367 protein-coding genes and 5 pseudogenes (2 of these 372 running past the window's edge) are annotated in these 461,373 nt (G+C 69.8%); 202 read left to right on the forward strand and 170 right to left on the reverse strand.

Features of this window, described 5'->3' with window-relative positions; translation table 11 throughout:
* On the reverse strand, positions 1 to 490 hold the 5' portion of the coding sequence (locus tag A176_RS21290; RefSeq protein ID WP_002639129.1) for a CarD family transcriptional regulator. 5 nt of this gene lie to the left of the window's left edge; 490 of the gene's 495 nt are visible here — the first part of the coding sequence; it begins with the start codon at positions 488 to 490; its stop codon lies off the left edge, out of view.
* A 183-nt stretch (positions 491 to 673) separates the two neighbouring features.
* Here A176_RS21290 and A176_RS21295 point away from each other — a divergent pair, with 183 nt between their 5' ends.
* Positions 674 to 3,133 (forward strand): DNA internalization-related competence protein ComEC/Rec2, encoded by a 2,460-nt coding sequence (locus A176_RS21295; RefSeq protein ID WP_044890059.1) that lies wholly within the window; start codon positions 674 to 676, stop codon positions 3,131 to 3,133.
* 5 nt (positions 3,134 to 3,138) lie between these two features.
* On the forward strand, positions 3,139 to 3,393 hold the full coding sequence (locus A176_RS21300) for a hypothetical protein (RefSeq protein WP_002639127.1): 255 nt from the start codon (positions 3,139 to 3,141) through the stop codon (positions 3,391 to 3,393).
* Between the two features lie 12 nt (positions 3,394 to 3,405).
* On the opposite strand, the gene A176_RS21305 is transcribed toward A176_RS21300, so the two are convergent.
* Positions 3,406 to 4,608, reverse strand: a complete 1,203-nt coding sequence (locus A176_RS21305; RefSeq protein WP_002639126.1) for a carbohydrate-binding family 9-like protein — start codon at positions 4,606 to 4,608, stop codon at positions 3,406 to 3,408.
* 168 nt (positions 4,609 to 4,776) lie between these two features.
* On the opposite strand from A176_RS21305, the gene A176_RS21310 reads away from it, so the two are divergent.
* The 3 genes from A176_RS21310 to A176_RS21320 all read left to right on the forward strand — a co-directional run bounded on the left by A176_RS21310 (position 4,777) and on the right by A176_RS21320 (position 7,252).
* Positions 4,777 to 5,400 carry a hypothetical protein gene (locus A176_RS21310; protein ID WP_002639125.1) on the forward strand — a complete coding sequence of 208 codons (624 nt, stop codon included), beginning with the start codon at positions 4,777 to 4,779 and terminating at the stop codon, positions 5,398 to 5,400.
* A 96-nt stretch (positions 5,401 to 5,496) separates the two neighbouring features.
* Positions 5,497 to 6,267, forward strand: a complete 771-nt coding sequence (locus A176_RS21315) for a YqjF family protein (RefSeq protein ID WP_002639124.1) — start codon at positions 5,497 to 5,499, stop codon at positions 6,265 to 6,267.
* 115 nt (positions 6,268 to 6,382) lie between these two features.
* Entirely contained in the window at positions 6,383 to 7,252 is an 870-nt protein-coding gene (locus A176_RS21320) for an FHA domain-containing protein (RefSeq protein WP_049872461.1), read from the forward strand.
* 15 nt (positions 7,253 to 7,267) lie between these two features.
* Here the strand turns inward: A176_RS21320 and A176_RS21325 are convergent, their stop codons facing one another.
* The 6 genes from A176_RS21325 to A176_RS21350 all read right to left on the reverse strand — a co-directional run bounded on the left by A176_RS21325 (position 7,268) and on the right by A176_RS21350 (position 18,446).
* Positions 7,268 to 7,702, reverse strand: a complete 435-nt coding sequence (locus tag A176_RS21325) for a hypothetical protein (RefSeq protein WP_044890057.1) — start codon at positions 7,700 to 7,702, stop codon at positions 7,268 to 7,270.
* 62 nt (positions 7,703 to 7,764) lie between these two features.
* On the reverse strand, positions 7,765 to 9,093 hold the full coding sequence (locus tag A176_RS21330; protein WP_002639121.1) for a tetratricopeptide repeat protein: 1,329 nt from the start codon (positions 9,091 to 9,093) through the stop codon (positions 7,765 to 7,767).
* Between the two features lie 105 nt (positions 9,094 to 9,198).
* Positions 9,199 to 10,509, reverse strand: coding sequence for an adenylosuccinate synthase (locus A176_RS21335; protein ID WP_002639120.1), 1,311 nt, complete (start codon positions 10,507 to 10,509; stop codon positions 9,199 to 9,201).
* A 12-nt stretch (positions 10,510 to 10,521) separates the two neighbouring features.
* The gene (locus A176_RS21340) at positions 10,522 to 14,184 is read right to left on the reverse strand and encodes a UvrD-helicase domain-containing protein (RefSeq protein WP_002639119.1); all 3,663 of its coding nucleotides are present in this window, start codon (positions 14,182 to 14,184) and stop codon (positions 10,522 to 10,524) included.
* Positions 14,181 to 17,420: a PD-(D/E)XK nuclease family protein gene (locus A176_RS21345; protein WP_002639118.1), complete on the reverse strand. Its 3,240-nt coding sequence runs from the start codon at positions 17,418 to 17,420 to the stop codon at positions 14,181 to 14,183. The genes A176_RS21340 and A176_RS21345 overlap by 4 nt, the downstream gene beginning before the upstream one ends.
* A 141-nt stretch (positions 17,421 to 17,561) precedes the next feature.
* A complete protein-coding gene (locus A176_RS21350) occupies positions 17,562 to 18,446 on the reverse strand; it encodes a GNAT family N-acetyltransferase (RefSeq protein WP_021781259.1) in 885 nt (294 codons plus the stop codon).
* A gap of 95 nt (positions 18,447 to 18,541) precedes the next feature.
* On the opposite strand from A176_RS21350, the gene A176_RS21355 reads away from it, so the two are divergent.
* Positions 18,542 to 19,450 carry a phosphatase PAP2 family protein gene (locus A176_RS21355; protein ID WP_002639116.1) on the forward strand — a complete coding sequence of 303 codons (909 nt, stop codon included), beginning with the start codon at positions 18,542 to 18,544 and terminating at the stop codon, positions 19,448 to 19,450.
* Between the two features lie 20 nt (positions 19,451 to 19,470).
* Here A176_RS21355 and A176_RS21360 read toward each other — a convergent pair.
* Positions 19,471 to 20,378: pseudogene (locus tag A176_RS21360) on the reverse strand (metallophosphoesterase).
* Between the two features lie 195 nt (positions 20,379 to 20,573).
* Between A176_RS21360 and A176_RS21365 the strand changes: the two are divergent.
* Genes A176_RS21365 through A176_RS21375 form a run of 3 tightly spaced genes read left to right on the forward strand, consistent with a single transcriptional unit; the run spans position 20,574 to position 23,468 of the window.
* Positions 20,574 to 22,103: an AlkA N-terminal domain-containing protein gene (locus tag A176_RS21365; RefSeq protein ID WP_002639114.1), complete on the forward strand. Its 1,530-nt coding sequence runs from the start codon at positions 20,574 to 20,576 to the stop codon at positions 22,101 to 22,103.
* Positions 22,075 to 22,626 (forward strand): methylated-DNA--[protein]-cysteine S-methyltransferase, encoded by a 552-nt coding sequence (gene ogt, locus A176_RS21370; protein WP_002639113.1) that lies wholly within the window; start codon positions 22,075 to 22,077, stop codon positions 22,624 to 22,626. The genes A176_RS21365 and ogt overlap by 29 nt, the downstream gene beginning before the upstream one ends.
* A gap of 14 nt (positions 22,627 to 22,640) precedes the next feature.
* Positions 22,641 to 23,468 carry an isocitrate lyase/PEP mutase family protein gene (locus A176_RS21375; protein WP_002639112.1) on the forward strand — a complete coding sequence of 276 codons (828 nt, stop codon included), beginning with the start codon at positions 22,641 to 22,643 and terminating at the stop codon, positions 23,466 to 23,468.
* Between the two features lie 11 nt (positions 23,469 to 23,479).
* Here the strand turns inward: A176_RS21375 and A176_RS21380 are convergent, their stop codons facing one another.
* Entirely contained in the window at positions 23,480 to 26,425 is a 2,946-nt protein-coding gene (locus A176_RS21380) for a choice-of-anchor D domain-containing protein (RefSeq protein WP_002639111.1), read from the reverse strand.
* A 450-nt stretch (positions 26,426 to 26,875) separates the two neighbouring features.
* On the opposite strand from A176_RS21380, the gene uvrA (A176_RS21385) reads away from it, so the two are divergent.
* Together uvrA (A176_RS21385) and A176_RS21390 are read left to right on the forward strand one after the other, a co-directional pair.
* The gene (gene uvrA / locus A176_RS21385; RefSeq protein ID WP_002639110.1) at positions 26,876 to 29,776 is read left to right on the forward strand and encodes an excinuclease ABC subunit UvrA; all 2,901 of its coding nucleotides are present in this window, start codon (positions 26,876 to 26,878) and stop codon (positions 29,774 to 29,776) included.
* Between the two features lie 356 nt (positions 29,777 to 30,132).
* Positions 30,133 to 31,590: a POT family MFS transporter gene (locus A176_RS21390; RefSeq protein ID WP_002639109.1), complete on the forward strand. Its 1,458-nt coding sequence runs from the start codon at positions 30,133 to 30,135 to the stop codon at positions 31,588 to 31,590.
* Positions 31,591 to 31,768: 178 nt separating this feature from the next.
* Here A176_RS21390 and A176_RS21395 read toward each other — a convergent pair whose 3' ends face one another.
* From A176_RS21395 to A176_RS21410, 4 genes are all read right to left on the reverse strand, one after another.
* Positions 31,769 to 33,157: a peptide MFS transporter gene (locus A176_RS21395; RefSeq protein WP_002639108.1), complete on the reverse strand. Its 1,389-nt coding sequence runs from the start codon at positions 33,155 to 33,157 to the stop codon at positions 31,769 to 31,771.
* A 155-nt stretch (positions 33,158 to 33,312) separates the two neighbouring features.
* Positions 33,313 to 36,162: an ATP-binding protein gene (locus tag A176_RS21400; RefSeq protein ID WP_002639107.1), complete on the reverse strand. Its 2,850-nt coding sequence runs from the start codon at positions 36,160 to 36,162 to the stop codon at positions 33,313 to 33,315.
* A gap of 62 nt (positions 36,163 to 36,224) precedes the next feature.
* The gene (locus tag A176_RS21405; protein ID WP_002639106.1) at positions 36,225 to 37,013 is read right to left on the reverse strand and encodes a methyltransferase domain-containing protein; all 789 of its coding nucleotides are present in this window, start codon (positions 37,011 to 37,013) and stop codon (positions 36,225 to 36,227) included.
* Positions 37,010 to 39,427 carry a hypothetical protein gene (locus A176_RS21410; protein ID WP_002639105.1) on the reverse strand — a complete coding sequence of 806 codons (2,418 nt, stop codon included), beginning with the start codon at positions 39,425 to 39,427 and terminating at the stop codon, positions 37,010 to 37,012. Before A176_RS21410 ends, A176_RS21405 begins: the two co-directional genes overlap by 4 nt.
* Positions 39,428 to 39,695: 268 nt before the next feature.
* Between A176_RS21410 and nadA the strand changes: the two genes are divergently transcribed.
* The 3 genes from nadA (at position 39,696) to A176_RS21425 (ending at position 42,179) form a co-directional block, all read left to right on the forward strand.
* Entirely contained in the window at positions 39,696 to 40,628 is a 933-nt protein-coding gene (nadA, locus tag A176_RS21415; RefSeq protein ID WP_002639104.1) for a quinolinate synthase NadA, read from the forward strand.
* A gap of 78 nt (positions 40,629 to 40,706) precedes the next feature.
* On the forward strand, positions 40,707 to 41,306 hold the full coding sequence (locus tag A176_RS21420) for a zinc ribbon domain-containing protein (RefSeq protein WP_002639103.1): 600 nt from the start codon (positions 40,707 to 40,709) through the stop codon (positions 41,304 to 41,306).
* Positions 41,307 to 41,432: 126 nt separating this feature from the next.
* Positions 41,433 to 42,179: a class I SAM-dependent methyltransferase gene (locus A176_RS21425; protein WP_021781258.1), complete on the forward strand. Its 747-nt coding sequence runs from the start codon at positions 41,433 to 41,435 to the stop codon at positions 42,177 to 42,179.
* On the opposite strand, the gene A176_RS21430 is transcribed toward A176_RS21425, so the two are convergent.
* Entirely contained in the window at positions 42,172 to 42,540 is a 369-nt protein-coding gene (locus A176_RS21430; RefSeq protein ID WP_002639101.1) for a hypothetical protein, read from the reverse strand. The two genes, A176_RS21425 and A176_RS21430, sit on opposite strands and share 8 nt — an antisense overlap.
* Positions 42,541 to 42,717: 177 nt before the next feature.
* Between A176_RS21430 and A176_RS21435 the strand changes: the two genes are divergently transcribed.
* Together A176_RS21435 and A176_RS21440 are read left to right on the forward strand one after the other, a co-directional pair.
* Entirely contained in the window at positions 42,718 to 44,286 is a 1,569-nt protein-coding gene (locus A176_RS21435) for a hypothetical protein (RefSeq protein ID WP_002639100.1), read from the forward strand.
* A 79-nt stretch (positions 44,287 to 44,365) separates the two neighbouring features.
* Positions 44,366 to 45,583, forward strand: a complete 1,218-nt coding sequence (locus A176_RS21440) for a hypothetical protein (RefSeq protein WP_002639099.1) — start codon at positions 44,366 to 44,368, stop codon at positions 45,581 to 45,583.
* A gap of 28 nt (positions 45,584 to 45,611) precedes the next feature.
* Here A176_RS21440 and A176_RS21445 read toward each other — a convergent pair whose 3' ends face one another.
* From A176_RS21445 to A176_RS21455, 3 genes are all read right to left on the reverse strand, one after another.
* Positions 45,612 to 46,358, reverse strand: a complete 747-nt coding sequence (locus tag A176_RS21445) for a hypothetical protein (RefSeq protein ID WP_002639098.1) — start codon at positions 46,356 to 46,358, stop codon at positions 45,612 to 45,614.
* Positions 46,359 to 46,574: 216 nt separating this feature from the next.
* Positions 46,575 to 49,004, reverse strand: coding sequence for a serine/threonine-protein kinase (locus A176_RS21450; RefSeq protein ID WP_002639097.1), 2,430 nt, complete (start codon positions 49,002 to 49,004; stop codon positions 46,575 to 46,577).
* Positions 49,005 to 49,210: 206 nt separating this feature from the next.
* Complete coding sequence (locus tag A176_RS21455; protein ID WP_002639096.1) at positions 49,211 to 50,287, reverse strand: hypothetical protein; 1,077 nt, start codon at positions 50,285 to 50,287, stop codon at positions 49,211 to 49,213.
* Between the two features lie 366 nt (positions 50,288 to 50,653).
* Here A176_RS21455 and A176_RS21460 point away from each other — a divergent pair, with 366 nt between their 5' ends.
* The 3 genes from A176_RS21460 to A176_RS21470 all read left to right on the forward strand — a co-directional run bounded on the left by A176_RS21460 (position 50,654) and on the right by A176_RS21470 (position 52,888).
* Positions 50,654 to 51,475, forward strand: a complete 822-nt coding sequence (locus A176_RS21460; protein WP_002639095.1) for a glycerophosphodiester phosphodiesterase family protein — start codon at positions 50,654 to 50,656, stop codon at positions 51,473 to 51,475.
* An 11-nt stretch (positions 51,476 to 51,486) separates the two neighbouring features.
* Positions 51,487 to 52,224: a deoxynucleoside kinase gene (locus A176_RS21465; protein ID WP_002639094.1), complete on the forward strand. Its 738-nt coding sequence runs from the start codon at positions 51,487 to 51,489 to the stop codon at positions 52,222 to 52,224.
* 145 nt (positions 52,225 to 52,369) lie between these two features.
* The gene (locus A176_RS21470) at positions 52,370 to 52,888 is read left to right on the forward strand and encodes an acyl-CoA thioesterase (RefSeq protein ID WP_002639093.1); all 519 of its coding nucleotides are present in this window, start codon (positions 52,370 to 52,372) and stop codon (positions 52,886 to 52,888) included.
* A gap of 104 nt (positions 52,889 to 52,992) precedes the next feature.
* On the opposite strand, the gene A176_RS21475 is transcribed toward A176_RS21470, so the two are convergent.
* Positions 52,993 to 53,382 carry a HesB/IscA family protein gene (locus A176_RS21475; RefSeq protein ID WP_002639092.1) on the reverse strand — a complete coding sequence of 130 codons (390 nt, stop codon included), beginning with the start codon at positions 53,380 to 53,382 and terminating at the stop codon, positions 52,993 to 52,995.
* Positions 53,383 to 53,463: 81 nt separating this feature from the next.
* Between A176_RS21475 and moeB the strand changes: the two genes are divergently transcribed.
* Positions 53,464 to 54,630: a molybdopterin-synthase adenylyltransferase MoeB gene (gene moeB / locus A176_RS21480; RefSeq protein ID WP_002639091.1), complete on the forward strand. Its 1,167-nt coding sequence runs from the start codon at positions 53,464 to 53,466 to the stop codon at positions 54,628 to 54,630.
* 15 nt (positions 54,631 to 54,645) lie between these two features.
* Entirely contained in the window at positions 54,646 to 54,978 is a 333-nt protein-coding gene (locus A176_RS21485) for a rhodanese-like domain-containing protein (RefSeq protein ID WP_002639090.1), read from the forward strand.
* 18 nt (positions 54,979 to 54,996) lie between these two features.
* Here A176_RS21485 and A176_RS21490 read toward each other — a convergent pair whose 3' ends face one another.
* Positions 54,997 to 57,282: a serine/threonine protein kinase gene (locus A176_RS21490; RefSeq protein WP_002639089.1), complete on the reverse strand. Its 2,286-nt coding sequence runs from the start codon at positions 57,280 to 57,282 to the stop codon at positions 54,997 to 54,999.
* Positions 57,283 to 57,536: 254 nt separating this feature from the next.
* Between A176_RS21490 and A176_RS21495 the strand changes: the two genes are divergently transcribed.
* The 14 genes and pseudogenes from A176_RS21495 (at position 57,537) to A176_RS21560 (ending at position 73,062) form a co-directional block, all read left to right on the forward strand.
* The gene (locus tag A176_RS21495) at positions 57,537 to 58,001 is read left to right on the forward strand and encodes a hypothetical protein (RefSeq protein WP_002639088.1); all 465 of its coding nucleotides are present in this window, start codon (positions 57,537 to 57,539) and stop codon (positions 57,999 to 58,001) included.
* Positions 58,002 to 58,222: 221 nt separating this feature from the next.
* Positions 58,223 to 59,563: a hypothetical protein gene (locus A176_RS21500; RefSeq protein ID WP_002639087.1), complete on the forward strand. Its 1,341-nt coding sequence runs from the start codon at positions 58,223 to 58,225 to the stop codon at positions 59,561 to 59,563.
* 17 nt (positions 59,564 to 59,580) lie between these two features.
* The gene (locus tag A176_RS21505) at positions 59,581 to 60,294 is read left to right on the forward strand and encodes a VTC domain-containing protein (RefSeq protein WP_002639086.1); all 714 of its coding nucleotides are present in this window, start codon (positions 59,581 to 59,583) and stop codon (positions 60,292 to 60,294) included.
* Positions 60,295 to 60,300: 6 nt separating this feature from the next.
* Positions 60,301 to 62,007 carry a dTMP kinase gene (gene tmk, locus A176_RS21510; protein ID WP_002639085.1) on the forward strand — a complete coding sequence of 569 codons (1,707 nt, stop codon included), beginning with the start codon at positions 60,301 to 60,303 and terminating at the stop codon, positions 62,005 to 62,007.
* Between the two features lie 9 nt (positions 62,008 to 62,016).
* Positions 62,017 to 62,736: a DUF4956 domain-containing protein gene (locus tag A176_RS21515; protein WP_002639084.1), complete on the forward strand. Its 720-nt coding sequence runs from the start codon at positions 62,017 to 62,019 to the stop codon at positions 62,734 to 62,736.
* Complete coding sequence (locus A176_RS21520) at positions 62,733 to 63,521, forward strand: hypothetical protein (protein WP_044890052.1); 789 nt, start codon at positions 62,733 to 62,735, stop codon at positions 63,519 to 63,521. The genes A176_RS21515 and A176_RS21520 overlap by 4 nt, the downstream gene beginning before the upstream one ends.
* A gap of 133 nt (positions 63,522 to 63,654) precedes the next feature.
* Positions 63,655 to 65,297: pseudogene (locus tag A176_RS21525) on the forward strand (metallophosphoesterase).
* A 164-nt stretch (positions 65,298 to 65,461) separates the two neighbouring features.
* Entirely contained in the window at positions 65,462 to 66,880 is a 1,419-nt protein-coding gene (locus A176_RS21530; RefSeq protein ID WP_002639080.1) for an RsmB/NOP family class I SAM-dependent RNA methyltransferase, read from the forward strand.
* A 31-nt stretch (positions 66,881 to 66,911) separates the two neighbouring features.
* Positions 66,912 to 68,687 (forward strand): M61 family metallopeptidase, encoded by a 1,776-nt coding sequence (locus A176_RS21535; protein WP_002639079.1) that lies wholly within the window; start codon positions 66,912 to 66,914, stop codon positions 68,685 to 68,687.
* Between the two features lie 12 nt (positions 68,688 to 68,699).
* Entirely contained in the window at positions 68,700 to 70,181 is a 1,482-nt protein-coding gene (locus tag A176_RS21540) for a hypothetical protein (protein ID WP_002639078.1), read from the forward strand.
* A 149-nt stretch (positions 70,182 to 70,330) separates the two neighbouring features.
* Positions 70,331 to 70,609: a carboxypeptidase-like regulatory domain-containing protein gene (locus tag A176_RS21545; protein ID WP_226993952.1), complete on the forward strand. Its 279-nt coding sequence runs from the start codon at positions 70,331 to 70,333 to the stop codon at positions 70,607 to 70,609.
* Between the two features lie 268 nt (positions 70,610 to 70,877).
* The gene (locus A176_RS21550) at positions 70,878 to 71,759 is read left to right on the forward strand and encodes a ribonuclease HII (RefSeq protein WP_044890129.1); all 882 of its coding nucleotides are present in this window, start codon (positions 70,878 to 70,880) and stop codon (positions 71,757 to 71,759) included.
* Positions 71,756 to 72,391 carry a hypothetical protein gene (locus tag A176_RS21555; protein ID WP_002639075.1) on the forward strand — a complete coding sequence of 212 codons (636 nt, stop codon included), beginning with the start codon at positions 71,756 to 71,758 and terminating at the stop codon, positions 72,389 to 72,391. Before A176_RS21550 ends, A176_RS21555 begins: the two co-directional genes overlap by 4 nt.
* A gap of 41 nt (positions 72,392 to 72,432) precedes the next feature.
* Positions 72,433 to 73,062, forward strand: coding sequence for a histidine phosphatase family protein (locus tag A176_RS21560; RefSeq protein ID WP_002639074.1), 630 nt, complete (start codon positions 72,433 to 72,435; stop codon positions 73,060 to 73,062).
* A 6-nt stretch (positions 73,063 to 73,068) separates the two neighbouring features.
* Here A176_RS21560 and A176_RS21565 read toward each other — a convergent pair whose 3' ends face one another.
* The 3 genes from A176_RS21565 to A176_RS21575 form a co-directional block, all read right to left on the reverse strand.
* Positions 73,069 to 74,421 (reverse strand): aminotransferase class I/II-fold pyridoxal phosphate-dependent enzyme, encoded by a 1,353-nt coding sequence (locus A176_RS21565; protein ID WP_002639073.1) that lies wholly within the window; start codon positions 74,419 to 74,421, stop codon positions 73,069 to 73,071.
* Positions 74,422 to 74,712: 291 nt separating this feature from the next.
* Positions 74,713 to 76,668: an acetate--CoA ligase gene (acs, locus tag A176_RS21570; RefSeq protein WP_193409800.1), complete on the reverse strand. Its 1,956-nt coding sequence runs from the start codon at positions 76,666 to 76,668 to the stop codon at positions 74,713 to 74,715.
* A gap of 56 nt (positions 76,669 to 76,724) precedes the next feature.
* Positions 76,725 to 77,210, reverse strand: a complete 486-nt coding sequence (locus A176_RS21575; RefSeq protein ID WP_226993953.1) for a hypothetical protein — start codon at positions 77,208 to 77,210, stop codon at positions 76,725 to 76,727.
* A gap of 69 nt (positions 77,211 to 77,279) precedes the next feature.
* Here A176_RS21575 and A176_RS21580 point away from each other — a divergent pair, with 69 nt between their 5' ends.
* From A176_RS21580 to A176_RS21595, 4 genes are all read left to right on the forward strand, one after another.
* On the forward strand, positions 77,280 to 77,702 hold the full coding sequence (locus A176_RS21580) for an NUDIX domain-containing protein (RefSeq protein WP_002639070.1): 423 nt from the start codon (positions 77,280 to 77,282) through the stop codon (positions 77,700 to 77,702).
* A gap of 15 nt (positions 77,703 to 77,717) precedes the next feature.
* Positions 77,718 to 79,508 (forward strand): M50 family metallopeptidase, encoded by a 1,791-nt coding sequence (locus tag A176_RS21585; RefSeq protein WP_002639069.1) that lies wholly within the window; start codon positions 77,718 to 77,720, stop codon positions 79,506 to 79,508.
* A 284-nt stretch (positions 79,509 to 79,792) separates the two neighbouring features.
* A complete protein-coding gene (gene cml / locus A176_RS21590) occupies positions 79,793 to 81,055 on the forward strand; it encodes a CmlA/FloR family chloramphenicol efflux MFS transporter (protein WP_044890050.1) in 1,263 nt (420 codons plus the stop codon).
* Positions 81,056 to 81,225: 170 nt separating this feature from the next.
* The gene (locus A176_RS21595; RefSeq protein WP_002639067.1) at positions 81,226 to 81,909 is read left to right on the forward strand and encodes a hypothetical protein; all 684 of its coding nucleotides are present in this window, start codon (positions 81,226 to 81,228) and stop codon (positions 81,907 to 81,909) included.
* 9 nt (positions 81,910 to 81,918) lie between these two features.
* Here A176_RS21595 and moaD read toward each other — a convergent pair whose 3' ends face one another.
* The 12 genes from moaD to A176_RS21650 all read right to left on the reverse strand — a co-directional run bounded on the left by moaD (position 81,919) and on the right by A176_RS21650 (position 92,982).
* Positions 81,919 to 82,587, reverse strand: coding sequence for a molybdopterin converting factor subunit 1 (gene moaD, locus A176_RS40965; protein WP_044890049.1), 669 nt, complete (start codon positions 82,585 to 82,587; stop codon positions 81,919 to 81,921).
* Positions 82,584 to 82,865, reverse strand: a complete 282-nt coding sequence (locus A176_RS41075; RefSeq protein WP_338042772.1) for a hypothetical protein — start codon at positions 82,863 to 82,865, stop codon at positions 82,584 to 82,586. The genes moaD and A176_RS41075 overlap by 4 nt, the downstream gene beginning before the upstream one ends.
* Entirely contained in the window at positions 82,862 to 84,418 is a 1,557-nt protein-coding gene (locus A176_RS21605) for a PKD domain-containing protein (protein ID WP_338042773.1), read from the reverse strand. The genes A176_RS41075 and A176_RS21605 overlap by 4 nt, the downstream gene beginning before the upstream one ends.
* Before the next feature lie 7 nt (positions 84,419 to 84,425).
* A complete protein-coding gene (locus tag A176_RS21610; protein WP_002639064.1) occupies positions 84,426 to 85,154 on the reverse strand; it encodes an MXAN_2562 family outer membrane beta-barrel protein in 729 nt (242 codons plus the stop codon).
* A complete protein-coding gene (locus A176_RS21615) occupies positions 85,151 to 86,062 on the reverse strand; it encodes an MXAN_2561 family MXYO-CTERM-anchored protein (RefSeq protein WP_193409801.1) in 912 nt (303 codons plus the stop codon). Before A176_RS21615 ends, A176_RS21610 begins: the two co-directional genes overlap by 4 nt.
* Before the next feature lie 125 nt (positions 86,063 to 86,187).
* A complete protein-coding gene (locus tag A176_RS21620) occupies positions 86,188 to 87,222 on the reverse strand; it encodes an aspartate-semialdehyde dehydrogenase (RefSeq protein WP_002639062.1) in 1,035 nt (344 codons plus the stop codon).
* Positions 87,223 to 87,274: 52 nt separating this feature from the next.
* A complete protein-coding gene (gene tsaB / locus A176_RS21625; RefSeq protein ID WP_002639061.1) occupies positions 87,275 to 88,012 on the reverse strand; it encodes a tRNA (adenosine(37)-N6)-threonylcarbamoyltransferase complex dimerization subunit type 1 TsaB in 738 nt (245 codons plus the stop codon).
* 11 nt (positions 88,013 to 88,023) lie between these two features.
* Positions 88,024 to 88,524, reverse strand: a complete 501-nt coding sequence (locus A176_RS21630; RefSeq protein WP_002639060.1) for a septal ring lytic transglycosylase RlpA family protein — start codon at positions 88,522 to 88,524, stop codon at positions 88,024 to 88,026.
* Positions 88,525 to 88,531: 7 nt separating this feature from the next.
* Positions 88,532 to 90,163 (reverse strand): RIP metalloprotease RseP, encoded by a 1,632-nt coding sequence (gene rseP / locus A176_RS21635; protein WP_002639059.1) that lies wholly within the window; start codon positions 90,161 to 90,163, stop codon positions 88,532 to 88,534.
* An 84-nt stretch (positions 90,164 to 90,247) separates the two neighbouring features.
* Complete coding sequence (locus A176_RS21640) at positions 90,248 to 91,078, reverse strand: phosphatidate cytidylyltransferase (protein ID WP_002639058.1); 831 nt, start codon at positions 91,076 to 91,078, stop codon at positions 90,248 to 90,250.
* Entirely contained in the window at positions 91,075 to 91,866 is a 792-nt protein-coding gene (gene uppS, locus A176_RS21645) for a polyprenyl diphosphate synthase (protein ID WP_044890125.1), read from the reverse strand. Before uppS ends, A176_RS21640 begins: the two co-directional genes overlap by 4 nt.
* Positions 91,867 to 92,028: 162 nt before the next feature.
* The gene (locus A176_RS21650; RefSeq protein ID WP_002639056.1) at positions 92,029 to 92,982 is read right to left on the reverse strand and encodes an SDR family oxidoreductase; all 954 of its coding nucleotides are present in this window, start codon (positions 92,980 to 92,982) and stop codon (positions 92,029 to 92,031) included.
* Between the two features lie 132 nt (positions 92,983 to 93,114).
* Here A176_RS21650 and A176_RS21655 point away from each other — a divergent pair, with 132 nt between their 5' ends.
* From A176_RS21655 to A176_RS21670, 4 genes are all read left to right on the forward strand, one after another.
* On the forward strand, positions 93,115 to 94,116 hold the full coding sequence (locus A176_RS21655; protein ID WP_002639055.1) for a helix-turn-helix transcriptional regulator: 1,002 nt from the start codon (positions 93,115 to 93,117) through the stop codon (positions 94,114 to 94,116).
* 168 nt (positions 94,117 to 94,284) lie between these two features.
* Positions 94,285 to 96,735: a hypothetical protein gene (locus tag A176_RS21660; protein WP_002639054.1), complete on the forward strand. Its 2,451-nt coding sequence runs from the start codon at positions 94,285 to 94,287 to the stop codon at positions 96,733 to 96,735.
* Positions 96,736 to 96,852: 117 nt separating this feature from the next.
* Entirely contained in the window at positions 96,853 to 97,710 is an 858-nt protein-coding gene (locus A176_RS21665; RefSeq protein WP_049872352.1) for a tetratricopeptide repeat protein, read from the forward strand.
* Entirely contained in the window at positions 97,707 to 99,836 is a 2,130-nt protein-coding gene (locus tag A176_RS21670) for a putative metal-binding motif-containing protein (RefSeq protein WP_002639052.1), read from the forward strand. Before A176_RS21665 ends, A176_RS21670 begins: the two co-directional genes overlap by 4 nt.
* Before the next feature lie 46 nt (positions 99,837 to 99,882).
* On the opposite strand, the gene A176_RS21675 is transcribed toward A176_RS21670, so the two are convergent.
* The gene (locus A176_RS21675) at positions 99,883 to 102,015 is read right to left on the reverse strand and encodes a serine/threonine-protein kinase (RefSeq protein ID WP_002639051.1); all 2,133 of its coding nucleotides are present in this window, start codon (positions 102,013 to 102,015) and stop codon (positions 99,883 to 99,885) included.
* A 128-nt stretch (positions 102,016 to 102,143) separates the two neighbouring features.
* Between A176_RS21675 and A176_RS21680 the strand changes: the two genes are divergently transcribed.
* Positions 102,144 to 103,274, forward strand: coding sequence for a serine/threonine-protein kinase (locus A176_RS21680; protein ID WP_002639050.1), 1,131 nt, complete (start codon positions 102,144 to 102,146; stop codon positions 103,272 to 103,274).
* On the forward strand, positions 103,271 to 104,221 hold the full coding sequence (locus A176_RS21685; protein ID WP_002639049.1) for an RluA family pseudouridine synthase: 951 nt from the start codon (positions 103,271 to 103,273) through the stop codon (positions 104,219 to 104,221). The genes A176_RS21680 and A176_RS21685 overlap by 4 nt, the downstream gene beginning before the upstream one ends.
* A 9-nt stretch (positions 104,222 to 104,230) precedes the next feature.
* On the opposite strand, the gene A176_RS21690 is transcribed toward A176_RS21685, so the two are convergent.
* A complete protein-coding gene (locus A176_RS21690; protein WP_002639048.1) occupies positions 104,231 to 104,644 on the reverse strand; it encodes a secondary thiamine-phosphate synthase enzyme YjbQ in 414 nt (137 codons plus the stop codon).
* A 48-nt stretch (positions 104,645 to 104,692) separates the two neighbouring features.
* Here A176_RS21690 and A176_RS21695 point away from each other — a divergent pair, with 48 nt between their 5' ends.
* Positions 104,693 to 105,901, forward strand: coding sequence for a DNA polymerase IV (locus A176_RS21695; RefSeq protein ID WP_002639047.1), 1,209 nt, complete (start codon positions 104,693 to 104,695; stop codon positions 105,899 to 105,901).
* Positions 105,902 to 106,113: 212 nt separating this feature from the next.
* On the opposite strand, the gene pcnB is transcribed toward A176_RS21695, so the two are convergent.
* The 7 genes and pseudogenes from pcnB to A176_RS21730 form a co-directional block, all read right to left on the reverse strand.
* The gene (gene pcnB / locus A176_RS21700; protein ID WP_002639046.1) at positions 106,114 to 107,838 is read right to left on the reverse strand and encodes a polynucleotide adenylyltransferase PcnB; all 1,725 of its coding nucleotides are present in this window, start codon (positions 107,836 to 107,838) and stop codon (positions 106,114 to 106,116) included.
* A gap of 389 nt (positions 107,839 to 108,227) precedes the next feature.
* Positions 108,228 to 109,268: a phosphatase domain-containing protein gene (locus A176_RS21705; protein WP_002639045.1), complete on the reverse strand. Its 1,041-nt coding sequence runs from the start codon at positions 109,266 to 109,268 to the stop codon at positions 108,228 to 108,230.
* Positions 109,265 to 110,302 (reverse strand): phosphate acyltransferase PlsX, encoded by a 1,038-nt coding sequence (plsX, locus tag A176_RS21710; RefSeq protein WP_044890124.1) that lies wholly within the window; start codon positions 110,300 to 110,302, stop codon positions 109,265 to 109,267. The genes A176_RS21705 and plsX overlap by 4 nt, the downstream gene beginning before the upstream one ends.
* Before the next feature lie 10 nt (positions 110,303 to 110,312).
* The gene (locus A176_RS21715; RefSeq protein ID WP_002639043.1) at positions 110,313 to 111,599 is read right to left on the reverse strand and encodes an MFS transporter; all 1,287 of its coding nucleotides are present in this window, start codon (positions 111,597 to 111,599) and stop codon (positions 110,313 to 110,315) included.
* A gap of 90 nt (positions 111,600 to 111,689) precedes the next feature.
* A pseudogene (gene gltC, locus A176_RS21720) lies at positions 111,690 to 113,703 on the reverse strand (adventurous gliding motility protein GltC).
* Complete coding sequence (locus tag A176_RS21725; RefSeq protein ID WP_002639040.1) at positions 113,700 to 114,470, reverse strand: outer membrane beta-barrel domain-containing protein; 771 nt, start codon at positions 114,468 to 114,470, stop codon at positions 113,700 to 113,702. Before A176_RS21725 ends, gltC begins: the two are co-directional and overlap by 4 nt.
* Positions 114,467 to 115,294 (reverse strand): outer membrane beta-barrel domain-containing protein, encoded by an 828-nt coding sequence (locus tag A176_RS21730; protein ID WP_002639039.1) that lies wholly within the window; start codon positions 115,292 to 115,294, stop codon positions 114,467 to 114,469. The genes A176_RS21725 and A176_RS21730 overlap by 4 nt, the downstream gene beginning before the upstream one ends.
* A gap of 275 nt (positions 115,295 to 115,569) precedes the next feature.
* Between A176_RS21730 and cglC the strand changes: the two genes are divergently transcribed.
* From cglC to ybaK, 6 genes are all read left to right on the forward strand, one after another.
* Complete coding sequence (gene cglC, locus A176_RS21735; RefSeq protein ID WP_226994409.1) at positions 115,570 to 116,079, forward strand: adventurous gliding motility lipoprotein CglC; 510 nt, start codon at positions 115,570 to 115,572, stop codon at positions 116,077 to 116,079.
* Between the two features lie 96 nt (positions 116,080 to 116,175).
* Positions 116,176 to 117,618, forward strand: a complete 1,443-nt coding sequence (locus A176_RS21740) for a vWA domain-containing protein (RefSeq protein ID WP_002639037.1) — start codon at positions 116,176 to 116,178, stop codon at positions 117,616 to 117,618.
* Between the two features lie 166 nt (positions 117,619 to 117,784).
* Positions 117,785 to 119,599: an AMP-dependent synthetase/ligase gene (locus A176_RS21745; RefSeq protein WP_002639036.1), complete on the forward strand. Its 1,815-nt coding sequence runs from the start codon at positions 117,785 to 117,787 to the stop codon at positions 119,597 to 119,599.
* Between the two features lie 191 nt (positions 119,600 to 119,790).
* Positions 119,791 to 120,288, forward strand: coding sequence for a 5-(carboxyamino)imidazole ribonucleotide mutase (gene purE / locus A176_RS21750; RefSeq protein ID WP_002639035.1), 498 nt, complete (start codon positions 119,791 to 119,793; stop codon positions 120,286 to 120,288).
* A complete protein-coding gene (gene purK, locus A176_RS21755; RefSeq protein WP_002639034.1) occupies positions 120,285 to 121,427 on the forward strand; it encodes a 5-(carboxyamino)imidazole ribonucleotide synthase in 1,143 nt (380 codons plus the stop codon). The genes purE and purK overlap by 4 nt, the downstream gene beginning before the upstream one ends.
* Before the next feature lie 4 nt (positions 121,428 to 121,431).
* Positions 121,432 to 121,908, forward strand: a complete 477-nt coding sequence (gene ybaK, locus A176_RS21760; protein WP_002639033.1) for a Cys-tRNA(Pro) deacylase — start codon at positions 121,432 to 121,434, stop codon at positions 121,906 to 121,908.
* Between the two features lie 7 nt (positions 121,909 to 121,915).
* Here the strand turns inward: ybaK and A176_RS21765 are convergent, their stop codons facing one another.
* Positions 121,916 to 122,941: a zinc-binding dehydrogenase gene (locus A176_RS21765; RefSeq protein WP_002639032.1), complete on the reverse strand. Its 1,026-nt coding sequence runs from the start codon at positions 122,939 to 122,941 to the stop codon at positions 121,916 to 121,918.
* Positions 122,942 to 123,011: 70 nt separating this feature from the next.
* Between A176_RS21765 and A176_RS21770 the strand changes: the two genes are divergently transcribed.
* Positions 123,012 to 124,262 (forward strand): coiled-coil domain-containing protein, encoded by a 1,251-nt coding sequence (locus A176_RS21770; protein ID WP_002639031.1) that lies wholly within the window; start codon positions 123,012 to 123,014, stop codon positions 124,260 to 124,262.
* A gap of 108 nt (positions 124,263 to 124,370) precedes the next feature.
* A complete protein-coding gene (locus A176_RS21775; RefSeq protein WP_002639030.1) occupies positions 124,371 to 125,558 on the forward strand; it encodes an EAL domain-containing protein in 1,188 nt (395 codons plus the stop codon).
* Here the strand turns inward: A176_RS21775 and A176_RS21780 are convergent, their stop codons facing one another.
* Positions 125,559 to 125,834, reverse strand: a complete 276-nt coding sequence (locus A176_RS21780) for a DUF6289 family protein (RefSeq protein ID WP_002639029.1) — start codon at positions 125,832 to 125,834, stop codon at positions 125,559 to 125,561.
* Positions 125,835 to 126,207: 373 nt separating this feature from the next.
* Between A176_RS21780 and A176_RS21785 the strand changes: the two genes are divergently transcribed.
* Positions 126,208 to 129,108 (forward strand): RCC1 domain-containing protein, encoded by a 2,901-nt coding sequence (locus A176_RS21785; RefSeq protein ID WP_002639028.1) that lies wholly within the window; start codon positions 126,208 to 126,210, stop codon positions 129,106 to 129,108.
* A gap of 104 nt (positions 129,109 to 129,212) precedes the next feature.
* On the opposite strand, the gene A176_RS21790 is transcribed toward A176_RS21785, so the two are convergent.
* From A176_RS21790 to plpQ, 3 genes are all read right to left on the reverse strand, one after another.
* A complete protein-coding gene (locus tag A176_RS21790; protein WP_002639027.1) occupies positions 129,213 to 129,464 on the reverse strand; it encodes a hypothetical protein in 252 nt (83 codons plus the stop codon).
* Between the two features lie 405 nt (positions 129,465 to 129,869).
* Positions 129,870 to 130,412, reverse strand: a complete 543-nt coding sequence (locus tag A176_RS21800; RefSeq protein ID WP_044890121.1) for a DUF192 domain-containing protein — start codon at positions 130,410 to 130,412, stop codon at positions 129,870 to 129,872.
* A gap of 17 nt (positions 130,413 to 130,429) precedes the next feature.
* The gene (plpQ, locus tag A176_RS21805) at positions 130,430 to 130,828 is read right to left on the reverse strand and encodes a motility regulator PlpA (protein ID WP_002639025.1); all 399 of its coding nucleotides are present in this window, start codon (positions 130,826 to 130,828) and stop codon (positions 130,430 to 130,432) included.
* A gap of 25 nt (positions 130,829 to 130,853) precedes the next feature.
* On the opposite strand from plpQ, the gene A176_RS21810 reads away from it, so the two are divergent.
* From A176_RS21810 to A176_RS21820, 3 genes are all read left to right on the forward strand, one after another.
* On the forward strand, positions 130,854 to 133,214 hold the full coding sequence (locus A176_RS21810; RefSeq protein WP_002639024.1) for a hypothetical protein: 2,361 nt from the start codon (positions 130,854 to 130,856) through the stop codon (positions 133,212 to 133,214).
* Between the two features lie 65 nt (positions 133,215 to 133,279).
* Positions 133,280 to 133,807 (forward strand): hypothetical protein, encoded by a 528-nt coding sequence (locus tag A176_RS21815; protein WP_002639023.1) that lies wholly within the window; start codon positions 133,280 to 133,282, stop codon positions 133,805 to 133,807.
* 71 nt (positions 133,808 to 133,878) lie between these two features.
* Positions 133,879 to 134,346 (forward strand): nuclear transport factor 2 family protein, encoded by a 468-nt coding sequence (locus A176_RS21820; protein WP_002639022.1) that lies wholly within the window; start codon positions 133,879 to 133,881, stop codon positions 134,344 to 134,346.
* A gap of 6 nt (positions 134,347 to 134,352) precedes the next feature.
* Here the strand turns inward: A176_RS21820 and A176_RS21825 are convergent.
* Positions 134,353 to 135,323 (reverse strand): annotated as a pseudogene (locus A176_RS21825) (homoserine kinase).
* 136 nt (positions 135,324 to 135,459) lie between these two features.
* On the opposite strand from A176_RS21825, the gene A176_RS21830 reads away from it, so the two are divergent.
* Complete coding sequence (locus A176_RS21830) at positions 135,460 to 137,040, forward strand: tetratricopeptide repeat protein (RefSeq protein WP_002639020.1); 1,581 nt, start codon at positions 135,460 to 135,462, stop codon at positions 137,038 to 137,040.
* On the opposite strand, the gene A176_RS21835 is transcribed toward A176_RS21830, so the two are convergent.
* Genes A176_RS21835 through A176_RS21845 form a run of 3 tightly spaced genes read right to left on the reverse strand, consistent with a single transcriptional unit; the run spans position 137,032 to position 141,026 of the window.
* Entirely contained in the window at positions 137,032 to 137,532 is a 501-nt protein-coding gene (locus A176_RS21835) for a hypothetical protein (RefSeq protein ID WP_002639019.1), read from the reverse strand. The two genes, A176_RS21830 and A176_RS21835, sit on opposite strands and share 9 nt — an antisense overlap.
* A gap of 7 nt (positions 137,533 to 137,539) precedes the next feature.
* The gene (locus A176_RS21840) at positions 137,540 to 138,871 is read right to left on the reverse strand and encodes a cyclic nucleotide-binding domain-containing protein (protein ID WP_002639018.1); all 1,332 of its coding nucleotides are present in this window, start codon (positions 138,869 to 138,871) and stop codon (positions 137,540 to 137,542) included.
* A gap of 40 nt (positions 138,872 to 138,911) precedes the next feature.
* Positions 138,912 to 141,026 carry an FHA domain-containing protein gene (locus A176_RS21845; protein ID WP_002639017.1) on the reverse strand — a complete coding sequence of 705 codons (2,115 nt, stop codon included), beginning with the start codon at positions 141,024 to 141,026 and terminating at the stop codon, positions 138,912 to 138,914.
* Positions 141,027 to 141,203: 177 nt separating this feature from the next.
* Between A176_RS21845 and A176_RS21850 the strand changes: the two genes are divergently transcribed.
* The 20 genes from A176_RS21850 to A176_RS21940 all read left to right on the forward strand — a co-directional run bounded on the left by A176_RS21850 (position 141,204) and on the right by A176_RS21940 (position 163,747).
* Positions 141,204 to 142,685, forward strand: a complete 1,482-nt coding sequence (locus tag A176_RS21850; RefSeq protein ID WP_044890040.1) for a TldD/PmbA family protein — start codon at positions 141,204 to 141,206, stop codon at positions 142,683 to 142,685.
* A 15-nt stretch (positions 142,686 to 142,700) separates the two neighbouring features.
* Positions 142,701 to 144,047, forward strand: coding sequence for a TldD/PmbA family protein (locus A176_RS21855; RefSeq protein ID WP_002639015.1), 1,347 nt, complete (start codon positions 142,701 to 142,703; stop codon positions 144,045 to 144,047).
* A gap of 94 nt (positions 144,048 to 144,141) precedes the next feature.
* Positions 144,142 to 145,149, forward strand: coding sequence for a ParB/RepB/Spo0J family partition protein (locus tag A176_RS21860; RefSeq protein ID WP_002639014.1), 1,008 nt, complete (start codon positions 144,142 to 144,144; stop codon positions 145,147 to 145,149).
* 31 nt (positions 145,150 to 145,180) lie between these two features.
* Positions 145,181 to 146,584, forward strand: a complete 1,404-nt coding sequence (locus tag A176_RS21865; protein WP_044890120.1) for a sigma-54-dependent transcriptional regulator — start codon at positions 145,181 to 145,183, stop codon at positions 146,582 to 146,584.
* A 193-nt stretch (positions 146,585 to 146,777) separates the two neighbouring features.
* Positions 146,778 to 147,698 carry a type II secretion system protein GspC gene (gene gspC / locus A176_RS21870; RefSeq protein ID WP_002639012.1) on the forward strand — a complete coding sequence of 307 codons (921 nt, stop codon included), beginning with the start codon at positions 146,778 to 146,780 and terminating at the stop codon, positions 147,696 to 147,698.
* A gap of 25 nt (positions 147,699 to 147,723) precedes the next feature.
* Positions 147,724 to 150,339, forward strand: coding sequence for a type II secretion system secretin GspD (gene gspD / locus A176_RS21875; protein ID WP_002639011.1), 2,616 nt, complete (start codon positions 147,724 to 147,726; stop codon positions 150,337 to 150,339).
* Positions 150,336 to 152,150 carry a type II secretion system ATPase GspE gene (gspE, locus tag A176_RS21880; protein WP_002639010.1) on the forward strand — a complete coding sequence of 605 codons (1,815 nt, stop codon included), beginning with the start codon at positions 150,336 to 150,338 and terminating at the stop codon, positions 152,148 to 152,150. Before gspD ends, gspE begins: the two co-directional genes overlap by 4 nt.
* A gap of 40 nt (positions 152,151 to 152,190) precedes the next feature.
* Entirely contained in the window at positions 152,191 to 153,447 is a 1,257-nt protein-coding gene (gspF, locus tag A176_RS21885; protein WP_002639009.1) for a type II secretion system inner membrane protein GspF, read from the forward strand.
* 11 nt (positions 153,448 to 153,458) lie between these two features.
* Positions 153,459 to 153,614, forward strand: coding sequence for a hypothetical protein (locus A176_RS39225; protein ID WP_002639008.1), 156 nt, complete (start codon positions 153,459 to 153,461; stop codon positions 153,612 to 153,614).
* A gap of 63 nt (positions 153,615 to 153,677) precedes the next feature.
* Complete coding sequence (gene gspG, locus A176_RS21890; protein ID WP_002639007.1) at positions 153,678 to 154,103, forward strand: type II secretion system major pseudopilin GspG; 426 nt, start codon at positions 153,678 to 153,680, stop codon at positions 154,101 to 154,103.
* A 40-nt stretch (positions 154,104 to 154,143) separates the two neighbouring features.
* Complete coding sequence (locus tag A176_RS21895) at positions 154,144 to 154,596, forward strand: type II secretion system protein GspG (RefSeq protein ID WP_002639006.1); 453 nt, start codon at positions 154,144 to 154,146, stop codon at positions 154,594 to 154,596.
* On the forward strand, positions 154,593 to 155,318 hold the full coding sequence (locus A176_RS21900) for a prepilin-type N-terminal cleavage/methylation domain-containing protein (protein ID WP_002639005.1): 726 nt from the start codon (positions 154,593 to 154,595) through the stop codon (positions 155,316 to 155,318). The genes A176_RS21895 and A176_RS21900 overlap by 4 nt, the downstream gene beginning before the upstream one ends.
* On the forward strand, positions 155,315 to 156,163 hold the full coding sequence (locus tag A176_RS21905) for a type IV pilus modification PilV family protein (RefSeq protein WP_002639004.1): 849 nt from the start codon (positions 155,315 to 155,317) through the stop codon (positions 156,161 to 156,163). Before A176_RS21900 ends, A176_RS21905 begins: the two co-directional genes overlap by 4 nt.
* Positions 156,163 to 156,834 (forward strand): type II secretion system protein GspJ, encoded by a 672-nt coding sequence (locus tag A176_RS21910; protein ID WP_002639003.1) that lies wholly within the window; start codon positions 156,163 to 156,165, stop codon positions 156,832 to 156,834. The genes A176_RS21905 and A176_RS21910 overlap by 1 nt, the downstream gene beginning before the upstream one ends.
* Positions 156,835 to 156,837: 3 nt before the next feature.
* Positions 156,838 to 158,196 (forward strand): type II secretion system minor pseudopilin, encoded by a 1,359-nt coding sequence (locus A176_RS21915; RefSeq protein WP_002639002.1) that lies wholly within the window; start codon positions 156,838 to 156,840, stop codon positions 158,194 to 158,196.
* Position 158,197: 1 nt separating this feature from the next.
* Positions 158,198 to 159,805 (forward strand): pilus assembly protein PilM, encoded by a 1,608-nt coding sequence (gene pilM, locus A176_RS21920; RefSeq protein WP_002639001.1) that lies wholly within the window; start codon positions 158,198 to 158,200, stop codon positions 159,803 to 159,805.
* Between the two features lie 2 nt (positions 159,806 to 159,807).
* Positions 159,808 to 160,365 (forward strand): type II secretion system protein GspM, encoded by a 558-nt coding sequence (gene gspM, locus A176_RS21925; RefSeq protein WP_002639000.1) that lies wholly within the window; start codon positions 159,808 to 159,810, stop codon positions 160,363 to 160,365.
* A 3-nt stretch (positions 160,366 to 160,368) separates the two neighbouring features.
* Entirely contained in the window at positions 160,369 to 161,337 is a 969-nt protein-coding gene (gspN, locus tag A176_RS21930) for a type II secretion system protein GspN (protein WP_002638999.1), read from the forward strand.
* A 102-nt stretch (positions 161,338 to 161,439) separates the two neighbouring features.
* Positions 161,440 to 163,080, forward strand: coding sequence for a sigma-54-dependent Fis family transcriptional regulator (locus tag A176_RS21935; protein WP_002638998.1), 1,641 nt, complete (start codon positions 161,440 to 161,442; stop codon positions 163,078 to 163,080).
* 163 nt (positions 163,081 to 163,243) lie between these two features.
* The gene (locus A176_RS21940; RefSeq protein ID WP_002638997.1) at positions 163,244 to 163,747 is read left to right on the forward strand and encodes an RNA polymerase sigma factor; all 504 of its coding nucleotides are present in this window, start codon (positions 163,244 to 163,246) and stop codon (positions 163,745 to 163,747) included.
* 12 nt (positions 163,748 to 163,759) lie between these two features.
* Here the strand turns inward: A176_RS21940 and A176_RS21945 are convergent, their stop codons facing one another.
* Both A176_RS21945 and A176_RS21950 read right to left on the reverse strand, forming a co-directional pair.
* A complete protein-coding gene (locus tag A176_RS21945; protein WP_002638996.1) occupies positions 163,760 to 164,416 on the reverse strand; it encodes a hypothetical protein in 657 nt (218 codons plus the stop codon).
* Positions 164,416 to 166,593, reverse strand: a complete 2,178-nt coding sequence (locus A176_RS21950; RefSeq protein WP_002638995.1) for a S46 family peptidase — start codon at positions 166,591 to 166,593, stop codon at positions 164,416 to 164,418. Before A176_RS21950 ends, A176_RS21945 begins: the two co-directional genes overlap by 1 nt.
* Positions 166,594 to 166,730: 137 nt before the next feature.
* On the opposite strand from A176_RS21950, the gene A176_RS21955 reads away from it, so the two are divergent.
* From A176_RS21955 to A176_RS21980, 7 genes are all read left to right on the forward strand, one after another.
* The gene (locus tag A176_RS21955) at positions 166,731 to 167,468 is read left to right on the forward strand and encodes a M50 family metallopeptidase (protein WP_002638994.1); all 738 of its coding nucleotides are present in this window, start codon (positions 166,731 to 166,733) and stop codon (positions 167,466 to 167,468) included.
* A gap of 96 nt (positions 167,469 to 167,564) precedes the next feature.
* On the forward strand, positions 167,565 to 168,191 hold the full coding sequence (gene sitA6 / locus A176_RS21960; protein ID WP_226994410.1) for a SitA6 family polymorphic toxin lipoprotein: 627 nt from the start codon (positions 167,565 to 167,567) through the stop codon (positions 168,189 to 168,191).
* A gap of 12 nt (positions 168,192 to 168,203) precedes the next feature.
* On the forward strand, positions 168,204 to 168,920 hold the full coding sequence (gene sitI6, locus A176_RS21965; protein WP_021781253.1) for a SitI6 family double-CXXCG motif immunity protein: 717 nt from the start codon (positions 168,204 to 168,206) through the stop codon (positions 168,918 to 168,920).
* A gap of 308 nt (positions 168,921 to 169,228) precedes the next feature.
* Positions 169,229 to 170,164, forward strand: coding sequence for a VOC family protein (locus A176_RS21970; protein ID WP_002638991.1), 936 nt, complete (start codon positions 169,229 to 169,231; stop codon positions 170,162 to 170,164).
* Positions 170,165 to 170,187: 23 nt separating this feature from the next.
* Positions 170,188 to 170,379 carry a hypothetical protein gene (locus tag A176_RS21975; RefSeq protein ID WP_002638990.1) on the forward strand — a complete coding sequence of 64 codons (192 nt, stop codon included), beginning with the start codon at positions 170,188 to 170,190 and terminating at the stop codon, positions 170,377 to 170,379.
* Positions 170,380 to 170,559: 180 nt separating this feature from the next.
* Positions 170,560 to 171,171: a transposase gene (locus A176_RS41250; protein WP_082282788.1), complete on the forward strand. Its 612-nt coding sequence runs from the start codon at positions 170,560 to 170,562 to the stop codon at positions 171,169 to 171,171.
* Positions 171,172 to 171,361: 190 nt separating this feature from the next.
* Positions 171,362 to 171,931: a hypothetical protein gene (locus tag A176_RS21980; RefSeq protein ID WP_144429581.1), complete on the forward strand. Its 570-nt coding sequence runs from the start codon at positions 171,362 to 171,364 to the stop codon at positions 171,929 to 171,931.
* An 863-nt stretch (positions 171,932 to 172,794) separates the two neighbouring features.
* Here A176_RS21980 and A176_RS21985 read toward each other — a convergent pair.
* Complete coding sequence (locus tag A176_RS21985; RefSeq protein ID WP_002638987.1) at positions 172,795 to 174,099, reverse strand: hypothetical protein; 1,305 nt, start codon at positions 174,097 to 174,099, stop codon at positions 172,795 to 172,797.
* Positions 174,100 to 174,270: 171 nt separating this feature from the next.
* Positions 174,271 to 174,927 carry an MBL fold metallo-hydrolase gene (locus tag A176_RS21990; RefSeq protein ID WP_002638986.1) on the reverse strand — a complete coding sequence of 219 codons (657 nt, stop codon included), beginning with the start codon at positions 174,925 to 174,927 and terminating at the stop codon, positions 174,271 to 174,273.
* A gap of 105 nt (positions 174,928 to 175,032) precedes the next feature.
* Here A176_RS21990 and A176_RS21995 point away from each other — a divergent pair, with 105 nt between their 5' ends.
* From A176_RS21995 to A176_RS22050, 12 genes are all read left to right on the forward strand, one after another.
* Complete coding sequence (locus tag A176_RS21995; protein WP_002638985.1) at positions 175,033 to 175,692, forward strand: hypothetical protein; 660 nt, start codon at positions 175,033 to 175,035, stop codon at positions 175,690 to 175,692.
* 307 nt (positions 175,693 to 175,999) lie between these two features.
* Positions 176,000 to 178,375 (forward strand): DNA gyrase/topoisomerase IV subunit A, encoded by a 2,376-nt coding sequence (locus A176_RS22000; RefSeq protein WP_002638983.1) that lies wholly within the window; start codon positions 176,000 to 176,002, stop codon positions 178,373 to 178,375.
* A gap of 12 nt (positions 178,376 to 178,387) precedes the next feature.
* Complete coding sequence (locus A176_RS22005; protein WP_002638982.1) at positions 178,388 to 180,319, forward strand: DNA gyrase/topoisomerase IV subunit B; 1,932 nt, start codon at positions 178,388 to 178,390, stop codon at positions 180,317 to 180,319.
* 107 nt (positions 180,320 to 180,426) lie between these two features.
* Positions 180,427 to 181,887 (forward strand): PEGA domain-containing protein, encoded by a 1,461-nt coding sequence (locus A176_RS22010; protein ID WP_226993955.1) that lies wholly within the window; start codon positions 180,427 to 180,429, stop codon positions 181,885 to 181,887.
* A 35-nt stretch (positions 181,888 to 181,922) separates the two neighbouring features.
* Positions 181,923 to 183,125: a PEGA domain-containing protein gene (locus tag A176_RS22015; RefSeq protein WP_002638980.1), complete on the forward strand. Its 1,203-nt coding sequence runs from the start codon at positions 181,923 to 181,925 to the stop codon at positions 183,123 to 183,125.
* Between the two features lie 48 nt (positions 183,126 to 183,173).
* Positions 183,174 to 185,651, forward strand: coding sequence for a signal peptide peptidase SppA (gene sppA / locus A176_RS22020; protein WP_002638979.1), 2,478 nt, complete (start codon positions 183,174 to 183,176; stop codon positions 185,649 to 185,651).
* Between the two features lie 255 nt (positions 185,652 to 185,906).
* Positions 185,907 to 187,478 carry a transcription termination factor Rho gene (gene rho, locus A176_RS22025; protein ID WP_002638978.1) on the forward strand — a complete coding sequence of 524 codons (1,572 nt, stop codon included), beginning with the start codon at positions 185,907 to 185,909 and terminating at the stop codon, positions 187,476 to 187,478.
* Between the two features lie 53 nt (positions 187,479 to 187,531).
* The gene (locus tag A176_RS22030) at positions 187,532 to 187,801 is read left to right on the forward strand and encodes a hypothetical protein (protein ID WP_002638977.1); all 270 of its coding nucleotides are present in this window, start codon (positions 187,532 to 187,534) and stop codon (positions 187,799 to 187,801) included.
* Between the two features lie 3 nt (positions 187,802 to 187,804).
* Positions 187,805 to 189,712 carry a DUF4129 domain-containing protein gene (locus A176_RS22035; protein ID WP_002638976.1) on the forward strand — a complete coding sequence of 636 codons (1,908 nt, stop codon included), beginning with the start codon at positions 187,805 to 187,807 and terminating at the stop codon, positions 189,710 to 189,712.
* Complete coding sequence (locus A176_RS22040) at positions 189,705 to 190,985, forward strand: DUF4350 domain-containing protein (protein ID WP_002638975.1); 1,281 nt, start codon at positions 189,705 to 189,707, stop codon at positions 190,983 to 190,985. The genes A176_RS22035 and A176_RS22040 overlap by 8 nt, the downstream gene beginning before the upstream one ends.
* Positions 190,982 to 191,980, forward strand: coding sequence for an AAA family ATPase (locus tag A176_RS22045; protein WP_002638974.1), 999 nt, complete (start codon positions 190,982 to 190,984; stop codon positions 191,978 to 191,980). Before A176_RS22040 ends, A176_RS22045 begins: the two co-directional genes overlap by 4 nt.
* Positions 191,977 to 193,284: a DUF58 domain-containing protein gene (locus A176_RS22050; protein ID WP_002638973.1), complete on the forward strand. Its 1,308-nt coding sequence runs from the start codon at positions 191,977 to 191,979 to the stop codon at positions 193,282 to 193,284. The genes A176_RS22045 and A176_RS22050 overlap by 4 nt, the downstream gene beginning before the upstream one ends.
* Here A176_RS22050 and A176_RS22055 read toward each other — a convergent pair.
* The gene (locus tag A176_RS22055; protein ID WP_044890118.1) at positions 193,262 to 193,756 is read right to left on the reverse strand and encodes an inorganic diphosphatase; all 495 of its coding nucleotides are present in this window, start codon (positions 193,754 to 193,756) and stop codon (positions 193,262 to 193,264) included. The two genes, A176_RS22050 and A176_RS22055, sit on opposite strands and share 23 nt — an antisense overlap.
* Positions 193,749 to 194,765, reverse strand: coding sequence for a stage II sporulation protein M (locus tag A176_RS22060; RefSeq protein ID WP_002638971.1), 1,017 nt, complete (start codon positions 194,763 to 194,765; stop codon positions 193,749 to 193,751). The genes A176_RS22055 and A176_RS22060 overlap by 8 nt, the downstream gene beginning before the upstream one ends.
* An 85-nt stretch (positions 194,766 to 194,850) precedes the next feature.
* On the opposite strand from A176_RS22060, the gene A176_RS22065 reads away from it, so the two are divergent.
* A complete protein-coding gene (locus A176_RS22065; protein WP_002638970.1) occupies positions 194,851 to 196,374 on the forward strand; it encodes a hypothetical protein in 1,524 nt (507 codons plus the stop codon).
* Between the two features lie 82 nt (positions 196,375 to 196,456).
* Here A176_RS22065 and A176_RS22070 read toward each other — a convergent pair whose 3' ends face one another.
* On the reverse strand, positions 196,457 to 197,995 hold the full coding sequence (locus tag A176_RS22070; protein ID WP_002638969.1) for a bifunctional metallophosphatase/5'-nucleotidase: 1,539 nt from the start codon (positions 197,993 to 197,995) through the stop codon (positions 196,457 to 196,459).
* Between the two features lie 44 nt (positions 197,996 to 198,039).
* Between A176_RS22070 and A176_RS22075 the strand changes: the two genes are divergently transcribed.
* Positions 198,040 to 199,842, forward strand: a complete 1,803-nt coding sequence (locus A176_RS22075) for a hypothetical protein (protein ID WP_002638968.1) — start codon at positions 198,040 to 198,042, stop codon at positions 199,840 to 199,842.
* A 13-nt stretch (positions 199,843 to 199,855) separates the two neighbouring features.
* On the opposite strand, the gene A176_RS22080 is transcribed toward A176_RS22075, so the two are convergent.
* Positions 199,856 to 202,960: a cyclic nucleotide-binding domain-containing protein gene (locus A176_RS22080; protein WP_044890034.1), complete on the reverse strand. Its 3,105-nt coding sequence runs from the start codon at positions 202,958 to 202,960 to the stop codon at positions 199,856 to 199,858.
* Between the two features lie 201 nt (positions 202,961 to 203,161).
* Here A176_RS22080 and A176_RS22085 point away from each other — a divergent pair, with 201 nt between their 5' ends.
* Positions 203,162 to 203,968 carry an RDD family protein gene (locus A176_RS22085; protein WP_002638966.1) on the forward strand — a complete coding sequence of 269 codons (807 nt, stop codon included), beginning with the start codon at positions 203,162 to 203,164 and terminating at the stop codon, positions 203,966 to 203,968.
* Here A176_RS22085 and A176_RS22090 read toward each other — a convergent pair.
* Positions 203,934 to 204,452, reverse strand: a complete 519-nt coding sequence (locus A176_RS22090; protein ID WP_002638965.1) for an outer membrane beta-barrel protein — start codon at positions 204,450 to 204,452, stop codon at positions 203,934 to 203,936. The genes A176_RS22085 and A176_RS22090 overlap by 35 nt on opposite strands.
* A 100-nt stretch (positions 204,453 to 204,552) precedes the next feature.
* Between A176_RS22090 and A176_RS22095 the strand changes: the two genes are divergently transcribed.
* On the forward strand, positions 204,553 to 205,614 hold the full coding sequence (locus A176_RS22095) for a tetratricopeptide repeat protein (protein WP_021781251.1): 1,062 nt from the start codon (positions 204,553 to 204,555) through the stop codon (positions 205,612 to 205,614).
* A gap of 39 nt (positions 205,615 to 205,653) precedes the next feature.
* On the forward strand, positions 205,654 to 206,727 hold the full coding sequence (locus A176_RS22100) for an FHA domain-containing protein (protein ID WP_002638963.1): 1,074 nt from the start codon (positions 205,654 to 205,656) through the stop codon (positions 206,725 to 206,727).
* Between the two features lie 316 nt (positions 206,728 to 207,043).
* Here A176_RS22100 and sctV read toward each other — a convergent pair whose 3' ends face one another.
* Positions 207,044 to 209,167 carry a type III secretion system export apparatus subunit SctV gene (gene sctV / locus A176_RS22105; protein ID WP_002638962.1) on the reverse strand — a complete coding sequence of 708 codons (2,124 nt, stop codon included), beginning with the start codon at positions 209,165 to 209,167 and terminating at the stop codon, positions 207,044 to 207,046.
* A 219-nt stretch (positions 209,168 to 209,386) separates the two neighbouring features.
* Here sctV and A176_RS22110 point away from each other — a divergent pair, with 219 nt between their 5' ends.
* Positions 209,387 to 210,184: a carboxypeptidase-like regulatory domain-containing protein gene (locus A176_RS22110; protein WP_002638961.1), complete on the forward strand. Its 798-nt coding sequence runs from the start codon at positions 209,387 to 209,389 to the stop codon at positions 210,182 to 210,184.
* Positions 210,185 to 210,238: 54 nt separating this feature from the next.
* Here the strand turns inward: A176_RS22110 and A176_RS22115 are convergent, their stop codons facing one another.
* Positions 210,239 to 210,709: a tetratricopeptide repeat protein gene (locus A176_RS22115; RefSeq protein ID WP_044890033.1), complete on the reverse strand. Its 471-nt coding sequence runs from the start codon at positions 210,707 to 210,709 to the stop codon at positions 210,239 to 210,241.
* 255 nt (positions 210,710 to 210,964) lie between these two features.
* On the opposite strand from A176_RS22115, the gene A176_RS22120 reads away from it, so the two are divergent.
* On the forward strand, positions 210,965 to 211,189 hold the full coding sequence (locus A176_RS22120; protein ID WP_002640925.1) for a hypothetical protein: 225 nt from the start codon (positions 210,965 to 210,967) through the stop codon (positions 211,187 to 211,189).
* Positions 211,190 to 211,457: 268 nt separating this feature from the next.
* Here A176_RS22120 and A176_RS22125 read toward each other — a convergent pair whose 3' ends face one another.
* Positions 211,458 to 211,967 (reverse strand): tetratricopeptide repeat protein, encoded by a 510-nt coding sequence (locus A176_RS22125; protein ID WP_002640920.1) that lies wholly within the window; start codon positions 211,965 to 211,967, stop codon positions 211,458 to 211,460.
* 59 nt (positions 211,968 to 212,026) lie between these two features.
* A complete protein-coding gene (locus A176_RS22130) occupies positions 212,027 to 213,190 on the reverse strand; it encodes a DUF1521 domain-containing protein (protein WP_002640921.1) in 1,164 nt (387 codons plus the stop codon).
* Positions 213,191 to 213,467: 277 nt separating this feature from the next.
* Here A176_RS22130 and A176_RS22135 point away from each other — a divergent pair, with 277 nt between their 5' ends.
* Complete coding sequence (locus tag A176_RS22135; protein ID WP_002640925.1) at positions 213,468 to 213,692, forward strand: hypothetical protein; 225 nt, start codon at positions 213,468 to 213,470, stop codon at positions 213,690 to 213,692.
* 280 nt (positions 213,693 to 213,972) lie between these two features.
* Here the strand turns inward: A176_RS22135 and A176_RS22140 are convergent, their stop codons facing one another.
* The 23 genes from A176_RS22140 to A176_RS22250 form a co-directional block, all read right to left on the reverse strand.
* A complete protein-coding gene (locus A176_RS22140; RefSeq protein WP_002637054.1) occupies positions 213,973 to 214,353 on the reverse strand; it encodes a hypothetical protein in 381 nt (126 codons plus the stop codon).
* 98 nt (positions 214,354 to 214,451) lie between these two features.
* Positions 214,452 to 215,033 carry a hypothetical protein gene (locus A176_RS22145; protein ID WP_002637055.1) on the reverse strand — a complete coding sequence of 194 codons (582 nt, stop codon included), beginning with the start codon at positions 215,031 to 215,033 and terminating at the stop codon, positions 214,452 to 214,454.
* Positions 215,034 to 215,124: 91 nt separating this feature from the next.
* On the reverse strand, positions 215,125 to 215,601 hold the full coding sequence (locus A176_RS22150) for a SycD/LcrH family type III secretion system chaperone (protein ID WP_002637056.1): 477 nt from the start codon (positions 215,599 to 215,601) through the stop codon (positions 215,125 to 215,127).
* A gap of 4 nt (positions 215,602 to 215,605) precedes the next feature.
* The gene (locus A176_RS22155) at positions 215,606 to 216,085 is read right to left on the reverse strand and encodes a hypothetical protein (RefSeq protein ID WP_002637057.1); all 480 of its coding nucleotides are present in this window, start codon (positions 216,083 to 216,085) and stop codon (positions 215,606 to 215,608) included.
* Positions 216,086 to 216,132: 47 nt separating this feature from the next.
* Positions 216,133 to 216,417, reverse strand: coding sequence for an EscU/YscU/HrcU family type III secretion system export apparatus switch protein (locus A176_RS22160; protein ID WP_002637058.1), 285 nt, complete (start codon positions 216,415 to 216,417; stop codon positions 216,133 to 216,135).
* A 43-nt stretch (positions 216,418 to 216,460) separates the two neighbouring features.
* Positions 216,461 to 217,540 carry a type III secretion system export apparatus subunit SctU gene (gene sctU / locus A176_RS22165; protein ID WP_002637059.1) on the reverse strand — a complete coding sequence of 360 codons (1,080 nt, stop codon included), beginning with the start codon at positions 217,538 to 217,540 and terminating at the stop codon, positions 216,461 to 216,463.
* Positions 217,541 to 217,562: 22 nt separating this feature from the next.
* Positions 217,563 to 218,381 carry a flagellar biosynthetic protein FliR gene (locus tag A176_RS22170; protein WP_002637060.1) on the reverse strand — a complete coding sequence of 273 codons (819 nt, stop codon included), beginning with the start codon at positions 218,379 to 218,381 and terminating at the stop codon, positions 217,563 to 217,565.
* Positions 218,378 to 218,641 (reverse strand): flagellar biosynthesis protein FliQ, encoded by a 264-nt coding sequence (gene fliQ, locus A176_RS22175; protein ID WP_002637061.1) that lies wholly within the window; start codon positions 218,639 to 218,641, stop codon positions 218,378 to 218,380. Before fliQ ends, A176_RS22170 begins: the two co-directional genes overlap by 4 nt.
* Before the next feature lie 10 nt (positions 218,642 to 218,651).
* On the reverse strand, positions 218,652 to 219,467 hold the full coding sequence (gene sctR / locus A176_RS22180; protein WP_226993957.1) for a type III secretion system export apparatus subunit SctR: 816 nt from the start codon (positions 219,465 to 219,467) through the stop codon (positions 218,652 to 218,654).
* Between the two features lie 20 nt (positions 219,468 to 219,487).
* On the reverse strand, positions 219,488 to 220,012 hold the full coding sequence (locus A176_RS22185) for a flagellar biosynthetic protein FliO (protein ID WP_002637063.1): 525 nt from the start codon (positions 220,010 to 220,012) through the stop codon (positions 219,488 to 219,490).
* Between the two features lie 601 nt (positions 220,013 to 220,613).
* On the reverse strand, positions 220,614 to 222,014 hold the full coding sequence (sctQ, locus tag A176_RS22190; protein WP_002637064.1) for a type III secretion system cytoplasmic ring protein SctQ: 1,401 nt from the start codon (positions 222,012 to 222,014) through the stop codon (positions 220,614 to 220,616).
* Positions 222,011 to 222,925 (reverse strand): flagellar hook-length control protein FliK, encoded by a 915-nt coding sequence (locus A176_RS22195; protein ID WP_021781496.1) that lies wholly within the window; start codon positions 222,923 to 222,925, stop codon positions 222,011 to 222,013. Before A176_RS22195 ends, sctQ begins: the two co-directional genes overlap by 4 nt.
* A gap of 33 nt (positions 222,926 to 222,958) precedes the next feature.
* On the reverse strand, positions 222,959 to 223,447 hold the full coding sequence (locus A176_RS22200) for a flagellar assembly protein FliH (RefSeq protein ID WP_002637066.1): 489 nt from the start codon (positions 223,445 to 223,447) through the stop codon (positions 222,959 to 222,961).
* A 51-nt stretch (positions 223,448 to 223,498) separates the two neighbouring features.
* Positions 223,499 to 224,812: a type III secretion system ATPase SctN gene (sctN, locus tag A176_RS22205; protein WP_002637067.1), complete on the reverse strand. Its 1,314-nt coding sequence runs from the start codon at positions 224,810 to 224,812 to the stop codon at positions 223,499 to 223,501.
* A gap of 24 nt (positions 224,813 to 224,836) precedes the next feature.
* A complete protein-coding gene (locus A176_RS22210) occupies positions 224,837 to 225,514 on the reverse strand; it encodes a FliH/SctL family protein (protein WP_002637068.1) in 678 nt (225 codons plus the stop codon).
* A gap of 24 nt (positions 225,515 to 225,538) precedes the next feature.
* Complete coding sequence (locus A176_RS22215; RefSeq protein WP_002637069.1) at positions 225,539 to 227,695, reverse strand: hypothetical protein; 2,157 nt, start codon at positions 227,693 to 227,695, stop codon at positions 225,539 to 225,541.
* Between the two features lie 73 nt (positions 227,696 to 227,768).
* Positions 227,769 to 228,584 carry a type III secretion protein gene (locus A176_RS22220; protein ID WP_002637070.1) on the reverse strand — a complete coding sequence of 272 codons (816 nt, stop codon included), beginning with the start codon at positions 228,582 to 228,584 and terminating at the stop codon, positions 227,769 to 227,771.
* Between the two features lie 116 nt (positions 228,585 to 228,700).
* Positions 228,701 to 229,246: an ATP-dependent helicase HrpB gene (locus A176_RS22225; RefSeq protein ID WP_226993958.1), complete on the reverse strand. Its 546-nt coding sequence runs from the start codon at positions 229,244 to 229,246 to the stop codon at positions 228,701 to 228,703.
* Positions 229,140 to 229,976 (reverse strand): sigma-70 family RNA polymerase sigma factor, encoded by an 837-nt coding sequence (locus A176_RS22230; RefSeq protein WP_002637072.1) that lies wholly within the window; start codon positions 229,974 to 229,976, stop codon positions 229,140 to 229,142. The genes A176_RS22225 and A176_RS22230 overlap by 107 nt, the downstream gene beginning before the upstream one ends.
* A gap of 7 nt (positions 229,977 to 229,983) precedes the next feature.
* A complete protein-coding gene (locus A176_RS22235) occupies positions 229,984 to 230,379 on the reverse strand; it encodes a hypothetical protein (protein ID WP_002637073.1) in 396 nt (131 codons plus the stop codon).
* A gap of 16 nt (positions 230,380 to 230,395) precedes the next feature.
* Positions 230,396 to 230,827, reverse strand: coding sequence for a tetratricopeptide repeat protein (locus A176_RS22240; protein WP_002637074.1), 432 nt, complete (start codon positions 230,825 to 230,827; stop codon positions 230,396 to 230,398).
* 27 nt (positions 230,828 to 230,854) lie between these two features.
* Positions 230,855 to 231,421, reverse strand: coding sequence for a hypothetical protein (locus tag A176_RS22245; RefSeq protein WP_002637075.1), 567 nt, complete (start codon positions 231,419 to 231,421; stop codon positions 230,855 to 230,857).
* Between the two features lie 138 nt (positions 231,422 to 231,559).
* Positions 231,560 to 231,835, reverse strand: coding sequence for a hypothetical protein (locus tag A176_RS22250; RefSeq protein WP_002637076.1), 276 nt, complete (start codon positions 231,833 to 231,835; stop codon positions 231,560 to 231,562).
* Between the two features lie 266 nt (positions 231,836 to 232,101).
* On the opposite strand from A176_RS22250, the gene A176_RS22255 reads away from it, so the two are divergent.
* The 8 genes from A176_RS22255 (at position 232,102) to A176_RS40090 (ending at position 242,093) form a co-directional block, all read left to right on the forward strand.
* A complete protein-coding gene (locus A176_RS22255; protein ID WP_002637078.1) occupies positions 232,102 to 232,722 on the forward strand; it encodes a hypothetical protein in 621 nt (206 codons plus the stop codon).
* A gap of 244 nt (positions 232,723 to 232,966) precedes the next feature.
* A complete protein-coding gene (locus tag A176_RS22260) occupies positions 232,967 to 233,473 on the forward strand; it encodes a GbsR/MarR family transcriptional regulator (protein WP_002637079.1) in 507 nt (168 codons plus the stop codon).
* A complete protein-coding gene (locus A176_RS22265) occupies positions 233,470 to 234,213 on the forward strand; it encodes an ABC transporter ATP-binding protein (RefSeq protein ID WP_002637080.1) in 744 nt (247 codons plus the stop codon). The genes A176_RS22260 and A176_RS22265 overlap by 4 nt, the downstream gene beginning before the upstream one ends.
* Before the next feature lies 1 nt (position 234,214).
* On the forward strand, positions 234,215 to 236,323 hold the full coding sequence (locus tag A176_RS22270; protein WP_002637081.1) for an ABC transporter permease: 2,109 nt from the start codon (positions 234,215 to 234,217) through the stop codon (positions 236,321 to 236,323).
* 4 nt (positions 236,324 to 236,327) lie between these two features.
* Positions 236,328 to 237,629 (forward strand): ABC transporter permease, encoded by a 1,302-nt coding sequence (locus tag A176_RS22275; protein WP_002637082.1) that lies wholly within the window; start codon positions 236,328 to 236,330, stop codon positions 237,627 to 237,629.
* A gap of 4 nt (positions 237,630 to 237,633) precedes the next feature.
* On the forward strand, positions 237,634 to 238,416 hold the full coding sequence (locus A176_RS22280) for an outer membrane lipoprotein-sorting protein (protein ID WP_044890699.1): 783 nt from the start codon (positions 237,634 to 237,636) through the stop codon (positions 238,414 to 238,416).
* Positions 238,413 to 240,023, forward strand: coding sequence for a hypothetical protein (locus A176_RS22285; RefSeq protein ID WP_002637084.1), 1,611 nt, complete (start codon positions 238,413 to 238,415; stop codon positions 240,021 to 240,023). Before A176_RS22280 ends, A176_RS22285 begins: the two co-directional genes overlap by 4 nt.
* 177 nt (positions 240,024 to 240,200) lie before the next feature.
* Positions 240,201 to 242,093 carry a hypothetical protein gene (locus tag A176_RS40090; protein ID WP_021781495.1) on the forward strand — a complete coding sequence of 631 codons (1,893 nt, stop codon included), beginning with the start codon at positions 240,201 to 240,203 and terminating at the stop codon, positions 242,091 to 242,093.
* Here A176_RS40090 and A176_RS22295 read toward each other — a convergent pair.
* Positions 242,083 to 243,177, reverse strand: a complete 1,095-nt coding sequence (locus tag A176_RS22295; protein ID WP_044890698.1) for an EAL domain-containing protein — start codon at positions 243,175 to 243,177, stop codon at positions 242,083 to 242,085. The genes A176_RS40090 and A176_RS22295 overlap by 11 nt on opposite strands.
* An 8-nt stretch (positions 243,178 to 243,185) precedes the next feature.
* Positions 243,186 to 244,637, reverse strand: a complete 1,452-nt coding sequence (locus tag A176_RS22300; RefSeq protein ID WP_002637087.1) for an LVIVD repeat-containing protein — start codon at positions 244,635 to 244,637, stop codon at positions 243,186 to 243,188.
* A 184-nt stretch (positions 244,638 to 244,821) separates the two neighbouring features.
* Here A176_RS22300 and A176_RS22305 point away from each other — a divergent pair, with 184 nt between their 5' ends.
* Positions 244,822 to 248,469: a PD40 domain-containing protein gene (locus A176_RS22305; protein WP_044890697.1), complete on the forward strand. Its 3,648-nt coding sequence runs from the start codon at positions 244,822 to 244,824 to the stop codon at positions 248,467 to 248,469.
* Between the two features lie 9 nt (positions 248,470 to 248,478).
* Here the strand turns inward: A176_RS22305 and A176_RS22310 are convergent, their stop codons facing one another.
* Positions 248,479 to 248,949 carry a hypothetical protein gene (locus A176_RS22310; protein WP_002637089.1) on the reverse strand — a complete coding sequence of 157 codons (471 nt, stop codon included), beginning with the start codon at positions 248,947 to 248,949 and terminating at the stop codon, positions 248,479 to 248,481.
* 289 nt (positions 248,950 to 249,238) lie between these two features.
* On the opposite strand from A176_RS22310, the gene A176_RS22315 reads away from it, so the two are divergent.
* Complete coding sequence (locus A176_RS22315) at positions 249,239 to 251,041, forward strand: CotH kinase family protein (RefSeq protein ID WP_044890696.1); 1,803 nt, start codon at positions 249,239 to 249,241, stop codon at positions 251,039 to 251,041.
* A gap of 154 nt (positions 251,042 to 251,195) precedes the next feature.
* Here the strand turns inward: A176_RS22315 and pbpC are convergent, their stop codons facing one another.
* Positions 251,196 to 253,571: a penicillin-binding protein 1C gene (pbpC, locus tag A176_RS22320; protein ID WP_002637091.1), complete on the reverse strand. Its 2,376-nt coding sequence runs from the start codon at positions 253,569 to 253,571 to the stop codon at positions 251,196 to 251,198.
* 33 nt (positions 253,572 to 253,604) lie between these two features.
* On the opposite strand from pbpC, the gene A176_RS22325 reads away from it, so the two are divergent.
* Positions 253,605 to 254,288: a phospholipase D-like domain-containing protein gene (locus tag A176_RS22325; RefSeq protein ID WP_044890695.1), complete on the forward strand. Its 684-nt coding sequence runs from the start codon at positions 253,605 to 253,607 to the stop codon at positions 254,286 to 254,288.
* A gap of 23 nt (positions 254,289 to 254,311) precedes the next feature.
* On the opposite strand, the gene A176_RS22330 is transcribed toward A176_RS22325, so the two are convergent.
* On the reverse strand, positions 254,312 to 260,053 hold the full coding sequence (locus A176_RS22330) for an alpha-2-macroglobulin family protein (protein WP_002637093.1): 5,742 nt from the start codon (positions 260,051 to 260,053) through the stop codon (positions 254,312 to 254,314).
* A 243-nt stretch (positions 260,054 to 260,296) separates the two neighbouring features.
* Here A176_RS22330 and A176_RS22335 point away from each other — a divergent pair, with 243 nt between their 5' ends.
* Positions 260,297 to 261,019: an RNA methyltransferase gene (locus A176_RS22335; RefSeq protein ID WP_002637095.1), complete on the forward strand. Its 723-nt coding sequence runs from the start codon at positions 260,297 to 260,299 to the stop codon at positions 261,017 to 261,019.
* Here A176_RS22335 and A176_RS22340 read toward each other — a convergent pair.
* On the reverse strand, positions 261,016 to 261,291 hold the full coding sequence (locus A176_RS22340; protein ID WP_002637096.1) for a hypothetical protein: 276 nt from the start codon (positions 261,289 to 261,291) through the stop codon (positions 261,016 to 261,018). The genes A176_RS22335 and A176_RS22340 overlap by 4 nt on opposite strands.
* A 188-nt stretch (positions 261,292 to 261,479) precedes the next feature.
* Between A176_RS22340 and A176_RS22345 the strand changes: the two genes are divergently transcribed.
* Positions 261,480 to 262,283, forward strand: a complete 804-nt coding sequence (locus A176_RS22345; RefSeq protein WP_002637097.1) for a pseudouridine synthase — start codon at positions 261,480 to 261,482, stop codon at positions 262,281 to 262,283.
* Positions 262,284 to 262,333: 50 nt separating this feature from the next.
* Positions 262,334 to 263,737, forward strand: a complete 1,404-nt coding sequence (gene sthA / locus A176_RS22350; RefSeq protein ID WP_002637098.1) for a Si-specific NAD(P)(+) transhydrogenase — start codon at positions 262,334 to 262,336, stop codon at positions 263,735 to 263,737.
* On the opposite strand, the gene A176_RS22355 is transcribed toward sthA, so the two are convergent.
* The gene (locus A176_RS22355; RefSeq protein ID WP_002637099.1) at positions 263,721 to 264,050 is read right to left on the reverse strand and encodes a hypothetical protein; all 330 of its coding nucleotides are present in this window, start codon (positions 264,048 to 264,050) and stop codon (positions 263,721 to 263,723) included. The genes sthA and A176_RS22355 overlap by 17 nt on opposite strands.
* A 64-nt stretch (positions 264,051 to 264,114) precedes the next feature.
* Positions 264,115 to 264,477: a nuclear transport factor 2 family protein gene (locus A176_RS22360; RefSeq protein ID WP_002637100.1), complete on the reverse strand. Its 363-nt coding sequence runs from the start codon at positions 264,475 to 264,477 to the stop codon at positions 264,115 to 264,117.
* Between the two features lie 157 nt (positions 264,478 to 264,634).
* Between A176_RS22360 and fusA the strand changes: the two genes are divergently transcribed.
* From fusA to A176_RS22375, 3 genes are all read left to right on the forward strand, one after another.
* Complete coding sequence (gene fusA / locus A176_RS22365) at positions 264,635 to 266,749, forward strand: elongation factor G (RefSeq protein ID WP_002637101.1); 2,115 nt, start codon at positions 264,635 to 264,637, stop codon at positions 266,747 to 266,749.
* Positions 266,750 to 266,834: 85 nt separating this feature from the next.
* The gene (locus tag A176_RS22370; RefSeq protein WP_002637102.1) at positions 266,835 to 268,763 is read left to right on the forward strand and encodes an ABC-F family ATP-binding cassette domain-containing protein; all 1,929 of its coding nucleotides are present in this window, start codon (positions 266,835 to 266,837) and stop codon (positions 268,761 to 268,763) included.
* Between the two features lie 239 nt (positions 268,764 to 269,002).
* A complete protein-coding gene (locus tag A176_RS22375; RefSeq protein WP_002637103.1) occupies positions 269,003 to 269,914 on the forward strand; it encodes a hypothetical protein in 912 nt (303 codons plus the stop codon).
* A 2-nt stretch (positions 269,915 to 269,916) separates the two neighbouring features.
* Here A176_RS22375 and A176_RS22380 read toward each other — a convergent pair whose 3' ends face one another.
* The 3 genes from A176_RS22380 to A176_RS22390 all read right to left on the reverse strand — a co-directional run bounded on the left by A176_RS22380 (position 269,917) and on the right by A176_RS22390 (position 273,745).
* Entirely contained in the window at positions 269,917 to 271,812 is a 1,896-nt protein-coding gene (locus A176_RS22380; RefSeq protein WP_002637104.1) for an OPT family oligopeptide transporter, read from the reverse strand.
* 100 nt (positions 271,813 to 271,912) lie between these two features.
* Positions 271,913 to 272,398: an FKBP-type peptidyl-prolyl cis-trans isomerase gene (locus A176_RS22385; protein ID WP_002637105.1), complete on the reverse strand. Its 486-nt coding sequence runs from the start codon at positions 272,396 to 272,398 to the stop codon at positions 271,913 to 271,915.
* 69 nt (positions 272,399 to 272,467) lie between these two features.
* A complete protein-coding gene (locus tag A176_RS22390) occupies positions 272,468 to 273,745 on the reverse strand; it encodes a dicarboxylate/amino acid:cation symporter (protein WP_002637106.1) in 1,278 nt (425 codons plus the stop codon).
* Positions 273,746 to 273,825: 80 nt separating this feature from the next.
* Between A176_RS22390 and A176_RS22395 the strand changes: the two genes are divergently transcribed.
* Positions 273,826 to 274,464: a 2OG-Fe(II) oxygenase gene (locus tag A176_RS22395; protein WP_044890694.1), complete on the forward strand. Its 639-nt coding sequence runs from the start codon at positions 273,826 to 273,828 to the stop codon at positions 274,462 to 274,464.
* Here the strand turns inward: A176_RS22395 and A176_RS22400 are convergent.
* From A176_RS22400 to A176_RS22420, 5 genes are all read right to left on the reverse strand, one after another.
* A complete protein-coding gene (locus A176_RS22400; protein ID WP_002637108.1) occupies positions 274,443 to 275,225 on the reverse strand; it encodes a DNA-methyltransferase in 783 nt (260 codons plus the stop codon). The two genes, A176_RS22395 and A176_RS22400, sit on opposite strands and share 22 nt — an antisense overlap.
* Before the next feature lie 49 nt (positions 275,226 to 275,274).
* Positions 275,275 to 276,171 (reverse strand): DUF2381 family protein, encoded by an 897-nt coding sequence (locus tag A176_RS22405; protein WP_226993959.1) that lies wholly within the window; start codon positions 276,169 to 276,171, stop codon positions 275,275 to 275,277.
* Positions 276,172 to 276,248: 77 nt separating this feature from the next.
* Positions 276,249 to 278,309 carry a serine/threonine protein kinase gene (locus tag A176_RS40885; protein ID WP_002637110.1) on the reverse strand — a complete coding sequence of 687 codons (2,061 nt, stop codon included), beginning with the start codon at positions 278,307 to 278,309 and terminating at the stop codon, positions 276,249 to 276,251.
* Between the two features lie 206 nt (positions 278,310 to 278,515).
* The gene (locus tag A176_RS22415) at positions 278,516 to 279,706 is read right to left on the reverse strand and encodes a TfuA-like protein (protein WP_002637112.1); all 1,191 of its coding nucleotides are present in this window, start codon (positions 279,704 to 279,706) and stop codon (positions 278,516 to 278,518) included.
* 148 nt (positions 279,707 to 279,854) lie between these two features.
* Entirely contained in the window at positions 279,855 to 281,030 is a 1,176-nt protein-coding gene (locus A176_RS22420; RefSeq protein WP_002637113.1) for a YcaO-like family protein, read from the reverse strand.
* Positions 281,031 to 281,097: 67 nt separating this feature from the next.
* Between A176_RS22420 and A176_RS22425 the strand changes: the two genes are divergently transcribed.
* Positions 281,098 to 281,568, forward strand: coding sequence for a peroxiredoxin (locus tag A176_RS22425; protein ID WP_002637114.1), 471 nt, complete (start codon positions 281,098 to 281,100; stop codon positions 281,566 to 281,568).
* Positions 281,569 to 281,580: 12 nt separating this feature from the next.
* On the opposite strand, the gene A176_RS22430 is transcribed toward A176_RS22425, so the two are convergent.
* Entirely contained in the window at positions 281,581 to 282,159 is a 579-nt protein-coding gene (locus tag A176_RS22430; protein ID WP_002637115.1) for a TIGR02265 family protein, read from the reverse strand.
* Between the two features lie 172 nt (positions 282,160 to 282,331).
* Between A176_RS22430 and A176_RS22435 the strand changes: the two genes are divergently transcribed.
* Genes A176_RS22435 through A176_RS22445 form a run of 3 tightly spaced genes read left to right on the forward strand, consistent with a single transcriptional unit; the run spans position 282,332 to position 283,949 of the window.
* Positions 282,332 to 282,973, forward strand: a complete 642-nt coding sequence (locus A176_RS22435; RefSeq protein WP_044890692.1) for an RNA polymerase sigma factor — start codon at positions 282,332 to 282,334, stop codon at positions 282,971 to 282,973.
* Positions 282,973 to 283,479 carry a zf-HC2 domain-containing protein gene (locus tag A176_RS22440; protein WP_002637117.1) on the forward strand — a complete coding sequence of 169 codons (507 nt, stop codon included), beginning with the start codon at positions 282,973 to 282,975 and terminating at the stop codon, positions 283,477 to 283,479. Before A176_RS22435 ends, A176_RS22440 begins: the two co-directional genes overlap by 1 nt.
* A gap of 8 nt (positions 283,480 to 283,487) precedes the next feature.
* Positions 283,488 to 283,949, forward strand: coding sequence for a hypothetical protein (locus tag A176_RS22445; RefSeq protein WP_044890712.1), 462 nt, complete (start codon positions 283,488 to 283,490; stop codon positions 283,947 to 283,949).
* Here the strand turns inward: A176_RS22445 and A176_RS22450 are convergent.
* Positions 283,946 to 284,428: an SMI1/KNR4 family protein gene (locus A176_RS22450; RefSeq protein WP_002637119.1), complete on the reverse strand. Its 483-nt coding sequence runs from the start codon at positions 284,426 to 284,428 to the stop codon at positions 283,946 to 283,948. The genes A176_RS22445 and A176_RS22450 overlap by 4 nt on opposite strands.
* A 7-nt stretch (positions 284,429 to 284,435) precedes the next feature.
* Positions 284,436 to 284,807: a hypothetical protein gene (locus tag A176_RS22455; protein WP_226993960.1), complete on the reverse strand. Its 372-nt coding sequence runs from the start codon at positions 284,805 to 284,807 to the stop codon at positions 284,436 to 284,438.
* A 459-nt stretch (positions 284,808 to 285,266) separates the two neighbouring features.
* On the opposite strand from A176_RS22455, the gene A176_RS22460 reads away from it, so the two are divergent.
* Entirely contained in the window at positions 285,267 to 285,848 is a 582-nt protein-coding gene (locus A176_RS22460; protein WP_002637121.1) for a DUF4136 domain-containing protein, read from the forward strand.
* A 59-nt stretch (positions 285,849 to 285,907) separates the two neighbouring features.
* On the opposite strand, the gene A176_RS22465 is transcribed toward A176_RS22460, so the two are convergent.
* The 4 genes from A176_RS22465 to A176_RS22480 form a co-directional block, all read right to left on the reverse strand.
* Complete coding sequence (locus A176_RS22465) at positions 285,908 to 286,882, reverse strand: DUF5996 family protein (RefSeq protein ID WP_002637122.1); 975 nt, start codon at positions 286,880 to 286,882, stop codon at positions 285,908 to 285,910.
* A gap of 132 nt (positions 286,883 to 287,014) precedes the next feature.
* On the reverse strand, positions 287,015 to 287,611 hold the full coding sequence (locus A176_RS22470) for a glutathione peroxidase (RefSeq protein WP_002637123.1): 597 nt from the start codon (positions 287,609 to 287,611) through the stop codon (positions 287,015 to 287,017).
* A gap of 34 nt (positions 287,612 to 287,645) precedes the next feature.
* Positions 287,646 to 292,949 carry an excinuclease ABC subunit UvrA gene (uvrA, locus tag A176_RS22475; RefSeq protein ID WP_002637124.1) on the reverse strand — a complete coding sequence of 1,768 codons (5,304 nt, stop codon included), beginning with the start codon at positions 292,947 to 292,949 and terminating at the stop codon, positions 287,646 to 287,648.
* Between the two features lie 116 nt (positions 292,950 to 293,065).
* The gene (locus tag A176_RS22480) at positions 293,066 to 293,656 is read right to left on the reverse strand and encodes a DUF2378 family protein (protein WP_002637125.1); all 591 of its coding nucleotides are present in this window, start codon (positions 293,654 to 293,656) and stop codon (positions 293,066 to 293,068) included.
* A 152-nt stretch (positions 293,657 to 293,808) separates the two neighbouring features.
* Here A176_RS22480 and A176_RS22485 point away from each other — a divergent pair, with 152 nt between their 5' ends.
* The 4 genes from A176_RS22485 to mdoH all read left to right on the forward strand — a co-directional run bounded on the left by A176_RS22485 (position 293,809) and on the right by mdoH (position 300,563).
* Positions 293,809 to 296,100 (forward strand): PAS domain S-box protein, encoded by a 2,292-nt coding sequence (locus A176_RS22485; RefSeq protein WP_002637126.1) that lies wholly within the window; start codon positions 293,809 to 293,811, stop codon positions 296,098 to 296,100.
* A 353-nt stretch (positions 296,101 to 296,453) separates the two neighbouring features.
* Positions 296,454 to 297,995 carry an OpgD/OpgG family glucan biosynthesis protein gene (locus tag A176_RS22490; protein WP_044890691.1) on the forward strand — a complete coding sequence of 514 codons (1,542 nt, stop codon included), beginning with the start codon at positions 296,454 to 296,456 and terminating at the stop codon, positions 297,993 to 297,995.
* Positions 297,983 to 298,486, forward strand: coding sequence for a hypothetical protein (locus A176_RS22495; RefSeq protein ID WP_002637129.1), 504 nt, complete (start codon positions 297,983 to 297,985; stop codon positions 298,484 to 298,486). Before A176_RS22490 ends, A176_RS22495 begins: the two co-directional genes overlap by 13 nt.
* Positions 298,487 to 298,529: 43 nt before the next feature.
* Positions 298,530 to 300,563 carry a glucans biosynthesis glucosyltransferase MdoH gene (mdoH, locus tag A176_RS22500; protein WP_002637130.1) on the forward strand — a complete coding sequence of 678 codons (2,034 nt, stop codon included), beginning with the start codon at positions 298,530 to 298,532 and terminating at the stop codon, positions 300,561 to 300,563.
* Positions 300,564 to 300,626: 63 nt separating this feature from the next.
* Here the strand turns inward: mdoH and A176_RS22505 are convergent, their stop codons facing one another.
* Both A176_RS22505 and A176_RS22510 read right to left on the reverse strand, forming a co-directional pair.
* Positions 300,627 to 301,937, reverse strand: coding sequence for a M18 family aminopeptidase (locus A176_RS22505; protein WP_002637131.1), 1,311 nt, complete (start codon positions 301,935 to 301,937; stop codon positions 300,627 to 300,629).
* 56 nt (positions 301,938 to 301,993) lie between these two features.
* Positions 301,994 to 302,794, reverse strand: a complete 801-nt coding sequence (locus tag A176_RS22510) for a hypothetical protein (RefSeq protein WP_002637132.1) — start codon at positions 302,792 to 302,794, stop codon at positions 301,994 to 301,996.
* A gap of 88 nt (positions 302,795 to 302,882) precedes the next feature.
* Here A176_RS22510 and A176_RS22515 point away from each other — a divergent pair, with 88 nt between their 5' ends.
* Positions 302,883 to 303,614 (forward strand): hypothetical protein, encoded by a 732-nt coding sequence (locus tag A176_RS22515; RefSeq protein ID WP_002637133.1) that lies wholly within the window; start codon positions 302,883 to 302,885, stop codon positions 303,612 to 303,614.
* 177 nt (positions 303,615 to 303,791) lie between these two features.
* Here A176_RS22515 and A176_RS22520 read toward each other — a convergent pair whose 3' ends face one another.
* Positions 303,792 to 304,733 carry an acyl-CoA dehydrogenase family protein gene (locus tag A176_RS22520; protein WP_002637134.1) on the reverse strand — a complete coding sequence of 314 codons (942 nt, stop codon included), beginning with the start codon at positions 304,731 to 304,733 and terminating at the stop codon, positions 303,792 to 303,794.
* 516 nt (positions 304,734 to 305,249) lie between these two features.
* On the opposite strand from A176_RS22520, the gene A176_RS22530 reads away from it, so the two are divergent.
* The gene (locus A176_RS22530; protein ID WP_002637136.1) at positions 305,250 to 305,636 is read left to right on the forward strand and encodes a hypothetical protein; all 387 of its coding nucleotides are present in this window, start codon (positions 305,250 to 305,252) and stop codon (positions 305,634 to 305,636) included.
* Positions 305,637 to 305,776: 140 nt separating this feature from the next.
* Here A176_RS22530 and A176_RS22535 read toward each other — a convergent pair whose 3' ends face one another.
* On the reverse strand, positions 305,777 to 306,448 hold the full coding sequence (locus tag A176_RS22535; protein WP_002637137.1) for an SET domain-containing protein: 672 nt from the start codon (positions 306,446 to 306,448) through the stop codon (positions 305,777 to 305,779).
* A 95-nt stretch (positions 306,449 to 306,543) separates the two neighbouring features.
* Between A176_RS22535 and A176_RS22540 the strand changes: the two genes are divergently transcribed.
* The gene (locus tag A176_RS22540; RefSeq protein WP_002637138.1) at positions 306,544 to 306,918 is read left to right on the forward strand and encodes a DUF423 domain-containing protein; all 375 of its coding nucleotides are present in this window, start codon (positions 306,544 to 306,546) and stop codon (positions 306,916 to 306,918) included.
* Positions 306,919 to 306,926: 8 nt separating this feature from the next.
* Here A176_RS22540 and A176_RS22545 read toward each other — a convergent pair whose 3' ends face one another.
* A complete protein-coding gene (locus tag A176_RS22545; protein ID WP_044890687.1) occupies positions 306,927 to 307,235 on the reverse strand; it encodes a hypothetical protein in 309 nt (102 codons plus the stop codon).
* A 58-nt stretch (positions 307,236 to 307,293) separates the two neighbouring features.
* On the opposite strand from A176_RS22545, the gene A176_RS22550 reads away from it, so the two are divergent.
* Positions 307,294 to 308,583 carry a metal-dependent hydrolase family protein gene (locus A176_RS22550; protein WP_002637140.1) on the forward strand — a complete coding sequence of 430 codons (1,290 nt, stop codon included), beginning with the start codon at positions 307,294 to 307,296 and terminating at the stop codon, positions 308,581 to 308,583.
* Positions 308,584 to 308,653: 70 nt separating this feature from the next.
* Here the strand turns inward: A176_RS22550 and A176_RS22555 are convergent, their stop codons facing one another.
* Together A176_RS22555 and A176_RS22560 are read right to left on the reverse strand one after the other, a co-directional pair.
* Positions 308,654 to 310,054: an amidohydrolase family protein gene (locus A176_RS22555; RefSeq protein ID WP_002637141.1), complete on the reverse strand. Its 1,401-nt coding sequence runs from the start codon at positions 310,052 to 310,054 to the stop codon at positions 308,654 to 308,656.
* Between the two features lie 126 nt (positions 310,055 to 310,180).
* A complete protein-coding gene (locus tag A176_RS22560) occupies positions 310,181 to 311,128 on the reverse strand; it encodes a 1-phosphofructokinase family hexose kinase (RefSeq protein ID WP_002637142.1) in 948 nt (315 codons plus the stop codon).
* Positions 311,129 to 311,357: 229 nt separating this feature from the next.
* Here A176_RS22560 and mug point away from each other — a divergent pair, with 229 nt between their 5' ends.
* Both mug and A176_RS22570 read left to right on the forward strand, forming a co-directional pair.
* On the forward strand, positions 311,358 to 311,858 hold the full coding sequence (gene mug / locus A176_RS22565) for a G/U mismatch-specific DNA glycosylase (RefSeq protein WP_044890686.1): 501 nt from the start codon (positions 311,358 to 311,360) through the stop codon (positions 311,856 to 311,858).
* Between the two features lie 132 nt (positions 311,859 to 311,990).
* Entirely contained in the window at positions 311,991 to 312,578 is a 588-nt protein-coding gene (locus A176_RS22570) for a GAF domain-containing protein (RefSeq protein WP_002637145.1), read from the forward strand.
* Between the two features lie 21 nt (positions 312,579 to 312,599).
* On the opposite strand, the gene A176_RS22575 is transcribed toward A176_RS22570, so the two are convergent.
* Positions 312,600 to 313,433, reverse strand: a complete 834-nt coding sequence (locus A176_RS22575; RefSeq protein ID WP_002637146.1) for a 3'(2'),5'-bisphosphate nucleotidase CysQ family protein — start codon at positions 313,431 to 313,433, stop codon at positions 312,600 to 312,602.
* Positions 313,434 to 313,469: 36 nt separating this feature from the next.
* On the reverse strand, positions 313,470 to 315,926 hold the full coding sequence (locus tag A176_RS22580) for a sensor histidine kinase (RefSeq protein WP_002637147.1): 2,457 nt from the start codon (positions 315,924 to 315,926) through the stop codon (positions 313,470 to 313,472).
* Positions 315,927 to 316,156: 230 nt separating this feature from the next.
* Between A176_RS22580 and A176_RS22585 the strand changes: the two genes are divergently transcribed.
* Together A176_RS22585 and A176_RS22590 are read left to right on the forward strand one after the other, a co-directional pair.
* Complete coding sequence (locus A176_RS22585) at positions 316,157 to 316,654, forward strand: GNAT family N-acetyltransferase (protein ID WP_002637148.1); 498 nt, start codon at positions 316,157 to 316,159, stop codon at positions 316,652 to 316,654.
* A 70-nt stretch (positions 316,655 to 316,724) separates the two neighbouring features.
* On the forward strand, positions 316,725 to 318,185 hold the full coding sequence (locus tag A176_RS22590) for a serine hydrolase (RefSeq protein ID WP_002637149.1): 1,461 nt from the start codon (positions 316,725 to 316,727) through the stop codon (positions 318,183 to 318,185).
* Between the two features lie 160 nt (positions 318,186 to 318,345).
* Here the strand turns inward: A176_RS22590 and A176_RS40890 are convergent, their stop codons facing one another.
* The 3 genes from A176_RS40890 to A176_RS22605 all read right to left on the reverse strand — a co-directional run bounded on the left by A176_RS40890 (position 318,346) and on the right by A176_RS22605 (position 323,249).
* Positions 318,346 to 319,992, reverse strand: a complete 1,647-nt coding sequence (locus A176_RS40890) for a hypothetical protein (protein WP_002637150.1) — start codon at positions 319,990 to 319,992, stop codon at positions 318,346 to 318,348.
* Between the two features lie 241 nt (positions 319,993 to 320,233).
* Positions 320,234 to 321,922, reverse strand: coding sequence for a glutamine--tRNA ligase/YqeY domain fusion protein (locus A176_RS22600; RefSeq protein ID WP_002637151.1), 1,689 nt, complete (start codon positions 321,920 to 321,922; stop codon positions 320,234 to 320,236).
* Positions 321,923 to 322,091: 169 nt separating this feature from the next.
* Positions 322,092 to 323,249 (reverse strand): glycosyltransferase, encoded by a 1,158-nt coding sequence (locus A176_RS22605; RefSeq protein ID WP_044890684.1) that lies wholly within the window; start codon positions 323,247 to 323,249, stop codon positions 322,092 to 322,094.
* Positions 323,250 to 323,451: 202 nt separating this feature from the next.
* Here A176_RS22605 and A176_RS22610 point away from each other — a divergent pair, with 202 nt between their 5' ends.
* Entirely contained in the window at positions 323,452 to 324,348 is an 897-nt protein-coding gene (locus A176_RS22610) for an alpha/beta hydrolase (protein WP_021781491.1), read from the forward strand.
* Here the strand turns inward: A176_RS22610 and A176_RS22615 are convergent.
* Positions 324,312 to 325,067, reverse strand: coding sequence for an arginyltransferase (locus A176_RS22615; RefSeq protein ID WP_002637154.1), 756 nt, complete (start codon positions 325,065 to 325,067; stop codon positions 324,312 to 324,314). The genes A176_RS22610 and A176_RS22615 overlap by 37 nt on opposite strands.
* Before the next feature lie 199 nt (positions 325,068 to 325,266).
* On the opposite strand from A176_RS22615, the gene A176_RS38125 reads away from it, so the two are divergent.
* From A176_RS38125 to A176_RS22625, 3 genes are all read left to right on the forward strand, one after another.
* Entirely contained in the window at positions 325,267 to 325,521 is a 255-nt protein-coding gene (locus tag A176_RS38125) for a hypothetical protein (RefSeq protein WP_021781490.1), read from the forward strand.
* Positions 325,522 to 325,586: 65 nt separating this feature from the next.
* Positions 325,587 to 326,438: a glycosyltransferase family 2 protein gene (locus A176_RS22620; RefSeq protein WP_002637155.1), complete on the forward strand. Its 852-nt coding sequence runs from the start codon at positions 325,587 to 325,589 to the stop codon at positions 326,436 to 326,438.
* On the forward strand, positions 326,435 to 327,877 hold the full coding sequence (locus A176_RS22625; protein ID WP_002637156.1) for a type III PLP-dependent enzyme domain-containing protein: 1,443 nt from the start codon (positions 326,435 to 326,437) through the stop codon (positions 327,875 to 327,877). Before A176_RS22620 ends, A176_RS22625 begins: the two co-directional genes overlap by 4 nt.
* Here A176_RS22625 and A176_RS22630 read toward each other — a convergent pair.
* Both A176_RS22630 and A176_RS22635 read right to left on the reverse strand, forming a co-directional pair.
* Positions 327,867 to 329,165 (reverse strand): carboxylate--amine ligase, encoded by a 1,299-nt coding sequence (locus tag A176_RS22630; RefSeq protein WP_044890709.1) that lies wholly within the window; start codon positions 329,163 to 329,165, stop codon positions 327,867 to 327,869. The two genes, A176_RS22625 and A176_RS22630, sit on opposite strands and share 11 nt — an antisense overlap.
* Positions 329,166 to 329,416: 251 nt before the next feature.
* Complete coding sequence (locus tag A176_RS22635; protein WP_002637158.1) at positions 329,417 to 330,235, reverse strand: hypothetical protein; 819 nt, start codon at positions 330,233 to 330,235, stop codon at positions 329,417 to 329,419.
* Positions 330,236 to 330,335: 100 nt separating this feature from the next.
* Between A176_RS22635 and A176_RS22640 the strand changes: the two genes are divergently transcribed.
* Positions 330,336 to 331,313, forward strand: a complete 978-nt coding sequence (locus tag A176_RS22640; protein WP_002637159.1) for a hypothetical protein — start codon at positions 330,336 to 330,338, stop codon at positions 331,311 to 331,313.
* A gap of 5 nt (positions 331,314 to 331,318) precedes the next feature.
* On the opposite strand, the gene A176_RS22645 is transcribed toward A176_RS22640, so the two are convergent.
* Positions 331,319 to 332,854, reverse strand: a complete 1,536-nt coding sequence (locus A176_RS22645; RefSeq protein WP_193409803.1) for an MBL fold metallo-hydrolase — start codon at positions 332,852 to 332,854, stop codon at positions 331,319 to 331,321.
* A 133-nt stretch (positions 332,855 to 332,987) separates the two neighbouring features.
* Between A176_RS22645 and A176_RS22650 the strand changes: the two genes are divergently transcribed.
* From A176_RS22650 to thrS, 3 genes are all read left to right on the forward strand, one after another.
* Positions 332,988 to 334,853 carry an OPT/YSL family transporter gene (locus tag A176_RS22650; protein ID WP_082282795.1) on the forward strand — a complete coding sequence of 622 codons (1,866 nt, stop codon included), beginning with the start codon at positions 332,988 to 332,990 and terminating at the stop codon, positions 334,851 to 334,853.
* Positions 334,854 to 334,941: 88 nt separating this feature from the next.
* Complete coding sequence (locus A176_RS39105; protein ID WP_002637163.1) at positions 334,942 to 335,337, forward strand: hypothetical protein; 396 nt, start codon at positions 334,942 to 334,944, stop codon at positions 335,335 to 335,337.
* 242 nt (positions 335,338 to 335,579) lie between these two features.
* Entirely contained in the window at positions 335,580 to 336,782 is a 1,203-nt protein-coding gene (gene thrS / locus A176_RS22660) for a threonine--tRNA ligase (protein WP_002637164.1), read from the forward strand.
* A 44-nt stretch (positions 336,783 to 336,826) separates the two neighbouring features.
* On the opposite strand, the gene A176_RS22665 is transcribed toward thrS, so the two are convergent.
* Positions 336,827 to 337,264 carry a CBS domain-containing protein gene (locus A176_RS22665; protein WP_226993961.1) on the reverse strand — a complete coding sequence of 146 codons (438 nt, stop codon included), beginning with the start codon at positions 337,262 to 337,264 and terminating at the stop codon, positions 336,827 to 336,829.
* A gap of 190 nt (positions 337,265 to 337,454) precedes the next feature.
* On the opposite strand from A176_RS22665, the gene msrB reads away from it, so the two are divergent.
* Entirely contained in the window at positions 337,455 to 337,877 is a 423-nt protein-coding gene (msrB, locus tag A176_RS22670; protein WP_044890706.1) for a peptide-methionine (R)-S-oxide reductase MsrB, read from the forward strand.
* A gap of 66 nt (positions 337,878 to 337,943) precedes the next feature.
* Here the strand turns inward: msrB and purL are convergent, their stop codons facing one another.
* The 4 genes from purL to A176_RS22690 all read right to left on the reverse strand — a co-directional run bounded on the left by purL (position 337,944) and on the right by A176_RS22690 (position 345,830).
* Complete coding sequence (purL, locus tag A176_RS22675) at positions 337,944 to 341,852, reverse strand: phosphoribosylformylglycinamidine synthase (protein WP_144429582.1); 3,909 nt, start codon at positions 341,850 to 341,852, stop codon at positions 337,944 to 337,946.
* A 173-nt stretch (positions 341,853 to 342,025) separates the two neighbouring features.
* Positions 342,026 to 343,345: a phospholipase C/P1 nuclease family protein gene (locus tag A176_RS22680; protein ID WP_002637169.1), complete on the reverse strand. Its 1,320-nt coding sequence runs from the start codon at positions 343,343 to 343,345 to the stop codon at positions 342,026 to 342,028.
* Between the two features lie 89 nt (positions 343,346 to 343,434).
* A complete protein-coding gene (locus tag A176_RS22685) occupies positions 343,435 to 344,289 on the reverse strand; it encodes a metal-dependent hydrolase (RefSeq protein ID WP_002637170.1) in 855 nt (284 codons plus the stop codon).
* Between the two features lie 32 nt (positions 344,290 to 344,321).
* The gene (locus tag A176_RS22690; RefSeq protein WP_002637171.1) at positions 344,322 to 345,830 is read right to left on the reverse strand and encodes a hypothetical protein; all 1,509 of its coding nucleotides are present in this window, start codon (positions 345,828 to 345,830) and stop codon (positions 344,322 to 344,324) included.
* Between the two features lie 324 nt (positions 345,831 to 346,154).
* Here A176_RS22690 and A176_RS22695 point away from each other — a divergent pair, with 324 nt between their 5' ends.
* Positions 346,155 to 346,547: a hypothetical protein gene (locus tag A176_RS22695; protein WP_002637172.1), complete on the forward strand. Its 393-nt coding sequence runs from the start codon at positions 346,155 to 346,157 to the stop codon at positions 346,545 to 346,547.
* A 94-nt stretch (positions 346,548 to 346,641) separates the two neighbouring features.
* Complete coding sequence (locus A176_RS22700) at positions 346,642 to 347,739, forward strand: hypothetical protein (RefSeq protein WP_002637173.1); 1,098 nt, start codon at positions 346,642 to 346,644, stop codon at positions 347,737 to 347,739.
* Between the two features lie 16 nt (positions 347,740 to 347,755).
* Here the strand turns inward: A176_RS22700 and A176_RS22705 are convergent, their stop codons facing one another.
* Together A176_RS22705 and A176_RS22710 are read right to left on the reverse strand one after the other, a co-directional pair.
* Complete coding sequence (locus tag A176_RS22705; protein ID WP_002637174.1) at positions 347,756 to 348,529, reverse strand: hypothetical protein; 774 nt, start codon at positions 348,527 to 348,529, stop codon at positions 347,756 to 347,758.
* Positions 348,530 to 348,743: 214 nt separating this feature from the next.
* Positions 348,744 to 349,181, reverse strand: coding sequence for a DUF2383 domain-containing protein (locus A176_RS22710; protein WP_002637175.1), 438 nt, complete (start codon positions 349,179 to 349,181; stop codon positions 348,744 to 348,746).
* A 712-nt stretch (positions 349,182 to 349,893) separates the two neighbouring features.
* On the opposite strand from A176_RS22710, the gene A176_RS22715 reads away from it, so the two are divergent.
* From A176_RS22715 to cysI, 7 genes are read left to right on the forward strand one after another with little or no spacing between them, the layout of a single operon-like run.
* The gene (locus tag A176_RS22715) at positions 349,894 to 350,631 is read left to right on the forward strand and encodes a phosphoadenylyl-sulfate reductase (protein WP_002637176.1); all 738 of its coding nucleotides are present in this window, start codon (positions 349,894 to 349,896) and stop codon (positions 350,629 to 350,631) included.
* An 8-nt stretch (positions 350,632 to 350,639) separates the two neighbouring features.
* On the forward strand, positions 350,640 to 351,293 hold the full coding sequence (locus tag A176_RS22720) for a precorrin-2 dehydrogenase/sirohydrochlorin ferrochelatase family protein (RefSeq protein ID WP_002637177.1): 654 nt from the start codon (positions 350,640 to 350,642) through the stop codon (positions 351,291 to 351,293).
* Positions 351,290 to 352,090, forward strand: a complete 801-nt coding sequence (gene cobA / locus A176_RS22725; protein ID WP_002637178.1) for a uroporphyrinogen-III C-methyltransferase — start codon at positions 351,290 to 351,292, stop codon at positions 352,088 to 352,090. Before A176_RS22720 ends, cobA begins: the two co-directional genes overlap by 4 nt.
* Complete coding sequence (gene cysD, locus A176_RS22730) at positions 352,083 to 353,000, forward strand: sulfate adenylyltransferase subunit CysD (protein ID WP_002637179.1); 918 nt, start codon at positions 352,083 to 352,085, stop codon at positions 352,998 to 353,000. The genes cobA and cysD overlap by 8 nt, the downstream gene beginning before the upstream one ends.
* Positions 353,000 to 354,724: a GTP-binding protein gene (locus tag A176_RS22735; RefSeq protein WP_002637180.1), complete on the forward strand. Its 1,725-nt coding sequence runs from the start codon at positions 353,000 to 353,002 to the stop codon at positions 354,722 to 354,724. The genes cysD and A176_RS22735 overlap by 1 nt, the downstream gene beginning before the upstream one ends.
* On the forward strand, positions 354,721 to 356,532 hold the full coding sequence (locus A176_RS22740; protein ID WP_002637181.1) for an assimilatory sulfite reductase (NADPH) flavoprotein subunit: 1,812 nt from the start codon (positions 354,721 to 354,723) through the stop codon (positions 356,530 to 356,532). Before A176_RS22735 ends, A176_RS22740 begins: the two co-directional genes overlap by 4 nt.
* A gap of 25 nt (positions 356,533 to 356,557) precedes the next feature.
* A complete protein-coding gene (gene cysI, locus A176_RS22745; protein WP_002637182.1) occupies positions 356,558 to 358,255 on the forward strand; it encodes an assimilatory sulfite reductase (NADPH) hemoprotein subunit in 1,698 nt (565 codons plus the stop codon).
* Here the strand turns inward: cysI and A176_RS22750 are convergent.
* Complete coding sequence (locus tag A176_RS22750) at positions 358,227 to 359,189, reverse strand: class I SAM-dependent methyltransferase (protein WP_002637183.1); 963 nt, start codon at positions 359,187 to 359,189, stop codon at positions 358,227 to 358,229. The two genes, cysI and A176_RS22750, sit on opposite strands and share 29 nt — an antisense overlap.
* 45 nt (positions 359,190 to 359,234) lie before the next feature.
* Between A176_RS22750 and A176_RS22755 the strand changes: the two genes are divergently transcribed.
* Entirely contained in the window at positions 359,235 to 360,347 is a 1,113-nt protein-coding gene (locus A176_RS22755; RefSeq protein WP_002637184.1) for a hypothetical protein, read from the forward strand.
* 75 nt (positions 360,348 to 360,422) lie between these two features.
* Here A176_RS22755 and A176_RS22760 read toward each other — a convergent pair whose 3' ends face one another.
* A complete protein-coding gene (locus tag A176_RS22760; protein ID WP_144429583.1) occupies positions 360,423 to 362,081 on the reverse strand; it encodes a transglycosylase SLT domain-containing protein in 1,659 nt (552 codons plus the stop codon).
* Between the two features lie 346 nt (positions 362,082 to 362,427).
* Here A176_RS22760 and gspC (A176_RS22765) point away from each other — a divergent pair, with 346 nt between their 5' ends.
* Positions 362,428 to 363,300 (forward strand): type II secretion system protein GspC, encoded by an 873-nt coding sequence (gspC, locus tag A176_RS22765; protein ID WP_002637186.1) that lies wholly within the window; start codon positions 362,428 to 362,430, stop codon positions 363,298 to 363,300.
* Positions 363,301 to 363,310: 10 nt separating this feature from the next.
* On the opposite strand, the gene A176_RS22770 is transcribed toward gspC (A176_RS22765), so the two are convergent.
* Together A176_RS22770 and A176_RS22775 are read right to left on the reverse strand one after the other, a co-directional pair.
* Positions 363,311 to 364,174 carry an NAD-dependent protein deacetylase gene (locus tag A176_RS22770; RefSeq protein ID WP_002637187.1) on the reverse strand — a complete coding sequence of 288 codons (864 nt, stop codon included), beginning with the start codon at positions 364,172 to 364,174 and terminating at the stop codon, positions 363,311 to 363,313.
* Positions 364,175 to 364,269: 95 nt separating this feature from the next.
* Positions 364,270 to 365,343: an AbrB family transcriptional regulator gene (locus A176_RS22775; protein WP_082282932.1), complete on the reverse strand. Its 1,074-nt coding sequence runs from the start codon at positions 365,341 to 365,343 to the stop codon at positions 364,270 to 364,272.
* Between the two features lie 90 nt (positions 365,344 to 365,433).
* On the opposite strand from A176_RS22775, the gene A176_RS22780 reads away from it, so the two are divergent.
* The 3 genes from A176_RS22780 (at position 365,434) to A176_RS22790 (ending at position 369,122) form a co-directional block, all read left to right on the forward strand.
* Positions 365,434 to 365,907: a GNAT family N-acetyltransferase gene (locus tag A176_RS22780; protein WP_002637189.1), complete on the forward strand. Its 474-nt coding sequence runs from the start codon at positions 365,434 to 365,436 to the stop codon at positions 365,905 to 365,907.
* Between the two features lie 104 nt (positions 365,908 to 366,011).
* Positions 366,012 to 367,586: a DUF1570 domain-containing protein gene (locus A176_RS22785; protein ID WP_021781488.1), complete on the forward strand. Its 1,575-nt coding sequence runs from the start codon at positions 366,012 to 366,014 to the stop codon at positions 367,584 to 367,586.
* Positions 367,587 to 367,736: 150 nt separating this feature from the next.
* Complete coding sequence (locus A176_RS22790) at positions 367,737 to 369,122, forward strand: aldehyde dehydrogenase family protein (protein WP_002637192.1); 1,386 nt, start codon at positions 367,737 to 367,739, stop codon at positions 369,120 to 369,122.
* A 9-nt stretch (positions 369,123 to 369,131) separates the two neighbouring features.
* Here A176_RS22790 and coaA read toward each other — a convergent pair whose 3' ends face one another.
* Positions 369,132 to 370,088 carry a type I pantothenate kinase gene (gene coaA, locus A176_RS22795; protein ID WP_002637193.1) on the reverse strand — a complete coding sequence of 319 codons (957 nt, stop codon included), beginning with the start codon at positions 370,086 to 370,088 and terminating at the stop codon, positions 369,132 to 369,134.
* A gap of 69 nt (positions 370,089 to 370,157) precedes the next feature.
* Positions 370,158 to 370,889: a M90 family metallopeptidase gene (locus tag A176_RS22800; protein ID WP_002637194.1), complete on the reverse strand. Its 732-nt coding sequence runs from the start codon at positions 370,887 to 370,889 to the stop codon at positions 370,158 to 370,160.
* Between the two features lie 117 nt (positions 370,890 to 371,006).
* On the opposite strand from A176_RS22800, the gene A176_RS22805 reads away from it, so the two are divergent.
* From A176_RS22805 to A176_RS22815, 3 genes are all read left to right on the forward strand, one after another.
* Positions 371,007 to 372,377, forward strand: a complete 1,371-nt coding sequence (locus A176_RS22805) for a BamA/TamA family outer membrane protein (protein WP_226993962.1) — start codon at positions 371,007 to 371,009, stop codon at positions 372,375 to 372,377.
* Between the two features lie 107 nt (positions 372,378 to 372,484).
* A complete protein-coding gene (locus A176_RS22810) occupies positions 372,485 to 372,742 on the forward strand; it encodes a DUF504 domain-containing protein (protein ID WP_002637196.1) in 258 nt (85 codons plus the stop codon).
* Between the two features lie 234 nt (positions 372,743 to 372,976).
* A complete protein-coding gene (locus A176_RS22815) occupies positions 372,977 to 373,957 on the forward strand; it encodes a serine hydrolase domain-containing protein (RefSeq protein WP_021781487.1) in 981 nt (326 codons plus the stop codon).
* 9 nt (positions 373,958 to 373,966) lie between these two features.
* On the opposite strand, the gene A176_RS22820 is transcribed toward A176_RS22815, so the two are convergent.
* From A176_RS22820 to A176_RS22840, 6 genes and pseudogenes are all read right to left on the reverse strand, one after another.
* The gene (locus A176_RS22820) at positions 373,967 to 374,755 is read right to left on the reverse strand and encodes a nucleotidyltransferase domain-containing protein (RefSeq protein ID WP_002637198.1); all 789 of its coding nucleotides are present in this window, start codon (positions 374,753 to 374,755) and stop codon (positions 373,967 to 373,969) included.
* Positions 374,752 to 376,047 (reverse strand): DNA polymerase beta superfamily protein, encoded by a 1,296-nt coding sequence (locus A176_RS22825; protein ID WP_021781486.1) that lies wholly within the window; start codon positions 376,045 to 376,047, stop codon positions 374,752 to 374,754. Before A176_RS22825 ends, A176_RS22820 begins: the two co-directional genes overlap by 4 nt.
* Positions 376,048 to 376,125: 78 nt before the next feature.
* Positions 376,126 to 377,544, reverse strand: a complete 1,419-nt coding sequence (gene gor / locus A176_RS22830) for a glutathione-disulfide reductase (protein ID WP_002637200.1) — start codon at positions 377,542 to 377,544, stop codon at positions 376,126 to 376,128.
* Between the two features lie 122 nt (positions 377,545 to 377,666).
* A complete protein-coding gene (locus A176_RS40610; RefSeq protein ID WP_250635849.1) occupies positions 377,667 to 379,814 on the reverse strand; it encodes a response regulator in 2,148 nt (715 codons plus the stop codon).
* A 116-nt stretch (positions 379,815 to 379,930) separates the two neighbouring features.
* Positions 379,931 to 380,491 (reverse strand): annotated as a pseudogene (locus tag A176_RS40720) (PAS domain-containing protein); the annotation flags it as partial.
* Positions 380,492 to 380,533: 42 nt separating this feature from the next.
* Positions 380,534 to 381,145 (reverse strand): EF-hand domain-containing protein, encoded by a 612-nt coding sequence (locus A176_RS22840; protein ID WP_002637202.1) that lies wholly within the window; start codon positions 381,143 to 381,145, stop codon positions 380,534 to 380,536.
* 392 nt (positions 381,146 to 381,537) lie between these two features.
* On the opposite strand from A176_RS22840, the gene A176_RS40895 reads away from it, so the two are divergent.
* Positions 381,538 to 383,838, forward strand: coding sequence for an RIO1 family regulatory kinase/ATPase domain-containing protein (locus A176_RS40895; protein ID WP_002637203.1), 2,301 nt, complete (start codon positions 381,538 to 381,540; stop codon positions 383,836 to 383,838).
* A gap of 70 nt (positions 383,839 to 383,908) precedes the next feature.
* On the opposite strand, the gene A176_RS22850 is transcribed toward A176_RS40895, so the two are convergent.
* Complete coding sequence (locus tag A176_RS22850) at positions 383,909 to 384,136, reverse strand: hypothetical protein (RefSeq protein WP_002637204.1); 228 nt, start codon at positions 384,134 to 384,136, stop codon at positions 383,909 to 383,911.
* Positions 384,137 to 384,247: 111 nt separating this feature from the next.
* Complete coding sequence (locus tag A176_RS22855; RefSeq protein WP_002637205.1) at positions 384,248 to 385,261, reverse strand: zinc-dependent alcohol dehydrogenase family protein; 1,014 nt, start codon at positions 385,259 to 385,261, stop codon at positions 384,248 to 384,250.
* Between the two features lie 53 nt (positions 385,262 to 385,314).
* On the opposite strand from A176_RS22855, the gene A176_RS22860 reads away from it, so the two are divergent.
* Together A176_RS22860 and A176_RS22865 are read left to right on the forward strand one after the other, a co-directional pair.
* The gene (locus A176_RS22860; RefSeq protein WP_002637206.1) at positions 385,315 to 386,319 is read left to right on the forward strand and encodes a multiheme c-type cytochrome; all 1,005 of its coding nucleotides are present in this window, start codon (positions 385,315 to 385,317) and stop codon (positions 386,317 to 386,319) included.
* Positions 386,316 to 387,842 (forward strand): NADase-type glycan-binding domain-containing protein, encoded by a 1,527-nt coding sequence (locus tag A176_RS22865; RefSeq protein WP_002637207.1) that lies wholly within the window; start codon positions 386,316 to 386,318, stop codon positions 387,840 to 387,842. Before A176_RS22860 ends, A176_RS22865 begins: the two co-directional genes overlap by 4 nt.
* On the opposite strand, the gene A176_RS22870 is transcribed toward A176_RS22865, so the two are convergent.
* Entirely contained in the window at positions 387,818 to 388,318 is a 501-nt protein-coding gene (locus A176_RS22870; RefSeq protein ID WP_021781485.1) for a PIN domain-containing protein, read from the reverse strand. The genes A176_RS22865 and A176_RS22870 overlap by 25 nt on opposite strands.
* Positions 388,319 to 388,422: 104 nt before the next feature.
* On the opposite strand from A176_RS22870, the gene A176_RS22875 reads away from it, so the two are divergent.
* On the forward strand, positions 388,423 to 389,682 hold the full coding sequence (locus A176_RS22875; protein ID WP_002637209.1) for a DEAD/DEAH box helicase: 1,260 nt from the start codon (positions 388,423 to 388,425) through the stop codon (positions 389,680 to 389,682).
* A 3-nt stretch (positions 389,683 to 389,685) separates the two neighbouring features.
* On the opposite strand, the gene A176_RS22880 is transcribed toward A176_RS22875, so the two are convergent.
* Positions 389,686 to 390,378, reverse strand: a complete 693-nt coding sequence (locus tag A176_RS22880; protein ID WP_002637210.1) for a TetR/AcrR family transcriptional regulator C-terminal domain-containing protein — start codon at positions 390,376 to 390,378, stop codon at positions 389,686 to 389,688.
* A gap of 97 nt (positions 390,379 to 390,475) precedes the next feature.
* Here A176_RS22880 and A176_RS22885 point away from each other — a divergent pair, with 97 nt between their 5' ends.
* Positions 390,476 to 391,198 carry an NAD(P)-dependent oxidoreductase gene (locus A176_RS22885; protein WP_002637211.1) on the forward strand — a complete coding sequence of 241 codons (723 nt, stop codon included), beginning with the start codon at positions 390,476 to 390,478 and terminating at the stop codon, positions 391,196 to 391,198.
* A 32-nt stretch (positions 391,199 to 391,230) separates the two neighbouring features.
* Here A176_RS22885 and A176_RS22890 read toward each other — a convergent pair whose 3' ends face one another.
* From A176_RS22890 to A176_RS22905, 4 genes are all read right to left on the reverse strand, one after another.
* Positions 391,231 to 392,112 (reverse strand): alpha-ketoglutarate-dependent dioxygenase AlkB, encoded by an 882-nt coding sequence (locus A176_RS22890; RefSeq protein WP_002637212.1) that lies wholly within the window; start codon positions 392,110 to 392,112, stop codon positions 391,231 to 391,233.
* 94 nt (positions 392,113 to 392,206) lie between these two features.
* Positions 392,207 to 394,054: a penicillin-insensitive murein endopeptidase gene (locus tag A176_RS22895; RefSeq protein ID WP_002637213.1), complete on the reverse strand. Its 1,848-nt coding sequence runs from the start codon at positions 394,052 to 394,054 to the stop codon at positions 392,207 to 392,209.
* Positions 394,055 to 394,326: 272 nt separating this feature from the next.
* Complete coding sequence (deoD, locus tag A176_RS22900; protein ID WP_044890679.1) at positions 394,327 to 395,046, reverse strand: purine-nucleoside phosphorylase; 720 nt, start codon at positions 395,044 to 395,046, stop codon at positions 394,327 to 394,329.
* Positions 395,047 to 395,102: 56 nt separating this feature from the next.
* A complete protein-coding gene (locus tag A176_RS22905) occupies positions 395,103 to 395,474 on the reverse strand; it encodes an energy transducer TonB (protein ID WP_002637215.1) in 372 nt (123 codons plus the stop codon).
* 190 nt (positions 395,475 to 395,664) lie between these two features.
* Here A176_RS22905 and A176_RS22910 point away from each other — a divergent pair, with 190 nt between their 5' ends.
* Positions 395,665 to 397,044, forward strand: coding sequence for a cytochrome P450 (locus A176_RS22910; protein WP_002637216.1), 1,380 nt, complete (start codon positions 395,665 to 395,667; stop codon positions 397,042 to 397,044).
* Here A176_RS22910 and A176_RS22915 read toward each other — a convergent pair whose 3' ends face one another.
* Positions 397,045 to 397,395, reverse strand: coding sequence for a hypothetical protein (locus A176_RS22915; protein WP_226993963.1), 351 nt, complete (start codon positions 397,393 to 397,395; stop codon positions 397,045 to 397,047). It lies immediately after the preceding gene.
* 96 nt (positions 397,396 to 397,491) lie between these two features.
* Here A176_RS22915 and A176_RS22920 point away from each other — a divergent pair, with 96 nt between their 5' ends.
* Positions 397,492 to 398,202: an abortive infection system antitoxin AbiGi family protein gene (locus A176_RS22920; RefSeq protein ID WP_002637218.1), complete on the forward strand. Its 711-nt coding sequence runs from the start codon at positions 397,492 to 397,494 to the stop codon at positions 398,200 to 398,202.
* A 45-nt stretch (positions 398,203 to 398,247) separates the two neighbouring features.
* Here A176_RS22920 and A176_RS22925 read toward each other — a convergent pair whose 3' ends face one another.
* Positions 398,248 to 399,879: a YCF48-related protein gene (locus A176_RS22925; RefSeq protein WP_002637219.1), complete on the reverse strand. Its 1,632-nt coding sequence runs from the start codon at positions 399,877 to 399,879 to the stop codon at positions 398,248 to 398,250.
* A 416-nt stretch (positions 399,880 to 400,295) separates the two neighbouring features.
* On the opposite strand from A176_RS22925, the gene A176_RS22930 reads away from it, so the two are divergent.
* Complete coding sequence (locus tag A176_RS22930) at positions 400,296 to 401,999, forward strand: CotH kinase family protein (RefSeq protein WP_002637220.1); 1,704 nt, start codon at positions 400,296 to 400,298, stop codon at positions 401,997 to 401,999.
* 60 nt (positions 402,000 to 402,059) lie between these two features.
* Here A176_RS22930 and asnS read toward each other — a convergent pair whose 3' ends face one another.
* Complete coding sequence (gene asnS / locus A176_RS22935) at positions 402,060 to 403,460, reverse strand: asparagine--tRNA ligase (RefSeq protein WP_002637221.1); 1,401 nt, start codon at positions 403,458 to 403,460, stop codon at positions 402,060 to 402,062.
* A gap of 262 nt (positions 403,461 to 403,722) precedes the next feature.
* Here asnS and A176_RS22940 point away from each other — a divergent pair, with 262 nt between their 5' ends.
* Both A176_RS22940 and A176_RS22945 read left to right on the forward strand, forming a co-directional pair.
* Positions 403,723 to 404,751 (forward strand): coiled-coil domain-containing protein, encoded by a 1,029-nt coding sequence (locus tag A176_RS22940; protein WP_002637222.1) that lies wholly within the window; start codon positions 403,723 to 403,725, stop codon positions 404,749 to 404,751.
* Between the two features lie 105 nt (positions 404,752 to 404,856).
* Positions 404,857 to 405,882, forward strand: a complete 1,026-nt coding sequence (locus tag A176_RS22945; RefSeq protein ID WP_002637223.1) for a methyltransferase — start codon at positions 404,857 to 404,859, stop codon at positions 405,880 to 405,882.
* A gap of 1 nt (position 405,883) precedes the next feature.
* On the opposite strand, the gene A176_RS22950 is transcribed toward A176_RS22945, so the two are convergent.
* On the reverse strand, positions 405,884 to 408,097 hold the full coding sequence (locus tag A176_RS22950) for a fused MFS/spermidine synthase (RefSeq protein WP_002637224.1): 2,214 nt from the start codon (positions 408,095 to 408,097) through the stop codon (positions 405,884 to 405,886).
* Positions 408,098 to 408,198: 101 nt separating this feature from the next.
* Between A176_RS22950 and A176_RS22955 the strand changes: the two genes are divergently transcribed.
* The 3 genes from A176_RS22955 (at position 408,199) to A176_RS22965 (ending at position 411,009) form a co-directional block, all read left to right on the forward strand.
* Entirely contained in the window at positions 408,199 to 409,299 is a 1,101-nt protein-coding gene (locus tag A176_RS22955; RefSeq protein ID WP_002637225.1) for a Kelch repeat-containing protein, read from the forward strand.
* Between the two features lie 26 nt (positions 409,300 to 409,325).
* On the forward strand, positions 409,326 to 410,135 hold the full coding sequence (locus A176_RS22960) for an SAM-dependent methyltransferase (RefSeq protein ID WP_002637226.1): 810 nt from the start codon (positions 409,326 to 409,328) through the stop codon (positions 410,133 to 410,135).
* A gap of 151 nt (positions 410,136 to 410,286) precedes the next feature.
* Positions 410,287 to 411,009 (forward strand): hypothetical protein, encoded by a 723-nt coding sequence (locus A176_RS22965; protein ID WP_002637227.1) that lies wholly within the window; start codon positions 410,287 to 410,289, stop codon positions 411,007 to 411,009.
* A 54-nt stretch (positions 411,010 to 411,063) separates the two neighbouring features.
* On the opposite strand, the gene A176_RS22970 is transcribed toward A176_RS22965, so the two are convergent.
* The 3 genes from A176_RS22970 to A176_RS22980 all read right to left on the reverse strand — a co-directional run bounded on the left by A176_RS22970 (position 411,064) and on the right by A176_RS22980 (position 416,056).
* Positions 411,064 to 412,518, reverse strand: a complete 1,455-nt coding sequence (locus A176_RS22970) for a hypothetical protein (protein WP_002637228.1) — start codon at positions 412,516 to 412,518, stop codon at positions 411,064 to 411,066.
* Positions 412,519 to 412,647: 129 nt separating this feature from the next.
* Positions 412,648 to 414,399 carry a DUF4215 domain-containing protein gene (locus A176_RS22975; RefSeq protein WP_002637229.1) on the reverse strand — a complete coding sequence of 584 codons (1,752 nt, stop codon included), beginning with the start codon at positions 414,397 to 414,399 and terminating at the stop codon, positions 412,648 to 412,650.
* 196 nt (positions 414,400 to 414,595) lie between these two features.
* Entirely contained in the window at positions 414,596 to 416,056 is a 1,461-nt protein-coding gene (locus A176_RS22980; RefSeq protein WP_002637230.1) for a M20 family peptidase, read from the reverse strand.
* Positions 416,057 to 416,246: 190 nt separating this feature from the next.
* On the opposite strand from A176_RS22980, the gene A176_RS22985 reads away from it, so the two are divergent.
* Entirely contained in the window at positions 416,247 to 418,037 is a 1,791-nt protein-coding gene (locus tag A176_RS22985; protein ID WP_144429585.1) for a glycosyl hydrolase family 18 protein, read from the forward strand.
* A gap of 40 nt (positions 418,038 to 418,077) precedes the next feature.
* The gene (thiD, locus tag A176_RS22990) at positions 418,078 to 418,896 is read left to right on the forward strand and encodes a bifunctional hydroxymethylpyrimidine kinase/phosphomethylpyrimidine kinase (RefSeq protein WP_002637232.1); all 819 of its coding nucleotides are present in this window, start codon (positions 418,078 to 418,080) and stop codon (positions 418,894 to 418,896) included.
* Between the two features lie 20 nt (positions 418,897 to 418,916).
* On the opposite strand, the gene A176_RS22995 is transcribed toward thiD, so the two are convergent.
* The gene (locus A176_RS22995; protein WP_002637233.1) at positions 418,917 to 421,133 is read right to left on the reverse strand and encodes a M3 family metallopeptidase; all 2,217 of its coding nucleotides are present in this window, start codon (positions 421,131 to 421,133) and stop codon (positions 418,917 to 418,919) included.
* Positions 421,134 to 421,303: 170 nt separating this feature from the next.
* Between A176_RS22995 and A176_RS23000 the strand changes: the two genes are divergently transcribed.
* Together A176_RS23000 and A176_RS23005 are read left to right on the forward strand one after the other, a co-directional pair.
* Entirely contained in the window at positions 421,304 to 422,833 is a 1,530-nt protein-coding gene (locus A176_RS23000; protein ID WP_002637234.1) for an acetyl-CoA hydrolase/transferase C-terminal domain-containing protein, read from the forward strand.
* Positions 422,834 to 422,843: 10 nt separating this feature from the next.
* The gene (locus A176_RS23005; protein WP_002637235.1) at positions 422,844 to 423,560 is read left to right on the forward strand and encodes a tetratricopeptide repeat protein; all 717 of its coding nucleotides are present in this window, start codon (positions 422,844 to 422,846) and stop codon (positions 423,558 to 423,560) included.
* Between the two features lie 303 nt (positions 423,561 to 423,863).
* Here A176_RS23005 and dusA read toward each other — a convergent pair whose 3' ends face one another.
* On the reverse strand, positions 423,864 to 424,859 hold the full coding sequence (gene dusA, locus A176_RS23010; RefSeq protein WP_044890673.1) for a tRNA dihydrouridine(20/20a) synthase DusA: 996 nt from the start codon (positions 424,857 to 424,859) through the stop codon (positions 423,864 to 423,866).
* Between the two features lie 232 nt (positions 424,860 to 425,091).
* Here dusA and A176_RS23015 point away from each other — a divergent pair, with 232 nt between their 5' ends.
* The 6 genes from A176_RS23015 (at position 425,092) to A176_RS23040 (ending at position 433,003) form a co-directional block, all read left to right on the forward strand.
* Complete coding sequence (locus tag A176_RS23015; RefSeq protein ID WP_002637237.1) at positions 425,092 to 426,102, forward strand: zinc-dependent alcohol dehydrogenase family protein; 1,011 nt, start codon at positions 425,092 to 425,094, stop codon at positions 426,100 to 426,102.
* Between the two features lie 157 nt (positions 426,103 to 426,259).
* Complete coding sequence (locus tag A176_RS23020; RefSeq protein WP_002637238.1) at positions 426,260 to 426,886, forward strand: DUF47 domain-containing protein; 627 nt, start codon at positions 426,260 to 426,262, stop codon at positions 426,884 to 426,886.
* Positions 426,887 to 427,912, forward strand: a complete 1,026-nt coding sequence (locus A176_RS23025; RefSeq protein ID WP_002637239.1) for an inorganic phosphate transporter — start codon at positions 426,887 to 426,889, stop codon at positions 427,910 to 427,912.
* Positions 427,913 to 428,317: 405 nt separating this feature from the next.
* Positions 428,318 to 430,777, forward strand: coding sequence for a bifunctional aspartate kinase/homoserine dehydrogenase I (gene thrA, locus A176_RS23030; protein ID WP_002637240.1), 2,460 nt, complete (start codon positions 428,318 to 428,320; stop codon positions 430,775 to 430,777).
* Between the two features lie 95 nt (positions 430,778 to 430,872).
* Positions 430,873 to 432,492: a hypothetical protein gene (locus tag A176_RS23035; RefSeq protein WP_002637241.1), complete on the forward strand. Its 1,620-nt coding sequence runs from the start codon at positions 430,873 to 430,875 to the stop codon at positions 432,490 to 432,492.
* Between the two features lie 13 nt (positions 432,493 to 432,505).
* Entirely contained in the window at positions 432,506 to 433,003 is a 498-nt protein-coding gene (locus tag A176_RS23040) for a hypothetical protein (protein ID WP_002637242.1), read from the forward strand.
* Positions 433,004 to 433,363: 360 nt separating this feature from the next.
* On the opposite strand, the gene A176_RS23045 is transcribed toward A176_RS23040, so the two are convergent.
* Complete coding sequence (locus A176_RS23045) at positions 433,364 to 434,731, reverse strand: TAXI family TRAP transporter solute-binding subunit (protein WP_002637243.1); 1,368 nt, start codon at positions 434,729 to 434,731, stop codon at positions 433,364 to 433,366.
* Positions 434,732 to 434,845: 114 nt separating this feature from the next.
* Positions 434,846 to 435,934 carry a ribosome small subunit-dependent GTPase A gene (rsgA, locus tag A176_RS23050; protein WP_002637244.1) on the reverse strand — a complete coding sequence of 363 codons (1,089 nt, stop codon included), beginning with the start codon at positions 435,932 to 435,934 and terminating at the stop codon, positions 434,846 to 434,848.
* Between the two features lie 366 nt (positions 435,935 to 436,300).
* On the opposite strand from rsgA, the gene A176_RS23055 reads away from it, so the two are divergent.
* The 3 genes from A176_RS23055 to A176_RS23065 all read left to right on the forward strand — a co-directional run bounded on the left by A176_RS23055 (position 436,301) and on the right by A176_RS23065 (position 440,680).
* Positions 436,301 to 436,771: an FBP domain-containing protein gene (locus A176_RS23055; protein ID WP_002637245.1), complete on the forward strand. Its 471-nt coding sequence runs from the start codon at positions 436,301 to 436,303 to the stop codon at positions 436,769 to 436,771.
* Between the two features lie 56 nt (positions 436,772 to 436,827).
* Positions 436,828 to 439,131 (forward strand): hypothetical protein, encoded by a 2,304-nt coding sequence (locus A176_RS23060; RefSeq protein WP_021781483.1) that lies wholly within the window; start codon positions 436,828 to 436,830, stop codon positions 439,129 to 439,131.
* A 1,168-nt stretch (positions 439,132 to 440,299) separates the two neighbouring features.
* A complete protein-coding gene (locus A176_RS23065) occupies positions 440,300 to 440,680 on the forward strand; it encodes a DUF488 domain-containing protein (protein ID WP_420811415.1) in 381 nt (126 codons plus the stop codon).
* On the opposite strand, the gene A176_RS23070 is transcribed toward A176_RS23065, so the two are convergent.
* Together A176_RS23070 and A176_RS23075 are read right to left on the reverse strand one after the other, a co-directional pair.
* On the reverse strand, positions 440,677 to 441,762 hold the full coding sequence (locus tag A176_RS23070; protein WP_002636287.1) for a Gfo/Idh/MocA family protein: 1,086 nt from the start codon (positions 441,760 to 441,762) through the stop codon (positions 440,677 to 440,679). The genes A176_RS23065 and A176_RS23070 overlap by 4 nt on opposite strands.
* Positions 441,763 to 441,891: 129 nt before the next feature.
* Entirely contained in the window at positions 441,892 to 442,341 is a 450-nt protein-coding gene (locus A176_RS23075) for a hypothetical protein (RefSeq protein WP_002636288.1), read from the reverse strand.
* 208 nt (positions 442,342 to 442,549) lie between these two features.
* Here A176_RS23075 and A176_RS23080 point away from each other — a divergent pair, with 208 nt between their 5' ends.
* The 8 genes from A176_RS23080 (at position 442,550) to A176_RS23115 (ending at position 456,668) form a co-directional block, all read left to right on the forward strand.
* Entirely contained in the window at positions 442,550 to 443,623 is a 1,074-nt protein-coding gene (locus A176_RS23080) for an NAD(P)H-dependent flavin oxidoreductase (protein WP_002636289.1), read from the forward strand.
* Between the two features lie 293 nt (positions 443,624 to 443,916).
* Positions 443,917 to 446,130, forward strand: a complete 2,214-nt coding sequence (locus A176_RS38130) for a CARDB domain-containing protein (RefSeq protein WP_158513097.1) — start codon at positions 443,917 to 443,919, stop codon at positions 446,128 to 446,130.
* A 233-nt stretch (positions 446,131 to 446,363) separates the two neighbouring features.
* Positions 446,364 to 447,005, forward strand: a complete 642-nt coding sequence (locus A176_RS23090) for a DsbA family oxidoreductase (RefSeq protein ID WP_002636291.1) — start codon at positions 446,364 to 446,366, stop codon at positions 447,003 to 447,005.
* A gap of 53 nt (positions 447,006 to 447,058) precedes the next feature.
* Complete coding sequence (locus tag A176_RS23095) at positions 447,059 to 447,826, forward strand: RNase H family protein (RefSeq protein WP_002636292.1); 768 nt, start codon at positions 447,059 to 447,061, stop codon at positions 447,824 to 447,826.
* Between the two features lie 80 nt (positions 447,827 to 447,906).
* On the forward strand, positions 447,907 to 449,955 hold the full coding sequence (locus tag A176_RS23100) for a methylmalonyl-CoA mutase family protein (RefSeq protein ID WP_002636293.1): 2,049 nt from the start codon (positions 447,907 to 447,909) through the stop codon (positions 449,953 to 449,955).
* Complete coding sequence (scpA, locus tag A176_RS23105; protein ID WP_021781517.1) at positions 449,955 to 452,144, forward strand: methylmalonyl-CoA mutase; 2,190 nt, start codon at positions 449,955 to 449,957, stop codon at positions 452,142 to 452,144. Before A176_RS23100 ends, scpA begins: the two co-directional genes overlap by 1 nt.
* Entirely contained in the window at positions 452,141 to 453,124 is a 984-nt protein-coding gene (gene meaB / locus A176_RS23110; RefSeq protein ID WP_002636294.1) for a methylmalonyl Co-A mutase-associated GTPase MeaB, read from the forward strand. Before scpA ends, meaB begins: the two co-directional genes overlap by 4 nt.
* Before the next feature lie 76 nt (positions 453,125 to 453,200).
* Positions 453,201 to 456,668 carry a methylmalonyl-CoA mutase family protein gene (locus tag A176_RS23115; protein ID WP_002636295.1) on the forward strand — a complete coding sequence of 1,156 codons (3,468 nt, stop codon included), beginning with the start codon at positions 453,201 to 453,203 and terminating at the stop codon, positions 456,666 to 456,668.
* 99 nt (positions 456,669 to 456,767) lie between these two features.
* On the opposite strand, the gene A176_RS23120 is transcribed toward A176_RS23115, so the two are convergent.
* Positions 456,768 to 458,591, reverse strand: coding sequence for a DUF4215 domain-containing protein (locus tag A176_RS23120; RefSeq protein WP_082282799.1), 1,824 nt, complete (start codon positions 458,589 to 458,591; stop codon positions 456,768 to 456,770).
* A 142-nt stretch (positions 458,592 to 458,733) separates the two neighbouring features.
* A complete protein-coding gene (gene ybaL / locus A176_RS23125; RefSeq protein WP_002636297.1) occupies positions 458,734 to 460,485 on the reverse strand; it encodes a YbaL family putative K(+) efflux transporter in 1,752 nt (583 codons plus the stop codon).
* 684 nt (positions 460,486 to 461,169) lie between these two features.
* Between ybaL and A176_RS23130 the strand changes: the two genes are divergently transcribed.
* On the forward strand, positions 461,170 to 461,373 hold the start of the coding sequence (locus tag A176_RS23130; RefSeq protein ID WP_002636298.1) for a DEAD/DEAH box helicase. Its footprint extends 2,817 nt past the window's final position; only the first 204 of its 3,021 coding nucleotides appear in the window; it begins with the start codon at positions 461,170 to 461,172; the stop codon falls past the right edge of the window.

Below are 461,373 nucleotides of genomic sequence, written 5' to 3' on the forward strand. Positions count from 1 at the left end.
CCAGGTTGAAGATCTTCTTCAGGTCCGACTCGATCTCTTCCTCGGTGCAGTCCTTGGCCAGCGACAGCTCCTTGATGAGCAGCGAGCGAGCCGTGTCCAGCATCTTGCGCTCACCGAAGGACAGGTCCTTGTCGCCCTTCAGGAGGTACAGGTCGCGGAGCACCTCGGCGATTTCGAACACCGAGCCCGTCTTGATCTTCTCCATGTACTCCCGGTAACGACGGTTCCACGTCGTGGAGTCAACGGAGATGTCCTTCTCCCTCAGGATGGAGTAGACCTGCTTGACGTCCTCCTCGCTGATGATCTCCCGGAGACCGACCGACCCGACCTTGTTGATCGGGATCATGATCCGCATTCCGTTCTCCAGGATGCGCAGCACGTAGAAGGACTGGCGCTGCCCGGCCACCTCGGTGTGTTCGATACCCATCACCTCACCGACGCCCTGGCCCGGGTAGACCGCCTTGTCACCAGTCTTGAAGCTGGTCTGCACTCACTGCCTCCTTGAAAGACTCGATCCCGGCCTTTCAGCCGGGCACTACTACCACAAACCACATCCACGGGCAACGATATCGCCTTGACCACCCAGGACGCGCCCGACTACGTTGTCGGTTTCTGCACGCGGTGTCGGCAGATGTGTGCACCAGTGTGACGGGCGGCGGGTGGGGGTGGGAAGGTGGAACGTCATGCTTGGCGCGACCTCGGCGCGCGTCCCCTCTTCTTTCCCGCCCTGAGCCTGTCACTCGGAGCCCTCTGCGCCCCGGTAACAAGCGCGCCGGGTGGTCCATTTCTCGTTTGCGGGCTTTTCCTGGGAGCACTCGGACTGGCGCTCGGCAGGCTGCCTGGTGCCCATCTGGCCGTGCTGGCGTCGCTCTGGGCGGCGGGCGCGGGGCTGGGCCGTTGGGAGTCCCGCGTCGAGGTCCCCGAGGCGCTCACGCAGGGACGGCCTGTCATCGTCGAAGGTGAAACGGAGCGCGTGGAGCGCTTCGACGGGACGACACGCGTCCGGTTGGCGGTCGCCCGTGCGGGGCTGCCTTCAGGGCCGTTGGAGGCCGTGCGGTTCCGGATGAACCTGTCGCTGCGGGGCGAGCCGCCGTCCCTGCTCCCCGGTCAGCGCGTCCGGGCGGAGACGAAGCTGATGCCGGACGCCCCGCCGTCCAATCCTGGCGAGAAGGACTTCGGGGTGACGCGGCGGCGGCAAGGCGTGGCCTTCACGGGTGGATTGGATGCGAAGCGGCTGTTGGTGCTCTCCCCTGCCCCGGCGTGGCGCGTGGTGTTGGAGGACACGCGCACGCGGCTGGCGGTGGCGGTCCGCGAGGTGGCGCCTTCGGAGGACGCGGCCGCGCTCTTCCTCACGCTCGCCGCGGGGCAGCGCGCGGCGTTGGATGACACGTGGGAGGACGCGTTTTCCCGCGCGGGGCTGGCCCATGTACTGAGCGTGAGCGGGCTCCATGTCGCGGCGCTGGCGTTGATGACGCTCGCGGTGCTGCGGCGGTTGGTGGTCCGCACGGGCGAACGCTGGCGGACGCTCGACGCAAGGCAGGTGGCGGCGCCTTTGTCGGTGCCGTTTGTCTGGGCCTACGTCGTCTTCACCGACAACCAACCGCCCGCGGTTCGCTCCGCGGTGATGGCTACGGTGGTGCTCCTCGGGCTGGCCTTGTGGAAGCGCGCGGATGGACTCAACGGGCTCGCGGCGGCCGCCGTGGTGCTCGTGGCCTGGGCGCCCTCCAGCGTGGTCGACCTGTCGCTGCGGCTCTCGTTCCTCGCCGTCTTCGGGCTGGTGCTGCTGTCACCGCCGCTGAGAGAAGCGTTGCCCCTCGAGGAGCCGGACCCCGCCGAGCCTCGCCGCATGCTGCGCTGGTGGGGACAGGCGAAGGAGACGGTGGCCCAGACGTTCTGCGCGAGCGCCGCCGCGACGCTGTCGGGACTGCCCATTGTCGCCGCGGCCTTCGGGCGGGTGAGCCTGGCGGGGCTCGTCTCGAACGTCATCGCCCTGCCCCTCTGCGGGCTGCTCACGGGGCTGGCCGCCGGAGGCGCCGCGCTCTTCGTCGTCGCGCCCGGGCTGGCCACGCCGGTGCTGTGGGCGGGCGCCTGGGCCTCCGAGCTGCTGCTGGTGCTGACGCGCCTCTTCGCCGCGGCGCCGCTGGCCTCGGTGGAAGTCCCGTCCCTGGGCTTCCTGTCGGCGCTCTACGCGGTGGGCCTGCTCACCTGGGCACTGGGGACGGGGCGCTGGCGGCTGGGTGGCCTGCTGGCGCCCGCGGCCGTCGTCCTCGCGATGCTGAGCCCCGTGCTCGCGCCGCGCCCCGGGATGCGCGTCACCTTCCTCGCCGTGGGCCAGGGGGACTCGGTGGTGCTCAGCTCCGGCGGCGAACACATGCTCGTGGATGGCGGCGGTGTCCCCGGCGGCATGGACACCGCGGAGCGCTTCATCCTCCCGTTCCTGAAACAGGAAGGCATCTCCCGGCTGGCGCTGGCCGTGCTGTCCCATCCGCACCCGGACCATGCGCTCGGGCTCGCGTCCGCGTTGCAGCACGTGCCCACGGAGCGGCTCTGGCTGCCCGCGGGAGAAGAGGAAGGCCCCCTCATCCGGCAGGTGGTGTCCGCCGCGAAAGACGCCCTCGTGGAAGAAGTCGAGGTGGGGCACCCGCCCCTGCGCCTGGGCGAGGCCACGCTCGAGGTGCTCGGGCCTCCCGGTCCGGATGCACGCGAGCTGCTGGAAGGCGCCAATGACCGGAGCGTGGTGCTGCTCGTGCGCCACGGCGACGTCACCGTGCTCCTCACGGGGGACGTGGAGGCGGATGGCGAGGAAGCCCTGGCCGAGCGGTTGGGCCCCGTGACGGTGATGAAGGCGCCGCACCACGGCTCGCGCACGTCCTCCACGGAAGCCCTGCTGGCACGGACGCGGCCCCGGCACGTCGTCTTCTGCGTGGGCCGGCGCAACCGCTACGGCTTCCCCCACCCCGAGGTGGAGGCCCGCTACCGCGCGGTGGGAAGTGAGTGCTGGCGAACGGACCACCACGGCGCCGTCACGGTGGAGAGCGATGGCCGCGACGTCCGCCTGCTCCCCTTCCTGCCAACCGAGCCCGCTGAAACGGCGACGCCAGTTGCCCGAGTCGCCCACCCATCCCCACCTTGAGGCCGATGATTTCAGAGGACATCGACCTCCAGCAGCTCACCGCCGATTTGAAGCACGCGCTCGGCCCGGGAGAACCCGTGGGTTACCTGCGCGGCAAGTCCGTCATGCGAAACCTGCTCGTGGACATGCGCGGCTTTTCGGAGCTGGAGGCCGAGGAGCTCATCGACACGATGGAGCTGCGCGGCTTCCTCCGCTTCCTGGGCGACCCCACCGAGCGCTCGGTGGCGGACGCGCACTGGGACATCAGCCCCCACGCGTGAGCGCGGGCACCCTCATTCGAACACGAGCCAGCCGAAGCGCGGCAACGCGTGGAAGTCACCGACGAAGAGGGGCGAGAAGGACTGCCCCTCCACGGTGCGCCGGTCATGGTGCTCCAACCGGTAGAGGTTGAAGCGCCAGCGGTCGCCCGGCCGGGGCGGGATGTGCGGCACCTCGGCCAGCCGGTCGAAGGGAATCTGCATCTCCACCGTCCAGCCCTCGTCACGGTCCGACGGGTCATCCAGCGTGCCGCGCACCTTCACGGCGGACTTCATCCCTGAATCCCACGAGCGGTCCATGCCCTGCCGGCGCGCGGGGAAGTACGCGTCGAAGATGACGTTGTGCGGGGACACCTGCAGTTCGTTGTACGTGCGCCCATCCGCGTTCGCGTCGAGGAAGACTTCCACCACCTCCTCCTCGTAGATGGGGTCATCCCGCTTGCGCAACGTGCCCCACACGTCCGGGTCCTCGACGTCGAAGGCCACGTACAGCGACGTGCCGTCATGGACCAGCCGCGCCTCGGTGCGAAGGCGCGCGGCGCTCCCGTCAAAGCTGCGGCGCAGCACCACCGGCTTCGCCAGCTTCCACGCGGCGTCGTCCAACACGCCGTCAATGGTGGGCGGCTGGCTCACGCGTGGCACGGAGTACTCGGGAAGCGACGGGGCTTCGCCGCCCAGTTCGGGCCCCAGCATCCGCTGCGTGCCGTCGTGGGCTTTCGCGTCATCCACCGTCAACCGCGAGTCGCCCCTCCAGAAGCCCATCACCACGCGTCCGGGCACGTTGGGCATCGCCACCGTGTGGACGTCCTCGATGACCTTGCCCACCGGCCAGGACTCGAGCGGCGCGGCGCCGCCCTGGACCTCATGGTCCGCGTTGGTCAACATCCCACCACTGGTGGGGTCCACCACGTGGACGAAGAAGCTGAACCCCCGAGGCGGCGGACGCACCGCCTGGAAGTAGTGGGACAGCCGCACCTGCGTGCCCGGCGCGGCGCGCTCCGGCGACACCTTCGAGCCCAGGTACACCACCGCCCCGCCGCCAAACGTCGCGCCGCTGCGGTACGTGAGGTCCGCGGGCGCGGCATCCAGGGAGCGCAACTGCGTGGGCGCGGGGATGCGCGGTTCGCGCGCGCGGGGCCCGGCCTGCTCATCACGACAGGCGGAGGCAAGACAGGTGATGGCCAGAAGCGGAGCGAGGACAGAGGACGGAAGACGCATCGGGGCCGCGCATCCTAGCGGGGTTCACACCGGATGGGGCCACCGCGCGCTGAGCGGGCAGGCAACCAGGATGACCTCCGCGGGTTGCGGCCTCGGCAATTGTCATGCCGAGCGGCTGCTCCCATGTTCTCGCCTCAAACAGTGATTCAGCCCCAAGGGGAGGCGCGGATGAAGACTCTACTCAAGGTGGGAGCGGTGGTGGGCGTGCTGGGAGCAGGGAGCGCCATGGCACAGGAGCGGCTGGAGTCCTCCGCGGACATGCGGGGCCTGACGTTCCTCATCGGTGGCGGTATCGAGGGCTACACGAACTCACTGGGCTCCGACATCAACCCGGGCCTTGGCTACGGCGTGACGGTGGCCATCAAGCCCACGAAGGTGCTGGGTATCGAACTGGGTTACTCGGGCGCCATCAACAACTTCGACCGGCGCGTCCTGACAGGGTCCACCAGCGGCCCGGACCTGGTGCGAAACGGCGCGCACGCGCTGGCCACGCTGGGCCTGGGCGCCGCGCCCCTCCAGCCCTACGTCCTGGGCGGTCTGGGCCTGAGCCGGTACAACGTGCGGGCGCCCACGCTCGCCTTCGCGGATGACACGGTGGCCAACATCCCCGTGGGCGGCGGCCTGCGCCTCCACATGGGCAGCTTCACCGCTGACGCGCGCGTCCACTACAACTTCCTCCTCGACCAGGAGTTCGCGGCGAACGCCCCGCCCGGCGACGTCACGATTGGCGACCGCAACTTCAGCAGCGGCGGCAGCTACGCCGGCACGCTGAACATCGGCGCGACCTGGTAGCGACAGCACTCCAACTTCTGCGACGGGTGAGCGCGTGACACGTGCGTCACCCGTCGCGGTTGGACTTCGAGACACCCCGCGCATTAGGCCCAGGGCATGCGTCCCTTCCTCACGGCCTCGTGGCGGTATCTCCTGATGCTCAACTACGAGGTGGCGCCAGAGGTCCTCCGGCCGCTCGTTCCACGAGGGACGGAGCTCGACACCTGGCAAGGCCGGACGTACGCGAGCATGGTGGGCTTCCGCTTCCTGGAAACGCGCGTGCGCGGCCTGCCCGTGCCCTTCCACCAGAACTTCGACGAGGTGAACCTGCGCTTCTACGTGCGGCACCTCGCGTCCGACGGCTGGCGGCGGGGCGTCGTGTTCGTGAAGGAAATCGTCCCGCGACAGGCCATCGCCACCGTGGCGCGCGTGCTCTACAACGAGCCCTACGTCGCGCTGCCCATGCGACATGTCGTGGAGATGGACGGTGCGGAGTCGGGCGCCGCCGGCCGGGTCGAATACGCCTGGAAGGCCGGTGGGCGGTGGCAGCACCTGTCCGCGACGACGCGGGGGGCCCCTGTCGCCAGTGAGCCCGGCTCGGAGGCGGAGTTCATCACCGAGCACTACTGGGGCTACACCGCGCAGCGGGACGGCGGCTGCGCGGAGTACCGCGTGGAACATCCCCGCTGGTCCGTGTGGTCGGTGGACGCCTCCCAGCTCGAAGTCGACGTGGAGGGCATGTACGGGAAGCAGTTCGTCCCCTTCCTGCATGGCAAGCCCAGCTCCGCCTTCGTCGCGGATGGCTCCGCCGTGGCCGTCTATCCTGGCGCGCGCCTGAGCCCGGAGACCCACGTGCCCCCCGCCCCGGACGCGCCTCGCGCGGCCTGAGCCGGAGCGTCCCGGGCCCCGGACGGCGCGGGCCGTCACCGGGACGCGCCTGGGAGACAAGCCCGCGAAACACCGGGCTTCGGCGTCGGCCAGCGATTTGCTCGCGCCAGTGCCCATGCGCTTCGAATTCGAGCACCTGGGCACCACCACCCCTTTCGAACTCGCCGAGGGCCTCCACCTGCTGGGCGGCGGTCCGGACGACGACATCCATCTGGCTGGCCTCCCGCCCAAGCTGCTCCGCCTCCGCATCGAGGCGCAGCGGCTCATGGTCGAAGCCGCGCACACCTTCACCATCAATGGCGTCCTCGTTCCTCCTGGCGTGCCCCGGCTGGTGATGCCCGGCGAGGCGCTCGGCCTGCCCGACGACATGGGGCTGCGCGTCCTTCAAGCGTCCGTGGCCGAACGGAGCGTGGGAACGGTGGCGCTCCTGAAGGGACTGCTCACCGGAGCGCCTGAGCTGGGGACGTCCCGCGCGGCCACCCTCACCTGTCTCACCGGACTGGACGTGGGACGGGTCCACGCGCTCGCGGAGTCCCAGACGGAGATTGGCCGAGGCAGTGACGTGGGGCTTCGCCTGCGGGACAGGGCCGTGTCCCGGACTCATGCCCGCGTCATTCACGAAGAGGGGGGCTTCTCACTGGAAGACCTGGGCAGCCCCAACGGCGTCTTCCTCAACGGCCAGCGAGTCGAGACGCGCGCGCCCCTGGCGGATGGAGACGTCATCGAGATGGGACGCTCCTTGCTCCGCTTCCAGGGCGCGGTGGAGGAACCGGCGCCACCCGCTCTAGCACCTCGGGAGGAACCACCGCCCGCTCCCGCCGAGCCATCCGTCCCCACTCCCAGCGAGCCCACCGGGGCCCTGTCACCGGAAGCCACGCCCCCAGCGCCCAAATCCCGAGGCGAATGGTGGCTGATTGGCCTGGGCGCGGTGGCCGCGTCCGCGGGTGTCGCCGTCACCTGGCTGCTCGCGACCGGGGCATCGTGAAGAAGCCCGTGACGGCTAACCCGGCGTGGGCCCCAGCCCGGCGCGCTCCACGAGGAGCCGGGCCAGTTGCTGGTGGTGCCGGAAGAAGCTGGTGAAGTGGACCAGCCCCGCCTTGCCCCGGACGGCGTAGACCGTCACGGGCCCGGGCAGCACATCCAGCTTGCGGATGTCCGCGAAGGTGAAGCGCCGGGTCCGCACCATGCCGCGGTAGGTGATTCCGCGGGCGTCCACCACGATGAGCGTGCGCCCGTAGTACGTGAGCGACACGGCGAAGAAGAGGACGAAGAAGCCCGCCGACAGGAACGTCTGGAGCGGGACCTGATCAAAGAAGCGCAGCAGGTACACCAGCACGGCCACCCAGAGGAGACCCGCGGCGGCCATGGCCGCTGCGAGGACCCTGCGGGGCCTGAAGACCTGCCGTCCGTTGGATGCCGCGTCGTGCCCGGTCATTCATGGAAGCTAATGCTTGGGGCTGACACGGTCCACCTGCCCCCAGGCTTCCTGCCTGCCCGTCAACGCAGGCGCGCGGACTTCTGTCGGGATTCCTCCTGGAGCTGCGGCCGGACATCCGCGGCGGAGGAAGCGGCATAGCGCTCGTAGAGGTCGCGTGCCTCCAGCGTCCGGCCCATCGCGCGGAAAGATTCGGCCAGCCCGTAAAGCGGCGAGGCCGTCGCCGGCTCCAGCTCCAGCGCGTACTGGTAGTCCGAGGCGGCCTCCGCGTAGCGACGCAGGCCGATGTTCGCGCTGCCTCGCGCGACATAGGCCACCGCCAACATGGGCTCTTGCTGAATGGCCTGGGAGAGGCTCGCCAAAGCGCCGCTGAAGTCCTGCGCGGCGATGCGCTGCACGCCCTGCTCATACGCGCGGCGGGCCTGGGCGCGCGTCGTGTCCGCCACGGGGCCCGAGCCCGGCGCCAATCCCGCCGCCTGCGGCGACGCGCCCAACTGCGCCTGCTTCGCCCGGGCGCGGTCGATGTTCTCCTTCGCGCTCTGGCGGATGGCGGCGTCCTGCGTCAGTTCGGTGGCGCGCTCCCACTGCGCCACCGCCTGCCCGTAGTAGCCCAGCACCGCCAGCGCATTGCCCAGCTTGAACAGGGCCTCCACGTGGCCCACGTCCGCGTGCGACGCGTCCAGGAACGCGAAGGCCGCCTCACGGTAGCGGCGCTCCTTCATCAGCGCGTCGCCATCCCGGATGCGCGCGGCCGCCAGCGCGGGGTTGGACGTCCGGGGCGCCTCGGAATCCGCGGGCGCGGCGGCCACGGCGAGTGTCGCGGCCTCGACAACGACCGGCGTCGGAAGCGGCTCGGCCCCCAGGGCCTTCAGGTGCTCGGTCGCCTTGCGGACCCAGACCTGCTCCCCCTTGCGATGCTCCCGGGTGATGTACGCCTGATACGCGGCGACCGCCTCTGGCTTCCGGCCGAGTTGCCGGTAGCTCTCCCCCAACCCGTAGTAGCCGTCAGCATCCCCAGGCTCGAGCTGCGTGTAGCGCTCATAGGCCTGCGCCGCGGTGGCCATGTCTCCGGACTTGCGCGCCGCGTAGCCCAGGTTGAACCAGGCCATCTTGTAGTCCGGGTCGGCCTGGGTGGCTTCGCGGAAGGACGTGAGCGCCTCCTTCACCTGCCCCTTTCGGAAGAGCACGCTGCCCAGGCCGTTGAGGGCGGAGGCGTAGCCGGGCGTCGCGGAGAGGGCCTCTCGATAGGCCGCCGCAGCCTCGTCCCACCGGCCCCGCGTCAGCGCGGCTTCACCGCGAAGGAAGGCCGCCCGGGCCGCGGCAGAAGGCTCGGCGGCGCCCAACAGCGTTGCCGTGGACAGCGCGATGACGAGTCTGCGCAAGACGACCATGACGGCTCCCGGGGTATCCCACCGAGAGCCGTAGCAGAAAAACCAGGGCGCCGTCAGCGCCCATCCACGAGCCAGGGGCCACCAGGACGTGGCCCCCGGGCCCGATCAGCTCCGGAACGGGTTCTGGAGCAGCACCGTCTCGCCGCGGTCGGCGCCCACGGACACGCACACCACGGGGACGCCGCTGACCTCTTCCACCCGGCGCACGTAGCGCTTGGCGTTCTCCGGCAGCTCGTCGAAGGTCCGCACGCCGGCGATCTTCTCGTCCCAGCCCTGGAGCGTCTCGTAGATGGGCTTGACGCGCGCCAGGTCCTCGTAGTCGCCGGGCAGCTCCGTCACCTTCTGGCCGTCCAGCTCGTACGCGGTGCAAATCTGCAGCGTCTTCAGCCCGCTGAGCACGTCCAGCTTGGTGAGCGCCATGCCCCACAGGCCGTTGACGCGCGACGCGTAGCGCAGCACCACGCCATCCAGCCAGCCGCAGCGGCGCGGACGACCGGTGGTGGCGCCGAACTCGTCACCCACCTTGCGGAGCTGGTCGCCCGTGGCGTCGTTCAGCTCGGTGGGGAACGGACCGCCACCCACGCGCGTGGTGTAGGCCTTGCTGATGCCCATCACCTTGTCGATGGCCGTGGGCCCCAGGCCCGAGCCCACCGCCGCGTTGCCCGCGACGCAGTTGGACGACGTCACGAAGGGATAGGTGCCGTGGTCCACGTCCAGCAGCGTGCCCTGCGCGCCCTCGAAGAGGATGCGAGCGCCGCGGCGCACCTGGCCGGAGAGGTAGAGCGAAGCGTCGTGGACGAAGGGCTTGAGGCGCTCGCCCAGGGCGGTGAACTCGGCCAGGATCTGCGGCACCTCCAACTGCGGCACCGGGTCACCCGCCTGCGCGCACAAGTCCTTGAGCTCATCCAGCGCCTGCGGCAGCCGCGCTTCGATGCGCGTGCGCAGCCGATCCGGGTTGAGCAGGTCGCGGACGCGGATGCCACGCCGGGCCACCTTGTCCTCGTACGCGGGGCCAATGCCCCGGCCCGTGGTGCCAATGGCGCTGCCACCGCGGGCCTTCTCGCGGAAGCTGTCCAACAGCTTGTGCCACGGGAAGATGACGTGGGCATTGTCGGAGATGAGGAGCTGCGCGTCGTCCTTGAGGAAGCCGCGCACCTTCAGCGCGTCAATCTCCCCAACGAGGACGGCGGGATCCACCACCACTCCGTTGCCAATGACACACGTCTTCCCCGGGTGGAGGATGCCCGAGGGAATCAGGTGCAGGACGGTCTTCTGCCCCCCCACCACGAGCGTGTGCCCCGCGTTGTTGCCGCCCTGGAAGCGGACGACCACCTGGGCATGCTCGGTGAGCAGGTCAACGACCTTGCCCTTCCCCTCATCTCCCCACTGCGCTCCGATGACGACGACGTTCGGCATGGTGCCCGCCGCTTAGCACGCGCGGGGGGCCGGGTGACAGTGTTCCGAGAAGCCGCAATGCAGGGCCTGGCAGGCTGCCTTCTCCCTCCCATCCCATTCACCCTGGGCCTCACCTCGTGCCACGGCCCGTGCCGCCCCCGCCAGCCGGCCCGCGGCCTCCTCCAACCCCCGGCTCCCCGAGAGCCACTCGGGCTCCGGCTGGGGCTCGCGCAGGAAGACGACTCCCACCCGCACCGGCACCCCTTCTCGCACCATGTGCCGAGCCACCATCCCCAGCGCCGCCAGTTCATACGTGTAGGCAGCCGCACCCAACGGATGCCGACCACCGTGTTTGAACGTCACCAGCACGGCCTCCCCCTGGGGTGACTCCCACAAGAGGTCCACGGCGCCTTCGACGCTGACGCCACCCTCCAGGGCCAGCACGAAGGGCAAATCCCGATGAATCGACTGTGAAGGCGCCTGCGCGAGTTGACGAGCGAACGCCGAGCCCAGGAAGCGCTCCACGCTCCGCAGCACCGCGTCCATGCCCTCGTCCTCCGGGAGCGCCCCCGCGTCGCGCAGCAAACCCACCAAGTGGGCCCGCCGCTCCGAGCCATCCACGCCGGGCGCCGCCAGCCGCAGGTCCACGCCGCGAAGCAGTCGGTGCGTGAGGTCCTCGGGGCGCTCCGGGAGCAGCCAGCCATCGGGCTCCACCAGCGGCGGCGCGCCCCGAGGCGGCACCTCCCACGGCCACGGCGCCCCGCGAAGCCCCAGCCGGTGCACGTAATGGAAGCGGCGCGGACACGCGATGAAGTCCTGCAAGGCCTCCGCGGTGGCCACGGCCGCGCCGGGTGATTCGGCCTGCGCCACGCGCCCGCCACGGACTCGCAACAGCGCGGACTCGACGCGCGCCTCGGCCTGCGCCAAGGCCTCCGGACCTGGCGGCTCAGGATCCGCGGGCGGCGGCAAGGAGTCCACGTCCAGGTCCTCCACCAACGCGCGCAGCTCCACGTCCGCGTCCAGGCGGTCGTCGATGAGGTGCCACCAGGAGTCCTTGCCACCGCGAGACTCCGGGCCGCCCCCCAGCACCAGCATGTCCTTGGCGCGGGTGAGCGCGACGTAGAGCAGGCGGCGGTACTCGGCGTCCTCTCGGGCCTTCAGCTCCGCGCGCACCGCGGCGAAGCGCAGGGAGGAATACTCATCCAGTGAATCCGGCACCCACGGGCGCAGGGAGATGCCATGCGTGCGCTCGAAGTGGGCCCGGCCCGAGGTTCCGCGCCGCCGGCCTGACATGGAGGGCACCACCACCACGGGCCACTCCAGGCCCTTGGCGCTGTGGATGGTGAGCAGTTGCACCGCGCGCGGGTCGCCCGCGTCCAGCAGGTCCGCCTGGGCCTCCGTGGGGTTGCTCTCCGCCAGCATCCGCAGCTCGCGCGCGAAGGCCACGCAGCCGCCCGTGCCACGCTCGTCGCGGCGCGCGGCCAGGGCCAGCAGCTTCTCCACGTTGGCGCTGGCCTGCTCCGCGTAAGGCGAGCCCGCCAGCGTCTCGCGGTAGCCCGTCACATCCAGCGCGGACACCAGCAGCTCCCGCACGCCCATCCGGTCGCGCTCGCGCCGCAAGCCCGGAAGCGCGGCGAGGAAGAGCGACAGACGCTGGCGCTCGCGCTCGTCCAATGAGGACAGGACCTGCGGATCCGTCAGCCGGGGCGACGCCAACGACAAGGGCGCATCCCCCGCGAGGCTGAACAGCGACGCGTCACGCAGCCCCACCAAGGGCGAGCGCAACACCGCCGCGAAGGCCAGCGCGTCCTCCGCGTCCGCCAACAGCGCGAGCAGCGAGGACAGGTCCAGCACCTCCTGCGCGCCGTAGAAGCCTCGCCCGCGCAGCACGCGGTGCGGCACGTTGTGGCGAATGAGGGCCTGCCGGTAGACCTCCAGATGCGTGAAGGTCCGGAAGAGCATGGCCACATCGCCGCCCCGCGCCGGGCGAAGTCCCTCGCCATCCTCGCGGGCCACCGACGGAGCCGCCCCTGGCGCCAGCAAACACCGCAGCCGCCAGGCAATCGTGTCCGCGTCCGCCCATCGCAATTCCGACGCCGTGTCCGCTTCTTCCAGTTGCAGCCGCTCCACCACCGGCGCATCCGCCAGCGACGGTCTCGCCGCGGCGAGGTCGTCCTCTTGCGGGACGTAGATGACCTCGAAGGGCCGGGGGTTCCGGGAGTCAGCGGCGACGAGCACACCCGCGAAGGCGCGGTTGAAGAACGACAGGAGGCCCGGCACGGAGCGGTAGTTGCGCTGGAGGAAGCCGCGCGTGCCCCCTTCGTCCTCCAGCTTCTTCGCCAGCACGGAGAAGACGGAGACGTCCGCGCCACGGAACTCGTAGATGGACTGCTTGCGGTCACCCACCGCGCACAGGAAGGCGGGCTCCAGCGGCAACGCCGTTACCAGGTCCACGTCGGGCGCCAGCTCGCGCGGGCCGTCCTCGCGCCGCTCCGCCAGCAGCAACACCAGCTCCAATTGGAGGCGGTTGGTGTCCTGGAACTCATCCACCAGCAGCGCGCCGATGCGCTCCTGCGCCTGACGGCGGAACTCCGGATGCGCACGGAGCAGGTCGCGCGACTTCACCAGCAACGACGTGAAGTCGAGCACGTTGCGGCGCGACAGCTCTGTGTCGTGACGAACCTCCACGCGCGACAGGAGCTCACGGAACGTCACCTCGAAGGGCGCGGAGCGCCAGGCGGCCCAGGCATCATCCAGCCGGGGAACGGAGCCATCGCTCTTGCCGAAGACGCGCCAGTAGACGTCCCTCACCGGGCCCGCGGCGCCCTTGCTGAGCCTCCCGAAGTTGCGTCCGTCCGTCTTGAAGCAGGCGCGCAGCCAGGGGAAGCGCTCCCCCTGGCCGAAGTTCTCCGCCGTCATGCCGTTGAGCGCGCGCTCCAGTCCGCCCAGCAGCCGGCTCCATTCGCCCTTCGCGTCCAGGCCTCGCGCTTCCGCGCACAGCTCCAGGCACTGCGTCATCGAAGCGTCCAGCTCCGCGCGCGCCTCCGCGGCATCACTCACGGCGGCCTTCTCCGCGCGCAGTCCTTCCTCGCGCAGCTTGCCGTAGACGGACACCAGCGCGGCCACCAGGCCGTCCGAGAACCCCGAGCCGGAGAAGCCCAGCTCCTGACACAGCTCCCGCACCTGCGCGTCGCCCGCTTCCAGCGCGTCCAACACCACGCGCTCGCAGACGTCCTGCACCAATGCCGTCGCCTCGAGTGAATCCAGCACCTCGAAGTTCGGGTCGATGCCCACCGCGGGCGGCGCGCGGCGCAACAACTGGCCACACAGCGAATGGAAGGTCCCCACCGTGGCCGCGCCCAGCTCCTCGCGAAGCTGTCGCCACGCATCCGGCAGCGGGAAGGGCTTGTCCAGCCGCGCCAGCGAGGCTCGCAGCTCCACTTCCTGGTCCATCCGCGTTTCGCCCTGCGCCAGCCCGTCCAACCGCAGCCGGACACGCGAGCGCATCTCCGCGGCGGCCTTGTCCGTGAACGTGAGCATGCACAACCGCGCCGGGCGCACCGGGCCGCCTGCCTCACGCGCGCCGGCCAGCAGGTGCAGCACCATGGTGATCAGGCTGTACGTCTTGCCCGCGCCGGCGCCCGCCATCAGGGCGAGGTTGCGCTCCAGCGCGAGGAGGGACGGCTCGGTGCTCATCCGCCCTCCTCCGTCATGCGTCGCTCCGTGATTCGGCACACGGCGCGGTAGCCACACGTCCCGCAGTCCTGCGGGCGCGCGGCGAACTTGCCCTCGCGCAGCGTGCCCACCAGCGCCTCCACGGCGTTGGGCAGGTTGAGACCTTCCTTCTCCGCCACCTTCGCGCGCACCTCGGGGTCCTTGGACAGCAGCTCGTCCAGCTCCGCATCGGAGATGACCTCGGACAGACGGATGGCCCTGCCCGTGCGGAGGGAGAACCACGCCGCCTGCCGCGCGTCCTTGTGACCGCTCTCCCGCGCCGCGTAGAGGTACAGCGGAAGCTGGAAGTCCGACGTCAGCAACCGCGCCCTCAACGAGCGCGTCTCCAATTTGCCCGACTTGTAGTCGATGACGCCCACCTCACCGCCCGACGTGTCCAACCGGTCGATGGTGCCCTCGAAGTACACGGGCTCCTCGCCCGCGTGCAGCACGACGTTGCTCCACTTGTCGTCGCGGGCCGCGGGACCGAAGCGGAACTCGAAGTTCTCCGGCGTCATCGCGTCGAAGGGCAGGCCCCGCCGCTCGTCCACCAGGATGCGCCGGGCCATGGCGCGGGCCCGCTCGTGCGCCAGCTTCCACAGCTCCGGATGCCCCACGTGGTGCACGCGCTCGAAGTCCTTGATGGCTGTCTTGAGCGCGGCGTCCAACACCTCGTCCGGGACCTCTTCCGGCGCCTTGCCCAGGAGCTGCTTCTCCTTCAGCGCCGCGAAGACCTCCTCCACCACCTTGTGCCAGAACGTGCCTCGGCCCCGGGCGTCGAACTCCTCGCCCGGCACGTCCGGCTCGGCCACCTTCAATCCGTACGACAAGAAGCCCTGGAAGCCGCAGTTGCCGAAGCGCGCCAGCGCCGACGCCGAGAGCGGCCGGGTGATGTCGAAGCGGAAGGTCTCCCGCAGGGACTCGCGCTGGGTGTCGACGTCCACCGAGCCCGAGTAGGGACCGGGCTGCGCGTGCTTGTCTCCAAAGAAGAAGAGGCGCTCCACCTCCACCTCGGACAGCTCGCGCGCGCCCGCGTACCAGGCCTCGGGCTCGAAGCGGCGCCGGAGAATCCTGGCCGCCACGTCCGGCTCGGTGACGCGCAGCTTCGGCTGGGACAAGGCCTCCAGCGCGACGCAGCGGCGCAGCTCGGCTTCGGTGAGCACCTCGTCCAGCGGTGGAATGGGCGACAGGGAGCGAGGTTCCCACTTCAGCGCGGTGAGGCGCCGCACCTCTTCCAGGAACGCGGATGGCACCTGCTCCTGCCCCCCCGCGGACTCCATCGCGAAGGACAGGCTGGCGGTGGACTCGGCGGCGGCCAGCGCGCTGGCGAACAGCAGGCGGTCCTCGGTGAGGCGCCACGCCGCGCGGTCGTCGAATTCGCCACCCGTGAGGCGGAAGACGTCGCGCCCCAGGTGCTTGTTGAGGGCGGAGCGCTCCGCGTCGGGCAGCAGCGGCGACGGCGCATCGCGCCCCGGGAAGCGGCCCTCCGTCAGCCCCGCGAGGAACAAGTGCTGGAACGAGCGGCCCGGCAGCTCGGCCACGTCCAGTACCTCGATGGCGGCGCCGCGAGGACCTCGGGGCGGCAGGTGCGCATCCGCCATGGCGTCGCGCAGCCAGCGTCCGAACGTGCGGCGGCGCATCTTCGGTCCGCCGCCCACCGACTTCATCATCCGCAGCAGGCCCTGGACTCGCAGACGCAAGGCCTCACGCGCGGCGTCATCCCGAGCCCGCGCATCCACCGCGCGCGCACCAAGCCCACCCTCTTCGCGGGACTCCAAGGCGCCTTCCGAGGCCACCATGCCCAGGTGCTCCACCACCTGCCACCAGGCGGTGAGCAGTTCGGCGGCGGTGCCCTCCTCCGGGATGCGCTTGCAGGCCTCCACCAGTTGCATGCACCGCTCTCGGAGCACCTTCACGGCCTGGACGCGGGTGGTGTCCTGGGACTTGCGCGCGGTGCTGAGCGCGAGCAGCCGCCGGGCCAAGCCATCCAGGCGCACGTCGTAGGCGCCGCGTCCTCGCACCGCGCCCAGCCGGTCATCGCGCACGGCGGCCTGGGCGAAGAGGCTGGCGGGCGCATCGGGCGCGCCCCGGGACAGCTTGGGCACGTAGCGACTGCCCAGCAGGTCCGCGACGCGCTCGGCAGGGAAGCCATCCTCCACGAGCAGCGGAAGGTCCAACGCCAACCGGACCGGCCCCGCGAGTTTCAGGGGCTCGCCCCAGGGCAGGCGCACCGGACCCCCAAGCTCTCCCAGTGACTCCGCGAGCCACCCCGCCTCCGGCCCCAGCTCGCGATACACCACGGCGATGTCTCCCGGCGCGACGCCTTCGGAGAGCAACCGCCGCACGTCACGCGCCACCAGGCGGGCCTCATCCCGGGCCGTGGCGGTGCTCCACACGCGAAGCGCCGGCATGGCGTCCTTCAACATGTCGCGCGGCGCCCGGGACGAGAAGAGGTGGCGCCCCAGGTCGATGAAGGGCCGGCCCTCGAAGGTGACGTCCGCCTTGAACAGGTCCACGTGCGTCATCGCGTCGCCGCGGTTCTCGAAGGCGCGGAAGAGTGCGGTCAGCGCCGCGTCGGCCACCGGCGAGCCGCCCACCGGCGTCTCCACGCGCAACGACACCCGGCGCGACTCACAGGCCGCCGCCAGCGCCAGCAACAACTCCAACCCGGACGGGCGCACGTCATAGACACCGTGCAGCACCAGCGTGCTCAGCTCCTCCCACCCCACCGGCCACGCGCCCCGGCCCAACGCCTCCCGAGCCCCGCGCATCACGTCCTCGCGGTCCGCCAGTCCAAGCTCCGCCATCCGCTGCTCGTACAGATGGAACAGGCGCGCAATCGCCCGGCCACGGGTCCGACGCTCCGGCGGGAGGACCTCCACCGCGTCTTGAAGCTCACGGGCCGACAAGCGCCCGGCCTTCAGGTCGAGCACCACCTCCAGCGCGGCCCGGGCGAACGCGGGCTCCCGCACGTAGTCGCCGAACGGCGTCGAGCCCAGCTCCAACCCCACCGAGGCCACCACCGCGCGCGCCGCCACCGCCGGGCACGGGCGCCGGTTCAGCTCCCGGGCACCGCCCAGACTCTGAAGCAGCTCGTCCCAGGTCAGCAGGTGGGCGCCCACGCTCAGCCCGCTGGCGTCGCCCATCGCACGCAGCGCCGCCTGACGCCGGCCAGCGTCGGGGAACACGTGAAGGGTGCGGCCAGGGCGAAGGGACATTGCGGGGTGGATTCTAGAACGACCGGGAGGGTGACTTTCATGCTCGATTCCGAGCCCGCCGCCCAGGTCATTTCTGTGCCCGGCCGTCTGCCCTCCTCGCATTCCCCGCCAGCCCGCCGAGAATGGGGCCCTCCCCGCCCGCTACGGCGCGAAGGAAAGGGCGAGTTCGAGCTGCGTCAGCGCCGTCTGGGTGAAGCCCGCCTTCTCGAAGAACCGCGCGGAACGGTCCTCGGGAACCACGGCGCTCACCGTGAACGGCTTCCCGGGCCACCTCGCGGCCAGGGCGTGCAGCAACCGGCGTCCGGCGCCTTGGCCTCGCGCCTCCGCGGCCACGCCCAGGGCCCGCAGCCCGAGCGAGGGGGCCGCGATGTCCGCCAGCACCGCCACCGCGGGTCCCAGCCGGAACGCTCGCGCCGGGAGGGACAGACCCGCCACCGTCGCGGGGGCGAGCTGCCAGGGAAGTCCTTCCGGCAACAGCCGCGCGCACTCGCCCGGGTCGACTTCTTCCAGCTCGGACGTGGGCAGTCCCTCTGGCAACGGCCTGGCGAAATCGCCCTTGCCCACTGCCACCAACGCCGGTGTGGATTCAGCGCTTTCGGGCCCGAGCGCGCCCGAGAAGCCCACCAACCGGCGCACGCGCTGGAACCCCAACCGCGTGTAGAGCGCCACCGCGGGGGCATTCTGCTCGATGACCTCCAGCACCATCCGGGCGTCTCCACGCGCCCGCGCTTCGTCCATCAAGGGACGCAACATCGCGCCGCCCAGTCTGCGATTGCGCCACACGGGGAGCACGCCCATGCCCGCCACGCGGCTCACCCGTCCCCTTCGGGCCATCAACACGAGGCCCACGGGTTCGCCCTCCACCCGTGCCACCCGGCTGTCCTCCAGTGAAATGTGCTCGGTGCGCACGCGGGCGTCGAACAACACGGGGGCGTCTGGAACGGTGACGAAGTAACCCTCGAAGGCACGCGCGAACAAGGTGGAGAGGGCGCGGAGCGGCAACTCCGACGCGGCGGTCAGGTGCATGGGCGTGAGCCTTCCTTCCGGAGGCCAGGGGGGCACCTGCATTCTACGCACCGCTTCAGCAAACACCCCCTGGAACACGATGGGACGGGCCCCCTATGCTGCCGCCCGTGCGCCTACCCATCCAAGCGGTTGCCATTGCCTTCTTGCTGGCTGTCGTTCCCGCCTTCCCCGCCGCCGCCCAGAGTGGTGGCGACGAGCCGAAGCTCCACGAGCTCCGCTTCAATGCCACACGGGATGGCATCATCACCGGCGCGGCGGGGGTGCTGTGGATTTCCAGCGAAGCCATCTTCAAAGACAGCCTGGCCCCGGCGGAGTGCCGCTGGTGTGACCGGGCCCCCGACGGAACCGACCGCCTCAACCGCCTGGACCGGTGGGGCCGGGGCCTCGTCGGGACGACCGAAGCGTCGCGGACGCGGGCGCACCAATGGAGCAACGTCATCGGGTTCGCCGCGCTGCCCGTGGGCCTCCTCGGCTTTCAATACGCCATTGGCCGCGACTCGGGCGCGCCCACCCGGTTCTTCGCCGAGGACGCCACCATCATCGTCCAGAGCACCGCCATCGCCGCGCTGGCCAACCAGACGGTGAAGTTCATCGCCGGTCGCGAGCGCCCCTTCGTCCACGTGCTCCCGGAGGACCAGAAGGCCCTCACCGCGCACCCCAGCGACAACAACCTGTCCTTCTACAGTGGCCACGCCAGCCTCGCCTTCTCGCTGGTGGTGTCCACGGGCACGGTCGCCTCGCTGCGGGGCTACAAGCATCAGGCGTGGATCTGGGGCGTGGGCTTGCCCCTGGCCACCTCGGTGGGCCTGCTGCGGATGCGCGCGGACAAGCATTACCTCTCGGACGTGGCCACGGGCGCGCTGCTCGGCTCCGCGATTGGCTTCGCGGTGCCCATGCTGCTCCACGGCCGAAAGGGTGACGCTTCCCCGAGCGCCCAGGCCAGCGCGGTCCAGGTGACGCCCGTGGCAGGTGCCCGGATGGCGGGCCTCTCCGGCACGTTCTAGGGCGGTCGCCGCGCCGGGCCTCAGAGCCCGGCTTCGGCGGACGTGCCCTCCCCTTCGGAGAGAAGCGCGGGCAACGAGGCCATGTCCCACCGCTGACCGGCGGTCCACGCCACGGCGCCCGACACGCCCCAGCCCGCGCGCAGGGCCTGCCGCCCCTCGTACTCCAACCAGAAGATGGACTCCTGGGGCCTGGCCGCCTGGTCCAGACAGGCAATGCGCGTGGGGGCCGGTCGAGCCCCTCCAGCGTGACGGCGAAGCCCTTGTGCGAGTGGCCACACAACATCCACTTGGGCATCATCGCGTCCACCAACCGCCGCGTCACGGGGTTGCCAATCCAATACGAGGGCAAGGGCCTGGGCGGCGAGGGATTCTCGTCCCGCGCTCGCTGGACGATGCCTCGCGGCCACTCATGCACCAGCAGCAGGTCCACGTCCCGCAACGTGGCCAGTTGATCCACCTCGGGCGTGCGGAAATAACCGGCCTGCTTCACCATGTCCGGGGTGCTGGGAGGCTTCAGCGGCTGGTCGACGAAGCGCGGGGCGTGGATGCCGGACAGATAGGCCACGCGCAGCCCCCCCAGCTCACGCAGGCCCGCACGCCCCAGGTACATCACGTTCGGCGCCAACGCGCCTCCCTGCTGGAGGTCGTGCAGCGCTTCGAAGTCCTCGTTGTTGCCACCGATGAAGTACAGCGGACGCTTCACCTTCCGGAGCCCGTCCGCGTACTCCGCGAACTCCGCGGGCATGGCGCGCTTGGCGGCCTTGCGACGGTGGTCATCCGCGCGGCGGAAGGCCTCCACGTCGCCCACGGCCAGCACCAGGTCCACCTGGCGACCTCGCGCCTGCTCCAGTGCGTCCAGCCATGTCTCCACGCGGTGGAAGCGGCCGTGGATGTCGCCCACGGCCGCGACAAGTAGGGGTTCCGGCATCTTGCTTAAAAGGCTGCACGCGCCCCTCCCCCCTGTCGAGTCGACTTCATCCCATCTCCCCAGTGGTAGACAGAACGCTTCCTCTCCTGGCAGCCGATGACGCAGCCCGTCCAACCCGTGGCGCCCACGAGGGCCCGTCCATTCACGTCCGAAAGCGGCCAGACATGGGCCGCCGTATATGGGAGTCAGAGCCCCATGACCGCCCTGGAACCCTCCGCGTGCTACCGCGCCGTGCAGACCCGGGATGCCCGCTTCGACGGCAGGTTCTTCACCGCCGTCCGGACCACGCGCATCTACTGCCGGCCCATCTGCCCCGCCCGGACGCCCCGGTTCGAGAACTGCACCTTCTTCCCGAGCGCCGCTGGCGCCCAGGAGGCCGGCTACCGGCCCTGCCTGCGCTGCCGCCCGGAGACCTCCCCGGACCTCGCCTTCTGGCGCGGCACGTCGAACACCGTCGCCCGCGCCCTCGCGCTCATCGCGGAAGGCGGAATGGATGACGAAGGCGCGGGCGTGACGGAGCTCGCGGACCGGTTGGGCGTGGGGGACCGGCAGCTCCGGCGCTTATTCCAGCAACACCTGGGCGCGTCGCCCGTCGCGGTGGCCCAGACGCGGCGCGTGCTGTTCGCCCGGCAGCTCCTCCACGAGACGTCGCTGCCCATGGCCGAGGTGGCGCTCGCCGCGGGGTTCCGCAGCGTCCGCCGCTTCAACGCCGTCTTCCGCTCGCTCCATGGCCGGCCCCCCCGGGAGCTTCGGAGGAGCAAGGCCCCTGAAACCCATACGTCCACGGGCGTCACGCTCTTCATCCCCTACCGCCCGCCGTACGACTGGGAGTCGATGCTGGCCCACCTGGAGGCGCGAGCGCTGCCGGGGCTCGAATACATCGAAGCCGGGCGCTACCGGCGAACGGTGGCGCATGCGCGGGGCGCGGGCTCCATCGAGGTCTCCCCGGCTCCGCGACGCGCGGGCTTCCTGGTGACGCTCCGGCTTCCGGAGGTCCAAGCCCTGCCCGGAGTCGTGGCCCAGGTCCGCCGCGTCTTCGACGTGGGCGCGGATGTGGATGTCATTGGCGCGCACCTGTCTCGCGACCCACGGCTGGCGCCCCTCGTCGCGCGGCGCCCCGGGCTGCGGGCTCCGGGCGGCTGGGACGGCTTCGAGCTCGCGGTCCGGGCCGTGCTGGGGCAGCAGGTGACGGTGGTCGCCGCGCGCGGCCTGGGCGCCCGGCTGGTCGCCGAGTACGGAGAGCCCGCCCTCACCGAGGCCACCGGACACCCTCGGCTCCTGCGAACCTTCCCGCGTCCCGAAAGGCTGGTGGGTGAGGACCTGCGCCGGCTCGGCATGCCCGCGGCTCGCGCGAAGACGTTGTCGAGTCTCGCCGCCGCGGCCGTCGCGGACCCACGGCTGTTCCAGCCCGGCGCCTCGCTGGAGGAAGCCATCACCCGCTTCAAGCGCATCCCTGGCATCGGCGACTGGACGGCGCAGTACATCGCCCTGCGCGCCGTGCGCGAGACGGATGCCTTTCCCTCCGCGGACGTCGCGCTGCTTCGGGCCCTCGAGGATGACGCGGGCGTCCGGCCCACGCCCGACGCGGTGCTTCGCCGCTCGGAGGCCTGGAGCCCCTGGCGCGCCTACGCGGCACAACACCTGTGGGCCGCTGACGCGGAGCGTTCCCGAGCCCCCTCGCCCACGAAAGACAACCATGCCTCCGCCGCTGCGACTGCTCATTGACCGCGCATCAACCCCCATTGGACAGATATGGGTCGTCTGCGACGAGGCCGGAGCGCTCCGCGCGGTCGACTGGGACGAGTACGAAGCGCGGATGATGCGCCTGCTGCGCCTGCATTACGGAGAGCACGGCTACGCGCTGGCCCCCGCGAGCGACCCCTTCGGGCGGACCACGGCGTTGCAGGCGTACCTGCGCGGAGACATCCGCGCCATCGACGACCTCCCCGTGGCCACCGCGGGCACGGACTTCCAACGCGAGGTCTGGCGCGCGCTTCGAGACATCCCCGCTGGAGCCACCACCAGCTACAGCAAGCTGGCCGAGCGCATCGGCCGCCCCAAGGCGGTGCGCGCGGTGGGCATGGCCAATGGCGCCAACCCGATTGGCGTCGTGGTGCCCTGCCACCGGGTGGTGGGCGCGAACGCGTCCCTCACCGGCTACGGCGGCGGACTCGAACGTAAACAATGGCTGCTCGACCACGAGCGCCGCCATGCACCGCCTTCCCTTTCCCAACCCCAGCCTGACTGAAAGGGACCCACCCCATGCCTCCTGACACCACCGCCCACGCAGAGAGCTTCCACGCGCTTCATCAGGGCCCCGCGCCCCTCATCCTGCCCAACGCCTGGGACGCCGCCAGCGCGCGGCTCTTCGAGAGCCTGGGCGCGAAGGCCATCGCCACCACGAGCGCGGGCGTCGCGTGGGCCCATGGATATCCAGACGGTGACAGCCTCCCGTTCGAGCACCTGCTCGCGACCGTCAACACCATCACCCGCATCGTCCGGGTGCCGCTGACCTTCGACCTCGAAGGGGGCTACTCCAACGACCCGGGCCAGGTCGCTGTCAACGCCGCCCGCCTCATCGAAGCGGGCGTGGTGGGCATCAACCTCGAGGACGGCGCGGGCTCGCCCACCGCCCTGTGCGAGAAGATTGCCCACGTGAGACAGGCCAGCGCGCGGCTCGGCGTCCGCCTCTTCATCAACGCGCGCACCGACGTCTACCTCCGAGGGCTCGTGCCCGAGGCGCTGCGGCAGGACGAGACGCTCGCCCGCGCGGAGCAATACCGCGCGGCGGGGGCGGATGGCTTCTTCGTCCCCGGACTGGTGGATGCGGCGGGAATCCAGGCTATCACCCGAGGCACGCCCCTGCCCGTCAATGTCCTGGTCCGCCCTGGACTCCCCAACGCCTTCGAACTGCAACGGCTGGGTATTCGCAGGCTCTCCAGTGGATCGACCATTCCGCTGGCGCTGTGGGGGCAAGCCACCGCGCTGGTCTCCGCGTTCCTCGCCGATGGACGCTCCGAGCCGCTGGGCCAAGGCGCGGCCACCTACGACACCCTCAACGCCCTGATGAAACCCGCCGCGGCGCCCTGAGCCCGCCGCGCTCAGCCGCAGCCCAGCGCGTACGTCACCTCCACCAGCGAGCCCACGGACGGCGCGGACTCCCGGTTGAAGAGGACCGCGTTCTCGCCGGCGTCGTACTCCCAGCCCGACGTCACCGGGACACCGTCCACATGGACCACGATGCTGGACGGGTCCGCCGGGGTCTCCGAGAGCGGGAACTTGCGGTTGGTGCCGAAGGTACTGTCGGAGAGCTTCTCCAGCGAGCTGGCCCAGTTCGGCGTGCAGATGCTGTCCACAACGCCCCCCGTGGCCAGCGCCAACTGGCTGTAACGGCTGCCCGAGCTGCTCGACGTCGGGCACTTGGACAGATCCGCGGGGCCGACGATGGCGTTGATGCTCAACTTCGAGCGGTCATTGCCCTTCAGCGCCATCAGGTACGTCTCATAGAAGGACACCGGCTGCGCGCTGAAGTCCTCCTCGTCCGAGACGAAGATGATGGCCAGACGCGCGTCCTCACGCAGGAAGCCACCGTTGCCGTCGTTCGGCTGCGGCGTGCGCGGGTCGTCCTCGCTGTAGAGCAGCGGATCCGACAGGGCGCGGTAGGCGGCCTCCAGGCCCTGCTCGTTCCAATGACACACACCCACGCGCGTGTTGTTGGCGAACACGGTGGCCGCGTCCGGTGTCCCCGGCGTGATGATGCGGGGCCGCGAGCCGTCCACCGGGAACAGGCGCCCATTCTCCCCACCCTGCGCACCGCCCGGGCACTCGGACCAGCCGCCCGGCGACGGGTCCAGGCCGGTGGTGGTGACGCCGATGCGGTAGTCCACCGACGCGCCGTCCGCCGCGCTCAGGAAGGAGGCGAAGTTCTGTCCCAGGCTCTGCTGCTCCTCCATCATCGAGCCCGAGTTATCCACCACGAAGAGCACGTCCACCTTCGCCTGGGACTCCTGGAAGAAGCGGTCCGTCTGCTCCGCCTTCGTCACCCCCAGGCCCACCATGCCCACCGTGTAGACGGCGCCGTCCGCGAGCGTGAAGCGCAGCGCCGCCGTGTCCGCGCCCTCGTCCACCGGGGCGTACGTCGCCGTCAGGGGCCGCGTGCTCGCGGGCCCCAGCGTCCACGGGGCATTGCCGCCGCCGTCCACGGTGAACTCCCCCGCGTCCGCGTCGAACGCCACCTGATTCACCTGCACGGGCCCCACACACGAATTCACCGCCACCAGCTCACGCGTCCGAGGACCGCACGACAGCTTGGTGACGCCGAAGTCCAACGTCGTGGGCTGCAACGCGAAGCACCCCACCACGCCCTCGCCCTGGAGCTGCACCAGGGGATGCCCCAGCGTGGGATGGTTCACCCACGCCTCGGCCAGGCCCGTGAAGCGGCCTTCTTCCGGCGGCTTGAAGCGGATGACGAGCGACGCCTTCTTGCCGGGCTCGAGCACGCCATTCTCCACCGGCGTCGCCGTGAAGGCGCCATCCGAGCCCTGCGCGAGCTGCATCGAGGCCAGGTAGCAGGCCTCCGACCCCGTATTCCGCAGCGTCGCCCCGAGCGCCACCTCCGCGCCCACCGGCACCTTGCCGAAGTCGAGCGTCTGGGACAGCGCGTACTGGCACGGCGGGAAGACGCCCCCCTGCCCTTCGAGCGCCACCGCCTCCGTGGCCAGGGAGCCTCCGTCGCGCACCGTGACGGCGAGCTTGCCGGTGCTCACCACCGTGTTCCCCGCCTTGGGACTGAAGGTGACGCCCACCCGGACACTCTGCCCGGCGGGCACCGACACGCTGGCCGGCGCCTGCGCCAGGGTGAAGTAGCCGCCCTGGTGCGTGTCGAGCTCGAGGTCGCTCACGCTCACGCTGTCGCGGCAGCGGTTGTAGACGGTGACCTGCCGCGTCGCCGTCATGCCTTCCGCCACCGTGCCGAAAGCCAACCGCCGGGGAAGCACGGTGACGCAAGAGCCGCCGCCCTCACCCGCCAGGGCCACCTTGGGGCCCGGCGCGGTGGAGCCCTGCTCGCGCACGCCAATCTCCACCCGCCCGTCACGCACCTTGCCCACCGCCGAGGGCGTGAAGGCCACGCGCAGCTCCACCACCGCGCCCGGCGCCAGCAGGTTGTTGGCCACCACCGGCTCGTTCGAAACGCGGAAGACGCCCTCGGAGCTCTCCACCAACTGCGAACCGCTGAAGCTCAGCGGCTCCGTGCCCAGGTTGCGCACGGTGATGACCTGCTCCGCCGTGGCGCCCAGGGCCACGCGGCCGAAGTCCACGCGCAGCGGCGTCACCTCCAACTTGGACGCCACGCCGGTGCCCGTCAGCGGCACCACGGCGGGCTCGCATCCGTCACACACCACCACGTGCAGCGCCGCCTCGGCCGTGCCCAACCGGCGCGGGGCGTAGGCCACCGGAATCACCCGCGCCTCGCCCGGCGCCAGCGAAGAGGGCAATCCCTGGCCCGCGGTGAACTGGTCGGCGTCCGCGCCCTGCAGCGATAGCGACAGCGGGCTGTCCACGTCGGACGGGTTGCGCACCGTCACCTCGCGCATCTCCACGAAGCCCATGGGCACGTTGCCGAAGTCGAGCGCCTCCGGGGACACCTCGATGAAAGCCTTCACGCCACGGCCCTTCACCGGCACCCGCCCGCCGGCCTCCGCGTCCGTGAGGATCTCCACCTGCCCCTGAATCTCGCCCTCCACCCGCGGCAGGAAGTGGACTTCAATCTCCTGCTCGCCACCGGCGGGCAGGACGAAAGGCTCGAAGGGCGGGATGTCCACGTTGGGCACGCTGGAGATGGCGCCCTCCACGCGGTACGAGGCGCGGCCGGCGTTGGCGATTCGCACCTTCAGCGTCTTGGTGTGACCAAGCGCCGCCGGGCCGAAATCGATGGTCTCTGGACGGACGACGAAGGCGCTCTTCGCCTTCTGGGAGGCGGGCCGCTCACACGCCACCGCCACCACCATCGCCGCCACCAACCCCACCACCCCAAACGCCCTGCGCATGACAACCTCCCGACCCCACCGAGAGACGCCAGGAACCCACCCTGGCTCGCCTCACGGCTCCAGCGGGGGGCCCTCTGCAACCTCGGTGCCCGGTCCGCCCACAGAGGCGCGGCCCACGCATCCCCACGGCAACCGTCTGGCCTCCCAGGGAAACAACCTCCCCAGCGCGCGGAAGCTGACTCCCCAATCAAGGGCCCTTTCGGAAGTTTTTTCAGGAACTCCCGGTGCCACACAGACGAATCCTCCGCCCGGGAGGAGCAGGCAAGCGTCCGTACCGACTCCAGGGCTGCCCTGTGTCAGGACACCGCCATCCAGGCCCTGAATCCGCCCGCCTGCAGGGTCGGCAGATGTGGGATGGGCGGCGCAACCCAGGACGTTCTCCCGCATCCACCGGTGTTCCGACGTGTTTCCCCCTACCGGAACGCATATTCAGTGGTAGATCGCCCGCCCATGTCCGAGCCCGACGTCATTTCCCTCAGAGGCGCCAAGGAGCACAACCTCAAGAACGTCTCCCTGGACATCCCCAAGAAAAAGCTCGTCGTCTTCACCGGCGTGTCTGGCTCGGGCAAGAGCTCGCTCGCCTTCGACACCCTCTACGCGGAAGGCCAGCGCCGCTACGTGGAGAGTCTCTCCGCCTATGCCCGCCAGTTCCTGGGGCAGATGGAGAAGCCTAAGTACGACACCATCCGCGGCCTGTCGCCCACCATCTCCATCGAGCAGAAGGCGGCCAGCAACAACCCCCGCTCGACGGTGGGCACCGTCACGGAGGTGCACGACTACCTGCGCGTGCTCTACGCCTCCATCGGCATGCAGCACTGCCCCAACTGCGGCGTGAAGGTGGGCAAGCAGAGCGCGCAGCAGATTGTCGATGAAATCCTCAAGGCCCCCACGGGCACGAAGCTCCAGGTGCTGGCGCCGCTCGTCACGAACCGCAAGGGTGAGCACAAGGACCTGCTCGCCGAGGCGCAGAAGCGCGGCTTCTCCCGCGCGCGCATCGACGGCGTGCTCAAGAGCCTGGAGGAGCGCATCGAGCTGGACAAGAAGTCCAAGCACGACATCGCGCTCGTCATCGACCGCGTCGTGCTGAAGGCCGACGTGAAGACGCGCCTCACCGACTCCGTGGAGACGGCGCTGCGCGAGGGCAAGGGCACGCTCATCATCACCGACGAGAAGGGCACGCTCGCCTCCGACCGCGTGATGAGCGAGCTGAACGCCTGCTCGAAGTGCGGTCTGTCTTTCGGTGATTTGACGCCCGCGTCCTTCTCCTTCAACAACCCGCTGGGCATGTGCACGGACTGCAACGGCCTGGGCACGAAGCCGGAGATGGACCCGGACCTCATCGTCCCGGACACGTCACGCAGCATCCGCGACGGCGCCATTGAGCCGTGGGCCGGCAGCATGAACCGCGGCGAGGGCTGGACGGCCGACTTCGTGGAGAGCCTGGCCAAGGCCTTCAAGATTGATCTGGACGTGCCCTACGCGAAGCTGACCAAGCGCGAGAAGGACACGGTGATGTACGGCGCCAGCGGCAAGTCCTTCACCGTCGCGTGGGGCGAGGGCGGCAAGTACAAGATGGAGTGGGAGGGGCTCGTCGAGCGCATGATGCGCAACTTCAAGACGACCACCTCGGAGGCGCGCCGCACGGAGCTGCAGAAGTACTTCAGCGACAAGCCCTGCCCCTCCTGCAAGGGGGAGCGCCTGAAGCCGGAGAGCCGCGCCGTCAAGGTCCACGGGCGCTCCATCGTCGAGCTGAGCCGGCTGACCATCTCCGACTCGCTGGGCTTTTTGGGCGAGATGTCCCTGTCCGCGCACGAGCGGAAGATCGCCACCGAGCTCTTGAAGGAGATTCGCAGCCGCCTGTCCTTCCTGGTGGACGTGGGTCTGGGCTACCTGATGCTGGACCGCACCGCGTCCACGCTGTCCGGTGGCGAGAGCCAGCGCATCCGGCTGGCGTCGCAGATGGGCAGCGAGCTGACGGGCGTCATCTACATCCTGGACGAGCCCTCCATCGGACTGCACCAGCGCGACAACGGCAAGCTGCTGACGACGCTCAAGCGCCTGCGGGACTTGGGCAACTCCGTCATCGTCGTGGAGCACGACGAGGAGACGATGGAGGAGGCGGACTGGCTGGTGGACTTCGGACCCGGCGCGGGCGAGCTGGGCGGCCAGGTGGTGGCGCAGGGCACGCCGGCGGAGGTCATGGCCAACGAGGCCAGCTCCACCGGCGCCTACCTGTCCGGCCGTCAGGAAATCGAGATTCCGTCGGAGCGCCGCAAGCCGGACCCGAAGCGGAAGATCGTCATCCAGGGGGCGCAGGAGAACAACCTGAAGAACGTGGACGCGGACATCCCGCTGGGCGTCTTCACCGCCGTCACCGGCGTGTCCGGCGCGGGCAAGTCCACGCTCATCAACGAAATCCTCTTCCCCGCCCTGGCGCGGCACCTCTACGAGAGCCGCGAGACGCCGGGCAAGCACAAGGCCGTGCACGGCCTGGAGCACCTGGACAAGGTCATCGACATCGACCAGCGCCCCATTGGACGGACGCCTCGCAGCAACCCGGCCACGTACACCAAGCTGTTCGACAACATCCGCGACGTGTTCGCCATGACGCCCGAGGCGCGCGCGTTCGGCTACGGGCCGGGCCGCTTCAGCTTCAACATCAAGGGCGGCCGCTGCGAGGCGTGCGAGGGCGACGGCGTGAAGCTGGTGGAGATGCACTTCCTGGCGGACGTCTACGTCCCCTGCGAGGTGTGCGCCGGCAAGCGCTTCAACGAGGCCACCCTGCGCGTGCGCTACAAGGGCAAGAATGTCGCCGAGGTGCTCGACATGAGCGTGCGCGAGGCGATGGAGCACTTCGGCGCGCACCGCGACATCATGCGCGTGCTCCAGACGCTGCATGACGTTGGCCTGGGCTACATCCGCCTGGGACAGCCCTCCCCCACCCTGTCTGGCGGCGAGGCCCAGCGCATCAAGCTGGCGCGCGAGCTGGCGCGCGTGGCCACCGGCCGCACGCTCTACATCCTCGACGAGCCCACCACCGGCCTGCACTTCGAGGACATCCGCAAGCTGCTGGCCGTGCTCAACCGGCTGGTGGAGGCGGGCAACAGCGTGCTCGTCATCGAGCACAACCTGGACGTCATCAAGAGCGCGGACTGGCTCATCGACATGGGCCCCGAGGGCGGCGCCGGCGGCGGGCGGGTGCTCGCGGCGGGCACGCCCGAGCAGGTCGCCCAGGTCGAGGGCAGCCACACCGGCCGCTACCTGGGCCACGTGCTGACCAAGGCCCGCAAGGCCCGCGTGGGTGTGCGCGTGGACGGCCCGGCGCCCGTGATTCAGGGCGCGCGCGGCTGACGGTCCGCCGGACTGTCATTCTCCGAGAAAATGGAGCGGGGGGACGGGGGTGCCTTCATTCACCCCCATCCCCTCGCACCACCTTGGAGGAATTGACATCAAGGCAAATGATAGGGATTTTCCAATGCCTGTCAAACCCAGCCAGGCGACTTGAGTTGTATCAATAAATACACACGCCCACCGGAATGACGCAGGCAGTCTTGCGGGAGATTTCCGGCGCGGGTGCGGGCAGGGAGGCATCGCCCGGCAGGGCGGGCAGGCGACGCGCGGTGGAGTCCCGGCGTTCCGTTGGGTAGGGTGCGGCTTCTCGGAATCTAGGAGCCCCCACCTTTCGTCACGAGGGAGCACCCCGTCGTATGGCCCAGGCAACCGCCGCGCAGAGCAACAAGTTCCCGCCGCAAATCCCCTTCATCATCGGCAACGAGGCGTGTGAGCGCTTCAGCTTCTACGGGATGCGGAACATCCTCACGGTGTTCCTCATCGACTACCTCCTGCGCACCCAGTTGCCGGATGACGCACTGCGCGAGGCCGAAGCGAAGAGCCTGATGCACACGTTCATGGCGGGCGTGTACTTCTTCCCGCTCATCGGCGGCTACCTGGCGGACCGCTTCTTCGGGAAGTACCGCATCATCCTGGGACTGAGCCTCGTGTACTGCGTGGGCCACGCGTGCCTGGCCGTCTTCGAGCACAACGTCACGGGGTTCTTCACCGGCCTGGCGCTCATCGCCATTGGCAGCGGCGGCATCAAGCCGTGCGTGGCGGCCATGGTGGGGGACCAGTTCAACGAGTCCAACAGCCACCTGGTGAAGAAGGTCTTCGCCATCTTCTATTGGACCATCAACTTCGGCTCGTTCTTCGCCTCGCTGTTCATCCCGCTGCTGCTCAAGCACTTCGGGCCGTCGGTGGCCTTCGGCATCCCCGGCGTGCTGATGTTCATCGCGACGTTCATCTTCTGGCTGGGCCGGCACAAGTACGTCCGGGTGCCCGCGACGGGCGCCAACCCGCACGGCTTCTTCAAGGTGGTGGCCAGCGCGCTGCGCAACCGGGGCCCGGGCCAGCAGAGCTGGCTGGACGGCGCGCGGAAGGAGCACCCCGAGGAGTCCGTGGACGGCGTGAAGGCGGTGTTCAAGGTGAGCGCGTTGCTGCTCCCCTTCGTGCCCTTCTTCTGGATGCTCTTCGACCAGAAGGCGTCCACGTGGGTGGTGCAGGCCCGGTCCATGGACCCGCAGGTGGGGCCGTTCACCTTCCAGGCCAGCCAGATGCAGTTCGTCAACCCGCTGCTGGTGATGCTGCTCATCCCCTTCCTGACGGCCGTCGTCTACCCGGCCTTCCAGCGCTTCGGGTGGGAGCTGACGCCGCTGCGCCGCATGCCGCTGGGCCTGGTGATTGGCGCGCTGTCGTTCATCATCGCCGGCGTCTTCCAGGTGACGATGGAAGGCGGCACGACGCTGAACATCGCGTGGCAGATTCTCCCGTACATCGTGCTGACGCTGGGCGAAATCCTGATGTCCACCACGGGCCTGGAGTTCGCGTACACGCAGGCCCCGCGTGAGATGAAGGGCACCATCCAGAGCGTGTGGCTGGTGACGAACACGCTGGCCAACGTGGCGGTGGCCATCTCCTCGAAGCTGAACGTCTTCACCGGCTCCGGGCAGTTCTTCTTCTACGCCGGCTTCGCGCTGCTGGCCGCCGTGGGCATGGCGCTGGTGGCCCGCCGCTACGTGGTCCGCGACTACTACCAGACGTCCCCGCCCATCCCCACCGAGGAGCGCACCGCCGCGGGCGTGACGCCCGGCTCGGCGAAGTCCGCGTAAGGGCCGCGCGGCCCACGCCGTGGGAAGTCAGACGCCGGTGCGCCTGGACAGGGTGCACCGGCGTTCTTGTTTCCAGGCGTCCGTGCCGGGCGCATCCCCCTGAAACACAAACGCCGGCGTCCCCAGGAGGGACACCGGCGTCTGTTCATCCCTCAGGGATGCTTCGGAGCGGCGAGGCTCAGGCCGCGGCCACCGAGCCGCCCTGCTGCTCGGAGGGAGGCGCGGAGGGCTTCACCTCGTCCGTGCCGTGCATCATCCGCTTGAGCACGGGCGAGACGAGCAGCAGCACCACGCCGGCGATGCCCGTGCCGATGGTGATGTAGAGGAACACGTTGAACTCGCCCAGCTTCTCCGAGGCGCCGCCGAAGACGCCGGCGAGCTTGTTGGCCGCCGCGTTCGCCAGGAACCACACGCCCATCATCGCGGAGACGATGCGCGCCGGCGCCACCTTCGTCACCATGGAGAGACCCACCGGAGACAGGCACAGCTCGCCCATGGTGTGGAGCAGGTAGGCCATCACCACCCACCACGCGGCCGCCTTGCCCGTCGCGGCGCTCTGGCTGGAGGCGCCCAGCATGAAGAGGAAGCCGGCGGAGAGGAACAGCAGGCCCATGCTCATCTTCACCGGGATGCTCGGGTCCTTGCCCCGCGCGGCCAGCCAGCTCCACAGGCCCGCGAAGACGGGCGCCAGCGTGACGATGAAGACGGAGTTGAAGTTCTGGAACCAGGTGGTGGGGACCTCCCAGCCCAGGATGCTGCGGTCCACCTTGGCGTCCGTGTAGAGGTTCATCAGGCCGCCGGCCTGCTCGAAGCCCGTCCAGAAGGCGACGACGAAGATGGCCATGATGAAGATGACGACGATGCGGTCGATCTCGTCGCGGCTGAAGCCCTTCTTCTCCACGGCGCCCTTCGCCGCCTCGGCGGCGGCGACCATGCGCTCCGGCACCAGACCCACCTGGCCCAGCAGCTTGTTCTGCAGCGACAGGAAGGCGACCAGGCCCAGGAACATGCCCACGCCGGCGGCGCCGAAGCCCCAGTGCCAGCCCACGCGCTCACCCAGCGTGCCGCAGATGAAGTTGCCGAGCACCGCGCCCAGGTTGATGCCCATGTAGAAGATGGTGAAGGCGCTGTCGCGGCGGCCGTCACCCGGGGCGTAGAGCCCGCCCACCATGGTGGAGATGTTCGGCTTGAAGAAGCCGTTGCCGATGATGAGGAACGCCAGGCCCGTGTAGAACATCGACACGCTGGGAAGGGCCAGGACGAGGTGGCCTATCATCATCAACACGCCGCCGAGCACCACCGCCCGCCGCTGACCCATGTACCGGTCCGCGATGAAGCCACCCACGATGGGCGTCAGGTACACGAGGCCCGTATAGGTGCCGTAGAGGCTGAGCGCGTCCGCGGTGGTCCAGCCAAAGCCCCCGTTCACCTTGCTCGTGAGGAAGAGCACCAGCAGGCCGCGCATGCCGTAATACGACATGCGCTCCCACATCTCGGTGAAGAACAGGAGGTAGAGCCCTCGCGGGTGCCCTTTGCGGGCATCGCCCGCGGCTACGGAGCCTTGCATGCCGTGGTTTCCTTGAAAGGAGAGGTGCTACGAAAAAGTCGCGCGACTGTAGCAGACACGCGGGCCGTTCCCAGGAGGACACCTGAGCGCCTGGGGAATTCCCCTACCCCACGGGCCGGACGCCACCCGTCCAGTCGGGGCCTTCGCGCCCTGCGTCAACCCAGCCGGCCAATGCGCGGCTCGGACGCGCGCTCGGACGCGGTCCCCGACGACAGCGGGACGGCCGAGCGCAGCGGCAGGCGGACCTCCACCTGCGTCCCCTGCCCCAGCGTGCTCGTCAGGGAGATGTGCCCGCCGTGCTGGATGACGATGCGCCGGCTGAGCGCCAGCCCCAGGCCGGTGCCCTCGCCCGCCGCGCGGGTGGAGAAGAAGGGCTGGAAGAGCCGGTCCATGTCCTCGGGACGGATGCCCTCGCCGTCGTCACTGATGGTGACGATGGCCTCCTCCGCCGTGTTCGACGTGGCGATGCGGACCCGCCCCTGGGGCCCCACCGCACGCAGCGCGTTGTCCAACAGGTTGAGCCACACCTGATTCAGCGCGCCGGGATTTCCCCGCACCGGCTCCACGCAGTGGTAGGCCCGCTCCACCTTCACGTCCGGAGGGACCTTCCAGGTCAGCACGCTCAGCGTGGAGTCCAGCGAGGAGTCCAGCGACAGCATCACCGGGGCCTCGCTCGTCCGGGTGAAGGAGAGCAGGGACTCGGCGAGGTGGCGGATGCGCTGGCCACACTCCTCCACCACCTCCAACATGGCCTTGCTCAGGTCCACGTCCGTGGCGCCGCCGCCCGTCAGCATGTCCTTGAGCGGGAGCAGCGCGTTCATCAACCCGTTGAGCGGGTTGCGGACCTCGTGCGCGAAGCCGGAGGTCAGCAAGCCAATGGCGGCCAGCCGCTCGTTCTCCGCGGCGCGCACCGCCGCCTCGCGCAGGCGAAGCTGCGTCTCGATGCGGGCCAGCAGCTCGCGCGGGCTGAAGGGCTTGCTCAGGTAGTCGTTGGCGCCCGTGCCCAGGCCCTCCACCTTGGCGGACACCTCCTGGCGGGCGGTGAGGAGGATGACGGGGATGTCCACCGTCTGCGGGTCGCTCCGCAGCGCGGTCAGCATCTGCAGGCCGGACATCACCGGCATCATCACGTCCGACACGATGAGGTCCGGACGATCTCTCAGCGCGCGGTTGCGCCCGTCCTCGCCGTTGACGGCCTCGAGCACCTGGTAGTGCTGCGTCAACAGGCGGGCGATGAAGCCGCGAATCTCCGCGTCGTCCTCCACCACCATGATGCGCGCCGCCTCGGGCCCCGCCCCCACGTGGTCCCGGGCTGGCGCGTTCGCCGCGCCCGTCAGCTCCATGGAGCCGCGCTCCACCGAGGGGTAGCCCCCGGAGATGCGCCGCTCGCGCCGCACCGGCATGGCCGTCTGGCGGCGCTCGCGCAAATCCTCCCGGATGTGCGCGGTGCCCTTGGGCAGGCGGACACGGAAGGTGGAGCCCTGGCCCAGCACGCTCGTCACGGAGATGCCGCCCGCGTGCAGCTCCAGCGTCTCCTTCACCAGCGCCAGGCCAATGCCCGTTCCGCCAAAGCGGCGGGTGCCGCTGGTGTCCGCCTGGGAGAAGCGGTCGAAGATGACGGCGATGTCCTGCGCCGCGATGCCCATGCCGGTGTCGATGACCTCGACGTGGACGTCCGAGTCGTCTTCACGCACCCGCACCGTCACCCCACCCGCCTGGGTGAACTTCAGCGCGTTGGACAGCAGGTTGGTGAAGACGACGTCCATGCGGTCGAGGTCCACGTGGACCGGCGTCACCTCAGCGCCCTCCAGCGCGAGCAACACGCCCTGCCGCTCCGCCATGGAGTTGAAGGGCGGCACCACGGTGCTGAGGAAGCTGTGCAGCTCCAGGGGCTGGTAGCGCAGGCGGGCCTTGCCCGACTCCAGTTGCGCCAGGTCCAACAGGTTGTTGATGAGCCGCAACAGGCGCTGCGCGTTGCGCTCCATGGTGACGACGTGCTGGGCCACCACGGGAGGCAGCCCCTCCGCGCGCTTCTCCAGCGACTCCAGCGTCAGCAGGATGAGCGTGAGCGGCGTGCGCAGCTCGTGGCTCACGTTGTCGAAGAACTCGCTCTTGAGCCGGTCCAGCTCCTGCTGGCGGACCAGCGCGGTCTCCAGCTTGGAGTTGGCCTCGGACAGCTCCTGCGTGCGCTCGGCCACCCGGTCCTCGAGGGCCTTGTTGGCGCGGAAGATCTCCTCGTTGCGGCGCTGCAGGTCCTCCAGCGACGTCTGCAGCCCCTGGTGCTGCTCGGACAACTGCGCGTCCTTGCGCAGCAGCGCCGCGCGCGTGTCCAGCCACGCCCCCGCCGCGATGCCCACCATGCCCAGCGAGCTGACGGCGAACATGGGCGGCGCCAGGTTCAACGTGCCCGACAGCAGGCCCGCCACCATGCCCGCCATGCCACCGACGATGTAGCGCCACGCCAGGGGCGGCAGGTTCTGCCAGCGGATGTCGTACTCGCAGCAGTCCGCCCCATCCACCTGGCAGCGCAGCTCCTTCACCTCCGCCAGGGGCAGGTTCCAGATGGCCGGGAACGCGGACAGGTTGCCCTGCCGCGCGCGGCAGAATTTGCGATCCCGCTCGCGGATGCGGCTGACGTAGCGCACCTGCACCCGCGAGTCCGTGAGCGCGTCGATGTGGAAGCCGCCCACGCGGTTGTACGTGTGGTCCAGCTCCAGCGCGCGCTCATAGACGCTGCGCGGCGTCGCCAGCGCCTTCATCATGTAATACAGGAAGCCCACGGCGTCCGGACTGGCGATGCTGCGCCCCGCCTTGGTCATGAAGTCCGGATCACCCGAGTCCTTGTCGAGCACGTCGAAGAGGCGCTCGGTGAACCCCACGGAGACGAAGTTGGTGAGCGTCTCCACGTAGCTCAGCGACAGCGGCAGCGCCTCGCGTTGCCACAAGCGCACCAGCCGGTCCCGGCCATACGTCCGCTCGAAATAGAGCATCACGCTGCGCAGCATCCGGACGCTCAGCTCGGGAGTATCAGGGGCTGAGGATGCGGATACCGGTTCAGCGGGGACGGTCAACGCTTCACTCCTTCGGTCGTCAACACCATCGCATACTTGAGGGTGTCGGCGTCATCCAGGAGCGCCATGAAGCGCTGGCAGAAGGCATCGTAGGGCGCGGGGCCCCCAAAATAGGGCTCCGCAAGTGGACGCAAGGTCCGGAAGCGAATGACCCAGTCGTCATGCAGGCGGGCGTCCACCGCGCCGGCCGCCACGTAGAACGGGGAGATGTGCACACGCACGTCTTCCAGCCCGGCCTTGCGGAAGAGGTGGAAGAGCTTGCGGCCCGCGTGCAGGTCGAAGCGCGCCGCGCGCAGGGCGGACAGCAGCTTCTGGCTCTCCTGCTGGAGGTCCTCCGGGAAGGGCCAGTTCCACAGCCCCACCCCGTCGATGTCCGCCACCACCACGCGCCCGCCCGGCTTCACCACGCGCACCAGCTCCGCCAGGGCGGAGTCCTGCTCACCCAGGTACTCGAAGACGTACTGACACCAGACGTAGTCGAAATGGTTGGAGGGCTGGCGCGTCTCCGGAAGCGCGCCCTGGAGCAGCGTCACGTTCGGATGGCCGGAGAGCAACGCCTGGGCCGCCGACAGGTGCTCGGCCTGGGGTTCGATGCCCACCACGTGTCCCGTGGGCCCCACGATGTCCAGAATCTCCGAGGTGATGACGCCCGGCCCACAGCCCACGTCGAGCGCGGTGTCACCCGGCCGCAACCCGGTGAGCCGCAGCCGGTCCGCATAGGAAGTGGCGCTCGCCTGGGCTTGCAGGCGCTCCACCTCCTGGGCCGACTCCATCAGGTAGGTCATGCCGCGATGTCCTTGTCATCCGCCCGGCCGCCACCCCGGCCATGCGCGGCCAGCCGCTCGAAGACGGCGAGCAGGTAGGCATTCCAGTCCCGGACGAGCCGGCGGTGGGCGGTGAACTCCATGACCTTGCCCAGGTTGTGGAATCCCAGGGACTCCAAGGCCGGCAGGTCCGCGTCGGAGGCCAGACACTCCGCGGTGGAGCGGCCGCGCCGCGCCGAGTCCGCCACCGCGTGCGTCACCAGGGCCTGGCGCACGGCGTCCGCTTCCCGCGCGTCCGGCTCCACCATGACGAGGGAGAAGGAGTTGTACCACTCCGCCCAGAACAGGCCCGGCGTGGAGTCCTCCATGAGGACGAAGCCCTGGGGACCTTCGCGCCCCTCCACCAGGGCGATGCGGCGGGAGCGGCGCAGGCCCGCGTCCGAATAGCGCCCGCCCAGCGTGCCCATCAGCATCTCGCCCTCCACGAGGTCCGAGCTGCGCAGACGCACCACGTCCTGCGTCTCCCGCAGGTGCTGCTCCAGCCAGCGCAAATCGGACACCTCGGCGGGGCGTACGCGCAGGTCCGCGCGCGGCGCCGGCAGCGCGGCGTCCACGGGCAGCCGGCAGGGCGAGAAGGCGTGCAGACAGCTCAACCCCGGCCGCTCCAACCGGCTGGCGATGGCGCCGTAGATGCGCGACGTCCACCGGTTGCGGCAGCGCCACAGGGCGCGCAGGTACTCCACGTCCTCCAGGCTCTCCGCGTAGTCGGCCGCGAGCGCCACCAGCTCCTGGGAGATGGACTCATGGCGGTGGTAGCCCGGCCGCACCACCAGGTGCTGCGACAGCCAGGTCTTCGAATAGATGCGCAGACCGGAGATGTGGCCGTAGAGCCGGTCGTCGCGCTGGTAGACAATGGCCTTGGACAGCCCATGGATGCCATTGCCCAGCCGCTGGTGCGCGTCCGTCAACACCTCGGGCGTGGTGGCGGGCTCGTGGAAGGGGTAGTCCGGGAAGCGCACGTCGGCGGCGCGGAACAAATCCCAGACGTCGGAGAAGGGCAGCTCGGACGCGTCGCGCGCATCCGGACACCGCGCCTGGATGAACGCGTCCAGGATGGCCGTGCGCGCCTCGGGCTCCAGCTCCAGGATGCGCAGGCCACAGCGGCGCGGGCGGCTCATGCTGGCGCCCTCTTCCGTCATCGTGAGCTGACCGGTGTCCTGCACCTGCGCGCGGCACCGCGAGCGCCGGCCGTCCGGCAACTGGAGCGTCACCGCGTCCAGCACCAGCCCTGGCGGGAAGGCCTCGCGGCCCGCGTCGAACGGGAAGGCAAAGCCGCCGGTGTGCAGGTCCAGCAGCGGCCGGACGACGGACTCACCCGTCAGCGGTGAATTGAAGGACACCGCGAAGGGCCGCTCCGCGGTGGAGCGGAAGCGCAGGCTGTTGCGGCGGTGGTGCAGGCTCAGCGCGCGAGGCAGCGCCACCTCCACCTGGTGCCCCTCCGCGGCCAGCACCGCCGTGGTGCCCACGTGGCACACGCCGCCGAAGTCGAGACACAGCCGCACCACGTCGCCGGGATGGAAGAGCTCGCCCGGCTGTGACTGGTCGCGCAGCAGCAGCCGCGACTCCTCCGGCAACACCTCCGCGCGGGTGAAGTCCACCAGGCGGTTGCCTTCGTGCGTGCGCAGCCCGAAGCCCACGCCCGCGCGCACCGCGCGGCGAAGCAGGCCGCGGATGCGCACCGCGTCGTTCAGCAGCGGCGCGGCGGAGGAGCGCGAGTGTTCCATGGGGCGCTCCAGCGACACCCCCAGGTGGAAGCCGTGGCCCTCGTTCGCGCGCAGCGGTCGCACCATCCGGACGGTGGCATGTCCGGCGCGCAGCACCAGCGCCTCGTCGCGCAGCACCTGGAGCCCTTCCAGCGCCGTGCCGGGCGTGAGCCGCTCGATGCGCACGCTGGAATCCAGCCGCAGGCCCAGGCCGCCGGTGGCCACGTCGAGCACACGCGCGCGAAAGGTCGTCCCATCCGCGGTGAAGCAGGCCTCGAGCACACCCTGGGGCTCGCGGCGCTCGGACTCACGCAGCTCCAGCAGCTCCTGCACGGCGCGCCGCAGCGCGGGCGTGGGGTCGTCCTCCAGGGTGAAGAACATGTGCCCCGCCGCGGCGACGTCCACCAGGCTGTGGTGCGCCTGCGCGTTGTCCCGGGGGCACAACACCGCGCGGATGGAACGTGGGGTGTAGCGTTCCAGGTCCTTCAACAACCGGGGAAAGATGTCCGGATGCGTCAACACCAACGCGGGAGCGGACTTCGTGAGGAATTCGACCGCCTCCTGCCGGTTGGAGGCCTCGAGCACGTCGTAGCCGTCCAGCAAGGCGCGAAGCCGTCCCCGACGCTCCGCCTCCGGATGCACGACCAGCACTGCGCGCGTCGTCACGGTCATATGTCCTCCTCCACCGGGCACAATCCCCTGCTCCCCGTGGTCCGAAGTCCCTGGATGCAATGGCCGAACCGCATGCGCGAGGTCCGGGCCGGGGAGCCATCTTACCGGACCTCATGGGGAAGGGAGTGCCCCAGCATGAGGACAGGGCGGATGTTGGAAAAGGGCCGCCCGCCTGATTCGCGGCCACCCGGGCATGAGCAAAGTGGGGCAAACCGCACCCTGGCCGGCACTTCCAGTCCCGGTTAAATGTGGGACTCCAGGAGGTGCCATGGGCGCCGAAGTCGATTACGCGAAGGAAATCCAGGAGCTCAAGCGTTCCATGAACGCAGTCATCCTGGCGCACTATTACCAGGAGAGCGAAGTTCAGGACCTCGCGGACTTTGTCGGAGACAGCCTGGCCCTGGCCCAGGCCGCGGCGCGGACCGAGGCGGACGTCATCGTCTTCTGCGGCGTCCACTTCATGGCCGAGACGGCGAAGATCCTCAACCCGTCCCGCCTGGTGCTGCTGCCGGACCTGAAGGCGGGATGCTCGCTGTCGGACCGGTGCCCGCCGGGCGCCTTCAAGGCGTTCAAGGACAAACACCCGGACGCGTTCGTCGTGAGCTACGTCAACAGCTCCGCCGCGGTGAAGGCCATGAGCGACGTCATCTGCACGTCGTCCAATGCGGTGAAAATCGTGAACCAGGTGCCGAAGGACCGGCAGATTCTCTTCGCGCCGGACCAGCACCTGGGCCGCTACGTGATGAAGCAGACGGGCCGCGACATGGTGCTGTGGCCGGGGAGCTGCATCGTTCACGAAATCTTCAGCGAGAAGAAGCTGGTGCAGTTGAAGGTGGAGTACCCGGAGGCTGAAGTGGTGGCCCACCCGGAATGCGAACAGGCCGTGCTGCGCCACGCGGACTTCATTGGCTCCACCAAGGCGATTCTGGATTACGCGGTGCGTAGTCCGAAGCAGCAGTTCATCGTGGTGACGGAGGCGGGCATCATCCACCAGATGAAGCGCGCCGCGCCGGGCAAGACGTTCATCCCCGCGCCGCCCGACAATGGCTGCGCGTGCAACGAGTGCCCATACATGCGCCTCAACACGTTGGAGAAGCTGTGGCGCTGCATGAAGGACCGCACGCCGGAGCTCACCATGCCGGAGGACCTGCGCGAGGGCGCTCGCGCGCCGCTGCAACGCATGCTGGAGTGGTCTCAATAATCGTCGCTGGACAGGCAGCAGCGGACATTTGCCAACTCACGTCTTGCACCCCGCGAAGCACAATGCGATGGAGCCACCGTGGCCTTCCGATTCCTCGCAGTCCCCGGACACCGACTGGTGAACTTCCCCCAGGCGTTGCCGGACGATGAGCGCCTTGAGCCGGAGCTGCCTCCGGTGCATGAGGCCGTGGAGCGCGCCCTCACTGGCGCTGAGTTCCGTGACATGCGCGCCCGCGACCGGCTGCGCACCCTGCTGCAGGGGGACCGTCCGCCCGTGCTGGGCGCCCCCGAAACGGGCTTTGGTCCCTCCGCCGTCTTCGCGCAGCCGCCCCAGGACCTGCCCGCGCTGCTGCGGCTGGCGGACGAGCTGGAGAACCTGGCCCGCCGCGAGGCCGGTGAGCGGGCCCTGGTGTGGAAGTGTGGCGACTGCGGCGCCCGCTACGCGGTGCCGGTGGCGCTGGTGCGTCAGGTGTCCATCCGCTGCGAGCGGTGTGGCACGCCGGTGGAGCTGGCGGCCACGCGCAGCCTGGGCGAGGAGTCCCTCATCGACCCCTTCCTGGGCGCGGTGAATCACAGCCGCCGGGAGCTGGCCGCCTTCTTCCGCGAGGCCATGGCCCGCGGCTGGCCGGTGTTGGTGGCCGAAGACCGGCGCGTGCCACGCACGCAGCCCTCGGCCTGACGGCGCCCGGCCGAAAACGGGTTCTCGCGCCGCGTGGGGGACGGTAGCCTTGCCGTCCCCATGCGGCGCGCGCTCGTTCCCCTCCTGAGATGTCCCCGGTGCCGTCGTGGCGTCCTCCACCCCGAGGTGGATGCCCCGGTCCACTTCTTCGGTCCGCTGCGCTGCCTGGAGTGTGGCGCCAGCCACCCGGTGGCCGAAGGCGTCGCCGACCTCGTGGTGGACCCCGCCGCGTCCGGTCCACTCCAGCGCGGCATGGAGCAGCGCTGGGTGGCGCGTTCGTATGAGCGCTACATGCGGCCGGTGCTCCAGCGCGCGCTCACCCGCCAGCCGCTGGATGGCGACAGCGAGTTCCTCCTCTACCGCAGCCTCCTGGGCACTCCGGCGGCCCCCGTGCTCGACGTGGGCTGTGGCACGGGCCTGCTGGCGCGGCGGCTGGCGCGCGAGCCCGACATGGCGCCCGTGGCCGCGATGGATTTGTCCCGCGCCATGCTGGAGGAAGGCGTGGCCCAGGCGCGCGAGGCCGGCGTGGGCGTGGACTTCCTGCGCGCCGAGGCGCCGTACCTGCCCTTCCAGGATGGCACCCTGGGCGCGGTGTTGATGAGCGACGCCCTGCCCTTCGTGGCGGACCTGTCGCGGATGTTGCTGGAGGTCCACCGCGTGCTGCGGCCGGGCGGACGGTGGGTGGCCAGCACGTATGCGCCGCCCAAGGCGCCTCGCGCGCTGCTCCACCGGGGCGTGGGCCTGCATCCAAGAGGCGAGGCCGAGCTGCGCCGGGAAGCGGCGGCGGCGGGCTTCGTGCGCTTCGAGCGCGTGTCCCTGCCGCCCCTGCTGGTGGTGAAGGCGGAGAAGGGCTCCGCCGAGACGCCTAGATGAAGATGCCCGCGGACGCGTCGTAGCGCGCCTCGTTGAGCTTCAGCTCCGCGGGCTGGCCGCGCAGCGCGTCCATCACCTGCCGCTTCGGCTTCTTGCACTTGCTGCACTCGCAAGAGCCCTTCTTGCACGTGCAGTCCGCCTTGCTGTCGCACTGACACTTGGCGGCCATGAGCGAGTCGAGCACGTCCAGCGGCCGCTCCACGTCGCCGGTGGAAGGCGCGGGCTCCGCCTGCTTCGCCTTCGCCGGCTTGGCCGCCGCGGCGCGCTGGTGGGCCTCACAGGCCTCCGCCGCGCCCGGTGCCAGCAGCAGGCCGCTCATCATCAGCCCCCCGGCCATCCACATCCCGAAGCGCGTCGTCATGTCACTCTCCTCGGGGAAGGCACCCGCGCCCTCCCGCTCAGTCGGCGCCTATACCGCAGCCCTCCCCGACTGCCAAGGCCGCTGGCCATACCTTTGTCTACCTGGGAAACAAGGGCTGGCCGGGATGCACGCCTGGCTCGCCGGGCCGGGTGCCGCCGCGTACAGTCCGCGGCCTCCGTGACACCCCGACACTCCCGCCTCGTCCATGCCGCCGCGCTCGTCCTGGGGACGCTCCCCCTGTGGGTGTCGCGCCACCTCCCCATGGTGGACCTGCCGCAGCACTTGTACCTCATCTCCGTGCTGCACCGGCTGGACGACCCCACCACGCTGTACCCGCAACTGTTCGCCGCCCGGCACGCGCTGACGCCCTACCTGGGCTACTACTATCTGGTCAGCGGGCTCAACTGGCTGCTCCCCCTGGAGATGGCCAACCGCGTGTTCCTCTCCGCCTATGTGGTGGGGCTGCCGCTGAGCCTGGGCTTCCTGCTGCGAAGCCTGGGCCGCCCCACCTGGCCCGCGCTGCTGGCCCTGCCCTTCGCATATGGCGACAGCTTCAACTGGGGCTTCATCAACTACTGCGCCGCGCTGCCGCTGACGCTGCTGTGCTGCGGCCTCTTCGTGCGCACGCTGGAGGACGTCCCCCGTCGCCGCCGCTGGGCGCTGGGGCTGGCCGCGTGTCTGGTGGCGGTGCTGCTCTTCCACGTGCAGGCCTTTGGCTTCCTCGCCTTCGGGCTGCCCTGGCTGCTGCTCACCACGCGCGTGCCCGAGGACGCCTCCGCGCGAGGCCTCATGGCGCGGCTGCGGCCTCGCATGCCGGCGCTGCTGGGCGTCGTCCCCGGCGTGGCGTTGTTCCTGGGCTGGGTGGTGCTGCGCTTCGGCGAGCCCGCGGACATCCAGCCCGGCGTGCCGTGGAAGGCGTGGGGCCCCACCTTCTCGCCGCAGAACCTGGCCTGGAAGGGCTTCGAGCAGAACCGCGCCGAGCTCTTCCAGGTGCTCGCCAACACCTTCTGGGATGGCTCGGACCGCTGGGCGCTGTACGCCGTGGGCGCGGTGGCGGCGGCGGGCTGGGCCGCGGGCCTGCTGCGTCCCGAGCGCGCCCCTGGACAGGGCGTGGTGATGCGCTCGCGGTTGATGGGGCTGGGGCTGCTGGCGCTCGGCCTCTACTTCCTGCTGCCCTTCGACATCCGCGGCTACGTCTACTACCTCAACACCCGCTACGCGCACCTGGCCGCCGCGCTGCTGGTGGCCACCGTCCCCGCGACGCTTCCCGCGTGGCGCCAGCCCCTGCGACTGGCCGCCCTGGCCTGCGCCATGGTGCTGGCCGTCGCGATGGGCCGCGGCTACCGCGACTTCTCACGCGAGGCCCAGGCCGAGTGGGGCCCCCTGGTGGCCGCCACCGCCTCACGGCCGCGTGTCATGGGGTTGATGTTCGACCCCGGCTCGAAGGTGGTGCGACAGCCCGTCTTCATCCACAGCGCGGCGGTGCTGGCGCGGGCGCGCGGCGGCGTGCCCAACTTCACCTTCGCCTCCACGCCGCATTCGCCGCTGCGCTACACCGGCGAGGAGCCACCCACCTTCCCCTCCGAGTGGCGGCCGCAGCAGATGGACTATGCACGGCAGGGCGTCTGGTACGACCACTTCATCGTGCGGGGGGCGCCCCCCTCGCGCGTGTTCGGCGCGCGGCTCCAGTCAGAGCTGGCCGTGGTGGCGACGCCCGGAAAGAGTTCGCTCGTGCGGAGGCGCTGAGCGCCGACTGTGCCCTGGTGGGCGCACGGCCCTTCGCGGACATGCCCGGTGACGCGCGGAGTGAAGTAGAAATCCCCGCATGAGTTCTCCCTCTTCGGACCCTCGCTCCCTGCTGGACGCGCTGCGCGCCGGCACCCCGCTGCCCGCCTTTCCCTCCGAGGCGGTGGCGTCCGCCCGCGCGCTCGTGGGCGACCTCCCCCAGGCGGCGCTCGCCAGCGTGGAGGTCCTGCCGGAGCCCCTGGCGCAGGCGGTGCTCGAGGCCGCGGTGGTGGAGGGCCACGCCCCCCTGGCGGAGGCGCTGTCGGCCTCCTCGGTGAAGCCCCTGGCCAAGGCCGCGAAGAAGGCCCTGTACCGGCTGCGCTCGCGCGGCATCACCGTGGCCGAGGCCCCCCGCCCCGCGCCCACCGAGCCAGCACGCGCCACCAGCGCCGCCCCTGAGCCCCTCAACGCGCTCGCCAGCGCCATCACCCACGAGGGTGAGCGGGCGCTCGTCATGGCCCGCCTGCTGCGCGGCGCCGGCGTGGAGGTGGTGCAGATGCAGTTGTCGGATGCGCGTGGCGTGGTCGCGCTCCAACTGGGGGACCGCAACCGCGCCACCTGGCGGAAGCTGGTGAAGGACGGGCTGGCCCATGGCGGCATCGTGGAGCTGCCCCAGGACGAGGCCGCCGCCCTGCTGGCCGAGGCCGCCGGCACCAACCTGCGCACCCACACGCCCTTCCCCGAGGGCCTGGACGTGGTGCTGCGCCACTTCGGCGTGCAGCCCCAGTTGGAGCCCACCGCCCTGCCAGCCCCCTCGCCCGAGCATGTCCGCCGTGCCCGGGAGGCGGACGTGCTTCATGACACGGTGGAGCTGGCGTCGTGGCTGCCGCCCGAGATGGACATGCGGCTGCTGGTGCAGAAGGTGGACGAGGTGGTGCACAGCCCCCTGTCGCTGAGCGACGTGCAACGGCAGGAGCAACTGCAAGCGGCGGTGCTGAGCGTGGCCCGAGCGTTCTTCACCCCCGAGGTGAGCCAGCGCTACGCGTTGCGGCTGTGGCGGATGGCGGACTACTTCGAGCGCAGCGCCCGGCGTCGCGAGGCCAGCATCGCCCGGGCGGAAGCCCGCCTGCTATTCCACGGTCAGCAGGAGCCCTTCTCCCGCTTCGCCGAGCGGCTCTTCGAGAAGGTCCTGGCCCTGGTGGCCGCCGCCGGAGCCCGCGCGGGAGCGGCGCGGACTGGAGAGGGCACCGGCCCCGCGGAGGCCGCGCCCGCTCCCGTGGAGGAGCGGCGCAGCCCCGGCGGCCTCATCATCCCCTGAACCCTGGGGAAGCACGACGCACGGCCCCTCAGGCCGGCGTCACGCGGGCGCGGAGGAGCAGGTCCAGGTTCTCCCGCTCCCAGGCCAGCGCCCGAGCGTAGTCGTGGAACTGCTTCTCGTGCTCCATGAGCTCGGGCGGGTGGATGCAGCGCCGCCCGTCCTCGCCCTTCCGCGTCCGGTACACGTCGTGGAGCATCTCGTGGAAGACAATCCACTCCACGAAGTAGCGGGGCACCACCGGCTGGTCCAACGCCGGGTGGATGCGGATGACCTTCGAGTCCGCCGAGTAGGAGCCCATCTTGATGCTCTTGCGAGGCCCCTTCACCCGCGGCGCCGGGCCGTAGGTGATGGCCGCTTCGATGCGGCCGTCGAAGTAGCGCTCGTTCAACCGCTGGAAGATGCGCTCCAGGTCGTGATGCTTGCCTTCCGGCGCCAGGCGGATGCGCTTGCGCATCTGCGCCGGCGACAGGCGCCGGATGTAGATGCGGTTGCGCTCGATGAACTTGTCCAGGAGGACACTGGCGTCCGGGTCGCCCTTGCGCACGAAGCTGGCGAGCGCCTGGACCACGTCATCCGGAGCGACCAGGAACATGTGGTGCAGCCGCAGCCGCCACATGGCCCGCTGGCGTTGGAACGTCAGCATGGTGTGCGTGTTGTCGTGAATCTCCAACGCCACCTTCGCGCGCAGGCGCGTGCGCAGCCGGCGCTCGAGCACACGGCGCCAGACCTTCAGGAGCCTGTTGGGCTCGGGGACGATGGGAACCTGCCGGGCCACCCGGCCGGCCGTGTAACTCCGCTTCCTGATTACGTTTTTCTGACTCTTCGGGCGCGCCATAAGGGGTCCGGATTCTACGGACCCGTCTGACATGTGTAAACGCGCTCGGGATGACGAAAACCCAGGAATTCCAACGACTTAAGGCCACTCAAGCCCACCAGGGCCCACTTGTCCGCCCCTGGGGGTGGATGCCGCATACCCGGCAACTACCCGATGTCACTGGCGTCGCTTCTTGCACGGAATCTGCAAGACGAGCGGCCCCTCGGCCGCCGGCTCTATGAGGTAGGGCTTTGTACCCTTCGGCTTCCGACGTCCCGGGCACTGGTAGCTCACCCGGATGGGGCCCACCGGCAGCGACACCAGGGTGTTGATGGGCAGGCGCGCGCCTCCCTCGCGGCGCAGCACCGTGCGCGCGGGAGCGTCGAACCGGACGTCCACCGACGAGGGCGCTGCCTCCGGCGCGGTGCCCAGGGCCGGCGGTGCTTCGTCGGTTTCCGGGCCCGTCTCGGTGGGCTCCGTGTCAGCGGACGTCGGCTCCACGACGGGCGCCGTCGTGGCCACGGGCTGCACCGTCGGAGGCTTGGGCGCCGGGTCCTGCGGCTTGGGCCTTGGCCCCGTCACGGGCGCGGCCGGCGCGTCCAAGGCGCCCATCGACAAGTCCCGAGCCTGCACCGGAGACGCCACCTGCCCACCGTGCAGGAACCACCACAGCCCCGCGCCGAGCGCCAGCAGGCCCACGAACACCGCCAGCAGCAGCACCACCGGACGCTTGCGCCGAGACACCGTGGCCCGGGTGTCGGCGCCGTCCTCGGTGTCGTGCCCGGGGTAGCCCATGGTGGACTCGTCGTCGTCCGGATCCTCCCGAAGCGTGGGCCGCGGGTCCGTGTACTCCAGGGAGGACAGGCTCAGGTCGGTGTGCTGCGACGCCTCGTCATCGTCCCGCTGCCCGCCACGGACCGGCGCCGCGTGCCGGGGCGGAGGCCGTTGATTCACCGTCGCTGGCGTGAGCGAGACGGACTGGGAGACCTCCAGGTCCAACGACGAGGCCCTGCGCTGCGCCGCGAGCGGTGCAGACGGAGCAGCGTGCTCCGCGGTGGCCGGACGACGGGACACGGGCGCGGGCACCGCGGGGGCCGTGGGCTGACGCCGTGAGCGCATCGCCTCTGGCGGGGGCCGCAAACGCGACGGGGGCGGCTCCGCCTGGGGACCCGAGCGGCGCACCGGCACCGGCGGCGTCGCGGGCGGGCGGACCGGCACGTCCTTCACACGGCCCCGCTGGGGCACGGTGGATTCGCCGTCGCCGACGTCGAGCTCCTCGACCACCAGGGCCGCCATCTTGTAGCCCATCGGCGTGGTGCCGACGGCGGTGGACATCTCACCGTCCTCGTCGTCCTCGTCCTTGCGGCGCGCGGACAGCTCGCGCGGCCGGGCCATCAACGTCGCGGGTTCGGGCTCGTCGTTGGAGAACGGCGCCGGCATGGCGTCGCGGGACGCGCGGCGCGGCGCGGGCCGGGCCGTGAGGGCGGGCGTGAGCTGCGCGCTCGGGACTGGCGCCAGGTCGGACTCCGGCGAGGTGGAGGACAACGTGGGCGCGGTGGACTCCAGCACGGAGGGCCGCTTCGGCGGCTCCGCGTCCTGGGAGAGCCGGGCCCCCGGCAGGGGCACGGTGGCCTCGCGCCGCCCGGGCCCCTTCGCCTCGGGGATGTGGAGGATGGTGCGCTCCTCCTCGGCGCCGAGCAGCCGGCAGATGTAATCCGACACGTCCAGGCTCTGACGGATGACGCCGGAGCCGAGGAAGCCGTTGAGCGCGTCACTCACCTCGGACGCGCGCTGGTAGCGCTGGGAGCGGTCCTTGGTGAGGCAGCGCATGACGATGCGCGAGAGCGCCTGCGGGTAGTCGTCCCGCATCAGGTGCGGAGGCGCCGGGTCCTCGTAGCGGATGGCGTAGAGGATGCCCTCCGTCGTCGGCTTGGCGAAGGGCTGCCGGCCGGTGGTGATTTCGTAGAGCATGGTGCCCAGCGCGAAGATGTCCGCGCGGTGGTCCAACCGCTCTTGCGACACCTGCTCCGGCGCCAGGTAGAGGAACTTGCCCTTGATGACGCCCGGCTTGCTGCGCTCCATGAACGCGCCGGCCTTGGCGATGCCGAAGTCGACGAGCTTGACGCGCCCGTCGTAGCCAATCATCACGTTCTGCGGGCTGACGTCGCGGTGGATCAACTCCAGCGGACGTCCATCCACACCACGGCTGTGGTGCGCGTAGTCCAGGCCCGCCGCCACCTGCGCGCAGATGCGAGCGGCGACGCCATAGGGCACCGTGGCACCGAACTTGGACTCCTCGGCCATGACGCGCCGCAGGTCCACGCCCTCCACGTACTCCATGGCGATGAAGATGTTGTCGCCCTCCTTCCCCAGCTCGTGCACCTGCACGATGTTGGGGTGGTGGAGCTGCGCGGCGATGCGCGCCTCGTCCAGGAACATCTGGACGAACTCAGGCTCCTCCGACAGGTACGGGAGGATCCGCTTGAGGACGACCAGTTCAGGGTCCGGCGGTCGCTGGGACAGGAACAGCTCGGCCATGCCTCCCACGGCGAGCCGCTTGATCAGCAGGTATTTTCCGAACGGGGTGGCCGTCTGGGGCGAGCTCACGAAAGAAAGGCCGTCTGTCTGAAGGTGAATAGGCTGGACTTTTCCGGAGCTTACTCACAATCACCAGCTCAGGGGAGCCAGGGACCCGCTTCGGTGGGTTCCGGACACCCACCCCACCTCCCGGGCCCAAAAAGAAGCCGCCCCTCCCCGGGTGGGCGAGGGGCGGCTGAAGCCTGCACCGAGGGCGAATGCCCCCGGGTCAATCGTTACTCAACGACGGGCGGCTCCGGAACCGTGACCTCGGCGGGGAGGTCGTTGCAGCCCTCGGGGAAGAGCGCCGTGGTCCAGGTGTTGTTCGCCTCGGGGATCACACCCGCGTCGTTGAAGCAGCTAAAGGTGCTGGTGCCGCCGTCCACGCAGGGCGCGTGCGTATAGGTGTCCCACACGCCGCGGATACCATCCGGGAAGGTGACGGAGCCGCCATCGTTCACGATGACGCGGTAGTCGCAACGCGGCGTCCCGCCGTCCTGCGTCGTGCCGAAGGTGGTGTTGTTGTTCACCAGCACGCCACCGGAGACCTCGAAGCCGTAGTGAATGTCGTCCCCCTCGATGGCGGACAGGCGCTTCAGCGCGGTGGGGTTGGCGTCGGTCAGCGTCAGCGGGCCCTGGATGTGGACGCGCGCGCCCAGGTACTCCTGGTTGGGCCGGCCGGAGCCGCCATCCGAGTTGCCGAAGCCGTTGGTGATGCTGACCTCGACGTCGTTCGGCGCCGTCATCGTGTTCGTCTTCGTGATGGTCATCGGCGTGGCTTCGCCGGTGCCGCGGAAGTCGAAGTTGTTCTTCAGGACCTTGCGGTAGCCCTCGCGGTCCGTGAAGCGGCTGTTGTTCTGCACGTAGCCCTGGATGGTGAGGACGTCACCACGCACCGGGACGTACGTGTTGGGCGGATCCGTCCGGAACTTCTGGACGAAGATGCCGTCCTGCGGGTTGTTCGGATCCGCGACCCAGAAGTCGGCGGACACGCCCTGGGCGTTCGTGGAGACGCGCGCCACGGTGGTGACGACCACGCCCTCCAGGATGATCTGCGGACGGTCCTCCAGGAGGCGCGCCTCGCGGATGGTCACCGTCTGGACACCACCGTCACCCGGATTGGTGCCCGCGTCGCCCGTGCCCGCATCGCCCGTGCCCGCGTCACCCGTGCCGGAGTCCGGGGTGCAGGTTCCAACACAGCCAGCGTCCGGAACAGGATCCGGACCGTCATCGCGGCCAGAACAGCCCGCCATGGAAGCCATCGTCGCCGCGGTGACCAGCGCCGCCGCGCCCAGCGTCTTGCGCAGTTGCATTTTCGAGATTCTCCATTCGATCCGGCGCCGCGGTTGCTGAGAACCGCCGCCTGTCGGCCAGGGGTTGGGGCCTTATACCGGTGCCTCGCGGGGGGCGGCAAGGAAGCCACCTTGTCCAAGGTGTCAGACAGGTGAAATCGAAACCGCGGGCATTGCACAGATGAACGTTCCCACGCCTGTGAAGGTCCCCTCGAAATCCATTTAGCCGAGGTATCCAGGACAGTGCGTCATGCACGGAGTGCGACTGTTCAGCGGCGACGACAAACACGCTCGGTGTGACAGTTGGACGAACCACGCACGCGCGCTCCGCGCGAATCCATGTCGACCGCGCACCTTCCCCATACCGCCAGTCGCTACACTGGGGGCATGGCTTCCCCGACCCTTCCCTTTCTCCAGGGCCTGCGGCCCACGTTGCACATCGCCCATCGCGGGGGCGCGGCGCTGGCGCCGGAGAACACGTTGCCCGCGTTCCGTCAGGCGGTGGCGCGGTACCGCACGGACATGCTGGAGCTCGACCTCCACCTCACGCGGGATGGAGAGCTCGTCGTCGCGCACGACGCCACGCTGGAGCGCTGCACGGACGGCACCGGCGCGCTCGCGGACCTCACCCTGGCCGAACTCCAGCGCCTGGACGCGGGCTTCCAGTTCACGCCGGATGAAGGCCGCACCTTCCCGTTCCGGGGCCAGGACGTGCGCATCCCCACCTTCCGCGAGCTGCTGCGCGCGTTCCCCGAGCTGCGGCTCAACGTGGAGATCAAGCCGGACGTGCCGGGCATCGAGGACGTCTTCGCCCAACTCCTTCAAGAGGAAGGCGCGTTGGAGCGCATCTGCATGGGCAGCGAACAAGACGCCATCGCGGAGCGGCTGGTCGCGCGGCTTCCGTCCGCCTGCCACTTCTATCCTCGCGACGCGCTGGCGGCCTTCGTCATTGGCCTGCGCAGCGGAAACCCGCCGCCGGAGGACGCGCGCTACACCGTGCTCGACATGCCGCTGTACTTCGGAGACATCCGGCTGGTGGACGCGGAGTTCCTGCGGGCGTGCGCGGCCCGAGGCAAGTGGGTCAACGTCTGGACCGTGGATGACCCCGGGGAGATGCGGCAGCTTCTGGCGGAGGGGGTCGGCGGCATCATGACCGACCGGCCGGACGTCCTGAGGCAGATCATGGACGCCCCCCCGAAGCCGGGATAAGCCCCGGATTCATGCCTCGCACCCCCGCTCGCACGCGCTCGAAGCCCGCCCCGGCCGCTCCCGCTCCGGAAGCGGCTCCCAAGGCCCCTTCGCGTCCCCGCAACACGCTGCGCGTCAAGGTGCCCAAGGCGCGCCGCTTCGTGGCGCTGGCGGGCAACATCGGGGCGGGCAAGACGACGGCGGCGAAGATGATCAGCCAGGCCTTCGGGTACGAGCTGTTCGACGAGCCCGTCATCGACAACCGCTTCCTGCGTGACTACTACGCGGACATGTCGCGCTGGTCCTTCACGCTCCAGCTCGAGTTCCTCATCCGGCGCGTCGAGCACCACGAGCTCATCCACACGTACCGCCGAAGCTGCGTGCAGGACCGCACGCTGTACGAGGACCCGGAAATCTTCGCCAAGTACCTCCACGGCCTGGGGCACCTGACGAACGCGGAGCTGGACCTGTACTACGAATACTTCCAGCGCCTGTCGCGCCACATCATCCGGCCCGACAAGGTCATCTGCTTCGAGGTGGGCAGCGTGGACGTGCTGCTCCAGCGCATCCGCACCCGGGGCCGCGAGGAGGAGAAGGGCATCCGCCACCAGTTCCTCCGGGGCCTCAATGGCTACTACGCCAGCTTCCCCCTGGTGCTTCAGGAGAAGTACGGCGTGGACTGCCTCGTCATGGACGTGTCCAAGCAGGACATCCGGCGGGGCCGGGGGCGCGAGGAGTTCCTCGACAGCGTCTCCACCTTCCTGGCCTGAGCACCCGGCGGGCCGAGTGCCAGCGCGCCCTTTCCTTGCGGTACGACGGGACACGGGCCGGTGCGCCGCGTTAGAGCATGACGCATCGAACGGATGACTCGGCGCGGCGACACCCCGCGCCCTGTCCGACAACCCGAGGTGCGCGATGAACGACCTGGCCCCGAAGAGCCCCAAGGACACGGAGGTGGTGATGACCCAGCTCATCCTCCCTCCGGACGCCAACAACCTGAACGCCGCGTTCGGTGGCAAGGTGATGCAGTGGATCGACATCTGCGGGGCCGTGGCCGCGCAGCGCCACTGCCGTCAGGTGGTCGTCACCGCCTCCATGGACGACCTGCACTTCCACGCCCCCATCAAGGTGGGCTGGGTGGCGCTGCTGCACAGCCGCGTCCTGGCCGCCTTCCGCACCTCCATGGAGGTGGGCGTCACGGTGCACGCGGAGAACCCGCTCACCGGTGAGCGGCACCTCACCACCAGCGCGCTGCTGACCTTCGTGGCCATCGACAAGGAGGGCCAGCGCGTGCAGGTGCCGCCGCTCATCCTGGAGACGGACGCGGACCGCGCCGCGCTGAAGGAGGCCGAGGCACGCAGGGCCCAGCGGCTCGCGCGCCAGAAGCAGAACCAGAGCTGGCTGCAGGTGATGACGCCCATCGCGGGCGCCTGAAGTCCGCGCGCCGGCGCCACGAACGCACGAAGGCCGGGCGAGGCAGATGCCCCGTCCCGGCCTCGGCGCCCGAAACATCCGGGCGTGAACTCACGCCGTGCGGCTCAGGTCGTGAACGACGTGCCGCAGCCGCAGGAGGACTTCGCGTTCGGGTTGTTGAACTTGAAGCCCGAGCCGGTGATGGCGGAGACGTAGTCAATCTCCGTGCCGCCCAGGTACTGGCTGCTCATCGGGTCGGAGGCGATCTTCACGCCGTCCTGCTCCCACGTGAGGTCACCGGCCTTGGACTCCTTGACCAGGTTCAAGTCGTAGCCCAGGCCGCTGCAGCCGGCGGGCACGACGCGGATGGAGAAGAAGTAGTCCTCGAAGCCCTGGGCCTTGATGACGCTCTTCACCTGCGCGATGGCGGCGTCCGTCAGGCGCACGGCCACCGGAGTGGCCTGGGGAGCCGGCGAGGCGGCGGGGGCGGCGGAAGTCGTGGGGGTGCTGTCCATGTCCATGTCTCCTCTGAGGGACTTATAACGCCCGGGCCCGGAAAATCCATCGGCCCAGCCCCTGGGTTATATGCACCGGACATGGCTCGGACCTTCCAGACACTGCTGGCCGGAGTGAAACAGGAGATTCGCGAGGTCTCCGTGGAGGACGTGAAGCGGCTGCTGGAGGCCCGAGCCCCCGTGAAGCTGCTCGATGTCCGGGAATCGGACGAGTACGCCGGGGGCCGGCTGCCCGGGGCCCTCCATATTCCAAGGGGTTATCTGGAGCTGCGCGTGGAAGGCCAGGTCCAGCGGGACGAAGAGGTCGTCGTCTACTGCGCGGGCGGAACCCGCTCCGCCCTGGCCGCCAAGACGCTGAAGGAGCTGGGGTACGAGCGGGTGGCTTCCCTGGCGGGGGGCTACAACCGCTGGAGCGACGCCGCCCTCCCCGTGGAGAAGCCCTTCGTCCTCTCCGCCGAGCAGAAGGAGCGCTACCGCCGCCACCTGAGCCTCCCCGAGGTCGGCGAGGCGGGCCAGGCGAAGCTGCTCCAGGCCCGCGTGCTGCTGCTCGGGGCCGGCGGGCTGGGCTCACCCGCGGCGCTGTACCTCGCCGCCGCGGGCGTGGGAACGCTGGGCATCGTCGACTCGGACGTGGTGGACCTGAGCAACCTCCAGCGGCAGGTCATCCACACCCGCGAGCGGCAGGGCCAGCCCAAGGTGGCCAGCGCCCGGGCCGCCATCGAAGCGCTCAACCCGGACGTGAAGGTGGTGGGCTTCGAGGAGCGCCTGGACTCGCGCAACGTCCTGCGCATCCTGGAGGGCTTCGACCTCGTCCTGGACGGCGGCGACAACTTCCCCACGCGCTACCTGCTCAACGACGCGTGCGTGATGCTGGGCAAGCCCAACGTCCACGGCTCCATCTTCCGCTTCGAGGGCCAGGTGACGACGTTCCACCCCGGCCAGGGCCCCTGCTACCGCTGCCTGTACCCCGCGCCGCCGCCGCCCGAGCTGGCGCCCTCCTGCGCCGAAGCCGGCGTCCTGGGGGTGCTGCCCGGCGTCATGGGCCTGCTCCAGGCCACCGAGGCCCTCAAGCTCATCCTCGGCCAGGGGGCGCCGCTCGTGGGGCGGCTGCTCACCTTCGACGCGCTGGGCTCCCGCTTCCAGGAGCTCAAGCTGCGCCGGGACGCCCAGTGCCCGGTGTGCGCGCCGGGCACGAAGGTGGAGCTCATCGACTACGAACGTTTCTGCGCCGCGCCCACCTCCGCCTGAAGGCCCACGCTCACCATGCCCATCCCCGAGATTGCCCCCGCCCGACTCGCCGAGCTGCTCGCCGGCCCCGCGGACGCCCGCCCCGCCCTGCTCGACGTGCGCTTCTCCCACGAGCACGAATGGGTGGCGCTGCCAGACTCGCTGCTGATTCCGCTGCCGGAGTTGGAGGAGCGCGCCGCCGAACTGGAGCCGCTGCGCGGCCGGCCTGTCGTCGTCTACTGCCACCATGGGGTGCGCAGCCTGGATGGCGCGGCCTACCTCATGTCGCTGGGCATCGACGCGGTGTCGCTGCGAGGCGGCATCGACCTGTACTCACGGCAGGTGGACCCCACCCTGCCCCGCTACTGACGGGGCGCAGCGGGCGTCCTAACCGGTGAAGGCGGACAGGTCCTCGGTCTGCTTGTTGATGATGCCGGGCTTGATGTCGACCTCGAACATGAAGGGCTCCGTCAGCGGCCCGCCATGGAGCTCCAGCTTGTGGAGGCCCTCCATGAGCTCAATCTTCATGCCCTTGTTGCCCAGGTAGGTGCCCATGTCCTGGCCACCGCGCCGCACCGAGATGCCGCGCAGGCCGTCCGGCTTCAGCGTGAGCTGGAGCTGACCCCGGCGGAACTCGTAGGTGAAGGACTTGGCCTGCCCGGGCTCGCCGAAAGCGAGCGTGTCGCTCTCTTCCTTGTAGATGCCCTGCTGCTCGTTCACGAGGATGAGCGTGTCCTGCAGGTGCGCGCCCGCCGCGTTGACGATGGGCGTCTCCCCCAGCTCCGTCACCGGCTGCGGGCTGCCACACCGGGCGTTGTGCCGCACCGACACCCGAACCTTCTCGTTGGTGTTGACGGACAGCGTCACCGCCTGGCCATCCGTGGCGCGGCTGTTGAGCACCGCGAGGATGGGCTTGTGGAACACGAAGCCCACCGCCAGCAACCCGACGATGAACCCGATGGTGGCCACGTTGCGCTTGGACACCCCGGCGCGAGCGCTGCGCGCGGACTTCTCCAGCGCGCGGTCGACCTCCGCGGCATCTTCCCGGGAGCGCGCGACGGAGATGCTCGAGGTGCGCGAGCGCGGCGGCGCGGACGGCATCTCCGCGCGGCTCGACGTACGGCGGCGCGCGGGGGCCTCGGCGGCGTGGACACCGGTCTGCATGCCCGTGCGGCGGCGGGGCGGCGGCGCGGGCTCCGGCGGCGGCAGCATCGTCCGCTCGTCGTCGTCGTCCTCATCCTCCATCCGCGTGCGCTCATCGACCGCGGCCATGCTCGCGCGCGAGCGCGACGGAGGCGGCGGACCGGGGTCGTCCACGATGGGCGAGGCGCGCGTGGCGGAGCGGCGAGGCGGCGGCGGATCCCCCGCCCGGCTCAAATCCGACCGGGAGCTGGTCCGGGCAATCTGCGTGGAGTTGGGGTTGGAGGGACGGCGCAGCTCCGCCGAGGTCCTGCTCCGGCGCGGCGGCGCGTCATCGACGCTCGACGGCGCTTCCCACTCCGGGTCGTCCGACTCCACCGCGGGCACGGCTGCGGAGGTCCGCCGGGGCGGCGGCAGGGACGCGCGGGAGGAAGAACCCCGCGCGCGCTCGCGCACCGAGGCCTCGCCCGGGGGCGCCTCCCAGTTCATGTCCGCGGCCGAGCTGCGGCTCCGGCCCCGCTCCTGCGGCGGCGGCGTGGGCGGCATCGGCGTACCGGAGTTGGCGGAGTCCTCGCCCACGGGAACGACCTGCCCCTGAGCCTTCTCCTCCGACAGCCGATCGGCGAAGAGCGTCTCCATCAGCTCGGAAATCTGGACCGAGCCGGCCACCCAGCGCTGCCCGACGAGGATCTCCTCGAGCGCCACCTGGAACTGGCGCGCATCGCGGTACCGGTCGTCCGAGTTCTTCGCGATGGCCCGCATCACCACCGGGTCCATCTCCTCCGGCACGTCCGCCACCTGCGAGGGCGCGGCGATGGCGCACTCCATGGCGGCCTGCAGCGTGGCCAGCTCCGAGTCACGCTTCAGCGGGCGCACGCCCGTGAGCAGCTCGTAGAGCACCAGGCCGATGGCGAAGATGTCCGCGCGTCCGTCCAGCGGCTTGCCGGCGGCCTGCTCCGGCGCCATGTACGCGAACTTGCCCTTGATGGCGCCGGACTTGGTCAGCGACGCCTGGTCCGCCGCCTTGGCGATACCGAAGTCCACCAGCTTCACCGAGCCGTCGAAGCTGATCAGGATGTTCTGCGGCGAGATGTCGCGGTGCACCACGCGCAGCGGGCGCCCGGCGTCATCCATGCGGCTGTGGGCGTAGTGCAGGCCCTCGCACGCGGCGGCGACGATGCGGATGGCCAGCGGCCGGGCCACCCACTGGCCCGTGCTCGCGGCCTTGCGCATCACCCGGCCGAGGTCCTCGCCGTGGATGAACTCCATGGCGATGTAGTAGGTGCCGTTGGCCTCGCCGAACTCGTAGACCTGGGCGATGTTCGGGTGGTTGAAGCGCGCCGCGATCAGCGCCTCGTTCCGGAACATCTCCACGAACTCACGGTCCTCCGCGAGGTGCGGGAGGATGCGCTTCACCACGAGGTTCTTGTGGAACCCCTCGATGCCCGTCTGGCGCGCCAGCCAGACCTCGGCCATGCCGCCCGTGGCGAGCTTCTTAAGAAGCTGATATTTCCCGAATGATTGTGGGTTCATCCCGGGACATTGCCGGCGGGGAGCAGGCTCAGGTGGAATGCAGCAGGGCAGCGCATCTTAGAGGACAGCCGCTTCAGAGGCAAAGGCGGGCCGTTTCGACAACCGGGTGGGGACTGCTTGCCTGCCTCTTGATTGCCAGTACCACGGTTGCAGCCCCCGCCAACGATCAGATTCGCGTCGAACGCCGGGGAAATGTCCTGGAGCTCCGCTGGTCGGACGCCGAGGAACGCCTGCAGGGTACGCTTCACCCCGCCATGCCGCGTGAGGGAGAGCCCATCTCCGTGTCGCTGCATGTAGGTAACTTCGAGGGTCCCGAGTTCGACGGCCCCCTCACCCTCACCTTCCATCCCGTCGGCTCTCCGACGCAGCAGACGAAGACGCTGAAGCGGGATGGGGTCAACTGGCACACCGAGCTGACGCCGGACGAGCCCGGCCCCTGGGATTTGGAGGTGCGGTACCAGGGCACCCGGCTCAAGGTGCTGACGGCGCGCTTCTCGGTGGCGAGCACCCCCATTCCCCAAGGCCTGGGCTGGGGACTGGTCCTGGTGGGCGCGGGCGCGGCGTTGGCGTTCGGCGTGCGCAACGTGCTGCGGCGCATGCAGGCGTCGCGTACCAGCCCGGAGGCTCCGGCCGCCGTCCCCTCCCCTCCGGCCGAGGCCCCGCCAGCGAAACCCGACGAGGCCCCCGCCCCACCGGCCGATCCTCCGTCCGGGCAGTAACTCCTTCCAAGCGACGGACATTCGTACAGGGTCGCCTGCCGGGGACGTGGGAACTTTGGTTCCCTGTCACGGCAGCGTGACGCCCTGGTCACGGTTTTTCTACGCCGTCCGGCCCGGATTGCGTTCGAAACCGGACCGCGCATGACCCTCCGCGTCCGCTCTCCGATCGGGCACCCGTGTTGCAGTGGACGCGCTCCGGTGGCGGTCGGGGAGGCGTGGACATGGGCGGGTGGCGGGTGGAAGAGCGGGCGAAGCGGGGCCTTCTCGTCGCGATACTGATGGGGGTGCCGGCGGTGGCCACCGCTGCATCCCCCGACCCTCGGACGGAGTCGGTTGTCGCGGAGGCGGAAGAGGAGCCCTCCTCAGCCGACGTGGTCGACGAAGTGGCGCCCGCCAAGATGATGTCCTTGGACGGCGCGGAGACGTACCTCACCTCCCCGGACGACGTCGTGGATGCACGGCTCGAGGGGGCGGTGGCGCAGGCGATGCCGCCGTCGGAGCAGACGCCCACGGGCGCGCAGCCTCCGGTGGTGAATCCGCTGCCCGGGAGCGGCGACGCCGCCCAGACGCAGCAGGACGCGAAGCAGCGCAAGGCGAAGCGGCGGCCGGGACAGCCCCAGGAAGACTCGCTGGGTGAGAATCCGGACGCGCTCGACGACAAGCCCGCGGATGAGGTGCAGCCCATCCGTGTCATCGGCCGCGTGTCGGCGCGGGCGCGCGCGGACGAGCGCAACCAGTTCCAGCGCCGGATGTCCGTGGCGGACGCGCGCGTGGGCGTGAGCACGTCGCTGTCCAACCTCGAGGCGGAGGTGACGGCGGACCTGGCGGACTCGAACATGCTCAAGGACGCCTTCGTGCGTCTGGCGGATGACCAGAAGCGCTTCCGCCTCTATGGCGGCCAGTTCAAGACGCCCTTCCTGCAGCGCTCGCTGGAGTCGTCGTGGGATTTGCCCCTCCAGACGCGCGGCCTGGTGGAGGACTACATCACCGACGCGCACCAGATGGGTGGCCGCCGCATGGGGCTCATGGGCGAGGTCCGGCTCAAGGACGTCTGGGGCCTCAAGGTCTCCGCGGGCTTCTTCCAGGGCGGCATCGACGAGGCGGGCGTGCGGATGAAGGAGGACGCGTCGGCGCGCGTGAGCCTGCGTCCCTTCAACTTCAAGCCGCTCACCGTGGGCGTCAGCACCTACGTGTCCGAGGCCATGGGGCTGGCGCGCAAGCACGCGGTGGCGGCCGACGCGGAGCTGAAGGTCGCCGGCTTCGTCTTCACGGGTGAGGCCATCTCCGGGCGGCTGCCCATGGGGCCCTTCACCGCGCAGATGCTGCTGGCCCAGTACCTCATCCACATCGGGGAAGAGTGGGCCATCCAGCCCGTCGCGGGTGTCGAGTCGCTCCAGCTTCGCGGCGACGTGGTGCGCGGTGACGGACACGCGTTGGTGGGCGGCTTCAACGTGCTGCTCGGCTCCCGCTTCCGGGCCCAGTTCCAGACGGAACGCGCGCTGCGCCCCGGCGACGAATTTCCTGGTCTGCAGCACTCCATCGAACTCGGCGCACGCTTCTGAGCACGGAGAGCCAAACGATGCTGTCGTTCGCGGAAGGTGAAGTCACCAAGCTCCGTCGGGAGTTCAAGCTGGTGCTGGAGGCGCAGACGGCCGCCGTGCTGAGCACGCGCCTGTCGTTGGAGCTGGAAGGGCACCTGCCGCCCCCCACGCGCATCGTCTCCGTCTACTTCGACCGGCCCGGCGGTCCCCTGGCGGCGCGGGCGATGCTCACGCCGGACGACTGTCTCAAGGTGCGGACCAAGGAGTACTCACCGGACCTGGGCGCCAGCGGCGCGGCGCGCGTGGTGTTGGAGGTGAAGCGGGAGCGGCGCGGCCTGACGCAGAAGCGCCGCGTCTGGGTTCCGCGCACGGACCTGGGCCGGGTGCTGCGCGGCGGCGCCAGCCTGTTGCCGCTCATCGCGGGAGGCAGCCTGAGTCCGGTGCTCGCGGTGACGTACACGCGGCACGTGTACCAGTCGTCACGTGCGTGGCGGGTGACGGTGGATCGCGACATTCGCTACCACCGGATTGCTCCGGAGCTGGCCATGTCCCAGCTTCCGCTGACGGTGGAGCGGCTGGAGCCCGCGCAGTGGCTGGAGCCGCGGGTGGTGGTGGAAGTGAAGCACCTCGGGCACGAGCTGCCCGACTGGCTGGCGTCGCTCAATCCGGGTGGAGCGCCGGCCTACAGCAAGTTCTCAGAGGGCATGACGAAGGTCCACACCTTCGCCACGGACGGCGTCGCAGGGGGATAGGGCACAGTGTTCATCGACTTCGAAGGAATTGATGGCAGCGGCAAGACGACGCTCTCCAACCTGCTGTCCGCGAAGCTCAAGCGGCTGGGGTACCGGGTGGCGCACGCGCGGGAGGGCGGCGAGCTGCAAGCCCCCACGGCGCGGCGCGTGCGGGAGCTGACGCGCGACTCGCGGCTGCTGGAGATGTCGCCGCGCGCGGAGTTCTTCCTCAACCTGGCGCGGGACGCACAGCAACTGGACGAAGTGATTGCCCCCGCGCTGTCTCGCGGCGAGGTGTGCATCAGCGACCGCTACCTGTACTCGCAGCTCGCGTTGAGCGGCGGGGGCCGGGGACTTCCCATGGACGAACTGCGGCCGGCGTGCGAGCTGGCCTCGCAGGGGCTGTGGCCCGACCTGGTCATCCTGGTGGATGTGGACCCGGACCTCGCGCGGCTGCGCAAGCGCCTGGGCAAGCTTCAGAGCAAGCGCGCCAGTGACGGTGACAGCCGCAAGGGCCTGGCCGGCGCGGGGCTGGCGGTCCGGGTGCGTGAGTCCTTCCTGGAGATGGCGCGCAAGGACCCGCAGCGCTGGCTCATCCTGGAGAACAACGACGTGCCCTTGCGCGTGCTGGAGCAGCGCCTGGTGGATGCCGTGGTGGCCCGGCTGGAGGGACGCGAGATGCAGGTGCAGCGCATCGTCCCCGCGTCCAACCACCGCGCTTCCGAGGGCGCCATCACCGTCCAGAACGTGGAGGAGCGCTTCTTCCAGACGTTGGACGCGGTGGAGCAACGCGAGCCAGCGCTCGCGGCGTGGATGCTGAGCGGCATCCCGGGGCTGCCCGCGCACCAGCGGCGGCTGGCCTTCGCGGAGCGCTTCCCCGCCCTCATCGCGCGCGGCATGAACGGCCTGGAGGACGCGCCCGCCATGGACCTGCGCGAGGTGCTCGCCGACGTCGCGCCCGCGGACGTGGCCTTCAGTCTCACGGGCCGGACGGGCACGCGCGCGGCCATGCTGCGCCAGCGGCTGTACGCGCAGGCCCCCGCCGAGGTGCTGGCGAGCCTCAAGCATGACGACTCACCGCAGGCCTGGGCCCTGCGCGAGCGGGCCATGCGGGACGGCCGGCTGACCGAGGTGCTCGGCAGTCTGGCCGGACAGGACTGCGAGGAGGCCTGGGTGGTGCGCGAGGCCGGCATGCAGCGCAAGCTGTACGCGGACGTGGCGCGCAGCCTCACCGGACTGGCGGGGAGCCGCGCGGACGCGCTTCGGGAGGTGCTGCTGCCCCATGACCGGCTCGCCGTGCTGCGCAGCACCCAGGGCCTGGACACGCCGGTGGCGCGCGGCCTGCGCGAGGCGCTCGCGGGCAAGGCCCTGAAGCTGGTGCTCCGCTCGGTGACGGGCCTGGACACGGAGGAAGCCTGGGCCCTGCGCGAGCGCGGCGCCCCGCTGACGAAGGAGGCGCTGGACTCCCTCGATGGAATGGATGACCCGCGCGCCTGGAAGCTGCGTGTGGAGCACCTGGAGCGTTGGCCCACCACGGCGGTGTCGTCGCTGGAAGGGTTGCCCCTGGGGCCGCACGCCCAGGCGCTCATCGACCGCGTGTTGGCCGCGAACCCCGGCAAGCTGCCGCTGCTGCGCAACGCCTACGCCGTGGTCGCCACCGCCAGAACGCTCGCCGCGCCCGCGTCGGCCCCGCGCCGGGCGGAAGTCGACGCGCCCACCCGGATGGAGGCCTAGCCCCACACCATGGATGCTCCATTCTCAGCCCTCTTCGAGGGCGCGAAGGCGGAATTCAGCTCGCTGTCCGTCGCCGCGATTCTCCCGCGGATGCTGGCGGCGGCCCTCATCGGAACGCTCCTGTCGCTGCGGCCCTGGCGTCTGCTCATGAAGCGGGCGCTGCCCAAGGCGGACATGATTCAGGCCCAGGTGCTGCTCTGCGCGGCGGCGGCGGTCATCACCGCCGTCATCGGGGACAGCCTGGCGAAGGCCTTCGGCCTGGTGGGCCTGGGCGGATTCGTGCGCTTCCGTTCCGGACTCAAGGACCCGCGCGACGCGGCCATCCTGTTCCTGATGATTGGCCTGGGCATGGCGTGTGGACACGGCAGCCTGGGGCTGGCCTCCGTCGGCATGTTGTTCGTCATGGCCCTGCTCTTCGTCCTGGACCTGTTCAACCGGGACGAGGCGCAGCCGGGCGCGGTGAAGCAGCGGCTGCTCCTGTCCGCGCAGTCGGACGACCTGGTGGGCGCGGAGGCCACGCTGCGCCGCGCGCTGGGTGAGCGCAACGTGATGGTGAAGAGCTGCGCGCTCGACTTCGACGGGCGGCGGCTGGAGTTGGAAGTGGAGGAGCCAGAGCCGGGCTCCCTCGCGGCGGCGCTGGGCCGCACCGAGGGCACATCCCTGCGCGGCTTGCGGTGGACGGCGGTGAATCCAAGGAGCACAGGCGGCACACGGGAGGAGCGGGTATGAGGCACGGATGGGTGGCCGCGTTCGCGGCGGGGTGGTTGGTGGCGTGCGGTGGGAACAGTCTGCCCGTGGGGGATGGACAGGGAGGACCTCCGGGTGGCGGCTCACTCCCGGGAGATCCGGTGGTGCCAGGAGGACCGGGTGGCCAGGGCGAGGACCCGGCTCCGTCCGAGCTGACGACCTTGTGGCCGCTGACGCAGGGCTCCACGTGGACCTATGACATCCAGGACCCCGTCCATGGCAACTTCAAGAAGGTGGTGACCGTCAAGGGCGCGGGCGAGGTCCCCGGACAGCCCGGCGTCAACGCCGTCGAGGTGCACAGCCGGCAGGACCGCGTCCTCAATGGCTTCGTGTACGAGGAGGTCTCCTGGCAGGTGGAGCTCACCAACGGGCTCGTCGTGCGCCTGCGCGAAGACGACTTCCGGGACGGCCAGCAACTGCGCTCCACCACCTGGAACCCCGCCACCGTGAAGTCCGTGGCGGGCGTCCCGGACGCCCTGCCCTGGACGTACAAGAGCGACGTGCTCGAGTACATCACCCTGGGCGACGGCACCCGGGAGCAGAAGGACCCCACGTACATCTGGAAGGTGCTGGAGACGGGCGTGACGGTGCAGACGCGCGCCGGCACCTTCACCAACGCGGTCAAGATTCAGCGCGACAAGGTCAACAACAGCGGCGAGGTGAAGCAGGACAAGACGCGCTTCTACTGGCTCGTTCCCGGTATCGGGAAGGTGCGTGAGGAAGGCGAGCGCACCGAGGACCTGAGCGCGTACGACATCAAGAAGTAGCCGCCCCTTGTCTGGGGAGGCGGCGGTGGCGCGGGGGCTTGCTCCTCCGCCTCCTCCTCCAAGCAGGGGCAGGATGAAGGTCAGCGGTTGAACGGTTGGGCCTCCGTCCCGAGCTTGTTCGGGAGGAGGCCGCATGCACCGGAAGATCCCCTTTCACCTCGCTCCCTTCGCGGCCGCGCTGGCGCTGCTGGCGGCGAGTGCGAGCGCAGGCACCCTGTACCGGGACCCCTTCCTGCAGAAGGTGGGACCGGACACGGCGACGGTGGCCTTTCGGCTCGCGGCCGACTGTACGCCCGAGGTCCGCTACGGCGTGGGAGCGGCCGACCAGGCCGCTGTCTCCCAGGACCGTGGGAAGATTCACGCGGTGGTGCTCACGGGCCTGAAGCCCGGCACCGAGTACACCTACGAGGTGTCGGCCTGTGGCCTGCGCACGCCGGCCAAGCGCTTCCGCACCGCGCCCGTGCCCGGCACGCGCAACGTGCACTTCATCACCGTGGGCGACTTCGGAACGGGCGGCTCGAACCAGCGCAAGGTCGTCGCGGCCATGGTGAAGCAGCGGGCGGAGCTGTTCGTCGCGCTGGGCGACAACGCCTACGCCGACGGCACCGAGGCCGAAATCCAGAACAACCTCTTCGTGCCCATGGAGGCGCTGCTCGCCGAGGTGCCCTTCTACGCGTCGCTGGGCAACCACGAGTACGTGACGAACCAGGGGCAGCCCTACCTGGACAACCTCTACCTGCCCTCCAACAACCCCGATGGCACCGAGCGCTACTACTCGTTCGACTGGGGCCATGTGCACTTCGTGGCGCTCGACTCCAACTGCGCCGTGGGGCTGGCGTCGGCGGACCGTTGCACGCGCGACGCGCAGAAGGCGTGGCTGGAGCGCGACCTCGCGGGCTCGACGCAGCCGTGGAAGATTGTCTTCTTCCACCACCCGCCCTGGTCCAGCGGCGAGCACGGCTCGCAGCTCTCCATGCGCCGCCACTTCGGGCCCATCATGGAGAAGTACGGCGTGGACCTGGTGCTCACCGGGCACGACCACAACTACGAGCGCAGCAAGCCCATGAAGGGTGACGGCGTCGCCGCGCCGGGTGAGAAGGGCATCCCCTACCTCGTCGTGGGCGGCGGCGGCGCGACGCTGCGGCAGCTTCCCGGCACCAAGCCGGACTGGAGCGTCATCCGCGACAACCAGGCCTATGGCTTCCTGGACGTGAAGGTCGTCGACGGCACGCTCACCGCCCAACTGCTGGGCGCGGATGGCAGCACCGTGGACCGCTTCACGCTGGAGAAGAACCTGCCGCCCCTGGAGCCGCTCCCCGAAGGTGAGCTGGCGCTGATTGTCGAGGGCGAACGCGGCGTGGCCCCCCACCAGGCCCTGTTCCGCGCCACGCCGTCGCTCCAGGGCGCGACCGTGACGTGGGACTTTGGCGACGGTGGCGCGGCGGAAGGCGAGGCGGTGGACTACGTCTTCGCCCTGCCAGGGCAGTACACGGTGACGGCCACCGCCAGCCAGGGCGCGGTGAAGCAGACGGCCACCGCCCTGGTCCAGGTGACGCGGGCGGAGTCGCCGGGCGAAAACCCCGGGGCGCCGGATTCGGGCACCCCAGGAGACGAGACGCCGGACTCGGGCACCCCGGACGGGGGCTCGCCCTCGGGCCGGGCGATGGGGAGGACAACACCGCCAGCAGCGGCTGCGCCGCGGGCCCCACGGCCCCCCTCCTCCCCGCGGCCCTGGCCCTGCTGGCCGCCCGGCGCCTGTACCGGCGCCGTCCGTAAGCGCGCCCGCCGGCCCCTCCCGAGGGCATGACGCCCCGTGACGCGGGCTGGCGGGAGCCCGCGCCGCGCCCGCCCCTGGGAGACACCGGCCCGCCCGCCCGCCGGTCGGATTTGCTTTCCGCGCTTGTCAACGCGGCCCAGGGAATGCAAAGCCGCATACCGTCATGGCCACCCATCGCAAGTCCCGCCCGCCCTCGCGGTCGGCCCCGAAGAAGTCCAGTGCCCCGTCCGGGAAGAAACCCGCCCCCTCCGAGCGCGGCGAACGTCCGCTGCGTGAGGACCTGGTCCTCCAGGCCTGCCTGGAGGCCTACGGCTCGGTCCGGCACGAGGGCCGCATGGCGGACCGGGCGCTGGACTTCACCCTGCGCCGCAAGGCCAACCTCTACTCCAACGAGCGCCGCGCGGTGGCCGAGCGCGTCTACGGCCTGCTGCGCCGTCAGCGCACCGTGGACTTCCTGCTGTCGCGCGCGCACCCGCGCTTCGACGCGCTGGACACCTCGCGCCAGGACGTCCTCCGCATCGCCGCCTCGCGCGTCCTCTATGGCGAGCCCCACGGCCTGGTCGCCCGGCAGTTCGCCCTCGCGCCCCCGGATGCCGCGGCCCTGGGCACCCTGCCGGAAGCCGCCGCCCTGCTGGAGACGCTGCCGCCCCGGGAGCACTTCCCCATCGCCGCGTCGCTGCCGGACTTCCTCGCCGACCGCTTCCTGGCGACCTTCGGCCGGGACGCCGCGCGCGCCGCGGAGGCGATGAACGAACGCGCCCCCCTGGTCGCCCGCACCAACCTGCTCAAGGGTGACCGCGAAACGCTGATGCAGCGGCTGCGCGCCGAATCGGTGGACGTGAAGCCCACGCCCCTGTCCCCCATGGGCCTGGTGCTGGAGACGCGCATCAACGCCTTCTCGCTGGCGAGCTTCCGCGAAGGGCTGATGGAGCTCCAGGACGAGGGCAGCCAGTTGCTCGGCATGCTGGTGGATGCGCCGCCCACGCGCGTGGTGGACGCGTGCGCGGGCGCGGGCGGCAAGACGTTGCAGTTGGCCGCGCAGATGAAGAACCGGGGCGACCTGCACGCCCTGGACGTGGATGAGCGGCGCATGGAGGATTTGAAGAAGCGCGCGCGCCGCGCGGGCGTCCACAACACGCGCGCCCAGCTCATCCCGCTCGAGGGCCCGGAGGCCGAGGACGCGCTGGCGCCCCTCAAGGACAAGGCGGACCGCGTGCTGGTGGACGCACCGTGCAGCGGCACCGGCACCTTCCGCCGCAAGCCCGACGCGCGCTACCGCCTCACGCCCGCGGACCTGGAGATGCATGTCAGCCGGCAGAAGGCCCTGCTGGCGCGCTTCGCCACCATGGTGAAGCCCGGTGGCCGGCTCATCTACGGCACCTGCAGCGTGCTCCGGGAGGAGAACGAGAACGTGGTGGAGGACTTCCTCGCCAAGCACCCGGATTTCTCGGTGAAGCCCGTGGTCGAGCTGCTGGGCCCCGAGCTGGGCGAGAAGGTGGGCCCCGGTCCCTTCCTGCGCCTGGCGCCGCATACGCACGGAACGGACGGCTTCTTCGGCGCGGTCCTCGTCCGGGCGAAGTAGCCTGGGCCTGGGGGGGAGAGAGACATCGCTCATGCACCCTGCCGTCCGCTACCGCGTCTCCATGCCCCGTCCGCACTCGCACCTCCTGGAGGTGGAGGCCTCTTTTCCCGGAGGCCCCGAGACGGTCGATGCCGTGCTGCCGGTGTGGACGCCGGGCAGCTACATGGTGCGCGAGTTCGCCCGGCAGGTGCAGGACGTCACGGCGCACGCACCGGACGGCTCGCCGCTGCCGGTGCGGCGCACGGACAAGCGGACCTGGCGGGTGGAGGCGCAGGGGCTCGCCGTCACGCTGCGCTACCGCGTCTACGCCAACGAGCTGACGGTGCGCACCAACCACCTGGACGGCTCCCACGCGTACTTCAACGGCGCCGCCACGTTCCTCTACACGGAGGCCACGCGAACGCTGGAGCACCACGTCGCTGTGGACGCGCCGAAGGGCTGGAGGGCGTTCTGCGCGCTGGGCCAGCGAGAAGACGCCTTCATCGCGCGGGACTACGACGAGCTGGTGGACAGCCCCTTCGAGGTGGGGCCCCACACGCCGCTCACCTTCAGCGTGGAGGGCGTGCCCCACGAGGTCGTCGTCTGGGGCGACACCGTGCAGGAACCGGAGCGGCTGTGCGCGGAGCTCCAGCGCATCTGTGAGTGCCAGGCCCGCGTGTTCGGCGGGCTGCCGATGCCGCGCTACCTCATCCTGCTGTACCTGACGGACCGGGGCCGCGGCGGCCTGGAGCACAAGGCAAGCACCGCCCTGCTCTTTCCACGGGCCGGGCTCTCCACGGGCCGCGGCTGGGAGGACCTGCTCACCCTGGTGGCGCACGAGTACTTCCACCTGTGGTTCATCAAGCGGGTGAAGCCGCGCGCGCTGGTGCCCTTCGACTACGCCCAGGAGAACTACACCACGCTCTTGTGGGCCTTCGAGGGTGCCACCGCGTACTACGACAACCTCTTCGTGCGCCGCGCGGGGTTGATGTCCGCGCAGCGCTACCTCACGCGCCTGGGCGAGACGCTCACCCTGCTGCGCGCCACGCCGGGGCGCCGGGTGCAGACGTTGTCAGAGGCCTCGCTCGTGAGCTGGGTGAAGCACTACCGCCCGGACGAGAACTCTCCCAACAGCGCCATCTCCTACTACCTCAAGGGCGAAATCGTCTCCGCGCTGCTGGACCTGGAGATTCGCCGCGCCACCCGCGACGCCCGAAGCCTGGACGACGTCGTGCGCGTGTTGTGGGAACGCCACGGCGACGGCTCCGGCGTCCCCGAGGAAGGGGTGGAGGCCGCGGCGAGCGAGGTGGCGGGCGTGGACCTCACGCCCTTCTTCGACCGGGCCCTGCGCACCACGGAGGACCTGGACTACTCCGTCTTCGCGCACGTGGGTCTGGAGGTGGGCTCACGCATGCGAGAGTCCATCAGCGACAAGGGGGGCACACCGCCACGAGGCCGAACGGGCGAAGGCCGGCCCAAGGGATGGCTGGGCGTCACCACCCGGGCGAACGGCACCATCTCCGTGGTGCAGGAAGGTTCACCCGCCCAGGACGCGGGCCTCTACGTGGAGGACGAGCTCGTCGCCCTGGAAGGCTGGCGGGTGGACGGCAACGGCCTGCTCGGGCGGTGCGAGGACCGCAGGCCCGGGGAGACGGTGCGGCTGACGGTGTTCCGCAGGGACCGGCTGCTGGACATCCCCGTGGTGCTGGGAACGAAGCCGGCCGAGGCGGCCTGGCTGGCGCGCGTGGAGAACCCCACCGACGCCCAGAAGGCGGCATACCAGGCGTGGCTCGGGGCCCCCTGGGAGGACGCCCCCGGACAGGCGTAGGCTTCCAGGAGCATGCACCCCACGCCGAGCAACGTCGTCCCACTGGAGTCGACGCTGCCCTCCTGCCAGCACCACCGCTCCGCACACGCGGGATGGCGCTGCACGGCCTGCGAGGCGACGCTCTGCCCCCGCTGCGTCGTGGGACGCCGGGCCCAGACGGTCCTGCTGGTGGCGTGCGCCCACTGTGGCGACGCCGCCGAGCCCCTCCTCACCCACCGCGCCCGGGTGCCGCTGACACAGCGGCTGAGGCCCGCGTGGCGCTACGTCTTCTCCGCGTCGGGCCTGCAGGTGCTGGCCGGCGTCAGCCTCACCCTGACGGTGCTGGGGTGGCTGACGGACATGACCATCCTCTTCCTCAAGCCCGTCTCCCTGGTCATCTACGGGAGCGTCTTCTGGGCCACCTTCTACAAGCTGGCGCGGGAGTCCGCCCGCGGTGAGCGCGAGCTGAGCCCGCCGGACTTCCACCACTTCATCGAAGACGGCGTCGTCCCCGGCCTCCGGGGCGTCGCGACCTTCGCCCTCCCGTGGATCCCCGCGTTCATCTACGCCACGCTGCGCTATCCCCTCCTCCTGGAAGTCTTCGAAGGCACGACGATTCACGCGGCGCGGCTGGCCCGCTTCGCGAGCATGGCGCTGCTGGACCCACTGATGTGGGGACTCATCCTGCTCGCGCTCGTGTGGCTCCCCGCGGTGCTCCTGCTCACCGCGGCGGGGCACTCCATCGACTCCCTGCTCAACCTTCCCGGCACGGTGCGGCGCATGCGGAGGCTGGGGCGCGACTACGTGCTGTTCGGCGCGGTGTTGGGCGCCCTGGGCGGGGCGCACCTGCTGGCCCTGGGGCTCGCCACCGGGCTGCGCTGGATGGACGTCTTCCTCGTGTCGCGCCTGCTGTCGGAGGGCCTCACGCTCATCGTCCCCTTCACGGCCGCCCACGTCCTGGGCCTGGTGCTCCACACCCGCGGAGACGCGCTGGGCCACGGCCTGGACCACGAGTACCTGGAGCCGGTGCTCGGCGACACGCCACCGGAGCAGCAAGCGGCGCCGCTGCACGAGGACGCGCCGTTTTCCTCCGCGAGCGAAGGTGTGTCCTTCGTGGAGGTCCAAACTCCCATGCAGCGCGCCGCGAGCGACGCACTCGCGGCGTTGGGGGCGGCCGTCGAGGCACGCGACCTTCCGCTCGCGATGTCGCTGTATGCCGCCTTGCGGCAGCAGCCGCAGGTGCGTGTGCCTCCAGCGCACCACCTGTTCATCGGTCAGGCCGCGGCAGTGGAAGGAAATTTCCCACTGGCGGTACACGCGTTGGAATCCGCGGCGGATGTGGCACCGGAAGACCCCACCGCGCCCCGCGCATTGGTCATCCTGGCGCGTGTGTTGGGCGAACGGATGCAGGACGCCCCACGCGCGGAAGAAGTCTACCGCTATGTGCTCCACCGCTACCCAGACACGGCAGCGGCGCGCTACGCACGCGAGCGCGTAACAACGTCTTCCGACTGATACAGACGTTGCCGTGCTCGAACGCCAGCATCACCCTTTCCGACATGGTTCGCGCTCGCTGGGTTTCGTGGCTCCTGGGTATCAGTCTCCTCGCGGCATGTGATCAGGCGCCGCGGGTTCAACGCGCGGTCGATGACTGCGAAGCCGAATTGGTATCGCTCAAGGTGGAGGTGCTGTCCGCGGACGGCGCGCGCATCCGCGGAGCGACCGTCACCGGCACCAACGTGACGTCCAACATCAGCATCACCGGCGTCACGGATGGACAGGGCGTCAGCACCGCCATCAACGAATCGCTCGCGCCCAGCCCGGTGCGTGTCGTGGCCACGGCGGGCTCCAAGGTGTCCCCGGCCCACCAGGTGGAATGGCAGTGTGACGGTTGCAACTGTCAGCCCGAGCCCTCGACGCTGGAGCTGCGGCTCAATCCGTAACACCCGCCAAAGCGGCCGCAGCCACGGCTTCCTGGATTCCGCAGGACGAACGCCGGGGAGGTTGTGCTGCACCCGCCCCATGGAGTACGGCTGGTGTCATGCGTGACGCTCGTCAGCCTGCCCCGCGTTGGGTCCACCCTGCTTCCAGGGAGGCCTCCCTGTCGGCTTCCTCCATGCACGGGACTCCGGGGACGTGTTGCCGCTGTTCGCGCGTTCCCTCCCCAGGGAGTCCTATCGGCGCACGTTCCAGGTAGGCCCGGGCCCCGTCATGTCCGCCGAATCCGTGGAACAGTTGCTCCAGCGCCCGTTGTCCGAGCTGACCGCGCGCTTCGTCACCCAGGCGAACCCCGTCCCCGCTGGCCTCTTGGAAGCGCTGGACGCAGACAGCCGGAGTGGAGCCCAGGCGCTGGCCCGGCGCATCCGCTCCCGGCAGGAGAAGAACCGCGCGGAGGGACAGCGCCTGCGCCGCCTGCTCCGCTACGAGACGGAGCTGTGGGAGCAAGGCGCCACGCACATCGCCGGCGTGGACGAGGCCGGCATGGCCCCGCTCGCGGGCCCGGTGGTCGCCGCCGCGGCCGTGCTGCCCCGAGGCTTCCGCCTCAAGGGGCTCGACGACTCGAAGAAGATTCTCGACGCCGACAAGCGCGAGGCCCTGGCCGTCGTCATCAAGCAGGAAGCGGTGGCGTGGGCCGTGGGCCGCGCGGAGGTCGAGGAGATCGACCGCATCAACATCTACCACGCGGGGCTGCTGGCCATGCGCCGCGCCGTGGAAGGGCTCTCGGTGAAGCCCGACCACCTGCTGGTGGACGCGCGGACGGTGCCCGAGTGCTCGATACCGCAGCAGGGCATCATCAAGGGTGACGCGCTGTCGCTGAGCATCGCCGCGGCCTCCATCCTGGCGAAGACGACGCGCGACCGCTGGATGGCGGAGCTGGACGCGCAGTACCCGGGCTACGGGCTCGCCGCGCACAAGGGCTACCCGACGCCGCTTCATCTCCAGACGCTGCGAGAGAAGGGGGTGCTCCCCATCCACCGCCGCAGCTTCGCGCCCGTGCGCGAGGCCCTGGGGCGGCCCACGGGCGCGGCCCCTTCCGCCGCGCAAGCCGAGCTGTTCCCCCTGGCCGCGTCCCGGACGGCGGTGAAGTCATGAGCGCGGACCGGGACATCGACGAGTGGATGGCCACGCGCGGCATCACCCTGCCCGAGGTCCGCGTGCGCGCCCGCGCGGTGCTGGAAGCGGCCGGCCTCACCCGCGCGGGCAAGCAGCGGATGAGCGAGCCGAAGCTGCTCAAGGCGGCCGACCTCCTGACGGAGCGCTTCTTCCCGGTGTGCGCGGAGGCCGCGTGCCTCAAGGTGGCGCAGGCCAGCGGCCGCGAGCCCTTGCGCGTGGAGCCCCGGCTGCACTGCGAGCGCTGCGGAGGCTCGGCCAATCGCCGCGCCGAGACGGCCTTCGTGGAGTCCTGCCAGCGCTACGGCGTGCGCCGCGTGGTGGTGGTGGGCGGCTCCCCCGCGGTGCGCGAGGAGTTGGAGGCGAAGCTCGGCCACCAGATTGACCTGCGCATGGTGGACGGCACGGAGCGCCGCACGGCGGACCGCGCGCGCAGTGACCTGGACTGGGCGGACCTGGTGCTGGTGTGGGGCGCCACGGAGCTGCACCACAAGGTCAGCGGCCACTACACGCACGGCGGACCGGCCTACAGCCGCAAGGTGGTGCACGTGGTGAAGCGGGGCGTGGCCGCCCTGCTGGAAGAAGGCATCACCCACCTGGAACGGACGCGCTGAGTGCTGGACTCGGGCGCCGCCCCGGGGCGACGCTCGAGTCCATGACAACCCAGTTCATCCTGCTCCGCCACGGAGAGACGGAGTGGAACTCCCTGGGGCGGCTCCAGGGCCATCAGGACAGCGACCTCAGCGGCGTGGGGCTCAAGCAGGCGGATGCCCTGGCCGCGCGACTGGCGCCGGAGTCCTTCTCCGCGCTGTACAGCAGTGATTTGGGCCGGGCGCGGGAGACGGCGCGGCGCATCGCCGTGCGCACCGGCCACGCCGTGCTGCCCGACAGCCGCCTGCGTGAACGGGGCCTGGGCATCCTCGAGGGCCTCACCCGGGAAGAGGCGAGGCAGCGGCACCCGGACGTCTTCGCCGCGTACTCCGGGGGCGCGCCCGACTACGTGGTTCCCGGCGGCGAGAGCACCGCCCAGCGGCTGCGCCACGCGGTGGAGTGCCTGGAGGAGCTGGGCGCGCGCCACCGGGGCGAGCGGTTGGTGGTGGTGACCCATGGAGGCGTGCTCAGCCTCCTGTTCCGCCACAGCCTGGGGATTCCCCCCTCGGCGCCGCGCACCTTCTCCGTGCTCAACGCCGGGTGGAACCAGTTCGACTACCACGAGGGCACCTGGCGGCTCGTCACGTGGGGAGACGTCACCCACCTGCGCGCCACCAGCCTCGATGACACCTGAGCGGGGCTAGAGCTCCGCCTGCGCGCGGCCGTCATGGCGGGCCGCGCGGGTCGCCGAGGGCCGGACCTCCACCTCCGCCCGGGCCTCGTCCATGGCATCACAGACGCCGGCCGCGGCCCGCTGCACCTGCTCCAGCGTGTGCGCGGACATCACCTGCATGCGGAAGCGCGACTCGCGCAGACGGACGGCCGGGTACTCCACCAGGTTGGCGAAGATGTCGCGCTCGAACAGCTTCTTCGCGGCCAGCCGCGCCACCTTCGCGTCGCCCACCTGCACGGGCACGACGTTGGACGGCTCGCCCAGGCACTTCACGCCCCGGGCCTGGAACGCGGCGCGCAGCGCCAGGCTGTTCTCCTGGGCCTTCGCGCGCAGCGCCGCGCCCTCTTCCGAGCGGACGATGCGCAGCGACTCCAGCACCACCGCGGCCTGCATGGGCAGCAGCGCGTTGGAGAAGATGTGCGGCCCGCCCATGATGCGGATGAACTGCCGCACGGACGGCGAGCGCGTGGCCACGAAGCCGCCATTGGTCGCGAACGTCTTCGAGAAGGCGCCCATCACCAGGTCCACCTTCCCCAGCATCTCCTGCAGGCCCAGGCTCCCCGTGCCCTGCGGCCCCAGCGCGCCCAGGTCGTGGGCCACGTCCACCAGCAGCGTCGCGCCGAACTCGTGACAGATGGCCTGGAGCTCCTCCAGCCGAGGCACGTCCGAGTCCATGGAGAACAGGCCCTCGGTGACGACGAGCACCCCGTTGCGCGTATCCCGGGCGCGAATCTCCTGGAGCTTGCGCTTCATCGCGCGGTTGTTGAGGTGCGGCACGCGGCTCACGTTCGGCGTCGCCGCGGCGGCGCCCTGCTGGAGGCACGCGTGCGACAGCGCGTCGAGCACCACGTGGTCATCCGGACGCACCAGCCCGACAATGACACCAAAGCCCGCGCCCCACCCCGTGGAGAACAGCGCGACGTGCGGCATCTGCAGATGCTCCGCGAGTGCCTTCTCCAACATCAGCGCCGGCGTCGTGTTGCCCCCCAGCATCGCCGAGCCCGCGCTGTGCAAACCGTAGTCTTGGATGGCCCGCTGGGCCGCCTCCATCACCGCGGGATGCGTGGACAACGAGAGGTAGTCTTGAGAGCCGAAGTTCAGCCCCTGGCGCGCCGTCCCCGTCTCACTGCGAACACCACACTCCGGCGTCGGTGCCGACTCCAGGCTGCGCGAATACGGCCACAACCCCGCCTGGCGCCGAGACTCCTGCCACTCGAAAAACGGCTCCGTCCGACCCAACAGGTCCGGCCCCGTGGGGTGGGAATAGTGGGAGATGAAATGGGTGAAGAGCGGTGAATCGAGTTCAGCTCGGAAATCCATGAAGCACGTCCAGGGGGGAAGGTCGCGCTGCCACTGAGAGGCGCGGCACTCGGGAGGGGGAGTGCCACATTTAATGCCTCTGCATCTTTTCAGTGTCAACCCGCCTACCTTGACGTTCCCGCTGTATTCGTTTGTTGCGATTCAACCGGATGCACTGCGTAGGATGAAACAGGCGCGAAACACCCAGGTAAACAAGCTTTACCCGGGTCAATTGCGACAAATCCGGGTCTTTCACACCAGGGCAGAGGTTGTTTCACCCAACGACTGCCCTGGAGTGCGAAAGACTGTCCATCACTCGTCGTTCTGCCGCAGCGCCGCGAGGACGTTGAGGTCTTCCAGGGTGGTGGTGTCCCCGGAGGCTTGCTTGCCTGCCGCCACGTCGCGCAGCAGCCGCCGCATGATCTTCCCCGAGCGCGTCTTGGGCAGCGCCTCCGCGAAGCGGATTTCGTCCGGGCGGGCGATGGCGCCAATCTCCTTGCCCACGTGGACAGCCAGCGTCTTCTTCAACGCATCGGACGGCGGGTTGCCCTGCTTGAGGGTGACGAAGGCCACCAGCGCGGTGCCCTTCAAGTCATCCGGGCGGCCCACGACGGCGGCCTCGGCGACGGAGGCATGCGCCACCAACGCGCTCTCCACCTCCGCGGTGCCCAGCCGGTGGCCAGCGACGTTGACCACGTCATCCACGCGGCCCATCAGCCAGATGTAGCCCTCCGCGTCCGTACGCGCGCCATCGCCGGTGAAGTACATGCCGGGAAGCTCGTTGAAGTACGTGCGCACGTAACGGTCCGGGTCGCCGTACACGGTGCGGAGCATGGACGGCCAGGGGCGCGTGATGAAGAGCAGCCCGCCCTGCCCTCGCGGCACCTTGTTGCCTTCGCGGTCCAGAATCTCCGCGTGGATGCCCGGCAGCGGCAGCGTGGCCGAGCCCGGCTTGGTCGGCGTGGCCCCGGGCAGCGGTGACACCATGATGCCGCCCGTCTCCGTCTGCCACCACGTGTCCACCACGGGGCAACGCCCGCCACCGATGACGTCGCGGTACCACATCCACGCCTCGGGGTTGATGGGCTCGCCCACGCTGCCCAGCAGGCGCAGCGAGGACAGGTCATGCTTGCGCACGGGCTCCTCCCCCAGGCGCATGAAGGCGCGAATGGCGGTGGGCGCGGTGTAGAGGATGGTGGCCTTGTACCGCTCGATGATGTCCCAGAAGCGGTCCGGCCCCGGCTGCGTGGGCGCGCCCTCGTAGATGACGGTGGTGACGCCGTTCATCAGCGGGCCGTAGACGACGTACGTGTGTCCCGTCACCCAACCCACGTCGGCGGTGCACCAGTAGACGTCATCGTCGCGCAGGTCGAACACCCAGCGCGTGGTGAGCGATGCGCCCACGGCGTAGCCACCCGTGGTGTGCAGCACGCCCTTGGGCTTTCCGGTGGAGCCCGACGTGTAGAGGATGAACAGCGGGTGCTCGCTCTCCACCCACTCCGGTTCACACTCCGCGGACTGCGCGCCCACCAGCGTGTCCCACGCGACGAGCTTGGGGCCGGACAGCTCCAACGTGCTGCCCGTGCGGCGGAGCACCACCACCTTCTCCATGCTGGGGATGTTGGCGAGCGCGGCCTCCACGTTCTTCAGCAGCGGCACCACCGCGCCCTTGCGCCAGCCGCCGTCCGCGGTGAGCAGCACCTTCGCGCCCGCGTCCTTCATGCGCTCCTGGAGCGCCTCGGTGGAGAAGCCTCCGAACACCACCGAGTGCACCGCGCCAATGCGCGCGCACGCCAGCATCGCCACCGCGGCCTCGGGAACCATGGGCAGGTAGATGCCCACGCGGTCCCCCTTCCGGACGCCCAGCGACTTGAGCGCGTTGGCCAGCTTGTTCACCTCGGTGGACAGCTCGCCGTACGTGAGGACGCGGCGGTCGCCCGGCTCGCCCTCGAAGAGGATGGCGGGCTTGTCGCGGCGGGTGGCCAGGTGCCGGTCCAGGCAGTTGTAGGCCAGGTTCGTCTTGCCCTCGACGAACCACTTCGCGTGCGGCGGCTTCCAGTCGAGGACCGTCTGGAACGGCTCCTTCCAGTACAGCTCCTCACGGGCGCGGTCGCCCCAGTACGTGTCGGGGTCCTTCGCGGCCTCGTCCCAGAGCTTCTGGTACTGCGCCATGCTCCGGATGTGCGCGCGCTGGGCGAACGCCTCTGGGGGCGGAAAAACCCGTGCTTCCGTCAGGACCGAGTGAATCTCTTGCCGCGAATCCGCCATGCGCTCCTCCAGCGTGGACAATGCCCACCCTGTTCTAGGAACGCGGCGCGCGCGGCTCAACCCTCACTGTCGCAGCGCTTCGACTCCTTGACGGCCTCGTAGCGCATCCACAGCTCGCAGACGCATTCGTCGGGGCGGCGCGTGTCGTAGCGGACCCGCAGCACCCCGTTGAACTGCGTTTCGCACTGCGTCGTACCACTCACGTGGATGTTGACCTGGTCGAGCAGGCACTCCTGGCCATTCACCTCGGCGGAGGCCTTGACCACGCTGCCGTCGAGCGAGAAGTGGTCGCCATCCTCCAGGAAGTAGCCCACGAGGTGGCTGTCCAGGAAGCCGAAGTCCAGGCGCACGACGCGGCCGCTGATTTGAAGCGTGCCGTAGAACTTGTCGCGGTTGGGTTCGAGCAGGCCGCAGTCGTCGCGGAGCACCTCGACGGGCTCGAAGACGTAGTCCCCGGGCTCCTGCTCACGGGGCAGGCAGCCCGCCATGCTCGCCACGAGCAGGACAGCGAGGACACGGAGATGGCGTCTCGGAGTGGACACGGGGCGCACCATACCCCACGGCACGCTTCTATGAAGTGCGAGCATGCGGCAGCGGTTAGACTGGGGGTCATGCCCGAATACCGCAACCCCAAGCCCACCGTGGACTGCATCATCGAGCTTCCCGGTGAACGCATCGTCCTCATCCGGAGGGCGAACCCGCCTGTCGGCTGGGCCCTGCCCGGCGGCTTCGTGGACGAGGGCGAACCGCTGGACACCGCGGCCGTGCGCGAGGTCCTGGAGGAGACGGGGCTGCACGTGAAGCTGTCCGAGCAGTTCTTCACGTATTCGGACCCCAAGCGGGACCCGCGTCAGCACAACATCTCCACCGTCTACATCGGCTCCGCCGAGGGCGAGCCACAGGGCGCCGACGACGCCGCCGAGGCCCGCGCCTTCCGGGTGGACGCGCTGCCCAAGGACCTCTGCTTCGACCACGACACCATCCTGTCCGACTATGTGACGTACAAGCGGACCGGTCAGCGGCGGAAGCTGTAGGAGCGGCGCGGAAGGATGCATTACGCGCTCGTCCTGCTCGCCCTGGGCGGCCTGTTGACCCTCCACGAGCTGGGGCACCTCGTCGCCGCGCGGATGCTCGGTGTGCGGGTGCCTCGCTTCGTGTTCGGCTTCGGCCCGCCGCTGGTGTCGTTCCGCCTGTGGGGGACGCAGTACGTGGTGGCGGCGGTGCCGCTGGGCGCCACGGCGCACCTGCAGGGAATGAATCCGCACCGCGCGGACGCCGAGGAGGCCGCGGGCTACACGTCGCGGGGCCCCCTGCTGCGCATCCTCATCATCCTCGCGGGGCCACTGGCCAACTACGCGGTCGCCCTGGGGGTGCTGTTCGCGCTGTACACGTCGGGCACGCACGTGGTGGTGCCGCTGACGGTGGGCACGGTGCAGCCGGGCTCGGAGGCCGCGCGGGCGCAGTTGCTGCCGGGGGACCGCATCGTGAAGGTCGCGGGCCAGCCGCTGCGGACCTGGTCGGAGTTCGTGGAGAAGGTCGGCGCAGCGCCGGGCGTCCCGCTGGAGCTGTCCGTGGAGCGCGGGGATGCGCCGCGCACGGTGGTGGTGCGGCCCCGGCCGGATGAGCGGGGCACGGGGCGCATCGGCGTGAGCCAGCAGTACGTCTACAAGGCGCACGGCGCGGCGGAGGCGCTGAGCCACTCCTTCACACACACCGTCAACGTGGCGGCCGAGGGCGTGGTGCTGTTGAAGCGGATGATGCGGGGGCTGGTGGAGGACCCGGAGGCGACGAACGCGGGCGCGCTCGTGCGGCAGGAGTCCGCGGATGCGATGGCCTCCGGAACGGATGCGCTCCTGCGCACCCTGGTCGCGGCGTCGGTGGTGCTGGCGCTCCTGACGCTGCTGCCCGTTCCCGGATTGGATGGCGGGCGGATTCTGCTCCTGTTGGTCGAGGCGGCGAGTGGGCGCAGGATTCCTCCGCGCATCGAGACGATGGCGCAGACGGTGGGGTTCCTGGGCATCGCGGTCGCCGTGGTCGTGATGGCCACGGCGGAGATTCGACGCGCGGTGCCCGTGCGGCTGGGGATGGAGGCTTCGCCCGCTCTGGATGCGGGGACACAGGTCGCGATGCCGCCATCATCGGCGGTGCTGGACGCGGGCCCCGCTGCGACACCGGCTCCTGCACCAGCGGCACCGGGCAAAGCAGCGGGCGCGGCGGTCCCTGGCTCGGCGGCGACGCCGCCTGGGCCGAGTGACGCAGGGGCGACGACGACGCCCGGAACGAATGCCGCGGGGACCGCACCCGTCGCGCCCAAGGAGCCGGCCCCTGCCAATGGGGCGCCCGCTCAGGCCACGGACGCCGGCGCTGCGGCGGGTGAATCCGCGCCAGCAGACGCAGGGGCGATAACGCCTCCAGGCGTAGTGCCGACCAGGGGACCGCCAAACGCGACGCAGCTCGGGGCCACAGCGAGCGCTGAATCACCTCCTGACACTGCTGCGGGAACGCATCCAGGCATCTCTGGCGCAACGCCGCTGGACAGTGATGCCGGTACGCCTCCAGGCGCCTCTGGCGCAACGCCTCCGGGCCCAGAAGGCGGAGCGCCTTCGAGTGCCTCTTCTGAAACGCTTCCAGTCACTGCTCGCGAAGCACCTCCAAGCCCTTCCTCCGAGACGCTTCCAGTCACTGCTCGCAAAGCACCTCCGAGCCCTTCTTCCGAAACGCGCCCGGGCCCAGCAGACGGAGCGCCTTCGAGTGCCTCTTCCGACACGCCTCCGGGGACTTCGGCTGGAACACCTTCGGGCACATCCTCCGATACGGCTCGGGGCGCTGCGGCCCCTTGAGCCGTCGGCCCCAGGGACGCCCGCCATCCCCTGACGCACGAACGTTGTCATGGCAGGCGAGGCGCATCCGTCACGCCCCCTGCGCCTTCAGGCCATTTGTCGAAGGCTGTCACGGTTGTTAGAGCGGTGCCTGGCCTGACCAGGCCGTTCTCCACCCCGAGGGAACACGCGAGATGGGCGATACCGCATCCGCAGATGAGTGAGCCGCGGCGACACGACCTCGTTGCCGCGGCCATCTGCCCCAGACCATCCCGGTACCCCGTGGAGAGGCAGAGCGCCGCCAGATGTGCCTCATTTGTGCGGACTCAATCGTGCCTGACTCGAAATCCCTGTCGTGGAATCACGCCCTGCCAGCAGCGCTGTTGCTGATGGCGCCGTTCGACCTCCTGGCCTCACTGGCCATGGACATCTACCTCCCTGTCGTCCCCGCGATGCCCGGCATCCTCGACACCTCGCCGGCCATCATCCAACTCACACTCAGCCTGTACATGGTCGTGCTCGGTCTCGGGCAGATGGTGTTCGGGCCCATCTCGGACCGCATCGGGCGGCGCCGCGTCTTGCTGAGCGGCGCGCTGCTGTTCACCACCGCGTCGTTCCTGCTCGCGAACGCCTCGGGCGCCACGCTGTTCGTTGGGCTGCGGCTCCTGCAAGCCGTGGGCGCCTCCGCGGCCCTCGTCGCCACCTTCGCGACGGTCCGTGACGTCTACGCGGAGCGTCCTGAAAGCGCCGTCATCTACAGCCTCTTCAGCTCGATGCTGGCCTTCGTGCCCGCACTGGGCCCCATCGCGGGAGCGCTGCTCGCGAAGCACTTCGGCTGGCGCGCCATCTTCCTCACGCTCGGCATCCTGGGGCTCCTGGCCCTGCTGCAAGCGCTCCCGAAATGGACCGAGACGCGCCCTGCCCTCGCGACCGCGCCACCAGCGGCGTTCCGGCCCATGCTGCGCAGCACCGCGTTCTGGACGTACACGCTGGGCTTCAGCGCGGCCATGGGTGCCTTCTTCGTGTTCTTCTCGACAGCCCCTCGGGTCCTCATGGGCCAGGCGGGACTCTCGGAGGTTCACTTCAGCCTGGCCTTCGCCACCGCCGCGCTCGTGATGATGGTGACGACGCGCTTCGCGAAGCGTTTCGTGGCCGCCTGGGGATGGGAGGGCAGCCTCGCCCGAGGCATGGCCCTGCTGCTGCTCGGCGCGGTGCTGCTCGTCATCGGGCAAGCCCTCGCGCCCCCATCCATCCTGACGTTCGTCATGCCGATGTGGGTCATCGCGGCGGGAATCGTGTTCACGGTGTCCGTCACCGCGAACGGCGCGCTCCAGGCCTTCGGTGACAGGGCGGGCACCGCGGTCGCGCTCTACTTCTGCATCCAGAGCCTCATCGTCGGCCTCCTCGGGACGCTGGCCATCGTGCTGCTCGATGGGGACACCGCCTGGCCCCTGGCGGGTTACGCGACCTTCATGGCGCTGGTGACGTTGACCTCGCTGAAGGCCCTGCGAAGCGAGCAGCGCCGACCCACGGCGGCCATGCCCGCGGACGGGCCACACACCCCGTAACGGAACGTCCCACATCCACGGCAATCCCGTGGATTCCGGCCGCGCCGAGAGGGAATCCTCCTTCCGGCGCGGCCTCGGGAACCCGAGGAGCCCCCTGGCTGTCCAGAGGGCAACCGGGCGTGCCGAGTCTTTCGGGCAACGTCTCCCGGTCGATGAAGGAGCCGTGAGCCATGCAAGGCCCTATGCTTCCCGCCGCGATGAACACCAAGGCGGGCGGCGGACTCTTCTGTGAGCTGTACTGGGGCGACAACCTGTCCGAGGCGTGGAGCTATGGACCCGAGCAGTCGAGTGTCCACGCCGCGCCGGATGAGACAGCCCTCCTGCCGCTCTACGGCTTCACCCTGCCGGAGGAACCGTTCCTCATCGCGGAACGCACCCCGCAGGGCTGGCGCATCCACCTGCCCCCCGCGGCCCGCGCGGAACGCGCCGTCAAAGGCGACGGCTACGCCGCGCTCCCCGCCGCAGACCTGCGCCAGGACGCGGGGCGCACCTCCGTGGACCTCGCGGAGGGGATGACGCTCCGCCTCTCCGAAGGTCAGCTCTCGCTGCGCATCCAGGCCTCCGTCGTGAAGGACCAGGTCAACCGGCTCCAATGGAAGGACTTCGGCTGGCTGGCCATCGTCAGCATGCTGTTCCTCAGCCTGCCGGTGGGCTTCCTCGTCGCGGGCCCCACGCCGCAGCGCATGGAGGAGTCGAAGGCGCGCGCCATGAAGATGGCGGCCGACAAGGAAGCCGAGCGCCGCAAGTCCATGGGCTTGAACACGCCGCTGCGTCCCCTCACCGAGGAGGAGCTCGGCGCGCAGCAGGACGCGGGCACCGACCTCACCGTCCCCGCGTACCTCCGCGTGCGTTGATTCTCGCCGTCAGGGCCCCAGTCCGACCCAGACCTCGCCATCCTCGAAGAACTCCTTCTTCCAGATGGGCACATCCTGCTTGAGCCGTTCGATGGCGTGCTCGCACCCACGGAACGCTTCCTTCCGGTGCGGAGCCGCCGCGGCGATGACAACCGCCAGCTCGCCGGGGTGCAGCGTGCCCACGCGGTGGATGATGGACAGGCGAACCCCGGGCCACTGCGCCGCGGCCTCCGCGCCAATCTCCGCCAGCTTCTTTTCCGCCATGGGCGCGTAGGCCTCGTACTCCAGCCGCAACACCCGCCGGCCCTTCGTCTGGTTGCGCACGGAGCCGCTGAACGTCACCAGCCCACCGTAGGCCTCGCCGCTGACGGCCTCCACCACCTCATCGAGCCGCAACGGACGGTCCACCACCAGGAACCGCCCTGGCGAGCCGCCCGCCACCGGAGGAATCAGCGCCACCTCCGCGCCCTCGCGCACGGGTGAATCCGGCCCGACGAACTCCTGGTCCACCGCGACGCGAAGATGCGGCAGCAACGGGGCCAGCGCCGGGTGCTTCTCGGTCAGCAGCCGCAGCACGTCCCGCACGTGCGCGCCTTCGGGAACGTCCAAGGCCTCCCGCGCCTGCCCGGTGCGCTCGCGCGCGGCGGCGAAGTAGAGCACGGTGACCCGCGGACTCAACGCGAGGCCTCCTGCGCCGCGCGCAAGGTGACCCGCCCCTTGAGACGGCCGCCGCCCTCCACGGGCGAGAAGTCGAGGAAGCCCGAATCCAGCGGGGTGATCTGGTCGAGCAGCGCGCCGGAGAGCGCCTTCGTCGCGCCGAGCAAGGGGCTCGGCACACCGGGAATGCGCTCCGCCGACCGCAGGTCCGCGCGCAAGCGGCCCAGGTCCACCATGGCCGACACGTGGCCCGAGCTGAACGCCTCGCCGCCGAAACGCTCACGCAGCTCGGTGCTCACGTCACCTTGGGGCCGGCCCTCCAGCGACTCTCCCGCCAGCAGCGTGGCTCGCTGCCCGTGAGCCGCAGCTCCACGGCGTGCTCGCGGAAGCGCGTCCGGTAGATCGTGCCTCCCGCCTCTTGCTGCACGGTGTAGCGGAGCGGCGACGCCTCCAGGTGCTTCTGCACCAGCGCCCGCACGGGCTCCATGGCCGTCAGGCCGGCTTCGACCACGATGGCGCCCTTGAGGTCCGGCCGCTTGTTCCGGATGAAGTTCCGGAAGAACGCCGGGATGTCGAAGTACACGCGCACCACGACGTCGCCACGCAGGGCCTTGAGCAGCGACTCCACGTCCAGCCCCTCCTGCCGCCACGAGGACACCACGCGCTCGCGGCGCGACGAGCCGGGCGCGCCAAAGGCCAGCCGCGCCAACTCCTCGGGAGGAATGGAGAGCTGCGCCGCGGCGACGGGCCCCAGCGTCACGTTCTTGAGCAGCTCGGACGCGGGGGCGCGCGCGCCCTGGAACAGGGGCGTCGACGAGGACAAGAAGCCATCCAACTCCAACCGCTCCGGCATCACCGCCATCGATGCGGCGAACCCGCGCAGCGGGCCGAAGTCCTCACCCTCCGCCTCGCCTCCCTGCGCCCGGGCCGAGAACAGGTACGCGCTGCCGTCCGCCACCTTCGCGCGCAGTTCCCCAAGCAGCGGGTCCGCGGAGATGCCCGCGCCCGTCAGGCCCCGAACCGCTTGGCGGACCACTTCCGCGTCTGGAATGGCGAAGGCCGCCGCCTGGATGGGCTCACCCTCGTCGGGCTCATCGGCCCCACTGTCCGGCACCGCGAGATAGAGATAGCCGCGGTCCTCGAAGAGCAGCATCGGAGGACCGCCGCTCCCGGGCTCCACGACGACGGAGCCGTCGTCCCGTGGCATCACGCCATGCCCGGCGCGCTCCAGCTCGCTGGACACGGCGCTCACGGCCGCGTCGGGCTCGGTGATGCCGAGCAGCGTCACGACGCCCTCGAACTCGGGCAGCAGGAAGAAGCCGAAGCCTTCGTCCGGGTCCACCACGGCGCCAGGCCCGCCCTCCAGGTCCTTGAGCAGCAGCGGAAGCAGCGGCGAGGAAGCCACCATCTCCCGCGCACGCTCCGGCCCCGCGAGCCGCGTGTAGAAGGCCAGCAGGCGGTCCACATGGCCGCGAAGCTGCGGCAGCCACATCACCGTGCGAGCGCTGGCGGGCACGGCGCGAAGCAGCGGCCGAGGCACCACCGTCAACTGAACGCTGCCGACCGCTTCACCGTCATGCAGCGCCCGCACCGTGTAGGTGCCTGGGCGGGCGAAGGCATGCGACACCCAGGGGGCTGTCTGGGCGGCGCTACCGTCGCCCAGCTCCCACGTGACGGAGGAGGCATCCTCCCGCTGCGAGCCGAAGTCCACCGGCACGCCCGCCTCCACCGTCCGGTCCTGCCCCAGGTCCGGCCGCACCACCCGGCGGCAGCCGGAGGCCCAGGGGCCCACGGCGGCCGTCATCAGGAGGAGCGCGAGAAACGGACTCGGGCGGCGCGGAATGAGCGGCATGAGCCGCTTAGTAGTCCAGCGCCAGTCCGAACATCCAGCGCCGGTTGGACAGGTTCAGTCCGGGACCGCCGAAGTTGTCCACATCCGCATAGGTGTACTCAGCGAAGATGTAGCTGTGGTTCACCCCGAGGTCGGAGTCGAAGTCGCGAGCGAAACGCGGCTCCAACACGTCCAGGAGGAAGGCCACGCCGCCCGTGGCGCCCCAGCCCCACCGGCCACCCGCGGCGCGGTTGCCATTGGCGACCTCGGTGCCAGCGCCCTTCGTCACCCACCAGGGCGTGTAGATGAGGCCCAGCTTGCCGTACGGCACCAGCGGGATGCCCCATTTGAACGCGGCGTAGTCGAACTTGTAGAAGGCGTTGAAGGACAGCGGCACCAGGCGCAGCGACGTCCGCTCCGCCGCGGGCTGCCCCGAAGCAAGCCGCGCGGTGCCGTACTTCTCGCCGTAGCCCGCGGAGAAGCCCACGCCCGCCGTGCCCACGCCCTGATAGAGGAACCGTTGGAGTTCCACCTCGAACGTCAGCAGGGACTCATCGCCGAAGTAGTCCTTGTAAGGCGTCCCGGTGAGTCCCGGCTCCTCGTCGATGAGGGGCTTGTAGCCACCCATGCGGAACTGGATGGCGCCCGTGCGAGGCGACTTCAGCGAGACTTCGTCATCCATTACGACAGTGTCCTGCCCCCACGCGGGCAGCGCGGCGAGCAACGCCACGACTCCCAGGGCTGATGCCCGACTCATGAACGCTTCCTCCTCGAGGACAACCAGATTCCGAGGGACGCGAGCACCGCGCATCCCGTGATGCCGCCACCTGCCGCCGTGCACCCGCCCGTCTCCGCGCCGCCAGCCCCGACGTAGCCGCCGTAGAAGCCTTCGCTCGCGATCGGCGTCCCCCGCGTCACTTCGGAAGGTTGGCTCCGGTTGCCGGCCGCGTCGATGGCAATCGCCCGCACGGCATACTCGACACCGTTCTCGAGCCCATCCAGACGGAAGGTGGTGTTGGCCGCGGTCTGCTCCTTCGAGACAAGCGGCTCGCCCGTTCCCGTTCCACCGTCTTCGCCCGCGACGAGCGAGAGCACCTCGACCGCCATGAGCGTCGCGCCCGTCGGCACCGTCACGGTGGCGCTCAGCGCGGAGTCCAGGCCCGTCACCGCGGGAGCCGGCGGAACCGGGGGCGGCTCGGGGTCATAGACCAGGTCGATGGTGGGCGTGCCAATGGAGCTGACGGAGTCCTGGCACGTGGTGCCGATGATGTCGCCGACGAAGCGATTGGTGGAGGCACACAGCCGGAACGACTTCTCCGTCGTCTGCGACTCACACGTCTGTCCCGTCGCGGCCAACGCCTCGCTCGCACGCAGCGACAGCGTTCCAGACATCGTGGTGGTGTCGCCGCTGGCGATCTGCAGGAGGGTCCTGTCCGTCGCAGCCGGTGCACGGTTGCACGTGCCGTCGCTGGAGAGCCACAGGTACAGGGGCTCGCAGAGATTCCCCGTCCGGGTCCAGGTCACGTTGCGTTCAGCCGTACAGTTCGCCTGGGAGACGACGATCCTGTTGTTCTGCAAGATGGTCGCTGGGGCCGAGAACGTCACCGTCTGCTGCCCGAGAGCAGTCGACGCGAAGAGCAAGAGGCCAACGAGTGTGAGGCGCATGGGTACGCCCAGGCTAGCAAGCGGGAGGCCACATGAAACGCCTTCTCGTCCGCTGGAAGCCATTCCGTCCGAGCCGTCCCGCCGCGCCAAACAGGCAGGACGGCTCCAGGCGCTTTGCCAAATTGTCAGGCGGAGCGCTCGGCCAGGCGGAGTCCGGCCTCCACCAGGTTGAGGGCGGCCCCCCGGCTGGCGTTGTCCACCGAGGCGAAGAGCGTCACCCACTCCGGGGCCTGGGGGAAGGAGCGCACCCGGCCCACGTGCACGGCCGGGTCCGACGTGACGAGCATGGGCATGGGGTACACCCGCTCCCCGGGCACATCCAGGACCTTCAGGACGGAGGACGTCTTGAGGGCCGCGCGCACCTGCTCCACCGGGCCCGGCTTCTTGAGCTGCACGTTCAGCGTGAGGCCGTGCCCGTAGAAGGAGGGCACCAGCACCGCCGTCCCGGCGATGACGGGCACGTCGCCCTTGGACGAGAAGAGCCGGGCCGCCTCCAGGGTCCAGCCACCCTCCTCCTCCGTCCAGGGCGAGTTCACCATGAAGCCCCCCACCTGGGGCACCAGGTTGAAGCCCACGCGGTGCGGGAAGACATGCGGGTCGGGCTCCCGGCCGGACATCAGGTCCGCGGTCTGCTTCTCCAGCTCCGCCACCCCGCGCACGCCCGCGCTGGACGCGGACATCAGCGCCGTCACCTGCGCGCGCACCACCCCGAAGGCCTTCCGCAGCGGCTCCACCGCATGAACCGCGGCGGTGGTGACGGCGCCCGGCAGGCACACGATGCGGCCCTTGAACGTGAACCCCGCGCCCAGGATGTCGCTGTTGAAGCCCGGCAGCACCATGGGGACGTTGCCGTCACCCCGGAAGGCGTTGCTGATGTCCACCACCCACGCGCCCGCGGCCTGCGCGGCCGGGGCCAGCTTGCGCGACGCCTCGGCGGGCGTGGCCAGGAGCACCAGCTTCAGACCGCGGAAGGCGTCCGGCGTCGCCTGCTCGACCTCGAGCGAGTCTTCGCCGTACTCCACCTCCACGCCCTTGGAGCGCTCGGAGCCGAAGGCGCGCACGCGCTCGGCGGGCACGTCCTGCGCGTACAACGCGGCGAGCACCTCGCGGCCCACCACGCCCGTCGCGCCCACCACGCCAATCGTCAAGTCGTCTCTCATGGCGCGTCCTTTACGCCACCGGGGCCCGGGAGCGCGAGCGCCACGCGACGTCTCAGTCTTCCTTCAACCGTGCGGTGGGCGCCGGCCCGGGCAGCGGCGGGAACTTCGGGTTGCGCTCCGGCTCGGAGGCCCGCACGTAGTGCGGTTCCATGGCGAACATCGCCTCCAGCGACTGCTGCTCCGGGAAACGCGCGAGCTGGGCCAGCGCCACCGCGGACGGAAAGGCGGGTGCTGGCAGCAGCCGCTCCGGCGCCACCCCGTGCGACACCAGGGCGGTGCGGTAGTTCTCCAGCGCGGGTCCCAGGGCCAGCGCCCGGGGCTCGGCGGCCATGCGCGCGGCCACCTCGGCGGGAGACATCGCCGTCTCCGGATCCAACGCCTCCACCGTCCCGCCCCGTCGCACGTACGCGCCCAGGTACAGGTCGTCCTTGCGCGCCACCGCGAGGCAGTACAGCGGCACGTCCTCGGGGCCCTCCAGCGCGATGGCCGCCAACGACGACGCCCCCGCCACCTTCAACCCCGTGGCGTAGGCCAGCGACTTCATCGTCGCCAGGCCGATGCGCAGCCCCGTGAAGGAGCCCGGCCCCAGGCCCACCACCAGCCCCTCCAGGGCGGGCAGCGTGGCGCCGTGCCGCTCCAGCAGCTCCCCGACGATGCCGGGAAGCGCCTCGCTCTGCTTTCGCGGCGGCCCCACCACCACGTGCTCCAGGGTGCGCAGCCCGCCATCGGGCGCACGCTCCACCAGGGCCATCGAGAGGGTCAACGTCGAGGTGTCCAGCGCGAGAAACATGGGACGGCTCACTACACCGGCGCGGCCCACATTGCCTGCGGAATCTCCGACAAGCGGTCGTCGCAGCGGTACAGCCGCACGCGCACCACGCCCTTGTCCAGCATGTCCAGCTTCCGCGCGGCGCCCTTGGACAGGTCGACGACGCGGCCGTCGACGAAGGGCCCCCGGTCATTCACCCGGACCTTCACCGCGCGGCCGTTCTCCATGTTCACCACGCGCAGGCAGGAGCCGAAGCGCAGCTTGCGGTGCGCGGCCGTCATCGCCTCCTGGTTGAAGCGCTCACCGCTGGCGGTGGGGCGCCCGTGCAGGCCGGGGCCGTAGAAAGAAGCCAGCCCTTCTCCCAGGTAGGAGCGGGGCAGTTGCTCGCGCTTCGTCACGCCCGGCGTGCCACTTCGGGAACGGGGCGGGCGGGTGGCGGTGCCTTCCTCCGCGTCGGGCTTCGCCGCCCGCGAGGCGCAGGCGGAGGAGATGAAGGCCACGGAGAGCAGTCCGGCAACGGCGGTTCCTCGCATGCGTCCTCTAGCGGGTGATGTCGTTGGTCACGGCCAACAGCATCAGCAGGACGAGCAGCGCCAGTCCCACCATGTTGGCCACTTCGCGGACGCGAACAGGGATGGGGCGGCGGCGAATTCCCTCCCAGGCGGCGGAAAGCAGGTGGAAGCCGTCCAGCACGGGGATGGGCAGCAGGTTCATCACGCCCAGGTTGATGGAGATGAGCGCCATCAGGTGGAGGAAGCTGTCCAGGCCCTGCTCGGCGCTCTTGGACGCCAACTGGTACATCATGATGGGGCCGCCCACGGTGCTCATCGGCACCGAGCCCGTCACCAGCTTGCCGAGCACGAGCACCATCTGCTTGACGATCTTCGGGACGATGAGCGCGGCCTCCTTCAGCGCGGCGCCCGGCCCCATGTACACCGTCACCTCGTCGACGACCGGCATGTCCGCGGCGGACAGCCCCCAGTTGCGCACCCCCAGGACAATGGGCGACGTCGCCGTGCCCATCTCGTCCTCCATCTTCAGCGGCGCCTGCGCCAGGGTCGCCGTGCGCTCACCGTCGGCGCCCCGCCACGTCAGCTCGAAGGGGCGCTCCTTCAACCCGTTCAACGTCAGGGACAGCGCGTAGAACGACTCCAGCGGCTTGCCATCCAGCGCGAGGACGCGGTCTCCAGGACGCAGGCCGCCCTTCTCCGCCGCGCTCCCAGGCGCCACGGTGGCCATGTACAGGTCCGGCGTCTCCGCGCCCAACGTCGCCGGCCCCACGCCCTCCTGCTTCGGCATGGTGACCTTCAGCACCGTGGCCGCCCGCCCGGTCACCGCCCCCGCCGCCACCGGATCCATGCGGCGCACGGTCAGCTCCAGCGGCGTGCCCACCGCATGCTTGTCCATCTCCGTCTGGAAACGGCCCTCCGTGTCCACGCTCACGCCGTTGATGGCCAGGATGCGGTCGAAGGTGCGCAGGCCCGCCTGCTCTGCCGCCGAGCCCGGAGGCACGCCGAGGATGGCCGGCTTCGCCGTGGCCTCCACGCCAATGGAGCCCCGCTCCACCGTCTCGACGGGGTTCGAGTCCACCTGCTTCTTGGGCGTCAACTCCACTGTCAGCTTCTCGCCATTGCGATCCAGGACAATGGGGAGGGGCTGATCGAAACGGCCCACGAGCGCTTCCCGCATCTCGTTGAACGTGCGGACGGGCGTCCCATCCACGGAGAGCACCCGGTCCCCCGGGAGAATGCCCACGGCCTGCGCGGCCGAGCCCGGGCTCACGGCGCCCACGTAGGTGGAGGTCGCCTGGTGCGGCCCGAGGAAGACGAAGAAATAGACGAGGACGGGGAAGATGAGGTTGAAGGCCGGCCCCGCCAGGACGATGAGGCCCCGCTTCCACGGCGGCTGCGCCAGGAAGCCCCGGCTGGCCTCCTCCGGGCTGAGCTCCTCGTGGGGCATGTCCCCCGCCATCTTCACGTAGCCGCCCAGGGGGAGCAGGGCAATCTGGTACTCGGTCTCGCCCTTCGTGAAGCCGATCAGCTTCGGCCCGAAGCCGATGGAGAACTTCAGGACCTTCACGCCACAGGCCTTCGCCACCAGGAAGTGGCCAAGCTCGTGCACCGTCACGAGCACGCCGAGCAACAGGACGAAGAACCCGATGTTTTGGAGCATGGGCGCAACACTAATCGTGGGCGCCTGAGCGGACAACGCGCAACCGGGCCTGTCCAGCAGACAGGCAACCGGAGAACGCGCCGCCTAGGGCAACAGGCCCCGGACGAACTGCACGTAGACGAACACCAGCGGGGCATTGAACAGGAGCGCGTCGATGCGATCCAACACGCCGCCGTGGCCCGGGATGAGGAACCCCGAGTCCTTCACGCCATAGGCGCGCTTGAGCATGGACTCACACAGGTCGCCCACCGGCCCCAGGATGCCACCCGCGATGCCGAGCAGCACGCAGTCCCACACCGTGAACACCGGGAAGAAGAACTGACGGGCAATGAACATGCCGCCCACCGAGCCGAGCATGCCGCCGAAGAACCCTTCCCACGTCTTGTTGGGGCTCACCTCGGGGTACAGCTTGTGCTTCCCCATGAAGCGCCCGAAGAAGTAGGCGGCGGTGTCGTTGGCCCAGGTGATGACCAGCGCACAGATGACCCACGCCATGCCGTCATCGGGCAGCAGGCGCAGCGCGGACATGGCCGTGAGGCCCACCGCGCCGTACAGGAAGCCGTTGACCAGGTGCGCCGTCCGCGTCGGCGCCTCCGCGAGCGGCCCCTTGAACAGGTGGTAGATCCACGCGAAGAACGCGAAGACGATGGTCAGCCAGAAGGCCGTCTCGCCCGTGCGCGCCGCGTCCCGCAGCGGCAGGAAGGGCAGCACCGCGGCGAAGGCCATGCCCACCCAGGAGGCCACCGTCAGGCGCTTCTGGACAATGAGGTAGTACTCCCCCACGCAAGCGGCGGAGGCGAGCCCCAGCAGGGCCGCGCTCCAGAACCCGCCGAGGAAGAGCATCAGAATGACCAGCGGCAGCAGCGTCACCGCGGAGACGACGCGGATGACGAGGTTTCGGTTCTTGTCGTTCACGCCTTGGCCTGCTGAGGAGCGTCCTCCCGCTGCACCTGAGCCGACGTGAGCCCGAACCGGCGCTCACGCTGCTGGTACTGCGATACGCAACGGAGGAACTCGTCAGTACGGAAGTCCGGCCACAAGGCGTCGGTGAAGCACATCTCCGCGTACGCCATCTGCCAGAGCAGGAAGTTGGACACGCGCAGCTCGCCGCTGGTCCGGACCATCAGGTCCAGCGGAGGCAGTCCCTGCGTCCACAGGAACTGCTCGAAGTCGCTCTCCTCCACCCTTCCCGCCGCCAGCTCGCCCCGCCCCACCGCCTCCGCCAACCGCCGCGCCGCGTGCAGGATCTCCTCCCGCCCGCCATAGGACAACGCCAGCGACAGCACCATGCCGGTGTTGTGCGCCGAATCGGCCCGCAGCCGGTCCAGCGGCTCGCGCACGTAGCGCGGCAACCGGTCCACGTCGCCAATGGCGTTGAGCCGGATGCCGTTGTCCAGAATCTCGGAGCGCTCGCGCTCCAGGTAGTCCCGCAGCAGGTCCATCAGCCCGGCGACCTCTTCCGCCGGACGGGCCCAGTTCTGCGACGAGAACGCGTACAACGTCAGCGCCTGGATGCCCAGGCGGCGCGCGGTGCGCGTCACTTCACGCACGCTCGACGTCGCCTCCCGGTGCCCTTCCAACCGGGGCAGCCCCCGGGACTCCGCCCACCGCCCGTTGCCATCCATGATGATGCCCACGTGGCGCGGCATGGGCCGGGCCTTCACGGCTTGTTCGAGGGCGGAGATCACTGAAGGGCGTTCCATGAAGCCGCGCACCCTAGCGATGCCGCCGCGCGCCGTCCACGGGCGCGTGCCCCAACCGTCACGGTTGGGCCCTGGCCGGTCGCCCGCTGGCGGTGGGCCGCTCCTTCCCCGGAATGGCCCATCGTGTAGGCCAAGGTAGGCCAGCACAAGCTCGCAGGCCCGTCATTCGAGCGGCCAGTCGGGACACGCACGCTCCATGGGGCCGTCGCGCCAGGACGCGTATGCCGCCGCGTCGGCGACCTGATACGGCTGGCCGAAGGCCCGCGCGAAGTGCTCGCCCCAATGCGGCTGAGAACCGTCCGCGTCGGTGAAGCCGTACTCGCGCGCCAGGCCCCACGAGCTGAACACCCTGCCCGCCTTCGCGGCCACGTGCGGATCCGCCGCGAGCGCCGCCACCGCCCGGCCCACATAGCAGGGGCTCTCCGAGGCGATGAAGTTCGGATCCTTCTTCGCCCCCTCGCGCCAGTTCGCCTCCGTCACGCCGAAGTTCTCCAGCATCTCTTCCGACCGGAGGAAGCCCGGTGTCACGGCCAACGCGGTGACCTTCGTGCGGCGCAGCTCCCGCGACATGCCGAAGGCCAGCCGGATGACGGACATCTTCACCAGGTCGTACCAGAGGTTGCCGCGGTAGCCGAACGAGTCCCCGTCCGTGATTTCGACGAGGAGTCCCCGCTCGGCCGCGAGCATCAGGGGCACGGCGTGGCGGCTGGTGAGCAGGTGCGTGAAGACGGCGCGCTCGAACATCTGCTGCCCCTTCGCCGCGGACTGTTTCCAGAACGCCGGGCCGAAGTCCGTGAGCGCGTCGCCGCCCCAGATGTCGTTCACCAGGATGTCGAGCCGCCCCTGCTCCTGCTGGATGCGCGCGCACAGGGACTCGACCTCGGCCTCGACGGAGTGGTCCACGCGGACGGCGATGCCTCGCCCGCCCTTCGCGTCGACAAGCTCGGCGGTCTCCTCGATGGTCTCCGGGCGCGAGCCCGTGGCGGGGCGGCCTCTCACGCTGCGGCCGGTGCAGTACACGGTGGCGCCAGCCTCTCCGAGCATGGTGGCGATGCCGCGCCCCGCGCCTCGGGTGGCGCCAGCGACCAGGGCGATGCGTCCTTCGAGTGGCTTCATGGCTGACACTCCTCCAGGCCCGCTGGCGCTTCTCGCGCGGGGGCACGACGGGTTCGTGTGCACACCCTACGAAGGGAATCCTGACATCCCCTGTCATGATTCCCCATCTAGACTCCGCGCTGGGAACCCACGATGCGTGCCGACCGACTCGTCCAACTGACCTTGCTGCTCCAGACGCGCCCGAAGATGACGGCGGGCGAGCTGGCCCGCGAACTCCAGGTCTCCGAGCGCACCATCCACCGAGACCTCGACTCGCTGTCTGGCGCGGGCGTGCCGGTGTACGCGACGCGTGGCGCGGCGGGCGGCGTGGCCCTCTTGGAGGGTTGGCGCACGCAGCTCACGGGCTTCACGCGGGCGGAGCTCCACGCCCTGGCGGCCGTGGCGGCCCCCGGAGCCCTGGAGGACCTGGGGCTGACGTCGGCGATGCGCTCGGGGTTGATGAAGCTGGCGGCGGCGCTGCCCGCGCTCCAGAAGCCCGCGCTGGAATACGCCCGGCAGCGACTCCACGTGGATGCGTCGTCATGGTTCCCCGAACGCGAGCCCGTGCCGCACCTGGCGACGCTGCGAGACGCCGTCTGGCAGGACCGGCGCGTGTCCCTGACGTATCGGGACTTCGAGGGCACGCCGAGCCGTAAAGTGGTGGACCCCTACGCGCTCGTCATCAAGGCGGACCGTTGGTACCTCGTCGCGAGCACGGGCGAAGCCGAGCCCCGCGTGTACCGAGGCTCGCGCGTGGACGGAGCCCGGCTGCGGCCAGAGACGTTCACCCGGCCCGAGCGCTTCGACCTGCCGTCGTTCTGGAAGCGCTGGTGCGCGCGGTTCGCGGAGAAGCGCGCGCAATTCGAGGTCACGCTGCGACTGACGCCGGAAGGACGGGAAGCGATCCGCAAGGTCCGTCCTCCCGCCGAGGGTGCTCGGCTCGATGCCGCGCCACGCGCGCCGGATGGCAGCACGACGGTGGTCGTGGACTTCGAACGCGAGTCGATTGCGTTCGCACAGCTCTGCGATGTGGCGACGGGCTTCGAGGTCCTCGCGCCAGCGCCGCTGCGCGCGAAGCTGCTGCGATTGGCGACAGGAATCCTCGATGCGCACGAAACGCCCGCTTCGATGCGTATCCCTGAACCCAAGCAGTGAGCCTGCGCGGCACACGGTGCGCGAGCGTGCGCACGGCGTCTCAGATTCCTGATGCCGCGGCAGCGATTCGGCGACTTCGCTGTCTCGAATTCAAATGCGCGCGCCTCAAGCCTTCGACATTGCAACGGGCGTTTGGAGGTCCATCGATTGCAGCCGTGTGCAGCCCCTATGCACACACCCCTGCACGACACCTGGACACGTCGCATCGCAACATTCCTCGTCGTAGGACTCGTCTTCACCGCTTGTGGTGATGACACGCCCGCGCCCACCCCGGATGCAGGCACCGGACTCGATGCCGGCACGGATGACGCGGGCGTTCCCGATGCGGGCCTCGACGATGGCGGCACACCGGACGCGGGTGAGCCCGAGCCCGACGCGGGAGCATCCTGTCAGCCCACCTCCGTCACGGAGGTTCTCGAAAACGGCGAGTGGGACCCGCGCTTCTCCATCGCGGGCGTCTCCGGCATGGATGGCCACTCGCCGCATGTGTATGACGTGACGAAGCTGCCCTCGGGCGACCTCGTCGCCACCGGTTACTTCCGCTGGCTCGGCACGCAGGCCTCCACGCCCATCATCCGCCGCCATCAAGGGCAGTGGGAGTCCGTCCCCGGAACCTGGACGCAAGAGATTCCCGGAGGGTCGGGCTTCTCCGCCGTCGCGGCGAAGGACGACGCCACGCTGGCCCTGGCCACCAACGACACGTTCGGAGAACGCAGCGGCGAGGTCTGGCTGATGACGCCCGAAGGCGTTCAAGTCCTCGGGCACTTCACGGGCCTCGTTCGCACGATGGCGTACGTCCGAGACGAACTCTGGGTCGCGGGCCAGTTCGAGCTCGCGGAGATTGGCGCTGTCGGTCTCGCCATCTGGGATGGAACCGCGTGGAAGCTTCCGCCTGGAGGACCGGCCAACGGCTCCGTCTACGAGCTGCTCGTGAGCGGTGAAGACGTCTGGGTGGGCGGCGCGTTCTCGCAGGTGGGCGGAATCGCCAGCAACAAGGTCGCCCGGTGGGATGGCACCACGTGGCATCCGTACGACTTCCCCATTCCTGGCAACGGCGTCTTCGCGCTCACGCTGGGCGACGACGGTACCCCCTACGCTGGCGGCACCTTCGCCTACGACTTCAACCAGGATGGCGTGGGCTCCATCGCGCGTTGGAATGGGACGCAGTGGGAGATGCTCGACGAAGGTGTCAGCACGGGCTTCTACCCGGGCGTGGTGACGGACCTCGTCTTCCACGAGGGCAAGCTCCACGTCGGCGGCTGCTTCAACTTCGTCAATGGCCAGGGCTATGGGAATCCATTGGCCATCGAGGCGAACGCCCTCGCGGTGTGGTCCCCTGACTCGGGTTGGGCGCAGTGGCCTCAAGCCACGAGCCTCAATCGGACTGTCTGGCACTCGCGACTCTTCTGTGGCGATGAGCCCCCCGAAGTGTTCCCGCTGTGGGATGTCCCCATCCAGCGCTTCCTGCTCGATGGCAACCGCATCTACGTCACGGGCAGTCTCCCCAGCATCGACGGCGCCGCGTCCCAGAGCATCGTCTCCTACGCGGATGGACACTGGCGGGCGGAAGGCGCGGAGCCCGGCTACGGCTTGAGCGGGGGCTCGCGCGTGCTGGCCGTGGGCGGAGAACAGTGCACGCTGCATGCGATGGGGAACACCACCCATGCCGGAGGCGCCCGCGTGCCGAGCACGGTGCTGCGCTTCACGGACTCGGGCTGGCAGGCGCTGGGCGCGTTTCCCGCGATGGAGTGCCGGGACCTGGCCGTGAATGCGCAAGGCGACATCTATGTCATGTGCCTCGACTGGGACGCCCTCCAGTCGCACGTGCTCACGTGGAACGGTGAGGATTGGGAGTCGCTCGGAGACCTGAGTGCACACGGGTTCGCATCCACCCTGACGCTGGATGCGCTCGGCCGGCCCTGGCTGGCCACGCAGGTGGAGACGGCTTCGCGAGTCCTCCGTTGGACGGGCGAGCAGTTCGAGGTGGTCGCGGACGGCATCGACGGCCCTGTGTATGAGCTGGCCCTTCGCCCCGAGAACGACGACCCCGACCGCCCAGCCTTCGTCGTCACCGGTGAATTCATGCACGTGGGCGAACTCCCGGCACGGCGCATCGCCCACTGGACCGGAAGCGCCTTCGAGGCGTTGGGAGAAGGACTGAGCACCTCGCCCATCACCGTCGCCTATGGGGCGGGTGGCATCTACGCGAGCACCAACGAAGAGACGACGCTTGAGGGCAACCCCGTTCCAGGTCGGCTCGCGCTCGGACACTGGGATGGAAGCACCTGGCGTGAGCTGGCGACGCCTGACAACGGGATGCCGCCTCCCATGCACGAGGGCGGCGTTCACAGCTTCCGGAAGCTGCTGCCCGTCGGCAACGACCTGGTTGTCGTGGGGACCCTCATCCCCGACGGTGGAGCACCCACCCACGCGTATGTCTTCAACGGCGAGCGGTTCGTTCCCATTGGCGGCGGCATCAATGCCCTCAGCGCGGAAGCCATTGCCGTGACACCGGAAGGCATCTGGTTGGGCGGTGACATCGCCGAAGCGGGACGTGGGGAGAGCATGATTCCCAGCGTGGGCGTGGCGCACTTCCGCAAACGCATCCAAGCACCCTGATGAACTGACGGGCGCGGTTTGTCCTGCTGCGGCAAACCGCGCCCCTATCACCCACGGGAGCCGTGCGATTCCTGCCGAAACCTGGACAGGCGAGCAGAGCTGGTAAGCTCACCTGTCATGGCAAGCCACTCTCTCAAGAAATTCACCATTCAAGGGTGGTTCCTGAGCTACGCCGTCCTGATGCCAGGATTGGCGCTCGGGCAGCAACCGGCGGGCTGGGTCGCACAAGCCAACAAGAGCGATTCTCCGTTCCGTTCGCGACTTGAAGCCGCAGCTCGCCTTTATGAAGAGCTTGAGTATGAACAGGCGCTGAAAGAGTTCGACAAGGCCAGGCGACTGGCCAGCAACGACGACGAACTCGTAGAGGTGCGAGTCTATGAAGGGATTGTCCTCGCGGACCTGGGGCAACGCCCCAAAGCCCTCAAGGCCTTTCGCGAAGCCTTGTCCCTGCGCCCCGACGCCGACCTCCCTATCAAGGTGTCTCCAAAGGTGGCGCGGGATTTCGAGGACCTGCGCGCCAAGGCGCGAAGCAATGCCGCGCCCCTCCACACGCAAGAGCCATCACCGGCTCGCGCGGAAGCCGAAGACCGTCCGATTCTTGCTCCCCAGGATGCGAGCGAAGCGGCGTCGAGCCCTCCCCAGCCTGTTGAACCCGCTCCCCTCACAGAAATGCGAGGCACGGTAGGGCCCCCGAAGTCCGCGGGGCTCCGCGTCCAGCCGCTCCCGTTGGCCCTGCTTGGCGCGGGTGTCGTCGCCGGAGGCGTAGGGAGCTACTTCGGGCTGCGCTCGCGGAGCAATATCCAGAGCGCCCGTGAAGCCCTCTTCGTCGACGAGCAAGCCCGCTATCTGGATTCGGCACGAGGCCAAGCGCTCGGAGCCAACGTTCTGTTTGGCATCGCGGTGACGGCAGCGGTGGGCGCGGTCACCACCTATCTCCTCACCGATGAAAATTCGAGTTCGCGAGGCACACCATGAGCCGCCTTCTTTCATTGTGCCTGGCGTGGGTCCTTACCGCATGCACGGTGCCCAGTATCGAGGAACTGCATCCGTGCGACATTGCGAGCATCACGGGCGCACAGGTCGACGCGGTGTTGGGTGACAAGGCGACCTGCCGAGCAATTCGGGTGACCATCCGTTCCGCGGGCTTCGTTCCAGGCTGTGTCTCAGTGAAGGTTCGGGATGAGCGAAGACCCGTAGAACTCTCCACGTTCGTGACTCGCACGAGAGACGTACTCGTCATCGGGGTGTTGCCCCCGAAGGACTGGAGCCCTGACCTCCAAGTCGAAGCAATTGCTTACGAACAGTCCTGCGAGTCCGGATTGTCCGTGGTGAGCGCCACTTCGCGGGCACCACTGAAGTCAAACGAGCCCGTGGACGTAACGCTGTCGCTTCAAGCAACGGACGCGGACGGGGATGGATATGTCAGCGTATTCACCGGCGGCACGGACTGCAATGACAACAACGCCGCCATTCATCCCGGCGCGGCTGAACTCTGCAACGACGTGGACGACAACTGCAATGGCATCTCGGACCAAGTGGAACTCTCCCTTGGACAGAGTTGCACGATGGGAGTGGACTGCCCCGGCATCCGCGCGTGCGGCCAGGACGGCGGCGTCATCTGCAACGCACCAGATGCCGTCTACGCCTATCCCGACAGGGACCAGGACGGCCGGGGTGACATGCACGCGGAGCCGCTCGCGTTCTGCGCGGGCATCGGCGCCGGCTACGTCCTGGGGCCCGCGGATGACTGTGACGACACCAATCCCAGCATCCGGCCCGGTGCCCCCGAGCTCTGCAACGGCGTGGATGACAACTGCGATGGGGCCATTGATGAGACGTTCCCGCAACTTGGCGCCGCCTGCGAGGTGGCCGGTCAATGCCCCGGCACGCAGGTTTGCGACACCTCGCAGACGGGCACTACCTGCCAGGCCACGGTGCCCGTCAGCACCTGGTCTTTGGACGAAGACGGAGACGGCTTTGGCGGTGGCTTGGCGGTTCAGGCCTGCACCTCTCCGGGGCCGGGGTTCGTTGATCGGGACGGAGACTGCAACGACGGCAACCCGTTCACCTATCCCGGTGCCCCCGAAATCTGCGACGGCCTGGACAACAACTGCGACGGTAGTCCCGACGGCCCCGGCGTGTGCCCGGAGGCTGGCGCCAGCTTCGTGCCCCGGCTCGTGGGTGCGCCGGAGCGGCAGTGGCGATCCATCTTCACCGAGACGCCGGGAGATGTGACGGTCGTGGGCAACATGGGCGGCGTCGCCGTCCTCACGCCTGGCTCGACGACATTCCAGCTCAGCCCCGCGGGTTCGGGATGCGGCAACGACAACCCTGGCTACAACGCCGTCTGGGTCGACATGGCCGACCTGGGCCGCGGCTACATGGGCTCGTCGGCCTCGGGCCTGCTCAGGTTCTTCGTCCGAAGCGAAGATACCTGCACGCAAGCCCACCAACTGAACAACGTCGTGCAAGGGCTCGTCGGATTCCGACACAACGGCGCACTGGAAATTCACGGCGTCACGTCGACATTCTCAGGCAACCAAGGGCTGACCTTCCTCTGGAACGGCGGGAACGGCGCGGGGTCACTGACAACATGGTTCTCAACGGTTGCGCCCCTGTACGACGTACACGGACGCTCACGAACAGCGCTGTTCGCGGTCGGCGGCTATGACACAGGCAACAACAGGGCCCGCATCTATCGATACACCAGCGACAGCAGCCCGTGGCAAACCGAGGATGTCCAAAACTCCATTCCCACCCTGGGAAGACTCCAGGGCGTCTGGGTGGTGAACGACAAGCTCGCATTTGCCGTTGGAGACTTCTACAGCGGAACAAACTCGGTGGTTCGCTGGGATGGCAACACCTGGAGCCGGATGCCCTTCCCCGACACGCACAATGAGAGCCTGACGTCCGTCATCGCGTTCGGTGCCAACTCCGTCTACATCACCGCGCAGAGCGGCCGCGTCTACCGGTACAACGGCACGCAGTGGCAAATCATCCACGAGGACACGAGCGCCCGCTTCAGGGACATCGCCGGAACCAGCCCCGCGGACCTTTGGATCGCTGGCGATAATGGCCAGATCTTCCACTGGCCACAGTAGGCCCAAGCCTCCTCAGTCCCGTGTGCCCGGGACTGAGGCGCTCGGCTCATTCCAGCTCGAGGTTCAACTTGAACACGTTGGACTGGCCCGCCTTCACGTCGATGGTCTGGGTCACGTCCTTGCCCAGGACCTTGTTGACGATCCGCACGGTGTGGCGGCCTTCCGGCACCTCCACTGCGGCGAAAGGCGTCTGGCCTAGGACCTTCCCGTCGAGCGACACCACGGCATAGGGACGGATGCGGAACTCCAGCCGTCCTTTCGCGACCACTGCGGCCTTGTGCACCGGCGCACTCTCACGAACGCGCGGCGGACTGGCAGGTGGCGTCGACCGTGGCTCGGGAGATTCAGCTTTCGCGACCGCGGGGACCACCACCGCGCTTTCCGGAGGATGGCTCGCGCCCGCTGGCTGAACGTCCCGTGGGGGACTCGTGGGTACAGGCGCTTTCGCCTCCGGGGTTTCTTCAGCGGGGACAGGCACCCGCGCACGGTCAGCCCGCTGGACGCCCTGCGAATCAGCCACCGACTCCGCGACAATCACGGGCTGGGCCTTGCGCTGACGCGCTGGCTCGGAGGGACGCTCCACCACCGGCAAGGGCGGCGGCGTGACGCGAACCGGCGCGTCCTCACGCGCACCACCGCCCATCAACGCAATGCCCCCGCCCACCGCCAGAACCACCAATCCGCCCACCACCGCGACATTCAACCCGGAGCGCTTCGCCTTCAGCGGCGCGAGATACTCCGTGCTCCGGGTATGCACGGCATCGTCCGAATCCGCCGCGGGTGTGCGCGTGGGAGCGGTGGACACATCAGGAACCGCCGAGGCGACCGCCGCCATCGCCACGGCATCCTCGTTACGCTCCAGCTCGGAGGCCCGCCTCGACGCGGCCGGGCGCACGGTTTCGCGGGGCTCATTCGCTTGCGGCGCCAGCCGCTCCCGCGCCCCACTTCGAGTGCCGCGAGTGGAGGCACCGGACCGAAGCTGGGGACTCTTCACGACCACCGGATAGGACGGGAGCGTGTCACGCACTCCAGGCGACTGCGCCTCCATCTCTCGCACGGTGTTGGCCACGGCCATCGGCATGGGCGTCGTCGGTGACGTCGACGCCAGCGGTGCTGGCGCGGCGGGGACCTCCAACGACTGGGGCATCGGCGGCGTCGATGACGGAGAGTCCACGGGCATCTCCATGGACGAAGCCCGGGCCACCGGCTTCGGCTCCTGGGGCACGGCCCCCTGACTCCCACCGTAGGACGGCGCCGAACCCGATATCGGGCCCTCCGACACGAACTGCGCGATGCGCTGGGAAATCTGATACGCGCCCACCGGCTCGCCCGTGGACAGAACGAAGCGCTCCAAATCGTCCTGAAGCGCGCGGCAGTCCGGGTAGCGCCGCTCGCGGTCCTTCGCCAGCGCCTTGTCGAGCACCTGCTGCAACGCCACGGGCACGTCGGGCCGACGCTGCGCCACCGGGATGAACGACTCGAACAGAATCGCCTGCATCACGCTCACGTCCGTCGTCGCGTCGAACGGCCGCTTGCCCGTGAGCAACTCGTACAGCACCACACCGAGCGCGTAGACATCCACCCGCCGGTCCATGCCCTTGGCCTGGAGCTGCTCGGGCGGCATGTACGCCACCTTCCCCTTCACCACACCCGTCAACGTCCGGTGCCCCTGCCCCGCCACCTTGGCGATGCCGAAGTCCACCACCTTCACCGCGCCCTGCCGCGACACCAGGATGTTGTCCGGACTCACGTCGCGGTGAATCAGGCCCAGCGGCTCGCCCGTCTCCACGTCGCGAAACTCGTGCGCGTACGCCAGCCCCTCCGCCGCGAAGGCAATCACCTTCGCGCAGAACGCGGGCGGCAACGCCTCCTCCGCCGCCCGCTTCACCAGCTTGCGCAGGTTCGGCCCGTCGATGAGCTCCATCGCCAGGAAGAAGCTGCCCTCGGCCTCGCCGAAGTCGAAAATCTGCACGATGTTCGGGTGCTCGAGCTGCGCCGCCAGCCGAGCCTCCCCCAGGAACATCTCCACGAACGCCGGGTCCTCCGCGAGATGCGGGAGGATTCGCTTGAGCACAAGCGTCTTCTCGAAGCCGCGTGGACCCGCGGCCTTCGCCAGGAAGACCTCGGCCATGCCGCCAGACGCAAGCTTTCGCACGAGCTGGTACTTCCCGATTCGCATTTATTCGGGTTCTCCCAGGTTTGTCGGAAAAGTAAAACCGCCCGCCGCCGGTTCTGCCGGACTCCGAGCAATCAGGCGTTCCTATCGTTGACCGTGACACGACGTGGTCCGTAGGATTTCGCCACCCCATGCCCCCGAAGGTCATCGGTCCCTACCGCGTTCTGGAGACGCTTGGCAGTGGCGGGGCAGGAACCGTTTATCGGGCCCTGGACCGCCGAACCACCGACGAGGTCGCGCTGAAGCTGCTTTCGGCCGGCCCCGCACGGGACGCCCGAGCCGCGCGCAGGCTCGCCCGCGAATTCGACACGCTGGTCGACCTGTCTCACCCCAACGTCGTGAAGGTGTTCGAGTCCGGCGTCCACCAGGGCGTGCCGTACCTGGCCATGGAGCTCATCGAGGGCCTCACGCTGCGTCATTACCTCGACCTGGGCAGCGACGACCGCATCTCCCCGCCAGGTGGCCACACCCCTCGCAGCCCCTTGTCCGTGCTGCGCACCGCCGACGACGACTTCGGTCCCTCCAGCCACCGCATCTCCGACGACTCGATGGATGAATCGGAGGACTCGGACGACAGTCCGCACGACGGCACCTTCGGCCTGGAGGCCTTCGCGGAAGAGGCGCCCAGCGAAGACCTCGAGAGCTTCGCCGGAGGCGCGGACCTCGGCTCGGATGACTCGTTGGAAGGCTTCGCCCTGCCGCCGCCCACGCCGAGAGCGCCCCCGCCCGAAGGCGCCCCCCGTGACGAAGACCTCAACCGGCCCGAGCGCCTGGGGCGGCTCAAGGACGCCATGCTCCAGATTTGCGAGGCGCTGGCCTACATCCACGGGCACGGGCTGGTGCACCGCGACCTCAAGCCGTCCAACATCATGGTGGACGATGACCGCCAGGTGCGGCTGATGGACTTCGGGCTCGCCAAGTTCCTCGCGGACGACGCGGCCATCACCGAGGCGGGCAAGCTGGTGGGCACCTACCGGTACATGGCGCCCGAGCAGATTCTGGGCGAGCCCCTGGATGGACGTTCCGACCTGTACAGCCTGGGGGTCATCCTCTATGAGCTGCTCAGCGGGCGGCCCCCCTTCGACGCGAACACGCCGCACGAGCTCTGGCGGCAGGTGCTGGAGACGGAACCGCCCCCCGTGCTGGCGCTGAACCTTCATGGGGACCCGCAGCTCGCGCGCGTCGCCCATCGCCTCATCCGCAAGGAACCGGACGACCGGTTCCAGACGGCCGAGGAAGTCTACGAGGCCCTGTCCGAGTGAATCCCTCCAAGCTGCACACCCTCACCGTGGACGCCGACAAGGCGGGCCAGCGGGTGGACCTGTTCATCGGTGACGCGCTGGGCCTGTCGCGCGCGCGCCTCAAGCGCCTCTTCGAGGCCGGCGCCGTGAAGGTGAATGGCCGCCCGGCGAAGAAGGGCCTGACGCTCACCGCCGGCCAGCGCATCGACGTCGAAGTCGAGGAAGAGTCGCGCGAGGCCGTGCCCGACACGGAGTTCCCGCTCACCGTGCTGAACGAGGACGACGCGCTCGTGTTCGTGGACAAGCCCGCTGGCCGGCCCTCCCATCCGCTTCAGTCCGGCGAGACGGGCACGGTGGCGAATGCGCTCGTCGCCCGCTATCCCGAATGCGCCCAGGCCTCCGTGGACGCTCGCGAGGGCGGCCTGTGCCACCGGCTGGACGTGGAGACCTCGGGCGTCGTCGTGGCCGCGCGGACGCGGGATGCGTGGAACGCGGTGCGCGAGGCCTTTGGCACCCGCGCCGTGGACAAGCGCTACCTCGCCCTGGTGACGGGCCCGCTGACGGACGAGGGGGACATCGAAATCCCGTTGCGGCACCACCCCCGGCATCCAGACCGCGTGGAGCCCGCGCCCCACGGCGCCGAGGATGCCCGGGAAGCGGTGTCCAAGTTCACGGTGCTGTCGCGCTCGGGGGACTTCAGCGTGGTGGAGGTGCGCATCCTCACCGGCGTCCTGCATCAGGTGCGCGCGCATCTGGCGGGCATCGGCGCGCCCATCGTCGGAGACAGCCTCTACGGTGGCCGAGAGGCCCCCGGGCTGGGGCGATTCTTCCTGCACGCCCGCTCGCTCGGGCTGACGCACCCGGTGACGCGCCAGCAGATGACGGTGAGCAGCCCCCTGCCCCCGGAGCTGCGCGCGGAGTTGGAGCGGCACGGACTCCCCCTGCCGCGAGGCGAGCAGCGGGATTGAGCGCCGTTGTCACTCCCCCATCACCTTCACGATGACGCGCTTGCGCCGCTGGCCGTCGAACTCCGCGTAGAACACCTGCTGCCAGGGCCCCAGGTCCAGCTTCCCGTTGGTGACGGGGATGATGACCTGGTGGTGGACGAGCATCGACTTCAGGTGCGCATCGCCGTTGTCCTCGCCCGTGCGGTGGTGCCGGTAGTCCGGGCCCGCGGGCGCCAGGTGCTGAAGCCACTCCCAGATGTCTTCGTGGAGGCCGGGCTCGTCGTCGTTGACGAAGACGCCCGCGGTGATGTGCATGGCGGAGACGAGGACCATTCCGTCCTGGATGCCACACTTGCGGACCAGTGAGGCCACCGTGTCGGTCAGGCGGACCAGCTCGCGCCGCTCCCGCGTCTCGAACCACAGGTATTCCGTCAGGCTCTTCATGTCGGTCTCCGCCAGGCGTCAGAGGGCCCCATTACAATGACTCACATCATGCGAGCCATCATCCACGTCGACATGGATGCCTTCTATGCGTCCGTGGAACAGCGGGACAACCCAGCCCTGCGGGGCAAGCCGGTCATCGTGGGCGGTCACGCCCAACGCGGCGTGGTGGTCGCCGCATCCTACGAGGTCCGCCCCTTCGGCGTGCGCAGCGCCATGCCCATGGCCCGGGCCACGAAGGCCGCGCCCCACGCCATTGTCGTGAAGCCTCGCTTCTCCGCGTACGCCGAGGCCAGTGAGCAGGTGTTCGCCATCTTCGAACGCTATACACCGCTCATCGAACCGCTCTCGTTGGATGAAGCCTTCCTCGACGTGACGGCGTCCGTGGGCCTCTTCGGCACGCCCGCGGACATCGCCCGGCGCATCCGCAAGGAGATTGCCGACGAGCTGAACCTGCCCTCCTCCGCGGGCGTGGCCACGGTGAAGTTCGTGGCGAAGATTGCCTCGGACCTCGCCAAGCCCAACGGGCAGCGGGAGGTGCGCGCGGAGGAGACGGTGGCGTTCCTCGCGGGCCTGCCGGTGTCACGCCTGTGGGGCGTGGGGCCGAAGACGGAGGAGGCGCTCAAGCTGGCCGGGCTGAAGACGATTGGGGATGTGGCGGGCAGGGACTTGGAGTGGCTGGAGGACCGGCTGGGCTCCAGCGGGCGGCACCTGTGGGAGCTGTCCCAGGGCATCGACACGCGCGAGGTGGTGCCGGACCGCGCGGCCAAGAGCGTGGGCGCCGAGGACACCTTCGACGAGGACCTCGCGGGGACGGAGGCGCTCAAGCCGCACGTGCATGCCCAGGCCCTGCGCGTGGCCCGGCGGCTGCGGCGCGCGGCGCTGAAGGGGCGCATCGTGCAGCTCAAGTTGAAGTTCTCGGACTTCACGCTCATCACCCGGCGCACCACGCTGCGCGAGGCCACGGATGATGGGCAGACGCTCTACCGCGCCGCGCTGGAGCTGCTGGAGAAATCACACCAGGGCAAGCCGCTGCGGCTCACTGGCGTCAGCGTGCAGTTGGACGAGGAGCCGCCCCAGCTTGGCTTGTTTCCCGCCGCCGCGCCGCGCACGGCGAAGCTGAACGCGACGTTGGACAAAATCGCGGAGCGATTCGGCAGCAAGGCCATCACCACCGCGGACATCGCGGGCAGCGAAGCCACCGACAATCCAGACCACCGCTCCGAGCGGCCCGTGGACAAGAGCGGGCCGAAGCCCTGAGCCGCGAAGGCGCCTCATCCTTGCGAGGCGTGCGTTGCCCCTTCGCAGGGCTACCGACAGCGCCAAACGGGCCGAAGTCCTGAGCCGCGAAGGCGCCTCATGCCATCAAGGCGTGCGTTGCCCCAGCACGGAGGCTCAACGCTCGCGCGTTGGCGGGCCCGCGCCCAACAGACTCGGCCCGGAGTCGTGCCCCGAGCCGAGAGACGTCACCCTCAGGCGTCGCCCGCGTCCGAGCTCGACTCGGAACCACCGGCGCTGTCGCCAGAAGAGCCATTCGAGGAGGGACGGCGACGACGGCGGCGGCGCTTGCGCTTGCGCTGCCCACCAGAATCCCCATCACTCTCACCGGCGGCAGAGCGCGGCTGCGGCACCTCGCCGGCCTTCCATGCCTCCAACTGCTCGCGGTTCTCACCCGTGGCCTCCACCGTCATCTCGAAGACGGTGAGGGCCTCGTTGAAGAGCGGGTGGCGCTTGAACGCGGCGCTGCGGCGGCGGCGCTCGCCCGACAGCGTGCGCTGGGCCAACAGCAGCATGCGGCAGCGCTCGGCGATGCGGCGCGGCAGGCGCGCGGACTGGACGAACCCGGCCAGCAGGTCCTCCACCACCTGGGACACAGAGGCGCGGCCACCCTCCTGCGTCTCCTCGGGCCCCGTCGTGCGGCTGATGGGAATCAGCAACATCGCCAGCAGGATGGCGTCGTCCAGCGCCTCGCCGGAGGACACGCGCCGGTCCAGTGACTCGGCGAAGGCATAGAAGGTCTTCTCCCCTTCCTTGCCGTGCTGCTTGAGGTAGGCGTTGACGGGCGGCAGCAGGATTTTCAGCGCGTCCAGCGCGTCCAACAGCTTGAGCGCCGGAGCGGACACGCCGCCGCGGATGAGCCGGAAGGTCTCCTCCAGCAGGCGCGCGGGAGCGCAGCGCGGCAGGTCCTCCACCGCGCCTTCCATGGCCGCGTACGTGCGCGACTCGATGTCCAGCTCCAGCTTCGCCGCGAAGCGCACGGCGCGCAGGATGCGCACCGGGTCCTCACGCATGCGCACTTCCGGGTCGCCGATGGTGCGGATGAAGCGCTCGTCCAGGTCGCGGCGACCCCGGACGTAGTCAATGACGCGCCCTTCGGCAACGTCATAGAACAGGCCGTTGATGGTGAAGTCGCGGCGGCGCGCGTCTTCCTGGGCCGTGCCGAAGACGTTGTCGTGGGTGATGAGCAGGTCCTCACCGTCCCCGTCCTCCTCGCCGCTGTTGGCGTTCGCGGCGGCCTCCAGCTCCGTCGGATTCGCGCGGAAGGTGGAGACCTCGATGATCTTCCCGCCCTTGAAGTAGACGTGCGCCAGCCGGAAACGGCGGCCAATGAGCCGGCAGTTCCGGAAGATGCCGCGCACCTCGTTGGGCGTCGCGCTGGTCGCGATGTCGAAGTCCTTCGGCTTGCGCCCCAGCAGCAGGTCGCGCACGCAGCCGCCGACCATGTACGCCTGATGGCCGTGCTGGTGCAGACGCAGCACCACCTTCAGCGCGTCCGGGTCCAGCTCGTCCGGGTCGATTTCCGCCGGCTCACCGGTGGGCCGCACGTGCGGCGCATGCAGCGCGCGCTCCGCGGGCGTGGGCTCCGGCTCGGGCTCGAGGACGGTGGGCACCTCCTCCAGGTCCTCGTCACGGGCCTCGGCGGCGTCCTCCGCCTCGGCGGCGGCGAGCACCGCCTCGGCGGCCTCCGCGCCCAGGACGGTTTCATCCAGGCCGTTGTCGGAGGCGTCCGCCTCGTCGTCTTCCTCTTCTTCGTCGTCCGACTCAGCGTCGGCGTGAGCGGGGGGCGGGAACGCCGGCTCGGCAGGGGTGGCGGCCTGGGCTTCGAGGGTCTCTTCGGGGGCCTGCGCGTTGGCGGCCTGGGGCTCGGAGGCGCTGTCCTCTTCGGGGGGCGCCGACAGCTCCGGATTGGAGTTCATGGGGACCTCTTGTGCGCCGCGCTCGGAAGTCCCTGCCGCCTCGGGAGAGGCAACCTCGCGCGCGTCGTTCTCGGGCGCAGGTGGCAGCAGACCGCCGGCAGGCGGCGTTTCAGTCAAATCTCGCGTCATCAGCCAGTGGCGCCCCACACGGAGCGCTTGATGGCCAGCCGTCTATACCGCATCCTCCGGGTAGGGAGTAGCGAGTGACGACATTGTTGTCGGATGTCGTCGGCTGGCGGGGCGTATCGCCTGCCCTCCTGTTCCGGGCCTCGGGACGGGGAACGCGTTTTCACTGTCCTGTATCAACACCCCAGCGCCGGAAAACGTTCTGGGGCCGGGCCACGCGGGGAACGCAGGTCCGCCACCAGGGCAGCCAGGCAGGCCGCGCCCTACCCGGGCTTGGACCGGCCCTTGTGGTTTCTCGGCAGCGCGTGGTGGATGAGGGACACGTAGTCCACCGCCTGGACCGGCGGCGGCGGCGGGGGCGTGCCCAGCGCGGCCAGGCGCTTGCTGAACGCGGCCAGGATGTCCGGCATGGGCCGCATCGCCGCGAGCAGCTTGTTGGGCCCCTCCAGCGCCTGGGACAGCGCCACCGCGGCCTGCTGGAGCGGCAATCCGCGCCGCAGCAGGTCCTGGAAGGAGTTGGACAGGGTGATGATGTTGTGCCCCGCCGTCTGCACCATCTCCACCGCGATTTTCAGCACCTGCGGCGCCGTCAGGTGGCCATCCGCCAGCAGCACCAGCGCGGCCTGGAAGTAGTTGAAGATGGGCACCACGCGGGGGCCATACGCCGTGAAGTGCGCGGGCGGCGTGAGCCGGTCCAGGTGGATGAAGATGCGGCGCACCGGGTCGCCCACCGGAATCTTCTTCCATGCCTCGCGCACGCGAATCGCGTCGTCCGGGTAGACGCCGCCGGCCTCCAGCACCTGCGACAGCACGCGTTCATCCACGCGGCCGGCAATCAGGTCCGCGAAGAGCGAATAGATGAACGCGTCCGCCTCCGCGTCGTCACCGAAGAGGACTTCCTCCGCCTCCACGGGCGCGTGCACGCGGCTCTCCAGGATGGCGGGCAGCTTGTAGCCCACCTGCCCGCGCAGGGCCCGGAAGCGGCCGCGCAGCAGGTTGCCCACGTTGTCCTTGAGGACGAACTCGTCCCACCGCACGCCGTCCAGCTTGAGCTTCTCCTCCAGCACGGCCCGCATTTGCTTCGGGCTGCCGGAGACGATGCACAGCCGCGAGTCGCCGTTCTCCGACAGCTCGCGGATGAGCGCGCTGGCGCCGGGCACGGCCACCTTCTGGTGGGCCTTCTGGAACGCCGTCCGCACCAGGTCGCGGAGCGAGTCGAACTCCGTCTGGAGGTACGTCTTGTCCAGGTCCCACCGGTAGATGCGCCGCGGCGGTCGCGGATCGATGCGGTCCGGCAGGCTCACTTCGTCAGGCCTTCCCGGATGGCGGCGCCCAGGTTGTTCGACACCACCTTCGCCGCGACCTTGCCCGCGTTGGCGATGGCCCGCGACTTCGAACGCCCGTGCGCCTTGATGAAGATTTTATCGAACCCGAGGATGGGCGCCCCGCCGTACTGGTTCCAGTCCGTGATGTCCTTGATGCGCTGGATGCCGCTGGACAGCATGGCCAGGCCCGCGCGCCACCGGAGGCTCTCCTTGTAGGCGTACTGGGCCAGCTCCACCACGGTGTCGTGGACGCCTTCCAGCATCTTCAAGCACACGTTGCCCACGAAGCCGTCGGTGACGATGACGTCCGCGGTGCCCTTCGGGATGTCGATGCCCTCCACGTTCCCGATGAAGTGGATGTCCTTCATCTCCGACAGGCGCGCGTGCGCCTCCACCACGCGGGGCGGGCCCTTCTGCGGCTCGATGCCGTTGGACAGCAGCGCGACCTTGGGCCGGTCGTTCTGCGAAATGATGCGCGCGTAGGCGGAGCCCATCACCGCGAACGTCACCAGGTCGTCCGCGGTGGCCTCCACCGTGGCGCCCACGTCGAGGATGAGGGAGAACGGGTCGCCCTTCGCGCCGCGCACCGAGCGCGTCGGGTACACCGTGGCCAGCGCCGCACGCCGCACCCCGGGGATGAGCTGGAAGTGCCGGGCACACGCCAGCACGCCCGCGCCCGTGTTGCCCGCGGACACCAGCGCCTGGGCCTCGCCCTCCGCCACCAGCCGCGCGGCCACCGCCACGGATGCGTTCGGCTTGCGCGCCAGCGCCTCACCGGGCTTCTCGTCCATGCCGATGAAGTCCGCCGCGTGCTGCACGGAGATGCGCTCGCCGTTGTGCTTCGTCTCCGCCAGCGCCTCGTCGATGAGCGAGCGGTCCCCCACCAGAAGCGTATGGATGTGGGGAGACTCGAGCGACAGCATCGCCGCTCCCCGGACCACCTCGGCCGGGCCGTGGTCCGTTCCCATGACATCGAAGGCAATCGTCACCGGTTGCGGCTGCGTCCCCACCATGTCCTCCATCTTAGGACCTTTGTTCGGCCCCCGCGCCTGCCATTCTCGCCTGCGTCACCAGGGACAAGCCCAAAAGTCCCGACAACGCCACCATTGCCGCCGCCGTCCCATACGGCGCCCCCGGCCCCAGTCGGGTGAAGAGCCACCCGCCCAACGCCGGCCCCAGAATCCGCCCCAGTGAGCCAAAGGCCTGGTAGGCCCCCAGCACCGCCCCCAGCCGCTCCGGCGGAGCATGCAGGGATACCAGGGCGGACAGACACGGCGTCACCAACGCCGAGCCCACCGCCAACAGCCCCATCACCGGGAAGAGCCACGCATAGTCCGGCGCCACCGGCAACAGGGCCAGTCCGGCCGCCGTCAGGCCGAAGCCCACCGTGGCCAGCAGCGCCTCGCGCCCGGGCTTGCTGCCCGGCCCCCCCGTCAGCCGGCGCACCAGGCCGCCCTGCACGAGCACCGAAATCACGCCAATGGCCGCGAAGAGCCAGCCCGAGCGCAGGCTGGCCTCGCGCAGCACGTCCAGGTCCGTCACCGCCGCGCGGAGGAACAACCCACCCTCCTGGAGCGGCACCGGGCCGGACGACAGGAAGCGCGTCAGCAGGTAGACGGAGAAGGTGCCCTCCATCTGCGCGAAGGCGGTGGTGAACACCAGCATCAGCACCAGGCACCGCCCCACCACCGGCAGGTTCATGGCCAGCGTGGCGCCCTTGAGCGTCCGCGCGTGGCCCTCGCCGGGACGGCCCGCCACGCGGGTCTCCGGCAGGTAGAAGTACGTGCCCGTCAGGTTGATGGCCACCAATCCCGCCGCGAACAGACCGATGGCGAGGTTGCCGCCCCAGGCGCCCAGGAAGCCGCCCAGCGCCGGTCCCAGCACGAAGCCCAGCCCGAAGGCCGCGCCAATCACGCCCATTCCCCGCGCCCTGTCCCGCGCAGGGGTGATGTCCGCCACCACCGCCTGCGCGGTGGAGATGTTGCCACCGGAGATGCCGTCGATGACACGCGCCAGGAACAGCAGCGGCAGCGACTGCGCGAAGGCGAACAGTAGGTACGCCAGCAGCGAGCCCACCTGACTCATCAGCAGCACGGGCCGGCGGCCGTACCTGTCACTGAGCCGGCCCAGCACCGGGGCCGACACCAACTGCATCAACGAGTAGATGGAGATGAGGAGCCCCACCGTGAAGGGCGAGGCGCCGAACCGCACGCCGTACACGCCCAACTGGGGAATCAGGATGCCGAACCCGATGAGGTCCAGCGCCACGATTCCGAAGACGACACGGAGTGACGCCGCCCGCCGCACCACCGGATGCCCCTTTGCGCAAAAGAAAACCGCCAGGGCGCGAAGATAGCGCCCCGGCGGCTGGAATGGGGAGAAGTCCTGGGCCGAAGCGCGTTACATCGCCTCGGCGGACTGGACGCCACGGTTCGCGGTGTCGCGCTCGATGCAGCCCTTCGTCATCGTGTACTGGTAGGTGCCCAGCTCGTCACGCCAGTACTCGCCCTCGTACGGCCAGTAGAGCTGGTCGTCCTGCACGGCGACGGAGTACTTGTACTTCTTGACGATGGCCGTGCGGCCGCCCGCCTTGAGCTGCTCCTCCAGGAACTCCTTCTCCTTGGTGGTCGTCTCGAACTTGATGCGCAGGCCGTTTGCGAGGAGCTGCTTGAGCGCCACGAGCTCCGTCTCCAGCTTGCCCTTGGCCATGATGCCGGCCTTCGGAGATGAGCGCCGTGCGCTGCACCTTGAGCCCGTCCAGCAGGGACTTGCTCAGCTCGGAGTACTTGAAGGTGTCCGGCCGGTTCGCGAAGGCGTCCATCTCCCCCTCGAGCTCGAGGATGGAGTCGTTCGTCTTGCGCAGGTCCTGGTCCGTGAGGGCCAGCCGGAGGATGCGCTCCAGGATGACGTCCGTCTCGTTCTTCTCCAGGCCTTCCTTGTTCTTCTTCTGAACCTCGGCCAGCACCGAGTAGTACTCGCTGGCGTCCATGTTCTTCTTCACATGCGCCTCGAGCTGGTCGTGGACCGGCAGGTAGGTGCGCTCGAAGTCCTGGAGGATGATGTTGGACTCCCGGTAGCGGCAGTTCTCGTAATAGATGACCGCCTTCAGGATGAGGGCCTCCGGGAAGTACTCCTCGCGGAAGAAGGGCGACGACAGGGTGATGAGGTTGCCCAGCGCCTGCTCGTACTGGCCCACGCGGTAGTTGGCCCAGCTCGACTCGAAGAGCGACTCCAGCCACTGGGTGTTACCGCGCTCCACCTTGCCCAGGTAGAAGAGCGCGAAGCGGTTCTGCTGCATGCCGTAGTGCGTCCGGGCAAGCTGCATGAAGGCCAGCTCGCGCAGCGACTTGTCCAGCTTCGCCTGCTCGGCGCTCTTGCCCGCCACCGGACGGGTGAGGCGCACCACTTCCTTCATCGCCTCGATGGCCGCCAGCATCTCGCCGTTGGCCCGCTTGGACGCCGCGTCCTTCTGACGGCTGCCGTTGCGGAAGGAGGACAGACCCTCCAGGTACTTGGCGCGGGGGAAGAACGTGTCCGTCTGCGGGATGGTGAGCGCCAGGCGCTTCACTTCCGCGAAGCTCTTGTCCGCCTCCTCCGGCTGCCCCACCTGGTCCAACGCGCGGCCACGCACGAAGTGGTAGCGCGCCAGCAGGTAGCGGAACTCGTTGCGGTACTTCTCCGGGAACTCCTGGTTCGCGTGCCGGGCAATCTCGTCGAGGATGACCGTCTCGTTCTTCGTCTTGCGGCTGATGAAGAACAGCCACTCCAGGCTCGTCTTGAAGAACTTGGTGGACGGCCCCAGGGAGAGGATCTTGGAGAACTCACCCAGGGACGAGTGGTACATGCCCATGCGGTAGAGCGACTTGGCCAGCACGTAGCGCGCCTCGGTGTGCAGGCCCGCCAGCTTCGGGTCTCCCAGCAGCTCGTGCGCCGCCATGGAGGCCTTCTCGTACTCGTCGTTCTTGAAGAGACTGACGGCCACTTCCAGGCGCTGGCGGTCGGCCGTCTTGCCGGAGACGTCCACCGCGTCGAAGGACATGGTGGGCGCGGCCGGCTTGGGCGACTCCTGCGTCAGGTCCAGCCCCATGCCCGTGTTCGCCGGCGGCGCGGCGGGGGTGGGCGAAGGCGCGCGCGCGGGCGTCGTCGACTCCGAGGCGGGCGCCACGGAAGAAGACGTGTCGTCGGCGGAGGTGTCGTCGTCGTCCCCGTCATCCTCTTGAACGGGCGCGGCCTTCGACTTGTCGGTGCGGGCCTTGCCGCGGGCGGGCTTCTTCTTCTTGCCCGTGGGACGCTTCTTCTTCTTGGACTGACCGGACAGGTCCAGCCCCTCGAAGCTCTGCGCGAACGTGGGGGCCGTCCATGCGAGCGACAGCCCGATGACGGCGACGCGGATGAGCCGAATGGAGCGCATCATGACTCGGACCCGAAGAAGAAGGAGACGCCCAGCTCGAACAGGAGCTGGTTGCGCAGGTAGTTGCCGGAGACCTCGGTGCCCTTCTCCACGTAGATGAGGTCACGCAGCTCGGTGCGCAGCGTGATCCACCGGTTGAGGAAGAAACGCGCGCCCACGCCCAGGTTGGCGCCGGGGGTCAGGTAGTTCTGCGCCAGGCTGCCCGGGGTCTCGCCGGGACCGCGGTACTGCACCACGGAGGCACCCGCGATGCCGTACAGGTCGAAGTGGACGAACGTCTCGGCCAGCAGCGACACCTTGCCGTAGATGGGCGCCCACTGGACGTCCGCGCCGCCCAGCAGCCGGATCTGCCCGGGGGCGTTGCCGTCGAGCTCGTCCATCGTGGGAGGCACGCAGCCGCGCGTGGAGCCTTCACCACCGTCGCCGAAGGTGCACTTCTGCGCCGCGCCCGCCACCGTGTTCACGGAGTAGCCCACGCGCAGGCTGATGCCCAGCGTCTCCATGGGGTGGTAGGTCAGCGTGCCGCCGAAGATGTACTTGCTGTAGAACGCGTCACGCAGCGACAGCGTCGCGGACGGGCTGAACTCGAAGCGGCCCTTCTTGAGGAACACGTGGCCGGAGACCGGCCGGACGCGCTCACGCAGGGGCCCGAGCCGGTCCTTGTCCACCTCGGACACGTCGCCGGCCTCCGTCTCCTCGGCCGTCTGGGCGAACCCCAGCGCGGGCGCGGTGAGACACAGGGCGAGAAGCACACGAAGAAGGCGCTTCATTCGGAGTCCCTCCCCGTCGACTTGAAGGGCAGGAACAGCGAGATGCCTGCGTTGAGCGTCATGACGTTCTGGATGGCGCCCTTGCTGCTGCCCAGGGGCTGATCCACATAGGAGGTGTTGATGAGGGCCACGTTCACGGCGATGTAGTCCTGGGCCACGAAGCGCATGCCCAGGCCCAGGTCCGCGGCCGGATTGAGCCCCCGCCCTGGAAGCGCCGAGGTCTCCGTCCTCACCACGCCCGCGCCCGCCAGCAGGTAGCCGTCGAAGTGGAGGATGGAGTTGAGGAAGGCCACCTTGCCGTAGATGGGGCTCCACTCCACGTCGCCCATCGCGGACCACTGGGGCACGGAGTAGAAGATCTTGCTGTTGAAGGTCCGCTTGGCGGTGCGCACGTCATCCGACGGCACCACCTGCATCGCCGTCGCGCGGGCCGAGATGGCCAGCGTGTCGGCCAGGTAGTAGGCGCCCCGGACCGCCAGCCCCACCTTCGAATAGAAGGGGTCGTTGACCGAGAGGCTCAGGAGCGGCGTCAGCTCGAAGCGGCCCTTCTTGAGGTAGACCTTCCGCTGGACGCTCTTCACCCGGTCTTCCTGGGTGATGTCCACCAACGGCAACTGCGGATCCGCTTCCAATGGCTCGTCCGCGGGGCGGGACGCCGCGGCCGGAGTGGCCTCCTCGACGGGAGGAGGCACGGGTGATTCTGCGTCCTGCGATGACTCGGCCTGCGACTCGTCGGTGAGGTCGAGTCCCATGCCTTCCTGGCTCTGAGCGGATGCCAGCGCGGGCACCAGACACAGGGCGAGCAGCAACTTGGGGCGGTTCAAATCCGGAGGCTCCGTGAGGGAGGGGGGCGTAACTGCCACCGGGGGTTCAGCGCGACTCTCGGCTTGCACATCCTATCGGTCGTATTCCCAACCATCAACCGCTCCGAGCACGCCTGCTCTCGACCTATCCCTCCGGTATTCCTTCATAATTCCACCCGTCGCACCGTCGTACGGGGACGTTGGTGTTCCAGGGGGCTGTGCTACCCTTCCCGGGCTCGCGGGCCCGAGGTCCCGTGCCCCATCCCCCCTTTGTAGAGGTCCGAGGTCCCATGAAGATGTTCGTGCGAACCGCCCTCATGATGTCCACCGCGCTGCTGCTGGGTGGCTGTGAGGTGGCCAGCGAGATTGGCAAGCCCTGCACGCTGGTGCGCAAGGCGACCCCCGAAGAGGAGGCGGCCAACAACTCCCGCACCATGCCCATCCTGGAGCGTGAGATCGCCCCGCGGCAGGACTTCATCTCCTTCGGCTCCGTCGAATGCGAGGACCTGATCTGCGTGCGGGATCAGGACTACCCCCGCGCCCTCAACGAGGACGGCTCGCTGAACGAAAACGCGCCGGCGCGCGGCTACTGCACCAAGCCCTGCGTCGAGGGCGGCTCGTCCTGTGACGTGACGGACACCAACGACGTGAACCCGGATCTGCCCGGCCGCATGTCGTGCCGCTCGCTGCTGTTGGATCAGGACACGCTGGAGGCGCTGCGCTCCGCGGATGAAGCCTTCTACCGGCGCACGTTCGGCGAGAACAACTCGCCCTTCTTCTGCGCCGGCGCGCTCATCCCGCGTTAGGCCACCCGACACTTTTCGCGCGGAGGGGTAGACCTTTCCGCGCGGCTGGTTCGTAAAGACAGGGCCCGCGCCGTCTTCCGCAAGGAGCCCTGTCGCATGAACCGAACGGTCCTCTTCCTCAGTCTGGCTGGTGGCCTCGCGCTCACCGCCCTCGTGCTCGGCCTTCCGCAAATGGGGGCCGGCACCCCGAAAGAGCCCCACACCGTCTCGGTCCTGACGCCGCCTCCCCCGCCGCAGCCGCCGCCTCCTCCCGTCGCCCCGTCCACCACGGGCGGCTCGCTCACGCTGACGAGCCGGCTGTCGCATCCGTACATCCCCGCGGGCGCCTCCGAGCTCTTCGCCACCTTCGACGTGACGGGCGCCCAGGTCCCCGGCGCGAAGCGGAGCCCGGTGAACCTGGCGCTCGTCATCGACCGCTCGGGCTCCATGAGCGGTTACAAGCTGGCGCAGGCGAAGCAGGCGGCGCGGCACCTCATCGGCTTGTTGAACGACGAGGACCGGCTGGCCATCGTCCACTACGGCTCGGACGTGAAGAGCCTGCCGGCCATGCAGGCCACGGCGGGCAACCGCGAGCGGATGTTCCAGTACGTGGACGGCATCTGGGACGAGGGCGGCACCAACATTGGCGCGGGCCTGTCCACGGGCCGCTACCAGTTGTCCACCGCGCAGCAGTCCTTCGGCGTCAACCGCCTCATCCTCATGAGCGACGGCCAGCCCACCGAGGGCCTCACCGCGGACGCGGACCTGACCGGCCTGGCGCGCGAGATGCGCGCCTCCGGCATCACCCTGAGCGCCATTGGCGTGGGCACCGACTTCAACGAGGACCTGATGCAGGGCTTCGCCGAGTACGGCGCAGGCGCCTACGGCTTCCTCGAGGACGCCGCCCAGCTCTCCACCCTCTTCCAGAAGGACCTGCAGCAGGCCGGCACGACGGTGGCGCGCGCCGTGACGATGACCTTCACCCTGCCCGCGGGAACGTCGCTGGGTGAGGTGCTCGGCTACCGCGCCAGCCAGACGGGCAATGAAGTGCAGGTGGCGTTGCCGGACTTCTCCGCGGGCCAGTTGGAGCGCGTGGTGGTGCGGCTCAACGTCAGCGGCGACGCGGTGGGCAGGACGGTCCCCGTGGTGGACCTGAAGCTGGCGTACTCCGACCTCATCCGCGACGCCGCCGCGCTGAACACCGCCTCGCTGTCCGCGGTGGTGACGGACCGGCGCGAGGAAGTGGCGGCCCGTCAAGACCGCGACGCCACCGTCTATGCCGCCCGGGCGCGCAGCGCGGTCAACATGCAGAAGGCCGCCGAGGCGCTCAGCGAGGGCCGCAAGGACGAGGCGAAGCTCTACCTGCAACAGAACCAGGCCCTCTTCCGCGAGACGAGCGCCGTCGCCGGTGCCGCCGCGGTCGCCACCGACCAGGCAGAGCAGCAGGCCGCGCTCGACGAGTACGACAGCGCGGAGGGCGAGGACGCGCGGCGCTCGCTCGTGAAGAAGAGCAAGGTGAAGGCGCTCAAGAGCTTCGGGAAACTGGGATCCACCTACTGATGTAACGGACTACGGGTTATCCGGGAGACCCGCCGCACTGCGTCGTGTTCACGATCGTGTGCAGGCGGGTCGTGAAGTTTCACGAAGGGGCCCACAGAGGATGCATTCAGCTCTAAGCTATGGCACCTCAAATCAACCTGTTTCCCAAACCAGTGGAGCCCCCCTCATGCAGCTCCCGCAGTTCCAGACGCTGATCGACATCTTCAAGCGCAGCACCTCCACCTTCGGCAGCCGCGAACTCTTCGGAGAGAAGAAGAACGGGCAGTGGGTCTGGACGACCTACTCTCGCTTCGGGGAGATGGTCGACGACCTGAGAGGGGGGCTCGCGCAGTTGGGCGTGGGCGCGGGCGACCGCGTGGCCGTCATCTCCAACAACCGCCTGGAGTGGGCCGTGGGCGCGTACGCCACGTACACGCTCGGCGGCGCGTACGTCCCGATGTACGAATCGCAGCAGGTGAAGGAGCTGCAGTTCATCATCAACGACAGCGGCGCCAAGGTCGTCTTCTGTGCCACGGATGAAATCGCGCAGCGCCTGCAGGCCGTGCGCGCGGAGCTCCCGAACGTGGAGCACCTCATCCGCTTCAGCGGCACCACCAGCGACGCGGACAGCTTCGCGACGCTGCTGCGCCGGGGCGCGGAGACGCCCACGCCGCTGGTGAGCCCCAAGCCCACGGACCTGGCCGGCCTCATCTACACCTCCGGCACCACGGGACAGCCGAAGGGCGTGATGCTCAGCCACCAGAACATCGCCCGCAACGTGTCGGCGATGCACGAGGTGTTCCCCATGACGCCGGAGGACCGCTCCCTGGCCTTCCTGCCCTGGGCGCACGTCTTCGGGCAGACGGTGGAGCTGCACGCGCTCCTGTCCATGGGCGCGTCGATGGCCGTCGCGGAGGCGGTCGAGAAGATCATCGACAACCTCTCCGAGGTGAAGCCCACGCTGCTCTTCAGCGTGCCGCGCATCTTCAACCGCATCTACGACGGCCTGCAGAAGCGCATGGCCGGCGAGAAGGCGGTGACGCGGTTCATGTTCCACCGCGGCCTCGCGGTGGCGGCCCAGCGCCGCGCGCTCGCGGAGCAGGGCAAGTCGAGCGGCTTGCTGGACCTCCAGCACGCCTTCTTCGACAAGGTGGTCTTCTCCAAGGTCCGCGCGCGCTTCGGCGGGCGGTTGAAGTACGCCTTCTCCGGTGGGTCGGCCATCTCCAAGGAGGTGGCGGAGTTCATCGACAACCTCGGCATCACCGTCTACGAGGGCTACGGCCTCACGGAGACGTCGCCCATCGCCACGGCCAACTTCCCGGAGAACCGGAAGATTGGCTCGGTGGGCAAGGCGCTGCCCGGCGTTCGCATCGAGATCGACACGGCGGCCACCGGCGAGGCGACCCAGGGCGAAATCGTCGTCCACGGTCACAACGTGATGATGGGCTACTACAACAAGCCCGAGGAGAACGAGAAGGTGTTCACCGGGAACGGCGGCTTCCGCACCGGTGACATGGGCCTCCTGGACAAGGACGGCTACCTCTACATCACCGGCCGCATCAAGGAGCAGTACAAGCTGGAGAACGGCAAGTACGTCGTGCCCAGCCCCATCGAGCAGTCGCTGACGCTCTCCACGTTCATCGCCAACGCGTTGGTCCACGGCATGAACAAGCCGTACAACGTGGTCGTCATCGTCGTGGACGTGGACACGCTGAAGAAGTGGGCCACGGAGAAGGGCCTGGACACGTCGTCCCTGCCCGAGCTGCTCAAGCGTCCCGAGGTGCAGCAGCTCTACCGCGAGCAGGTGAACGAGTTCACCCGTGACGTGAAGGGCTACGAGCGCCCGCAGCGCTTCCTGCTCACCAGCGAGGACTTCACCGTCGCCAACGACATGCTCACGCCGAAGATGAGCGTGAAGCGCCGCAACGTCGTGGCCCGCTACAACGACGCCATCGAAGCCCTCTACCGTGAGGGCAGCGACCGGTCCGTCTCCGCGGCCTAGCCGCCCAGGGTGCCGGGCAGGGGCTCTGTCCCCTGCCCCACCCCGTGTCCGGGTCCGCTCCGGGAATACAGGTAGGACGAGGTGCCATCCGCGTCACCCGTGCCTTTCCGTGTTGACCCGTGGAATCCCCCCGCCCTATCTCCGCGTTCCTCCTGGTTTCGGCTGCACAGCGCATGGAGGTGCGCACACCAATGGCGAGCACGGTCACCCCGTGGGTCGGGGTCATCATGGGCGGTAAGAGCGACCTGGAGCACCTGCAGCCCGCGATCGACATCCTCAAGGAGCTGGGCATCCCGCACGAGGTGCGCGTGGTGTCCGCCCACCGGACCCCGGACTGGATGATGGAGTACGCGTCCACCGCGGAGTCGCGGGGGCTGTCCGTCATCATCGCCGCCGCGGGCGGCGCGGCGCACCTGCCGGGCATGGTGTCGAGCAAGACGCTGCTGCCTGTCATCGGCGTGCCCATGCCCACGACGCTGCTCAGCGGGTTGGACGCGCTGCTGTCCATCGTCCAGATGCCCAAGGGCGTCCCGGTGGGAACGCAGGCCATTGGCAAGCCGGGCGCCGCCAACGCCGCGCTGCATGCCGCGGCCATCCTCTGTCTCAAGTACCCGGAGCTGCGGGAGCGGCTCGCGGCCTGGCGCAAGGCGCGCACCGACGAGGTGCTCGCGCACCGGGAGCTGTCATGAGCCCCCGCGTGGTGCTGCCCGGCGGCACGATTGGCATGCTGGGCGGCGGCCAGCTCGGGCGGATGATGGCCCTGGCCGCGCGCACGCTCGGCTTCCAGGTGCAGGCGCTGGACCCCGACGCGGACTGCCCCGCCCACTCCGTGGTGGACCGGTGCATCACCGCGTCCTTCGGTGACACGGCCGCGGCGGAGACACTGGCGCGCGCCAGTGACGCGGTGACGCTCGAAATCGAGAAGATTCCCCTCACCACGCTGGAGGCGGTGGCGCGGCATGCCCCCATGCGCCCGGGCGCCGAGGTGCTCCGCGTGATTCAGCACCGCGGCCGGCAGAAGGGCTGGCTCGCGAAGGGCGGCTTCCCGCTGGGCCCGTGGCGCGAAGCGCACTCCGCCGCCGAGCTGGCCGAGGCCATCCAGGCCCTGGGCGGACGCTGCTTCGTGAAGTCCAGCGAGGGAGGCTACGACGGCCGCGGCCAGGTGGAGGTGACGTCCGCCGACGAGGCCGCCACCGCGTGGCGCGAGCTGGGCGAGAAGTCCGTGGTCGTCGAGGCCGCGCTGGCGCTCCAGTCCGAGCTGTCCGTGCTGGTGGCGCGCAACCCCAACGGCGAGGTGGCGGTGTATCCGCCCGCCTTCAACCACCACGAGGAGCGCATCCTCGCGTGGTCGCTGCTGCCCGGGCCGCTGCCGCCCGAGGTGCTGTCCCGGGCCACGGAGGTGGCGCGTGGCATCACCGAGTCCCTCCAGGTGGAGGGCCTGCTGGTCATCGAGTTGTTCCTGCTGAAGGACGGCAGCCTGCTCGTCAACGAGCTCGCGCCGCGTCCGCACAACAGCTTCCACTCCACCGAGGTGGCGTGCCTCACCTCGCAGTTCGAGCAGGCGGTGCGCGCGGTGTGCAACCTGCCGCTCGGCTCGGTGGAAATCGTGCGTCCGGCGGCCATCGTCAACCTGCTGGGTGACTTGTGGCTGAAGGAGGGAGGCCCGCGCTTCCAGCCCGTGCTGGCCATGCCCGGCGTCCGCCTGCATCTCTACGGCAAGCGCGAGGCGCGCAAGGGACGGAAGATGGGCCACCTGTCCGCGGTGGGGACCTCACCCGAGGATGCCCTGGCGCGCGTGCAGGCCGCCGCCACCGCCTTGGGGATGTGAGGCCGTGAAGACGAACGCCGCCCGGCTCCTGGACTCGCTCGGTGTGCCGTACACCCTGCGCGACTACGACGTCGACCCGGACGATTTGTCCGCGGAGACCGTGGCCGCGAAGGTGGGCATGCCCGCCGAGCAGGTCTTCAAGACGCTGGTGGCGCGCGGGGACCGCACGGGCGTGTTGATGGCGGTGGTCCCCGGCAACGCGGAGCTGGACCTGAAGGCCCTGGCCCGGCTCAGCGGGGACCGCAAGGTGGACACGGTGCCGCTCAAGGAGCTCCAGCCGCTGACGGGCTACGTCCGCGGCGGCTGCACGGCCCTGGGCGGCAAGAAGGACTACCCCGTCTTCGTCGACGAGACGCTGGAGCTGTTCGACGTCATCGCCGTCTCCGCGGGGGTGCGTGGCACGCAGTTGCTGCTCGCGCCCGCGGACTACCTGCGACTGACGAAGGCGAAGACGGGCCCCATCTCCCGCGACAAGAGCTGAGCGGCCTTCACGCGTCCGCTGGCGCGGGCACGAAAAGCACCTTGCCGGCGGTCATGTCCGCCGACGCGATGCGCACCGCCTCCCCCGCGGACTCCAAGGGGAGCCGGGCCCGCACGGGCGTCTCCAGCGTCTGCCCCACCAGCGAGGGCACGCCCATCAGCGCCTTGATTTGCGCGGGGCCAAAGCCCTGCCGGTGCCACTCCGACAGCCAGAACCCCTCCACGCGCTTGCGACCGAAGATGAGGTCACCGGGGGCAATCCGGCACTCCTGTTCGGAGAGCGAGCCGTACACCGTGACGCTGCCGCCTTCGGGCAGCGCGTGCAGGAGCTGCCCGGTGAGGCGTCCCCCCACCGGGTCGAACGCGAGCGTCACCTTGAGCTCATGACAGACGCGGTGGAGGCGTTCCTCGAACTCGGGCTCGTGGGTGCTCAGCACGTACTCCGCGCCCAGGTCGTGCAGCAACTCCACCTGCTCCGGGCGCCGCACCACGTTCACCATGGGCACGCTCCGGCGCTTCGCGAGCGCCAGCAGCATCCGCCCCATGGTGCCCGCCGCGGCCGTCTGCGCCAGCGCCGCGTGGTGCCCCTCCTTCGCGCGCTCCATCAACACCCACGCGGTGAAGGGGTTGATGAAGAGGCTGGCCCCTTGCTCATCGGACACGTGCGAGCGCAGCGGCAGGCACTGGCCCAGCGGCACGGCGGCGTACTCCGCCCACAGCCCGTCACCCTCCCCCGGCGCGACGCAGGCCACGCGGCGGCCCACGAGCAGCTTCCCAGCGACGCCCCCCGACGCCACCACGGTGCCGCTGGCTTCCAGGCCGGGCACCACGGGCAGCGGCTTGCGGATGCCGTACTGCCCACGAACGAACATCAGGTCCGCCGGGTTGATGGGCGCCGCCGCCACGCGCACCAGCACCTGGCCCGCGGAGGGCCTGGGCACCGGGAGGGATTCGACGCGCAGGGACTCGGGCCGGCCGTCATAGGCGGTGAGGACCAGCGCGCGCATCGTCTCGGGAACGGCGGAGCTCTTCATCGGCAGACCTTTTTCGGCACCCATGCGTGAAAGGGAGAGTTTCTGCCCGGCCTACATTCGTGGGGAGTCGATGAACGCCACTCTATTGCAACTCCATCATCGAGAGGCCTTTGAGCAGACCGTCACGCGCGCGCTCATGGCCGGCGCGGGGGCGGGTGTGCTGCACCTGGCGATGACGCGCCTCGGCGTGCCCCTGCCCCTGGTGTGGCTGGTGCCCGCGGCCGTCGTGCTCGGATGTGCACGAGGCGACAAGTGGGACCGCGGGCTGCTCGGGGGACTGGGCGTGCTGCTCACCGCGCTGCCGTATGCCCTGGGCATGGCGCCGGGCTGGACCATCGCCTTCAGCGCAGCGGCGGCGGGAGCGTTGCTGGTGCGTTCGCGACTGAGCGACCGGGGTGAGGATGGACAGGTGGCGGACGCGCGCCCCACCCTCTTCCACTTCGGGCTCGGCGCGACGCTGTGCGCGGGACTGACGCTGGGGGGACTCGAGGTGGCTCGCGTCTTCGCCGCGCGGCTGACGGACCTGGCGACTCCCGCGCTCCTCGGGGCGGGCGCGGCGGGCGGCATCCTGGGCCTCTTCGTGGGACTCAGTTCGGTGGCCGCGCACCTCGCCCTCTCCGCGGACCCGGTGGAGGCGCGCGTGGAGGCCTTGCTGCCGCAGCTCTCCGGAGACTTCCATGCGCTGACGGAGCGGGCGCTGCGGCTCTACCGGCAATGCGGCCAATCGCTGGCGCTGCTGCCGCGAGAGCCCGCGCGCGAGGAGCTGGCGCGCACGCTGGGCCGGATGACTCGGGACGCGGCGGAGCTGGCATCGGAGTGGGCGGGCGTGGAAGCGCAGCTTGAGGAGCGCGCGCAGGCGGAGCTGCAAGCCGAGCGCGAGGACCTGGAACGCAGCGCCCGCGCCTGCACGGACGCCGTCGCGCGGCGGCAGTTGGAGGTGGCCGCGGCGTCGTTGGGTGAGGAGGTGGAGCGGCTGGGGACGCTGAAACAGCGCCGCGAGCGCATCCTCGCCCGCCTGCGCGCGGAGGTCGCCCAGTTGGAACGGGCCCGGGTCGCCCTCCTTTCGCTGCGCAGTGGACAGGCCCAGCTCAAGGCCGCCGAGCTGTCCTCGCTCGCCCGCCGCTTCCGCGCCCTGTCCTCGGTTCCCTGGGAGGAAGGGCAGGCGATGGACGCCATGGCCTCACAAGCCAGTCTGGGCATATCCACAGTGATTCAGGGCACTTCCATGCACTCATCGGCATCGGAGCCCCACGCGCCGGAGGCGGATGGAAGCGCCGTCGCCAGCCCGGCCGCCGAGGTGCCGAGGGTCCGCGAAGGATGACCGGTGCTTCACAAGCGTGGCGCTTTGCCACGCCGTGACACAGGCGCTCGGCAGCTTCTTTGGGGGAGGGCATGGAGCCTGGGAAGCATTGGGCTACAATTTCCACACATGAGCCTGCCCCTCTCGTCTGCTCCAGCTCCCGCATGGCTGTGGAACGGTGACGAGCCAAGCGTCACCTCGGTCTTCCAGCCCATCGTGGACCTGCTGCGTGGCGAGGTCATCGGGCATGAAGTGCTGTCGCGTGGACCGGGCGAGTTCCGCGAGCCACACGTGCTCTTCACGCAAGCTCGCCTGGAAGGCTACACGTGGGAACTGGAGCGCGCGTGCTGGACCTCCGCGCTGCGCTGCATCTCCACGCTGCCCGAGTCGCAGCGCCGTGCGCCCTTCTTCTTCAACGTCAGCCCCGACGTGCTGAGCGACCCGCGCTTCGGTGATGGCTCCACCGAGGAGCTGCTGGCTCGCTATGGGCTGAACCCGAAGAACCTGGTGCTCGAAATCACGGAGAAGGCGGCGTTCGAGGACAACGCCCTGCTCCAGCGGCTGACGAAGCAGTGCTCGGCGTTGGGCTTCGGCATCGCGCTGGACGACTTCGGCGCGGGGCACTCCGGGTTGGTGACGCTGGTCCACAGCGCGCCGCAGTTCATCAAGCTGGACCAGGCGCTGGTGCGGGACATCCACCGGCACAGCTACCAGCAGCACCTGGTGAAGTCGCTGGTGGCCTTCGCCGCCAGCGTGAATGCCACGCTCATCGCCGAGGGCGTGGAGACCTGGGACGAGCTGGCCGTGCTGCTCCGACTGGGCATCCGCCATGTGCAGGGCTACCTCGTGGCCCGGCCCGCGCCCGCCCCGGTGCTCCCCAGCGTCGAGTTCGAGGCGCGGCGCCATGAAGCCATGCGCGCGCTCGACTTCCGCGAGGACGAGGACGACGAGACGGTGGGCAGCATGGTCATCCGCCGCGTCTGCGTGGAGCGACAGGTGGCGGCCGAGGAGCTGGAGCGGTTCTTCCAGCAGAAGGCCGACGTGGACCACGTCGCCGTGATTCAGGGAGAGCGGCTGGAGGCGCTGGTATTGCGGCGGTACTCCGCTGCCAAGGGCGCCACGCATGCGGCTCCGCTGGTCGTCGAGGACCGGATGGCCATCACCACGCTGGCGCGGCTCGCCATGGAGCGCACGCCAGAGGCCCTCTATGACCCCGTGGCGGTAACCGATGCCCAGAAGCGCTTCCTGGGCACCGTCACGATGCAACAGCTCATCCGCCGCGTCGCGGAGCTGCTGGAGCGCCGGCCGCCGGCGTAATCAAGGACAGGGCCGCGGCGCGATGCTCACGACCTGGTAGTCCGACTTGTTGCCCCACTGCACCCGGCCACCGCTACAGGTGCAGCCCGACTGCCCGACGAGCTGGGTGTGGCCGCTGTCCCGGTAGAACTCGTACCAGAACTCAATCCTGCACGAGGCCAGCGCCTCCTCCTGCGTGTCGAGCGGCAACTCCGCATCCGCCTGCTCCACGCCGCCGCAGCCCGCGAGCAGCCCCGCCAGCAGCACCGCACGTCCCATGACTCGCCGCACCTGCATGTCCGCCTCCTGGGTTGAACTACACGTTGTTTCAGCTTTGACAGAGATTGCGGGGTTGCACCCCAGCCGTAAAGGACTTGCGCGGTGAGACGTCGTGTCTTCATCACTGGAGACGTGGTGGGTTCGCGCCGCTCCACGCGGGTCAAACACAACACTGTCTGTTTCACCCCGGCAGAGACAGACATCCGCTTGCGCTCTCCGTGAAACCCCTCATTGCGTTTCGTCTTGTTTTATAAGAAGAAGCCACCAGCCACTCGCGCCATCCAGTTGCACTGGCGAAGAGGGCGGGCGCCTCCATCCCATCTCAGTCAGTCACGCTCAATCCACGCCCTGGAGCCAGGAGGAAGGCCGGGGTGTATCAGGAGTGGTTCGCTTGAATCGCCAGACAGCGCCGCTGCGCGCGGCCGCACTTCGTCGAAGTTGGTGGATGTTGGCGTGTCTCGCCGTGGGCTGTGGAGAGGTTCAGCCCGACGGTGACACGCCCCCGAATACACAGGTTCGTCAATCACGGCTTGCCGGCCCACTCGAGGTGACGCGGGTCGCCGCGGGCGCGTATCACTCCGTTGCCCTGCGCAGTGATGGCGAGGTCTGGGCATGGGGCCGGAACTCGGATGGACAGCTTGGACGCGGAGCCGTCAGCGCCACGCCCGAGGCCTCACCCCACCCCGTTGCCCTTCCGGGCCCCATGACCGCGGTCGCAGCGGGTGCTGGGCACTCGCTGGCAATCGACGCGCTGGGCCATGTCTGGGCCTGGGGGCGAAACAACCGGGGACAGGCTGGCAGTGCGCTCACGGGTGGGCCGGTCCTGACGCCGGTCCAGGTGACGCTACCGGCGCCCGCTGTCTCCATCGCGGCCCGCGCGGACTACTCGCTGGCTGTTGATGCGAACGGTGACGTCTGGGCCTGGGGACAGAATATTGATGGAGAGTTGGGGCAGCACGCGGCGGACACGCTGGCGCATCACACGCCGGTCAAGGTGCAACTCCCACAGGCAACTGCACAGGGCAACTGCACGCCTGTGGACCCCTTGGACCTCTACCGCATCGCGGATATCGCGGCGGGTGGCCATCACGTCCTGGCGCTAACGCGCACGGGCTGCGTCTGGGCTTGGGGACGCAATGACGCCGCGCAGATCGGAACCGGCACGGAGAGTTCGACGCCCGTCCTGGTGCCAACGCTGGTGCGCAACATCCCGCGTGCGAAGGCCGTTGCAGCGGGCGAGTCGCACTCGCTTCTCTACGACGATGAAATGAACAGAATCGTGTGGACGTGGGGCCTGAACACGTCGGGACAGGTGGGCCGCGACTACATCGCAACAACACCGCCACTCCCCAGGCAAGTGGTCCGGACGCCCTTTCTCGTCAATGGCAGTGAGGCCGCGGGTGGAGGACTCGCCGCGGGCGATGACTTCTCCCTGTTCATCATGGGATATCCCACAGGCAACGTGCGTAGCTGGGGCGCCAATGCATTCGGCCAGCTCGGCAACGGCACGCAGGCGCTTCGGCAAACGCCGGAGTATGCCCTGCGCACACTCACGGGGCCCCCGTACACAATGGCCGTTGACGCAACAAGGCAGGTCGCTGGCGGCGCGCGGCATGGTCTGGCCGTCCGTCACGAGCAGTACGAATATGCCAACTGTCCGGTCGTGTGGTCGTGGGGCGATAACAGCCAAGGCCAGCTTGGCACGGGCAGCCTGACGCCCGCCTCCAGCGTTCATGCGCAGCCCGGCCTCCCACTCCGGCGCTACTTCCCGGACGCGGATGACGACGGCTTCGGCGACTCCAGCCAGCCCATGTACTCGTGTCTCACGGAGGTCCCAGCGGGCTACTCGGAAATTGAGGGCGACTGCGACGACACCCAAGGTGACGTTCATCCCGACGCCGAGGAGGTCTGCGACGGCATCGACAACAACTGCAATGGGGACGTCGACGAGAACGGCTGCGGTAGCTTCTGGTATCGCGACGCGGACGGCGACGGCTACGGCGACCCGAGCAACGCCATCCGCTCCCCGACGCAGCCGACCGGCTACGTCGCCGACGCGACGGACTGCAATGACCAGAGCCCGAATGTCCACCCCGGCCACGCCGAACTCTGCGACAACGTCGACAACAACTGCGACGGGCAGATCGACGAAGGCGCCGGCACCCGCTGGTATCGCGACGCGGATGGCGACGGCTTCGGGAACCCCGGTGTCTCCGTCATCGCGTGTGCTCGTCCCACGGGATACGTGTCCAACGCGAACGACTGCAACGACAGCAACGCGCAGATTCACCCCAATCGCGCCGAGGTCTGCGACAACATCGACAACAACTGCAACGGACAGGTCGACGAGGGCGTCGGCTCACGTTGGTACCGCGACGCGGACGGCGACGGCTACGGGAACGCCAGCGTCTCCGTCATCGCCTGTGCTCGTCCCACGGGATACGTGTCCAACGCGAACGACTGCAACGACAACAACGCGCAGGTCTACCCCGGCCGCGCCGAGGTCTGCGACAACATCGACAACAACTGCAATGGCCAGGTGGATGAGGGCGTCGGCACCTACTGGTACCGCGACGCGGACAGCGACGGTCTCGGAAACGGCAATGTCTATGTGCTCGCCTGTGGCCAACCTGCCGGCTACGTGGCCAACGCGGACGACTGCAACGACAACAACGCCGGTGTCGGCGGGGTCCAGCAGTACTTCCGGGACGCGGATGGAGATGGCTTCGGCAACCCGTCGAACTCCATGTGGGCGTGCTCGCGCCCCGCGGGCTACGTCCAGGACTTCGGTGACTGCAACGACAACAACGCCCAGGTCCATCCCTACCGGACCGAGGTCTGCGATGGCCTCGACAACAACTGCAACGGAATGGTGGACGAGTACATCGGCTCCACCTTCTACCGGGACGCGGATGGCGACGGTTGGGGCAACGGTCAGGCCCCCATCCAGTCCTGCTTTCAGCCCGCTGGCTACGTGACGAATGCCAGCGACTGCAACGACTCCAACCCCAGCATCGGCCAGCCCACCGTCTGGTACCTCGACCAGGACGGCGACGGCTATGGCCACGGTGGCCACTGGCAATATGCGTGCAATCAACCCGCCGGTTACGTCGCCAATGGCAGCGACTGCCACGACTCCAACGCCAGCATCAATCCTGGGATGCCCGAGTCCTGCCTGGATCACATCGACAACAACTGCGACGGGTACATCGCGCCCTACTGCGGCTGGACTCCCGACCCCAACCCCAATCCGTGGCCGTGTCCTCCGGGCCAGAGCTGCCAGGAACCGTGATGGCTTGACGCCACCACGTCCTTGCACGTCCCGTGGGCGGATACCCCAGCCCACGAAGCACACCTGACGCGCGGCCCCGGTCGTCTCCGGGGCCGCGTGCTGTTTCACGCGGGTGAGTCAAAGCGAAACACCGCATCCCCGAACTCCGGATATTTTTCGGAGAGCGCCACCAACTGGTCTCGAAAGTGTTGAGTCCGGTCGGTGGACTCCAGCATGAGCACCGGAAGGTATTCAGCCACGTCCAGGACCCAGGCGATGTCCGAGTGAGCTCGGCCCTGGTAGGCCATGTATCTCGCCCCCACGAGCACGGCGTTGATGGCGGAGAGCGCGCTCCGCATCTTCGATGCGTCGATCAAAGGTCCCTCCCACGCAAGGTGGAGTCGGCAACCTCGCTCAGCCTTGCAAGAGAACGGCCCGGAACGCATTCCAGTGAGCGTCGATGCGTGACGCCATGGCATCGAGCACACCCGGTACGGCCGTCAGGGCCGCCTCGTCCACGGCATCGAGGTTGACCCACCCGACTGGGGTCAGACTCCTCGCATGTGAGAACGCGCGACACGCGCCACACCACACCCACGAGCCTCCCGCACGCCATCCCTCGCGGGCATGGATATAGGCGTGGAGTGACAAGCTGTCACAGAGGGGGCAAACCGCGGGCAAGCACTCTGGCGCGCCGGACATGGCCCGCCGCATCACCGCGTCCAGTACGTCGCCGTCATCGTCGTGCCATTCACGAGGGGCGTCGGGTGGCATTCCGGCCCTCAAGGCTCGATGGCGAGGCCCGACACACCGTCGAAGCGGACCGCGCTGCCCTTGCGGATGCCCACCTTCTCCGTCCAGCCACCGGGCACCTCCAGCACGTACTGACTGGGGACGCCCACGGAGCGAGATTCGAACGTCCGGGGCACCGCGCGCGACACGATGCCCGCGACGCGCAGGTCCGCCGTGATGAAGATCATGTCCAGCGAGATGAGCGTGTTGCGCATCCAGAAGCCCTGGACCTCTTCATGCGGGAAGAGGAAGAGCATGCCCTTGCCCGCGTCCAGCGACGTGCGCCACATCATGCCCCGGGCGCGAGAGGCCGCCGTCGCGGCGATCTCCACCTCCACGCGATGGACACCGCCAAAGGCGTCCTCCAGCCGCACGTGGCCCTTGGGAAGCGGCGGCATGACGTAGCCCTCGGCGGTGACATCCGTGACCGGCGGACGGGCTGGCGCGGGCGCGGCCTTCGGCGGAGCACGCGGCGCGCTGCCCTGCGCCTCCTGCTGGCAGGCCGACACCCACAACGGCAGGGCCATCACCATCCACCGGACGCCGCGTGTCATGAGTGCGAGTGCAGCGGCTTGTTGAGCAGCTTCTCCGTCAGCTCGCCGCCGAGGCTGTCGGACATCAGCCCCTCCACGACGGTCTCGAACTCCACCCGCTGCGCCTCGCTGCTGTAGATGAAGCGAATGCCCATGCCGGGCTCGTCCGCGTCCGCCTTGGACCAGACGACCTCGCCCAGCAGCTCGAAGGGGGCCTCCCGGTGCGGCACGGTCAGCTTGAACAGGAAGCGCGTGCCGATGGGCAGCGGCTTCTTGGTCTTGATGAACGTGCCACCCTTGCTGATGTTCTTCGTGTAGTCCGCGAAGAACGAGTTGAGCTTCTTGTAGTCGACCTTCAGCTCGATGGGCGCTCGCCCGTTCTGGCGGTGCTCTGGACCTGTCTTCTGTTCGGACATGCTGGCCGGGAGTATAGGAGAGGCCATGCGGCAAGTCCTCACCCGCGCCTCCTCCCTGTTGCGCCGCCCCGCCGTCCTGGCCACCGTGCTCCTGCTCGCGGGCGGGGGCTCGGCGCTCGTCCTGCTCCCCCTCTTCGGGGTGCCCGGCTTCGAGCTGAGCCTGGCCCTGTCCATCGCCGTGGGCCTGCTCGGGGGGGGCATTGGCATCGCCGCCGCCGCCCAGGAGCGGCGCATCCTGCTGGGTTCCGCCCCCACACCCGCCCAGGCGGTCCGCCCGTCGACGCCCGGCAACGCGGTGGGCCATGCCCTGGGCGCCGCCCTGCTGCTCAACGTGGCCGTGCCGGCGCCGCCCTTCCTGGTGGCCACCCTGTTCGCCTGGCTGCGCACCGCGTGCGACCCGTTCGCACTGGTGGGCTTCTATCCCATGCTCACCCTGCCCTCGGCCGCGATGGCCGCCTCGGCGGGTGTGCTGTGCGGCTTCTCCGCCGAGCGCCCGCGCCGCGCCGTGGGGCACTACGCACTCCTCGTCCTCCTCTCCGCCGTCCCCACCGTCTGGCCCATCGTCGCCGGACCCCAGGTGTTCGCCTTCAACCACTTCCTGGGCCACCTGCCGGGTCCCCTGTACGACGAGGCCCTGAAAATCTCCCCCGCGCTCGGGTGGTTCCGTCTGGAGACGCTGCTGTGGACCACCGTGCTGGCCGGGCTCGCCGTCGCCCTGCTCGACGTGGGCACCGGCCGCCTGCGCCGCGCCCACCCGCGCCGGGGGGTCCTGGCCGCCCTGGTGCTCCCCCTGGTGGCCATCGGGTTCATGGAGGTGCGCGGCCCCGCGCTGGGCCTGCGGATGACGGAGGCGTGGCTCACGCAGGAGCTCGGGGGCCTCCGGGAGACGGAGCACTTCGTCTTCCACTACTGGCGGGGCAAGCCACGCGAGGAGGTGGACCGCTTCGCTCGGGACTTGGAGTTCCGGTGGGCCCAGACGCAGCAGTTCCTGGGCGTGGCCCCCACCGAGCGCATCCACGTGTGGCTGTACCGTGACGAACACGAGAAGCAGCGGCTCGTGGGCGCCGGACGCACGCAGTTCGCCAAGCCCTGGCGCCTCGAGTTCCACATCCAGGACCGGCCCTTCCCCCACTCCGTGCTCCACCATGAGCTGGCGCACGTCATGGCGGCGCCCGCGGGCAGCGGTCCCTTCCGCGTCACCACGCGACTGGGACTCTGGCCGTTGATGGGCGTCATCGAGGGCTTCGCCGTCGCCGCGGATGGCCCCGTGCAAGGCGACCTCACCCTCCACCAGTGGGCGGCGGGCATGCGCCGGCAGAAGCTGGCCCCCGACATGCGCAAGCTGATGGGCCCGGAGGGCTTCTACCAGTCCGCGCCAGCGCGCGCGTACACGGTGGCGGGCTCGTTCCTGCTCTACCTCGCGGACACCTACGGCGCCGCCCGGCTCCGAGCGCTGTACGCCCACGCGGACTTCGAGGCCGCCTATGAGCGGCCCTTGGGAGAGCTCGTCACGGAGTGGGAGAACCACGTGGACGCGCTGCCCCTGGACGACGCCGCCGTCGCGCGCGCCTTCGCCCGCTTCCGCACCGGCAGCCTCTTCACCCGCGCTTGTGCTCGCGAGGTCGCGCGGCTGTCCGAATCCGCGCGGCAGGCCCTGGCGAGCGACCCCGAGGACGCGCTGGAGCGCTACCGCCGCGCCGCCGAGCTTCAGCCCGACGAGTACGGCTTCCGCCTGGGCGAAGCCGCCGCCCTGTCCCAGTTGGAGCGCTACGCGGACGCGGACGCGGTGCTCGCCGCCGTGACGGAGCGCGTGAAGGGCCAGGCCGTCCTGGAAGCCGAGGTCGCCATGGCGCGCGCGGACGTCGCGCTGCGCCGCGAGCAGCCCGGCGAGGCGCGGGGCTTCCTCGACACCGTGCTGGCGAAGGACGCGGGCCCGGAGCTGACGCGCACCGCGCAGGTGAAGCTCGCGGCCATGGAGTCCAACGCGCGACAGGCGCCCATCGACGCGTACTTCCGAGCCTCCCAGGACGAGGTGCGGCTGTTGCTGCTCGCCCGGGCGCTGACAGCGGTCCCTTCCGACCCGTATCTCAACTACCTCTTGGGTCGGCGGTTGCAGCAGGTCGGCTCCCCCACCCTGGCCACCGGCTATCTGCAACAGGCCCTGGCCGCGGAGGGCTTGCCCGACGCGCTCCGGCGCGAGGCCCTGCGCCTGCGCGTGGAGTCCGCCTACCTTTCGGGTGACTGCGGGGCGGTGCGCCATGAGGTCGGTGCACTCCCGGACTTTGGCGCCGCCTTCCGCGCCGCCACCGACGAGTGGCGGGCGCGCTGTGATTTCGAGGAGAAGACCTTCCGGGGACTCCTGGTGCCACGACAGGCTTTCCGCTAGCCACGCTTTCCGCTAGGCAGGCAACCAGACAGCGGTGACGTGCCAGCCTGGCAAGGAGGACGAGGATGCGATTCGAGTCGCGGCATCGGATTCAGGGGACGGTGGACGAGGTGGAGCGCGCGCTCCTCGATGCGCGGTATTTCGAGTTCCTGCTCAAGCACCACGGCGTGCTCCTGGAGCTGCAGCCCCAGGAGGTGAAGCCGGAGGGTGACGTCGTGCGGCGCAAGGTGCGCTACCGCCCCAAGCCCGTCATCGAGAAGATTGGCCCCAAGACGGTGCCGCCCGAGTGGTTCGCGTTCATCGAGACGTCCACCTATGACAAGCGCAGCAAGGAGCTGAAGTTCGAGAACGTCCCCACCTCGAACAAGATCTCCAAGATGCTGGTGAACACCGGCACCATGCGCTTCCGCGACGTGGGCGGCGGCCAGACGGAGCGGGTGATGGAGGGCGAGATTGCCCTCAAGCTCCCCTTCCTGCTCAAGCCGCTGGGCCTCATCGCCGAGAAGATCATCCAGGCCGAGGGCCTGAAGATTCTCGACAACGAAGTCCCGGTGCTCAACCGGTTCATCGCCGAGGTCATCCGGCCGGGTTAGCCGTTCGCCCGCCCTGGGCGGGGCCTGGGAATGGGTTGACTTCCGCTCGGTTGTCCCAATAAGGCCCCGCCATGCTCAAACGCTTCCTCGCCTTCAGCGTCCTGTCCCTGCTGGCCGCGTGCGCCCCGAAGCGCATCCCCGGCACGGACATCGTCGACAACTCCGACACGCGCGCCATTCTTGGCGTCATGGAGCAGTACCGCGCAGCGCTGGAGGCCCGGGACGCCCAGGGCATCCAGGCGCTCATCTCCCCCTCGTTTCAGGACGACGGTGGAACGCCGAGCGACCCCAGCGACGACCTGGATGCGAAGAACCTGGGCGCCTATCTGGAGCGCGTCCTCCCCCGCATCCAGGGTCCCCGCATCGAGCTGAGCGTCCGCCGCATCCAGGTGGGCGACAACGTCGCCGCCGCCATCTACTACTGGAACGCCTCCTGGCGGATGCCCTCGCTCCACTCGCGCGCCATGAAGGAGTCCGAGCTGGAGCAGATGGTCCTCCGCAAGGAAGACGGGACCTGGAAGATCGTCAGCGGCATCTGAGGGCCTTCACAGCCCCAGCAACGCGGCGAACCCAGCGGGCCCCATGGCGTTCAGCGCCCGGGCCCGGTTGAGGTAGGTGCGGTAATCCTTCCGCACCAGCTTGTCCGCCGGCAGCGGCGACAGGTGGTAGTCCCGGATGCGGCTCGCCGTGAAGCGCACTGCACCGTAGAGCGCGTGGCCGAAGAGGTTCGCGCGCTCCACGTCCGACAGCGGGCGCACGTCCAGGTAGCCGCGAATGAACGCCCCGCACAGCTCCGGCAGGTAGCGCCCGCCGTCGAAGCACCAGGCATTCAGGGTGATGGCCACGTCCAGGCCGTAGTCCTCCCGGCACGCCATCTCGAAGTCGAAGAAGGCGCCCACGCGGTCGCCCAGCCACTTCACGTTGTCCATGAAGAGGTCGGCGTGGATGACGCCGCGTGGCTCCAGCCCCTGCCGCCCTGACAGCGCCCGGTCCAAGTCCCCTTCCAGCTCGCGCGCCACCGCCGCCAGCTCCGCGTCCAGGTGCTTCACCAATTCTTCCAACCAGCCGCGCACCGTCTCCGGGCCGTAGGGGTTGGCTCGCGAGCCGTCGAAGGACTGGGTGTCACGGTGCAGCTTGGCCAGCTCGGCCCCCAGCCGCTCCAGGTGCTCCGAGGTCAGCGCCGGGTGACGCAGCTCCTCGCCCGGCAGCCAGCGGAAGACGCTGACGCGGCCCCCTCCAGCTCCAGGAAGGGCGCGCCGTCCCGCGTGGTGAGCTGCACGGGCCCGGGGAAGTGGTAGGCGGCCAGGTGCGCGAGCAGCGCGGACTCGAAGCGCAGATCCTCCGCGGAGCGCACGGTGGTGTGCCGCACGAAGTAGCGACCGGACTGCGTCTCCACGCGGTGGTTGGTGTTGATGGAGCCCTGGGGGATGGGCGTCACCTCGTGAACAGCCCCCAACCCGAATGCGTCCGCGACCCGCTCGAATGCCTTGGGGGGTAGCACCGTGTGTACCGCCATACGCCTGACCTCCGTCGTCCGTGTTCACCGCGCCGCCCGCCGTTGACAGCTCCGGGGAGCGTACCTATCTGAGCCCGGCTTCTCTACCCGGCGCAGAGGCCGGCGCACATCGAACTCCAGCGCGGGGGACAGGTCCATGGGCACCGAAGGGCGCAAGGACTGGCAGCGGCGCGAAAGCCTCTCCAGCGCGTTGGTCCAGGTGGGTGTCGTCGCCGTGCTGCTCGCGGGCGCGGTGGCCTTCTTCGTTCACCGCGGCACGGTCCGGAAGCAGTCCGAACAACACCTGCACGCGGCGCGCAACGCGGCCCTGCGTGGCAATCCCGCCGACCTCGCGCGGGCCATGACGGAGCTGGAGGCCTTGTTCCAGCTCGACGCCAATGCCCGCGACGCGCAGGCCCTGGCCGCCGACATCCAGACGGTGTTGTGGCTGGAGCACCGCCAGCCCGGCGCGGACGCGAAGGCCCGCGAACACCTCTCCCGCGCCGAACAACTGGAGTCCCAATCCGGCGAGCGCTACGGCGCGCACGCCCTGCACCTGCTGGCCGCGGGCAAGGCCGCCGAGGTGGAGACCTATCTGGCCGGGCTCGAAGCGCGCGGCGCCAACAACGCCCGCCTGACGCTGGCCCGGGCCCTGGCGCTTCAAGCCCGAGGCGACTTGCCCGGTGCCCGGCAGGCCTTCGCCCGCGCCGCGGAGACGTCTTGGAGGGACCCTCGCTTCACCACCGCGTATGGGGAAGCGCTGCTCGATGAAGGACAGTACCCGCAGGCCGTGGAGGCATTCAGCAAGGCCTTGAGCGTCAACCCGGACCACCTGCTGGCGCGCGTGTCCGCGGCGCTGGCGCACACGTACCAGGGACGCAAGGTGGAGGAGGCGCGGCAGGTGCTCGCCAACGTGGAGTCGCGTGGCGCGGAGCTGACGCCGGTGCTCCGGGCTCGCGCGGGTGCGCTGAAGGCGGAGCTGGCCCTGGCGCGCAACGCCCCGGACGAAGCGCTCCGGGCCGCGGATGAGGCCCTGAAGGCCTCCGCCGACGAGCACTATGCCCTCTTCGCCCGCGCGCGGGCCCTGGCGGTGAAACATGACGCGCAGACGCGCGCCGCCTTCGAGGCCGCGGTGGCCCGGCGCCGCAACGCGCCCCTGCTCTATCTGGATGGAGCGCGGGCGCTTCAAGCTTCCGGGGACACCGAAGGCGCGCTGGCCCTGCTCGACGCCTATGAAAAAACCTTCGGTCCGGTGCAGGTGACGTCCGCCGACGGCACGAAGAGCCGCCTGTTGGACAAGGACAGCCGCTACTGGCTGGCGCGCGGCGGCGTGCTGGAGGTCGCGAGCCGCCAGGAGGACGCGCTGGCCGCCTACGACAAGGCCGTGGCCGCGAAGGGCGTGGACCTGGCCCGCGCGCAGTACGCGAAGGGCGCGCTGCTGCTGGCGCGCAAGGACTACGCAGGGGCCCGGCCGCTGCTGGCCGCCGTGGCGCCGGACACGGGCGAGGGAGCGATGGCGGAGGCATACACCGCCATGGGGGACCTGCTCTTCGCCCAGGGCGAGCACGCCGCGGGGTGCCAGCACTACTTCTTCGGCCTCGTGCGCGCCCGTGCGCAGGGCACCCCGCGCGAGGCGCTGGCCGCGCGCGTGGACGACATCCGCAAGCGCCTCGAGTCCGCCGGGCAGGCCAGCATGGCCAAGGCCTGGAAGGCGGAGTCGGCCTCGCTCCTAGAGTAGGTCCGCCGGGCTGATGGAGTACGGCCGGGCGCGAACCACGCGCCACTCGCCGTCCTCTTCCTTCTCGAAGGCGCCTTCGATGCGGTACGCGCTCAGGACGCTGTCCGCGGACAGGTCCTCCAGCTTCTCCGCCTGCGAGCGACCGAAGATGAAGCGCGCCTGGAACTCACCCTCGGTGGGCGACACCTCGCGCACCTCCAGGTTCGTCATGAAGATGCGCACCCACTGGCCGCGCAGCACCTGCCCGGTGAGGATGCCGCGCACCTCCCGCTTCGTCATGCCGCCCGTGCCGTTGGAGCGAAAGCGTTCGGAGACGTGCTCCATCACCCCGCCCACGTTCTTCTCCTCCGCCTCGCGCGTCATCACCACCACCTGGCGGCGGATGGCCTCCTCCACGGTGAGTTCCTGCTGAGGCCAGAAGTACAGCACCGCGCCGGCGGCCAGGAGCGCCAGGCCCCCGCCCACCACTTGCGAGCGCGTCACGGTCGCCATGCGCGCCTCAGGCCGCCTCGGGCTCGAGCACCAGCTCGTCCGCGTCGATGATTTCCAAGGGCCGCAGCGCCTCGCCAATCTGCTTCAGCCGCCGGTCCGACAACTGCTCCAGGTACGTCCGGATGTCCGGGAAGGCCGTCACCAGCTCCTGGAACGCGGCGCGCTCCAGGAAGGCGGCCGCTGTCTTGCGCGCCGCCAGCACCGTGGCCGTGGCCCGCAGGCCCGTCAGCAGCGAGATTTCACCCGCCACCTCGCCCTCGCGCAGCATGCCCAGCGTCACCACACCGCCCGCCGGGTCCTCCTTCTGCACCACCAGCTCACCGGCCAGCACCAGGAACAGCCCCGGCGAGTGCTCGCCCTCCACCAGCACCTTCTCGCGCGCCTGGAGCGCCCGGAACGCGAAGCGCCGCAAAAGCGCGCCCCGCTCCGACTCCGGCATCGTCTGGAACATGGGCGAGGTGGCCATCAGGTTGCGCGCCATGCGCGTCTGCGCGAAGTCCGCGAGCACCTGCGGCACCGCGGGGTGCGCCTTCGCCACCACGTTGAGGTGCTCGCGGCGAATCTCGAAGACCTCCGTGTCCGACACCGCGGACACCGTCGCCGTGGGCGGCGCGCCCGTCAGCAGCGCGATTTCTCCGAAGATGGACCCGCCGCCCAGGAAGCCCAGCGTGCGCGCCTCGCCGTCCTGCTGCCGCGTCACCTCCGCCTTGCCCGCCACCACCACGTAGAGCGACTCCGCCGTCTCTCCCTCGCGGCTCACCACCTCGTCCGGCAGCACGCGGCGCCACACCATCCGCCGCACCAGGTCCACGAAGGCATCCCGGTCCAGCTCCGCGAACAGGGGCAGCGGAGGACGGCTGTTGGGGTCCGCCGAGCCGCCCGGATCCGGCGCGGCCAGGACCTCGATGGCGCGGTTGGACAGCTCCTCGCCCTGCAGCCCCATCAGGTCCGTCTCCACCTTGCCGTCGTAGAGCGTCTCGGGCGGCAGCGGAGGAGGCACCACGGCGCGGCCCGGCGCGTTGCGCACCGCGCGCGAGTGGATGCGAATCAGCGTGTCATTCACGCGCCGCTCGTTGGGGGCCACGTCCAATGCCAGCTTGCAGGCGGCCATGGCGGACAGCAGGTAGTCGCGGCGCAAGAGGCCCTCCGCGCACGCGTGGTAGGCGGTGACGGCGCGCTCGCGCTCACCCAGCTCCGCCAGGCAGCGCGCGGCCAGCATCCGCGAACGGTGGTCCGCGGGGACGCGGCGAACCGCCTCGGCGAACACGGCGAGGGCCCGCTCGAACTGGCGCTCCTCGATGAGGTCCATCCCGAGCTCACGCAGTGACGACTCGTTCATCCCATCTCTCCCCGGCAAATCGTTGTCGGCCCGCCGCCACTCACGGCTGAAGCTCGCTCAGATACATCTCCGCCTTGCGCTTCACGTCGGAGCCTTCCGAGGCCGTCTCGATGACGACCTTGAACATCTCCGCCGCGGCCTGCGGATCCCTGTCCCGCTGGATATACGCCCGCAGGAAGAGTTCCTCGGCCTTCTTCTGCAGGGTCTCCAGGCCCTCGCGCGCCCGCCCGTCACCGGGGTTGAGCCGCAGCGCTTCGCGGAAGTGCGAACCGGCCGCGCCGAGGTCGCCCTTCTTCAGCGCGCTCTGCCCCGCCGCCAGCGACGACGACGCGAGCTGTTCATCGATGGTGTTCCCCAGCGAGCCGCGGAAGCCAATCTGGCGGTACAGCTCCGCCGCGCGGCGCAGCGGCTTGGCCGCGGCCTCCAGCGAGTTGGCGTCCAGCTTCTTCTGGCCGTCCTCCATCACCTTGCGGAACTGCGGGATGAGGCGCTTGAGGGCCAGGGCCCTGTCCCGCACGTCCTTGTCGGACTTGTACTTGTCCACCACCCGGTCGCACTCGAGCACCGCGCGCTGGTAGTCACCGCCGTTGAAGCGCCGCTCCACGTCGTTGAAGGCCTCGGCGATGAACTCCTTGCGCTTCTCCTTGGCCACCTCGTTCGCGCGCGCCCTCGCGTTGTTGTCGCGGCGCGTCGCGTCCTGGGCCTCCTTCGCCAGCTCCGCCTCCAGGTCCGTGAGCCGCACCTCATAGGCGGGACGGTTCACCTGCGGCAGCAAGGCAATCAACGGCCGGATGGTCTCCGGGTCGCGCGTGGCGAACGACTCCTCCGCCTGCTGGATGCGCCAGGCGACGTCCTTCTCCTCCAGCTCCGCCTCCAGCTTGCGGCGGATGTCATCCGTCTTCGCCGTTCCCTGAGGCGTTCCCGTCAACTGGGTGCGCGCCGCGTCGAACTGCTTCTCGTCGATGAGCGCCCGCGCCGCGTCGAGCGAGGCGAGGACTTCCTGCTGCTTGCGCGCGCCCCGGGCCAGGTTGTCCACGTCGATGCCCGGCAGCAGCTTCTCCGCCTCCTCGACGAGCCGGACCGCGTTGGCGTAGTCATCCGCGCGCACGGATTCGCGGGCCTGCTGCATCAGCACCTTGGCCCGCTCGATTTTCGGGTCGGGCGGCGGGGGCGGCGGCGGCCCCTTGGGCATCAGGATGAGGCCCAACACCAACACCACCACCATGGCGCCACCGCCACCAATCAGCGCCTTCTGCTTCCCCGTCAGCCCGCCTCCGGCCGACCGGGTGGGCGTGCTGCGGATGGGCGGGGGGCGCCGGGGCACGGCCACCGCGCCCTTGGACCCGGAGCCCTCCTTGAGGCTGTCGGGCAGCTTGTAGTTGGCGTTGGTGGCCTCGTTGAAGCGGGGATCATTCGGATCCACCTCGCTGCCACGCGCCGCGGCCTGGTTCTTCTTCTTCTCCTCCGCCTCGCGAGCGGCCTCTTCCTTCGCCCGCTTCTCCTCGACGTCACGGGCTTCGGCCTGGGCGCGCAGCTCCTTGATCTGCTCCGCTTCATCCACGAAGCGCAGGCGCGTCTTGCCCATGGAGATTTCGTCTCCATGCTTCAGCAGGCACTCGTCCACGCGCTGGTCGTTGACCTGGGTGCCGCTGACGCTGCCCAAATCGCGCATCACCACGCCGGACGGGCCGTACACGAGCTCCAGGTGCCGGCGGGACACGGACTGGTCCTCCAGCACGAAGTCGCAGTCCTTGTTGCGGCCCACCACCATCCGCACGCTCTGGAAGCGCTTCTTGCGGCCCTTGTCCGGACCGTCCAGGACCACCATCTGCACCGGCGGGCCGGCGCGGGTGGCCTCGGAGTTCTCCTCCTCGTCCTCGTCGGCCCGGGCGTTCCGCTCCGCCTCCACGGCATCGATGGAGGCCACGCGCGTCTCCCCCGTGAGGGAGCGGCCCGGCTCCTCCTCGCCGTAGAGCTCCGGGTTGGGAGGCCCGTCCTCGGGATAGGCCTCCTCGGCGGACGGCGCGGCGAAGTCCTCGTCCTCGGAGGCGGGACGCCGCCGGGCGGGGGACTTCATGGAGTCTGGGTCCTCGCCCGCACGGCCACCGGAACGGCCAGCACCAGCACGGGGAGAGGAAGGAGGACGAGGCGGCATGGGGTGGGTTCCAGTCTCGAAGCGCCGCGCATCTTAGAGCGCCATCTCCACGGTGGGAATGCGGACAGGCCGCCGATCAGGGAAAGAACGGGGGCCCTTGAGCGTTGCTCCCGGCGGCGCCCCCTCCTATGTAGGCTGCCACATACCCCAACGTCTTCACCGCGGGAGTTCCGAAATATGCCCCGAGCGTCTGCGCCCTCGAAGCGCGCCCCCTCCTTGAAGCTCGCCCCACCGGTGGCCCGGCGGCCCTCGTCCGCCGCCCTGCTGCCCCAGCCGCTGGTCGAGCGCCTGCTCGCCGTGGCCATGGAACGGGGCGGCGACTTCGCCGAGGTGTACGTCGAGCGCACGCTCACCACGGCCGTGCGGCTGGAAGAGTCCCGCATCAAGAGCGCCCAGACGGGCCTGGTCCAGGGCGTGGGCGTCCGCGTCATCTCGGGCGGAAAAGTCGGCTACGCCTACTCCGACGACTGGGATGAGCCCGCACTGCTGCGCGCGGCCTCCACCGCGGCCATGATTGCCCAGGGCGGCGGCGCCGAGCGCAGCTTCCCGGTGCGTCGCGCCGCGGTCCCCAGCCATTACCACGTCAGCACGCCGCTGATGGACGTGGAGGTGTCGCTGAAGACGGGCCTGCTGATGCGCGCCGACAAGGCCGCCCGCGCCTTCGACGCGCGGGTGAAGCAGGTCAACGGCGGCTACGTCGACCAGACCCGGCGCATCGCGGTGGCCAACACCCACGGCCGCTACACCGAGGACACCCAAGACCTGTGCCGCATCTCCGTGTCGGTGGTGGCCCAGGGCAAGGGCGGCGTGCAGCGCACCGGCATGTACGGCGGCGGCGGACGCGTGCCCTTCACCCACTGGGACACCTTCTCTCCCGAGGACGTGGCCCGTGAGGCGGCGCGTCAGGCGGTGGCCACGCTGGGCGCGGTGGACTGCGTGGCCGGTCCGCAGACGGTGGTGCTGGCGCCGGGCTGGAGCGGCATCCTCCTGCACGAGGCGGTGGGCCACGGCCTGGAGGCGGACTTCATCCGCAAGGGCACCTCGCTGTTCGCCGGGAAACTGGGGCAGCAGGTGGCGTCCGACCTGGTCACCGTCATTGACGACGGCACGGTGTCCAGCGGGCGCGGCTCCATCAACATCGACGACGAGGGCAACCCCGGCGAGCGCAAGGTCCTCATCGAGAACGGCGTGCTGAAGGGCTACCTCTACGACAGCCTCAACGCGCAGCTCATGGGCCAGCGCAGCACCGGCAGCGGACGGCGCGAGTCCTTCAAGCACCTGCCCATGCCGCGCATGACGAACACCTTCCTGGCGCCGGGCGACCACGCCCCCGAGGACATCCTCAAGGAGGTGAAGCGCGGCCTGTACTGCGCCACCTTCGGCGGCGGACAGGTGGACATCACCAACGGCAACTTCGTCTTCGAGGTCAGCGAGGCGTACCAAATCGAGGACGGCAAGCTGGGCCGCCCGGTGAAGAACGCGACGCTCATCGGCGTGGGGCCGGAGGCGCTGAAGAACGTGTCGCGCGTGGGCTGCGACCCCATGCCCGACCCGGGCATGGGCCTGTGCGGCAAGAATGGCCAGTCCATGCCCGTGGGCGTGGGCCTGCCCACCGTGCGAATCGACAACATCACCGTCGGCGGAACCAAGGTCGCCTGAGAGGGAGCGCCAACCATGGACTACCAACAGCTCGCGAAGAGAATCGTCCAGCGCGCCAAGCGCAAGGGTGCCCGGCAGGCGGAGGCCTTCCTGGAGGTGGGCCGCCAGAGCAGCGTGCGCGTGCACGAGGGCCAGATTGAAGACCTCACCCAGTCCACCAGCAAGGGCGTGGGCGTGCGCGTGGTGCTCAAGGACCGGCTGGGCTTCGCCTACACGTCCGACTTCGAGCCCTCCGCGGTGGACCACATCGTGGACCAGGCGCTGAAGCTGGCCGAGTTCTCCGCGCCCAGCAAGCTCAACGGCCTGCCCTCCGGCAAGGACCTGGGCCGCTTCGGGGACACGGGCCTGCTCTTCGACACGAAGGTCGCGGAGCTCCCCGGGGACTGGAAGATCAAGACGGCGCTGGAGGTGGAGAAGGCCGCCCGCGCGGAGGACTCGCGCATCATCGCCTTCAACGGCGTGGGCGCCGGGGACTACGTGTCGGAGGTCTACATGGCCTCCTCCGAGGGCGTGACGGGCGCGTACTCGGGAACCTACGTGTACCTGTATGCGGCGCCCGTGGCGTCGGACGGCAAGGGACTCCAGACAGGCCACTGGATGGACTACCGGCGCTTCCTCGACGACCTGGACGGGCCGGAGACCATTGGCCGTGAGGCCACGCGCCGCGCGGTGCGGATGCTGGGCGCCCGGCGCGTGAAGACGCAGCAGGTGCCGGTGCTCTTCGACCCGCAGGTGGCCGCGTCCTTCGTGTCGGACGTGGCGGGCGCGGCGGACGGCAACGCCGTGTACCAGAAGGCCAGCCTCCTGGCGCCGCTGCTGGGCAAGCGGCTGGCGGGCGCGCACGTCACGCTGGTGGACGACGGCCTGATGCCCCGCGGCGTGGCCACCGCGCCCTTCGACGGCGAGGGCGTGCCCACGCGGCGCACGCCCATCATCGAACAGGGCGTGCTCAAGTCCTTCCTCTATGACGCCTTCACCGCGCGCAAGGCGAAGGCGCGCACCACGGGCAACGCGGCGCGCGGCTACAACGGCCTGCCCGCCATTGGCACCAGCAACCTGTACCTGGAGCCGGGCACGCAGACGCCGGAAGCGCTGCTGCGAGACGTGGACAGCGGCTTCTACGTCACCGCGCTGCTCGGCCATGGGACGGACCCGGTGACGGGCGAGCTGTCCGCGGGCGCCAACGGCCTGTGGATCGACAAGGGCGAGCTGACCCACGCGGTCCAGGAGGTGACGGTGGCGGGCAACCTGCTGCAGATGCTCAAGGACCTGGACGGCATTGGCAGCGACCTCCAGTTCCGCAGTGGCGCGGTGGGCGCGCCCACTGTCCGCTTCCGGCAGCTCACCGTCTCAGGCGAGTAGCCCACCCTTCCACGTCCCCCTACCGTGCGCCGGCGGGGGGACGTGTCAGGGCCTCCTCGTAGAACGCCGAAGCAGCACGAGGAGGGTGCAGCCCATGGCAGCGAAGTCCGCACGCAAGTCCCCCGCCGCGAAGAAGACGGCCACGCCCCGCAAGCCCCGCCGCAAGAAGGCGGAACCGAAGTCCCGGGGCCTGTCCCCCGCGGAGGTGGCCAGCGATTCGGTGGAGTACCCCACCGAGCTGCTGGAGGCGGTGCGCGAGGACGGCGGCGAGGTGCTCGGCGTGTACCGCGACCCCTTGGGCGGCCACCCCGTGGTGTTCTCCGTGCTGCCCATCGACAAGGTGGAGCCCACGCCCTACCAGCGAGACCTCTCCGAGCCCCACGTGAAGCGGCTGGCCAACGCCATGGAGCGGTTGGACCGCTTCCTGGACCCCGTCATCGCCGTGCGCAAGGACGGCCGGTACTGGACGCCCAACGGCAACCACCGCCTCAACGCCAGCCGGATGCTGGGCGCCAGGAGCATCGTCGCCCTGGTGCTGCCCGACGAGGACGTGGCCTATCAAATCCTCGCCCTCAACACGGAGAAGGCCCACAACCTCAAGGAGCGCTCACTGGAGGTCGTCCGCATGTACCGCGGTCTGGTGGGCGCCGGGCGACAGGGCAAGGAGTCCGCCTTCGCGCACCTCTTCGAGGAGCCCTCCTTCATCACCCTGGGCGCCGCCTACGAGCTGCGCCCCCGCTTCTCCGCGGGCGCCTACCACCCCTTCGTGAAGGTGGTGGAGGACTTCCTCGACACGCCGCTGGAGGACGCCCTGCCCCTGCGCGAGGCCCGGGCCCAGCGGCTGTTGGAACTGGACGACGCCGTGGTGGCCGTGGTGGATGCCCTCAAGGAGCGCGGCCTCCAGAGCCCGTACCTCAAGAACTTCGTCGTCGCGCGCATCAACTTCCTGCGCTTCCGCAAGGACGGCGGAAAGCCGGACTTCGACGGCACCGTGGACCGGATGCTGGCCAGCGCTCGCAAGTTCAACGTCGACAAGGTGCGTCGCGAGGACATTGGCCGCATGGGCGGCGGCCCGCTGGAGTCGGACGAGGAATCAGCTTAGGGAACACGGATTGCAGGCGAATGTGTCCAACATGACATCCCCCACGGTCCTGGTCGTCGACGACGACCGCGCGAACCTCGACTCGGTCATCCGCATCTTCCAGCGGGAGGGCATGGCCACGCTCGCCGCCGCCAACGGCACGGAGGCGCTGGAGCTGCTGCGCCGGCCGGAGGTCGCCGCCATGGTGACCGACCTGATGATGCCCAACATGGACGGCCAGGAGCTGCTGCGCGCCGCGCGCGCCATCCGGCCGGACGTGGAAGTGGTGTTGATGACGGCCTACGGCACGGTGGAGACGGCCGTCGCGGCGATGAAGGATGGCGCCTACGACTTCATCACCAAGCCGCTCAAGCGCCACGCGTTGGTGAAGGCCATCCAGAAGGCGCTGGAGAAGCGGGCGCTGGTGGCGGAGAACCAGTCGCTCAAGGCGAAGCTGGCGGAGATGAGCGCGGCGGGCGGGCGCTCCATGGTGGGCCAGTCCCCCGCCTTCCGCGCCATGCTGGACACCATCCGTCAGGCGGCGCCCTCCACCGCCACGGTGCTGCTGCTGGGTGAGTCCGGCACGGGCAAGGAGCTGGCCGCCCGCTCCGTGCATGAGTTCTCCCAGCGCGTCCGGGGCCCCTTCGTCGCCGTCAACTGCGGCGCGCTGCCAGAGAACATCCTGGAGGCGGAGCTGTTCGGCGTGGAGCGCGGCGCCTTCACCGGCGCGGTGGCCCGCCGCGAGGGCCGCTTCGAGCGCGCCCATGGCGGCACGCTCTTCCTCGACGAAGTCGGTGAGATGCCGCTGCCCGCGCAGGTGAAGCTGCTCCGCGCGCTGGCAGAGGGCGAAATCGAGCGGCTGGGTGGCACGCAGACGGTGAAGGTGGACGTGCGCCTGGTGGCGGCCACCAACAAGGATTTGCAGAAGGAGGTCGCCGAGGGCCGCTTCCGCGAGGACCTCTACTACCGCCTCAACGTGGTGGAGATTCGCGTGCCCGCGCTCGCCTCGCGCCGCGAGGACATCCCGCTGCTGGCGGACGCCTTCCTGCGCCGCTTCGCCGCCAAGAACGGCAAGGTGCTGCGCGGCTTCTCACAGGAGGCGCTCGGCACCTTGGAGAACTACGCGTGGCCGGGCAACGTGCGCGAGCTGGAGCACGCGGTGGAGCGCGCGGTGGTGCTGGCGCGCGGCGAGGTGCTGGAGGCCAGTGACCTGCCCGAGTCCGTGCGCAAGGGCCCGCTGGGTTCCGCCGGACAGCTCGTCATCCCCATCGGGACGCCCATGGAGGAGATCGAGCGCCGGGTGATCCACGAGACGCTCCGTCACACCCGCGGCGACAAGACGCTGGCCGCCCGGCTGCTGGGCATCGCCGCGCGGACCATCTACCGCAAGCTGGAGCGCGAGCAGTCCACCGGGGACGCCACCCTCACCACGCCCCCCAGCCCGGACGACGACTGACAGGGCGTCACACCGGCCCCCGCCCGCGTTTGACAATTTGTCTGGCGGGGTTTCGGGGGCGCCAGCACGCGTCAGGGGCGCCTGGTATTCCGGAATAATTCCAAGTGGTTGGCCGTAGGTCCTGTCTTGCCCGCCTGGCCCGCGATGGCACCTGGCTTGCTCAACGTAGGCCCGGCTTTCACCCGGAAGCGTGATGGAACTCTTCTTTCGAAAGTACTTCTGGACAGTGAACCTACTGTTCATCCTGCTCGTCGGCCTGCTCGCCGCGAGCACGGTGAATCTGTTCGTCGAGTCCGCCATTTCTCCCGTGCCCAACGGGGGCTCGTCCACCCGTGCACCCACACAGCCGCGGCGCAACGACTCCGCGTTGGCGATGCTGGATATGGAGCGCCTGTCGCGGCTGACGGGCATCAAGCTTCCCGAGCCCGAGCCCGACGTGCTGGAGCCCAACGGCGGCGGCGCGACGGCGGAGGTGGACCCCAACGCCGCGCCGGTGAAGAGCGGCCTGCGCGTGAAGCTGCTCGGCACGCTGGTGGCGAGCAACCCCGACTGGTCCTTCGCCTCCATCCAGGACATGGTGACGCAGCGTTCGCAGACCTTCATGGTGGGCAACACCCTGCAGGGCGCCACCGTGGAGAACATCGAGCGCGAGCGCGTCATCATCATCAACGGCGGCCGCCGCGAGTTCATCGACGGCAACCCGGGTGACGGCGCCTTCGTGCCGCCCTCGCCGCCGGTGGCCCAGGCCAACACCGCGCCGCCCAGCGATGGCAGCGGCATCCGCGCCACCAGCGAGAACGAGTACGAAGTCCCTCGCGCCGAAATCGACAAGACGCTCAACAACCTCAATCAGGTCGCCATGCAGGCGCGCATCGTGCCCGCGTTCAAGGACGGTCAGGCGGTGGGCTTCAAGCTCTTCTCCATCCGTCCGGACTCCATCTATTCCAAGATTGGCGTCCAGAATGGCGATGTCATCCGTCGCATCAACGGATTTGACCTCAACAGCCCGGAGAAGGCGCTGGAGGTCTATTCGAAGATGAAGGACGCAGCCCGCATCGAGATCGAGATCGAGCGCAACGGTGCGCCGATCCGCAAGTCGTACAACGTTCGTTAATCATCTCCGTAGCGCCCGCTCCTCCATGAAGACGCTCCCGTCCTGGATGCTCTGCCTGTGCCTCGCGTTCGCCATTCCCGCGCAGGCGCAGCGTCGCTCACCGCCCACCGGTAACCCCGGCGAGCGGACGATCACCCCTCAGGCCTCTGGCGCCACTGGCGACAACGGGGCCAACGCGGGTTCCCGCCGCACGACGCCCACGTGCGAAGAGGCCCGGCGCAATGCCCGCTACGGCATCTACTTCGACAAGGTGGAGATCGAAAAGCTGGTCCAGACGGTGGCGGACGCCACCTGCCGCACCTTCATCCTTCCGGAGAACGTGCGCGGGAAGATCTCCATCATCGGCCCCGAGAATGGCCGGGTGGAGGTCAACGCGGACGCCTTCTACTCCGCCTTCCTCGCCTCGCTCGACGCCAACGGGCTCGCCGTCTACCAGTACGGCCGGTTCATGAAGATCGTCGACAAGCGCTCGGCGAAGCAGAACCCCATTCCGACCATCGTCGAGGACGGCGAGCCGTACACGACGAACGAGCAGATGGTGACGAAGCTGTTCCGCGTGCAGAACGTGGAAGTGGAGCCGCTGCGCGGCGTGCTCCAGCAGTTGGTGTCCAAGGACGGCGACACCATCCCGTATCCGCCGGACACCATCATCGTCAACGACGTGGGCTCCAACATCCACCGCCTGGAGCGCATCATCCACCAGTTGGATACGCGCGCGGCCAGCGACGAGATGCGCATCATCCAGGTGCAGTACGCCTCCGCGCAGGACGTGGCCAACACGGTGCAGCGCCTCTTCGAGGCGAAGGGTGGCGCGCGTCCCGGCCAGCCCGCGGGCCGCAACGTGAACCCCGCCGGCACGCCGCAGCCGCCGGCCCAGGCGGGCCCGGGCCAGGAAGGCTCCTCGGGCGGTCCGGTGACGCTGTCGCAGATCATCCCGGACGAGCGCACCAACAAGCTCATCATTGTCGCCAGCCCCGCGGCCTTCGGCCGCATCCAGGACATCGTCGGGCAGATTGACATCCCCACCAGCGGTGGCGGGCGCATCAACGTCTACTACCTGGAGAACGCGAACTCGGAGGAGCTGGCCAGCACGCTCCAGTCGCTGGCCCAGGGCACCGGCAGCGGCGCCCCCCGTGGCCGCACGCCCACGCCGCAGCGTCCTCCGGGCGCGCCGGGCGGCGTCGCCACCACGCAGGCCGCCGAGCTGTTCAGCGGCGAGGTGAAGATTTCGGCCGACAAGGGCAGCAACTCGCTGGTCATCGTCGCCAGCGCGGCGGACTACAAGAACATCGTCCAGGTCATCCAGCAGCTCGACAAGCCGCGCCGCCAGGTGTTCGTGGAGGCCGTCATCATGGAGGTCAACCTGGACCGCAACGCGCGGCTCGGCATGAACCTCCACAGCGGCTTCAGCCTGAGCACGGAGAACGGCCCGGTGCCCGGCCTCATCGGCACCAACACCTCCGGCAACGGTCTGCCGCCCTCGCTGTCGCTCACCAGCCTGGCCTCGTACGGCGGCTTCCTCGCCGGTATCCAGGGCCCCGCCATCCCCGCGCTGGAGCGGCTGGGCATCCCGGCCTTCGGCGTGGTGCTGCACGCCATGCAGCAGAGCTCCGACGTGAACGTGCTCTCCACGCCGCACATCCTCACCAGCGACAACGAGGAAGCGGAAATCACGGTGGGCCAGAACGTGCCCTTCCAGTCCGGCTTCGCCCCGTCCGCGCTGGGCGGCCTGGCCGGCGGCCTGGGTGGCGGTGCGGGCGGCGGCGCGGGTGGCCTGCTGGGCGGCCTGGGCGGTCTGGGCGGCGGTCTGGGACTCGGCTCGTTCTTCGCGCCCATCACCCGTCAGAACGTGGAGTTGAAGCTGACGGTGAAGCCGCAGATCAACGAGAGCGACTACATCCGCCTGGTCATCAATCAGCAGACGGAGGAAATCGCGTCCAGCGACCCGGTGCTCGGCCCGACGACGTCCCGCCGCAGCGCGAAGACGACGGTCATCGCCCGGGACCAGGAGACGCTGGTGATTGGCGGCATCATGCAGGACCGCACGCTGGAGAGCGTCTCCAAGGTGCCCCTGCTGGGTGACATCCCCCTGCTCGGCCACTTCTTCCGCGACACCACGCGCCGCAAGACGAAGACGAACCTGCTGCTCTTCCTGACGCCCTACATCATCCGTGGGCCGGAGGACTTCCGCGTCATCTTCGAGCGCAAGATGAAGGAGCGTCAGCAGTTCGTGGAGCAGTTCTACGGCCAGGTTCCCGGGTACGACGTGGCGGTGGACTTCACCCGCAAGCCCGGCCCGCTGTCGCGCATGGGCCAGAAGGTGACGCAGGAGGAGAACCGCGCGGAGAACGGCGGCCCGGGGACCGCGGGCGAGCGCGTCATCACGCCCACGTCTCCCTCGTCGAGCAGCCCGGGGGCCGTGCCCTCGAACCAGCGGCAGGCGCCCGCGACCGACGTGTATCAGGGTGGACCCGCGGTGCGGGAAGGCATGCCGCCTCCGGATGGTTCGGAAGAACCAGTGCCCGCCGCGCCCGCACCGCAGAACTTCGAGCAGCCCCCTCCCGAGGCCATCCAGGTCCCGCAGGAGGGTGATGTCGAGCGCCTGCGCATCCAGCCGGACGTTGGGGACCAGACGCCATGAACCTTACCGCCGACCCCACCCTCTCGAGCGCCGCGCCCGGCGCGGCCTCCCCGCGCAACGACGCCACGCAGCTCATCTCCCATGGCCAGGCCTACCTGTGTGGCCGGCTGCTGGGTGAAATCCTGCGCGCCATCGTCCCCTCGCTCACCGAGGAGAAGCTCCAGGAGGCGCTCGCCGTCCAGGAGGAGAAGGGGCAGCGCATCGGAGAGGCGCTGGTGGGGCTGAAGGCGGTCTCCGAAGAGGACGTGGCCAAGGCCCTGGGCCACCAGTTGGACCTGCCCTACCTGGCGCGCATCTTCACCGAAGAGGTGGACGCGGAGCTGGTCAAGCGCATCCCCATCAACTTCGCCCGCCAGTCCCACATCCTCCCGCTGTTCATGGAGGGGGATTCGGTGGCGGTGGCCGTGGCGGATCCGCTGGACACCGGCGCGCTGGACCACGTGCGCGTGCTCCTGGGCACCAGCGTCAGCCAGCGCATCGCCCTGGCCTCCACCATCACCGACGCCATCAACAGCGTCTACGACCGCTCCGTCAATGAGACGGAGCAGCTCGTGGACGAGATGGAAACGCAGGACCTGGACGCCATCGCCCACGAGCTGGACGAGCCCAAGGACCTGCTCGACGAGGACGACGAGGCCCCCGTCATCCGGCTGGTGAACTCCGTGTTGTTCCGCGCCGCCAAGGAGCGCGCGAGCGATATCCACATCGAGCCGATGGAGCGCGAGCTGATGGTGCGCTTCCGCGTGGACGGTGTGCTGCAGGAGGTCATCAAGCCGCCCAAGCGGTACCAGAACGCCATCGTCAGCCGCGTGAAGGTGATGGGGCAGTTGAACATCGCCGAGAAGCGCCTGCCGCAGGACGGCCGCATCCGCATCAAGCTGGCCGGCCGCGACATCGACATCCGTCTGTCCACCATCCCCACGTCGCACGGCGAGCGCATCGTCATGCGTCTGTTGGACAAGACGGCGACGCTGCTGGACCTGGCCGAAATCGGCATGGGCCAGAAGACGCTCGAGTCGATGGAAGCCGTCATCAAGCGCTCGCACGGCATCGTGCTGGTGACGGGCCCCACCGGCTCCGGCAAGACGACGACGCTCTACGGCGCCCTGTCGAAAATCAATACGCCGGACCTCAACATCCTCACCGTCGAGGACCCGGTCGAGTACCAGCTCAAGGGCATTGGCCAGATGGCCATCAACCCGAAGATTGGACTCTCCTTCGCCCAGGGCCTGCGCTCCTTCCTCCGCCAGGACCCGGACGTCATCATGGTCGGCGAGATTCGCGACAAGGAGACGGCCGAAATCGCCATCCAGGCGTCGCTCACGGGTCACCTCGTGCTGTCCACGGTGCACACCAACGACGCCGCCGGCGCCGTGACGCGTCTGGTGGACATGGGCGTGGAGCCCTTCCTCGTGGCGTCCTCGCTCACCGGCATCCTGGCCCAGCGCCTGGTGCGCCGCGTGTGCCCGGACTGCCGCGTGCTCTTCGACCCCACCGACGCGGAGCTCAAGGAATTGGGCCACAACCGGGCCTCGTTCAAGCAACGCTACGGTGTGGACCGCATCTACAAGGCCACCGGTTGCCCCTCCTGCAACCGCAATGGCTACCGCGGCCGTACCGGCATCTACGAGTTCCTGCCCGTGGATGACGACGTGCGCCAGTTGGTGCTGAAGAACGTGGACGCCTCGACCATCAAGCGGTCGGCCACGTCCAAGGGCATGACGACGCTGCTGGATGACGGCGCGCGCAAGATTGCCCTGGGCGAGACCACCATCGCCGAGGTGCTCAGCATCACTCAGGAGGACATGTAGCCGACAGCTCCTCCCTGCGAGGAGCCGGGGTTCCTGAACCATGCCGGTCTTCGAGTACAGAGGTCTCAATTCCGCGGGCAAGCAGATCAAGGGCTTGCTCGAGGCGGACTCGCCCAAGACGCTGCGGTCCAAGCTGCGCGCCGACGGCATCTTCCTCACCGACGTGCTCGCCCAGGCCGAGGGCAGCCGCTCCGCCGTGTCCAAGGGCGCCAACGCCGCGCTGGCGGCGCGCGACATCGACCTGCGCAAGCTGGGCCGCGGCCGCGTCAACACGGACGACGTGGCCATCTTCACCCGGCAGCTCTCCACGCTGCTGGGCGCGGGCGTCACGCTGGTGGAGTCGCTCAGCGCGCTGGTGGACCAGGTGGAGAAGGAGCGCTTCAAGCGCGCCCTCTCCGACATCAAGCAGCGCGTGAATGAAGGCTCGTCCCTGGCGGACGCCCTGGGCCAGCACCCCAAAATCTTCCCCAGCATCTACGTGAACATGGTGCGCGCGGGCGAGGCCTCGGGCGCGCTGGACGCGGTGCTCACGCGCCTGGCGGACTTCACGGAGAACCAGGCCCGGCTGCAGCAGAAGATTCTCAGCACCATGCTCTACCCCGCCATCATGATGCTGGTGGGCGGCGGCATCCTCGTGGCCCTCATGGTCTTCGTGGTGCCGAAGGTGACGAAGATTTTCGAGACGATGAAGGCCACGCTGCCGCTCAGCACGCGCATCCTCATCGCCTCCAGCAACTTCTTCCAGGCCTGGTGGTTCCTGCTGATGCCGGCGATGGTCGTCGCCGTCATGCTCTTCATCCGCTGGACGAAGAGCGCCTCCGGCAAGCCGAAGTGGGACCGCTTCACGCTCAAGGCCCCCGTGGTGGGCAACCTGGTGCGCCTGCTGTCCATCTCCCGCTTCGCCCGGACGCTGTCCACGCTGCTCAAGAGCGGCGTCCCGCTGCTGGCCGCCATGGACATCGTCAAGGCCATCATGACGAACACCGTGCTGGCCGAAGTGGTGGAGAAGGCCCGCGACTCCATCCGCGAGGGCGAAAGCATCGCCAACCCGCTGAAGCGCTCCGGGGAGTTCCCGCCGCTGGTGTACCACATGGTCGCCATTGGCGAGCGCTCCGGCCAGTTGGAGGAGATGCTCACCAGCGTGGCGGACAACTACGAGACGCAGGTGAACGTGCGCATCAGCGCCCTCACCTCGCTGCTCGAGCCCCTCCTCATCGTGGTGATGGGCGCGGTGATTGCATTCGTCGCGCTCTCCATCCTGATGCCGATTCTGCAGGTGAACTCGGCCATCCGGTGAGGTGCGGTGGAATGATGAACGACATGGCGGACCGTTGGATTCAGCGCGTCACCCTGGCGGCCATGGTCGCCATGGCGGCGGCGCTGCTCACCGTGGGAGCCCGTCTGTACGGTCCCCAGCAGCCGCGCCCGCCCACCGGGGCGTCGGACAGCGTCCGGACGCCCTGACAAGAAGACATGAGAACCCGAGGGTGGCCTGCCAGAAAGTCACCCAGGATGGAGAGGACACACATGCGCCAGAGCCAGAAGCAGCAGAGGAAGCAGCGCCGCAACCGCGGCATGACGCTCATCGAAATCATGGTGGTCATCACCATCCTCGGCCTCATCGCCGCCGCGGTGGGTGTGGCCGTCATCCCGCAGCTCGAGGCCGCGCGCAGGGACCGCGCCGCGCTGGACATCAAGAACATCCAGGGCGCGATGAAGCTCTACTACACGAAGAAGGGGAAGTACCCGGACACGGCCTCGGGCCTGCAGGCGCTGGTGGAGGCGCAGGCGCTCGAGCAGATGCCCAAGGACCCCTGGAACAACGACTACGTGTACATCAACGAGGGCGGCAAGCCCGTCATCATCTCCTACGGCGCGGACGGCGCGTCCGGTGGCGAGGGCAACGACGCGGACATTTCGTCCGCGGACACGGCGGGCTCCGCCAGGAAGTAGCGAAGAAGTCGCGCGCGCCACGCGTTGACAGGGCTTGGGCATGAACGAGCACGACGCCAATGCATCCCCGACGCCCTCGACGACCGAGGGGACGAACCGCCGCCAGCGCCTGGGGCGGTTCCTCCTGGTCTCCGTCTTCCTGGCCGCCACGGGGCTCGCCTTCACTCTCGTCTACGTGACGGAGGACCGGACGCTGGAAACCTCCCAGCGCCGGGCCCGCACGGACATCCGCAAGCTGGAGGGCATGTTCAAGTCCCACCACCGGCTGATGGGCCGCTTCCCCTCGAAGGAAGAGGGCTTCACCCCGCTCATCCAGGCCCGCATCCTGGACCGCGTGCCGGAGGACCCCTGGGGCCACCCGTACGTGTACTGGATGAACGGCGAGGCGGGCGCGGTCGTCTCCTACGGCGCGGATGGCAAGCCGGGCGGCAGCGGGCTCGACGCGGACCTGAGCAGCGGCGGCGTGCTGGCCGCGGGGTGGGACCAGCCATGAGCCGCCTTCCCCGCTCGCGGCGCGCGCAGCGCGGCCTGACGCTCATCGAAATCTCCATCGCCATCATCATCGTCGCCATCCTGTTCTCCGCGGCGGTGATGGGCATTGGCTCCATCACCGGCGCGAAGGCCAAGGGCAGCGCGGGTGAACTGGCGGGCCTCATCCGCTCGCTCTACGACTCGGCGGCGCTGCGCGGCCAGACGTGCCGCCTGGTGTTCGAGATTCCCGACCCCAAGAGCGAGGAGCCCACGCGCTACCACGCCGAATGCGCCGAGGGCGGCATCACCACCTCGCGCGACCGCGACGAGATGCTCCGCGCGGACAACACCGAGCGCGAGCGCGCGGCGCGCAACAAGGGCAGCGGGCGCGACGAGCGGCGCAACTACCTGTCGTCGGGCGGCATTGGCACCAACGCGCCCAGCGCCCAGGAGCTGCTGGAGGGCGAAAAGCTGCGCGTGGAGAACGCGTCCCGATACTCCGCGTACACGTCCGAGGAGGTCCCCTCGCGCCAGTTGCCCCCGGACGTGAAGGTGTCCGTGTGGACGCGCAACCAGCGTGAGCCGGTGGAGAGCGGCGTGGCGTACCTCTACTTCTTCCCGCAGGGCTACACGGAGAAGGCCTACGTGTACGTGCAGCAGGGAGACAACGTCTGGACGCTGGACGTGTCACCCCTCACCGGCAAGGTGAACATCGTCGCCGAGGCGCTGGAGGTGCCGCGATGAAGCGCAACCGCGGGTTCACGCTGTTGGAGGTGGTGGTGGCGCTCGCCATCCTCGGGCTGGCGCTGATGGCCATCTTCGACCTCAACGCCGGCGCGGTGTCCAACCACGTCTACACCAAGCGCCTCACCGTGGCGTCGCTGCTGGCCCGCTCGAAGATGACGGACCTGGAGCAGGACCTCTACGACGACGGCTTCAGCCTGGATGACAAGGAGGAGTCCGGGGACTTCTCCGACGAGGGCTGGACGCAGTTCAAGTGGCGCGCGCGCATCATCGCCCCCAAGGCGGAGGGCGTGACGCCCGAGCAGCTCATCGGCGCCATCTTCAACCTGCCCATTGGCGACAACTCCGGGGGAGATCCGCTGGCTGGCATCGCGGGGCTCTTCGGCGGCGGCGCGGGTGGTAAGGACGGCGCGGCTGCCGGTGGGCCCCAGGCCGCGGGGCTGGGCGGCATGGGCGGCGCGGCCATGGGCATGGCGCAGCCCATGTTCACGCAGATGATCGAGCAGATCACCCAGACGGTCCGCGAGGTGCACCTCACCGTCTACTGGCAGGAAGGCACCCAGGTGGAGAGCATCGACCTGGTGACACACGTGGTGTCGCTCGGCCCGGGCTCGGACCGCAACGGCGGCGCCGCCGCGGCGCAGGGTGGCGGCTCCGACAACGTGTGGGTGACGCAGGACGGACGGCCCGTGCCCAACCCCCGGCCCGGCCCCAACGGCATCATGCTGGACCCCGCGACGGGGCAGCCTTTGCGCCGCATGGGTGACGCGCAGCAGGACATCAACAGCCGCCGGGGCGGCGGCAACATCGGCATGAACCCGCTGGGCGGACAGAGGAACCAATGATGCGCCGCCACACGCGAGGCTTCACGTTGATGGAGGTCATGGTCGCCGTGGCCATCACCGCGCTCATGGGCACGGTGGTCGCCATGGCCTTCCAGACGGGCCTGACGGCGAAGGAGACGGTGGAGGTGGACGCGGACCGCTACCGCCAGGTGCGGGTGGCCATGAACCGCATGGGCCGCGAGATTGGCTCCGCCTTCGTCAGCGACCGGTACGACACCACGCGCTTCCGGGACCAGAACGACCGGCCCACCAACTTCGTGGGCAAGCGCGACCGGCTGCTGTTCACCACGTTCGCGCACCAGCGCCTGTACACGGACGTGAAGGAGTCCGACCAGGCCATCGTCGAGTACTTCGTGGAGGCGGCGGCGGACCGGCAGGCCAACGGCCGACTGGACCTCAAGCGGCGCGTCAACGCGAACATCGACGAGCGCATGGAAGAGGGCGGCCATGTGGACGTGCTCTTCGAAGGCGTGAAGGAGCTGGAGTTCGCCTACTGGGATTCGGACAAGAAGGAATGGGATGACGAGTGGGACACCCGGCGCTCGGAGCGGAAGACGATTCTGCCCACCCGGGTGCGCGTGACGGTGGTGGCCGTGGACGAAACCGGCAAGGAGGCCCGTTACGTCACCCAGGCCCGAATCATGCTCAACACCGAGCTGCCGAGGTACTGAGCCATGCCCCTCCCCTTCTTCCGACAGACGCCCCGGCGGCGCGGCCCCCTCTCCCCCGCGGCGCGGCGGACACGGGGCTCGCGCGGCGTGGCGCTCATCATCGCGGTGGTGTCCATCGCCATCCTGACGGTGATTGCCACCGACTTCGCGTACAACAGCCGCGTGGACCTGCAGCTCGCGGCGAACCAGCGGGACGAGGTCCGCGCCTATTACATGGCGCGCTCGGGCATCGCCCTGTCCCGGCTGCTGCTGCGCTTCCAGAAGCAGGTGGACCAGACGCCCATCCCCAACCCGGCGAGCCTCCTGGCGGGGCTGGGCATTGGCGGCACGCCGCAGGCCGGCCAGGTGCAGCCCTCCTCGCTCAACATCCAGCTCTTCAAGATGGCGCGCGTGGACTGCCACATGCTCCGGGGGCTGGTGAAGAACGACGGCGGCGGCGAGATGTCCGCGCTGGCGCCCTCACAGGACGACAACTTCAAGCTGGACGAAGAACAGGACCCGGCAGCGCGCGAGGTGGCCTCGCAGATGACCATGCGCTCCTTCGGTGGCTTCGAGGGCTGCTTCCTGGCGACCATCACCGACGAGGAGGAGAAGCTCAACGTCCACCGCCTCATCGCCGGCGCGGGAGACGCGCGCCCCACCGCCCTGCGGCTCATGGACATGATGTCCGACCCGCGCTTCGAGTTCCTCTGGGAGCGGGACGACGCCAACAAGGTGCGCAGCACGCCCCAGGACGTCCTCCTGGCGCTCAAGGACTGGGCGGACGACGACCGGACGGGCTCGGCCTTCAACCCGGTGGACCCGGTGAATCCGCTGCCGGGTGGTTTCTCGGATGAAGGGTCGTCCTACAGCCGTTATGACCCCAGCTATCAGCCGAAGAACGCGCGCTTCGACAGCGTGGACGAGCTGTACCGGGTCCACGGCATCAACGACCAGTTCATGTCGGCGTTCCGCGACCGCCTCACCGTCTACCCGGACATCAACCGCCGGCCCAACATCAACACCGACGACCCGGTGATGATGGGGCTGGCCATCATGTCGGTGGCGGACCAGACGCGGCCGGACCCGCGGCTGAGGGACCCGGTGTTCCTCAACGAGCTCATCGAGCGCGTCCGCGCCGCGCGCATGTTCAGCTTCTTCGGCATGTCCGTGCAGGACTTCGTCGCGGTGGTGGAAGCGGCGGGCATCCTCGTGGACCCGGCCGTGAAGTCCAACGTGGCGGGCAACCGGCTCGTCGGCGACAAGAGTCAGACGTTCACCATCAAATCTGTGGGAGAAGCGGGCAGCGTGCAGAAGACGCTCACCGCCGTCATCCGGCTCGACGACACCCTGGGCCGGCTCCTGTACTGGAGAGAGGAATAGCATGGCCCGTATCCTTGGCCTGGACCTCGGCAGTCACGCCGTGAAGGGCGTGGTGCTGGAGGCGAAGACGAAGACGCACACCACCCACGGGTTCGCGGAAGTCCGGCGCGCCCAGGAGGGCGAGCGCGCCGACACGCTGCGAAGCGCGGTGCAGGAGCTGCTCGGCCAGCTCCCGCAGGGCAACGTGGACCAGATTGTCGTGGCCCTCCCCGGCCCCGCCCTCACCACGCACTCGCTGAGCCTGCCGTTCTCCGACGCCAAGCGCATCGAGGCGACGCTGCCCTTCGAGATTGGCAGCCAGCTCCCCTTCGACATCTCCGACGTCGTCTACGACTACCAGGTCGTCGGCCAGAAGGACCTGGAGGGCAGCAAGGACAAGGCCGGCGAGCTGCTGGTGGGCGTGGTCCGCAAGGAGGAGCTGGCGGAGCTGCTCGCGCTGCTCTCCGAGCTCAAGGTGGACCCGCGCATCGTCACGCACCCGGGCGTCGCCTACCAGAACCTGTTCCAGCAGCAGCCGGGCCTCTTCCAGGGGCAGGGCGAGGGCGGCGCGGTGGCGGTGGTGGACATTGGCCACGAGCGCACCACCGTGGCCGTGGGCACGCCCGGCACCGGCATCCAGTTCGCGCGCACCTTCTCCGGTGGCGGACGGGACTTGAGCAAGGCGCTGGCCGCCGAGTTCCAGACGTCGCTGGCGGAGGCGCACCACTGGAAGGAGCAGCACGGCGCGGTGGCCAGCGCGGCGCAGGGTCCGGACGCGGAGCGCGCGGCGTCCGCCTTCGTGCGCGGGCTGCAGCCGCTGCTGCGCGAGCTGCGCCCGTCCCTCAAGGCGTTCACCGCCCGCACCCGCCAGCAGGTGGGCGCGGTGGTGCTGTGCGGCGGCACGGCGAAGCTGCCGGGCATCGCCGAGCAGCTCTCCAAGGATTTGAACCTGCCGGTGCGCGTGCTGGCCCTGCCGGCGGACGCGTCACCGAACGTCCCCGCGGCGGAGCAGCCCGTGGCGGCCCAGGCCTACGCGCTGGCCCTGCGCGGCAACGCGACGGGCGCGCGCGCCCCGCGCTTCAACTACCGCCGGGGTGAGTTCGGCTTCAAGGGCGAGCTCGACTACGTGAAGGACAAGCTGGGCCTGCTGGCGTCGTTCGCGGCCACGCTCATCCTGCTGCTCATCGCGTTCGGCGTGGTGCGCAACTCGGTGCTGGCGCGGCGCGAGGCGCAGGTGGACGCGGTGCTCTGCGACACCACCCAGCGCATCCTCGGCCGCTGCGAGAAGGACTACAACCGCGCGCTCAACATGCTCGCGGGCGTGGAGAGCCCGGCGGCGGCGCTGCCCAAGATGACCGCCGTCAACCTGCTGGCGGAGGTGACGGGGCGCGTGCCCAACGAGGTGCCGGTGAAGTTCACGCGCATCCAGATTGATTTGAGCCGCGTCATCCTCGAGGGCGAGACGGATTCGTCGAAGCAGGTCGACACGCTGTCCAACGCCATCAAGAACCACGCCTGCTTCAAGGACGTCCGGCAGGGCAAGGTGGAGAAGACGCGGGACGGCAGCAAGATGTCCTTCCGCCTGGACGTCCAGGTGCAATGCCCTGGTGAGCAGGGTGGGGAGAGCTGACCATGGCCAAGCTTCAGGAAGTCTTCGCCCCCATCCAGACGTGGTTCGACCGGCTCAGCGACCGCGAGAAGCGCATGGTGTCCATCGCCGGCGCGGCGGCGCTGGTGTTCATCCTCTTCGCGGTGGTGATGACGTTCAGCAACAGCGCGGCGGGCTACCGCAAGCGCACCGAGGACAAGCTGGCCAAGCTGCAGGAAGTGAACGCGCTGGCCACCAGCTTCCGCGAGGCGCAGGCCAACCGGCAGTCGGTGGAGCAGCAGCTCACGTCCAGCAACGTGCAGCTCATCACGTACATCGAGGACAAGGCCACGCTGGCGGGCCTCCAGGTGCCCAACATGACGCCCAAGGGCGAGGTGGGCCTGGGCGATGGCAAAATCGTGGAGAGCGCCGTGGAGCTGACCTTCACGGACGTGGACCTGCGCAAGCTGACGGACTTCCTCCAGACGGTGGAGAGCGGTCCGGGCGTGGTGAAGGTGAAGCTGCTTCGCATCGAGCCGAGACCCGCGACGGACACGCTGACGGCGTGGACCACGGTCGCCACCTACCGGATGAAGCCCTGACCCATGGCCTCTGATTCCAAAGCCGCCCGCTGGAAGGTCCTCCTTGGCTACGCCGTCTTCGCGGTGGTGGCCTTCGTGCTGGGCCTGCTCATCACCTTCCCATACGACGCGGTCCGCAAGCGGCTGGTGACCGAGGCCGCGCAGGCGGGCCTCGCCGTGCGCATCGGCTCGCTGCGTCCCGGCCTGGCCGGCGTCACCGCCACCCATGTGCAGGTGAGCAAGCCGCCGCAGCCGCTGAGCGCGGACGCGCTGGCGTCGCTCATCAGCGGCGGGAGCATGCTCGGCGCCGCGGAGCTGGGCGAGGCGCTGGTCCTGGACAGCGTGGCCCTGCGCCCCGCCCTCTTCCCGCCCGGCGTCGCGATGCGCGCCAGCCTCATGGGTGGCACGCTGAGCGCCTCCGTGGGCCTGCTGGGCGACACGCGCGTCAAGGTGACGGCGAGCGGGCTCCAGGCGTCCGGTGGCAACCTGCCGAAGTTCACCGGCATGGAGATGGATGGCGAGCTGAACGGCGCCATGGCGCTGACGCTGCCCAAGAGCGGCGCGCAGGCGGACCTGTCCCAGGCGAACGGCGAGCTGACGCTGGACACCAAGGGCCTGGCCATCAAGGGCGGCACGGTGGCCATCCCCATGGGCGGCGGTTCGGCGGTGCCCATGGACCTGCCGCCCATCGACCTGGGGGCGCTCACCGGGCGCATCCAGTTCGTGAAGGGCCTGGGCACGGTGGAGTCGCTGCGCTTGAAGAGCAATGACCTGGAGGCGCTGGCCACCGGCACGCTGAAGCTGGGCAAGCGGTTGGAGTACAGCGAGCCCGGCATGGACGTGAACATCAAGCTGGACCCGGAGTTCCAGAAGCGGCTCGGCATGCTGGGCGCGGGGGTCACCATCCTCCCGCCCGACAAGAAGGACCCGAGCTTCCGAGCCGCCCGGCTCGCCGGCTTCCTCAACCGGCCGACGTTCCTCCCTCGCCGCTGACGGCCCGCGCGCCCTCCCCGCGCCGCGTCCCGGCGCGGGGTTGAAAGCCGAACACCAGGGCGTGTAAAGCGCTGACGGGTCGGACTGCGCAAGAGGGTTGGGATGCCGGAGCTGGTGTTCTTTCGTCGTGGCGAGGAGGTGTTGCGGGTGGCGGTGGACCGGGCCCGGCTGGTGCTCGGTCGCGGCGAGCAGAGCGACGTCGCCATCCCCGACCCCGAGGTGAGCCGCCTGCAGGCGGCGCTGCTGTGGGACGGTGAGCGCTGCCGCGTGGAGGACCTGTCCGGCAAGGGCACCACGGTGGGCGGCCAGTCCATCACCCAGGGCGAGCTGGCGGACGGCGCGGACCTGGCGCTGGGCCAGTGGCGCGCGGTGTTCCGCCTCCGCGGCGGCGGCGACGGCGCGGACGTCACCACGGAGGTCGGCCACACCACCTCCGTCCAGGCCCGCGACACGCAGGCCCCGCGCTGGCAGCCAGCGCAGGTTCGCGTGAAGCAGGGCGCTCAAGAGTCCGTGCACCGCTTCACCGGCGAAGGCTTCACCGCGGGCAAGGACCCGGGCAACGATTTGGTGCTCCAGGACCGCTTCGCCTCCAGCCGGCACCTCAAGGTGAGCCGGCGCGACGGCGTCTTCCACGTGGTGGACCTGCGCTCCACGAATGGCACATGGCTGGGCCCGGTGCGCGTCTTCGAGGCCGAGGTGCCGCTGCCCACCGTGCTGCGCGTGGGCGAGACGGAGCTGGTGCTGGAGCCCGCCACGTCGGCGGCGCGCAAGGAGCCCACGTCCTTCCACGGCATCATCGGCGGAGACCCGTCGGTGCGGCAGTTGGCGGAGCTCATCGAGCGCGTGGCGCCCTCCTCCGCCGCGGTGACGATTCTGGGCGAGTCCGGCACCGGCAAGGAGCTGGTGGCCCGCGCCATCCACGCGTGCTCGCAGCGCGCGAACCGGCCGCTCGTCCCCGTCAACTGCGCGGCCATCTCCAAGGAGCTCATCGAGAGCGAGCTGTTCGGCCACGAGAAGGGCTCGTTCACCGGCGCCATGGGCGCGCGCAAGGGCGCCTTCGAGGAAGCCGACGGCGGCACGTTGTTCCTCGACGAGATTGGCGAGCTGCCGCTCGACTTGCAGGCGAAGCTGCTGCGCGCGCTGGAGGGTGGCGAAATCAAGCGCGTGGGCGCCAGCCGTCCCATGACGGTGGACGTGCGCCTGGTGGCGGCCACCAACCGGGACTTGCTGGCGGCGGCGCGCGAGGGCCGCTTCCGCGAGGACCTGTACTACCGGCTCTGCGTCATTCCCCTGCACCTGCCCCCGCTGCGCAGCCGCAAGGCGGACCTGGGCTCGCTGGCCGAGCACTTCGTGCGCACCTACGCCCCGCGGGGACAGACGGTGCGCTTCACGCCCGCCGCCTTGGAGCGGCTGCAGCACCACGCGTGGCCGGGCAACATCCGCGAGCTGCGCAACGTGGTGCACCGCGCGCTCCTGCTGCGCAAGGGGCCGCTCATCGACGCGGGCGACATCAGCTTCGACCAGGAGCTGAACCGCGAGACGGGCATCTCCGTGCCGGAGCTGCCGCCGGGCATGACGCTGGAGCAGATGCTGGAGAAGCTGGAGCGGCAAATCGTCGAGGCCGCGCTGCGCCGGTACAACAACAACCGCGAGCGGGTGGCCCGCGAGCTGGGCGTGGCACGCTCCACCCTCTTCAAGCGTCTGAAGGATTGGGGCCTCACGAAGCAGGACGAGCAGGAGTAGAGGCTGCCTTCCAGGGAGGTGGGGGTGTCATCCGAACGACGCCCCCCGCACCGGAAGTGCTCGCGCGCCAAAGCTCGGCCCCGAAGGGCGATAGACCCTTCTGCCAGCTCGTTCGTTCCTTGCCCTGTACGCCCACTCCCGGCGTGTCAGGAGGGAACCCGCCATGCAGGCATGCGCGCTTCCGCCACTGTCCGAGTTGTATTCCGAGCACCGTCCTCGCGCCTTGGCCATTGCCCGGCGCATCGTCGGTGACACCGCCGACGCCGAGGACGTGGTGCAGGACGTCTTCGCCCGGCTCGCCCGGCGCTCACCCGGCTACGGGGGCCGCGCGGCCTGGAGCACCTGGCTGCACCGGGTGATGGTGAACAGCAGCATCAACTGGCTGCGCGCGAGAAAGCGCCGGGACAGGTTGAGCCACGAGGCCCAGGAGCCGCTGTCTCCCGAGGCGCTCGCCGTGGGCGCGGAGATGGAGCGCCACTTCGGAGAGGCCCTGGAGGACATCAACGAGCAGCAGCGGCAGGTGCTCTACCTGCGCGAGGTGCGCGGCCTGAGCTACCCGGAAATCGCCCGGCTGCTGCGCATCCCCGAAGGCACGGTGAAGAGCACCCTTCACCGTGCCCGCCAGCGCACGCTGTCCCTCATGGAGGAGCGTGGCCAGCAGCCCTGACGGAGGCGGGCGTCAGTCCTCGCTCTTCGAGCCGACGAACTGGTCCGCCTTCTCCTTGAAGAGGACATTGAAGCTGGTGAGCGAGCCATACACGCGGGTGATGTAGCTCTGCATCTCCACCTTCTCCGCGTCCGACAGCTTCGGGTGCGCGTTGAGCTTCTGCTCCAGCACCCGGAGCCTGTCGCGCACCATGACGACTTTGTGGAACAGGTTGTCGATGGGCAGGTCCTTCGGCTGGAGCTCGGTGTTGGCCGGCACCAGCCGCATCGTGCCGCCTTCCCATTTGTTGGCCAGGGGCGGCGCGTCCACCAGGCCGGACGCCTCCCGGAAGATGTCCATCAGCTCTTCACGCGTCATGCTCAGCCCTTCCAGGTCCACCACGTCGTTGGGGTCCGCGCGGCGCCGCACCACCACCGGCGCCACGCTGCGCGCCGTCCGCGTCCGCGCGGGTTCCGGCGCCAGGGGGGCCGCGCTCCCCCGAGGCGAAAACTTGTCACAGATGGGCGCGGACGGCGGGAACAGTCCGCGCCACGAGTGCAGCCGGCAGGCGCCCACCCAGCCCCGGCGCTCGTCCACCGACTGAGGGCTGTACAGCTTGCAGTTGCCGCACACGCGCTCCTCCGGCTTGAAGACCGGGAACGGAGGCGAGCCGCCCGCCGCGTCCGACATCAGCGCGTCTCCCCCGCCACCGGCGCGCCCTTGCGCACGCCCAGCTCACGCAGCAGCGCGTCCGCGTTCTCCACCTGGTCCAGCATCCAGAGGATGTAACGCACGTCCACGTTGACGTTGCGCGCCACCTCCGGGTTGTAGCCGAAGTCGTTGGCCACGTTCTCCCAGACGCGGTCGAAGTTGACGCCGACGAGCTGGCCCTTGCCGTTGACGGTGGGGCTGCCGGAGTTGCCGCCGGTGGTGTCCGCGTCCGACAGGAAGTTCACCGGGATGTCCTTCAGCTTCGTGTCCTGCCACGCGCCGAAGCGCTTCGCCTCCGCCACCTTGGACACCTTCTCCGGGACGTCGAAGGGCTCCTTGCCCGTGTTCTTGGCCAGCAGGCCCGACAGCGTCGTCTGCGGCGTGTAGATGGCGCCGTCGCGAGGCGCGTAGCCCTGCACCTTGGCGAAGCTGACGCGCAGCGTGCCGTTGGCGTCCGGGGCCACCGGCTTGCCCGCGTGCGCGAGCACCGCCTTGCGCCACTCCGGCCGCAGGCGCATCGAGGCGCCCTGGCGGCGGTCCTTCACCTCGTCGAGCTCGGCCTGCTCGCGGGCCAGGTCCAGGCCGAACGCGAGCAGCGGATCCTTTCGCGCCTCGAGCTGCCCCACCGACTCGCCCGCCATCTTCATGCGCTCATCCTGCGTGAGCAGCTTCGTGCCGGCGTACAGGGCGTCGATCTTCGCAGCGACGTCCTTCTCCGAGAACGTCTTGCCGAAGTGCTTGTCCACCGCGGCGATGCGGGCGTCCGCGGGCAGGGACTGCGCGCGCCGCACGAAGGCGAGCAGGAGCTGCTTCTCCGCGGGGAGGAAGATGTTCTTCTGCTCGCGCTCCAGCCGCTCCTTGATGCGGACGTGCTCGCGCTCCATGTACTCCGGGCGGCGCTCCATGTCCGGCTTCGCGCGCTCCGCGGCCATGCGGGACACCGTGGTCGCCACCGCGGGGCCTCGCGCCAGACGCGGCGCCACGGCCAGGAGGAACTCGCGGTCGAAGGACTTCGCCGTGGCGGACTGCTCCACGAGCAGCGCCGCGCGGGCCTCCAGGGCGGGCTGCCACTTCGCGCCGCCCTTCTGCGCCCAGACGGCGACGGCGGCCTCGGCCTCACGCTGCTTCTCCACGATGTTGCCACGCTTCAGGCCCGCGAGCTGACCGCCCGCGTTCTTGTGGACGTTGTGCAGGCTCTTGAGCTGCGAGGCGACGGCGATCTTCCCCGCGGCGTCCTTCTCCCCGACCGCCTCCAGGGTGCGGATGGCCTCGCCCAGCACGTCGCGGATGGCCGGGTAGTAACGCGACTGGCGCTCCGCCATCTCCTCGGCCAGCAGCGCGCGGAACGTCACGCCCGGGTAGCCCAGCACCATGACGAAGTCGTTGGGCTTCACGCCCTGGGTGGCGAGGGGGAAGAAGAACTCCGCCTTGTAGGGGATGTTCTTCTCGCTGAAGGGCGCGGAGGTGCCGTCCGGCGCGGTGTACGCGCGGAGGATGGCGAAGTCGCCGGTGTGGCGCGGCCACATCCAGTTGTCCTCGTCGCCGCCGTACTCGCCCACGCCGCGCGGCGGCGCGTAGACGAGCCGCACGTCCATGAGCTCCACAGCGTCCACCAGCGTGTAGTTCACGCCGCCGTCGAAGCTGACGACCTTGCAGCGGGTGGCCGGGCGCTTCTCGCACTCGGCAACCAGCTCCTTCTCCTTGCGGTCGATGGCCTTGTAGCGCGCGACGTCGTCAGCGCCCTCGGGGACCGAGGCGAGCACGTCCTTCGTCACGTCCGTGAAGCTGCGCGGCACCTGGACGCGTGAGCCCTTGCCGGGCAGTTCGTCCTCGCGCTTGGAGGCCAGGAAGCCCTGGGTGATGAGGTCGCGCTGCGGCGTGCTGTGCTCCTGGATGACGCCGAAGGCACAGTGGTGGTTGGTGATGACCAGACCGGACTCGGCGATGAAGGAACCCGAGCACCCGCCCACGTTCACCGTGCCCGCGAGCAGGCCGGTGCCCCGCTTCGGGTCCCAGAGCTTCTTGGGGGGCAGTTGGAGGCCCTGGGCGCGAAGCCACGCCGGGCTCAACTCCAGGACCTGCTGGGGGGTCCACTTGCCTTCCCCGGCCAGAGCGGGGGCAGCCACGAGCGACAGGAGGAGGAGCGTCTTCTTCATGGTGCCCTCTCCCTACTCCGTCCGGCGCCCGCAAGCGAATCCCCTTTCCATGGACGCCCCAGGGCCAGGAGGCCGTGCTTTTTCGTGGAAGACGAACCCGGATTAAGTGTTGGGGTGTCCCAGGAGGGGAGCGACCGATGCGGACCGCCAGCGGTGCACAGCTTGATTTCGGCCGGTTGGCCCTGCTTGCCCTCATGTTGGGGGTGGGCTGGTATTTCTGGGATTCGCCCGCCCTGTGGCCCATGAAGGTCCTGGTCGTGATGATGCACGAGAGCGGGCATGCCCTGGCGGCGCTGCTCGTCGGGGGCTCGGTGGAGCGCATCCACCTGGCGGCCGACGAGTCGGGCTCGTGCTTGTCGCGCCTGCCTCCGGGCACGCTGGGGCAGATCGCCGTGTACTCCGGTGGGTACCTGGGCAGCGCGGTGGCCGGGGCCGGGTTGTTGCTGGCGACCTTCCGCTTCCGGCTGCGCCGCTGGGTGCTGGGCACCGCGAGCGTCTGGCTGACGGTCATGGGCGTGCTGTACGCGGGGGACAGCTTCACGCTGTTCTTCTGCGTGGGGACGGCGGTGGTGCTCGGGCTGGGGGCGAAGTTCCTGCCCGACGGCGTGGTGGACGCGCTGAACCTGTTCATCGCGGCCTTCACGGCGCTGTATGCGCTGTTCGATTTGCGCTCGGACTTGTGGGACAGCACGGTGCGCGCGCGCAGTGACGCGGCGCTCCTGGCCGACCTCACCTATGTGCCCGCCGTCGTCTGGGCCGGGCTGTGGTCGCTGCTCGCCATCGGACTCCTGGCGGTGGCCGCGTACATGTCCATGCATGCGAAGCCTCGCGGGATGCAGATGCCGTCCGTCACGGCGCGGACGCGGCGGGTTTAAGTCCAGCCGCGTCGGGCACGGGGCGAAGGCGTCGTGATAGCCTTCACCCACCTTGAAAACTCGTCTGCGCGTGGCACTGTCGCTGTTCGTGCTGTGTTGGATGGGTGCGCCACTGTCGCGACGGCACCTGTGGATCCGCCAGAGGTTGGCGCAGCCCTGGAGTGCACGACTCCGCATGACGACCAATGCGTATCGCTCCTGTGCCAGGGGGATGCCTGCGGCTTCTACCGCTGCGACGAGACGCCCGGAGAGGTGGAGCTCGCGCGATTCCCTCCCGCACGTCCACCCGCTGCGGCTGCGGCGCCAGGGAGGGGGCCGCGAAGAAACTGGGGAGGAACCCTAGGGCTGCCTCGGGGCGCCGTCATGGTCTTCCCCAACTGGAACGGTGCTCCAGCGCGAGCCGTTCCTCCTTCACACTGGCTCACCTCTGGGCGTTGGGAGAAACATCACATCTTTCCCCAAGCCAGGGACCTGGCGGAGTGGTTCCGGGACAGAGGCGTCAAGATCCACGACTACACGCTCCCGATTCCGCGCGACCTGCATCAACGCATTCACCAAGGAGGCGACCGAGGAGGCGCCTGGAATCAGGCTTGGCGCGAGTTCAGACTCCGCAACGAGACCGCCAGTGCCGAGGAGATCTTCAAGCATGCGGGCGAACTCATTTATCGCTTCCAGCTCATGGGTGGCCCCGTTCGCGCCTACCATGCCAAGCCAGGGACGTGAGGCCTTGAGCGCATGATGCGGTACTTCTGGATACGAGAGGAGCGCACGCCCCTCTTCAACGGCAGCTTCGATGCCACCCACCAGTGGCGGCTACCTGGAGTGAAGTGCCATGTCTGTGGCGTGACGTGGGGCGGCGCAGGGCACCAATACCCGGAGGTGGACCTGTCCCGCCTGCCTGAGCGCGCACGCTTTGTCCGCCCCTGGCCTGTTTCGGTCGAAGAGTTCACACAACTGAGGGAGCTGGTGCGGCCACTCTTGCCCACCGGTGCGCCCATGCCGCCCGGGACTCACCTGGGGCCGCTCGAAGGCACGGCGTCTGGCAGGTTCGGCCCGCTGACGTCACAAGGTGATCTCTTGTGGGTGGTGCGCCGGGACGCGCTTGAGCAACTCCAATCCGCGGGCCTCAGAGGGTTGCTCGGCAGCAAGACTGAGTTGAGGTTCCGTCAGAAAGAACCGCCGGAGCTGCTGGAGCTTCAAATCGAGCCACGCGGCTGCCTCCACCCAGCCTGCCTCCCCTCGGACCTACAGCCTCCGTGCGACGCCTGCGGCCGGGTCGCGCTGCGATTGCCGGAGGACCTCCTGCTCGACGCAGCGTCGCTCCCCGAGGACAGGGATGTGTTCCGCGTGGGCGATGCCGCGACGGTGATCATTGGCACGGAGCGACTCGTGGAGGCCGTGAAGCGTCTGGGCCTGGCGGGCATGGTGTTTCGCGAGGTGCCCACGCGTTAGGTGAGCCTCCCGCAACGGATGAGTGCGGCGCGACGGCGCACCACGTCCCGGGGTGCCAAGCCTCGCGGGATGCAGATGCCTTCCGTCACGGCGCGGACGCGGCGGGTCGAGTCGTAGCGCGCGGAGGCAGGTCGGCGTCACGCGGGCCACAGGAGGCCATCCTGAAGTCGCACCGGCGCGGTGCGTGACTTGTCGCGCGGGCGGAGGCTCCCCATATCGGGTCTCCCGGCAGGTGCAGTCTCGTCCATCTCCAAGCCCGCCGGCCACCCAGCCCGCGAGCGCCTCTGGACGCGGCACGAGGAGCGACGATGAACCGTCCCAGCAAGTTGCCCGCCTGGCTTCCCAAAGGATTGATGCTGGCGGGACTGTGCTCGGTGGGAGGCGCAGTCGCCACGGTGTCCGGCTGTGCCTCGACGCCCGAAGGCGCGGCGCAGGCCGGCATCCCCCTGTCGCCCGTGCCGCTCTACGGGAAGTTCGTCTGGCACGACCTCGTCACCGACAACCCGGCCGCGGCCAAGCGCTTCTACGGCCAACTGTTCGGCTGGGAGTTCACCGACATGCGTGGCGGCCGACGGCCCTACTCGCTCATCCGCTCCCAGGGCCGTTGGATTGGCGGGCTCGTCCATCCCGCGAACGCCGCCGAGAAACGTGAAGGCGCGCTGTGGCTCGGCTACGTCTCCGTGCCGGACGTGGACCGCGCTGTCACGGAGGTGAGCGCGCGTGGAGGCAAGACGCTCGATGGCCCCGTGGATGTCCGCAGCATTGGCCGCGCCGCCGTCGTCGCCGACCCGCAGGGCGCGGCGGTGGGCTTCGTCCGCTCACAACCTGGAGACCCTGCCGACAACGGCATCCCCGGGGAGAATGACTTCCTGTGGATGGAGTACCTGGCGCAGGACCCTGTCGCCGCCGCCGACTTCTACAAGGAACTGCTGGGCTACGCGGTCCGCGAGCGCCCCCTCGGCGGTGGGCCGCACTATGTGCTCGCCCAAGGCAACCACCCTCGAGGTGGCGTGCTGGCCAATCCCGTGAAGGGCGCCAGGCCCAACTGGCTCACGTACATCCGCGTGAAGGACCCCGCGGCGCTGGCCTCGCGAGTCCAGGCACTCGGGGGACGTGTGTTGATGGCCCCTCGGCCGGACGCGCGCGGCGGCTCGCTCGCGCTCATCGCCGACCCGAGCGGCGCCGTGCTCGCGATCCAGCGCTACCCGTTCCAGACGTCCAACTCCGCGGAGGCGCCTCGATGAAGCGCTCGAGAGGAGAAGTCCCCATGCGTCCATTCCGTGCGGTTCGCTCGCTTTCATTGGCCGTGTTGCTGGCCGGCGCGTTGATGACGTCCAGTTGCACCCAGCAGCCCGCGGGCGTGGGCCTTGGGTTCACCACGCCCTCCCCTTGGAACGCCACGCCGCAGATGGAGATCACCACCACGTGGGACGGCGGCCCCATGTACTGGGCACCGTGACGGCTCCAGGGTCGGCCAGCCCGCGGGCAGACTAGGGGCTGTCCCTGATCACGTGTTCGAGAGTCGACCCCGGCGTGCCAGCTATCTGGCACGTTGGGGCAGGTCTTCAATCTGCGTTGCTGTCTGGCGCCAGGCATGAGCAACGCGGGCTGTGCGCCGACATGAACTGAGCGATGCCGAGTGGAACCGCATCGGGCCCCTGTTGGGCTCCAGAAGCGGCCCTCGCTCGAAGCGAGGGACCGTAACTGCATCAACGCCGTGGTGTGGCGCGTAAAGACTGGGGTGCAGTGGCGGGACTTGCCCGAGCGGTTCGGTCACTGGAAGACGGTCTACAATCGGTTCCATCGCTGGGCGAAGACAGGGCGCTGGGAAGCCATCTTCAAGGCGCTGCGGCTCGATGTGGATGAACTTGGCTCCCTTGCTGACGCATCGGTCGTCCGGGTGCATCAAGACGCCGCGGGCGGAAAAGGGGGCTCCGAAGCAATGCTTTGGGGCGTTCTTCCAGGAGCTCGCACGGGCGCGTCCTCCTGGAGCGGAGCGAGCCTCTCGCACGGGGGGCCCTGGCGGGCCTTCCTTCGGGCCCCATCACCGCGCCGACGTCCTCGTTTGCGGCGCGCTTCGGCGTTCCGTCATACTCCCCACCCACGCACCTGGCCGCGTCCGCCAGGCGCGCGTGGCATTGTGCCCACGATGGGGGGAATGAACGATGGACTCCGGTGGGAAGATCCAGGCGGCCCTGACGCGGCTGAAGTCGGTGTTCGAGCCAAAGGATTACGGCTGCGACATCGGTGAGAGGTGGAGCGAAACCGACCGCGACCAGCTCTCTGAGGCGTTCGGCCATCCCCTTCCGCCCAATCTCCACGCGTTCCTATCGGGGGAAACCCCCGAGGGGCGGTTCTCCCCTAAACGAGACCATCAGGCACTGAGGGCGGTAGAGCTTCTCACCCGCCTGGAGCTTGAGGACTGGAAGCAGGTCCAGTGCGTGCCCCTCATCGAGATCGAGCCGGATGAAGACGGCCTGTCTCAGTTTCTGGCCATCTCTCTCGAGGAGCCGGAGGGCCCCTTGCGCCAGTTCCGCTACGGCCCCGAGTTCGTCGGGCTCTCTCCGCTGACTCTGCTCGGATGGGTCGAACTCGTATGCGACGACCTGGAGACGCACGAGTACCCGCCGCGCTCACTCATGCCTACCAGCCTCTGGGAGCCGGTGAGTTACGCCCTCTCCGAGCAGGACCTCATGGAGTTCCCCCCGGGCGTGGCCTTCCTCGTCAAGGAGCCGCGCAAGAGCCAGTACGCCCTCTGGGCGCTCTACGCCAAGGTGGCGCCCGAAGCCTGGGCCCTGCGCAAGGTGCATCCGCTGGTGGTGAAGCGGGCTGTCCCCCCGGAGTTCCGTGACGGAGGGGAGAACATCCACCACATGTTCGGGGCCATCAACATCGCGACCAAGAAGCTCCATTTCGCGATTCGTCGGGCCCCCGAGCTATGGAAGAAGGACGCTGCGAGTGTCGCGGACTCGCTCGCCCGTCCTCGCGACTTCATGTGGAGGGGGAAGTGATGATAGCGCTGGAGTGACTGACAGGCATCTCCCCGACATCCTCGCGCGAGTCCACCCGCCCGACGCGTCAGCGCGCGACGTCGATGGAGAACCCGCCCGGCCTGAAGGTGCGGAGCGTGCCCAGGAGAAGCCGCCCGAAGTTGCGCGCTCCGGGTAGGCACAGCACATCGGACTTCACGCTTGCCTGCCTGGCCCCAGTGACCTCAGAGCGGGACGACCGCGAAGAGAGAGCCGCTCAAGCTCCGCGCGGCGGGCCTCGGAGGCATCGGCTTCTTCGAACGCGTTGAGCTGCCAAGCAGTCTTGGTGGGTGCCGTGCGGCTGATAGCACCGTCCTTGTTCACCGACTTCACGATGAAGCGCTTGGTGGCGATGGCTTGGTTCGTGCGTATGGTTGCGTACGAGCCTGCGAGAGTTGACGAACGACGAAAAACTCATCGGGGAGTGCCTCCGCGCGGCCGTCGGAGGTGGCGGTCAACGGCACGCTGAACAACCTCCTAGGCTATCCGATCAAGAAGCGGGTGCTCTGGCCTCAGTACATCTCGGTGTCGCCCGAGGAGATTCAGGCTGTCCATGCCCGGTGGAGAAAGGCCGATCCCCAGAGCAAATGGGCCACGCCCCCCTGAGCCCACGTCCTCCCAACGCAGAGGTGATGCCCCATCACCGGGCGCATTGAAGCACATCCGGGAGTTGCCACACCTGTCGACCGAAGCTTCGCGTGAGGCCTCGATGCGCTCATCGGCGCCCCGAATGCGACGCCGATGAACCACCCGGCAGCCGAGTCCTCCCGTGCCGCCGGGCTTTCAAGGAGGCTGGAATCACCTCCCCGGCGGCCGGAGCGAACCGGCCCCGGGGAGACTTCGCCTTACGCCTGCGGCGCGTGGACGCCGTTGGACATCTCGTTGCGAATGATCTCGGAGACGCGCTCGCGGACCATCTCGCCCACGCGCTCGCGGACCTCGGAGCTCACGCTCTCGCGCACCGCGCTCGCGATGCGCTCGGGGTCGACCGAACCGCCAGGCTGCTGGTGCCCCGGCATCATGGGCGAACCAGCACGCATCGCCTCGCCAAGAGCGGAGCGGACCGCCTCGGGCAACTGGGACCGGAGCGCCGAATCCAGCTCCGAGCGCATGTTGCTCATGAGGCGCTCACGCAGGGCGTCCGACAGACGCATGCGAATGGCATCCGCCAGACGCTCCACGTCGGGCATCCCCATCATCATACCGCCCTGCCCCATCGGCATGCCGTGGCCCATCATGCCGCCGTGGCCCATCATGCCGCCGTGGCCCATCATGCCCCGGTGACGGGCGATGGCGCCGCGCAGCACCTCGCCCATGCGCTCACGCAGGACCTCGCGGACGCGCTCACGAATGACCGGGGAGAGCCGCTCCCGGACCCCATCGGCCAGCCGCTCATGGAGGGACGTCGCGATGCGCTCGGGGTCGAACGAGCCCGCCGCCATGCCGCCCCACTGCCGCGCCATGACGCCGCGCAGGCCCTCGCTCAGCCGCTCACGGAGCGCATCACGGACGCGCTCACGCAGGCTGTACACCAGTCCCTCGTGAAGGGCCTCCGCCAGGCGCCCGCGGATGGCGTCCGCCAGCCGCTCCACGTCATGCGAGCCCATGCCGGGCATGCGCTCCGACATCACCGAGCGCAGCGTGTCCGTCAGCCGCTCACGCAGAGCCTCGCGCACGCCGTCATGCGCAGCGGAGCTGATGCGCTCGCGCAGCGATTCCATCAGCCGGCTGCGCACCGCCTCCGCCAGCCGCTCGGGGTCCGGCGCACCGAACTGCCACTGCTCGACCATCGCCATGCGCAGCGACTCGGCCAGCCGCTCGCGGATGCCGTCACGGACGCGCTCATGCACGACGGCGCAGATGCGCTCGCGCAGCGTCTCCGCCAGACGGGAACACAGCGCGTCGGAGATGCGCTCGGGGTCCATCATCATGCCGCCCTGCTGCGGCATCATCCCGAAACCCTGCGGCATCGCCCCGCCGCGCTCGGGCATCGCCTGACGAATGGCCTCGGCCACGCGCTCACGCACCTCCCGGCCGAGCCGGTCCTCAATCGCAGAGACGACCTGCTCGCGGACCGCTTCGGTGAGGCGCTCCTTGATGGACTCACCGAACATCTGCTGCATCTGGGGCGAAACCTGATCCTGAAACATGAGAACGCTCCTGACTCGGCGCCTGGACTGCGTGGAACAACGGCAGGCGAAGCCTTCACCTGCCGGGCGCGATTCAATAGACAGGCACGCACTCAGCGTAAACGTGACCTCGGTGTGAGAGCCCGTTGGGCGCCCGACACCGGTCATCCCGGCGTGACACACGACGCGCGGTTACTTCCTCGGCCGCATCCGGAACGCGACGAAGGCGTCCACGTTGTCGAAGGCGAAGTACGGGTTCTTCTGCCGCACCGTCTCCATGGAGGCCACCGGTACGTCCGCGTAGTCATGCCCCGGATAGAGCTTCGCCGTGTCGGGCACCTTCGCCAGCACCTGGGACAGCGAGCGGTACATCTCCTCCGGACTGCCCCCGTTGAAGTCACACCGGCCGCACCCGTTGATGAACACCGTGTCACCCGACACCAGCGCGTCCCCCGCGAGCAGGCAGTGCGAACCCGGCGTGTGCCCCGGCGTATGCAGCGCCTGGAACGCCTGCGCGCCGACGCGGATCTCCTCTCCCGGGCCCACGGGCCGCAGGGCGCCGCTCAGCTCCCGCAACTCGGGAGAGAACTGCACCTCCTCGCGCTGCGCGTACACCGGCACGTCCCACTTCGCCAGCAGGTCGGGCAGCCCGTTGATGTGGTCGAAATGGCAGTGCGAGACGAACGCCCCCACCACGCGCTTTCCGTCCTGCGCCACCGCCTGCGCGATGGCCTCCACGTCCCAGGCGGGGTCCACCACCACGACTTCATCCGAAGCCTGCGGGCCCACCAGGTAGACGAAGTTGTCCATGGGACCGAGCTTGAGCTGCCGCACGTAAGGTTCACGCATCGCGAAATCCTCCTCCTCGTCAGGCACCAGTGTAACGCCCGGGGCTTGAAGGAGCGGGCCCCTTCCTTCTTGAATAGGCCCTTTGCCCCCGGGGAGGTCTCACACGTGAAGCGCCCATTGCTCCTCTGCACCCTGATCGCCAGCACCGCACTCGCCGCCAAGGAGCGCTCTACCTTCCGCTACACCGCGCCTTCGGAAGGCGAGCGCCCCGTCATCGTCGACGCCACCGTCGGCCCCCAGGGCAGTGACTTCGCGATGCGCCTGCGCTTCGACAAGGCCCCCTGGGGCGAGGAGTGCAAGAACCGCTGCGCCAACGCCACGCTGCTGCTCGACACCGACAACAGCAAGCAGACGGGCCTGCGCCTGTCGCAGAACTCCCCCGTCAACGGCGCCGACGTCGCCATCGTCATCCAGGGCGTGCGCGACTACGCGAAGCAGGAGGGCGGCGCGCCGCAGAGCTGGCTGCGCGTGAAGGTCCGCGCGCTCAGCAACGGCGCGTCCTCCGTGGACGACGGCGAGCTGCTCGCCGAGTTCAACCACCGCCAGGACCCCGAGCGCCTCCAGGTGGATGGGGAGACCATCTACCTCCTGATGGACGCCACCAACGCCACCCTGCCCTCCGCCCGCAAGGCGCGCGTCGTCTACCAGCCCCCCGGCGGCAAGCCGATCCAAGCCGTCATCGCCGGCATGCTGGGAGGTGGCGGCGGCAAGGGCGTGCGCATCTTCAAGGATGGCTCCTGGGGGAAGGCCCGCGACGCCCGCTAGGTCGTCCGGAGCCCCTGGCGCCCGGGGAGGCCCATCCTACCTGGTCCTACCCCCACCCAGTCCCTCCGAGAGCCTCCAAGCTCGGAATTCCGAGGGGTTGGAGCGGGGTTCTGCTGGCGAATAGGACTGGACAGGCGTATAGGTGGGCACTGTTGGAGAGTGCGCAACCCCCCGAATTCGTTCCCAATGTCAGGGTGGCATGGTAGTCCCGGCGCCCTGTTACATACCTCTGCCCCCCTCGTGAGGAGTGCGCGACTCGCGCGCCGCGCTCGGGGTGCGGGGCGTTCTCACCTGTGGATTGACGACCATGCTCGCAGATGCCGAATCGAAATCGCGGAAGAAGCAGGGAGCCGGGGGAGGCGGTGGTGGAGGTGGGGGCGCCGCGGGCGGCAATGGTGACGGGTCGGTGCCGGCCTCGCTCGCGGACGAGGCGCGCCGGCGGTACATCAACTACGCCCTGTCGGTCATCACCTCGCGCGCCCTGCCGGACGTGCGGGACGGGCTCAAGCCGGTGCAGCGCCGCATCCTGTTCGGCATGTACCACGACCACCGGCTGACGCATGAGGCCAAGTACCAGAAGTCCGCCAAGGTGGTGGGCAGCGTGATGGGTCAGTACCACCCGCACGGTGACTCCTCCATCTACGAGGCGCTGGTGCGCATGGCGCAGGACTTCTCGCTGCGCTACCCGCTGGTGGACGGCCACGGCAACTTCGGCTCGCTCGACGGCGACGGCGCGGCGGCCATGCGTTACACCGAGTGCCGTCTGGCCATGCTGTCCAGCGAGCTGCTCACGGAGCTGGGCAAGAAGACGGTGGCGTTCCGGCCCACCTACGACGGCACGCTCCAGGAGCCCGTGGTCATCCCCGCGCGGGTGCCGCAGCTCTTGATGAACGGCACCACGGGCATCGCCGTGGGCATGGCCACCAACATCCCGCCCCACCACCTGGGCGAGCTGGTGGACGCGCTGGTGGCGCTCATCGAGAACCCGCAGCTCGTCACCAAGGACCTGCTCAAGTGGATCAAGGGCCCGGACTTCCCCACGGGCGGGCAGATCCTCAACGACAAGAAGGAGCTGCGCGACATCTACGAGACGGGTCAGGGGAGCATCCGGATCCGCGGTGAGTACAAGCTGGAGGACCTCAAGCGGGGCGGCCAGCAGATCATCATCACCTCCATCCCGTACACGGTGAACAAGTCCACCCTGGTGGCCAAGTTCGGCGACCTGGTGCGCGAGCGGAAGCTGCCGCTCATCACCGACGTGCGCGACGAGTCCACGAAGGACGTGCGCATCGTCCTGGAGCTGAAGAAGGACGCCAACCCCGAGCTGGTGATGGCGTACCTGTACAAGCAGACGCCGCTGCAGACGAACTTCGGCGTCAACCTCACCTGCCTGGTCCCCATCAAGGACAAGCCCGAGCTGAGCACGCCCGAGCGGCTCAACCTCAAGGACATCCTCCAGTACTTCCTCGACTTCCGCTTCGACGTGGTGACGAAGCGCTTCGAGCACGAGCTGGGCGAGCTGCTGCGGCGCGTCCACATCCTCGAGGGCTTCGAGAAGGTCTACGACGCGCTCGACGAGATGATCAAAATCATCCGCGCGTCGGAAGGAAAGCAGGACGCGGCCAAGAAGCTCATCGCGCGCTTCAAGCTGGATGAGGTCCAGGTGGACGCCATCCTGGAGATGAAGCTCTACAAGCTGGCCCGCTTGGAGATTCTGGTCGTGGAGAAGGAGCTCAAGGAGAAGCGCGCCGAAATCAAGCGCATCCAGGGCATCCTCAAGGACAAGAAGCGGGTGTGGGGCACCGTCCGGGACGAGCTGGGCGAGCTGAAGACGCGCTACAACGACAAGCGCCGCACGCGCATTGGCGGCGCGGGCTCCGAGGAGATGGAGTTCAGCGCCGAGGCGTTCATCGCGGACGAGGACGCGCACGTGGTCATCACCCGCGACGGCTGGGTCAAGCGCGTGCGCGAGGTGAAGGACCCGTCCACCACCCGCCTGCGAGAAGGCGACGCGGTGATGGCGGTGCTGGCCGGCAGCCTGAAGGCGAACCTGGTGCTGTTCAGCAACTTCGGCACCGCGTACGTCACCCGCTTCAACGACGTGCCCGCGTCCACGGGCTACGGCGAGCCGGTGCAGAAGTTCTTCAAGTTCGACGACGGCGAGCGCGTGGTGTCCGCTCTGTCGCTGGACGCGCGGCTGGCGCGCCCGCAGAAGCTGATGGGCGTGACGAAGCAGGGCCTGGGCATGCGCTTCCCGCTGGAGCCGCACCTGGAGGTCTCCACCCGCGCCGGCCGCCGCTACGCGAAGACGGCGGAAGGCGACGAAATCATCGGCGTGCAGCCCGTGGGAGACCGCGACCTGCTGGCGCTGCTGACGGAGAAGACCAGCGCGCTGGTGTGCAAGGTGGCGGAGGTCAACGAGCTGGCCGGCCCGGGCAAGGGCGTCACCGTCATCAAGGTGGACAGCAGCGACCGGGTGGTGGACTTCCTCGTCGTGTCCCCCTCGCAGAAGGACGCGAAGCTGGAGTTCGAGACGCAGAAGGGCCGCAAGCTGCACCTGACACCCGCGAAGTACGAGGTGACGGGCCGCGGCGGCAAGGGCCACGAGATGTCGAAGCGCGACGCCGTGAAGGAGGTGGCGCGAGCCGTCACCTTCATCCCGTTGCCCGAGAAGAAGGACTAGGCAGAGGACGCCATGGCGACGAAGAAGGATACCTACACAGGCGCGGACATCCAGGTCCTCGAGGGCCTGGAGCCGGTGCGCAAGCGCCCGGCCATGTACATCGGCGGCACCGACAGCACGGGGTATCACCACCTGCTGTGGGAGATCCTCGACAACTCCGTGGACGAGGTCATCAACGGCTTCGCCACCACGGTCGAGGTGACGCTCCACAAGGACTGCCGCAGCGTCACGGTGGTGGACAACGGGCGTGGCATCCCCGTGGACATCATGCCCAAGCACAAGAAGCCGGCCGTGGAGGTCATCCTCACGACGCTTCACGCGGGCGGCAAGTTCGAGCAGGGCAACTACATCCACTCGGGCGGTCTGCACGGCGTGGGCAGCTCGGTGGTGAACGCGCTGGCGCGCAAGCTCGTCGTGGAGATCAAGCGCGACGGCAAGAAGCACGTCCAGACGTACGCGCGAGGCCGCGCCACCAGCGCGCTGAAGGCGGAAGGCGCCGCGCGCGGCACGGGCACTTCCGTCACCTTCGAGCCGGATCCGGAGATCTTCGGCGAGAAGCTGAAGTTCGACGCGGAGACGGTGCGCGAGCGGCTGGAGGCCAAGAGCTACCTGCACAAGGGCATGACGGTCGTCTGGAAGGACGAGACGGCCAGCCCGGCCACGTCGGTGACGTACAAGCACGACGGCGGCATCGCGGAGTACCTCACCAAGGTGGTGTCGGAGCGGAACAAGCCGCTGGTGCCCGCCGGCAGCACGGCCTTCTACCACTCGCGTGACAACGGCGTGCGGCTGGAGGCGGCGCTGGCGTGGACGGAGGCCACGGACGAGCACATCCGCTCGTACGTCAACGGCATCCCCACCCCGCTGGGCGGCACGCACGAGGCGGGCCTGCGCGGCGCGGTGGTCAAGGCGGTGCGCAACTACATCGAGACGCACGGCATCGCGCCCAAGGGCGTGACGCTCACCGCCGAGGACATCCGCGAGGGCATCACCGCCATCCTGTCCACGTACGTGGTGGAGCCGCAGTTCCAGGGCCAGACGAAGGGGCGGCTCAACAACCCCGAGGTGTCCGGCCAGGTGGACGGCGTGCTGCGTCCGGCGCTGGAGAAGTGGCTCAACGACAACAAGTCCATCGCCGAGTCGGTGGTGGCGCGCATCGTCCTGGCCGCCCGCGCGCGCGAGGCCAGCCGGGCCGCGTCGCAGGCGGTGAGCCGCAAGACGGCGGTCAGCCACCGGCTCAATCTGCCGGGCAAGCTGGCGGACTGCTCGTCCACGGATCCGGGCCTGAGCGAGCTGTTCATCGTGGAAGGTGACTCCGCAGGTGGCTCCGCCAAGCAGGGCCGCGACCGGCGCACCCAGGCCATCCTCCCGCTGCGCGGCAAGGTGCTCAACGCGGAGCAGGCGTCCACCGACAAGGTGACGACGAACAAGGAGCTCCAGGACATCGTGTCCGCGCTGGGCTGCGGCATCGGCTCGGACTTCGACATCAGCAAGCTGCGCTACGGCCGCGTCTTCCTGCTGATGGACGCCGACAGCGACGGGCACCACATCGCCACGCTGCTGCTGACCTTCTTCTACCGGCACCTGCGCCCGCTCATCGAAAGCGGCGCCATCCACATCGCCCAGCCGCCGCTGTACCGCGTGGACATTGGCAAGGAGACGTACTGGGCGCTGGACGAGCCGGACCGCGACCGCATCATCAAGGAGAAGGCGAAGGGCAACGCCAAGCCCAACATCATGCGCTTCAAGGGTCTGGGCGAGATGACGCCCGACGAGCTGAAGGAGACGACGCTCGACCCCAAGCACCGCATGAGCCTGCGGGTCACCATCGACAAGCCCCTGGAGACGGACCGGCTCATCAATGACCTGATGGGCAAGGACGTCAGCGCCCGCTTCCGCTTCATCATGGAGCGCGCGGGCGAGGTCCAGGACCTGGACGTCTAGCCAGAGCGGAATCACCACGGCGCGGGTCCCCCGGTACACCCCGGAGGGGCTCGCGCCGAGCAGCAGGGCTTTGGTGCCAGGGCCCAGGCTCGGCTAGCATCCGCGCCGTGACTACGTTCCGCCGAAGCTCCCTGCTCCTCGCGTTTGTGCTGGCCACCTCTCCCGCCTACGGCCAGTCCTCGCGGAAGCGGCCCAGCAAGAAGAAGCCCGCCGCCACCCAGCCGGTGAAGACGACCAAGGCCCCGCCCGCCGACGACTCGGATGATGATGATTCCGTCGAGCCCCGGGCCTTCGGGACTCCCGAGGAGGAAGCGAACACGCAGGTCCCGCCGCTGGTGACCTCCGACGCCCCCACCAAGGCCGCGCCGACGCAGACCTCCAAGGTCTCCGCCACGGCCTCCGCCACGGCGGTGACGGCCGGCGGCCCGCTGGCCCTCTTCACCGTCGCGCGGATGCCCGCGTTCGAGGACGCCGCGCGGAAGCTGGAGGACGACCTGATCCGCCAGTTGAAGGCGGGGGGCGGCGTGGAGCTGGTGGACCTGAGCGTGGTGTTCCCGCCCGCGCCCCCGGCGTCGCTGGCGCGCGCGGACACGCTCTTCGAGCAGGGCCGCTCGGACTACGACAACCTGGACCCCGAGTCGGCCGAGGCGAAGTTCCTCGCCGCGGCGGAGGCCTACACCCAGCACCCGGCGGAGCTGGACACGGAGCGGCTGGGCAAGGCGTACCTGTTCCTGGGCGCGTCGCGGATGCTCAACGGAGACTCCGCGGGCGCCATGGACGCGTTCCGGCGCGCGGTGGTGGCCGAGCCCACCACGACTCCGGACGCCGCGCTCTTCGGCCAGGACGTGATGAAGTCCTTCGACCAGGCGCGCGCCGAGGTGAAGGCGCGGCCGGCCGGAACCCTGGTGGTGGAGTCCAAGCCCGCCGGCGCCAACGTGACGCTGCGCGGCCGTGAGCTGGGCGTCACACCGCTCAAGGGCGTGGAGGTCCCCGCGGGGCAGCACCCCGTGGTGGTGACGCTGCCCGGTCACTCGTCCTTCGCGCAGTACACGGACGTGGCGTCCTCGAAGAGCACCGAGGTGAAGGCGACGCTGGAGCCCACCCCGGGGCTCGCCGCCGTGCGTGACGCGGCGTCCCATGCCGCCACCGAGCAGGCCTTCGAGCGGAACACGCCCCCGCCCGAGACGCTGGCCATCGCGGAGCGGCTCGACGCGCGCTACGTGGTGCTCGCCGCGGTGTCGCGCGGTGAGAAGGGCCGGATGCAGGCGGAGCTGCAGGCCTGGGACGTGCGCACCCAGGCGCGGCTGCGCGGGGTGGAGATTTCGCTGGCGCCCGGCGAGAAGAAGCTCACCCCGGCCGCGGCGGCGGACCAGGTGCGCGCCTTCGTCAACGGCGTCACCGCGCCTCGGAGCACGGAGAGCAACACTTTCAGTACCATCATCAAGCGCCCGTGGTTCTGGGCGGTGGTGGGCGGCGCGGCGGCGGTGACGGCCGGCGCCGTCTTCATGGCGACGTCCCAGGACAAGGGCCGCCCCTTCAACCCCGTCTCTGGTGGTATTGGCTTCTGAGGCCCTGCGCGCCGCCCTGCTTCCGAGGTCACCCCATGAAAGCCCTCGCACTCCTCCTCCTTCCCGCACTGGCGTTCGCGGCCCCGCCCCCGGCGGCGCGCCGCGTGTCCACCCTCCTGGTGCCCATGGATCCAGGCGCCGAGGCGGCCAGCGTGCAGATGGAGGGCTACATGAACGCGGCCCTCGGCCAGTTCGCCGGCATGTCGGTCCGCAAGTCCGAGGAGCTCTTCGGCATGCCCGAGGACCCGGAGGCCAAGGCGTCACTGGACCGCGGGCGCAAGGGCTACTCGGAGAGCGTCGCCGCCTTCGACAAGAAGGAGTACGAGGACGCCGAGCGCAAGGTGCGCGCCACCTTGAAGGAGCTCCAGGGCGCGGCGGCCGCCATGCGGGGGTGCTCGCCGCTGTGTGACGCGCTGGCCCTCTACGCGGCGCTGCTGCACCTGCGCGGGGACACGGAGGAGGCGAAGCTGGCGCTCATCGACCTGATGGCGCTGTCGCCCACCCACGAGCTGTCTCCCAAGCGCTTCTCCCGCGAGTTCATCTCCCTGCGCGTGCAGGTGGCCACCAGCCGCACGTCGCAGTTGCGCGGCTCGGCCACCGTGAAGTCGCGTCCTGCCGGCGCGCGCGTCTTCGTGGACGGCGAGGCCGTGGGCTTCACGCCGGTGACGCTGCCCACGCTCCCCATTGGCAAGCACATGCTGCGCGTGGAGCGCCCTGGCTTCCGTCAGTACGGCCAGCTCATGGAGGTGGCCACGGACGACGTCGAGGTGACGGCGAACCTGGTGCCCACCTCCGCCTACAAGGCCTACGACGCCAAGCTGGACCGAGTCGCTGGCGAGGTGAGCCGGGCGGGCCCGAAGGCCTCCGGTGTGGCGGCCCTCATCCAGTCGCTGGGGTTGGACCGCCTGCTCATCGGAACCCTGCGCAGCCAGGGGGAGGGCTCCGAGCTCACCCTGGGCTACTACGACGGGCGCACCGGTGAGCGAATGGCGGGGCGGCGCATGGCCCTGCAAGGCGATGAATACGGCCAGCTCAAGAACGAGATGGAGCGCGTCGTGAACCAGCTCGTGAACAGCATTGGCGAGAAGGTGTCCAAGAGCCGGGATCCGCTGGACAACCGCGGCGGCATGGAAGACTGGTCCGGGGAGGACCGGGGCGGCCGCACCAAGGCGCAGGACAAGCAGCGCAAGCCGGGGGACGATCCCCTCGACGGTGTGTCCGGAACCGAGGACTGGTGACGCACGGCGCTTGTCCCGGGACGGCTGATGCCTAGAGTCCCGGGGCGTATGCGCCTGCTCGCCCTCCTGCTCCTCCCCAGCCTCGCGCTCGCCCAGACGAGCGTCATCCGCCAGCCCGCCCTGCCCTCCCGGGGCGTGACGCTGCCGCCCACGGGCGCCGCGCTGGTGGACGAGGCCACGTCCCTGGCCCTCAACCCCGCGGGTCTGGGCTTCATCAACGGCAGCCAGCTCTTCTACCTGCACGAGCGAAACCTCGTGCACGACGGCCTGGCGGACGGCGTCTTCCTGGGCACGCGATTCCTGGGCATGGGCCTGGGCGGCTCCATGGAGTGGATTCGCGGCCGGGCCACGCCGGACTACCGCCGCACGTCGCTGGGCCTCGCCCTGGGCACGCGCACGCTGCAGTTGGGCGGCTCCTGGCACTCGTACGGTTCGTCGAACCGGGACATCGACGCCCTGGACACCTTCGACATCGGCCTGACGGCGCGGCCCCTGCGGGCGCTGTCGCTGGGCGCGGTGGTGCGGGACGTCAACGCGCCCACCGAGGGCACGGTGGCGCTGAAGCGGCAATACAACCTGGGCCTGGGGGTGCGCCCGCTGGACGAGCGCTACACGCTGGGCGTGGACTGGCTCTTCTCCGAGGGCGGCTTCCGCCAGGGCCAGGCGACGTACACCCTCAACGCGGAGGTGATTCCGGGCCTCCGGCTGGGCGCGGGCGTGTCCCACGGCTTCACGGCGGGGGTGCCCATCGCGCTCCAGGTGGCGGCCACGGTGGACACCTCGCACCTGGGCCTCACGTACGCGGCGGGTGGGACGAACGCCGGGCTCAATCACGTGGTGGGGGTGCGGCTGTCGTCGGAGACGTACCGCTCCATCGCGCCGCGCGGCGGCGTGGTGACGATGCTGGACCTGAATGACGCGCTGAGCGGTGGCACCAGCCCCGTGTTGTCCTGGCTGGGCGTGAGCGAGGCGGACCCGTACCTGCGCCTGACGCGGTGGCTGGAGCTGGCCACCCAGGACGCGCGGCTGGCCGGCGTGGTGGTGAAGATGGAGAGCCTGCCCGGGGTGAACTGGGGCAAGGCCGAGGAGCTGCGCCAGGCCCTGCTGCGGCTGCGCGCGTCGGGCAAGCGGGTGATGGCCGTGGTGCTGTCCACCGACGACCTGGGCTACTTCATCGCGTCGGCGGCGGACCGCATCTACGCGGTCCAGGACTCGCTGCTCTACATCAATGGCCTGAGCTCGCGCATCACCTCCTACGGTGGGACCATGGAGAAGCTGGGCGTGCACTGGGACGTGGCCCGCGTGGGCCGCTTCAAGACGGCGCCCGAGCAGCTCACCCGCGACACGCCCAGCGACGCGGCGCTCGAGTCCATCAACGCGTACCTGGATACGGAGGTGGCCATCTACGAGAAGGCCGTGCAGGAGGGCCGCAAGGTGCCGGTGGAGCGCCTGCACGCGCTGTGGGCCAAGGGCATCCCCCACGCGAAGGACGCCGTGGAGTTGGGGCTGATGGACGGCGTCATCTCCACCCCGGACCTCGACAAGAAGGTGGCCGAGCTGATTCCCGGTGGGCGCTTCAGCACCACGTACGCGCCGCGCGACGAGCGGGACGGACGCTGGGGACGCCGGCGCCGCATCGCCGTGGTGCCCGTGATTGGTGACATCACCGGGGGCCGCAGCCGTGAGGACCCGCTGGGCTTCAGCCGCATCGCCGGCGCGGAGACGGTGATTCGCGGGCTGCAAGAGGCCCAGTCGGACCCGAGCGTGGTGGGCATCGTCGTGCGCGTGGACTCCGGCGGCGGCGAGGTGCTGGCGTCCCGCCTGATGTACGAGGCGGTGGTCGAGGCCACCCAGCACAAGCCCGTCATCGCCTCCATGGGCGACTACGCGGCCTCCGGCGGCTACTACGCGGCGGTCGGCGCGCACGAGGTGCTGGCGCTGCCCACCACGCTGACGGGGAGCATCGGCGTCTTCTACATCAAGCCCGCCCTCGAAGGTCTGCTCAGCGGGTACCTGGGCGTCCAGCAGCAGAACCTCAGCCGCGCGCCGCTGGCGGACATCCTCGACGTGTGGCGCCCCTGGACGCCGGAGGAGCAGGAGGCCGCGCAAGTCTGGGCGGACACCGCCTACGACAACTTCATCACCGAGGTGGCGCTGCGCCGGAAGATGGACAAGGCCAAGGTGGACGAGGTCGCGCGCGGCCGCGTGTGGACCGGTCAGGACGCGCTCGCCCGGGGGCTGGTGGACCGGATGGGCGGCCTGCTGGAGGCGGTGGACGCCGCGCGGATGCGGGCGGGCATCTCCCCCAGCGAGGAGTTGGACATGGTGGTGATGGGCGAGGCGCGCGGCTTCCTGTCCGGGCTGGGCGGCGAGCCCGGCGTGCGGGCGGCCCTGTCCCTGCTCCCTCCCCAGGAGCCCGCCCTGCCGGAGTCCCTCCAGGCGCTGGCCCGCTCCGCCGGGCTGAGCACCACGCTGCTCCAGCCCGGCCTGAAGGCCATGCTGCCCTTCCAAATCACCGTCCGATGAGGCCCCCGGCGTACGGGGGGAGGTCCGGCGGACGACACCGCGCGAAAAAAGCGGCGGCGCCGTCCCCGGCCTCTGTTACTGTTACCCCTGCACCTCGGACGGCTTTCGGGCCGCCAGGGTGCTCCAGGAACCGGCGGTTCGGCCTGCTCGTCACCAGGGCCCCGCGTCCGCTTCCTGTCCCACGGCCTGAGTCACCTTGCGTCCCCGCCCTCCTCCTGGAGCGGCCGCCCGGGGCGCACACAGTCTGGAACTCCGATGAGCGAAAACCCCGATAACCGCGACCCTCGTGATGTGCCCCCTGTTCCCGCTGCCCGCGCCGTGGCCCCGCCCGAGCCGGACGACGACGGGGGCGACGAGGGCGATGACGAGGGTCCCGATGATGATTCCGGCGCGGGTGGCCCCCAGGGTGGCCCCGGACAGCCCGGCCAGGGAACGGGCCGCCGCCGCCGCCGCCGCCGCCGCCGCCGCCGCCGCCGCCGCCGTCGTGGCGCGCAGGTCCTCTTCACGCCGGACGGTCAGGCCTACCGGATGCAGCCGGGGCCGGATGGCCAGCAGGTGCAGGTCTTCCTGACGCCGCAGGAGCTGGAGCAGTACCGGCAGCGCCAGGCGCAGCAGCAGCAACAACAGCAGCAGGCGCCGCAGCAGCAGCCGGGCCATGGCGGGGGCCAGCCGCAGCAGCAACAGCAGCACGGGCGCCACGGCGGCGGGCAGCAGGCCTCGCAGCAGGCGAACCTGACGCCGGTGGAAGGCGTGCTGGACACGGAGGCGAAGGGCCCCAACGCGTTCCTGCGTCAGCTCAAGCGCAACCTGCTGGCGGCGCCGGACGACCCGGAGCTGCCCAAGAACCTGGTCCAGAAGCTGCGGCTGCGGCAGGGTCAGTACATCCACGCCTTCGCGCAGATGCGGGGCCACAAGGGTGTCATCCAGAAGGTGGACTCGGTGGACGGGCGCCCGCTGGAAGGCGCGCCGCGGCTGCCGCACTTCGCCGACCTGACGTCGGTGGACCCCACCGAGCGGCTCAAGCTGGAGAGCGGGCACAAGGAGATGGTGACCCGGGTGCTGGACCTCATCTCGCCCATTGGCAAGGGCCAGCGCGCGCTCATCGTCGCCCCTCCGAAGACGGGCAAGACGATCATGCTCCAGCGCATCGCCCAGGCCGTCATCTCCAACCACCCGGAGTGCCACGTCATGGTGGTGCTCATCGACGAGCGGCCCGAGGAAGTCACCGACATGCGGCGGGGCATCAAGGCGGAGGTGCTGGCCTCCAGCTCCGACCGCCCCACCGCCGACCACCTCAAGGTCGCGGAGCTCGCCCTGGAGCGCGCGCGCCGGCTGGTGGAGTCGGGCAAAGACGTGGTCATCCTCCTGGACTCGATTACCCGTCTGGCCCGCGCCTTCAACAAGGAGGTCGACAACTCCGGCCGCACCATGTCCGGCGGCGTGGACAGCCGCGCCCTGGAGCGCCCCAAGCGCATCTTCGGCGCCGCCCGCGCGACGGAGGAGGCGGGCTCGCTGACCATCATCGGCACGGCGCTCATCGACACCGGCAGCCGCATGGACGAGGTCATCTTCGAGGAGTTCAAGGGGACCGGTAACTCCGAGGTCACCCTGGACCGCCTGCTGGCGGAGAAGCGCGTCTTCCCCGCCGTCAACATCGCCCAGTCCGGCACCCGCAAGGAGGAGAAGCTCTTCACCCTGCGCGAGTACGAGAAGGTGAAGAAGCTGCGGCAGATGCTCTTCTCCGTGAAGCCGGTGGAGGCCATGGAGGCGCTCGTGAAGCGGCTGTCGCGCTACACGTACAACGACGAATTCCTCGACGAGTTGTAGGCGCTCGCTTCGGGAGTGGTACGGCGGGCCCGGGTGTGCGTTAAGGTGGCGGCATGATTCAGGGCTCGGGCCGCTGCCACTACCACCCGGAGCGCGCCGGTCTCGGCGTCTGCGTGGAGTGCCGGCGGGTCATCTGCCGGGAATGCACCACGCAGTTCGAGGGCATCAACCGCTGCGCGAGCTGCCTGGCCCAGCGCCTCAAGGCGCTGGAAGGTCCGGGTGAGCGCCGCGAGTGGAGCGCGGCCAACGTGGTGCTGGCCCTCGTGGGAATGGGGCTCGTCTGGGGGGGCATCCTCCTGGTGGCCCAGGTGATGGCGAACTGACCCATGGCCGTCTCCGCGCTCGAGCTTCGCCCCCGAGGCGCCGTGGTCCTGATGGACGCCGCGCTGCGCTTCTGCACACGGGACACGGGCGTCTGGGCCCTCACGCTGCCCAGCGGCGCCGCCGTGGTGGCCGCCGTGTTGTACCTGGCGGAGTCGGTGCGCATGGGCTGGCCGCTCGCCCTGCCCTCGCTGCTGCTGACGCTGGCGTGGTTCTTCCGGGGCCTGAGCCAGGGCGCCGCCTGCCACCACGTGCAGGAGGTGCTGCTGGGCACCCAGGGCGAGCCCTCCGCGTGGGCGTCGATGAAGGCCGCGCTCGGGAAGATGCCCGCGCTCTTCATCGCCGTGGCGTACCTGTTGACGCTCAACACCCTGGTGGTGACGCTGACGCTCGGGCTGGCGTTCATCGCGGTGTCGGCCCAGGGCGTGGGCTACGCGGCGGTGATGCAGGGACGCGGCAGCCCGCTGCGGCTCTACGGGGTGTGTTCGCGGCTCCTGGGCCCGGCGCGTGGCACCGCGGCGTGGGTCCGCATCCTGATGGCGGCGCAGGTGCTGGCCTTCTTCAACCTGCACATCGCGCTCAACGCCCTGTTGTATCTGGGCCGCAAGCTGCTGGGCATGGACCTGACGTTCGCGGAGCGCTTCGCCTCGCTGGACAACCTGTCCTGGCTGCTCTTCCTGGCGGCCACCACCTTCGCCCTCTTCGAGCCGGTGCGCGCCGCGACGGCCTCGCTGCTGCTGGTGGACGGGCGCGTGCGGCAGGAGGGGCTCGACCTGCTCGCCGCGGTGCAGCAGCTTCCCGCGCGCGATGTGGGGCGCCCCCTGTCGCCACCGGGCGCGTCTCGCGGCGCGGCGGTGCTGGTGGCCCTCCTGGGCCTGGGCCTGCTGGCACCGGCCGCGGCCCACGCCCAGGACGCGGACGCCACCGCGAAGCCCCTCTCCCGCGCGGAGGCCCGCAAGCGGCTGACGGCCGTCGCGGAGGCGTGTGAGGCCGCGACGCCCGAGGACGCGCCGGAGACGTACGCGTCCGTGGACGCCCTGGGCCCCGCGGAGGGTGTGAAGCTGGACCGCTTCGTGCGCCGCCTGGAGTCGCTGGCCTTCGACGAGGAGAACTGTGACGGCGCCCGCGCCCAGTTGGCGCAGGGGCTCGTGACGCTGGGGGCCACCGTGGACGCACAGGCCCGGGCGGACGCGCGCGCCGCCTCCGCGCGGGCGAAGGACATCCTGTCCCGGCCCGAGTTCGCGGAGGCCGCGCCCAAGGTGGAGAAGGAGGCCGCCGAGCCCGCCACGTCCCGCGAGCCTCCGGGCTGGATTCGCCGGTTCCTCGACTGGCTGGGCACGTGGCTCAAGGCGCTCTTCGAGAACGAACGCCAGCAACCCGTGGCCCCCAGCGAGCCGCGCATGTCGGGCCTCAGCGTGGCCAACGTGCTGGTGGTGGTGCTGGTGGCGCTCACCGTGGGCGTGCTGGGCCTGGTGCTGCTGCGGGCGCTGGGCAAGACCCAGAAGAGCGCGGACGGCGAGGACGTGCAGGTCTCCACCGTGGACGCGCAATCCCTCGCGGGCGCCGCGAACCACGCGCTGTCCCGGGCGCCGGAGGGTTGGGCGCACCTGGCGGACGAGCTGGCGGCGAAGGGCGAGTACCGCGAGGCGGTGCGCAGCCTCTACCTGGCGCTGCTGTCGCGCCTCCACCGCGACGGCGCCATCCTCTACGACGAGACGCTGAGCAACTGGGACTACCTGCGCCAGTTCCGGGGCCGCGCCGAATGGAAGGCCCCCTTCCGCGAGCTGACGCTCCGCTTCGACTTCGCGTGGTACGGCAACCTGCCGGTGAGCCAGGACGGCTACCGCGAGTTCCGCGCCCTCACCTCGCCGCTGCTGTCCGCGCCGTCCCGCCCGGAGGTGGCCGGTGCGTGACCGCTTCCCATTGCTGGTGGTGGGTGGCCTGCTGCTCACCGTGGCGCTGGCCACCTTCCTCGTCCGGGGCGCCCGGCGCAACGAGTTCGCGGACACGCTGTCCACCTTCCGGGCGCAGGAGGACGGCGCGAGGGCCCTGCTCCTGCTGGCGCAGGAGAGCGGCCTGCCGGCGACGCGCCACCTGTCGGACCTGCGCGTCACGTCGGGCATCGGCACGCCCGTGCTGCTGGCGGTGGAGGTCGACGGCGACTACGAATCCGACCCGGACCAGACGGCCCTGGCCGCCGAGCCCGACGCGGGCCTGGGCGATGAGCATGTGCCGCGCACCGGCTTCAATGCCTTCCGCGCCGCCGCGCTGAATTCGGACGAGACGGAGAAGCTGCTGGAGCACGTGCGCGGAGGCGGCAGCCTCGTCTACGTCCCCTGGGGCTCGCGGGAGAACCCGCTGCTGGACGCCTTGAACGTGAAGCTCTTCAAGGCGGACACCACCCTGCCCATGCGCACGCTGGTGCCGCCGCAGCCCACGCCGTACACGCTGGGCGTGGAGCGCGTGGAGGCGCGGGTGCAGGCCTACCTGGCGCTGCCCGAGAACGCCCTTCCCGTCCTGGAGGACGAGCGGCTGGGCATGTTCGCGGCGGCGGTGGTACCGCATGGCCAGGGCCGCGTGCTGGTGGTGGGCGCGCCGGAGCTGGCCATGAACCAGGCGCTGGCGCGCGCTGACAACGCGCAGTTCTGGCTGAGCGCGCTGGCCGCCATGGGCCCCGGCCCCTACGCGTTCGACGAGTTCCACCACGGCTTCACCAACGAGCGCTCGGTGGTGGACTTCGCGCGCCGCTACGGCCTGCACTTCGCCGTGCTGCAGCTCCTGCTCGGCGTGGCGCTGTGGTCGGTGTCGCTGAAGCGCTTCGGCCGCCCGCGCCCGCCTCCCGACACCGTGCGCGTGGGCGCCACGGACGCGCTCTTCGCCATGGGCCGGCTGTACCGCGAGGGCCGGCACCACGGCTTCGCCGCCAACCTGCTGCTGCGCGGCCTCACCCAGGAGCTGGCCCTGCATGCGGGCCTGCCCGCGCACGCCCCCGCCGCCTCCGTGACGCAGGGGCTGCGCGAGCGGGGCCGCGCGGACCTGGCCCAGGGACTCGAGGCCCTCACCACCGAGGCCGCCTCGGTGGGCCGCGACACGGACCTCCAGCAGCTCGCCGCGCACGCGGCGCGGCTGCGCCAACGCCTTCATTCCGCCGGCGCCGCCCGGCCCAGCCCTTCCGGTACGACATGAACGACACCCTGTCCGCCCCCTCCCCCACCCCGTCTGGCACCGCCGTTCGGGCCGCCCACGCCATCCGCGAGGCCGTGCTGAACGAGGTCCGCAAGGCCGTGGTGGGCCAGGACGAAGCCCTGGAGCTGATGCTCTGCGGCCTCATCGCCGGGGGCCACATCCTGCTGGAGGGCGTGCCCGGTGTGGCCAAGACGCTGATGGCCAAGGCCCTGTCGCGCAGCATCGGCGCGGAGTTCAAGCGCATCCAGTTCACCCCGGACCTGATGCCCGCGGACATCCTGGGCACCAGCGTGTTCGACCTGAAGACGCAGGGCTTCACGCTGGTGCGTGGCCCCATCTTCACGGACCTGCTGCTCACGGACGAAATCAACCGCGCGCCCGCCAAGACGCAGTCCGCGCTGCTGGAGGCCATGCAGGAGCGCTCCGTCTCCATGGAGGGCCGCGTGCTGCCGCTGTCGCCGCTCTTCACGGTGTTCGCCACGCAGAACCCCGTGGAGTCGGAGGGCACCTACCCGCTGCCCGAGGCGCAATTGGACCGCTTCCTCCTCAAAATCGAGGTGGGCTACCCGGCGCCGGAGGAGGAGGACGCGATTCTGGCCTCGGTGCACCGCGGCTTCGACGCGGGCGACCTGCAGCGCGCGGGCGTCAACGCCGCGGTGGCCAAGGAGGGCCTGCTGGCCGCGCGCGGCGCGCTCAACGAAGTCACGGTGGAGCCGCCGGTGCTCGCCTATGTCCGCAAGCTGGTGTCGGCCACGCGTTCGTCCAGCCGCATCCGCCTGGGCGCCGGCCCTCGCGCGGGCGTGCACCTGCTGCTGGCGGCCAAGGCCCTGGCGGCGCTGCGCGGGCGCGGCTTCGTCACGCCGGATGACGTGCGCTTCCTGGCCGCGCCGGTGTTGAAGCACCGCCTGCTGCTGTCGCCGGACGCGGAGCTGGACGGGGCCACGCCGTCGGACGTGCTGCGCGAGGTGGTGCACGGCGTCGAGGTCCCCCGGTGATTCCCACCCCGCGCCTGTGGGTGCTGCTGGCGCTGCTCGCGCTGCCCATGATGCTGGCGGGCTTCAGCCCCGGCCTGGGCGGCGCCGTGCTCGCGTTGGACGCCCTGGTGCTGGCGCTGGCGGGAATGGACTTCCTCTCCGCGCGGCGCGCCCGGCTGGAGGTCCACCGGGTGCTGCCCGCGCGACTCAACGTGGGCGTGGCCAACAAGGTGGTGGTGCGGCTGATTCACCGGGGAGGCGGCGCCGTCCAGGTGCGCGTGCGCGACGACGTGCCGGACGGCTTCGACGCCGTCCCGGACGAGGCGCCGCTGCACCTGCCCGCCCAGAGTGAGTCGCGCTGGGTGTACCGCGTGACGCCCGGCAAGCGCGGGCGCTTCCAGTTCGGCGACGTCCACCTCCGGGTGCGTGGACCGCTGGGGCTCGTGTCCCACGAACGGGTGTTCCCCGCCGTGCAGAGCATCGCGGTGTACCCGGACCTGCGCGGCGCCAACCGCCTGCTGCTGTCGGGCGCGGCGCTGGACCTCGTCAACCTGGGCCTGCGGCAACTGCGGCGCGATGGACGCGGCAGTGAGTTCGCGCGCCTGCGGGACTACGCCCAGGGCGACAGCGTGCGCGAGGTCGACTGGAAGGCCACCGCGCGCCGGGGCCGGCCGGTGACGCGCGTGCTGGAGTCGGAGCGCTCGCAGTCCATCCTCATCTGCGTGGACGCCGGCCGCTCCATGGCCGCGCAGGTGGATGGCCTCACCAAGCTGGACCACGCGGTGAACGCGGCCCTCTTCCTGGCCTTCGTGGCCGTGCGCAACGGGGACCGCGTGGGGCTGGCCGTCTTCGCCGACGGCGTGAAGGCCTACCTGCCGCCCGCGGCCGGGCGCACGCAGTACCGGAAGATGGTGGACATGCTCTACGCCACCACGCCCAGCCTGACGTACGTGGACTACCTGGCCCTCTTCAAGGAGCTGAACCTCCGCCTCACGCGCCGCAGCCTGCTGTGCGTCTTCACCGACTTCCTGGACGAGGAGCAGGCCTCCACCATGGTGGCGCCGCTGCACCGGCTGGCGCGGCGGCACGTGCCCTTGTGCCTGTCCGTGAAGGACACCGCGCTCCAGAAGCTGCTGCGCACGCCGCCCCCCGGCCCCGAAGAGGCCTTCCAGCACGCGGTGGCGTCCGAGCTGCTCTCGGACCGCGAGGTGCTCAAGGCCCGCGTGAGTCAGGGCGGCGTGCAGATGCTCGACGTGCAGCCGGATGAACTGAGCCTCGCGGCCGTCAACCGCTACCTGGACATCAAGGCGCGCGGAGTCCTGTAGCGCCCGCGCCCGCGTCCTCGCCGAGCGTCACCGCCACCGTCGCGGGGCGCGGCAGCCACCCCGCGAAGCGCGTGTCCGGCACGTTGCCTCGCACACGGTGCAGGACCTGCTTGAAGAGGGCGTAGACGCGGAAGAAGCGCTCCAACCCGGCGCGCTCGGCGTCCGTCAGCGGCGCGGCGGAGCACACCACCTTCGGGTCCCCGCGCCCGGCGTCGACGAAGCCGATGACGCCCACCACCGGCACCTTCAAGCGCTGCCCCAACGCGAGCCGGGGCCCCAGCACCACGGCGTCCAGCGGGTCCCCTTCATCCGACGTGAGGCCCGGGATGCTGCCGTAGTTGTACGGGCACGGCAGCGGGGAGATGAAGTCCACGGCGCCGTCCGCGCGGCGCTTCACGAAGGAGAAGCGCGGACACTCGATGAGGACCTCCGGCGCGTCCGGCAGTGGAGGCAGCCAGAGCCGCTCATCCATGGGCCGCCCCGGCGGTGTCGCTCCGGGCCGCGCCGCCACCGCGCAGCCAGTCCGACAACAGGTACGCGTAGACGCCCGCGCCCACCACCAGGGCGAAGGTCACCTTGAACGCCACCGACAGCTTGGGCGGATGCACCTGGGACACCGTGCCTTCGATGAAGCCCGCGAGCACGAACAGCGTGAGCGTGCCGAAGAGCAGCTTCACCGCCGTCACCGCCTCCCGCCGCACCGCCATGCCCCGAGGCAACCCGCGCGGCGCCACCATGCCGCGCGCAATCACCAACCCCGCGGCGCCCGCGATGCAGATGGCAGTGATTTCCGGAATGCCGTGCGGGAGAATCCACGCCCAGAACCAACCCGCCATGCCCTTGGCCGCGTACACCTGCGCGAGCGCGCCCAGGAACAGGCCGTTGACGAAGAGCATCAGCGCCGTGCCCACGCCCAGGGTGATGCCCAGCGCGAAGGCCAGGAAGGCCACCTGGATGTTGTGGGTGAAGAGGAAGGTGGTGAACTGGGCCTGGTCCTGCACCGTCATCCCCGTCCCCGCCGCTTCGTCCGCCGCGCGTTTGATGGGGTCCAGGTTCAGGTGCTCGGCCGGCACGAGGTAGAGCGCCGCGTCCGGGTCCACCATCATCCCCACGTAGCCGAAGCCCGCGCCGGCCAGCAGCATCAGCAGCGACGCCACGTACATGCGCCACTCGCTGCGCATCAGCGCGGGGAAGCCGCGCGCCACGAAACCCCACACGTCCGAGAAGCGCGGGCGGCGGCCCGGGTACGTCAGCGCGTAGGCCCGCCCCACCAAATCGTTGAGATAGGCGTTCACGTCCGCGGAGCCACTGCGCGCGCGCACCCACAGCAAATCACTGGAGACGGCGCGGTACAGCCGCCCCAGCGTCCGGGCGTCCTCCAGGCTCAACGCGCGAAGGCCGTGCACCTCGGAGCGGTCCAGCAGTGACTCCAACTGCTCCCAGCGCGGCCTGCGTGACTCGATGAACTCCGCCATCTCCATGGCGGACACTCTAGCCCAGTGACGCGGCGGGCCACCCTGCCCTCCGCGAGGGCTTTGTGGGAAAACCCAGCCCATGACGTGTCGGATGGCGTTGCTGGGATGGCTGCTCGCCCTGCTGTCGGGATGCACAAGCACGCGCGCCCTGTGCCCCCTGGAGGGCGGCCGCCCCTGGGTCGAGGTCCGCAGCCCGCACTTCAGCGTCCGCACCAACCTGGACACGCCCACGGCCGAGGCCGCGGCGCAGGAGCTGGAGATGCTCCGGCAGGGACTGCTCCAGGCCTGGGGCGGCAACTTCGACCCGCCGGGCACGGTGGACATCATCCTGCTGCACAACCGCAGCGCCCTGGAGGAGTTCACCAACATCCGCATCGAGGGCTTCTCCACGCGCACCGAGGACGGCCCCCTGCTCGTGCTGGCCGGTCACGCCTACGCGCTCACCGAGGCGACGGCGGACGTCACCACCCAGGCCCATGAGCTGACGCACTACCTGTCCGAGCTCGCGCTCGTCCGTCAGCCCCGGTGGTTGTCGGAGGGACTCGCGGGCTACCTGGAGACCATCGCCCTGCGGCCCGAGCGGCGCGAAGTCATCCTCGGGCGGCTGCACGACGCCTTCTATACACAGGTGTCGCGCCACGGCTGGCGCACGCTCGACGAGCTCTGGGAGTGGGAGCGCAAGGGGATGCTCAGCACCGCCGAGTCTCGGCAGTACTACGCGTCCTCGTGGCTGTGGGTGCACTTCTTCATCACCCGCCACAGCACGCGCTTCGAGGCCTTCCAGAAGCGGCTCATGCGCGGCGAACACCCCCGGCAAGCCTTCGACGCGGCCTTTCAAGGCGCCAAGGACCTGAGCGGCGAGCTGAACGGCTATGTCCGCCACCATGGCCATGTGAACTACCGCACCACCACCGCGCCACTGTCCCCCGTGAAGTGCCTGCTGACCACGCGCCCCCTGCGCGCGGCGGAGGTCCATGCCCTGCGCGCGCAGTTGTTCCTGATGACGCCGGGCGCGGCCCCCATGGAGGCGCGGCTGCCCCACATGGAGCGCGAGATGGCGGAGGCCACGCGCGAGGAGCCCGGCAACGTCGACGTCATGCTGCTGCGCCTGCGCTCTACCGAGGACCCCTTCCGCCGGCTCGCGCTGGCCCGGGAGCTGCTGGCCATGCACCCCGTCAGCGGGCACGCGTGGATGGCGCTGGCCCAGGCGCTGGACGCCGCGGGCTACACGTCCGAGGAACAGGAGGCCGCGCGGCGGCGCGCGGTGGAGCTGCTCCCCGACAGCGTCAGCGCGCAGAACGGACTTGCGGGCTACTACGCGCGCACGGCCCAGCCGGAGAAGGGCCTGGCCGCGGCGCAGCGGGCCCTCACGCTTGCGCCGGGAAACGCCTCCGTGCTGGACACCTGGTCCACCATCCTCTTCCAGCTCGGCCGCTGCCCGGAGGCGCTGGAGGCCCAGCACCTGGCCGTGGACATGCTGCACGAGGGCACACCGCAGCGGCTGCGGCGGACGGTGAATGACACGCTGGCCCGCTACCAGGCCGTGTGCGGCGAGACGTCCCCCGCGGGCGGCGAGCACCTCCCCATGGCCGCCCCCGCGTCACAGGCGCCCTGACGAAAACGACGAAGCGCCGGAAGGGCCCTGGATGGGGCTCCTCCGGCGCCTCGGGCGCGGCGTGCTGCGGGTGCCGCGGGGACTACTTCAGCAGCTTCTCGATCGGCTTCTTCTCGCTGCTCTCCTTCAGCTTCGTCCACTCCACCACCGGCGTCTGCCACGCCATGCCCGTCTCGGTGGGCTCGGGGGCCAGCTTCTCGAACTCGAAGCCGTCACCGCCGAAGTAGAGGTACTCCACCGTGGCGACCGTGTACTCCTTGTTCGGGTCCAGGGCCTTGCCCTTGGCGTCCTTGAACTTGTCCTTCCCGGAGGGCGTGAAGCCCGCGATGAGGGCGTTGGGGTTGGCGAGCTGCTTGGCCAGGTCGGAGCCCTTCAGCTTCACCACCAGGAGCGTGTTCTCGAACGGCATCACCGAGTAGATGCTGCCGCGCGTGACCGCGCCCGCCGGCAGGTCGCCCCGGATGCCGCCGCTGTTGAGGACCGCCGCGTCGGTGCCGAGCGTCTCGCGCACCGCGCCCGCGACCCACTTCGCCATCTGCGGCGAGGACTGCGGGATGCCGGCCTTGGAGAAGCCAATCTGCTGGCCGAGCACCTCGTCGAGCTGCGACTTCCACTTGCCCACGAGCTGGGCCGTCTCCGCGTCCGGCGAGCCGCCCGCGACGTCGACGACCTTGGTGTCCAGGGCCGTCACCTTCTCTCCCGCGGGCTTCGCCGCGTCGAAGGTGACGTGCGCGCGCAGGTACTTGCCGAAGCCGCGGTCCAGCGACACGAAGCTCGTCGCGCCGTCCTTCAGCTCGACGGGCTGCGCGCAGCGGCCACCGGCCACCAGCGCCAGCTTCCACTCGGGGTGCTTCGCCACCGCGGGCTGCAGGTCGGTGACGCACTCGTCGGCGAGCACCACCACCACGTCCGCGCCGGCCTTGCGGGCCTCGGGCACGGCGGTGTTGAGCGCCTCTTCATAACCGGTGACCTCGAGCCCTTCCGCGCGGCCGGGCATCGCGGTGCGGACCGTCTTCTCGGAGGCCAGGCCCACGACGCCAATCTTCAGGCCGCGGCGCTCGAAAATCTGGAACGCGGGCATGGACAGGTCGCCCGCCAGCGACGGGTCCTTCACCTTGAGGTTGGCGGCGAGGAACGGGAAGCCGCCCGCGCCACGGTTCTTGAGGAAGGCGTCCTTGCCGAAGGCCAGCTCGTGGTTGCCCAGGGCGGAGGCGGCGTAGCCCATGCGGCCCATGACCTCGGCCGTGGACGTGCCCAGGAAGAAGGAGGAGATGGCCGGGCCGTTCCAGTGGTCACCCGTGGCGAGCGCCAGCGTGCTGGAGTCAGCGCAGGTGGCCTGGCCTTCGCGGATGGGACCGGGACAGTGCTTCTCGTCGGCCACCCATCGGCCGAGCATCTCCGCCGCGCCGCCCTTGCCCTCCACGGGCTGGAGCTGGCCGAACGCGCCACCCGTCACGAGCAGGGTGACCTCACTGGGCGGAGGAGGCGCCTTCGCCTCGGGCGCGGCGGGAGGAGGAGTGGGATTGCTCTTCTCGCATCCGGTAACGACACCGAGGGCGAGAACCAGCACGCCGGACAGCGGCTGAAGGAAGGGACGAGGACGGAGAGGGTTCGTGCTCACACGAGCGCCTTTAGCACAACTCGGCTCGTGCTACGCTGAGACACGTGGCAGACAGCGACACGCGGCACGGCGGCGCCTCACCCGAAGGCACGGTTCACAAGCACACAGAGCAGGGGTTCCCCGGCCAGGATGAGGTCCGGGCACGCGAGCGCGCCGGTGAGGTGCGTACGGGTGTGCGGGCCCCCTCGCTCCGGGTGCGAAAGCCGCCCAAGGGACGGCTGGGCCAGTTCATCTATGGGGCCAGCCTGCCTTTTCACATCGGCGGGGCCCTGCTCGGGGACCCGGCCGCCCGGAAGCAATACATCCGTGTTGGATTCCTGCAATCCATTGCAGCTCTGGCTTTGGCCTTGAGTTGCATGACTTCCGGAACTGAGGCGGCGGAGAGCGCGAGCAAGCGGAAGTCCCGCGATAGGGCCCAGGCGGCCCAGGTGGAGAAGTTCGCCACGGCCTTCGCGGAGCGGCAGGTGAAGAAGGCGGAGGCCAAGAGCACCCGGCGCCTGATTGATTTGGAGGCGAAGACCCAGGAGCGCCTGAAGGCCCTCGACGCTCGGATCGCGCGCCGCCAGCAGGCCGCGGCCGGCGTTGCCGGTGGCGAGGCAGCGGCGCTCGGGGCCAGCGAGGCGGCCCAGGACGCGGCGGAATCCGACACCGCGCCAGTGCCTGGCGAGCCAGCGGCGCGGACGGGCACGGCGGCGAATGCACCTGAGCCCGGCGCCACGAAGAGGAGCGCGGACGGGACTGACACCGCGCCAGCGCCTGGCGCCCCGGAAGCGCTCGCGGACGGGACTGGCACGGCCCCGGCGCCGGGCGCCCCCGAGGCGCTTGAGGACGGGACGGACGCGGCGTCGAAGCCATCGGCCGAGGAATCGACCGCGGACGCGCGCATCGAAAAGCACATCCGGGACATTGAGGCGGCCGCTCAGGGCACGGACGCGGGCGTATCGCTCCCAGAGGCCATCGCCGCGCTGGTGCTGGAGACCACGCGGGGGCTGGACCTGGATGAAGGCGACACGTCGACATCCTCCGAATCCTCCGCTGAGGAGCAGGAGGCCCCCGCCTCCGCGCCCCCCCGCAAGGCCGACGCCCCCAAACGGTCGCTGTGGACGGTGAACGGGTTCTCCGTGTGGAGCATCGCCTTCTGGGCGGCCCTGTTCGCCGCGCTGCAACTGGCGCAGTGGGTGATCATCGCCCTGTCGCGGGACTACCACGACGCCATCTCCCGCAAGGCCAGCCTGCTCACGGGCCTGGAGCCCGAGGAGGACGATTTCCCGCCGCGCGTGCGGCTCAACTTCCTGTGGCTGCGCAAGAAGCTGAAGCGGCGCTGGCGGGCGTTCCTGCTCCTCATGGTGGGCGTGCCGGCACTGGTCGTGCTCGCCGTGCCCTTCATGTGCGCCTCGCGCTACGCGTTCTACGTCCTCTTCACCGCCTGGAGCACGTGGTGGTGGGTGGTCTTCACCGCCGCCAAGAGCTCACGAGCGTGGGAGCCCGCCGCGGGAGCCGCGCGGCCGCCCTGGTTCCTCCGGGTCTGGACGTTCCTCACCACGCGCATGCCGGGTCTGCGCTGGGGCGCGCTCCAGCGGTATGGCGCATCCTGGGGACAGCGCACGCAGGAGGTCTTCGCGCCCATCTCCAGCACGGAGCGCCACCCCTGGATGTTCGCCGGGCTCGCGACGGTCCGCTTCCTGGGCTCGTTCCCTCCGATGAAGTTCTTCGTCCGTCCCCTCATCCCGGTCGCCTCCGCGCACCTGCTCGTCGCCGACGTGGAAGCGGCGAAGGCGGCGCTCCCGCCCCAAGGCCAGGCCGAGCCGCCCGCCGGTGAGGTCCCCAAGCCCGCCGACGTGTGGTGAAGCCGTCGGGGGCTCAGGAGTCGTCGCGAGAGCGGTCGTCGTTCGAATCCGGCGCGGGCCCATCTGGCAGCGGAGGCGCCAGCGGGCCCAGTGGGGCGGCCAGCTCCAGCCGCTCGCCCGTCTCGCGTGAGTCGGGCAGCGCGATGAGCGCCTGGAGCTGCAGGCTCACCGCGCGGAAGAAGCCCGTGAGCAGCTCCGGCCGGTCCGCGAGCAGGTCGAGGAAGTCGCGCCGGTCGATGATGAGCACGCGCGTATCCACCGCGGCCACCATGTCCGTGGGACGCGGGGCACCGTCGAGCAGGCTCACCTCACCGAAGGCCTGCTTGCCCTGGAAGCGCAGCACGTGCTCGCCGTCGTGGAAGGCATCCACCGCGCCGTCGACGATGACGTAGAGCGCGTCACCCGGGTCGCCCTGCGCGTAGATGCGCTCGCCCGCGCGGAACGACGCCTCACGCGCCACCGCGGCGATGGCGGCGATGTCGTCCACGTCACACTGGGAGAAGACGCTCACGCCTTCCAGCGCGAACATTCGCTGGACCGTCCTGTCGCTCATGTCACCTTCCTGCGGGAGCACGTGCAGCCCGTTCACCCACGCCACGTGGCGGGCGCACGCGCGCAGCACGCCGTCCTCGCTCTGCACCAGCGCGGCCAGGCGGCGCCACAGCCGGCCCGGCGCACCCGGCGGGAGCTCGCGGTGGTGGGCCTCCACCTGCTCCATCACCAGCTCCCGGTCCTCTTCGTCGACCAGGTTCTCCAACAACTCCAGCGCCAGCGCCCGGCGCCGGGGGTCCGGCCCCACCAGGTTGTAGTGGATGCCGCGCATCACGTGCGACGGGTGCAGCAGGCCCAGGAGGAAGAAGCACAGCTCCAGCGCCTGGTCCATCCGGTCACCCACCGCGCGGGTGAGCAGCGAGCCATCCCCCAGCGCCGCGCGCAGGTCGCGGAAGGCGCCCACCAGGTTCCGGTACACGTCGCGCCGCCGGCCCAGCGCCTCGCGGACGCGCTCGACGTCCACGGGGTGCTCGGGGTGCTCGTCCCGCAGGCGCGACATCTGCGCGCCAATGCGGAAGTGCAGGGACGCGTCATCACGCACGTTGGAGAACAGCAGCGCGTCCAGCGCCGCCGGGGTGCCGATGCCGCGCAGCACGCGAGGCAGTTGCAGCCGCATCGCCAGCGGCGCCACCAGGTTGTTGAGCTGCTCCTCCACCAGCGGCGTCACTTCATCCCCCAGCGCCACGAGCGCCTCGCGCGCCGCCTTGCGCTCCTCGCGCCAGGTGAGGAACGGCAGCAGCCGGGGCGCCAGCTCCGCGTAGCGGCCCTTGCCCACGGCGACGAGCGCCACGTGTCGCACGGAGCCGTCCGCGTCTTCCAGGTAACGCGCCAGCGCCTCCGCGAAGCGAGCGTCCTGGAGCCGGCCCAGGAGCCGCGCCACCTCGCGGCGCTCCGACACCGGCGCGCCCTCGCCCCGGGACAACATCCACTGCAAGGCCTCCAGCGCCGCGCCGCTGCCGGTCGATTTCACCAGCGCGCCAATGGCCGCGCAGCGCAGGCCCACGTCCGGGTGGTTCAACAGCGCCGGGAGCAGGCGTTCGGCCCGCTCCGGGGACAGCCGCGCCAGGGCCCACACGGCCTGGTCCCGAGGCCGACGCGGCCCTTCCTCCACCAGCCGCTCCAGCACCGGCGCCAGCTCGTGGGCCTCCAGCTCCAACGCCAGGGACACGCCCCGCTCCAAGACACGCTCGTGCGGGTGGCGCAGCAGCGCGGGCAGGTACGGCCGCAGCGGCACCTCCGCCTGCTCCATCATGGCCACCGCGCGCAACACGCGGTCGGGGGTGGGCGCCGCCAGCGCCTCGGCGAGCAGCCGCTGCTCCTCCTCGCCCTCCAGCGCCACGTCCTCTTCCTCGGGCGCGCCCACCTGCTCACCCAGCGCGGCCACGTACGCGGGCTTCAGCCGCACCAGCAGCAGCCCCAGCGCGGCGCACATGCCCACCACCGCCACCGCCATGGTGACGCCGTTGGCCGCGCGGCCCGCGCCGATGAGGAGCAGACCGGCCAGCACCACGCCGCCCTTGCGCAACAGGCCTTCCACCGTCGCGCGCAGGCCCTCGCGCTGCTCATCCGGCACGGCGGCGTAGAGCAACTGGATGCCCACCGGAAGGATGGAGTAGCTCACCGCCGTCTCCACCAGCCGCAGCAGGTGCACCGGCCACAGGCTGGGCGTCACCAACGCCCCGCCGGCGAGCGGGGCCAGCACCAGCGGCACCAGCGCGACGTAGCGCAGCAGGCCCAGCCGCTTCAGCAGCCGCTGCGCCACCAGCAACTGGAACCCGACGCAGAACAGGCCAATCCACAACTGGAGCGAACCGAAGAGCGCCGTGAGCGCGTCCTCGCTCAGCGTGCCTTCCAGGCGCAGGCGGAACAGGTAGTCCACGAACGAGGACAGCACCGCGAACGCGATGCCCAGCGCCGCCAGCACCTGCGCGTAGGGGCTCTCCGCCAGGTAGTGCAGGCCCAGGAAGGACGGAGGCCGTCCGCGCGCGGGCGTGGGCGGCAGGCCCTTGTACAGGTGGTGGAAGATGGCGCCCGCGACGAGCAGCCCCAGCGCGCCGCTCACCACGATGGCCGGCGTGCCCAGCTTCTCCGCCAGCCCCTGGATGAGCAGACCGCCCGCGATGCCGCCGCCCATCGCGAAGCCGTTGAGCGCGGTGAAGGCCCGCCGCGCTTCTCGCGCATCGAACGCCGCCGCCATGCGGCCCCAGAAACGGAAGGACACGAACGTGGAGAAGGTGTCCGCGAACAGGTACAGCGCCAGCGCGGGCAGCCGCTGCCCCGCGGACAGGGCCGCCGCGAGCCCCAGCGCCACCACGCCGCCCATGCCCGTCAGCAGGCCCGGTGACTCGAAGGGCGAGCCCGGCTTGGAGCGCGGCAGCAGCGTCATGGCCGCCGTCATCAACGCGCCCAGCAGGTACAGGTACGGCAGCGCCTGCGACTCGAAGCGCGACAGCACCAGGGCGTTGGAGGCCGTCTTCAGTTGCGTCACCCCTGCGATGAGCGCGAACTGAAAGGCTGCCGCCGGCAGGAGACGGCGGTTCCACGATGAAGAGTCGGAGGGGGGCACGGTGCGAGTGCGCGGCAGACTACTCCACGCGCTCGGGCCTCAAGAATAGCGCTGTCGTGCGATGTCCCGCCCGCTTGCCCCCCGGCCGGTGAACATGTCACTTCGGACACCGGTGCGTGACTTCCGCCGCCCCACTGAAATCGTTGGAGCCGCGAGCAATTGCCCTCAAGGGTGCCCGCGCGCACTCCACGCGGCTACACTGTGTCGGTGACGACCGCCACCGACACCCTGCTGGACGGCACCCACACGGTGCTCACACCCGAGTACGTGGAGTTCCGCTTCACGCTCGCGGGGTTGTATTCGCGCTTCCTCGCGTGGCTGGTGGACGCGGTCATCGTCCTGGCCATCTCCACCGGCATCCTCATGGCCATCAACGTGGTGATGATGGCCGCCCCGGGCTTCGCCAGCGCGCTGGGCATCGTCATCTACTTCCTGGTGGACTGGGGCTACGCCATCACGCTGGAGACGGTGTGGAGCGGACGCACCGTGGGCAAACGGGTGATGTCCCTGCGGGTCATCCAGGAGAGCGGCGTGCGCATCGGCTTCTACCACGCGGCGCTGCGCAACCTGGCGCGTCCGGTGGACCGGCTTCCGGTGTTCTACCTGGTGGGTGGGATTTCCGCGCTGGCGTCACGGTCTCAGCAGCGGCTGGGGGACATGTTGGCGGGGACGCTCGTGGTGCGCGAGCGCCGCCTCCGGGTGCCCTCCGCGCTGGGCGCCACGGGAGACGAAGGGCTTCTGGCGGATCCGCTCTTCGTGGCACGGGTGAAGCGGCTGTCCTCGGAGGAGCGGGAGGTGGTGCTGACGGCGGCCCTGCGGCGCGAGGAGCTGCGGATGGAGGCGCGGCTCCGCTTGTTCGCGGCGCTCGGCGCGCGGCTGCAGGACGCGCTGGCCATGGAGAAGCCGGCCCACCTCTCCGACGAGAAGTGGGCGCTGCTGGTGGCCGCGGCCCTGCTGCCGCCGAAGCAGAAGGCTAGAAGTACGCCGCCGCGCCGAGCGACAGCGTGAGCGAGCGCTGCGTCTTCTCGTTGAGCGCGATGTAGAAGTTGTACTGCGCCCGCGCGCCCACGCTCACCGAGTCCGACACGAAGAAGTCCACGCCGACGTTGGGGCCAATGCCCACGAAGTTGCTGACGTTGTTCTTGAAGACGATGAGGTAGCTCAGGTCCGACCCGACGTAGGGACGGATGGACTCCTCCAGCAGCAGGTAGCGGATGCCCACCGACGGCGCCAGGCCCACCACGCGGCGCTCGTTCCGGTCCGTGGTGTCGCGGGGGAACGTGATCTTCGACAGGGAGACCACCTCGAAGCCGTTCTCGATGTAGAGGCTGGCGTCGATCCCCACGAAGAACGAGGAGTCCAGGCCGTTGGTCCGGTTGAAGTCCATGTAGCCCAGCGACACGCCCAGACTGCGATTGGCGAACTGGGCATGCGCCGGAGCGGCGCTGAGAAGCGCCAGGGTGAAGCCAAGGGTGCAGAGCAGGGTACGCATGGGCCGCCACTCTACCGGCGTAACCCCCGGAAAACAGCCTGGATTCAAGCCACGCGGGGCGTTGCCTGGGCGCGGGCCGTCTCCTACACTCGCCCCCGCCATGCGTCTCCGCCGACTTGCCGCCGCGTTGTCCCTGGTCTCCACCCTTCCGCTCGCCGCCTGCGTCCGGACGCCGCCGCCGCATGAGCGGGCGCTCATCAACAATGAGCTGTGCTCCCAGGAGATGGCCAAGGGCGACCTGACGCGCGCGGATACGTTCTGCGACCTGGGCCTGGAGTTCTCCCCCCAGTACGCCGACCTCTGGTCCAACAAGGGCCTCATCGCCATGTACTCGGGCCGCAACGAGGACGCGAAGAAGCACTTCATCAAGGCCCTGCGCTACAACCAGGAACACCTGCAGGCGTACCAGAACCTGGGCGCCATCTACATGCAGGAAGCCGCCTACGGAAAGGCGCACGACAACTTCCGCCGCGCCCTGAAGGTCAATCCGGACAACCTGGAGTCGCGCTACAACCTGGCCCTCTCCCTCATGAAGATGGGGAAGATGGACGAGTCCAAGCGGGAGCTGCGCACCCTCCTGGCCGTCAACCCCGGCATCGCCGACGCGCACCACACCCTGGGCGTCATCGCCTACTCGGAGGGGGAGTACGACGCGGCCGGTGAGCACCTCTCCCGCGCCACCCAGTTGGTCCAGGACTCGCCCCTGCTGTGGCACGACCTGGGCACCGCGCTCATGGAGCTGGGCCGCTTCCCGGAGGCCCGCGAGGCCTTTGGCAACTGCGCCCAGTTGGATTCGAGCAACAGCAGCTGCATCAACAACCTGGCCCTGGCCCAGCGCAAGTCGGCCCTCACCGACGCGGCCTTCAAGGAGATCAAGGACACGCAGCAGGCGGAGAACTCCGCGCCCGCGCTCTTCATGCTCGCCCGTCAGTACCGGGAGAAGGGCCTGGTGGCCGAGGAGGAGTCCACCTATCGCAAGTGCGTGAAGCTGGACGCCAAATACGCGGCCTGCCACTACGGGTTGTACGAACTCTTCTTCGAGGCGCATAAGCGCGAGCACGCGCAGATCGCCTGCAAGAACTTCCTGAAATACGGGACGTCAGAGGAATTCCCCACGGAGTATCAGACGTGTGAGAGATTCCTGAGCGACGCGACGTTCTGACGTTCTGCTGTCCCGCCTTCCCAGCACCCTTCCTTTTCGATGAGCGTTCGTCTCACCGTTACGCAGCGCAGCGAGGCCGGCGCTGCCCAGAGCACCGAGTTCGTCCTCGACGACGCGGTCATCACCCTGGGCCGCGACAAGGCCTGTCAGGTCGTGCTCGCCCAACAGGCGGTGTCGCGCAACCACGCGCGCATCATCCAGGAGGGCACGCTCTTCTTCCTGGAGGACTTGGGCAGCGCCTACGGTACGCAGATCAACGGCAAGCCGGTGCCCAAGGGCGAGAAGCGGCTGCTGCGCAACGGCGACGTCATCGCCATTGCGACCTACGACGTGCGTTTCGACCGGGTGTTGGAGCACCTGAACAGCGAGGCCAGCGCCGAGAAGACGGCCTTCATCGCCCGCGGCATGGTGAAGGACGCCATGCGCGGCCTGGCCGGCGGCGGCGGCGAGGAGCGCTACCTGCGCTTCATGAACGGCCCCCGCGAGGGCGAGCGCATCGAGCTGGGGGACGCGAAGGAGGTCGTGCTCGGCCGCGAACAGAAGGACGCGGACATCGTCCTCAAGGACGACCTCGTCTCCCGGAAGCACGCCAAGGTGCGCCGCGACTGGTCCGGCACGCACGTGGAGGACCTGGGCAGCCGCAACGGCATCAAGGTGAACAAGAAGCGGGTCAACCGCCGGCAGCTCAAGGATGGGGACGAGCTGGAGGTGGGCGCCACCCGCTTCGTGTACGTGGACCCCACCGAGCCCGCCGAGGAGCCGGTCCAGTTGGCGGCCGAGGTGAAGGCCCCGCCGCCGCCCTCCCCTCGCCGGCAGCGCCCGGAGCCCAAGCCGGTGGAGCCGCCCGTCGAGGAGCCCGCTCCGCCTGTCGAAGAGCCTGCCCCGCCCGTCGAGGAGCCCGTCGCCGACGAGCCCGCTCCGCCGCCGGACGAGCCCGTCGCCGAGGAGCCGCCCCCGCCGGTGTCGGCCGAGTACCCCGTGCCGGACGAGCCCGCACAGGGGGGCGCCATGTCCGCGTTCAAGGACAAGGAGAAGCTCGTCCCGCTCGTGGTGATGGGGCTCGTGGGCCTGCTGTTCCTGGTGTTGATGATCGCCGTGCTCGTGGGGGCGTAGGCACGGCCTCCGGGCGCCAGGCTTCGGCACCGGAACGCGAACAGGCACGGCGACTGACGAGGCGGCATCGCGGGGAAGAGCCCGGATGCCGTCCGCGCCCCACGGGCACCAGCGCCAACGCGCCGCCACGCCCGGCCCGCATCACGCCCCATGGGTAACGGCGCCGCGCCCGGCGGTGCGCGGCCCGCATCACGCCCCACGGGCAACAGCGCCAACGCGCCACGCGCGAAGCCGCGTGAACCGACGGGGAGAAACACACAGCCCCTCGGGCCCAAGCGCGCCGGTGCGACGCGCGGGCCCGAGGCGGGCACAACAGCTACCGCGTGGAGATGCGCGCCACCGGCTGGATGTTCAGCTCGGGGGACAGCTCCTGGTAGCTGAGCACGGAGAACGACGGGTTGAACTCGTACTCCAGCAGCTTGCGGACGTAGCGCCGGATGTCCATCGCCGTGAGGATGACGGGCCGCTGCGCACTGGGCGGCAGGTGTCCGCACTCCGAGCGCACGGCCTGGACGATTTCCTGCGCCAGCTCCGGCTCCAGCGCCAGGTGCGCGCCTGCCGAGGTCCGCTTCACCGAGCCGCGGATGGCGTCCTCGATGTTCGGGTCCAGCAGGTACACCACCAGGGTGCCGGTGCCGCGCGCATACTTGTGCGAGATGTAGCGCCGCTGGGACGCACGCACATGCTCGGTGAGCATCACGTTGTCCGCCTCCACCTGCCCGTACTCGGCCAGGGCCTGGAGGATGCCGCGCAAGTCACGGATGGAGATCTCCTCCTCCACCAGACGCTGGAGGATGTCCGTGAGCTTCAGCACGTTGACGACCTTGGGGACGACCTCCTTCACGATGGCGGGGAAGGCCTTCTCCAACTGCTCCAGCATCGTCTGCGTCTCCTGCACGCCCACGAACTCGCGGGCGTTGCGCCGCAGCACGGCGGCGGTGTGCAGGATGATGTAGCCAGGCACGTCCCACGTCGTGAGGCCGGCGGCCTCCAGCGTGTCGCGGTGATGCTCGGGGACCCAGGCGGCGGGCTGCCGGGTGGCGGGGTTCACCGCCTCGAAGCCCTGGATGTTCATCAACCGCAGCCGGTCCACCGTGTCGTTCACCAGGATGTGGCCCAACGTGGCCTGCCCGGTGACGACGGGAACCTCGTTGATTTGAACCTGGTACGCCCCTGGCGGCAGCGAGCCGTTGCCACGCGCGCGAACGCCCGGGAAGCGGACACCCAGCTCCACGAAGAGGCCGTCGCGCATGAACGGGATGAGCTCGAAGAGGAACCGCCCGTTGTCCTGGCGCGAGTCCACATAGGGCACCAGCGCGTCGGACACCTCCAGGACGATGGGCGTGACGACGGGGATGAAGAGCTCGGAGTCCGGGTTGAGCGCCTCCTTGGGCGCGGGCTCGGAGGCCATGGGCGTGCCCAGGTCCGTCTCCATCGCGGGGCCCATGTCCTCCGCCTCCACCGCCTGCTTCTGCTTCTTCAGCATCGTCCAGGCGCCCGCGCCCGCGCCGATGCCCAGCAGGAAGAAGGGAATCTTGGGCAGACCCGGCACCAGGCCGAGCACGATGAGCATGCCCGAGGCGATGGCGATGGCCTTGGGATAGGCCGTCAACTGCGTGCCCATGTCCATGCCGAGGTGATTGCCCTCTTCCTCGCCACCGACGCGCGTCACGATGATACCGGCGCACGTGGAGATGAGGATGGCGGGAATCATGCCGACCAGACCGTCACCGATGGTGAGCAGCGTGTACTTCTGCGCCGCGTCGCCGGCCGACATGCCCTTCTGCGTCACGCCGATGATGAGGCCACCGACGATGTTGACGACGGTGATGATGATGCTCGCGATGGCGTCGCCCTTCACGAACTTCATGGCGCCGTCCATGGCGCCGAAGAGCTGGCTTTCACGCTCCAGGTCGCGGCGCTTCTTCTTGCCCTGGTCCTGGTCGATGGAGCCGGCCCGAAGGTCGGCGTCGATGGACATCTGCTTTCCGGGCATCGCGTCCAGGGTGAAGCGGGCGGCCACTTCAGCGACGCGCTCCGAGCCCTTGGAAATCACGATGAAGTTCACGATGACCAGGATGATGAAGAGGATGGCGCCGACGACGAAGTTGCCCTGCACCACGAAGTTACCGAACGCCACGACCACCTCTCCCGGGTCACCGGTGAGGAGGATGAGACGCGTGGTGGAGATGGTCAGCGACAGCCGGAACATCGTCGTGATGAGCAACAGCGTCGGGAACACCGACAACTGGAGCGCGCCCGGCACGTAGAGGGAGACGAGGAGCAGAACCACCGAGATGCTGATGTTCAGCGTCAGCAGCACGTCCAGCAGCAGCGTGGGCAGCGGGACGATCATCATCCCGACGATGGCCACGACCACCACGGCAAGGACGATGTCGGAGTACTTGTTGAGGAAGCTGTTCGGATTGGTGGCGGCCATCAGCGGTCAGGCATCCTAGGCCAACCTGCCCCCCTTCTGTCAGGGGGGGCATCACGAAGTCCCCTTCCCCCGCCTGGGCCCGTGGCCCTAGCAGCCGGGCAGTCAACCGAAGTGGACATTCGTTCTTGCGCCGCGCCCCGTCACGCGGGTTCATCCCCGGTCGTGCCCTGCCGTCATGAGAGGGCCGGGGCAGGCCACGCGAAACCTGGGGAGAACACGATGCGACTGAAGAGTGCCGTGGGCAGGGGGCTTCCGTTGATGCTGTTGGGCGCGGCCCTGGCCTGTTCCGCCTGTTCGGACAATGGCTCCAACCCGCCGGGGCCCTCCGGGAACGGTGAGAAGAACGTCGTCAAGGGCAAGGCCGTGGACGCCGCGGGACGGCCCCTGGCCGGGGTGGAAGTCGTGGCGGACAACCAGGTCCTCTACAACTCCGACGTGGTGGGCGTGACCGGCGCGGACGGCACCTACCGGCTGGAGCTGGGCCAGGCGGCGGCGACCTGGAACGCCAGCGCGCGGCTCAAGCGCGACATCAATGGCCGCAGCTTCACCTTTGAACTGCACCCCTTCAACGCCAGCCCCTTCGCGGGGAACGAGGGCGCCGTTCGGGACTTCACCTGGCGGCTCACGGGCGCCAGGCCCGAAGGCGGCGTCTACGGGAGCGGCGTCTTCTTCCGGCTCGCGGACTACGTGGACCCGGCGGACCCGGACCAGGCGCTTCAGGACGAGCACGTCGAGCTGACGCTCACCCCGGTGGGGCCGCTGGCGGACGGCAGCACGGGGAGCCCCACGACGGGACGCGGTGCCTCAACGGGGGACGGCTTCGGCATGCCGGACGTGGCGATTGCGCGCTACACGGTGACGGGCCGCTACGCCCCGCCGGGACAGGCGGTCCGCCCCCTGCTCGTACGCGTCCAGGGGGGTGACACCTATACCGAATCCGTCACGGCGGACTTCAGGCCCGTCATTGAAGGCGGAGACGGCCCGTACCGCATGGACGTGGAGCTGAAGTTCCCCTGAGCGGAGCCCAGGGTTTCGGGCCCGGGCCTCGACAGGCCCGGCCCGCCTCGGCGGTTACGCCGCGCCGTCGCTTCCGGACTCGGAGGCCGGGGACTCCTCGGCGCTCTCCAGCGCGGCGGCGGCCAGCATCCGGGCACGGGCGCTGAGCGGGTCCTGCCCTTCCGGGTCCAGGCCCACCGCGTGATTGAAGTCCCGGGCCGCCTCGTGGACCTTGCCCAGGCGCAGGTGGACTTCCCCGCGGTTGACGAAGGGCGTGAGGTCGCTGGGGTCCAGTTCAATGGCGCGGTTGAAATAGGACTCGGCCAGATCCAGGTCCTCCAGCGCCAGATGGCAGGCGCCGAGCGCCGTCTGGAAGTAGGCCTCGGTGGGGTCCATGGCCGCCAGGGACTGGAACAAGGTCAGCGACTCACGGAAGCGGCCGTCCTGGAAGAGGTTGAAGCCTTCGGTGGCCCGTTCGAGCATCTCGGGGCCGGACAGAGGCTTCACGTCGTCGTTGGTCACCGATGCCTTGGATTCAGTCGTCATCTGCACACATCCCTCACGAGGGCGGGAGGACGGCCCCGGAGCCGGTAGGGCAAGCGGCTCCGGGCGCCGGGAGCTTAGACTGTTATCGGCTTTTCCACCAAAACGGTGCGCGCCTTTGGCGGTGATCTTGGGGCTTCCGGCGGGAAAAAATGGATCAGAAAATGGGCAGGAAACTTTCGCCCCCCATTCCCCCATAATCCTTTTGTAAGCAGCGCCGCCGCAAACCACCCGCTTCCCAAACTTCTGGAGAACGCCATGACCACCGCCACCACCGCCGCCGCCGCCGCCACGAAGGCCCTCGGAGCCAGCCAGGGTCTCTCCGCCCTCGAGCAGAAGTCCCTCTCCGGCCTGACCGGTCCGGACCGTGAGCGCGCCGAGGCGCAGCTCATGCTCCAGAAGCAGCAGGAGGCCACCGCCTTCGTTGCCAACCTGATGAAGAAGCTCAACGAGATCGCGATGTCCGTCATCGGCAAGATCTAATCCTTGCCGTAGCACCGCGGTTCTCGGAGCCGGCCTCCCTCTTGGGATGCCGGCTCCTTGCTTTTTGCGGGCTCGAGGATGCCTCGACGGGGCCATCGGCCCCCGGCGTCCCCTGCCCCGCCCCGGAATCGCCCAGGCCCCCTTTCGTGCCGGGTTTCCGGCCACCCCGGATGCGACCTTCGGAAACGACTCGGCCCGAGCCGCGCGTGGTGTCGCGATGCCCGGGCCGGTTGTGTGCGGAGGACCTGACTGGAACAGCGGCCGGAAACTACCGGCCCTTCTTCACCTGATCCGCCTGCTGCTTCAGGGTGCGCAGCGTCGCGTGGGCCCGCTGGGTGGCGCGGCGCTGGAGACCCGGGTCGCGCTGGATGGCCTTGCTCAGGTCCGCGAGCGCTTCGGGGACATTGCCCCGGCGCAGGTGGACTTCCCCTCGCCCCACCAGCGCATCCACGTGGCCGTCATTGAACTGGAGCGCGAGCTGGAACGACTCGAACGCCTCGTCGAAACGCTCCAGGGTCATGTACGCGGCACCGAGCTGCGCATGGAACACGGCATCCGTGGGCGACGCCGCCACCAGGCCCTGGAAGATTTGAAGGGCCTGCTGGGAGCTGCCGGCCTGGAGGAGCTGGTACCCCTTGTCCGCCCAGGCATAGAGCTGCTCTTGGGAGAGCTTGAGGAACTGCCCCAGGAAGATTTCGCCGCGAATCACCGCCTCGGCGAGTTGTTCGGGGACGACGACCTTCTCAGCCTGACCCTTGTTGGGGACGGAGTCGCTCACGGCAACCTCGAGTGGGGCCAGGCGGTGAACCCCCTGGCCCGGTGGGGTGCGTCCCGCGCTCAGAACGACTGGGGGCCGCGGAAGCGGACCATATCATTCAGCTTGGACAGCTTCTCCAGGGTCCCGAACATGTCACCCAGGGCCTTGAAGGACTGGGTCAGCGCCGAGCGGTGCTGGTTCTTGTCGTACGCGCCGAACAGGTCGTCCTTCTTGCTGAAGGGGTTGAAGCCGTTGGCGTTGGTGTTCTTGAGCTGGTCGAACACCTTGCTGATGGAGTCGAACGTCTCGTTCAGCTTGTTCAGCTCGGGCTTGCCACTGCTCATGTCCCAGGGCAGCGGCTTCACCTGGGGCAGGCTGGTGTTCATGTCCCAGTTCTGGGCCGCCTCGCCCGCCACCGGGTTGTCCGCCGCCGCCGTGTAGTTGAACGCCATGGCGTGTCCCTCGGTGATGACGGCCTCACCGACCTTGTGGATTTCGCCGCCGTTCTCGTGGCCGACAATCTCCTTGCCGTTGAACGTCCAGTCAGCGGCGTTCTTCCCCATGTTGAAGACGTCCACGTTCTGCTTCGAGTGGAACCGGACCACCTCGTCCATGCCCTTGTCGTGGGAGACCTGGCCGACCTTGCCCTTGCCCTTGTCGATGTCCGTCACGCGCACGTGGCTGTCGCCGTAGACGATGTCCAACTGCGCCGACACCGTCATGCCGTTGCCCCAGGGCGCGCAGGTGCAGTTGATCCGGGTGCCGTCGCCCAGCACGAACGAGGTGTCGCGCTTGAAGTCCCACTTGCCGCCGTCGCTCTCATCGACGTGCGGATCACCCCAGACGCGGGTGTTCTTGCCGTCCGGGCCCGTCACGCGCCACTCGAACTGGCCCAACTGCTCAATGGTGTAGCCGCCCGGGGTGGTGATCTTCCCGCCGTCGTCCACCTTCAGGGAGTGGGCGTCGCGCACGGAGTCCAGGGGGTTGGGGCGCTCGGACGGGAAGGCCGGGCTGGTGCCGGACGTCCCCGCCTGCTTCGTGGGGGCCGCCTGGGACATCTGATCCAGCGCCTTGCCCGCGACGTTGACCGCCTTCCCCGCGAGATCCACCGCCTTTTCGACCAGATTCAGCGTCGACTCGATCAACTGCGCGTTGCGAGCGATGGTCGAGGTGTTGACGTTGCCCGCGCTCTGCGCCGTGGTGAGCTGCCGATTGCCGCCAACTCCGCCGATTCCGTTCGACATATGGGGGTGCTCCCTAGGGAGGGGGAAATGTTCGATGCTGCTTCACCTTGATTTTCGGAGGGGCCCGCCTGGGAGTTTCGCCCTCCCGTGTCACATTTCCCCAGAGGGGAGGCAGGGAGGCGGATCACCTGGGCGGCCCGCGGGGGCCCCCCTCTTGCCAGGGCGGGAAAAAGAATCGGAAAATCCCGAGGAAACTTTCACCCCCCGTTCCCCCATAATCCTTTTGTAAGCAGCGCCGCCGCAAACCACCCGCTTCCCAAAACTTCTGGAGAACGCCATGACCACCGCCACCACCGCCGCCGCCGCCGCCACGAAGGCCCTCGGAGCCAGCCAGGGTCTCTCCGCCCTCGAGCAGAAGTCCCTCTCCGGCCTGACCGGTCCGGACCGTGAGCGCGCCGAGGCGCAGCTCATGCTCCAGAAGCAGCAGGAGGCCACCGCCTTCGTTGCCAACCTGATGAAGAAGCTCAACGAGATCGCGATGTCCGTCATCGGCAAGATCTAATCCTTGCCGTAGCACCGCGGTTCTCGGAGCCGGCCTCCCTCTTGGGATGCCGGCTCCTTGCTTTTTGCGGGCTCGAGGATGCCTCCGCGGGGCCATGGGTCCCCGGCGTCCCCTGCCCCTCTTGCGGCTCACTTCGGACCTTCCGCCAATGTCGCCCGGAAGCACCGCCAGGCGCCGCCCTCGCTCGAGCCCCCGCAAAGCAAAACCGCCGCCCCGGTCCAAGACCCGGGCGGCGGTTGCGTGAACACGTGAGCGGGAGTGCCGCTCCGTCAGGCGCGAACTACTCGCCCCACATGTCCTTGAGGAGCTCCTTGCGGCGGCTCATCAACTTCCCGAAGAAGTTGTCGTCCCGCATCTTCTGGAACATGGCGTTCGTCTCGTGCTTCTTCGTCGCGGACTCGGCCTGGGTCTTCACCTCGTCGGCGGTGGCGTTCGGGTTGGACTGGATGAACGCCTCCATGTCCCCCTGGACCTTCTGCTTCACCGTGTTGATCCGGCCCTCGCCAAGGTACTTGGTGCTGCCCTTGATCTCCGGGTCGTTCATCTGGTTCACGGCGGAGTCCAGCACACCCTGCCAGGCCTGCGTCTGCTGCTGGGGGGTCGTCGCCGACTTGCGCGCGGAACCGTTCGCGGGTGCGTTGTTCGCAATCTTGGTGGTCATGGGGACTGCTCCTCGGAAGAAAAGTACGTCTCGAAGGAGTTATCTGCCGTCCCGGGCCTGGAGTTGCGTCATTCCAGGCCCAGGATGACTGCCGCGAACTAGCCCTTGAGCTTGCCCAGGCTGGGGTTCTTCATCCAAGCCTTGAAGGACTCCAGGTCCTTCTGCTCGGCCTTCACGTCCGGCGGGGACGCCGGCGGCGGCGGCACGTCACCGGTCAGCGACGCGTGCTTCTTGCTGGACGTCTCGAAGGCGTCCTTGCCACCGCCCGGACCGGCGGGGGCCTTGGCCGCGGGGGCCGGAGCCGCCGTGGCGGCGGGCGCGGGGGCGGCGGCCTCGTCCGCGGCGAAGCCACGGGCGTTCAGGTACGCCTGCATCCACTCCACGGACTCCACGAGGACGGGCGGCATGTTGGCCAGCGCCGGCGTCTTCGTCGCCTCGTTCAGGTGACGGGAAAAGGCGTCCTTCACGTCCTGGTACAACTGGAAGTTGAGGGACGCGCCCGGCTTGGTGTTGGAGAGCAGCGAGGACATCTTCCGCATCACCTGCTGCAGCGTGCCCTGGGCGGACTTCGCCTGGTTCTCGAGCTCGGTGATGAGCCGCTCGCGCTTGCCGGTCAGCTCGGCGGGAGCTTCCGGGGGCATCTGGGCGGGCACGCGCGGATCAGGATTCGGGTTCGACATGTCAACGACCTCCCTGACGACGAAGAATTGAGCGGCGGCAGCCTACCAGACTCCCTGGAAGATCAGTCCATTCCGGAAGTGAAATCAGGGCTCACCGGCGGCTCAGGGCGGAAATCATGGCCGCCGCCTTGCGCACCACGGGGTCGTCCACCGGCTGCATGGCCGCCGCCCGTCGCAAATCCTCCACGGCCTGGGGCTTCTGGCCCAGGGCGAGCTTCACCTCGGCGCGACCCACGTACACGGAGGGGTCGTGCGGGGCCAGCTTGGCGGCCACGTCGAAGGCGGCCAGCGCCCCCTGCCCGTTTCCGGCGGCCATCTCCACCACGCCCAGCGCCTTGGCGAAGTAGGCGTCCGTCGGGTTGACGGCATACAGGCCCTGGAAGAGCGTGCGCGCCTCGTTCACCCGGCCCTGGTAGAAGAAGAAATAGGCCGTCTTGGCGATGGCGTAGAGCTCGTCGTCCGAATAGCCACGCACTTCCCGCAGCGTGGCCTTGCCGTCCGCCCAACGCTGGAGCAGCGCATCCAGCTTCGCCTCGTCCTTCGGATCCTCGGGGTCCAGCACGGGCATGACGCTAGTAACCCTCGTCCTTCTGCGCGTCCCACATGCGCCGGATGATCTCCTTCGTCTCCTCGTTCACCTGATCCACCAGCGACAGCATGGCGGACTCGCGGTGCAGCAGCGCCTTGAGCCGCTCGAGCCGGTCCGGGGCCGCCTTCACCTTGCCCAGGCCCCGCTCCATCATCCGACGCTGGTCCTCGTCACCACGGCCGGCCACGCTGGACAGGTGGGGCCGGTCGCTGAAGCCCTCCAGGTCCGACTCGTGCCCGCCGGGGTGCGGGGGCAGCGGCAGGCGGAGTTCCTCCGAGGAGTGCGCCGGCCCGATGAAGTCCAGCAGCGCCGCGGACGCGAGCGCCGGGTTCTTCGGGTTGCCCGTCTTGCGGAGCTTCTTCCGGTCGATTTGCGCCGGGTCGACGAGCCGCTCACGGACGCTGCGGGGACCGCCCCAGGGCCACAGGGACGTATTCGGAGGCGGATTGTTGATTCTGGCCATGGTGATACCGAACCTCACTCCAGATGGGTGGGGGACGTCCAGCCCCCCTAGCGCCGGTTGGCGGCGGCCGCCTGCTCGCGCTGCAGCTCGTAGACGAAGTTGAGGACCTCGGCGACGGCGTCGTACAGCTCCTCGGGAACCTCATGGCCCACCTCCACCCGGTAGAGGGCGTTGGCCAGGTTCACGTTCCGCATCAGCGGGATGTTGTGCTCGCGGGCAATCTCGCGAATCTTCTCCGCCTTGAGCCGCATGCCCTTGGCCACCACGCGCGGGGCACCGTCCTTCTCCTTGTCGTACTTCAACGCGATGGCGATTTCGGCGTCGTCACTCATGAGCAGCCCCGCTGTCCCTGCATGATAGCCGCACCCGGCCCCGTCACGCGCGGCCCTCCGGGGCCGGCTGGCCGCTCTTCAAGCCGTAGACGAAGTTGAGGACCTCGGCGACCGCGTCGTACAGCTCCTCCGGCACCTCGTGCCCCACCTCCACCCGAAGCAGGGCGTGGGCCAGGGGCACGTTGCGCAGCGTGGGCACGTCCTGCTCGCGGGCAATGGCCTTGATGCGCTCGGCCTTGAAGTCGATGCCCCGGGCGAGCACGCGCGGCGCGCCGTCCTTCTCCCGGTCGTACTTGAGGGCCACCGCCACGTGGTCCGGGTTGGTGACGATGACGTCCGCCTCGCGCACGGCCTCCATCTGCGCACCCTCCATGATTTCCTGGTGGAGTTCCTTGCGCTTGGCCTTGTGGTGCGGATCGCCCTCGCTCTGCTTGTACTCCTTCTTGACCTCCTCCTTGGTCATCATCATGTCCTTCATGAAGGACTTGCGCTGCCACCAGACGTCGAAGACGCCGAAGAGGACGAACAGCAGCGCCACGCGCGTGGCCACGCGCGTCACCAGCTCCCCCATGATGGTCATGATGGAGCGCGTGTCCTGCCGGACCGTCTCCACCACCAGGGGCATGGCGTCCCGCACCACGCCGTAGACGACGTAGGCGGTGACGGAGATTTTGATGAGGTTCTTCAGCAGTTCAACAATGGCCTTCTTGTTGAACAGGTTCTTCATGCCCTGGATGGGGTTGAGCTTCTCCATCTTCGGCATCAGCGGATCCATGGTGAAGAGCGTCCCCACCTGGAGGTACTCCATCAATCCGCCCACGATGGCGCAGCCCGCAAGGACCGGCAGCGACACCAGCAGCACCGCGCGCAGGCCCAGGTAGAGCAACTGCCCGGTGGCCACCGCCAGGCTCTCCGGGTGCGCCAACTGGTCGAAGGAGAACATGAAGAGCGAGGTCAGCTCCGTCTCCAGCATGTCCCAACTGAACTTGACCGCGGCCAGGCCCACCAGCAGCACGCCCACGCCGCTCAGGTCCTTGCTCTTCCAGACCTGCCCCTTCTTGCGTGAGTCATCCAGCTTCTTCTGGGATGGCTCCTCTGTTTTTTCTCCGCTCTCGTCCGACATGGCGTGTCCGGGATGAAGCGGCTCAGGAGAGCAGCCGAATGGTCACGTTGAGCGTCCGCAGCATCTGGACCATCTCCCCCTGCAAGCGATCCATCAGAGAGCCCAGCACCAGGAAGATGAGGAGCACGCTCACCAGGGGTTTGACGGACATCGAAATGAAGAACACCTGGATTTGCGGTGCCACGCGGTTGATGGCGCCCAGCGCCACGTCGGTGAGGAAGGTGGCCAGCATGCCCGGTGCCGCCAGCGCCAGGCTCACCTTGAGCAGGTTCGCGAACACGCGGATCATCAGGTCGAAGAAGGGCCACGGGCCGCTGTTGAAGTTGGGGAAGCCGTCCAGCGGGATCGCCACCAGGCTGTCCGCCAGCGCCTGGATGATGACGTGGTGCCCATCCAGCGTGAGGAACAGCACCACCGTGAGCTGGACCTTGAAGCTGGAGAAGAGCGTCACCTGCTGTCCGAGCTGCGGCACGTACAACTGCGCGTTGTTGCTGCCGGCCATGGTGTCCACCAGGTTGCCGGCCACACGCGCCGCCTCGAAGAGCGTGTTGACCACGAAGGCCATGGTGAAGCCGATGAATATCTCCTTCGCCATCAGCGCGATGTACGGCATCGCGCTCAGGGGAATGGCCGTCACCGAGCCCGCGATGATGGGATAGAGCACGATGGAGAGCGTCAGCCCGATACCCATCTTCAGCTCGGTGGGGACCACCTCACCGCCCAGGAAGGGGCTGAAGATGAGCAGGGGCATCACCCGGCACATCACCAGCGCCACCGTGAAGATGACGGCCGAGACGTTGGCCCGGGTGCCCAGCTCTGCCACGAGGTCCGCGACGTTCATTTGATGAGCGCGGGGAACCTGTCGAACACGTGGAACGTGAAGCGCACCAACTGGCTGCCAATCCACGGGCCCGCCAGCGCCAGCACGCCGAAGACGGCGACGACCTTCGGCGCGAAGGTGAGCGTCTGCTCCTGAATCTGCGTGGTGGCCTGGAACAGCGAGATGATGAATCCCACCAGCAGGCTCATCAGCACCGGCGGCGCCGACGCGACGAGCACCAGGAACAGGGCCTCCTGGGTGATGAACGTAAGCTGATTCATGGAGCCCTCTTTACAGGTAGCCGACGACCAGGCCCTTGGCGATGAGATACCAACCGTCCACGAGCACGAACAGGAGCAGCTTGAACGGCATGGAGATGGTGGTGGGCGACAGCATGTGCATGCCCAGCGCCAACAGGATGTTGGCCACCACCATGTCGATGACGATGAACGGGACGAAGAGCAGGAAGCCTATCTGGAAGGCCTCCTTCAGCTCCGACACCACGAAGGCCGGGATGATGACCATGAAGTCATTGTTCTCCACGGCGTCGCGGTCCTCGCCCTTGCGCAGCTTCTTGGCGAGGTTGAAGAAGAGCGCCCGGTCCTTGGTGGTCACCTTCTTGATGAGCCACTCGCGCAGCGGCTCCTTGGACTTGCTGGCCGCGCCGAGCATGGACCCCACCGTCTCCGAGGAGAAGACGCCGGGCCCCTTCGACCAGATGTCCACGCCGGCCGCGCGGTACATCTGCTGGCCCACGGGGGCCATGATGTAGACGGTGAGGATGACCGCCAGGCCGGTGATGACCTGGGTGGGCGGAATCTGCTGCGTGCCCAGCGCCGAGCGGACGATGGAGAGCACCACCGAAATCTTCACGAAGCTGGTCGCCATCATCAGCGCGAAGGGCACCAGGCCCATGGCCGCCAGCGCCAGGATGAGGATGAGCGGGCGCGAGGCGAACGAGTCGCTGTTGACGGCCTCGTTGACCACCGAGTCCGGGATGGCCGCGCCCCCGCGCTTCTGCGCGAGCGCCGTGAAGGGATGCGCGGCGACCGCGGCCGCGAACAGCCAGGGCGCGACGCGCGGGAGACGGGAACGGTCTGGGGACAAGATGTTCTCGGGCACGGTCGTCAGGAGCCGGGCGGCTGGGAAGGCGAGCCACCGCTGCGGCGAGAGAGGAGCTTCTGGAGGAATGGGCTCAGTGGAACTGCGTTCGTCTGCGGGCGCTGCGCGCGAATGCGCTCCACCGCCTCCACATCCAGCTTCGACAACAGTTGCAAACCGCCCTCGCCGCCGCCCACCAGCAGGTATTCGTCCGCGGCCTTCACCACGAAGAGGCTGCGGCGTTGGTCCAGGGGGAGCCGCTCCACCACGGACACCAGCGGCTGTCGGCCCATGGCCGAGCCCTGGAGCCCCATCAGCTTGCGCAGGCCCACGTTCAACGTGAGGTAGATGGAGGCCACCACCACGCCCAGCACCAGCAGCGTGCGGGCCAGCAGCCAGCCCAGGTTCTCGGGCTCCTCGGCTTCCGCCAGCGCATCCGCCGCGCCATCCCCCCAGGCCTGCGCCTGGCGCTTCGCCGCCGTGGCCGACAGCTCCGCGTCCAGCGCGCGGTCCGCCTCCAGCAGCGCCGCGTCCGAAGGGGCCGGCTTCATCGGTGCGGGCTCCGACGCGGCGGATGGCGCAGCGACAGACGGCACCTCCCCCGTCGTCGAAGGCATAGTGGCCGGCTGGGCCTCCTGAGCCACGGGAGCGGAACTCCCCGAGGCGGCAGCGGCCGGTGCGGCCTTCTGCTGAGCCGTGACAGGGGGGGCGCTCCCCGAAGAAGCAGCAGCCGGTGCGGCCGTCCGCGGAACCGTGACAGCGGGGGCGCTCCCCGAGGCGGCAGCGGCCGGTACGGCCTTCTGCGGAGCCGTGACAGCAGTGGCACTCCCCGCAGAGGCAGCGGCCGGTGCGGCCTTCTGCTGAGCCGTAGCGGCGGGCGCCGACGGCGCGACCGCGGAGGGCGCCTCGACCTTCACCGAGGGTGCGACCGGCGCGGGCACGGCCTGAGCCTGGGCGGCAACGGGCGTGGACGGAGCCTGGGCCTTGGCGGCGGCCGGCGCGAACACCAGCGCGGCGCCCAGCAACAAACGCATGAGGGGGGGACGGAGGACTGCCATGACTGGGCGCGAGGCTAGTTCATCGGCCGGAGGACCGCCACGGCCCCCCGCCTGGCCGGCCACTCCTGCCTGCTTGCTTCACCTCGCCTGGGGCTCACCCCGCCAGGGTGATGATGCGCACGCCGAGCTGGCCTTCCACCTCCACCAGCTCCCCGCGGGCCACCACCTTGCCATTGACGGACAGCTCCACTGGCTCCCCAGGACCGCGGTTGAGCTCGAGGACCTGCCCCGCGCGCAGCCCCACCACCTGCTGCGCGGTAACGGGCACCCGCGCCAGTTCCACGGCGATCTGCAGGGGCACGTCTCCGAGCAGGTCGCTTCCGTCCGGCTTGCTCACATCGTCCAAGGCCGCCCCTTCCAGTTCCGGAGGAACATCCAGCTCCGGGTTCGTGAAGTCCTCTTCTTCATCCGCGGGCTCCGAGCCGCCCTCGGCCACCGACCCGGGATGGCCCGGCTCGCCGGGGATGATGTCCGTGATGCGGGCCCGGTAGCGCCCGTCCGCACCCACGAACACCTCCGCCTCCGCGCGCCCCGCCGTCCCCTTCCCCATCCGCAACTGCGCCGTGCCCGTCTCGCCCTTGTCCGGCCGCGCCGTGAGCGCGTCCACCAGGAGCACGTCCTTCACCCGCAGGCTCGCCAGGTCCTGGCCGGAAATCTCCGCGGAGCCAATCTCCGCGCGCAGGAAACCGCGCACCGCCGACAGACGGCTCGCGAAGGCCTCCAGGTCCGCCTTCCCCCGGGCCCGCCGCTGCGCGCTCTCCACCGCCGGCTCCGCCGCGTCCAGCACCGCCGCGGGCACCACCAGCCGCACCATGCCGCTGTGCGAGCCCAGCGTCGCGTGGAGGTGGACCGCCAGCATGGGGCCGTCATCGCCCAGCCGCGCGGAGACCTCGTCCACGCCGCGCGCCACGCCGTCCAGCCGGGGACGCGGCACCGCCGGTTGCAGCCCCGGCACGAGCAGCTTGAGTCCCTCGAGGACGACGTACGCCATCACGCCCTCCTCGATGTCCGTCAGCGGGCGCAGGCCCACCGTCTCACCCGCGCCGCCCAGCAGCAGGTCCACCGCCACGTGCGCCAGCGACAGCTCCACCTCGAGCACCGCCCGGCCCTGGAGCGCCCCCGGCGCCAGCACCGCCAGGAAGGTCGGGTCGCCCAGGAAGCGCCGCAGCTCCGCCATGGGCCGCACCTGCACGGACTCCAGCGTCAGGCTCACGTCGGCGTCGAACAGCTCCTTGAGCCGCGCCGCCACCGCGGTCGCCGTGCCCTGGGCGGGCGTCAGCCAGCGCAGCCGCTCCGCGAGCAGGCCCTGCGCCCGAGACACCTTCTCCAGGTTCTGGAAGACGAAGGGCCGCCAGGTCCGCTCCTGCGGAGCCGAAGGCGCCTGCTCCTCTGGGGGCTCCTGAGACTCCGGACGCGAGGGCCGAAGCTGGCGCAGGTCCACCAGCATCGTGCGCTCATGGACGCCCGGTCCATCATCCTCGGACTCCAGACTCATGTCTTCGCCTCGAAGCGTACGTCTTCAAGCCGGAGCCCCCGGCCGCTGAGCGCCGAGCGCAGGCCCTCGCTGGCTTCTTCGAGCTGCTTGAGCACCTCGCGGTCGCTGCCGCTGAAGGTGGCGGAAATCTTCCCGTTGCGCGCGCTGACCTTGATGGACAGGCCCTTGAGCACGTCGCCGCGCAAATCAATCTGGAACTCCGCGTTGCCGGAGGCATTGGTGCCCACCCGGACGCGCTCCACGATTTTCTGCGCGATTTCACTGGCCATCGCCCGCAGGCGCTCCGAGCCCGCGGTGTCCTTGGGCTTGGCCACGGGCACCGGCGCCATCAGCGCGGGGTTGAACCGGAAGCCGGGAGCGATGGACTCCGAGCCGCCCTCCTTCTTGTCCTTGCCCCCACCGCTGCCCTTGCCCCCGCCCGCGTCGGCGTCCGCGCGGATGGCGGCGCCCCGCTCGGAGTTGACCTGACCCAGCGAGGACTCCGCCTTGCCCAGGTCCTTGTCGCGGCTGTCGGACGTCTTGCGCTCCTCGGTCCGCCGCGTATCCCGGGCGTCGGACGCGCGGGTGCCGCCCCGAGCCTCCGAGGCCTGCGCCTGCGCCATGCCCTGGGTCTGCGGCTGCGCCAGCGACTTCAGGCCGGGCTGCTGCTCTTGCTGCACCCGCTCACCGAACGTCTTGCCCTGCTGGGTGGCCCGGGCGAGCACCGCCCGCGCCAGGCCGCCCTGCTGCTGCTGGGGCGTCGTGGGCGGCGCCCCTGGCGACGGAGGAGGCTGCTGGGACTGCTGCATCAGCCGCTGGAAGGCGGAAGCCCCCTCCTGGCGCTTCTTGGCCTGGCCCTCGGCGAGCTTCTTCTCCTGGAGGAGGCGCTCGGCCATGCGCGCTGCATCGCGATCGTCGTCAACTCGGCTCATGACGTCATTCCAGGGGGATGAGGAGGCGGCAGGTTACTTGCGCTGGCGCGCCAGGAACAAGGCGTTGCCAATCTCCTCCTGGTTCAACTCCTCGCGCTGTTGGCGCTCGTACTTCACCTGCTTCTGCCAGTTCTCTCGGTGCTTCTCGATGGCCTTCAGCTCCTTGGCGGCATCGGCCATCTCCCGCCGGCGCTGCTCCACCAGGCGTTCGGCCACCTTGACGGCCTCCCGCTGGCGCTCCACCTCCAGCGCCACCTGCGCCTCCTCGTCCTTCAGGCGCTCCTCGAAGCGGTTCATCATGTTCATGCCGTTGATGCCGGCGCCCTTGAACATGACCTCCTTCAGGTAGGCGGCGACCTTCGCCTTGCGCTCGCGCTTGCGCTGCTCCAGGTCGTCGATGAGACGCTGGAGCTCCACCTTCTCCTTCTCCAACGCCTTGATGGCGGAGGAAAAGGCTTGCTCCGCCTCTTCCTTGGCCCGAGCGCGCATGTCCTGCAGGGCCTGCAACCGGTACGGGGGCATGGTGGCCCCATCCTACCCCGGAATCCCCGCCGCGCACCCCTGGCCCGCGCCTTACTCGTCGAACAGGGCGATGAGCTGCTCCACCGTCTCCTCGAACTCGGAGTTGGAGTGGGTGTCCTGCTTGAGGAAGTCGATGATGGCGTCGTACTTGTCGATGGCCTGATCCGTTCGGGGGTCCGTCCCGTACTGGTAGGCCCCCAGGAGGATGAGGTCGCGCTGCTTCTCGTACGTGGAGAGCAGCTCGCGCAGCCGTCCCGCCGCCTTCTTGTGGTCCTTGGAGACGATGCCGCTCATCACACGGCTGAGGCTGGCGAGCACGTCCATGGCCGGCCACTGGTTGCGCTCGCCCAGGGCACGGTTGAGGATGAAGTGGCCGTCGAGAATACCGCGGACCTCGTCGGCGATGGGCTCTTCCATGTCACCGCCAGCCACGAGGCAGGTGTAGATGGCGGTGCACTTGCCCTTCTCCGAGTTGCCCGTGCGCTCCAGGATGCGCGGCAGCATGGAGAACACGCTCGGCGGGTAACCCTGACGGGCCGGGGGCTCACCCACGGCGAGACCGATTTCACGCTGGGCACGCGCCAGACGCGTCACCGTGTCGAGCATGAAGAGCACGTTGCCACCGCGCTCGCGGAAGTACTCGGCGATGGCGGTGGCGACGTAGGCGGCGCGCAGACGCACGAGGCTGGGCTGGTCGGAGGTGGCGCACACCAGCACGGAGCGCTTCATGCCCTCCTCGCCCATGGCGTCCTCGATGAACTCGCGCACTTCGCGGCCACGTTCGCCGATGAGCGCCACCACGCAGAGGTCCGCTTTGGTGTTCCGGGCGATCTGCCCCATCAGCGTGGACTTGCCGACGCCGGAGCCGGCGAAGAGGCCCACGCGCTGGCCTTCGCCCACCGTGAGCAATCCGTCGATGCAGCGCACGCCCAGGGGCAGCGGCCGCTCGATGCGCTGACGGGTGAAGGGGTCCGGGCAGTCGCGGTCCACGGACCAGTCGATGAGCCCCTCGTCCGGCAAGGGGTGGCCGTCCATGGGCTCGCCGATGCCGTTGAGCACGCGCCCCAGGAGCGCCTCTCCGCACTTGATGCTCAGCGGCCTTCCGGTGGGGATGACCTCGCTGTCCGGACCGATGCCCTGCAGTTCGCCCAGGGGCATGAGCATCACCTCATCGCCCTGGAAGCCCACCACCTCCGCCCGCACCGCGCCGCGGGCGCGGCTCTTGATGAGCACCAGCTCGCCCACGCGGACGTTGGGCACGCTGGCCTTGATGATGAGGCCCGTCAGCTCCGTGACGCGGCCGCGCACGCGCACGACCTGGGCTTCCTTGATGAGGTCGAAGTACCGCGAGAGGTCAATGGCCATGGACGAGTCCCTCGAGGTTCCGGCCTAGGCCGGCCCTTCCTTGCGGGCGGTGTCCGGCAGCAGGATGTTCTGGAGCATCTCCAACTGCGTGGGGAGCTGGGCGTCCACCGTGCCGAACTCCGTCTGGACGACGCAGCCCACGGGGGCCACCTCGGGGTCTTCCTTGATGGCCACATCCACCGCGCGGCCGATGAGCTCCATCAACAGCGGCTTCTTCGCGCGGAGCACCGCGGCCGTCTTCGGATGCACCCGCAGAATCATGGAGCGGGCGCTGCGCAGGTTCTCGATGGCCGCCGCGCACAGCTCCACCATTAGCTCCGGGTCCTTCTCCAGGCTCCGGCCGATGATCTTCTCCGCCATCTTCAGCGACAGCGCGATGACGTCCTGCTCGTGGCCCGCGAGCACCTCGCCGGCCTGCATCTTCGCGCGGAGGATGATTTCCGTGGCCTGCGCCAGGCCTTCCTGCCGGCCCTGCTCACGCGTCTTGGCGAGCAGCTCCTCGCGCTCGCGCTGGGCCTCCGCCAGGATGCGCTCCTTCTCGCGCTGGGCTTCCTCCAGGATGGCCGAAGCGCCCTGCCGGGCCTCGAAGACCTCGGCGTTCATCACTCCCGCGCGAGGAGGCCGCAGGACGGGACGCTCGGGCGCATGCGCCACGGGCTCCGCCGCCGTCCCGTCACCTCTGATCACCTTGCCGATCGCCATGGGCCGCTCCTTGCGGTCCCGATGCTAGCGCGTTCCGCCCCGGGGTCCACGTCCCCCTTCGCCGGGAACCGCAGGACGGTCGGCCTCCGACGGAGAACGGGGCCGACGCTGCACGGCGGTGCCCTCGCCCCGGGGCTTGGGCATGGGCGCCAGGGAGGGCGAGGTGATGGCCCGGCCCGCGAGGACGCGGGGAGGACGCTCCGGCTCGACCGGCTCCGGGGCCCGGGTCCGCCCGCTCCCCTGGGTGCCAGACGAGCGCGAGCGGAACACGCGAGAGACTTCCGAATCCTCCCGGTCCGAGGCAGGCGCCTCCGCCTTGGGGCGGACGCGGGACTGCTCCTCGACGGGGCGCTGCTGCACGCGCGAGCCTTGCGCGACGCGGGACCGCTCGTCCGGGGAGGGCCGCTGCTGCACACGCGAGCCCTGAGCGACGCGAGAGCGCTCGTCCTGCGCCCCCGGCGTCACCCTCGAGCGCTCCTCCGGTGTCGACGAATGGACACGCGAGCCCTCCGCCACCCGGGAGCGCTCATCCTGCCCCTCGGCCACGCGGGACCGTTCGGCCACGCGCGACCGCTCATGCACCCGAGAGCCCTCGGCCACGCGGGAACGCTCGTCCTGCGCGCCCGGCGTCACCCGGGAGCGCTCTTCCGGAGCCCGCGCATGCACGCGAGAGCCCTCAGCGACCCGGGCGCGCTCCCGCTCAGACAGCGTGTCGGGGTCCTGCGGCCGGGGACGGGCACCGCGCTGGCCCAGCCGTGAGGGAGGCGGACCGATGCGCGCGCCCTCTGGATCCGCGCGCGGCGGCCGGGTCGTGGGTCCATCCGCGTCACGCCGGGCCACCGCGCCGCCGGGCGTCGCGGGCTCGCGGCGGGGCGGAACCCGGTGCACGGCCGAGCCCTCCTGCCGCTTCGCCGGAGTGGCCACGCGGGACGGCTCGCGCGAGGACACCACCCCCGCGCTGCGCGCCGCGCGCTCCGCCATGAAGTCGCGCCGGGCGGGCGCCGCTCCACCCGCACGGGCCGCGCCGGGCGCCTGCCCCCGGACGGGTGGCCGCGTGGGAACGTCGCGGGAAGCGTCGGGCTCGGGCGCGCCAGCCTTCGCGGGGACTCCCGCCGCGGCCTTTCCAGGCGCGCCCGCCACGGCCTTCGCGGGCGCCCCCGCGGCGGCGGCCGCCTTGCGCGCCCCGGGCGGAGGCGGCAACACCACGGACTGCCGGGGAGGCGGCGGCGTCGCCAGCCGCACCGGGCGCTCGATGAGCCCCCGCGTGGCCAGCCGCTCCAGGTCCATGACGATGTCCGTCCGGCCGCCGTCACCGCGCGCCGTGGGCCGCACGCGCTCCTCGCGCACCCACTTCGCCAGGAGGCTGCCGAACTCACCGCGGTACTTCTCCAGCATGCGCGCGGCGAACTCCGGAGACTGCGCCACGCACGCGCGCGCCAGTCGCTGCGCGCCCGCGCTGCGCATGGCGCCCGTGGGCCGGGTGAGCCCGTCGTGCAGCTCCAACTGCGCGCGGGCGTCGTCCTCGGACAGCTTGCGCGGGGCGTTGGCCGCCACGGCCTTGGTGGCCAGCAGCTTCAAGTCCGGCGGCAGCGGCTCCAGCATCGCCTCCCGGTCCGCGTCGGAGAGACCCGCCATGGCGGGGCCCAGCACGCGCGCGCCCAGCCGGTCACACATGGTCAGCAGCTCGCGCTGCTGCAACTGGAGCACGTCCGCGAACTTGAAGCCCGCGGCCTGCTGCCCGGCGACCTCGCGCGCGAGCAGCTCCTCCAGCTTCCACCGGACGATGTCCAGGACCTGCGGCCGCACCTCGCGGGTCAGCTTCACGCGGGGCGGCGGCAGGTGGGCCCGCACCGCCTCCGCCAGCGTGCCCGGCAACGCGCGCAGCACCACTTCCACCAGCGCGCCCCGCTCGCGTTGCAGCAGCGCGGCCAGCCGCTCCGGCTCCGCGCTCCAGAGCTGTCCGCGGCGGTCCTTCACCAGCCGCTTGATTTCCTGCACCAGCGCCGGGATGCGCTTCTCGCGCGGAATCTGCAGCAGCTCCTGCGCGCGATGACGCAGGAGCGCCCCCTCCTCTTCCGGGAGGTGCTCCAACGCACCGAGGCTCTCCTGGCCGCAGAACGTCACGGCCGTCAGGAGCAGCATGCTCTGGCGCTTGTTGAGCGAGGTGAAGAACGAGTCCAAACGTCACCTCGCGGGCCCCACGGACGCCCGCTGGGAGAAAGAAAGAAGGCCCCACCGTGAGGGGCCTGGGACGTCAGGCCTCCGGACGGCCGCGCGCGCGGCCTCCACCGCGGGCGGCTGGCGCGCTGGACGAGCCACCGCGCATGAAGGTCCACAGCGTCAGGCCCATCATCGCGAGGACGAGCACGAACGCGCCCGCGAACATGACCTTGAACTGGCTGGCGCTGGACGCCGTCATCCGCAGACCCAGCACGTCCTGGAGGCGGCTCTCCGAGTCCGTCTCCGCCGACGGCGGCAGCGCCTGCGTCATCAGCACCGTCACCGCGCTGGCCTTCAGCTCCGGCACCGCGGTGGCCGCGAACTGCTGCACCACGGCCGTGTCGATGGGCGGCTTGCCGCCCTCTCCCGGGCGGTACTTGATGAACACCGACGCGGACGGCATCGGCTTGTTCTCCGGCTGCGTCAGGTCGTTGTTCTCCGGAATCATCACGATGGCGCGCGCTTCCAGCACGCCGTCGATCTGATTGAGCGCGTTGGACACCTCGCCGCCCATCGCCTTGAGCAACATGGCGCGCTCTTCCGTCGCGGTGGGCACCATGCTGCCCTTGGCGAAGTGGGCCAGGCCCTTCTCCACCGGGCGCGGCAGCGAGTTGAGCTTGAGCAGCTCCGCCGCCTGCGCGGCATCCGCCTTGGGCACGGTGATCATGAACCGCACCTCGTTGCCGCCCTCCTCCTTCTCCTTCTTGGCGTTGATGCCGTTCTTGCTGAGCAGAACGTAGATTTCGTTGGCATCCGCCTCGCTCAGCGCGTGCTGGAGCTCGATGTGACAGCCCGTCAGGAAGAGGAGGGCAAGAAGCGGGGCGGCAAGCGCGTGCGGTCGGCGAATCATGGGCGGGTCGGAGCTTACTAGGCCCCCGAAAAACGCGGAAGGGCGCCCCCTCCCGCTTGCTCAGGGAGGGACCGCCCTTCGTCAGGACGCGCCGCCGGGGGCCCGGGTGGGAACGGCTACACCTGGGTCTTGACGACGTCCTTCAGGCCCGTGGTCGCCTTCTCCACGACCTTGCTCGTGAGGTCGAGCTGCTGCGTGTACTGGTACATGGAGGCCTGGAGCGACAGCAGCTCCGCGTTGGAGAACGCCTTGCCGCTGGAGGCCTGCTTGATGATGTGCTCCAGGTTGACCTGGCCCTTCTCCAGGTCGCCGACAATCTGCTGCATCATGTCGCCGGCCTTGGAGGACTTGGACGCCTCGGCCTTGGCCGTCACCGGCTCGGCCGCCTTGGTCGTCACCGACTCCTGGGCGCCGTTCACCTTGTTGAGGGCGGCCTTCTCCGTCTTGTTGACGGTCTCCACCTGACGCACGGAGTCCACGCGCTGCGCGGACTGGACCTGCTGCGTCTTGTTGACCTGCTGGGCCGCGTCCACCTGGCCCGCGCCCTGCGCCTTGTCAGCGAGAACTCCGTCGAACTTCGACGCGCCCTGCTTGTTCGTCTGCTGGGCGCCCTGATCCTGCAGCTTCTGCTGAGCGACCTGCGCCGCGGAGACTCCGGCCATCGGACCCGCCATGTGAGACCCTCCCTGTATCCATCGGAGAAGGAGGCAGCTCCTCCTCCTCGTTCAAGAGTTCCTTGAGCCGGTCGATTGCTCGCGCGTGCAGCCGCGACGCCCAGCTCTTCGACTGACCAATCTCCGCTCCCGCCTCTTCCAGCGTCCGTCCCTGGAAGTAGTACCCCAGCAGGAGCTTCCGCTCCTTCTCCGGGAGCTTCTCAATCGCCGCCCGCACCCGCGTCTTCAACTGCTCCTGCTCCATCCGGACGTCGACGGGGAGCGACTCGTCGGTGTAACCGGCGGAGTCCGCGCCTTCCATGCTGGTGGCGAAAACCATCGCCAGCCCCGTCACCGCGTCCGAGATGTCATTCACATCATCGGCAAATGAGCTCCCGCGGTTGCCTGCTCCGGACTCACGATCTGAAAGATTTCCCAGATACGCGGCCGCGCGCTCGCCCACATAGGCGTTGCGAGCATCGGAACCCCGCAGCACGCCCATCTTCCGCAAGCCGTCGAAGATGGCGCCCTTGATGCGGTAGTGCGCGAACGTGAGGAAGTTGGCCCCCACCTTCGGATCGAATCGCTCGGCGGCCTCGAGGAGCCCTATCTGGCCGTAGGCCAGCAGTTCGTCCAGCTCGAGCTGGGCGTTGAACTGCTTGCGCACGGTCGCCGCGAGCGACCGGACGTAGGGGCCGTACTTCTCGAGGATGACCTTCCTGTCGTCGCCCAGAGCCAAGCGCCGCTCACTCGGCCTTCGACCACAGCCGTTCGAGGACCTGATTCAGGCGCGGATCATCCTGGAGCGCGTCTGCAATCTTGTTGGTGAGGGCGGGAGACTTCATGCGGAGCTTCTCCTTCAGGACTTCGGCGACCAGGGCCTGCGTCGCCTCTTCCTTGCTCTTGAAGCCCCCGTTCTTCAGCTTGCGGGCAATGGCCACCGCCTGGGAGGCCACTGGATCCGCGGCCTGGGGGCCCTGGACGTTGCTGGAGCCTACCAGACCCGAGGGCCCGACAAGAGACTCCGCCCGGTCCACCTTGCCACCAAAGCTGGCGCCACCCGCCGGAGCCGCGCCGGCAGGGCCCTTGGCGCCACCCGCGCGGCCCTTCCCTCCGCCTCGTCCCACACCTCCGACAGCCATCGCCGTGACCTCCGTCCTACGACTTCGCTGGAGGCAGGACTCCCGCCTCCTTCGCCTGGATGAGCGACTGCGCCAGTCGGGCACCGTCCCCGTCCGGCTCCAGGTCCATGGCGGCCTTCAGCTCCTTGAGCGCCTCCGGAACCTTGCCCATGAACAACAGCGCCTCACCCGCGTGCGCCCGCGGAAGCGAGGACTGCGGGGCCAGGCGCTGCGCGACGCGGTAGGCCTGAAGGGCCTTGTCATGCCGGCCCTGCGAGAACTCCACCGCGCCCAGCGCCAACTGCGGCACTTCGCTGCGGGGCATCAGCGCGGCGGCCCCGGAGAAAATCTCCTTCGCCTTGTCGAAGTGGCCCATGTCGAGCCACAGGTAACCGGCCTCCAGCAGGACACGCGCCTGCTGCTTGCCGAGTGGAACGAGGCTGTTCGAAATCTCCGAGGTCTCCGCCATTCGCTTTCCCTGGGGCGACGCCCGCGGTTAGCGAACGTTGCCGATGGAGTTCTTGATCGTATCGTTGCGCGACTTCATCACGTTCGAGATCGCGGTGAAAGTCTGCGATTCCTGCTGGATGGCGGCCTGCAGGTTGAGGAGCTTGGAGTTCTCCTCGGCCATCTTGTTCAGCGAGAAATTGCCGTTGACCGTGTCCGTGGTGCTGCCGTTGCCCTGCGCACCCAGGCCCAGCGGCGAGCCGGAGCCGGCGACCGCGCCGCCACCCAGGCCACCACCGATACCGCCGCCAGCGGGCGCCACCGCGCCGCCCAGGGTGCCACCCACCGCGGTGTTCATCACGCCCGCGTACGGCGCGCCCATGCCCGAGCCACCCGTCGAGGAGAACGTGTGCATCGAGGAGACGGCGGCCGAGACGATCTGCCCACCCGGAACCATGCCGGCCATCGCGCCCACACCCGTGCCCACGGCGCTGGCAGCGCTGTTGAGGCCGTTGTGAAGCCGCGCGCCGAAACCGGTGTCCGGCGTCTGCCGCGCCGTCGTGACGTTGGTCGAGAGACGAACGTTCGGGCCCATCATGTTGTCGATCTTCGCCATTGCTTCCTCCAGGCGCTGCTTCCAGCGGAAAAGTCAGAGATCTTCGATGCTCAGGATGCTCTCACTTGCATTATCGACCGAGGGCGCCGCCGGTTGCCTATCCCCGGAAAAAAAGGACGCCTGGCCGCAAAACCACCGTCATTTCCGACCCTTGCCGCCCTTCGACTCCGCGATCAGCCGCTCGCGGGTCTCCACCAGCAGGCCCAGGAGCTCCTCGGCGCGGCCAATGGCGGCCTGGGCCTTCTTGCCCTGCTCCACCTTGGGGCCCTTGAGGTCGGTGAGGCCCGTCTTCACCGAGTCGAAGAAGCCGCGGACCTCTTCCACGGAGGCCGCCTCGAGCAGCGACTCGATGGCGGGAAACGAGGGCGCGGGGAGGTCCTGCGCGGTCGGGGACGGCTTGGCGGTGGGAGGCATTTCGGAGACGGTCTCCTGTCGGGCCCCCCGCCGGGCTGGCAGGTGGGCACTGGGGCCCTGAAGGTACGGGAAATGGCCAGCCACCTTCAAGGCGCTCCCCTCCCCGCTCGACGTGTGCAGGCCACGAACCACCGGCCGGAGAGCGAACGGGCATTCCAGCAGGGGGGGCAGCAAGCCCTGTCCGCTTCCACGACCGCACCTAGGTTTTCTCCAACGGAGGCCGTCGCCGCCTCCGCCCACTCACAACACGTCACAGGAGAAACCCCATGAAGAAGCTCGTCGGAGTCTTCGCGACCATCGCCATGCTCGGATCCGGTGCCGCACTGGCCAACAACGATGAGAACAAGCCGAATGACACCGCGGCCCAGGGCGGCTCGGGCCAGGTGGGTGACACCCAAATCCAGAGGGACACCACCACCATCCAGCGCGAAACGACCGTGCCCAGCGAGCCTGGACTGGGCGGCTCCGGCACCATGGGCCACCAGGCCGCCATGGGCCAGAAGGAGCTCAACGGCCGCGTCGTGAAGGCGGAGAGCGACAAGATCTTCGTCGACATGCAAGGCGCGGTGGTCCCGCTCGAAATCGACCGCGGCACCACGTTCAGCGACCCGACGCTGAAGAAGGCCAAGGACCTGCGCCCCGGCCAGGAGATTCGCGCCAGCTACGAGGTGAAGGACACCAAGAACGTCGCCAAGAGCATCTCGCTCTCCGGCACGGGCGGCGCGGGTGACGAGGCGCTGACGCCGGACTCGTCCATCAACCAGGACAACAACATGGGCGGCTCGGGGCTCGACACCAAGCACGATGACGGCACCGGCGGCGCGGGCCACAACGACGGCGCCAAGAATCCGGACACGGGCTCCAGCACCTCGCCCGACACCTTCTAGGTGAAGCGCCACATCGCATGACAGACCCGCACCCCATGATGGGGAATCCAGGGCCCGCAGCCGCACCCGGCTGTGGGCCCTGCGCCTTGCCACGCGCGCCTTGAAAAGGGTCCGTGGCCCTGGCCCGGCGTACAGTCCATTCAGTATTGACTGAACGATGTCCGCCACTTAAAAGCCTGCCCGCCCACCTGGCTGCCAGTGGCCCCGAGACGGGGCGCCCGGCCGGTGCGGCTTGGGGACAGGCATGGTGGAGTTGGAGACCGCCGAGCGCCGCTTCATCGAATCGATGGGGCAGTACTTCGAGCGGCGAGGGGGAACGCGAATCAGCGGGCGCATCTACGCGCTGCTGATGATTGCGGGCAAACCCCTGTCGAACAAGCGCATCGCCACGCTGCTCAACGTGAGTGCGGCGTCGGTGTCCACCAACCTCCGGGAATGCGCCGACATGGGCCTCGTGGAACCCACCAGCGTTCCCGGGGACCGCCAGCACTACTACGTCATTCACTCCGAAGGGTGGGAAGGCAGTCTTCGGGCCGCGGAGGACGGGTTGAAGTCCTTTGCCCGCATCCTGGGCGCGGCCCTCGAGGTGCCCCACCTCTCTGGAAATCAAAATTTACGCGACGCGTCTGACTTCTGTGCTTTCTACCTGACAGAGCTCGCCGGCATCGCCCAGCGGTGGCGCACGGCCCAGGCCCCGCGTGCCCCTCGCCCCGCCAAGACCTCCAAGACTCCGAAAGGACGCACCGCATGAATCCCACCACCCCGCAGTCTCCCATCGTCTCCATCGCGAACGTGACCAAGGACTACACCCTGGGCAAGGTGGTCGTCCCGGCGCTGCGCGGGGTGGACCTGGAAGTCCACGCCGGTGAGTTCATCTCCATCGCGGGTCCTTCGGGCAGTGGCAAGACGACGCTGCTCAACCTCATCGGCTGCGTGGACACCGCCACCGGCGGCGTGGTCCGCGTGGCCGGCCAGGACACCAAGCAGCTCACGGAGCGGCAGCTCACCAACCTGCGCCTGCACACCATTGGCTTCATCTTCCAGAGCTTCAACCTGGTGCAGGTGCTGAGCGTCTTCCAGAACGTGGAGTTTCCCCTGCTGCTCCAGCGCAAGCTGGACAAGGCCCAGCGCCGCGAGCGGGTGATGCAGCTCCTGGAGCAGGTGGGCCTGGCCAGCCACGCCAAGCACCGCCCCAACGAGCTGTCCGGTGGCCAGCGCCAGCGCGTGGCCGTGGCGCGCGCGCTGGTCACGCGGCCGCAGTTGGTGCTGGCGGACGAGCCCACCGCCAACCTCGACTCGGTGACGGGCCAGAACATCATCGACCTGATGAAGGAGCTCAACCAGAAGGAGGGCACCACCTTCATCTTCTCCACCCACGACGCGAAGGTGATGAGCCACGCCAACGCGGTGGTGCGGCTGGCGGACGGCAAGTTCCTGGACCGCATCAGCGCCGCCGAGGCCAGCCGCGCCATGGCCTCCGGGAGCCACTGACATGGGACACTTCCGGTTGTTGCTACAGGTGGCCTTCCGCAACCTGTTCACCAGCAAGATCAACCTGCTCATCGGCGGCATCATCTTCTTCGGCACCCTGCTCGTCGTGGTGGGTGGCGCGCTGATGGACAGCATGGACAGCGCGATGAGCCGCAGCATCATCGGCAGCATCGCCGGGCACATCCAGGTCTACTCGGATGACTCGAAGGACCCGCTGGCGCTCTACGGCAGCATGAGCGGCGAGCCGGACCTGACGGCGCTGGACGACTTCAGCCAGCTCAAGCCCTTCCTGGAGAAGCACCCCAATGTCCAGACGGTGGTGCCCCTGGGCACCAGCAGCGCCATCATCACCTCTGGCAACACGGTGGACCTGACGCTGTCGCGTCTGCGCGAGCTGTACAAGACGCGCGACGACGCCGGCGAGACGCCCGCGCTGCGCGAGAACATCGACAGCGTGAAGGGCCACGTGCGGCAGATGGTGGAGCTGATGGCCGAGCAGACGGCCAAGAGCGAGCAGGAGCTGGGCGGCGGCAACAAGGACCCCGCCGAGCAGGAGTCACTCGCCCGCGCGCGCACGGACGCGTTCTGGGACGCCTTCGAGCAGGACCCGTACGGCGCGCTGGAGCTGCTGGAGAACCGCATCGCGCCGCAGATTCCGGACGGCGACATGCTGGAGCTGCGCTACGCCGGCACGGACCTGGACGCCTTCCAGCGCACCTTCGACCGGATGGAGATCGTGGACGGCCAGGCGGTGCCCACCGGGCAGCGCGGCATGCTGCTGTCCAAGCTCTTCTACGAGGAGTTCCTCAAGATGAAGTCCGCGCTGCGCCTGGACCACATCAAGCAGCAGCGGGAGCTCAACCAGAAGACCATCGCCACGGACCCGGAGCTGCAGCGCTGGGTGAAGGAGAACCAGACGCAGACGCGCGAAATCATCTTCCAGTTGGACCCCTTGAAGACGCGGGAGATGGTGTCGCGACTGCAGAAGCTGATGGGCTCGCAGGAAGCCGCGCTGGAGAAGCTGCTCACCCAGTTCTTCACCCTGGACGACGCCAACTTCGACACCCGCTACACGCAGTTCTACGCGGAGCTGGCCCCCCTGCTGGAGCTGTACCGCCTGCGGATGGGTGACACCCTCACCATCACCGCCTTCACCCGCACCGGCTACATGCAGAGCGCCAACGTGAAGGTCTACGGCACCTACCAGTTTAAGGGCCTGGAGAAGTCCGCCATGGCCGGCGCGCTGAGCCTGATGGACCTCATGTCCTTCCGGGATTTGTACGGCTACCTCACCGCGGACAAGAAGGCGGAGCTGGCGGAAATCCAGAAGCAGAGCGGCCTGGAGGCCCTGAACCGGGAGCAGGCCGAGGAGGCCCTCTTCGGCGAGGACAGCGGCAACGTCCTGGTGGCGGAGTCCGCGTCGACGGACATCGACGACCGGGCCGCCTTCCTGGGCGCCGAGGAGACCCTCAAGCGCGACGACCTGCTCCAGCGCGTCTACAGCCAGCAGGAGATTGAACAGGGCGTGGCCCTGAGCGCGGCGGTGATGCTCAAGAACCCGGAGCTGCTGGAGCAGACCATGGCGGAGCTGCGGCAGTCCGGGAAGGACGCGGGCCTGAAGCTGCGCGTGGTGTCCTGGCAGGAGGCGGCGGGCATCATCGGCCAGTTCGTGTTGCTCGGGAAGCTGGTGCTCTACTTCGCCGTCTTCATCATCTTCGTGGTGGCGCTGGTCATCATCAACAACGCCATGATGATGGCCACCCTGCAGCGCGTGCGCGAGGTGGGCACCATGCGCGCCATTGGCGCCCAGCGCTCGTTCGTGCTGGGCATGGTGCTGGTGGAGACGCTGGTGCTGGGGCTCGTGTTCGGCGCCGCCGGCTCGCTGGTGGGCAGCGGCTTCATGGCCTGGCTCAACAGCACCGGCATCCCCGCGGGCAACGAGGCCCTCTACTTCTTCTTCTCCGGCCCCCGGCTGTTCCCCACGCTGAGCGCCAGCAACCTGGTGGCGGCGTTCGTCATCGTCCTGGTCGTTTCGGCCGTATCCACCCTCTATCCCGCGTTCCTCGCGACTCGGGTCTCGCCGCTCCAGGCGATGCAGACGGACGAGTGAGAACATGCTCCAGCTCTTCCTCATCGCATTCCGAAACCTCGGCACCCACCGCCGGCGCACCCTGCTGCTGGGTGGTGCCATCGCGGGCGTCACCACGCTGCTCGTCGTCCTCATGGGCCTGTCCACGGGGATGAAGGAGACGATGCTGCGCTCCGCCACCACGCTGTCCACCGGGCACGTCAACGTGGCCGGCTTCTACAAGGTGACGGCGGGCCAGGCGGCGCCCGTGGTCACCGCCTACCCGGCCGTCCTGGAGCAGATTCGCAAGGACGTGCCGGAGCTGGACTACGCCGTCCAGCGCGGCCGGGGCTGGCTCAAGGTGGTGAGCGAGACGGCCTCCATCCAGGTGGGCGTGGGCGGCATCGACATCCAGTCCGAGCCGGGCCTGCGCAAGGTGCTGCAGGTGCGCGCGGGCACGCTGGACGGCCTGGCCGAGCCCGACACGGTGCTGCTCTTCGAGAAGCAGGCCAAGCGGCTCAACGTGCAGGTGGGCGAGGCCGTGACGCTGGCCGCGCAGACGATGCGCGGCACCAGCAACACCGTGGACGTGCGGGTGGTGGCCATCGCCGCGGACATGGGCATGCTGAGCGACTTCGGCATCTTCGTGCCGTCGGACACGCTGCGCGCGCTCTACCAGTTCAAGAGCGACACCGCGGGCGCCCTGATGCTCTACCTGAAGGACATCCAGCAGGTCCCCGTGGTGCAGGCGCGCCTGCGTCAGACGCTGACGGACGCGGGCCACACCGTGATGGACCATGACCCTCGCGCGTTCTTCATGAAGTTCGAGACGGTCAACCGCGAGGCGTGGACGGGCCAGCGGCTGGACATCACCAACTGGGAGGACGAAATCTCCTTCATCACCTGGACGCTCACCGCCCTCAACAGCCTCACGGGCGTGCTCATCTTCGTGCTGATGGTCATCATCGGCGTGGGCATCATGAACACGCTGTGGATCGCCATCCGGGAGCGCACCCGGGAGATTGGCACCCTGCGGGCCATTGGCATGCAGCGCACCCGCGTGCTGCTGATGTTCGTCTTCGAGGCCATGCTGCTCGGCGTGCTGGGCACGCTGGCGGGCGCGGCCATCGGGCTCACGCTGTGCATGGCCATCAACTCGATGGCGGTGAACGTCCCGGAGGCCGTGGCGGTCTTCATCATGTCGGACACGTTGAATCTGGCCGTCCATCCCGCGTCCATCCTGGGAGCCATGGCCTTCATCACGGCGTGCACCACCGCGGTCTCCCTCATCCCCTCCTTCCTCGCCGCGCGGCTCAAGCCGGTGACGGCGATGCACCACATCGGGTGAACACATGCGCCTCATGAACATGCTGTCCGCCGCGGCCCTGGCCGTGGCGCTGCTGTCCGCGCCGGCCGCCCTGGCCATGGAGCAGGCCGAGCAGGTGAAGCTCCTGGCCACCATCGACGACCGCCAGCGCAACGGCGGCGACTACAAGGCGATGGTCTACCTGGAGCAGAAGGAGAAGGGGAAGGCGGACCTCGTCTACGAGCTGGTCGTCTACCGCCGCGACGCGGACGACAAGCTGATGATGCTCTTCACCAAGCCCAAGGCGGAGGCGGGCAAGGGCTACCTGCGCCTGGACAAGAACCTCTGGAACTACGACCCCAACGTGGGCCGCTGGGAGCGACGCACCGAACGCGAGCGCATCGCCGGCACGGACAGCCGCCGCGCGGACTTCGACGAGTCGCGGCTGGCCGAGGAGTTCGACCCCTCCTATGAGGGCGAGGCGAAGCTGGGCAAGTACACCGCCCACGTGCTGAACCTGAAGGTCAAGCCGAACGTGGACGTGGCCTACCCCGTCCTCAAGCTCTGGGTGGACAAGGAGTCCGGCAACATCCTCAAGCAGGAGGAGTACGCCCTCTCCGGCCGGAAGATGCGCACGGCGCTCTACCCCCGCTGGAAGAAGATGTTCAGCGAGTCCAAGAAGGACAACGTCTGGGTGCCCGAGGAGATGCGCATCTACGACGAGGTCGAGAAGGGCAACTCCACCACCATCCTCATCAAGACGGTGGACCTGCGCCCGCTGGAGGCCAACCTCTTCACCAAGGCGTGGCTCGAGAGCAAGAGCCGATGAGCTCCCGCACGTTGACGCTGGCCGCGGCGTTGTCCGCGGCCCTTGCCGGCGTGCCCGCGCTGGCCCAATCCGACGACCGGCCGGACGAAGACGCCCTCTTCGGCGGCCAGGAGGAGACGCCCCCCGAAGCGCCGGCATCGTCCACCGAGGATTCCGTCCCGCGCGACGATGACGCCCTCTTCGGCGGGGACGGCGCGGAGGCACGCCCGGCCTCCACCGACCCCACGGAGCGGCAGCCGACGCTGTCCGACTCCAACACCGGTGATGACCGGGACGCGGACGTGCTGAACGGTCCGGCGTCGCGCAGCGCGTTCGACACCGAGGAGGTGCTGGATGATCCGCTGAAGATTGGCGGTCAGTTCTACGTGCGCGGCTTCATGGCGGGGAGCGAGAACACCTCCTTGCGCAACAGCGCGTTCTCCGCGCCCACGCTGGTGGATGGCTTCTTCGACGCGCGTCCGTCGGACCGGCTGCGCGGCTACATCGTCGGCCGCTTGAGCTACGACCCGGCCCAGCCGCCAGGCACGGCGCCCAACGCCCTGTCGAATCCCCGCGTGCTGCTGGACCAGGCGTGGCTGCGTTTCGACATCGAGCGCACGCTGTTCTTCACCGTGGGCAAGCAGCACGTGAAGTGGGGCACCGGGCAGATCTGGAACCCGACGGACTTCCTGTCGCCGCAGCGACGGGATCCGCTGGCCTTCGTGGACCTGCGCACCGGTGTGTCGATGGTGAAGATGCACCTGCCGTGGGAGTCCAAGGGCTGGAACCTCTACGGCATCGTGGTGATGGATGACCTGGGCACCGACGTGGGCGCCGTCACCGACCCGAGCGGCAGCCCCACCTCCCAGGCCGGCGGAAACAACCCGGTCAACCGGCTGGGCCGCCTGGGCGGCGCCCTGCGCGCGGAAGTCCTGCTGGGGCCCGCGGAGTTCGGCGCCAGCGCGGTGGCGCAGAATGGCCGCCGGCCTCGCTTCGGGCTCGACGTGTCCTCACCGCTGGGGCCGCTGGACATCTACAGCGAGGTGGCGCTGAAGAAGCGCACGGACCGGCCGCTGTACCGCATCCCGGCGGGGACGACGCTCGAGGACATCGCGCAGGGCGGCGTGCAGGTCGAGTCGTACGTGCCCGAGGGCCTCACGCCGCAAGTGACGGCCGGCGCGACGTACAGCTTCTCCTACGGCGACAATGACCTGGCGGTGCTGGGCGTGGAGTACTTCTACAACTCGACGGGCTATACGAGCTCGTTCGGGTACCCGTACCTCATCCTGAAAGACGCCTTCAATCCGCTCTACCTGGGGCGGCATTACGGCGCCGCCTACGTGTTCCTGGACCGGCCCGGTCCCCTGGAGCGGACGTCCTTCAACCTGTTCACGCTGGGGAACCTGTCGGACCGCTCCTTCACCTCGCGGCTCAACGTGACGCACCGGGCGCTGACGTACCTCACGGTGGAGGCGTACGGATCCATGAGCTACGGTCGGCGCGGCGGTGAGTTCCGGCTCGCCATCGACGTTCCGGAGGGGCTCGTGGTGGATGGGCAGGAGATTCCGGCCTTCAACGTCCCCGCTCCGACGTTCCAGTTGGGCGCGGGCCTCCGGCTCAATCTCTGATTCACGCGGGATGTCGTGCGGTTTGGAGGGCCGTGCTCCCGGGTTTCGTGGGGCGCGGCCCTTTGTCTTGGGGCAGGCGGGCAGGCGGCCTTGGGATGCCCGGTCTGCGAGCAGCCCTTCGGGCGCCGTCGCGGCCGTTGGGGTGTGCACGTCCGGGCGAGTGGGCAGATTTTTCCCATGCCCCTCTGGATTGCCATCGCCGCTGGGTTGAGCCTCGGCCAGACGCCGAGCGCTCCAGTGCTCATTCCGCCCGAGGATCCGTCCATCCGGGACCCCGCCGCCGCGGCGCTCCAGGATGCGAACCAACAGGCCGCTGAGGAGATTGACGGCCTGCGGCCGCCGCAGGGGTACGTGTATGAATCCACGGAGGAATCGTCGCCGGCCAGCTTCGTGCTGACGCCTGTGCTACCGGATGGTTCGACGCCTCCGACGACGGGCGAAGTGGCCCTCGACGAAGCGGCGCAGCAATACCAGCCGGTGCCCTCCCCTCTGGAGGACCTGCAACAACAGCAGGCCGCCACCGGTGGCAGTGGCGCGGCTTCCGGTGAGGGTACCGAGGCCGGCGGACTGAATGGTGCGACGGGCCAGCAGGACTTGAGCGGTACCGGGACGGATGCATCGGGCAGCTTCGGGCAGCAGGACCAGAGTGGCTCGGGCACCGGGTACACGGGCACGGTGCAGCAACAGGACCTCAGTGGCGCGGGCACCGGTTACATCGGCACGGTGGAGCAGCAGAACCTGAGCGGAACGAGCACCGGCGACATGGGCACGGTGCAGCAGCAGGACCTCAGTGGCTCGGGCACCGGCAACATGGGCGCGATGCAGCAGCAGAACCTGAGCGGCTCGGGCACTGGTGGCTCGGGCAGCATCGGCCAGCAGGACCTCAGCGGAACCGGCGCCGGCAACATGGGCGCAGTGCAGCAGCAGGACCTCAGTGGCTCGGGCACTGGTGGCTCGGGAAGCATCGGCCAGCAGGACCTCAGCGGCACGGGGACCGGCACTGGCACCGTCGGTCAGCAAGACATGAGCGGCACCGGCAGTTTCGGAACCACCGGCCAACAGGACCTCAGCGGCATGGGGACCGGCACTCCCAGTCAGCAGGCCCCCAGTGGAGCCGGTGGCTCCAGCAACCTCGGGCAGCAAGACCTCAGCGGCACGGGTGGCGCTGGCTCCACCGGGCAACAGGACCTCAGCGGAACAGAGACCGGAACCACCGGCCAGCAGGACCTCAGCGGCACGGGGACCGGAACCACCGGTCAGCAGGACCTCAGCGGCCCGGGCACGCTGGGCGCGCAGCAGGGCAGCGGCGGCACGGGCACGCTGGGCGCGCAGCAGGGCACCGGCGGCGCGGGGACGACGGGCACCACACCGCCCACCGTGACGCCGGGCTCCACCAGCGCCGCCCCCACGCCCGCCTTCATCGGGCGTTCGGACCCCATCGGCCGCTCCGAGCCCATTGGCCGTTCGGACCCCATCGGCCGCTCCGAGCCCATCGGCTATCCCTCCACCGTGGCGCCCGCGAACAACACCGCCACGGGCGGCTCGGGTAACGCCGGCCAGCCCGCGAAGGCGCCCACGCCCGAGCAGCAGCAACTCCAGCAGATGCGCCAGCGCATGAACCAACTCGAAACGCAGCTCAACGAGCGCGACGCCGACCTCACCGTGCGCAACCAGGCCGTGCAACTCCAGGTGGACACCCTCGGTGACCGCGCCGTCGACGCGGAGTCCGCCCGCCAGCAACGGCTGTCCCAGATTCAGGCCGCCGGCCAGTGGATGCTCGCGGCCGATACGGCGCTCGAACAGGGCGAAACGAACGTCGACAACGCGCTCGACATCGCCGACAGCGCCTTCGTCGACGTGCGTGACAGCGCCACCCAGGACGGTCAGGGCGCCGTCGTCGTCCACGCGGAGCGCCTGCGCGCGCTCCTCAACCTCGCCCGGAACGCCGCGTACAACCAGGACATCTACGGCGCACGGCTCGCGCTGCAGGACGCGGGCGTCGAGCTCAGCCTCGCTCGGGCCGCCAACCTGGAACGCTCTGGAACGGGGAACGTCCTGCTCAATCCGTGAAGGACGGCGTCGACGCCACGGGGGGACTCTGCGGGCGGGAGATGAGGTAGCCCTGCACGAAGTCCACCCCGTGCGCGCGCACCCAGCGCAGCTCCTCGTGCGTCTCGATGCCCTCCGCCACCGTGCGAATCCCCAGCGTCCGAGCAATCTCCAGGAGCTTCTCCACGATGGACCCCTTGTACGGGTCCAGATGGACGTCGCGCACCAGCTCCATGTCCAGCTTGATGATGTCCGGACGCAGCCGGTGGATGAGGTTCAGCGACGAGAAGCCCGCGCCCAAATCGTCCAACGCCACCTGGAAACCCGACCGGCGATAGAAGTCGACGATGCCGCGCAGGTGCTCGGCGTCCGCCGTCTGGTCCGTCTCGATGATTTCGAACACCACCCGCTCGGGTGGAATCCGCGCCGCCTGAATGGCCTCCACCGTGGAGCGCAGGCAGAAGTTCGCGTCGTAGATGGCCGTGGGCGTGAAGTTGATGAAGAGGTGCGTGTCCAGCCCGTGCGTCACCGCTTCGCGGATGGCCGTGGTGCGCGCGGCCAGGTCCAACTGGAAGAGCAGGTCCGCATCGCGCGCGGTCTGCATCATCCGCCCGGGCGGCACCAGCGCGCCGTCCGGCTCCCGGCCCCGCATCAACGCCTCGTACGCGAAGATGCGGCCGGTGTCCTGCGCATGGACAATGGGCTGGAAGTGCGTGGTGAGCCGCTGTTCGGCCAGCAGGTCCACCAACCACCCGGCGCGCGTGCGCGTGACGAACCGCTGGAGCGCCCCCACGCGGGGGTAGTCCGCGAGGCCGGGCTCCGCCTCGCCCACCATGAACAGCGCCCGGGTGGCCCGCGCCTCTTCCTGAGACAGCGCGGCCACCAGGTTCGACACCAGGGCCGACAGCGCCCCCTCGGGGACCCACACCACGACGCACCGGGCCTCGGCACGCACCTGAACCTCGTGCCGAGCCTCTCGGAGACAGGACACCAACCGGCCCTGGCTGTGCCCCACCGGGCTCCACAAGAACAGGCGCCCGGCCCCCTCCAGGGAGGACGGAAGCGCCTGACACCTGTCACAGCCCCGCGCGGGGGAGTCGCTCATCACGCCCCCTACTCTACCGTGTCGCGGAAGATGAGCAGCCCCCGTGAGGAGTCCGTCGCATAGATGTAGCCATCACCCGGCACGGAGACCTTGTTCAGGCCCTCGAGGAACACGACGCCGTGGCCAGCGTCCGTTTCGCGCCAGGTGTTGTAGTAGCCCACCTGCCGCGGCTCGCCCGGCACGCTCACATCGACGACCCGCAGGCCGTCCTGGCCGTAGGCCAGATAGACCCTGTTGCCGGAGAGCGCCACGTCGCGGACGGAGACATCCGGCCGCATCCGGAACTCGCCCACCCGGGACACCGTCGCCGGCGCGCCCACGTCGAGCAGGCTCAGGTGCGCGCCCCAGTCCTCGCCCACGTCGAACGCCAGCGTCCGGCCCGCCACCTGCCCCACCGCCGTGGCGCGCGAGGCGGAGCTGGCGAAGCGGCCCAGCAGCTTCGGGCGCGCCGGCGTGGTGACGTCCGACACCGACATGCCGAAGGACCAGTTGCTCACGTAGAGCCGGCCACCTTGCGCCGTCACGCTCAGCGGGACTTCACCGGCCAGCGGTTCGGTGCCTTCCACGAAGTACCGCGTGAGCTGCTTCGGATCCGCGGGCGTGGCGATGTCGTAGACGTACACCTCCGAGTTGGGCGCCGGAGACGCCGCGTACAGGACGTTGCCGTCCATCGAGAGGGAGGTCACCTCCACCACGGACTCGGGCACCGAACGCAGTTGCATCGGCTTGGTGGGGTTGGAGAGGTCGAACACGACCGTGCCGTTGCGCCGGCTGCCCACGTAGAGCGTCTGCCCGTTCAGGAGCGAGGTCGAGTAGTAGTCCGAGGAGGGCTGATGCTGCGCCACCTTGCGCGGCTGCGAGGGGTCGCTCACGTCGTAGATTTCGAAGCCCTTGGCGCCCAGCGTCACGATGGCCAGTCCATTGGACACCGAGACGTTCGTGGCCATGACGCCGGGCATGGCCACCTCGCTGATGAGCTCCACGCCCGTGGCATCGGCCTCCCCCGCCCGGCGCACCGTCCGGACGGCCTCGAAGGTGCCTCGCATGTCCAGGTTCCCGTTGGCGCAGCGACGGAAGATGCCCGTCATCTGCCCGGGCCCGGTCGAACCACACCCGGCGACGGCGAAGCGAACCGTGATGCCGCTGGTGTTCTGGAACTCGCTGGCCATGAAGAACGACTCGGGCGTGCTCTGGCGCTCCGTGGCGTTGAAGCCCATCAGCATCGGGGTGGTGCTGCCGCCTCCCGACAACCTCATGGCAGCCGCGGCACCGCCGCCGTCGTTCAGGTTGATGTTGAGATTCCAGATGCCCTCGGGTTGTACGCCCGCGAGGCTTGAAAGCTGGCAGGCCGACAAATCGATGGCCTCGAGCTGACATTCCGCTTTGGGTTCGGACGAATTGCCGTTGCCGCAAGCGGTGGCGAGCGCCAGGGTGCTGGTGACTGCGAGGAGGCGTTTCATGCCCCCATGCATATCATCCGGCGCCAGCACCCGACGAACCGCTACGCTCCTCCGTGCCCCAAGGAAGCGAAGCCCACCGCCCGTCAAGTAAACGGAAAGAAATACTCGGGCAGCTTGTATACCCGGGTCCCTGGGAGGCAGCCTCCCAGGCAGGTGTAGTCTCGCCGGTACCCCACCCACAGAGGTGCCTTCAGTGAACCCCCGTCCCCTCGCCGCAGCCCTGGTCGTCCTGTTTCTCCCGGGGCTCGCGCTTGCCCAGTTCTACGTCGTGCCCCGGAGGCCCGGGAAAACGCCGGTGAACAGCTACGAGTTCGAGTGGCGACACGCGGACATCCTCGTCGGTCCCGGCGCCACGGGTCTGGCCGAGCCCCCGGACCGGACGGCCCATGAGAATCCGCCGGAGACGCCCGGGGGCGCCAACCCTGGGGCGCCCACGACCTCACCGGAGGAGGGCAACCCGGTGGGACTGCCGCCCGGCCCTGCGCCGGAGACGACGCAGATCACCCCCCGGCCCGAGTCACGAACGGACCTGCCCGGCAGCCCGCCGGTGGCGGACGCCCAGGACACCGACGGCGGCGTCCCCGTGGTGGTGCCGCTCCTGCCGGCCGGTGAAGACGGCGGCACGGAGGATGCGGGCGCCCTGGTGATGATGGTGGACGGGGGCACGGACGGCGGCTCGGTCGCGGCGGCGGGCACGGACGGCGGGACGCCGGATGCCGGCAACTACCTGATGGCCAGCGAGTCCGATGACGGCGGCACGCTCCTGGGCGGCGGCCAGTCGGTGTTCTCCGGCGCCGACGCCGGGTTCAACTACACGTACGCGAAGTCCCTGGGGGACAAGACGGGCGGCGTGCGCTTCTACTTCTATGAGCGGGAGCGCATGGTCGCCGAGCGCGCCGCGCCGCTCATCGAGGAGGCCTACCGCTACCTGGTGGACCAGTTCAAATACGTCCCCACCAAGACGTTCCCGTACATCCTCTACAGCAGCTACCAGGAGTTCCTGCAGACCAACCTCTTCGCCGTGTCCGAGGGCACGCTCGGTCTCACCAGCACCGGCGAGGACTTGAAGCTGACGCTGCCGTACCTGGGTGACCACCGCCTCTTCGAGGAGGTCAGCACCCACGAGCTCGCGCACCAGTTCACCATCCAGAAGGTCCGCACCGTCGCCGAGCAGGCGAAGATGTTCGGCGACCCGCTCCAGGCGATTCCCCTGTGGTTCATCGAAGGTCTCGCTGAGTTCTACGCCAAGCGGGGCATGGACCCGGAAGCGGAGATGCTGGTGCGGGACCTCTTGGTGAACCCGGACCTCTTCAAGGGCTACGCGTTCCTCGACTTCTTCTCCCCCGGGCCCTACGGCTACCTGTGGATCTACAAGGTGGGCCAGGTCCGCGTGTCCTTCCTGGAGGAGGAGTACGGCACCGGCTTCATCCAGCGCGTGTTGGAGGAGTCGCCCCGGCTGACGGGCGGCTCGCGCGACTCACCGGCGCTGAAGTTCGAGGACCTGCTGGAGCGACTCACCGGTGACAACCCGAAGCGCATCTCCGCGCGGTTCGAGAACTGGCTGAAGCGCCGGGCCTTCAAGACGTACCTCGCCTCGGAGCAGTCCTCGCCGGCGTTGGACCTGCTCGACAAGGCGCCGGGCTACACCACCGCCATGACCTCGTCGCCGAACGGCAACGTGCTGGCGCTGCGCACCATCGTCCCGGAGACGGGCGAAAGCCGGCTGTACCTCATGGACCCGCGCATGCCGGACAAGACGGCGAAGGTGACGGGTGACGGCGTGCCGGGCGTGGAGTCGCTGCACCCCATCTCCAACCGCAGCTTCTCGCTGACGAACGACAAGCTGGCCTTCGTCGCCGAAATGACCGGGCGCGACGTCATCTACGTGCAGGACTACACGCACAAGGTGGAGCGGCGTGGCGCGGACGTGCTGGTGCGCCGCAACCCCATTCGCACCGGCATCGACCGGGAAGTGGGGCTGTCGGTGGAGCTGGACGTGGGCGGCCGCACCGCGTACCGCATCGACCGGCACGGCCTCTTGGCGGCGTACTCGCCGGCCTTCTCGCCGGACGGCCGCTGGGTGGCCTTCATCGGCATCAACGACGCGGGTCTTCGGGACATCTACGCCATCGACACGCAGGCGGGCGCGGACGCCAAGCCCCTGCAGCTCACCGACGACGTGTTCTCCGAGCGCGAGGTGACGTGGGGTCCCTCCGGCATCATCTTCACGTCGGACGCGACGTCCCACCGGCAGTTCAACCTCTTCCGCGTGCGCCCGGACGCGCCCCGGCAGGTGGAGCGCCTCACCAGCGAGGAGCGGGACCACACGGCCCCGCTGGCCCTGGCGGACGGGCGCATCTTCTTCACCGCGTTCCACAACAGCAGCTCCGACCTGCACGAGCTGACGAAGGACGGCCGCATCGTGCGGCGCACGGACCTGACGACGGGCCTGTTCGAGCCCGGCCCCGGTCCGGACGGGAGCCTGTGGGTGCTGTTCCACGTCTCCGGTGAGCGGCGCCCCGCGGTGATTCGGCCGCCGAAGATGCTGGCGCTGGACGTGCCCGTGGAGCCGCCGCCGGAGCCGCCCAGTCCCCTGGCGGTGCGCCCGCTCACGGACGCCACGGCCTACGAGCCCTTCACGCGGCAGAACCTGGAGTTCGGTCCCTTCTTCGGCTTCGCGGGCGCGGGCGGCGGCGGCTTCGTGGGCCAGCTCTTCGCGGCGGCCAGTGACCGCATGAAGGACCACCAGTTCCTGCTCACCCTGGCGGTGTACGGCAGCTTCGATTTGACGGACGGCTTCCTGCTCTACATCAACGACAAGGGCCGGTCGACGTGGGGCGGCGGCCTCTTCCAGTCGCTGCGCTTCCGCGTGGACCGCACTTTCGAGAACGAGGGGCAAGCCAGCCAGGCCTTCTTCACGTCCGGCGAGCGGTTCTTCGGCGTGCTCGGCAGCCTGCGCTACCCGCTGAGCACCTTCTTCTTCGTGCAGGGCGACTTGTCCGTGGGTGGCACCAAGTACTTCCTGGATGACTTCACTGAGTTCGAGCTCTTCTTCCCGGAGCGCAACGCCGCCAACATGGAGCTGCTGACCCCGTGGAACGCGCGCAACCGCGCCATCCGCTTCCAGACGGAGGTGAGCGGGACGATTGGCTACGACACCCTGAAGTACCACTACGCCACCGGCCCGCTGTCGGGCAGCGCGGCCATGCTGGAGACCACGGTGGGCGTGCAGCCCTTCAACAACGAGGCCTACGGCAACGTCCGCGTCGACGCGGAGCGCTACTTCCCCATCTACGGCCGCGCCAACGTCTTCATCCGTGGCGGTCTGGGCACCACGCTGGGCGGCCGGTATGCGCGGTCCTACTTCCTGTCCTCGTTCGACACGCTGCGCGGCGTGAACTTCGGTGACATCAACTGGCTGCTCGGCCGGCACTACGTCTACTCCACGCTGGAGGTGCAGTTGCCGCTCAACGACATCATCCGGGTGGCCTTCCTCAGCGACATGGAGGCGATTGCCGGCATCGACGCGGGCGGCGTGGGCGAGGGCCGCGATGACCTGTGGAACCACCGCGTGGTCAACGCCGTGGCGGGCGTCAACCTGGCGCTGGGGCCCCTGCTGTTGCGGCTGCACTTCGCGCGGCCGCTCGACGTCGGCGCCGCGGCCGGGAGGCCGGACCCGGGCTGGGTGACGAACTTCTCGCTGGGCATCGCGGGCCTCAACGGCTTCTTCGACCAGGCGAACACCGGCAAGAGCAATGGCGTGGCGCCCACGCCCATGTCCCCCGCCCTGATGCCGGCGGTGGGCGGCGGCTACACGGCGCCCCGCCACTGAGGCGGGACGTCACGACTGCGCGGCGACGAGGGCGGCGTTGGCCCGGGCCATGGGCCCCCCTTCATTGGGGATGCGCTCGAAGTCGCCGCGCAGCGCCTTGATGGCGAACTTCTCCAGGTCGATTTCCCGGCGCGTCCGCACGCCGAGCGCGCGGAACAGTTCGGACAGCGGGCTGAAGCCGGACAGGCCGTGCTGGAGCATCAGCGCGCCCGCCGCCGTGCTCAGTCCGCGCCAGCGCCCGCCGTCCCGCCGACCGAGCAACAGGCCCAGCAGGCCCAGGGCCGAGGTCGTCACGGCCACGGCGCGGTGGACGTCCCACTCCCGCTCCAACCGCTCGAGGTAGCGCGACATCTCCGCGCGGTCCCCCTTCTCCGCCATGTACCGGACGCAGCGCTCCACGTGCTCGTCGATGCGCCGGTTGACGACCAGCGGCGCATGGGCGCGGACGGTGTCGGACGACGTCTGGTTCCACGATTCCATTTGGGGCCCTCTCTCCCTGACGCGGCGCGTGCGGTTCTCTTGAAGCTAGGACCGCCGCCGCGCCCCGTGCACAGGCCACGCGGGGAAAGAGGGCCCGCTCCGCCCGGCCGCCTGCCCCGCCAGGGGCCCCTTCACGTCCCATTCCCTCCAGGGATGGGCGAGCAGCCAGGTTGGGCAATCCGTTTCCCTTGCACGCGACCGCGGCGCCCTTCCAGCCGCCGGGAGCGTCCGGTCCCCACCATTCCGCGGCCCCCGAAGCAGGCACAGGCGTTGCTCTGGGCCTGGGTCGATGACTCCTTCCCGACTGCTGCTGTGTCTACCGCTGCTGAGCCTGTGGGCATGTGATGGAACCCAGGTGGATCGGCCTCCTTCAATCCAGGACCCGCCTGGCGTGGAGGAGCCGCAGGTGCCTCCCGGCAACGGGCAGCAGCCTCCCGAGGAGCCTCCTCCCGTCGAGCCGCCACCGGTCGACCCGCCGCCGGTCGACCCGCCTCCCGAGCCTCCACCGCCCGTGCCCGAGGCGGAGCGGCCCTTCCAGATGCCCGCCGTGGCGACCTCGGTGCCGCAGTACGAGCTCCTCATCCCCGAAGAGGCGATGCGCCTGTTCGAGGCGGACGTATGGACGCCCGAGCAGGACGGCCTCTTCAAGGCGAATGGGACGACGTACCGCGTGCAGGTCCGCCTGCGGGGAGCCTCCGCGCGCACCTTCCCGAAGAAGAGCTGGAACGTGAAGTTCGAGGACGGCGTGCGCTTCGAGGGCCGCACCTCCCTCAACCTCGTGGCCGAGTACGCGGACGCGACGCTGCTGGCGGAGAAGATTGCCTTCGACCTGCTGGAGGCGATGCGAGTGCCCGCGTCGAAGGGCACGCTGGTGCGGCTGAACGTCAACGGCCACTACCAGGGCGTGTTCCTGGAAATCGAGCAGGTGAACAAGGCCTTCCTGCGGGCGCACAACTTCCCGGACACCGACGGAACCATCTATCGCTGCGGCTGGAAGGACTGCGAATTCAAGATGGTGAAGGTGCCCTACCAGGGGGACTGGGCCAAGAAGACCAACGAGTCCCAGCCGGACGACAAGCTCTGGGAGATGGTGGGCGCCATCAACCACACGCCCGAGCCCCAGTTCGTCAGTGAGATGGAGAAGCGCTTCCACCTGGAGCACTACCTGCGCGCCATGGTGATGGACGCGCTGATGTCCAACAACTACGTGGAGGATTCAGAGAGCTACTTCATCTACGACCGCGCGGTGGCCAAGTGGTCCTACGTCCCGTGGGACCTCAACAACGTGGACTCGCGCTGGTGGTACCCCATCAGCGTGGAGGACATGAGCCAGAGCACCAGCAACATGCGCCACCCGCTGTTCTCCTTCACCCTCCAGGATGCCTGGGTGGAGAAGATGTACGAGCAGCGCAAGCTGGAGACGGCGTCGTACCCGGGCTACCTGCCGGTGTTCTCCAACCTGGCCACGCGCGTGGTGATGAACCCGGTGCTGCGTGAGCGACTGGGCGCCCGGCTGGACAAGGCGATGGAGGAGCTCTTCGTGAGCGAGGTCATGGACGCGCACATCGACAAGCTGCACGCGCTCATCGACCCGCACATGAAGGACGACCCCTTCATGGACTACGGCCGCTTCACCGCGGGCCGCGCCTACCTGAAGCGGTACGTGCGCGAGCGCCGCGCCTTCATCCTCCGGGAGCTGGAGCGCCACGCGCAGCAGCGGCCCACGCTGGTGTTCGAGGCCGTCCACCCGCGCGAGGGCTGGGTGGAGGTGGGCAACCGCACCGCCGCGCCCGTGTCCCTGGCGGGCATGGTGCTGACCACGCAACTGCGCATCAGCCTGGCGCCGTCGCCCAGCCACCCACCCACGGAGGTCCGCTCGCCCATTGGCGCCGTGCTGCCAGCGCTGACGGTGGCCCCGGGCCAGCGCGTGCGCATCCACACCGCGCCGCTCGGCATCCTGATGCCCGCCAACGGCGAGATTGGCCTGTTCGACGGGCGCTCCGTGGTGGGCGTGAAGGACCTGCTCTTCTACGGCGACCTGGGCGCGGGCAAGCGCTACGAGCGCGGCGCGGAAGGCTGGGAGGTGCGCTGAGCGAGGCACGTCGCGAACAGTGAGGGGGCCGTGCGGCCCCTTCGTCCGGAACCCACGGGCGGGCTCCGCACGGGACGCAGCGCCCTGTCACGGTGAACCGAAGCGCGACGAAACGGGACGCGGCGCTCCTGGAAACGGGGCGCCGCGTTTCACGTTACTGCCGCAAGCGCACCACCAGCGTCCGCTTCGCCGTCAGGCCCCGGTCGTCCGTCACGAGAATCTCGTGCGAGCCCACCGACGGCGTCCACCACAGGCGCTCATCCGCGCGCGCCGTCCCCAGCAGCGCGCCGTTCACGAACCACGTCAGCTCCCGCTCGTGCGAGGCCTCCGCCTCCAGCGGCACCTCCTGCTGTGAAGCGGGCACGCCGGGAATCAGGATGGCCACCTGCCCCGGCGCCGGGGACACGATGGCGGGCGCGGACCGGGCGCCTCCAGGCTCGCAGCCGGGCGCCGCTGGCGGGGGTTCGGGCAGGCGCCGGTGCTGGTCCTCCAACCAGCGGCGGATGGTCGCGGGCCAGGACACGTACACCCGCGTCTCCGTCTTCCGCCCTTCCCTGCACATGGGTCCCACCGACAGCCCCGTGACCACGTCCACCTCCACGTGCTGGTGGTAGGGGCAACGCGCCGTGGGCACCGCCGAGCGCCGCGCGTACACGTGCTTGCGCTGGACGCACGCATCCGTCGGCAGGTGCCCTGAATAGGCGCACACCTCCACGTACGCGAGGTCCTCCGGCGGATGCAGGGTCTCGTCCTCCTGCTGGGCCAGGCCCCGCGGACCCACGCCCTCCAGGATGTCGAACAGCACGGGCCCCGCGGCGTCCGCGCCCACCAGGTGCACGCTGGGCGTGTGGTCGAAGTTCCCCAGCCAGACGACCGCCGTGTGACGGGGACCGGAGCCCGCGGCCCACGCATCCCGGTGGCCAAAGCTCGTCCCCGTCTTCCAGTGCACGCGCGCCGGCATGCCCGTCAGCCGCCGCCGCTCCGGGAAGTCCGGGCGGTCGCGCAGGGCCAGGGCCCGGCGCGTCAGCCACGCGGCGCCCGGGGACAGCACCTGGGCGGGTTGCCCCGGAGGAGGCTCGCCCATGAGGAGGCGCAGCGCGGGCGCATGCCCGTCCCCCGCCAGCGCCACGTACACACCGGCCAGCTCCAGCGGCGTCATCTCGATGCCGCCCACCGCCGCGGAGAGACCGTAGAAGCCCGGGTCCTGCACCAGACTGGTGACGCCCGACGCGCGCAGGGTGCCCAGGAAGCGCTCCACGCCCACGCGCTCCAACAGCCGCACGAAGGGCATGTTGAGGGATTGCGACAGCGCGTACTCCAGCCGCACCAGGCCCTGGAAGCGGCCGTCGAAGTTGCGCGGCGCGTAGCCGCCATAGGCCGTGGGCACGTCCGCCACCAACTGCTCCGGCACCACCATCCCCAGGTCGATGCCCATCGCGTACAGCAACGGCTTGAGCGCCGAACCCGGCGAGCGCGGCGTGGCGAAGCCGGCAATCTGTCCGCCGTGCTTCGCGTCGAAGAAGTCGAAGTTGCCCACCAGCGCGAGCACCTCCGCCTGCTGACGGTCCACCACCACCGCCGTGCCGTTGTGGATGCCCCGCTGCGCCAGCCCCACGGCCGCGTCGCGCATCAACCGCTCCACCATCCGCTGGGTGCCCACGTCCAGCGTGGTGTGCAGCCGGGCCTGCTTCGGATGCTGGGCGCGCAGCCACACCGCCACGTGCGGCGCCTCGCGGGGAAACGGCGTCAGCTCCAGGGGCACGGGCGTCGCGTGGACCTCGCTGAGCACCGTTTCAGGGGACACGCGGGCCTCGCCCTGCCCCCGGGGAAGCGCCTCGGCGTCCAGCAGCCGGCGCGCCACGCCGTCCCGCGCCGACCTCAGCCGCGCCGTGTTCTGTTCCGACGGGAAGCGCCGGTTCGGATTCTGCGGCACCGCCAGCAACGTGGAAATCTCCGCCGGGCTCAGGTGCGCCGCGGTGTGGCCGAAGTACGCCAGCGAGGCCGCCTCCACGCCTTCCACGTTGCGCCCGTAGGGGACGAACTGGAGGTACGCCGCCAGCACCTCGCGCTTGGTCAGCCGCACCTCGAGCTGCACCGCCCGGAAGGACTCGATGACCTTCGACGTGAAGGTGCGGGGCCGGGGCTCCAGCACCCGCACCAACTGCATCGTCAGGGTGGAGGCACCCGACACGCGCCGCCCCGTCACCCCGTTGCGCACCGCGGCCCGCAGCACCGCCAGCGGATCCACGCCGGGGTGGTGGAAGAAGCGCTTGTCCTCCAGCGCCAGCAGGGCCTGGATGTAGTCCGGGTCCACGCGCTCCAAGCGCGTGGGGATGCGCCAGCGCTCGTCCGGGGCGAGGAAGACGTGCGCGGGCGTGCCGTCCCGGTACTCCATCACCACCGAGGCGGGCGCGGACAGGCGCGTGGGCAACGGCACGCGCCAGGCGGCCACCCACACCACGGCCAGGAGAACGACTCCCGCGAGGATGACGCGCGACAGCGTCCGTTTGAATCGACGGGCACGGCTCATGAGACGGTGAATCCCTGGCGTATGTTACGCGTGATGAATGCGATTGAAATCGACGCCATCCTGACGGCCATCCTCGACGACCGGCGGCTCACACCCACCGAGCGGCAGGCCTTGCAGGCCGTGCTGGCGGAGCGGCGGGCGGGCGAAGCGCTGCTCACCCTCTTCCGCTCCCGCGCCTTCGCCCTGGCGCGCGCGTCGATGAAGGACGCCCGCTCCCGGGAGGTCATCTCCTGGCTGGAGGAGACGGTGCAGGCGCTGCACGCCCCCGAGCCCGTGGAGACCTCGCGGATGGAGGCGCACTTCTCTCCGGGCGATGGCCCGCTCAACGCCATCGTCCACCAAATCCAGACGGCGCGCGGCGCCATCGACGTCTGCGTCTTCACGGTGACGGACGACCGCATCACCCGCGCGCTGCTGGACGCGCACCGGCGCGGCGTGCGGATGCGAATCGTGAGTGACGATGGAAAGGCCATGGACCCGGGCTCCGACGTGGAGCGGCTGAGCGACGCGGGAATCCCCGTCCGGCTGGACAGGACGTCCGCCCACATGCACCACAAGTTCGCCGTGTTCGACCGGCTGCGGCTGGTGACGGGCAGCTACAACTGGACGCGCTCGGCCGCCACGCACAACCACGAGAACATCCTGGTGTCCGACGACGCGCGGCTGGTGCAGCCCTTCAGCCGCGCGTTCGACGCGCTGTGGGAGACGCTCGCTTAAGGAGCGTCTCCCCTCAGCCCGCGCTACAGCAGGTTGTCCTTCCACGGCCCGGACACTTGGACCGACTGGCCTGCCTCCCGCGCCCACAGCCGCGGGTCATACATGGCCTCCGCCTCCGCCGACGGCAGGGTGAAGGCACCCGCCGTCACCGCGCGCACCGCGTAGATGACCTTCTTCGTCTCGCGAGGCCCCAGGCTGCCGAAGACCTCCATGCGGTCATCCCGGATGTTCACGTAGTCGGCGGACCACAGCGACTCCGGCGCCGCCCAGTCCACCGAGCCGCCCCGGCCCAGCCGCGCGTTCTCGATTTCCCAGCCCGCCGGCAGCCGGTCCACCAGCGCGATGTTCTGCACGCGTTCGGCCGTGGTGTTCTGAATCGCCAGCTCCACGTAGACCAGGTCCGCCAGCGCCACCGGGGCCGGGCCCACGGCCAGCGCCGTGCCGTCCGCCTTGCGCCAGGTGCGCGAGAGCGCCAGGCCCTCGCCGCCCACGCGCGGCTTGCCGTCCGAGCGCACGCCCTCGCTGCTGAGGATGAGGTACAGCTTCCCTTCGTCCTTGGACTTCACCTCCAACTGGAGCCCCTGCCGCTCGCTGGCCCGGGCCAGGGCCCAGGTCCGGTCGGAGGTCCGCGTCCCCTTGTCCTGCACCGGCGTCACCGCCTTGCCGTCCGCCATCAGCACCGGCGCGGCGAAGGTGGTGGCCGCGCCCTGGATGCGCTTGCCCAGGCCGGTGATGCCCCACACCAGCTCCTGCGTGGTGTACCAGTCGCTGCGGTGCGCCTGGAGCGACTCGGCCACCATGCGCGCCAGCGGCTCGCCCGCGGCGTCCTTGCCGAACAGGTCCTCGAAGGTGCTCAGCATGAAGCCCCGGCGGCGGCGGTCCGAATAGAAGGACCAGTCATTGCGCCGCACGTCGGTGACGGGGGACAGGTCCGGGTTGCGCAGCTCCTTCTCGTAGCGGCGGTCACCCGACAGCCACAGCGCGGCCTTGAGCATGTAGTCCTGCTCCAGCTTCTCGCCGGACAGCGGCGCCTTCTTCGCGGACTCCGCCAACGCGTCCACCATCTTCTGGATGCGCGCCTTGCGGCCCTTGCCCGCCACCGACAGGACGTAGTGCATGTAGGCCTCGGCGTTCTCCGTCTGGCTGTCGCGCTTCTCCATCCGGTTCACCTCGTTGGACATCCACGTCAGCGCGTCGTTCAGCCGGTCCTGCGGCACGGGGTACTTCAGCTTCTGCGCGTCCAGCAGCATGTGCGTGGCGTAGGCCGAGCCCCAGTCCACCGGCTCGGTGGCGCCGGGCCAGTAGCCGAAGCCGCCGGACGACGTCTGCATGGACAACACGCGGTTGATGCCCGCCAGCACCATGTCGCTGACGGAGGCGCCCTTCGTCAGCGTGGGGTCCACGTCATTCACCAGCTCGGACACGTACAGCAGCGGCCGGGTGGAGGACGTGGTCTGCTCCACGCAGCCGTAGGGGTAGCGCACCAGGTACGAGAGGTGCTGGAGCGAGCGCGCGTACGGGTTGGCCGTCACCCACAGCGTGGAGCGCTCCGTTGTCGGCACCCAGCCCTTGAGGTACTGCGACACGTCCGTCGTCCCCTCCGCGAGCTCGATTTGCTGCACCCGCCGCTCCCGCGGGCCCGCGGGTGACAGCGGCACGTCCAGCGACTCGTGCGAGGTGTAGCCGCCGCCCTCCACCGTCACCTTCAACCGCGCCGCGCCCACCGCCTGCACCGCGCGGGCCTGGAAGACGAAGGTGTGGGACTTCGTGTCCTCCACCCGCGCCTGGCCCTCGCTCTTGCCCAGGAGTTGGAGCGGCGAGGTGGCCACCGCGGGCATCACCAGCCCCGGCACCGGCAGGGACTCGGCGGTGAGCGTCACCTTCACGTCCTGCGCCTTGCCGGACAGGTTGGTGACGAAGACGGGCACCTGGATTTCGTCGTTCTGCGTGAGGAAGCGCGGCAGCGTCGTCTGGAGGACCAGCGGGTCTCTCACCACCACCTGCGCGCTGGCGCGGCCAATGCGCTGCGGGCCGGCCGTCACCGCCATCACCCGCACCGCGCCGCGGTACTGCGGCAGCTTGAAGGGCACGCGCAGCTTGCCGTTCGCGGGCACCGGCAGCAGGCCGCTCCACAGCGCCACCGGCTTGACGGGCTGCACCCGCCCGGCGGCGCTGCCCTCGCCGTCACCACCCGTGGAGCGTGACGCGCCACCCGGGGGCACCAGCAGCGTCCAGCCCAGCGTCTCGTAGGTCTCCACGCCCAGCTCCCGCTTGACGAAGAGCTGCTTCTGCGGGTCGGGGCTCTGGAAGCGCGTGAGGGAGAGGATGCCCTCGTCCACCACCGCCACCGTGGCGAAGGTGGGGCCCTCCTGAGCGCCCAGCTCCAGCTCCACCGTGAGGGTGTCGTTGGAGCGCACCTCCTTGGGGACGTTCATCGTCACCGACTGCGTGTACTCCACCGGCTCCAGCGTCACGCTGCCCACGCCGAAGGCGCGGTCCGGCATGAAGGCCTCGGCGGACTCCAGGTGCGGGTCCTTCACCAGGAACGTGCTGATGTAGACGTTGGGCGCGAAGGCGGACGGCGTGAAGGTCCACGTCGCCTCGCCGGGCTCCACCGCCACCCAGTGGGACGCGAGCACGCGGTCCGTCTCCGCCGTGAAGAGCATGCGGCCCTTGTAGGGCGCCTTCACCTTCACGGTGATGGCCTGCCCCACGCGGCCCTTCGCCGGCAGCAGCAGGTTCAGCGCCGTGGGCTTGAGCGGGCGCGGCGTCTGGTCCACGCGCGAGCCCTCGCCCCACCAGTAGTAGCGGCCCTCCCCCTCCAGCTCCAGGTCCGTCTGCGCGCCGCCGGAGCGCACGCGCACGATGTAGCCCGCGGCGTCCGCGCCCGGCGTCACGTCCAGCGAGAAGCGGCCGTCCTTCACCGCCACCGAGGAGCGGCCCTCCCGCAGCGGACGCAGGTGGCGCTGGTAGCGCTCGTAGCCCTCGTTCTCGTCATAGAAGTAGCCGTACTCCTCCTCCAGGCGCAGGTACTCCACGTCCACGGACGCGGGCGCCTTGCCGGACGCCGTCACCAGCTTGCCGTCCCAGTCCACCACCACGCCCTTCACCGTGAAGGGCTTGCCGGCCTTCACCTTGCCCGTGCTGGCCTGGAGGCCCACGTAATAGGTCTCCGGGTGCACCGGCACCTGCACGCTGTTCACGGTGGAGCGGCCGCTGCCGGACTCGAAGACGCTGGCCAGCGCGCTCAGCTCGGCGGCCCCCTTCAGGGCGCCCATGGCCCCCTGGGCCGGGCAGCGCAGCAGCGCCTGGCCCTTGGCGTCCAGCGTGCCCTTCACCTGCCCCAGCGTCACGCCGCGCGGCTCGCTGCCATCCGGGCGCCAGAGGCCATAGGTGTACTGCGCGTTGTCCTTGGGCTTGAACGAGGACGGCACCAGCCGGCACGACACCTCCACCGGGCTGCCCTCCGCCGAGCCACCGAAGAGGTACGCCGCCTCCACGCCCACCGGAATCTCCTCGCCCTGCAGGTAGCCGCGCTTCTCCGTGCGCGCCTCCACCTTCATGCGCTCGGGGACGAACTCCTCCACGCTGAGGTGGTACGAGGCCACGTCGCGGTCGGCGACCTTCAGCGTCACGCCGTAGCGGCCCGTGTCCTGGAAGGAGTCGAAGGGCAGGTCCAGCGACACCAGGCCCGCGGCGTTCGTCTTCAGCGACACCTTCTTCAGCTCGCGCTCGCGCGGGTCCACCACGCGCAGCTCCACCGGCATCCCCGCGGCAGGCGCCTTGTCGTCCTGGCCGCGCAGCACCGCGGCGATGTGCGCGGTGTCACCAGGCCGGTACACGCCCCGGTCGGACCAGAGGGAGGCGCGGTAGGCCTTCTCGGAGCGGTACGGCTCGCCCTGCACGTCCGAGTTGGCGATCTCCGTCTTCAGCTCGCTGTACTTGAGATACGTCAGCTCCTCGCCATCCCGGGCGATGAGCGCGAAGGGCTCGCTGGCATCGACGCCCGGCGCGGGCACCTTGAGCACGCAGCCATCCGCCGCCACCGTGGTGCAGCGGGCCACCGCCTCACCGCTCTTCTTCACCAGGGTGACTTCGACACCGGACAGCGGCTCGGTGTTCTCGATGCCCAGCGCCCACACCCAGACCTCTCCCACGCCACTGGAGCCGGGGGCCGGTCCGCCGCGCTTGGCCACGAGGCTCAGGTTGGTGAGCAGGATGCGGCTGGCCGCCTCATAGCGGCCCTGCTTGGCCGTGATTTCCACCAGGCCCCGGATGTTGCCGGGCACCAGGTTGGCCACGTCCACGTAGGTGGTGGAGAGCGTGTCCGCCGGCGCCTTGAGGGCCAGCGTCCGCTTGGCGACGACGTTGGAGGTGCGCTCATCCGCGCGCTCCCGGTAGTCGTCGCTCATCCAGAAGACGAGGTTCTCCGGCGGCACGTTGCGGACGGTGAGCTCCGCCGAGTCCAGGTTGAGGTGCTGCAGCGGCAGGTTGCGCCACGCGCTGCGCGGCAAGTAGCGGCCCGTCGTCGCGAAGGAGAGCTGGGGCGAGCGCGCGGGGACGGCGACCGCCTCCTCGAAGGTGGCCAGCAGCATGCCGCCGCCCACCGAGGCCGTGCCGGCGTCGATGCGCAGCGTGTACGAGCCGCGCTTGAAGTCACCGAAGATGCGGAAGCCGCGGCGGCTCGGCGCCACGGAGACCTTGACCGCGGGCGACAGGTGGATGGCGTCGGCGGCCACGCCCTCGTCCAACGAGCAGCCGCGGTTGCGGCTGTCCCAGTAGTACTCGTCATATCCGTCCGTCTCGCGAGGCGAGGGCGGCGCGGCGCCGTCCACGTCGCGGCAGCTCACCTCGAGGTAGTAGCCGTTGCTGCCCTGTTCCACCGAGACGCGGGTGATGTCGATGCGCTTGCCGGGGCGAACCTCGAACGCGCTCCGTGCCGCGGGGGCCACCACCTTCGCCTGCGACGCGGCGGGCAGGCCCGCCTGGAGGCTGAAGTCCACGGTGCGGCCCTGCTTGAGCAGGCCGCTGGTCAACTGCGCGGCCACGACGTTCCGCGACGGGACGACGGTGCGCCACTTCACGTCCCCCACGGCCTGGTTGCCCACCCGGAACGCGCCTCGCGAGCGCACGGCGGCGATGTCCACCGGGCCGGAGAAGAGGGCCTCCACCTCCACGCGACCCTTCACGATGTCGAGCTGGCGCGGCACCAGGCGGACGAACTGGAACGGCGGCGTGCTGAAGGCGTGGGACCACGCCCCCTCCACGGGGGGCTTCACCACGCCCGAGTTCAGCCCCACCGCCGCCGCCGTGACGGTGTACTTCGTGTCGAACGCGAAGCCGCTGTCCGCCGGCGTGAAGGTGAGCGTGGACTCGGAGGTCCACGTCAAGGTGCCCTGCACGCTCGGAGCGAAGGTGACGGACGTGTCCTGCGTCACCACATGGTCCGCGGGCCGCACGTTCCGGGGGAACTCGATGACGACCCGGTCCGGCAGCGTGTCACCGGTGGACACGGCGCGGATGACGGGCGTCAGCGTCTCCGGCGGAACGGGCTTGGGCGCCTGCGCGGCGGCGGTGGTGCCCGAATCCGGCGCCGCGGCGGGCGTCTGGGTGACGGGCGGTGGCGGCTGCGTTGCGGGCGTCTCCGAGGACGCCTCTTCCTTCTTGCAGCCTGCGAGCGTGGTGCCCACCAACAAGGCCGCGAGGAGCCACCCGGAGCGTTTCGCCCAGGGAGGCCGCTGCGTGACGACGGACTGCGAACCCATGATTCCTCCAGAAGATGTCGCGTGTTCTTCACACGGCGTGCCGGGCGAAGGCACCCCGTGGAAGAGAGGGCTGTGGTCAGGCGCCCACGGCCGAGACGCGTCCCCCGCGCGTCAGCGGACCCGCAGGGTGTCCGCGAGGCCACACCCGGCGTGGCTTCCCGGCGCCTGCGAAGGCTTCGAGGCCTCCAGGCTAGCGGACTCCGCGCCGCCAAGGGACATCCATTCCGATAAGGTGCGCTCCGCATGGTGCTGCCCGTCCGATTCGTCCTCATGCGCCCGCGCAACGCGGAAAACCTCGGTGCCGCGGCCCGGGCCCTGAAGAACTGCGGCCTGTCCGATTGGGTCTGGGTCCGCCCGGAGGTCGAGGACCTGGAGCCGGCGCGCAGGCTCGCCGTCCACGCCCAAGACGTGCTGGAGGCGGCGCGGCGCGCGGATTCCCTGGAAGAGGCGGTGTCCGACTGCGTCTGGGTGGTGGGGACCAGCTCCCGCAAGGTCGACGGCAAGCGCCGGCTCCCCCCGCGCGCGGTGGGCGAGGAGCTGGTGGCCCGGGCGCCCCAGGGGCCGGTGGCGCTCGTCTTCGGCGACGAGCGCAGCGGCCTGACCAACGCGGAGGTGGAGCGCGTCCATGACTTGTCGGCCGTGCCGACCGCGCCCGAGCAGCCCTCCATCAATCTGGCACAGGCCGTCTTGCTGTATGCCTACGAGGTCCGCGTGGCGATGCTCGAGGCCGCCGCCACGCCCGCGGGGCCCCTGCCCGCCGCGGCCACGGACGCGGAGCTGGCGCAGGTGGAAGCCACGCTGGAGAACGTCCTCACCGCCGGCGGCTTCCTGGTGGATGCCCAGCCGGGCCGCACGGCGGTGAGGGACTTGTTCGCGCCGCTGCGCCGCTCACGGCTGACACGGAAGGAAGCGCGGCTGTGGCTGGCCGCGCTGCACAGCGTGCGCAAGCGGTGGCCCGCCGGTTAGACGGTGCGCGGCTTGCGCGGCACGTTCGTGCTCGAACCCGTCCCGATTCCGCCCGGCCCCGAAGGCGGCGGCCCCTTGTGACGCCGCGCCAGGCGCGTGGCGCTCCAGGCGAAGGCGGCGGCGGCCACCACGAGTAGCAGCACCCAGACCCAGGTCGAGGGCGCGGCCATGGGCTCACGGCCGATGGGCGCGGTGACGGGTGAATCGCCTCGGGTCTGTGCGAGCACGAGCGCGGGGACCAGCAGCGACAGATAGGGAATCCGGGTGAGCATGAGCGGCCTCCTTGCAGGGTGTGATTCCTGGAAGGGTGGCCACCCGCCCCCGCCGGTGCTCGCCCTCCTGGAGGGCCGCGCGGCGAGGGCGGACAGAGAGCGGGCGTCCAGCCAGGCCCTCCCCCATGGGCCTGCCCGCGCACACTTCCCCTGCCGTCCCCGGGCGGGCCGGGTACAGTGCCGCGCCCATGTCCCGCAAGCCCGACAAGTCGAAGCCGCAGCAGCACAAACGCTGGGAGGGCAAGGAGAAGCCGGACTGGCTGGCCCGCGCGCTGGCCCGCGCCGGCATCTTCCCGCAGGACGAGGCCGACGACGCCATCCGCGCCGGCCGCGTCAGCATCAATGGCCGCGTGGCGAAGATGGCGCTCGCCCCCGTGCCCCCGGGCGCCACCGTGAAGGTGGACGGCCTCGTCGTCTCGCTGGACGCGCCGGCCACGCGCGTGCTGGCCTTCCACAAGCCCGCGGGCCTCTTGTCCTCCACGGAGCGGCAGCACCGCACCGGCACCGTGTTCGAGGCCCTGCTGCCGCAGTTGCCCCCGGAGCTGGCGCGCTACACGTGGCACGCCGTGGGGCGCCTGGACGTGGACTCCACCGGCCTGCTCCTCTTCACCAACGACGACAAGCTGGTGGCGCACGCGACGTCCCCGGACACGCGGCTGCCCAAGCGCTACGTGGCCACCGTCTTCAGCATCGCGGACGACGAGAAGGTGGAGCCCCTGCGCCGGGGCATGACGCTGGATGACGGCCCCGCCCGCCCCGCCAAGGTCCAGGTCCGCGACGAGCACACCGTGGAGGTGACGCTCACCGAGGGCCGGCACCACCAGGTCAAGCGGATGCTCGGCGCGGTGGGGCTGCCCGTGCGCGCGCTGCACCGCGAGGCCGTGGGCGGCGTGTCGCTGGACGGCATCCCCGAGGGCACCTACCGGCTGCTCACGGACGACGAGGTCCACGAAGGGCTGCGCTACGAAGGGCGCGCGCCCTCGGCCCCTTAACTGGTTGCATTGACTTCAAAGCACCGGCGGGGTCGCGTACCTTCGCCCCCATGGCGGACTTCGACCTGGTGGTGATTGGCTCCGGCCCGGCCGGTGAATGGGGCGCGGTGCAGGCGGCCCTGGCGGGCAAACGCGTGGCGGTGGTGGAGCGGGAGCCGGTGCTGGGAGGCACCGCGGCGAACACGGGCACCCTGCCCTCCAAGACGCTCCGGGAGACGGCGCTGCACCTGTCCGGCTTCCGGGCCCGGGGCCTCTACAGCGTGGAGACGACGCTGCGTCACGAGGCCACCGTGTCCGACTTCCTCTTCCGCGAGCGGCGGGTGAAGGACATCGAGCGCGAGCGCATCGCCCGCAACCTCCAGCGCCACAAGGTGGAAATCCTCCAGGGCACCGGGGCGCTGGCGGACGCGAACACCGTCGTCGTGCGCCGCCAGGACGCGCCGGAGCGGCGATTCACCGGCGACACCCTGCTGGTGGCCACGGGCTCGTCTCCGTACCGGCCCCCGCTCTACCCCTTCGAGGACCCGCGCATCCACGACTCGGACGAGGTGCTGGAGCTGGAGCGGCTGCCGCGCTCGCTGGTGGTGGTGGGCGCGGGCGTCATCGGCTGTGAGTACGCGTGCATGTTCGCCGCCATGGGCATCCCCGTGACGCTGGTGGAGGCGCGCGCGGAGCTGCTGTCCTTCCTCGACGACGAGTTCTCCGCGCTGCTGGGCCAGCGCATGGAGGCGCTCGGCATCCAGCTCCGCTTCGGCCAGGTGGTGGAGAAGGTGGACGTGCCCCAGGACGCGGACACCCCCATCCGGATGGTGCTGTCCTCGGGGACGCTGCTGGAGACGGACCAGGTGCTGGTGGCCTCCGGCCGCACGGCCAACACGGCCGGCCTGGGGCTGGAGGCCCTGGGCGTGAAGGTGGGCCCGCGCGGCCAGGTGGAGGTGGGCCCCACGTTCCAGACGGCCGTGCCCCACATCTACGCGGTGGGGGACGTCATCGGCTTCCCCGCGCTGGCCTCCACCTCCATGGACCAGGCGCGCATCGCGGTGGAGCACGCCTTCAGCCTGGGCGGCGGACGCACCATGGCCCCGGTGCTGCCCTACGGCATCTACACCATCCCCGAGGTGTCCATGGCGGGTGAGACGGAGGAGGCCCTGCGCAAGCTGAACGTGCCCTACGTGGCCGGCCGCGCGCCCTTCGCCACCAACCCGCGGGGGCAGATTCTGGGTGACACGCACGGCCTGCTGAAGCTGCTCTTCCACCGGGAGAGCCTCAAGCTCCTGGGCGTGCACGTCATGGGCCCCCAGGCCTCCGAGCTGGTCCACGTGGGCCTGATGGCGCTGATGACCGGGGCCACCGCGCGGCTCTTCGTGGAGACGTGCTTCAACTACCCCACGCTGTCGGAGGCCTACAAGGCGGCGACCTTCGACGCCCTGGACCAGCTCAGCGGCTGCCTTTGAGGCTGCCCACCGTGAGGCCGGTGGCGAAGGGCGCCTCCTGATGCAGGTCATCCGCCGAGGCCCGCGCCAGCCGCGGCGCCTCGGGGGTGGACTCCGGCGCGGCCGCGGGGATGGCCGCGCCCCGGCCGCCGGCCCCGCCGAGCAGCTCCTGGATGCGCTGCCAGCGCGCCTTCTCCTCCACCATCAGCCGGGAGAGCTCGGCGCGGGCGGACGCGTCCGCCAACTGGGAGGCGGCCTCCGTCACCCGGTCCAGGAACGGCATCAGGTAACCGAAGTCCCTGTCGAAGGCGCTGGTGTTGGTGTTCTTCGCCACGTCCGTCCTCCTCGCTGTCCTGGCGCGGGCACGCTAGCCCAACTCCCGCGCCCTGGGGGCATCCTCAGCCGTGGTACACGCGCGAGGCGACAATCCGCCCGTCGCGCACCTCGAAGACCTCCGCCACCGGCATGGGGGCCTCCCCCGGCGCATGGCGCAGGTACTCCATGAAGACCCGGGCGTCATCCGCCGTGAGCGCCACCAGCTCATATCGCAGCCCCGGCAGCCGGGCGTTGGCCGCCTTCCACCACGCGGACAGGGCCTGCCGGCCCACCAAACGTCCGCCTGTCTCCGGATGCAGCACCCGGATTTTAGGTGACGTATGCGTGGCGTCTTCGGCATAGAGCGCCACCAGCGCGTCCACGTCGTAGGCGTTGAAGGCGTCCAACCAGGCCTGGGCCAAGGAGAAGTTTTCGCTCGCGCTCATCGTTAATACCCCCAACTGAAACGGCATAGAGTAGGTGGAAGTGGGCTCAGGTGAGTCTCACTCCATGCGGATTTGGCTGGAAACTACGTCCTGTGGGAAGTAGAGGCCCCGCCTGCTCTGTTCCGTCAGGCACTTTCAAGAAAAGAAGGACCGGATCGTGGCCGCCAACGCACCCATCGAGAAGATTCGAAACATCGGTATCTCCGCCCACATCGACTCGGGCAAGACGACGCTCTCTGAGCGCATCCTGTTCTACACGGGTCGTATTCACGAGATCCACGAGGTCCGCGGCAAGGACGGCGTGGGCGCGATCATGGACTCGATGGACCTGGAGCGTGAGAAGGGCATCACCATCCAGTCCGCCGCCACGTTCGCGATGTGGGGCGACTACAACATCAACCTCATCGACACGCCGGGACACGTGGACTTCACCATCGAGGTGGAGCGCTCGCTCCGCGTGCTCGACGGCGCCATCCTGGTCCTCTGCTCGGTGTCTGGCGTGCAGTCGCAGTCCATCACGGTGGACCGCCAGATGAAGCGCTACCGCGTTCCGCGCATCGCGTTCGTCAACAAGATGGACCGCGCTGGCGCGAACTATGACCGCGTGGCCGCTCAGCTGAAGGAGAAGCTGAACCACCACCCCGTCAAGCTCCAGATGCCCATTGGCGCGGAGGACCGCTTCAAGGGCCTGATCGACCTCATCCAGATGAAGGCGTTCTACTTCGATGGTGAGAACGGCGAGACCATCCGCGAAGAGGAGATTCCCGCGGAGATGCTCGAGGAGGCCAAGGAGCGCCGCCAGCAGATGATTGAGGGCGTGGCCGAGGTCGACGACCAGCTCGGCGAGCTGTTCCTGTCCGACGTGGCCATCCCGAACGACGCGCTCGTCGCCGCCATCCGCCGGGCCACCATCGGCCTGAAGATGACGCCGGTCATGTGCGGCTCCGCCTACAAGAACAAGGGCGTGCAGCTGGCCCTGAACGCCGTGTGTTCGTACCTCCCGAACCCCAAGGAGGCGCAGAACGAGGCGCTGGACCAGAAGAACAACGAGGCGAAGGTCATCCTCGAGTCCGACCCGGAGAAGCCCTTCGTCGGTCTGGCGTTCAAGCTGGAAGACGGCCGCTACGGGCAGCTCACGTACATGCGCATCTACCAGGGCCGGGTTTCGAAGGGTGACTTCATCGTCAACCAGTCGAACCAGAAGAAGGTCAAGGTTCCGCGCATCGTCCGCATGCACTCCAGCCAGATGAACGACATCAACGACGCCACCGCCGGTGACATCGTTGCGCTGTTCGGCATCGAGTGCGCGTCCGGTGACACGTTCACCGACGGCGCCGTCAGCTACACGATGACGTCCATGCACGTGCCGGACGCCGTGATTTCGCTCGCCGTGGCCCCCAAGGACCGCTCCGCGCTGGCCAACTTCTCCAAGGCGCTCAACCGGTTCACCAAGGAAGACCCCACCTTCCGCGTGCACCGCGATGAGGAGTCCGGGCAGACCATCATCCGCGGCATGGGTGAGCTCCACCTGGAGATCTACATCGAGCGCATGAAGCGCGAGTACAACTGCGAGGTCCAGGCCGGTAAGCCGCAGGTGGCGTACCGCGAGACCATCAGCCAGAAGGGCGAGTTCGCGTACACGCACAAGAAGCAGACGGGTGGCTCCGGCCAGTTCGCCCGCGTGTGCGGCTACCTCGAGCCGCTGCCCTCGGACGCCGTGCAGCAGTACGAGTTCGTGGACGACATCGTGGGCGGTTCCATCCCCCGCGAGTTCATCCCGGCCTGCGACAAGGGCTTCACCGAGGCCGTGAAGAAGGGCAGCCTCATCGGCTTCCCCGTCGTGGGCGTGCGCGTGGTCATCAACGACGGCGCCTTCCACGCGGTCGACTCGTCCGAAATGGCGTTCAAGACGGCCGCCATCATGGGCTTCCGTGAGGGCTACGCCGCCGCCAAGCCCATCATCCTCGAGCCGATGATGAAGGTGGAGGTCCAGGCGCCCGAGGACTTCCAGGGCTCCGTCGTCGGTCAGTTGAACCAGCGCCGTGGCACCATCCTCTCCACCGAGACGGCCGAGGGTTACGTCACGGCGGTGGCCGAGGTGCCGCTGAACACGATGTTCGGCTACTCCACGGACCTGCGCTCCGCCACCCAGGGCAAGGGCGAGTACACGATGGAGTTCGCTCGCTACACGCCGGTGCCCCGGAACGAGTCCGAGGCCCTGATGGCGGCGTACAAGGAGAAGCAGGCCGCTGAGCAGGCCGCGCGCAAGTAGTCCGCGCATCCGCCACTCACTGGCGGTAAGGAAGGCGTCCCTCTTCATTGAGGGGCGCCTTTCGCCTTTTCAGGAGTCCGATACCGTGACGCTGCTCCGCGCCGCCAACGTCCAGCTCAGCTTCGGAAGCCGCACCGTCTTCCAGGGCCTCACCTTCACCATCGCGGAAGGCGAGCGCGTGGGCCTGGTGGGTGTCAACGGCTCCGGCAAGTCATCGCTGATGAAGATCCTGGCCGGCGCCGCCCGCGCGGACGTCGGAGAGCTGCAACTGCGCCGCGGCGCCCGCGTCACCTACCTGCCCCAGGAGCCGGAGTTCCCCGAGGGCGCCACGGTGGCCTCCGAGCTGTCCGTGTCCCAGGGGCCGCTGAAGGAGACGCTGGCCGCGCACGCGGAGCTGGCGAAGCGGATGGAGTCCGCCCCGGCCGAGGAGCAGGAGAAGCTGATGGCGCAGTTCTCCGCCCTCAGCGACCGCATCGAGCAGATGGGCGGCTGGGACACCGAGCACCACGCGAAGACGCTGCTGGACCGGCTGGGCGTGAAGGACTGGGACCGGCCCGTGGCGCAGCTCTCCGGCGGCCTGCGCAAGCGCGTGGCCATTGCCCGCGCGCTGCTGACGCGGCCCGACCTGCTGCTGCTGGACGAGCCCACCAACCACCTGGACGCGGACACGGTGGACTGGCTGGAGGAGGAGCTGGACAAGCTGCCTGGGGCGCTGCTGCTCGTCACGCACGACCGGTACTTCCTGGACGGGCTGGTGGACCGCATCGTCGAAATCCAGCCGGGCGAAGGCGTGACGTCGTACCCCGGAAACTACCAGGCCTACGTGGAGCAGAAGCTGGTGGCGCAGGAGAACGCCGCGCTGGCCCAGCACAAGCGCGAGCGCTGGATTGCCCAGGAAGTGGCGTGGCTGCGCAAGGGCCCGGAGGCCCGGCGCACCAAGAGCAAGTCCCGCATCGAACGCGCGCAGAAGCTGATGGCGGAGAAGGGCTTCGAGCGCCCCAAGGTGGCCGACCTGCGCGTGGCGGCGGCGCCCCGGCTGGGTCACACCGTCATCGAGGCCGAGGGCGTGAAGAAGTCCTTCGGCGACCGCAAGGTGCTGGACGGCGTGGACTTCCGGCTCCAGCGCGGCGAGCGCGTGGGCCTGGTGGGGCCCAACGGCGTGGGCAAGACGACCTTCCTGCGCGTGCTGTTGGGCGAGGTGGCGCCCGACGGCGGCAAGCTCGTCATCGGGAAGAACACCAAGGTGGCGTACTACGACCAGAGCCGGGCGCAGCTCGACGTGGAGGCCACCGTGTACGAGTCGGCCTCGCAGGGCGAGGACTGGGTGGAGCTGGGGGATCAGAAGATCGCCCTGCGCGACTACCTGGACGACCTGCTCTTCCCCGTGCCCATGCAGCGCATGAAGGTGAAGGCGCTGTCGGGCGGCGAGCGCAACCGGCTGCTCTTGGCGCGCCTGTTCCTGGAAGGCGCCAACGTGCTGGTGCTGGACGAGCCCACCAACGATTTGGACATCGTCACCCTCAACATCCTGGAGCGGCTGCTCCTGGACTTCGGGGGCAGCACGCTGCTCGTCACGCACGACCGGTACTTCCTGGACAAGGTGGCCACCAGCATCCTCACCTTCGAGGGCGAAGGCCGCGTCACCCGGTACGAAGGCAACTACGCCATGTACCGGCGGTTGAAGGAGCAGTCGGACGAGAAGGCCGCCAGCGCCGCCGCGCCGAAGCCCGCACCCAAGCCGGAGGAAGCCCCCGCGGCGGCCCCCGCCAAGGCCGCGCGCAAGCCCGGGAAGCTCTCCTACAAGGACCAGCGCGAGCTGGACGGCATGGAGGCCACCATCGAGGTGGCCGAGTCCCGCAAGGCGGGCCTGGAGGCGCAGCTCGCGGACCCCGCTGTGTACAGCAACGGCCCCAAGGTGGCGGAGGTGCAGAAGGAGTTGGACGCCACCGCCGCCGAGGTGGACCGGCTGTACGCGCGGTGGCAAGAGTTGCAGGACCTGTCCTCCGGGGCATGACGGCTGTCACCTGAAGACAGGAATTGCCCATTCACAGCCATGTCTGTGAATGGGACTTCACCGCAAGCCAGGGAGAATCCGGACACGAACTCCGTCAAGACGGGGCGATGTTTGGAACCGCAATACTTGCGGAACGATGGGGAAATGGTGGCGCCCTTGCGCGGCGCGGCACGGCGTGAGACTCGTTCGATGCTTCGGGACTGTCGCACTCACGCCATGTCTCGTTTGGAGGCGTCGCCTTGCTGTTCCGGCCTGCGCTCGCGCTTGTCTCTGTGTTGTCTTCCCTGGTCCTGCTGAGCCCCGCGGAATCGCGAGCCCAGGGCCGAACGCTCCCCACCTTCAATCTGCAACGGCTGGAGTTCGACTCGGCCGCCCTGGGTTCGCTCGTCGTGGGAACGGGGCGCACGATGCCCCAGGGCGAGCTGCGCGTGGCGATGCAGGGCCACTACGAGCAGCTCCCCTTCCACTTCCAGCAGCGCTGGGAGCCGGGCAGCGGCATGGGCCTGGTGGAGAACCGCTTCACCATGGACATGACGCTCGCCTACGGCGTGCTGCCGTGGCTCCAGGTGGCGGCGGAGCTGCCCTTCATCGTCGGACAGGGCGGCAAGCAGCACCGCGAGTACCTCGCGCCGCAAGGCTCGGGCCTGGGCTCGCCGTGGGTGGGCATGCGGGCCGCGCTGCTGCGCCAGGACTTCGGCTTCCAGTTGGCGGCGGACGTCTCCGCGGCGCTCCCCATTGGCAGCGCGGCGTTGCTGGCCCGTGACGACTACGCCGTGCACCCCCGCATGCAGGTCGGCTTCATGGCGGAGACGTGGCAGGTGGGCGGCGAGGCCGGCGTGCTGCTGCGCAAGAAGCAGGAGCTGCACAGCGTGTCGGGCTACACCCAGGACCTCATCGGCAACGAGCTGCGCCTGGGCGCCACGGTGACGTCGCGGGCCGGCGAGAGCACGCGCGGCGAGGTCAGCGTGGTGGCGGGGATTCCTCTCCAGGGCGGGCGCGCGGCCGGCGAGCTGCTCATCGCCATCCGCAAGCACGCCCTGTCCTGGCTGGACCTCTACGTGCTGGGCGGGCCCGGCCTGGGCGCGGGGATGGACACGCCCACCTTCCGCTTCATCGCGGGCGCGTCGTTCTCCACGTTCAAGGTGGACTGAGACTACTTGGGCATCACGCCGAAGGCCTTCGCCATGGCGATGCCGATGCCCAGCAGGCTCTCTCCCGCGATGAAACCGGAGGAGATGGGCAGCACCGTCTCCTCCGCCAGCTTGGGCTTCGCGCGGCGCAGCAGCGCGGCGATGGCCGAGCCGAAGAAGAAGGCGATGGAGCTGGAGCCCGGAATCACGATGGCCAGCCCGAAGCCCGCGGGCGACGGCACGTAGGCCTTCGCCTTCGCGGGCGCCCAGCGCTCCAGCAGCACCAGGAAGATGCCCAGCATGGCGCCGCACAGCGCGCCCACGCGGGCCGAGTCCGGCAGCGCGGCCACGCCCGTGGCGAGCAGCTTCGACACGCCGGCCCACACCATGGACGCGGGCGCGGGGAACTCCTCGGAGCCCAGCATGCTGGCGTCCGGCACCAGGATGTTGAACACGGGCACCACCACCACCGCGCCGGCCACCACGCCGAAGAGCTGCGCGATGAACTGCTGGCGCGGGTTGGCGCCCAGCAGCCACCCCGACTTCAGGTCCGTGAGCAGGTCCGCGGAGTGGAGCCCCACGCCGCCCGTGGCGTTGGCGCTCATGACGTTGGCGGGGATGTTGCCCGGCGCCAGGCCGCCGAAGATGAGCTGCGTGACGGGGCCCAGCGCCTTGGTGGGCGTGGTGTCCGTCTCGCCCGTCACCCGGCTGGCGATGACGCCCATGACGACGGCCAGCGGCAAGGCCATGACGCCGGCCCACCACGGAATCTGGAAGAGGTAGGCCATCAGGAAGACGGCGATGGGGCCCAGAATCGCGAAGCCCAGCGGGAACCACGCGGGCGGACACTCGATGCCGGCCAGCGGATCCACCTCCTCATCCTTCGCGTTCTTCCCCCGGAAGAGTCCGGCCAGGGACTTGAACGAGCGCGCCACGCTCCGCCACTGGAAGGCGAAGGACAACAGGCCGGAGGACACCAGCACCGCCGAGCCCGTCCACACCATCCAGCTATTGATGGAGCGGTACGTCACCTCCGCGATGGCGCCCTGGGTCACCATGGCCGGCGCGAGGAAGCCGTAGGTGAGCACCGCGCCCAGCAGCATGGACCAGCCGGTGCGGAAGCTCACCAGCGCGCCCGCGCCCACCAGCAGCAGGCTGAAGTCGAAGGACAGCGACCACGCCGACGCCTTCTTCCCCAGCAGGGTGAACGGGAGGCTCACCTTCTCCGGGATGTTGGCCAGCCACGTGAAGCGCGCGTCGCGCAGCGTCACCAGCAGCGCGCCAATGCCCCCCGCGATGGCCAGCAGGCGCGACTTGCGGCGGGCCGTCTCGCCATGGCCGTGGAGCGCGCGGATGGTCTCCGCGGTGGCCGTGCCCGTGGGGAACGGCAGCGCCTCCACGTTGATGAGCTGGCGCTTGATGGGGATGGCGGCGAAAACGCCCATCGCGGAGATGACGGCGAACCAGACCATCAGCCAGCCCGCGGACGGCAGCGCGCCCGTCAGCATCAGCAGCGCGGGCACCGCGGCCATGTTGCCGCCGCCCGTCATGTAGCCGGCGGCGGAGGCCACCGAGCCCATGGCGTTGTTCTCCAGGTCGGTGAACTCCGCCTTCAGCACGCGCAGCGAGCGCAGCGTGCCGAACACCGCGAAGGCCAGGATGCAGGCGGTGATGGTGACGCCCAGGCTCCAGCCCGTCTTGAGGATGACGTAGAGGTTGGAGAGGCACATCACCGCGCCAATGAGCATGCCGGCGATGACGGCGCGGACGGTGAGCTGACGCACCCCGCCCTGGTAGACATGCTCCAGCCAGTAACGCTCCGGGTCCATCGCCGCGGAGGCACCCGCGTCACCGGGTGAGTCGGTCGGCTGGATGCGGAGGTTGCTGGGGCTGGGCGTCTGTGAGGGGGACTGGCTCATGGGGGGCGCGACGATAGTGCACACCCCTTCCCCTCGCGAGCACCGCGTGTGACGGGCGGGCCAACCTCCCAGGCTGGCCGCGCCGCGTCAGGGCAGCACGTCAGCCGTGCTCATGCCCGCCTGGCCCGTGGACATGGCCGTGCGTCAACTCTTCCTGCGTGGCCGCCCGGACGTCCTTCACCGTGACGTCGAAGTGCAGCGTCTTGCCAGCCAGCGGGTGGTTGAGGTCCACCACGATGCCGTCGTCACGCACCTCCTGGATGCGCAGGGGGATGTCACCCTGGTCGGTCTGGGCCATCAGCGTCTGGCCCGCCTGAGGGTTCATCCCCGGCGGCAGCATGTTCCGAGGCACCGTCCGGACGCCCGCCGGGTCGTGCTCGCCATAGCCCTGCCCCGGCGCCACCACCACCTGCTTGCTGTCCCCCTGCCCCATGCCCTCCAGGGCTCCCTCGAGCCCCGGAACAATCTGCCGGTGCCCATGCAGGTACGAGAGCGACTGCTCGGGAGCGCTCTGGTCGATGACCTGACCGTCTCCCAGGTGCAGCTTGTATTCGAGCGAGACGACGGAATCCTTGGCGACCCTCATGCGGGCTCCTTGGTTCGGACTGCGAGGAAACTGCGATTGCGGGGAAGGTGCGGCGGCGGAGGCCTGGCGTCATGAAGCGGGCGCATCCACGGCCCCTTCCTCGACCGGGCTGTCTGCCGGTTCGCCGCGCGCCACGTACACGGCGGCGGCCAGGTCGCCGGTGACGTTGAGCGTGGTGCGGCACATGTCCAGGAAGCGGTCCACGCCCAGGATGAGGCCCAGGCCCTCCACCGGAATCTTGAACATGCCCAGAATCATCGCGATGACGGGGATGGAGCCCGCGGGCACGCCGGCGGTGCCAATGCCCGCCAGGATGCAGATGAACATGATGAGCGCCTGGTCGGACAGGCTCAGCTCCACGCCGTAGACCTGGGCCAGGAAGAGCACCGTGACCCCTTCGAAAAGCGCGGTGCCGTTCTGGTTCATGGCCGAGCCCGCGGTCAGCACGAAGCGCGACACGTTGCGGGGCAGCTTCAGGTTCTCCTCGGCCACCTTGAGCGCGGTGGGCAGCGTGGCGCTGGAGGAGGACGTGGAGAACGCGGTGACGATGGCCAGCCGGCTGCTGCGGAAGAACTCGATGGGGCTGCGCCCGCCCAAAAAGCGCACCGACAGCGAGTAGACGATGAACATGTGGATGCCCAGCGCCAGCAGCACCGTGCCCATGTAGGCGGCGAGCTGTCCGAAGATGCCGAAGCCCAGCCGCGCCGTCATGGAGAACAGCAGCGCGGCCACGCCGATGGGCGCCAGCTTCAGCACGCCGTCGATGAGCTTCATCATCACGTCGTAGAGGCCCTGGATGGACTGCTGCAGGCGCTGCACGGGCTCGCCCTGCGTCAACGCCACGCCCATGCCGAAGATGAGCGAGAAGACGATGAGGCCGATGAAGTCTCCGTCCCCCGCCGCCTTGATGGGGTTGGTGGGCACCATGGACACGATGACCGCGCCAAACGACGACGCCCCCGGCGCCGCGGCGGCCTGGATGGTCATCCCGCCCTGGGCCAGCGCGCGGGCCTCGTCACTCAGCCCAGCGCCGGGCTCCAACGTGTTGACGAGCACCAGGCCGATGAGCACGGAGATGGAGGACAGGACGACGGTGTAGCCCAGCGTGCGGACGCCCAGCCGGCCCACCTGCCGGAGGTCCAGCTCCGACACGGCGACGACGATGGCGGAGAACAGCAGTGGCACCACGAGCATCAGCAGCAGGCGGATGAAAATCTGCCCCAGGGGCGAGGCCACGTTGTCCACGAGGAACGCCAGCCAGGCCGCATCACCCGCGACGGCGTTGGCGACGAGCCCCGCCACCGCGCCGGCGGCAATGCCAACGAGCATCTTCTGGTGCGCCTTCATCGTTCCTCCGAGCCCTCCTCGCCGGAGGAGAATGGTCCGCGCCACCGGGCGGTAGGCGAAGATGGCATGCTGTCCTCCTCGTGGAAACCCTCGTTCGACTCACGGAAAACGCCGTGCCCCCCCTGCTCTTCCGCCGGTTGCTGCGGCGCGTGGGCGCCGTGGGCACGGAGCGCTTGCGACAGACCTACCAGACGACCTTCTGGTTCGACTTCGGCCCGGCGGGCAACGTGGTGGAGGACATCATCCTCGCGCTGCGTCCCCATATCGCCGGCAAGCGCCGCGTGGCGGGCGTCGAGTGGTGGCTGTCACGCATGTCCCCCACGGACGTGCGCGTGGACTTCCACCAGGACCGCGACGAGAAGCTGGCGCAAAGCACCGGCGAGTTGGTGCACCCGCGCATCTCCTCGGTGCTCTTCCTCAACCGCGTGCGCGGCGGCGCGCTGGTGGTGACGCGCGAGAAGCCCGACCCGGCCAACCCGTCCCTGGCGCCGTCGCGGCTCGACACCGCCGACCTGGTGACGCCCCGGCCCAACCGGCTGGTGGTGTTCGACGGCACGCTGACGCACGGCGTGCTGGACGCGGAGAACCAGATTCCGGACGGCAAGCTGCCCGGCCCATCGCGGCAGCGACGCACGCTGGTGATGAACTGGTGGGCGCACCGCCCCACGGACATCCCCGCGTGGGCGGACACGCGGCTCTACCGAGCGCTGGCGCGCTGAGCTTCCTCACGGGCCGTGTCGCGCAGGCGGTTCGTCACGCGCTCGGCCCACTCGGGCTCGACCTCCAGACACGCGGGCGTGCGGCCCAGCCGCAAGGCCGCCGAGGGCATGGAGCCGCTGCCCGCGAACGGATCCAACACCGTGTCCCCGGGCCGGCTGTACGTGCGCACCAGCGGCTCCAGCACGGAGAAGGGCTTGTGGTGGGGGTGGCCGCCCCAGCGCTTCGCCTCGCCTTCGTCGTCATAGCCGCCGACCACGGCCCAGACGGTGGGCAGGCCGCCGGGTTCGAGCGGCGGCTCGGGCGTGCGCGCGATGACGAGCGCGACCTCGTACACGCGCAGCGTCTGCTCGTTGGCGTTCTTGTCGGTGGTGCGCTTGCCCCAGACGTACTCGCCGCGCAGGTGCGGATAACCGAGCCCACGCGCGGCGGTGAGGATGGGCTCCTTGCCCAACAGGTTCGTCCAGATGACCAGGACGGCGTCCGGCGTGAGGTGGGCGGTGGCGCGCGACAGCCAGGCCTCGGAGAAGGCGCGGTAGTCGCGCACCGTCTCGAAGCGGACGATGGGGTTCTGGTCGATTTTCTTGTGCGCGCGCGTGTCGCGGAGGTCCCCGCCCTTGCGCCGCCGGGTGAGCAGGCAATACGGAGGGTCCGTGTGGAGCAACGCGGCGCGGGTGTCGCCCAACGCCGCGCGGTAGCCCTGGGGCTCGCGGGCGTCGGCGTTGATGCAGCGGAGGGACTCGGGCGGGGGAAGTGAGGTCATCGGCCGGAGCGCCACCCTACACGGCGGGGCGCGGGGCTCAAGTCGCGGCTCACCGCGGCTGGAGCCCTTCCAACTTCAAGGTCTGCTTCCGGCCCTCGTTCCACATCTCCAGGGTGTACCTGCCCGGCCCCTCGCCCGGGAACACCGGCTCGTCCAGCAGGATGACGATGGGATTCTTCCCGTCGTCCACGGGCCCGGCCTGCCAGGGAGGCAGCGACTTCAACCGCCGGCCCCGGGCGTCCGTGAGCTCCGCCCCCGCCGCGGTCCACCCCCTGTTGGCGCCCGTGGCGGCCAGCGACAACCTCAACGCGGCCCAGCGGGTGGTCAGACGGAGGAAGGTCGCCCGCAGGACGACGAAGTCTCCTGACACCTTCCGGGGCAGCCAGGCCCGGAAGGCGATGGAGTCCTCGTCACCGAGGTCCGCCACCAGGGACTCCCGGCTGCACTCGCTCGGGCGGGAACGCTGCTGCTGAAGCTGCTGAACCTGGCGCTCCAGCCGGAGCACCCCTGAACGCAGCTCCTCCACCTCCTGCTGGTAGGACGCGGCGGAACGCGTCTGGCGGTAGAGCTCCACCTGCCGCTCCGCGCGCGCGGAGTCCACCACGAGCACCATGACGGCGCGCTCCGGCACCGCGCCGTCATGGAAGCGAACCTCCAGCCGAAGCCGCTCGCCCTCTCGGAACGTGGACGAGGGCACCAGCACGAGGTGGTCCTCCGTCACGCCGAAGCGCTGAAAGCGCTCGCGGCCCTCGAGCACCAGTTGCTCGGGGCGGATCCTCGCGTCGAAGAACACGGTGGTGGACAACCCGGGACTGATGCGGACTTCCTGCGGCGCCACCGGTGTCCCCGCCTGGACGTCGATTCTCCGCACCGCGCTCCCGCTGCCGGGCGACTCCTGTGCCGCGGCATGCGCCGTCGCGGCCCACAACACTCCCCAAGTGAGCACGATGAATGCGGGCGAACCAGTCAAGTCCGAGCCACCTCTAGCAAGGGCGCACGCCCACCATGACAGGCGGAGGACGGCTAACGCGTCCCGAGTTTTCCGAGCACCTGCGACGCCGCCAGGTTGACGCCCGGAGGCATCATCGGATTACCGGGGGTGCTCGATTCATCGTATGGCGTCCCGAGCTCCTCCCGGCTGGGATTGTTGACGATGTTTCCGCAGACCGCCATCCGGCGGCCATCGGGGAACTCCGCCTCGGTAATCCAGCCGTAGATGGCCGTCCTCCCCCGGAACACCGTGCCATGCAACCGGGTTCCCTCCGGGAAGATTCGCACGTGGGCGCTCGTGACATTGTTGTGGGCGTAGAGGATGAGGGGGCCGCCGTCCGGAGGCACGGGCACCGGCTTCCAGAGGCGCACACTCGGGACCATGGCCACCGTCTCGTCGTTGCCCATCATCTTCGGAGGAAAGAGGCCAATCTCCGCCATGCCCGCGAGCACCTCTGGAGGGCATTTGCGCTGAGGGGGCGCATCCCGCACCTGCGGCCCACCGGCGCAGGCCGCGGTGAGGCACGCCACGGCGGCGGCCTTGCCCAGCGCTGAGGTGGACGACGGGCGCTTCTTCGGCCGTGGCGCGGCCTCGGTCTCGGCCTCGCCCTCGCCTCCCGCTTCGGCGGAGGCCAGCGCCGCGGCTTGCTCCCCCGCGTCCTGGACCTCGGCTCCCGCGTCCGTGAGGGAGGGCACCACCTCGGGGCTGGGCGTCTCGGAGGAATTCGAAGAACGACTCGTCACTGCGGGACTTCCTTTCTCAATGGGAAGAGACGGTGCGGTCGCCGGATCCACCTCGGAGGGGGACACCAGACGACTCAGCCCGAACGCCACGAGGCCCACGGCCAGCACGGCGGCCACGCCTCGGCCCACGACGCCGCGACGGCGCTTGGGAGCCGGGGGCGGTGGGAGGGGATCCGCCGGAGCATCGGCGGAAGACTTCACGAGCACCTCGGGGGCCGCTGGCGCCGGGGGCGTCGCGGCGGCGGACGCCGGCGCCTCCGGAACGGGCACCTCCCGGGGCTCGGGATTGAGTGGCAACACCGGAGCGATGCCCATGAGGCCCTCGCCTCGCGGCCGTTGCTCGGAGGTGGTGACGGGCGCGTCCGGCACCATGCGAACCCGGGGTGCCTCCGCGTCGCCCGCGCCTTCGGGCGGACGGTCCAGCGACACCTTCCAGGCCGGCTGACGCTTCTCCTTGGCCACGTCCCAGAGGGCCTGGAGCAGGGCCTCCGCGCTCGCGTAGCGGTCCTCGGGGCGCTTGGCGAGCAGCCGCAGGGCGATGTCGCCCAGCGCCCGGGGCACCTTCGGATTGACGACGTGGGGCGCGCGCGGCGTCACCGTCTCGATGGCCGGCAGCAACCGGTCATACGGAAGCTTCGGGTCGAACGCGTAGCCATCCGTGAGCGCCTCGTACAGCAGCGCGCCCAACGCATAGAGGTCCCCGGGCACGCCCGCGTCGAAGTTCGCGCCCTGCTGCCAGGAGCCCTCGCGAAGGAAGGCCACGCATTCGGGAGGCAGCAGGTGGGGCGAGGCGGGCGCCACGCCCACCGTCAACGTGGTGGCGCCGGGCAGCCGCACCGTGCCCAGGTCGATGAGGAAGGGCCGCTCGTCCTCGCGGCGGATGAGCAGGTTGTCGCCCTTGATGTCGCGGTGGTGCACGCCCCGGCGGTGCATGTCCGCCACCACGCGCACCACCTCCGTGAAGACGGACAGCAGGTGCGCCGCCGTGGGCTTCACCCGCCAGCGCCACTCGTGGAACGTCTCGCCATCGATGTAGTCGGTGACGAAGTACAGGTAGCCGTCAGGGGGCTCCGGCCACCGGTCCACCGCGTGGAGCGCCGGAAGGTTCGGGTGCGGCGCGCAGGCCAGCAGCGCCGCCACTTCATGCGCCAGGCGGCCGTTGATGTCTTCCTCTTCCGGGGTGTGCTGGCCCGCCGGACGAAGCGCCATCTTCAGCGAGTAGCTGCGGCCCGCTCGCTCCACCTTGAAGACACGGCCAAAGCCTCCCGAGCCCAACGACTCCAGGATGCGCCATGGGCCGACCTCGCTGTCCGGCACCAACTGGTCTGGATGGAAGGGCGGAGACCTCACTGCCACCCACTCCAGGGGCTCGGGCCTCTAGCGCTGCCGCCCTGCCCCACCAGACGCGTGGCACGCCCAGGACGCACGCCTTCCGGCGGTGCGGTCCACGCGAGAGACTGTTGAACCACCCAGTGAGCGGGGCTGAACAAGGGCAACCTCCAGGGTTGACCCTATCCTTTTCATCCGGGATGTCACGTTTTCACTTACCCGCGAGGTCAGTCCGCCGCGCCCCCGGACCCAACGCCCTCCGTTGGGTCCTCGGGCGCCCCGGCGACTTCGCTCGCGGCCTCCGCCCAGCGCCCGGTGAGGCGGGCCTCGGAGGCCAGGGCCTCGTCCCAGGACGGGCCATCCGGCAACAGCCGTGTCGCGTGCTCCAGGACGAGCCGCTCCAGGGCCCGCTCCTCGCACAGGCGGCGCAGGCCCCACGCGTCCAACCCCAGACGGGAGAGGAACGCGGCGCGCCGGGCCACGGGCACGCGCTGCGCCTGCCACCAGCCGGCTTCCACTTCGGCCACCTCGTCGTCGGAGACGCGCAGGCCCTGGGTCCTCGCCCAACCCGCGAGGAGCGCCCTGCGCAGGCCCGCCTCGGCCAGCGCCTCCGCGTCGGGCGCGTCGCGAAGCGCGTCCAGCACGCGGCCCGAGGACACCCCGCCGTCCTTCCCACCCGTGACGTCGTCCACCAGCCGGCGGCGGCGGACCAGGGAGGAGGGAGATTGCACCTCGCCCCGAGGCGCGGCGGCCCCCGAGGCCACCCACGCCGCGGCGGTCTGGAGGCATGCGAGGGCGTCCCGCCGCTTGAGGTCCTCGGCGCCTTTCGGGAACCAGGCGTCCCAGGCCGCGCGGGTGGGCGCGGACCAGTGCGGCGCCACGGTGTCCAGGACGCGGCCCCAGGTGCGCTCCTGGTAGAAGACGGATTGCGCGGCATCGACGAGCGCCTGCGCCGCCGGGCGCTTGAGCACGCCCGCCTCCGTGGCGCACTCCGCGGCGTGCCGGACGTTGACCAGCGGCACGGTGAGCGGCCGGTAGTCGTGCTCCGCGTCCGCGTGGAGCAACGCCACTTCGGAGTCATCCACCACGGTGCCGTCGCGGTACCACTCGAAGATGCGGCCCACGCCCACCACGCCGTGTGGCACGAGCTCCGCGGCGCGCAGGGCGCCCATGCTCCCGCCGCCGAAGACGGCCACGCCGGCCTCCAGCGCGGCCAGCAGCTCGTGGTGCCACACCGAGGGCTGGGCCTCGAAGACACCATCCACCAGCACAAGGGCCTTGGGACGCAGCGCGAGCGCGCGCCACACGTCCCCCTGCCGAGCGGGCGGGAGCACCGTGCACGGCGTCAGGCGTTGCGCCTCCGCCGCGGGCAGCGAGGGCCCCAGGAACACCACCAGATTGTCCGCGCGCCGCTTCATAGGAGCTCCGAAACCTGCATGCCCGGCACGACCCCGCTCGAAACGCGGAGGCACTTCATTCCGCCACAGTGACGATGCTTCGCCACTCGCCGCCGCATGAGCGCTCCGGGGTGTACGTGCCCGAAACGCGGGGGCGCTTCACGCCGCTTCATAGGAGCTCCGAAACCTGCATGCCCGGCACCACCACGCGCCGCACGTGGAGACCTTCCACCGGTGACGGCATCTCCACCGAGGCCACCCGCTTGAACCCCGCGCCCTCCAGCCGCGAGAGCACCTGACGGACGCGCCGTGGCGCGGGCCCTCGTGCCTGCGCGCCCAGGTCAGGCATGGCCTCCACGCTCCGGCGGGGACGGACCTCGGCACACGCCTCCGCGAAGCCTCGCGCCGCCTCCCGGTCCGTGGCGGCCACGTCCTCGCGGGCACCGTGGATGTCCGTCAGTCGCGACTGCGCCGCTTCCAACAACGCCTTCAGCAGCGCGGACTCCGGCGTCATCGCGCACGCGTAACCCGCGGTGAGCGGCACCGGGCCCTCTTCCAAATCCACCAGCACCGCGGCGCCCACGGGAAGCCCCACCGCCCCCGGCGTGCGCGCGGCGGGCGTGGCATCGAACAGGTACACACCGAAGCCCCGCTCCCGCAGCCGCTGGGCCAGCGCATCCACGGCGGGCGCCCGCTCGCGCAAGCCGGAAGCCCGCAGCAGGCGGCGCTGAACACCCTCCTCCGTCCACCCCTCCGGAAGCGCGCGCGCGAGCTGGTCGCGCTCCGTCGCCTCCAACAGCGCATGCAGCAGCGCCTGGCCCGCGTCCGGGTGCGCGCCGGAGCCGTTGCTGGTCCACGCCACCGCCACCGGTCCGAGCGAGGGACTCCCCGACGGAGGCACGTGCAGTCCCTGCGCGGGCACCCACACCGGCTTGCCCGAATTCAGCTCCGTGGCCTCGCGCCACGCGCAGCGGACGTACTCGCTCCACAAGCGTGGCGCCACCAGCGCCCCCGCGGAGCCCAGGTCCTCCGCGCTCCACAGCGTGCCCACGCGGCCGTCGAGCTCCACCATGGAGCCCCAGACACACGCGCCGGGCTCCACCGACTCCGCGGCCCACAGCTCCGCCGTCTCCAGCAGCGCGCCCCAGGCCGCGTCCTCGTACGAGAGGCCCTTGCCGTTGCACACCTGCAGAACATGCCCGCCGGGGCGTACGGCGCACGCCACCTCCACGCCGGTCCGGTCCAGCCCCGTGACACGCGCCACCCGCGTCACGCCCAGGGCCTGGGCCAGTCGTTGTTGAAACCGCTGAGATGACTGCTCGTCCCTGTCCCTGGAAGGCCGCACGGGCGCGGACCTTAGCCTGAACGCTTGTCCAACGGGCCCACCGCAAACGTGGTAGGGACGCAGCGGCATGCCTTCCGTCGGAGACATCGCACCGGACTTCACCGCCACCGACTGCCATGGGGCGCCCGTTCAGCTCTCGTCCCTGCGCGGCCGGCGCGTGGTGCTCTTCTTCTACCCCAAGGCCTTCACGCTGGGCTGCACCATCGAGAACCGCGCGTTCCGGGACAACCACGAGGTGCTCAAGGGCCTGGGCGCGGAGCTCGTGGGCGTCTCCGTGGACACGCAGCGCACCCAGTGCGAGTTCGCGGAGGCGGAGGACATCCACTTCGCGCTGCTCGGCGACGCGGACCGGGCCATCAGCCGCGCCTATGACGTGCTCTGGCCCGTGCTCAACGTCGACCGCCGCGTCACCTTCATCATCGGTCCGGACGGCCGCATCGAGGACATCATCCGGCACGAGGTCCGCGTGTACCGCCACCTGGACGACGTGCTCCGCTACCTGCGCGCGAATCCGCTGCCGGACGTCGCGTCGCCCTGAGCCGCGCCGCGCTCACTCCCACGCGCAGTGGTACTCGCAGTGCGGCGCGCCCCGCGCCCTGCACATGGGGTGGCTGATGCGCACCGACTGGCCCCCGCACAGCTCGATGGCCCGCTCATGCCAGCCGATGATGGTCAGGCAGTCCGGCACCGTGACGTTCTCCGCGCCAAAGGTGCGCAGCACGCCGGAGCGCGGGCCCGTCGGCTCGTAGGTGCGCGAGCCCACCGCGTAATAGAAGCGGTAGATTTGTGGCGCCTGGCTCAGCAGGAAGTGCGGCTCGCCCGCCTTGACGAAGACGTGCTGCGCGCCGTGCAACGCCTCGTCGGCGGAGGCGCGGCCCATTTCGAGGAACGCCCGGTCCTCGTCCTCCGGCGACACCACCCCGGCGATGGCCGCGTCGAGCCGCAAATTCAACTCCAGGGGATACCAGCCGACCGGCAGCAACATCTTGCGCAGCAGCGCCTGGTCCTCCGCGGGCAAGCGCCGGAGCACCTCGTCCACCCGTCCCTGCCCACCGTGGTGGCGCAGCATGTTGAGCCGCGAGATGAGCACGCCGCCCTTGATGCGTGAGCTAGATCCTTGGGTCAACATTCCCCCGTCCCAGGCCATCACTGTCACGCCATTGTCCCAGCGCCGACTGTCCGCCAGCAACCCAGGGAGGCAGGTTTGTCGCCCCTACTCCCAGCAATTCTTGAACAACTGGAAATTATCCGACGAAATCGGGTCGAAATTAACCTTTGTCCCCGACCGGGGTTGGAGCCACGTGAGCATCAGGGAAACAGGCGGCCGGGTGGTGTCCCTGCCCGCGCGCATGGCCCGGGCGGGCCTGGAGCGAGCCTCGGACGAGGCCCTCTGCCGCGCGTTCCTGGAGGGTGAGCCGGCGGCCTTCGAGGTGCTGGTGATGCGGCACCGCTCGCTCGTCTTCTCCCTGGTGCGCCGCTACGTGTCGCGGCCGGAGGACGCCGCCGACCTGGTGCAGAGCGCCTTCCTGCGCGCTCTGGAGGCCTCGCGCCGCGTGTTCGCGCGCTTCACGCCGTCGGGGCCCGCGCCGTTCCGGGCGTGGCTGGTGCGCATCGCGCTCAACCTGGCGAAGAACCACGCGAGGCAGGGGCAGCGCTGGCGCCCGGTGCTGGTGGCCTCCGAGCCGGACGACCTGGCGCAGGACCCGTCCGAGTCCGCGCAGGACCGGCTGGAGCGCGCCGAGCGCGAGCGGCAGGTGCGCGCCGAGGTGCTCACCCTGCCCCGCCGCCAGCGCGAGGTGCTGACGTTGCGGGTGGACGGCGGGCTGGCGTTCAAGGATATCGCCGAGACGCTCGGCATCACGGAGAACAACGCGAAGGTGCAGTTCCACCATGCGATGAAGCGCCTCAAGGCGCGGGTGGGCGCGCCCGAGGAGAAGCACTGATGGCTGCGTGCCCTGACCAGGAGGAGCGGCTGGACCTGCACGCCGCGGGGGCGCTCGAGGACGCCGAGGCGGTGGCGCTCATGGCGCACCTCGAAAGCTGCGAGGGCTGCCGGCGGGCCTTCGACGCGTCCGTGGAGCTGCTCGCGCTGGTGGCGCTGCCTCCCATCACCGCGCAGGAGAAGTCGGAGCTGGAGGAGCTGCCCCGGCGCACGCTGTCCGAGTGGCGGCGGAGCGCCCGGAAGCAGGGCCTGGGGCTGCGGACCCTGGGCGGGCTGGTGGCCGCCGCCGCGGCGGTGACGCTGGTGCTGCTGGTGCCCGGCACGTGGCGGTTCCCGGGCGAGGCCCGCACCGCGCAGCCCACGGCGGGGGCACAGCCCGTCGAGGAGCTGGACGCGGAGACGATGGCGGCCATCGAGGCCTGGGCCGGGCTGGAGCCGTTGGACGCGATGGAGGACTCCGACCGCTGGGACGAGGACTTCGACTTCGAGCTGGGAGAGACGCTGTGACGACGCGGATGGCGGTGATGCTGTTGGCCCTGGTCCCCCTGGTGGCGGCGGCCTCGCCTTCCGGGCGGGAGGCCCGCGCCGAGGAGCGGATGGAGCACGCGGAGAAGCGGCACCGGCTGCGGCAGGTGCTGGAGCTGTCGGACGTGCTCGGCCTGAACAACGCGCAGGCGCTGAAGCTGGAAGAGACGCTGCGCAAGTTCGACGAGCGGCGCCGCCCGCTGCGCAAGCAGGTCCGCGAGTCGGCCCGCATCCTCCACCGGGCCTCGCGCGGTGACAGTGAGGCCCTGTCCCAGGTGGACGCGGCGGCGCTGGGCGCCTTCGAGGCGAGGGAGCGCATCGCGGCGCTCGACAAGGAGCTGTACCAGACGCTGGCGAAGGACCTGCCGCAAGAGAAGCGGGCGACGCTCGCGCTCACGCTGGCGCGCAGCGAGGGCCGGAAGAAGGGCAAGTGGGAGCCCGAGAAGGACTAAGAGTTGCTTTGGGGCTCTTGCTCCGTTGACAGCCAGAACCACTGTTCTTTCGAATCAAGCGCGCCCTGCAAGAAGTCCCGGAAGGATGCGGCGATTTTGGGGCAGTAGTCCGGCTCAGGGAACGCCTCGTTGTAGCCGTCACGCAACGGGTATCGGCCCTCGTGCTGTTCGCTCACGTCAAGCAGGATGAAGTTGCTATCCCGCACACGGCAGAGCGCGTACCAAGCCGCCGGCCCCGCATCGTCGCTGTCGTCGTTGCGCATGACGACTCGGGCGCGCCGAAGTTCCGCCAACGGAACAAAGGCGAATGCAGGGTCAACCCGGTCGAAGAGGCGCGCGCCGTTGCAATACAAGTAGAAGGCGCGCAGGTCCGGGTCCAGTCGCCAACCTTCGCGGTGTTCGAACTCTTCGATTTGCTCGGATGTCGCAGGGGGATTCGGGTGGTGGAGTCGCAACACCTCATCGAGGAGGGCCTTCATGGACCGGTCATTCTCCATAGGGATAGTCCACACCGGTCGAGGTCCACGGTGGGTTGTTCGCGTAGCATTGCTTGTAAGCGCCCGGGAGCTGCTGATGCAGGTCCTGCGGGAACGGAATGATGTTATCCCAGTCGGTGGGGTTCCCACCGTGCCAGAGGTCTCGGACGTGATGCCCTTCATAGGGCGTCCCCGTGGCATCGGTGGGCCATGCGCCAAATCGGTTTGCCCACTGGCTCCGAAATTCGGACCGCATGCTGTTCCATTGTCCTCGCGCGGCGTTGGTCTGCGCGGGGGCAAGCGTCGCGTAGTTGCAGCAACAATGCGTCATGCCGTAGCGGCTACCCGCACGCATGACAGCTCCCTGGAAGTCCATCTTCACGTCCGCCAGCCACATACAACCTTGGAGCGCATGGCCGCTTCCTGAGCACTTCGAGCGACAGTACTCCACGAGTTGGCTGCTGCACTGCCAAGGCCCGTAGAAAATGACTGTTCGGAACTGCCCTCCGCTCGGGAGTGTCACCACCGGGCCAACCCATTTCCGGACGGAAGCGTCAGGTCTTGTCATTGGGCCTTCAGCGCATGCCGTGAGGACAAGCGCAAACAACAGGGGGAAGCCTGGACGCCTAGAAGGAGCTGCATTCACGGCATTCATGCTCCGCAACATAGTGCGTGGTTCCGATAGACCCTCAGGGCAACTGACGTGCGCTGCTGGACGACCTCGTTCACCTAGCACCGTGGCCGGGGAGGACCGGGCGTCCAGCGCCGAGGGGCGCCTCGCGGCGTGAGTACCGTCAGGGAGGCAACGGCGCGCGCCGCGCCGCCACCGAAGGAGGCTCCCTTGCGGCTGCTGACCCGAATCGCCCCACCCTTGCTGGCACTGGCCTTCGCCGCGTGCTCCGGCATCGACGTCAACACCAACTATGACCCTTCCGCCACGCAGAAGCTGGAGGGGTACCGCACCTATGCCTGGCTCCCGCAGCCCACGGGCAAGGATGACCGCGTGTACAACCCCATCGTCGGCGCGCGCGTCGAGCAGACGGTGGACCGCTACCTGCTGGCGCGCGGCTACAAGAAGGTGGAGACCGGCGCCAACCCGGACTTCCTCATCGGGTGGCATGGCGCCATCCACAACGCGCTGAAGGCCGAGACGGTCGACGACTACTACGGCTACCCCTGGGGCGGCCCCTTCACGGACCCCTTCTACGCGGGCGGCGCCGTCACCATGCCGGAGACATACCTGCGCGAGTACGAGGAAGGCTCCCTCATCCTCGACGTCGTCGACCCGGAGTCGAAGCAGCTCGTCTGGCGTGGCACGGCCCAGGCGGAGCTGAGCGAGAACGCCAACGCCCAGAAGCAGCAGAAGAAGCTGGATGAATCCGTGGAGCAATTGCTGAAGCACTTCCCGCCCAAGACCAAGTGAGGCCCTGGGCGAAGGCCCGGCACCGGCCTCGCGGGGGGTACCCGCGGGGCCGGCGGCCGTCAGGGCGCGGGCTGCTCGGCCAAGGTGCCCGCGTCCACCCCGCGGCGTGCGCGCTGGGCTTCGGGGACGATGAGCGGCCGCTCCAAACGGTCCCGCTCCCAGCCGCCCAGGTCCGCGCAGGCCGCGTAGGTGCTCTGGAGGAAATCGAGCAGGACCGCCTTGGGGTCATCCGCCCGCCTCACGTCATCGTAGGACAGCAGGTACTCCTTGATGGCCCCGTCGTACCGGGCCGCGGCCGGACGCACCTTCGCGGTGGCGAAGCCCTCCGGCTCCGGCGCCGCGTAACTGTAGAAGGCCGCGCCACCCGTCGCGAGGAGTCCGGGCCAGAAGCCCGCGCTGCTGACCTCCTCGCAGTACGCCTCCTGGGTGATGGGGTCCGCGCCGGGGCGATCTGGCGCGGGGCGTCCGGAGAAGCGCGTCACCGCCAGGTCGAAGCTCCCCCAGAAGAAGTGCACCGGACTGCACTTGCCGGTGAAGCGCGCGCGGAACTCCTCGAAGACGAGCGTGGCCTGCATCGTGGCCCGCCACCAGCGCTCCACCGCCTCGCCGTCATAGCTGCGGTGTTGCAGGTCCTGGCTGAACGGAATCGCGTCCTCGGGAATCTCGACGGGATGCTCCCAGATGCGCGTTTCGACGCCCATGGAGCGCAGCGTCGCCATGACATCCCGGTAGAACTCCGCCACCGGCCGGGGCTCCAGCGCCATCACCCGCGTGGGCCCGCGACTGGCGCGGAAGAGGAGCTCGTGCGAGCGGAAGTCGAAGTCGACTTCGAACGCGCCCTGCCCATACGGAATGAGGCCCGTCGTCATTCCGCGCGCCGTCACGCGGAACGCCACGTTCCACCAGTGATTCTGGGGTGGCGTCAGCGCGAGCTTCACCTTGCCGATGACCTGCGTGTACCGGTGCAGCGTGGCGTAGGTGTCCTTCCACGCGTCCAGGGGCAGCGGTGGCCACGCCGCGTCCAGCGTCTCCATGGGGTCTCCCTTCGAGCCGTGTCCGGCATTCAGGGTGAGCCCCCACCGCCGCCACGGCCAGGGTGGCGGCCTGGGTTGCCTGCCGCCAGGGCGGGGGCCAGAGGGCCAGCCCCCACGCGCCCCTTCCTGGGACTACGGCTGCGCGAGCGCGCTGTCGATGGCCGCCTTCAGCTCCGCGCTGTCCGGCGTCACCGCGCTGGGGAAGGCGGCCTTCACCTGGCCGTCCTTGCCCACCACGTACTTGTGGAAGTTCCACTTGGGCGCGGGGTGGTCCTTCGACAGGAACGCGTAGACGGGCGACTGGCCGTCTCCCTTCGTCTTCACCTTCTCGAACATGGGGAAGGTGACCTTGAAGCGCAGCTCGCAGAACTTCTTGATCTCCTCCGACGAGCCCGGCTCCTGCCCGCCGAAGTCGTTGGACGGGAAGCCCGCCACGACGAGCCCCTTGTCCTTGTACGCCTGGTGGAGCTTCTCCAGGCCCGCGTACTGCGGCGTGTAGCCACATTCGGAAGCGGTGTTCACCACCAGGACGACCTTGCCCTGGTAGCTGGACAGCTTCTCGGGCTTGCCGTCGAGCCGGTTGGCGGAGAGGTCATGGAAGGACATGGGCTTCTTCTCGCTCGGGGTTTCGGACTTCGCGGTGGGGGGCTTCGGCGCCGCCGGCTTCGCGGCCAGGGCCGGGGAGACGGCGAGCGCCGCGGTCAGGGACAGCAGGGGGAGGGTCTTCATGCCATCCCCACAATGCCCCAGCCGCCCGTGGGTTTCACGCTCGCCGCGCCGCGGCACGGGGACGTGTGTCTTCACCGGAAAAGAGTGATTTGAGCACCCGGCCCGTGGCCGTCTTCAGCTTCGCCACGTCCCGAGGCGTGCCCTCCGCGACGATGGCGCCTCCCGCGTCCCCGCCGTCAGGCCCCAGCTCGACGACGTGGTCCGCGGCGCCAATCACCGACGGGTGATGTTCTATGACCACCAACGTGTCCCCGCGGTCCACCAGCCGGCCCATGAAGGTGATGAGCTTCTCCACGTCTCCCAGGTGGAGACCGGTGGTGGGCTCGTCCAGCACGTACAACGTGGGCTCGTGCCGCGAGGAGGCCGTCAGCTCGGCCGCCAGTTTCAGCCGCTGGGCCTCGCCGCCGGACAAGGTGTTGGAGCCCTGGCCGAGCTGCAGGTAGCCCACGCCCAGGTCCGCCAGGCACTCCAGCGGCGCGGCCACGCGGGGCAAGGCCTTGAAGACGTCCTTGGCCTCGTCCGCGGACAGGCGCAGCACATCGCCGATGCTGAGCCCGTGGTAGCGCACCTCCAGCGTGGCCGCGTCGAAGCGCGCGCCGTTGCACGCCTCACACGGCGTCACCACGTCGGGGAGGAAGGACATCTCATGGGAGATGGAGCCCTGCCCCTCGCACGCGGTGCAGCGGCCGCCGCTGGTGGAGTTGAAGGAGAAGCGCGTGGGCGTGAAGCCCTTGATTTTCGCCTCGGGCGTGGCGGCGAAGACGCGCCGCAGCTCGTCCCAGATGCCCAGGAACGTCGCCGGCACCGACCGGGGCGTGCGGCCAATCGGGGACTGGTCCACCGACAGCACGCGCTTCACCGCCTCCGCGCCGTGCAGCGACGTGAAGGGGCCCGGCTTCGGCGTGACGCGGTCCAGCTTCTCGCGCAGGGCCGGGAACAGCACCTGGCGAATCAACGTGCTCTTGCCCGAGCCCGACACACCCGACACCACGTTGAGCCGGCCCACCGGCAGCCGCAGGTCCACGCGCTTCAGGTTGTTGGCCCGCGCGCCCTTGAGCTCAATCCATTGCTTCGGCTCGCCGCGCGTGGACGGTGGCCGCACCTGCGATTCCTTCAAGGCGCGCGCGGTGGGTGAGTCGCTCTCCAACACCACGTCCGGAGGGCCCTCCGCGAGGATGTGCCCGCCGCCCCGTCCGCCCGTGGGGCCCAGGTCGAGCAGGTGGTCCGCCGCGCGGATGGTGTCCGAGTCGTGCTCCACCACCAGCACCGTGGAACCCGTGGCCACCAGCGCGCGCAGGTTGTCGAGCAGTCGGTGCGTGTCGCGCGGGTGCAGACCGATGGTGGGCTCGTCCAGCACGTACATGGCGCCGGTGAGGCCCGCGCCGAGCTGCGCGGACAGCCGCAGCCGCTGCATCTCTCCGCCCGACAGCGTGGAGGCGTTGCGGTCCAGGGACAGGTAGCCCAGGCCCACGCGCTCCAGGAACTCCATGCGGCGCAGCAGCTCCTGGCGGGACGGCTCGCCCAGGAGCGCCCGGTCGCCCTTGAACTTCCACGCCCGCACGCGCGCCAGCGAGGCGGCGACGGACTGCTGCACCACCTCGTGGTAGCGCGCGCCCTCCAGCCGCACACCCCGGGGAACGGGCGCCAGCCGGCTGCCATCACACGCGCGGCACGGGGCCACCTCGCCCTCCGCCATCGCCTCGGCGCCGCCCTGGATGCCGGTGCCTTCACACGACTCGCAGCGCCCCTGCTTGGTGTTGAAGGAGAACCAGCGCGGGTCCAGCTCCGGCACGGCGGTGCCACACTGGGGGCAGGTGCGCTCGGTGGACAGCAGCGTCTCACCCTTGCCCGCGTCCACCTTCACCGCGCCCTGGCCCCAGCCGAGCGCCTTCTCGAAGACGTCGCGGCTCAGCTTCGCCAGCTTGCCCTGGTACATGACCAGGTCGATGTCGTGCTCGCGCGTCTTCGCCAGGCGCGGCGGGTCGTCCGTGGACGCGAGCTTTCCATCGACGATGGCCTGGGCAATCCCCGCGCGCGCCGCGCCGGCGAAGACGTCCAGGTACGTGCCCTTGCGCGAGCGCACCGCGGGTGCCAGCAGCGTCCCCTCGCCCTTCATCGCCGTGAGCTGCGCGAAGAGCACGTCCGGTGACGCGGCCGCGATGGGCGAGTCGTCCTTCGGGCAATGCGGCTCGCCCAGCTTGGCGTAGAGCAGGCGCAGGTAGTGGGCCACCTCGGTGACGGTGGCCACGGTGCTGGTGGCGCCCGCGCGCGAGGTGCGCTGCTCCAGCGCCACCGACGGCGGCAGGGAGCTGATGCGCTCCACGTCCGGCCGCGGCATCGACGGAAGAAACTGCCGGGCGTACGGGCTCAACGTCTCCAGGAAGCGGCGCTGCCCTTCCGCGAACACGACGTCGAAGACGAGCGAGCTCTTGCCCGAACCGCTCGGCCCGGTGACGACGGTCATCTTCCCCAACGGGATGCGGCAGGACACGTCGTGGAGGTTGTGCTCGCGCGCGTGCTCGACCTCGATGGCGGGCACCTCGCCCTTGGCCAGCTTGCGCGGCTTCACCACGCGGCCCAGCGCCTTGCGCTCGCCCCGCAGTGCCTGGGCGGTGGCGCCCTTGCCACGCGCCACGTCCGCGGGCGTGCCTTCCGCCACCAGCAGGCCACCGTCGCGCCCGCCCACCGGCCCCAGGTCGATGACCCAGTCCGAGGCCTTCATCACCGCCACGTCGTGGTCCACCACGATGACGCTGGCGCCGCGCTCCACCAGCGCATGCAACGCCGCGATGACGTGCCGCACGTCCTCCGCGTGCAGGCCCGCGCTGGGCTCGTCGATGAGGAACAGCGTCTCCTTCGCCTCGCTGGCCAGCGCCCGCGCCAGCTTCAAGCGCTGCGCCTCGCCACCCGACAGCGTGGACAGCGGCTGTCCCAGGGGCAGATAGCCCAGCCCCAGCCGGGCCACCGGGCCCAGCGTGCGTTGCAGGGCCGAATCATCTCCGAAGTGCTGGAGCACCTCGGCCACCGTCATCTCCAGCACCTGGGCCACGCTGAAGCCCTGGTGCCGGACGGCCAGCACCTCTTCCTTGAAGCGCCGGCCCCGGCACACCGGGCACAGCAGCGCCACGTCGGCGAGGAACTGCATCTCCACCGTCTCGTAGCCCTCGCCCGAGCAGGCCTCACACCGGCCCTTGTCGACGTTGAACGAGAAGTGGGCCGGCGTCAGGCCGCGCACCTCCGCGTCCGGCTCGGAGGCGAAGCGCTCGCGCAGCCGGTCCCACGCCTTGGTGTACGTGGCCGCGTTGCCACGCGAGGTCCGTCCCAGCGGGGACTGGTCCACCAGGGTGACGGCCTTCAGCGCCTCCAGGCCCTCCACCGCGTCCACCGCGCCGGGCGCCTCCACGTCCTTCACGCCCAGCCGCCGCGCCAGGTGCCGGTAGAGCACCTCGTCCACCAGCGTGCTCTTGCCCGAGCCGCTGGGCCCCGTCACCGCGCACAGGATGCCTAGGGGCACGCGCACGGACAGGTCCTTCAGGTTGTGCTCGCGGGCGCCCCGAATCACCAGCTCGCCCATGCGCGGGCGCGGCACGCGCGTCACCGCGTCCACGCCCGACAGCAGCCGGCCCGTGGGCAGCTCCTGATGCTTCGCGAGCGCCTCCGGCGTGCCATCGAACACGAGCTGTCCACCCTGCTTGCCCGCGCCGGGCCCCAGCTCCAGCACGCGGTGCGCGGTGCGGATGACCAGCGGGTCGTGCTCGATGACCAGCGCGATGTTGCCCCGCTCCGCCAGCTCCGCGATGGCCTCCGTCAACGGCGGAACGTCGCCCGGGTGCAGGCCCACGGTGGGCTCGTCCAGCACGAAGAGCGCGCCCGTGAGCGACGTCCCCAGCGCGGCCGTTAGTGACACCCGCTGCGCCTCGCCGCCCGACAGCGTGCGCGCGGGCCGGTCCAGCGTGAGGTAGCCCAGGCCCACGCGCTGCAGATAGCGCAGCCGGCCCGCCAGCTCGCGGCGGGCCAGCTCGCCCTGCCCCGTCGTGGTGCGCAGCGCGTCCAGCCGCGCGAGCGCGTCCGTCAGCTCCAGGTGGTGCCACGACGGCAAATCCAGCCCGCCCACCCGGTACGCGCGCGCCTGCGCGTTGAGCCGTCCACCGCCACAGCTTTCGCACAGCGAATAGGCGCGGTAGCGCGCCAGCAGGACGCGCACGTGCATTTTGTACGTGCGGCCCTCCATCCACCGGAACCACGCGCGCACGCCCGGGTAGGCACGGCCCTCGTCGTAGTCACCCTCCCCTTCCAGCACCGACTCGCGCTGCGCGGCCGTGAGCGAACCCCAGGGCTTCTCCCAGGGGATGCCCTTCGCCTTGCACCAGCGCTGGAGCATGCCGCGCTCCCACGTCGTGGACTGGCCGGACCACGGGCGGATGGCCCCCTGTGACAGGCTCAGCTCGGGGTTGGGAATCACCTTGCCCCAGTCGATGCCGATGGTGCGGCCAAAACCCCGGCACGCCGCGCACGCGCCCACGGGGGACTGGTAGCTGAAGAGGCCCGGCGTCGCGGGCTCGAACTCCCGGGCGCACTTGGGGCACACCAGGCCACGCCGCAGCTTCTGGGGCGCGCTCTGTCCGGGGACGAACAGGTGCGCCTCGCCGTCCGCGCGGTTCCACGCGTCCTCCAGCGCCTGCGTCACCCGCGACAACTGCCCGGTGCTCAACTTCACCCGGTCCACCACCACGCGGGCGATGCCGGCCGGGTCGGTGGCCTCGGCGGGACGGAGCGTCTCCAGCTCCTTCACCTCGCCCTGCACCATCAGCCGGTGGTAGCCGTCCTTGAGGAGCCGGGCCCGCGCGTCCAGGAACGCGGCCGTGTCGGGGATGCGCAGCGGGAAGGTGATGATGGCCTGCACGTCCGCGTGCTCACGGATGGCCGCCGCCGCTGCCACGCGCGCATCGGTCCGCACCGCCTCCACGCCGCAGGTGCCACACACCGGCACCGCCTCGCGGGTGAACAGCGCGGACAGGTACGGCTCCACGTCCGCCAGGGTGGCGACCGTCGAGCGCGAGCTCTTCACCGGCGCGCGGCGGTCCACCGCCACGCCCGCGGCCACGGGCTCCAGCGCGTCCATGGGCGGCCGCTCCAGCCGCTCGAGGAACTGGCGGGCATACGGACTGAAGCTCTCCACGAAGCGCCGTTGCCCCTCGGCGTACAGGGTGTCGAGCGCCAGGCTCGACTTGCCGGCGCCGGAGACGCCCGTGACGCAGACGAACTCTCCTTCCGAGAGGTCGACCGACAGTTCCTTCAGGTTGTGCGTGCGAGCACCGACGAGGTGAGTCTTGTGCATACGGGTGGCACGTTTAACGACTCGACACTTCGCCGCCAATCACAACTGAGCAGGCGTCACCGGGGACCCGTCACCCTGGCAGGGCGCGGTCCGGCCAGCCGAGGCATCCCACCCGCTCAGGCGCCCTTCCACCGCACCCGCAGGGCGTAGCCGGTGACCTGCCGCTCCAGCACCTCCACGTGCGGCGTCACCTTGGTGCGCCGGAGGACACCCTCCACCACACCCGCGACGAAGTCCGGCAACGGGTCCGGGTCCACGACGCGGATGCGCCACTCGCGCGCCTGCACCGGCTCCAGCAGCATCTTCATGTCCTCGCGCCCCGCCCGCAGATAGGTGGGCAGCCGCGTCAGGCACCGCTCCGTGCCCAGCAGGGGCGCGGCGGTGGCGAAGATGCGCCCCACCAGCGTCTGCGCGAAGCCCTCCACGTAGTGGTGCCCCAGGGCGCGGTTGGCCGCCTCGGGCGCCTGGCCCGCATAGACATGCCGGCGGGCCACCCCCAGCGCCGCGCGCCACACGGAGAGCGCGTAGTACTCCTGCGCCGCCTCCATGTCGTAGCCGATGTCTCGCAGCGACTGGGCGAAGGCGCCCGTGGGCTTCAGCGCGTGGACGAACAGCCCTTCGAAGTTCCGCCGCGGCACCTGCACCGGCAGCGGCGGCGGCCTCTGCGGCTCGATGGCCGTCTCGTCATCCACGCCCCGCCGGTCCATACGCTCCCCCTATCGCCACCGGTCCACCACGGTCCAGGTATCAGTGTAACAGTCCGGGCGCTTCGTCACCTCCACGGCAAAGCGGCAGGGGCTCCGGCTTTACAACAGCAGACGTCGTGTAACGATGAGCGTCCGTCTTCATGAGGAGTCCCATGCGGGTCCTGATTGTCACCCAGGGGGGAGGGGCGGACCTGGCGCCACTGGAAGGCCGGCTGCGTGAGCAGGGACACTCGGTCGTCACCGTGACGCGTGAGGCCGACGTGCCGGCCGCCTGGCGCAGCGGACCGTGCGCGCTCGTGATGGTGGATGCCCGGGGCGCGACGTCTCGCGTCCCCTTGGTGCGCGCGCTGCGCAGCCTCCCCGGCGCCGAGGCGTCGGTGCTGATGATGCTGGGCCGCGGCGGGGAGCTGGGCGCGCTGCGCCCCACGCTGGATGCCGGCGCGGATGACCTCCTGGCGTGGCCCGTCGAGGAGGAGGAGCTGGCGCTGCGCCTGGAGCTGGCCCACCGCCGCTTCACCCGCCGTGAAGACCGCAGGGACATGTCGTTTGGCAATGACCTCAAGGACACCCTGCTGGCCGTCAGCCCGGTGCCCACGTCCATCACCTCCATCTCCGACGGCCGGGTGGTGGCCGCCAACGACTTCTATTTCCAGCTCCTCGACATCGCGCGCGACGAAGTCATTGGCCGCACCACGGTGGAGCTGGGCCTGTGGCAGACCCACAGCGACCGCGCGCACGTGGTGGAGCGCCTGCGGCACCACGGCACGGTGCGCGGCATGGACATCGAATACCGCACCCGCGGCGGGGAGCTGCGCCACACCCTGCTCTTCATGGGCATGGTGTCCTACGGCGGCGCGCCGCACGTCATCTCGTTCTTCCCGGACATCACCGCGCTCAAGCGCGCCGAGGAAGGGCTGCGCCGCTCCGAGGTGAGCTTCCGCACGCTCATCGGCAGCCTGCCGGACCTGGTGGCCGTCTTCGACACGGGCGCGCGCGTGCGCTACGCCAACCAGAAGGTCGTCTCCGCCCTGGGCTACGAGAGCGTCGACGAGCTGCTGGGCAAGCACATCTCCGACATCATCCCGCCCGAGGACTTCGCCAGCGCCGACGCGCGCATGCACGAGGCCCTGCGCACCGGCCGCGCGGCGCTCCAGGAGCGGCGGATGGTCAAACGCGACGGCAGCGTGCTGCGCGTGGAGTCCACCACCTTCCCCCTGCCCTTCGACGGCAAGGACTCCATCGTCTCCGTCTCGCACGATTTGACGGAGCGCTACCAGATGCAGGGGCGGCTCATGCTCGCGCAGCGCATGGCCTCCGTGGGCACGCTCGCCGCGGGCGTGGCGCATGAAATCAACAACCCGCTGGCGTACCTCACCGCCAACCTGGCCTTCGCGCGCGAGGAGCTGGCGGACGTGTTGCCCGCGAGCAACCGGCCCCTGGAGCCCCGGCTGGCGGAGGCCGTGGGCGGCGCGCTCGCGGCGCTCGCCGAGGCCCAGCAGGGCGCGGACCGGGTGCGCAGCATCGTCCGGGACTTGAAGACGTTCAGCCGGGTGGACTCAGTCGAAAGCGCGGAAGTCGACATCCGGCGGGTCCTCGAGTCCACGCTGAATCTGGCGACAACGGAGATTCGCCACCGCGCCCGGCTGGTGAAGCAGCTCGGCGAGGTTCCCTCCGTGGTCGGCAATGAGTCACGCCTGGGACAGGTGTTCCTCAACCTGCTGGTGAACGCCGCCCAGGCCATTCCCGCGGGGACCCCCGAACGTCACGAAATCCGCATCGTCACGCGCGTGGCGGCCCACGGGCGCGCCTGCGTGGAGGTGTCGGACACGGGCACGGGTATCGCCCAGGAACACCTGCCCCGGCTGTTCGACCCCTTCTTCACCACCAAGGAGCCCGGGGTGGGCACCGGGCTGGGCCTGTCCATCTGCCACAGCATCGTCACGGCCCTGGGTGGGGAAATCCACGTCACCAGCGAGCCCGGCAAGGGCTCCACCTTCCAGGTGCTCCTGCCGCCCGCCCAGCGGACCGAGCCGGTGCGCCCACCGCCCCCACCACCGCCCGCCCCGGCGGAGAAGCGCGGCCGCCTGCTGGTGGTGGACGACGAACCGCTGGTGTGTACGGCCCTGGGGCGAACCCTGCGCCCACACCACGACGTCACCCTCTCCACCCGGGCCCAGGAGGCCCTGGCCCGCATCGAGGCCGGCGAGCGCTTCGACGTCGTCTTCTGCGACCTGATGATGCCGGGCATGAGCGGGATGGACTTCTACTCCGCCCTCCAGGCCCGCCACCCCGAGCAGGCCCAGCGGGTCATCTTCCTCACCGGCGGCGCGGTGACGGCCCAGGCCCGGGCCTTCCTGGAGTCGGTGCCAAGCCCCCATCTGGAAAAGCCGTTCGCTGGCAGGGAACTCCTTTCCCTGATCCAGGAACGGCTCGCGCACGCATAGCGAATTGTCAGCCTGTGGAAGATTTGGACAGGCCCCCCAACCCCCTGTCCCTATCCTCCCCACCGCCCCCGACCGCTGGGCAAGGAACCGTTCACGGCCCACGCTCGTGAGTCGGGTTTTTCTGGAGTCGGCCTGGACCCCAGGACTCCAAACCACCGGAATCAAAGCGTTTTTACGTTGGCGGATTCGAGTTGGCCGCGCTGGTACGCGGGTTGCTGAAGCACTGACGCGCCGCACCGCGAGACCACGCGGAGCGTGCGGTCGGGTCGGCGAACCCACTTACTCGGAGGCACTCGAACGTGACGTCGTTGCGGCAAAAAGCGTTGAGGTTGGGTGCGCCCTGGTTGTGCGCGATGGCGGTCGCGTCCTGCACCACCGCCGTCGCCCGCGAGCCCGCGGCCCCGAAGGCCCGGAGCACCTCCATGAAGGGCACCACGGCCTTCTCCCCGGAGACGGTGGTGGAGCGCGCGCGCGCGCTGGCGGCCCAGCCCTACGTGGCGCCGCCGAAGTCGCTGCCCAAGGCCTACACCCAGCTCAACTACGATCAGTACCGCGACATCCGCTTCCGTCCGGAGCGCGCGCACTGGCGTGACGCGGGCCTCCCCTTCCACGTGCAGTTCTTCCACCCGGGCTTCCTGTTCCAGTCCCCGGTGGTGATGAACGTCGTGGAGGCGGGCCGCGCGCAGCCGCTGCGCTTCTCCCAGGACCTCTTCAGCTACGGCAAGGTCGTCAACAAGGCGTCCCTGCCCCGCAGCGGCGTGGACGGCTTCGCGGGCCTGCGCTTCCACCACCCGCTCAACAGCGCGGACATCTTCGACGAGCTGGCCGTGTTCCAGGGCGCCAGCTACTTCCGCTCGCTGGGCCAGGGCAACCTGTACGGCCTGTCGGCGCGCGGCATCGCCATCGACACCGCGCAGTCGCGTCCCGAAGAGTTCCCGGACTTCCGTGAGTTCTGGCTGGAGCGCCCGGCGGACGGCGCGAACCAGGTGGTGGTGCACGCGCTGATGGACGGCCCGAGCATCACCGGCGCCTACCGCTTCACCATCACCCCGGGCTCGAACACGGTGATGCAGGTGGAGGCCACGCTGTTCTCCCGCCGCAGCATCGAGAACCTGGGCGTGGCGCCGCTCACCAGCATGTACCTGTTCGGTGAGAACGACCGCGCGAAGTTCGACGACTTCCGGCCGGAGGTCCACGACTCGGACGGCCTGCTCGTCTGGAGCAAGGACGGCGAGCAGCTCTGGCGCCCGCTGCAGAACCCGAAGGCGGTGCGCACCTCCAGCTTCCGCGCGGAGAACCCGCGCGCGTTCGGCCTGCTGCAGCGGGACACGGCCTTCCACAACTACGAGGACCTGGAAGCCCGCTACGAGCGCCGTCCCAGCGCGTGGGTGGAGCCCGTGGGCGAGTGGGGCCCCGGCGCGGTGCGCCTGGTGGAGATTCCCACGCCGGACGAGACGCACGACAACATCGTCGCCTTCTGGGTGCCGGACGCGCCGCTCAACCCGGGCACGCCGCTGCGCGTGGCCTACCGTCTGCACTGGGGTTCGAAGTCGCCGTGGGAGACCACGGGCGGCGTCGTCACCTCGACGCGCATCACCTCCGCCATCACCCCGGGCATGCCCGTGGGCGAGGGCGTCACCCCGGCCACGCGCCGGTTCATCCTCGACTTCTCTCGTACCGCCCGCGCCGAGGACGGGCCGGTGGAAGCAGTCATCACCGCGGCCAAGGGCCAGGTGCTGCGCTCCACCATTCAGCGCCATGAACCTTCCGGTGGCTGGCGCACCACCTTCGAGCTGGAGCCCGAGGGCACCAGCGAACCCATCGAGCTGCGCGCCTTCCTGCGACGCGGTTCGGAGACCCTCACCGAGACCTGGAGCTATCTATGGATTCCGTGACGACGCCGAACACCTGCCCCTCCATGACGACCGACTGGGTCCGTCCGGAGACGTGCGTGGCGCTCGACGCCTTCTTCCAGGGCTTCGGCTTCGAAGCCGCCGAGGACCTGGCCTCCCTGGCCGCCTGGGTGCTGGAAGGTGTCACCGCGTCCAACGTGAAGCCGCAGGCCGCCGTGGCCCTGGCCCGGGCCCGCGTGGAGACGTGGCTGACGCGCGAGCTGGACATGGACGTGATGGGTGAAGGCCGCCTGCTGACGCGGGGCCGCGCCGCCTTCGTCCTCTGCGACGGCGCGCGCTTCGGCGCCACCGTCTTCACCCGGGACGCGGTGCCGCACGAGCTGTCCCGCGCCCTGAGCGCGGCGGTGCCCGTGCCGACGCCGGCGCAGGTTGCCATGTCGATGCCGGAGCAGCAGCTTGTGCTCTGGCCGCTGGGAGAGCGCCTGCGCCGTTGGCTGCGCGCCGGCCAGCCGGACATGTCCGTCTCCCGCTGACGCAGTCTCCCGCGCGCCGGGAGACCCTTCGCGAGGTTCCTCCATGCACGCTCACTCGTTCTCACCGGAGAGCGCCGGCATCCGGCGCCTCTTCGTCCTGGGCCTCGCCGCCGTGACCACGGTGGCGGGCACCTGGGAGATGCACCGCCTGCTGAGCGCGCGCGGTACCACCGTCCCCGAAGGCGTGCTGTTGGCGCTCTTCGTGCTGTGCTTCGGGTGGATTGCCCTGTCCTTCTGGACGGCGGTGGCGGGCTTCCTTCAGCTCGCGGTCAGCAAGCGCCTGCCCGGCCTGCGCTGGCCCACGGCGGAGGAGGCGGCCACGCGGCTCACCTCGCGCACCTCGGTGGTGATGCCGGTCCACAACGAGGACCCGGCCTCCGTCTTCGCCAACGTACAGGCCACCTACGAGTCCGTGGCGGCCACGGGCCAGTTGGACGCGTTCGACTTCTACATCCTCAGTGACTCCACGCGGCCCGAGGCGTGGATCGCCGAGGAGCTCGCCTGGGCCGACCTGTGCCGCCGCGTGGGCGGACAGGGCCGCATCTTCTACCGGCGCCGCACGGACAACACCGGCAAGAAGGCCGGCAACCTCCAGGACTTCTGCGAGCGCTGGGGCCGCCACTACGACTTCACCATCGTCCTGGATGCCGACAGCCTCATGGACGGCCGCACGCTGGTGACGATGGCGCGGCTGATGGAGCTCAACCCGCGCGCGGGCATCCTCCAGGCGCCGCCGCTCAACGTGGGCCGCAGCACCCTCTTCGCCCGGCTGCAACAGTTCGCCGGCCGCGTGTACGGCCCAGTGGTGGCCGCGGGCGCTGCCGCGTGGCAGCTCGGTGAGTCCAACTACTGGGGCCACAACGCCATCATCCGCACCGAGGCCTTCATCCAGCACTGCGGCCTGCCGGTGCTCCCCGGGCAGCAGCCCTTCGGTGGCCACATCCTCAGCCACGACTTCGTGGAGGCCGCGCTGATGCGCCGCGCCGGCTACACCGTGTGGCTGGTGACGGAGCTGGGCGGCAGCTTCGAGCAGCCGCCCCCGAGCCTGCTGGACTACGCGCAGCGAGACCGGCGCTGGTGCCAGGGCAACCTGCAGCACCTGAGCCTGGTGGCCGCAGGCGGCCTGCACCCCATCAGCCGGGGCCACTTCCTGATGGGCGTGATGTCCTACGCCGCGTCCCCGCTGTGGCTGCTGTTCCTGACGTCGGGCCTGGTGGCCGGCCTCTGGGACGGGTGGCTGTCGTTCTCCAACCCGCATCTGATGGAGGACCTGCCGCCGGAGGCGATGCACTTCGACGCCAAGGGCTCCATGCGGCTGTTCGCTGTGTCCATGGGCATGCTGTTCGCGCCCAAGATTTTCGGGCTCCTGTTGGGCCTCGCGAGCGCCAGGGACTCCGCACTCATGGGCGGCCGGGGGCGGTTGGTGTTGAGCGTGCTGCTGGAGAGCGTGCTCGCCACGCTGATGGCGCCGGTGATGATGCTGTTCCAGTCGCACTTCGTCTTCGGCACGCTGCTGGGCTACAAGGTGAGCTGGTCCAGCCAGCAGCGCGACGACGCGGACCTGCCCTGGTCCGAGGCGGCCCGCCGCCACGCCGTCCACACCGGCGTGGGCGTGGTGCTGGCCGCGGTGGCCTGGTTCCTGTCGCCGGGACTGCTGCTGTGGCTGTCGCCCGTGGTGGCGGGGCTGCTGCTGTCCATCCCCCTCTCCGTCTTCACCTCCCGCGCGTCGCTGGGGCTGTGGTTGGAGCGGCGCGGGCTGCTCGTCATCCCCGAGGAGTCCGAGCCCCCCAAGGTGCTGGAGCGCGCGCAAGCGGTGGCGGAGGAGTTCGCGCTGGAGCCGGTGGCGGACGCGGTGGACCACGTCATCTCGGATGCCAAGGCGCACGCGCTGCACTTGGCGCTGCTGGAGTCCCAGCCCTCGCCGGCCGCCGTGCCCATGGCGCTGGCCTCCGCGCGGCGCAAGCTGCTGGGTGGCACCGCCGAGCCGCTGTCCCCGCCCGAGAAGACGGCGGTCCTGCTGGACGCCCACACGCTGACCGAGGCCCGCGAGCGCCGGCTGGCGGTCGCGGTGTCCTGAGCGAGGCGTCCGCCTCCGCCGGCCCACGCCGGAGGAGGCGATGACGTGTCGCGGAGCCGCGCGCTAGGCGAACAGGCGGCTCAGCACGGCGACCATCTGCGCCACGTCGGTGGCGCAGGCCATCTCGCGGATGGAGTGCATGGACAGCATGGGGTTGCCCACGTCCACCGTGCGGATGCCGAGCTGCCCCGCGGAGATGGGACCAATGGTGCTGCCGCAGCCCAGGTCCGTGCGAGTGACGAAGTGCTGCGGCGTCACGCCGGCCTCGCGGCACAGCGCCGTGAAGAAGGCCCACGACTCGCCATCCGTGGCGTAGGACTGATTCACGTTCGACTTGATGACCGGGCCCGCGCCCATGTGCGGCTGGTGCTTGGGCTCGTGCATGGACGCGTAGTTGGGATGGATGGCGTGCGCCATGTCCGCGCTCACCAGGAACGAGTGCGCGATGGCACGGTGGAACGCGTCCGGCTTGCCGTCCGAGTGCGCCAGCGTCAGGCGCTCCAGCAGCGTGCGCAGGAAGGGCGACGCGGCCCCCTGCGCGCTGCGGCTGCCCACCTCTTCGTGGTCGAACAGGATGACGCCGCTGGTGGCCTCGCGCGGCGCACTGCTGGAGAGCAACGCGGACAGGCTCGCGTGGCAGCTCGCGAGGTTGTCCAGGCGCGGCGCGTGGAGGAACTCGCCGTGCGCGCCCGAGCGGATGGACGGCTGCAAGTCATAGAGACACAAGTCGTAGCCGAGGATGTCCCCCGCCTGCGCCTTCACTCCACCCTTGGCCAGCTCCTCCAAGAGCAGCCCGTGCAGCTCGGCGGCGCCCGCGCGCTCCAGGCCCAACACCGGCACCATGTGGTCCTGCGCGTTCAGCTTCACGCCGTCCGTGTTCACCCCTCGGTTGAGGTGGATGGCCAGGTTGGGCACGCGCAAGAGCGGCCGGCGGAAGTCCACCAGGTGCCGCTGCGGGCGCCCCTCCACCATCACCATGACGCGGCCCGCGAGCGACAAGTCCCGGTCCGTCCACGTGTGCAGCAGCACCCCGCCGTAAATCTCCACGCCGAGCTGCTGGTAGCCGTTCTTCGTCACCGCCGCGTTCGGCTTCACGCGCAAATTCGGCGAGTCCGTGTGCGAGCCCACCAGCCGGAAGCCCGCCCGGTCCACGGGCTGGGTGCCGAGGTGGAAGGCCGCGATGCTCGTGTCCCCCCGGGTGATGAAGACGCGCGCGCCCGGCTCCAGCGTCCAGGGCTCGCGCTCATCCAACTGGCGGTACCCCGCCTGCGTCAGACGTCGGGCCGACTCGCGCACCGCATGGTACGGCGTGGGCGAGGCGTCGATGTACTCGAGGAGGTCTCCAGCCAGGGCGTCGGTGTCGGTGGGGCTCATAGGGCGCCCCAAGCTAACGCCGTCCGGCCCCGCCGCCACTCCCGAAAGTCACCGGCCTACCGGGCAACCGGGCGTTTCGCCGGAGCCTGCGCCGGGAGGATGGTGGTCGCCGGCCGAGCCCCCGGGGCCGCGTCCAGGAAGGTGCCCAACAGCACCCAGCGGCGGCAGGACGCCTCCCGCCCCTTCCGGGCCAGCAGCGGCGTCGTGTAGTGCCAGAAGGGCAGCCGGTATACGGTGATGCCGCCCACGGTGCTGACGCGGGTCATCTCCGAGAGGTGCCCGTCCTGCGCGTAGACGAGGTACTGGTGGTCCACGCCCGGCAGCGTGAGGCTGATGTGCATGTCCACATAGCCATCGCGGGCCTCCTCTTCCTCGGGGTGGTGGTCGTTGTGGGGGCCGGAGTAGTCCCCCGGGCCGTAGCAGAGCGCCTGGATGCCCCACTTGCGGCGCAGCGCCCGGCCCGTCACGGCGGCGGCGAACCCGGCGAAGGTGTCCGAGCGCAACATGTCCGTGAGCCCCACGGACTCCGCAGCGCGCCAGGAGCGGGAGCGGCGGCTCTCCAGCAGCGCGGTGCTCACGCGCACCGTCTTGGGCAGCAGCTCCATGTAGTTCATCGTCTGCCCGGAGATGGAGTCCGCCGGAATCGGGTCCTCCATGGGCACCATCGTCTCCCGCATGGCGGCGTCCAACGCATCGCGGCATGCGACGGCCCGACGCGGGTCGATGACACCTTGCAGTGACACGAAGGGACGGGTCGGGTCGAGCAGCGCGCCCACGACGTCGCGCTCCTTGCCGTCGAGGATGCGGCGACCCCGGGGGGTCAGCCAGTCAGCGAACTCTTTGGGAAAGGCCTTCATCAATTTGGAACATAGCGTCCCACGCAACCTTTACAGCCAACTTGCGATAATCACCGGCAAGCCGATTTTCCCTGGAGACCCCCTGGCCATGTCCCGCATCGACAGCCGCCCCCGCGTCCTCTCGAATCCTTCTTCCACGCCCGCGCGGGTTCAGCCGGAGGCCCAGGCCCAGCGGCCGGCCAGCGCGGCCCGGGTCGCCGCTGTCGGTCACACCCAGGTGAACTCCTTCGAGGGCGCGTCCCGTGCCCGCCCGGCCGCGGCGGCCCAGCCGATTCCCGGCGCCTGGCGCGGCGGCCCGGAGACCGAGGTGGGCAAGGCGGTCCAGTCCATGGTGTCGCGGCTCCAGTCGAACCCGGACGCGAACAACATCACCATCAAGGGTGACACCGCGGCCAGCCTGTTCGGCCGGGCCATCCTGGACAGCAAGCACGTGACGAACGAGCAGATCATCGCCATGGCGAACGTGCCGCTGGAGTCGCTCGCCAGCAGCGAGAAGGAGAAGGCGAAGACCTACAAGAAGGTCCCGAACGTGCGCGACCTGCCGGTGCACAAGTTCACCGTGGCGATGATGTCCGCCGCGACGGGCATCGACCCGCAGAAGCTGTCCGAGGCCGTGCCGGACCTGGGCCTGACGGGCGCGCCCAGCACCCCGCTGCTCTACGCGGCCAAGGGCGAGGGCATGCAGCGCTCCACCGCGCTGCACGACTTCACGGACTACCTGCGCGGCGCGGGCGTCAAGGGCCTGAACAAGGCCGTGTGGGGCGTGGAAGGCCGCATCCTGTCCGCCATCGTCTCCGCCGTGGGCGGCGGGCGCTACTGAGCGCCATCACTGCTTCGCGGTGAGTGAGTGAGCACCGGGCCGGGTCCTCCTTCATGGGAGGCCCGGCCCTTCGCTTTTGGGCGCGCGCGTGGGCCGACGCCTCAGCCGCCCTGACCTGAGGAGTTCTGGCTGCGCTGCCGGGCCGCATGGGCGGCAGCGTGAGCGTGCGGCCGGCCCTCAGCCGCCCTGTCCTGAGGCATCCTGGATGCGCTGCCGGGCCGCCACCAGCCGCTTCGCGCGCACCTTGCCGGCGACGCCGAGCAGCACGCGGTCCCGAGCCCAACGATCCTGGGTGATCGCATCCGTGGAGGCCCAGAGCGGCTCGCACCGCTCCAACACCGCGCGCTTCGTCAGCGCGAGCCCGCCGCCCAGCACGACGTGCGTGGAGTCCGCCATCGGGTCCGCCTGGGACAAGCCACGCATCATCACCGCCAGGGCGAGCAGTTCCTCGCGCACGTCGTCCGGCCAGCCGCTGCGGCGGCCCACCTGGATCAACCAACCCAGCATCGCGAGCTGCACGTGGCAGTCCTCCACGGTGCGGAAGGGCTTGAGGTAGAGCGCGTAGCCATCCCCGGGGAGGACCTCCTCCGGAGCCACCGCCACGTCCTCCAACGTGAGCTCCGCGTGCGGGACCTCTGGGATGAAGGGCAGCTCGGACAGCGGATTCAAACGGACCCCTGCCCGCTTCGCGTCCACGAGCACCATCCGCAGCCGATTGCGCCCCTGGGCATCCTGGCCTTCCGAGGCCACGACGAGCAGCAGCTCCGCGTGCGTGCCCAGAGTCACAAACGTCTTGGTGCCCGACACGCGAAGGCCCGAGCCCGTGTCCACCAACCGCGTCTCGATGGCGTTCGGATGCGCGCCGCCTGGCTCCGTGGCGCAGAGCGCGGTGGTCCGGTCCGCCGGAAGCGACGGGAACAGGCACCGGTGCGCGGCCTGGTACCCCGACGCGAACGCGAACCCCAGCCGATCCGAAAGAAAACCCCCAGCCAGCGCCAGGTCCGCGGACGCGGTGAAGCGGGAGGCCAGCGACTCGTGCTGTCGCCACCAGGTATCGATGGAGTCGAGGACCCGCGGCTCGGCGGGCTCGGAGAGCAGGAAGTGAAGGACGTCGTTCACGACGAGGAGTCTACGCCGGGACGCACCTGTCCCGGAGGACTGGCATCGCCGAAGCCCTCGCATCGCCCACGGGCCGGCCGGAGCATCAGCCCGAGATGGAAACATTGACGTCTGGAAACCCTGCCGGGCAGAGTCCTCGCCGTGCGCATGGGCCGCACCGCTTCGCACCGGGGGGAAGACAAATGTTGCTCGACGGATTCCCCGCTGTCGGAAGGGCCCCTCGCGGACATCGTCACGGAGCCGTTCGGCGCCCGCTACCTTCCGACGGCGTCGGCCTCCAAGACGAAGGCCAAGACGGGCACCTGCTCCTGCCAGCATCGAGACGTCCACACCTCGGCGGGTCGAACCTGCCAGGAATTGCGAGAGAAGGGTGTCTGCTCGGGGCCGTACACGGGAACGGGCATGAACAAGGCGGAGTGCCAGGCTGACGCACGCGGGAATGCCGCATCGAAGTGCAGGAACTGTCTGGGGCACTGCCACTTCACACCCGCGAAGTAAGCGCGGTGGAACCACATCATGACGACGCTCGCGGAAACCACGTTCCTCAATGTCGACCTGATTCTCAAAAGCCAGACAGGCGTGTCCAAGCTCCTGACCGCGCTCGGAGAGTCCATCCTCGTGCTGAACGACGAGCAGGGCTTCGTGAGCCTGGAGCTCGCCGAACAGCCCGCCTCGCCCGAGGAGGCCGTGAACCAGCTCCTGTCGCTCATCGACGCCCTGCCCACCGAGGCCCGAGACGAGTGGGCACAGTGCAACGAGCGGACGCTCGATGTCGGCATCCAATCCGGAGCCTCGCCACACGAGGCGTCCTTCCGGATGTCCTCAACGGTGCTGGCCCGCGCCGCCAACCTGGGCGCGGACGTGGTCTTCACCGTCTACGCATGCCCCGCTCCGTCTCCGTGAGGTAGCGCGGACGGGCGCGGACACCAGGAAGCGCCGCACGTCCGCGCCTCAGCGCGCGTGCCGGACGCGAACGAAGCGTCACCGCGCCATCACAGAAGGCCCGGCCCTCTTGAGGAGGGCACGGGCCATTCACGAGCCACTCAGCCCGCGCGCTTGCGGCTGGGCGACTTCGCCCGCTTCTGCGCCTTGCCGGCACCGGACGCTGACTTCTTCTTCCCCGCTGCCTTCTTCACGCCCGCGTCCTTCTTGCTCCGCGACTTGGACTTCGACACGGCCTTGGACTGGGTCTTCGACGCGGCCTTGGACTTCGACGCGGCCTTCTTCCGGGCGGGGGCCTTCTTCTCCGGAGCCAGGATGGTGCCCCGGCAGTTGGGCGCGCCGCAGCGGCACACGTAGAGGGCCTCGGCGTCGGGCCCCATGTCCGGGGTGCGCTCGTAGCCGTAGTCGTACACCAGCTCCTCACCGGGCTCGATGCTGGTGAGCGCGTAGATGTAGATGTGGCCCTTGTCGATGAGGGCCTGACAGTTGGGCGCACACGAGTGGTTGATGTAGCGCGCCTCGTTGTGAATCGTCCCCGCGTCCAGCACCGTCCGCTTGTCGAGGTTGAACAGGAACGTGTGGTGCCGGCCCATCCCCTCGTCGTCGTAGCGGACGTCCGCCTCATCCTGCGTGATGCGTTCACCGAGGTACTCGATGATGCGCGTCCCCTTGCGGATGCGGCGGATGGCGAAGGCGCCCGTGCCCTGGATGGAGGACGGGTGCAGCTCGAAAGGAAGCGGCTTCGTGGAAGGAATGAAATTGGCTGAGGTCATGCGTATGTGAGCGGTCCGGGAGTTGACGTCGGCCAGGACGCTCCGGCTGCGGCGGTGTAGCGTGCACCAGTCCGACTTCCGATGAAAGGCGCACGATGATGCGGTGGTGGATCGTCCTGGGGGCTGTGAACGCTTTCCTCTCCGTGTCCGCGGGAGCCTTCGGAGCGCACGCGCTGAAGAGCCGGCTGCCCCAGGACCTTCAGGTCATCTTCGAGACCGGAGCGCGGTACCACATGTACCACGCGCTGGGCCTCATCGCCGTGGGGTTGCTGGGGCACTTCCGCCCCTCGTCCCTGCTCAACGGCGCGGGCTGGGCGATGATGGTGGGCATCATCCTGTTCTCCGGGAGCCTCTACGCACTCGCCCTGTCCGGTGTCCGGGTGCTTGGCGCCATCACGCCGCTGGGCGGCCTCGGGTTCCTCGCCGGATGGGTGCTGCTCGCGGTGGCAGCCTGGCGCACCACGAGCTGAGCCCGCGCTCACTCCCTCCAGGGCGGGGGGAGTGGGTAGTACCGGTCGACGTCGTCATGGAGGAAGAAGCCGCAGGCCTCCCGCTGCACGATGAAGCACCAGCGCTGGTACTCGGCGTCCTTGCGCAGGGACTGGTGGCGGGCAATCTGCGCCGCCCGGTCCTTGTCCCGGCGGGACTTGAGCTGGGCCTCCACCTGGGCCAGCTCCGCCAGCAGCGCCTCCATCTTCAATTCCAGTTTCCGAAGCGACGACGCGCGCTCCGTATGGAACTCGGCTTCTAGTGCTTGAAGTGCGTTCGAGCGGTCTTGGAAAGCCATGGCTCTCGATCTAACACCCACGCTTCCTCGCCGCCCGAGCCTGCCTGCTCCCCTGCCCATGCGTGCTCTTCTCTTCGCCTCGTTGCTCGCCACCGCCGTGGCGACCGCCGCCGAACCGACGCACACCACCCCACCGGCCTCGTACCTGCTGCGCCCCGACCGCGTCTTCGACGGCGTCACGCCCAAGCCCCACGCCGGCTGGGTCGTCCTGGTGACAGGTGACCGCATCGTGGCCGCGGGCCCCGAGTCCCAGGTGAAGGTCCCCGAGGGCACGACGCCCGTGGACCTCGGCGGCACGACGTTGCTTCCCGGCCTCATCGAGGGTCACTCACACCTGCTCCTCCATCCGTACAACGAGGCGTCCTGGAACGACCAGGTGCTGAAGGAGTCGCTGTCCCTCCGAGTGGCACGCGCGACCAACCACGCGCGTGCGACGTTGGAAGCGGGCTTCACCACCGCGAGGGACCTGGGCTCCGAGGGCGCCGCCGACGCGGACGTGGGCCTCAAGCAGGCCATCCAGCAGGGCATCATCCCGGGCCCGCGCCTGTTCGTGGCCACCAGGGCCATCGTCGCCACGGGAAGCTACGCCCCCAAGGGCTTCGCCTCGGAGTGGACCGTCCCACAGGGCGCGGAAGAGGCGGACGGCGTGGAGACGCTGACGCGGGCGGTGCGCGCGCAAATCGGCCGGGGCGCGGACTGGGTGAAGGTGTACGGCGACTACCGATGGGGGCCCAACCACGAGGGCCGCCCCACATTCTCGCTGGAGGAGATGAAGCGCATCGTCGACACCGCGCGTGACAGCGGGCGTCCGGTGTCCGTCCACGCCAGCACGCCGGAGGGCATCCGCCGGGCGGTCCTGGCGGGCGCGGCGAGCGTCGAACACGGCGACGAGGGCACCCCCGAGGTGTTCCGCTTGATGGCCCAGCGCGGCGTCTACTTGTGCCCCACCCTGGCCGCCACCGACGCGATGTTCGAACAGCGCGGCTACCGGCGCGGCGTGGACCCGGAGCCCGCCACCCTCCAGCAGAAGCGCGCCAGCTTCCGCGCCGCGCTGAACGCGGGCGTGCCCATGTGCGCGGGCGGTGACTCCGGCGTCTTTCCGCATGGAGAGAACGCGCGCGAGCTGGAGCTGATGGTGGCCTACGGCATGACGCCCGCCCAGGTGCTCCGGGCAGCGACGTCCGGCAACGCGGCGATGCTCCAGCGCGAGGATCGCATCGGGCAGGTGAAGACGGGGCTCCTCGCGGACCTCGTGGCGGTGGAGGGAGACCCGACAAAGGACATCCGCACGGTGCGCAAGGTGCGGTGGGTGATGAAGGGCGGCGCCATCGCCGTGGAGCGTCGCTAAAGCACGGCCACCACGAAGGTGGCGCCCGGTCAGGCGCGAAGCCACCTCGACCGGGCACGTGCCACGGGCCTCACTCCACCGGAGAAAGGGGAACAGGCCCGGGCACCTGACGACCGCGATGCCACACCGACTCGATGCGGGAGAGGTCCTCGATGTTCGTCGACGGGTCTCCCTGGACGACGAGCAGGTCCGCACGCCGACCCGGCTCGATGACGCCCCGGTCCTGGAGCCCGAGCAACTCCGCCGCGTTCGCCGTGGCCAACCGAAGCGCCTGCAACGGCGTCAGCCCCGCCTCCGTGAGCAGCTTCAGCTCCCGGTGCTCCGCGAAGCCCGGGATGCGCACCGGCGTCGCCCCCGAGTCCGTTCCGAAGCCAATCCGCACGCCCGCGTCGTGGAGCGTCTTCACGTTCTTCAAGTTGATGGCCAGCGCCTGCTTGTTGACCGGTGCCGTCTTCCCGTCATCGAGCACACTGGCGCGCCACGCGGGGTCATCCAACTGCCGGGCCAGGTCGGGCGACAGCGCCGCGCGAAAGAAGGGCTCCGCCATCCACGTGGGCCCCTCCGCGTAGAGGTAGAAGGACTCGTTGAGGCCCAGCGTCGGGATGTACCAGGTGCCACGCGCCTTCATCGCGGCCACCAGCTCCGAGTCCACCTCCTGGTCGCGAACGCCGTGCGCCAGCACGTCCGCGCCTGCGGCCACCAGCCGCTTGGCATCCTCCAGGTCATGGATGTGCGCGGCGACGCGCAGGCCGTTCCGGTGCGCCTCGTCCACCACCGCCGTGTAGACCTCCGGCGTCATCTTGTTCCGCACCGTCCCGCCAAAGTCGTCCACCCACACCTTCACGAACGCCGGGTGACGGGTGGCCGTCTCACGCACGTCCGCGCGGGCCGCCTCGGGTGTCGCGGGCCGGTAGAGCTGGTTCTCGACCACCTTCATCGGCGGCGCCCCCTCCGGCACGCCGATGCCCCGGTCCCCGCTGAAGATGGACGCGCCCGGCAGCGTGCCCGCCTCGACCTCCTTCTGGAGCGCGGAGATGAGCGGCGTGTTGAGTCCGAGCGACGTCACCGTCGTCACCCCGTACGACTCGAACCGCACCAACTGCCGCGCGATGTTGTCGCGGTGGTAGTTCTGGCCACCGGCATCCGTGCCCTGCGTCATCCCCAGGTGGGAGTGGTTGGAGATGAGCCCGGGGACCACGGTGCGTCCCGGCAGCTCGAGGACCGTGGCGGACGCGGGAATCTCCACCGCATCCACGGGGCCCACGCGAAGGAGCGTGTCGCCCTGGATGACGACGGACGCGTTCTCCAGCGGCGGGCCACCTCGGCCATCGATGACCCGCACACCCCGCAGCACGGTCACCTTCCCCGCCGCCGCGTCGCGCGGGCCCTGACGTCCCTGGCAGGCCAGCAGCCCTGTCAGGACGCCTCCCAACATGAGCGGAATCCAAGCGCGGCGGAGTGGCGGCTTCATTCAGGTCACCTCGAATGGGGGGTCCACGCGCAACATGTCCGCGACGCCCCCTTCGCGCACCCCGAATGCACGCGGTCCGCTCCACTCCAGGGAATGGAACGGACAAGCGCTCCTTCCCAGGCGCGGCTACGGACGCGGAACCTTCGTCACCGCCACCTGGGTGTAGAGGTGCTCCACGTCCGCGCGGTGGCACAGGTCCGTCCCCTGCGTCAGCAGCGCGGCCGTGCCCGAGGCGATGCCCCAGCGCAGGGCCTCCTCCGGAGGATTGCCCCGCGCGAGCGCGAGCGTCATCCCCGCGACGAAGCTGTCACCCGCGCCCACCGAGCTGTGCGTCTCCACGGGCGGGGGCGCCGCCCGGAACTGGGCCTCACGCGTCGTCAGCAGGGCGCCGTCCGAGCCCATCGACACCGCCAGCAACTCGGCGCGTCCGCGAGCCACCAGCTCCCGTGCCGCGGCGGCCTGCGTGTCGAGATCCTCGGCCGCGACGCCGCTAAGGTCCCGCAGCTCGCGGCGGTTGGGCTTGGCCAGGAACACGCCCTCTTCCAGCGCGGCGCGCAGCGGAGCACCGCTGGTATCCACCACCACGCGCACGCCCAGGCCTTTGCCCAGCCGGGCCACGCGCGCATAGAAGTCCTCTGGCACGCCCGGCGCCAGACTGCCACTGGCGACGATGAACGCGGCGCCCACGGCCACGTCCTCCAGCGCATCGAGGCACCGCTGCCACTCGCGCTCGGACAGCGTGGGCCCGGGCAGGATGAAGCGGTACTCACGCGCGCCCGCGCCCTCCGCCACGGTGAAGCTCTCCCGGGTGGAGTCCCGCAGGGGGATGGAGCGGCGCAAGAGCCCCTTCTCCTCCAGCAGCTCCTCCAACATGCTGCCGGTGGCGCCGCCGCGCGTGTAGACGGCGATGGACTCGCCGCCCAGCTCGCGCACCACGCGCGCCACGTTGATGCCGCCACCGCCCGGGTCCCTGCGCACGGGGCCACAGCGCAGCTTGTGCTCCGGGGTGACTTCCGGCACGGACGTGGCGACGTCGATGGCCGGGTTGAGCGTCAGCGTGACGATGTGGGGCATCTCGAACAGCCTCCTGGGCGCATGGGGTCCAAAGCGCCGAGCCTGCCCCAGCCCGCGCGCCACCGCCAGCCATCCGAGCCCCCGGAGGCTCCGTCCCACGGGCAACACCCCACCCACCGAATGGGGGCTTAGGGGGTTGCCTTCGCAGGTAGGCTCGCGAAGATGCGCCCCCATGACCCAGCTCCGTCGCCCCTCACGAGATGAGTTGGACGCAGCCACCGGCCGCACCATGCCGGACGTCATCGCGCCCCGGCTGCGCGTGCTCTTCTGCGGCATCAACCCCAGCCTCTACTCGGCGGTGGTGGGCTACCACTTCGCGCGGCCCGGCAACCGCTTCTGGCCCACGCTGCACGCCGCGGGCATCACGCCGCACACCTTCCAGCCCACCGAACAGGACGCCCTGCTCGCGCTGGGCTACGGCATCACCAACGTGGTGGACCGCGCCACCGCCACCGCGGACCTGCTGGCGCCGGGTGAGCTGGAGCGCGGCGCGAAGTCGCTCGAGGACAAGGTGGCGCGCTACCAGCCCCGCTTCCTCGCGGTGCTGGGCGTGAGCGCCTACCGCACCGCCTTCGGCCGTCCCAAGGCGGCGCTGGGCCCGCAGCAGGAGCGGCTGGGGGACTCACGGCTCTGGGTGTTGCCCAATCCCAGCGGGCTCAACGCGCACTATCAACTGGATGCGCTGGGCAAGCTCTTCTCCGAGCTGAGACGCGCCGTGGAGCAGGCCTGAAGACTCCGGGTGTGGCTGTGCGGACGGTCGCGCACCGCGGCTTGACCCCTGGGTGTATCCGCGTGCGACGCTCCCCGCACAGGTTCCCCCCAACCTGTCCCGCAACAGGCGCCCCCACATGGAGCAGACACCATGGCCTCGTCCGCATTCGCAGCCATCATGAACGTCTCGCAGCTTCTCCTGGAGAAAGGCTTCGAGCCCTCGACGGTCGCGGAAGCCCTCGGCAAGGTCGGTGTCGCGCTCGACGTCGACCGCGTCTACATCTTCGAGAACGTCACCAGCCCCACCGGCGAGCGCTTGTGCAGTCAGCGCTACGAGTGGACCGCCGCCGCGGCGTCCGCGCAGCTCGACAACCCCGAGCTGCAGGACGTCTCCTACGCGGAGGTCCTCCCGTCGTGGGTGGCCCCCCTGTCCTCCGGCAAGCCGCTCCAGGGGCCGCCCCGGGACTTCCCGTCACCCGCGCGGGAGCTGCTGGAGAGCCAGGACATCCGCTCGCTGCTGGTCTGCCCCATCACCGTCGGTGGGGAGTGGTGGGGCTTCGTCGGCTTCGACGACTGCCGCACCGAGCGCCAGTGGCCGCCGATGGAGGTCTCCGTGCTCCAGGCGCTGTCCAACGCGCTCGCCGGTTCGCTGCGCCACGCCCGGCTGCGCAACATGCTCTCCGGCGTGCAGTCGCAACTGCGCACCATCATCCAGCGCTGTGAGACGACCACGTCCTGACGCGTCCGGCGTCCACGTGGCTCAGCGGAGGATGCCCGACTCGCGGGCGAACTCCGCCACCACCGGCGCCACCCGGTCGAACGCCGCGGCATTGCAGGCCAGCAGGCCGCGGTGGTTCTGCAGCTCCGCGCCGTCGTAGGAGTACGGCGTGCCGCCCAGGTCCGTCAGGATGCCGCCCGCCGCGCGCAGCACCGCCTCCGGCGCGCAGTTGTCCCAGCGGTAGCTCTTGTCGCTGACGTGCAGGTAGAGGTCGGCGGCGGCCTCGGCCAGCAGCCCGCACTTGAGGCCCACCGAACCACAGGCCTGCGAATGGGTGATGCCCAGGCGCTGAGCCACCGCGTCCGTCAAACGCGAGCGGTGGGAGCGGGACACCACCAGCCGCAGCGAGGAAGGCTCCGTCGTGTCCGACACCCGCAGGGCGCGGCGGCCCGTGGCGTCCTCCACGAAGCCGCCCTGCCCCACCACACCCCAGTACAGCCGGTCCCCCACCGGGCGGTAGACGACCCCCAGCGCGGGCTTTCCGCCCATGGCGAGCCCGATGTGGATGGCGAACTCCCCGTTGCGATGGACGAACTCCTGGGTGCCATCCATGGGGTCCACGAACCAGCAGCGCTCGAAGCGGCTCGCGCCCGCGCTGTTGTCGGACTCCTCGGCCACCACGCCGTCCGACGGGAAGGCGGTGCGCAGCGCCTCCACGATGAAGGCATTGGCGCGCTCGTCGGCCTCGGTGACGGGGCCCATGCCCCCGGCCTTGTCCTGGACGGCGAAGGGCGTGGCGTAGACCTCCAGCAGGATGGCCCCGGCCTGGCGGGCGATGCGGCGAGCGGTGTCGAGTTCGGCGTCGAGCGTGTGCATGGGGAGCCTTCAGTCTGCCCCTCCTGTCGCCTCACGTCACTCGGGACGAGGCTCCGGAGGAAGCTCGACGGTGAAGATGGCGCCGTGGCCCGGCCGGCTCTCCACGCGGATGGTGCCCCCGTGGGCCTCGACGAGCCGCCGGGTGATGAAGAGGCCGAGCCCCAGCCCTCCGTAGTTGCGGGACGCGGCGCGCTCGAAGCGATCGAAGATGCGCGCCTGGGCCGCCAGCGGAATGCCCACGCCCTGGTCCTGCACGCGGATGCGGGCGCCACCGTCCGCGCGCGTCACCTCCATCCGGATGGGCGCGCCCGCGCCGTACTTCATCGCGTTGGTCAGCAGGTTGATCATCACCTGCTCCACGCGGAGTCGGTCCCACCGGCCAGGGACGGGCGTGGGCGCCAGCAGCTCGAACGCGCAGCCCGCCCGGGTCATCTGCCCCCGCAGGTGGCCGGTGACGTCGCGGGCCACCGCCGCCAGGTCCACGTCCTCGCGCCGCAGGTCGACGCGGCTCTCGTTGACGCGGGACACATCCAGCAGATGGTCCACCAGGTGGGAGAGGCGTCGGAGCTGGTCACTGAAGACGTCCAGCATGGCGGCGACCTTCTCCGCCGGCACCTGTCCAGAGTCCTGCTTCGCCAACGTGCGCCCGAGCTGCTGCACGCGCAGCTTCATGGAGGTGACGGGCGTCTTCAACTCATGGGAGGCAATCGACAGGAACTCGTCGCGCGCGCGGATGGACTCCTGGGCCTTGCGGTAGAGCTGGGCGTTCTCGATGGCGAAGGCCGCGCGCTGTCCCAGCTCCTCCGCCAGGGAGATTTCGAGCGGGCCATAGGGCCGCCCCACCTGCGCGGAGACGACGGACAACACGCCCAGGAGCGGGCCGCGAGCGCGCAGCGGCACGTGCAGCGAGGCACGCGCCCCGAACGCTCGCACCGAACGCCACCGCGCGTCCTTCAACCCGTCCGGGTCCAGCAACGCCGACGCTTCGGGCGACGCCGCCGAGCGCAGCGTCGCCAGGACTGAGTAGGGTCCATCACGCGCCCCCGGCAGCGGCGGATGGGCACCGAGGAACTCTCGCACGGCACGCCCCCCATCCGGAGCGATGGAGGCCACCGCGACCGGGCGCAGGCGCGTCTCCTTTTCCAACACCGAGACGACGCACAGCGCGCCCAACGTGGGCACCGACAGCTCGGCGGCGCGCTGGAGGGTGGTCTCTGAATCGAGCGACGTCACCAGGGACTGGCTGGCCTCGGCCAGGAACCGTTGCCCCAGCTCCATCTGCTTGAGTTCCGTGACGTCGGTGGAGATGCCGCACAGCGCGTACATCGTCCCGGACGAGTCGATGAGCGGGAACTTCTGCGTGAGGTGCGTGTAGATGCCGTCCGCCAGGGGGAGCCGTTGCTCCCGATGGATGGCCTCCCCGGTGTCGAAGACGGCCTGACTCGACCGGTGAAACCCCTCCGCCAGCTCCGGGGGGAGGACCTCGGTCGTGGACTTCCCGACGACCTCCTGGAGCGGCTTGTGGAAGAGCCGCTCCCATTCGCGGTTCACGAAGATGTAGCGCTCCTGACGGTCGATGATGAAGAAGACGGAGTTGGCGTTGTCGAGGATGGCGCGCATCCGCTTTTCGCTCTCCACGAGCGCGTCCTCCACGCGCTTGCGCTCCGTCACGTCGGTCAGCACCGCGAGCGAGCGGACCACCTTTCCCGAAACATCCCGTTCGGAGATGGCGGAGAGCAGGATGTCGAGCACCTCTCCGTTCTTCTTCAAGATTTGATACGGCACGTCCTTGCAGACGCCCGTCTTGAAGAACGCGGGCAGGACATGCTCCCGCGCATACCGCCGGGACTCCGGGGTGAAGAAGTCCACGGAGCGCCGGCCCAGGACCTCCTCGCGTGAGTACCCCAAGGTGCGCAGCCAGAACTCGCTGACGCTGATGAGCCGCCCCTCGCTGTCGATGGAGTGCATCATCGCGGGGGTGTTCTTGTAGAGGCTCCGGTACTTCTCCTCCTCCTCGCGGAGGGCGGCCTCTGTCTGCTTGATGGCGGTGATGTCCCGGAACACGGAGACCGCGCCGTACGCATCGCCCGCGGGGTCCGTGAGCCTTCGCGAGCCCACCAGCAGCCAGATGCCTTGCGGATGACGCGCGTTGCGGACGTAGACCTCCGCCTGGTCCACGGCCTCGCCATGCTCGAGCGCGCGGCTGAGGGGCAGTTGCTTGACGGGATACGGCGTGACGGTGTCCGGGAGGTAGAGGCCGAAGAACTCCGACCACTGCTCCACCGGAATGTCCTGCGGCGGCATGGCGCCGAAAATCTGCTGGGCCATGGGATTGAGCAGGATGAAGCGGCCGTGCCGGTCCACCACCGAGACGCCATCCCCCATGTTGAGGAAGACGGCCTCCAGGATGCCGAGCGGACTGCCGCCGTCCTCATCCGCCGCCATGCGCCCCCCCGGCCGTGAGGCGTCATCCCGGGCGGAGGGAGCCGACATCGGACTGCTGTCTTCCAGGTGGTCCATCGGGAGGCCGCGGCGAAACTCGAGGAGGCAGCCAGACGCCGTTCGCGTTGGCGTGCCTCCCCTCCGCCAACAACTGCTGGACGTCCTTCCCACCAACAATGTTGCCTCGTGGCCATGCCGCCAAGCCGCCCATTCCGGCGAGGCCATCGCCCGGTAGAGAAGCCCGGTATAGGAAGGGGCCCGCCAACCGCCCTGGAGCCGCCATGCCCGTCACCCTCCGTCCCGCCCAGCCCTCGGATGAGCCCGCCCTGGGGCGCATGGGCGCGGCGCTCGCCCGGCAGCACCACGCGTTCGACAGCGCACGCTTCATGCTCCCGGAGGACGTGGAGTCGGGCTACCGGTGGTGGCTGGGCCGCGAGTCGAAGAAGGCGGACGCGGTCGTCCTGGTCGCCGAGCTGGACGGCGAGGTCGTGGGCTACGCCTACGGCCGCGTCGAAGCCGTGGACTGGAATGCCCTGTTGGACCGCAGCGGCGCGTTCCACGACCTCTGGGTGGAGGAGAAGGTCCGCGGCCTGGGCGTGGGCGCGCGGCTCGCCGAAGCGCTGATGGAGCGCCTCACGGCCCTGGGTGTGCCGCGTGTCGTGCTGCACACCGCCGCGAAGAACGCCCACGCGCAGAAACTGTTCGCGAGGCTGGGTTGGCGCCCCACCATGGTGGAGATGACGCGCGAGGCTGCGCCGCCCAACGACGACGCGCCCTGATTACTGTCAGGGGCCGTGCAATCCACGGCAACGCCCGGCGTACAGCCCTACACGGGCAGGGAGACGGCGAATGCGTGGATTGAAATCGAGTGTCATGGGCGCGCTGGTGGCGCTCGTCTTGGTGGCGCCGCTGGCGGAGGCCGCGTCCAAGAAGCAGGAGGTGGAGCGGTACGTCAGCAAATTCCACCAGATGGGCCTGTTCAACGGAACGGTGCTGGTGGCCAACGAGGGCGGAATCCTCCTCAAGAAAGGCTACGGCTCCGCGAACTTCGAATGGAAGGTGCCCAACACGCCGGACACGAAGTTCCGCATCGGCTCCATCAGCAAGTCCTTCACGGCGACGGTCATCCTGCAGTTGGCTGCAGAGGGGAAGCTCCAACTGGATGACCCCATCAGCAAGCACCTGCCCGACTACCGGAAGGACACCGGTGAGCGCGTCACCATCACCCACCTGTTGAACCACACCTCCGGCATCCCCAGCTTCACCTCGTCCGCCAGCTACCGGGAGGACCACCGCACGCCCTACAGCGTCGAGGCGTTCGTGAAGAAGTCGTGCAGCGGGGACCTGGAGTTCGAGCCCGGCTCGAAGTTCGCCTACAACAACTCCGGCTACTACCTGCTGGGCGCCATCATCGAGAAGCTCACCGGCCAGACGTATGCGCAGGCCGTGCAGGCGCGCATCCTCGGGCCGCTGGGCATGAAGGACTCCGGCTACGACGTCACCGCCACGGTGCTCCCCAAGCGCGCCAGCGGCTACGAGCCCGCGCCCACCGGGTTCGTCAACGCGTCCTACGTCGACATGGGCCTGCCCTATGCCGCGGGCGCGTTGTACTCCACGGTGGAGGACCTCTACCGCTGGGACCAGGCCTTCTACGGCGACACGCTGATGCCCGCGGAGCTCAAGCAGAAGATGCTCACCCCGGGCCTCGACCACTACGGCTTCGGCTGGGCCATCCTCCCCATGAAGATGCACGACGGCAAGACGCTGATCCCGGGCGTCTTCCACAGCGGCGGCATCAACGGCTTCGCCACCCTGCTGGTGCGCGTGCCCGAGCACAAGGAGACCGTCATCCTGCTCGACAACATGTCCCACGGCGGCCTGCAGGAAATCGCGGGCGGCGTGGTGAGCATCCTCCACGGCATCACGCCCCGTCAGCCCCGGGCGCCCATCAGCAGGGTCATGATGGAGGCGCTCGGCAAGGGCTCCGCCGCCGAGGCCATCGCCACCTACCGCACGCTGAAGAAGACGAAGGAGGCCCAGTACGACTTCGGTGAGTCGCAGCTCAACACGGTGGGCTACCACCTCCTGCGGGGTGGCCGCGCCGCGGATGCCATCGAGGTGTTCAAGCTCAACGTGGAGATGTTCCCCGCCGGAGCCAACTGCTACGACAGCCTCGGTGAGGCGTACGCGGCGACCGGCGACAAGGACCAGGCCATCACGAACTACCGCAAGTCCTTGGAGCTGGACCCCAAGAACGAGAACGCGGTGAAGGTGCTCAAGGAACTGGAAGAGCCTGCCGCGAAGCGCTGAGCCTCGCGCCCCACGAAAAAGGCGGCCCCGGTGAGTCCGCACCGGAGCCGCCGTCGCTCCAGGGCTTCACGCCAAGGAGCCCGTGAAGCGTCTGGGCTCACCTTGGCGAGCCCCACGCCCGTCGAAGCGGCGTCCAGGGACGCGCTCCGAAGGCCCCACGTCAGAGCGGCATCAAGTAGTCGATGACGATCTGCCCGTGGCCAGTGCCAACGTCGAGGTCATCCGAGGGGTTGGCGCCCACGTTGTACGAACCGCCACCGCCGCCACCCCCGCAGTTCGTCGCCGCGCCACCCGCGCCGCCGCCGCTGAAGCCGCCACCGCCGCCGGCCGCGCCACCTGCGCCGCCACCGCCGCCGAAGCCACCGTTGCCGCTGAGCGTGCCCGTGCCACCCGCGCCGCCCGCGCTGATGGCCGTGCCGCCGTTGCCGCCGCCAGAGCCCGGGCCGTTGGCGCCCTTCCCCCCCGAATGCGTCAGGCCCGCGCCGCCGCCACCGCCTCCGTGGAAGCCCTGCGCACCGCCCGCGCCGCCGCCCTGATTGCTGCCACCGGCCGCGCCAGGGCTGCCGTTGCCCCAGGTGCCATCCAGGTTCAGCGCGCCGCCCCAGGCGTTGAAGCCATTGCAGCCCGCACCGCCGCCACCACCCGCCGCCACCAGCAACGACGGCACCGAAACAGCCCCCGTTCCGCGCCACGCGAACGAGCCACCTCCACCGCCACCGTTGGTTCCATTCGCGCCGGCACCGCCCACCAGCAGCGTCAATCGCTCGCCGGCCGTCACGTTGAACGTGCCCTTGATGGACGCGCCCAGCCCCGCACCCGAGTGGTTGAACGCGTTACCGCCTCGCGCCCCCACCGCGCGCACCGTCACCACGTTCACGTTCGCCGGCACCGTGAAGGTCTGCAGCCCGCCCGTGTAGCCGAACGTCTCGGTGACCGTGACGGCCGGAAGCCAGGAGAGCTCAATCTGGCCGTGGCCGGTGCCAACGTCGATGTCATTCGAGGGGTTGGCGCCCACGTTGTACGAACCGCCGCCACCACCACCGCCGCAGTTCGTCGCCGCGCCACCCGCGCCGCCGCCGCTGAAGCCTCCACCGCCGCCGGCCGCGCCACCCGCGCCTCCACCGCCGCCGAAGCCACCGTTGCCGCTGAGCGTGCCCGCGCCGCCCGCGCCACCCGCGCTGATGGCCGTGCCGCCATTGCCGCCGCCAGAGCCCGGACCGCCGATACCCGTCCCACCCGACTGCATCAGGCCCGCGCCGCCGCCACCGCCGCCGTGGAAGCCCTGCACACCGCCCGAGCCTCCGCCCTGGTTGCTGCCGCCGCTCGCGCCGGGACTGCCGTTGCCCCAGGTGCCATCCGAGGTCAGCGCGCCGCCCAAGGCGTTGAAGCCGTTGCAGCCCGCGCCACCGCCGCCACCCGCCGCCACCAGCAGCGACGACAGTGCCGCCAGCCCCGTTCCACGCCACGCGAACGAGCCACCACCGCCGCCACCGTTGGTTCCATTCGCGCCGGCACCGCCCACCAGCAGCGTCAACTGCTCTCCCGCCGTCACGTTGAACGTCCCTCGGATGGACGCGCCCAGCCCCGCACCCGAGTTGTTGAACGCGTTACCGCCTCGCGCGCCCACCGCGCGCACCGTCACCGCGTTCACGTTCGCAGGCACCGTGAAGGTCTGCACCCCGCCTGTGTAGCCAAACGTCTGGCTTTGCGGCGACTGCGCGAAAGCGGTGCTCCCCATGAGCCCGGCGGCGAACACCGCGACAGCGCTCGATACACCCCATGCATCAGGACGCAGCTTCCTCTTCATGTGATTCCTCACTGGAGGTTGTGCGTGGCCAAAAGCGGCCACCGGGGCGCCGCGAGAGCAAACCGCGCGCCACTCAACGTCCGGCAAGCATTCACTGCGAGTCACAGGCCCCGCACGATTGCGGGGGCCGCGTGGTGCGTCTTCGCGAGACACACGCGCGTCCCATCAGGAAGCACTCCAGCACCAGCGAGCGCGGGTGCCACCCAGGCTGGTGGCACCCGTCACGCCCGTCAGGCGGGGACTACTTCCCCTTGCCCTGCTCCTTCGTCCACGAGTCCTTCAACGTCACCGTGCGGTTGAAGACGGGCTTGCCCGGCTTCGAGTCCTTCGGGTCCACGTAGAAGTACCCGGTGCGCTCGAACTGGAAGCGCGACTCCGTGGCGGCGTCCGCCAGCATCGGCTCGACGCGGGCATCCCGCAGCGTCTGCAGGCTGGCCGGGTTGAGGAAGGTGGTGAAGTCCTTCGCGTCGTCCGCGTCCGGCGCCTCCACGGAGAAGAGCCGGTCATAGAGCCGCACCTCGGCGACGGGCGCGTTGCCCGGCACCCAGTGCAGCGTGCCCTTCACCTTGCGGCCGTCCGGCGCGTTGCCGCCGCGCGTGGCCGGGTCATACGAGCAGCGCAGCTCCACCACGTTGCCCGCGTCATCCTTGATGACCCGCTCGCACTTGATGAAGTACGCCGAGCGCAGCCGCACCTCCTTGCCGGGCGACAGCCGGAAGAAGCCCTTGGGCGGCTCCTCCATGAAGTCATCCGCCTCGATGTACAGCTCGCGCGAGAAGGGCACCTGGCGCGTCCCCATCTCCGGCTTCTGCGGATGGTTCTGCACCTCCAGCGTCTCCGTCTGCCCCTCCGGGTAGTTCTCCAGCACGACCTTGAGCGGGCGCAGCACCGCCATGGCGCGCGGAGCCGCCTCGTTGAGGTCGTCGCGGATGCACAGCTCCAGCAGCCCCATGTCGATGAGCTGCTGCGCCTTGCTCACGCCCACGCGCGTGGCGAAGTCGCGGATGGACGCCGGGGTGAAGCCGCGACGGCGAAGACCGCTGAGGGTCATCATCCGCGGGTCATCCCAGCCCGACACGAAGCCCTCCGTCACCAGCTTGAGCAGCTTGCGCTTGCTCATCACCGTGTAGTTGAGGTTCAGCCGGTTGAACTCGTACTGGTAGGGCCGGTCCCCGCTGACGAGGCTGTCGACAATCCAGTCGTACAGCACGCGGCGGTTCTCGAACTCCAGCGTACAGACGGAGTGGGTGATGCCCTCGATGGCGTCCGACAGACAGTGCGCGAAGTCGTAGAGCGGGTAGATGGGCCACGCGTCGCCCGTGCGGTGGTGGTGCACGTGGCGGATGCGGTAGATGGGCGGGTCGCGCAGCACCGGGTTGGGCGACGTCATGTCGATCTTCGCCCGCAGGGTGTGCTGGCCGTCGGAGAACTCGCCCGCGCGCATGCGGTGGAAGAGGTCCAGGTTCTCGTCGACGGAGCGGTCGCGGTACGGGCTGTTGCGGCCCGGCGTGGTGAAGTCGCCGCGGTACGCGCGAATCTCGTCCGGGGACAGGCTGCACACGTAGGCCTTGCCCTGCTTGATGAGCTGCACGGCGAAGTCGTAGAGCTTGGGGAAGTAGTCGGAGGCGAAGAACTTCCGGCCGTCCCACTCGAAGCCCAGCCACTTCACGTCACGCTGGATGGACTCGACGTAGTCGGTGTCCTCGGTGACGGGGTTCGTGTCGTCGAAGCGCAGGTTGCACTTCCCCCCGTACTGCTGCGCCAGCCCGAAGTTCAGGCAGATGGACTTGGCGTGGCCGATGTGGAGGTAACCGTTGGGCTCGGGCGGGAAGCGGGTGTGCACGCGGCCCGCGTGCTTTCCCGTCCGCTGGTCTTCCTCGATGATTTCCTGGAGGAAGTTCAGGCCCTGCGTTTCGTTCGTCGTCGTCATGATGGGGGTGAATCCTCGTGAAGCAGCCGGGGGCCGGCAAGGGATTCCTACCTCATGCGCCCCCGAAGGGGCATGGCTGTCTCGCCCGAAGGCCCCGGACCTCAACCCCCCAGGGGGCCCCCGTTCATTCCCCCGTCAGAAGGCAGGGAGCCGGGCCCCCCGCCCGCTGTCAGAGTGACGAGAGCAGGGTCTCCCAGGCCTTCAAGGCGCGCTCGGCGGACAGCGCCTCGGCGCGCCGCCGGGCCCGGACGGACAGGTCCTCGCGGTGCGCTTCGTCCTGGACCACGCGGCCCAGGGCCTCCGCCAACGCCGCCGGCTGCTCCATGGGCACCAGGACGCCGTGCTGGCCGTGCTCCAGCACCTCCGCGGGCCCCGAGGGGCAGTCGGTGCTGACGACGGGGCAGCCCAGCGCGAGCGCCTCCAGCAGCACCATGGGCAGGCCCTCGAAGCGCGAGGACAGCACGAAGGCGGCGGCCCGGCGCATCAGCGCATGGGGGTTGGGCGTGAAGCCCGGCAGGAAGACGGAGTCCTCCACGCCCAGGGACGCCACCAGCGCCTTCAGCTCCCCTTCCAGCGAACCCTCGCCCAGGATGAGCAGGTGGTGGTCCACCCCCGCCTGCCGCGTCAGCGCGTGGCTGCGGATGAGCACGTCGAAGGCCTTCTGGTGCTCCAACCGGCCCACCGCGATGATGACGGGCTTGCGGAAGATGGGCTCCGCCCACTGGGGCAGCGGCTGCGCTCCGGCCGCGCGAACCTTGTCGCCATCCACGAAGTTGGGGATGACGTGGAGCTGCTCGGGCCGCACGGGCACCAGCTCCTGGAACGCCTTCGCGGAGTCATGGCCGCACGCGACGATGCGGCTCATGCGCGGGTAGAGCCACCGCAGGCCCCAGAGCTGCCGCCGGGGCTGCTCCAGGTGGAAGGCGCCCCAGTCGAAGTGGATCATCCCCACCACGGGCTTGTTGAGCAGCCGCCCCGCCAGGCACGCGAGCAGCGCCGCGCGGCCCTCCTGCCCCGCGACGATGACATCCACGTCACGGGCCTCCTGCACCAGCCGCCAGAAGAAGCGCGGCAGCATGCCCCGCCGGTACTCGAAGGCATCGGTGCCCCACACCACCTGGGTGCGCTGGGGAATCCGGTCGCTCTGGCTCTTCGGATGCGGACGGTGGTGGAAGAACATCTTCGTGTCGAACCGGCCGGGGTCCAGCCCCGTCAGCACGTTGCACACCGACCGTTCGATGCCACCAGAGCCCAGGAACACCAGCGTGAACAACACGCGCTTCCTGGCCGGTGCCGGGGGCGGCTCCCCCTGTGTCGTAACGAGCATCACCCGCACTCTCGAAGGCGCGCCTGGTGGCGCCGTGGTCCAGGACCTCTGGAGCGCCAGGAGTCCCCCCGGCTCCGCCCTGCCTCGGAGTCGGTCTAATCAACTTGTACTCGCTCCGCCACTCCCAGGCTCGGCTAGTGTCCGCTTTATTCCCAGCCATCCAGAAATATCCGTGAAAACACGTACTCAAATCCACCGTCTCATGGTGCTGACGCCGCTGGGTCTGCTGCTCGTGGCGGCGGGTTATCTCGTCGTGAACGGGCACCGCATCGGACAGGGCCTGCTGCATCCGCGGCCCGTCGCCGTGCAACGTCCCACGCCGGAGCTGCCGGGGCTGGAGGACGTGTCCTTCACCACCATGGACGGCGTGACGTTGCGAGGTTGGTACCTGCCGTCACGCAACCGCGCGGCGGTGGTGCTGGTGCATGGCTTCGCGGACAACCGCGCGCAGCTCCTCTTCGAGGCGCGCACCCTCTCGGCCGCAGGCTACGGCGTCCTGCTGTTCGACCTGCGCGCGCACGGCGAGAGCGGCGGCGACACGGTGACGTGGGGCGACCGGGAGCGGCGCGACGTGACGGCGGCGCTCGACTTCGTCTCACGGCGGCCGGACGTGGACCCGGCGCGGCTGGGGCTCTTCGGCTTCTCCATGGGCGGCACCACGTCGCTGCTCGTGGCCAGCGAGGATGCGCGCGTCAAGGCGGTGGCCGCCGCGGGCGCGTACCCCGCCCTCGAGGCGGACATCTACTCGGGTTATGGCAAGTGGGGCGCGCTGAGCGCCCAGCCCGTGCTGTGGACGCTCCAGCGCGCGGGCGTGGCGGTGGACGCGGTGCGGCCCATTGACGGGATGTGCCGGCTGGGTGGCCGGCCGCTGCTGCTCGTCAACGGTGACGTGGACCCGGACGCCCCCTCGAAGTTGCAGGCCAGCCTCTTCCAGGCCGCGTGCGAACCCAAGTCGCTCTGGGTCGTCGAGGGCGCGGGACATGGCCAGTACGCGCGCGTGGCACCGGAGGAGTACGCGCGCCGCCTGCGCCAGCACTTCGACGGAGCGCTCGGCGCGCCGCCTCAGGTGTCCTCGGACGAGGAAGCCGCGGCCCAGTGAGGCGCGGCGTCCAACGCGGGCCGCGTCTCCAGCAGCTCGTGCGGACGGAAGGCGCCCTTGTAGCGCAGGGACGCGCAGGCCTGGACGCGGTAGCCCAGGTAGACGTGCGGGATGCCGCGCGCCTGGGCCAGCTCCACCTGCCGCACCACGTTGGCCGTGCCCAGGGACAGGTGCGCGTAGGCGGGGTCGTAGAAGAAGTACACCGCGCTCCAGGCACGCGGCGTCTCGTCGCTGATGCCCACGCCCACCAGGCGAGGGCCGCCCTCCGCGCCGTCGTCGTACCAGGCCACCTCGCGGGCGGACGGGTGCGGATAGGAGAACTGGAGTGAGTACTCGCGCGCGGTGATGGGCGACGGCGACCACTCCCGCGCCACCTCCCGCTCCGAGTGCCACTGGCGATACAGGGCGAGCCGGGCGTCATCCACCTGGGGCGTCCCCACCTCCACGCGCAGGTGCGCGCACGCCGCGCGGGCCCGCCGCTGACTGCGGTTGGGCCGGAACTCCGCCACCGGGATGCGCAGCGAGACGCAGGCCCTGCAGTCCACACAGGCCGGCCGGAAGTACACCAGCCCGAAGCGGCGCCAGCCCCGGACCAGCAGGTGCTCGTACTCCTCCGGGGTGACGTCCTCCAGCACGAGGTTCTCGAGCGACGCCTGCCGCTCCGGCAGGTAGCTGCAGGGCCGAGACGGCTCGACTTCGTGGGCCAGGAGGAACGCCATGGGATGGCCCTTTCCTGTCGCGAGCCGCGTCCGGCGTCAAGTCTGACCCAGTGGCCCGGAGCCTCCGCGAACAGCCAACCACAGGTCACGCCCGAGTGACACGCGTCGTTTTCTCCACCCGCTCCTGCCCATCCGACAGGCTGGCATGACGTCTGCAAAACCAACGGGCACTTCGCGGACGCGAAGCAGGAGGATGAACATGGCCCGTCATCACAAGAAGCCCTCGCAAAACCGTCTCGCACACTGGGATTTCGGTCGTGCGCAGAGGGTGATTCGCGTGGCGACGGGCAGCCTGAACTGGGCTGGCGGCAGCATAGCAGGAAGCCCCCGAGTCTCGGCAAATCGACTAAACCAGGACATTCCGGTCCTGGTTGCGGCGGCCCATGCACAGGTCGAGAACGACCCCGAGGACCTCTTCGGAGGTGATTTCGACCTCGCCTTCGCCAGCTACTGATGTGACGGGGTTGCGCCGCTTCCCACGGCTTCTCAGCCGTGGCCGCCAACGCGTATAAATCCGCCATGTCCGTCATTGACGTCTCGGTGGTGATGCCCACCCACAAGCGGGAGAAGGAAGTGGTGGAGGCCATCCGTTCGGTCCTCCGCCAGGAAGGGGTGAACGTCGAGGTCCTCGTCCTGGACGACACCCCCGAGGGCACCGCGCGCGAGGCGGTGGAAGGGCTGAAGGACGACCGGGTCCGGTACCTGGTGAACGACCCGCCCTCGAAGGGCCGCCCGGCGGTGGTGCGCAACCACGGCGCCACGCTGGCCCTGGGCCGCTACCTGCACTTCCTGGATGACGACGACATGCTCGCCGAGGGCGCGCTGCACGCCATGGTGAGCGCGTTGGACGCGCGGCCGGACGCGGGCGTGGCGGTGGGCTGGGTGGTGCCCTTCGGCGACGACGCGGACTGGCTCAAGGACAAGAGCGAGTACTTCGAGTGGGCGGCCCAGGTGGGCGCCAGCACCCCCAACAGCGCGTGGACGGTGGCCCACATCCTCTTCCGCGGCACGCTGTACGTGAACTCCGCGTGCATGGTGCGCCGCGAGCACTTCGCGCCGCTGGGCGGCTTCGACGCCAGCATCCCCGTCTACGAGGACGTGGACTTCTACCTGCGCGGCATCCGCGCCTACGGCCACGTCTACGTCAACCGCCCCATCCTCCACTACCGCACCGGCCGCCCGTCGCTGATGCACAACCTGGGCAAGGACGGCACGCTGGTGGTGCAGTCCAACGAGATGATTCACGGCAAGTACCGCAAGACGAACGGCATGCTGGAGTACCGGCTCATGCAGGCCGCCCTGCGGGTGCTGCCCTTCGAGGTCGCCCGCCGCCTGCCGCTGCGCCTGCGCAACCAGGGCCGCGTGTCATGAGCCTCAAGAGCCGGCTTCTCGGAACGGCCAAGCGCCAGGTGAAGCAGACGCTTCGCCCGGTGCTGCAGAAGGCCATGGCGCCCGCGCGCGCGTCCATTCCCGCCTCGCACTGGGGCCTGCAGACGCTGCCCGGCCAGGGCCTGTCCCTGGAGGGCGTGCCGCTCGCGGCGCTGGTGGAGCGCTGGGGTTCGCCACTGCACGTGGTGCACATGGCCGCGCTGCGCCGCAACGCGGAGCGCTTCCTCGCGGTGCCGCCGGGACGCGCGGGCGGCTGCGAGGTCTATTACTCGTACAAGACGAACCCGGTGCCGGGCGTGCTGTCCTTCCTGCACGGCCTGGGCGTGGGCGCGGAGGTCATCTCCGCCTACGAGATGTGGCTGGCGCTGAAGCTGGGCGTCCCGGCCGACCGCATCGTCTACAACGGCCCGGTGAAGTCGGAGGCCTCGGTGCGCGAGGCCATCACCCGCGGCATCCAGCTCCTGGCCGCCAACCACACGGAGGAGATCGCCGTCTTCGCCCGGCTCGCCGCCGAGCTGGACCGCCGGCCTCGCGTCGCGGTGCGGGTGACGACGGCCAGCGGCTGGACGGGGCAGTTCGGCACGCCCATCGCCGGAGGCGCCGCGCTGCGCGCCTACCAGCAGGCGCGCGCCTCGCGGAACCTGGACGTGGTGGGCCTGCACGCGCACCGCGGCGAAACCATCCGCACCGAGGGCGACCTCACGGCCTTCGTGGAGGCGGTGCTCGACTTCACGGACACGCTGCACCAGGAGCTGGGCCTGGACTTGGAGGTGTTGGACCTGGGCGGCAGCCTCAACACGCCCACCGTCGAGCACATCGCCGAGCGCGACTGGCGCCTCAACCTCACCTTCTTCCGCGACGTGCCCGCGCCCGACCCAGCGGCGTCGCTGTCCATCGAGCGTTACGTGGCGCTGGCGGTGGAGATGGTGGAGTCGCACTACGCGCGCCGGGGCCGTCAGCGCCCCCGCATCTTCCTGGAGCCGGGCCGCGCCATGACGGGCGACACGCAGCTTTTGCTGGGCCGCGTCCACGCGCTCAAGGCGGGCGAGGACCGGACGTGGGCGGTGCTGGACGCCGGCATCAACCACGCCGAATGCGTTCGCAACGAGTACCACCAGCTCTTCCACGTGGACCGGCCGGACGCGCCCGCGGAGAAGGTCTACACGGTGGTGGGCCCCATCTGCACGCCGGGCGACACGCTGTACCACGCGAAGCGGCTGCCGGACCTGCGGGTGGGTGACACGCTGGCAATCATGGACGCGGGGGCCTACTTCGTGCCCTTCGCCACGTCCTTCTCCTATCCGCAGCCGGCCATCATCGCGCTGGAGGATGGCCAGGAGCGGCTGCTGCGGCGCGCGGAGACGTTCGACGACCTGGTGACGTTCGACGCCACCGTCCCGCGCGACGCGCTCACCGGTTGAGCACCATCATCCGGATGAAGGCTCGGGGGTGGCGCGCGGAGCCGTAGAGAATCTGCGCCACCTCCACGGCGGTGGGCATCAGGTCATCCGAGTCGATGAGCGGATCCACCGCGGTGTCGCGGTGGGCCCCCAGCCAGCGCCGCCACTGCCGCGCCTCGTCCACGGGGAGCGCGCCGGACAGGCGCTGGAGGTTGAGCAACATCTCCAACGCGATGCGGTTGCAGAACACCTCGCCGTTGCCGCGCCAGTCGCGCGCGGCCTGAAGCTCGCGGCGCAGCGCATCCCGGTCGCCCAGCGCGGCGTGATAGGCCAGCAGCGGCAGCGGCAGGCCCCGGGCGATGTCGAAGCCCATCTGCCCGTAGTAGCGCGGGTTGAAGTCGATGAGGAGGTAGTCGTCCTTCGTCTGGATGAACTCCACCTCGAAGACGCCGTGGTAGCCCAGGTGCTTGCACAGGCGCTGGAGCCCCGCGGCCAGCTCCTGGTGCACGGGCGCGGATTCGAAGCACACGCCCACGCCCAGGCGCCGGGGACGCTGGAGCACCTTCATGGCGCCGCGCACCTCGAACAGCTCACCCGATTCGTCCACGAAGCCGGAGAGGCTGTAGATGCCCTCCGCCGCCTCCGGGTGGAACTCCTGGACCATGGGGCGTGACACCGCAGGGTCGAAGCGTACCAGCATGGACGCGTACCCATCACGCGAGAAGGCGCGGTACTCCTCCGCGAGCTGCCCGGGCGCCTGCACCGGCTGCCCCTTGCGGTGGGTGGAGTAGAGAATCTGCGTGGTGGGCTTGATGAGGACGGGGAAGCCCGCCTCGCGCGACACCGCGTCCAGGTCCGCCTCCGACTCCGGGAACCAGGTGCGCGGCAGCTTCAACCCCACCGCCAGCCCGGCCTCGTGGAGCTTGCGCTTGTTGAGCAGGCTGTAGACGGCGTCGATGCCGGGGTCGTAGAGGTGGAAGTACTGGGACAGCTCCTCGCGGTGCAGCGCCACCAGCCACGCCAGCTCATCGCTCGTCGGGTAGAGCACGTGCTGGAGCGGCTCGCGCCGGCCCAGGTCCATCAGCCACTCGACGAAGGCCTCGGGCTGGGACTCCGGCGGGCATTGGACGCGGCGGCCCACGAAGCGGGACCAGCTCGCGGGCCCCAACTTGCCGGGGTCCGCCACCGTGACGTCGATGCCGTTGCGGCCAAAGCAACGCGCGGCCGCGAGCGTGCCGTAGAAGCCCGCCGAGAAGAGCAGCACGGACGGCCGGCCCTCCACGCGAGTCCGAGGTGCCTGCTCCACCATGGCGGTCTCATTCTCCTGCTGCGGTCCAGGCACGCCCCACACACCCTCGCCACGCGAGCGCGGGGACATCGCAGCGGAGAGGAGGGAAAAGATGTGCCGTTTCATGTCGTAGTCGGGCCGCGCCTCCGCGCCTGCGCGCGGCAATGACGAGGGCCTCTGGATTTCCCGCGCGCAGGATAGCCGCACGCCACCCCACTTGGCTTCTGTCCCCACGCGCTCTTCTTCTTCGAGAGAAAGCTCCAGGGGTGTCGTCAAAAGCAGACACCCTCCTTGGGCCTCCAAACAAGATAGCCGTGGGACGAGAGCCAGGGGTCCACATCCACTCCGCCCACGCGCTCCGCCAACCCCACGGTGGCCTCGCGAAATGCATCGGGTGGGTGTGTATGACCCGCGTCACGCGCCGCTTGCCACGCGGCGGTCCACGCCGAGAAGAAGTCGTGGATGGGCTCACCGGGACGCACTTTTCGGCGCAAGTCTCGCGGCAACCCGTCACGGAACAACACGGGCGCGAAGCCGTGGCTGAAGTCGGTGTGGAACAGGAGGCCCTCTCGGAAGGGCGCGTCGTCCGGCGCATCGGTGCGACGCCGCAGCAGATGTGCGCAGAGCACGGCGCCCGTCGCATCCGCGCTGCCTTCCACCAGCAAGCCGGACGGCATCAGGTAGCGGGCCAGGGTGCGGTGGACCTCGGGGACGCGCTCGGCGGGCCCCTGACGGAGCAGGTTCATGGCCCGCACCAGCCTCGCGGGCTCCTCAGCCCGCAGGGGAAGGTCGAAGCCCCCCTGGCGGAAGTGCGTGCGGGCATCCGCGTCCACCTGGGCCGCCGCGGCGCGGTCCGCGTCCAGCTCCACGCCCACCACGGTCAACGCCGGATTCAGGGCGCGAAAGGCCTGGGCGCTCTCCAGCGTCGTCCACGGGTGCTCGCCGAATCCCACGTCAACGAAGACGGCCTGGGCCCAGGGGCCATCGCGGCGCTCGAGCAACGCCTGCTCGAAACGGCACAGATACACGTCCAGCGCGCGCAAGCGCCCGCGCGACGTCCGCCCACGCGTCTTCGTGTCCAACGACGGCATGGTGCGCTCATGGGCGACCCGCGCGAGGACGTCAAGCCATCCAGGCCCACCGGGCCCCTGATTTTCGCCGGGCGCGGTGGCCTCTTAGAGTGGAAACACCGTGGAAGCCCCCTCCGCCCTGCCCTGTCCCCGCTGCCAGTCGCCTCGCGCCGCCGGACCGGAGTGCCCTCGGTGCGGCATCATCTACGCCAAGGCCGAGGCCCGGGCCGCAAGGCAGCGTGAGCACGAGACGCCCCCGCCGCCCGAGGAGGCGCCGCCGCTCGTCGACCCCGCGTGGCTGACGACGCCGGACCTGCGCTCGGACGTGCTTCCCCCGGAGACGCCCGCATGGGACGTCGACGCCCAGGAGGCCGCGCTCGAACACCGCCTGCGCACCTGGGCCATCCCCGTGGCGCTCCTGGTGGCGTTCTTCGCGGTGAAGGGCAATTTCAGCGGGTCCCTGGTCCGGCTCATCACCATGCCGTTCCATGAGCTGGGCCACGCCATCACGGCCTGGTTGTGCGGCGAGGCCGCGCTGCCCACGCTGTGGAAGACGGTCCACTTCGGACGCGCGCCCCTGCTCTCGCTGCTCCTCGCCGCGGGGTTGGGCCTGCTGGTGTATGTGAACTGGAAGCGCCGCCGGTGGGTGTGGGTGGCGAGCGGCGCGTTCGTGCTGGCCGTTCAAGCCGTGTGCACGCTCTTCCTGTCAGCGCGCACGGTGGACATGCTCATCGTCTTCAACGGCGACGCCGGAATGATGGTGCTGGGCACGGCGCTGATGCTGACCTTCTATTCCCCCGCCGGAAGCTACATCCACCGGCAGGCGCTGCGCTGGGGCTTCCTGCCGCTGGGGGCGCTGTCCCTCATGGATGGATTTGACACCTGGTGGGCCTCGAAGCGGAACTTCAGCGCCATTCCCTTCGGGCGAAGCGAGGGCATTGGCCTGAGCGACGCGAGCCGGCTCTCCGGAACCCATCAGTGGGGCGACGAACAGCTCGTCCGCCGCTTCCTCCTGGTGGGCGTGCTCTGCCTCGTGTGTGTCGCGGTGGTGTACGGGGTGATGTTCTTCAGGGGCCGGGCGCGGCTGGCGGCGCGCTGAGCCCCTCACGCCGCCGAGCCGAATGGCCACGTGAAGCCGGGGTGGCGCAGCACCTCTGGAGCGCGCGCGCCACGCCATCTCAATGACTCGCCCGGACGCAGCACCAGGGGACGCGGCGCGTCCTTCACCGTTCGCCGAACCTCGATGAGCCGCTCCGGATAGGGGTCCGCGTCCGGGTTCTCGTCCAAGTGGCTCGCGCCGCTCACGGGCTCTCCGGGATAGCCGTCGTAGCGGGGCCCCATGCCCTCGCGCCAGTACCAGGGCGCGCCGCCGTCCGCGCACGGCACCACGTACCGCGCGCCGAGCAGCGCGCCGTAACGCAGGGCCTCTTCTGGCCCCGCCATCAGCCGCTGCGGCGCCGTCAGCGCCTCGCGAGGCACGTTGACGAGGAATGCCTCCAGCGTCGTGAAGCCGAAGAAGATGGGCGCCAGCCGGAAGCCCCGCACGCCGCAGAAGAGCACATCCACGGGGGCCTCGCGGCGCACGCGCTGGCACACCGCGGACATGTCCCCGCGCACGTCATGGCCCGCGTCCGCGAAGAAGGCCGCCGAGAACGTGGGCGCGCGCACCAGCCACGTGTTGCCCTCGTTGAAGAGGTCCGGATACGGGCCGTCCCCATCCGTGGGCTGCTCGCCGTGAAAGGGCAAGGCGCTCACCGTGACGTCGCCCACCTGTCGGGACTCGCCCCATCGCAGAGGCTCCACGTGGGTGAAGCCGAGCTGCGTCAGCCGCAGGGCGCAGTCCGTGGAGAAGAGGCTCTCTTTCGCCACCGCGGGCACGAAGATGCGCGTATCGCGCGGCAGTTGCAGCAGCGAGCCCAGGTGGAAGTGGTCTCCATGCGAGTGGGTGATGACCACGGCGTCGACACGGCCCACGTCGCGCGGCTGCATCGGCGAATAGCCCGGCAGGTCCACCGCGCCCGCGGGCCGGAAGTACGGGTCCACCAGCACGCGGCCTTCGCGCCCGGCCACGAGCACCGTGTTGTGGCCCACGAAGAGCGCGCCGGGGCCAGGCACCTCCACGGGGGCTTCGTGCCGCACCAGCCAGCCCGCCTGCCCCAGGTCCGCCATCAACTCCGCCAGCACGGGCAGGGCCGAGAACGCGCGGAGCTCCGCGCGCGTGGCGCCCCGAGCAAGCGCCGCGAAGAAGTCCGCCACGGCCGGCCATTCGGACGAGCGCACCGGAACGTCCAGGCCCAGCGCGTCCTGGCGCAGGTGCAGCACGCGAGGCCGGTGCTTCGTCGCCTCCGGGAACAGCACGTCGGGCCGCAGCACCCGCCGTCCCATCCGGCGTGTCTTGCCCACGCACAGCGCGGCGTAACGCGGGGTGTCCTCCAACCAGCGCACCAGCGCCTGGGCCTCGCGCAGCGAGCCCTCGCGGCCCAGCATGGCGACCTGCCGCTTCAACGGCAGGAAGGCCCGGCGCACGGGACGCGCGGTGGGGCCCTGGATGCTACAGCCCAGGTCCTCGTGGTGGTCGGCCTCCGTCCGGGCCGAGGCGAGCACAGCCAGACTGACGCCCCGGTGCAGGGTGAATCGCATGGCGGCGGATGTTGCCACGCGCCGCGTCGCTCCGGGGCGCCTCCCGCATGCGGGCGGGCGAGCGGACCGGGCGCGGAACCCGACGGCCCAGGTTGTGACACGCGCGCGGAACGCCGGTACCCTTCGGACTCGAATGTCATTGCCTGCCCCCTCGCTCCCCCCCGAGCCCCCGCTGCCGTCTGCCGCGGGCGCTGATTCTAACTCCCTCCAGCCCCGCTTCGGCTGGCTCCCCCCGGTGGGGACGTGGAAGTACCACCTGCTGCTGAGCGCGGTGGCCCTGTTCGTCCTGGGGCCCCTGGGCGGCATCGCCGCCTCGTACATGAACTTCAGCGTGGGCTTCTTCGTCGGCGGACAGGTGCTGGCCGGCATCCTCGGCAGCGCCGTCACCTACGGCTACGGCGCGGAGGGCAAACACGGCGCCAACTACATGCAGACGATGGCCGCGTCGGTGGCCTCGCTGTGCGCCATGTCCGTGCTCATCCAGTCCATGGTGTGGCTGGGCATGGAGATGCCCGCCGCCTGGAAGCTGATGCTCTTCGTCGGCTGCGTGGGCATGTTCGCGGTGGGCGTGGGCATGCTCTACACGCCGCTGCTCGTGGACAAGCTCCAACTGGACTACCCGTCCGGGCTGGCGGTGGCCAACATCCTGCGCGCCCTCACGGACAAGCGCCTGCTCAAGGTGTCCATCTCCAAGCTGGGCGGCGGCACGCTGCTGGGCGCCGTGGCGGCCTGGATGACGGAGAAGGTGGCCTTCGTCGCCTCCATTGGCACCAGCGCGGCGACGCTGGGCGCGGGCATGATTGTCGGCAGCCGCATCACCGTGCCCGCCATCGTGATGGCCGTCATCGGCCTGGTGCTGCTGCCCACCTTCCGGGAAATCGGCTGGCTCGGCCCGAATGACCCGTTCCGCAAGATCGGCTTCGTCATTGGCCTGGGGATGATTTGCGGCGCGGCCGTGGTGGACCTGTCCCTGCTGGCCATCCAAGCGGCGAAGCGCATCCGCGAGCGGGCCGGGGTGAAGGACGAAGCCGCGGAGGAGTCCTGGAAGAAGGTCAACGTCCCCCGGCTGCTGGCCTGGGTGGTCGTCTGGGGCGGCGCGACGCTGCTGGTGGGCACGCAGGTGTTGGATCAGCCCGTGGGCTGGCTCCTCTTCGGCATGTTGCTGTCCCTGCTGTTCGTGCTCATCAACGGCATCTCCTTCGGCATCACCGACCAGAACCCCATCTCCAGCGCCTTCGTCATCTCCGTGCTGCTGATGTCCATGGTGGGCCTGCGCATCCCGCTGGTGGGCATGATGGCCGCCACCATCCTGCTCATCTCCACCTCGGTCGGCTGTGACATGCAGCAGGACCGCTCCACCGGCTGGCGCCTGGGCACCAACCGCGTCACCCAGTTCCGCTACCAGGTGCTGGGCGTCATCATGGGCGCGCTCCTGTGCGTGGGCCTGGCGCGCGTGTTCATGACGGCGTACCCGGCCCTCACCATCAATCAGCTCGACAACCCCAACGCCGAGGTCGGCCAGTGGGGCTCCGCGATGACGTACAAGCTGGTGGGCGCCATCCGGGACCTCGGCTCGCTGTCGCAGGCCGTCGTGAATGCCCTGCTCATCGGCCTGGCCATCGGCTTCGTCTATGAGCTGCTGCGCAAGGTGGTGCGGAACAACGCGCGCTACCAGGCCTACGTGAAGAGCTCCCGCACGGGCTTCGCCGTCGGCTGGACGGTGGATGCGCTCCTGCTGCCCAGCCCCTATGCATCGTCGTTCGGCGGCTTCGTGGCGTTCCCCGTGTCGCTGTGGTTCGGCGCGGGCGGCATCGTGACGTCCGTCTGGAACACCTTCTCCCAGCGCGGACAGCCGGCCGTCAGCGGCAGCCCGGGTGAAGGCGAAGCGCTCCCCGAGGACATGAGCACCATGTCGCTGATGGGCGGTGGCCTCATCGCCGGTGAGTCGCTCTTCTTCCTCATCGCGGGCCTCATCGGACTCGCGGCTCTGTTGGCGTAGCAACACCCGCGAACGGGGCACCGCTCCGGGCGGAGCGAGCGCGGGACTACAGTTCCCGCGCTCAATCGCTGGCCCTGGAGGTGTCCCCGTGAAGCACGCTCTCGCCGCGCTGCTGGCCGCCGTCAGTCTGACCGTCCTCGGATGTGGAGACACGGAGGCCCTCGCACCGGAGGACACGGCCCCGCCCGAAGGACAGGTGTCCCAGCAAGGCACCTGTACGGCGCTTTGTGAATTCGGTGGCACCATCTCGTGTACCGGGACGACGTGTGTGGCCACGGACTACTCCGGGGTGTCGTGCGACGGCGCCTTCACCGCGTGCCCGGACTTCGCCTGCCCCGGCGGGCAGCCCCAGTGCTCCGAATACGAGTACACCGCCTGCTCGACCCGTGGCCGCGAGATTGACTGCTGTGAAGGCAACCGCCCCAATATCTGCCTGTGCGCGGGAGTCATCGGGGGCCGCAATCAGTGGCTGTGCTTCAATTGAGCGCCCAGGGGCTGAGTTGACAATTCCTCGCGCCCCTCGCATCTTGTTCGCGTGAGCTTCGTCACCACCACCACGACCACCGGCACCACGACTCGCTTCGGCGGGTGTGGAGCCGTGCGCGTCACGTGGTGAGCTGACGAACGCACGGTTCCCTGCCCCGCCGACTCCGGCTGGGGCAACCGTGCGCTCGCTCAGCGCCCCGACCGGACGGCTTTTCACCCTTCCGAATCGGAGACGAAGTCATGCTCGACGAACACGACCACCGCGCGCTGGGCCAGCGCCTGGACCTCTTCCACCTGCAGGAAGAGGCCCCTGGCATGGTGTTCTGGCACCCGCGTGGGTTGATGCTGTACCGGCTGCTGGAAGAGCACGTGCGCCAACGCATGCGGCGCGAGGGCTACCAGGAAGTCAGGACCCCTCAAATCTACGCGCAGCCGCTGTGGGAGCGCAGCGGCCACTGGGAGAACTTCCGGGAGAACATGTTCCTGGTGGAGGACGGCGCGCGGCACCTCGGCGTGAAGCCGGTGAGCTGCCCGGGCCACATCGAGTTGGTGCAGCGCATGGCGCCCAGCTACCGCGACCTGCCGCTGCGCCTGGGCGAGTTCGGCCTGGTGCACCGCGCCGAGCCCGGAGGCGCGCTCCACGGCCTGTTCCGCCTGCGCCAGTTCACCCAGGATGACGGGCACATCTTCTGCGCCGGGGAGCAGGTGGTGCCGGAGGTGGTCCGCTTCGCGCGCTCGCTGCGCGCCTTCTACGCGGGCTTCGGCTTCCACGACGTGCAGGTCGCCTTCTCCGGCAGGCCCGCGGTCCGCGCGGGGCGCGACGAGGTCTGGGACCAGGCGGAGTCCTGGCTGCTGCTCGCCGCGAAGGAGGCGGGGCTCGACTGCCACCTGCAACCGGGTGAAGGCGCCTTCTACGGGCCCAAGCTGGAGTTCGTGCTGAAAGACAGGCTGGGACGGGCGTGGCAGTGCGGGACCCTCCAACTGGACCTCGTGCTGCCCGAGCGCTTCGACCTCCATTACGTCGACGCGTCGGGAGCCCGCGTGCGTCCGGTGATGCTTCACCGCGCGCTGCTCGGCAGCCTGGAGCGCTTCATCGGGGTGTTGCTGGAGCACCACGGCGGCGCGCTCCCGCCCTGGCTTGCGCCTGAACAGGTGGTGGTGGCCGCCGTGGGTGACGCCGCCGCGGACTACGCGGAGCGCTTCGCCGCGCAGCTTCGTGAGTCAGGCTGCCGCGCCAGCGTGGACCGCCGGGGCGAGTCCCTGTCGCGCAAGGTCCTGGACGCCCACGCGGCGGGCGTCCCGTGGCTGGTGGTCGCGGGCGCGAAGGAGATGGCCAGCGGCAACGTCCGGCTGCGGCAGCGCGACGGCGCGCAGCGGGACGTGGCTTGGGGCGTGGCCGTGGCGGAGCTCGCCGCCGCGAGCCGCCCTGCTCCGGACGCATAGGCACCCCCGGGGCGCGAGCGAGGGACGCTCGCGCCCCGGCGGCATCAGGCTTGCTGGAGCCGCTCCAGCACCTCTCCGGCGTGCAGGACCTCCTCGGGCACCGTGGCCAGGTCATCCAGACTCAGGAGGCCGATGGGACGCCGGTCACCGTCCACGACGACGAGGCGCCGCACCATCTTCTCTTCCATGGCTTGCTCCGCCGTCTCCAGCGTCGCGTTCGCGTCGCAGGTGATGACGGTGGATGTCATCACCTCGCGCACCGGCGTGGTGTTCGGGTCCTGTCCCAGGGCGGCGGACCGGACCGCGATGTCCCGGTCGGTCAGCATGCCCACGAGCTGCCCTTTTTCGAGCACGGGCAGTGAGCCGATGTTGCAGGTCCGCATCCTCAAGGCCGCGACTCGAACGGACTCACCCGCCTCGATGGTCTCCAGGTTCTTGGTCATCAGCTCGCCAATCCGCATTGCACGTTCCTTCCTCGGCATGACGCCCCACTCCACCACCGTGGAACCGCTGGCGCCCCGCCGCCGCCTCCCGCCCCCCGCACGAACGTGAAGCAGGAGAGCGGGCGGGCCCCCTCACACCTTGTTGTCCACCAGGCGCGACCCTGGGGCAGGATGCGCATCTGACGTGTGCGTGGGCCCCGGTCCGGGCCTGGACAAGGAGCAGGAAGGCATGGTCGACAAGCTCATCCTCAATGACGACGAGTGGCGCAAGCGCCTGAGCCCTCAGGAGTACGACGTTCTCCGCAGGCACGGCACCGAGCGTCCGGGCTCTGGATGTTTCCTGGGCACGAAGACGCCCGGCACCTACGTCTGCGCGGGCTGCGGCAACCCGCTCTTCAAGGCGGGCACGAAGTTCGAATCCGGCACGGGCTGGCCGTCCTTCACGCAGCCGGTGACGGCCGACGCGGTGTCGGAAATCCAGGACGTGTCCCACGGGATGATTCGCACCGAGGTCCGCTGCGCGCGCTGCGACGGGCACCTCGGCCACGTCTTCCCCGACGGTCCGCCGCCCACGGGGCTTCGCTACTGCATGAACTCGGTGTCCATGAAGCACGTACCCGAAGGGCAACCGCTGGAGCTGGTGAAGGCGTAGTGCTGCACGGGTGAGCGGGCCGAATCAGCACACCGGCCCGCTTCCCGCCCGTCTTGTCCGCGCCGCTCAGCCCAGCCAGACGCGGGCGTTGCGGAACATGCGCATCCACGGGCCGTCGTCGCCCCACTCGCGCGGACGCCACGAATGCTGCACGGAGCGGTGGACGCGCTCCGGGTGCGGCATGGTGATGGTGAAGCGACCATCCTGCGTCGTCAGGCCCGCGATGCCGTGCGGAGAGCCATTCGGGTTCGCGGGATACGTCTCCGTCACGCGGCCGAGGTTGTCCACCCAGCGCGTCGTCACCAGGCCCAGCCCGTTGACCTTCGCGGCCTCCTCCGCGCTGGAGTACTCCGCCCGGCCCTCGCCGTGCGAGGTGACGATGAGCAACTGGCTGCCCTCCATGCCCTGGTAGAACAGCGAGGGCGTCTTGGCGACCTCGACCAGGGACAGCCGCGCCTCGAACTGCTCGGAGGCGTTGCGCACGAAGCGGGGGAAGTGCTCCGCGCCCGGGATGATGTCCTTGAGCTGCGCCATCATCTGGCAGCCGTTGCACACGCCCAGGCCGAAGCTGTCCGACCGCGCGAAGAAGGCGGCGAACGTGTCCCGTGCCCGCGGATTGAAGAGGATGGACTTCGCCCACCCGCCTCCCGCGCCCAGGACGTCTCCGTAGGAGAAGCCGCCGCACGCCATCACACCCTTGAAGTCCGCCAGCGACACGCGCCCGCTCAAGATGTCGCTCATGTGGACATCCACCGCCGCGAAGCCCGCGCGCGTGAAGGCCGCGGCCATCTCCTGCTGGCTGTTGACGCCCTGCTCGCGAAGCACGGCCACGCGGGGCCGCGCCCCCTTCGCGATGTACGGCGCCGCCACGTCCTGCGCCGGGTCGAAGGTCAACTTCGGCGACAGGCCCGGGTCCGTCGGGTCGCTCCGCGCGGCGGACTCCTGGTCCGCGCAGGACGGGTTGTCGCGCAGCTTCTGCATCGCGTGGCTGACACGCGACCAGATGCGGCGAAGGGCCAGCGTGTCCTCGGACAGCAGCACGTCGCTCCCGTGCCGCACGCGCACTTCCAGCGCCGGCTGAGGCCGCCCCAGCTCGTGGACCTGAACCCCCAGCGCCTGCTGCGCCAGCACCTCGCGCACGCGCGCCACGTCCGCCGCGCGCACCTGCACCACCGCGCCCAGCTCCTCGTTGAAGAGGGCCGCCGTCACGTCGCCGCCCAGCACCGCCACGTCCACGTCGAAGCCACAGCGTCCGGCGAAGGCCATCTCGCACAACGTGGCCCAGAGGCCGCCGTCGGAGCGGTCATGGTACGCCAGCAGCGCGCCTTCGTCGTTGAGCGCCTGCACCGCCGCGAAGAAGCCGTGCAGCAGCGCCGGGTCCACCACGTCCGGGCTCTCCGGCCCCACCTGCCCGTGGACATGCGCCACCACGGAGCCGCCCAGCCGCTGCTTCCCGCGCGCCAGGTCGATGAACAGCAGGCGCGTGTCCTCCGCCACCTCCACCCACTGCGGCGTGAGCGACTTGCGCACGTCCAGCACCGGCGCGAACGCGGAGATGATGAGCGACACCGGCGCCGTCACGGCCTTGCGCGCGCCCTGGTCCTCCCAGACGGTGCGCATGGACATCGAGTCCTTGCCCACGGGGATGGTGAGCCCCAGCGCCGGGCACAGCTCCATGCCCACGGCATGCACGGCGGCATAGAGGCTCGCGTCCTCGCCCGGGCTGCCCGCCGAGGCCATCCAGTTGGCCGACAGCTTCACATCGGACAGCTTGCCGATGCGCGCCGCCGCGATGTTGGTGACCGCCTCGCCCACCGCCATGCGCGCCGAGGCCGCCGCGTCGATGAGGGCCAGCGGCGTACGCTCGCCCATGGACATGGCCTCACCCGTGGTGCCCGTCACGGTGGACAGCGTCACCGCGCAGTCCGCCACCGGCACCTGCCACGGCCCCACCATCTGGTCGCGGCTGCTGAGGCCGGACACCGTGCGGTCGCCAATCGTGATGAGGAATGACTTGTCCGCCACCGTCGGGTGGCTCAGCACACGCTCGGACAGCTCCTTCAGCGAGCCCTCCAGCTTCAACGGCGCGTAGGTCACCGGGCGCGACGTCACGTCGCGGTGCATGCGAGGCGCCTTGCCGAACAGCACGTCCATGGGCAGGTCGATGGGCGCGTCGCCGAACCGCGAATCCGACAGCTTCAGCGTCTGCTCGGCGGTGGCATCCCCCAGCACCGAGAAGGGGGCGCGCTCGCGCTCGCACAGGGCCGCGAAGCGAGCCAGGTCCTCCGGGGCCACGCCGAGGACGTAGCGCTCCTGCGCCTCGTTGCACCAGATCTCCACCGGGGACATGCCCGGCTCCGCGTTGGGCACCGCGCGCAGCTCCAGGCGTCCGCCCAAATCGTTGTCGTGCGCCAGCTCCGGCACCGCGTTGGACAGGCCGCCCGCGCCCACGTCGTGGATGGAGCGGATGGGGTTCTTCTCCCCCATGGCCCAGCAGCGGTCGATGACCTCCTGGCAGCGCCGCTCCATCTCCGCGTTGTCACGCTGCACGGAGGCGAAGTCGAGGTCCGCGGCGCTCGCGCCCTGCGCCATGGACGACGCCGCGCCACCGCCCAAGCCGATGAGCATCGCGGGGCCGCCCAGGACGATGAGCTTGTCACCGGAGCGCAGCAGCTCCTTCTTCACGTGCGGCGCCCGGATGTTGCCAAGGCCGCCGGCGATCATGATGGGCTTGTGGTAGCCGCGCACCTCCACGCCGCCGGGCGTGGGGACCTGCACCTCATAGCTGCGGAAGTAGCCCGCGAGGTTCGGCCGGCCAAACTCGTTGTTGAACGCGGCGCCGCCCAGGGGCCCATCCACCATGATGTCCAGCGCGGAGACGATGCGGTCCGGCTTGCCGTAGGGCAGCTCCCAGGGCTGCTCGAGGCCGGGGATGCGCAGGTGGCTCACGCTGAAGCCCGTGAGGCCCGCCTTGGGACGCGCACCGCGCCCGGTGGCGCCCTCGTCGCGAATCTCACCGCCCGCGCCCGTGGCGGCGCCCGGGAACGGCGAGATGGCCGTCGGGTGGTTGTGCGTCTCCACCTTGATCATGATGTGGGCCGGCTCGCGCACGGAGCCCCACTCACCGGATTCGGGGGACGGGAAGAAGCGGTCCACCTCGAAGCCTTCGATGACGGCCGCGTTGTCCTTGTAGGCGCCGAGCACGCCTTCCTGGTGCTGGACGTACGTGTTCTTGATGGCCTGGAAGAGCGAGCGCTCCTGCGGCTTGCCGTCGATGGTCCAGCTCGCGTTGAAGATCTTGTGCCGGCAGTGCTCGCTGTTGGCCTGCGCGAACATCATCAGCTCGACGTCGGTGGGGTTGCGCTTCAGCTCGGTGAAGCGCGCCACCAGATAGTCCATCTCGTCATCGGCCAGGGCCAGGCCCAGGTCGCGGTTGGCGGTCACCAGCGCCGCGCGGCCGCCCTCCAGCACATCCACCGTGGTGAAGGGCCGGGGCGTGTGCTCCGCGAACAGGATGGCCGCGTCCTCCAGCCGCCCCGCCACGGCCTGCGTCATCCGGTCGTGCAGCACCGGCTTCAGGCGCTCCAGCTCGGCGTCGGGCAGCGGCTGGCCCCCTTCGCCGGCGATGAAGAAGGCGGTGCCTCGCTCCATCCGCCGCACGCTGTCCGCGAGGCCGCAGTTGCGCGCGATGTCCGTGGCCTTCGAGGACCAGGGAGAGATGGTGCCCGGCCGAGGCATCACCAGCAGCAGGCTGCCCGCTCGGGCACCCGAGGCCACGCGAGGCCCGTAGTCGAGCAGCCGGCTCAGGGCGGTCTGGTCGGACGAGGAGAGCGGCGCCGAAGCGTCGATGAAGTGCACGAACTCCGCGTGCAGGGACGACACGGAGGGCACTCGCTCCTGGCACTGGGCCAGGAGCTTGGCGAGCCTGAATTCAGAAAGGGCCGGGGCCCCACGCAGGATGTGCATGCTGGACATAGGTCGAAGTCGTGGCTCTGGGTAACAGCGGGGGCGTCCTTATCACCGTGCGTCGTCCCGGCGCGTGAAGAGTTCACGCCGCGCCGCCTGCCGGACATGCGGGCAGGAGGCACGGTAGGTGTCCCCCGCACGTCAGAGCCTGCACGGAGCACGTGACATCCCGGGAAGCTCCGCTACCGGTCGCCCAGCGCCATCCCCAGGCCCAGGCTCCACGAGAAGCCATGCGCCCAGGTGACGCCGGGCGGACGCAGCCCTTGGTAGAGCACCTCCGTGCTGGCGACAAAGGGGCCTCCGAGGGTCGCGTGGAATCGCAGTCCCACCGGCACACCCAGCCGCGCGCCTCCTCCTTCCCAGGAGCGCACCCCCAGGCCCGCGGAGGCGCGCACGTCCAGGCCGAACGCGTAGCCCGGCCGCCACGCCACCAGCGGTGGAGACAACACGGAGAAGGCCCACCCGCCCACGGGCCACGGCCGCGTCGGCGAGCCCCCGCCGAGGCCTCGCGTCCAATCCACCGACAACCCCAGGCCATGCGGCAACGGAAGCGAGCCGCGCAGCCCCGCGATGGGCGCCATCCCCCGTGCATCCGACGCAACGCCGCCCAGCACCTCCAACGACACTTCGGGCGAGGGACGAAACACCCGCAGGGCGACGAAGGGCGCATCGGGGAGCGAGGCTTCCTCGAAGCGTTGCGCAGCCCACGTCAGGAACGCGCCCGTGTACGCCACCGCCGCGGCCACCCGCGCATCCATGAAGGCAGCGGGCGCTTCGGGAGGAATCCGCCGCGTCTTCCCGTTCCAACGGACCTCGCGCAGGCCAAAGGCGTTGCCCACCGGCCCATAGACACCAAAGGCGCTGGGGGACGCGGCGTCGGGCTCGGACCAGAAGGCGCTCCACGGCATCGACGTGCCGTCATCGGTGTGCAGGACCTCGGTCCGCACCGCCGCCAACGTCTCCAGCGCCAGCGCGTGCTGCGCATCGGCGCCGGAGAGCGGCGTCACCTCGCGCGGGGGAAGCCGGGTCAACGCGCCGCGAACACCGTAGCCCTCGAAGCGGTCCGTGAGGCCATGGTTCACCGGCACGACGTGCGGCGGAGACGCCATGTCCTCGAGGTGGTGTGCCAGATGGCCAGCCCGGTCCCACGCGCGCGCCAGGTCACCGTTGCGCGCCGCCTCCATCGCGTCGTCCCACAACGCGCCCACCCGTGCATCGGAGCCCCGGCGCAGTGAAGTGCCAAGGCGCCCCTCCGGGCGATAGAAGTGGTGCCAGCCCGTCCACTTCACGTGGAGGTTCAGGTCCTCCGCGGTGGCGCCATGCACCACCGCGCTCCGGTACTCGGCCAACCCGGGCGCCGAGCCCGAAGCGGTGGCCGCGTCGATGGCGGCCTCGGTGAGCGCGCGGTGGTCCTGCACCGAGAAGGCCCAGGCCCTAGGGGCGAAAAACCCACTCAGCAGCACCACGGCGAGGAAGAGTCCCCAGGGCGTCGGACGGCGCATCGCAGGGGCCACCAACCCCGGCCCGTGCGAGCACGTTCCCCGGGAGGACAGTCCCTGCTTCGGAGGCCCGCCCACCAGGCAGCCGCCGCCTACGCGGCCTCGCGTTCCGGCATCGGCTCGGCGGGGGCCTCCAACTTCGCGAGGTGGGCCCGCGCCAGGGCCAGATTGTCGTTGTCCAACGGATGGAAGGACGGGCGCAGGTACTGCGTCAGGCCGCCGCCCAACACGCGAAACAACACCGGGTCCTTCTTGTGCGCCCGCCACAACTCCCGCAGCAGGCCCATCCACCCCAACCCCCGCTCCTGCCGCAGCAACGTCACCGTGGCCGCCAGCCACAGCGCGAAGAGCGACGTCACGCCCAGCACCATGCCGAGCACGCGCAACCCATAGCCCGGCGCCACCTTCTTCAGCACATCGAACGCCACGGCCTTGTGCTCGATCTCCTCCGCGGCATGCCATTCGATGAGGTTGCGCATCGCCGGGTGCCCGTCCGCGAACACGCCCAGCCGCAGCGTGTGCTCACCCATCAACGCCGTGTAGTGCTCCAGCGCGGCGGTGATGGACAGGCGCAGCGCGGGGGACAGCGCCCCGTGGATGAAGGTCCAGAGGAAGGACTCGTAGCGCCGCATGAAGCCCTGAAGCTCGAACCCCTGCGACTCCAGCAGCTCGATGTAGTCCTGGTGCTCGCGCGCGTGTTTGCCCTCCTGCGCGAAGAATGCCTTCACCTGCGAGCGCAGTTCCGGCGCGTCACCCAGTTGCGGCAGGTAGTAGTTGACGCTGCGCACGAAGAAGCGCTCGCCCTGGGGGAAGAGCATGTTGAGCCCGTTCCACAGGTGGGTGGAGCCAGGGCCATTGCGATGCCAGATGCGGGGGAAGCTCGAATCGAAGGGGAACTTCAAATGGAGTCGAGGCTGGATGCGTCCGGCGTCGGGGGATGGGGCCATTGAGGACTTTCGAGACGGAAGACCAGGAAGGTTCAACGACGTGCGGGACGCGCCCGGCTGGCGGCCTCGGGGAGCAGCGCCGCCCGGAAGGCGAGCAGCCGCTCATGCGAGGCGAAGGGGCCGCTGCCCGCGAGCGCGGCGAAGTGGCGCTTGCGCACACCGGACGGGGTCGCGCAAAGGACCTCCGTCACGCAGAGCGCCACGCCCCCGCCAACGGCCGCGAGCGGCCGCATGGTGTTGAAGAAGAGGGAGGGATGCCGAACCAGCGCTTCATCATCGTCGACCTCCAGGGTGATCTTGGACAACAAGCCATTGCCGCCCAGCGCGGCGGGGACCTGCTTCAGCCACGGCGTGCCGGCGAAGGCGCGGGTGGTGAGTGACGGCAACCACCAGGGTAGCGACGGCGCGTACAACGTCGAGAAGATGTCCTCCAGAACGCCGCCGCCCCGCCGGGTCTGCTCCAGCACCTCCGCGACGTCGGCGGGTGTCACCGGCCCCGAGCGCGTCCGCGACGACACCACCGCGACACCGATGCGCCGCCACGGCTTCGCGATGACGCGCGGCGCCGAGGGCAGCACCGGGACGAGCAACGTGGGGTTGTCGACGGGGAACGCGTCCGCGCCCGTCCGCCGCATCGTGGCGAGCATCGCGCAGGCGAGGTTCCGGAAGTCGAGCCGCTCCGGCAGCTCCACGCGAAGCACCGGCGACGGCTCACCCGGCCCGGTGAGCCACGCGTCAGGCGCGGCGCGTCCACCCTGGCTCGGCAGCCCGTTGGCGGCGGCCAGCGACAGCGTTGCCATCGCCGTGCCGTCCATCACCAGGTGGTCGAAGCTCAACTCCAGCGACCCCGTCGCCGCGTCCACGCGCGCGCCCAGCCAGGCGCTCGAGGACAGCAGGTGGGAGGCCCACGCGCTGCCACTCCGCCCTGCCCGGTCCACCACCACCTGCGGATGCAGGCCATCACGGCGAGCCTCCGCCCCGGTGCACGCGGGGGTCCGCGCCAGCAGCGTCGCCACCGCGCCGGCCGTCAGCGCCGCGTCATCCAGCCGCAGCCGGACGACCTGGAACCGGCCGTCGTCGCAGGTGACCGCGGCCGTGAGCACCTCCGGGTCGCTGACACGCTGACGCGCGTCGCGGCCCTCGCGGCCGAAGCGAGCCACCCAGACATCCAGGGGCTGATTGTGCCGGCGCACGGCCTGGAGGTCCCGGTAACAGCGCGCCACGTTCGCCAGCAGCACCGAGGCCCACGCGCCACCGGACGTGTCCACGCCCAGCGGCTGCACCGTCATCATGATGCGACGCGAGCGGGACTCCGTGGACAGGAACTGCTCCCACGTCGTCAGCGCGTTCACCACACCGCTGGGCCGGCGCGAGGGGAACAGCCGCCGCCATGTTTCACACCCCCGCACGAGTCCATCGATGGCGTGACGCGCCACCGGATGGAAGTGCGGGAACTGGTGCGCCATCAACGCGTGCGCGTGTTCGATGACGCCAACGTCCTGGGCTTCAACCAGAGGTGAGGAGGGACTCGAACCGTCCATGTACACATGTCCGCGCGGTCAACGGGGGGATGACCCACGACATCGGATCCGTAGCCTAGCGGACATGACACCTGCACGATCAGCCAATAGTGCGGTTTCACTGAGAGCCACGCTTTTTGACCTGACTGCGCGGGTTCTTGGTGACTCGCCGCACACCACGGCCCCATGGACCACACAGGTAGGGAACGCGCCACGCCGCGCCAATGTCAGACATTGAATCAATGCGACGCTGGCGACGCCCGCGCAACCTTGACGCCTCCTGGTATTCTTTGACAGCCCGACATTCCCGTGCACTGCCGCACGGGCCCGGAGCCAGGAGTCACCATGTCTCTCTCCCGCCGTCCGTTTGCCTGGAGTGCAGCCATCCTGTTGACGTTCGCGACCACCGCGGTCGCCAACCCCATCAGCTCTGCACCGCAGGCCCTCTGCGACAACAGCGCCCGGCCCGCGCCCGGGGACCTGGGCGAAGAGGCCTCCGCCGGCATGTGCTTCGAGACGTTCTGTGACGACGACTTCCACTGCCAGAGCGCGTGCCCCAGCGCGCAGACGGCCGCGTGTGTCAACAACGTCTGCGAGTACACGTACCGCACGGGCGGTGGTCCCGGCGGCGGCGGCCCCGGCCCCCTCTGCCACGCCATGCTGTGTTCGGATGACTACCACTGCCAGTGCAGAGGACATCAGGGCTACTGCGGTTCCGACAACGTCTGTTACTTCTAGGCCGCTCGACGCGTCGTCACGCTCGTCAGGCTCCGGGAAGAAAGCCCGCGCCGGGGAGTCCCGGCGTGTCGCGGGACCTCTTTCCGGAGCCTTCATGCCTCGCCTGCTCGACAGCCTGCCCCTCCTCTACCGAGACCTCCTCCCCCGCTTCTTCCAGGGAGACGTGGTGCCCGAGGAGACCAAAGCCACGTGCTCCCAATGCGCCATGTGCCAGGACACCGCGCAGGGCACCGTCGAGTCCGTGGATGGCGTGAGCCGGATGTTCCGGCCGGACACCAAGTGCTGCACCTATTCGCCGCGCTTGCCCAACTACCTGGTGGGCGCGCTGCTGTCGGATGAGCGGCCGGAGCTGGCGGAGGGACGTCGCCGCATGGAGGAGAAGATCGCCAGCCGTGTCGGCGTCACGCCGCAGTGGGTGAAGCCGCCGGCCAAGTTCCAGTTCCTCTACAAGAACGGCCACCAGTTCTTCGGCCGCGCCGCGTCCCTGCGCTGCGCGTACTTCTCCCTGGACAGCGGCGGCTGCACCATCTGGCCCTACCGCGAGGCCGTCTGCTCCACCTTCTTCTGCAAGTACGTGGCGGGCGCGGACGGCCGCAAGTTCTGGATGTCCGTGAAGACGTACCTCACGCTGGCGGAAATCCAGCTCTCGCGGTGGGCGGCGCTCCAGCTCCTTCCCGACTACGTCCTCTCCGGAAGAGACCGGGCGGAGACGCAGCAGGCGCCGCTCAGCGTGGAGGACCTGGATGACACCGCGCCGCCCGCCAAGGCCTACGCCGCGCTGTGGAAGGAGCACGCGGGCCGCGAGCTCGACTACTACCGGGACTGCTACCAGTTGGTGAAGTCGCTGCCGCCGGACGGGCTGGAGAAGCTGCTCGGCCTGGACGGCACCATCGAGCTGAAGACGCTGGAGACCCTCCACGACACCGCCGTCTCACCGCGGCTGCCGCGCACGCTCAAGCTCAACCCAGATGCCACCGTGCAGTGGCTCCAGGACGGCAGCGTGGCGCTGGGCGCCTACAGCGAGTTCGACGCCGTGGCCCTGCCCGGCGAGGCGTATGGGCTGCTGGTGGACTTCACCGGCCGCGAGCCCGTGACAGCCGTGCGCCAGCACCTGCGCGACAACAAGCAGGCCGACCTCTCCGAGGACGTGCTGCTGGAGCTGTACCGGCACCGCATCCTCGTGGAGGCGTGAGCGTGCCCCGCCCGCGTCACGGCGGGTGGGACAGCGCGCCCAGCTCGCGCAGCAGCCGCACCGAGGACTGCGCGTGGCGCCACGCGAACACCGTCTCCGACAGGTGGTCCGCCATCCAGGAGCAGAAGCCGGGGTCTCCCGCGTCCAGCCACGAGGCGGACTCCGACAGCTCCGCCTCCACCGCCTCCCACGCGCGGCGGTAGGCGCTGGCCGCGGTCATCAGCTCGGAGAGCGAGTGGGTGAAGGCATCCAGCGCGGCGCGCAGCTCCAGCGGCGCGCCCGGCTCCGCGCGGCGCGAGTCCCGCAACCGTCCCAGGTGGACCAGCAGGCCCTGCTCCAACGCGAAGGCGGTGCCCAGCCGCGCCTGGGCACCGTGCAGGAGGACTTGGAGGTCCTCACCCAGTTCGTGCAGCAGCTCCTCGTTGGAGCGCGCCACCGGGCGGCTCAGCCGCGTACACACCGCCTGCCAGAGGCTGCAGTAGCCCAGCAACTCCGCCACGCCGCGACGCACGTGAGGCGGCACGCGGTCCAGGAACTCGAGCGCGCACTGGCGCGCGGACGCGACCCACGGCCCCGCGCCGGGGCCCGCCTTGGCGACCTTCAAGACGCGCCAGGCCCACTGGAGCGTGGTCTCCGTGGAGCGGAACAAGGCATCACAGCCCGCGCTCAACGCGCCGGCGTGGCTGGCATCCATCAGCGATGAGGACGGCGCGGGCGCGGGCCGGGGTTCCTCGCCGGAGTCACTCTCCACGAGGGACTTCCGTTCCGATGAACCGCGGTCCGGCGACATGCTCCGCCTCCCCAAACCCGATGGGCCAACCCCAGGTATCGCATGCCGTGCCAGCAAGCTCCAGCACCCCACGCGGGGAGGGTTCACGGGCATGCGCGAGGCCACGAACAGGCCCCAACTCCAGGGATTCAAGCGCGCGGCGTGTGACTCGAAAGCCACGGCCGGGCGTCCCACACGGAACGCCCGGCCCGCGCGCATGGGCGGGCGCGCGCCCTTAGTGAATCGTGCGCTTGAGGCGACTCAGGCGCTCATGGGTCCGCTTCTGGGCGGGAATCAGCTCCATGCGCACGAAGCGGCGGGCCTCACCGTGGACCTGGTCCGCGTCCCGTTGGTAGTCGGCCAGGCCGTGGTCCTCCCCTTCCTCCAGGGCTTGGATGGCGGCCTTCTCGCCCAGCATGTCCGCGCCGCCCTGGACGAGCTTGGCGAAGGTGCCCCAGATGCCGGAGCCCTCCGCGGGCTCACCGCCCATCCTGAGGATGCGCTCGCGAATCTCCTCCACGCGGTGCTCGTGGTCCTGCTGGCAGTAATCCAGCGCGTCGCGCGCCAGGTCGTCGGTGACGTGCCCGCGCGCCTGGCGATAGGTCTCCACCGCGGAGATTTCACCGCGAAGGAACGAGTTCAGCGTCTCGACGTCCTTGTTCGTGCTCGCCATCGATGGCCTCCATGGGGTGACGAAATGAATCCGGCTTGCCGCAAAAGGTGATGCGCACCGGCAGATGGGCAACGAGGGCCCGCCCGCCCGCCTCCTACCAACGGCGCGCGCCGTGTTCACGCACAGGGGCGCATCACCTTCGCGGACGTCCCCTGCGTCCACCGCTGCACATCCGGACGCGAAACCCCGCGAGCAGGCGAACGTGCGACAGCTCCCGCGCCGGGAATCATGGCCGCGGACTTCCAAGGAGGGCGGGTTGACGCTTCCCCAGCCAGCCGTTAGCGTACGGCCCTCGATGACGCATCTGCCCACCCCGACCGCCGCGCTGTTCAGCCGCCGCTGCTGTCGGACGTGTTCGTGTTGTCGCCTGCCGGACCTGGGTTGTTGACGCGCAATCGGGAAGCGTTTCGTGGCTCCCTCTCGCGCAGTCCTCCCGGCCCGGTCTCCTGTCTCAGGAACCGGGCCTTCTTCGTTTTCCATCCTCTCCGCGCACCGCGACCCCATGTCCTTCGCAGCCGCCAACGCCGCCTCCCAGTCCTCCGCGTCCCGTCTCGGGCGTGACGCCTCCCTCGGCGCGTGTTGCCGCTGCTGTGCGTGTCCGCCCCCCAGCGGGTGCCGAGCATCGAGAAGCGCGTAGTCCCCTTCTCGAACCTTCCTGCTCGCGCGGCCCGCCCTCCCTCGAAGGCGGGCCTTTTATTTTTCCGGAGTCCCCATGTCCTCTCCATTGCCGCATGCCACACCCGCGCAAGCCCTGCTCGCGGAAGCCGAAGCCGCGCACCTGAAGACCGCCTCCGCGGAGCAGGTGCTCGCGTGGACCGAGCAGCGCTTCGGCGCGAACGCGGCCATCGCCTCCAGCTTCGGCGTGGAGGACATGGTCCTCATCGACCTGGCGCGCCAGCACGCGCCCAGCCTGCACATCTTCACGCTCGACACCGGCCGCCTCCCACCGGAGACGTACGAGCTCATCGAGGTGGTCCGGAAGCGCTACGGCGTCACCGTGGAGACGTATTTCCCCGAGCGCGAGCAGGTGGAGACGCTCGAGTCCACGAAGGGCTGCTTCTCCTTCCGTCAGAGCCTGGAGGCGCGGAAGGAATGTTGCGCCATCCGGAAGGTGGCGCCGCTCAAGCGCGCGTTGTCCAGCCGCCAGGCCTGGGTGACGGGGCTGCGCCGCGAGCAGTCCGTCACCCGCACGGCCGTGGAGACACTGGAGCTGGACGGAGCCCACGGGCTGCTCAAGCTCAACCCCCTGGCCGCGTGGTCCACCCGAGACATCTGGACCTACGTGCAGACGCAGGGCGTGCCCTACAACGCGCTCCATGACCGCGGCTACCCGTCCATCGGCTGCGCCCCCTGCACGCGCGCGGTGAAGCCGTACGAGGACGAACGCGCGGGCCGCTGGTGGTGGGAGTCCGCGGACAAGCGCGAGTGCGGCCTGCACCCGGTCCGGTGAAAGACACCATGCGCGCCGCTCACCTGGATTACGCCGTCTGCTTGCGACTGGAGGGCCGTCACGTCCTCCTCGTCGGAGGTGGCGCCATCGCCGAAGGCCGTGCCCTCGCGGTGCTCGACGCGGGCGCGCGCCTGCGCGTCATCGCGCCGGAGACCACGCCCACGCTGCGCCAGTGGGCCGAGGAAGGCCGGCTGGAGTGGCTGCCCCGCCGCTACCAGTCGGGCGACGTCCGTGGGCATCACCTCGTGCTCGCCGCCACGGATGACACCACCGTGGGCCCGCGAGTGGCCGCCGAGGCCCGCGCGCTGGGCGTCTGGGTCAACACCGCGGACGAGCCCGAGCTGTGTGACTTCACCCTGCCCTCCGTGGGACGGCGGGGTCCCATCACCATCGCCGTGTCCACCGCGGGGCAGGCCCCCGCGCTCGCGAGCCATCTGCGCGAAGTGCTCACGGCCCAGGTGGCGCGGCACCACGTCTGGCGCGCGCGGCTCAGCGGTTGGCTGCGCGAGCACCTGCCCCGAGGCCGGGAGCGCCAGCGGCTGTTGAAGGACGTGGCGACAGGCGACATCGGCGCACGGCTGGCACGCGGCGAGCGCAAGGCCGCGGGGGCCCTGCTCCGCGCGGGGCTGAAGCCCTGGAAGACTTCGGGAGAGACACCATGAGAGAGCAGATGAAAGGCCGCGTGTATCTGGTCGGCGCGGGCCCGGGAGACCCGGAGCTGCTGACCTTGCGCGCCGCGCGCGTGCTGCGGGAGGCGGACACCGTCGTCCACGACCGGCTCATCCATCCCGCGGTGCTGGAGCATGCACGGCCCCACGCTCGCATCATCTACGTGGGCAAGGAGGGCGGCGGTGACTCCGTCAGCCAGGAGGAGATTCACGTCATCCTCATCGCGCAGGCCCTGCTGGGCCGCCGCGTCGTCCGACTCAAGGGCGGCGACGCCTTCGTCTTCGGGCGCGGCGGCGAGGAGGCCCTCGCGCTGGAGGAAGCGGGCGTCCCGTATGAAGTGGTGCCCGGCATCACCGCTGGCACCGCTGTTCCCGCCGCGGCGGCCATTCCCGTCACGCACCGGGGCATCTCCGGCGCGGTGACCTTCGCCACCGCCCACCGGGGTGGCACCCCGCCGGATTGGGACTTCCTCGCCAGGGCCCAGACGTTGGTCCTCTACATGGCCGGGCACCGGCTGGAGGAGACGGCCCATGCACTGATGACGTCCGGACGCGCGGCCTCGACGCCCGCGGCGGTGGTGGAGGCGGGCACGTGGGAACATCAACGGGTGGTGGAGGCGCCGCTGGGCCGCATCGCCGAGCAGGTGAAGCAGGAAGCGCTGGGCTCGCCCTCGCTGCTCATCGTGGGCGAGGTCGTCTCGCTGCGCTCACGGCTTCCATCGTTGGTGGCGCGGGGCACGCCACGAGAGGCGCACACGCCCGCGCGCGTGGCGGAGGGTGGTCATGAGTGAAAGTGCATTCGCGCGCATGTCGCACCTGTCGGAGCTGGAAGCGGAGAGCATCCACATCCTCCGCGAGACGGTGGCCGAGTTCGCCAACCCGGTGATGCTCTACAGCATCGGCAAGGACTCGCAGGTGCTGCTGCACCTGGCGCGCAAGGCGTTCCATCCCGCGCCGCTGCCCTTCCCGCTGCTCCACGTGGACACCACCTGGAAGTTCCGGGACATGTACGCGTTCCGGGACGCCTTCGTGGCGCGTCATGGGCTGCGCCTTCTCGTCCACCAGAACCAGCGCGCCCTGACCGACGGCATCAACCCCTTCGACCACGGCAGCCAGAAGTACACGCACGCCATGAAGACGCAGGCCCTGCTGGAGGCGCTGGCCCAGCATGGCTTCGACGCGGCCTTCGGGGGCGCACGCCGCGACGAGGAGAAGTCCCGGGCCAAGGAGCGCGTGTTCTCGTTCCGGGACCGGCATGGCCAATGGGACCCGCGCCGTCAGCGCCCGGAGGTGTGGAACCTCTTCAACGGCCGCGTCGACGCGGGGGAGAGCATGCGCGTCTTCCCGCTGTCCAACTGGACGGAGCTGGACGTGTGGCACTACGTGCTGCGCGAGCGCATCCCCGTGGTGCCGCTGTACTTCGCGGCGGAGCGTCCGGTGATTGACCGGGGCGGCACGCTGCTGATGGTGGACGACGAGCGCATGCGGCTGCGGCCCGGTGAGAAGCCCGAGCTGCGGCGTGTGCGCTTCCGCACGCTGGGCTGCTACCCGCTGAGCGGCGCCATCGAGTCCTCCGCCACCACGGTGGAGAGCGTCATCCACGAGATGGTGAACGCCCGTCAGTCCGAACGGCAGGGGCGGCTCATCGACCACGACGAAGAGGGCTCCATGGAGCTCAAGAAGCGCGAGGGCTACTTCTGATGGACACCGGCCTGCAGCAACTGCTCGAACAGCACTCCGCCCGCGAGCTGCTTCGTCTGGTCGTCGTCGGCTCCGTGGACGACGGGAAGTCCACGCTCATCGGCCGGCTGCTCTACGAATGCGACGGCCTCTTCGAGGACCAGATTTCCGCCGTGCGCAAAGCCAGCGCGAAGCGGGCCGCGGCCCGGCCGGAGGCGGCGTCCACCGTCCCGCCCGAGGTGCTGGCCCAGGGCCTGCGCGCCGCGGCGGGCTCGGAGGAAGAGGAGCTGGACTTCTCCCTCTTCACGGACGGCCTGCGCGCCGAACGTGAGCAGGGCATCACCATCGACGTCGCGTACCGGTACCTGAGCACGGCGCGCCGCAAGGTCATCATCGCGGACACGCCCGGACACATCCAATACACGCGCAACATGGCCACGGGCGCCTCCACCGCCGACGCGGCCGTCATCCTGGTGGACGCGCGGCTGGGCGTGCTGCCGCAGACGCGCCGCCACGCGTACATCGCCTCGCTGCTGGGCATCCCCTACCTGGCCGTGGCGGTGAACAAGATGGACCTCACGGGCTTCGACCCGGCCCTCTTCGAGCGCATCGGCTCCGAGCTGGCGGGCTTCGCCCAGGCGCTCGGCTTCGAGGGCGTACGGCTATTCCCCGTCAGCGCCAGCCGCGGCGACAACATCACCCGGCCCAGCGCCCGCACCCCGTGGCACCAGGGCGGCACCCTGCTCTCGTGGCTGGAGTCCCTCCCCCACCAGCGACGGCAGGAAGACGCGCCCTTCCGCTTCCCGGTGCAGTACGTGCTGCGGCCCCACCAGGACTACCGGGGCCTCGCGGGACAGCTCGCCTCTGGGACTGTCCGCGTGGGTGACGCGGTGCAGGTGCATCCCTCCGGCCGGCGCACCCGCGTGGCGGGAATCGACACCTTCGATGGACCGCTGGAGGAGGCCTCCTTCCCCGCGTCCGTCACGCTGCGGCTGGCGGATGAAGTGGACGCGAGCCGAGGCGACCTGCTGTCCCATGTCGAAGCGCCGCCCCTGGCGCTCCACCGGCTCGACGCGATGCTCGTGTGGTTCGGGGAGCAGCCGCTGGACTGCTCCCGCCGCTACCTGGTGAAGCAGGCCACGCGCACCGCGCCCGCGCACATCGAACGCGTGCTCTGGCGCAAGGAGCTCTCGGACCTGTCCGAACAGCCCGCGGAGTCACTGTCCCTCAACGACATCGGGCGCATCCGGCTGTCCTGCCGGCGTCCGCTGCTGACGGACCCCTACCGGGACAACCGCCGCACGGGCGCCTTCATCGTCATCGACGCGCTCACCCACGACACGGTGGGCGCGGGCATGGTGCTGGGCCCCGCGGAGGACGACGCGAACGGTACCGTGACGGCCTCGCTCGTCACACAGGCCGAGCGGCGTGGCCGGATGGGCCAGCCCGGAACCCTCATCCTGCTGCCCGCCACCCAGGACGCCAGCGACCGCGCCTTCCAGTTGGAGCGGCGCCTGTTCGACTTGGGCTGGCACGTCTCCGCCGTCCCGGGCGATGTGGAGGTCGCGCTCGCGCTCGTGTCCGCCGGGCTGGTGGCGCTGGTGCACACCGACGCCCCCCAGGCGCGTCGGGCCCTGCGCGAGGAAGCCCGGGATGCGGGCGCGGTGGTGTTGGAGCTCGACGCCGGTGAGGACCTGGAGCAACAGCTCGCCCGAATCGCCGCGCTCCGGGAGGCCGCGCGATGAGCACCTCCACCGCGCCCGCCTTCGTCCACGCGCTGCTGGGCGACGCCCGAAGCGCCCACCTGTTCGAGCTGCTCCAGGGGCTCGACGCCCATGCCCTGAACTGGCTGAGCGGCTACACGGCGGGCCTCGCCGCGCGGGCACCGCTGGCCTCCGTAACAACCGTGGCCCCCGAGGCGGCCCCCGCCGTCCCCTTCACCATCATCTACGGGACGCAGACCGGAAACAGCCGGCTGCTCGCCGAGCGCCTCAAGCAGCAGGTGGAGTCCGCCGGGCTCACCGCGCGTCTGTTCCGCGCCAGTGACTATCCCGTGCGCGAGCTGGCCCAGGAGCAGCTCCTCTGCGTCGTCATCAGCACGCAGGGAGATGGCGACCCGCCGGACGACGCGCGTGGCTTCTGCGAGTTCATCCTCGGCAAGCGCGCGCCGCGCGTGGAGGCGTTGCGCTACGCCGTCCTCGGACTCGGTGACTCCAGCTACCCGCGCTTCTGCGAAGTCGGCAAGGCGTTGGACACCCGCCTCGCGGAGCTGGGTGCCACGCGGCTGCTGGAGCGCGCGGACTGCGACGTGGACTTCGAACCCGTCGCAAAGGGCTGGCTCGACCAGACCTTTGCCCGCGCCCGAGAAGCCCTAACGCCACGCGCCCCCGCGACGGCCACCGTCCTGCCCCTGCGCGAACAGCGAACCACGCCCGCCTTCAACAAGGAGTCTCCCTTCTCCGCGGAGGTCCTCCTCAACCAGCGCATCACCGCGCGCGGCGCGCTCAAGGACGTGCGGCACCTGGAGCTTTCGCTCGAAGGCTCGGGGCTGACGTATGCCCCCGGCGACGCGCTGGGCGTGTGGCCCCACAACCCGCCCGAGCTGGTGGAAAGGCTCCTGTCCGAGCTGCGCCTGGATGGCACCTTGGACGTCACGCGAGATGGCCGCACGTTGCCCCTGGCACGGTGGTTGAGCGACGGGCTCGAAATCACCAAACTCAACCGGCCCTTCCTGGAGCGGCACGCCACGTTGTCGGGCAGCACCGCGCTGCGGGACGTGCTCCAGCCCGGCAACCCCGAGGCCTTCCGGACGCTGCTCGCCAGCCATCAGCTCATCGACGTCCTTCGCGCGCACAAGGCGAACTGGGAGGCCACCGAGCTGGTCCAGGCCCTGCGCAAGCTGACGCCGCGCCTGTACTCGATTGCCTCCAGCCCCCTGCGCGTGGGCGAGGAGGCCCATCTGACGGTGTCCGTCGTGGACTACACGGCGTTCGACCTCCGCCACTTCGGCGCGGCGTCGTACCACCTGGCCACGCGCACCGCCGGCACCGACGCGGTCCGCGTCTTCATCGAGCCGAACGAGCGCTTCCGGTTGCCCGAGGACAGCGACAAGGACGTGCTGATGATTGGCCCCGGCACGGGCGTGGCGCCCTTCCGGGCCTTCATCCAGGAGCGGGCGGAGCGCGGCGCGCGCGGCCGGAACTGGCTCTTCTTCGGCGAGCAGCACTTCCGCACCCAGTTCCTCTACCAGACGGAATGGCAGGAGGCGCTGAAGAAGCAGACGCTGCACCGGCTGTCGCTCGCCTTCTCGCGGGACCGCGCCCAGAAGGTCTACGTGCAACACCGGCTGCGCGAGGCGGGCCGCGACGTCTACGCCTGGCTGGAAGGCGGCGCCCACCTCTACGTGTGCGGTGACGCCCAGCGCATGGCGCCGGATGTCCATGAAGCGCTGGTGGACGTCGTCTCCACCCATGGCGGCAAAAGCCGTGAGGACGCGCGCGCCTGGCTCGAAACCCTGCGCGAGCAGCGGCGCTACCTGCGCGACGTCTACTGACCCATTTCCGATTGCGAGCAACGACATGAGCAACGAGCCCAAGCCGCTCTCCGAAGTGGAGCACATCAAGGCGAAGAGCCACCTGCTCCGGGGAACCCTGGCGGAGAGCCTGGAGGACCCGGTGACAGGGGGCCTCGCCACGCCGGACACCAGCCTCATCAAGTTCCACGGCAGCTACCAGCAGGATGACCGCGACCTGCGCGAGGAGCGGCGGCAGCAGAAGTTGGAGCCCGACTACAGCTTCATGCTCCGCACCCGTTTGCCGGGCGGCGTGTGCACGCCGTCGCAATGGCTGGCCATGGATGCCCTGGCGCGCGAGCACGCCAACCACACGCTCCGCATCACCACGCGGCAGGCGTTCCAGCTACACGGCATCATCAAGGACGACCTCCAGGCCACCATCGCCCGCATCAGCGCGGCGATGATGGACACCCTGGCCGCCTGCGGCGACGTCAACCGCAACGTGCTGTGCAACCCCAACCCCGTGGACTCGCGCGTCCACGACACCGTGTACCAGTGGGCGGTGCGCATCTCCGAGCACTTGCTGCCCAAGACGCGCGCCTATTACGAAATCTGGCTGGGCAAGGAGAAGGTGGCCGGCGGCGAGGACGAGCCCATCTACGGCCCCACGTATCTGCCCCGGAAGTTCAAGGCCGCCGTCGCGGTGCCGCCGCTCAACGACGTGGACGTGTTCGCGCAGGACCTGGGCTTCATCGCCATCATCGAGGACGGCGCGCTGGCGGGCTTCAACGTCTCGGTGGGCGGCGGCATGGGCGCGACGCACGGCGACGCGGCCACGTACCCACGGCTGGCGGACGTCGTGGGCTTCATCACGCCGGAGCAGACGCTCGCCGTCGCCGAGGAGGTGGTGAAAATCCACCGCGACTTCGGAGACCGGACGAACCGCAAACACGCCCGCTTGAAGTACGTCCTGGAGGAGCGCGGCGTCCCCTGGTTCACGGCGGAGCTGGAGAAGCGGCTCGGCTTCGCGCTCCAGCCCGCGCGCCCCTTCGCCTTCGACCACAACGGCGACCGCTTCGGGTGGACGGAGGGCCATGACGGCCGGTGGCACCTGACGCTGCACCTGGACAGCGGCCGCGTGGCGGACCGTCCTGGCGCCCCGCACCTCACCGGGCTGCGTGAAATCGCCCGCGTCCACACCGGGGACTTCCGCCTCACCGCGAACCAGAACCTCGTCATCGCGGGAGTCCCCTCCGAGTCGCGCGCGGCCATCGACGCGCTGGTGGCCGCCCATGCGCTGGACGGCTTTCGCAGCGCCAGCCCCGTGCGCCGCAACGCGCTGGCGTGCGTCGCGCTGCCCACGTGCGGACTGGCCATGGCCGAAGCCGAGCGTTACCTGCCCACCTTCGTGGGCCGCGTGGAGGAGCGGCTGCGCGCGCATGGGCTTCAGGACGCCAACCTGCTGCTCCGCATCACCGGGTGCCCCAACGGCTGCGCCAGGCCCTACCTGGCCGAGGTGGGACTCGTGGGCAAGGCACCGGGCCGCTACAACCTGCACCTGGGCGGCGACGCCCGTGGACAGCGCCTCAACCGGCTCTACCGGGAGAACATCGACGAGGACACCATCCTCGCCGCGCTGGAGCCCCTGTTCGCGGGCTACGCGCGGGAGCGGCAACCCGGTGAGGGCTTCGGTGACTTCGTGGTGCGCGCGGGGCATGTCCCAGGAACACCGGTCAGCCCCCCGCCTCCCGCACCGCCGTGAGCAGCAGGTCGTACTTGCCGCCCAGGAAGGTGCGGAAGCCGTGCTGGTGCAGATATCGGCGGTAGAAGGACAGGTCCTTCACCAACAGCGACAGGTCGGGCTCGCGCAGGTTCCGCACCCGCGCGCCATAGACGACCTCGCCATCCCGGAAGCGTGAGTTGGGGAAGCCGAGCAGCAGCGCCGAGCTCGGCTCCAGGTGATCCTGCACGAGCTTGCGCAGCAGCGCGTGGTCATCCACACCGGGGCTCTGCAACGTGCCCACCGACACCACGAGGTGGAAGCGGCCCAGCCCCTCTGGCAGCGCGTTCAGGTCAGCGACGTGAAAGCGGTGCCGCGCGTCCGGGAAGCGGGCACGCGCTTCCTCGATGGCGCTCGCGCTGTGGTCCACGCCCACGAAGGACACCTCTGGAGCGCCTTCGAGCCACGCGAAGGCCGCCAGCTCATCACCGCGATTGACGCCCAGGTCGAGCACGCGGGCGGATTCGGGCAACCGGATGCGGCCCAGCGCATCCAGCCAGGGCAACAAGAACCCCGCGTCCTCCAGCTTGCGGACCCGCGCGAACGCGGACGCGGCGCCATAGCGCTCTTGCGGCTGCGTCGCCCCGTCCGACTCGCCCCCCGCGTGCCACGAGGCCTCGGGCCCCAATCGTTCGAAGGTCAACGCGACGTGCGTCGCGTCCACGGAGCGAGGCGTCCTCAGCCGGCACGAAAGCCCCTCCGCCAGGTCGCACCAACCGCGCAGGGGGCGGTGCAGCAACGCACCCGCGGGCCCCACGCGCTCTCCGGGGTAGCAACCCCGGCCCAGGTCCGGGTCGGGGACTTCGATGGTCACCGGGCCCGCCCCCAACCGCTCCGACAGATGCCCATGGATGTCGATGAGCGGTTCGGCATGGAAGCGGCGGGGCGGCGAGGACGGCGCGGCGGGACTCGACATGGCGGTGGCAGCCTATCGCGGCCCCCGTCCTGTATCGTCCGCCCCATGCATCGCTTCCGCCCCACTCCCGCCTTGTTCGCCGCCATGGCGCTCCTGGGCTGCCAGTCCGGTCAGGACAGCAAGACGCCCGCGCCACCGCCAGCGGCCACCGCGCCCACCCCACAGGCCCCCGCGCCAGCGAAGGCCGAGCCCCCCGCGCCTCCACCACCCGCCGCGGAGCTCGGCTACCTCAAGCCCACCGAGGACGCGGAGCACTGTGAATGGATGCGGCAGCCGCTCCCGGGCACCGCCACCCGCGTGTTCCGCTTCGAGGCCGCCTGTGACAGGTCGCAGGTGTCGTGGAGCGCGGATGGAAAGCAGGGGCTCCTCTTCACGTGGCCCTCGGGGGAAGGTGAGGTGCCCCGCGCGTGGCAGGTGGATGCCACCACGAAGTCGGGCCAACCGATCGACTTGAAGACGCTGCCCGGAGGCACCAGCGCGGGCAACGAGAACGAGCCCTACGTGTCCCGCCTCGGCTTCGACGCGGAGGGCCGGCCCGTCGCCCTCGTCTTCGTGGCCTTCCAGCCCAAGGCCGCCCAGAAGAACACCGTGACGTTCGAGGGCGAGTCCTTCCCCGTGCCACCGGGCAAGGGCGTCCCCGGACTCGCCATGGCCTACCGGCGGGAGGATGGCGGCTGGAAGCGCATCGAGGCCAAGGGGAGCCGCGTCCAGGAGAGCACCCCATCCGACCAGGGCTTGCTCGACGTCGAGGCGACGCTCACGCCGGCGTATACCGCCTCGCCGCCCAGTCAGGTGCTCGGGACTCGCGTTCCCGCCGCCACGGCCAAGACGCTGAATGCCCAGGTCCAGGGCGCCTCGGCGGACACGCGGTGGATGGAGCTGCCGGGACCGGGCGGAACGCTGTACTACCCGGCCCGTCAAGCAGGTCCCCTGCTCGCCATGGGGCAACCGTTGATCTGGGCTCGTGGAGACCAGCGCGTGTTCCTGAAGGACCTCGCGGAGCCGGACGCCTACCTGAGCTTCCAGTTCGGCCGGGGGCTGCTGCTGGTGACGTCGTATGGCGGCTACGCGGCGGCCAACGTCTGGAACCCGGAGACCCAGCAGCGCGTGGCGTCCATTCCGGAGGCGTACGCCCCCGCGTTCTGGCCCACGCCGTGACGCGCGCGTGTGGAAGGACCACGGCCCGGACTCCTGGAGGGAGACCGGGCCGCGTGCGTGGCATGACGGACGGCGCTACGCGGGACCGGCGCCGTTGTACCAGCCGGTGATCTTCCGCACGTAGTCCTGCGTCTCCTTGAACGGAGGCACGCCGCCGTACTTGTTCACGTTGCCCGGACCCGCGTTGTAGGCCGCGAGCGCCAGGCGCACGTCGCCGTTGAAGCGCTTGAGCTGCTGCGAGAGGTACTTGGTGCCGCCCTCGATGCTCTGACGCGGGTCCGAGCGGTTGGTGACACCCAGGTCGCGCGCGGTGCCCGGCATGAGCTGCATCAGGCCCACCGCGCCCGCGCCCGACTTCGCGTTCGGGTTGAAGGTGGACTCCTGCTGGATGACCGCCTTGATGAGGCGCGCGGGCACGTTGTACTTCCGCGACATCTCGTTGATGAGGTTGTCGTACTTGTTCGACGAGAAGCCGCTCAGGTCGTTGTTGCCCTTCGCGGGCCCGGCGTTGCCGGTGCCCTGCGTTCCACCCGAGCCCTGCGTCCCGCCCGTGCCGCTGGTGGAGCCGCCGCTGGACACCTTGGCGCCCAGCTTGGAGAACGCCGCGCGCGTCAACGGGCCGTAGTAGCCGGTGTTGTTCACGCCGTTGGCGGCCTGGAAGTCCTTGAGCGCGGACTCGGTGCGGGGACCGAAGACGCCCGGGCCAGTGTTCATCTCGGCCTGCGTCATGTAGCCGCCCTTCACCAGCGCCTTCTGGAGCTGCTCCACCGCCGCGCCCCGGGCGCCCTTCTCCAGGTCGCCACCGGGCAGCGACATGCCCTTCACCGAGCCACCAGCGGCCGGCGCGGGCTTCGTCGGACCACTGGGGCCCTGCGCACCGCCCGTGCCGCCGTTGGTGTTGCCGGGACGCGGATTGCCGCCCGAGAACGTCACCAGCTCACCCGTCGTCTTGTAGCCCTGGGGCCCGCCCGACAGGCGGCTGCCCTGGACGTTGAGGGTGATCTCCTTCCCCGTGGCCGGATCGTTCGCGTAGTAGACGGGCTTGCCGTTCTGCGTGCCCCGGCCGGTGATGGTGATCCAATGGTCCGTGCCGTTCGCGCCACCACCGCTGCCCGGCTTGTAGTCCACGCCCACGACGACCGGCCGGCCCGCGTCGATCTGCTTGTTGATGGTGTTGAGGTTCCAGGCCTGCTTCGCCGCGCCCAGACCACCCATGGCCGCCGCCGAGCCCCACTTGAGCGCGTTGCCCGAGTAGCCGTTGTTGCGGTCCAGGTAGGCGTCCATCTCGCCCGGGTTGATGGTCTTCCCGGTGATCTTGCTCACAGCCATCGCCGTGGCCGTCATGGCGCAGCCCGCGGCGGACAGGCTGGAGCTGGTGCCCAGTCGCCGCGAGCCCCACTGCGGGTCGCCCTGCTTGTAGAGCGGCGTGCCGTCCCGCGACGTGGGGAACTTGCGGCCGTCGTCGTCACGAACCTGACCGTTGGCCGCGCGCGTCGACGCCGCCGGGGCGAAGGAGTCACCACCCGCCGGGCGGTTCGCCGTGCCGGCCCCCGCGCTGCTTCCACCCTTCGACGTCGTTCCATCGAACGTGTCGGGAATGGTCAGCTTCTGACCTGAGCGAATCTTGCTCGGGTCTGCGATGTCATTGGCCTTCGCCAGCGCGGACACCGACGTATTGAACTTCCGAGCCAGCGCGCTCAGCGTGTCGCCACTGCGGACGGAGTAGGTCTTCAAGGCCAATGCTCGCGGCACCCAGACAGACAGGTGCGTGGGGGGGGATGCAACGATTCTCGTTTGCCAGGAAATGAAGTTGCCTGACGTCCCCCGCATTCGCTGGCGCCGGAATTGTCAAACCTGACTGCTCCACATCAGTCGTGACACGCCGCGCAACTCGTCACAACCCTGTCAAAACAATGCAATGACAGCTTGTCACCCAGACATTGCTTTTTCGTGACAGGCGCAACGCCATGCCGCGTTCACGTGCGGGGCGCTTCCGAGTGCGCCAGACGTCACGGAGCCACTGGCCCCGTGCTTGCTCAAGGCCGCGTGTCATCCCCTCCGCACACGGAGACACGCACGCATGGCAACCTTCCTCCGGAAGTCCTTCGCGCTCATCACCACGGGCTTCATCGCGCTCGCCGCGCTGCTCGTCGCGGCCACCGCCAGTCTCTTCTTCGAACTCTCGCTCGCACCGACAGTGGCCTCCGGACACGAGGTCCCGATGACGCGCAAGAGCGCTGACACTTCGTCACGGCCAGACCTGGAGGGCGCGCGGCTCGCGAAGCTCACCGGGCTCTCGTTCGGCCAGCGCGAGGGCTTGGACGCGCCGTCAGCGCCTCGCCCCGCGACGATGAACACGTCCCTGCGCTTGAAGCTGCTGGGCACCTTGGTGGCGCATGACTCGCAGTGGTCGCTCGCCTCGGTCGAGGATCCAGACTCGAAGCGCATCCGAAGCTTGATGACGGGCGATGAGCTGCTGGGCGCCCGCGTCGTCGCCATCGAGCGCGAGCGCATCCTCTTCTCCGTCGACGGACGGGAGGAATACCTTCGGGCCGGGAACGCCAGCGCCGCGCCGCCGATGCCCACCCTGGCGAACACCGCGCCTCACACGTCAGGCATCCGCGCCGTGCGCGAGAACACCTATGAAGTGCCCCGCGGCACCATCGACCATGCGCTCGGCAATCTGGATGGCGTGCTGTCGCAAGCGCGCGTGGTCCCCGCCTTCCGCGACGGCAAGCCCCAGGGGTTCAAGCTCTTCTCCGTCAAGAAGGGCTCTCTCTACGAGCAGCTCGGAATCCAGACGGGCGACGTGCTCCAGCGAATCAACGGCCTCACGCTCGACACGCCGGAGAAGGCGCTCGAGGCCTTCTCCGTGCTGCGAGGGGCGCCCCACATCGAACTCGACATCGAGCGCGGCGGGCAGCCCCTCCGCAAGGTCTACGACGTGAAGTGAGCGGCGCCCCTCAGCCGCGCGCGAGCGCCTCCACGAGCCGGGGGAGCGCATCCCCTGCCCGGGCCTCCAGGTGCACGTCCGCCAGCTCCACGCCGCGGCACTCCCCCATGTTGAGGATGGCGATGGGCATGCGCCGCTCCGACGCCCGCACCAGGAAGCGGTAGCCGGAGAAGATGGCCAACGACGAGCCCACCACCAGCAGCGCGTCCCCTTCCTCCAGCAGCGCGAACGCGGCCTCCACGGTGGGCACGGGCACGTTGTCACCGAAGAAGACGACGTCCGGCTTGAGCGGCCCATCACAGAGCCGGCATGCCGGGACGTGGAACGAGGACAACTGTTCGGACGTCAGGTCCGCGTCGCCATCCGGGCGCAGCTCCAGCACCTCGTGCGAGAAGTCCGGGTTGAGGGCCAGCAGGCGCTCCTGCAAGTCCACGCGGCGCTCCTGGGCGCCACACGTCAGGCAGCGGACCCGGGCCAGCGCGCCGTGCAGCTCAATCACGCGCGAGCTCCCCGCCGCGTGGTGCAACTGGTCCACGTTCTGGGTGATGAGGCCCGGCACATGCCCCGCCTGCTCCAGCGCCGCGAGCGCCGCATGCGCCGCGTTGGGCCGCGCCGAGGAGAAGCGCGGCCACCCCATCAAGCTCCGCGCCCAATACCGCGCCCGCACCTCCGGCCGCGTCATGAACTCACGGTGCTGGATGGGGTTGCGCGCACGGGCTCGCGTCCCCGGCCCCCGGTAGTCCGGAATGCCTGACTCCGTGCTGCAGCCCGCGCCCGTGAGCACCACCGTGCGGCGTCGCCGGAGCAACGCGGCCAGGGCCTCCACGCTCGGACTCACATCAGGGGCAGGCAGCACGTCATGCAGTGAAGTCATCGCGGCCTACATACTAACCGCGCGAGCGCGGCGCCGCCGGGGCTGTGTCCTCGCCTGGGTCCTCCCACGCGCGTGCCAGGTTGTCAGCCCGCCACTCAGGCCTCGCGCGTGGGCGACAACCGGCGCAAGAAGGAAGGAGCGACCAGGAAGATGAGCAGCACCCGCCCCACCTGGACCGCCAGGACGACGGACACCGTGGCCTGCGTCCCCAGGGCGATGGCCAGCACCGAGTCCGCCCCACCCGGCGAGGTGGCGAAGTAGGTGGTGAGCAGGTCCACCCCCGCCGCGGCGGACCATCCCCAGGCGAGCAGCAGGCATCCGGCCACCATCGTCAGGGAAGCGATGAGCGCGATGTGCGCCACCCGCTTCAACTCGGCCACGGCCGCCGCGTCGAACTGGCTGCCCACGCGCACGCCCAGCCCCCACAGCGCCAGCGGGAGCACCCCCGGAGGCCACGCCCCCACGGGGACGCCCAGCGCGGTGAGCGGGATGCCCAGCAGCACGGGCCCCAGGAAGGCGCCGGCTGGCAACTTCCAGCGCACGCCCAGCACACTTCCCACCAAGGACACACCCGCGGTCGTCAGCCAGGCCAGCCACGGCGCTGGCGAACCGGGCAGGTCGGCGGCCCGAGCGACCACCACCTCCGGCGAATCCCCCGCCCAGCGCCCCACCGCCACCGCCACGAGAACCACGACGCACAGGCGCATGTACTGGAAGAGCGTCACCAACCGTGCGTCCGCGCCCAGCTCTTCACTCAGCGCCACCATCGCGGACGCGCCACCGGGCATCAGCCCCAGGGTCGCGGTGCGTGGGTCCAGGTGCCCCAACCGCGCGCACACCAACGCCACGCCCTGCGCCACCGCCACCACGCCCACGACCGCCGCCAGCGCCACGACCCAGTTCTCGGCGAGCGCGCTCCAGGCCTCTGGTGAGAAGGACGAGCACAGCGCGGCGCCGAGCACGGACTGCGACACCATCATCCCGCGCGGTCCCACCGGCGCGTGCGCCGACAGGGTCAGGGAAGCGACAATCGACACCAGCATCGAGCCCAGCAGCGCCCCGGCGGGCAGGTGGGCGAGCTCGGCGAGCCCCGCGGCGAGCAGCGACACCCCGGTGACGGCCACCACGCGGCGCAACCTGCGTCCTGACGCCGGGTCCTTCGTCATCACGGTGCCCAACGTATCAGCGCGCCTCCACGGACGCGTCAGGGCGCCTGCGAGAGAGGCCCCGGACGCTTACCCGTGCTAGACGCCCACCTCATGCGAACCTGGCATTGGAAGTCCTTCCAGACGCTGCTGCTCGACGAGCTGTACGACGTGCTCGCCCTGCGGCAGGAAGTGTTCGTGGTGGAGCAGCGCTCCATCTACCAGGACGTGGACGGGTACGACCGGGGCGCCGAGCACCTGCTCCTCCACGACGAGGTCCAGGGCAAACGCCTGCTCGCCGCCTATCTGCGAATCCTCCCTCCGGGCCTCAAGTACACGGAGGCGAGCAGCCTGGGCCGTGTTGTGACCTCCCCGCGTGCGCGAGGCCTGGGACTCGGGCGCGAGCTGGTGGCGCGTGGCATCGCCCGGCTCGAAAGCCTCTACCCCGAGGCCCCCATCCACATCGGCGCCCAGCACTACCTCCAGCGTTTCTACGAAGGCTTCGGCTTCCAGGCGCGCGGCGACGTGTACGACGAGGACGGCATCCCCCACGTCGACATGGTGCGTCCTGTGAGCAGCCCGCGCTGACGCCCTGCGCCGCGCGTCACCAGCGCTATGCACGTGGAGGCCGGGCGTTACACTGGCCGACCACGGGGGCCCGTGTCCCCGCCGAGGAGAGGAGACGACCCGACTTGCGCCACGGCCTCGCGATGGGAGCACTGCTCGCGCTGCTCTCCACCACCCAGGTTGCTTGCGTCGTGGGCCCGCGCTTCACCACGTGCCCCGGCGAAGGCGGACGCCCTTGGGTGCGGCTGGACAGCGACCACTACACGCTCCACACGGACCTCCCCGCCGAGGAAGCCCGCGAAGCCATGCGGAAGCTGGAGCGGACCCGCGCCGCCATCCTCGTGTCGATGTGGCCCCAGGCGCTGGGCCAGCAGATGACGAAGGTGGACGTCTACGTCCTTCAAAGTTCGTTCGAATTCGAGGGCCTCTACCCGCGCCGCGTGCGAGCGTTCTTCCACCGCTCCGACAACGAGGCCCTCATCGTGCTGTCGGGCCGGCCCGATACCTGGGACGTGCTCTTCTCTGGCACCTCCCCCTCCACCTCCTCGCCCCTGAACCACGAGCTGGCGCACTACTTGAGCGCCTACACATTGTCCCGGCAGCCCCGCTGGCTCTCGGAGGGACTGGCCGAGTACCTGGAGACGCTGCGCCTGTCCGAGGACGGGCAGACCGCCGTCATCGGAGGCCCCCACCACGTGGCCATCGACAACATGCGCTCCTACCTCGACGCCGTCCAGCGGGGCTTCTCGCGGGGCTGGACGATGCAGCGCGTCCTCCATTGGGACCGCACGCTGGAGGCCCGAGAGCAGGACAAGGACGTGGGCGCGAACTACTCGGGGAGCTGGCTGCTGGTGCACTGGCTCGTGAACGAGCGCGCCCAGTCCTTCGCCGAATACCTGGCGCTGCTCAACCAGGGCGTTGCACCCGACGAGGCCCTGACGCGGGCACTGCCCGAGCTGAAGACCTCTCGTCTCGACGCCCTGCTCTACGAATACGTGCGCAACGGCCGCTTCAAGGAGCGCACGGTCTCCGTGCCGCCCGTGGGCACGGGCTTCATCGAGGAGGTCATCGACGACGCGCAGGTCCACGCCGTCCGGTCGAAGCTGGCGGCGCTGGGCGCGGCCCTGGCGCACCGGGAGCCATTCATCTCGAACCGTCACAAGGTGGCGAGAACGGAGCTCGACGAAGCCCTCCGGCTGAACCCCACTGGCTTGCTGGCGCTGTCCGCCAAGCTGAGCGGCGCGCCCGAGGACCAGCGCGTCGCCATTGCTCGGGACGCCGTGAAGGCCCACCCCACGGAAACCGAGGCCTGGCGGATGCTGGGGTCGGCGCTGCGCCATGCCCCCAACGCCGAGGAGGAGCGCGTGGCCGCCTACCGCGAAGCCCTGCGGTTGGATCCGCGCAGCGCCTCCGCGGCCCGCGAGCTGGCCTGGATGTTCGTCACCCAGGACCGCGCCGAGGAAGCCCTGCCCCTGGCGCGCTGGGCCGTGACGCTCGCCCCCTGGAGCCCCAATGCCCTGGACACGCTGGCCCTGGCCCTGGCCGGCACCGGCGCCTGTGAGGAGGCCCTCCAGACCGAGCAGCACGCCCTGGAGCTCATCCAGGAAGAAGGGAGCCCGGAGCTGGAACAGACGATTCAGGAGCGCATCACCGGGCTCGAAAATGGGACGCTCTGCGCCCCCACACCTCCGGGGACATGAGGCCCGGCTGACGGCCACCGGGCGCCGCGGCGGAGGCGATGGCCCGACAACACTTCCCTGGCGCCTTCTGTCGCGTACCACACGCCACGGCCCCACCGCGCCCACCAGGGCCCATGACGCCGTGAGCGTCCATGGCTTTCCTGCGAGGTCATGAACACGCACATCGTCGACAACCCCTTCACCGGCGACGTCGCCGCGTCGGTCGAGCCCACGCCGCCCGCGAAGCTGGACGCCGTGCTGGAGCGCGCCCGTGCCGCGTCGCGCGCCCTGCGCGCCCTCAGCGTGGAGGAGCGCGTGAAGCTGGTGCTGCGCGCCTGCGAGGCGATGGAGAAGAACACCGAAACGATTGCCCGGGACATCACCCGGCAGATGGGCAAGCCGCTGTCCCAGGCTCGGGGTGAGGTGGGCGGCATGGCCGGGCGGCTCCGCCACATGGCCGCCATCGCCGCCGAGTCGCTGGCGGACATCGTCCTTCCACCCAAGGACGGCTTCGAGCGGCGAATCGCCAAGGAGCCGCTGGGCGTGGTGTTGGACCTGCCCGCGTGGAACTACCCGCTGCTCACCGCGGTGAATGCCATCGCCCCCGCGGTGCTCGCGGGCAACGCGGTCATCGTGAAGCACTCACCGCGCACGCCCCTGTGCGGCGCCCACTTCGCGCGTGCCTTCGCCGAAGCGGGCGCGCCGGACGGCACCGTGCAGGCCATCTTCCTGGACTACCCGGGGACGGAGCAGCTCGTCGCGGACACGCGGGTGGACCACGTGCTCTTCACGGGCTCGGTGCTCGGAGGACACAAGATGCAGGCCGCCGCGCGCGAGCGCTTCCTGCACATCGGCCTGGAGCTGGGCGGCAACGACCCGGCCTATGTCGCGGAGGACTGTGACTTCGACAAGGCGGTGGAGAACCTCGTCGACGGCGCCATGTACAACGCGGGGCAGAGCTGCTGCGCGGTGGAGCGCGTGTACGTGCACCGCTCGCTGTATGAGCGCTTCATCGCCGCGGCGGAGCCGCTGGTGCGCGCCTACGTGTTGGGCGACCCGGAGTCCGACCGGACGACGATGGGCCCCATCGCCCAGCCCTGGCACCCCGCCGAGCTGCAGACCTTCGTCCAGGACGCCACGTCCCAGGGCGCCAGGCTCGTCACGGGCGGCCGTCCCACGCAAGTCGAGGGACGGGGCCGCTTCTTCGAGCCCACGCTGCTGTGCGACGTGAGCCCGAAGGCGCGGCTGATGCGCGAGGAGTCCTTCGGGCCGCTGCTGCCCATCGCCCCCGTGGACTCCGACGAGGAGGCCGTGGCGTTGATGAACGCGTCCCGGCTGGGGCTCACCGCGAGCATCTGGACGTCCGACCGCGACCGCGCGGACCGGCTGGCGCGGCGGCTCGAGGCGGGCACCGTGTACATGAACCGCTGCGATGCCCTGGACCCCGCGCTACCCTGGAGCGGCGTGAAGGACTCTGGCCGGGGCGTGACGCTGAGCGCGCTGGGCTTCGACGCGCTGACGCGGCCCAAGGCACTGCACTACCGCCTGCGCTTCTGAGGCGCGGCGCTACATCTTCCGCAGCCGGACCCGCTTCACCTTGTGGTCCGGCCCCTTGAGCAGGATGAGCCGGGCCCGCGAGCGGCTGGGCGCGATGTTGTGGACCAGGTTGGGGCCGTTGATTTCGCCCCACACCGACTCGGCCATGGACACGGCCTGCTCGGTGCTCAGCTCGGAGAAGCGGCGGAAGTAGCTGCGCTCGTCGCGGAACGCCGTCTGCTGGAGCTTGAGGAAGCGGTCCACGTACCACTTCCGGATGTCGGACTCGTGCGCGTCCACGTAGATGGAGAAGTCGAAGAAGTCGGAGAGGAACGTGGTGGGGAGCTGCTTGCCTTCCTGCGCGCCCGTCTGGAGGACGTTGAGCCCTTCCAGGATGAGGATGTCGGGCTGGCGGATGGCCTGCGCCTCGCCGGGGACCACGTCATAGACGAGGTGCGAGTACACCGGCGCCATCACCTCCGCGCGGCCCGCCTTCAGCTCCGCCAGGAAGCGCACCAGCCCGCGCCGGTCGTAGCTCTCCGGGAACCCCTTGCGCTTCATCAGGCCGCGCTCGGTGAGCACGCCGTTGGGGAAGAGGAACCCATCCGTCGTCACCAGCTCCACGCGGGGGTGGTCCGGCCAACGCTTCAACAGGGCCTGGAGGATGCGCGCCGTGGTGCTCTTGCCCACCGCCACGCTCCCCGCGATGGCGATGATGAACGGCACCTTCTGCACCGTGGCGCCCAGGAAGGCCTGCTGGTCCGCCCACAGGCGCTGCGCGGCGGCCACCTGCAGGTTGAGCAGGCGGGACAACGGCAGATAGACGTCCACCACCTCGTCCAGGTCCAGGTGCTCGCCCAGGCCGCGGAGCGCGTCAATCTCCGACGACTCCAACGGCAGGGGCGTGGCGGCACGCAGCGCCCGCCAGGCATCCCGTTCCAGTTCGATGAACATGGAGGCGGAGGGGCTGCTGGTGGCTGAGGCCATGGATTCCACTCCAGGAGATGAACACCCAGGCCGCCGCGTAGCACAGCCGGGGCATTCACGCTCGGACGTTCAGGTGCCGGTCGCCGGATCCCACCCGTAGAAGCGCTTCAGCTCCTCGTAGAGCGCGGGCGTCTTCTCCCGCATTTGCCGGGGTTTCTCGAAAAACGATTCAGTCGCCACGGCGAAGAACTCGGCCTCGTTGAGGCTCCCGTAATCGTCCAGGACCTGCCGCTCCTGGCGTTGTCCCGCTTGCAGCTTGTGAAAGTGCTCCCCCATCACCTCGCTCCAGGCCCGGTAATGGGAGTACGCCCGCAGGTTCGGCGTGCCATCGAAGGCGCCGTCCGCGCGGTCCAGCACATGGGCGAACTCGTGCGTGGCGGTGTCGTGGCCATCGTCCGGGTCGCGCAGCCCCGCGAGGACGGACTCCCACGACAGGATGACGGAGCCCCAGTTCTTGGCCTCGCCCAGCACCGCGCCGGTGCGGTCGGGGATTCGGAAGGCGCCGGGGTAGACGATGATTTCCCGCAGCCGGTCGTAGTACGACAGGCCCAGGTGCACGACGAGTTGCACGGCCGTGGCCGAAATCACCACCCGCATCTCATCGGTGACTTCCAGCCCTCCGGCGCCAATGAACTCCTTCTCCCAGGCGAACACCTTGAGCTTGTCCAGGAAGCGCTGCCGCAGGTCGGGCGACAGCTTGCGGAAGAAGGGAACCCGCGCCTCGAGGTAGCCCAACCAGGCCTCCGGAAAGGGCCGTTGGAGCAGGCGCCGGCGCCGGAACTGGCGGATGAAGGAGAACATGCGCTCAGGCATAGCAGAGGGGCGAGCCGCGAGGAGCCCCTCCCGGAGGCCATCTCAAGGTAAGTTCCGCGTCGCGGGCGCTGGCCGGCGGCCCCTTTCACGGACGTGTAACGAGCGATGAGCAGACGCGTATGGGTTGGATGCGCGGCGCTGGTGATGAGCCTCCTGGCGCCCCGGGCAACTGCGCAAGTCACGGAGCCGGACCCCGTGGTGGACGAGGTCGTGGTGCGTGGGCCGGAGAAGACGCGCCCCGAAACGGTGCGTGCCTACGCCCGGCTGGGCGAGGGAGATCCGCTCACCCAGGAGGACCTCGCGAAAATCGAGCGGCGCCTCGTCGCCACGGGCCTCTTCCAGGAGGTGAAGGTGGGCTTCGAGCCGACCGGACCGGGCCGCGTGCGCCTGATTCTGGAAGTGGAGGACAAGGCGTCCTGGGTGGTGGCGCCCACCTTCGTACTGCAGTCCGACAACGTGGGCGGCGGCGTGCTGTACGCGGAGAACAATCTGTGGGGCCGCAGCAAGAAGTTCGCGACGGCGGCGCAGGTGAGCACGGCGGAGAGCGGCATCTTCGCCGGCTTCCTGGACCCGAACCTCTTCGGCCTGCCGCAGCTCCGCTTCAGCCTGGAAGGCCAGCTTCGCAGCGACCGGGTGGACGAGTACCAGCCCGGCACCGGCCAGAAGCGGCCGGAGGTGGTCCGCCGGACGAGGATGAACTCCGCCTCCATCGCCGGCGAGCTGGGGTTCCTGCTGTTCGAGCGCGTGCGCGCGGCGGCCAAGTACCGGCTGATGTCCATCGACGCGAAGTCCCCTGACGCCCGGGAAGAGGTGACGACGCCCGTCTTCTCCCTGGGGCCGGCGCAGAAGGACGCCTCGCTGCGGCTGATGGTGGGCATCGACACGCGGCAGAACCTGCACGCGGTGATGGAGGGCCTCAACCTGGAAGCCTCCTACGAGCTCTCCAATCCCGGCGTCGGCAGCGACTTCCGCTACGAGCGCTTCGGGCTGCTGTACCGCCACGGCCTGCGGCTGGTGGGCGAACACAACCTGGTGCTGCGCGGCGAGGCCGTCGCCGGCGTGGACCTGCCCTTCCATCAGGAGTTCGTGATGGGCGGCAACTCGCTGCGGGGCTTCGTCTACCGCCAGTTCCGCGGCGACACGCGGCTGAGCTTCACCGCCGAGTACCACTTCCCCCTGTTCACGGTGAGCCCGCTGTCCTTCCGGGGCGTGGCCTTCTCCGACACCGGGGTGATGATGTGGCGCAACCTGCCCGAGGACCGGGAGCTGCGCGACGTGAATGGGCGCGTGGTGCGCAGCTACCTGCCGGACTCCCGCGGCGGGCTCGGCGCCGCCACGGTGGCCCAGGGCGTTGGCGCGGGCCTGCGCCTGTACCTGCGCAACATCGTGCTGCCCCTGGTGGGCGTGGACGCGGCCTATGGCGTCAACTCGGGGGAGTTCCGCTTCTATCTCGTGGCGGGGGTGAACCCCTCCTAGGGACGACACGTCAGGCAGCTCACCGGCCCGGCGTCGGGTGCGTCGCGCCGGGCCTCCTTATCTTGAGAACGGGCGCGGTCCCCTCCCCTTCACCAGCGAGCCCCGCCATGTCCCACGAACGCTTCACGACCAGCCGCGAGGTCTACCACCGCATCCGGTGGGACGAGCGGTTCGACCCCCGCGAGTTCATCATCGGGTACGACACCCATGACGAGGTGATGGCGGAGATGCCCTTCACCGCCTTCGTCCCGGACGGTGAGATTCCCTGGCACCGCGTCTGGTACTTCAAGCGGCGCCAGCAGGTCGTCTGGGACCGGCGGGAGCGACTGGACTTGCTCGCCCCGCCGCAGCACGCGTCCCCGTAGCGCGGCCCGCCGAATCCTCCGCAACCTTCCCAGCGATGGGGTGTTCACGGAAGCGGAGGCACAATCACCAGCATGTTCCGAGCACTGATGGCCGTGGCGGGAGTCGTCCTGTTTGCATGTGGCGGAGCGGAGGCGCCATCGCCTGACGATGGCGCGCCGCCCCCCATCCCGGACGCGGGGAGCGCCGGGTCCGACGCGGGTTCCCAGGAGGATGCCGGGTCCCCCTGGGACGCCGTGACGGCTGAACTGGAGGCCCGCGTCACCCAGGCGGGCGCCTCCGTGCCGGGCGTGGGACTCGCCATCTACGACGCGCAGGACCGCAAGGTGTACGAGCACATGGTGGGCGACTTCGCGCCGGACCGGCGGGTGGCCGTGGCCTCCGCGTCGAAGATGGTCTCCGGCACCCTGCTCTTCGAGCTCATCCGCCAGGGCCACCTCTCGCTCGACTCCACCACGGGCGAGGTCCTCGGGTGGACGGGCGACAAGGCCGGCATCACCCTTCGGCACCTGATCTCCTTCACGTCGGGCCTTCAGCCGTCCCATCTCTGCACGTTCCAACCCGGCATCACCCTGGCGGCGTGTGTCTCCAGCATCGCCAACACCGCGCGGGTCGCTCCGCCCGGCACACGCTTCGACTACGGCAGCACGCACCTGCACGTCGCGGCGCGGATGGCCGAAGTCGTCACGGGCAAGACGTGGAACGCGCTCTTCGCCGAGACGCTGGCGCAGCCCCTGGGGCTTCCCGCGGACGTGACGTACTTCACCGCGCCCAACCGTCCGAACGGCACCACCAATCCGCTGGTCGCCGGCGGCCTGCGCGCCTCCATGAACGAGTACGCGCCACTGCTCGCCATCGTGTTCCACCGGGGCGCCTCCAGTGGACGGAGCTTTGGCACGCCCGAGCTCTTCGACGCCCAGGCCATCGAGCCCTACCCCGGCGTCGTCATCGGAAGCTCCCCCGCCGTGGACATGGGACTGGACTTTCGCTACGGGCTGACGGCGTGGCTGGAGTGCCCGACGCCCGCCCAGGGGTGCGCCGTCATCAGCTCGCCCGGGGCCTTCGGCTGGACGCCGTGGGTGGACCGCGAAGCGGGCTACTACGCCGTGCTCGGCATGCACCTGGAGCGGGATGACCCAGGCGCCGGCGTGGTCAGCTTCGCGATGAACCTCTCCCTGGCACTGAAGCCCCTCATTCGAGAGGCCCTGGCCCCCTGACGGCGGCGGCTATCCGTCGAAGTTGCGCCGCCGCAGGTCGAGCAGCCATGCATCCAACGCGGCCACCGCGTCCGCGGGAGGCGCCTCGGGAAGGATGGAGTCCGCCTTCGCGGATTCCAGCACCTCGAACGAGCGCGCCACCTCGCTCCGCCACCGCTCGCTCAGCGCCTCCGGAAGCTCGCTCTTCTCCCCCCGGACCTTCTCCTCCACCAGGGCGTGCGCGTCCGCGAAGCCATACGGCGCCAGCAGCTCCGTGACGTCGGTCTCCACCGCGCCCGTCCGCAGCGCGTGCGCGCCCGTCAGCGTGGTGCGCAGGACGTACAGCAGCCGCTTCGCGGACCGGAACCCGCTCTTCTCCCATTCACGAAGCTGGCCCTGGCCAAAGCCGTTGTAGTGCCGGTGGATGCGGCGGGACATCGCGGCGCGCGCGAGCGGCCGGAGGGACTCCAGCTCCGGGGAGCCTCGCAGCGGGATGGCGCCCAGCACCCGCTCCAGGTAGTTCCCGTTGCCCTGCAGGAGGCCCTGGAGCACGGGCAGCAGCTCGTTGGACGAGTAGTCCACCTCCACGCCGTCCAGCACCTCCAGTCGCTCGGTGGGGATGTGCGACGGCTGAAGGCCGAGCAGCATGGAGGTGGGCGCGATGTGGATGGACTTCAGGTCCAGGTCGCTGTCCGGCGAGGGGAAGCCATAGGCGTGCGCGCCGGAGAGCGACACGACCAGGTGCGCGCGGCGGCTCGACTCCTCGTCGAGGACCCGGTCCGCCACGGCGCGCTGATGTTCCGTCAAGGTGCCCTTCATTCCAGCTCCTTCCACGTCATGGCCGGGGCGTCCGGGGCATCGCGCCCCAGGGGGCCCGGGGCCTTCAACACCCAACGCCGCGCGACTTCCTCACCCACGCGCCGGAGCAACCGATCCGCGCGCGCATAGTCCGGATGCTCCGGCAACCGGCTGTCCCGGTGCGCGGCTTCCAGGTCCGGCGCCAGGGCCTCCGCGTCCCGCAGCACCTCCTCCAGCGGGACGCGGCCTCCCTTGATGTCCAGCAGCCGCGCCTTCAGCGCCCCCGAGGCCTCGAAGGTGGGCACGCCTTCCCGCAGCCAGCCCGTCGCCGTGGCCACCAGCCGCAGCAGGTTGTAGGCATTCTTCGGCCGCAGCTCGCGCGCGGACGGAGGCCGCTGCCCTCCGCCACGCGCATACGCGGTGAGCGCCTTGAAGTCGTTGGCGGCCAGCAAGCCCTGGTCCCAGAGCGAACGATAGAGCTGCTTCACGTACGTCTTCGCCGCCAGCAGCGCATCCTGAGGCGTCGGGGCCTCGCGCGGCGACACCGCCGACAGCCGGCGCGCCACTTCATCCAGGTCCGGCGCGGGCTCATCGCACAGCCACGCCAGCAGCAAGTCCCGATGCTCCGCCAACCGCTGGCTGCGCGTGAGCTTGTCGAGCTGGCTCATGGCATAGCGCCCGAAGCTGCCGAACAAGGCCTTGGACACGAAGGCGTCGCGCTCCTCCAGCAGCCACTCGCCGATGACATCCACCGCCTTGGCGCCTGGGACGAAGAGCGTCTCCAGCGTGTTCGGGTCCGCGCGCAGCGCCTGCTCCACCAGCTTGTGGACCTCCCAGTACGTGGTGCTGCCATCCGCGCTCACCAAATCCTTGGGGGCCTCCGTCAGGCCGAAGGTCCACGGCAGCGGCAGCGCGAACACGCCGCGCACATCCACGTCCGAGCGCTCGTCGGCCAATCCCCACGCGTGGCTCCCCACGCGCGTCTCCAGCACCACACACGGCGTCAGGGCCGTCCACGCCGCCTCGCGGCGCTGGGCGAACTGCACCTGTCCCGGGCGCCGGGGCACCAACTCATCCCGCGCGAACCAGATTTCGCCCACGCCGACAATCTGCACGTCGAAGCCTCCGTCGTGCGCGCGGACCACCCGGCCCACCACGCCCTGGGGGATGCGCCGGCCCCCCGAGGCCAGGCGCTCCACGCGGGTCGTCACCTCGGTACCGTGAGGGAGCGGCACGGACAGCCGGTCCACCTGCTCCAGCCCCCGGATGCGCACAGCGCCAGGGGCGGATGGGTCCGTTGGGGAATCACTCATGGCGCACCTCGAGGTGGGGTACCGCAAAGCCGCCCAGGGACGCGGGGACGGCCGCGAGACTGACTCGCCGTCCCCGCGTCAGCGCCGGGGCGGCACCGCCGCATCATGGCCCAGCTCGGCGGCCAGACGCTCGTCGGGGTCCGGCCGCTTGTCGCGCAGGGTGACGAACTCCTCGGCCGCCGTGGGGTGGATGCCCACCGTGGCGTCGAGCTGCTTCTTGGTGACGCCGCACTTCACCGCCACCGCCAGCCCCTGAATGATTTCCGGGGCGTCCGCCCCCACCATGTGGCAGCCGACCACCCGGTTGGACTCGCGCTCCACCACCACCTTCATCATGGTGCGCTCGTTGCGGCCGCTCAGCGTGTGCTTCATGGGCCGGAAGCTGGTGACGTAGATGTCCAGCTTGCCCAGCCGCTCCTTCGCCTCCAGCTCCGTCAGGCCCACGGAGGCCACGGGGGGCTGGCTGAAGACGGCGGACGGCACGTTGGTGTGGTCCATCTGCATCGGGTTGTCGTTGAAGAGCGTCTCCGCCAGGGCCCGCCCCTCTGCGATGGCCACCGGCGTGAGGTTGATGCGGTCGGTGACGTCCCCCACCGCGTAGATGCTCTCCACCGAGCTGCGCGACCACTCGTCCACCACCACCGCGCCGCGCGCGTCCAGCACCACGCCCGCCTCCTCCAGTCCCAACTGCGCCGTGTTGGGAATCCGGCCGGTGGCGAAGAGCACCGCGTCCGCCTCCACCGTCTCACCACCGCCCGTCAGCAGGCTCACCCCGCCGTCCTCGCGCTTCTCGATGTCCCGGATGAAGGTGTCCGTCATCAGCTCGATGCCCTTCTTGCGCATCTCCTCCGTGAGGAACGAGCGCACGTCCTCATCGAAGCCGCCCAGCACGCTCGCGCCGCGAATCAACATCGTCACGTGCGAGCCCAGGCCGTGGAAGATGCCCGCGAGCTCCACGCCGATGTACCCCGCCCCGACGATGGCCAGCCGCTTGGGCAGCTCCGCGAAGGACAGCGCGTCGTCCGAGGTGATGGCGTGCTCGATGCCCGTGATGTCCTGCGGCAGGTAGGGCCGGGAGCCCGTGGCAATCAGGATGCGCTCCGCCGTGTACTGCTTCCCCGCCACCTCCACCGTGTGGGCGTCCACGACGCGCCCGCGCCCCTCCACCACCGTCACGCCGGAGTCGCGCAGCAGCCGCGCGTACACCCCGCCCAGCCGGTCCAGCTCCTTGTCCTTCGCGGCCAGCAGCTTGCGCCAGGTGAACACCGGCTCCTGGAGCGTCCAGCCGTAGCCCTCCGCGTCCTGGAACTCCTCGCGGAAGTGCGCGCCGTAGACCAACAGCTTCTTGGGCACACAGCCGCGGTGGACACAGGTGCCCCCCAGGTCGCGGTCTTCACAGAGGGCGACCCGGGCGCCGTGGGCCCCCGCCCTGCGGCTGGCCGCCACGCCGCCAGAACCGCCGCCAAGGGTGAACACGTCGAAGTCGTAACGGGCCATGGTCTCTCCATCTCCTCGGAGGCGTCCGCGAAGGTCCCGCAGAGATAGCCTCCGGACAGGCCTTTCGGCACCCGAGACGTGCGGCCCCCGCGCGCAAATCACGGGCGCCGGCCCGCCACATGTCAGCCCCTCGACAAGGCCTGGACGCTGTCCCTCAGGCGGCCGAGCAACACGCGGGCGGCCTCCAACTCCGTCCGGCAACGCGCCAGCCGCCCCTCCATGTCGCCCAGGTTCCCGGTGTCCGCCTGCTGCTCGACGGCGCGGGCATGGGCCTCCAGCGCGGTGGCGCCAAACCAGGCCGCGTTCGACTTGAGCGTGTGCGCCGCGCGGCCCAGGTCATCCGCGTGCCCCCGGGCGAGGGCGGCGTAGGCGTCCTCGAGCAGGGCCGGCATGCTGTTCAGCGCGGTGTCGATGAGCTCTGGCAGCACCAGCCCGGCCTGCGCCCCCAGCTCCGACCACAGCCGCGCGAGCGCGGTGGGCTCCAGCCCTTCGATGCGGGCCGCCTCGGGAAGCCCGTCCATGAGCGTCGACAGGGGCGTCGCCACGGTGGCGGTGCTGGCACGCCGCTCGGGCGCGGCCTCGGAGCGGCGCCCCTGGCAGCGGAGGAGCGCGGAGGTCAGCGCATCCACGCGGATGGGCTTGCCCAGGAAGTCGTCCATGCCCGCGGAGAAACACTGCTCGCGGTCGGAGTCCATGGCGTTGGCCGTCATCGCGATGACCCAGGGCTGGGCCCGGGGCGGCAGCTCCTGCCGGATGCGGCGCGTGGCCTCCAGGCCGTCCATCTCCGGCATCTGCAGGTCCATGAGCACCACGTCGTAGCGCTTCTGCGAAACGGCATGCAGCGCCTGGCGGCCGTTGAGGGCCACGTCGGCGCGGTAGCCGAGCCGCTCCAACACCAGCAGCGCCAGCTTCTGGTTGGTCGCGTTGTCCTCCACCAGGAGGATGTCGAGCGGCACGGAGTCCCCGGGCCGCACACCCGGAAAGGGCCCCGCGCGGGACGCCTGCAGCTCGCGCGTTCCCGGCACCGGCGGCACGTGCTGCGAGAAGCATGAAATCAACGCGTCGTAGAGCTGCGAGGTCTTCAGCGGACGGGACAACACCCCCGCGAAGAGCCCTTCGGGGGGACTGCCCCGTCGGCCCGGCGTCGACAGCAACAACAGGGGCAGCCCCTGCCCCTCCCGCCGGATGCGCTCGGCCAGGGCGGTGCCATCCATTCCCGGCATGTGGTGGTCGATGAGCACGACGTCATAGCCGGTGCCCGCCTGGAACTGGGACAGCGCCTCCGGTCCCGACGCCGTCTCCACCGGCTCGACACCCCAGGCCCGGAGCTGCCGCCCCAGGAGGCGCCGGAAGAGGGCGTTGTCATCCACGATGAGCACGCGGCGGCCCTGCAGCAGCGGCTGCTCCTGCCGCAGGTGCACCGCGTACGCCTGCGGCGCGGACTGGGCGCGCAAGGTGAAGCTGAAGGTGGTGCCCCGGCCGGCAATGCCCTCGCTCTCCACCCAGAGGGTGCCCCCCATGGCCTCCACCAACCGCTTGGAGATGGCCAACCCCAACCCCGTGCCCCCGAAGCGGCGGGACACCGAGGCATCCAGTTGGTTGAAGGGCTGGAACAGGCCCGCGCGGCGGTCCTCGGGAATCCCGGGCCCGGTGTCCTGGACGCTGAAGGTCAGCGCCCATTCCGCCGCGCCCTCCGCGCCAGACACGGACGCCCCCTCCACGCTCACCACCGCCCCGCCATGCTCGGTGAACTTGAGCGCGTTGCCCACGAGGTTGAGCAACACCTGGCGGATGCGCGACGCATCGCCCACCAACATCTGCGGCACCTGCGGCGCGATGTCACAGCCCAGGTCCAGGCCCTTCTCGCTCGCGCGGACGGCCAGCAGGTCCAGCACGGACTCCACGCACTGGCGCAGGTCGAAGGGGCGCAGCTCCGCCTCGAAGCGGCCCGCTTCGATCTTGGAGAAATCCAGCACGTCGTTGAGCAGCGTCAGCAGCGCCTCGCTGCTCTGCCGGATGGTGGCGACGAAGTCGCGCTGCTCCTCCGTCAACGCGCGGTCCAGGAGCAGGCCCGTCATGCCGATGATGGCATTCATGGGCGTGCGGATTTCGTGGCTCATCGTGGCCAGGAAGAGGCTCTTGGCCTGATTGGCCGCCTCAGCCGCCTTGCGCGCGCGCTCCAGGTCCGTGATGTCGTGGTAGATGGCGATGAAGCCGAGCTGCCGGCCGCCCACGGAGACGGGCAGTGCCCGCAGCTCCACGTCCACCACGCTGCCATCCTTGCGCACCCGCCGCGTGACGGAGTGCAGGCGCCCCCGCAGCACGACCTCCCGCGACGCGAGCTCCGCCTCGGGAGCACCGACGGCTCGGAGGCCACCAGGTCGAAGATGTGCTTTCCGAGCGCCTCCGCCGGCGTGTACCCGAACAGCCGCGTCGCCTCCGGGTTCCACGACAGCACCCGGAACTGACGGGTGATGGTGATGATGGCCACCGGGCTGTTGATGACCACCGCCTCGAAGAACTCCTTCTGCTGACGCAGCGACGCTTCCACCTCCAGGCGCGCCGTCATGTCCTGGAGCTGCAGCACCCAGCCCGTCTCGTGCTCGCCCGAAATCGGCAGGGTCAGCACGCGCAGGTAGACGGCGGGCCCGACGCCTCCAGGACGCTGGCCCGCCAGCTCCGTTTCCCGGAGGGCGGTGTCCGCGGAGGCACGTGATTCGGGAGGACGCCAACCCGGGAGCAGCGCCGCCACCGGCTGCCCCATGTACGCGGAGCGAGGCCCGAAGATTCGCTCCGCGGCGCGGTTGACCTCCACGATTCTCTGCCCAGCATCCAGCACGAGCACCCCGTCACGGGAGTGCTCGAACACCGCTGTATGTGCGCTCGACCCCAGGTCAGCCACCCTTCCCCCTACCGCGAGAATGAAGGTCCGCTCGGACCGCATCATGCCAGAGGGCAGCGCGGTCCTGGTCGGACGTGTCGCGCGCCGTCAGCGGCTGTTCCACCACGCACGGAACTCGTTCCAGGAAATCTTCCCGGTGCGGTCCGTGTCGACGATGTCGATCGCGATTTCCAGCTCTTCATCGGAGATGTTCTGGCCCAGCGCCTCCAGCAGCCGCGCGAACTCCGCCCGGTCAATGGTGCCCGTCCGGTCACGGTCGTAGCGCTGGAAGATGTCGAGCACCTCGTTGCCGGTGCTGGTGAACTCATCCACCGGCGCGTGCACGGGCGCCAGCGGCTGCAAGCCCGCGGACGTCGTCTCCACCTGTTCGACGAACGACGAGCCCGTCGCGGACCGCGTCGACTTCCTCGCCGCGGACGGCTTGCGCGCGGGGGCCTTCTTCGCCGCGGCCTTCTTCGCGGGCGCCTTCCTGGCGCTGACCTTCTTCGCCGCGGCCTTCTTCGCGGGCGCCTTCCTGGTACTGACCTTCTTCGCCGTGGACTTCTTGCGCGCGGGCGCCTTCTTCGCCGCCGACTTCTTGGGCGCGGCCTTCTTCGCCGTGGCCTTCTTGGCGGCCTTCTTCGACGCCGCCTTCTTGGCCGTCGAACCGCGCCGGGATGACTTCTTCGCAACAGCCGTCTTGCGTGACTTCGTCGCCATGATGAACCCCTCCCTGGACGGCGCGCATCGTAGCGCTCCCTCCGGCGGGTCCAAGCATCGAGCGCGGTAAGTGCCGACCCTCCCGCCGCACTTTGCCGCCTTGGGCCCCCCCCGGCCGAAATCACGGGCGCGGGAACGCCCTGCCCCGGGACGGGGTTTTGGTCCAAGATGACCCACCCCATCCCTTCAAAGCCCTGGTACCGCTGGAGCCTCGGGATGCAAACTGCTAGCAGGCCGTCCGCCAGGCTCCCTGGCTGCTTGCCGCGCCGTGTTGGTAGCAAGAAGGGGCCGCGAGATGTTCACATGCCGCCGTGCGCCGCGAACAGGGCCGCCCGCACGCTTACCGTTGCGCCGACAATCCTGCCCGGCCCCCATTGGAATCCCGCGTCGGAATGAATGACTCGCTAGAGACCCTCCTGGCTGACGGCATCATCGAAGCCATCATCGGCCAGTTGAAGACGGGCAAGGAAGCAGAGGTATGGCTGGTTCAGCATGCCGGCCAGGTGGTCGCGGCCAAGCTGTACAAGGAGCGCCACGAGCGGAACTTCCGCAACAACGTGGGCTACCGGGAAGGCCGCGAGGTGCGCAATTCGCGTACGCGTCGCGCCATGGAGAAGGGCAGCCGCTTCGGCCAGAACGCCGCCGAGGACGCCTGGAAGAGCGCCGAGTCGGACTCGCTCTACAAGCTGCACGCCCAGGGCGTGCGCGTGCCCACACCGGTGATGTTCTACGAGGGCATCCTCCTCATGGAGGTGGTGCTGGATCCGGAAGGCCACCCCGCACCGCGCATGGTGGAGGCACCGCCCCGGACGGCCGAGGAAGCCCTGGCCATGTATGTGGACCTGCGCGGTCAGGTCATCAACATGCTGTGCGCGGACCTCATCCACGGCGACCTGTCTCCGTACAACATCCTGATGAGCTATCAGGGGCCCACCATCATCGACTTCCCGCAGACGGTGGCGGCGGCTCGGAACAACCGCGCGGAGTTCTACTTCCGGCGCGACCTGGACAACGTCCGCAACTTCCTCGCGGCCACGGCGCCCTCGCTGTTCAACGCCGCGGGCGACACGGCGGAGATCTGGAATGCCTATGTGCGGCGGGAGCTGACGCCGGACTTCACGCCGTCGGGCAACTTCCGGGAAGGGCCTCGGCGCAACGGCCGTGGCGGCGCGCGTGGGCAGGACTTCCGGGCCCCGCGTGAAGAGGCCTTTGTCGCGGCGCCCGCTCCGGTGGAGCCGGCGGCACCTGCGCGGGGGGACATGACGCCCGAGGAGGCCGCCGAGGCGGAGCTTCGTGAGTTGGAAGCGCTGGTGCTGCGGCAGGGCGGTGGTGAGCGAGGCAAGCCGGCCGTCGCGGCGCCTCCGCCGAGGGGCGGACGGAATCGTGGCGCGGGAGGTGGAAGACCGCCTCCGCGGGGTGGCGGCAGTGGGAACGCCTCGCGCCCTGCCCCGAGTGGACCGCGCACGGGCGGCGGTGCGCGCCCGGGTCCGAACGAACAGCGCGCGGGCAGTGGTGGCGCTGGGCGCGCAGGTCCGAACGAGCAGCGCGCGGGTGGCAACGGGCGCTCGGGTCCGAATGAGCAGCGTGCGGGTGGCAGCGGGCGCTCAGGTCCGAATGAGCAGCGCGCGGGTGGCACCGGGCGCGCAGGTCCGAACGAGCAGCGTGCGGGTGGCAACGGGCGCTCGGGTCCCCACGAACAGCGCACGGGCGGCGACGCTTCTGGCCGCTTCGGCTCGAACGAGCAGCGCGCGGGCGACACCGGCCGCTCAGGTCCCCACGAGCAGCGCACGGGCGGCGACGCTTCTGGCCGCTTCGGCTCAAACGAGCAGCGCGCGGGCGGCACCGGGCGCGCAGGGCCGAATGAGCGGCGCGCGGGTGGCAACGGCCGCTTCGCTCAAAATGAGCAGCGCGCGGATGGCGGCGCCTCTGGTCGCTTCGGCTCGAACGAGCAGCGCGTGGGTGGCACTGACCGCTTCGCTCAAAACGAGCAGCGGGCGGACGGCGACGCGTCCGGCCGCTTCGGCTCGAACGAGCAGCGCGTGGGTGGCATTGGCCGCTTCGCGCAGAACGACCAGCGGGCGGGCCGCAACGCCTCTGGCCGCTTCGGCGCGAACGAGCAAAGTGCTGATGGAATGGGCCGCTCGGGCCCGGACGCGCAGCGCGCGGGTGGCAACGGCCGCTCTGCTCAAGATGAGCAGCGGGCCACCGGCGGCACCGGGCGCTCCCGTCAGAGCGATCAACGTACAGGTGGCCGCGGGCGTTCAGGCCCGAAAGAGCAGCGCATGAGCGGCGATGCATCCGACCGCAACGCCCCCGACGACACGCGCCCGAACGAGCAGCGCATGAGCGGCAATGGCCGTCCTCCTCGCGCTGGCCCCCGCGGAGGCACGTCCGGTGACGCTGCGCCCGCGGGCCCGGGCCCCCGAGGAAACGGTGAGCGGAACGATCGGCGCGGCGGCCCCAACGGCAGGCCGCAGCCCCTGGTCGAAACCCGCCCCGCGATGAGCCCGTCCGCCGCCCCTCCCCAGAACGTGATTCGGGAGCCCCGTCAGGCGAACTCGGGCAACACCGGAAGTGCCCCCAGGCAACAGCGCCCTCAGCAGGGGCGCGGTGGCGCGCGCAATGCCCGCGCGAGCGGGCCGCAGGTCTCCTACGTCGCCCGCCCGGCGTCATCCTCCGAGTCGGGCTCCTGAGCCTGACTCACGGCGAGAACCGCATCACGGGGTCAGGCGCAGCACTCCGCTGCACCTGACCCTTTCGCACTCAGCGCCCGGGCTTCGGACGAGGACCCGCGACAGGTGCCTTCGCCGGTGGCGCCTTCTCGGGAGGCTTGGGCCGCGTGGGCGCGGGCTGGGGCGAAGGACGCTTGTTCGGGTCGTGCCCTTCCCAAGCCTTGTCCACCACCGCCTTGGCCCCCTCCTTGATGACGTCGTACGCGACGCCGCCGCCAATGATCTTGCCGATCTCTACAATGACCTTCCCTGCGCTCATGTGGACTCCCCCTCTGTCGCTGAAGCGACACTGAAACAATACACCTGTATTCACACTTGGTGAACAGGGGGGAAGCACAAACAGATGTGTCGCAATCGGTCACAGGGGGGCTCAAACCACCCGGATGACCACCTTTCCGAAGTGCGCCCCACTCTTCAGGTGTTCGAAGGCGGCACGCGCTTCGTCGAAGGCGAAGACCCGGTCCACGACGGGCCGGACCTGATGTTGGGTGAAGGCCCGGTTGAGCGCCTCGAACCCCTGACGGTGCCCCACGAAGATGCCCTGCACCCGCAGGTTCTGCATCAGGATGGACGTCAATGGCACCGCCCCGGCACCGCCACTGAGCACCCCAATCACAGACACCGTGCCCCCGGGGCGCACCGCGCGCAGTGACTTCTCGAAGGTCCCCGCGCCGCCCACCTCCACCACGTGGTCCACGCCCATGCCGCCGGTCAGCGCACGCGCCGCCTTGTCCCAGTCAGGCGTCGTCACGTAGTTGATGGTCTCATGCGCCCCCAGGCTCCGGGCCCGCGCGAGTTTGTCATCACGGCTGGAGGTGATGATGATGCGCGCCCCCGTCATGCGGGCAATCTGCAGCGCGAAGATGGACACGCCTCCCGTCCCCTGAAGCAGCACGGTATCGCCCGCCTTGAGCGCGCCATGCGTGACGAGCGCGCTCCACGCGGTCACAGCCGCGCACGGGAGCGTCGCCGCCTCTTCGTCGGAGAGATACGCGGGCGTGGGCACCGCGCCGTCCTCGTGCAGCAGCACCGTGTCCGCGAGCGCACCGTCCAGCGGGCCGCCCAGCGTGCTCACCTGCGCGGCGCGATTGGGCTCCCCCGCGCTCCAGGCCTGCGAGAAGAGACCCATCACCCGGTCGCCGGACTTCACGCGCGTCACACCCGGCCCTACCGCGTCCACCACGCCCGCCGCATCCGAGTTGGGGATGAGCGGCAACTTCTGACGCGGGTTGTAACGCCCCTCCACCATCATCAGGTCCCGCGAGTTGAGGCTCGTCGCCTTCACTCGCACCCGCACCTGCATGGGGCCCGGCACCGGGTCCGGCCGTTCGACGCGCACCAGTTTGTCCAACCCGAACCCTGCTTGAATCTCATAGGCATGCATGGCCAGGAGTTGTACCGCGCCCCCTCGAATCACGCCTACAGTGCGGGTTCACCGTGTCCGTGCTCGTCCTCCTCACCTGTTCGCTGCTGGCCACAGCCCCCACGGCGCGCTTCCCCCAGGGCACCGCGCCCATGGAGGCGGGGCCCGCCCCCCATGGCCTGCCAGACTGGAGCGTCCAGCGCTGCACGGAGTGCCATGCCGCCCAGGTGGAGTCCTGGCAACACAGTGGCCACGCCAACGCCCGCGTGGATGACGTCTTCCAGGTGGCGTTGACCGAGGACCGGCCCGGCTGGTGCGTGCAATGTCATGCACCCTTCGCGCGAAACCTGGAGCGAGGTCCGCTCCCCAAGGGCAGTCCTCCGGAGGAGCACGGCGTCACCTGCGCGGGATGCCATGCCCCCCTGGGCGACGACGCGAAGGCCGCGGGCATGCCCTGCGCGGGCTGTCATCAGTTCGGCTTCCCCGTGTTGACGAGCGCCGGCCAACGGGTGCGGCTGTCGTCCACCCAGCTTCAACAAGACACCGTGGGGGAATGGCGCCGCTGGAAGACTCAGCGAGGCGATGCGCGGCATTGCACCGCCTGCCACATGCCCCAGGGAGACCACGGCTTCGGCGGCACGCGGCGCACCGAGTCCCTCAAGGCCGCGCTCCGCGTGGAGCAAGCCGGCGCGTCGCTCCGCGTCTCCACGCGCGAGGTGGGCCATGCCTTCCCCACCGGCGACGTCATGCGCTGGGTGAGCGTGGAGGTCTCCGACGAGCCCCTCTTCGAGGCGCCGCGCACCGTCGCCACGTTTGGCCGCAAGCTGGAGGTCCGCGTGTGGCCCCACGAGCCCCTGCCCCACCTGGGCGCGGTGGAAGACACCCGCCTGCTGCCGGGGGAGGTCCGCAAGGTGCCGCTGCCCACGGCGGCGCGGTACGCGCGCGTCGTCTATCACCTCGTGTCCCATGAGCAGGAGACCTCGGGGCTCTACCCCGCGGGCTTGTCACAACTGGTGCTGTGGGCCTCGCCGCTCCAACCCTTTCCGCCGTTACACACCCCGAAGGAACGCAAGCCATGATTCTCCTGTCGCTCCTCCTCGCCGCGGCGCCCCCCGTCATGCTGGAGCCGGATGCGGGCTCGGCCAACCGGCTGCATCCCCGTCGCGTGACGTCCTCCTCGTTCCTGGAGAATGGCTGGAACAAACACGAGCAGAACTATCTGCCCCTCTACGTCGCGGATGACGACCCGACCACCGCCTGGGTGGAAGGCGCCAAGGGCCGGGGCGAAGGCGAGGCCCTGGAGTGGTGGGGCCCGGAGCTCACCCGCGCCAAGACGTACCGCCTGTTCATCCGCAACGGCTTCCAGAAGTCGGAGAAGCTCTTCCGCGCCAATGCCCGTCCGCGCAAGGTGAAGCTGGAGCCGCTCGTCCAAGGCGAGACGGGGGCCCAGGTCACGGGCACCGCGCTGGAGACGGAGCTGAAGGACGTGCTCGGCTGGCAGGAAGTCCGCCTGCCCGTTCCGAACAAGGTCCACGGCGTGCGGCTCACGCTCGCCTCCACGTATCCGGGCACGACGTACGACGACACCTGCATCAGCGACCTGCGGGTGTACGTGGAGGGCGAAGACCCCTACAAGCCGGAGGCCGAGGCCGCGGCCTTCGAGCAGGTGCGTGCCTTCGCGCTGGAGCGGAAGCAGTCCGCCGCCCGCAGCGGCAATGAATCCAAGATGGAGTGGGCGCCCCGCTACACGGTGGAGACGCTGCTCTCGCGGGACATCTCCGATGACGAGGAGGAACGGGGACTGACCTACGCCGTCCGCCACATCGCCACCGTCCCTGAGATGCCGGGCTACAAGTCGGCGCTCGAGCGCGCGAAGAAGGCGGCCGAGCTGTTCGATCGCGCGAGCCTCGACTACCAGGGACAGGAGTCCGAAGCGCGCGCGAAGTGGACCCGCGTCAAGCCGATGCAGCTCCGGTCCCAGACGGCGTCAGCGAGAACAGCCCTCTCCGCCATGGAGAGCGACGGCATCGTGCGCATCGCCGGCATGCTCCACCAGGGAGACGTGTCCTTCTTCGAGGCGGATGCCAGCCAGGCGAAGATGAAGGCGGCCCTGAAGAAGGCGAGCAAGGCACAAGCCCAGCAGGCCAAGTCCTGCATCAGCACTTGCGAGAAGCGCCGGAAAGCGGAGGGCAAGAACGAGGACGCCTACGACTGTGACTGCGAGGGCGAGTGCCTGGGCTGCGGCGACCCCGCCCTCCCCGTGGACGAGCTCCTCAAACACCAGCTCACCGGGGGTGACTTCCTCCAAGGCTCACTCGCCAAGCCCACCGCGTTCCTGCGTGGCAAGTCCGAGCTCTCCGGGAGCCGGGAGTCCTGGTACGCCTTCCGCCAGACGCTCGTCACCTACGTGGGCGAGAAAGCGGATGTCGTCATCACCAACGACCACCAGGACATCATGATGGAAGGCACCGTCTCCTTGCGCATCCACGTCATCGACTGGGGCGAGAAGAACGGCAAGGCCAGCCCGAGGGCCATCACCAGCTTCCTCGTCTCCGACCAGCGGGTCCTGGTCCTGCGCTACAGCCCCGCGTCCAAGGCCTGACCAACCCCTCGGGGTGGCATGCGCCGCACCGCTTGCCGGGGCGTGAGGATGATGAACGGCAAGCCCGCTCGGTCCGCCATGGAGAGCACCCGCTTGTCCTTGCTCACCAGCCACGCGGCTCCGGCGCGCGCGGCCAGGTGCAGGAACTTCTGGTCATCCCGGTCCTTGCACCGGGGCAGCGCCAGCTCGGGTGCACCGCCTGGCCCGGGCGCCATGCGAACCAGGGCGCGGTAGCGCTCGAAGGCGGCGGTGCGCGCAGGCGCTGCCAGTCCGGGCTGGAAGTTCCGGGAGGCCAGCACGTAGCCCAGCTCGGCCAGCGTCTCCTCGTCCGTCCAGGCGGTGAGCGCGCCGGATTCCAGCGCCGCGCCCAGCGGGCGGGTGTGCGGGTCGTCGAACACGTACAGGTCCAGGACCACGTTGGTGTCGAGCACCACGGGCAGTGACCTATCGGACGGAGGCGTGGCAACAGAGGGCATCGGGCGTTCCAAGCCGGACCATCATGCCCTCGGCGCCCACGGGAAGCACGGCGCCGTGTCGAGGCCCTTTCCCACCAGGCCCGCCAACGTGGTACCCCGGGGCCGTGAGCAACTCCTTCGAACAGCTCGGCCTCTCGCGGGAGACGCTCGGCGCCCTCCGGCGGGCACGTTTCACGCAGCCCACGCCCATCCAGCAGCAAGCCATCCCTCCAGCGCTCGCCGGCAAGGACGTCATTGGCTGCGCGGCCACCGGGACGGGGAAGACGGCCGCGTATGTCGTCCCCCTGGTGGAGCGCCTCGCGGGGAAGAAGGGCACGGTCGCGCTGGTGCTCGCGCCCACGCGGGAGCTGGTGCAGCAGATCGCCGAGCCCGTGCGCTTCTTCGCCGAGCCGCGCCGCCTCACGCACACCGCCGTCATTGGCGGCGAGGACATGGGACGGCAGGTCGAGGAGCTCAAGAAGTACCCCTCCTTCGTCGTCGCCACCCCGGGCCGGCTGGTGGACTTGATGGAGAACGCCTCCGTCACCTTCCCCAAGCTGGAGGCGCTCGTCCTCGACGAGGCGGACCGGATGCTCGACATGGGCTTCCTGCCGCAGTTGGAGCGCATCTTCTCCCTCCTCCCCCGGCGAAAGCAGACGCTGCTGTTCTCCGCGACGCTCGGGCCCGACGTCAGCCGCTTCGCCCGGAGCCGGCTGTACAACCCGGTCCGCCTGGAGGTCACCCGCAGCGGCACGCCCGCGGAGCGCGCCGAGCAGCGCCTGTACTTCCTCCGTCCCGAGGAGAAGACGCCGCTGCTGCTCACGCTCCTGGCCCAGGACTCGAAGACGGCGCTGGTGTTCACCCGAGCGAAGGAGCGCGCGGACAAGGTGCAGCGGGCGCTCCAGCGCGCGGGGCACCGGACCGGGGTGCTGCACTCGGACCGCACGCAGAACCAGCGCAAGCAGGCGATGGAGGGCTTTCGCGATGGCACCTATCGCTGCCTCGTCGCCACGGACATCGCGGCGCGCGGGCTCGATGTCGAGGACGTGGGCCACGTCATCAACTACGACCTGCCCCACGCGCCCGAGGACTACGTGCACCGCATCGGCCGCACCGCGCGCGCCGCGGCCAGCGGCATCGCCTCCACCTTCGCCATCACGCGCGAGGGCCAGGTCATCACGCGCATCGAGCACGTGATGCGCGCGGAGATTCCCCGCGTCCCCGTGCCGCGTGAGGACCCCGTCTTCAAGGAGGCGTGGGAGCACTTCCTCGCGGCCCAGAAGGACCCGGGGCCTCCGCAGAAGGACCACGGCCAGTCGAAGCGCGCTCCGGAACAGGCCCCCGGCCGGCATGCCCGTTCGCACGGCAAGCGCCGGCCCGAGTAGCCCTCAGCGAGGTGACCCTCCCCGGACCTCGTCGGGGCGAAGCGCGTCGAGGATGAGCGTCAGGCCAAACTCGAACTCGTCCGCGTAGCGGTAACCCGGCTGGAGCGCGTGCTGCATCATCAGCTCCGTGAGGTGCGGGTAGGCGTCGGTCGGGTTGTCGCGCAGGATTCCCGTCGCGACTTCATCGAGCTCGGCGGAGTCCTCGAACGGCAGGCTCTGCTCCTGGAGCACGAAGCCGTAGAGATAGCTGTCGATGACCGAGAAGGCATGCGCGGCCATCACGACGGAGAATCCACCCGCGCGAAGGACGCCCAGCACCGCGTTGTGGTGCCGCAACGTCGCCGGGCCGGGCTGACTGCGCGAATCCATCAGGCCCAGGGCCCAGGGGTGGCGCCGGAGCACGGCGCGAACGGAGGCGGCGCGGTTGCGCATGGACTCCTTCCAGCCCCCGGTCGACACCGGTAGCTCAATCTCCTCGAACACCACGTCGACCAGCCCGTCGAGGATGGCCTCCCGGTCCGCCACGTGGTTGTAGAGCGACATCGCCTCGACGCCCAACCGCGCGGCGATGGCACGCATGGTGACGCCCGCTTCGCCCTTCTCGTCCGCCAATGCCAGGGCGGCGGCGACCACGCGCTCCTTGCTGAGCGGCGCCCGCTTCGCTCTCGAACTCTTGCCGGTGTTGCGCTCGCGCATGGTGTCACTGCCCGTCGCTGCTTGACGTACTTACGGCGTAAGCATAGCGTCACTTACGGCGTAAGTTCAAACGGATACGCGCGACAGGAGCGGGAACATGAGCACGCAGCCCATGCGGAAGGTCTGCATCGTTGGCGCCTCGGGAAAACTGGGGCTGTACATGGTTCGCCAGGCACTGGACCGCGGCTACGAAGTCGTCGGCGTGTGCCGCGAACGCAGTGTCCCGAAACTCGCGGCGTTCGCGGACCGCATCACCATCATCCCCGGGCCCACCAATGACAGGGAGGTCATCCAGAAAGCGGTCGCCGGATGTGATGGCGTGCTGACGGTGCTGGTTCCCTGGGGCGTGCAGCAGTACTCGTCAGGCACGGCGCAGGCGGTGATGGACTACGCCGCCCCCGACGCGCGCCTCGTGTTCTCGTGCGGCTGGCACATCACCCGGGACGGGAAGGACCAGTACCACTGGCTGTTCACGTCCGTCATCCGGGTCGTCTCCTGGGTGGCCCGCGCCGTCCGCTTCGCGGAGGTCGAGGACCAAATCGAGGCATGCCGGCGCATCTTCGCCAGTGGCCGGCGGTGGACCGTCGTTCGCGGCAGTGACCTCGAAGAAGGCGAAAGCCAGGGCCTGCCCGTGTGGAGGCGCCACGTTGGAGACCCCGCGCTCAAGAGCAACATGACCCGGCGCGTGGACTTCGCGATGTTCATGGTGGAGGCGCTCACCGACGACTCGCTCATCCAGGAGGCGCCGGCGCTCGTCGGGCGTCTCACCCCCAGCGCGCAGGCCCACGTGGGGAATGCGTCCGCGCCCGCGGGCGCATGACGTCCCCCTGAGTTCCGAATGCGCCCGACGTGTCAGCCCGGAGAGACGGTGGGCTCTCGCGCCACGGCATCGCGGAAGAAGGCACTGCCCTTCGCGAGCTGCGCCATGTACGGCCGCACGTCTTCGCGCGCCTCGGGAGACAGCGCGGCGAACGGGATGACGTGCTCGTCCGGCACATAGCGGAACGTGAGGTTGATGCGGCGGGTCCGGAAGTCCGGCAGCTCCGGAGCCAGCGTCTTGCCGGTGCGCGTATCCACCCGCTGCACACGGTGGAACGTCTGTTCCTTCCAGCGCGCGCCGCCGAAGAGCTGGAGCGAGCCATCATCCAGCCACTGCTCCAGCACCACCGCGTCGCGCTCGCCCGGACGTGAGGAGGTGACGAACTGGATGAGCGCGCGCTCGCCAAAGGACAGCGAGGCCACGGGGCCGGGCTCGAAGTCCTTGTGCTCGCCCACGCGCGCGGTGTCCACCCAACGGCCGTCCTCCAGACGGCTGCCGTAGAAGTTCACCAGGCACGTGTTGAGGTGCCAGCGCGCGGGCATGTCCGGCCCCCGGTACATCCGCCGCGCCAGCTCCTCGATTTTCGTCACCTGGCGCTGGAGCACCGCGGGGAACGGCTCGGCCTGCACGCACCGGTTCAGCACGCCCTTGGGCGGGTGGTAGTAGTCGAGACACGCGAACTGCCAGTTCCCGAGCCAGTACACCGGCCGCAACAGCCGCCGCTGGGACTGCCCCGGGGGTGGCGGGAAGTGCTTGGAGTAACGCTCCTCCCAGAGGGGATGGAGCGCCGCGAGCCAGCTCAGGGCCTCCGCCCGGTCGGCGGCGGACATGAAGCTCGCGTTGTAGTGGTGGCCAGGGGAGCGCTGGCGGGCCTTGTGGGCCAGCGAGCGGCCCCGATTCGGGGGGAACGCCATGGGCAGCCCCGTGCCTACCACACTCCGGAACGAACGAGCCCCGTGTCGCCGCGAGGGTAACACGGGGCCCGAGGCCGCACGGTGGGCGGAGGGGTCAGCGTCCGTGGCTGACGCCCGCGGCGCCCTGCTCCGACTCGCGCGCCGGAGCGGCCGTGGGCTTCGCGGCGGGCTCGGAGGCAGCCGACTTCACGTCCTGGGCCTGCGGGGTGGTTGCACCGGAACCCTGCTGCACGTCCGAGGCCCCCTGCGTCGCGGCGGCGGGGACCACCGTCGAAGCCACATTCACGGCGGCGGCGGGCTTCACGGGCGCCGCGACATCTCGCACGGAGCCGGAAGCCGGCGCCACGGAGGCACTTCCCACAGCGGGCACGACCTCCAGCGAGGCGCCGCCCGAAGCCGGCTTCACGCCAGCGACGCCCTTCTCAGCGGACGCCGTGGGGAGAACCGACGCGGCCGCTCCCACGGAGGCGCTGCCCACGGCGGGCACGACGTCCCGCGCGGAACTCGCGGCAGGCACCACCGTGCCAGCCGCCACCTGCGCCGTGCTGGACGCAGGCGTCACCTCGGCTGCCACGTGGCCACCGGAGGCGGGGAGCACGGACGCGGCCGCTCGCACAGAGGCACTGCCCACCATCGGAGCGGCCTGCGGCCCAGCGCCAGAGGCCACGTTGCCAGCAGGCGCCGCGGGCATCCCGGACGCGGCCGCTTCGACGGAAGCCACGCCCACCGACGGCGCGGCGGCCTTCGCGGGCTCCTCGGAAGCCGGCCGGGCGCAATCATTCTCCGGCGCCTTGGATGCGGCGGCCACCAGCGCGGGCGCCACCTCGTTGGGCGGCAGGCGGCGGGTCGGCAACACGAACTGCGGCGGCACCGGGCAGTGCGTGCAGGGCCCCCGCAGCGGCACGGACAACCGGTTCCCCGCGCGGAGGAAGTTGTTCTTCATCCGGTTCGCCTTCTTGATCATCGCGACGGACGACCCGTACCGGAGCGCGATGCCGCCCAGCGTGTCGCCATTCCGGATGCGGTGCGTGGTGACGTTGTGCTCCGGCTGGAGCGCCAGGAACGGCTGCACGCGGCGGCCCAGCTCCTGGGCCCTCGGATTGTGGAAGCGGATGTGGAAGTGGTCGCGGTGCCCACGGGCGTGGCGGACCATGCCCATGGGGCCGTCATTGAAAATCGAATCCAGCCACGCCTTGTCCTCGCCCGCGCGGACCGCGTAGTCGTAGATGACCTTCCGCACGCGGCGGTCGACGAGAATCATCTGCACATCCGTCTTGATGAGCAGCGAGCGGATGAGCGCCCAGTTCAACCCCACGTCGATGACGTGCTCACGCGCGCGGGTCCGGATGGGATCCACCGTCGGGTAGTAGAAGCCCACGTCCACATCGCGGCCGTTCTGGTGGCTCTTGTGAGGGCGCATGTAGCCGCCCTCCTTGTGGCTGATGCCATTGACGCGGAGCGGGGGCGCGCTCGGGAAGCGCGCGCGCACGTCACGGATGGCCTCGGTCAGGTAGTCAATCGTCTCCTCGGTGGCCCAAGCCCCCGCGGGCATGACGACAATCCAGTCATCCCCCTGCGGGAACTGCCGGGCGTTCACCAGCCGGCCGCTGTGCGCGAAGCCCACGGCCATGGACCCCAGGGAGGCAATCTCGTCCTTCCACCGCCGCGCCAGCTCCTCGTCGGAAATCTCCGAGCTGTAGACCGGACCTTGCGGAACAGGGCCCTCGACCACCGCGTCCGGCGTCTCCTTCTCGCCGTCGTCACCCTCGCCCTCGGCCAGCTCCTCTTCGTCGGACTCCAGGTCCTCGGCGCTGACCGCGCAACCCTCGTTGGCGGGCGTGGATGCGGACTCGGCGGCGGCCGTCTCCACCGCCACCGGCGCGGCCTCGGCGGGTGCCGGCGAGGGGGCCGTCACTTCGGGCGACGGCTCGGCGGCGGCCACCGGGACGGAGTCCTGGGCACGCACAGCGGCGGCCGGCGCAGTGCCAGCGTGAGGGGATACGCGCGCGGCACAGCCGGCGCAGACGAGCAGGAGCCAGATTGGGTAACGCACCGGGGCGGAGGATGGCCCGGAATCCTGCTGGGCACAAAGCACCGTCCCGGATTTCTGGCCACCCCCCAAGCCCGGAAGCGCTCCGAGAGCGGCCCTCCCGCACCTTCAGCGCGAACAGGCCTGTACCGCACCTGCTCGCCTGCTTGCTTGAAGGCGGTGAATTACGGCGCGGGCTCGGCGACCGCGACGTCCAGGGCGAGCTCGATCATCTCGTCGAACGTGGTCTGCCGCTCCTGGGGCGAGAGCTTCTCGCCGGTGATGATGTGGTCCGACACGGTGAGCAGGCCCAGGGCCCGGGCGCCGGACTCGGCGGCCACGCCGTAGAGCCCCGCGACCTCCATCTCCACGGCCAGGACGCCCATGCGCGCCAGCGTGGCGTTGAGCTGCTCCTGCGGGTGGTAGAAGAGGTCGGAGGTGAAGACAGGCCCGGCGCGAACGGACTTGTTGCGCCGCTCCGCCGCCTCCATCGCGCGGCGCGCGAGCGTGAAGTCCGCCACCGCGGCGAAGTCATGCCCCATCAGCCGCATCCGGTTCACGTTCGAATCCGTCCCCGCGCCCGTGGCGATGATGACGTCCCGGACCTTCACGTCCGTGCTCAACGCGCCACAGCTCCCCACGCGGATGAGCACGCGGGCGCCGTACGTCCGGACGAGCTCGGTGGCGTAGATGGAGAGGGAGGGAATCCCCATGCCGTGCCCCATCACCGACAGCCGGCGGCCCCGGAACGTCCCGGTGTAGCCGAGCATGTTGCGCACGGAGGTGACCTCACGGACGCCCTCCAGGAAGCGCTCGGAGATGTAACGGGCCCGGAGCGGATCGCCGGGCATGAGAACCACGTCAGCGAAGTCACCAGGGGCTGCGGAGATATGAGGAGTCGCCATGGGCGCACCATATACCGCGTGCTCGCCCGGGAGCGCCCTCCCCATTCGTCACCGCGCTACGGGCTGGCGACCCAGGCCACGTGGAAGTGGGCATCCAGCGTGGCCAGCGGAAAGCTCTCGGGCAGCGGAGGAAAAGGCGCGGCCTTCTTCACCGCCGACAGCGCGGCGGCATCCCAGGCCTTGGAGCCGGACTCGATGGCGATGTCCGTCGAGACGAGCTTGCCGTCTCGGCCAATCACGGCGCGGACCACCGTCTTCTTGCCCACGGCCGGCCGGGCCTTGGCCCCGGGCTGCCGCCACTTCCCCGCGACGCGCGAATAGACCTTCTGTTGATACGCCGCGTCGGTGAGGTCTTGCTGGAAGAAGGCCTGGAGCTGCGGGCTGCCCGCGGCGGCCAGGGCCACGGGCGCCAGCGCCAGAACGAGCACGGCGGCGAGGGCCAGGCGGCCCTTTCGGAACAGGGTTTCCAGAGGCGTCTCCTCGTCAAGAAGCGGCCAATGTTAGTCCGCCACCGTGTTGCCTCCAACGGCTGGGAGCGGGCCCGACTGGCGGTCCCTACCGACACAGGACACCCCGTACAGAGGTTGCGGCCTCCTGCTTCGAAAGGAGCACCCAGCCATGTCCACCCATTCCGCGGGCGAGTCCACCGCCGCCCCCCTGCCCCCCAGTCCCGTCGGGACGCCGCTGCTCGGCCACATGCGCGTGCTGCGGAGCGACCCGCTCACTTTTCTACAAGCCCAGGTGCGCCAGTACGGTGACGTGGTGCGCATCCACGTCGGCCCGGCGTCCCTCGTGGTGGTCGCGCACCCGGATGGCGTGCGCCACGTCCTCCAGGACCAGGCGAAGCGCTACGGCAAGCGGACCCGGGGCCTCGCCGCGCTGCGCGAGCTGCTGGGACACGGCCTGCTCACCAGCGAAGGCAGCTTCTGGCTGCGGCAGCGCAGACTCGCGCAGCCCGCCTTCCACCGGCAGCGGCTGGCCGGCTTCGCGCGGACCATGGTGGACGCGGCGTCGGACCTCGCCAGCGAGCTGGAGGCCCGCGCGGATGCGGGCACCGCCTTCGACGTGGCCGAGGACTGCATGCGGCTGACGCTGCGCATCGCCAGCTCCACGCTCTTCGGAAAGGACGTCAGCGGCGCGTGGCACGACATCGCGGATGCCATGGGCCGGGTGCAGGTCTTCACCTACAAGCGGCTCACCCAGGCCCTGCCCATCCCGAGGCGGCTGCCGCTGCCCACCCACCGCCGGTTCGAGCGCGACACGCATATGCTCGACCGCGTGGTGCGAGGCATCATCGAAACGCGCCGCCGCGACACCGGAGCGCACCACGACCTGCTCCAGATGATGTTGGAGCAGCAGGACGCGGACACGGGCGAGCGGATGAGCGACACCCAACTGCGCGACGAGGTCCTCACCATGCTCCTCGCCGGGCACGAGACGACGGCGAACGCCCTGTCCTGGACCCTCATGCTGCTGTCGCAGCATCCGTCCGTGCGCCGTGATTTGGAGGCCGAGCTCGCCCAGGTGCTGGGCGGACGCAAGCCCACCGACGAGGACCTCCCCCGGCTGGCGCTCACCCGCCGCGTGGTGGACGAAGTGCTGCGCCTCTACCCGCCAGCCTGGAGCCTCTCGCGCGTCGCCATCGAGGACGACGTCATCGGGGGCTTTCGCATTCCCAAGGGGACCTACCTGCTGCTGTCGCCCTGGGTGACGCACCGGCACCCTCGCGTCTGGGACAACCCCGAGGGCTTCGACCCGGACCGCTTCCTGCCCGAACACGAGCAGGAGCGGCCCCGCTTCGCCTGGTTCCCGTTTGGCGGCGGGCCCCGCCAATGCATTGGCAACCAGTTCGCGCTCATGGAGCTGGTGCTGGTGCTGGCCACGTTGCTCCAACGCGTGCGGCTGAACCTGACGCCGGGCCAGATCATCCGCCCCGCGCCCGCCATCACCTTGCGGCCCAGGTCCGGCGTCTGGGTCACCGCGGCACGCGCCCCGTGACTACTGGTTGCAGCACACGCGGACCGAGGCCTGCCACGGCGGCCCGTCCGTGTAGAGGCAGAACCGGTTGATGGACTGCACGCCGCCCAGGCCCGAGCAGAAGTTGGGCGCGAAGTGGCGCGCCATCTCACAGGCCTCCTCCGCGGAGTTGTAGGACTCCGGTCCCGAGACGTACCCGCACGTCGTCAGCTCCGCCTCCTGCGTGGCGGCTTCGGCGCCATCCTCGGGAACGGGACCACCACACGCCACCATCAGCCCCACCGCCATGGACAACAGAGACACGTTGCGCAGCTTCATGTGCCAACCTTCCGGGTTGAACTGCTTGGGGAGCCGCAGAGCATAGGCAGCCACGCCCGCTCGAATGCAAGACGAGCGGGCCTCGGGCATCTCCCACTGTTCGAGTTGCATCACCCTGCCCCGTCCGGGACATTGCGTCACGGAGTAGGGATGATGCTCGGCTACCAGACGAACCCTCAGTGGCGCGACATGTCTGACTTCGTGGTCCACTTCACGAAGCCGGGACCGCCCTATCAAGACTCCTACCAGAACATGATGAGCATCCTGGGCAGCCGGTCGCTCATCCCAGGTGCCGAGGGCTTTGGCATCGCCCGCCGCGAGCGCGCTGTCGCCGAGCGCCACCGGTCGGTGTGCTTCAGCGAGATTCCCATCGACCAGCTCGCCCGGCTGGTCCAGCGCCGCAGCCTGTATGGCATTGGGTTCAGCAAGAGCTACATCCTCTCGCAGGGCGGCGGACCCGTCTGGTACGTCCAATACGCGTCGCCCGCGCATGTCGCGCTCAAGCACCAGGTGGAGCGCGCGCTCGCGTCGCCGTCGCCTCACCAGGAGCCGCTCTGGTCCATGACGCCCTTCGTAGACATCCAGGGTGACCACCACAACGCGCCCTACAGCTACCGCTTCGACTGGGAGCGCGAGTGGCGCGTGCCGGGCATGCTGCGCTTCACCGAGTACGACGTCGCCGCCCTCTTCCTGCCCGAGGAGCTGCACGACACCGCGCGCGGCTTCTTCGAATGGGCCGTGCGCGAGAAGGCGGGCCCCGGCTACTTCTGCCCCTGCCTGGACCCGCTGTGGAAGGCGGAGCAGATCGCCGAGGCGCTCGCGAAGCACGCCGAGGACACCGGGCGCCTCAAGGCCAGCTAGGCGCCAGTCCAAGCGCCTCGACGACGAGGCGCCACGAGGGCCTTGCTACCGAGCAGCACCTTCCAGTGCGTGGGACGCAACTTTGTACACGCCGAGTGACCGAGCGTAGCTGAGGGGGGTCGCGCCACCGGCCAAGTCTACCCGGGCGATCTGTCCACAGTCGGAGGCATCGAACGCGACGGTCCGCCGCCACGACTCCTTCGGCGAGCAGGACCACTCAATAACGGTTTTGTACTGGATCGTGGAGTAGCAACCAGGCGGCGTCTCTTGCTGCGTGGCGGCATTCACCAGCGCACGAAGAATCCTCAGTCCCTCGTCACGGGGCAGCTTTCGAGAACGGACCTTGAGCGCCTTCTCGCCAGCGTCGGAGTGTCCAGAGAGCAGCACGTGGTTCTTCGAAAGGTCCAGTTCCAACTGGCTTTCGGTGCCACCGAAGCAGCCCATGATGTCAAACCGCACCTTCACCGCGGCCTCGGGCGTCGTCAGCAAGCAATGGAGCGGAGACTCCAGTCCCTCTGGCGAAGCGCCGGTAGCCACCGCGAAGTCATAAGCATCCAGCCAGGCAGTGCTCCGCTTCCAGGTGCGGCCTCTGTCCATGGAAACGAACAGCTTCTCCGCCTGCGTCTGGGCAAAGAGCTTGCCGTCCTTCGTGATGGCCAAGGTACGCAGGGGCGCTTCTGGGACGCGGCCGACGACGAACCAGCTCAGGCCCTGGTCATGGGACAGAACGATCTGGCCCTCCTTCCAACCGAACCACGAGTCCCGCTTCCAACCGAACCCCGTGTCCTGACGACGGGGGCCCAGGCCGTCGAGCGGCACGAGCACGCCCGAACCCGCCGTGGTCAGGGGAGACGTTCGCACGAGCCGCTCGGAGACGTACGTGCTCAGGAGGCCGCGGTTGACCCGCACCACGGTGTCATCCCCCATCACCGCGACACGTTCTCTAGAGCGCGGCTTCTCAGGCATTTGCCCGGAAGGCTCCAAACGTCGCCACGTGGTCCCTCCATCCTCCGTCGCCCACAAGAAGCCTTTCACGCCAGCGGCCCACCCGCGCTCCGCGTCCTGGAAGGACATGTCCACGCAGCGGTCATTTGAGCTGAAGGGCGTCTCACGAAGCTCGATCCAGGTCGCCCCGGCGTCATCGCTGCGGAAGATGTTTCTGGACGAACCACAAATCCAAGTACGCCCAGCGGCCCGCTCCAAATCATAGACCCAGAGCGCATCCGCCAGTGGCAACGCCACGTGATTCCAAGTCAGGCCACCGTCGGTCGTCCGCAGCACATTCGCGCCGATGGAGCCCGCCATGAGGCCAATCTCAGGCGTGTACCAAACAAGGAAGTCGATGGTTGCGCTGGACGAAGGCTCCTGCGGCTCGCCTGGCGGCTCGAGCGCGTTTTCAACGGCGGCTGTCGCCTCCACATCCGCGTGCCACGAACGGCCGGCATCCGCGCTCCGAAACACTCGGAGGGGACTGCGCAAGAGCCCCTTCTCGAAGTCCGAGTTCATGCGGGCCAAGGCCCACCAGTCCGCATCCGTGCGTCGGCTGGTCAGCGACACGCTCCATACGTCCAATTCGCGGACCCCCAGGTCCACAGAGGGCAACGGCGAGGCCGCCTCGGCCCTGGACAACGACAGCAACACCCCTGCAAGCAGGGACACCCACACGCCACGCTGCATGATGAACCGCTCCGGCACCGGGCTGGGAATGCCCCGCCTGAATGGGGGGCCCACCAGGAGCAGTGCGATCACGTCACATGGACAGCGTGCACAGCCTCACGGTTTCATCACGGTTCCATCACGTCCGCGAGGGACGCGCCTGCGAGAGCCGCCCCATTGCGCGCCCAAGCGCGCCATTGCCACGTCCGCGATGTGGGGCCCCTGCGGTGCGTGCGCGAACTCAACGGGCACGCCGCACCGGAACCAGCGCCGCCGCGCTTCGGGCACGTGTTCCCACCTCGCCCACCAGCGTCCACGAGCCGACACCCGATGTGCCCCCAGGGGCTCCCCCGCCTGTCACGGGATGGTTACTCCTGTCAGTCCAGGTGGAGCGTTCGAGGGGGAGGGCATCGGTGGGCGGGAATCGCTTTTCGAGGATGTTCCTGGCGGGAGTCGCCGGGCTGGTGGTGGCGTGCGCGGGCGGCTCCAGCGGCCCGTCCGCCCTGGGCCCGGACAACGAGCCTCCCGACACCGGAGGGAGCCCCGACGCGGGCCCACCGCCTGGCGGCGCGGACGACGGCGGCCCCCCCGACGGGGGGCCCGCTCCCGGAACGCCAGACGGCGGACCGCCGCCCGAGCCCAACGCCGTGTGCGCTCCCACCGCGGGCGAGGCGCGCTGGGTGCTCGAAGGTGAGCCTGTCTCCGCCACCGTGACGTGCGGCACCGGCCACACGGCCGCGGGGCTCCGCTTCGTGGTGGACAACCTGCCCCCTGGCGCCCAGTTCGACGCGGCCACCGGCGCCCTGAGCTGGACGCCCGGCAAGGACCAGGCCGCCGTGTGGAACCTCACGCTGCGCGAGGAGACCACCGGCGAGACGGGCACGCTCAAGGTGGGCGTGGCGGACAACGAGTCCGCCCCGGGCAACGTCCCCATCACCGATTCGGCCGCGTACACGGAGGAGTACGGCCTGCCCGTGTTCCACCTCTCCTTCGAGGGCAGCCTCACGGCCGGCGGCTACCGGCCCGTGCAGCTCGTCTACCGGGGCAAGCGCTTCGACCTGGAGGCGAAGTACCGGGGCGCCACGTCCAGCGTGTTCCCCAAGCGCAGCATGACGCTGAAGTTCGCGGACGAGGACCTGTTCTCCGAGCCCGTCTTCGGCAACGGCTTCGAGGACCGCAAGCGCGTGGTGCTCATCACCACGTTCAACGACAACGCGTACCTGCGCTCGCGGCTCGCCTTCGACGTGTGGAGCAAGATGAGCCCAGCTCACTTTCACATCCGCACGTACAGCGCCGTGCTCTACATGAACAACAAGTACGTGGGCCTCTTCACGGTGTCGGACCACGTCAGCAAGCGCACCATGGGCGCCAACGGCATCGACAAGGACAGCGACCTCTTCAAGGCCGATGACAACCGAGCCAACTTCTCCCGACTCCGCAAGGACGGCACGCCCAAGGAGACCCTCCACGAGGGCTTCGAGAAGGCCGAGGGCACTCCCGAGGAGGGCCGGCCCGGCGCGTTCGCGCCCCTCGAGGCGCTCACCGCGTTCGTCGCGGACTCGGACACAGCGGCCTTCCGCGAGGGCTTCCCGCAGCGGATGAACGTCCAGGACTACCAGGACTGGTGGATCTTCAACACGCTCATCCTGGGCGTGGACTCGGCGGCGAAGAACGCCTTCCACGCGTACGACCCGGCCACCGGCGGCCCCTGGCGCTACATCCCCTGGGACATGGACGCGACCTTCGGCCAGTCCTACGACACGACGCGCACCTCGCCCACGGCGCGGCCCACCTTCCGGGAGGACAACCTGCTCTTCGAGAAGATGCTGGCGGACCCCACCCTCGCCGGGCCCATGCGCGAGCGCTACCGGGCGCTGCTGCGTGACACGCTGAAGGTGGAGGAGGTGCTGGCCCTCATCGACGGCTACGTCCAGGAGACGGCGCCCTCCGCGCGACGCGACTGGGCGAAGTGGGGCCAGCGGCACCGCGACTTCGGAAACCCGGACGACCCGTGGGGCGGCCACGGCAACTTCCCCAACTGGCACACGCGCCAGGACTTCAACGCCTACGAGGAGGAAGTCGAATACGTGCGCCAGTGGATTCGCACCCGCTGGGGCGCGCTGGAGACGCAGCTCCCGTGACGGACGCCCGGTGTCTCCTCCACCGCGGAGGAGACACCGGCGTTGCACCCGGAGCGCGAACTAGAACGCCGCCGAGCCCGGGACGCGCGGGTACGGAATCGCGTCACGGATGTTCTGCAGACCGCAGATGTAGACGATGAGCCGCTCGAAGCCGAGCCCGAAGCCGGCGTGCGGCACGGAGCCGTAGCGGCGCAGGTCCCGGTACCACTGGTACGACTCCGGCTTGAGGCCGAACTTCTGGATGCGCTGGTCCAGCACGTCCAGGCGCTCCTCGCGCTGGCTGCCGCCGATGATTTCGCCGATGCCCGGGGCGAGCACGTCCATGGCGGCGACCGTCCTGCCGTCGTCGTTGATGCGCATGTAGAAGGACTTGATGGCCTCCGGGTAGTTCATCACCACCACGGGCCGGCCCACGTGCTCCTCGGTGAGGTAGCGCTCGTGCTCCGTCTGGAGGTCCTTGCCCCACTCCGGCGCGTACTCGAACTTCTTCTTGGCCTTCTTCAGGATTTCAATCGCGTCCGTGTAGTCGATGCGCTCGAAGCTGGAGTTGATGAACTTCTCCATGCGCTCGGTGACGCCCTTCTGCACGCGCTCCTCGAAGAACTTCAGGTCCGGCGCGCAGTCGTCCAGCACCGCCTTGAAGACATACTTGAGGAAGCGCTCGGCCAGGTTCGCGTCCTCGTTGAGGTCCGCGAAGGCAATCTCCGGCTCGATCATCCAGAACTCGGCCAGATGCCGCGTGGTGTTCGAGTTCTCCGCTCGGAAGGTGGGGCCGAACGTGTACACCTTGGACATCGCCAGGGCGTAGGCCTCCACGTTGAGCTGGCCGGAGACCGTCAGGTAGGCCTCCTTGCCGAAGAAGTCCTTGTGCCAGTCAATCTTGCCTTCCGGCGTGCGGGGCGGGTTCACCGCGTCCAGCGTGGAGACGCGGAACATCTGCCCGGCGCCCTCCGCGTCGCTCGCGGTGATGATGGGCGTGTTCACCCAGAAGAAGCCCTCCTCGTCGAAGAAGCGGTGCACCGCCATGGCCGCGCGGTGGCGCACGCGCGTCACCGCGCTGAACGTGTTGGTGCGCACGCGCAGGTGCGCCACGTCGCGGAGGAACTCGAGCGTGTGCTGCTTGGGCTGGATGGGGTACGTGTCCGGGTCGTCCACGAAGCCCAGCACCTGGACCTCGTCCGCCTGGACCTCGAAGGCCTGCCCCTTGCCCTGGGACTTCACCAGCGTGCCCCGGCAGATGACCGAGCAGCCCGCGGTGAGGTGCAGGATTTCCTTCTCGTAGTTGGGCAGCGCGTTGGGGGCCACCACCTGGATGGGGTCGAAGGTCGACCCGTCGCTGACGTTGACGAAGCTGATGCCCGCCTTGGAGTCGCGGCGCGTGCGCACCCAACCGCGGACCTCCACCTTCGTCCCCTCCTCCACCCCTCCCGCGAGGGCCTTCTTCACACTGACGACCTGCATTGACGCTCTCCCTATGAGCCGATTCCGGGACCGCGAGTTAGCCGGGCCCCGGCCCCGAGGACAAGGGCGGTGTGGCCCCCAGCGTTGCCGCTGGGGCTCCAAACATCGTTTTCGGCTGCCTGAAACCCGGCCAACCGTGTCAGACCCCCCAGGTATCTTTTGCTCATGGTCGCCCGGAAAGGGCGCCAGCGATTCCACGAAACCCACACGTCCCTCGCAGGCTTCCGGGCCTGCCCTGGCCGTGCCCTACCTGGAGAGTCACATGGCTACTCGCAAGACGTCCAAGCGCAACGTCGTCGCCCGCAACCGCTCCACCGAGGCCACCAAGGCCGCCTTCGACGAGCTGGCGCGCAAGGCCCGCAACAAGCCCATCGTCTCCACCAAGGAGCAGGACGCCCAGGACGTCCACGCCCGGAACGTCCTCGCGGACGTGGCCTCCCTCACCGCCGAATCCGCGGTGAAGAAGGTCACCGAGGCGGGCCTCACCATCAACAAGACGCTGGCCGGCATCAACGAGCAGGTCATCTCCCTGGTGGAGGAGCTCAAGCAGCTCGACGAGGCCATCCACCTCAAGACGGAGGAGCTCAACGGGCTGCATGGCAAGGACGTGGCCGCCAGCGCCATCGACGTGCTCGTGGCCGAGTACGACAAGCGCAAGGCGGAGCTCGAGGCGGAGATGGAGCGGCTGCGCAAGGACATCGCCGACACCCGCGAGAAGGCGGACGCGGACCAGTCCGCCGAGGAGCAGGCCACCGCGCTGGCCCGCAAGCGCGACGAGGAGGCGTATGCCTATGACACCCAGCAGCAGCGCAAGAAGGAGCAGGACGCCTTCGCCGAAACGCTGCGCGTGCAGGCCGCCGCCGAGCGAGACCGCAAGGAGAAGCTGGAGAAGGAGTGGGCCGCGCGGGACGAGGCCCTCAAGCTGCGAGAGAAGGAGCTGGAGGACCTGCGCAAGCAGGTGGCGGACTTCCCGCTGGTGCTGAAGAAGGAGACGGACACCGCAGCGTCCATCACCGGCAACCGGGTGAAGTCGGAGTGGGAGCTGAAGCTCACCCTGGCCACCAAGGACGCGGAGACGGCGCAGCGCGTCGCCGCCATGGAGATTTCCTCGCTCAAGGAGACGGCCACCAAGCAGGCCCAGTCCCTCCAGACGCTCCAGACGGAGCTGGCCGAGGCCAAGCGCCAGGTCCAGGCCATCGCGGAGAAGGCGCTCGAGTCCGCCTCCGGCGCCCGCGCGCTCGCCGAGGTCCAGGGTGTCATCGCCAGCCGCGACTATTCCAAGGGCAAGTAACCCTGGGGTGGTGCCGCCCCGACCCCTCCGGGGCGGCCCAACGCACCGCTTGCAACGCTTCACGCGCGGTGATGGCAACCATTGAACAGGGATAGACTCCGGGACATGAAAATCATGTCCGAGGAGAATCCCTCTCCCACGCAGCAGCTCTACGAGCGCATCGCTGGCTATTGGACCACGCAAGTCATCGGCACCGTGGCCCGTCTGGGCATCGCGGACCTGCTCGCGGTCGGCGCCCGTGACAGTGATTCGCTGGCGGCCGAACTCGGCGTCCATCCGGACGCCTTGTTCCGCCTGATGCGGGGCGGCATCACCGCCGGCCTCTTCCATTCCATCGCGGACCGGACCTTCGCGCTCACGCCCATGGGGGAAGGGCTGCGCGCGGGCGTCCCGGGCTCGCTGCGGGAGGCGGCCATCATCCAGAGCGACGCGTCCCACTGGCGGCCCTGGGGGTACCTGCCGGAGGCGATTCGCACCGGGAAGTCGACGACGAAGACGGCCCTGGGGGGCGACATCTGGGAGCACTTCGCCCGGCATCCCGAAGAGGCGACGCACTTCGCCCAGGCCATGGGCAACCTGTCCGCGCTGGCCGCCGGGGAGCTGCCGCAGCTCATCGACTTCTCGTCCTTCGCCCGGGTGGCGGACATTGGCGGCAGCCACGGCATGCTGCTCTCGCACGTGCTCCGCGCCCAGCCGTCGTGCCGGGGCATCCTCTTCGACCTGCCGCACGTCGTGGAGGGCGCGAAGGCGCAGTTGGAGGCCCAGGGCCTCTCCGGCCGCGTGGACGTGGTGGCAGGCAGCTTCTTCGAGCCCCAGGTGCCGGCCGCCGAGGCGTACCTGCTCAAGCACATCCTCCACGACTGGGATGACGCGGCCTCCACCACCATCCTGCGCCAGCTCCACGCGGCGGCGCCGGCCGGGGCGCGGCTCTACGTGCTGGAGATGGTGATTCCCGACAACCGGAACCCCGACCCCTCCCACCTGCTGGACCTCAACATGCTGGTGCTCGCGGATGGCCGCGAGCGCACCCGGGACGAGTTCCACGCGCTGCTCGGCGCCACGGGGTGGAAGGTGGAGCGCATCCTCCCGACGCGGAGCGGCTCCAGCATCATCGAAGCGGTGAAGGCCTGAGCTACGGCGCGACCTGCTCCCGGAGGAGGAACAGCTCCGCGAGCAGGTTGTCCACCGGGGCGAAGTCATCCGTCAGCACCAACGCGGGGCCCGCCGACAGGTATGCGTCGATTTCCGCGCGGGGCACCCGGCCCGTGCGGGGCCGTTCGATGCCCATGCCCTTCAACAGCTCCGGCAGGCGCTCCAACTCCATGGGCTGCCGCGAGCCCGCGACGATGTAGACGCCCTGCCCCTTCGAGCCGCCGCGGGCATCGTGGAGCACCTCCACGTGGGGGAAGACCGCCTGCACCGTCCGGATGGCCGCGCGCAGGAAGGCGCCACGGGGAATCTCGTCGATGACGGTCAGCAGGTAGATGCCGTCCGGCTTGAGCAGCGAGCGCACCAGTTCGTCGTACTCGCGCGTCACCAGATGGTAGGGCACCGACAAGTCATTGACGGCGTCCTGGATGATGAGGTCGTAGGCCCCCCGCTCCGCCATCTCCTGGAGGTACTGCCGCCCATCCAGGCTGAACGAAGCGATGCGCGTGTCGGGCTTCACGCCGAAGCGCTCCAACGCGATGCGCGTGACGGCGGGGTCGATCTCCACCACCTCCATCCGCACCTGCGGAACGTAGGTCTCCACCCAGCGCGGCACCACGTAGCCCCCACCGCCAATCATCAACATCCGGGGCTCGGCCGTGCGCGTGGCCACGTGCCGCACCACCTCCGAGTGGATGTAGCAGTACGCGTTGCCCAGGTACGACGGGTCCTTCAAGTCCACCAGGGTGTGCGTCAGTTGGTCCAACTGCATGGCCAGCAACTTGCGGCCCTGGTAGTCCACCGGGTTGACCTTGATGCAGAAGTAGTCCGTCTCCTCCGTGCAGGGTGACGCGAACAGCCCCAGCGAACCGAATACGCCCGCCAGCGCGAGCGTCCCGGCGGTGGCGCCGAAGAGCCGCGGCGTCCGCCACACCTGTCCCACGAAGGCCGCCAGCGCCACCAGGCCCAGGCTGGCCCCCACCACCAACGGATAGACGCCCACTGCGGCGATGAGCCACCAGCCGGTGAGGAACGAACCGAGCAGCGCGCCCGCGGTGCTCCACGCGGACAGCCGGCCCACCGTGCGCCCCGCCTGTCCCAGGTCGGACAACGCCAGCCGGAGCACCTGCGGCGACAAGGTGCCCAGCGCCGTCACCGGCACCAGGAACACCGCGGCCGTGTACGCGACGATGCGCCCCTGGAGCCCCAGCCCTTCGAAGGCCTCCCTCACCACCAGCCACTGGTGGACGGGCGGAATCAGCAGGCAGCTCGCCGCCGCCGCCAGCAACGAGCCCGCGAGCACGCCCTGGCGCGGCCAGCGGTCCGCGAGATGCCCGCCCACGAAGTTGCCCAGCGCCATGCCCATCAGCACCACGCCAATGATGCCCGTCCAGCTCAGCAACGACACACCCACGGTGGGCGCCAGGATGCGGCTGGCCGCCAGCTCGATGGCGAGCGTGCAGAAGCTCGCGCAGGCCACCACGAAACACGCCAGCACGGGGCGCGTGCGCAGGTCCACGCCGGCTCGCGGCGCCTCCAGCGTCACGCCGTCACCTGACGAGGGCGTTGCCGGGACGGGCGGCGCGATGACGGAGGCCTTGGGCAGCGCCATCAGCGCGCACAGCAGCAACGTGCCCGCCACGGTGAGCACGATGGTGGGCACGGGGAACCACGCCACCAACACGAAGCCCGTGAGGAAGTTGCCCGCGAGCCCGCCCAGCGTCCCCAGCGCGTACAGCAGTCCGCCAATGCGTCCGGCGCGCGCCAGGTCCGGCAACAGCAGCCGCAGCGCCAGGGGCGTCACCATGGCCAACACGAAGCTGACGGGGAAGAAGCCCAGGAAGGTGAGCAGGAAGGTGCGTGGCAACACGGGAATGGCGCGCAGCGCGGCGCCGTCGCCCAGCACGGCCACCCACCCCAATGGCAACAGCGCCAGCACCGCGCCCAGGGCGGTGAGGCCCGCGAGCCACCGGAACGACGCTCCGCGCTCCGACAACCGGCCCCCCGCGTAGCTGCCCAGACTGATGCCCGCGAGCACCACGCCGATGATGCTCGTCCACGTGTGGAGCGAGGCGCCAATGAAGGGCGCCAGGAGCCGGGCCGCGGCCAATTCCAGGACCAGGGTGGCGCAGCTCGTCACCAGCACGAGGAGCGCGGCGCGAAACACATCCAGACGAGACGCGGTGAGAGAGGCCATGCGGTGTCGTGGACTCTACCACCCCGGTCCAGAGCCACGAGCCGCATGGGCGTGAAACACGCCATGTGCGGGCCCGCCAGTCCGCCGCATACGATGCCGCCATGACCTCGACACCGCCCGTCCAGCGCATCCCCTACCCTGGCCTCTGGCTCGACGCCTTCACCCTGACGGCCGTGCCCGGCGGCGCGCTCGTGGTGGGCGGACAGGTCTGGAGCGCGCAGGGCGGCGGCACCACGCCCGCGACCGTCGCCAGCGCGATGCGGTGGGACGCGGGGACGAACACCTGGGAGACGCTGGCCCCCATGCCGCTGCCCCGGCAAGGCCACGCCGCGGTGCCCCTGCCCGATGGGCACGTGCTCATCGTGGGCGGGCGGAACAACACCGAACTGGAGATGCCGGGCACACTCTTCTGGGAGCCCGACACCCGGCGCTTCAGGGAAGGCCCCCCGTTGCTCGCGGCGAGGGACCGGCCCGTCGCGGTGGCCCTGCCGGATGGCGCCGTCCTCGTGCTGGGCGCCGACCATGACAACACCGACCTGGAGCGGGGAACCCGGGCGGAGCTGCTCCGGCCGGGCGCCTCGGCCTGGGAGCCCGCGGGGCAGACGGTGCGCCTGTTCCACCCCGGGCCCGTGTGCGTGAGCGGCGAGCACGTCGTCATCGCGGGAGGCCGGGACAACGGCTTCGGCTTCGCCATCATCGAGGGCACCCACTTCGCGCCACCGCTCGACCGGAACACGGAGCTCTGGCAGCCCGGCACGCGCACCTGGCGGACGTCTCAGCCGCTCACGGCGTCTCGCGACGAGCCCCAGGGCGTCACACTCTCCGACGGGCGCATCCTCGTCGTGGGCGGGTGGCACCAAGGGCAACTGCTGGGCACCGCGGAGGTCTGGGACCCGGCCCGTGAACAGTGGACGCCCACCGGAGAACTCACCGACCTGCGCTCCAGCGTCGTGCTGGCCGCGCTTCCGGACGGACGGGCGGGCGCGTTCGGCGGGCTCGGACAGAAGAACTTCGAGGCCTCGTCCACGGTGGAGCTGTGGTCGCCGGACACGGGCGCCTGGACACCCGGACCGCCCATGAGCGCCGCCGTGTCCGACCACCGCGTCACCGTCCTGGACGACGGAACCGTCCTGGTGGTCGGCCTCATCCGCAAGCAGCCCGACGGAATGCTGGAGACCGTATCGCTGAGGTGGAACCCCTGAACGCGCTGTCCCCAAGGAGCTGGAACATGGATTCCGAAGCGCTCGCCCGCATCCCGGGCGTCAATCCGAACATCCCCAACGCCGCCCGCATCTACGACTACACGTTGGGTGGGACGCATCACTTCGAAGCGGACCGGCAAGCGGCGGAGTTCATGTTCTCGCTGCTGCCCGCCACGCCGAAGTGGGTGCGCATGCTGCGCGCCTGCCTGCGCACCGCCGCGCAGCGCCTGTCCGCCGATGGCTTCCATCACTGGGTGGACTTCGCGTCCGGACTGCCCACCGGGGACCATGTCCACGCCGTGCTGCCCGACATGCGCGTGCTCTACAGCGACGTCAATCCCCTCACCATCACCACCGCCCAGCATCTGCTGGGCAACACGCCGAACGCGCGCTACCTGGAATGCGACATCCGGAAGGCCGGAGACTTCCTGCGCCGGACGGATGTGGAGGCCATCCTCCAGGGTGAGCGTCGTGTCGCCTTTGGCGCCAATGGCATCACCGTGTTCCTGACCGCGGAGGAGAACCGCAAGTTCTTCCGTGACCTCTACGACTGGGCGGCGCCGGGCTCGAAGCTCTTCACCACCTTCGAAACGAAGACACCCGGCCTCACCACGCCCCAGTGGGAACAGTTCGAAAACACGTTCCGGCAGATGGGCGAGTCCTTCCAGCTCTACTCCCTGCCCGAATACCTGGACCTGTGTGGCCCCTGGGCACGAGACGCCACGGGGGTGCTGCCCGTCAGTGAATTCCTGGGGCTCCCTCCGGGGCACATCACCGAAGCGGACCGGGAAGGCGTGGGCATCGAGTTCTACGCCGTCGTCCTGGAGAAGCGCTGACCCGCCTCCATGCAGGGCAGGCGGGAGAGCGAGCCCACGTTCCCATCCACGGTGGGGCGTCGTCTCGACACGCCTCCCTGCCGTCTGCCTCCCCAGCAGCGCGTGACTACCGTCTTGGCAGGCAACACGCGCACACGAGAGGAGACGGAGCATGTTTCAGGCGAAGAAGCGTCGGGTTTTCGCGGGTGTGATGATGGGGGCGGCATTGGCGGTCATGAGCACCGGTTGCAGCTCGTCCCGCGCCGCGAAGGTGGACGAGTCCTGGCTGGCTCGCGTGCCCGAGGACCAGTTGGGTGATGTCCGCGAGGCGCAAACGCAGAAGCGCATGGCGCAGGACGCGGTCACCCGGTCCGACGTGGCCCTCAATGACTCGCGCCGCGAGCTGGAGGTGGCCAAGCGCAACTCCGACGCGGCGAAGGCACGCCGGGACGCGCATGACGCCGCGCTGAAGGCCGCCAACGCCACGGGCCAGAGCAACAACATCCGCCAGGCACAGTCCGAGCTCAAGGGCGCGGACTCCGGCCTGGGCGCCGCCCAGGCCCAGGTGAAGTACCGCGAGCAGGCCATCAAGACGATGGAGGCCCAGAAGGAGCTGCGCGAGAACGAGCTGGCGGTGGCCGACGCGAAGCTCAACATGGCCGAATACAACGCCCTGAAGTCCAACCAGGACGTGCGCGCGAAGGACCTGTCCGAGGCCGACTTCGCCTCCGCCACGGCGGACGCCCAGCGCAAGGTGGAAGAGGCCCAGCGCAAGGTGCAGTCGCAGCAGAACCAGGAGCAGCAGGCCCGCGCCAACTGGGAGCGGATGCGCAACCAGGTGCAGGGCTACGGCGGTAGCGGCACCCAGTACGAGCAGCGCATCGACAACCCGTAGCGACGTGTCGCTCGCGGGCTCGGCCGAGGCACCACGCACGGCCGGGCCCGGGCCTCACTTCGGCGGGCGGAACACGTACTGGAAGACGGGCGTGTCGGGCCCGGGCGGGTACTGCGCGTCCATGAAGGCGAAGTGCGCGTGGCCGGTGATGAGCGCCTCGTTGAGGCTGTCGTAGAGCACCGTCACGCCCGTGGCCTTCCCGGAGGCGTCCACCTGGACCTGGACCTTGAGGTTGCCCTTGAGCCCTGGCGCCTCCTTGAGGCGGTTCATGTAGAGCGCGACCAGCCCCATGGACACGCGGTTGTAGATTTGCTCCTGCGTCCCCCGCGCGGGCTGGGACGGCAGGCGGAAGTGCCTCGCCAGTTCGGCGGCCTCGGCTTCGGCCTCGGGCACCCGCCGCTCCGACGCCGCGAGCGCGGCGCGGTAGGCGACCAACGCATCCTGGTGCCGTGACTGCTTCAGCACGAGCCGCGCGCGCAGCACGTGGATGTCCCCGCGAGCCGGCGCGCGCTCGGAGGCCTTCACGAGCTGCGACTCGGCGGCCGCCGCATCCGCGCGGGCCTCGGCCAGCTCGGCCAGCCGCAGCAACGGCTCGGGGTCCGTGGGCGCCGCGGCGGCGAGCCGGACCAGGGCCTTCTCCTCGTCCTCCTTGCGCGCCAGCTCCCGGTACAGCCGCGCGAGCAACGCCAGCGGCTCGGGCTCCACGCCGCCCAGCTCGGCGTAGCGCTCCAGGGACTGCGTGGCCTTCACCTTCTCCGAGGCGGCCAGCCACAAGTCGGCCTGGAGCCGGTGCGCGTCACGGTCCCTCGGCTTGAGGGCCACCAGCTTCTCGCCCGCGGTCGCCGCGGCGCGCACGTCATTGGCGGCCCGGGCGAGCTGCGCCAGCTTCCGCAGCGCCTCCGGCTGCTCCGGCCACGCCTCCACCGTCCGCGTCAGCTCCGCGCGCGCGTCGGCCTCCCGCGAGGGGATGCCCGCCAGGAGCATCGCCAGGGACGTGCGAATCTGCGGCGCGTCCAGTTGGGCCAGCGCCTCCCGCAACCGGACCTCGGCCTCCGCGGGCTTGCCCTCCGCCTGGAGCAACAACCCCTCCGCCCAGAGCGCGGGGCCGAAGCCGGGCTTCAGCTTCAACGCCGCGGCGATGGGGGCCCGCGCCTCCGCCAGCAGCCCCCAGCGGATGTACACCAGCCCCATGCCCACCCGGGGCCATGGGTTGTCCGGGTCCAGGGTGGAGATGGCCTTCAGCTCGTTCCAGCAGCCGTCCGAAGGGAACGTCAGCCAGGCCCGGTACAGCCGGGGCATCAAGTCGGCTCGCCGCGCGCGGGCCTGCTCCTCCAGCTCGCTGTCCAGCGCGTTGGCGCGGCCTTGCGCGCGCGCCGTGTCCACCCGGCGCAGCATCGCCATCACTTCGTCGGGCGGAGGCAAGGCCGGCGCCGCGGCCCCCTGCGCCACCGAAGCGGCGAGCACGAGGGACACGAGGCAGGGCCAGCGCATGAACGGACGGGAAGGCATGGGGCGCGCGGACGATACCAGACGCCCGCCCGGCGGAGGCTGCCTGCTCCCTCATTCGCAGGGAAGCCCCGCTCCGGAAGAGAGCCTCCTCCGGAGCGGCGCCTCACCTGTCACGTCAGGACAACGGGCTCAGCCAATCTCCAGCTTGCAGGTGGAGCTGCAGCCGTCGCGGCTGACGGTGTTGCCGTCGTCGCACTCCTCGCCGTACTCAGTCTGCTCGATGCCGTCGCCGCAGCGCGGGCCCCAGAGGCAGTTGCGGCCGCACTGGCCATACTCGCCCGTGTTCCCCGCGAAGCCATCGTCGCAATCCTCACCCTCGTCCACGACGCCGTTGCCGCAGGTGGCGGAGCACTCGGAGCGGGCCGTGAGGAAGTTGTTGAGCGTGAGGCGGTACGAGGAGCCCTCGGTGTGGCGCTCGGCCTGGAACACCACCACCTCGTAGATGCCACCGATCCGCAGGCCCAGCGCGGTCGCCTGGTTCGCCACGTTGATGGTGCCGTTCTCCGGGCCGTGCACGCCGCCCAGGTCCAGCGCCAGCCGGCCGTTGACGAACACCCACACGTCGTCGTCGCCGCGGAACGTCAGCACCTCGGAGCCCTTGTACTCGAACCAGTAGCGGACCTCGCTGGTGAAGTGGAAGTTGCGCTGCTGACCCAGGAGGTCGCGGCGCGTCCGCTCATGCCCCGCGGCCACCCAGCCCTGGCTGTAGAGGGGCTCCTGGTCGAGCGGGAAGAACGCGTCCTGGTCGAACACGTACGAGCCGTTTTGCTGCCGGCTCAGCACGAAGGTGCTGACGACGGTCTTGTTGACGTTCGGGACCTCCGTGTACCACTGGTTGAAGTTGGCCCGGTTGCTGGTGTTGTTCGACTGCTGACCTTCCTTCGCGTAGACGGGGCGGCCGTTGGCATCGAGCCGATTCTCGACGATGCCGTTCTCCCGGCCCGCGTTCCGGTTCTGGAAGTCCTCGTGGCCCCGGGGCAGGCCGTTGCCCGCCGGCAGGTCCCACCCGCGGAAGTCACGGTAGACGACGGGGATGGTCACCTGCGCCGGCGGCTCCTGCTCGATGAGCACGCACGCGAAGCCCTCCTCCAACTGGCAGGTCGGGCTGCAGCCGTCGTTGGCGCGCGTGTTGCCGTCGTCGCACTGCTCCACGGTGCTGCCGGGGAGGATGAGGCCGTCACCGCACGTCTCCTCGCAGTTGCCGTCGGTGCAGCGCGGCTCCTTGGTGCACAGCGGCGAGCAACCGTCACCCATCACGGTGTTGCCGTCGTCGCACTGCTCGGTGCCCTCGACGATGCCGTCACCGCACGTGGTGCGGCTGCACGGCTCACCCGGCGGGCACTTCCAGCCATCCTCGAGCCGGCAGAACTCGTTGCAGCCGTCGCCGTTCGCCGTGTTGCCGTCCTCGCACTCCTCGTCACCGGCGATGATGCCGTCACCACACGCCGCCGCGCGGCACCGGCCGCCCTGCTCCGGGCACGCCCACCCCGGCTCGGTGCGGCAGCTTCCGTCGCACCCGTCACCGCTGATGACGTTCCGGTCGTCGCACTGTTCGCCGTCCTCGACGACGCCGTTGCCGCAGTTCACCAGGCGCACGCACGGCTGGCCCGGCGTCTCGCAGAGGTAGCCGCCCTCGATCTGACAGCTCGAGTCGCAGCCGTCACCGCTCACCCGGTTGCCGTCGTCGCAGGTCTCGCCTTCCTGGCGCTGGCCATCACCACAGGTCGTGCCGCCATCATCCGGCGTGGACCCGTCGAGCACCGGGTCCGTGCCGGCATCTGGCTTCGCCGACCCTCCCCCGCTGTTACATGCGACCAACGTGAAGAAAAGAGATGCGAGCAACGCGCTCGCCAGCCGTGTTCCGCGAGGGGGGTTCACCATAGAAGCAAATGCTGAAATTGCTTCGCACGGCTGTCAACGCGTCATGTCCATTGGTCGTAGACAAGGTGCAGACGGTGCACAGATGTGCAGGCGGAGCGGACTTTCCAGGCGCTTCCCGCGCGGTGCACACATTTGCATTCATGATAACAGCGGCCGAAACACCACTTTCGCAGAAAGTCCGAAGCGCGCCGCGCCCTCAGTGGGCGACGTTGCGAACGTACTGCGCATAGAAACGCACGGCGTCCGCGTAGCCCTGCACGGAGACGCGCTCGTCCTTGCCATGAAGCCGTGACAGGTCGGCGCTGTCCAGGCGCAGAGGCATGAAGCGGTAGACGTTCTCGCTCAGCCCGGTGAAGTAACGCGAGTCGGACGCGCCCAGCATGAGGTACGGGGCGACGACGACGTCGGGGAACACCTGGCGCACGCTGCGCAGGAGCTGGGTCCACGCCTCGGAGTCCGTGCGCGACACCGGCGAGGGCTCGCTGACGAACCCCAGGGTGCTGACCTTCACCCGAGGGTCGTCCACCGCGTCGCGCACGTGCTCCAGCACGCTTTCGACGGAGTCCCCTGGAAGAATGCGGAAGTTCACCACCGCGCGGGCGCGGGCGGGCAGGACGTTGTCGCGCTCGCTGCCCTCGAACATGGTGGCCGCCGTCGTCGTGCGCACCGCCGCGTTGGTGGTGGCCTTCCCGGTGAGCTGGCGCAGCACCAGCGGCTCGAACAGCCACAGGTTGGCGAAGAGCACCCGCATGCCGAAGCCCATCTCCGGCCCCGCGAACTCGAAGAGCGCCCGGCTGCCACCGCGCAGGTGCGCCGGCATGGGCGAGTCCTCCAGCCGGGAGATGGCGCGGCTCAGCACCCCCACGGCCGTCTGGGGCGGCGGCATGGACGAGTGGCCGCCCTCGCCGTTCACGATGAGCTCGGCGCTGGCGAAGCCCTTCTCCGCCACCCCCACCAGGGCCACGGGAGAGGCCACGCCGGGCACGGTGCCGGACACAATCATCCCGCCCTCATCCAGCACGGACTCCAGCGTCACGCCCTGCTCGCGAAGCTGCCGGGCCAGCGTCTCCGCGCCCTCGTGCCCGCCCACCTCTTCGTCCCCACCGAAGGCGAGCAGCACCGTGCGCCGGGGCTGGAAGCCCGCCGCGAGCAGCGCCTCCACCGACTCCAGGATGCCGAAGACGCTGCCCTTGTCGTCCAGCGCGCCGCGGCCCCAGACGTAGCCCTCCGCCACCAGCCCGCTGTACGGCGGATGCGTCCAGGTCGCCTCCGTGCCGGGCTCCACGGGCACCACGTCCAGGTGCCCCATCAGCATCGCTGGCCGCAGCGACGCGTCCGAGCCCGCCCACGTGTACAGCACCGAGTGCGCTCCCACCGGCTCACGCTTCAGCGTCTGGTGGATGCGGGGGTACTGCTCCTGGATGTACGCATGGAGCGCGGCGAAGGCGGCGTCCTCCGCGGGCTTCCCTTCGGACGCGGCCAGCGTCTTCAAGCGCAGCGCGCCTCCCAGCCTCGCCGCCGCGGCGTCAGCGTCCACGGTGAAGGGCGCGGCCGTCTCCGGCTGCGCCTGCCGCGAAGTGAAGCGGGCCGCCTTCGTGAGAAGGACCCCCGCGAGGACAACGACGACGGCCAGCAGCGACAGGAGGATGCGTTTCATCGTCAAGACTCGAGGAAGGGACACACCACGGTAGCAAATGCCGCCCGGCGCCCCGCGGTTTCTCCCAGGGCGCCCTGGAGGTCAGGCCCGGCTTCTCGGATTCAACGATTTACAGGATTGTGAATATTTTCCAACTTCACCACGAAGCGTAAGTCGTGTACATGACGCGGATCGTCGCAGGGGGTGTGCAGTGGGAAATCCATCCGCGGTGTGGAAGCAGCGCTGGCTCGGCCTGATGGTGGGGTTTCTGGCCGCGTGCATGGGCGGTGGGGCGGAGGGTCCCGGTCTCCCCGAAGCCCCGCATACCGCGACAGCCCAGGCCGCGGACGCCGAGGCCCTGGTGACGTGGCTGCCGCCCTCGCGGGACGGTGGCTTTCCCCTCATGTACTACATCGTGCGGTGTGAGCCCGCGTGCGGCGGCGCCATCGTCACGTCGGAGCAGTTCCAGGCCACCGTGCGAGGCCTCCACAACGGCTTCGCGTACACCTTCAAGGTGTCGGCGGTGAACATCAACGGCGAAGGCCCGGCCTCGGTGCAGACGGAGCTGGTGACGCCGCAGCCCGGGCTGTCCATTCCGAACCCCACCGTGCCCGGCCAGCCCCGCTCCGTGCGCGCCACGCCGGGCAACGGGCACGCCTACGTGAGCTGGCTGGCCCCCGCCAGCTACGGCGGCCGGCCGCTGCACCAGTACCGGCTCACCGCGGCGCCCGGCAATGTGTCGGTGACGGTGGACGCGCCGGCCGCGAGCGCCGTCATCCCCGGGCTGGTCAACGGCGTGCCGTACCGCATCACCGTGGCGGCCATCAACGAGAAGGGCCAGGGCCCCGTCGCCACCGCCAACACGGTGCAGCCCCGCGCCGGCGGCGAGCCCACCGAATGGGTGACGGGCTACTTCGTGGGCTACCAGCTCTGGATGCAGCCGGTGGACGCGGTGGACGTGACGGGCCTCACGCACCTCGTGGTGGGCCGCGTGAAGCCGAACCCCAACGGCACGCTGAACGCGAACTTCGACGCCAACATCGACGAGAGCCACGGGCGCTCCATGGCCAAGGCGCTGGCGGCGCGCGCGCACCAGCAGGGACGCAAGGCCCTGCTCATGCTGGGCGGCTTCGGCGAGCACCAGAACTTCATCCACGCCGCCTCCGAGGCCCAGCGCGCGCACTTCATCCGCAACATCATCCAGCTCATGGACGAGCTGGGCTACGACGGCATCGACGTGGACTGGGAGCCCATCATCCTGGCCGCGGACATCCCGGAGGGCGCGCCCATGCAGCCCGACGACGGCGAGCCGCTGCTGGCGCTGCTGGACGGCCTGCGCGCGGCCCGCCCCGACATCATCCTCACGGTGCCGGTGGACTGGCTGAACTCCAACTTCCCCATGAGCCGGTACCGCGCGGACTTCATGAAGCGGCTGGCCTCGCGCGTCGACCAGCTCAACATCATGTCCTACAAGATGAGCGGGCACTGGGGCGGCTGGGAGAGCTGGCACTCCAGCCCGCTCTACGGCCACTCCCAGTTCCACCCCACCTCCGTCTCGCACTCCGTGGAGGGCTACCTGGAGGCGGGCGTCCCCGCGGGGCGGCTGGGCCTGGGCATCGGTTTCTTCGGGACGTGCTGGGGCGGCGTGACGGAGCCGCACACGCCGCTCGACGGCCGCGAGGGCGTGTTCGAGGGCCAGAGCGACAACTTCATGAGCTACACCAACATCATGACGCACTACTACCGGGCGGAAGCCAGCCGCTGGGACGACGAGGCCCAGGTGCCCTACCTCTCGTTCCCCGACGGCAACGGCCCGGGGCTGTGCAACTACGTCTCCTACGAGGACCCGCGCTCGCTCTCCGTGAAGGGCGCGTACGCGAGGGAGAAGAACCTGGGCGGCGCCATCATCTGGACCATCAGCCAGGGGCACTTCCTCCAGCCGGAGAACGGGCACAGGGACCCGCTGATGGACGCGGTGAAACACGCCTTCCTGGACCCGTGAGCGCTCGAAGCACTGGCGGCGGGGCGCCCGCTCCCGCACCATGGCGGCCATGGAGACTTCGAAGTCCGTGGCCACCGCGCTCACCATCGCCGGCTCCGACAGCGGCGGCGGCGCCGGCATCCAGGCCGACCTGAGCACCTTCGCCTTCCACCGCGTCCATGGCACCAGCGCCCTGACGGCCATCACCGCGCAGAACACGCAGGGCGTCACCCGCGTGGACGTGCTGCCCCCGGAGTCCGTCGCCGCGCAAATCGACGCGGTGGCCTCCGACATCGGCGCGGGCGCCGTGAAGACGGGCATGCTCGTCAACCCGGCCATCATCACCACCGTGGCCCAGCGCCTGCGCGCGCTGGGCCTGGGCCCGCTGGTGGTGGACCCCGTCATGGTGTCCCGCGCCGGCGCGCGCCTCATCGACGACGCGGCCGTGGGCGCCCTCAAGGAGCTGCTGCTGCCCCTGGCCACGGTGGCCACGCCCAACCGTCATGAGGCGGAGCTGCTCGCCGGCATGACGCTGGAGACGCTGGAGGACATGCAGGAGGCCGCGCGCCGCATCCACCGCCTGGGCCCCCAGGCCGTGCTGGTGAAGGGCGGCGGCATGACGGGCGCGCTGCGCGGCACCGACGTCTGGTTCGACGGCGCGCGGATGGAGACGCTGCACCTGCGCGCCGTGGACACCCGCAACACCCACGGCACCGGCTGCACGCTGTCGGCGGCCATCGCCGCGCACCTGGCGCTGGGACAGTCGCCGCTGGAGGCCACGCGGCGCGCGAAGGACTACGTCACCGCCGCGCTGGAACACCCGCTGGCCCTGGGCAAGGGCCCGGGCCCCTTCAGCCACTTCTTCCCGCTGGAGGGGTAGCCCGGGCCCACCGCCGGGCGCTACTTCGCGGCCTTCGCGGCCTTCTTCGCCGCCGCGGGCTGCGCGCCCGGCACGGGGAAGCCGCGCTTGCGCATCAGCGCCTGGATGCCCGCCTCACGGCCCCGGAAGGCGCGGTACGCGTCGGCCGGGTCCAGGGTGTTGCCCACGGAGAAGACGTGCTGGCGCAGGAGCGCGGCCACGTCCTTGTCGTAGGCGCCCTTGCCCTCCGTGAAGCGCTCGAAGGCGTCCGCCGTCAGCGTGTCCGACCACAGGTAGCTGTAGTAGCCCGCCGAGTACCCGTCGCCCGCGAACACGTGGCCGAACTGCGGCGTGCGGTGGCGCATGACGACTTCCTTCGGCATGCCCAGCGCGTTGAGCGTGTCGCGCTCGAAGGCGTCCGCGTCAATGGGCGTGGCGCCCGCCAGGTGCAGCTTCATGTCCACCAGCGCGCTGGACAGGTACTCCACCGTCCCGAAGCCCTGGTTGAACGTCGCGGCCTTCTCGATGCGGTCCACCAGCGCCTGCGGGATGGGCTTGCCCGTCTGGTAGTGCAGCGCGTAGGTGTTGAGCACCTCGGGCGTGGACAGCCAGTGCTCCAGGAGCTGCGAGGGGAACTCCACGTAGTCGCGCGCCACCGCCGTGCCCGCCAGCGACGGGTACGTCACGTTGGAGCTGAGGCCGTGCAGCGCGTGGCCGAACTCGTGGAACAGCGTGGAGGCGTCCTCCCAACTGATGAGCACCGCCTCACCGGGCTGCCCCTTCACGAAGTTGGAGTTGTTGGAGACGATGGTGGTGACCTCGCCCCGGAAGCGCTCCTGGCTGCGGTAGGCGTTCATCCACGCGCCGGAGCGCTTGCCCTTGCGCGCGTACGGGTCGAAGTACCACAGGCCCACGTGCCGCCCACTGGCCTGGTCCTTCACCTCCCAGACGCGCACGTCGGGGTGGAAGACGGGCACGTCGTTCACCTGCGTGAAGGAGAAGCCGAACAGCTCGCCGGCCACCCAGAACATGCCCTCGCGCAGCTTCTCCAACTGGAGGTAGGGCTTCACCTCGTTCTGGTCCAGGTCGTACTTCGCCTTGCGGACCTTCTCCGCGTAGAAGCGGTAGTCCCAGGGCTCGATCTTGATTTTCGCGCCCTCCTTGTCCGCCACGCGCTGCATGTCCTTGACCTCTTCGTGGACACGGGCGACCGCGGGCTTCCAGACGGCCTCCATCAGCTCCATGGCGCGCTCGGGCGTGCGGGCCATGGCGTTCTCCAGCCGCCAGTGCGCGTGCGTCTTGTAGCCCAGCAGCGCGGCGCGCTCGGCGCGCAGCTTGAGGACCTCGCCAATGATGGCGTTGTTGTCGCGCGCGTCGCCGTTGTCACCGCGGTTGACGTAGTGGCGCCACACCTTCTCGCGCAGGTCGCGGCGCGACGAGTACGTCAGGAACGGCTCCATGGAGGAGCGCGTGTTGGTGATGAGCCACTTGCCCTTCTGGCCCCGCGACTCGGCCGCGGCGGCGGCGCCCGCGCGCACGGACTCCGGCAGGCCCGCGAGGTCCGCCTCCGACTCCAGGACGACGGTGTAGCCCTCCTCGTCCGCGAGCACGTTCTGGCTGAAGTTCGTGTAGAGCGAGGCGAGCCGCTGGTTGACGGCCGCCAGCTTCTGCTTCGCCGCGGCGTCCAGCTTCGCGCCGGAGCGCACGAAGCGCGTGTAGTGCAGCCACGCGAGCCGCTGCTGCTCGGGCGTCAGCTTCGCCTTGTCGGGCGACTGGTACACCGCCTCGATGCGGCGGAAGAGCGCCTCGTTCTGGAAGATTTCGTCGTCGAAGGCGGCCATCTTCGGCGCCATCTCCCGCTCCAGCGCCTGGAACTCCGGCCCGCTCATGGACGAGCTCCAGATGCCGTAGAGCGTCTCCACCTCGCCCTGCGTCTTCGCCGTGGCCTCCAGCGCCACCAGCGTGTTCTCGAAGGTGGCCGGGGCCGGGTTGTTGGCGATGGCCGCCAGCTCGGCGCGCGTCTTGTCCATCGCCGCCTCGAGCGCCGGCTTGAACAGCTCCACCTTCACTTGGTCGAACGGCGGCACGCCGCCATGCGGCCCGGCCCACGACGCGAGCAGCGGGTTGGACGGAGCCTGCGCGGCGGGGGCGGTCGTCTGGGGCGCGGTGGCCATGGACTGGGACTCCTGCGAGGTCGTCGCACAGCCGGCGGACGCGAGCACGGCCATGCCCGCACCCGCGAAGAAGAGCTTACGCATGTAGGGAGGTCTCCCAACGAAAAGGGCTAACAGAAGGGGCGGAGACTAACGGCATCCCGCCACGAACCGGGGGACGGAATCGCGGGCGCCCCAACACGCCTGCCCGCCCCCCTGTTCCCGACCCATCCCCGGGCGCCACCGAAAGACGCGGTGTGTTACACCCGGACGCCATGACCGCGACGAGCACGCTGAAGGACCGAATCGAGAACGCCGCGCTGCTGGCGAAGGTTGTCCCCGTCGAAGAAGCGGTGAAGCACGTCGTCCACGGCAACACCGTGGCCATCAGCGGCTTCACCAAGTCGGGTGAGCCCAAGACGTTCTTCCCGGCGCTTGCCTGGCACTTCTCCCAGACGGCGCCGGAGTCTCGCATCACGCTGCTGTCGGGCGCGTCCCTGTCGGAAGACGTGGAGGGCCCCATGGCGCCCTTCATCGCCAAGCGCGGTCCCTACATGTCCTCGCCCGCCTCGCGGCGCCGCATCCACGCCGGCGAGATGGACTTCACGGACGTCCACCTGTCCGCCTTCGCGCGCAACCTGATGTACGGCTTCTACGGCGACATCGACGTGGCCGTGGTCGAGGTGTCGCGCATCCGGAAGAACGGCAGCGTCGTGCTCACCTCGTCGGTGGGCATCAGCACGGAGGCCCTGGCCCGCGCGAAGAAAATCGTGCTCGAGGTCAACACCTCCGGACCGGACTACACGGGCTTCCACGACATCGTCCTGCCCGCCGTCCACCCGCACGTGGGCTGGCCGCTGCCGCTCGTGAATGTGCGGGACCGCATTGGCAACCCGTACGTGGAGTTCGACCTGAGCAAGGTGGTGGCGGTGGTGGAGTCCCGCACGCCCGACCACCCGGTGCCCTTCAAGGCCGCGGACGACACGGCCAAGCGCATCGCCGAGCACGTCATCGACTTCCTGCTGAGCTGCCAGAAGCAGTACGAGTGGGGCAAGCGCCTCCCGCCGATTCAATCCGGCGTGGGCAACGTGGCCAACGCCATCATCGGCCAGCTCTACGACTCGCCCTTCCAGAAAATCCGCTTCTGGACCGAGGTCTTCCAGGACGGAATGCTGCGCTACGTGGAGGACGACGCGAAGTTCGAATACGCGTCCGCCACCGCGGTGTCCTTCTCCTCCGAGGGCCGCCAGCGCTTCCTCGACATGTTCGAGCGCAGCAAGGACCGGCTGGTGCTGCGGCCCATGTGGCTGTCCAACAGCCCCGAAATCATCTCCCGCCTCTTCGTCATCGCGATGAACACGCCCATCGAGGTGGACATCTACGGGCACGTCAACTCCACGCACATCGACGGCTCGCGCATCGTCAATGGCCTGGGCGGTTCGGGTGACTTCTTCCGCAACGCGTACCTGAGCATCGTCCACACGCCGTCCACGCGGCGGCTGCGGGACGGCCGCACGGTGAGCTGTGTCATGCCGTACGTGCGCCACATCGACCACACCGAGCACGACATCAAGTGCGTCGTCACCGAGCAGGGCTACGCGCTCAACATGGACATCCGCTCGCCCAAGCGACGCGCACAGGACATCATCGACCGCTGCGCGCATCCGTACTTCCGGCCCATGCTACACGCCTACCTCGACATGGCGGGCCCCGGCGACGAGCCGCGTGCCACGGACATGAAGGTCCTCCAGTCGTGGTGGAACGACTACGACGCGGCGACGCGCGCCTTCCCGAACACGCCGTGAGGGGCTGAGGGTGGAGCGCAACGGACGAGAAGCCTGTCCTCCGGAGCTGGCCGCCCAGCTCCGCGAGGTGGACCGCCTGCGACGCAGCGGGCGGTACGCGACGGCGCTCGCGCTCGCCCGGACCTTGGCGGAGGCGCATCCCCGGCAGGCCCGCGTGCTGATGGAGCTGGCGCAGACGCTGGCCATCTGGGGCGAAGTCCCGGAAGAAGCACTGGCGTGGTACGAGCGCGTGCTGACGCTGGCGCCCGGTCACCTCACCAGCCGGCTGTACCGCGCCCTCGCGCTGTGCCGTCTGGGCCGCCATGAAGAGGCGGTGGCGGACTTCGACACGCTCGTCGGCTCGGGCTACCGCAAGGCGCTGGTGCTGCACATGAAGCGCGCCGAGGCGTTGGAGGCGCTGGGGCGGGACGAAGCGGCGGAGCGGGATTGGACGCTCGCGCTTGAGGAGTCCCCGGGCAACCCGTGGCTGCTCCAGCAGCGCGCCGCCGCGAGGGCTCGACTGGGCCGGCTGGACGACGCGGCGAAGGACCTCACGGAGGCGCTCGCGTCGCAGTCGGGTGATGACGTCGACCCGGAGCTGCTGCACGCGCGCGGGGTGGTGCGTGAGCGCCAAGGCGACCTGGACGGTGCTCGCGCGGACTTCGAGGCGGGGCTCGCGGCCTTTCGCGAAGGCGACCCGCTGGCGCTGCTGGACGCGCTCCGTGAAGGAACCATGCGCAAACCATGACGGGTGCGCGCGCGCTTTGAATGCGACAACCCTGTCCATGCACGCGGCGGCTTCGGCCGTCCGGGCACGTCCGGGCGTGATGCACCCGGATGACAAGGGGAGCACGGGTGGAGCTTCGCGCTCCGGGGTGCGTCAGGAGTCCGGGTGAGGGCGCCGGCTTGGAGCGGCGTCTGGGGACATCCGGGCACCGAACGCACCCGGGCGCGCGGGCTTCACGGAAGGGCGTGAGCCAGAGGGAATCGCATGCCGGTCCTGGGGAGCTGTTCCCGGCCTGCGGTTCCCTCTGGTGTCAGGTGGCCTGATTCAGGCCGCCACGTCCTCCGGCTCCCGCCGCACCTTCGCGAGCGCCGCCACCACGACATCCGGACCCGCGCCCGGCTTGTGGGCATTCTCACTGAGGTGCCGGCGCCACGCGCGCGCACCGGGCAGGCCCTGGAAGAGCCCCAGCATGTGCCGGGTGATGGCGCCCAGCGGCGCGCCGCGGCCGCGGGCCTTCTCGATGTACGGCAGCATCGCCTCCACGACTTCGTGCCGCTGAGGCACCGGCGTGGTGGCGCCGAAGAAGCGCCGGTCGGCCTCCGCCAGCAGGTAGGGGTTCTCATAGGGCGCGCGCCCCATCATCACCCCGTCCACGTGCTGGAGCTGCTCGGCGGCGGCGTCCAACGTCTTGATGCCGCCGTTGATGCTGATGTCCAGGTGGGGGAACTCCGCCTTGAGGCGGTGGACCAAATCGTAGCGCAGCGGCGGGACGTCGCGGTTCTCCCGGGGACTCAAGCCCTGGAGCCACGCCTTGCGCGCATGCACGATGAAGCGCGTGCAACCCGCGGCCGACACGGTCCGGATGAAGCCCTCCAACGTCGGCCACTCCTCCAGCTCGTCGATGGCGATGCGCGACTTCACCGTCACGGGGATGTTCACCGCGTCCCGCATGGCGCCCACCAGACGGGCGACGAGCTCCGGCTCCGCCATGAGACACGCGCCGAAGCGGCCCGACTGGACGCGGTCGCTCGGGCAGCCGACGTTGAGGTTGATTTCGTCGTAGCCCCACTGCTCACCGATGCGGGCCGACTCGGCGAGCGCCTCGGGCTCGGACCCGCCGAGCTGCAGCGCCACGGGGTGCTCCGCCGCGTCGTAGCCCAGGAGCCGGTCCCGGTCTCCGTGGATGACGGCGCCCGTCGTCACCATCTCCGTGTACAGCAGCGTGTGACGGCTGAGCAGCCGGTGGAAGTACCGGCAGTTCCGGTCCGTCCAGTCCATCATCGGCGCGACAGACAGCGGCGTGGGGCGAATCGGCATCATGCTTGAACCCGGGAAGGCGGCCGGAGCGTCCCAACCCACGGGCCGCTCCCCTGCTGCCGCCTGCATCTACCCGGGTTTGCCACCCCTGCCCACCCCCTTGCCGTCCAGCGCTCGGACGGCGCGAGGGACGAGGGGCCAGAAGATTACACTCCGAGCAAACCCAGCCAGGAAGCGGGCCCCTCCCTCATCAGTTGCCTGGCGGCCTCGCCCGTCCGTGGCTAGTCATGCGCGCATGAGAGCCTATGAGCTGCAGCAGACGGGGAGCGTCGATGCGTGGGTCCAGGTGGAGCGGCCGCAGCCCCAGCCGGGTCCAGGCCAGGCGCTGGTCCGCATCCGCGCGGTGTCCCTGAACTACTGTGACCTCTACATCGCCCTGGGTCGCTACCCGGGCGCACGTCCCCCGTCCCTCATCCCCGTCTCCGACGGCGCGGGCGAGGTGGTCGCCGTGGGCGCAGGCGTGTCGCGCGTGACGCCGGGCGACCGCGTGGCCGCCACCTTCTTCCAGACGTGGACAGACGGCCCGGCCACCCCGGAGAAGACGGGCAACGCGCTAGGCGGCAGCGTGAATGGCGTGCTGACCGAGTACGCTGTCGTGGACGCGGAGGGGCTCATCCTCCTCCCGGAGCACCTGTCCTTCGAGGAAGGCGCCACCCTTCCCTGCGCGGCCGTCACGGCCTGGAACTCGCTGGTGGCCGAGGGCCGGCTCCAGCCGGGCCAGACGGTGCTCGCCCAGGGCACCGGCGGCGTGTCCATCTTCGCGCTCCAGTTCGCCAAGGCGCTGGGGGCGCGCGTCATCATCACCTCCAGCCAGGACGCGAAGCTGGAGCACGCCCGGAAGCTCGGCGCGGACGGCACCATCAACTACCGCAAGCACCCGGACTGGGAGACGGAGGTCCTCGCCCTCACCGGCGGCCAGGGCGTGGACCACGTCCTGGAGGTCGCGGGCGAGGAGACCTTCCCCCGCTCGGTCAAGGCCACCCGGCCCGGCGGCCACATCTCCCTCATCGGCATGCTCAGCGGCGGCTTCGCCAAGCCGGACCCGGCCCTGGTGGAGCCGAAGAAGCTGGACGTCCAGCGGACCTACGTGGGCAGCCGCGCCATGTTCGAGGACATGAACCGGCTCATCACCCAGCACCGGCTCAAGCCCGTCATCGACCGGAGCTTCCCGTTCGAGCAGGCGCGAGAGGCCCTGGCCTACATGGAGTCGGGGGCGCACTTTGGAAAGATTGTCGTCGCCGTTTGAGCGCGCCTAGCGAGGGAGCGAGCCACAGGCAAGCAGAAAGGAAGGCTGGAGATTCTCTCCACTTAGGGTAGTCACGGGCGCGCCAGGGGCCCGTGACTGCCATCTCGACGGCCCTCGTGAACGGCGTCGCCTGCATTCAGGCGACTTGGAGGGCCGGATGCTCGAGAAGCTGATGCCGAAGTCGGACGAGTTCTTCGACGACTTCGATGCGCAATGTGCCGTCACCGTCGAAGGCGCGAAGATGCTCTACGCGCTGCTCAGTGACTACCGCGACGTCCCCGCGCGGGTCCAAGCGCTCAAGGACGTGGAGCACCGTGGGGACGAGGTCACCCACACCGCCTTCAACCGCCTGCACCAGCAGTTCATCACCCCGTTCGACCGGGGGCAGATTCACTCGCTGCTGTCGCGCATCGACGACGTGTTGGACCTGACGAACGCCGCCGCCGCACGCCTGCACTACTACGAAATCCCGTCCAGCCTGCCGGACGCCACGGAGCTGGCGCGCCTGCTGGTGCTCTCCACGGAGAAGGTGCAGGAGGTGGTGGCCGCGCTGCGCCTCATCAAGAAGCCGGAGCAGATTCTGGCCGGGTGCAAGGAAATCAAGCGCCTGGAGACGCAGGCGGATGAAGCCCTGCGCGCGGGGGTCGGCCGGCTCTTCAAGAGCGGCGCGGACACGCTGCTCATCATCAAGTGGAAGGAGATTTACGACTTCATCGAGACCGCCACCGACAAGTGCCAGTCGGTGGCGAACGTCATCGAAGGCGTGGTGCTGGAGCACAGCTAAATGCTACTCGCCGCCGTCATCCTCATCGTCGCGGTCGCACTCATCTTCGACTTCATCAACGGCTTCCACGACGCGGCGAACTCCATCGCCACGGTGGTCTCCACCCGAGTGCTCTCCCCCAACCTGGCCGTGGCCTGGGCCGCCTTCTTCAACTTCGTGGCGGCCTTTGGCGGGGGCGTCCATGTGGCCAACACCATGGGCAAGGGCATCATCAACTTCGAGATGCTCCGCGCCGAGGGCCCCAGCGCGGTGCTCTCCGTCATCTTCGCCGCGCTCATGGGCGCCATCGTCTGGAACCTGCTGACGTGGTGGTGGGGCCTGCCCTCCTCGTCGTCGCACGCGCTGGCGGGCGGGATGATTGGCGCCACGCTGCCGGTGCTCGGCTTCGCCGGCCTCGTCGGCTCGGGCATCGCGAAGATTGCCGCCTTCATCGTGCTCTCGCCGCTCATCGGCATGACGCTGGGCATCAGCCTGATGGTGTTGAGCACGTGGGTCGTGCACCGCCAGACGCCGCTGAAGGTGGACTCGTGGTTCCGCAAGCTGCAGCTCGTATCCTCCGCCATCTTCTCCTACAGCCACGGCACCAATGACGCGCAGAAGGTGATGGGCATCATCGCGGTGGTGCTCTTCGGCACCATCTGGAAGGACCGGCCGTTCCACATCGACTGGTGGATGATCATCTCCTGTCACGCGGCCATCGCCCTGGGGACCTTCTTCGGCGGGTGGCGCATCGTGCGCACCATGGGCCACAGCCTCACCAAGCTGGCGCCCATTGGCGGCTTCGCCGCGGAGACGGGCGGCGGCGTCACCATCATCGCGCTCGCGCAGTTGGGCATCCCGGTGTCCACCACGCACACCATCACCGGCGCCATCGTGGGCGTGGGCTCCACCAAGGGCTGGCGCGCCGTGAAGTGGGGCGTCGCGGGCCGCATCATCTGGGCCTGGGTGTTCACCATTCCCGCGGCGGCCATCACCGCGGCGGTCGTCTACGGCCTCACGCAACTGGTCGTGATGCTCGCAAGCTGAACCCCGGGGCGGGCCCGCGTTCACCTCCGTGAACCGGGCCCCGGCACGCGGGGACCTGCCAGGTCCCCTGCTTGACTTGCCGCGGCAAGTTCGGCCAGCCTTCGTTTCATGAGCGGCGTCAACGGCCAGCACGTGCAGCGCGAGGGAACGACGTTCCCCGCCAGCCCGTGCCGTGCGACGACCGCCCAGACCTCCACGACGACGACCACCACGACTACGACTTCCCGCCGGGCGCGGGTGGTCTAGCTCAGGAACCCCCTTCGGTTTCCAGCTCGGCCCCGCGCTCTCCGGCGCGGGGCTTTTTTGTTGTCAAACGCCTCAGGAGTCCCGAATGCAGCCCACCCTCCAGACGACGTCCCGCAGACAGCAGCCCCGGCTTCTCGCTTCCCGCAGCGAGGTGCGGTCATGAGGGTGATGAAATTCGGTGGGACGAGCGTGGGCAATGCCCAGCGCATGCGCGGCGTGGTGGACCTGGCCGAGGCCGCGCGCAAGGAGACGCGGGTGATGGTGGTCGCCTCCGCCGTCTCCGGCATCACCAACCTCCTGGTGGAATCGGCGCGCGCCGCCCAGGAGGGAAACCCCGTGGAGTCGCTCCACGGCCGCTTCGAGGAGGTCCACCGCGGCATCGTCCGCGAGTTGGCGGCGGAGCTGGGTGAGGCGCGGCTGCGCTCGCTGGAGGAAGGGCTGTCCACGCTGTCCTCCGAGCTGCGGGGGCTGCTGCAAGGCGTGGGACTCCTGCGGGAGTGTTCGCCGTCCGTGCTCGCGCACCTGTCCGGGCTGGGCGAGCGCGCCTCGTGCCTCATCCTGGGCGCGCTGATGGCCGCGCGAGGCCTGTCGCCGCACGCGGTGGAGCCGCGCGACGCCATCCTCTGCGCGGGCGACCCGCTCCAGGCCACGCCGCTCCAGGAGGAGAGCCGCGCCCGCTTCGCACCGCTGCGTGACGCAAGCGGCCCCGGGCTGATGCTGATGCCGGGCTTCTTCGGCGGCGACGGCAAGGGCAAGACGATGTGCCTGGGCCGAGGCGGCTCGGACTACTCGGCGGCGCTGGCGGCGGCGGCGCTGGACGCGGCGCTGCTGGAAATCTGGACGGACGTGGACGGCATCTTCAGCGCGGACCCGCGCCTGGTGCCCGAGGCCTTCCCCCTCCCCGAGGTGAGCTTCGAGGAGGCCATGGAGCTGGCCTACTTCGGCGCGAAGGTGCTCCACCCCAAGACGATTGCGCCCGCGCGCGAGCGCGGCATTCCGGTGCGCGTCTGCAACAGCTTCCGCCCCGAGCACCCGGGCACGCGCGTCACCGACGACGCCGCGCCGCCCGAGCACCCGGTGCGCGGCCTGTCCTTCCTCCCCGGCATCGCGCTGCTGAACCTGGCCGGCGCGGGCTTGAAGGGCGTGCCCGGCACCGCCGCCCGCGTCTTCGAGGCCATGGCCCACGCGAGCATCTCCGTGGTGCTCATCACCCAGGGCTCCAGCGAGTGCTCCATCAGCTTCTGCGTCCAGCAGGCCGACGCGGAGCGCGCCGTGAAGGCGCTGGAAGCGGCCTTCGAGATGGAGCGCGCCGCGGGCAAGGTGGACACCATCGAGCAGCAGCGCGGGCTCGCCGTGCTCAGCATCGTCGGTGACGGCATGCGCCACCGCGTGGGCGTGGCCGGCACGTTCTTCAGCGCGCTGGCGGACGTGGGGTGCAGCATCGCCGCCATCGCCCAGGGCTCCAGCGAGCGCAGCATCTCCGCCGTCATCTCGGAGACGGACGGCCCGCGCGCGCTGGCGCACGTGCATGGCCGCTGCTTCGGCACCACGGAGGTGGTGGAGCTGCTGCTGGCCGGCGTGGGCAGCGTGGGCGGCGAGCTGCTCAAGCAGGTGCACCAGCAGGCGCCCAAGCTGCGCGCCCACGGACTCGACTTGCGCGTGTGCGTCATCGCCAACAGCAAGCGCTGCGTGGCCTCCGGCGAGGGCCTGCCCCTGGAGGACTGGAAGGCGCGGCTCGCGGCGGGGAATGACGGCGCGCCGCTGGACACCTTCCGCGAATGGGCCCGCGCCAAGCGTCCGGGCCGGCCCGTCTTCGTGGACTGCACCAGCAGCGAGGACATCGCGCTCGCCTACCCGTCGCTGATGGAGGCCGGGCTCCACGTCGTCACCGCCAACAAGAAGGCCAACGCGGGGCAGTGGAGCCACTGGCGCAAGCTGCGCGAGACGGCCTCGCGTCACCAGCGGCGCTTCTTGTACGAGACGAACGTGGGCGCGGCGCTGCCCGTCATCGACACGTTGAAGAACATGCTGCGCACCGGTGACCGCGTGCTGCGCGTGGAGGGCATCCTCTCCGGCTCGCTGTCGTTCATCCTGGGCCTCACCGAGGAAGGCGTGCCCCTGTCCCGCGCGGTGGGCACCGCCATGGAGAAGCGCTTCACCGAACCGGACCCGCGCGACGACCTGCACGGGACGGACGTGGCGCGCAAGGTGCTCATCCTCGCGCGCGAGCTGGGCCGCACCGTGGAGCTGGAGCAGGTGACGCTGGACTCGCTGCTGCCCTCGGACTTCGACGCGACGGGGCCGCTGGATGACTTCCTCGCCCGCCTGCCGCAGGTGGACGCCGCCTTCCAGCGCCGCGTGGAGGCGCTGCGCAAGGAGGGCAAGGTGCTGCGCTACGTGGGCAGCGTCACCGAGGACGGCTGCTTCGTCGGGCTCGTCCCCGTGTCCCTGGAGCACCCGCTGGCCGCGGTCAAGGGCGGGGAGAACGCGCTTAGCTTCACGTCGGAGCGCTACAGCCCCACACCGCTCGTGATTCGCGGCTACGGCGCGGGCGCCGCGGTGACGGCCGCGGGCGTGCTGGCGGACGTGCTGCGGCTGGTCGACGGCCCCCTGCCCTGAGGCAGGCAGCCAATGTGCGTTTGAAGTTGGCTCCAGAGTTGCCGACAATGTCCCGCCTGCCCTCGAATGCGCGAGGGCAAGGGGGAGAGAATCGAATGGACGTGACGCGCAAATCGACGCGACGCCTCACCCGCAAGGTGCTGGCGCTTGCATTCACCCTGGCGCTGGCACCTGCGTGTAACGGTGACGATGACAACGACGACGACGGCGGTGGCGACGGCCCTCCGGGAGACCCCGTCACCGTCAGCGGACTGGTGACGTACGACTTCGTCCCCGCCGTCTACTCCCCGACCACGCGCCGGGGCACGCTGGAGTTTAATCAAGCGTCCGTGCGGCCCGTGCGCAACGCCGTCATCCAGGTCCGGCAGGGCACGCGGGTGCTCGTCGACGGAACGACGGATGAAGAAGGCCGCTACACCGTCACCTACCAGCCACGAGGCACCGGGGCCCTGACGGTGGTCGCGCTCGCCAAGACGACCACGCCGGAAATCCAGATCGAGGACAACACCGACAACAACGCCATCTGGGCCGTGGGCAACTCGCTCGCCGCGTCGGAGACGACCAAGAACCTGCACGCGACCCACGGCTGGTCGGGGACCCGGTACACCGCGAACCAGCGCGTCGCCGCGCCCTTCGCCATCCTCGACAGCATGTACACCGCGTCGCGGGCCTTCATGGATGCCCGCGAGGTCAACTTCCCCCTGCTCAAGGTGAACTGGAGCCCGAACAACGTCCCGCAGTCGGGCAACAAGGCGCGGGGCCAGATTGGCACGTCGCACTTCTCGTTCTCCGAAAACGAAATCTACGTGCTCGGGCGAGACGGCGTGGACACCGACGAGTTCGACGCCCACGTCATCGTCCATGAGTGGGGGCACTACTTCGAGGCCAACCTGTCTCGCGCGGACAGCCCGGGTGGGCCGCACTCCAGCGGCGAGAGCCTGGACCCGCGCCTGGCCTTCGGCGAGGGCTATGGCAACGCGCTGGCCAGCATCATCCTGCCGGAGCCCATCTACGTCGACACGCTGTGGAGCGGCACGACGCTGGCCGCCTTCGGCTTCGACGCGGAGAGCGAGCCCGTGCCCACCACCGACGACCCCATCTCGTCCCGGGGCTCCTTCTCCGAGATGAGCGTCTTCCGGATGCTCTACGACTTGTACGACTCCGGCAGCAACGAAGCCCATGACCGCGTGTCGTACGACATCGGCATCTTCTACGACGTGCTGGTGGGCCCCCAGAAGTCGACGCCCGCGCTCACCACCATTGGCTCGTTCATCCACAGCATCAAGGCTCAGCCGGGCGTGAACGCCGCGGACGTGGACACGCTGGCGGCCTTCTACAACATCGGGTCCATCACCTCGGACTTCGGTGACGGCGACGCGCCGCTGCGGAGCATCTACACGAACGTGGACCGGATTCCGTACAACACCACCGTCACGCTGCGCGGCGGCGTGGACTACAACAAGCGCCCGCAGAACCAGTACTTCGTGTTCCAGGGCACCGGGCAGTCCATGACGTTCACCGCGACGCACTCGGAGGACGTGGGCATCGAGGTCTACCACCGCGGCGAGGTCGTCGGCAGCGCCGACCGGTACCTCTCCGGCACGGAGACCATCACCATCCCCACGCAGGCCGACGAGCCCTATGTCCTGGTGCTGGTGGGCTTCTCCGAAATCAACGCCAACTACACGCCGACCCTCGCCATCACCTCCCCGTGAGCCCGGAGCGCACATGAACCTCAAGGCAATCGCAGCCCTGTCCAGCCTCCTCGCGCTCGCGGCGCCGGTGGCCTGCACCTCTCAGTCGAAGTCCAACCCCACGCCCGCGGACAGCTCGGACACCACCAAGGCGGGCGCCCCCGTCCGGGTGGACGCGAAGCTGGGTGAAGACCAGGCCCGCATCGCCCTGCGCTTCGAAAAGGCGGCGTCGGACGTCCAGGTCCACCTCTCCGGCGTGGATGGCCTCGACGTGAAGAGCGCCCCCACGCCCGTGAGCGGGAGCTTCGCCCAGGACTCCGTGTCGGAGTTCGACGTGCTCTTCACCCCGGGTGAAGGCCGGTCGCTCCTGGTGGTCACCGTCACCGGGACTTTCGACGGCGCGCACCTGTCGCGCGTCTTCAGCTTCGACGTCGGGACGCCCACCGAAGCGCAGCAGAAGGCCACGGGCACCACGGTGACGGGCGACGACGGGCAGCCCATCAAGGTGCTCCCCTCGTCCAACGCCGAGTAGTCACACGGTGGAATGCCGGCGCCCGGGAGACCGGGCCCGGCGAACCCCAGAAAAACACAGCGGGGAGCGCGCCCCCCGACGCACTCCCCGCCGCGTGAGCCGCTCGAACGAGAGCTCCAGAAAAAACATTGGGAGCACGCCCCCTCGACGTGCTCCCAATGACTGCGCGTCCCATCTCAGGGATGCGCCCTCGCCCTCCGGAAGCAACAGCCCCCCCGGGCTTGCTCCCTCACCATCCCCACTTCGAATTTCAAAACGCACGGCGCCGAAAACCTTGAGGCCGTCGTGGCGTTTTTTTTCGAAGGGCCTGGTGACGCCCTTCGCCCACAACGACACACATTCACGATGCGTGCGGATGAGCTACGCCGTCTTCTCCGCCGCCCGCATGGCCGGAGGCAGCGTCCCGCCCGACTCGGTGATGCGCCGGGCCAGCCTGCGGCGGACCACGTCGACGTGCTCGCGGAAGAAGTAGAGGTTCTCCGCGTAGGCCAGGGGCATGGGGATGCGGTTCACCTCCCGCTCGGCCTCGTCGAGCCGCCGGAGCATGTCGTCCAGCCGCTCCGGGGCCGGGCTCTCCTCGAGCTGCAGCTCGATTTCCTTCAGCCGCGCGTACCAGCGGAAGATGCGCGAGCGCACGCGCCACTGGTACAGCGCCGGCGCCAGGCGCCCCAGCGGCACCAGCACGGCGATGAAGGGCACCAGCATCACCCACAACCGGTCCACCAGGTTGGCCGCCCAGAAGGGCAGATAGCGGTGCAGCAGCGGGACGCCGGACTCGTAGTAGCGGCGCGCCTCGCTGCTGTAGGGGAAGCCCGCCTCCAGCGCCGCGGGGAACTCGCCAGTGCGGTCCAGGATGCCCGCCTTGCCGTGGACCTCGCTGGCCGCGCGCAGCAGGAGGTACGCCAGCGCCGGGTGGAGTGAGTCCGTCGCCAGCAGGTTCGCGGTGGGCGCCAGCAGCACCACGTCGTGGTCCGGGATGTCCGCCCCCAGGTCGAAGACGCCGCGCGGGAGCAGGTGCTTGGACAGGTAGGGGAAACGGCGCGTGTAGGCCTCCGCCCGCGAGAAGCTGAGGACCTGGATGTCCGGCACCGCCGCCAGCCGCTGGATGGGCGGCGACTCCGCGGGGGACACGATGAAGACGGCGTCGACCTTGCCCTGCTTGAGCTGCTCGATGCCCTCGTCACGGCCCAGGTTGAGCAGCTCCGTGGGCGCGGCGCCCACGTGGTTGGCCGCGAGCAGCTTGAGGGACAAGGCCCGCGTCCCACTCGTCTCGGGCCCCACGACGATGCGCTTGCCCTGGAGCTGGTTGAGGTCCTGAAGCGGCGCGCCCCGGTAGAAAATCCACAGCGGGACGTAGGAGAGGCTCCCCAGGGAAACGACGTGGGGGGCCATCGCGGCGTCCGAGGCGCCGCTCTGCACGAAGGCCACGTCCACGCCGGAGCGCTCATCCTCCAGCAGCTTGACGCTGGTGAGAGAGCCATCCGTCGGGAGAATCTCCACGGTGACGCCGTGCTGCGCGAGGTACTCCTGATACTTCCGCGCGAAGTACCGGAAGCCGCCTTCATCCCCGGCCGCGGCGATGACGAGCTTCTTCGGGGGCGCGGGCTTGACGAAGTAGAATGTGACGGCGAACGCGATGCTGACAATCACGGCTGCGGGGCCCAGCGTCAGCCAGAGGTCCCACCGCAACTTGCGGCGCAGGCGTTCCTTGAGCGAGTCCTTCTTCATGATGGGCGCGGAGTATAGACACGCCGCCCCGCCCGAGTTCGCGCCCGGCCGCAAGCCCCGCGGCCGGGGCGTCGAGAGGCGGTCATTCCACCCGCCTCCCGAACCTCGACCGTCTCAGTCGCGCCGGCGCTTGGAGCGCAAGGCATCCCAGGCCATCGTCGTCCGGGCCCGCTCGTGCCGCCGGTTCTCCCGCTCGGGGGTCACGCTCGCCTTCCGGGCTTGGAAGGCCTGCTCACGCCGCAGCCGCTCGTAGCTGGCGAGCCGCGCTTCCGGGAGCGCCCCGGACGCCACCGCAGCGCGCACCGCGCATCCCGGCTCGCCCTGGTGCTGGCAATCCGAGAAGCGGCAGCCCTCCGCGAGTTCGAGGATGTCCGAGAACGTCTGCTCGATGCCCTCGTCCTCGCCGCCCAACAACCCCAGCTCGCGCATCCCCGGCCCGTCGATGAGCAGGCCTCCGCCCGGCAACACGAAGAGCTCGCGGTGCGTGGTGGTGTGGCGGCCCTTGTCGTCCTCCTCGCGCACGGCCTGGGTCACCAGCCGCGAGTCGCCCAGGAGCCGGTTGACCAGCGTGGACTTGCCCACGCCGGAGGAGCCGAGCAGCGCTCCTGTCTTGCCGGCGGGCAGGTGCGCGCTCACGGACTCCACGCCCTCGCCCGTCCGGGCGCTCAGCGCGAGCACCGGGACGCCCGGCGCCAGCGCCTCCACCTCGGCGACGAGCGAGGCCGCGCCGGGCTGGAGGTCCGCCTTGGTGAGCAGCACCACGGGCGAGGCGCCGCTGCTCCATGCCAGGGAGAGCGCGCGTTCGATGCGGCGGGGATTGAAGTTGCCGTCCAACCCGGCGGCGAGGAACACGACGTCCAGGTTGGCGGCGATGAGCTGCCCGTCGCGCTCACTGCCCGCCTCACGCCGCGCGAGCACGCTGGTGCGTGGGAGCACCGCGTGAAGCAGCGCCTCGCCCTCCCCGTCCGGGAGCTGGAGCGCGACCCAGTCTCCAATGGTGGGCAGGGCCTGCGCGCCGGGCGCCTGGTGGAGGAGCCTTCCCGCGGTGCGCGCGAGCACGGCGCGGGAAGCCGTCTGGACCGTGAGCAGACCCCGTTGCTGGCGCACGACGCGGCCGGGAACGAGGGGATGCGGGAACTGCGAAACGAGCGAAGCGAAAGCGTGAGTGAAGGCTGGACCCCAGCCGAGGGATTCAAGCGACATGTGGAAAGGACTCCGGACAGAGCGGTGCCTGCGGCGCACCTGGATTTCAGGGCACCCCGAGGAGAGCAGGACCGCGCTGTGCGGGACCTTCGTGGCCGCTCAGACGGACTGCGCTCCCGAGGCGAACAGGATTTCCACCACCGTCAGGACAAGGGGCGCGTTCACGATGCCTCCAGGGAATCCACGGGCGATGACGCTCACCGCCCGGCACCCCCTGTCTACTCCGGCCGGAGCCGGCGGGGAATGGCCCCGTTTTCCGGAGGGTTCGCGGAGGACCGCGCCAGGGGGGCGCTCGCTCCACGGGTGGGTTCCGGTGGAATCACTCCCGCCCCATTGTTAGGGGCAGATGTTCTCCAAGGAGCAGCCGTGTTCCGATTCGAAAACGACCGGGCGCTCATCGAATCCTTCCGCCCCAGGGACCGCCGCGTCATCGAGATGCCCGTGGGCATCACCTTTCCCCTCTTCGTGCGGGACTACCTCGCCTGGACGGAGACGTCGGGCGCGCGCGTGTACCTCATCTTCTCCGCGCCCGGCAGCCGCAGGCCCATTGGCCTCATCTTCCGCCGCGACTCCCTGGGCGGAGAGCCCGTCACCCGCATGTGCGAGTGGTGCCACAGTTATGGCTCGGCCCATGAGGTGTGTCTGCTCACCACAGCCGTGGACAACAAGCGGCGCGTGGGGGTGAACCTCTGCGCTGACCTCCGCTGCAAGGAGAAGATGGAGGACGCGGCGGACCGCGCCGGCCGGCACCCGCTCGAATTTCTGGGAAAGCTCAATGAGCGAATGTTTCGCTTCGCACATGAGGCCCTGGGCATCGAGGCCCAGCCCGCCGCCTGATATCCGCGGGCAATCAGGCTTGACCGAGGGGGCATCCTTCGCTCTTTAGCGAAGTGATGCCCCTTGCACGCCTCCTCGTTCTCGCCTCGTTGCTGGCCTCGGGGCTCGCCGCCGCCGCGCCCGTCGTGCAAGTGCCGGAAGGTGGCCGCTCCGTCGAAGTGCTGACCCAGGGCGTCATTTGCGGCCCGGTCCGCAATGGATGGAGCCTGGGCCCGGATGGGCGCTCCGTCCATCCCCCCGCGAAGCCGGACGAAAGCGCGCGGACGCAGGACCTCAAGGTGGCGGACACCGCGGCGCAATGCGCCACCACGGAGCGCATCGTCACGGTGATTGCGACGGGCCCTCTGCCGCGCATCGACGCCTCCGGGACGTCGTTCTACCCGGACGAAGGCCGACTGGAGCTGCGCGGCGTGGGGCTGCTGAACGTGGGCATCGCCTGGTCCGGACAGCCGCGCGGCGAGCCGGAGCGGCCTCCCATGGAGGGCCAGGACATCTGCCTGTCTCCCTCCAAGCCGAAGGGCCTGGCCGACTGCGCCGTTCCCGTGCCGCAGGGCCTTCCCACGGACACGTCGCTCTATTGGATTCCGCCCTACGGCCGCATCGGCCCCGAGGTGAGGACGTACGATGCCTACGGCAACCTGGTGGACCCCGAGACGCTCCGCGTCCGCCCCGGTCGCACCATCCTCACCGAGCCCCTGGTGCTGTCCAACGGCATCGACGTGTCCAAGGGCCCGGGCAGCGTCCCCGTCAGCCACTCCGAGGCAATCGCGACCACCGACTGCGGCATCGCCCGGTGCGAGCCCGACGAGGGCTTCATCTCCGTGCGCAACGTGCCGGGCGTGGACGCGAGCATCACGCTGCGCGCGCGCCTGGTGCCCCGCGTCTTCTTCTCTCGCGGCGACGTGTTGGACCAGGTCATCACCACCACGCTGTCGGTGCTGGCGTGCCCGTTGTCCTCCGTGGAGGGCTCGGTGTTGCGCGGGGCGGAGAACTCCGCGTTGGTGGTGCGGTTGGATCCCGTCTGCGCGCACGACCCGCGCACCCTGGTGTGGACCGTCAACGGCATCCGCGTCCGCGTGGAGCGCGTGGTGAAGCTGGCGGAGGGCACCTACGTGATGCTGCGCACCGCGGGGACCTCCGACCAGCAGGTGACCATCACCGCGCTGACCTCGCGGCAGGACGGCACGGTGGTCGCGTCGGAGACGACGAAGACGCTGCCGCTGCCGGTTCCGCGCGCCAGCCTGGACCTCCCCGGCCATGGCGCCATCGACTTCATCCCCACCAACCGGCCGGCGGAAGTGCACATGGCCTCCAACGCGGGCCTGGGGCGCTTCGTGTTGGAGCCGCTGCCGGGCGCGTACAGCGTCACGACGCGGGAGTCCGCCACGCTCATTCAAGGCGAAGCCGCGCCGGGCGCCTTCGTCGCGCTGCGGTTCGGCTACCGGCTTCCCACGCTGCCCGCGGAGCTGGCCACCACGGACCTGGTGTCGGTGGACGAGCGCTTTCAACGGGTGGTGCGCGAGGCCAGCGTGCCCGCTCGTATCGAGAAACTGGTGGAGTTCGTCTGCGCGGACGCGGAGGGCAAGGACCAGCAACTGGAGCCGAGCCGCCCTCACCGGATTCCGTACGCGATGCGCAACACGTGCCGCGTCATCGTGCATCGCGAGCGCCTGAAGCCCGAGGAAGGCAACCAGGAGGTCTTGCTCCGCATCAACGTCACCAAGCCGGACGGTTCGGGACGCGGGGAGAGCAACGTCGAACAGCGCATGTTCCTGCGGCCTCAAGGCGACCAGCGCGACATCCCCGTGCCGGGCAACCTGGGGCAGTACGACCGCATCACCGTGCAGGTGTCGCACGTGGCGGATGAGTCGCGGTATGCGCTGAGCACCACGGACCGCACCGGCCTGCCGTCCGCGCAGTGGACCGCCATCGTCACCGGCGGCCTCTTCCGGCTCTACACGACGGCCGCCATCCCCGCGGGTCTCTACCGCGCCACCGAGCCCACCGGACAGCTCGCCATCAACTTCGGTGTCGTGTCACGCCTGGCCTTGTTGAACAACGAAGGCCAGGAGCGACTGCTGGGAATCGAAGCGGGATTGATGGGATTGGGGCTCGTGCCGCAATCAGGAGACATCCAGTTTCCGCCCACGCTCGCCGTGGTGCTCGGATTGGGTTTGCGTGTTCCGATTGGCCCCGGCGCCGCCGTGGGTGCACAGGCGTGGATGGCCTATGAGTTCCGCGGCGACATCCGCCGCCGCACCGGTGGCGACCCGTCGCTGGACCCTGTCGTTCCGTCGAGCAAGTGGTCCTTCATCTTCGGACCGAGCATTTCTGTCGGTAATGTTGGCTTCAATCTCTGAGCGGCCACGGCCGCTCGGGTGGAGCCCGCCATTCCGGGTGGCTTCGGCACCCGTGCGTTGAAGTGAACCGGTCCTCGCGAATGTGATCCTCCGCTGAGGACCGGCTCCCACTCACCCATCCCACACGCCCGAGCCGTCCGACCTGAAACGGGACCCCCGCCCCGTTGTGCTGCGTCACGCCCTGCATGACCGCTGACCTGCGCTGCCTTGTGCTGCGTGCTGCCTCGTGATGCGTGCTGCCCTGTGGTGCTTGTACCGCCCCGTCCTGCCCGCCGCCCGTGATGCATGCTGCCCCGTTCTGCCCCGTACCGCCCTGTCCTACGTGCTGCCCCGTCCTGCCCGTACCGCCCCGTCCTACGTGCTGCCCCGTCCTACCCGCCGCCCTTGCTGCCCCGTCCTGCCGTACCGCCCTGTCCTACGTGCTGCCCCGTCCTACCCGCCGCCCTTGCTACCCCGTCCTGCCGTGCTGCCCCGTCCTACCCGCCGCCCTTGCTGCCCCGTCCTGCCGTGCTGCCCCGTCCTACCCGCCGCCCTTGCTGCCCCGTCCTGCAGTGCTGCCCCGTCCTACCCGCCGCCCTTGCTACCCCGTCCTGCCGCGCTGCCCCGTCCTACCCGCCGCCCTTGCTGCCCCGTCCTGCCGTGCTGCCCCGTCCTACCCGCCGCCCTTGCTGCCCCGTCCTGCCGTGCTGCCCCGTCCTACCCGCCGCCCTTGCTGCCCCGTCCTGCCCGTACCGCCCCGTCCTACCCGCCGCCCTTGCTGCCCCGTCCTGCCCGCCGCCCTTACCGCCCCGTCCTACCCGCCGCCCGTACCGCCCCGTCCTACCCGCCGCCCGTACCGCCCCGTCCTACCCGCCGCCCTTACCGCCCCGCCCTACCCGCCACCCTTGCTGCCCCGTCCTGCCGTTCCGCCCCGTCCTGCCCGCCGCCCTTGCTGCCCCGTCCTGCCCTTACCGCCCCGTCCTACCCGCCGCCCTTACCGCCCCGTTGCGCTGCTGCCTGACCCCATAGCAGGGCGCGTGCCGCGCGATGTCTGCATCCCAAGCCCAGCATTTCCAAGCACTTGCAGACATCCATCTGGTCCCGCGGGGCCAGCCTGCGATCGGCACCAGTAAGAAATCCGGTCCGCCTACACTGGAATACCCTCCCTGCCATTCAGGGTTGCCTGACGATGCCGATCAAAACCAAACGCTGGTGTGTGCCAATGGAGCAGGATGACGGATATCGCGCCTTGATATGCCGCTATCGGCCCCGGGGGCTGCCCAAGGCCAAGGAGACCTGGGACGCGTGGCAGAGCAACCTGGCGCCGAGCCCGGAGCTCTTCGACGCCTTCTATGGAAAGGGGCGCACGCCCATCACCCTGGACGCCTACCGCGACCGCTACCTCCAGGAGATGGCATCCCAACAGGACGCCATCACCGAGCTCGCCAGCCGCGTGAAGCGCGGTGAAACGGTGACGCTCCTCTGCTCGAAAGACTGCATCCTCGAACAGGTGTGCCACCGCACCCTGCTGGCCGGCCTCATCGAGGCGGAAGTCGCCCGGAGCCGCTAGAGCGCCTCCGTCACCGACTGCCGCTGTCCCGTCGAGGACGCGCGCCCAATGGCATCCAGCAACCGGTGCAGCTTCAACGCCTCATGGAAGTCAGGCGCCAACCGCGTCCCCCCATCCACGTCGCGCGCATACGCCGTATACAGATGCCCCACGTCATGGGCATCCGGGCTCAGCTCTCCCCGAGGCAACCACGAGTACTCAGCGGGCGCAGGCAGCGGCTCGAACGACTGATCCTCGCCCTGCGTCCCGGAGAGCTGAAGATGCTCGGACATGAGCAGGTCTCCTTCGGTCCCCGTGAAGTGGAAGTAGATGCCACCCCCACTGCGCTTGCCCGTTTCGAAGTGCGCGGAGAGCACCGCGCCCCCCTCCAACGTCCCTTGAACGAGGACCTGGTCGGGCGACGTCACCGGAAGGGGCTCCTCCGTCTCGATAATCGTCGCCTCCTCGAACTGGCGAGTGACGACACCCGACACGTCCCGCAGGGGCCCGACCGCCGAGAGCACCGTGTCGAGGAAATGCGCCGCGAAGACGGTGAACATGTCCGCCCCGTTCTTCACGTCCGCGGCATAGGCCTCGCGAGCCTTGTAGCGTGAGCCCAGCATGGGAACCGCCGCATGCAACGTCACGGAGCGCAGCGTCCCCACGCCGCCTTCCGTCAGCAAGTCCCGCAGGTAGCGCACGCCCGGCGACAACCGGCGCTGCAAGCCCACCACGGTCCGGACCTTCGCCGCGTCCGCCAGCTTCGTGAGCGAGGCGGCCTGCGACGTCGACGTCCCCAGCGGCCACTCGCAGAAGACATCCTTGCCGGCGGCAATGGCCGCGCGAACGAGCGCCTCGTGCTGAGGCGCCTTCACGGCGACGACCACCAGGTCCACGTCCGGATGCGACACCAGCGCGTCCGCGCGGTGAAAGACATGTGGCACGCCGTAACGGCGAGCGACCTCTTCCGCGTGCTCCCGCACAGTGGCGCACACGGCCGTCACCTCGAACCGTGGCAAGGCCTTGAGCGCGGGCAGATGCCCATACAGCGCCCAACCGCCCTCCGAGCTGGCGCCGATGATGCCGACCCGAATCTTCCGCATGCCGCTCATCGCGGCAGGATAGACGAAACCCCGGACCCGGCTGCGCGAGAGCCTCCACGAAAAAGCGGCCCGGGCCGCGATGGGCGTGCCCCACCGCGACCCCGACCGCGAACATCCACTTCGCGTGGACTACTTGTTCATCTTCTCGACGGAGGACGCCATGTTCTCGGTCGTCTTCTCCACGTTGAAGCGAGTCCGGACCTGGTCGCCTTCCTTGATTTCACGCCGGAGGTGGCTGTGAATGTCCCGGTGCTTCTCGATGGTCTTCCCATCGATTTGCGTGGAGTGCGTCACTCCCACGGGAACCACCGCGCCGTTCTCGTCCTTGATGTACAGCTTGTCGCGCTTCACGGCCACGATGGAGCCGCTCAGCTCCTGCTGGCCTTGCATCTGGCTGCCGCCCATGCCGCCGGACATCTCGGAGCCGCTCCGTGGCGGCTGCGTGCCCGCCGGGTCCTGCGGCATGGATGGATCCTGCATCGGCGGCTCTTGCGGCATCGTGGAGTCCTGCGTCCCCTGAGCCAGTGCAGCGCCACCCCATGCCAGACCGGCAATCATCCCCATCACCTTGAGCTTCATGACTGACCCCTTTCGTCCAGGAGGGCGCATCACGCCTCCGACACCAACCGTGGCCACGCCTCGCCGCGTTGCCAGCCGGTGCCCAGGTGCGAACCGGGCCATGGAGCGGGAATCACGCTCGTCCCCCCCTCCTCCCGATACGATGACAGCGGCGGCTCGGAGCGGCCCCCGTTATCCCTGTTCCCCATCCGGAAAGAGGAGCCACCCGATGCGCCAGACGTCCTCCAATGAAGCCATCCAGAAGTTGGGCATCCGTCATCCCATCATCCAAGGGCCCTTCGGTGGCGGGCTCTCGACGGAGCGCCTCACAGCCGCGGTGTCGAACCTCGGCGGCCTGGGTTCGTACGGCGCCTATCAGCTTCCTCCGGACGAAATCGGCCGCGTGGCGGACCGGATTCGCGCGCAGACGGACAAACCCTTCGCGCTGAACCTCTGGGTCTCCGACCACGACGCGGGCGGGGACGCACTCAGTCCAGAGGACTTCGAGCGCTTCTACCGCCTCTTCGAACCGTATTACCAAGAGCTCGGCGTCGAGAAGCCCCAGCCGCCCGAGCGCTATCACCACCGCTTCGAGGACCAGGTGGAGGCGCTGCTCGAAGCCCGCCCACCCGTCTTCAGCTTCGTGTTCGGCGTGCCGCCCGCGGCCGTGCTGGCCGAATGCCGGCGCAGGGGCATCCTCACCTCGGGCGCGGCCACCACGCTCGCGGAGGCCGAGGCCCTGGACGCGGCCGGAGTGGACCTCATCGTGGCCACGGGCTTCGAGGCCGGCGGCCACCGCCCCTCGTTCCTCGCGCGCGCCGAGGACTCCCTGATGGGGACGCTCGCGCTCACGCCGCTCGTGGCGGACCGGGTGAAGGCGCCCGTCATCGCGGCGGGAGGACTCGCGGAGGGCCGAGGCATCCGCGCCGTGCTCACCCTGGGAGCCCAGGCAGCGCAGTTGGGAACGGCGTTCCTCGCCTGCGAGGAATCCGGCACGACGGACGCCCACCGCGAGCTGCTCTTCAGCGACCGCGCCCGGAACACCACCTTGACGCGTGCCTTCACGGGTCGGCTCGCACGCGGCATGCGCAACCGGTGGACGGAGGAGATGGCGTCACGGCTTGGAGAGCTTCCGCCCTTCCCCATCCAGAGCTGGTTCCTCGGGAAACTGAAGCCCGCGGCCATCCGCGCTGGCCGCACGGACCTCGTGTCCCTGTGGGCCGGACAGGCCACGCCCAACCTGCGTCACCGGACCGTGCCCGCGCTGATGGCGTCCCTGCTCGAGGAACTGTCGGCCCCCTGAAGGCCCGGCCCCGAGCGGGAAACGGCACGGCATCCGCTCGCTCAGAAATCATTCAATTGCATTTGAATATGGCGTGCATCACCCCGTCTGTCGGGGCTCTCGCGAGGCGCTGGCCGGCAGCCCTCGTACGAGGAAACCGACAAATGCAGCCACACAAGAGACGTGTCCCTTATGCCACGGGAATCGCGACGCTATTGACTGTCGCGGCGTGTAGCGAGCCTCCCACGGCCACCCCACCACCCCCGGAAGCCGCTGCCACGCCCCCCGCGGCGGAACAAACGCAGACGCAATCCTTGCAGCAACCGACGTACCCGCAAGCAGACTTCGCGGTGACGTCCGTGACGGGTCCCGGGAGCATCCGTTTGGGAGATTACTTCCTGGCGGCGGTGACGGTCTGCAACCAAGGCACCGAGACGGACACGACCGTCGTCTCGCTCTACCTGTCAGCGGACATGGTCATCACCCCCGACGTCCCGCTCACGCCCGCTTCCGACCAGCGCCTCAAACAATTCGGAACGCCTTCGCTGGCGCCGGGCCAATGCCATACGGAAACGGCCCACGTCCAGGCCTCCGCCAGCATCCAGGGAACCTACTTCCTGGGCGCCATCGCCAGGCCCAGCAACGCCTTCGAACCGAACCAGGCAGACAACACGCGGGTCAGCGCGCCCATTGGCATCGGGGACCAACCTGATTTCGTGGTGACCTCGGTCACGGGCCCCACCAGCGTCCCGCAGGGACAGCCCTTCCCCGCGAGCGTCACGGTGTGCAATCCCGGCACGGCGCCGGGCACGCCCCACGTCGCGCTCTATCTGTCAGCGGACGCGGTCATCACCCCCGACTTCCCGCTCACGCCCGCCTCCGACCTCCTGCTCGGCTCGCGTTCCATGGGCATGCTGGCGCCCGGCAAGTGCCAGACGGAGACCCTCACCGTCTCCGCCTCGGTCCACCGTGAGGGCGCCTACCACCTGGGCGCCATCGTGGACCCGGCCCAGGCCGTGCCCGAGCTCGTCGAAATCAACAACACCCATGCGGCCACCCGCATCGGCGTGGGCGCTCGGCCCGATTTCGTGGTGACCTCCGTCACCGGCCCGGAGAGCGCCCTTCCCGGACAAGCGCTCAGCAGCAACGTTCAGGTCTGCAACCAGGGCACGACGCCTGGCAGCGCGCCGGTGGAGCTCTATCTGACGGCGGATGACATCGTGACGCCGCAGATGCCCCCCAACCTCTTCCCGGACGTGTGGATGGGAATGCAAACGTCAGGCACGCTCGAACCCGGCGCGTGCAAGACGCTGTCCTTCATGCACACGCCGCCCGGCGTCGCCCCCGGCGCCTTCCGGCTGGGTGCCATCGTGAATCCCATGGGCGATGCCCTCAGCGAACTCCGCTCGGACAACAACATCGGGCTGAGTCCGCGCTTCGGCATCGGCGTGGGCCCGGACCTCATCGCGACGGCCATCAACGGCCCGGTGAGCCACGCGCCGGGGCAGCCGTTCAGCGCGAGCGTGGAGGTGTGCAACCAGGGCACCGCGTCGGCGGGCGCAACGCAGGTGACCCTCTCCCTCGTCGCCAGTTCGGGTGGGCGCGCGCTCGTCGGGACGGCGTCCGTGAATCCGCTGGCGGCCGATGCGTGTGAGACCGTGGTGGTCGCGGGCACCCCGCACCTGTTCGAGCACGGAACCCATACGCTCGACGCCCACGTCGACCCGTCCGGGATGGTGAACGAGCTCGTCGAGGACAACAACGCCCGCGTGGGTCACCGCGTCGGCGTGGGAATGCTCCCGGACCTCGTCATCCGGGCCATCACGGGTCCCGCCAGCATCCAGCCCGGTCAGCCCTTGTCGGCCGACATCGAGGTCTGCAATCAAGGCACCCACCCCATCGATACGTCCGTCGACCTGTATGTGTCCTCGGACGCCGACATCACGCCCGGCGCGGATGTCCACGTGGGCCGCGTCTACTCGAACTTCCTGGCGCCGGGGGACTGCCAGGTGGTGACGGCTTCCGGCGACACGTTTGGCGTCACCCCCGGCGCGAAGTACCTCGGCGCCATCGCGGACGTGATGAACAACGTGCCCGAGCTGTTCGAGGACAACAACGCCCACACCGGTCCTCGACTGGGCGTGGGCAATGGCCCGGACTTCATCGTGAAGACGGTGACGGCTCCCGCCACCCTCTCGCTGGGCACGCCCATCGCCGTCACCCTGGAGGTCTGCAATCAAGGCACCCAGACCGGACAGACGCCCGTGGACCTGTTCCTGTCCCAAGACACCCTCATCACCCCGCCGGGTGGGCCGAACCAGCCCGGGGACTACCCCCTCCGCATGCTCTTCACCGACCCGATTGCGCCCGGCCAATGCCAGACGCTGTCCACCCTGGTTCACAACGGAGGCGGAGGCGGGACGGGCACCTCCTACCTGGGCGCCATCGCGAACCTCACGCGCTTCGTTCCGGAGCTCATCTACGACAACAACACCCAGGTGAGCGCGCCCATCACGTTCACCTATTGAGTCACACCGTGACGGCGTGAATCAGGACCGCCTCGTGCCCCGCGCACGGGGCGGTCTTGTTCATTCATGAGGACGGACTTCACATGCCGCCCCGCGTCAACGCGGCGCACCCGCGACGCCGAGCCTGAACGGCTGGCAGGGGCCCGAGAGGTCCAACGCGGCGACTTCCCTCGACGTGCGGGGATGCTCAACGTCCATGGATGGTCCTTCGGTGACTTCAAGGAGCCTCGCCCATGACCCACCCGGACACCCTGGTCCGCCTCGACGTCTGGAGCGATTACGTCTGCCCCTTCTGCTACCTCGAACTGCCTGTCATCGAGCAACTCCACGCCGCGCTGGGCCCCGACCTGGACATCCACTGGCGGGCGTTCGAGCTGAGCCCCACGCCGGTGCGGACGCGCGCGCTGACGGAGTCCCCTGACCCGGCCGCATGGGCCCGCGCCGCCTCCCCGCTCGCCGGGCAGCGAGGCGTGGCGCTGAAGCCGCCACCTGTCCAGCCGCGCAGCCGGTTGGCCCTCGAGGCGGCGGAGTTCGCGAAGGACGCGCAGGCGTTCGCGCCGTTCCACAGCGCCCTCTTCCGTGCCTTCTTCGAGGATGGCCAGGACATTGGCGACCTGCGCGTGTTGGGAGCGCTGGCGCGGGACGTGGGCCTGGACCCCGAGTCCATGACGCGCGCACTGGAAGCAGGCCGGTACACCGCGCGCGTGCTCGACGACGAGGAGGAGGCCCAGCGCCTGGGTATCCGCGGCGTCCCGGCCATGCGGCTCGCGGGCGAGGGACCCGTGTTGCTGCTCACGGGGGCGCAACCCGAAGAAGCCGTTCGCGCGGCGTTGGCACGCGTCCGCCCTGGCCCCGCGCCGAGCGCGGTGCACTGAGACGGGCCTTCGTGTTCCTGGCGAGAGCCCGCCACGCCGAATAGGGTGCCGGCATGACGCTTCACCCGACCCTCGTCTTCGCGGATGGCGCCTGCTCGGGCAACCCTGGCCCTGGTGGATGGGGGACCCTCATCGTCACGCCGGATGGACTGGTGACGGAGCTCGGAGGCCACGAGCCGGAGACCACCAACAACCGGATGGAATTGACGGCGGTGGGCAAGGCGCTGCGCCACCTGGAGCGCACACCGGGCCCCATCCACATCCATACGGATTCCACCTATGTGATTCAGGGCGCCACGCGCTGGGCCTTCGGCTGGAGCCGGCGCGGATGGAAGACGGCCGAGGGCGGCGAGGTCGCCAACGCCGTGTATTGGAAGCGGCTGATGGCGCTGCTCGCCCAGCGCAAGGAGAACCACGACGCGGCCGCCGCGGCCGTCGCGTGGTTCTACGTGCGCGGACACGTGGGCGTCCCGGGCAACGAGCGCGTGGACGCCATCGCCGTGGCCTACTCCAAGGGCAAGGACGCGCGGCTCTACACCGGGCCGCTGCACGGCTATGGCGTGGCGGTGCACGACCTGCCAGAGGACATGTCCCTGCCGCCGGAGAAGACGCGCGAGCAACGCGAGACGGCGGCCAAGGCGTACTCCTACCTGAGCCAGGTGGGCGGCAGCGTGAAGCGGCACGCCACCTGGGCGGCGTGCGAGCGGCGCGTGAAAGGTGTGTCCGGCGCCCGCTTCAAGAAGACAAAAAGCGCGCAGGATGAAGCCAAAGTGTTGGAGGACTGGGGCTTCAAGGGCCAGGACGTCCCGTCGGAGGACTGAGGCGGCCCCTTGAAGCCCATTGCTCCGACGGGCCATTGCGCCTATGGGACGGTGCCACTCCCATTCCGCGAGGACGCAGCATGGCTCAAGAGCCTCTCCAAATCGCATCGGAGTTCCCGGCCCCATCGGTGGATGACTGGCGCCGGCTGGTGGACAAGGACCTGAAGGGCAAACCCTTCTCGGTTCTACAATCCCAGCTTGAGGGCGGCCTGTCGCTCCAGCCGCTCTACACCCAGCAGGACGCCGCCACCGCGCAGCCCGAGCCACCCGGTGTGGCCCCCTATCTGCGGGGCACCCAGGCGTTGGGGCTCACCGAGGGTGGGTGGATGCCATGCCAGGAGTACAGCGAGCCGGACGTGACGCAGGCGGCCAACGCCATCCGCACGGACCTGGAGCGCGGCACCTGGGGCGTGTGGCTGCACCTGGGTGAGGCACACGGCATCCGCGCGCCGGACGCCGCGGCGATGCAGCGGCTGCTCGCGCACGCACCGCTCGACACGACGCACGTCCACCTGGAGCCCGAGGCGGAGCCGCTCTCCGCCGCGAACCACTTCCTGCGCGCGGCCGAGCAGACTGGCGTGGCGCGCTCCGCGTTGAAGGGCTGCCTGGGTGTCGACCCGCTCGGCATCCTGGCGCGCACGGGAACGCTGCCCCGGGGCCTCGACGCGACGCTGGCCGAGGCCGCGCAGCACGTCACCTCCCTGCGTGAGTCCGCGCCGGGCCTGCGGGTGCTGCTGGTGTCCACGCGCGCCTACGCGGACGCGGGCGCCACGTCCGTGCACGAGCTCGCGTGGGCCATCGCCACCGGCGTGGAGTACCTGCGCGGCCTGGAGCGCGCGGGCGTGTCTCCGGACGTCGCGGCGCGCTCCATCCAGTTCGCGCTGTCCGTTGGCGGACAGTTCTTCCCGGAGATTGCCCGGCTGCGCGCGGCCCGGCTGCTGTGGGCCAAGGCCGTGGCTGCGTGCGGAGGTTCGCCGGAGGCGCAGGCCATGGTGCTGCACGCGCGCACCGCGAGCACCACGAAGACGCAGCGCGACCCGTGGGTGAACATCCTCCGCGCCACCGCGGAGTCCTTCGCGGCCGTCGTGGGCGGCGCGGACAGCATCAGCACCTCGCCCTTCGACGAGCCGCTGGGGACGCCCGACGCCTCCGCCCGCCGGCTGGCGCGCAACACGCAGCTCATCCTGCGTGACGAGTCGAGCCTCAACCGCGTCGCCGACCCCGCGGGTGGCAGCTACTACCTGGAGCAGCTCACGCAGGAGGTTGCCCGCGCGGCCTGGGCGGAGCTGCGGCGCATCGAATCGGTGGGCGGCATGGCCCGCGCGCTCACCGACGGTGACGTCGCCCGGGTGCTCGAGGAGACGAACAAGGCGCGCGACAAGGCCGTGCGCGCCCGCAAGCTGCCCATCGTCGGCGTGAGCGAATTTCCCCACCTGGGCGAAGCGCCCGTGTCGCGGGAGCCCCGCCCCGCGCCGTCCAGCAGCGCGGCGGCCCCCGAACCCAGCCCCACACCGTCCAGCAGCGCGGCGGCCCGCGAGCTCAGCCCCGCGCCGTCCAGCAGCGCGGCGGCCCGCGAGCTCAGCCCCGCGCCGTCCAGCAGCGCGGCGGCCCGCGAGCCCCGCCCCATGCAGTCCAGCAGCTCGGCGCCCCCGGGCGCGGCCCTGCCCCTGCGCCCGATGCGCGTGGCGGAGCCCTTCGAGTCTCTGCGCGACGCCAGCGACCGGCACCTCGCCGCGACAGGCGTGCGTCCGCGCGCCTTCATGGCCAGCCTGGGCACGGTGGCCGAGCACACGGCGCGCTCCACGTGGACCGCCAACGTCCTCGCCGCAGGAGGCATCGCGCCGGAGGACGTGCACGGCTTCAAGGACGTGACGGACGCGGCGGACCGCTTCACCGCGTCTGGCGCGCCCTTGGCCGTCATCTCCGGCCCGGACGCGCTGTACCCCGAATGGATCCCCGCGCTGACCGCGGCGCTCAAGGCGAAGGGCGCGCGCGCGGTGGCCGTGGCGGGCCGTCCCGGTGAACACGAGGCCGCCTTCCGCGCGGCGGGCGTGGACGTCTTCCTCTACGCGGGAGCGGACCTCTTCTCGCTCCTGTCCTCGCTGCACCAACAGCTCGGAGTGGCCTGATGCGCACGCACGTACCGGACTTCTCGGGCATCGACTTCGACGCCCCCGAAACGCTCTCCGCCGCGCCCGCGCGCGAGCAGCAACTGCGTCAGGCTGGTGAGGCCACGCGCGCCGCCGAAGTGTGGGACACGCCCGAGGGCATCCCCGTCAAGCCGGTGTACACGCGCGAGGATTTGGCGGGCGTGGAGCACCTGGGCTCGCTGCCAGGCCTGCCGCCCTTCGTGCGCGGCCCCTACTCCACCATGTACGTGCAGCAGCCGTGGACGGTGCGGCAGTACGCCGGCTTCTCCACGGCCGAGGCCTCCAACGCCTTCTACCGCCGCAACCTCGCGGCCGGACAGAAGGGCCTGTCCATCGCCTTCGACCTCGCGACGCACCGGGGCTACGACAGCGACCATCCCCGCGTGGCGGGCGACGTGGGCATGGCGGGCGTGGCCATCGACTCCATCAAGGACATGCGCATCCTGTTCGACCGGATTCCGCTCGACCAGATGAGCGTGTCCATGACGATGAACGGGGCGGTGCTCCCGGTGCTGGCGCTCTACGTGGTCGCCGCCGAGGAGCAGGGCGTGCGCCCCGAGCAGCTCAGCGGGACCATCCAGAACGACATCCTCAAGGAGTTCATGGTCCGCAACACGTACATCTACCCGCCCGGTCCGTCGATGCGCATCATCGGCGACATCTTCCGCTTCACGGCGGAGAAGATGCCGCGCTTCAACAGCATCAGCATCAGCGGCTACCACATGCAGGAAGCCGGGGCGACGCAGGACCTGGAGCTGGGCTACACGCTGGCGGATGGCGTGGAGTACGTGCGCGCCGGGCTCGCGGCGGGACTGGGTGTGGACGCCTTCGCGCCGCGCCTGTCCTTCTTCTGGGCCATTGGCATGAACTTCTTCATGGAAGTGGCCAAGATGCGCGCGGCCCGGCTGCTCTGGGCGAAGCTCATCAAGGGCTTCTCCCCGAAGACGGACAAGAGCCTCGCGCTGCGCACGCACAGCCAGACGTCTGGCTGGAGCCTCACCGCGCAGGATGTCTTCAACAACGTCGTGCGCACCTGCGTGGAGGCCATGGCCGCCACCCAGGGCCACACGCAGAGCCTGCACACCAACTCGCTGGACGAGGCCATCGCGCTGCCCACCGACTTCAGCGCGCGCATCGCCCGCAACACCCAGCTCTATCTCCAGATGGAGAGCGGCACCACGCGCGTCATCGACCCGTGGGGTGGCAGCTACTACGTGGAGCGCCTCACGCACGAGCTGGCGCGCAAGGCCTGGGCCCACATCCAGGAAGTGGAAGCGCTGGGCGGCATGACGAAGGCCATCGAGGCGGGCCTGCCCAAGCTGCGCATCGAGGAGGCCGCGGCGCGCACCCAGGCGCGCATCGACTCCGGGCGGCAAGCCATCATCGGCGTGAACAAGTACCCGCCCGAGCGCGAGGACTCCATCGAGATTCTCAAGGTGGACAACTCCGCGGTGCGCGAGGCGCAGATTGCGCGCCTGCGCGAGCTGCGCGCCGAGCGCAACGCGGAGGACGTGCGCCGCAAGCTGGACGCGCTCACCGAGGCGGGCCGGCGCAATGAAGGCAACCTGCTGGCCCTGGCCATCGACGCGGCCCGCGCCAAGGCGACGGTGGGCGAAATCAGCGACGCGCTGGAGAAGGTCTATGGGCGCTACGAGGCCACGGTGCGCAGCGTGACAGGTGTGTACTCCAGCGAGGCGGGCAAGGACTCCCAGGGCATCATCGATGCGCGCGCGAAGGCGGACGCGTTCCTCGCGCGCTTCGGCCGCCGGCCGCGCATCCTCATCGCGAAGATGGGCCAGGACGGCCATGACCGCGGGCAGAAGGTCATCGCCACCGCGTTCGCGGACCTGGGCTTCGACGTGGACATCGGGCCGCTGTTCCAGACGCCGGAAGAGTCCGCGCGCCAGGCGGTGGAGAACGACGTGCACGTGGTGGGCGCCAGCTCGCTCGCCGCCGGCCACCTGACGCTGGTGCCGCAGCTCAAGGAGGCGCTCAAGGCGCTGGGCCGCGAGGACATCATGGTTGTCGTGGGCGGCGTCATCCCCGCACAGGATTACGACGCGCTGCGCGCCGCGGGCGCGGCGGCCATCTTCGGCCCGGGCACCGTCATCTCCAAGGCGGCCATCGAGTTGCTCGACAAGCTGGCGGCGGCGCTGGAGGAAGCGTGAAGCTGCTGCCCGCGGACGCCTACGTGGACGGGGTGCGCGCGGGCGACCGGGCCTTGCTCGCGCGCGCCATCACCCTGGTGGAGAGCGAGCTCCCGCGCCACGCGGCGCTGGCCCAGGAGGTCCTCACGCGGCTGCTCCCTCACACGGGTGGCAGCCGGCGCGTGGGCATCAGCGGCGTGCCGGGCGTGGGCAAGAGCACCTTCATCGACGCGCTGGGCATGCACCTGGTGAACGCGGGCAAGCGCGTGGCGGTGCTGGCCATCGACCCGTCCAGCACGGTCTCCGGCGGCAGCATCCTGGGAGACAAGACGCGCATGGCGCGGCTGTCACGCGAGTCCGCGGCATACATCCGCCCCAGCCCCTCCAGCGGCACGTTGGGCGGCGTGGCGCGCAAGACGCGCGAGACGCTGCTGCTCTGCGAGGCGGCGGGCTTCGATGTGGTGCTGGTGGAGACGGTGGGCGTGGGCCAGTCGGAGACGGTGGTGGCCGACCTGGTGGATTTCTACCTGGTGCTCATGCTGGCGGGCGCGGGGGATGAGCTGCAGGGCATCAAGCGCGGCATCCTCGAGGTGGCGGACATGCTCGCCATCAACAAGGCGGACGGGGACAACAAGCCGCGCGCGGAGCGGGCCCGTTCGGAGCTGCGCGCCGCGTTGCACCTGATGCGCCCGGGCGCCGAGCCGGAAATCACCACGTGCAGTGCCCTGGAGGGCAGCGGCATCGAGAAGTTGTGGACCTCCATCGACACGCAGCTCGGGCGCGCACAGGCCTCTGGCGCGGTGCAGCGCCGCCGCACCACGCAGCAGGTGCAGTGGATGTGGACCATGGTGCAGGACGGCCTCCGGGCGGCCTTGCGTGCGCACCCCGAGGTGTCCGCGCTGGTGCCCACGCTGGAGGCGGACGTGCGTGAAGGCCGCGTCACGCCCACCTCGGCCGCACTGAGGGTGCTGGGCGCGTTCCTCCCCGAAACGAGGGCCTGACAGGCCGCGTCGTGGAGCGGTCAGTCACGCTCCAATCCCTTGCCTCGGCATTCACGGCGCTCTTACTGTACGCGCCGTGCGAAACGTCCAGCAGACACCCGTTCCTACGCCTTACAAGCCCCGTTTCCACGTCCGCATCGTGACGGCCGCCTCGTTGTTCGACGGGCATGACGCCGCCATCAATGTGATGCGCCGCCTCATGCAGGCCTCGGGCGCGGAAATCATCCACCTGGGGCACAACCGCTCGGTGTCGGAGATTGTCGACTGCGCCATCCAGGAGGATGTGCAGGGCATCGCCATCACCTCCTACCAGGGCGGTCACGTCGAGTTCTTCAAGTACATGATTGACCTGCTGCGCGAGCGGAAGGCCAACATCAAGGTCTTCGGCGGCGGCGGCGGCACCATCCTCCCTTCGGAGATTGAAGAGCTCCACCGCTACGGCGTCACGCGCATCTACTCGCCGGACGACGGCCGGGCCATGGGCCTGCAGGGGATGATTGACGACCTCATCACCCAGTGTGACTTCGAGAAGCGGCCGGCGGAGTTCGCCCCCCTGCTCGACGGCCCCACGCTGCGCGAGCCCACGCGCATCGCGCCGCTCATCACCATCGCGGAGAACTTCGCCTCCCAGGGCGAGGCCCTGCGCGAGGCGATGACGCACATCCAGGCCAAGGGGCCGCGCGTCCCCGTGCTGGGCATCACCGGCACCGGCGGCGCGGGCAAGTCCAGCCTCGTGGATGAGCTGGTGCGCCGCTTCCTCGCGGACTTCCCGGACAAGACGCTCGCCGTGCTCTCCGTGGACCCGTCCAAGCGCAAGTCCGGCGGCGCGCTGCTCGGCGACCGCATCCGGATGAACGCCATCGACAATCCGCGCGTGTACATGCGCTCGATGGCCACCCGCCAGAGCAACCTCGCCCTGTCCAAGCACGTGGGCGACTCCATCGAAATCTGCAAGGCCGCCGGCTTCGACCTCATCGTGGTGGAGACCTCCGGCATCGGCCAGTCGGACACCGAAATCACCGAGCACTCCGACGTGGCGCTCTACGTGATGACGGCCGAGTACGGCGCGGCGACGCAGCTCGAGAAGATCGACATGCTCGACTTCGCGGACGTCATCGCCATCAACAAGTTCGACAAGCGCGGCTCGCTGGACGCACTGCGTGACGTGCGCAAGCAGTGGAAGCGCAACCACAACGCCTTCACCACCGCGGATGACGCCGTGCCCGTGTACGGCACGATTGCCTCGCAGTTCAACGACCCGGGGATGAACCAGCTCTACCGGGCCCTCATTGAAACGCTGTCCACGAAGACGGGCGCGCCGCTGAAGTCCGGCTTCGAGCTGTCGCCGGGCATGAGCGAGAAGAAGTGGATCATCCCGCCCGAGCGCACGCGCTACCTGGCCGAAATCGTGGAGGCCTGCGAGTCCTACGACGGCTTCGTGAAGGCCCAGGCCGCCATCGCCCGGCGCATGTACCAGCTCCACGGCACCATCGAGGCGCTGCGCACCAACGTGGGCAAGAAGCGCCTGGAAATCGTCGAGCCCAAGGACGCCTCGGACACGGTGCAGGTCACCGAGCGCGTCGAGGGCGAGCCCGCCTACCTGACGGAGCTGGTGGAGCTGTACAAGGATTTGGAGTCGCGGCTCCACGCGGACTGCCGTCGGCTGCTGGCCGAGTGGCCCGCGACCAAGCGCCGCTACGCCGCCTCCAAGTACCAGTTCCAGGTCCGCGACCGCGTCATCGAGCTGGACCTCTACACGGAGACGCTGTCACACCTGCGCATCCCGAAGATCGCCCTCCCCCGCTACGAGGACTGGGGCGACATCCTCATCTGGCTGCTGCGAGAGAACGCCCCCGGCGCCTTCCCCTTCACCTCCGGCGTCTTCCCGCTCAAGCGCGAAGGTGAAGACCCGGCGCGCATGTTCGCCGGCGAAGGCGGCCCGGAGCGCACCAACAAGCGCTTCCACTACGTGTCGCGGGGCCTGCCCGCCAAGCGCCTGTCCACCGCGTTCGACTCGGTGACGCTGTACGGCGAGGACCCGGACCACCGGCCGGACATCTACGGCAAGGTCGGCAACTCGGGCGTGTCCATCGCCAACGTGGACGACGCGAAGAAGCTCTACTCCGGTTTCGACCTGGCGGACCCGTCCACCTCCGTGTCGATGACCATCAACGGCCCCGCGCCGATGCTGCTCGGCTTCTTCCTCAACGCCGCGGTGGACCAGCAGTGCGAGAAGTGGATTCGCGAGAATGGCCAGGTGGAGGCGGTCGAGAAGAAGATCGACGCCCTCTACCGCGAGCGCGGCGTGCCGCGTCCGCGCTACCAGGGCGAGCTGCCGCAGGGCAACGACGGCCTGGGCCTGATGCTGCTCGGCGTCTCCGGTGACGAGGTGCTGCCGCGCGACGTCTACGAGCGCATCCGCGCGAAGACGCTCCAGGCGGTGCGCGGCACCGTGCAGGCGGACATCCTGAAGGAGGACCAGGCGCAGAACACCTGCATCTTCTCCACGGAGTTCGCCCTGCGGGTGATGGGCGACATCCAGCAGCACTTCATCGACCAGAAGGTGCGGAACTTCTACTCGGTGTCGATTTCCGGCTACCACATCGCCGAAGCCGGGGCGAACCCCATCTCCCAGCTCGCCTTCACGCTGGCCAACGGCTTCACCTTCGTCGAGTACTACCTGTCGCGGGGCATGGACATCGACGACTTCGCGCCCAACCTCTCGTTCTTCTTCTCGAACGGAATGGACCCGGAGTACGCCGTGCTGGGCCGCGTGGCGCGCCGCATCTGGGCCAAGGCCATCCGGGACAAGTACGGCGGCAATGACCGCTCGCAGAAGCTGAAGTATCACATCCAGACGTCGGGCCGGAGCCTCCACGCGCAGGAGATTGCCTTCAACGACATCCGGACCACGCTCCAGGCGTTGCTCGCGCTCAACGACAACTGCAACTCGTTGCACACCAACGCCTACGACGAGGCCATCACCACGCCCACCGAGGAGAGCGTGCGCCGCGCGCTCGCCATCCAGTTGGTCATCAACAAGGAGTTCGGCCTCGCGAAGAACGAGAACCCCAACCAGGGCGCGTTCATCATCGAGGAGCTGACCGACCTGGTGGAGGCGGCGGTGCTGGCGGAGTTCCGCGCCATCTCCGAGCGCGGCGGCGTGCTGGGCGCCATGGAGCGCATGTACCAGCGCTCCAAGATTCAGGAGGAGTCGCTCTACTACGAGACGATGAAGCACGACGGGACGCTGCCCATCGTCGGGGTGAACACCTTCCTGGACCCCAAGGGCTCGCCCACGGTGACGCCGCCCGAGGTCATCCGCGCCACGACGGAGGAGAAGAACTACGCCATCGACGCGCGTGACGCCTTCTGGAAGCGCAACGCACAGACGGCGCCCAAGGCCCTGGAGGCCGTGCGCCGCGCGGCGCTCGACAACGGCAACATCTTCGCCGCGCTGATGGACGCCTGTAAGGTCTGCACGCTCGGCCAGCTCTCCCGCGCGCTGTACGAGGTGGGCGGGCAGTACCGGCGCAACATGTAGCGTGGAGTGCTCCGACTCCACCGGGCCCCGCGACGGACGCGGGACACGGTGGAGGCTGGAACGGGCCGAGGCGCTGGGAGCGCCTCGGCCTTTGTCATTTCAGCGGCCCACTTCCAACCGGCAGGTCGCGCTGCATCCGTCGCCGCTGGAGGTGTTGCTGTCGTCGCACTCCTCGCCCTCGGAGTACTGGACCACGCCGTCACCGCAACGAGGCGCCAACATGCATCCTGGCGTGCAGCCGCCGTAAGAGCCGTCATTGTTCATGCCGTTGTCGCACTCCTCATCCTCGTCGATGATGCCGTTTCCGCACAGGGCGACGCACTCCGTCCGGGCCGTGCTGAAGCGGGCCAGCGAGAGGCGATAGGAAGAGCCGCTGGTATGCCGCTCCGCCTGGAAGAGGGCGACCTCGTAGATGCCGCCAATTCGCAGGCCCAGCCGCTCCGCCGTGGGGACCGCGGCGAGCGAGATGCTTCCCGCCTCGGGCGTATGGACGCCGCCCAGGTCCAACGCCAGACGGCCGTTGATGAACACCCACACATCGTCGTCGCCCCGGAACGTCAGGACCTCCGAGCCCTTGAACTCGAACCACGCACGCATCTCGCTGGTGAAGGAGAAGTTGCGGGGCACCGAATCGGCGTCGGGTCGCGCCGGCTCGTGCCCGGCGGCCACCCAGCCCAGGCCATCCAACGGGAAGAAGCGCTGGTCATCGAACAGGTAGGCGCCATTGCCCGTATGTGACAGGTGAAGCGATGAAACGACCGGGATGTTCACGTTCGGGACATCGCGGAACCACTGGTCGAACGCGGCCTGTCCATGCGTGGTCTGGGAGCTCCCCGGGGTGCGCGCGTACACGGGCTTTCCATCCAGGCCGAGCCACTCCTGGACAATGCCCCGCTCCGCGCCATTCTTGTTCTGGAAGTCGATGTGCCCTCGCGGAAGGCTGGAGGTCGCCGGCAGGTCGTACCCTCGGAAGTCCCGATAGACGATCGGGAGGGACACCTGGCTCGGAGGCTGCTCCGTGACGAGCGTGCAAGCGAAGCCGCTCTCGAGCCTGCACTCCGGCGAGCAGCCATCGTTCGCGCGGAGGTTGCCGTCGTCGCACTCCTCCGTGGACCCCGGATGAATCACCCCGTCACCACAAATGCTCTCGCAGTTGCCATCGCGGCAACGCGGCTCGCGGCGGCAGTCGGGTGAACAGCCGTCACCAAAGTCGTGGTTGCCGTCGTCACACTGCTCGGTGCCCTGGACCACGCCGTCACCGCACACCGTGCGGGAGCAGACCGAGCCCACCGTAGGACAGTGCCATCCTTCCTCTACCCGACACGTGTCAGAGCAGCCGTCGCCGCTGACGGAGTTCCCGTCCTCGCACTCCTCGGCGCCCGCGACGATGCCATCTCCGCACAACGCGGCGGAGCAGCGTCCCCCCGCCGCCGGGCAGACCCAACCCACTTCCAGCTCACGACAGGTGGCGGAGCAGCCATCGCCGCCCACGGTGTTGCCGTCGTCACACACCTCCGGCGACTCCACCACGCCGTCGCCACAGACAGCGCCACCCGCGTCGGGCGCGGTGCCCGCGTCGAGGTCCGTCCCAGCATCAGACTCAGTGCCCGCGTCCGGCTCCGTCCCGGCATCAGACTCAGTGCCCGCGTCCGGCTCCGTCCCGGCATCAGACTCAGTGCCCGAGTCCGGCTCCGTCCCGGCATCGGACTCAGTGCCCGCGTCCGGCTCCGTCCCGGCATCCGCGTCCGGCTCCGTCCCGGCATCCGATTCGGTGCCCGCATCATCGTCGGGACGGACGCCGCCATCGTCGCCGCCGTCGCCCGCGTCGACGGGGCCGGATGCATCCGGCGCGTCCCCCGCATCAGGCCGCGGAGAAGGGTCTCCCCCACACGCGGCAAGCACCACGACCAAGACCGCAAGCATCTGCCTTGCGGCCGCAGTTCGACTCACGCTGTTCACCATGAAACGGATGGTGAAAGCAGCTCGCACGGAATGTCAACGACAGCCTGTGAAGCGCCCCCACCATCGCTGAGCCGATGCGGGCAGCGCCCCAGGTCCCCGCGGCTCAGGGCACCACGGCGTCCGCGGGAGCAGGCAGCAGCGGTTGACCCTTCAGCGAGGGCAGCCGCTCCAGCACGTAGTCCACCATGCTCCGCGCCAACGCGTGCTCGCCCATCACCACCCGGTCCACGCCCAGCTTCTCCAGGTAGTCCCGCTCCTCGTCGCCGTGGGTGCGCACCACCGCGGGGAGGGAGGGATTCACTTCCTTCACCTGCTCCACGATGGCGCGCGCCTGCAGCGCGTCCGGCGTGGCGACGATGAGGATGGACGCGGCGTCCAGATGCGCGTGCTCCAGGATGCCAGGCACCGCGGCGTCCCCGTAGATGGCGGGCACGCCCTCCTCGCGAAGGCGCTCCACGTACTCGCGGTTCTGCTCCACGACCACGAAGGGAATCTTCCGCTCCGTCAGGCTCTGGCCAATCACGCCGCCCACGCGCCCATAGCCAATCAACACCGCGTGCCCATGGAGCTGCACGTCCCCCATGCCAATGGGCAGGTCGGCCAGCTCGTCCTCGTCGGGGTCCATGCGGACGGCGAAGCGCGGGTTGCGGCGCAGCCACGCCAGCAGCGGGTCAATGGCCTTGAAGACGAGCGGATTGAGGGTGATGGACAGCAGGGCCCCCGACAACACCAGGCTCTGCCCCTCCTTCGGCAAGAGTCCGAGCGCCACGCCCAGCCCCACCAGGATGAACGAGAACTCCCCAATCTGCGCCAGGCTCGCGGACACCGTGAGGGCGGTGTTCACCGGGTAGCGGAACGCCAGCACGATGAAGAAGGCGGCCAGCGACTTGCCCAGGACGATGATGCCCAGCACGGCGAGCACCTGGAGCGGCTGCTTCACCAGCACCGTCGGGTCGAAGAGCATGCCCACCGACACGAAGAACAGCACCGCGAACGCGTCCTGCAGCGGGAGCGAATCCTCCGCCACCCGGTGGCTGAGGTCCGACTCACTGACGACCACGCCGGCGAAGAAGGCGCCCAGCGCGAAGGACACGCCGAAGAGCGCGGCGGCCCCGAAGGCAATCCCCAGCGCCACCGCCAGCACCGACAGCGTGAACAGTTCGCGCGAGCCCGTCTTGGCCACCTGGGTCAGCAGCCACGGCACCAGCCGCATGCCGGCGACCACCATCAGCGCCACGAAGAGGCAGACCTTCCCCAGCGTGAGGGTCAGGGTCCAGGCCAGGCTGTCCCCCGCGGCCGCCGTCGCGGGCGTCTGCGTGTCGGCGCCACCCAGGACGTTGGCCAACGCCGGGAGGAGGACGAGGGCGAGCACCATCGCCAGGTCCTCTACAATCAGCCAGCCCACCGCGATGCGGCCATTCACCGAATCGAGGACGCCCCGCTCCTCCAGGGCACGCAGCAGCACCACCGTGCTGGCGGTGGACAGCGCGAGGCCAAACACCAGGCCCGCCCCCAGACTCCACCCCCACCAGTGCGCGACCCCGAGCCCCATCACGGTGGCGGCCGCGATTTGCACCACGGCGCCCGGCACCGCGATGTTGCGCACCGCGAGCAGGTCCTTGATGGAGAAGTGAATCCCCACGCCGAACATCAGCAGGATGACGCCAATCTCCGCCAACTGGCCGGCCAGCCCGCCATCCGCGACGAAGCCCGGTGTGAAGGGCCCCACGGCCACGCCCGCCAGCAGATAGCCCACCAAAGGTGGCAGCTTCAGCCATCGGGCAACGAACCCGCCGACGAAGGCCAGTCCGAGTCCAACTGCAATGGTGGCGATGAGCGTGGTGTCGTGAGGCACGGCGTATAGCTCCCTGGGCGCGGCCCGGAAGGAGGTCATGGAAAAGCGGCGCGGCGAGGAATCCAGCCCGTGGGCAGGACCCTCGAACACCTTTCAGTCGTGGGTGGTCTGGAGCTGACGCTCGCGGTTCCGCAGCGAGCCTCAACCGGGCCCCAAACTACTACACCGCGCGTTTGTTCCCAACCTTCATCGGACCCAGGCAAGCGATGTGCTCGCAAAGCGTCACTTCGAGCAGGCAACTCGCCACGGCGGCGCACAACGCAACGGGACACAGCGGGCAACCGTCTCGTGAACCCGTGGGCGGGTCCGCGCCGCGCCCCCAGGTGCGTCTGGGGTGTCGCCCTGGGCCGGGGGCCCAACGACAACACGCCGATGCCAGCGGAACATGCGCCCGCGGCCAGGAAAGGCCTTCCAGCGCGCCCGGCAGCTTGCCCCTCGCGTCGTGCCCGTGGGGCAGCTCCGCATCGCGGCGCTCGGGCAGCGCTCCTCTGGCCCCTGGCCCTGCCGCCCGAAAAGGTGGCGCCCTTCAACGAAGCCCACGCGCGCCATGGCGAACGCGGACGCGCCCTCACGACGAACGCGCGCTGAGTGCAAGGGGCTCGCCCCTTCGGTCACGGCGCTCCAGACGCGAGGCCGTCCCCGGGTTGCGCGTGACGCCGCGTGGGGATAGGGAAGCGGCCTCGTATGTCTGCGACCGCGGAACTGCTCGATGCCGTCCGGGAGGAAGCGCGCCCGGACACCTGGACCGCCGGCAGCGGCCTCGCTCGCGCGGGCGCCGTCTCCGTCCACTCCGTGGATGACGAAGAGGCCGTGCTGCGCGTCCGCGTCGCGGGGCGCCCCACGCCCGTGAAGACGGTGCTCTACCTGGATGAAGCCATCTGGGAGTGC

This window comes from Myxococcus hansupus (genome assembly GCF_000280925.3).
GTDB classification, from domain to species: domain Bacteria; phylum Myxococcota; class Myxococcia; order Myxococcales; family Myxococcaceae; genus Myxococcus; species Myxococcus hansupus.

Excerpts from the sequence above, each read along its gene's own strand:
- A176_RS21300 (WP_002639127.1), top strand. The coding sequence starts at position 3,139 with ATGATTTCAGAGGACATCGACCTCCAGCAGCTCACCGCCGATTTGAAG.
- A176_RS21305 (WP_002639126.1), bottom strand. The coding sequence starts at position 4,608 with ATGCGTCTTCCGTCCTCTGTCCTCGCTCCGCTTCTGGCCATCACCTGT.
- A176_RS21310 (WP_002639125.1), top strand. The coding sequence starts at position 4,777 with ATGAAGACTCTACTCAAGGTGGGAGCGGTGGTGGGCGTGCTGGGAGCA.
- A176_RS21315 (WP_002639124.1), top strand. The coding sequence starts at position 5,497 with ATGCGTCCCTTCCTCACGGCCTCGTGGCGGTATCTCCTGATGCTCAAC.
- A176_RS21320 (WP_049872461.1), top strand. The coding sequence starts at position 6,383 with ATGCGCTTCGAATTCGAGCACCTGGGCACCACCACCCCTTTCGAACTC.
- A176_RS21325 (WP_044890057.1), bottom strand. The coding sequence starts at position 7,702 with ATGACCGGGCACGACGCGGCATCCAACGGACGGCAGGTCTTCAGGCCC.
- A176_RS21330 (WP_002639121.1), bottom strand. The coding sequence starts at position 9,093 with ATGGTCGTCTTGCGCAGACTCGTCATCGCGCTGTCCACGGCAACGCTG.
- A176_RS21335 (WP_002639120.1), bottom strand. The coding sequence starts at position 10,509 with ATGCCGAACGTCGTCGTCATCGGAGCGCAGTGGGGAGATGAGGGGAAG.
- A176_RS21340 (WP_002639119.1), bottom strand. The coding sequence starts at position 14,184 with ATGAGCACCGAGCCGTCCCTCCTCGCGCTGGAGCGCAACCTCGCCCTG.
- A176_RS21345 (WP_002639118.1), bottom strand. The coding sequence starts at position 17,420 with ATGTCCCTTCGCCCTGGCCGCACCCTTCACGTGTTCCCCGACGCTGGC.
- A176_RS21350 (WP_021781259.1), bottom strand. The coding sequence starts at position 18,446 with ATGCACCTGACCGCCGCGTCGGAGTTGCCGCTCCGCGCCCTCTCCACC.
- A176_RS21355 (WP_002639116.1), top strand. The coding sequence starts at position 18,542 with ATGCTGCCGCCCGTGCGCCTACCCATCCAAGCGGTTGCCATTGCCTTC.
- A176_RS21365 (WP_002639114.1), top strand. The coding sequence starts at position 20,574 with ATGACCGCCCTGGAACCCTCCGCGTGCTACCGCGCCGTGCAGACCCGG.
- ogt (WP_002639113.1), top strand. The coding sequence starts at position 22,075 with ATGCCTCCGCCGCTGCGACTGCTCATTGACCGCGCATCAACCCCCATT.
- A176_RS21375 (WP_002639112.1), top strand. The coding sequence starts at position 22,641 with ATGCCTCCTGACACCACCGCCCACGCAGAGAGCTTCCACGCGCTTCAT.
- A176_RS21380 (WP_002639111.1), bottom strand. The coding sequence starts at position 26,425 with ATGCGCAGGGCGTTTGGGGTGGTGGGGTTGGTGGCGGCGATGGTGGTG.
- uvrA (WP_002639110.1), top strand. The coding sequence starts at position 26,876 with ATGTCCGAGCCCGACGTCATTTCCCTCAGAGGCGCCAAGGAGCACAAC.
- A176_RS21390 (WP_002639109.1), top strand. The coding sequence starts at position 30,133 with ATGGCCCAGGCAACCGCCGCGCAGAGCAACAAGTTCCCGCCGCAAATC.
- A176_RS21395 (WP_002639108.1), bottom strand. The coding sequence starts at position 33,157 with ATGCAAGGCTCCGTAGCCGCGGGCGATGCCCGCAAAGGGCACCCGCGA.
- A176_RS21400 (WP_002639107.1), bottom strand. The coding sequence starts at position 36,162 with ATGCTGCGCAGCGTGATGCTCTATTTCGAGCGGACGTATGGCCGGGAC.
- A176_RS21405 (WP_002639106.1), bottom strand. The coding sequence starts at position 37,013 with ATGACCTACCTGATGGAGTCGGCCCAGGAGGTGGAGCGCCTGCAAGCC.
- A176_RS21410 (WP_002639105.1), bottom strand. The coding sequence starts at position 39,427 with ATGACCGTGACGACGCGCGCAGTGCTGGTCGTGCATCCGGAGGCGGAG.
- nadA (WP_002639104.1), top strand. The coding sequence starts at position 39,696 with ATGGGCGCCGAAGTCGATTACGCGAAGGAAATCCAGGAGCTCAAGCGT.
- A176_RS21430 (WP_002639101.1), bottom strand. The coding sequence starts at position 42,540 with ATGACGACGCGCTTCGGGATGTGGATGGCCGGGGGGCTGATGATGAGC.
- A176_RS21440 (WP_002639099.1), top strand. The coding sequence starts at position 44,366 with ATGAGTTCTCCCTCTTCGGACCCTCGCTCCCTGCTGGACGCGCTGCGC.
- A176_RS21455 (WP_002639096.1), bottom strand. The coding sequence starts at position 50,287 with ATGCAACTGCGCAAGACGCTGGGCGCGGCGGCGCTGGTCACCGCGGCG.
- A176_RS21460 (WP_002639095.1), top strand. The coding sequence starts at position 50,654 with ATGGCTTCCCCGACCCTTCCCTTTCTCCAGGGCCTGCGGCCCACGTTG.
- A176_RS21465 (WP_002639094.1), top strand. The coding sequence starts at position 51,487 with ATGCCTCGCACCCCCGCTCGCACGCGCTCGAAGCCCGCCCCGGCCGCT.
- A176_RS21470 (WP_002639093.1), top strand. The coding sequence starts at position 52,370 with ATGAACGACCTGGCCCCGAAGAGCCCCAAGGACACGGAGGTGGTGATG.
- A176_RS21475 (WP_002639092.1), bottom strand. The coding sequence starts at position 53,382 with ATGGACAGCACCCCCACGACTTCCGCCGCCCCCGCCGCCTCGCCGGCT.
- moeB (WP_002639091.1), top strand. The coding sequence starts at position 53,464 with ATGGCTCGGACCTTCCAGACACTGCTGGCCGGAGTGAAACAGGAGATT.
- A176_RS21485 (WP_002639090.1), top strand. The coding sequence starts at position 54,646 with ATGCCCATCCCCGAGATTGCCCCCGCCCGACTCGCCGAGCTGCTCGCC.
- A176_RS21490 (WP_002639089.1), bottom strand. The coding sequence starts at position 57,282 with ATGAACCCACAATCATTCGGGAAATATCAGCTTCTTAAGAAGCTCGCC.
- A176_RS21495 (WP_002639088.1), top strand. The coding sequence starts at position 57,537 with ATGCCGCGTGAGGGAGAGCCCATCTCCGTGTCGCTGCATGTAGGTAAC.
- A176_RS21500 (WP_002639087.1), top strand. The coding sequence starts at position 58,223 with ATGGGCGGGTGGCGGGTGGAAGAGCGGGCGAAGCGGGGCCTTCTCGTC.
- A176_RS21505 (WP_002639086.1), top strand. The coding sequence starts at position 59,581 with ATGCTGTCGTTCGCGGAAGGTGAAGTCACCAAGCTCCGTCGGGAGTTC.
- A176_RS21515 (WP_002639084.1), top strand. The coding sequence starts at position 62,017 with ATGGATGCTCCATTCTCAGCCCTCTTCGAGGGCGCGAAGGCGGAATTC.
- A176_RS21520 (WP_044890052.1), top strand. The coding sequence starts at position 62,733 with ATGAGGCACGGATGGGTGGCCGCGTTCGCGGCGGGGTGGTTGGTGGCG.
- A176_RS21530 (WP_002639080.1), top strand. The coding sequence starts at position 65,462 with ATGGCCACCCATCGCAAGTCCCGCCCGCCCTCGCGGTCGGCCCCGAAG.
- A176_RS21535 (WP_002639079.1), top strand. The coding sequence starts at position 66,912 with ATGCACCCTGCCGTCCGCTACCGCGTCTCCATGCCCCGTCCGCACTCG.
- A176_RS21540 (WP_002639078.1), top strand. The coding sequence starts at position 68,700 with ATGCACCCCACGCCGAGCAACGTCGTCCCACTGGAGTCGACGCTGCCC.
- A176_RS21550 (WP_044890129.1), top strand. The coding sequence starts at position 70,878 with ATGTCCGCCGAATCCGTGGAACAGTTGCTCCAGCGCCCGTTGTCCGAG.
- A176_RS21555 (WP_002639075.1), top strand. The coding sequence starts at position 71,756 with ATGAGCGCGGACCGGGACATCGACGAGTGGATGGCCACGCGCGGCATC.
- A176_RS21560 (WP_002639074.1), top strand. The coding sequence starts at position 72,433 with ATGACAACCCAGTTCATCCTGCTCCGCCACGGAGAGACGGAGTGGAAC.
- A176_RS21565 (WP_002639073.1), bottom strand. The coding sequence starts at position 74,421 with ATGGATTTCCGAGCTGAACTCGATTCACCGCTCTTCACCCATTTCATC.
- acs (WP_193409800.1), bottom strand. The coding sequence starts at position 76,668 with ATGGCGGATTCGCGGCAAGAGATTCACTCGGTCCTGACGGAAGCACGG.
- A176_RS21580 (WP_002639070.1), top strand. The coding sequence starts at position 77,280 with ATGCCCGAATACCGCAACCCCAAGCCCACCGTGGACTGCATCATCGAG.
- A176_RS21585 (WP_002639069.1), top strand. The coding sequence starts at position 77,718 with ATGCATTACGCGCTCGTCCTGCTCGCCCTGGGCGGCCTGTTGACCCTC.
- cml (WP_044890050.1), top strand. The coding sequence starts at position 79,793 with ATGTGCCTCATTTGTGCGGACTCAATCGTGCCTGACTCGAAATCCCTG.
- A176_RS21595 (WP_002639067.1), top strand. The coding sequence starts at position 81,226 with ATGCAAGGCCCTATGCTTCCCGCCGCGATGAACACCAAGGCGGGCGGC.
- A176_RS21605 (WP_338042773.1), bottom strand. The coding sequence starts at position 84,418 with ATGCCGCTCATTCCGCGCCGCCCGAGTCCGTTTCTCGCGCTCCTCCTG.
- A176_RS21610 (WP_002639064.1), bottom strand. The coding sequence starts at position 85,154 with ATGAGTCGGGCATCAGCCCTGGGAGTCGTGGCGTTGCTCGCCGCGCTG.
- A176_RS21615 (WP_193409801.1), bottom strand. The coding sequence starts at position 86,062 with ATGCGCCTCACACTCGTTGGCCTCTTGCTCTTCGCGTCGACTGCTCTC.
- A176_RS21620 (WP_002639062.1), bottom strand. The coding sequence starts at position 87,222 with ATGAGAGACGACTTGACGATTGGCGTGGTGGGCGCGACGGGCGTGGTG.
- tsaB (WP_002639061.1), bottom strand. The coding sequence starts at position 88,012 with ATGTTTCTCGCGCTGGACACCTCGACGTTGACCCTCTCGATGGCCCTG.
- A176_RS21630 (WP_002639060.1), bottom strand. The coding sequence starts at position 88,524 with ATGCGAGGAACCGCCGTTGCCGGACTGCTCTCCGTGGCCTTCATCTCC.
- rseP (WP_002639059.1), bottom strand. The coding sequence starts at position 90,163 with ATGCTCCAAAACATCGGGTTCTTCGTCCTGTTGCTCGGCGTGCTCGTG.
- uppS (WP_044890125.1), bottom strand. The coding sequence starts at position 91,866 with ATGGAACGCCCTTCAGTGATCTCCGCCCTCGAACAAGCCGTGAAGGCC.
- A176_RS21650 (WP_002639056.1), bottom strand. The coding sequence starts at position 92,982 with ATGAAGCCACTCGAAGGACGCATCGCCCTGGTCGCTGGCGCCACCCGA.
- A176_RS21655 (WP_002639055.1), top strand. The coding sequence starts at position 93,115 with ATGCGTGCCGACCGACTCGTCCAACTGACCTTGCTGCTCCAGACGCGC.
- A176_RS21660 (WP_002639054.1), top strand. The coding sequence starts at position 94,285 with ATGCACACACCCCTGCACGACACCTGGACACGTCGCATCGCAACATTC.
- A176_RS21665 (WP_049872352.1), top strand. The coding sequence starts at position 96,853 with ATGGCAAGCCACTCTCTCAAGAAATTCACCATTCAAGGGTGGTTCCTG.
- A176_RS21670 (WP_002639052.1), top strand. The coding sequence starts at position 97,707 with ATGAGCCGCCTTCTTTCATTGTGCCTGGCGTGGGTCCTTACCGCATGC.
- A176_RS21675 (WP_002639051.1), bottom strand. The coding sequence starts at position 102,015 with ATGCGAATCGGGAAGTACCAGCTCGTGCGAAAGCTTGCGTCTGGCGGC.
- A176_RS21680 (WP_002639050.1), top strand. The coding sequence starts at position 102,144 with ATGCCCCCGAAGGTCATCGGTCCCTACCGCGTTCTGGAGACGCTTGGC.
- A176_RS21690 (WP_002639048.1), bottom strand. The coding sequence starts at position 104,644 with ATGAAGAGCCTGACGGAATACCTGTGGTTCGAGACGCGGGAGCGGCGC.
- A176_RS21695 (WP_002639047.1), top strand. The coding sequence starts at position 104,693 with ATGCGAGCCATCATCCACGTCGACATGGATGCCTTCTATGCGTCCGTG.
- pcnB (WP_002639046.1), bottom strand. The coding sequence starts at position 107,838 with ATGAACTCCAATCCGGAGCTGTCGGCGCCCCCCGAAGAGGACAGCGCC.
- plsX (WP_044890124.1), bottom strand. The coding sequence starts at position 110,302 with ATGGTGGGGACGCAGCCGCAACCGGTGACGATTGCCTTCGATGTCATG.
- A176_RS21725 (WP_002639040.1), bottom strand. The coding sequence starts at position 114,470 with ATGAAGCGCCTTCTTCGTGTGCTTCTCGCCCTGTGTCTCACCGCGCCC.
- cglC (WP_226994409.1), top strand. The coding sequence starts at position 115,570 with ATGTTCGTGCGAACCGCCCTCATGATGTCCACCGCGCTGCTGCTGGGT.
- A176_RS21740 (WP_002639037.1), top strand. The coding sequence starts at position 116,176 with ATGAACCGAACGGTCCTCTTCCTCAGTCTGGCTGGTGGCCTCGCGCTC.
- A176_RS21745 (WP_002639036.1), top strand. The coding sequence starts at position 117,785 with ATGCAGCTCCCGCAGTTCCAGACGCTGATCGACATCTTCAAGCGCAGC.
- purE (WP_002639035.1), top strand. The coding sequence starts at position 119,791 with ATGGCGAGCACGGTCACCCCGTGGGTCGGGGTCATCATGGGCGGTAAG.
- purK (WP_002639034.1), top strand. The coding sequence starts at position 120,285 with ATGAGCCCCCGCGTGGTGCTGCCCGGCGGCACGATTGGCATGCTGGGC.
- A176_RS21765 (WP_002639032.1), bottom strand. The coding sequence starts at position 122,941 with ATGAAGAGCTCCGCCGTTCCCGAGACGATGCGCGCGCTGGTCCTCACC.
- A176_RS21770 (WP_002639031.1), top strand. The coding sequence starts at position 123,012 with ATGAACGCCACTCTATTGCAACTCCATCATCGAGAGGCCTTTGAGCAG.
- A176_RS21775 (WP_002639030.1), top strand. The coding sequence starts at position 124,371 with ATGAGCCTGCCCCTCTCGTCTGCTCCAGCTCCCGCATGGCTGTGGAAC.
- A176_RS21780 (WP_002639029.1), bottom strand. The coding sequence starts at position 125,834 with ATGCAGGTGCGGCGAGTCATGGGACGTGCGGTGCTGCTGGCGGGGCTG.
- A176_RS21800 (WP_044890121.1), bottom strand. The coding sequence starts at position 130,412 with ATGGTGATGGCCCTGCCGTTGTGGGTGTCGGCCTGCCAGCAGGAGGCG.
- plpQ (WP_002639025.1), bottom strand. The coding sequence starts at position 130,828 with ATGTCCGAACAGAAGACAGGTCCAGAGCACCGCCAGAACGGGCGAGCG.
- A176_RS21810 (WP_002639024.1), top strand. The coding sequence starts at position 130,854 with ATGCGGCAAGTCCTCACCCGCGCCTCCTCCCTGTTGCGCCGCCCCGCC.
- A176_RS21815 (WP_002639023.1), top strand. The coding sequence starts at position 133,280 with ATGCGATTCGAGTCGCGGCATCGGATTCAGGGGACGGTGGACGAGGTG.
- A176_RS21820 (WP_002639022.1), top strand. The coding sequence starts at position 133,879 with ATGCTCAAACGCTTCCTCGCCTTCAGCGTCCTGTCCCTGCTGGCCGCG.
- A176_RS21830 (WP_002639020.1), top strand. The coding sequence starts at position 135,460 with ATGGGCACCGAAGGGCGCAAGGACTGGCAGCGGCGCGAAAGCCTCTCC.
- A176_RS21835 (WP_002639019.1), bottom strand. The coding sequence starts at position 137,532 with ATGGCGACCGTGACGCGCTCGCAAGTGGTGGGCGGGGGCCTGGCGCTC.
- A176_RS21840 (WP_002639018.1), bottom strand. The coding sequence starts at position 138,871 with ATGAACGAGTCGTCACTGCGTGAGCTCGGGATGGACCTCATCGAGGAG.
- A176_RS21845 (WP_002639017.1), bottom strand. The coding sequence starts at position 141,026 with ATGCCGCCTCGTCCTCCTTCCTCTCCCCGTGCTGGTGCTGGCCGTTCC.
- A176_RS21850 (WP_044890040.1), top strand. The coding sequence starts at position 141,204 with ATGCCCCGAGCGTCTGCGCCCTCGAAGCGCGCCCCCTCCTTGAAGCTC.
- A176_RS21855 (WP_002639015.1), top strand. The coding sequence starts at position 142,701 with ATGGACTACCAACAGCTCGCGAAGAGAATCGTCCAGCGCGCCAAGCGC.
- A176_RS21860 (WP_002639014.1), top strand. The coding sequence starts at position 144,142 with ATGGCAGCGAAGTCCGCACGCAAGTCCCCCGCCGCGAAGAAGACGGCC.
- A176_RS21865 (WP_044890120.1), top strand. The coding sequence starts at position 145,181 with ATGACATCCCCCACGGTCCTGGTCGTCGACGACGACCGCGCGAACCTC.
- gspC (WP_002639012.1), top strand. The coding sequence starts at position 146,778 with ATGGAACTCTTCTTTCGAAAGTACTTCTGGACAGTGAACCTACTGTTC.
- gspD (WP_002639011.1), top strand. The coding sequence starts at position 147,724 with ATGAAGACGCTCCCGTCCTGGATGCTCTGCCTGTGCCTCGCGTTCGCC.
- gspE (WP_002639010.1), top strand. The coding sequence starts at position 150,336 with ATGAACCTTACCGCCGACCCCACCCTCTCGAGCGCCGCGCCCGGCGCG.
- gspF (WP_002639009.1), top strand. The coding sequence starts at position 152,191 with ATGCCGGTCTTCGAGTACAGAGGTCTCAATTCCGCGGGCAAGCAGATC.
- A176_RS39225 (WP_002639008.1), top strand. The coding sequence starts at position 153,459 with ATGATGAACGACATGGCGGACCGTTGGATTCAGCGCGTCACCCTGGCG.
- gspG (WP_002639007.1), top strand. The coding sequence starts at position 153,678 with ATGCGCCAGAGCCAGAAGCAGCAGAGGAAGCAGCGCCGCAACCGCGGC.
- A176_RS21895 (WP_002639006.1), top strand. The coding sequence starts at position 154,144 with ATGAACGAGCACGACGCCAATGCATCCCCGACGCCCTCGACGACCGAG.
- A176_RS21900 (WP_002639005.1), top strand. The coding sequence starts at position 154,593 with ATGAGCCGCCTTCCCCGCTCGCGGCGCGCGCAGCGCGGCCTGACGCTC.
- A176_RS21905 (WP_002639004.1), top strand. The coding sequence starts at position 155,315 with ATGAAGCGCAACCGCGGGTTCACGCTGTTGGAGGTGGTGGTGGCGCTC.
- A176_RS21910 (WP_002639003.1), top strand. The coding sequence starts at position 156,163 with ATGCGCCGCCACACGCGAGGCTTCACGTTGATGGAGGTCATGGTCGCC.
- A176_RS21915 (WP_002639002.1), top strand. The coding sequence starts at position 156,838 with ATGCCCCTCCCCTTCTTCCGACAGACGCCCCGGCGGCGCGGCCCCCTC.
- pilM (WP_002639001.1), top strand. The coding sequence starts at position 158,198 with ATGGCCCGTATCCTTGGCCTGGACCTCGGCAGTCACGCCGTGAAGGGC.
- gspM (WP_002639000.1), top strand. The coding sequence starts at position 159,808 with ATGGCCAAGCTTCAGGAAGTCTTCGCCCCCATCCAGACGTGGTTCGAC.
- gspN (WP_002638999.1), top strand. The coding sequence starts at position 160,369 with ATGGCCTCTGATTCCAAAGCCGCCCGCTGGAAGGTCCTCCTTGGCTAC.
- A176_RS21935 (WP_002638998.1), top strand. The coding sequence starts at position 161,440 with ATGCCGGAGCTGGTGTTCTTTCGTCGTGGCGAGGAGGTGTTGCGGGTG.
- A176_RS21940 (WP_002638997.1), top strand. The coding sequence starts at position 163,244 with ATGCAGGCATGCGCGCTTCCGCCACTGTCCGAGTTGTATTCCGAGCAC.
- A176_RS21945 (WP_002638996.1), bottom strand. The coding sequence starts at position 164,416 with ATGTCGGACGCGGCGGGCGGCTCGCCTCCGTTCCCGGTCTTCAAGCCG.
- A176_RS21950 (WP_002638995.1), bottom strand. The coding sequence starts at position 166,593 with ATGAAGAAGACGCTCCTCCTCCTGTCGCTCGTGGCTGCCCCCGCTCTG.
- A176_RS21955 (WP_002638994.1), top strand. The coding sequence starts at position 166,731 with ATGCGGACCGCCAGCGGTGCACAGCTTGATTTCGGCCGGTTGGCCCTG.
- sitI6 (WP_021781253.1), top strand. The coding sequence starts at position 168,204 with ATGATGCGGTACTTCTGGATACGAGAGGAGCGCACGCCCCTCTTCAAC.
- A176_RS21970 (WP_002638991.1), top strand. The coding sequence starts at position 169,229 with ATGAACCGTCCCAGCAAGTTGCCCGCCTGGCTTCCCAAAGGATTGATG.
- A176_RS21975 (WP_002638990.1), top strand. The coding sequence starts at position 170,188 with ATGCGTCCATTCCGTGCGGTTCGCTCGCTTTCATTGGCCGTGTTGCTG.
- A176_RS21985 (WP_002638987.1), bottom strand. The coding sequence starts at position 174,099 with ATGTTTCAGGATCAGGTTTCGCCCCAGATGCAGCAGATGTTCGGTGAG.
- A176_RS21990 (WP_002638986.1), bottom strand. The coding sequence starts at position 174,927 with ATGCGTGAACCTTACGTGCGGCAGCTCAAGCTCGGTCCCATGGACAAC.
- A176_RS22000 (WP_002638983.1), top strand. The coding sequence starts at position 176,000 with ATGCTCGCAGATGCCGAATCGAAATCGCGGAAGAAGCAGGGAGCCGGG.
- A176_RS22005 (WP_002638982.1), top strand. The coding sequence starts at position 178,388 with ATGGCGACGAAGAAGGATACCTACACAGGCGCGGACATCCAGGTCCTC.
- A176_RS22015 (WP_002638980.1), top strand. The coding sequence starts at position 181,923 with ATGAAAGCCCTCGCACTCCTCCTCCTTCCCGCACTGGCGTTCGCGGCC.
- sppA (WP_002638979.1), top strand. The coding sequence starts at position 183,174 with ATGCGCCTGCTCGCCCTCCTGCTCCTCCCCAGCCTCGCGCTCGCCCAG.
- rho (WP_002638978.1), top strand. The coding sequence starts at position 185,907 with ATGAGCGAAAACCCCGATAACCGCGACCCTCGTGATGTGCCCCCTGTT.
- A176_RS22030 (WP_002638977.1), top strand. The coding sequence starts at position 187,532 with ATGATTCAGGGCTCGGGCCGCTGCCACTACCACCCGGAGCGCGCCGGT.
- A176_RS22035 (WP_002638976.1), top strand. The coding sequence starts at position 187,805 with ATGGCCGTCTCCGCGCTCGAGCTTCGCCCCCGAGGCGCCGTGGTCCTG.
- A176_RS22045 (WP_002638974.1), top strand. The coding sequence starts at position 190,982 with ATGAACGACACCCTGTCCGCCCCCTCCCCCACCCCGTCTGGCACCGCC.
- A176_RS22055 (WP_044890118.1), bottom strand. The coding sequence starts at position 193,756 with ATGGATGAGCGGCTCTGGCTGCCTCCACTGCCGGACGCGCCGGAGGTC.
- A176_RS22060 (WP_002638971.1), bottom strand. The coding sequence starts at position 194,765 with ATGGAGATGGCGGAGTTCATCGAGTCACGCAGGCCGCGCTGGGAGCAG.
- A176_RS22065 (WP_002638970.1), top strand. The coding sequence starts at position 194,851 with ATGGCGTTGCTGGGATGGCTGCTCGCCCTGCTGTCGGGATGCACAAGC.
- A176_RS22090 (WP_002638965.1), bottom strand. The coding sequence starts at position 204,452 with ATGCGTACCCTGCTCTGCACCCTTGGCTTCACCCTGGCGCTTCTCAGC.
- A176_RS22095 (WP_021781251.1), top strand. The coding sequence starts at position 204,553 with ATGCGTCTCCGCCGACTTGCCGCCGCGTTGTCCCTGGTCTCCACCCTT.
- A176_RS22100 (WP_002638963.1), top strand. The coding sequence starts at position 205,654 with ATGAGCGTTCGTCTCACCGTTACGCAGCGCAGCGAGGCCGGCGCTGCC.
- sctV (WP_002638962.1), bottom strand. The coding sequence starts at position 209,167 with ATGGCCGCCACCAATCCGAACAGCTTCCTCAACAAGTACTCCGACATC.
- A176_RS22110 (WP_002638961.1), top strand. The coding sequence starts at position 209,387 with ATGCGACTGAAGAGTGCCGTGGGCAGGGGGCTTCCGTTGATGCTGTTG.
- A176_RS22115 (WP_044890033.1), bottom strand. The coding sequence starts at position 210,709 with ATGACGACTGAATCCAAGGCATCGGTGACCAACGACGACGTGAAGCCT.
- A176_RS22120 (WP_002640925.1), top strand. The coding sequence starts at position 210,965 with ATGACCACCGCCACCACCGCCGCCGCCGCCGCCACGAAGGCCCTCGGA.
- A176_RS22130 (WP_002640921.1), bottom strand. The coding sequence starts at position 213,190 with ATGTCGAACGGAATCGGCGGAGTTGGCGGCAATCGGCAGCTCACCACG.
- A176_RS22135 (WP_002640925.1), top strand. The coding sequence starts at position 213,468 with ATGACCACCGCCACCACCGCCGCCGCCGCCGCCACGAAGGCCCTCGGA.
- A176_RS22140 (WP_002637054.1), bottom strand. The coding sequence starts at position 214,353 with ATGACCACCAAGATTGCGAACAACGCACCCGCGAACGGTTCCGCGCGC.
- A176_RS22145 (WP_002637055.1), bottom strand. The coding sequence starts at position 215,033 with ATGTCGAACCCGAATCCTGATCCGCGCGTGCCCGCCCAGATGCCCCCG.
- A176_RS22150 (WP_002637056.1), bottom strand. The coding sequence starts at position 215,601 with ATGCCCGTGCTGGACCCCGAGGATCCGAAGGACGAGGCGAAGCTGGAT.
- A176_RS22155 (WP_002637057.1), bottom strand. The coding sequence starts at position 216,085 with ATGGCCAGAATCAACAATCCGCCTCCGAATACGTCCCTGTGGCCCTGG.
- A176_RS22160 (WP_002637058.1), bottom strand. The coding sequence starts at position 216,417 with ATGAGTGACGACGCCGAAATCGCCATCGCGTTGAAGTACGACAAGGAG.
- sctU (WP_002637059.1), bottom strand. The coding sequence starts at position 217,540 with ATGTCGGACGAGAGCGGAGAAAAAACAGAGGAGCCATCCCAGAAGAAG.
- A176_RS22170 (WP_002637060.1), bottom strand. The coding sequence starts at position 218,381 with ATGAACGTCGCGGACCTCGTGGCAGAGCTGGGCACCCGGGCCAACGTC.
- fliQ (WP_002637061.1), bottom strand. The coding sequence starts at position 218,641 with ATGAATCAGCTTACGTTCATCACCCAGGAGGCCCTGTTCCTGGTGCTC.
- A176_RS22185 (WP_002637063.1), bottom strand. The coding sequence starts at position 220,012 with ATGAAGCCGGCCCCTTCGGACGCGGCGCTGCTGGAGGCGGACCGCGCG.
- sctQ (WP_002637064.1), bottom strand. The coding sequence starts at position 222,014 with ATGAGTCTGGAGTCCGAGGATGATGGACCGGGCGTCCATGAGCGCACG.
- A176_RS22195 (WP_021781496.1), bottom strand. The coding sequence starts at position 222,925 with ATGAGCCGAGTTGACGACGATCGCGATGCAGCGCGCATGGCCGAGCGC.
- A176_RS22200 (WP_002637066.1), bottom strand. The coding sequence starts at position 223,447 with ATGCCCCCGTACCGGTTGCAGGCCCTGCAGGACATGCGCGCTCGGGCC.
- sctN (WP_002637067.1), bottom strand. The coding sequence starts at position 224,812 with ATGGCCATTGACCTCTCGCGGTACTTCGACCTCATCAAGGAAGCCCAG.
- A176_RS22210 (WP_002637068.1), bottom strand. The coding sequence starts at position 225,514 with ATGGCGATCGGCAAGGTGATCAGAGGTGACGGGACGGCGGCGGAGCCC.
- A176_RS22220 (WP_002637070.1), bottom strand. The coding sequence starts at position 228,584 with ATGATTCGCCGACCGCACGCGCTTGCCGCCCCGCTTCTTGCCCTCCTC.
- A176_RS22225 (WP_226993958.1), bottom strand. The coding sequence starts at position 229,246 with ATGGCCGGAGTCTCCGCGGCGCAGGTCGCTCAGCAGAAGCTGCAGGAT.
- A176_RS22235 (WP_002637073.1), bottom strand. The coding sequence starts at position 230,379 with ATGGCTGTCGGAGGTGTGGGACGAGGCGGAGGGAAGGGCCGCGCGGGT.
- A176_RS22240 (WP_002637074.1), bottom strand. The coding sequence starts at position 230,827 with ATGGCGGAGACCTCGGAGATTTCGAACAGCCTCGTTCCACTCGGCAAG.
- A176_RS22245 (WP_002637075.1), bottom strand. The coding sequence starts at position 231,421 with ATGGCGAAGATCGACAACATGATGGGCCCGAACGTTCGTCTCTCGACC.
- A176_RS22250 (WP_002637076.1), bottom strand. The coding sequence starts at position 231,835 with ATGCCTCCCACCGCCAAGCCGTCCCCGACCGCGCAGGACCTCCCCGCG.
- A176_RS22255 (WP_002637078.1), top strand. The coding sequence starts at position 232,102 with ATGAAGAAGCTCGTCGGAGTCTTCGCGACCATCGCCATGCTCGGATCC.
- A176_RS22260 (WP_002637079.1), top strand. The coding sequence starts at position 232,967 with ATGGTGGAGTTGGAGACCGCCGAGCGCCGCTTCATCGAATCGATGGGG.
- A176_RS22265 (WP_002637080.1), top strand. The coding sequence starts at position 233,470 with ATGAATCCCACCACCCCGCAGTCTCCCATCGTCTCCATCGCGAACGTG.
- A176_RS22270 (WP_002637081.1), top strand. The coding sequence starts at position 234,215 with ATGGGACACTTCCGGTTGTTGCTACAGGTGGCCTTCCGCAACCTGTTC.
- A176_RS22275 (WP_002637082.1), top strand. The coding sequence starts at position 236,328 with ATGCTCCAGCTCTTCCTCATCGCATTCCGAAACCTCGGCACCCACCGC.
- A176_RS22280 (WP_044890699.1), top strand. The coding sequence starts at position 237,634 with ATGCGCCTCATGAACATGCTGTCCGCCGCGGCCCTGGCCGTGGCGCTG.
- A176_RS22285 (WP_002637084.1), top strand. The coding sequence starts at position 238,413 with ATGAGCTCCCGCACGTTGACGCTGGCCGCGGCGTTGTCCGCGGCCCTT.
- A176_RS40090 (WP_021781495.1), top strand. The coding sequence starts at position 240,201 with ATGCCCCTCTGGATTGCCATCGCCGCTGGGTTGAGCCTCGGCCAGACG.
- A176_RS22295 (WP_044890698.1), bottom strand. The coding sequence starts at position 243,177 with ATGAGCGACTCCCCCGCGCGGGGCTGTGACAGGTGTCAGGCGCTTCCG.
- A176_RS22300 (WP_002637087.1), bottom strand. The coding sequence starts at position 244,637 with ATGAAACGCCTCCTCGCAGTCACCAGCACCCTGGCGCTCGCCACCGCT.
- A176_RS22310 (WP_002637089.1), bottom strand. The coding sequence starts at position 248,949 with ATGGAATCGTGGAACCAGACGTCGTCCGACACCGTCCGCGCCCATGCG.
- A176_RS22315 (WP_044890696.1), top strand. The coding sequence starts at position 249,239 with ATGACTCCTTCCCGACTGCTGCTGTGTCTACCGCTGCTGAGCCTGTGG.
- pbpC (WP_002637091.1), bottom strand. The coding sequence starts at position 253,571 with ATGAGCCGTGCCCGTCGATTCAAACGGACGCTGTCGCGCGTCATCCTC.
- A176_RS22325 (WP_044890695.1), top strand. The coding sequence starts at position 253,605 with ATGAATGCGATTGAAATCGACGCCATCCTGACGGCCATCCTCGACGAC.
- A176_RS22330 (WP_002637093.1), bottom strand. The coding sequence starts at position 260,053 with ATGGGTTCGCAGTCCGTCGTCACGCAGCGGCCTCCCTGGGCGAAACGC.
- A176_RS22335 (WP_002637095.1), top strand. The coding sequence starts at position 260,297 with ATGGTGCTGCCCGTCCGATTCGTCCTCATGCGCCCGCGCAACGCGGAA.
- A176_RS22340 (WP_002637096.1), bottom strand. The coding sequence starts at position 261,291 with ATGCTCACCCGGATTCCCTATCTGTCGCTGCTGGTCCCCGCGCTCGTG.
- A176_RS22345 (WP_002637097.1), top strand. The coding sequence starts at position 261,480 with ATGTCCCGCAAGCCCGACAAGTCGAAGCCGCAGCAGCACAAACGCTGG.
- sthA (WP_002637098.1), top strand. The coding sequence starts at position 262,334 with ATGGCGGACTTCGACCTGGTGGTGATTGGCTCCGGCCCGGCCGGTGAA.
- A176_RS22360 (WP_002637100.1), bottom strand. The coding sequence starts at position 264,477 with ATGAGCGCGAGCGAAAACTTCTCCTTGGCCCAGGCCTGGTTGGACGCC.
- A176_RS22380 (WP_002637104.1), bottom strand. The coding sequence starts at position 271,812 with ATGAGCCAGTCCCCCTCACAGACGCCCAGCCCCAGCAACCTCCGCATC.
- A176_RS22385 (WP_002637105.1), bottom strand. The coding sequence starts at position 272,398 with ATGAGGGTCGCCAAGGATTCCGTCGTCTCGCTCGAATACAAGCTGCAC.
- A176_RS22390 (WP_002637106.1), bottom strand. The coding sequence starts at position 273,745 with ATGAAGGCGCACCAGAAGATGCTCGTTGGCATTGCCGCCGGCGCGGTG.
- A176_RS22400 (WP_002637108.1), bottom strand. The coding sequence starts at position 275,225 with ATGACCTCACTTCCCCCGCCCGAGTCCCTCCGCTGCATCAACGCCGAC.
- A176_RS22415 (WP_002637112.1), bottom strand. The coding sequence starts at position 279,706 with ATGAAGCGGCGCGCGGACAATCTGGTGGTGTTCCTGGGGCCCTCGCTG.
- A176_RS22425 (WP_002637114.1), top strand. The coding sequence starts at position 281,098 with ATGCCTTCCGTCGGAGACATCGCACCGGACTTCACCGCCACCGACTGC.
- A176_RS22430 (WP_002637115.1), bottom strand. The coding sequence starts at position 282,159 with ATGTTGACCCAAGGATCTAGCTCACGCATCAAGGGCGGCGTGCTCATC.
- A176_RS22440 (WP_002637117.1), top strand. The coding sequence starts at position 282,973 with ATGGCTGCGTGCCCTGACCAGGAGGAGCGGCTGGACCTGCACGCCGCG.
- A176_RS22445 (WP_044890712.1), top strand. The coding sequence starts at position 283,488 with ATGGCGGTGATGCTGTTGGCCCTGGTCCCCCTGGTGGCGGCGGCCTCG.
- A176_RS22450 (WP_002637119.1), bottom strand. The coding sequence starts at position 284,428 with ATGAAGGCCCTCCTCGATGAGGTGTTGCGACTCCACCACCCGAATCCC.
- A176_RS22465 (WP_002637122.1), bottom strand. The coding sequence starts at position 286,882 with ATGGAGACGCTGGACGCGGCGTGGCCACCGCTGCCCCTGGACGCGTGG.
- A176_RS22470 (WP_002637123.1), bottom strand. The coding sequence starts at position 287,611 with ATGAAGACCCTCCCCCTGCTGTCCCTGACCGCGGCGCTCGCCGTCTCC.
- uvrA (WP_002637124.1), bottom strand. The coding sequence starts at position 292,949 with ATGCACAAGACTCACCTCGTCGGTGCTCGCACGCACAACCTGAAGGAA.
- A176_RS22480 (WP_002637125.1), bottom strand. The coding sequence starts at position 293,656 with ATGGACCGGCGGGGCGTGGATGACGAGACGGCCATCGAGCCGCAGAGG.
- A176_RS22485 (WP_002637126.1), top strand. The coding sequence starts at position 293,809 with ATGCGGGTCCTGATTGTCACCCAGGGGGGAGGGGCGGACCTGGCGCCA.
- A176_RS22490 (WP_044890691.1), top strand. The coding sequence starts at position 296,454 with ATGGCGGTCGCGTCCTGCACCACCGCCGTCGCCCGCGAGCCCGCGGCC.
- A176_RS22495 (WP_002637129.1), top strand. The coding sequence starts at position 297,983 with ATGGATTCCGTGACGACGCCGAACACCTGCCCCTCCATGACGACCGAC.
- mdoH (WP_002637130.1), top strand. The coding sequence starts at position 298,530 with ATGCACGCTCACTCGTTCTCACCGGAGAGCGCCGGCATCCGGCGCCTC.
- A176_RS22505 (WP_002637131.1), bottom strand. The coding sequence starts at position 301,937 with ATGAGCCCCACCGACACCGACGCCCTGGCTGGAGACCTCCTCGAGTAC.
- A176_RS22510 (WP_002637132.1), bottom strand. The coding sequence starts at position 302,794 with ATGAAGGCCTTTCCCAAAGAGTTCGCTGACTGGCTGACCCCCCGGGGT.
- A176_RS22515 (WP_002637133.1), top strand. The coding sequence starts at position 302,883 with ATGTCCCGCATCGACAGCCGCCCCCGCGTCCTCTCGAATCCTTCTTCC.
- A176_RS22530 (WP_002637136.1), top strand. The coding sequence starts at position 305,250 with ATGACGACGCTCGCGGAAACCACGTTCCTCAATGTCGACCTGATTCTC.
- A176_RS22535 (WP_002637137.1), bottom strand. The coding sequence starts at position 306,448 with ATGACCTCAGCCAATTTCATTCCTTCCACGAAGCCGCTTCCTTTCGAG.
- A176_RS22540 (WP_002637138.1), top strand. The coding sequence starts at position 306,544 with ATGATGCGGTGGTGGATCGTCCTGGGGGCTGTGAACGCTTTCCTCTCC.
- A176_RS22545 (WP_044890687.1), bottom strand. The coding sequence starts at position 307,235 with ATGGCTTTCCAAGACCGCTCGAACGCACTTCAAGCACTAGAAGCCGAG.
- A176_RS22550 (WP_002637140.1), top strand. The coding sequence starts at position 307,294 with ATGCGTGCTCTTCTCTTCGCCTCGTTGCTCGCCACCGCCGTGGCGACC.
- A176_RS22555 (WP_002637141.1), bottom strand. The coding sequence starts at position 310,054 with ATGAAGCCGCCACTCCGCCGCGCTTGGATTCCGCTCATGTTGGGAGGC.
- A176_RS22560 (WP_002637142.1), bottom strand. The coding sequence starts at position 311,128 with ATGCCCCACATCGTCACGCTGACGCTCAACCCGGCCATCGACGTCGCC.
- mug (WP_044890686.1), top strand. The coding sequence starts at position 311,358 with ATGCCGGACGTCATCGCGCCCCGGCTGCGCGTGCTCTTCTGCGGCATC.
- A176_RS22570 (WP_002637145.1), top strand. The coding sequence starts at position 311,991 with ATGGCCTCGTCCGCATTCGCAGCCATCATGAACGTCTCGCAGCTTCTC.
- A176_RS22575 (WP_002637146.1), bottom strand. The coding sequence starts at position 313,433 with ATGCACACGCTCGACGCCGAACTCGACACCGCTCGCCGCATCGCCCGC.
- A176_RS22580 (WP_002637147.1), bottom strand. The coding sequence starts at position 315,926 with ATGTCGGCTCCCTCCGCCCGGGATGACGCCTCACGGCCGGGGGGGCGC.
- A176_RS22585 (WP_002637148.1), top strand. The coding sequence starts at position 316,157 with ATGCCCGTCACCCTCCGTCCCGCCCAGCCCTCGGATGAGCCCGCCCTG.
- A176_RS22590 (WP_002637149.1), top strand. The coding sequence starts at position 316,725 with ATGCGTGGATTGAAATCGAGTGTCATGGGCGCGCTGGTGGCGCTCGTC.
- A176_RS40890 (WP_002637150.1), bottom strand. The coding sequence starts at position 319,992 with ATGAAGAGGAAGCTGCGTCCTGATGCATGGGGTGTATCGAGCGCTGTC.
- A176_RS22600 (WP_002637151.1), bottom strand. The coding sequence starts at position 321,922 with ATGACGACGACGAACGAAACGCAGGGCCTGAACTTCCTCCAGGAAATC.
- A176_RS22605 (WP_044890684.1), bottom strand. The coding sequence starts at position 323,249 with ATGCTCGTTACGACACAGGGGGAGCCGCCCCCGGCACCGGCCAGGAAG.
- A176_RS22610 (WP_021781491.1), top strand. The coding sequence starts at position 323,452 with ATGGTGCTGACGCCGCTGGGTCTGCTGCTCGTGGCGGCGGGTTATCTC.
- A176_RS22615 (WP_002637154.1), bottom strand. The coding sequence starts at position 325,067 with ATGGCGTTCCTCCTGGCCCACGAAGTCGAGCCGTCTCGGCCCTGCAGC.
- A176_RS38125 (WP_021781490.1), top strand. The coding sequence starts at position 325,267 with ATGGCCCGTCATCACAAGAAGCCCTCGCAAAACCGTCTCGCACACTGG.
- A176_RS22620 (WP_002637155.1), top strand. The coding sequence starts at position 325,587 with ATGTCCGTCATTGACGTCTCGGTGGTGATGCCCACCCACAAGCGGGAG.
- A176_RS22625 (WP_002637156.1), top strand. The coding sequence starts at position 326,435 with ATGAGCCTCAAGAGCCGGCTTCTCGGAACGGCCAAGCGCCAGGTGAAG.
- A176_RS22630 (WP_044890709.1), bottom strand. The coding sequence starts at position 329,165 with ATGGTGGAGCAGGCACCTCGGACTCGCGTGGAGGGCCGGCCGTCCGTG.
- A176_RS22635 (WP_002637158.1), bottom strand. The coding sequence starts at position 330,235 with ATGCCGTCGTTGGACACGAAGACGCGTGGGCGGACGTCGCGCGGGCGC.
- A176_RS22645 (WP_193409803.1), bottom strand. The coding sequence starts at position 332,854 with ATGCGATTCACCCTGCACCGGGGCGTCAGTCTGGCTGTGCTCGCCTCG.
- A176_RS22650 (WP_082282795.1), top strand. The coding sequence starts at position 332,988 with ATGTCATTGCCTGCCCCCTCGCTCCCCCCCGAGCCCCCGCTGCCGTCT.
- thrS (WP_002637164.1), top strand. The coding sequence starts at position 335,580 with ATGCTCGACGAACACGACCACCGCGCGCTGGGCCAGCGCCTGGACCTC.
- A176_RS22665 (WP_226993961.1), bottom strand. The coding sequence starts at position 337,264 with ATGCCGAGGAAGGAACGTGCAATGCGGATTGGCGAGCTGATGACCAAG.
- msrB (WP_044890706.1), top strand. The coding sequence starts at position 337,455 with ATGGTCGACAAGCTCATCCTCAATGACGACGAGTGGCGCAAGCGCCTG.
- purL (WP_144429582.1), bottom strand. The coding sequence starts at position 341,852 with ATGTCCAGCATGCACATCCTGCGTGGGGCCCCGGCCCTTTCTGAATTC.
- A176_RS22680 (WP_002637169.1), bottom strand. The coding sequence starts at position 343,345 with ATGCGCCGTCCGACGCCCTGGGGACTCTTCCTCGCCGTGGTGCTGCTG.
- A176_RS22685 (WP_002637170.1), bottom strand. The coding sequence starts at position 344,289 with ATGGCCCCATCCCCCGACGCCGGACGCATCCAGCCTCGACTCCATTTG.
- A176_RS22690 (WP_002637171.1), bottom strand. The coding sequence starts at position 345,830 with ATGGACGGTTCGAGTCCCTCCTCACCTCTGGTTGAAGCCCAGGACGTT.
- A176_RS22695 (WP_002637172.1), top strand. The coding sequence starts at position 346,155 with ATGTCTCTCTCCCGCCGTCCGTTTGCCTGGAGTGCAGCCATCCTGTTG.
- A176_RS22700 (WP_002637173.1), top strand. The coding sequence starts at position 346,642 with ATGCCTCGCCTGCTCGACAGCCTGCCCCTCCTCTACCGAGACCTCCTC.
- A176_RS22705 (WP_002637174.1), bottom strand. The coding sequence starts at position 348,529 with ATGTCGCCGGACCGCGGTTCATCGGAACGGAAGTCCCTCGTGGAGAGT.
- A176_RS22710 (WP_002637175.1), bottom strand. The coding sequence starts at position 349,181 with ATGGCGAGCACGAACAAGGACGTCGAGACGCTGAACTCGTTCCTTCGC.
- A176_RS22715 (WP_002637176.1), top strand. The coding sequence starts at position 349,894 with ATGTCCTCTCCATTGCCGCATGCCACACCCGCGCAAGCCCTGCTCGCG.
- A176_RS22720 (WP_002637177.1), top strand. The coding sequence starts at position 350,640 with ATGCGCGCCGCTCACCTGGATTACGCCGTCTGCTTGCGACTGGAGGGC.
- cobA (WP_002637178.1), top strand. The coding sequence starts at position 351,290 with ATGAGAGAGCAGATGAAAGGCCGCGTGTATCTGGTCGGCGCGGGCCCG.
- cysD (WP_002637179.1), top strand. The coding sequence starts at position 352,083 with ATGAGTGAAAGTGCATTCGCGCGCATGTCGCACCTGTCGGAGCTGGAA.
- A176_RS22735 (WP_002637180.1), top strand. The coding sequence starts at position 353,000 with ATGGACACCGGCCTGCAGCAACTGCTCGAACAGCACTCCGCCCGCGAG.
- A176_RS22740 (WP_002637181.1), top strand. The coding sequence starts at position 354,721 with ATGAGCACCTCCACCGCGCCCGCCTTCGTCCACGCGCTGCTGGGCGAC.
- cysI (WP_002637182.1), top strand. The coding sequence starts at position 356,558 with ATGAGCAACGAGCCCAAGCCGCTCTCCGAAGTGGAGCACATCAAGGCG.
- A176_RS22750 (WP_002637183.1), bottom strand. The coding sequence starts at position 359,189 with ATGTCGAGTCCCGCCGCGCCGTCCTCGCCGCCCCGCCGCTTCCATGCC.
- A176_RS22755 (WP_002637184.1), top strand. The coding sequence starts at position 359,235 with ATGCATCGCTTCCGCCCCACTCCCGCCTTGTTCGCCGCCATGGCGCTC.
- gspC (WP_002637186.1), top strand. The coding sequence starts at position 362,428 with ATGGCAACCTTCCTCCGGAAGTCCTTCGCGCTCATCACCACGGGCTTC.
- A176_RS22770 (WP_002637187.1), bottom strand. The coding sequence starts at position 364,174 with ATGACTTCACTGCATGACGTGCTGCCTGCCCCTGATGTGAGTCCGAGC.
- A176_RS22780 (WP_002637189.1), top strand. The coding sequence starts at position 365,434 with ATGCGAACCTGGCATTGGAAGTCCTTCCAGACGCTGCTGCTCGACGAG.
- A176_RS22790 (WP_002637192.1), top strand. The coding sequence starts at position 367,737 with ATGAACACGCACATCGTCGACAACCCCTTCACCGGCGACGTCGCCGCG.
- coaA (WP_002637193.1), bottom strand. The coding sequence starts at position 370,088 with ATGGCCTCAGCCACCAGCAGCCCCTCCGCCTCCATGTTCATCGAACTG.
- A176_RS22800 (WP_002637194.1), bottom strand. The coding sequence starts at position 370,889 with ATGTTCTCCTTCATCCGCCAGTTCCGGCGCCGGCGCCTGCTCCAACGG.
- A176_RS22805 (WP_226993962.1), top strand. The coding sequence starts at position 371,007 with ATGAGCAGACGCGTATGGGTTGGATGCGCGGCGCTGGTGATGAGCCTC.
- A176_RS22810 (WP_002637196.1), top strand. The coding sequence starts at position 372,485 with ATGTCCCACGAACGCTTCACGACCAGCCGCGAGGTCTACCACCGCATC.
- A176_RS22820 (WP_002637198.1), bottom strand. The coding sequence starts at position 374,755 with ATGAAGGGCACCTTGACGGAACATCAGCGCGCCGTGGCGGACCGGGTC.
- A176_RS22825 (WP_021781486.1), bottom strand. The coding sequence starts at position 376,047 with ATGAGTGATTCCCCAACGGACCCATCCGCCCCTGGCGCTGTGCGCATC.
- gor (WP_002637200.1), bottom strand. The coding sequence starts at position 377,544 with ATGGCCCGTTACGACTTCGACGTGTTCACCCTTGGCGGCGGTTCTGGC.
- A176_RS22840 (WP_002637202.1), bottom strand. The coding sequence starts at position 381,145 with ATGGCGACGAAGTCACGCAAGACGGCTGTTGCGAAGAAGTCATCCCGG.
- A176_RS40895 (WP_002637203.1), top strand. The coding sequence starts at position 381,538 with ATGAATGACTCGCTAGAGACCCTCCTGGCTGACGGCATCATCGAAGCC.
- A176_RS22850 (WP_002637204.1), bottom strand. The coding sequence starts at position 384,136 with ATGAGCGCAGGGAAGGTCATTGTAGAGATCGGCAAGATCATTGGCGGC.
- A176_RS22855 (WP_002637205.1), bottom strand. The coding sequence starts at position 385,261 with ATGCATGCCTATGAGATTCAAGCAGGGTTCGGGTTGGACAAACTGGTG.
- A176_RS22865 (WP_002637207.1), top strand. The coding sequence starts at position 386,316 with ATGATTCTCCTGTCGCTCCTCCTCGCCGCGGCGCCCCCCGTCATGCTG.
- A176_RS22870 (WP_021781485.1), bottom strand. The coding sequence starts at position 388,318 with ATGCCCTCTGTTGCCACGCCTCCGTCCGATAGGTCACTGCCCGTGGTG.
- A176_RS22880 (WP_002637210.1), bottom strand. The coding sequence starts at position 390,378 with ATGCGCGAGCGCAACACCGGCAAGAGTTCGAGAGCGAAGCGGGCGCCG.
- A176_RS22885 (WP_002637211.1), top strand. The coding sequence starts at position 390,476 with ATGAGCACGCAGCCCATGCGGAAGGTCTGCATCGTTGGCGCCTCGGGA.
- A176_RS22890 (WP_002637212.1), bottom strand. The coding sequence starts at position 392,112 with ATGGCGTTCCCCCCGAATCGGGGCCGCTCGCTGGCCCACAAGGCCCGC.
- deoD (WP_044890679.1), bottom strand. The coding sequence starts at position 395,046 with ATGGCGACTCCTCATATCTCCGCAGCCCCTGGTGACTTCGCTGACGTG.
- A176_RS22910 (WP_002637216.1), top strand. The coding sequence starts at position 395,665 with ATGTCCACCCATTCCGCGGGCGAGTCCACCGCCGCCCCCCTGCCCCCC.
- A176_RS22920 (WP_002637218.1), top strand. The coding sequence starts at position 397,492 with ATGATGCTCGGCTACCAGACGAACCCTCAGTGGCGCGACATGTCTGAC.
- A176_RS22925 (WP_002637219.1), bottom strand. The coding sequence starts at position 399,879 with ATGCAGCGTGGCGTGTGGGTGTCCCTGCTTGCAGGGGTGTTGCTGTCG.
- A176_RS22930 (WP_002637220.1), top strand. The coding sequence starts at position 400,296 with ATGTTCCTGGCGGGAGTCGCCGGGCTGGTGGTGGCGTGCGCGGGCGGC.
- asnS (WP_002637221.1), bottom strand. The coding sequence starts at position 403,460 with ATGCAGGTCGTCAGTGTGAAGAAGGCCCTCGCGGGAGGGGTGGAGGAG.
- A176_RS22940 (WP_002637222.1), top strand. The coding sequence starts at position 403,723 with ATGGCTACTCGCAAGACGTCCAAGCGCAACGTCGTCGCCCGCAACCGC.
- A176_RS22945 (WP_002637223.1), top strand. The coding sequence starts at position 404,857 with ATGAAAATCATGTCCGAGGAGAATCCCTCTCCCACGCAGCAGCTCTAC.
- A176_RS22950 (WP_002637224.1), bottom strand. The coding sequence starts at position 408,097 with ATGGCCTCTCTCACCGCGTCTCGTCTGGATGTGTTTCGCGCCGCGCTC.
- A176_RS22955 (WP_002637225.1), top strand. The coding sequence starts at position 408,199 with ATGACCTCGACACCGCCCGTCCAGCGCATCCCCTACCCTGGCCTCTGG.
- A176_RS22960 (WP_002637226.1), top strand. The coding sequence starts at position 409,326 with ATGGATTCCGAAGCGCTCGCCCGCATCCCGGGCGTCAATCCGAACATC.
- A176_RS22965 (WP_002637227.1), top strand. The coding sequence starts at position 410,287 with ATGTTTCAGGCGAAGAAGCGTCGGGTTTTCGCGGGTGTGATGATGGGG.
- A176_RS22970 (WP_002637228.1), bottom strand. The coding sequence starts at position 412,518 with ATGCCTTCCCGTCCGTTCATGCGCTGGCCCTGCCTCGTGTCCCTCGTG.
- A176_RS22975 (WP_002637229.1), bottom strand. The coding sequence starts at position 414,399 with ATGGTGAACCCCCCTCGCGGAACACGGCTGGCGAGCGCGTTGCTCGCA.
- A176_RS22980 (WP_002637230.1), bottom strand. The coding sequence starts at position 416,056 with ATGAAACGCATCCTCCTGTCGCTGCTGGCCGTCGTCGTTGTCCTCGCG.
- thiD (WP_002637232.1), top strand. The coding sequence starts at position 418,078 with ATGGCGGCCATGGAGACTTCGAAGTCCGTGGCCACCGCGCTCACCATC.
- A176_RS22995 (WP_002637233.1), bottom strand. The coding sequence starts at position 421,133 with ATGCGTAAGCTCTTCTTCGCGGGTGCGGGCATGGCCGTGCTCGCGTCC.
- A176_RS23000 (WP_002637234.1), top strand. The coding sequence starts at position 421,304 with ATGACCGCGACGAGCACGCTGAAGGACCGAATCGAGAACGCCGCGCTG.
- dusA (WP_044890673.1), bottom strand. The coding sequence starts at position 424,859 with ATGATGCCGATTCGCCCCACGCCGCTGTCTGTCGCGCCGATGATGGAC.
- A176_RS23015 (WP_002637237.1), top strand. The coding sequence starts at position 425,092 with ATGAGAGCCTATGAGCTGCAGCAGACGGGGAGCGTCGATGCGTGGGTC.
- A176_RS23020 (WP_002637238.1), top strand. The coding sequence starts at position 426,260 with ATGCTCGAGAAGCTGATGCCGAAGTCGGACGAGTTCTTCGACGACTTC.
- A176_RS23025 (WP_002637239.1), top strand. The coding sequence starts at position 426,887 with ATGCTACTCGCCGCCGTCATCCTCATCGTCGCGGTCGCACTCATCTTC.
- thrA (WP_002637240.1), top strand. The coding sequence starts at position 428,318 with ATGAGGGTGATGAAATTCGGTGGGACGAGCGTGGGCAATGCCCAGCGC.
- A176_RS23035 (WP_002637241.1), top strand. The coding sequence starts at position 430,873 with ATGGACGTGACGCGCAAATCGACGCGACGCCTCACCCGCAAGGTGCTG.
- A176_RS23040 (WP_002637242.1), top strand. The coding sequence starts at position 432,506 with ATGAACCTCAAGGCAATCGCAGCCCTGTCCAGCCTCCTCGCGCTCGCG.
- A176_RS23045 (WP_002637243.1), bottom strand. The coding sequence starts at position 434,731 with ATGAAGAAGGACTCGCTCAAGGAACGCCTGCGCCGCAAGTTGCGGTGG.
- rsgA (WP_002637244.1), bottom strand. The coding sequence starts at position 435,934 with ATGTCGCTTGAATCCCTCGGCTGGGGTCCAGCCTTCACTCACGCTTTC.
- A176_RS23060 (WP_021781483.1), top strand. The coding sequence starts at position 436,828 with ATGCCCCTTGCACGCCTCCTCGTTCTCGCCTCGTTGCTGGCCTCGGGG.
- A176_RS23065 (WP_420811415.1), top strand. The coding sequence starts at position 440,300 with ATGCCGATCAAAACCAAACGCTGGTGTGTGCCAATGGAGCAGGATGAC.
- A176_RS23070 (WP_002636287.1), bottom strand. The coding sequence starts at position 441,762 with ATGCGGAAGATTCGGGTCGGCATCATCGGCGCCAGCTCGGAGGGCGGT.
- A176_RS23075 (WP_002636288.1), bottom strand. The coding sequence starts at position 442,341 with ATGAAGCTCAAGGTGATGGGGATGATTGCCGGTCTGGCATGGGGTGGC.
- A176_RS23080 (WP_002636289.1), top strand. The coding sequence starts at position 442,550 with ATGCGCCAGACGTCCTCCAATGAAGCCATCCAGAAGTTGGGCATCCGT.
- A176_RS23090 (WP_002636291.1), top strand. The coding sequence starts at position 446,364 with ATGACCCACCCGGACACCCTGGTCCGCCTCGACGTCTGGAGCGATTAC.
- A176_RS23095 (WP_002636292.1), top strand. The coding sequence starts at position 447,059 with ATGACGCTTCACCCGACCCTCGTCTTCGCGGATGGCGCCTGCTCGGGC.
- A176_RS23100 (WP_002636293.1), top strand. The coding sequence starts at position 447,907 with ATGGCTCAAGAGCCTCTCCAAATCGCATCGGAGTTCCCGGCCCCATCG.
- scpA (WP_021781517.1), top strand. The coding sequence starts at position 449,955 with ATGCGCACGCACGTACCGGACTTCTCGGGCATCGACTTCGACGCCCCC.
- A176_RS23120 (WP_082282799.1), bottom strand. The coding sequence starts at position 458,591 with ATGCTTGCGGTCTTGGTCGTGGTGCTTGCCGCGTGTGGGGGAGACCCT.